This window comes from Streptomyces sp. YJ-C3, from assembly GCF_053891275.1.
Genome location: NZ_CM132685.1, coordinates 2,625,597 through 3,086,969 on the forward strand (window position 1 = coordinate 2,625,597; position 461,373 = coordinate 3,086,969).

The 461,373-nt window shown below is 71.5% G+C and carries 381 protein-coding genes, 1 tRNA gene and 5 pseudogenes (2 of these 387 running past the window's edge); 217 read left to right on the forward strand and 170 right to left on the reverse strand.

The annotated features are described in order from the left end of the window. Both aceB and ACVHNB_RS11565 read right to left on the reverse strand, forming a co-directional pair. Window positions 1–840 carry the 5' portion of a malate synthase A gene (aceB, locus tag ACVHNB_RS11560; protein WP_456227980.1) on the reverse strand. Its footprint begins 783 nt before the window's first position, so 840 of the gene's 1,623 nt are visible here — the first part of the coding sequence; its start codon is at window positions 838–840; the stop codon falls past the left edge of the window. 197 nt (window positions 841–1,037) lie between these two features. Continuing rightward, window positions 1,038–1,640 carry a nucleotidyltransferase family protein gene (locus ACVHNB_RS11565; protein WP_456227981.1) on the reverse strand — a complete coding sequence of 201 codons (603 nt, stop codon included), beginning with the start codon at window positions 1,638–1,640 and terminating at the stop codon, window positions 1,038–1,040. Window positions 1,641–1,835: 195 nt separating this feature from the next. Here ACVHNB_RS11565 and ACVHNB_RS11570 point away from each other — a divergent pair, with 195 nt between their 5' ends. Continuing rightward, window positions 1,836–2,156, forward strand: coding sequence for a DUF5955 family protein (locus tag ACVHNB_RS11570; protein WP_428951463.1), 321 nt, complete (start codon window positions 1,836–1,838; stop codon window positions 2,154–2,156). A 36-nt stretch (window positions 2,157–2,192) separates the two neighbouring features. Here ACVHNB_RS11570 and yczR read toward each other — a convergent pair whose 3' ends face one another. Further along, entirely contained in the window at window positions 2,193–3,668 is a 1,476-nt protein-coding gene (gene yczR, locus ACVHNB_RS11575; protein WP_456227982.1) for a MocR-like transcription factor YczR, read from the reverse strand. A gap of 100 nt (window positions 3,669–3,768) precedes the next feature. Here yczR and ACVHNB_RS11580 point away from each other — a divergent pair, with 100 nt between their 5' ends. Continuing rightward, complete coding sequence (locus tag ACVHNB_RS11580; protein WP_456227983.1) at window positions 3,769–4,374, forward strand: universal stress protein; 606 nt, start codon at window positions 3,769–3,771, stop codon at window positions 4,372–4,374. Between the two features lie 114 nt (window positions 4,375–4,488). Here the strand turns inward: ACVHNB_RS11580 and ACVHNB_RS11585 are convergent, their stop codons facing one another. After that, window positions 4,489–5,115, reverse strand: coding sequence for a response regulator (locus ACVHNB_RS11585; RefSeq protein ID WP_428951460.1), 627 nt, complete (start codon window positions 5,113–5,115; stop codon window positions 4,489–4,491). Beyond that, window positions 5,112–6,290: a sensor histidine kinase gene (locus ACVHNB_RS11590; protein ID WP_428951459.1), complete on the reverse strand. Its 1,179-nt coding sequence runs from the start codon at window positions 6,288–6,290 to the stop codon at window positions 5,112–5,114. The genes ACVHNB_RS11585 and ACVHNB_RS11590 overlap by 4 nt, the downstream gene beginning before the upstream one ends. A gap of 136 nt (window positions 6,291–6,426) precedes the next feature. Between ACVHNB_RS11590 and ACVHNB_RS11595 the strand changes: the two genes are divergently transcribed. Next, window positions 6,427–7,503 carry an ABC transporter permease gene (locus tag ACVHNB_RS11595; RefSeq protein WP_428951458.1) on the forward strand — a complete coding sequence of 359 codons (1,077 nt, stop codon included), beginning with the start codon at window positions 6,427–6,429 and terminating at the stop codon, window positions 7,501–7,503. Beyond that, the gene (locus ACVHNB_RS11600) at window positions 7,500–8,186 is read left to right on the forward strand and encodes an ABC transporter ATP-binding protein (protein ID WP_456227984.1); all 687 of its coding nucleotides are present in this window, start codon (window positions 7,500–7,502) and stop codon (window positions 8,184–8,186) included. Before ACVHNB_RS11595 ends, ACVHNB_RS11600 begins: the two co-directional genes overlap by 4 nt. Before the next feature lie 69 nt (window positions 8,187–8,255). On the opposite strand, the gene ACVHNB_RS11605 is transcribed toward ACVHNB_RS11600, so the two are convergent. Further along, window positions 8,256–9,056, reverse strand: a complete 801-nt coding sequence (locus ACVHNB_RS11605; RefSeq protein WP_456227985.1) for an IclR family transcriptional regulator — start codon at window positions 9,054–9,056, stop codon at window positions 8,256–8,258. Window positions 9,057–9,297: 241 nt separating this feature from the next. Between ACVHNB_RS11605 and allB the strand changes: the two genes are divergently transcribed. Continuing rightward, window positions 9,298–10,644, forward strand: a complete 1,347-nt coding sequence (gene allB, locus ACVHNB_RS11610) for an allantoinase AllB (protein ID WP_428951455.1) — start codon at window positions 9,298–9,300, stop codon at window positions 10,642–10,644. Window positions 10,645–10,649: 5 nt separating this feature from the next. Then, window positions 10,650–11,774: an allantoicase gene (gene alc / locus ACVHNB_RS11615; RefSeq protein ID WP_456227986.1), complete on the forward strand. Its 1,125-nt coding sequence runs from the start codon at window positions 10,650–10,652 to the stop codon at window positions 11,772–11,774. 67 nt (window positions 11,775–11,841) lie between these two features. On the opposite strand, the gene ACVHNB_RS11620 is transcribed toward alc, so the two are convergent. Next, on the reverse strand, window positions 11,842–12,573 hold the full coding sequence (locus tag ACVHNB_RS11620; RefSeq protein ID WP_428951453.1) for an SDR family oxidoreductase: 732 nt from the start codon (window positions 12,571–12,573) through the stop codon (window positions 11,842–11,844). A 202-nt stretch (window positions 12,574–12,775) separates the two neighbouring features. On the opposite strand from ACVHNB_RS11620, the gene ACVHNB_RS11625 reads away from it, so the two are divergent. Continuing rightward, a complete protein-coding gene (locus ACVHNB_RS11625) occupies window positions 12,776–13,681 on the forward strand; it encodes a DMT family transporter (protein WP_456227987.1) in 906 nt (301 codons plus the stop codon). 65 nt (window positions 13,682–13,746) lie between these two features. Beyond that, the gene (locus ACVHNB_RS11630) at window positions 13,747–14,163 is read left to right on the forward strand and encodes a ribonuclease (protein ID WP_456227988.1); all 417 of its coding nucleotides are present in this window, start codon (window positions 13,747–13,749) and stop codon (window positions 14,161–14,163) included. Window positions 14,164–14,203: 40 nt separating this feature from the next. On the opposite strand, the gene ACVHNB_RS11635 is transcribed toward ACVHNB_RS11630, so the two are convergent. Then, window positions 14,204–14,422 carry a hypothetical protein gene (locus tag ACVHNB_RS11635; protein ID WP_428951450.1) on the reverse strand — a complete coding sequence of 73 codons (219 nt, stop codon included), beginning with the start codon at window positions 14,420–14,422 and terminating at the stop codon, window positions 14,204–14,206. A gap of 178 nt (window positions 14,423–14,600) precedes the next feature. Between ACVHNB_RS11635 and ACVHNB_RS11640 the strand changes: the two genes are divergently transcribed. The 8 genes from ACVHNB_RS11640 (at window position 14,601) to ACVHNB_RS11675 (ending at window position 24,731) form a co-directional block, all read left to right on the forward strand. Next, complete coding sequence (locus tag ACVHNB_RS11640) at window positions 14,601–15,872, forward strand: sensor histidine kinase (protein ID WP_456227989.1); 1,272 nt, start codon at window positions 14,601–14,603, stop codon at window positions 15,870–15,872. 55 nt (window positions 15,873–15,927) lie between these two features. After that, window positions 15,928–16,590, forward strand: coding sequence for a response regulator (locus ACVHNB_RS11645; protein WP_456227990.1), 663 nt, complete (start codon window positions 15,928–15,930; stop codon window positions 16,588–16,590). A 65-nt stretch (window positions 16,591–16,655) separates the two neighbouring features. Next, entirely contained in the window at window positions 16,656–17,903 is a 1,248-nt protein-coding gene (locus tag ACVHNB_RS11650; RefSeq protein WP_456227991.1) for an ROK family protein, read from the forward strand. A gap of 58 nt (window positions 17,904–17,961) precedes the next feature. Continuing rightward, window positions 17,962–19,149 carry a cytochrome P450 family protein gene (locus tag ACVHNB_RS11655; RefSeq protein WP_456227992.1) on the forward strand — a complete coding sequence of 396 codons (1,188 nt, stop codon included), beginning with the start codon at window positions 17,962–17,964 and terminating at the stop codon, window positions 19,147–19,149. Between the two features lie 304 nt (window positions 19,150–19,453). Beyond that, entirely contained in the window at window positions 19,454–20,287 is an 834-nt protein-coding gene (locus ACVHNB_RS11660; RefSeq protein WP_456227993.1) for an IclR family transcriptional regulator, read from the forward strand. 148 nt (window positions 20,288–20,435) lie between these two features. Continuing rightward, a complete protein-coding gene (locus ACVHNB_RS11665; protein ID WP_456227994.1) occupies window positions 20,436–22,118 on the forward strand; it encodes an OPT/YSL family transporter in 1,683 nt (560 codons plus the stop codon). A gap of 55 nt (window positions 22,119–22,173) precedes the next feature. Next, the gene (locus ACVHNB_RS11670; RefSeq protein WP_428951442.1) at window positions 22,174–23,241 is read left to right on the forward strand and encodes a M29 family metallopeptidase; all 1,068 of its coding nucleotides are present in this window, start codon (window positions 22,174–22,176) and stop codon (window positions 23,239–23,241) included. A 221-nt stretch (window positions 23,242–23,462) separates the two neighbouring features. Next, a complete protein-coding gene (locus ACVHNB_RS11675) occupies window positions 23,463–24,731 on the forward strand; it encodes an alpha/beta fold hydrolase (RefSeq protein WP_456227995.1) in 1,269 nt (422 codons plus the stop codon). A 16-nt stretch (window positions 24,732–24,747) separates the two neighbouring features. Here the strand turns inward: ACVHNB_RS11675 and ACVHNB_RS11680 are convergent, their stop codons facing one another. After that, window positions 24,748–25,752 carry a Gfo/Idh/MocA family protein gene (locus ACVHNB_RS11680; RefSeq protein ID WP_456227996.1) on the reverse strand — a complete coding sequence of 335 codons (1,005 nt, stop codon included), beginning with the start codon at window positions 25,750–25,752 and terminating at the stop codon, window positions 24,748–24,750. Between the two features lie 137 nt (window positions 25,753–25,889). Between ACVHNB_RS11680 and ACVHNB_RS11685 the strand changes: the two genes are divergently transcribed. From ACVHNB_RS11685 to ACVHNB_RS11735, 11 genes are all read left to right on the forward strand, one after another. Beyond that, window positions 25,890–26,654, forward strand: coding sequence for a GntR family transcriptional regulator (locus ACVHNB_RS11685; protein WP_428951439.1), 765 nt, complete (start codon window positions 25,890–25,892; stop codon window positions 26,652–26,654). A 121-nt stretch (window positions 26,655–26,775) separates the two neighbouring features. Then, window positions 26,776–27,780: a sugar ABC transporter substrate-binding protein gene (locus ACVHNB_RS11690; protein WP_428951438.1), complete on the forward strand. Its 1,005-nt coding sequence runs from the start codon at window positions 26,776–26,778 to the stop codon at window positions 27,778–27,780. A gap of 140 nt (window positions 27,781–27,920) precedes the next feature. Beyond that, a complete protein-coding gene (locus tag ACVHNB_RS11695) occupies window positions 27,921–28,925 on the forward strand; it encodes a sugar ABC transporter substrate-binding protein (protein ID WP_428951437.1) in 1,005 nt (334 codons plus the stop codon). After that, complete coding sequence (locus ACVHNB_RS11700) at window positions 28,922–29,965, forward strand: ABC transporter permease (RefSeq protein WP_428951436.1); 1,044 nt, start codon at window positions 28,922–28,924, stop codon at window positions 29,963–29,965. Before ACVHNB_RS11695 ends, ACVHNB_RS11700 begins: the two co-directional genes overlap by 4 nt. Next, window positions 29,932–30,801, forward strand: a complete 870-nt coding sequence (locus ACVHNB_RS11705) for an ATP-binding cassette domain-containing protein (RefSeq protein WP_428951435.1) — start codon at window positions 29,932–29,934, stop codon at window positions 30,799–30,801. Before ACVHNB_RS11700 ends, ACVHNB_RS11705 begins: the two co-directional genes overlap by 34 nt. A gap of 184 nt (window positions 30,802–30,985) precedes the next feature. After that, window positions 30,986–32,125, forward strand: a complete 1,140-nt coding sequence (locus tag ACVHNB_RS11710) for an ROK family glucokinase (protein WP_428951434.1) — start codon at window positions 30,986–30,988, stop codon at window positions 32,123–32,125. A gap of 44 nt (window positions 32,126–32,169) precedes the next feature. Further along, a complete protein-coding gene (locus ACVHNB_RS11715; protein ID WP_428951433.1) occupies window positions 32,170–32,748 on the forward strand; it encodes a sugar kinase in 579 nt (192 codons plus the stop codon). An 81-nt stretch (window positions 32,749–32,829) separates the two neighbouring features. Continuing rightward, window positions 32,830–34,113 carry a sulfite oxidase gene (locus ACVHNB_RS11720; protein ID WP_456227997.1) on the forward strand — a complete coding sequence of 428 codons (1,284 nt, stop codon included), beginning with the start codon at window positions 32,830–32,832 and terminating at the stop codon, window positions 34,111–34,113. 100 nt (window positions 34,114–34,213) lie between these two features. Continuing rightward, window positions 34,214–34,630, forward strand: coding sequence for a DUF7144 family membrane protein (locus ACVHNB_RS11725; protein WP_456227998.1), 417 nt, complete (start codon window positions 34,214–34,216; stop codon window positions 34,628–34,630). 120 nt (window positions 34,631–34,750) lie between these two features. Further along, the gene (gene pcaDC, locus ACVHNB_RS11730; protein ID WP_456228866.1) at window positions 34,751–36,061 is read left to right on the forward strand and encodes a bifunctional 3-oxoadipate enol-lactonase/4-carboxymuconolactone decarboxylase PcaDC; all 1,311 of its coding nucleotides are present in this window, start codon (window positions 34,751–34,753) and stop codon (window positions 36,059–36,061) included. Between the two features lie 72 nt (window positions 36,062–36,133). Further along, the gene (locus ACVHNB_RS11735; protein ID WP_456227999.1) at window positions 36,134–36,769 is read left to right on the forward strand and encodes an MBL fold metallo-hydrolase; all 636 of its coding nucleotides are present in this window, start codon (window positions 36,134–36,136) and stop codon (window positions 36,767–36,769) included. Window positions 36,770–36,776: 7 nt separating this feature from the next. On the opposite strand, the gene ACVHNB_RS11740 is transcribed toward ACVHNB_RS11735, so the two are convergent. Further along, a complete protein-coding gene (locus ACVHNB_RS11740; protein ID WP_428951428.1) occupies window positions 36,777–37,352 on the reverse strand; it encodes an isochorismatase family protein in 576 nt (191 codons plus the stop codon). A gap of 103 nt (window positions 37,353–37,455) precedes the next feature. Between ACVHNB_RS11740 and ACVHNB_RS11745 the strand changes: the two genes are divergently transcribed. Next, window positions 37,456–38,235: an exodeoxyribonuclease III gene (locus tag ACVHNB_RS11745; RefSeq protein WP_428951427.1), complete on the forward strand. Its 780-nt coding sequence runs from the start codon at window positions 37,456–37,458 to the stop codon at window positions 38,233–38,235. A gap of 170 nt (window positions 38,236–38,405) precedes the next feature. Here ACVHNB_RS11745 and ACVHNB_RS11750 read toward each other — a convergent pair whose 3' ends face one another. Beyond that, window positions 38,406–40,181: an SGNH/GDSL hydrolase family protein gene (locus ACVHNB_RS11750; protein WP_456228000.1), complete on the reverse strand. Its 1,776-nt coding sequence runs from the start codon at window positions 40,179–40,181 to the stop codon at window positions 38,406–38,408. 176 nt (window positions 40,182–40,357) lie between these two features. Between ACVHNB_RS11750 and ACVHNB_RS11755 the strand changes: the two genes are divergently transcribed. The 5 genes from ACVHNB_RS11755 (at window position 40,358) to ACVHNB_RS11775 (ending at window position 44,137) form a co-directional block, all read left to right on the forward strand. Further along, a complete protein-coding gene (locus tag ACVHNB_RS11755; RefSeq protein ID WP_428951425.1) occupies window positions 40,358–40,810 on the forward strand; it encodes a DUF6278 family protein in 453 nt (150 codons plus the stop codon). Window positions 40,811–40,940: 130 nt separating this feature from the next. Then, entirely contained in the window at window positions 40,941–41,684 is a 744-nt protein-coding gene (locus ACVHNB_RS11760; protein ID WP_456228001.1) for an amino acid ABC transporter ATP-binding protein, read from the forward strand. 19 nt (window positions 41,685–41,703) lie between these two features. Then, window positions 41,704–42,615, forward strand: a complete 912-nt coding sequence (locus ACVHNB_RS11765; RefSeq protein ID WP_428951423.1) for a glutamate ABC transporter substrate-binding protein — start codon at window positions 41,704–41,706, stop codon at window positions 42,613–42,615. Window positions 42,616–42,626: 11 nt separating this feature from the next. After that, window positions 42,627–43,271, forward strand: a complete 645-nt coding sequence (locus ACVHNB_RS11770) for an amino acid ABC transporter permease (protein WP_428951422.1) — start codon at window positions 42,627–42,629, stop codon at window positions 43,269–43,271. Then, a complete protein-coding gene (locus ACVHNB_RS11775; RefSeq protein WP_428951421.1) occupies window positions 43,268–44,137 on the forward strand; it encodes an amino acid ABC transporter permease in 870 nt (289 codons plus the stop codon). Before ACVHNB_RS11770 ends, ACVHNB_RS11775 begins: the two co-directional genes overlap by 4 nt. Window positions 44,138–44,300: 163 nt before the next feature. On the opposite strand, the gene ACVHNB_RS11780 is transcribed toward ACVHNB_RS11775, so the two are convergent. Beyond that, a complete protein-coding gene (locus ACVHNB_RS11780) occupies window positions 44,301–45,059 on the reverse strand; it encodes a hypothetical protein (protein WP_428951420.1) in 759 nt (252 codons plus the stop codon). Between the two features lie 103 nt (window positions 45,060–45,162). Here ACVHNB_RS11780 and ggt point away from each other — a divergent pair, with 103 nt between their 5' ends. The 17 genes from ggt (at window position 45,163) to ACVHNB_RS11865 (ending at window position 67,362) form a co-directional block, all read left to right on the forward strand. Continuing rightward, complete coding sequence (gene ggt, locus ACVHNB_RS11785) at window positions 45,163–46,977, forward strand: gamma-glutamyltransferase (protein WP_456228002.1); 1,815 nt, start codon at window positions 45,163–45,165, stop codon at window positions 46,975–46,977. Between the two features lie 77 nt (window positions 46,978–47,054). Further along, window positions 47,055–48,209 (forward strand): sensor histidine kinase, encoded by a 1,155-nt coding sequence (locus tag ACVHNB_RS11790; RefSeq protein WP_428951418.1) that lies wholly within the window; start codon window positions 47,055–47,057, stop codon window positions 48,207–48,209. Then, a complete protein-coding gene (locus ACVHNB_RS11795) occupies window positions 48,206–48,868 on the forward strand; it encodes a response regulator (protein ID WP_428951417.1) in 663 nt (220 codons plus the stop codon). Before ACVHNB_RS11790 ends, ACVHNB_RS11795 begins: the two co-directional genes overlap by 4 nt. Window positions 48,869–49,394: 526 nt before the next feature. Then, window positions 49,395–49,646, forward strand: a complete 252-nt coding sequence (locus tag ACVHNB_RS11800) for a helix-turn-helix domain-containing protein (protein ID WP_428951416.1) — start codon at window positions 49,395–49,397, stop codon at window positions 49,644–49,646. Window positions 49,647–49,780: 134 nt separating this feature from the next. Continuing rightward, window positions 49,781–51,100: a hypothetical protein gene (locus ACVHNB_RS11805; protein ID WP_456228867.1), complete on the forward strand. Its 1,320-nt coding sequence runs from the start codon at window positions 49,781–49,783 to the stop codon at window positions 51,098–51,100. A gap of 151 nt (window positions 51,101–51,251) precedes the next feature. Further along, on the forward strand, window positions 51,252–52,094 hold the full coding sequence (locus tag ACVHNB_RS11810) for a nitrilase-related carbon-nitrogen hydrolase (protein ID WP_428951415.1): 843 nt from the start codon (window positions 51,252–51,254) through the stop codon (window positions 52,092–52,094). 49 nt (window positions 52,095–52,143) lie between these two features. Next, on the forward strand, window positions 52,144–53,433 hold the full coding sequence (locus ACVHNB_RS11815; RefSeq protein ID WP_456228868.1) for an aspartate aminotransferase family protein: 1,290 nt from the start codon (window positions 52,144–52,146) through the stop codon (window positions 53,431–53,433). Between the two features lie 16 nt (window positions 53,434–53,449). Next, entirely contained in the window at window positions 53,450–55,006 is a 1,557-nt protein-coding gene (locus ACVHNB_RS11820) for a PucR family transcriptional regulator (RefSeq protein WP_456228003.1), read from the forward strand. Window positions 55,007–55,117: 111 nt separating this feature from the next. After that, window positions 55,118–55,960 carry a nitrilase-related carbon-nitrogen hydrolase gene (locus tag ACVHNB_RS11825; RefSeq protein ID WP_428951413.1) on the forward strand — a complete coding sequence of 281 codons (843 nt, stop codon included), beginning with the start codon at window positions 55,118–55,120 and terminating at the stop codon, window positions 55,958–55,960. Between the two features lie 34 nt (window positions 55,961–55,994). After that, on the forward strand, window positions 55,995–57,401 hold the full coding sequence (gene hydA / locus ACVHNB_RS11830) for a dihydropyrimidinase (RefSeq protein WP_456228004.1): 1,407 nt from the start codon (window positions 55,995–55,997) through the stop codon (window positions 57,399–57,401). A gap of 28 nt (window positions 57,402–57,429) precedes the next feature. Further along, the gene (locus ACVHNB_RS11835) at window positions 57,430–58,449 is read left to right on the forward strand and encodes a TIGR03842 family LLM class F420-dependent oxidoreductase (RefSeq protein WP_456228005.1); all 1,020 of its coding nucleotides are present in this window, start codon (window positions 57,430–57,432) and stop codon (window positions 58,447–58,449) included. 115 nt (window positions 58,450–58,564) lie between these two features. Next, window positions 58,565–60,085: an NCS1 family nucleobase:cation symporter-1 gene (locus ACVHNB_RS11840; RefSeq protein ID WP_428951410.1), complete on the forward strand. Its 1,521-nt coding sequence runs from the start codon at window positions 58,565–58,567 to the stop codon at window positions 60,083–60,085. 146 nt (window positions 60,086–60,231) lie between these two features. Beyond that, a complete protein-coding gene (locus tag ACVHNB_RS11845; protein ID WP_428951409.1) occupies window positions 60,232–60,804 on the forward strand; it encodes a dihydrofolate reductase family protein in 573 nt (190 codons plus the stop codon). A gap of 134 nt (window positions 60,805–60,938) precedes the next feature. Then, window positions 60,939–62,747 (forward strand): RICIN domain-containing protein, encoded by a 1,809-nt coding sequence (locus tag ACVHNB_RS11850; RefSeq protein ID WP_456228006.1) that lies wholly within the window; start codon window positions 60,939–60,941, stop codon window positions 62,745–62,747. A 69-nt stretch (window positions 62,748–62,816) separates the two neighbouring features. Further along, complete coding sequence (locus ACVHNB_RS11855) at window positions 62,817–64,805, forward strand: hypothetical protein (RefSeq protein WP_456228007.1); 1,989 nt, start codon at window positions 62,817–62,819, stop codon at window positions 64,803–64,805. 245 nt (window positions 64,806–65,050) lie between these two features. Beyond that, a complete protein-coding gene (locus ACVHNB_RS11860) occupies window positions 65,051–66,541 on the forward strand; it encodes an NCS1 family nucleobase:cation symporter-1 (protein WP_428951406.1) in 1,491 nt (496 codons plus the stop codon). Window positions 66,542–66,633: 92 nt separating this feature from the next. Further along, window positions 66,634–67,362, forward strand: a complete 729-nt coding sequence (locus tag ACVHNB_RS11865) for an aspartate/glutamate racemase family protein (RefSeq protein ID WP_428951405.1) — start codon at window positions 66,634–66,636, stop codon at window positions 67,360–67,362. Window positions 67,363–67,393: 31 nt separating this feature from the next. On the opposite strand, the gene ACVHNB_RS11870 is transcribed toward ACVHNB_RS11865, so the two are convergent. Next, the gene (locus ACVHNB_RS11870; RefSeq protein WP_428951404.1) at window positions 67,394–69,454 is read right to left on the reverse strand and encodes an alpha-galactosidase; all 2,061 of its coding nucleotides are present in this window, start codon (window positions 69,452–69,454) and stop codon (window positions 67,394–67,396) included. Between the two features lie 73 nt (window positions 69,455–69,527). On the opposite strand from ACVHNB_RS11870, the gene ACVHNB_RS11875 reads away from it, so the two are divergent. From ACVHNB_RS11875 to ACVHNB_RS11900, 6 genes are read left to right on the forward strand one after another with little or no spacing between them, the layout of a single operon-like run. Then, a complete protein-coding gene (locus tag ACVHNB_RS11875; RefSeq protein WP_456228008.1) occupies window positions 69,528–70,682 on the forward strand; it encodes an ROK family transcriptional regulator in 1,155 nt (384 codons plus the stop codon). Window positions 70,683–70,738: 56 nt separating this feature from the next. Further along, window positions 70,739–72,007, forward strand: coding sequence for an ABC transporter substrate-binding protein (locus ACVHNB_RS11880; RefSeq protein WP_428951402.1), 1,269 nt, complete (start codon window positions 70,739–70,741; stop codon window positions 72,005–72,007). 4 nt (window positions 72,008–72,011) lie between these two features. Further along, entirely contained in the window at window positions 72,012–72,989 is a 978-nt protein-coding gene (locus tag ACVHNB_RS11885; RefSeq protein WP_428951401.1) for a carbohydrate ABC transporter permease, read from the forward strand. Window positions 72,990–72,992: 3 nt separating this feature from the next. Then, a complete protein-coding gene (locus tag ACVHNB_RS11890; RefSeq protein WP_428951400.1) occupies window positions 72,993–73,832 on the forward strand; it encodes a carbohydrate ABC transporter permease in 840 nt (279 codons plus the stop codon). Window positions 73,833–73,858: 26 nt separating this feature from the next. Beyond that, window positions 73,859–75,190: a glycoside hydrolase family 27 protein gene (locus ACVHNB_RS11895; protein WP_428951399.1), complete on the forward strand. Its 1,332-nt coding sequence runs from the start codon at window positions 73,859–73,861 to the stop codon at window positions 75,188–75,190. 33 nt (window positions 75,191–75,223) lie between these two features. After that, window positions 75,224–77,572 (forward strand): glycoside hydrolase family 95 protein, encoded by a 2,349-nt coding sequence (locus ACVHNB_RS11900; RefSeq protein WP_456228009.1) that lies wholly within the window; start codon window positions 75,224–75,226, stop codon window positions 77,570–77,572. 67 nt (window positions 77,573–77,639) lie between these two features. Here ACVHNB_RS11900 and ACVHNB_RS11905 read toward each other — a convergent pair whose 3' ends face one another. The 3 genes from ACVHNB_RS11905 to ACVHNB_RS11915 form a co-directional block, all read right to left on the reverse strand. Continuing rightward, a complete protein-coding gene (locus ACVHNB_RS11905; protein ID WP_428951397.1) occupies window positions 77,640–78,311 on the reverse strand; it encodes a hypothetical protein in 672 nt (223 codons plus the stop codon). 89 nt (window positions 78,312–78,400) lie between these two features. Then, window positions 78,401–79,261, reverse strand: coding sequence for a class I SAM-dependent methyltransferase (locus ACVHNB_RS11910; protein ID WP_428951396.1), 861 nt, complete (start codon window positions 79,259–79,261; stop codon window positions 78,401–78,403). Then, a complete protein-coding gene (locus tag ACVHNB_RS11915) occupies window positions 79,258–80,262 on the reverse strand; it encodes a carboxymuconolactone decarboxylase family protein (RefSeq protein WP_456228010.1) in 1,005 nt (334 codons plus the stop codon). Before ACVHNB_RS11915 ends, ACVHNB_RS11910 begins: the two co-directional genes overlap by 4 nt. A gap of 228 nt (window positions 80,263–80,490) precedes the next feature. Here ACVHNB_RS11915 and ACVHNB_RS11920 point away from each other — a divergent pair, with 228 nt between their 5' ends. The 12 genes from ACVHNB_RS11920 (at window position 80,491) to ACVHNB_RS11975 (ending at window position 93,609) form a co-directional block, all read left to right on the forward strand. Next, window positions 80,491–81,717: a sensor histidine kinase gene (locus ACVHNB_RS11920; protein WP_456228869.1), complete on the forward strand. Its 1,227-nt coding sequence runs from the start codon at window positions 80,491–80,493 to the stop codon at window positions 81,715–81,717. After that, the gene (locus ACVHNB_RS11925) at window positions 81,714–82,409 is read left to right on the forward strand and encodes a response regulator (protein ID WP_428951394.1); all 696 of its coding nucleotides are present in this window, start codon (window positions 81,714–81,716) and stop codon (window positions 82,407–82,409) included. Before ACVHNB_RS11920 ends, ACVHNB_RS11925 begins: the two co-directional genes overlap by 4 nt. A gap of 87 nt (window positions 82,410–82,496) precedes the next feature. Further along, window positions 82,497–82,898, forward strand: coding sequence for a cold-shock protein (locus ACVHNB_RS11930; RefSeq protein ID WP_428951393.1), 402 nt, complete (start codon window positions 82,497–82,499; stop codon window positions 82,896–82,898). A 330-nt stretch (window positions 82,899–83,228) separates the two neighbouring features. Beyond that, on the forward strand, window positions 83,229–84,797 hold the full coding sequence (locus ACVHNB_RS11935; protein WP_456228011.1) for an ABC transporter substrate-binding protein: 1,569 nt from the start codon (window positions 83,229–83,231) through the stop codon (window positions 84,795–84,797). Window positions 84,798–84,901: 104 nt separating this feature from the next. Then, entirely contained in the window at window positions 84,902–85,855 is a 954-nt protein-coding gene (locus tag ACVHNB_RS11940) for an ABC transporter permease (RefSeq protein ID WP_428951392.1), read from the forward strand. A gap of 80 nt (window positions 85,856–85,935) precedes the next feature. Then, complete coding sequence (locus ACVHNB_RS11945; protein ID WP_456228870.1) at window positions 85,936–86,727, forward strand: ABC transporter permease; 792 nt, start codon at window positions 85,936–85,938, stop codon at window positions 86,725–86,727. Beyond that, window positions 86,724–87,749, forward strand: coding sequence for an ABC transporter ATP-binding protein (locus ACVHNB_RS11950; protein WP_456228012.1), 1,026 nt, complete (start codon window positions 86,724–86,726; stop codon window positions 87,747–87,749). Before ACVHNB_RS11945 ends, ACVHNB_RS11950 begins: the two co-directional genes overlap by 4 nt. After that, window positions 87,746–88,795, forward strand: coding sequence for an ABC transporter ATP-binding protein (locus tag ACVHNB_RS11955; protein WP_456228013.1), 1,050 nt, complete (start codon window positions 87,746–87,748; stop codon window positions 88,793–88,795). Before ACVHNB_RS11950 ends, ACVHNB_RS11955 begins: the two co-directional genes overlap by 4 nt. A gap of 8 nt (window positions 88,796–88,803) precedes the next feature. Beyond that, the gene (locus ACVHNB_RS11960) at window positions 88,804–90,609 is read left to right on the forward strand and encodes a gamma-glutamyltransferase family protein (RefSeq protein ID WP_456228014.1); all 1,806 of its coding nucleotides are present in this window, start codon (window positions 88,804–88,806) and stop codon (window positions 90,607–90,609) included. Window positions 90,610–90,713: 104 nt separating this feature from the next. Continuing rightward, window positions 90,714–91,577: an inositol monophosphatase family protein gene (locus ACVHNB_RS11965; protein WP_456228015.1), complete on the forward strand. Its 864-nt coding sequence runs from the start codon at window positions 90,714–90,716 to the stop codon at window positions 91,575–91,577. A gap of 110 nt (window positions 91,578–91,687) precedes the next feature. Further along, window positions 91,688–93,097, forward strand: a complete 1,410-nt coding sequence (locus ACVHNB_RS11970) for a phytoene desaturase family protein (RefSeq protein ID WP_428957488.1) — start codon at window positions 91,688–91,690, stop codon at window positions 93,095–93,097. Continuing rightward, window positions 93,094–93,609 carry an O-acetyl-ADP-ribose deacetylase gene (locus tag ACVHNB_RS11975; protein ID WP_456228016.1) on the forward strand — a complete coding sequence of 172 codons (516 nt, stop codon included), beginning with the start codon at window positions 93,094–93,096 and terminating at the stop codon, window positions 93,607–93,609. The genes ACVHNB_RS11970 and ACVHNB_RS11975 overlap by 4 nt, the downstream gene beginning before the upstream one ends. Before the next feature lie 14 nt (window positions 93,610–93,623). Here the strand turns inward: ACVHNB_RS11975 and ACVHNB_RS11980 are convergent, their stop codons facing one another. The 6 genes from ACVHNB_RS11980 to ACVHNB_RS12005 all read right to left on the reverse strand — a co-directional run bounded on the left by ACVHNB_RS11980 (window position 93,624) and on the right by ACVHNB_RS12005 (window position 99,486). After that, entirely contained in the window at window positions 93,624–94,823 is a 1,200-nt protein-coding gene (locus tag ACVHNB_RS11980) for a cytochrome P450 (RefSeq protein WP_456228017.1), read from the reverse strand. Continuing rightward, window positions 94,820–95,569, reverse strand: coding sequence for a 4Fe-4S domain-containing protein (locus ACVHNB_RS11985; protein ID WP_456228018.1), 750 nt, complete (start codon window positions 95,567–95,569; stop codon window positions 94,820–94,822). The genes ACVHNB_RS11980 and ACVHNB_RS11985 overlap by 4 nt, the downstream gene beginning before the upstream one ends. Next, window positions 95,563–96,561: a 3-oxoacyl-ACP synthase III family protein gene (locus tag ACVHNB_RS11990; protein ID WP_456228019.1), complete on the reverse strand. Its 999-nt coding sequence runs from the start codon at window positions 96,559–96,561 to the stop codon at window positions 95,563–95,565. The genes ACVHNB_RS11985 and ACVHNB_RS11990 overlap by 7 nt, the downstream gene beginning before the upstream one ends. Before the next feature lie 77 nt (window positions 96,562–96,638). Then, window positions 96,639–97,874 (reverse strand): beta-ketoacyl-[acyl-carrier-protein] synthase family protein, encoded by a 1,236-nt coding sequence (locus ACVHNB_RS11995; protein WP_428951383.1) that lies wholly within the window; start codon window positions 97,872–97,874, stop codon window positions 96,639–96,641. Then, complete coding sequence (locus ACVHNB_RS12000; protein WP_428951382.1) at window positions 97,871–98,128, reverse strand: phosphopantetheine-binding protein; 258 nt, start codon at window positions 98,126–98,128, stop codon at window positions 97,871–97,873. The genes ACVHNB_RS11995 and ACVHNB_RS12000 overlap by 4 nt, the downstream gene beginning before the upstream one ends. A gap of 275 nt (window positions 98,129–98,403) precedes the next feature. After that, window positions 98,404–99,486 (reverse strand): beta-ketoacyl-ACP synthase 3, encoded by a 1,083-nt coding sequence (locus ACVHNB_RS12005; RefSeq protein WP_428951381.1) that lies wholly within the window; start codon window positions 99,484–99,486, stop codon window positions 98,404–98,406. Window positions 99,487–99,834: 348 nt separating this feature from the next. Between ACVHNB_RS12005 and ACVHNB_RS12010 the strand changes: the two genes are divergently transcribed. Further along, window positions 99,835–101,298, forward strand: coding sequence for an AlkA N-terminal domain-containing protein (locus tag ACVHNB_RS12010; RefSeq protein ID WP_456228871.1), 1,464 nt, complete (start codon window positions 99,835–99,837; stop codon window positions 101,296–101,298). A 12-nt stretch (window positions 101,299–101,310) separates the two neighbouring features. Next, a complete protein-coding gene (locus ACVHNB_RS12015; protein ID WP_428951380.1) occupies window positions 101,311–101,799 on the forward strand; it encodes a methylated-DNA--[protein]-cysteine S-methyltransferase in 489 nt (162 codons plus the stop codon). On the opposite strand, the gene ACVHNB_RS12020 is transcribed toward ACVHNB_RS12015, so the two are convergent. The 6 genes from ACVHNB_RS12020 to ACVHNB_RS12045 all read right to left on the reverse strand — a co-directional run bounded on the left by ACVHNB_RS12020 (window position 101,796) and on the right by ACVHNB_RS12045 (window position 108,477). Beyond that, window positions 101,796–102,539 (reverse strand): SIR2 family NAD-dependent protein deacylase, encoded by a 744-nt coding sequence (locus ACVHNB_RS12020; protein ID WP_456228020.1) that lies wholly within the window; start codon window positions 102,537–102,539, stop codon window positions 101,796–101,798. The genes ACVHNB_RS12015 and ACVHNB_RS12020 overlap by 4 nt on opposite strands. A gap of 15 nt (window positions 102,540–102,554) precedes the next feature. Beyond that, a complete protein-coding gene (uriT, locus tag ACVHNB_RS12025) occupies window positions 102,555–103,997 on the reverse strand; it encodes a uridine transporter UriT (protein ID WP_456228021.1) in 1,443 nt (480 codons plus the stop codon). Beyond that, window positions 103,994–104,941, reverse strand: a complete 948-nt coding sequence (gene uriH, locus ACVHNB_RS12030) for a uridine-preferring nucleoside hydrolase UriH (protein WP_456228022.1) — start codon at window positions 104,939–104,941, stop codon at window positions 103,994–103,996. The genes uriT and uriH overlap by 4 nt, the downstream gene beginning before the upstream one ends. A 171-nt stretch (window positions 104,942–105,112) precedes the next feature. Further along, entirely contained in the window at window positions 105,113–105,604 is a 492-nt protein-coding gene (locus ACVHNB_RS12035; protein ID WP_456228023.1) for an NUDIX domain-containing protein, read from the reverse strand. Between the two features lie 43 nt (window positions 105,605–105,647). After that, window positions 105,648–106,736 (reverse strand): ADP-ribosylglycohydrolase family protein, encoded by a 1,089-nt coding sequence (locus ACVHNB_RS12040; RefSeq protein ID WP_456228024.1) that lies wholly within the window; start codon window positions 106,734–106,736, stop codon window positions 105,648–105,650. Window positions 106,737–106,776: 40 nt separating this feature from the next. Then, window positions 106,777–108,477 (reverse strand): BCCT family transporter, encoded by a 1,701-nt coding sequence (locus ACVHNB_RS12045; RefSeq protein WP_428951374.1) that lies wholly within the window; start codon window positions 108,475–108,477, stop codon window positions 106,777–106,779. 155 nt (window positions 108,478–108,632) lie between these two features. Here ACVHNB_RS12045 and ACVHNB_RS12050 point away from each other — a divergent pair, with 155 nt between their 5' ends. Continuing rightward, the gene (locus ACVHNB_RS12050) at window positions 108,633–109,784 is read left to right on the forward strand and encodes a glycerate kinase (RefSeq protein ID WP_456228025.1); all 1,152 of its coding nucleotides are present in this window, start codon (window positions 108,633–108,635) and stop codon (window positions 109,782–109,784) included. Window positions 109,785–110,094: 310 nt separating this feature from the next. Continuing rightward, the gene (locus ACVHNB_RS12055; RefSeq protein WP_456228026.1) at window positions 110,095–110,823 is read left to right on the forward strand and encodes a class I SAM-dependent methyltransferase; all 729 of its coding nucleotides are present in this window, start codon (window positions 110,095–110,097) and stop codon (window positions 110,821–110,823) included. Here ACVHNB_RS12055 and ACVHNB_RS12060 read toward each other — a convergent pair. After that, complete coding sequence (locus tag ACVHNB_RS12060) at window positions 110,812–112,008, reverse strand: PucR family transcriptional regulator (RefSeq protein ID WP_428951371.1); 1,197 nt, start codon at window positions 112,006–112,008, stop codon at window positions 110,812–110,814. The two genes, ACVHNB_RS12055 and ACVHNB_RS12060, sit on opposite strands and share 12 nt — an antisense overlap. 225 nt (window positions 112,009–112,233) lie before the next feature. On the opposite strand from ACVHNB_RS12060, the gene ACVHNB_RS12065 reads away from it, so the two are divergent. Genes ACVHNB_RS12065 through ACVHNB_RS12085 form a run of 5 tightly spaced genes read left to right on the forward strand, consistent with a single transcriptional unit; the run spans window position 112,234 to window position 117,181 of the window. Beyond that, window positions 112,234–113,058, forward strand: a complete 825-nt coding sequence (locus tag ACVHNB_RS12065; RefSeq protein ID WP_428951370.1) for an ABC transporter ATP-binding protein — start codon at window positions 112,234–112,236, stop codon at window positions 113,056–113,058. Further along, the gene (locus tag ACVHNB_RS12070) at window positions 113,055–113,882 is read left to right on the forward strand and encodes an ABC transporter ATP-binding protein (protein WP_428951369.1); all 828 of its coding nucleotides are present in this window, start codon (window positions 113,055–113,057) and stop codon (window positions 113,880–113,882) included. Before ACVHNB_RS12065 ends, ACVHNB_RS12070 begins: the two co-directional genes overlap by 4 nt. Then, window positions 113,879–114,769 carry a branched-chain amino acid ABC transporter permease gene (locus ACVHNB_RS12075; protein WP_428951368.1) on the forward strand — a complete coding sequence of 297 codons (891 nt, stop codon included), beginning with the start codon at window positions 113,879–113,881 and terminating at the stop codon, window positions 114,767–114,769. Before ACVHNB_RS12070 ends, ACVHNB_RS12075 begins: the two co-directional genes overlap by 4 nt. Continuing rightward, window positions 114,762–115,907: a branched-chain amino acid ABC transporter permease gene (locus ACVHNB_RS12080; RefSeq protein ID WP_456228027.1), complete on the forward strand. Its 1,146-nt coding sequence runs from the start codon at window positions 114,762–114,764 to the stop codon at window positions 115,905–115,907. The genes ACVHNB_RS12075 and ACVHNB_RS12080 overlap by 8 nt, the downstream gene beginning before the upstream one ends. Beyond that, window positions 115,904–117,181, forward strand: coding sequence for an ABC transporter substrate-binding protein (locus tag ACVHNB_RS12085; protein WP_428951366.1), 1,278 nt, complete (start codon window positions 115,904–115,906; stop codon window positions 117,179–117,181). The genes ACVHNB_RS12080 and ACVHNB_RS12085 overlap by 4 nt, the downstream gene beginning before the upstream one ends. Before the next feature lie 145 nt (window positions 117,182–117,326). Here ACVHNB_RS12085 and pssA read toward each other — a convergent pair whose 3' ends face one another. From pssA to ACVHNB_RS12130, 9 genes are all read right to left on the reverse strand, one after another. Then, window positions 117,327–118,145 carry a CDP-diacylglycerol--serine O-phosphatidyltransferase gene (gene pssA, locus ACVHNB_RS12090; protein ID WP_428957486.1) on the reverse strand — a complete coding sequence of 273 codons (819 nt, stop codon included), beginning with the start codon at window positions 118,143–118,145 and terminating at the stop codon, window positions 117,327–117,329. Between the two features lie 22 nt (window positions 118,146–118,167). After that, complete coding sequence (locus tag ACVHNB_RS12095) at window positions 118,168–118,824, reverse strand: phosphatidylserine decarboxylase (protein WP_428951365.1); 657 nt, start codon at window positions 118,822–118,824, stop codon at window positions 118,168–118,170. A 183-nt stretch (window positions 118,825–119,007) separates the two neighbouring features. Continuing rightward, on the reverse strand, window positions 119,008–120,213 hold the full coding sequence (locus ACVHNB_RS12100; RefSeq protein WP_428951364.1) for an acyl-CoA dehydrogenase family protein: 1,206 nt from the start codon (window positions 120,211–120,213) through the stop codon (window positions 119,008–119,010). After that, the gene (locus ACVHNB_RS12105; protein ID WP_428951363.1) at window positions 120,213–120,725 is read right to left on the reverse strand and encodes a MaoC family dehydratase; all 513 of its coding nucleotides are present in this window, start codon (window positions 120,723–120,725) and stop codon (window positions 120,213–120,215) included. The genes ACVHNB_RS12100 and ACVHNB_RS12105 overlap by 1 nt, the downstream gene beginning before the upstream one ends. A 5-nt stretch (window positions 120,726–120,730) precedes the next feature. Beyond that, window positions 120,731–121,690 carry an HpcH/HpaI aldolase/citrate lyase family protein gene (locus tag ACVHNB_RS12110; RefSeq protein WP_456228028.1) on the reverse strand — a complete coding sequence of 320 codons (960 nt, stop codon included), beginning with the start codon at window positions 121,688–121,690 and terminating at the stop codon, window positions 120,731–120,733. After that, window positions 121,687–123,735, reverse strand: a complete 2,049-nt coding sequence (locus tag ACVHNB_RS12115) for a protein meaA (protein ID WP_456228029.1) — start codon at window positions 123,733–123,735, stop codon at window positions 121,687–121,689. Before ACVHNB_RS12115 ends, ACVHNB_RS12110 begins: the two co-directional genes overlap by 4 nt. A 22-nt stretch (window positions 123,736–123,757) precedes the next feature. After that, a complete protein-coding gene (ccrA, locus tag ACVHNB_RS12120; protein ID WP_456228030.1) occupies window positions 123,758–125,095 on the reverse strand; it encodes a crotonyl-CoA carboxylase/reductase in 1,338 nt (445 codons plus the stop codon). Between the two features lie 592 nt (window positions 125,096–125,687). Continuing rightward, window positions 125,688–126,518: a TetR family transcriptional regulator gene (locus ACVHNB_RS12125; RefSeq protein ID WP_428951360.1), complete on the reverse strand. Its 831-nt coding sequence runs from the start codon at window positions 126,516–126,518 to the stop codon at window positions 125,688–125,690. An 85-nt stretch (window positions 126,519–126,603) separates the two neighbouring features. Next, window positions 126,604–128,394, reverse strand: a complete 1,791-nt coding sequence (locus tag ACVHNB_RS12130; protein ID WP_428951359.1) for a 3-hydroxyacyl-CoA dehydrogenase family protein — start codon at window positions 128,392–128,394, stop codon at window positions 126,604–126,606. A 336-nt stretch (window positions 128,395–128,730) separates the two neighbouring features. Between ACVHNB_RS12130 and ACVHNB_RS12135 the strand changes: the two genes are divergently transcribed. Then, entirely contained in the window at window positions 128,731–129,303 is a 573-nt protein-coding gene (locus ACVHNB_RS12135; protein ID WP_428951358.1) for an adenylosuccinate lyase, read from the forward strand. Window positions 129,304–129,319: 16 nt separating this feature from the next. Here the strand turns inward: ACVHNB_RS12135 and ACVHNB_RS12140 are convergent, their stop codons facing one another. The 4 genes from ACVHNB_RS12140 to ACVHNB_RS12155 form a co-directional block, all read right to left on the reverse strand. Beyond that, window positions 129,320–129,805: an N-acetyltransferase family protein gene (locus ACVHNB_RS12140; protein WP_456228872.1), complete on the reverse strand. Its 486-nt coding sequence runs from the start codon at window positions 129,803–129,805 to the stop codon at window positions 129,320–129,322. A 26-nt stretch (window positions 129,806–129,831) separates the two neighbouring features. Further along, window positions 129,832–130,230 carry a RidA family protein gene (locus ACVHNB_RS12145; protein ID WP_456228031.1) on the reverse strand — a complete coding sequence of 133 codons (399 nt, stop codon included), beginning with the start codon at window positions 130,228–130,230 and terminating at the stop codon, window positions 129,832–129,834. A 36-nt stretch (window positions 130,231–130,266) separates the two neighbouring features. After that, window positions 130,267–131,850 carry an alpha/beta hydrolase gene (locus ACVHNB_RS12150; protein ID WP_428951355.1) on the reverse strand — a complete coding sequence of 528 codons (1,584 nt, stop codon included), beginning with the start codon at window positions 131,848–131,850 and terminating at the stop codon, window positions 130,267–130,269. Window positions 131,851–131,973: 123 nt separating this feature from the next. Then, window positions 131,974–133,020, reverse strand: coding sequence for an Rv2578c family radical SAM protein (locus ACVHNB_RS12155; protein WP_456228032.1), 1,047 nt, complete (start codon window positions 133,018–133,020; stop codon window positions 131,974–131,976). Between the two features lie 187 nt (window positions 133,021–133,207). On the opposite strand from ACVHNB_RS12155, the gene ACVHNB_RS12160 reads away from it, so the two are divergent. From ACVHNB_RS12160 to ACVHNB_RS12220, 13 genes are all read left to right on the forward strand, one after another. Further along, window positions 133,208–133,651: an SRPBCC family protein gene (locus ACVHNB_RS12160; RefSeq protein WP_428951353.1), complete on the forward strand. Its 444-nt coding sequence runs from the start codon at window positions 133,208–133,210 to the stop codon at window positions 133,649–133,651. A gap of 186 nt (window positions 133,652–133,837) precedes the next feature. Continuing rightward, window positions 133,838–136,255, forward strand: coding sequence for an MFS transporter (locus ACVHNB_RS12165; protein ID WP_456228033.1), 2,418 nt, complete (start codon window positions 133,838–133,840; stop codon window positions 136,253–136,255). A 186-nt stretch (window positions 136,256–136,441) separates the two neighbouring features. Then, complete coding sequence (locus ACVHNB_RS12170; RefSeq protein WP_456228034.1) at window positions 136,442–138,883, forward strand: SpoIIE family protein phosphatase; 2,442 nt, start codon at window positions 136,442–136,444, stop codon at window positions 138,881–138,883. Between the two features lie 122 nt (window positions 138,884–139,005). Continuing rightward, a complete protein-coding gene (locus ACVHNB_RS12175; RefSeq protein WP_456228035.1) occupies window positions 139,006–139,743 on the forward strand; it encodes a class I SAM-dependent methyltransferase in 738 nt (245 codons plus the stop codon). A gap of 56 nt (window positions 139,744–139,799) precedes the next feature. After that, the gene (gene fes / locus ACVHNB_RS12180) at window positions 139,800–141,128 is read left to right on the forward strand and encodes an enterochelin esterase (protein ID WP_456228036.1); all 1,329 of its coding nucleotides are present in this window, start codon (window positions 139,800–139,802) and stop codon (window positions 141,126–141,128) included. 101 nt (window positions 141,129–141,229) lie between these two features. Then, entirely contained in the window at window positions 141,230–142,063 is an 834-nt protein-coding gene (locus ACVHNB_RS12185) for a M55 family metallopeptidase (protein WP_456228037.1), read from the forward strand. Further along, window positions 142,056–143,393 (forward strand): M20/M25/M40 family metallo-hydrolase, encoded by a 1,338-nt coding sequence (locus tag ACVHNB_RS12190; protein ID WP_456228038.1) that lies wholly within the window; start codon window positions 142,056–142,058, stop codon window positions 143,391–143,393. The genes ACVHNB_RS12185 and ACVHNB_RS12190 overlap by 8 nt, the downstream gene beginning before the upstream one ends. Window positions 143,394–143,482: 89 nt before the next feature. Continuing rightward, complete coding sequence (locus ACVHNB_RS12195; protein ID WP_428951346.1) at window positions 143,483–145,480, forward strand: dipeptidyl-peptidase 5; 1,998 nt, start codon at window positions 143,483–143,485, stop codon at window positions 145,478–145,480. Further along, a complete protein-coding gene (locus ACVHNB_RS12200) occupies window positions 145,477–146,406 on the forward strand; it encodes a S66 peptidase family protein (RefSeq protein WP_428951345.1) in 930 nt (309 codons plus the stop codon). Before ACVHNB_RS12195 ends, ACVHNB_RS12200 begins: the two co-directional genes overlap by 4 nt. Before the next feature lie 352 nt (window positions 146,407–146,758). Continuing rightward, window positions 146,759–148,555: a CocE/NonD family hydrolase gene (locus tag ACVHNB_RS12205; protein WP_428951344.1), complete on the forward strand. Its 1,797-nt coding sequence runs from the start codon at window positions 146,759–146,761 to the stop codon at window positions 148,553–148,555. Between the two features lie 106 nt (window positions 148,556–148,661). Next, window positions 148,662–148,904, forward strand: a complete 243-nt coding sequence (locus ACVHNB_RS12210; protein WP_428951343.1) for a LapA family protein — start codon at window positions 148,662–148,664, stop codon at window positions 148,902–148,904. Then, on the forward strand, window positions 148,901–149,203 hold the full coding sequence (locus ACVHNB_RS12215) for a hypothetical protein (RefSeq protein ID WP_428951342.1): 303 nt from the start codon (window positions 148,901–148,903) through the stop codon (window positions 149,201–149,203). Before ACVHNB_RS12210 ends, ACVHNB_RS12215 begins: the two co-directional genes overlap by 4 nt. A 35-nt stretch (window positions 149,204–149,238) precedes the next feature. Continuing rightward, window positions 149,239–149,796, forward strand: a complete 558-nt coding sequence (locus ACVHNB_RS12220) for a GNAT family N-acetyltransferase (RefSeq protein ID WP_456228039.1) — start codon at window positions 149,239–149,241, stop codon at window positions 149,794–149,796. Here the strand turns inward: ACVHNB_RS12220 and ACVHNB_RS12225 are convergent. Continuing rightward, window positions 149,765–150,115 (reverse strand): DUF6204 family protein, encoded by a 351-nt coding sequence (locus ACVHNB_RS12225; RefSeq protein WP_428951340.1) that lies wholly within the window; start codon window positions 150,113–150,115, stop codon window positions 149,765–149,767. The two genes, ACVHNB_RS12220 and ACVHNB_RS12225, sit on opposite strands and share 32 nt — an antisense overlap. Before the next feature lie 68 nt (window positions 150,116–150,183). Here ACVHNB_RS12225 and ACVHNB_RS12230 point away from each other — a divergent pair, with 68 nt between their 5' ends. Together ACVHNB_RS12230 and ACVHNB_RS12235 are read left to right on the forward strand one after the other, a co-directional pair. Beyond that, complete coding sequence (locus ACVHNB_RS12230) at window positions 150,184–151,083, forward strand: arginase family protein (protein WP_456228040.1); 900 nt, start codon at window positions 150,184–150,186, stop codon at window positions 151,081–151,083. A gap of 92 nt (window positions 151,084–151,175) precedes the next feature. Continuing rightward, the gene (locus ACVHNB_RS12235) at window positions 151,176–153,173 is read left to right on the forward strand and encodes a DUF5107 domain-containing protein (protein WP_456228873.1); all 1,998 of its coding nucleotides are present in this window, start codon (window positions 151,176–151,178) and stop codon (window positions 153,171–153,173) included. A 26-nt stretch (window positions 153,174–153,199) separates the two neighbouring features. Here ACVHNB_RS12235 and ACVHNB_RS12240 read toward each other — a convergent pair whose 3' ends face one another. From ACVHNB_RS12240 to ACVHNB_RS12255, 4 genes are all read right to left on the reverse strand, one after another. After that, window positions 153,200–154,507 carry an amidohydrolase gene (locus tag ACVHNB_RS12240; protein ID WP_456228041.1) on the reverse strand — a complete coding sequence of 436 codons (1,308 nt, stop codon included), beginning with the start codon at window positions 154,505–154,507 and terminating at the stop codon, window positions 153,200–153,202. A 66-nt stretch (window positions 154,508–154,573) separates the two neighbouring features. After that, complete coding sequence (locus tag ACVHNB_RS12245) at window positions 154,574–155,845, reverse strand: amidohydrolase family protein (protein ID WP_428951337.1); 1,272 nt, start codon at window positions 155,843–155,845, stop codon at window positions 154,574–154,576. A 144-nt stretch (window positions 155,846–155,989) separates the two neighbouring features. After that, complete coding sequence (locus tag ACVHNB_RS12250) at window positions 155,990–156,697, reverse strand: GntR family transcriptional regulator (protein ID WP_456228042.1); 708 nt, start codon at window positions 156,695–156,697, stop codon at window positions 155,990–155,992. Between the two features lie 56 nt (window positions 156,698–156,753). Further along, window positions 156,754–157,113: a VOC family protein gene (locus ACVHNB_RS12255; RefSeq protein ID WP_428951335.1), complete on the reverse strand. Its 360-nt coding sequence runs from the start codon at window positions 157,111–157,113 to the stop codon at window positions 156,754–156,756. Window positions 157,114–157,445: 332 nt separating this feature from the next. Here ACVHNB_RS12255 and ACVHNB_RS12260 point away from each other — a divergent pair, with 332 nt between their 5' ends. The 3 genes from ACVHNB_RS12260 (at window position 157,446) to ACVHNB_RS12270 (ending at window position 161,526) form a co-directional block, all read left to right on the forward strand. After that, on the forward strand, window positions 157,446–157,820 hold the full coding sequence (locus ACVHNB_RS12260; protein ID WP_456228043.1) for an SUKH-3 domain-containing protein: 375 nt from the start codon (window positions 157,446–157,448) through the stop codon (window positions 157,818–157,820). Window positions 157,821–158,323: 503 nt separating this feature from the next. Continuing rightward, complete coding sequence (locus ACVHNB_RS12265) at window positions 158,324–159,661, forward strand: NAD(P)/FAD-dependent oxidoreductase (RefSeq protein ID WP_456228044.1); 1,338 nt, start codon at window positions 158,324–158,326, stop codon at window positions 159,659–159,661. Continuing rightward, the gene (locus ACVHNB_RS12270; RefSeq protein ID WP_428951331.1) at window positions 159,658–161,526 is read left to right on the forward strand and encodes a transketolase; all 1,869 of its coding nucleotides are present in this window, start codon (window positions 159,658–159,660) and stop codon (window positions 161,524–161,526) included. Before ACVHNB_RS12265 ends, ACVHNB_RS12270 begins: the two co-directional genes overlap by 4 nt. Before the next feature lie 51 nt (window positions 161,527–161,577). Here ACVHNB_RS12270 and ACVHNB_RS12275 read toward each other — a convergent pair whose 3' ends face one another. Together ACVHNB_RS12275 and ACVHNB_RS12280 are read right to left on the reverse strand one after the other, a co-directional pair. Continuing rightward, a complete protein-coding gene (locus tag ACVHNB_RS12275) occupies window positions 161,578–162,405 on the reverse strand; it encodes a class I SAM-dependent methyltransferase (protein ID WP_456228045.1) in 828 nt (275 codons plus the stop codon). 154 nt (window positions 162,406–162,559) lie between these two features. Further along, window positions 162,560–164,065, reverse strand: a complete 1,506-nt coding sequence (locus ACVHNB_RS12280) for a phosphatase PAP2 family protein (RefSeq protein ID WP_456228046.1) — start codon at window positions 164,063–164,065, stop codon at window positions 162,560–162,562. A gap of 94 nt (window positions 164,066–164,159) precedes the next feature. On the opposite strand from ACVHNB_RS12280, the gene ACVHNB_RS12285 reads away from it, so the two are divergent. Both ACVHNB_RS12285 and ACVHNB_RS12290 read left to right on the forward strand, forming a co-directional pair. Next, on the forward strand, window positions 164,160–165,782 hold the full coding sequence (locus ACVHNB_RS12285; protein WP_428951328.1) for an ABC-F family ATP-binding cassette domain-containing protein: 1,623 nt from the start codon (window positions 164,160–164,162) through the stop codon (window positions 165,780–165,782). 83 nt (window positions 165,783–165,865) lie between these two features. Next, window positions 165,866–166,831, forward strand: a complete 966-nt coding sequence (locus ACVHNB_RS12290; protein WP_428951327.1) for an AraC family transcriptional regulator — start codon at window positions 165,866–165,868, stop codon at window positions 166,829–166,831. 174 nt (window positions 166,832–167,005) lie between these two features. Here the strand turns inward: ACVHNB_RS12290 and ACVHNB_RS12295 are convergent, their stop codons facing one another. After that, window positions 167,006–167,449 carry a CBS domain-containing protein gene (locus ACVHNB_RS12295; RefSeq protein WP_456228047.1) on the reverse strand — a complete coding sequence of 148 codons (444 nt, stop codon included), beginning with the start codon at window positions 167,447–167,449 and terminating at the stop codon, window positions 167,006–167,008. A 262-nt stretch (window positions 167,450–167,711) separates the two neighbouring features. Between ACVHNB_RS12295 and ACVHNB_RS12300 the strand changes: the two genes are divergently transcribed. Beyond that, window positions 167,712–168,530 (forward strand): RNA polymerase sigma factor SigF, encoded by an 819-nt coding sequence (locus ACVHNB_RS12300; RefSeq protein WP_456228048.1) that lies wholly within the window; start codon window positions 167,712–167,714, stop codon window positions 168,528–168,530. Window positions 168,531–168,543: 13 nt separating this feature from the next. On the opposite strand, the gene ACVHNB_RS12305 is transcribed toward ACVHNB_RS12300, so the two are convergent. Further along, window positions 168,544–169,071 carry a hypothetical protein gene (locus ACVHNB_RS12305; RefSeq protein ID WP_456228049.1) on the reverse strand — a complete coding sequence of 176 codons (528 nt, stop codon included), beginning with the start codon at window positions 169,069–169,071 and terminating at the stop codon, window positions 168,544–168,546. A gap of 295 nt (window positions 169,072–169,366) precedes the next feature. Here ACVHNB_RS12305 and ACVHNB_RS12310 point away from each other — a divergent pair, with 295 nt between their 5' ends. Beyond that, a complete protein-coding gene (locus ACVHNB_RS12310; protein WP_456228050.1) occupies window positions 169,367–170,704 on the forward strand; it encodes an aminotransferase class I/II-fold pyridoxal phosphate-dependent enzyme in 1,338 nt (445 codons plus the stop codon). Next, window positions 170,701–171,747: an MBL fold metallo-hydrolase gene (locus ACVHNB_RS12315; protein WP_428951322.1), complete on the forward strand. Its 1,047-nt coding sequence runs from the start codon at window positions 170,701–170,703 to the stop codon at window positions 171,745–171,747. Before ACVHNB_RS12310 ends, ACVHNB_RS12315 begins: the two co-directional genes overlap by 4 nt. Here the strand turns inward: ACVHNB_RS12315 and ACVHNB_RS12320 are convergent. Together ACVHNB_RS12320 and ACVHNB_RS12325 are read right to left on the reverse strand one after the other, a co-directional pair. Beyond that, the gene (locus ACVHNB_RS12320) at window positions 171,727–172,353 is read right to left on the reverse strand and encodes a DedA family protein (RefSeq protein ID WP_456228874.1); all 627 of its coding nucleotides are present in this window, start codon (window positions 172,351–172,353) and stop codon (window positions 171,727–171,729) included. The genes ACVHNB_RS12315 and ACVHNB_RS12320 overlap by 21 nt on opposite strands. 46 nt (window positions 172,354–172,399) lie before the next feature. Next, window positions 172,400–173,173 (reverse strand): MBL fold metallo-hydrolase, encoded by a 774-nt coding sequence (locus ACVHNB_RS12325; protein ID WP_456228051.1) that lies wholly within the window; start codon window positions 173,171–173,173, stop codon window positions 172,400–172,402. A gap of 91 nt (window positions 173,174–173,264) precedes the next feature. Between ACVHNB_RS12325 and ACVHNB_RS12330 the strand changes: the two genes are divergently transcribed. From ACVHNB_RS12330 to ACVHNB_RS12340, 3 genes are all read left to right on the forward strand, one after another. Continuing rightward, the gene (locus ACVHNB_RS12330; RefSeq protein ID WP_428951320.1) at window positions 173,265–173,690 is read left to right on the forward strand and encodes a hypothetical protein; all 426 of its coding nucleotides are present in this window, start codon (window positions 173,265–173,267) and stop codon (window positions 173,688–173,690) included. Window positions 173,691–173,785: 95 nt separating this feature from the next. Further along, window positions 173,786–175,951, forward strand: a complete 2,166-nt coding sequence (locus ACVHNB_RS12335; RefSeq protein WP_456228052.1) for an alkaline phosphatase family protein — start codon at window positions 173,786–173,788, stop codon at window positions 175,949–175,951. An 89-nt stretch (window positions 175,952–176,040) separates the two neighbouring features. Beyond that, window positions 176,041–177,414, forward strand: coding sequence for an amino acid permease (locus ACVHNB_RS12340; RefSeq protein ID WP_428951318.1), 1,374 nt, complete (start codon window positions 176,041–176,043; stop codon window positions 177,412–177,414). Between the two features lie 15 nt (window positions 177,415–177,429). Here the strand turns inward: ACVHNB_RS12340 and ACVHNB_RS12345 are convergent, their stop codons facing one another. After that, window positions 177,430–179,067: a DUF6345 domain-containing protein gene (locus ACVHNB_RS12345; RefSeq protein ID WP_456228053.1), complete on the reverse strand. Its 1,638-nt coding sequence runs from the start codon at window positions 179,065–179,067 to the stop codon at window positions 177,430–177,432. A gap of 292 nt (window positions 179,068–179,359) precedes the next feature. Here ACVHNB_RS12345 and ACVHNB_RS12350 point away from each other — a divergent pair. From ACVHNB_RS12350 to dnaK, 3 genes and pseudogenes are all read left to right on the forward strand, one after another. Next, a pseudogene (locus tag ACVHNB_RS12350) lies at window positions 179,360–179,770 on the forward strand (VWA-like domain-containing protein); the annotation flags it as partial. 78 nt (window positions 179,771–179,848) lie between these two features. Then, a complete protein-coding gene (locus ACVHNB_RS12355) occupies window positions 179,849–180,274 on the forward strand; it encodes an OsmC family protein (protein WP_428951316.1) in 426 nt (141 codons plus the stop codon). A 114-nt stretch (window positions 180,275–180,388) separates the two neighbouring features. Further along, on the forward strand, window positions 180,389–182,278 hold the full coding sequence (gene dnaK / locus ACVHNB_RS12360; protein WP_456228054.1) for a molecular chaperone DnaK: 1,890 nt from the start codon (window positions 180,389–180,391) through the stop codon (window positions 182,276–182,278). 6 nt (window positions 182,279–182,284) lie between these two features. Here dnaK and ACVHNB_RS12365 read toward each other — a convergent pair whose 3' ends face one another. The 7 genes from ACVHNB_RS12365 to ACVHNB_RS12395 all read right to left on the reverse strand — a co-directional run bounded on the left by ACVHNB_RS12365 (window position 182,285) and on the right by ACVHNB_RS12395 (window position 192,165). Continuing rightward, window positions 182,285–183,145, reverse strand: a complete 861-nt coding sequence (locus ACVHNB_RS12365) for a helix-turn-helix domain-containing protein (RefSeq protein WP_428951314.1) — start codon at window positions 183,143–183,145, stop codon at window positions 182,285–182,287. A 39-nt stretch (window positions 183,146–183,184) separates the two neighbouring features. Then, the gene (gene narI / locus ACVHNB_RS12370) at window positions 183,185–183,907 is read right to left on the reverse strand and encodes a respiratory nitrate reductase subunit gamma (protein ID WP_428951313.1); all 723 of its coding nucleotides are present in this window, start codon (window positions 183,905–183,907) and stop codon (window positions 183,185–183,187) included. Next, window positions 183,904–184,503 (reverse strand): nitrate reductase molybdenum cofactor assembly chaperone, encoded by a 600-nt coding sequence (narJ, locus tag ACVHNB_RS12375; protein WP_428951312.1) that lies wholly within the window; start codon window positions 184,501–184,503, stop codon window positions 183,904–183,906. Before narJ ends, narI begins: the two co-directional genes overlap by 4 nt. Beyond that, window positions 184,500–186,116 (reverse strand): nitrate reductase subunit beta, encoded by a 1,617-nt coding sequence (gene narH / locus ACVHNB_RS12380; RefSeq protein WP_428951311.1) that lies wholly within the window; start codon window positions 186,114–186,116, stop codon window positions 184,500–184,502. Before narH ends, narJ begins: the two co-directional genes overlap by 4 nt. A gap of 3 nt (window positions 186,117–186,119) precedes the next feature. Continuing rightward, the gene (locus ACVHNB_RS12385; RefSeq protein WP_456228055.1) at window positions 186,120–189,806 is read right to left on the reverse strand and encodes a nitrate reductase subunit alpha; all 3,687 of its coding nucleotides are present in this window, start codon (window positions 189,804–189,806) and stop codon (window positions 186,120–186,122) included. Between the two features lie 84 nt (window positions 189,807–189,890). Continuing rightward, window positions 189,891–191,315, reverse strand: a complete 1,425-nt coding sequence (locus ACVHNB_RS12390) for an aminotransferase-like domain-containing protein (RefSeq protein ID WP_456228056.1) — start codon at window positions 191,313–191,315, stop codon at window positions 189,891–189,893. Between the two features lie 43 nt (window positions 191,316–191,358). After that, window positions 191,359–192,165: a helix-turn-helix domain-containing protein gene (locus tag ACVHNB_RS12395; protein WP_428951308.1), complete on the reverse strand. Its 807-nt coding sequence runs from the start codon at window positions 192,163–192,165 to the stop codon at window positions 191,359–191,361. Window positions 192,166–192,204: 39 nt separating this feature from the next. Between ACVHNB_RS12395 and ACVHNB_RS12400 the strand changes: the two genes are divergently transcribed. Beyond that, a complete protein-coding gene (locus ACVHNB_RS12400) occupies window positions 192,205–192,510 on the forward strand; it encodes a 4a-hydroxytetrahydrobiopterin dehydratase (protein WP_428951307.1) in 306 nt (101 codons plus the stop codon). Window positions 192,511–192,608: 98 nt separating this feature from the next. Here ACVHNB_RS12400 and ACVHNB_RS12405 read toward each other — a convergent pair whose 3' ends face one another. The 3 genes from ACVHNB_RS12405 to ACVHNB_RS12415 all read right to left on the reverse strand — a co-directional run bounded on the left by ACVHNB_RS12405 (window position 192,609) and on the right by ACVHNB_RS12415 (window position 194,646). Further along, the gene (locus tag ACVHNB_RS12405; RefSeq protein ID WP_456228057.1) at window positions 192,609–193,592 is read right to left on the reverse strand and encodes an aldo/keto reductase; all 984 of its coding nucleotides are present in this window, start codon (window positions 193,590–193,592) and stop codon (window positions 192,609–192,611) included. A gap of 116 nt (window positions 193,593–193,708) precedes the next feature. Then, window positions 193,709–194,170, reverse strand: coding sequence for a hypothetical protein (locus tag ACVHNB_RS12410; RefSeq protein ID WP_428951305.1), 462 nt, complete (start codon window positions 194,168–194,170; stop codon window positions 193,709–193,711). Beyond that, window positions 194,167–194,646 (reverse strand): hypothetical protein, encoded by a 480-nt coding sequence (locus ACVHNB_RS12415; protein WP_428951304.1) that lies wholly within the window; start codon window positions 194,644–194,646, stop codon window positions 194,167–194,169. Before ACVHNB_RS12415 ends, ACVHNB_RS12410 begins: the two co-directional genes overlap by 4 nt. 50 nt (window positions 194,647–194,696) lie before the next feature. Here ACVHNB_RS12415 and ACVHNB_RS12420 point away from each other — a divergent pair, with 50 nt between their 5' ends. Together ACVHNB_RS12420 and ACVHNB_RS12425 are read left to right on the forward strand one after the other, a co-directional pair. Beyond that, window positions 194,697–195,665, forward strand: a complete 969-nt coding sequence (locus ACVHNB_RS12420; RefSeq protein WP_456228058.1) for a helix-turn-helix transcriptional regulator — start codon at window positions 194,697–194,699, stop codon at window positions 195,663–195,665. A gap of 66 nt (window positions 195,666–195,731) precedes the next feature. Beyond that, window positions 195,732–197,606, forward strand: coding sequence for a rhamnogalacturonan lyase (locus ACVHNB_RS12425; protein ID WP_456228059.1), 1,875 nt, complete (start codon window positions 195,732–195,734; stop codon window positions 197,604–197,606). Window positions 197,607–197,796: 190 nt separating this feature from the next. Here ACVHNB_RS12425 and ACVHNB_RS12430 read toward each other — a convergent pair whose 3' ends face one another. From ACVHNB_RS12430 to ACVHNB_RS12440, 3 genes are all read right to left on the reverse strand, one after another. Continuing rightward, window positions 197,797–198,330, reverse strand: coding sequence for a hypothetical protein (locus ACVHNB_RS12430; protein WP_456228060.1), 534 nt, complete (start codon window positions 198,328–198,330; stop codon window positions 197,797–197,799). Window positions 198,331–198,467: 137 nt separating this feature from the next. Then, window positions 198,468–201,125, reverse strand: a complete 2,658-nt coding sequence (locus ACVHNB_RS12435; RefSeq protein WP_456228061.1) for a cellulose binding domain-containing protein — start codon at window positions 201,123–201,125, stop codon at window positions 198,468–198,470. Between the two features lie 104 nt (window positions 201,126–201,229). Further along, window positions 201,230–204,133, reverse strand: coding sequence for a glycoside hydrolase family 48 protein (locus ACVHNB_RS12440; protein ID WP_456228062.1), 2,904 nt, complete (start codon window positions 204,131–204,133; stop codon window positions 201,230–201,232). A 275-nt stretch (window positions 204,134–204,408) separates the two neighbouring features. On the opposite strand from ACVHNB_RS12440, the gene ACVHNB_RS12445 reads away from it, so the two are divergent. Both ACVHNB_RS12445 and ACVHNB_RS12450 read left to right on the forward strand, forming a co-directional pair. Continuing rightward, window positions 204,409–205,890, forward strand: coding sequence for a cellulase family glycosylhydrolase (locus tag ACVHNB_RS12445; RefSeq protein ID WP_456228063.1), 1,482 nt, complete (start codon window positions 204,409–204,411; stop codon window positions 205,888–205,890). Between the two features lie 46 nt (window positions 205,891–205,936). Next, window positions 205,937–207,673 carry a glycoside hydrolase family 6 protein gene (locus ACVHNB_RS12450; protein ID WP_456228064.1) on the forward strand — a complete coding sequence of 579 codons (1,737 nt, stop codon included), beginning with the start codon at window positions 205,937–205,939 and terminating at the stop codon, window positions 207,671–207,673. 71 nt (window positions 207,674–207,744) lie between these two features. On the opposite strand, the gene ACVHNB_RS12455 is transcribed toward ACVHNB_RS12450, so the two are convergent. The 6 genes from ACVHNB_RS12455 to ACVHNB_RS12480 form a co-directional block, all read right to left on the reverse strand. After that, window positions 207,745–208,536 (reverse strand): aldo/keto reductase, encoded by a 792-nt coding sequence (locus ACVHNB_RS12455; protein WP_428957483.1) that lies wholly within the window; start codon window positions 208,534–208,536, stop codon window positions 207,745–207,747. Window positions 208,537–208,711: 175 nt separating this feature from the next. Continuing rightward, entirely contained in the window at window positions 208,712–209,449 is a 738-nt protein-coding gene (locus tag ACVHNB_RS12460; protein ID WP_428951291.1) for an ABC transporter ATP-binding protein, read from the reverse strand. Further along, complete coding sequence (locus ACVHNB_RS12465; RefSeq protein ID WP_456228065.1) at window positions 209,446–212,127, reverse strand: ABC transporter permease subunit; 2,682 nt, start codon at window positions 212,125–212,127, stop codon at window positions 209,446–209,448. Before ACVHNB_RS12465 ends, ACVHNB_RS12460 begins: the two co-directional genes overlap by 4 nt. Window positions 212,128–212,149: 22 nt before the next feature. Then, entirely contained in the window at window positions 212,150–213,406 is a 1,257-nt protein-coding gene (locus ACVHNB_RS12470; RefSeq protein WP_428951288.1) for an ABC transporter substrate-binding protein, read from the reverse strand. A 111-nt stretch (window positions 213,407–213,517) separates the two neighbouring features. Then, complete coding sequence (locus tag ACVHNB_RS12475; protein WP_428951286.1) at window positions 213,518–215,344, reverse strand: AMP-dependent synthetase/ligase; 1,827 nt, start codon at window positions 215,342–215,344, stop codon at window positions 213,518–213,520. Between the two features lie 225 nt (window positions 215,345–215,569). Next, a complete protein-coding gene (locus tag ACVHNB_RS12480; RefSeq protein ID WP_456228066.1) occupies window positions 215,570–217,054 on the reverse strand; it encodes an MFS transporter in 1,485 nt (494 codons plus the stop codon). A 124-nt stretch (window positions 217,055–217,178) separates the two neighbouring features. Between ACVHNB_RS12480 and ACVHNB_RS12485 the strand changes: the two genes are divergently transcribed. Beyond that, window positions 217,179–218,165 (forward strand): Lrp/AsnC family transcriptional regulator, encoded by a 987-nt coding sequence (locus ACVHNB_RS12485; RefSeq protein ID WP_428951282.1) that lies wholly within the window; start codon window positions 217,179–217,181, stop codon window positions 218,163–218,165. A gap of 40 nt (window positions 218,166–218,205) precedes the next feature. Here the strand turns inward: ACVHNB_RS12485 and ACVHNB_RS12490 are convergent, their stop codons facing one another. Then, the gene (locus tag ACVHNB_RS12490) at window positions 218,206–219,072 is read right to left on the reverse strand and encodes a LysR substrate-binding domain-containing protein (protein WP_428951280.1); all 867 of its coding nucleotides are present in this window, start codon (window positions 219,070–219,072) and stop codon (window positions 218,206–218,208) included. A 124-nt stretch (window positions 219,073–219,196) separates the two neighbouring features. On the opposite strand from ACVHNB_RS12490, the gene ACVHNB_RS12495 reads away from it, so the two are divergent. Continuing rightward, the gene (locus ACVHNB_RS12495; protein ID WP_428951278.1) at window positions 219,197–220,240 is read left to right on the forward strand and encodes a bile acid:sodium symporter family protein; all 1,044 of its coding nucleotides are present in this window, start codon (window positions 219,197–219,199) and stop codon (window positions 220,238–220,240) included. Here ACVHNB_RS12495 and ACVHNB_RS12500 read toward each other — a convergent pair. The 3 genes from ACVHNB_RS12500 to ACVHNB_RS12510 all read right to left on the reverse strand — a co-directional run bounded on the left by ACVHNB_RS12500 (window position 220,185) and on the right by ACVHNB_RS12510 (window position 224,290). Then, complete coding sequence (locus ACVHNB_RS12500; RefSeq protein ID WP_428957482.1) at window positions 220,185–221,360, reverse strand: hypothetical protein; 1,176 nt, start codon at window positions 221,358–221,360, stop codon at window positions 220,185–220,187. The two genes, ACVHNB_RS12495 and ACVHNB_RS12500, sit on opposite strands and share 56 nt — an antisense overlap. A 74-nt stretch (window positions 221,361–221,434) precedes the next feature. Continuing rightward, entirely contained in the window at window positions 221,435–223,261 is a 1,827-nt protein-coding gene (locus tag ACVHNB_RS12505) for an exo-alpha-sialidase (RefSeq protein WP_428951276.1), read from the reverse strand. 105 nt (window positions 223,262–223,366) lie between these two features. Beyond that, on the reverse strand, window positions 223,367–224,290 hold the full coding sequence (locus ACVHNB_RS12510; RefSeq protein ID WP_456228067.1) for a quinone oxidoreductase family protein: 924 nt from the start codon (window positions 224,288–224,290) through the stop codon (window positions 223,367–223,369). A gap of 96 nt (window positions 224,291–224,386) precedes the next feature. Here ACVHNB_RS12510 and ACVHNB_RS12515 point away from each other — a divergent pair, with 96 nt between their 5' ends. Beyond that, window positions 224,387–224,857, forward strand: coding sequence for a MarR family winged helix-turn-helix transcriptional regulator (locus ACVHNB_RS12515; protein ID WP_456228068.1), 471 nt, complete (start codon window positions 224,387–224,389; stop codon window positions 224,855–224,857). Between the two features lie 135 nt (window positions 224,858–224,992). After that, window positions 224,993–225,886: a sulfotransferase family protein gene (locus ACVHNB_RS12520; protein ID WP_428951271.1), complete on the forward strand. Its 894-nt coding sequence runs from the start codon at window positions 224,993–224,995 to the stop codon at window positions 225,884–225,886. A gap of 104 nt (window positions 225,887–225,990) precedes the next feature. Here ACVHNB_RS12520 and fdhD read toward each other — a convergent pair whose 3' ends face one another. Genes fdhD through ACVHNB_RS12545 form a run of 5 tightly spaced genes read right to left on the reverse strand, consistent with a single transcriptional unit; the run spans window position 225,991 to window position 232,469 of the window. Further along, complete coding sequence (gene fdhD, locus ACVHNB_RS12525) at window positions 225,991–226,857, reverse strand: formate dehydrogenase accessory sulfurtransferase FdhD (RefSeq protein ID WP_456228069.1); 867 nt, start codon at window positions 226,855–226,857, stop codon at window positions 225,991–225,993. Window positions 226,858–226,864: 7 nt separating this feature from the next. Continuing rightward, window positions 226,865–227,725, reverse strand: a complete 861-nt coding sequence (locus ACVHNB_RS12530; protein ID WP_456228070.1) for a 2Fe-2S iron-sulfur cluster-binding protein — start codon at window positions 227,723–227,725, stop codon at window positions 226,865–226,867. Further along, window positions 227,722–229,530, reverse strand: a complete 1,809-nt coding sequence (locus tag ACVHNB_RS12535) for an NADH-ubiquinone oxidoreductase-F iron-sulfur binding region domain-containing protein (protein ID WP_456228071.1) — start codon at window positions 229,528–229,530, stop codon at window positions 227,722–227,724. The genes ACVHNB_RS12530 and ACVHNB_RS12535 overlap by 4 nt, the downstream gene beginning before the upstream one ends. A gap of 6 nt (window positions 229,531–229,536) precedes the next feature. After that, the gene (locus ACVHNB_RS12540; RefSeq protein ID WP_428951263.1) at window positions 229,537–231,492 is read right to left on the reverse strand and encodes a molybdopterin oxidoreductase family protein; all 1,956 of its coding nucleotides are present in this window, start codon (window positions 231,490–231,492) and stop codon (window positions 229,537–229,539) included. Continuing rightward, window positions 231,489–232,469 carry a 2-dehydropantoate 2-reductase gene (locus ACVHNB_RS12545; protein WP_428951262.1) on the reverse strand — a complete coding sequence of 327 codons (981 nt, stop codon included), beginning with the start codon at window positions 232,467–232,469 and terminating at the stop codon, window positions 231,489–231,491. The genes ACVHNB_RS12540 and ACVHNB_RS12545 overlap by 4 nt, the downstream gene beginning before the upstream one ends. A 241-nt stretch (window positions 232,470–232,710) precedes the next feature. Between ACVHNB_RS12545 and ACVHNB_RS12550 the strand changes: the two genes are divergently transcribed. The 4 genes from ACVHNB_RS12550 (at window position 232,711) to ACVHNB_RS12565 (ending at window position 236,093) form a co-directional block, all read left to right on the forward strand. Beyond that, window positions 232,711–234,057 carry an OFA family MFS transporter gene (locus tag ACVHNB_RS12550; RefSeq protein WP_428951260.1) on the forward strand — a complete coding sequence of 449 codons (1,347 nt, stop codon included), beginning with the start codon at window positions 232,711–232,713 and terminating at the stop codon, window positions 234,055–234,057. Further along, window positions 234,020–234,160 carry an MFS transporter small subunit gene (locus ACVHNB_RS12555; protein ID WP_428951258.1) on the forward strand — a complete coding sequence of 47 codons (141 nt, stop codon included), beginning with the start codon at window positions 234,020–234,022 and terminating at the stop codon, window positions 234,158–234,160. Before ACVHNB_RS12550 ends, ACVHNB_RS12555 begins: the two co-directional genes overlap by 38 nt. A 131-nt stretch (window positions 234,161–234,291) precedes the next feature. Then, the gene (locus ACVHNB_RS12560; RefSeq protein WP_456228072.1) at window positions 234,292–235,239 is read left to right on the forward strand and encodes a beta-ketoacyl-ACP synthase III; all 948 of its coding nucleotides are present in this window, start codon (window positions 234,292–234,294) and stop codon (window positions 235,237–235,239) included. Window positions 235,240–235,415: 176 nt separating this feature from the next. Then, complete coding sequence (locus tag ACVHNB_RS12565; protein ID WP_456228073.1) at window positions 235,416–236,093, forward strand: GntR family transcriptional regulator; 678 nt, start codon at window positions 235,416–235,418, stop codon at window positions 236,091–236,093. 46 nt (window positions 236,094–236,139) lie between these two features. On the opposite strand, the gene ACVHNB_RS12570 is transcribed toward ACVHNB_RS12565, so the two are convergent. Beyond that, complete coding sequence (locus ACVHNB_RS12570; RefSeq protein WP_456228074.1) at window positions 236,140–236,298, reverse strand: hypothetical protein; 159 nt, start codon at window positions 236,296–236,298, stop codon at window positions 236,140–236,142. Window positions 236,299–236,592: 294 nt separating this feature from the next. On the opposite strand from ACVHNB_RS12570, the gene ACVHNB_RS12575 reads away from it, so the two are divergent. The 15 genes from ACVHNB_RS12575 (at window position 236,593) to ACVHNB_RS12645 (ending at window position 256,309) form a co-directional block, all read left to right on the forward strand. Continuing rightward, a complete protein-coding gene (locus ACVHNB_RS12575) occupies window positions 236,593–237,774 on the forward strand; it encodes an ROK family protein (protein WP_456228075.1) in 1,182 nt (393 codons plus the stop codon). Window positions 237,775–237,907: 133 nt separating this feature from the next. After that, window positions 237,908–239,395: a sugar ABC transporter ATP-binding protein gene (locus ACVHNB_RS12580; protein ID WP_456228875.1), complete on the forward strand. Its 1,488-nt coding sequence runs from the start codon at window positions 237,908–237,910 to the stop codon at window positions 239,393–239,395. Between the two features lie 115 nt (window positions 239,396–239,510). Then, window positions 239,511–240,521, forward strand: coding sequence for an ABC transporter permease (locus ACVHNB_RS12585; protein WP_428951251.1), 1,011 nt, complete (start codon window positions 239,511–239,513; stop codon window positions 240,519–240,521). A gap of 19 nt (window positions 240,522–240,540) precedes the next feature. Beyond that, complete coding sequence (locus tag ACVHNB_RS12590; protein ID WP_428951249.1) at window positions 240,541–241,590, forward strand: substrate-binding domain-containing protein; 1,050 nt, start codon at window positions 240,541–240,543, stop codon at window positions 241,588–241,590. 55 nt (window positions 241,591–241,645) lie between these two features. Beyond that, window positions 241,646–242,881, forward strand: coding sequence for a Gfo/Idh/MocA family protein (locus ACVHNB_RS12595; RefSeq protein ID WP_428951247.1), 1,236 nt, complete (start codon window positions 241,646–241,648; stop codon window positions 242,879–242,881). 14 nt (window positions 242,882–242,895) lie between these two features. Next, window positions 242,896–243,894: a sugar phosphate isomerase/epimerase family protein gene (locus tag ACVHNB_RS12600; protein WP_428951246.1), complete on the forward strand. Its 999-nt coding sequence runs from the start codon at window positions 242,896–242,898 to the stop codon at window positions 243,892–243,894. A 288-nt stretch (window positions 243,895–244,182) separates the two neighbouring features. After that, window positions 244,183–247,902, forward strand: coding sequence for a ThuA domain-containing protein (locus tag ACVHNB_RS12605; RefSeq protein ID WP_456228076.1), 3,720 nt, complete (start codon window positions 244,183–244,185; stop codon window positions 247,900–247,902). A 124-nt stretch (window positions 247,903–248,026) separates the two neighbouring features. Then, a complete protein-coding gene (locus tag ACVHNB_RS12610; RefSeq protein WP_428951243.1) occupies window positions 248,027–249,202 on the forward strand; it encodes an inositol-3-phosphate synthase in 1,176 nt (391 codons plus the stop codon). Then, window positions 249,199–250,116: an SCO3242 family prenyltransferase gene (locus ACVHNB_RS12615; RefSeq protein ID WP_456228077.1), complete on the forward strand. Its 918-nt coding sequence runs from the start codon at window positions 249,199–249,201 to the stop codon at window positions 250,114–250,116. The genes ACVHNB_RS12610 and ACVHNB_RS12615 overlap by 4 nt, the downstream gene beginning before the upstream one ends. Then, entirely contained in the window at window positions 250,113–250,982 is an 870-nt protein-coding gene (locus ACVHNB_RS12620; protein ID WP_456228078.1) for a sugar phosphate isomerase/epimerase family protein, read from the forward strand. The genes ACVHNB_RS12615 and ACVHNB_RS12620 overlap by 4 nt, the downstream gene beginning before the upstream one ends. Continuing rightward, the gene (locus ACVHNB_RS12625) at window positions 250,979–251,608 is read left to right on the forward strand and encodes an EboA domain-containing protein (protein WP_456228079.1); all 630 of its coding nucleotides are present in this window, start codon (window positions 250,979–250,981) and stop codon (window positions 251,606–251,608) included. Before ACVHNB_RS12620 ends, ACVHNB_RS12625 begins: the two co-directional genes overlap by 4 nt. Continuing rightward, the gene (locus tag ACVHNB_RS12630; RefSeq protein ID WP_428951236.1) at window positions 251,608–252,459 is read left to right on the forward strand and encodes a TatD family hydrolase; all 852 of its coding nucleotides are present in this window, start codon (window positions 251,608–251,610) and stop codon (window positions 252,457–252,459) included. Before ACVHNB_RS12625 ends, ACVHNB_RS12630 begins: the two co-directional genes overlap by 1 nt. Before the next feature lie 3 nt (window positions 252,460–252,462). Next, window positions 252,463–253,635, forward strand: coding sequence for a metabolite traffic protein EboE (gene eboE, locus ACVHNB_RS12635; RefSeq protein WP_456228080.1), 1,173 nt, complete (start codon window positions 252,463–252,465; stop codon window positions 253,633–253,635). Then, window positions 253,632–255,017, forward strand: coding sequence for an alkaline phosphatase family protein (locus ACVHNB_RS12640; RefSeq protein ID WP_456228081.1), 1,386 nt, complete (start codon window positions 253,632–253,634; stop codon window positions 255,015–255,017). Before eboE ends, ACVHNB_RS12640 begins: the two co-directional genes overlap by 4 nt. A gap of 110 nt (window positions 255,018–255,127) precedes the next feature. Beyond that, entirely contained in the window at window positions 255,128–256,309 is a 1,182-nt protein-coding gene (locus tag ACVHNB_RS12645) for a sugar phosphate isomerase/epimerase family protein (RefSeq protein ID WP_456228082.1), read from the forward strand. A 75-nt stretch (window positions 256,310–256,384) separates the two neighbouring features. On the opposite strand, the gene ACVHNB_RS12650 is transcribed toward ACVHNB_RS12645, so the two are convergent. From ACVHNB_RS12650 to ACVHNB_RS12670, 5 genes are all read right to left on the reverse strand, one after another. Continuing rightward, the gene (locus ACVHNB_RS12650; protein WP_428951231.1) at window positions 256,385–257,758 is read right to left on the reverse strand and encodes an OFA family MFS transporter; all 1,374 of its coding nucleotides are present in this window, start codon (window positions 257,756–257,758) and stop codon (window positions 256,385–256,387) included. Window position 257,759: 1 nt separating this feature from the next. Next, window positions 257,760–259,145 (reverse strand): OFA family MFS transporter, encoded by a 1,386-nt coding sequence (locus ACVHNB_RS12655; RefSeq protein ID WP_428951230.1) that lies wholly within the window; start codon window positions 259,143–259,145, stop codon window positions 257,760–257,762. Between the two features lie 121 nt (window positions 259,146–259,266). Continuing rightward, window positions 259,267–261,420: an acetate--CoA ligase family protein gene (locus ACVHNB_RS12660; protein ID WP_456228083.1), complete on the reverse strand. Its 2,154-nt coding sequence runs from the start codon at window positions 261,418–261,420 to the stop codon at window positions 259,267–259,269. Between the two features lie 3 nt (window positions 261,421–261,423). Beyond that, on the reverse strand, window positions 261,424–262,689 hold the full coding sequence (frc, locus tag ACVHNB_RS12665; protein WP_456228084.1) for a formyl-CoA transferase: 1,266 nt from the start codon (window positions 262,687–262,689) through the stop codon (window positions 261,424–261,426). A gap of 15 nt (window positions 262,690–262,704) precedes the next feature. Beyond that, window positions 262,705–264,399: a thiamine pyrophosphate-binding protein gene (locus tag ACVHNB_RS12670; RefSeq protein ID WP_456228085.1), complete on the reverse strand. Its 1,695-nt coding sequence runs from the start codon at window positions 264,397–264,399 to the stop codon at window positions 262,705–262,707. A 190-nt stretch (window positions 264,400–264,589) separates the two neighbouring features. Here ACVHNB_RS12670 and sucC point away from each other — a divergent pair, with 190 nt between their 5' ends. The 3 genes from sucC (at window position 264,590) to ACVHNB_RS12685 (ending at window position 268,303) form a co-directional block, all read left to right on the forward strand. Next, window positions 264,590–265,729 carry an ADP-forming succinate--CoA ligase subunit beta gene (gene sucC, locus ACVHNB_RS12675; protein ID WP_456228086.1) on the forward strand — a complete coding sequence of 380 codons (1,140 nt, stop codon included), beginning with the start codon at window positions 264,590–264,592 and terminating at the stop codon, window positions 265,727–265,729. Between the two features lie 11 nt (window positions 265,730–265,740). Next, window positions 265,741–266,625 carry a succinate--CoA ligase subunit alpha gene (sucD, locus tag ACVHNB_RS12680; RefSeq protein WP_456228087.1) on the forward strand — a complete coding sequence of 295 codons (885 nt, stop codon included), beginning with the start codon at window positions 265,741–265,743 and terminating at the stop codon, window positions 266,623–266,625. A 142-nt stretch (window positions 266,626–266,767) separates the two neighbouring features. After that, window positions 266,768–268,303, forward strand: coding sequence for an aldehyde dehydrogenase family protein (locus ACVHNB_RS12685; RefSeq protein ID WP_456228088.1), 1,536 nt, complete (start codon window positions 266,768–266,770; stop codon window positions 268,301–268,303). Window positions 268,304–268,323: 20 nt separating this feature from the next. Here ACVHNB_RS12685 and ACVHNB_RS12690 read toward each other — a convergent pair whose 3' ends face one another. Further along, the gene (locus ACVHNB_RS12690; protein WP_428951219.1) at window positions 268,324–269,649 is read right to left on the reverse strand and encodes a DUF2254 domain-containing protein; all 1,326 of its coding nucleotides are present in this window, start codon (window positions 269,647–269,649) and stop codon (window positions 268,324–268,326) included. A gap of 120 nt (window positions 269,650–269,769) precedes the next feature. Here ACVHNB_RS12690 and ACVHNB_RS12695 point away from each other — a divergent pair. Continuing rightward, window positions 269,770–269,854, forward strand: a tRNA-Leu gene (locus ACVHNB_RS12695). 61 nt (window positions 269,855–269,915) lie between these two features. Here the strand turns inward: ACVHNB_RS12695 and ACVHNB_RS12700 are convergent. Both ACVHNB_RS12700 and ACVHNB_RS12705 read right to left on the reverse strand, forming a co-directional pair. Continuing rightward, the gene (locus ACVHNB_RS12700) at window positions 269,916–270,446 is read right to left on the reverse strand and encodes a hypothetical protein (RefSeq protein ID WP_428951218.1); all 531 of its coding nucleotides are present in this window, start codon (window positions 270,444–270,446) and stop codon (window positions 269,916–269,918) included. A 109-nt stretch (window positions 270,447–270,555) separates the two neighbouring features. Further along, complete coding sequence (locus ACVHNB_RS12705) at window positions 270,556–272,007, reverse strand: PucR family transcriptional regulator (RefSeq protein WP_428951217.1); 1,452 nt, start codon at window positions 272,005–272,007, stop codon at window positions 270,556–270,558. A 137-nt stretch (window positions 272,008–272,144) separates the two neighbouring features. On the opposite strand from ACVHNB_RS12705, the gene ACVHNB_RS12710 reads away from it, so the two are divergent. From ACVHNB_RS12710 to ACVHNB_RS12720, 3 genes are all read left to right on the forward strand, one after another. Beyond that, the gene (locus ACVHNB_RS12710) at window positions 272,145–273,677 is read left to right on the forward strand and encodes a purine-cytosine permease family protein (RefSeq protein WP_456228089.1); all 1,533 of its coding nucleotides are present in this window, start codon (window positions 272,145–272,147) and stop codon (window positions 273,675–273,677) included. Between the two features lie 36 nt (window positions 273,678–273,713). After that, window positions 273,714–274,112 (forward strand): nuclear transport factor 2 family protein, encoded by a 399-nt coding sequence (locus ACVHNB_RS12715; RefSeq protein WP_456228090.1) that lies wholly within the window; start codon window positions 273,714–273,716, stop codon window positions 274,110–274,112. Window positions 274,113–274,183: 71 nt separating this feature from the next. After that, complete coding sequence (locus ACVHNB_RS12720; protein ID WP_456228091.1) at window positions 274,184–275,617, forward strand: gamma-aminobutyraldehyde dehydrogenase; 1,434 nt, start codon at window positions 274,184–274,186, stop codon at window positions 275,615–275,617. A gap of 8 nt (window positions 275,618–275,625) precedes the next feature. Here ACVHNB_RS12720 and ACVHNB_RS12725 read toward each other — a convergent pair whose 3' ends face one another. Beyond that, window positions 275,626–276,249 carry a TetR/AcrR family transcriptional regulator gene (locus ACVHNB_RS12725; RefSeq protein ID WP_428951212.1) on the reverse strand — a complete coding sequence of 208 codons (624 nt, stop codon included), beginning with the start codon at window positions 276,247–276,249 and terminating at the stop codon, window positions 275,626–275,628. Between the two features lie 85 nt (window positions 276,250–276,334). Between ACVHNB_RS12725 and ACVHNB_RS12730 the strand changes: the two genes are divergently transcribed. Both ACVHNB_RS12730 and ACVHNB_RS12735 read left to right on the forward strand, forming a co-directional pair. Further along, a complete protein-coding gene (locus tag ACVHNB_RS12730) occupies window positions 276,335–277,273 on the forward strand; it encodes an aldo/keto reductase (protein ID WP_428951210.1) in 939 nt (312 codons plus the stop codon). Between the two features lie 117 nt (window positions 277,274–277,390). Next, window positions 277,391–278,278: a hypothetical protein gene (locus ACVHNB_RS12735; RefSeq protein WP_456228092.1), complete on the forward strand. Its 888-nt coding sequence runs from the start codon at window positions 277,391–277,393 to the stop codon at window positions 278,276–278,278. A gap of 54 nt (window positions 278,279–278,332) precedes the next feature. Here ACVHNB_RS12735 and ACVHNB_RS12740 read toward each other — a convergent pair whose 3' ends face one another. Next, window positions 278,333–279,388 carry a lipoate--protein ligase family protein gene (locus ACVHNB_RS12740; protein ID WP_456228876.1) on the reverse strand — a complete coding sequence of 352 codons (1,056 nt, stop codon included), beginning with the start codon at window positions 279,386–279,388 and terminating at the stop codon, window positions 278,333–278,335. 201 nt (window positions 279,389–279,589) lie between these two features. On the opposite strand from ACVHNB_RS12740, the gene ACVHNB_RS12745 reads away from it, so the two are divergent. Together ACVHNB_RS12745 and ACVHNB_RS12750 are read left to right on the forward strand one after the other, a co-directional pair. Further along, a complete protein-coding gene (locus ACVHNB_RS12745) occupies window positions 279,590–279,961 on the forward strand; it encodes an LLM class flavin-dependent oxidoreductase (RefSeq protein WP_456228093.1) in 372 nt (123 codons plus the stop codon). Window positions 279,962–280,332: 371 nt separating this feature from the next. Further along, window positions 280,333–283,449, forward strand: coding sequence for a sugar-binding domain-containing protein (locus tag ACVHNB_RS12750; RefSeq protein WP_456228094.1), 3,117 nt, complete (start codon window positions 280,333–280,335; stop codon window positions 283,447–283,449). A 25-nt stretch (window positions 283,450–283,474) separates the two neighbouring features. Here the strand turns inward: ACVHNB_RS12750 and ACVHNB_RS12755 are convergent, their stop codons facing one another. Continuing rightward, window positions 283,475–284,248, reverse strand: a complete 774-nt coding sequence (locus tag ACVHNB_RS12755) for an MmyB family transcriptional regulator (RefSeq protein ID WP_456228095.1) — start codon at window positions 284,246–284,248, stop codon at window positions 283,475–283,477. Window positions 284,249–284,718: 470 nt separating this feature from the next. Here ACVHNB_RS12755 and ACVHNB_RS12760 point away from each other — a divergent pair, with 470 nt between their 5' ends. Next, complete coding sequence (locus ACVHNB_RS12760; protein ID WP_456228096.1) at window positions 284,719–287,544, forward strand: beta-L-arabinofuranosidase domain-containing protein; 2,826 nt, start codon at window positions 284,719–284,721, stop codon at window positions 287,542–287,544. Window positions 287,545–287,568: 24 nt separating this feature from the next. On the opposite strand, the gene prcB is transcribed toward ACVHNB_RS12760, so the two are convergent. Both prcB and ACVHNB_RS12770 read right to left on the reverse strand, forming a co-directional pair. After that, window positions 287,569–288,402: a proteasome subunit beta gene (prcB, locus tag ACVHNB_RS12765; protein WP_456228097.1), complete on the reverse strand. Its 834-nt coding sequence runs from the start codon at window positions 288,400–288,402 to the stop codon at window positions 287,569–287,571. Between the two features lie 164 nt (window positions 288,403–288,566). Continuing rightward, window positions 288,567–288,932 (reverse strand): DoxX family protein, encoded by a 366-nt coding sequence (locus ACVHNB_RS12770; RefSeq protein ID WP_428951200.1) that lies wholly within the window; start codon window positions 288,930–288,932, stop codon window positions 288,567–288,569. Window positions 288,933–289,035: 103 nt separating this feature from the next. Here ACVHNB_RS12770 and ACVHNB_RS12775 point away from each other — a divergent pair, with 103 nt between their 5' ends. From ACVHNB_RS12775 to ACVHNB_RS12785, 3 genes are all read left to right on the forward strand, one after another. Continuing rightward, entirely contained in the window at window positions 289,036–289,404 is a 369-nt protein-coding gene (locus ACVHNB_RS12775) for a winged helix-turn-helix transcriptional regulator (protein ID WP_428951199.1), read from the forward strand. A gap of 165 nt (window positions 289,405–289,569) precedes the next feature. Next, window positions 289,570–290,166, forward strand: coding sequence for an MBL fold metallo-hydrolase (locus ACVHNB_RS12780; RefSeq protein WP_456228098.1), 597 nt, complete (start codon window positions 289,570–289,572; stop codon window positions 290,164–290,166). A 71-nt stretch (window positions 290,167–290,237) separates the two neighbouring features. Next, on the forward strand, window positions 290,238–290,765 hold the full coding sequence (locus ACVHNB_RS12785) for a hypothetical protein (RefSeq protein ID WP_428951196.1): 528 nt from the start codon (window positions 290,238–290,240) through the stop codon (window positions 290,763–290,765). A 12-nt stretch (window positions 290,766–290,777) separates the two neighbouring features. On the opposite strand, the gene ACVHNB_RS12790 is transcribed toward ACVHNB_RS12785, so the two are convergent. Further along, entirely contained in the window at window positions 290,778–292,313 is a 1,536-nt protein-coding gene (locus ACVHNB_RS12790; protein WP_456228099.1) for a hypothetical protein, read from the reverse strand. Between the two features lie 223 nt (window positions 292,314–292,536). Continuing rightward, window positions 292,537–293,715: a CynX/NimT family MFS transporter gene (locus ACVHNB_RS12795; RefSeq protein WP_456228100.1), complete on the reverse strand. Its 1,179-nt coding sequence runs from the start codon at window positions 293,713–293,715 to the stop codon at window positions 292,537–292,539. A 231-nt stretch (window positions 293,716–293,946) separates the two neighbouring features. On the opposite strand from ACVHNB_RS12795, the gene ACVHNB_RS12800 reads away from it, so the two are divergent. From ACVHNB_RS12800 to ACVHNB_RS12825, 6 genes are all read left to right on the forward strand, one after another. Next, complete coding sequence (locus ACVHNB_RS12800) at window positions 293,947–294,666, forward strand: FadR/GntR family transcriptional regulator (protein ID WP_428951193.1); 720 nt, start codon at window positions 293,947–293,949, stop codon at window positions 294,664–294,666. 199 nt (window positions 294,667–294,865) lie between these two features. Continuing rightward, entirely contained in the window at window positions 294,866–296,533 is a 1,668-nt protein-coding gene (qcrB, locus tag ACVHNB_RS12805; protein ID WP_428951191.1) for a cytochrome bc1 complex cytochrome b subunit, read from the forward strand. Window positions 296,534–296,686: 153 nt separating this feature from the next. Further along, a complete protein-coding gene (locus ACVHNB_RS12810) occupies window positions 296,687–297,454 on the forward strand; it encodes an enoyl-CoA hydratase family protein (protein ID WP_456228101.1) in 768 nt (255 codons plus the stop codon). Then, the gene (locus ACVHNB_RS12815; RefSeq protein ID WP_428951188.1) at window positions 297,451–298,314 is read left to right on the forward strand and encodes a CoA transferase subunit A; all 864 of its coding nucleotides are present in this window, start codon (window positions 297,451–297,453) and stop codon (window positions 298,312–298,314) included. The genes ACVHNB_RS12810 and ACVHNB_RS12815 overlap by 4 nt, the downstream gene beginning before the upstream one ends. Continuing rightward, complete coding sequence (locus tag ACVHNB_RS12820) at window positions 298,311–299,072, forward strand: CoA-transferase subunit beta (RefSeq protein ID WP_456228102.1); 762 nt, start codon at window positions 298,311–298,313, stop codon at window positions 299,070–299,072. Before ACVHNB_RS12815 ends, ACVHNB_RS12820 begins: the two co-directional genes overlap by 4 nt. A gap of 86 nt (window positions 299,073–299,158) precedes the next feature. Next, window positions 299,159–300,148, forward strand: a complete 990-nt coding sequence (locus ACVHNB_RS12825; RefSeq protein WP_428957479.1) for an NAD(P)H-dependent flavin oxidoreductase — start codon at window positions 299,159–299,161, stop codon at window positions 300,146–300,148. Window positions 300,149–300,196: 48 nt separating this feature from the next. Here ACVHNB_RS12825 and ACVHNB_RS12830 read toward each other — a convergent pair whose 3' ends face one another. The 3 genes from ACVHNB_RS12830 to ACVHNB_RS12840 are packed head-to-tail and all read right to left on the reverse strand — an operon-like array spanning window position 300,197 to window position 302,749. Next, a complete protein-coding gene (locus tag ACVHNB_RS12830) occupies window positions 300,197–301,354 on the reverse strand; it encodes an acetyl-CoA C-acetyltransferase (protein ID WP_456228103.1) in 1,158 nt (385 codons plus the stop codon). A gap of 2 nt (window positions 301,355–301,356) precedes the next feature. Beyond that, the gene (locus ACVHNB_RS12835; RefSeq protein WP_456228104.1) at window positions 301,357–301,971 is read right to left on the reverse strand and encodes a TetR/AcrR family transcriptional regulator; all 615 of its coding nucleotides are present in this window, start codon (window positions 301,969–301,971) and stop codon (window positions 301,357–301,359) included. Next, window positions 301,964–302,749 carry an SDR family oxidoreductase gene (locus tag ACVHNB_RS12840; RefSeq protein ID WP_428951184.1) on the reverse strand — a complete coding sequence of 262 codons (786 nt, stop codon included), beginning with the start codon at window positions 302,747–302,749 and terminating at the stop codon, window positions 301,964–301,966. Before ACVHNB_RS12840 ends, ACVHNB_RS12835 begins: the two co-directional genes overlap by 8 nt. 173 nt (window positions 302,750–302,922) lie before the next feature. Here ACVHNB_RS12840 and ACVHNB_RS12845 point away from each other — a divergent pair, with 173 nt between their 5' ends. Beyond that, a complete protein-coding gene (locus ACVHNB_RS12845; protein WP_456228105.1) occupies window positions 302,923–304,077 on the forward strand; it encodes an acyl-CoA dehydrogenase family protein in 1,155 nt (384 codons plus the stop codon). Then, window positions 304,077–305,069, forward strand: coding sequence for an acyl-CoA dehydrogenase family protein (locus ACVHNB_RS12850; RefSeq protein ID WP_456228106.1), 993 nt, complete (start codon window positions 304,077–304,079; stop codon window positions 305,067–305,069). The genes ACVHNB_RS12845 and ACVHNB_RS12850 overlap by 1 nt, the downstream gene beginning before the upstream one ends. 89 nt (window positions 305,070–305,158) lie before the next feature. On the opposite strand, the gene ACVHNB_RS12855 is transcribed toward ACVHNB_RS12850, so the two are convergent. Continuing rightward, entirely contained in the window at window positions 305,159–305,968 is an 810-nt protein-coding gene (locus ACVHNB_RS12855) for an SDR family NAD(P)-dependent oxidoreductase (protein WP_428957478.1), read from the reverse strand. Window positions 305,969–306,197: 229 nt separating this feature from the next. Here ACVHNB_RS12855 and ACVHNB_RS12860 point away from each other — a divergent pair, with 229 nt between their 5' ends. Beyond that, window positions 306,198–306,935: an SDR family oxidoreductase gene (locus ACVHNB_RS12860; RefSeq protein WP_428951180.1), complete on the forward strand. Its 738-nt coding sequence runs from the start codon at window positions 306,198–306,200 to the stop codon at window positions 306,933–306,935. Between the two features lie 54 nt (window positions 306,936–306,989). Here the strand turns inward: ACVHNB_RS12860 and ACVHNB_RS12865 are convergent, their stop codons facing one another. From ACVHNB_RS12865 to ACVHNB_RS12910, 10 genes are all read right to left on the reverse strand, one after another. Continuing rightward, window positions 306,990–309,635, reverse strand: coding sequence for a TIM-barrel domain-containing protein (locus ACVHNB_RS12865; RefSeq protein WP_456228107.1), 2,646 nt, complete (start codon window positions 309,633–309,635; stop codon window positions 306,990–306,992). A gap of 156 nt (window positions 309,636–309,791) precedes the next feature. Continuing rightward, entirely contained in the window at window positions 309,792–310,943 is a 1,152-nt protein-coding gene (locus ACVHNB_RS12870; protein WP_456228108.1) for a serine hydrolase domain-containing protein, read from the reverse strand. 63 nt (window positions 310,944–311,006) lie between these two features. Next, on the reverse strand, window positions 311,007–312,401 hold the full coding sequence (locus ACVHNB_RS12875; RefSeq protein WP_428951176.1) for a hypothetical protein: 1,395 nt from the start codon (window positions 312,399–312,401) through the stop codon (window positions 311,007–311,009). Continuing rightward, window positions 312,388–315,267, reverse strand: coding sequence for a peroxidase family protein (locus ACVHNB_RS12880; protein ID WP_428951175.1), 2,880 nt, complete (start codon window positions 315,265–315,267; stop codon window positions 312,388–312,390). Before ACVHNB_RS12880 ends, ACVHNB_RS12875 begins: the two co-directional genes overlap by 14 nt. A gap of 430 nt (window positions 315,268–315,697) precedes the next feature. Beyond that, window positions 315,698–318,526 (reverse strand): NHLP bacteriocin export ABC transporter permease/ATPase subunit, encoded by a 2,829-nt coding sequence (locus ACVHNB_RS12885; RefSeq protein WP_428951173.1) that lies wholly within the window; start codon window positions 318,524–318,526, stop codon window positions 315,698–315,700. Window position 318,527: 1 nt separating this feature from the next. Beyond that, a complete protein-coding gene (locus ACVHNB_RS12890) occupies window positions 318,528–320,645 on the reverse strand; it encodes an NHLP family bacteriocin export ABC transporter peptidase/permease/ATPase subunit (RefSeq protein ID WP_456228877.1) in 2,118 nt (705 codons plus the stop codon). Between the two features lie 104 nt (window positions 320,646–320,749). Next, complete coding sequence (locus ACVHNB_RS12895) at window positions 320,750–321,550, reverse strand: HlyD family efflux transporter periplasmic adaptor subunit (RefSeq protein ID WP_428951169.1); 801 nt, start codon at window positions 321,548–321,550, stop codon at window positions 320,750–320,752. A gap of 132 nt (window positions 321,551–321,682) precedes the next feature. Then, the gene (locus ACVHNB_RS12900; RefSeq protein ID WP_428951168.1) at window positions 321,683–321,910 is read right to left on the reverse strand and encodes a type A2 lantipeptide; all 228 of its coding nucleotides are present in this window, start codon (window positions 321,908–321,910) and stop codon (window positions 321,683–321,685) included. 284 nt (window positions 321,911–322,194) lie between these two features. Then, window positions 322,195–322,920, reverse strand: coding sequence for a DUF1275 family protein (locus tag ACVHNB_RS12905; protein WP_456228109.1), 726 nt, complete (start codon window positions 322,918–322,920; stop codon window positions 322,195–322,197). 102 nt (window positions 322,921–323,022) lie between these two features. Then, window positions 323,023–323,997 carry a TauD/TfdA dioxygenase family protein gene (locus tag ACVHNB_RS12910; protein ID WP_456228110.1) on the reverse strand — a complete coding sequence of 325 codons (975 nt, stop codon included), beginning with the start codon at window positions 323,995–323,997 and terminating at the stop codon, window positions 323,023–323,025. Between the two features lie 444 nt (window positions 323,998–324,441). Here ACVHNB_RS12910 and ACVHNB_RS12915 point away from each other — a divergent pair, with 444 nt between their 5' ends. The 3 genes from ACVHNB_RS12915 to ACVHNB_RS12925 all read left to right on the forward strand — a co-directional run bounded on the left by ACVHNB_RS12915 (window position 324,442) and on the right by ACVHNB_RS12925 (window position 327,894). Beyond that, on the forward strand, window positions 324,442–325,674 hold the full coding sequence (locus ACVHNB_RS12915; RefSeq protein ID WP_456228111.1) for an ROK family protein: 1,233 nt from the start codon (window positions 324,442–324,444) through the stop codon (window positions 325,672–325,674). Window positions 325,675–325,733: 59 nt separating this feature from the next. Continuing rightward, window positions 325,734–326,654 (forward strand): TIGR03564 family F420-dependent LLM class oxidoreductase, encoded by a 921-nt coding sequence (locus ACVHNB_RS12920; protein WP_456228112.1) that lies wholly within the window; start codon window positions 325,734–325,736, stop codon window positions 326,652–326,654. Window positions 326,655–326,877: 223 nt separating this feature from the next. Then, window positions 326,878–327,894: a LacI family DNA-binding transcriptional regulator gene (locus tag ACVHNB_RS12925; protein WP_456228113.1), complete on the forward strand. Its 1,017-nt coding sequence runs from the start codon at window positions 326,878–326,880 to the stop codon at window positions 327,892–327,894. 18 nt (window positions 327,895–327,912) lie between these two features. Here ACVHNB_RS12925 and ACVHNB_RS12930 read toward each other — a convergent pair whose 3' ends face one another. From ACVHNB_RS12930 to ACVHNB_RS12955, 6 genes are read right to left on the reverse strand one after another with little or no spacing between them, the layout of a single operon-like run. Continuing rightward, complete coding sequence (locus ACVHNB_RS12930) at window positions 327,913–328,632, reverse strand: glycoside hydrolase family 12 protein (RefSeq protein WP_456228114.1); 720 nt, start codon at window positions 328,630–328,632, stop codon at window positions 327,913–327,915. A 42-nt stretch (window positions 328,633–328,674) separates the two neighbouring features. Beyond that, window positions 328,675–330,882, reverse strand: a complete 2,208-nt coding sequence (locus ACVHNB_RS12935; RefSeq protein WP_456228115.1) for a glycosyl hydrolase family 95 catalytic domain-containing protein — start codon at window positions 330,880–330,882, stop codon at window positions 328,675–328,677. Then, entirely contained in the window at window positions 330,872–332,863 is a 1,992-nt protein-coding gene (locus ACVHNB_RS12940) for a beta-galactosidase (protein ID WP_456228116.1), read from the reverse strand. Before ACVHNB_RS12940 ends, ACVHNB_RS12935 begins: the two co-directional genes overlap by 11 nt. Continuing rightward, complete coding sequence (locus ACVHNB_RS12945; RefSeq protein ID WP_428951158.1) at window positions 332,860–333,786, reverse strand: carbohydrate ABC transporter permease; 927 nt, start codon at window positions 333,784–333,786, stop codon at window positions 332,860–332,862. Before ACVHNB_RS12945 ends, ACVHNB_RS12940 begins: the two co-directional genes overlap by 4 nt. Continuing rightward, window positions 333,783–334,817 carry an ABC transporter permease gene (locus ACVHNB_RS12950; protein WP_428951157.1) on the reverse strand — a complete coding sequence of 345 codons (1,035 nt, stop codon included), beginning with the start codon at window positions 334,815–334,817 and terminating at the stop codon, window positions 333,783–333,785. The genes ACVHNB_RS12945 and ACVHNB_RS12950 overlap by 4 nt, the downstream gene beginning before the upstream one ends. Next, on the reverse strand, window positions 334,817–336,490 hold the full coding sequence (locus ACVHNB_RS12955) for an extracellular solute-binding protein (protein WP_456228117.1): 1,674 nt from the start codon (window positions 336,488–336,490) through the stop codon (window positions 334,817–334,819). The genes ACVHNB_RS12950 and ACVHNB_RS12955 overlap by 1 nt, the downstream gene beginning before the upstream one ends. 209 nt (window positions 336,491–336,699) lie before the next feature. On the opposite strand from ACVHNB_RS12955, the gene ACVHNB_RS12960 reads away from it, so the two are divergent. From ACVHNB_RS12960 to ACVHNB_RS12975, 4 genes are all read left to right on the forward strand, one after another. Further along, a complete protein-coding gene (locus ACVHNB_RS12960; protein ID WP_456228118.1) occupies window positions 336,700–339,540 on the forward strand; it encodes a glycoside hydrolase family 3 C-terminal domain-containing protein in 2,841 nt (946 codons plus the stop codon). Next, window positions 339,537–341,753, forward strand: coding sequence for an alpha-xylosidase (yicI, locus tag ACVHNB_RS12965; protein ID WP_456228119.1), 2,217 nt, complete (start codon window positions 339,537–339,539; stop codon window positions 341,751–341,753). Before ACVHNB_RS12960 ends, yicI begins: the two co-directional genes overlap by 4 nt. 106 nt (window positions 341,754–341,859) lie before the next feature. Continuing rightward, the gene (locus tag ACVHNB_RS12970; RefSeq protein WP_456228120.1) at window positions 341,860–342,555 is read left to right on the forward strand and encodes a DUF2470 domain-containing protein; all 696 of its coding nucleotides are present in this window, start codon (window positions 341,860–341,862) and stop codon (window positions 342,553–342,555) included. 9 nt (window positions 342,556–342,564) lie between these two features. After that, window positions 342,565–343,410 (forward strand): siderophore-interacting protein, encoded by an 846-nt coding sequence (locus ACVHNB_RS12975; RefSeq protein WP_428951152.1) that lies wholly within the window; start codon window positions 342,565–342,567, stop codon window positions 343,408–343,410. 33 nt (window positions 343,411–343,443) lie between these two features. On the opposite strand, the gene ACVHNB_RS12980 is transcribed toward ACVHNB_RS12975, so the two are convergent. The 3 genes from ACVHNB_RS12980 to ACVHNB_RS12990 form a co-directional block, all read right to left on the reverse strand. Then, window positions 343,444–343,938, reverse strand: a complete 495-nt coding sequence (locus tag ACVHNB_RS12980; RefSeq protein ID WP_456228121.1) for an ATP-binding protein — start codon at window positions 343,936–343,938, stop codon at window positions 343,444–343,446. 6 nt (window positions 343,939–343,944) lie between these two features. Beyond that, entirely contained in the window at window positions 343,945–344,766 is an 822-nt protein-coding gene (locus tag ACVHNB_RS12985) for an MEDS domain-containing protein (protein WP_456228122.1), read from the reverse strand. Between the two features lie 220 nt (window positions 344,767–344,986). Continuing rightward, entirely contained in the window at window positions 344,987–346,273 is a 1,287-nt protein-coding gene (locus ACVHNB_RS12990) for an MFS transporter (RefSeq protein WP_456228123.1), read from the reverse strand. Between the two features lie 450 nt (window positions 346,274–346,723). Here ACVHNB_RS12990 and ACVHNB_RS12995 point away from each other — a divergent pair. From ACVHNB_RS12995 to ACVHNB_RS13005, 3 genes and pseudogenes are all read left to right on the forward strand, one after another. After that, window positions 346,724–346,893: pseudogene (locus ACVHNB_RS12995) on the forward strand (tyrosine-type recombinase/integrase); the annotation flags it as partial. Window positions 346,894–347,646: 753 nt separating this feature from the next. After that, entirely contained in the window at window positions 347,647–347,979 is a 333-nt protein-coding gene (locus ACVHNB_RS13000) for a chaplin (RefSeq protein WP_456228124.1), read from the forward strand. Window positions 347,980–348,754: 775 nt separating this feature from the next. Beyond that, a complete protein-coding gene (locus tag ACVHNB_RS13005) occupies window positions 348,755–348,898 on the forward strand; it encodes a hypothetical protein (RefSeq protein ID WP_428951146.1) in 144 nt (47 codons plus the stop codon). Between the two features lie 265 nt (window positions 348,899–349,163). Here the strand turns inward: ACVHNB_RS13005 and ACVHNB_RS13010 are convergent, their stop codons facing one another. The 3 genes from ACVHNB_RS13010 to ACVHNB_RS13020 form a co-directional block, all read right to left on the reverse strand. Continuing rightward, window positions 349,164–349,814: a fasciclin domain-containing protein gene (locus ACVHNB_RS13010; protein WP_456228125.1), complete on the reverse strand. Its 651-nt coding sequence runs from the start codon at window positions 349,812–349,814 to the stop codon at window positions 349,164–349,166. A gap of 135 nt (window positions 349,815–349,949) precedes the next feature. Continuing rightward, window positions 349,950–350,450: a DUF4383 domain-containing protein gene (locus ACVHNB_RS13015; protein WP_428951144.1), complete on the reverse strand. Its 501-nt coding sequence runs from the start codon at window positions 350,448–350,450 to the stop codon at window positions 349,950–349,952. Between the two features lie 77 nt (window positions 350,451–350,527). Then, window positions 350,528–350,980: a hypothetical protein gene (locus ACVHNB_RS13020; RefSeq protein WP_456228126.1), complete on the reverse strand. Its 453-nt coding sequence runs from the start codon at window positions 350,978–350,980 to the stop codon at window positions 350,528–350,530. A 295-nt stretch (window positions 350,981–351,275) separates the two neighbouring features. Here ACVHNB_RS13020 and ACVHNB_RS13025 point away from each other — a divergent pair, with 295 nt between their 5' ends. Continuing rightward, window positions 351,276–351,857: a fasciclin domain-containing protein gene (locus ACVHNB_RS13025; RefSeq protein ID WP_428951141.1), complete on the forward strand. Its 582-nt coding sequence runs from the start codon at window positions 351,276–351,278 to the stop codon at window positions 351,855–351,857. Window positions 351,858–351,955: 98 nt separating this feature from the next. Here the strand turns inward: ACVHNB_RS13025 and ACVHNB_RS13030 are convergent, their stop codons facing one another. The 3 genes from ACVHNB_RS13030 to ACVHNB_RS13040 form a co-directional block, all read right to left on the reverse strand. Further along, complete coding sequence (locus ACVHNB_RS13030) at window positions 351,956–352,705, reverse strand: anti-sigma factor (RefSeq protein WP_456228127.1); 750 nt, start codon at window positions 352,703–352,705, stop codon at window positions 351,956–351,958. Next, entirely contained in the window at window positions 352,702–353,286 is a 585-nt protein-coding gene (locus ACVHNB_RS13035; protein WP_456228128.1) for a sigma-70 family RNA polymerase sigma factor, read from the reverse strand. The genes ACVHNB_RS13030 and ACVHNB_RS13035 overlap by 4 nt, the downstream gene beginning before the upstream one ends. A 115-nt stretch (window positions 353,287–353,401) precedes the next feature. Next, window positions 353,402–355,075 (reverse strand): molybdopterin-dependent oxidoreductase, encoded by a 1,674-nt coding sequence (locus ACVHNB_RS13040; protein ID WP_456228129.1) that lies wholly within the window; start codon window positions 355,073–355,075, stop codon window positions 353,402–353,404. Between the two features lie 730 nt (window positions 355,076–355,805). On the opposite strand from ACVHNB_RS13040, the pseudogene ACVHNB_RS13045 reads away from it, so the two are divergent. Both ACVHNB_RS13045 and ACVHNB_RS13050 read left to right on the forward strand, forming a co-directional pair. Continuing rightward, window positions 355,806–356,445: pseudogene (locus tag ACVHNB_RS13045) on the forward strand (hypothetical protein); the annotation flags it as partial. Between the two features lie 259 nt (window positions 356,446–356,704). Then, entirely contained in the window at window positions 356,705–357,916 is a 1,212-nt protein-coding gene (locus tag ACVHNB_RS13050) for a globin domain-containing protein (protein ID WP_456228130.1), read from the forward strand. A 433-nt stretch (window positions 357,917–358,349) separates the two neighbouring features. Here the strand turns inward: ACVHNB_RS13050 and ACVHNB_RS13055 are convergent, their stop codons facing one another. From ACVHNB_RS13055 to ACVHNB_RS13065, 3 genes are all read right to left on the reverse strand, one after another. Next, window positions 358,350–358,853, reverse strand: a complete 504-nt coding sequence (locus ACVHNB_RS13055; RefSeq protein ID WP_456228131.1) for a CBS domain-containing protein — start codon at window positions 358,851–358,853, stop codon at window positions 358,350–358,352. A gap of 499 nt (window positions 358,854–359,352) precedes the next feature. Further along, a complete protein-coding gene (locus ACVHNB_RS13060) occupies window positions 359,353–360,651 on the reverse strand; it encodes an SLC13 family permease (RefSeq protein ID WP_456228132.1) in 1,299 nt (432 codons plus the stop codon). A 735-nt stretch (window positions 360,652–361,386) separates the two neighbouring features. Continuing rightward, complete coding sequence (locus ACVHNB_RS13065) at window positions 361,387–361,917, reverse strand: nitroreductase family deazaflavin-dependent oxidoreductase (protein ID WP_456228133.1); 531 nt, start codon at window positions 361,915–361,917, stop codon at window positions 361,387–361,389. 343 nt (window positions 361,918–362,260) lie between these two features. Here ACVHNB_RS13065 and ACVHNB_RS13070 point away from each other — a divergent pair, with 343 nt between their 5' ends. Next, window positions 362,261–362,791: a MarR family winged helix-turn-helix transcriptional regulator gene (locus ACVHNB_RS13070; RefSeq protein WP_456228134.1), complete on the forward strand. Its 531-nt coding sequence runs from the start codon at window positions 362,261–362,263 to the stop codon at window positions 362,789–362,791. A gap of 220 nt (window positions 362,792–363,011) precedes the next feature. Then, window positions 363,012–363,167, forward strand: coding sequence for a hypothetical protein (locus ACVHNB_RS13075; protein ID WP_456228135.1), 156 nt, complete (start codon window positions 363,012–363,014; stop codon window positions 363,165–363,167). A gap of 523 nt (window positions 363,168–363,690) precedes the next feature. Here ACVHNB_RS13075 and ACVHNB_RS13080 read toward each other — a convergent pair. Further along, window positions 363,691–365,400, reverse strand: coding sequence for a chloride channel protein (locus ACVHNB_RS13080; RefSeq protein ID WP_428957477.1), 1,710 nt, complete (start codon window positions 365,398–365,400; stop codon window positions 363,691–363,693). A 658-nt stretch (window positions 365,401–366,058) separates the two neighbouring features. Here ACVHNB_RS13080 and ACVHNB_RS13085 point away from each other — a divergent pair. Then, window positions 366,059–366,232 (forward strand): hypothetical protein, encoded by a 174-nt coding sequence (locus ACVHNB_RS13085; RefSeq protein WP_428951128.1) that lies wholly within the window; start codon window positions 366,059–366,061, stop codon window positions 366,230–366,232. A 10-nt stretch (window positions 366,233–366,242) separates the two neighbouring features. On the opposite strand, the gene ACVHNB_RS13090 is transcribed toward ACVHNB_RS13085, so the two are convergent. Further along, a complete protein-coding gene (locus ACVHNB_RS13090) occupies window positions 366,243–367,010 on the reverse strand; it encodes a transposase family protein (protein WP_456228136.1) in 768 nt (255 codons plus the stop codon). Between the two features lie 161 nt (window positions 367,011–367,171). On the opposite strand from ACVHNB_RS13090, the gene ACVHNB_RS13095 reads away from it, so the two are divergent. Further along, complete coding sequence (locus ACVHNB_RS13095; protein WP_456228137.1) at window positions 367,172–368,605, forward strand: MFS transporter; 1,434 nt, start codon at window positions 367,172–367,174, stop codon at window positions 368,603–368,605. 72 nt (window positions 368,606–368,677) lie between these two features. Here ACVHNB_RS13095 and ACVHNB_RS13100 read toward each other — a convergent pair whose 3' ends face one another. Continuing rightward, complete coding sequence (locus tag ACVHNB_RS13100) at window positions 368,678–369,529, reverse strand: helix-turn-helix transcriptional regulator (protein ID WP_428951125.1); 852 nt, start codon at window positions 369,527–369,529, stop codon at window positions 368,678–368,680. A gap of 2,031 nt (window positions 369,530–371,560) precedes the next feature. On the opposite strand from ACVHNB_RS13100, the gene ACVHNB_RS13105 reads away from it, so the two are divergent. Both ACVHNB_RS13105 and ACVHNB_RS13110 read left to right on the forward strand, forming a co-directional pair. Beyond that, window positions 371,561–373,126, forward strand: coding sequence for an SDR family oxidoreductase (locus tag ACVHNB_RS13105; protein ID WP_428951123.1), 1,566 nt, complete (start codon window positions 371,561–371,563; stop codon window positions 373,124–373,126). Window positions 373,127–373,648: 522 nt separating this feature from the next. After that, window positions 373,649–374,212, forward strand: a complete 564-nt coding sequence (locus ACVHNB_RS13110; RefSeq protein ID WP_456228138.1) for a DUF4383 domain-containing protein — start codon at window positions 373,649–373,651, stop codon at window positions 374,210–374,212. Window positions 374,213–374,594: 382 nt separating this feature from the next. On the opposite strand, the gene ACVHNB_RS13115 is transcribed toward ACVHNB_RS13110, so the two are convergent. After that, window positions 374,595–375,203, reverse strand: a complete 609-nt coding sequence (locus ACVHNB_RS13115; protein WP_456228139.1) for a sigma-70 family RNA polymerase sigma factor — start codon at window positions 375,201–375,203, stop codon at window positions 374,595–374,597. Window positions 375,204–375,719: 516 nt separating this feature from the next. Here ACVHNB_RS13115 and ACVHNB_RS13120 point away from each other — a divergent pair. Continuing rightward, window positions 375,720–376,742 carry a MerR family transcriptional regulator gene (locus ACVHNB_RS13120; protein ID WP_428951120.1) on the forward strand — a complete coding sequence of 341 codons (1,023 nt, stop codon included), beginning with the start codon at window positions 375,720–375,722 and terminating at the stop codon, window positions 376,740–376,742. Between the two features lie 167 nt (window positions 376,743–376,909). Here ACVHNB_RS13120 and ACVHNB_RS13125 read toward each other — a convergent pair whose 3' ends face one another. From ACVHNB_RS13125 to ACVHNB_RS13135, 3 genes are read right to left on the reverse strand one after another with little or no spacing between them, the layout of a single operon-like run. Then, on the reverse strand, window positions 376,910–378,490 hold the full coding sequence (locus tag ACVHNB_RS13125) for an FAD-dependent oxidoreductase (protein WP_428951119.1): 1,581 nt from the start codon (window positions 378,488–378,490) through the stop codon (window positions 376,910–376,912). After that, on the reverse strand, window positions 378,487–379,209 hold the full coding sequence (locus tag ACVHNB_RS13130; protein ID WP_428951118.1) for a methyltransferase domain-containing protein: 723 nt from the start codon (window positions 379,207–379,209) through the stop codon (window positions 378,487–378,489). Before ACVHNB_RS13130 ends, ACVHNB_RS13125 begins: the two co-directional genes overlap by 4 nt. Window positions 379,210–379,234: 25 nt before the next feature. Next, window positions 379,235–380,482, reverse strand: coding sequence for a lycopene cyclase family protein (locus ACVHNB_RS13135; RefSeq protein WP_428951117.1), 1,248 nt, complete (start codon window positions 380,480–380,482; stop codon window positions 379,235–379,237). Window positions 380,483–380,639: 157 nt separating this feature from the next. On the opposite strand from ACVHNB_RS13135, the gene ACVHNB_RS13140 reads away from it, so the two are divergent. From ACVHNB_RS13140 to ACVHNB_RS13155, 4 genes are read left to right on the forward strand one after another with little or no spacing between them, the layout of a single operon-like run. Further along, window positions 380,640–381,899, forward strand: coding sequence for a polyprenyl synthetase family protein (locus ACVHNB_RS13140; RefSeq protein WP_456228140.1), 1,260 nt, complete (start codon window positions 380,640–380,642; stop codon window positions 381,897–381,899). Beyond that, on the forward strand, window positions 381,896–383,434 hold the full coding sequence (locus ACVHNB_RS13145; protein ID WP_428951115.1) for a phytoene desaturase: 1,539 nt from the start codon (window positions 381,896–381,898) through the stop codon (window positions 383,432–383,434). Before ACVHNB_RS13140 ends, ACVHNB_RS13145 begins: the two co-directional genes overlap by 4 nt. Beyond that, window positions 383,431–384,459 carry a phytoene/squalene synthase family protein gene (locus ACVHNB_RS13150; RefSeq protein ID WP_456228141.1) on the forward strand — a complete coding sequence of 343 codons (1,029 nt, stop codon included), beginning with the start codon at window positions 383,431–383,433 and terminating at the stop codon, window positions 384,457–384,459. Before ACVHNB_RS13145 ends, ACVHNB_RS13150 begins: the two co-directional genes overlap by 4 nt. After that, window positions 384,456–385,463: a DUF5914 domain-containing protein gene (locus tag ACVHNB_RS13155; RefSeq protein ID WP_456228142.1), complete on the forward strand. Its 1,008-nt coding sequence runs from the start codon at window positions 384,456–384,458 to the stop codon at window positions 385,461–385,463. Before ACVHNB_RS13150 ends, ACVHNB_RS13155 begins: the two co-directional genes overlap by 4 nt. Before the next feature lie 177 nt (window positions 385,464–385,640). Here the strand turns inward: ACVHNB_RS13155 and ACVHNB_RS13160 are convergent, their stop codons facing one another. Beyond that, window positions 385,641–386,972, reverse strand: coding sequence for a glycosyltransferase (locus tag ACVHNB_RS13160; RefSeq protein ID WP_456228143.1), 1,332 nt, complete (start codon window positions 386,970–386,972; stop codon window positions 385,641–385,643). Window positions 386,973–387,309: 337 nt separating this feature from the next. On the opposite strand from ACVHNB_RS13160, the gene ACVHNB_RS13165 reads away from it, so the two are divergent. The 5 genes from ACVHNB_RS13165 (at window position 387,310) to ACVHNB_RS13185 (ending at window position 392,208) form a co-directional block, all read left to right on the forward strand. Next, window positions 387,310–387,888: a fasciclin domain-containing protein gene (locus ACVHNB_RS13165; RefSeq protein WP_456228144.1), complete on the forward strand. Its 579-nt coding sequence runs from the start codon at window positions 387,310–387,312 to the stop codon at window positions 387,886–387,888. A 136-nt stretch (window positions 387,889–388,024) separates the two neighbouring features. After that, window positions 388,025–388,927 (forward strand): oxygenase MpaB family protein, encoded by a 903-nt coding sequence (locus ACVHNB_RS13170; RefSeq protein ID WP_428951109.1) that lies wholly within the window; start codon window positions 388,025–388,027, stop codon window positions 388,925–388,927. Window positions 388,928–388,946: 19 nt separating this feature from the next. After that, a complete protein-coding gene (locus tag ACVHNB_RS13175) occupies window positions 388,947–389,630 on the forward strand; it encodes an SDR family NAD(P)-dependent oxidoreductase (RefSeq protein WP_428951108.1) in 684 nt (227 codons plus the stop codon). A gap of 140 nt (window positions 389,631–389,770) precedes the next feature. Then, window positions 389,771–391,768, forward strand: a complete 1,998-nt coding sequence (locus ACVHNB_RS13180) for a glycosyltransferase family 4 protein (RefSeq protein WP_456228145.1) — start codon at window positions 389,771–389,773, stop codon at window positions 391,766–391,768. Window positions 391,769–391,992: 224 nt separating this feature from the next. Beyond that, window positions 391,993–392,208: a hypothetical protein gene (locus ACVHNB_RS13185; RefSeq protein ID WP_428951106.1), complete on the forward strand. Its 216-nt coding sequence runs from the start codon at window positions 391,993–391,995 to the stop codon at window positions 392,206–392,208. Window positions 392,209–392,515: 307 nt separating this feature from the next. On the opposite strand, the gene ACVHNB_RS13190 is transcribed toward ACVHNB_RS13185, so the two are convergent. The 7 genes from ACVHNB_RS13190 to ACVHNB_RS13220 form a co-directional block, all read right to left on the reverse strand. Beyond that, the gene (locus ACVHNB_RS13190) at window positions 392,516–392,905 is read right to left on the reverse strand and encodes a nuclear transport factor 2 family protein (RefSeq protein ID WP_456228146.1); all 390 of its coding nucleotides are present in this window, start codon (window positions 392,903–392,905) and stop codon (window positions 392,516–392,518) included. A 390-nt stretch (window positions 392,906–393,295) separates the two neighbouring features. Then, entirely contained in the window at window positions 393,296–394,162 is an 867-nt protein-coding gene (locus ACVHNB_RS13195; RefSeq protein ID WP_428951104.1) for a MurR/RpiR family transcriptional regulator, read from the reverse strand. Window positions 394,163–394,223: 61 nt separating this feature from the next. Beyond that, window positions 394,224–395,537 (reverse strand): cyanophycinase, encoded by a 1,314-nt coding sequence (locus tag ACVHNB_RS13200; RefSeq protein ID WP_456228147.1) that lies wholly within the window; start codon window positions 395,535–395,537, stop codon window positions 394,224–394,226. A 144-nt stretch (window positions 395,538–395,681) separates the two neighbouring features. Then, entirely contained in the window at window positions 395,682–396,908 is a 1,227-nt protein-coding gene (locus ACVHNB_RS13205; protein ID WP_456228148.1) for a M20 family metallopeptidase, read from the reverse strand. Continuing rightward, window positions 396,905–397,657: an amino acid ABC transporter ATP-binding protein gene (locus ACVHNB_RS13210; protein WP_428957475.1), complete on the reverse strand. Its 753-nt coding sequence runs from the start codon at window positions 397,655–397,657 to the stop codon at window positions 396,905–396,907. Before ACVHNB_RS13210 ends, ACVHNB_RS13205 begins: the two co-directional genes overlap by 4 nt. A gap of 50 nt (window positions 397,658–397,707) precedes the next feature. Beyond that, a complete protein-coding gene (locus tag ACVHNB_RS13215) occupies window positions 397,708–398,691 on the reverse strand; it encodes an amino acid ABC transporter permease (RefSeq protein WP_456228149.1) in 984 nt (327 codons plus the stop codon). 2 nt (window positions 398,692–398,693) lie between these two features. Next, window positions 398,694–399,647 (reverse strand): ABC transporter substrate-binding protein, encoded by a 954-nt coding sequence (locus tag ACVHNB_RS13220; RefSeq protein ID WP_456228150.1) that lies wholly within the window; start codon window positions 399,645–399,647, stop codon window positions 398,694–398,696. A 302-nt stretch (window positions 399,648–399,949) separates the two neighbouring features. On the opposite strand from ACVHNB_RS13220, the gene ACVHNB_RS13225 reads away from it, so the two are divergent. Beyond that, a complete protein-coding gene (locus tag ACVHNB_RS13225) occupies window positions 399,950–401,002 on the forward strand; it encodes a hypothetical protein (protein ID WP_428951099.1) in 1,053 nt (350 codons plus the stop codon). Window positions 401,003–401,064: 62 nt separating this feature from the next. Here ACVHNB_RS13225 and ACVHNB_RS13230 read toward each other — a convergent pair whose 3' ends face one another. After that, on the reverse strand, window positions 401,065–401,763 hold the full coding sequence (locus tag ACVHNB_RS13230; RefSeq protein WP_456228151.1) for a DUF3370 family protein: 699 nt from the start codon (window positions 401,761–401,763) through the stop codon (window positions 401,065–401,067). On the opposite strand from ACVHNB_RS13230, the gene ACVHNB_RS13235 reads away from it, so the two are divergent. Both ACVHNB_RS13235 and ACVHNB_RS13240 read left to right on the forward strand, forming a co-directional pair. Beyond that, entirely contained in the window at window positions 401,750–402,346 is a 597-nt protein-coding gene (locus tag ACVHNB_RS13235) for a lipocalin family protein (protein WP_456228152.1), read from the forward strand. The genes ACVHNB_RS13230 and ACVHNB_RS13235 overlap by 14 nt on opposite strands. 868 nt (window positions 402,347–403,214) lie before the next feature. After that, window positions 403,215–404,333, forward strand: a complete 1,119-nt coding sequence (locus ACVHNB_RS13240) for a YihY/virulence factor BrkB family protein (protein WP_456228153.1) — start codon at window positions 403,215–403,217, stop codon at window positions 404,331–404,333. A gap of 324 nt (window positions 404,334–404,657) precedes the next feature. Here the strand turns inward: ACVHNB_RS13240 and ACVHNB_RS13245 are convergent, their stop codons facing one another. Then, window positions 404,658–405,224, reverse strand: a complete 567-nt coding sequence (locus tag ACVHNB_RS13245; protein WP_456228154.1) for a hypothetical protein — start codon at window positions 405,222–405,224, stop codon at window positions 404,658–404,660. A 741-nt stretch (window positions 405,225–405,965) separates the two neighbouring features. Here ACVHNB_RS13245 and ACVHNB_RS13250 point away from each other — a divergent pair. The 3 genes from ACVHNB_RS13250 (at window position 405,966) to ACVHNB_RS13260 (ending at window position 407,155) form a co-directional block, all read left to right on the forward strand. After that, window positions 405,966–406,268 (forward strand): hypothetical protein, encoded by a 303-nt coding sequence (locus ACVHNB_RS13250; RefSeq protein WP_428951095.1) that lies wholly within the window; start codon window positions 405,966–405,968, stop codon window positions 406,266–406,268. Between the two features lie 105 nt (window positions 406,269–406,373). After that, the gene (locus tag ACVHNB_RS13255) at window positions 406,374–406,607 is read left to right on the forward strand and encodes a hypothetical protein (protein ID WP_428951093.1); all 234 of its coding nucleotides are present in this window, start codon (window positions 406,374–406,376) and stop codon (window positions 406,605–406,607) included. Window positions 406,608–406,909: 302 nt separating this feature from the next. Then, window positions 406,910–407,155 (forward strand): hypothetical protein, encoded by a 246-nt coding sequence (locus ACVHNB_RS13260; protein ID WP_456228155.1) that lies wholly within the window; start codon window positions 406,910–406,912, stop codon window positions 407,153–407,155. Between the two features lie 80 nt (window positions 407,156–407,235). Here ACVHNB_RS13260 and ACVHNB_RS13265 read toward each other — a convergent pair whose 3' ends face one another. Then, window positions 407,236–408,069, reverse strand: a complete 834-nt coding sequence (locus tag ACVHNB_RS13265; RefSeq protein ID WP_456228156.1) for a hypothetical protein — start codon at window positions 408,067–408,069, stop codon at window positions 407,236–407,238. Between the two features lie 58 nt (window positions 408,070–408,127). Between ACVHNB_RS13265 and ACVHNB_RS13270 the strand changes: the two genes are divergently transcribed. The 6 genes from ACVHNB_RS13270 (at window position 408,128) to ACVHNB_RS13295 (ending at window position 415,750) form a co-directional block, all read left to right on the forward strand. Further along, window positions 408,128–409,477 (forward strand): 6-phospho-beta-glucosidase, encoded by a 1,350-nt coding sequence (locus ACVHNB_RS13270; RefSeq protein ID WP_456228157.1) that lies wholly within the window; start codon window positions 408,128–408,130, stop codon window positions 409,475–409,477. 207 nt (window positions 409,478–409,684) lie between these two features. Next, the gene (gene tgmA / locus ACVHNB_RS13275; protein ID WP_428951089.1) at window positions 409,685–409,876 is read left to right on the forward strand and encodes a putative ATP-grasp-modified RiPP; all 192 of its coding nucleotides are present in this window, start codon (window positions 409,685–409,687) and stop codon (window positions 409,874–409,876) included. A 13-nt stretch (window positions 409,877–409,889) separates the two neighbouring features. After that, window positions 409,890–410,906, forward strand: coding sequence for an ATP-grasp ribosomal peptide maturase (tgmB, locus tag ACVHNB_RS13280; protein WP_428951088.1), 1,017 nt, complete (start codon window positions 409,890–409,892; stop codon window positions 410,904–410,906). A 149-nt stretch (window positions 410,907–411,055) separates the two neighbouring features. Continuing rightward, window positions 411,056–412,510 carry a carboxylesterase/lipase family protein gene (locus ACVHNB_RS13285; RefSeq protein WP_456228158.1) on the forward strand — a complete coding sequence of 485 codons (1,455 nt, stop codon included), beginning with the start codon at window positions 411,056–411,058 and terminating at the stop codon, window positions 412,508–412,510. Window positions 412,511–412,662: 152 nt separating this feature from the next. Further along, on the forward strand, window positions 412,663–414,717 hold the full coding sequence (locus tag ACVHNB_RS13290) for a phosphocholine-specific phospholipase C (RefSeq protein ID WP_428951086.1): 2,055 nt from the start codon (window positions 412,663–412,665) through the stop codon (window positions 414,715–414,717). 103 nt (window positions 414,718–414,820) lie between these two features. Continuing rightward, the gene (locus ACVHNB_RS13295) at window positions 414,821–415,750 is read left to right on the forward strand and encodes a phospholipid scramblase-related protein (protein WP_456228159.1); all 930 of its coding nucleotides are present in this window, start codon (window positions 414,821–414,823) and stop codon (window positions 415,748–415,750) included. A gap of 58 nt (window positions 415,751–415,808) precedes the next feature. Here ACVHNB_RS13295 and ACVHNB_RS13300 read toward each other — a convergent pair whose 3' ends face one another. Then, a complete protein-coding gene (locus ACVHNB_RS13300; protein ID WP_456228878.1) occupies window positions 415,809–417,182 on the reverse strand; it encodes an MFS transporter in 1,374 nt (457 codons plus the stop codon). Window positions 417,183–417,480: 298 nt separating this feature from the next. On the opposite strand from ACVHNB_RS13300, the gene ACVHNB_RS13305 reads away from it, so the two are divergent. Both ACVHNB_RS13305 and ACVHNB_RS13310 read left to right on the forward strand, forming a co-directional pair. Further along, a complete protein-coding gene (locus ACVHNB_RS13305; RefSeq protein WP_428951084.1) occupies window positions 417,481–418,056 on the forward strand; it encodes a TetR/AcrR family transcriptional regulator in 576 nt (191 codons plus the stop codon). 101 nt (window positions 418,057–418,157) lie between these two features. Then, the gene (locus ACVHNB_RS13310) at window positions 418,158–419,114 is read left to right on the forward strand and encodes an IS481 family transposase (RefSeq protein WP_456228160.1); all 957 of its coding nucleotides are present in this window, start codon (window positions 418,158–418,160) and stop codon (window positions 419,112–419,114) included. A 50-nt stretch (window positions 419,115–419,164) separates the two neighbouring features. Here the strand turns inward: ACVHNB_RS13310 and ACVHNB_RS13315 are convergent, their stop codons facing one another. Both ACVHNB_RS13315 and ACVHNB_RS13320 read right to left on the reverse strand, forming a co-directional pair. After that, window positions 419,165–420,118 (reverse strand): DMT family transporter, encoded by a 954-nt coding sequence (locus ACVHNB_RS13315; protein ID WP_456228161.1) that lies wholly within the window; start codon window positions 420,116–420,118, stop codon window positions 419,165–419,167. Further along, window positions 420,115–421,104, reverse strand: a complete 990-nt coding sequence (locus ACVHNB_RS13320; protein ID WP_456228162.1) for a phosphatase PAP2 family protein — start codon at window positions 421,102–421,104, stop codon at window positions 420,115–420,117. Before ACVHNB_RS13320 ends, ACVHNB_RS13315 begins: the two co-directional genes overlap by 4 nt. Window positions 421,105–421,297: 193 nt before the next feature. On the opposite strand from ACVHNB_RS13320, the gene ACVHNB_RS13325 reads away from it, so the two are divergent. Then, on the forward strand, window positions 421,298–421,936 hold the full coding sequence (locus ACVHNB_RS13325; RefSeq protein ID WP_428951081.1) for a TetR/AcrR family transcriptional regulator: 639 nt from the start codon (window positions 421,298–421,300) through the stop codon (window positions 421,934–421,936). A gap of 151 nt (window positions 421,937–422,087) precedes the next feature. Here the strand turns inward: ACVHNB_RS13325 and ACVHNB_RS13330 are convergent, their stop codons facing one another. Further along, window positions 422,088–423,152: a DUF2510 domain-containing protein gene (locus tag ACVHNB_RS13330; protein WP_456228163.1), complete on the reverse strand. Its 1,065-nt coding sequence runs from the start codon at window positions 423,150–423,152 to the stop codon at window positions 422,088–422,090. 229 nt (window positions 423,153–423,381) lie between these two features. Here ACVHNB_RS13330 and ACVHNB_RS13335 point away from each other — a divergent pair, with 229 nt between their 5' ends. After that, on the forward strand, window positions 423,382–426,057 hold the full coding sequence (locus tag ACVHNB_RS13335) for an ATP-binding protein (RefSeq protein ID WP_456228164.1): 2,676 nt from the start codon (window positions 423,382–423,384) through the stop codon (window positions 426,055–426,057). A 99-nt stretch (window positions 426,058–426,156) separates the two neighbouring features. On the opposite strand, the gene ACVHNB_RS13340 is transcribed toward ACVHNB_RS13335, so the two are convergent. The 5 genes from ACVHNB_RS13340 to pcaH form a co-directional block, all read right to left on the reverse strand. Then, window positions 426,157–426,966 (reverse strand): SDR family NAD(P)-dependent oxidoreductase, encoded by an 810-nt coding sequence (locus tag ACVHNB_RS13340; protein WP_428951078.1) that lies wholly within the window; start codon window positions 426,964–426,966, stop codon window positions 426,157–426,159. A 64-nt stretch (window positions 426,967–427,030) separates the two neighbouring features. Further along, window positions 427,031–428,161, reverse strand: a complete 1,131-nt coding sequence (gene pcaDC / locus ACVHNB_RS13345; protein ID WP_456228165.1) for a bifunctional 3-oxoadipate enol-lactonase/4-carboxymuconolactone decarboxylase PcaDC — start codon at window positions 428,159–428,161, stop codon at window positions 427,031–427,033. 223 nt (window positions 428,162–428,384) lie between these two features. Next, entirely contained in the window at window positions 428,385–429,695 is a 1,311-nt protein-coding gene (gene pcaB, locus ACVHNB_RS13350; protein ID WP_456228166.1) for a 3-carboxy-cis,cis-muconate cycloisomerase, read from the reverse strand. Then, entirely contained in the window at window positions 429,692–430,297 is a 606-nt protein-coding gene (gene pcaG / locus ACVHNB_RS13355; protein ID WP_428951075.1) for a protocatechuate 3,4-dioxygenase subunit alpha, read from the reverse strand. The genes pcaB and pcaG overlap by 4 nt, the downstream gene beginning before the upstream one ends. Before the next feature lie 9 nt (window positions 430,298–430,306). Next, complete coding sequence (gene pcaH / locus ACVHNB_RS13360) at window positions 430,307–431,080, reverse strand: protocatechuate 3,4-dioxygenase subunit beta (RefSeq protein WP_428951074.1); 774 nt, start codon at window positions 431,078–431,080, stop codon at window positions 430,307–430,309. Between the two features lie 149 nt (window positions 431,081–431,229). Here pcaH and ACVHNB_RS13365 point away from each other — a divergent pair, with 149 nt between their 5' ends. Beyond that, entirely contained in the window at window positions 431,230–431,697 is a 468-nt protein-coding gene (locus ACVHNB_RS13365) for a MarR family winged helix-turn-helix transcriptional regulator (RefSeq protein WP_428951073.1), read from the forward strand. Window positions 431,698–431,726: 29 nt separating this feature from the next. On the opposite strand, the gene ACVHNB_RS13370 is transcribed toward ACVHNB_RS13365, so the two are convergent. Together ACVHNB_RS13370 and ACVHNB_RS13375 are read right to left on the reverse strand one after the other, a co-directional pair. Next, the gene (locus ACVHNB_RS13370; protein ID WP_428951072.1) at window positions 431,727–432,644 is read right to left on the reverse strand and encodes a DUF3048 domain-containing protein; all 918 of its coding nucleotides are present in this window, start codon (window positions 432,642–432,644) and stop codon (window positions 431,727–431,729) included. A gap of 61 nt (window positions 432,645–432,705) precedes the next feature. Then, window positions 432,706–433,767 (reverse strand): ATP-dependent DNA ligase, encoded by a 1,062-nt coding sequence (locus ACVHNB_RS13375; RefSeq protein WP_456228167.1) that lies wholly within the window; start codon window positions 433,765–433,767, stop codon window positions 432,706–432,708. 73 nt (window positions 433,768–433,840) lie between these two features. Between ACVHNB_RS13375 and ligD the strand changes: the two genes are divergently transcribed. Beyond that, window positions 433,841–434,872: a non-homologous end-joining DNA ligase gene (gene ligD, locus ACVHNB_RS13380; protein ID WP_428951070.1), complete on the forward strand. Its 1,032-nt coding sequence runs from the start codon at window positions 433,841–433,843 to the stop codon at window positions 434,870–434,872. 27 nt (window positions 434,873–434,899) lie between these two features. On the opposite strand, the gene ACVHNB_RS13385 is transcribed toward ligD, so the two are convergent. Beyond that, the gene (locus tag ACVHNB_RS13385) at window positions 434,900–437,125 is read right to left on the reverse strand and encodes an OmpL47-type beta-barrel domain-containing protein (protein ID WP_428951069.1); all 2,226 of its coding nucleotides are present in this window, start codon (window positions 437,123–437,125) and stop codon (window positions 434,900–434,902) included. 4 nt (window positions 437,126–437,129) lie between these two features. Next, window positions 437,130–439,640: a ThuA domain-containing protein gene (locus ACVHNB_RS13390; protein WP_428951068.1), complete on the reverse strand. Its 2,511-nt coding sequence runs from the start codon at window positions 439,638–439,640 to the stop codon at window positions 437,130–437,132. A gap of 260 nt (window positions 439,641–439,900) precedes the next feature. Here ACVHNB_RS13390 and ACVHNB_RS13395 point away from each other — a divergent pair, with 260 nt between their 5' ends. After that, window positions 439,901–440,845, forward strand: a complete 945-nt coding sequence (locus ACVHNB_RS13395) for a multicopper oxidase domain-containing protein (protein WP_428957472.1) — start codon at window positions 439,901–439,903, stop codon at window positions 440,843–440,845. A gap of 19 nt (window positions 440,846–440,864) precedes the next feature. On the opposite strand, the pseudogene ACVHNB_RS13400 reads toward ACVHNB_RS13395, so the two are convergent. Next, window positions 440,865–441,108: pseudogene (locus tag ACVHNB_RS13400) on the reverse strand (IclR family transcriptional regulator domain-containing protein); the annotation flags it as partial. Window positions 441,109–441,110: 2 nt separating this feature from the next. On the opposite strand from ACVHNB_RS13400, the pseudogene ACVHNB_RS13405 reads away from it, so the two are divergent. Both ACVHNB_RS13405 and ACVHNB_RS13410 read left to right on the forward strand, forming a co-directional pair. Beyond that, window positions 441,111–441,539, forward strand: a pseudogene (locus ACVHNB_RS13405) (LLM class flavin-dependent oxidoreductase); the annotation flags it as partial. A 130-nt stretch (window positions 441,540–441,669) separates the two neighbouring features. Continuing rightward, window positions 441,670–443,259 (forward strand): GMC family oxidoreductase, encoded by a 1,590-nt coding sequence (locus ACVHNB_RS13410; protein ID WP_428951067.1) that lies wholly within the window; start codon window positions 441,670–441,672, stop codon window positions 443,257–443,259. A gap of 21 nt (window positions 443,260–443,280) precedes the next feature. Here the strand turns inward: ACVHNB_RS13410 and ACVHNB_RS13415 are convergent, their stop codons facing one another. Continuing rightward, on the reverse strand, window positions 443,281–444,501 hold the full coding sequence (locus tag ACVHNB_RS13415) for a glycoside hydrolase family 64 protein (RefSeq protein WP_456228168.1): 1,221 nt from the start codon (window positions 444,499–444,501) through the stop codon (window positions 443,281–443,283). A 246-nt stretch (window positions 444,502–444,747) separates the two neighbouring features. Between ACVHNB_RS13415 and ACVHNB_RS13420 the strand changes: the two genes are divergently transcribed. Then, window positions 444,748–445,539, forward strand: coding sequence for a VOC family protein (locus ACVHNB_RS13420; RefSeq protein ID WP_456228169.1), 792 nt, complete (start codon window positions 444,748–444,750; stop codon window positions 445,537–445,539). A gap of 84 nt (window positions 445,540–445,623) precedes the next feature. Next, a complete protein-coding gene (locus tag ACVHNB_RS13425; protein WP_428951063.1) occupies window positions 445,624–445,866 on the forward strand; it encodes a WhiB family transcriptional regulator in 243 nt (80 codons plus the stop codon). Here the strand turns inward: ACVHNB_RS13425 and ACVHNB_RS13430 are convergent. Further along, on the reverse strand, window positions 445,853–448,330 hold the full coding sequence (locus ACVHNB_RS13430) for a hypothetical protein (RefSeq protein ID WP_456228170.1): 2,478 nt from the start codon (window positions 448,328–448,330) through the stop codon (window positions 445,853–445,855). The genes ACVHNB_RS13425 and ACVHNB_RS13430 overlap by 14 nt on opposite strands. A 167-nt stretch (window positions 448,331–448,497) precedes the next feature. On the opposite strand from ACVHNB_RS13430, the gene ACVHNB_RS13435 reads away from it, so the two are divergent. Genes ACVHNB_RS13435 through ACVHNB_RS13445 form a run of 3 tightly spaced genes read left to right on the forward strand, consistent with a single transcriptional unit; the run spans window position 448,498 to window position 450,922 of the window. After that, on the forward strand, window positions 448,498–449,043 hold the full coding sequence (locus ACVHNB_RS13435; protein WP_428951060.1) for a hypothetical protein: 546 nt from the start codon (window positions 448,498–448,500) through the stop codon (window positions 449,041–449,043). A 2-nt stretch (window positions 449,044–449,045) separates the two neighbouring features. Further along, window positions 449,046–450,257, forward strand: a complete 1,212-nt coding sequence (locus ACVHNB_RS13440) for a sensor histidine kinase (RefSeq protein WP_428951059.1) — start codon at window positions 449,046–449,048, stop codon at window positions 450,255–450,257. Next, the gene (locus tag ACVHNB_RS13445) at window positions 450,254–450,922 is read left to right on the forward strand and encodes a response regulator (RefSeq protein ID WP_428951058.1); all 669 of its coding nucleotides are present in this window, start codon (window positions 450,254–450,256) and stop codon (window positions 450,920–450,922) included. Before ACVHNB_RS13440 ends, ACVHNB_RS13445 begins: the two co-directional genes overlap by 4 nt. A 31-nt stretch (window positions 450,923–450,953) precedes the next feature. Here the strand turns inward: ACVHNB_RS13445 and ACVHNB_RS13450 are convergent, their stop codons facing one another. Beyond that, window positions 450,954–451,604, reverse strand: coding sequence for a TetR/AcrR family transcriptional regulator (locus ACVHNB_RS13450; protein WP_428951057.1), 651 nt, complete (start codon window positions 451,602–451,604; stop codon window positions 450,954–450,956). Window positions 451,605–451,809: 205 nt separating this feature from the next. On the opposite strand from ACVHNB_RS13450, the gene ACVHNB_RS13455 reads away from it, so the two are divergent. Next, window positions 451,810–452,436, forward strand: a complete 627-nt coding sequence (locus tag ACVHNB_RS13455) for an SRPBCC family protein (protein ID WP_456228171.1) — start codon at window positions 451,810–451,812, stop codon at window positions 452,434–452,436. A gap of 50 nt (window positions 452,437–452,486) precedes the next feature. Here ACVHNB_RS13455 and ACVHNB_RS13460 read toward each other — a convergent pair whose 3' ends face one another. The 4 genes from ACVHNB_RS13460 to ACVHNB_RS13475 form a co-directional block, all read right to left on the reverse strand. Then, complete coding sequence (locus ACVHNB_RS13460) at window positions 452,487–453,464, reverse strand: acyl-ACP desaturase (protein WP_428951055.1); 978 nt, start codon at window positions 453,462–453,464, stop codon at window positions 452,487–452,489. Between the two features lie 94 nt (window positions 453,465–453,558). After that, a complete protein-coding gene (gene ddaH / locus ACVHNB_RS13465; protein ID WP_428951054.1) occupies window positions 453,559–454,335 on the reverse strand; it encodes a dimethylargininase in 777 nt (258 codons plus the stop codon). Between the two features lie 88 nt (window positions 454,336–454,423). Then, the gene (locus ACVHNB_RS13470) at window positions 454,424–456,757 is read right to left on the reverse strand and encodes an ATP-binding cassette domain-containing protein (RefSeq protein WP_456228172.1); all 2,334 of its coding nucleotides are present in this window, start codon (window positions 456,755–456,757) and stop codon (window positions 454,424–454,426) included. A gap of 144 nt (window positions 456,758–456,901) precedes the next feature. Next, window positions 456,902–458,536 (reverse strand): ABC-F family ATP-binding cassette domain-containing protein, encoded by a 1,635-nt coding sequence (locus ACVHNB_RS13475; protein ID WP_456228173.1) that lies wholly within the window; start codon window positions 458,534–458,536, stop codon window positions 456,902–456,904. A gap of 297 nt (window positions 458,537–458,833) precedes the next feature. On the opposite strand from ACVHNB_RS13475, the gene ACVHNB_RS13480 reads away from it, so the two are divergent. Then, entirely contained in the window at window positions 458,834–459,394 is a 561-nt protein-coding gene (locus ACVHNB_RS13480) for a GOLPH3/VPS74 family protein (protein ID WP_456228174.1), read from the forward strand. A 489-nt stretch (window positions 459,395–459,883) separates the two neighbouring features. Here the strand turns inward: ACVHNB_RS13480 and ssgD are convergent, their stop codons facing one another. Continuing rightward, window positions 459,884–460,300 carry a spore wall synthesis regulator SsgD gene (gene ssgD / locus ACVHNB_RS13485; protein ID WP_428951050.1) on the reverse strand — a complete coding sequence of 139 codons (417 nt, stop codon included), beginning with the start codon at window positions 460,298–460,300 and terminating at the stop codon, window positions 459,884–459,886. 182 nt (window positions 460,301–460,482) lie between these two features. Here ssgD and ACVHNB_RS13490 point away from each other — a divergent pair, with 182 nt between their 5' ends. Then, on the forward strand, window positions 460,483–461,373 hold the 5' portion of the coding sequence (locus ACVHNB_RS13490; RefSeq protein ID WP_456228175.1) for a WD40/YVTN/BNR-like repeat-containing protein. It continues 228 nt past the right edge of the window; the window shows 891 of its 1,119 coding nt (coding positions 1–891); it begins with the start codon at window positions 460,483–460,485; the stop codon falls past the right edge of the window.

A 461,373-nucleotide genomic window follows, 5' to 3' on the forward strand; every position in this document is an offset into this window, starting at 1 on the left:
GCGGCCGGCGTTCAGGCCGGAGGCGTGGTCGCGGAGCTCGTAGAGGATCTCCTCCATCTCGTACGCGGCCGTGATCGTCTCGATGAGGACGGTGGCGCGGACGGTGCCCTGCGGGATGCCGACGTAGTCCTGCGCGAAGACGAAGATCTCGTTCCAGAGGCGGGCCTCCAGGTACGACTCCGTCTTCGGGAGGTAGAAGTACGGGCCCTTGCCGAGCTCGATGAGGCGCTTGGCGTTGTGGAAGAAGTAGAGGCCGAAGTCGACCAGGGCACCCGGGACCGGCTTGCCGGCCTCGCCCACCAGGTGGCGCTCGTCGAGGTGCCAGCCGCGCGGGCGCATCACGACGGTCGCGAGCTGGTCGGCGTCCTTGAGGGCGTACGACTTGCCGGTGCGCTCGTCGGTGAAGTCGATGGAGCGGTTGTAGGCGGCGGTCAGGTTCAGCTGACCCCCGATGACGTTCTCCCAGGTCGGCGCCGAGGCGTCCTCGAAGTCGGCGAGCCAGACCCGGGCGCCCGAGTTCAGGGCGTTGATCGTCATCTTGCGGTCGGTGGGGCCGGTGATCTCGACGCGGCGGTCGTTCAGCGCGGCCGGAGCGGGGGCGACCTTCCAGGAGTCGTCCGCGCGGATCGCGGCGGTCTCGGGGCGGAAGTCGAGGGTGGAGGTGCGGGCGATCTCGGCGCGGCGCTCGGTGCGGCGGGCGAGGAGCTCGTCACGCCGGGGCGTGAACAGCCGGTGCAGCTCGGCCACGAAGGCGAGGGCCGCATCGGTGAGCACCTCGTCCTGCCGGGGCAGGGGCGCGGCGTCGACGATGGCCAGCGGGGACGGCGCTGGTGCGGACATGAGGCTGTCACTTCCTTCAGCGAGCGGGCGCGGACGGCACGGGGTGCCGAGGGCGCCGGGGTACGGCTGCTGGCCCCTCAACGGGGGACCGGCCCTTCTGATCAGTGGATACTAGTTTCCTTATCGTGGAAGTTCAATCGTTTGTTGATGTCGAGATTCTCTGAGTCGACAGAACGTGGCGCTCGGTGCCACGCCTTTCACTCAAGGTGGCGGAGATCCCTCTCGGTGTCGATGTCGTACGCCTCCGCGACATCCCCGCACTCGACCAGCCGCACGGCTCCCGCGTGTTCCTTGAGATAGGCGCGCGCCCCGCGGTCCCCGTCCGCGCTCGCCGCGATCCCCGCCCAGTGGTCGCGTCCGAACAGCACCGGGTGCCCCCGCTCCCCGTCGTACGCGGCCGCCACGAGGGACGCGGGCGAGCGGTACGCCTCCCGGACCCGGGCCACCGCGGCGGCGCCGATGCCCGGCTGGTCCACGAGCAGCACGAGCGCGGCGGCCGCGCCGCCGCCGGCCAGCGAGCCGAGCCCGGCCCGCAGCGACGATCCCATGCCGTCCTCCCATGCCGGGTTCTCCACGAGGACGCAGTCGTCGAGCGCGGCCCGCTCCCGTACGTCGCCGGACGCCGCCCCGAGTACCACGTGCACCGGGCCGCAACCCCCCGCGCGCAGCATCCGTACCGCGTGTTCCACCAAGGGCCGTCCACGATGGGACAGCAGGGCCTTGGGGCGCCCGCCCAGTCGCCGTCCGCCCCCCGCGGCGAGCAGCAGCCCGGCCACCTCGTCCGTTTCTCCGGTCGTCATGCCCCCTGCATACCGCACGGGGCGGGCCGACGCCCGCGCGGTGGAAGTTGCCTTGCGCAACGGACTGGCGCGCAAGGCGGCTCGTGGCGTTAACTGGGCCGCCACGTATCCGAGTTGGGCGCCCGACCACCGCCCGGCGAGGGTCCGCGCTGTGGACGTACGACAGGCGCACAACGATGTGCGAGGGGGAGAACTGTGTTGCGGAGCGTGGAGCAGAGGCCGGTGACGGGCAGCGTCGACGAGGACCCGAGAGTGGCGGAGCTGCGCTCGGCCGTGTCCCGGCTGCGCCGGGAACTCGCCGCCCACCCGGCCGAATTCCCGGACCGGGGCATCGCCGAGGACGAGCTGGCGGCCCTCGACGCCATGGCGGGCGGCGGCAGTCCCGAGGTGCCGCGGCTGCGCCGGTCGCTGCTGCTGATCGCGGGCGCGATCGGGTCGGTGAGCGCCCTGTCGGCGTCCCTCGCCCAGGTGCGCGGCGCGGTGGAGCTGTTCGGCGGGCCGCCGGCCGAGCGCTGACCCGGCACCTGGCGGCCCGGATCGGGCGGGCCGGCCTCAGGCCACCCAGTGCGGGCGCCCCGGCTCCTCGACGGTCGCGCCGAGCCCCGCGTCGACGGCCGCCGCGACCCGCCGCACCGCCTCCTCGGCGACCTCGGCCGGCTGCGTGTAGGGCCAGCGCAGCCGGTTCTCGAACGTGCCCGGATCCGCGCCGAACCGGGACCCGCCCTCGATCCGCACCCCGTGCCGCAGCGCCGCCCCGGCGAGCGCCGAGGCGATCGGCCGGCCCAGATCGATCCAGAGGGACATCCCGCCGGGCGGCACCTGCCACCGCCAGTCCGGGAACTCCTCGCCGAGCAGGTCCACCAGCCGGTCGCGCTGGTCGCGCAGCAGGGGCAGGCGCCGGCGCAGGATCTCCTCCTCGCGGCCGAGCAGCCGCAGCGCCACCAGCTGGTCGAGCACGGAACCGGACATGTCGGCCATGACCCGTTGCGCCGTCAGCTCGGTGATCAGCCGCGCGCCCGCCCGCACCCAGCCGACCCGCAGACCGCTCCAGTGCCCCTTGCTCAGCGAGCCGACGGTGACGATCTGTTCACCGCCGTGCGGCGCCAGCGAGGCGAACGGCGGCGGTGTCGGGACGTCGAGCGCGATGTCCGCGATCGTCTCGTCGACGACCAGCCAGGTGCCGGTCGCGCGGGCGTCGGCGATGATCCGGCGGCGCTGGTCGAGCGGCATCAGCCGGCCCGTCGGATTCTGGAAGTCCGGGATGAGATAGGCGAGCCGGGGCGCCGACTGCCGCAGGATCGCCCCGAACAGCTCGGCGTCCCACCCGTCCTCCGTCACCGGCACGGGAGCGGTGCGCAGCCCCAACTGCCGGATCACGGAGAGGGCGTTGGCGTACGACGGGTTCTCCACCGCGATCCGGTCGCCGGGCCTGCCGAGCAGCGTGAGGGTGAGCGCGACCGCCTGCTGGGCGCCGGAGGTCACCAGGATCTGCTCCGGCCGCGTCGGCAGACCGCGCCGCGTGTACCGCTCGGCGATCGCGGCGCGCAGCTCCGCCAGACCGTACGGGTGGTAACCGGGTGTCAGCGCGTGCCGGGCCACGTCCTCGCTCGCCGCGGCGTACGCGGCCGCCAGTTCGTCGGCCAGCGCGCCGGGTGCCGCGACGGCCAGATCGATGACGTCCTCGCCGGCCTCCGGGGTGCGCACGCTCGTCAGCCGCGCGCCCTCGGGCAGCTCGGTCCAGGTCCCGGCGCCCCGCCGGCTGCGCGCGTACCCGCTCTCCCGCAGCAGGTCGTACGCGGCCGTCACCGTGGCCCGGCTGACCCCGAGCGCCGTCGCGAACTCGCGCTCGGCGGGCAGCCGTGTGTGCAGCGCGACGCGCCCGTCGAGCAGCAGCGTGCGCATCCCCTGCGCGAGCGCGCGATAGCCCGGCCGCTCCCCGGCGACGCCCGTCACCAGAGCGGCGAGCCGCTTGGCGCCCGGGCGCCCGGCCGCGTTGTCCATGCTGCGGACTCCTGTGCCGACTGCCATGCCACATTCCTGTCATTGGCCCTGCTCTCCAGGCCAATCAATCTACAGACTCGGAACCGGCCGACCAGAAGTGGCCTGGGTGGGAACGAGGAGGCACATCATGCACGCCGACAGGAGTGGCTTCAGCGACCGGTACGAGCGGGTGCTGCAACGGCGCGCGGAGGAAGCGGCGGGCGGGTGGCCGTGGGGCGGCCGTCGCCGTCCGCGGACCCCGGCCGCGCCGGAGCGGCCCGGCCGGGTCGTCGTCGGCGTCAGCGGTTCTCCGGCGAGCCGCGTCGCCCTGCGCACGGCGGCCGACGCGGCGGGGCGCTCCGCGCGGGAGCTCGTGGTGGTGCTGGCCTGGGAGCCGCCGGAGGGCGAGGGCATGTACCGGCGCTGGCCGGACCGTGCGTGGGCCCGGCACTGGCACGACTCGGCGCGCGCCGAGCTGGCCCGGGCCGTCGAGGAGACGCTGGGCGGACCGCCGCCCGGCCTGGCCGTGTCGCTCCGCGTCGAACGCTCCCGGCCCGGCCCCGCGCTCCTCGGACTGGCCGCGCGCCCGGACGACCTGCTCGTCCTCGGGGTGCGGTCCCGCCGCGCGGCGGTGCACCGGTATGTGCGGCGGCACGCGGTGTGCCCCGTCCTCACGGTGCCGGTGCGCTCCGCTCGGCGGGCGGAGCTGCGTGCCCTGCGCCATCTGACACCGGGCGACTTCTGTGCCCCGTAAGGAGAGTGGGGAACTGCGCGACCAGCCACGGCAGAGCCGCAGACGCGTCTGCTCATGGAGCGAGCAGACGCGTCCGCGGCTCTTCGTGGGTTGCTCGCGCAGTTCCCCACGCCCCTAGCGGGGTCTCAGCAATCCGGATCGCGTCGCTCGGGCCACGGCCGACGTCCGCGAATCCACCCCCAGCTTCGCGTAGATGTGCACCAGATGGGACTTCACCGTGGCCTGGCTCAAGAACAGCTCACGAGCGATCTCCGCGTTCGACAAGCCGTCCCGCACCAGCTGAAGAACCTCCAGCTCCCGCCGGCTCAACGCCTCGGAGGGCGCCCGCAACCGGTCCATCAGGCGGAGCGCGATCGCCGGGGCGAGCGCGGAGCGGCCCGAGGCGGCCGTGCGGACGGCGGCCGCCAGCTCCTGCGGCGGCGCGTCCTTCAGCAGATAGCCGGAGGCCCCCGCCTCCACCGCGGCGAGAATGTCCGCGTCGGTGTCGTACGTCGTCAGGACGAGCACCCGCGGCGCCCCGTCGAGGGCCGCGATCCGCGCCGTGGCCTCGGCGCCGTGCATCCCCGCGCCGAACTGCAGGTCCATCAGCACCACGTCCACGGGTTCCGCGGCGGCCAGCTCGACCGCCCGTTCCGCCGTGGCGGCCTCCGCGACGATCGCGAAGTCCGGCTCGGCGTCCAGGACGGCCCGCAGACCGGCGCGTACGACGGGATGGTCGTCGGCGAGCAGCAGCCGGATCACACGTCACCCCCGGCGGGAACCGGCAGCGTGACCGCCACCGCCGTGCCCTGGCCGGGCGCCGACTCGACGGTGAACGTGCCGCCGAGGGCGCGGACCCGGGCCCGCATCGCGGGCAGCCCGAAGCCGCCGTCACCGGGCACGGCCAGGTCCGGGTCGAAGCCGCGTCCGTCGTCCACCACGTCCAGGGCCACCGAGGTCTCCATGAAGCTGAGGGTGATCTCCGCGCGGGACGCGTGGGCGTGCCGCACCGTGTTGCCGAGCGCCGACTGGGCGATCCGCAGCAGCGCCACCTCGTACGGCGTGGGGAGGGCGAGCGGGGTGCCGCTCGTCGTGAAGCGGGCGACGAGGCCGGGGGCCGTGGCGCACAACCGCTCCAGGGCCCCGGCCAGCGAGCCGTTCGCCAGGTCGGGCGGGGTGAGGGCGCGGACGAAGCGGCGGGCCTCGGCGAGGTTGTCCTGCGCCGTCGACCTGGCCTGCTCGATGTGTCCGGCGGCCGGGGAGTCCCCGGGCAGGTCGCGCTGGGCCGCGCGCAGCAGCAGCTGGATCGAGGACAGCCCCTGGGCGAGGGTGTCGTGGATCTCGCGGGCCAGCCGCTCGCGCTCGGCGAGGGTGCCCGCGGCGCGCTCCGCGTCGGCGAGCTCGGCGCGGGTCGCGATGAGTTCCTCGATGAGGCGGCGCCTGCGCTCGCTCTCCCGGTACAGCGCCTGATAACCGAGCACGGTGGCCACGGCGACGGCCGCCCCGAGCAGCGGCCCGATGAACGCGCCCGGGTTCAGCGCCGCGCCGTGCCCGACGTACGAGGCGATGGCCGCGCCCGCCGCGAGCACCACGGCCGGGACGCTCCACCGCGCGGGCAGCAGGTGGAGCAGAAGGAAGTACAGCGGGAAGGCCAGCCACAGGGCGTCGGGGGAGAGGACGAGCAGCGCCGCCCACACCGCCCCCAGCGCGGCGAGCCAGCACGCGGCGCCCGCGCGCGTGGCCCGTACGGCGGGCATCAGCGGACCCGCCGCGTACACGGCGCCCAGAGCCACGGTCACCGCCACCACGGCCGCGACCGGCTCGGCGGAGCGGCCGGTCAGGCCACGGGCCACGACCAGCGCGAGCAGCCCCGCCATCAGCAGATGCAGGCACAGGCGCAGGGCGCGCAGAGCGGGGGTCAGGGAACGTGGATCCATACTGCTCACCAGCGTACGAAGCCGGCCGCCGAAGCCGGTCAACCGAAAGGTGGAAAGCGGCGTCCTTCCTTCGATCCGGGTGAAGCGTGCTGTGGCGCGATGCCCGTGCGCGGCCCGGGGCAGCAGGGTGGACGGCATGTTCGTCGCATGGAGAGACCTACGGTTCGCCAAGGGCAGGTTCGCCCTGATGGGAACCGTGATCGTACTGATCACGCTGCTGGTGGGGCTGTTGTCCGGGCTGACCGCCGGGCTGGCCCGGGACAACACGTCGGCGCTCACCGGGCTGCCCGCCGACCGCATCGCGTTCGCGCGGCCGGCCGGGGACCAGTCCGTGTCGTTCACCGGCTCCACCGTCCACCGTGCGCAGTGGCGGGAGCTGGCCGCACAGCCGGGCGTCAGCGGCGCGCGGCCGATCGGCATCGGCACCGTCAGCGCGCGGTCCGGCGACCACACCGCGGCCGTCTCCGCGTTCGGGGTGGAACCGGACTCCGGCCTCGCGCCCGACACGACCGCCCCCGGCACCGCCGTGCTGTCGCACAAGGCCGCGGACGAACTCGGCGTCGGTGTCGGCGACCCCCTCACCCTCGGCGGCACCACCGTGAAGGTCACGGCCGTCTCCGGCGACGCCTCCTACAGCCACACCCCGGTCGTCTGGATCGACCTCGACGACTGGCAGTCGCTCGCGCCCCGGGCCGGCGGCAACGGCCCGCAGGCCACCGTCGTCGCCCTCGACACCACCGCCGGATACGACGCGCCGGCCGCGGACCGCGCCGCGGGCACCCGGACCACGACCGTGCAGGGCGCCCTCGAAGCCATAGGGTCCTACCAGGCCGAGAACGGGTCGCTGCAGCTGATGCGCGGCTTCCTCTTCGTCATCTCGGCCCTCGTCATCGGGGCGTTCTTCACCGTGTGGACGATCCAGCGCAGCGGCGACATCGCCGTCCTGAAGGCGCTGGGCTCCTCGACGTCCTATCTGCTGCGGGACGCGCTCGGCCAGGCCGTCGTGCTGCTCGTCGGCGGCACCGCCGTGGGCACCGCGCTGGCCGCGCTGATCGGGGCGTTCGTGCCGGACAGCGTGCCGTTCGTGCTGGAGCCGCTGACCAGCTTCGGCCCGGCCGCCGTCATGACCGTCCTCGGAGTCGCCGGCGCCGCCCTGTCCATCCGGCGGATCACCGCCGTCGACCCCCTCACCGCGCTCGGGAGCGCCCGATGACCCTGCTGCTCGACGACATCACCCTCACCTACGCGGACGGGGAGGGCCGGCTGACGGCCCTGGACCGGGTGGACCTGGAGGTCCCGGCGGGGACGGTGACCGCCGTGGTGGGACCGTCCGGCTCGGGCAAGTCCAGTCTGCTCGCGGTCGCCGCGACCCTGGTCACGCCCGACAGCGGGCGGGTGGTGATCGACGGGGCCGAGGCGACCGGTCTGCGCCGGGCCGCGGCGGCGGAGCTGCGCCGCCGCGCCGTCGGCATCGTGTTCCAGCAGCCCAATCTGCTGCCGTCCCTGACGGCCCTTGAGCAACTCCAGGTCATGGCCCACCTGGACGGCCGTCGCGCCCGCGAAGTGCGGGACCGCGCCGCGGAGTTGCTGGACGCGGTGGGTCTGGCCGGACAGGCCCACCGGCGGCCCCACCAGCTCTCCGGCGGCCAGCGTCAGCGGATCAACATCGCGCGGGCCCTGGTGAACGCTCCGCGGGTGCTGCTGGTGGATGAGCCGACCAGCGCGCTCGATCATGAACGGGGGGCCGCCGTGCTGGAGTTGCTGGGGTGGCTGACGCGGGAGCGGGGGGTGGCGACGGTGCTGGTCACGCATGACCGGGCGCACCTGGGCGTCGCCGACCAGGTCGTCGAGATGGTGGACGGACGGCTGGCGGGGGCGGAGGTTCTGCCTCGGTAGGTGTGCGGGTGGGTGCGGGGTGCGTCGTGGCGACCGGCCAGACAGCACCCGCACCCGCAGACGGCCCCGCTAGGACGCCGCCCCGGAACTGGCCAGCGCCTCGGAGAGCTCCCGCGCCACCTGCTGGAGCACGGGCACGATCTTGTCCGTGGCCGCCTCGGTGACCCGCCCCGCGGGACCCGAGATGGAGATGGCCGCCGCGGTGGGCGAGTCCGGCACCGGCACCGCCAGGCACCGCACCCCGATCTCCTGCTCGTTGTCGTCGACGGCGTACCCGAGGCGCCGCACGTCCTCCAGCGCGTTCAGGAACCCGTCGGCCGTGGTGATCGTCTTCTCCGTGGCCGCGGGCATCCCGGTCCGCGAGAGCAGCGCCCGCACCTCGTCCGCGGGGGTGTTCGCGAGCAGCGCCTTGCCCACACCGGTGGAGTGCGGCAGCACCCGGCGGCCGACCTCGGTGAACATGCGCATCGAGTGCTTGGAGGGCACCTGGGCGACGTACACGATCTCGTCCCCGTCGAGCAGGGCCATGTTCGCCGTCTCGCCGGTCTCCTCGACGAGCCGGGCGAGATACGGCCGGGCCCACGTGCCGAGCAGGCGCGAGGCGGACTCGCCGAGGCGGATGAGGCGGGGGCCGAGCGCGTAGCGCCGGTTGGGCTGCTGGCGTACGTAGCCGCAGGCGACCAGGGTGCGCATCAGGCGGTGGATCGTCGGCAGGGGCAGACCGCTGCTCGCGGAGAGCTCGCTGAGCCCGACCTCGCCGCCGGCGTCGGCCATCCGCTCCAGCAGGTCGAAGGCGCGCTCGAGGGACTGGACACCGCCACTGGGCGTGGCCTTGGCGGTGTCGGTGGTGCTGGCGTCGGACGTCGGCACGGCGCGTTCCTTTCGAGGACAAGCAGGCGATGGTGCAGCCTACCGAGCGTTTCCCGACCAGTGATCCCTTGACCCCGAAGTTCGTCGGTAGCTACGTTCTGCGTACCGGAATAATAATTTCACTTTGTGGAAACGTCCAGAGAGTGTGCGGGACGTACGGTGCGCGCTGCGGACCCTTGACGGACCGCGAACGAGGAGTGAAGACTCCTTCAACAGAACGTTGAATCAGAGGAGGTCCAGGGTGTCGGACGTCGAAGTCGAACTGGTGCTGCGCTCGACCCGCGTCATCACCCCCGACGGTACGCGGCCCGCGTCGGTCGCCGTCGCCGCCGGGAAGATCGTCGCGGTGCTCGGCCACGACGCGGAGGTACCGGCGGGCGCCCGGCTCGAGGACTTCGGCGACCACGTGCTGCTGCCCGGCATCGTGGACACGCACGTCCACGTGAACGACCCGGGCCGCACCGAGTGGGAAGGCTTCTGGACCGCCACCCGCGCCGCCGCGGCCGGCGGCATCACGACCCTCGTCGACATGCCGCTCAACTCGCTGCCGCCGACCACCAGCGTCGACAACCTCCGCACCAAGCAGGAGGTCGCCGCCGCCAAGGCGCACATCGACGTCGGCTTCTGGGGCGGCGCCCTGCCGGACAACGTCAAGGACCTGCGCCCGCTGCACGACGCCGGCGTCTTCGGCTTCAAGTGCTTCCTGTCGCCGTCCGGCGTCGACGAGTTCCCGCACCTGAACGGCGACCAGCTCACCGCCTCGATGGCCGAGATCGCCGGCTTCGGCGGTCTGCTCATCGTGCACGCCGAGGACCCGCACGAGCTGGACGTCGCCCCGCACCACAGCGGCCCCAAGTACGACGACTACCTCGCGACCCGGCCGCGTGTCTCCGAGGACGTCGCGATCAAGGGCCTCATCGACACCGCGAAGCGGATCGGCGCCCGCGTCCACATCCTGCACCTGTCGTCCTCCGACGCGCTGCCGCTGATCGCCGCCGCCAAGGCCGAGGGCGTCAAGCTCACCGTCGAGACCTGCCCGCACTACCTCACGCTCACCGCCGAGGAAGTCCCGGACGGCGCCAGCGAGTTCAAGTGCTGCCCGCCGATCCGTGAGGCCGCCAACCAGGACCTGCTCTGGCAGGCCCTCGCCGACGGCACGATCGACTGCATCGTCACCGACCACTCGCCGTCCACCGCCGATCTGAAGACCGACGACTTCGCCACCGCGTGGGGCGGCATCTCCGGCCTCCAGCTCAGTCTCTCCGCGATCTGGACCGCGGCCCGCGAGCGCGGCCACTCCCTGGAGGACGTGGTGCGCTGGATGTCCGAGCGGACCTCCGCCCTCGTCGGCCTCGACGACCGCAAGGGCGCCATCGCCGTCGGCCGCGACGCCGACTTCGCGGTGCTCGCCCCCGAGGAGACCTTCACCGTCGACCCGGCCGCGCTCCAGCACCGCAACCGCGTCACCGCCTACGCGGGCAAGACGCTGCACGGCGTCGTCAAGTCGACCTGGCTGCGCGGCGAACGCATCGTCGCCGACGGCGAGTTCACCGCCCCGCAGGGCACGCTGCTCGAAAGGAACAAGTAACCACCATGTCCGCGAACTCTGGGATACCCAGCTTCACCGGTGACGCCAGCCCCTACGGCGGCGGCGACCCGTACGCCGACTACCGCACCGCGGACTTCCCGTTCACCCAGTACGCCGACCTCGCCGCGCGCCAGCTCGGCGCCGGTGTGATCGCCGCGAACGACGAGTTCTTCGCGCAGCGCGAGAACCTGCTCATCCCCGAGCGCGCCGAGTTCGACCCGGAGCACTTCGGCCACAAGGGCAAGATCATGGACGGCTGGGAGACCCGCCGTCGCCGCGGCACCGGCGCCGACCACCCGTGGCCCACCGCCGAGGACCACGACTGGGCCCTCGTCCGCCTCGGCGCCCCTGGCGTCATCCGCGGCATCGTCGTCGACACGGCCCACTTCCGCGGCAACTACCCGCAGGCCGTCTCGGTCGAGGCCGCGTCGGTCGCGGGCGCGCCCACCCCCGAGGAGCTCCTCTCCGACGACGTGAAGTGGACGACGCTCGTCCCCCGCACGGCCGTCGGCGGTCACGCGGCGAACGGCTTCGCGGTCGACGTCGAGCAGCGCTTCACGCACCTGCGCGTCAACCAGCACCCCGACGGCGGCATCGCCCGCCTGCGCGTGTACGGCGAGGTCGTCCCGGACCCGAAGTGGCTCGCCGCGCTCGGCACCTTCGACGTCGTCGCCCTGGCGAACGGCGGCCGCGCCGAGGACGCCTCGAACCTCTTCTACTCGCCGGCCTCCAACACCATCCAGCCGGGCTACTCCCGCAAGATGGACGACGGCTGGGAGACCCGGCGCCGCCGCGACAACGGCAACGACTGGATCCGGTACCAGCTCGTCGCCCAGTCGCAGATCCGCGCCCTGGAGATCGACACCGCGTACCTGAAGGGGAACAGCGCCGGCTGGGCCTCGGTCTCCGTCAAGGACGGCGAGGACGGCGAGTGGGTCGAGGTCCTGCCCCGCACCCGCCTCCAGCCCGACACGAACCACCGCTTCGTGCTCGACACCCCGGCGGTCGGCACCCACGCCCGGATCGACATCTTCCCCGACGGCGGTATCTCCCGACTGCGCCTGTTCGGCTCCCTCACGGAGCAGGGCGCGTCTCAACTGGCGGCCCGCCATGCGGAGTTGGGTGCGTAACCGATAGGAAGAGCCTGCGGGGCACACCGGCCTGACAGCACCGGTGTGCCCCGCATCTTTTGCGTGTCTACGCGGCGTGCCCGCCGTCCACCGCGAACTCCGCACCCGTGACGTACGCGGCCGCGGGCCCCGCCAGGTGGGCCACGGTCCCCGCGATCTCGTCCGCCGTGCCGAAGCGGCCCAGCGCCGTCATCTGCGCCTGCCCGGCCGCGAAGGGGCCGTCCGCCGGGTTCATGTCCGTGTCGACCGGGCCCGGATGGACGATGTTCGCCGTGATGCCCCGGCCGCCCAGCTCCCGGGCGAGCGCCTTCGTCAGACCGATCAGGGCCGACTTGCTCATCGCGTACAGCGTGCCGCCGGGGCCCGGGACGCGCTGCGTCATGCAGGTGCCGATCGTGACGATCCGGCCGCCCTCGCCCATGACCCGGGCCGCGGCCTGCGCGGCGAGGAAGACGCCGCGCACGTTCACCGCGAGGACCCGGTCCACGTCGGCGAGGGCCAGGCCGTCGAGCGGGCCGAGAACGCCGACACCGACGTTGTTGACCAGCACGTCGAGACGCCCGAGCCGCCGCGCCGTCACGGTCACCGCGCCCGCCGCCTCGTCCGCGTCCGCCGCGTCGGCACGCACCGCGAGTCCGCGCCGCCCCAGGGCCTCGATCCGGCGGACCACGTCCTCAGCCGCCTCCTTGCCCTGCACATAGGTCAGCGCGACGTCGAAGCCGTCCGCCGCGAGCCGCAGCGCCGTCGCCGCACCGATCCCGCGGCTGCCGCCGGTCACCAGAGCCACCTTGCCGTTCATGCTCTCTCCTGAGGTCATCGGTCGTTGTGGCCTCGAGTACAGCGGCGTACGGAGGCGGAAGCTGGCGGCAATCGGACGCCACGATCGGGCCCGGCGGAGGTATGGCCGGGACGATCACGCCACGGGTACGGTGATCGCTCCCGTGCGAGCCGCCGTCGTCTCCACAGCCTTCATGCCTCCATCCGAAGCCGGAGACCCGCCCTTGACCGCGCTCGCCCTGCCCGCGCCCCGCCCCCGTGCCTGGCTCACCGACGTCCCGCTCCTCGCGGTCGCGGCCGTCTGGGGCGCCAGCTACCTCGCGGCCAAGGGCGTCACCACCCGGTCCACCGTGCTCGCGGTCCTCGTGCTGCGCTTCGGGACGGTGCTGCCCGTGCTCGCCGTGGCCGGCCGACGGGCGCTGAAGAACCTGACCGCCGCCCAGTGGCGCGGCGCGGGCACGCTCGGCCTGATCCTCAGCGGCATCTTCCTGCTGGAGACGTACGGGGTCGTGCACACCTCGGCGACCAACGCGGGCCTCATCATCAGCCTCACGATGATCTTCACCCCGCTCGCCGAGGCGGCCGTCACCCGCACCCGGCCGCCCCGCGCCTTCGTGGCGGCGGCCGCGACCTCCGTGCTCGGCGTCGTCCTGCTCACCCAGGGCGGCGGATTCACGGCCCCGTCGGCCGGCGACCTCCTGATGCTCCTCGCCGCGCTCGCCCGCACCGTGCACGTGCTGGTCATGGCCCGGCTGAAGTCCGTCCAGGGAGCCGACGCGCTGCCGCTGACCACCGTCCAACTCGGCTCCGCCGTCGTCGTGTTCGCCCTGCTGTGCGCCGCGCCCGGCACGGGCGCGGCGCCGTGGGACGCGGCGGCCGCCTTCACCCCCGCCGGCTGGGCGGGGCTGCTGTTCCTGTCCGTCTTCTGCACGCTGTTCGCGTTCTTCGTGCAGATGTGGGCGGTGCGCCGCAGTTCGCCCTCCCGCGTCAGCCTGCTCCTGGGCACCGAACCGCTGTGGGCCGCGGCCGTCGGCATCGTGCTGGGCGGTGAACACCTGGGCGCGACGGGCCTGGTGGGCGGCGCGCTGGTGCTGGCCGGAACCGGATGGGGCCGCAGGGCCGCACGTTAACTCATGGAAAACAAGATGTAGTTGGTGTTGACGTGTACCCGTCTACGCGCGTCACACTAGGGGGCATGAAGATTCCCCCACGCTTCATCAGCGTCGCAGCCCTTGCCGCCGCTCTCTTCGTCGGCGGCCCCGCCACGGTCGCCGCCCAGGCCGCCCCGGCCCCCGTCGCCACCGCCGCCACGTTCTCCGCCGCCGCGGTCGGCGACATCTGCTACTCCGACCTGCCGTCCCAGGCACACGACACCCTGGACCTCATCGCGCAGGGCGGCCCCTACCCGTACGAGCAGGACGGCACCGTCTTCCAGAACCGCGAGGGCGTCCTGCCGTCCCGGTCCACCGGCTACTACCACGAGTACACGGTCATCACGCCGGGCTCCTCCGACCGCGGCGCCCGCCGCATCGTCACCGGAGAGGCGAGCCAGGAGGACTACTACACGTCCGACCACTACGCGTCGTTCGACCTCGTCGACCACGACTGCTAGACCACGACCGCCGAGCCGGAGCCTCTTCGGGGCCCGGGTCCTAGTCCGCCTTCTGACTCTCGGCGGCCGCGATCAGGGCGATCGCGACCACGATCAGCGCGATGCTGCCGTACACCTCGCGGCCGTCGAGGAAGCCGACATGGCGGATCAGGCCCCAGCCCAGCCGGCCGGTGAACTCGTGGACGATGCCGACCACGCCCTGGATCAGGGCGAGGCCGCCGACGATCTCCAGAATCTGCTGCACCTGCTTCTTGTTCATGCAAGGACTCTCGCCCCGCGGACCCCCCACTCACATCGGCCGCGGGGCGAGGCACGTACGACGCACGTCGCGGTCCGGACGGTGCCGGGCCGACCAAAGTCGCCGATCGCGCGACTTTGGTCGGCTCCGGGCGGCTCGGGGCGGTGCGGAGCCTCCACGGTGCGTAGATTTGTCGACCATGGAGGCATCGACGCGGAGCGGACACCCCGGGCAGGCGGCCCCGTCACCGTCGCGGTCCCGCCGCTGGCTGCTGCCGTCGGCCGTGGCCGACGAACTCGACCTCGACTCCGACGGCCGCCCCGGCCGTCGTCGGCGTACCGCCCGGGACTGGGCCGTCGACTTCAGCTGCTTCCTGATCGCGGTCTTCATCGGCATGCTCTCCGCCGACCAGCTGGACAAGAACCCGGACATCTCGCACGGCGTCGCCGTCCTCGACCAGCTCGTCGGAGCCCTGTCCTGCGCCGCGGTCTGGCTGCGCCGCCGCTGGCCGCTCGGCCTCGCCCTCGCGATGGTGCCCGTCGGCCTGCTGTCCGACAGCGCCGGCGGCGCGGTGGCGATCTCCGTGTTCACGCTGGCCGTCCACCGCCCGCTGCGCTACGTCGCCTGGGTCGCGGGCATCTCCATCGCGCTGATCCCGGTCTTCTTCTGGATGCGCCCCGACCCGAGTTCCCCGTACCTGGTCTCGGTCGCCTTCACCGTGATCATCGCGATCACCTGTGTCGGCTGGGGCATGTTCGTCCGCTCCCGGCGCCAGCTCCTGATGTCGCTGCGGGACCGCGCCCACCGCGCCGAGACCGAGGCCGCGCTCCGCGCCGAGCAGGCCCAGCGGCTGGCCCGCGAGGCCATCGCCCGCGAGATGCACGACGTCCTGGCCCACCGCCTGACGCTGCTGAGCGTGCACGCGGGCGCCCTGGAGTTCCGGCCCGACGCGCCGCAGGCGGAGATCGCCCGGGCCGCGGGCGTCATCCGGGAGAGCGCGCACGAGGCGCTCCAGGACCTGCGCGAGATCATCGGCGTGCTCCGGGCCGGCGACCACGGCGAGGAGTCCGGCCGGCCCCAGCCCACGCTCGCCGCCCTGGACCTGCTGGTCGCCGAGTCCCGCGAAGCCGGCATGAAGGTCAGCCTCGACAACCGCGTCACCGAACCGACCGCCGTGCCCGCCTCCGCCGGCCGCACCGCCTACCGCATCGCCCAGGAGGGCCTGACCAACGCCCGCAAGCACGCCCCCGGCGCCGAGGTCGCGGTCGTGGTCGGCGGCGCGCCCGGCGACGGCCTCACCGTCACGGTCAGCAATCCGCCGCCGCCCGGCGACGTGCCGCACGTCCCCGGCTCCGGGCAGGGCCTGATCGGCCTGACCGAACGGGCCACCCTCGCGGGCGGCCGGCTCGACCACGGGCCCGGACCCGACGGCGGGTTCGTCGTCCGGGCCTGGCTGCCATGGAGCGGCTGAGCGGCAGGCAGGACGACGGATCCGGTACGACAACGGTGTGACTACGGTGGGGGCCATGAACGTGATCCGTTTGCTGCTCGTCGACGACGATCCGCTGGTCCGCTCGGGCCTGACCTTCATGCTGGGCGGGGCGCAGGACGTCGAGATCGTCGGCGAGGCGGCCGACGGCGAGGAGGCCCTCGCGGTCGCCGGCACGGTCCGGCCCGACGTCGTCCTCATGGACATCCGCATGCCGAACATGGACGGCCTCACCGCCACCGAACGGCTCCGGGCGCGGACCGACGCCCCCGAGGTGGTCGTCCTCACCACGCTCCACGCGGACGAGCAGGTGCTGCGGGCGCTGCGCGCGGGCGCGGCCGGATTCGTGCTCAAGGACGCCACCCCCGCCGAGATCCTCGGCGCCGTGCGCAGCGTCGTGGCCGGTGACCCCGTGCTCTCGCCCGCCGTGACCCGGCAGTTGATGACCCACGCCGCCGCCTCCGAGCGGGACGTCCGCGCGGCGGGCGCCCGGCGCCGGCTCGACGACCTGGCCGACCGCGAACGCGACGTCGCCGTCGAGATCGGCCGCGGCAAGTCCAACGCCGAGATCGCCGCGACCCTCTACCTGAGCGTCGCCACCGTCAAGGCGCACGTCTCCCGCATCATGACCAAGCTCGACCTCACCAACCGCGTACAGATCGCGCTGCTCGTCCACGACGCGGGCCTGCTCGACGGCTGACCGTCCGCGGAGTCACGGTAAATTTCACACCGTGATCTAAGCGTTGCGCGAAGGGGGAGCCAGGGATGGCAGGGCCACGCCGGCGGACGGTGCGCGATCTGCGCCGCAACAACCGGGCGACCGTATTGAGCAAGCTCTACTTCGACGGACCGCTCAGCAGACAGGAGCTGGGCCCGCTCACCGCGCTCAGTTCCGGCTCCATCAGCAATGTCGTCGCGGAGCTGGTCGCCGACGGCCTGGTGGAGGAGGCCGGCTCCGTCGACTCCGACGGCGGCCGCCCGCGGACCCTGCTGCGCGTCGCGCCCGGCAGCGGGCACGTCGTCGGGGTGGACGTCGGCGAGACCCGGGTCCGGGTGGAGCTGTTCGACCTGTCCCTGAGCGAACTCGCGCGCGTGGACGCCCCGTTGCCCGACGCGACGCCGGACGGCACGTACGACGCCCACGAGGTGGTACGCCTCATCGCCGGCGGCCTCACCCAGGTCCTGGCCGGAACGGACGTCACCCCGGCGTCGCTCATCGGTGTCGGCATCGGCGTGCCCGGCATAGTGGACGCCTCCGGCCCGGCCGGCGCCGTCGTGCACGGCCAGACCATCGGCTGGGAGGCCGTGCCCCTGGAGGCGATGCTGCGCGCCCCGGGCGAACTCCCGCAGGAGATCCCGCTGTTCGTCGACAACGGCGCCAAGACGCTCGGCCGCGCCGAGATGTGGTTCGGCGCGGGCCGCGGCGCCCGCAACGCCGTGATCACCCTCATCGGCTCCGGCGTCGGCGCCTGCGTCATCGCCGACGGCGTGCCCTACCAGGGCTCCTCCAGCAGCGCGGGGGAGTGGGGCCACACCGTGCTGCGGGTCGGCGGCCGGCCCTGCCGGTGCGGGGCGCGCGGCTGCCTGGAGGCGTACGTCGGCGCCGAGGCGCTGCTGGAACGCTGGCGCGAGGCGGGCGGCGACCGGACGTCGCCGGACGAGGAGGGCGCGCTCGCCGAACTCCTCGCCGACCCGGGCCCGGCCGCCGCCGAACTCCTCGACGAGACCGCCGAGTTCCTCGGCGCGGGCATCGCCGACCTGGTCAACCTCTTCAACCCGGAGCGGATCGTCGTCGGCGGCTGGGCCGGTCTGCTGCTCGGCCCGCGCCTGATCGAACCGGTGCGCCGCGCCGCCGCCGCGTACGCGCTGCGCCACCCCTTCGCCCAGACCACCGTCGAACTCGGCCGCCTCGGCGCCGACGCGGTCACGGTCGGCGCGGCGACCCTGCCGCTCGCCCGGTTCCTGGAGACCGGCGGGAGCGGACGGGAACGGATCGTGAGCGGCGCGAGTTGAACAGGCAGAGCGGTGGACACCGGCCGGCGGCCGTGACGAGAGCGGGGGACACACAGCCATGGCAGATCTGAGCGGGACCGTCGACCTCGGCGAATTCGCCGCCGACGCACGGTCGTTCTACGCCGACCCCTATCCCGTGTACGACGCGCTGCGCAGGCACGCTCCCGTGCACCACGTGCGCACGCCGGGCCCCGGGCCCCGCGAGGAGGTCTGGCTGATCGTCGGGCACGAGGCGGCCCGGGCCGCGTTCACCGACCCGCGTCTGGTCAAGTCGCCGCCCTGGGGCTTCGAGGACTCCCTCATCGGGCGGCATCTGCTCTTCGCGGACCCGCCCGAGCACGGCAGGCTGCGCTCCCTCGTCACCCGCGAGTTCACTCCGCGCCGGGTGGTGGAGCTCGCGCCGCGCATCCAGAAGATCACCGACGAGCTGCTCGACGACATGGTGCCGCGCGGCTCGGCCGACCTGATCGCCGCACTCGCCTTCCCGCTGCCCCTCGTCGTCATCTGCGAGCTGCTCGGCGTCCCCGACATCGACCGGGACCGCTTCCGCCGGATGTCGACCCAGGTGGTCGCGCCCACCAGCGCCGACGAGTCGGACGTCTACGTCGAACTGGCCGCGTTCCTCGACGCGTTGATCGAGGACAAGCGCCGCTCGGAGCCCGCCGACGACCTGCTGGGCGCGCTCATCAGGACCACCGCGGAGGACGGCGACCGGCTCTCCCCCTCCGAGCTGCGCGCCATGGCCTTCCTCCTGCTGATCGCCGGCCACGAGACGACGGTGAACCTGATCGGCAACGGCGTCCGTGCCCTGCTCGACCACCCGGACCAGCTCGCGGCCCTGCGCGCCGACATGACGCTCCTGGACGGCGCGGTGGAGGAGATGCTCCGCTACGACGGCCCGGTCGAGACCGCCACCCACCGCTTCGCGGCGGAACCGGTCGAGATCGACGGCCGGGTGATCCCGGCGGGTGCCCCCGTCCTCATCGGCATCGGCTCGGCGGGCCGTGACCCGGACCGCTTCGCCCGCCCGGACGATTTCGACATCCGCCGCGACGCCCGCGGGCACCTGGCGTTCGGCCACGGCATCCACTACTGCGTCGGCGCCCCGCTGGCCCGCATCGAGGGACGGACGGCGATCCGGTCGCTGCTGGAGCGCTGCCCGGACCTGGCCCTGGACGGCGAGCCGGACAGCTGGCTGCCCGGGGTGCTGATGCGCGGGGTCCGGGGACTGCCGGTGCGCTGGTAGCCGCCGACCGTCCCCAGGAGCTCCGATCTCCTACGCCGCGGACAGCGCCCTGATGTTCGCGGCGGGCGCCGCGCTCGGCCCGTCCGTCCGCACGTCCGGCGCACAGCTTCTCCGCGCCGGCACGCCGCCGCGCAGGGCCCGGTCCGCACCGCCGACCAGCGTTGATCCGCCGTCCGGCGGCGCGTCGCGGACGTGCCGAAGAACACCCTTGACACTCGCACCCCACCGAACTCATAGTTCTCGCCCCTGAGCGCAACGACGTTGCGCTCAGCGCACCGAGCAAGGGTACGGAGAGGAGCGAGCGATGACCGAGGCGACCCGCAGGAACGCCGACGACACCGCGGACGAGGCCGACCGGGACGACACCGCGGACGCCCCGGCTCCACCCCAGCCCGGCGTCCTCCAGGGCGCCGACCGGGCCCTGCTCGCCCTGCTCTCCTTCACCGAGCGCCGCCCGGAGTGGGGCGTGAGCGAGATGGCGCGCCGGCACGGCTGGGACAAGGCCGTCGCCCAGCGCATCCTCACCACGCTCGCCTCCCGCTCCTTCCTGACCTGCGACACCACCACCCGTCGCTACCGGCTCGGCCCCGCCGTCTCCCGGCTGGCCCGCGCCGGTGAGCACAGCGGCGTCCTGCCGTCGCTCGTCCGCCCCATCCTCGCGGGCCTGCTGCGCGAGACCGGCGAGAGCGTCGTCCTGAACGTGCCACAGGGCGCGGGCTACCGATGCGCCGCCGCCGTCGACGGCACCGGACCCGTCCGCTACACCGCGATCATCGGCGCCGTCATGCCCGGCCACGCCGGCGCCTCCGGCCACGCGATCTTCGCCCACTACCCCGAGGCCGAGATCCAGCGCCTGTTCGGAGCCACCCCGCTCCAGCGCTTCAACGACCACACCGTCACCGGACTCGACACCCTGCAGAGCCTGTACGCCGACGTACGCGCCCAGGGGTACAGCGTCAGCCACGGCGAGTACGACGAAGCCGTCGCCGCCGTGTCCGCCCCGGTGTTCCAGGCCGGCTCCGTCGCCGCCTCGCTCACCGTCATCGGCCCCGCGCACCGCATCACCCGCGCCGCCGACCGCATCACCGCACTCGTCCTGGCCGGCGCCGAGGAGGCCACGGCCGCCTTCGGCTCCTGACCCGGCCGGCGCGGCACCGCCCGCCGGACCACCACCGCCCGTACGACGCGCCCCGCACCGCCGTACGCGGCTCGCTGCCGCCTGCCCGCACCAGCCCCGCCCGTCCGCCCGTTCCAGGGGACGAGCCCGCCCACCAAGGGGTGCCCCCGTGTCGCACCACACCTCGCCGTCCGCCACCGAGCCGCCCCCGCCGCGCGACCCGGACCGGACCGCAGCGCCGCCGGGCGCCGGTCACCCGCGCGTGCGCGAACCCGTCGTGTTCGTCGTCCTCGCCGCGCTCTCCGTCGTCGGCGCCGTCATCGGCGCGGACCTCGTCGCCAGGCTCGGGATCTCCGCCAACACCTCGGTCGTCGGCGCCCTGATCGCCATGCTCATCGGACGCATCCCGCTCGGCGCGCTGCGCTCGATGCGCTCCGTCCACCGGCAGAACCTCGCGCAGAGCGCCATCTCCGCCGCCACCTTCGCCTCCGCCAACGCACTGCTCACCTCGATCGCGGTGCCGTACGTGTTCGGGCGCCAGGACCTGGTCTGGCCGATGCTCGCCGGCTCGTTCGCGGGCCTGCTCATCGACACCTGGGTGCTGTACCGGTCCTTCGGCTCGCGGCTGCTGCCCGCCGACGGCGCCTGGCCGCCCGGCACCGCCGCGGCCGAGACCATCAAGGCCGGTGACAAGGGCGGCAAGCGTGCCCTGGTGCTCGGCGCGGGCACCCTCGTCGGCATCGGCGGCACCCTGCTGAGCCTGCCGCTGTCCGCCGCGGGCGTCGCGTTCCTCGGCAACGTCTGGGCCCTGCTGATGTTCGGCGTGGGCCTCGGGCTGCGGGAGTTCGGCCCCGACCTGTTCCACACCGACCTCGGCGCGGGCTACGTCCCGCACGGCGTCATGGTCGGCGCGGGCGTCGTCGCGCTCGGCCAGGCCGTCGTCATGCTGGTCCGCCGCCGCTCGACGGCCGCGCCGGACTCCACCGGGCCCGCGGCCCCCGAGGCGCCGGCCGCCGACCCGACCACCGCGTACACCGTCGACGAGCGGGCCCTGCGCCGCTCCCTCGTCCGCGGCTACGCCCTCTTCGTCGCCGGCGCCGTGCTGCTCGCCGTCCTCGGCGGACTGATCGGCGACATGAGCCCCCTGGGTCTCGTCGGCTGGGTGCTGTTCGCCGCGTTCGCCGCCCTCGTGCACGAGCTCATCGTGGGACTCGCCGCCATGCAGTCCGGCTGGTTCCCGTCCTTCGCCGTCACCCTGATCTTCCTGGTCTTCGGCCTGCTCATCGGCATCCCCTCGGTCCCGCTCGCCCTCCTCGTCGGCTATGTGTCCGCCACCGGGCCCGCCTTCGCCGACATGGGCTACGACCTCAAGGCCGGCTGGCTGCTGCGCCGCGACCACCAGCCCTGGGACCCCTTCGAGCGGGAGGGCCGCCGCGAGCAGTTCCGCGCCGCGCTCATCGGCTTCGCCGCCGCCCTCGTGGTCGTGGCCGTGCTCTGGCAGTCGTACTTCCGCCAGGGCCTCGTCCCGCCGGTCGCCAAGGTCTACGCCGACACCGTCAAGCACGGCCTGGGCGAACCCGGAGTACTGCGCACGCTGCTGCTGTGGGCGATCCCCGGCGCCCTGATCCAGCTGATCGGCGGCACCCGGCGCCAGATGGGCGTGATGCTCGCGACCGGCCTGCTGATCCTCACCCCGCACGCCTGCTTCCTGGTCCTCGCCGCCCTCGCGGTCCGCGTCGGCTACCGCAAGTGGCGCGGCCCGCGCGCCGACGAGGAGCTGAACCTGGTCGGCGCGGGCCTCATCGCGGGCAGTTCGCTCGGCGACTCCGCCCAGATCATCAAGGCGGGCTGACGCTCCGCCTCCTCGAACCACCTCTCCCACCCGCACCCCCGCAAGGAGCACCACCATGGAGATGTTCAGCCGGCTCGAACCCCGGGCCGAGTACCTGAGCTACGAACTCGCCCTCGCCGCCCGCAAGCTGGTCGAGCAGGTGATGCTCGTCAAGCCCGGCGAGCACGTCGTCCTCACCGGCGACACCAGCAGCGACCGGCGCGTCGTCGACGCCACCGCGCAGGCCGTCGCCGCCGCGGGCGCCCACCCCGTCGTCGTCTGGTCCGAGACCATGCCCAGCTCGTCGATGGAGCCGCCGCGTCCCGTCGCCGGCGCCATCGCGGACGCCGACGTGTGGATCGAGTTCGCCGTCTCGTACGTCATGCACTCCGACGCCTTCCGGCGCGCCATGGCAAACGGCTGCCGCTACACCAACCTGACCGCCATGGACGTGCACATGCTCGTCGCGACGGTCGGCCGCCCCGACTTCGAGGGCGTCATCAAGCTCGGCAAGGCACTGGTCCGCCTCCTGGAGCAGGCCGACGAGGTCCGCATCACCTCCGCCAACGGGACCGACATCACCGGCCGCAACGGCGACCGCCCGATCAACCTGCGCGGCAAGCCCGCCGAGAAGCCCGGCGAGACCGTCATGCTCTCCGGCCAGATCTCCTGGAACCCCCTGGAGGAGACCCAGGACGGCGTCCTCGTCTTCGACGGCGCCCTGTGGCCGCCGGACCAGCTCGGCCTGCTGCGCTCCCCGGTGCGCTGCACCGTCGAGAAGGGCGTCGTGACGAAGATCGACGGCGAGGGCCAGGACGCGGAGATCTTCCGCCGCTGGATGGAGTCCTGGGACGACCCGAACATGTTCCGCGTCGCCCACTGGTCGCTCGGCTTCAACCCGGGCGTGCCCGCGCCGACCGGCCGCATCGTCGAGGACGAGCGCGTCTTCGGCTGCGTGGAGCTCGGCATCGGCACCAAGGGCGCCTGGATCGGCGGCGAGCCGTGGGTCTCGGCCGCCCACACCGACGGCTCGATCCTCGGCCCGTCGATCTACCTCGACGGCGAGTGCATGGAGAAGGACGGCGTGTACGTGCACCCCGAGCTGGTGAAGATCTGCCGCGAACTGGGCGTGGCCGGCTACTGATCCGCTCCGCGGGTCCGAGGGTGACGGTCCTGGCCGGCGGGCGCCGTCGCCGACCGTCGCGCCGTCGTAGCCGGTCGCGCAGTTGCCCGCGCCCCTGAAATGCCAGCATTGCGTGCAGCATTGCCCCGATGAAGGGCGCGGGGAACCACGCGACCGGCCCCCGACCCACCCGCAGCCGGGAACGCACCGCTCACCACCCCTCCGAGGAGCCGACCCCCCCCATGACCCCCAGCTACCGCCACAGCGGCCTCGTCTGCACCGACCACACCCTCGACGTCCCCCTGGATCACGCCAGGCCGGACGGCCCGCGGATCAGCGTCTTCGCCCGCGAGGTCGTCGCGGAGGGCATGGAGGGGCGCGAACTGCCCCGCCTGCTCTGGCTCCAGGGCGGCCCGGGCGGCCGCGCCGAGCGCCCCAACGCGGCCGGCGCCTGGCTGCGCCGCGCGCTGCGGGAGTACCGCGTCGTCCTTCTCGACCAGCGCGGCACCGGCCGCTCCACCCCGGCCGACCGCACCACCCTCGCGGGGCACCCGGACCCGGCCCAGTACCTCACGCACTTCCGCGCCGACGCGATCGTCCGTGACGCGGAACTGCTGCGCCGCCGGCTCCAGGGCGACCGCCCCTGGACCGTGCTCGGCCAGAGCTTCGGCGGGTTCAGCACCCTGACCTATCTGAGCCTGGCCCCCGAGGGCCTCGACCGGGCGCTGATCACCGGCGGCCTGCCCACGCTCACCGGTCACGCGGACGACGTCTACCGGGCCGCGTACCGGCGCACGCTCGCCACCAACGCCCGCTACTTCTCCCGCTACCCGGGGGACCGCGCCCTGGCCGAACAGGTGGCGGACCACCTCGCCGAGCACGACGTGCGGATGCCGTCGGGCGAGCGCCTGAGCGTGCGGCGCTTCCAGTCGCTGGGCATCACCTTCGGCACGTCGTCCGGGTTCGACACCCTGCACTACCTCCTGGAGTGCGCGTTCGTCGCGGGCCCGGACGGCCCGGCCCTCTCGGACCCGTTCCTGCGCGGCGTGGACGGCGTGGTCTCGCTCGCGCCGCGGCCCCTCTACGCGGTGCTGCAAGAACCGATCTACGCCCAGGGCGGCCGCGCCACGGCCTGGTCGGCGCACCGGATCAGGTCCGAGTTCCCCGAGTTCGACGCCGACGGGCGCGGCCCGCTGCACTTCACCGGCGAGATGATCTACCCCTGGATGTTCGACGAGGACCCGGCCCTCGCCCCCCTCAAGCCCACGGCGGAGAGCCTCGCCCACCGCACGGACTGGCCCGCCCTGTACGACCTCGACCGGCTCGCCGCCAACGACGTCCCGGTCGCCGCCGCGGTCTACCGCCACGACATGTTCGTCGACCACGACCAGTCCCTGGAGACGGCGTCCCTGGTGCGCGGCCTGCGCCCCTGGGTCAGCGACACGCACCTCCACGACGGCGTGAAGGCGGACCCGGCCGTCCTGGACCGCCTGCTGACCACTGAGCCGTAGGGGGGACCCGGGGCCGTCAGGCCCCGGCCACCTCCGCCACGCGTACGACCCGTCGCTCGGCCCGCGACCTCTCGCACGCCTCCGCGACCCGCAGCGCCCGCAGGGCCTCCCACCCGTCACAGGGGTTCTCCCGCGTGCCCCGGACCACGTCGACGAACGCCTTCAGCTCGGCCTCGTACGCCGGGGCGAACCGCTCCAGGAAACCGGGCCACGGCTTCGCGGCGGCCGGCGGGCCCTCCGGCTCCGTCGAGGTGACCGGCGTCCGGTCGTCGAGGCCCACGACCACGGTGTCCCGTTCGCCGGAGAGCTCCATCCGCACGTCGTACCCGGCGCCGTTGCACCGCGTCGCGGTGGCCGTCGCCAGGGTCCCGTCGTCCAGGGTCAGCACCACCGCCGCCGTGTCGACGTCGCCGGCCTCCCGGAACATCGCGGGACCCGCGTCGGACCCGGCCGCGTACACCTCGACGACCTCCCGCCCCGTCACCCAGCGCAGGATGTCGAAGTCGTGGACGAGGCAGTCCCGGTAGAGGCCGCCGGACAGCGGCAGATACGCGGCCGGGGGCGGCGCCGGATCGGACGTCATCGCCCGGACGGTGTGCAGCCGGCCGAGCCGCCCCTCGCGCACCGCCTCCCGCGCGGCCGTGTACCCGGCGTCGAAGCGCCGCTGGAAGCCGAGCTGGAGGACGGTGCCCGCCGACTCGACCTCGCCCAGCGCGGCCAGCGTCCCGGGCAGGTCGAGCGCGATCGGCTTCTCGCAGAACACCGGCAGACCGGCCCGCGCCGCCCGTCCGATCAGCTCGGCGTGCGCGGCGGTGGCCGCCGTGATCACGAGGGCGTCCACGCCCCAGGTGAAGAGTTCGTCGACGCTCGGCGCCGCGGTCGCCCCGATACGGTCGGCGAGCGCGACGGCCCGCGCGGGCTCGGCATCGGTGACGACGAGCGAGCCGACCTCCCGGTACCGCTCCAGCACACCCGCGTGAAAGGTTCCGATCCGGCCCGTTCCGATGAGTCCGATGCGCATGGACCCAACGTGCCGTTCCGTCCAGATGCTGTCAATCCTTTGTCCTGACAAAGCGACGCAGGTGAGCCACCGTACTTTGTCCGGACAATCGAACTTCAGGACTTCCCGTCAACATTCCCCACCGCTACTCTCGGCCCGTGGCCAAATCCGTAGCCGACCCGACCGTCCAGCTGGAGCTCAGCGTCGACCGCAGCAGCCCGGTCCCGCTGTACTTCCAGCTCTCCCAGCAGCTGGAGGCGGCGATCGAGCGCGGCGCCCTGACCCCCGGCAGCCTGCTCGGCAACGAGATCCAGCTGGCGGGCCGGCTCGGCCTGTCCCGGCCCACCGTCCGCCAGGCCATCCAGTCCCTCGTCGACAAGGGCCTGCTCGTGCGGCGCCGCGGCGTCGGCACCCAGGTCGTGCACAGCCAGGTCAAGCGCCCCCTCGAACTGTCGAGCCTGTACGACGACCTGGAGGCCGCGGGCCAGCGCCCCGAGACCCGGGTCCTCGGCAACACGCTCGTGCCCGCCTCCGCCGAGGTCGCCGCCGCCCTCGCGATCGGGGAGGGCGAGGAGGTGCACCGCGTCGAGCGGCTGCGCCTCGCCCACGGCGAACCCGTCGCCCACCTCTGCAACCACCTGCCCATCGGACTCCTCGCGCTGGACGACGTACGCCTGGAGGCCACCGGCCTCTACCGCCTGATGCGCGCCGCCGGGATCACCCTGCACAGCGCCCGGCAGTCCGTCGGCGCGCGCGCCGCCACCGCCGCCGAGGGCGAGCGGCTGGGCGAGCCGGCCGGCTCGCCGCTGCTGACCATGCAGCGCACGACCTTCGACGACAAGGGCCGCGCGGTCGAGTTCGGCTCGCACACGTACCGGGCGTCGCGCTACTCGTTCGAGTTCCAGCTCCTCGTCCGTTCCTGACGGCCCCGGCCGATGCCGTAAGTGGTCCGAATGTTCTGACAAATTCATTGACGCTGGGAAGGCGACCCCGCTACAAACTCCTCCAGCCGCACCGCGCGGCCGGAGGAGAGGTGGCTCCACGATGCGCACGCGTACGACCCGCACAGCTCGCACGGCCGCGGCCCTCGTCGCGATGGTCGCCCTCGCCGCCGGATGCAGCGGATCGGGAGGCAAGGACTCCGAGGCCACGGCGGACGGCGCCCAGGACGGCACGGCGGTCTCCACGCCCCGCCTGAAGATCGCGATGATCACGCACTCCGGTGAGGGCGACACCTTCTGGGACATCGTGCGCAGTGGCGCGAAGCAGGCCGCCGCCAAGGACAACGTCGACTTCCTGTACTCGAACGACAAGGAAGCAAAGGGCCAGGCCGAGCTCGTCCAGGCCGCGATCGACAAGAAGGTCGACGGGATCATCGTCACGCTCGCCAAACCGGAGGCCATGCAGGCGGTGCTCGCCAAGGCGAAGGCCGCGGGCATCCCGGTGGTCTCGATCAACTCGGGCTCCGAGTTCTCGCGGAAGTACGGCGCGCTCAGCCACATCGGCCAGGAGGAGGCCGTGGCCGGCGAGGCGGTCGGCGCCGAGCTGACCGAGGAGGGCCGCAAGAAGACGCTGTGCGTGATCCACGAGCAGGGCAACGTCTCGCTGGAGCAGCGCTGCGCCGGCGTCAAGGAGACCTTCAAGGGCACTGTCGAGAACCTGAACGTCGACGGCACGAACGCCCCCGGCTCGCAGTCCTCCATCGAGGCCAAGCTCCAGGCCGACAAGTCCGTCGACGCGATCGTCGCGCTCGGCGCCCCCATCGCGGCCCTGGCGGTGAAGGCCAAGGGGGACACGGGCAGCAAGGCGGAGATCGCCACCTTCGACCTGAACGCCGAGGTCGTCCGGCGCCTCAAGGCCAAGGAGGTCTCCTTCGCCGTCGACCAGCAGCCGTATCTGCAGGGCTATCTGGCCGTGGACGAACTGTGGCTCCACAAGACCAACGGCAATGTGCTGGGCGGCGGAAAACCCGTGCTCACCGGCCCCGCGCTCGTCACCGGGAAAGACGTGCCCCGGCTGGAGAAGTACACCGCGCGCGGTACCCGGTGAACCGTTGGATGATCCCCGTGACCCATACTTGTGCGTTTGGGACCGCAAAGTGGTCCTCAAGGACCGGTAAACGGTCCGCCGGGGCCGGCTCGCGGCCGGTCCCGGCGTACGACGCAGCAGACCAAGAAGGGCACGGCCTCGTGGCACGGTTTCGGACCTGGGTGAGCATCGCCGTAGCGGGGGCGCTCGGCGTCACGCTCGCCGGATGCAGCAGCACCGGCGGCAAGCGGGCGGAGGACGCCCGGAAGGCCCAGACCGCCCAGGGCAAGGCCGCGGTGAACACCCCGAAGTGGACCTTCGCGATGATCACCCACTCGGGTGATGGGGACACCTTCTGGGACATCGTGCAGGAGGGGGCCAAGCAGGCCGCCCGCAAGGACAACATCAACTTTCTGTACTCGCACAACGACGAGGCCCAGCAGCAGGCGCAGCTCGTCGACGCCGCCGTGGACAAGAAGGTCGACGGCATCATCGTCACGCTCGCCAAGCCGGACGCGATGAAGGCGGCTGTGGCCCGCGCCGAGAAGGCCGGCATCCCCGTCATCACCGTGAACTCGGGCTCCGCGGAGTCCAAGAGATTCGGCGCGCTCACGCACATCGGCCAGGACGAGAAGATCGCGGGCGAGGCCGTCGGCGAGGAGCTCAACAAGCGCGGCAAGAAGAAGGCCCTCTGCATCCTGCACGAGCAGGGCAACGTCGGCCACGAGCAGCGCTGCGCCGGCGCCAAGGAGACCTTCGACGGCACGATGCAGAACCTGTACGTCGAGGGCACCAACATGCCCGACGTGCAGTCCTCCATCGAGGCGAAGCTCCAGTCCGACTCGTCCATCGACGCGGTCGTCACGCTCGGCGCGCCCTTCGCGGCCACGGCCGTGAAGGCCAAGGACGACGCGGGCTCCAAGGCCGAGATCGACACCTTCGACCTGAACGAGAAGGTCGCCCAGGGCCTGCGGGACGACTCGCTCGGCTTCGCCGTCGACCAGCAGCCCTACCTCCAGGGCTACGAGGCCGTGGACCTGCTGTGGCTGTACCGGTACAACGCCAATGTGCTCGGCGGCGGCAAGCCGGTCCTCACCGGCCCGCAGATCGTGACCAAGGACGAGGCCGCCAAGCTGGAGGAATACGCGAAGCGGGGGACACGATGACAGTGACCGCTCCGGAGAAGCAGCTCGACGAGAGGCTGCTGAGAACCTCTCCCTGGAAGAAGCTGCTCGGCCGCCCCGAACTCGGCTCGGTCGTCGGCGCCATCGCCGTCTTCGTCTTCTTCTCGGTCTTCGCCGACAGCTTCCTGCGCGCGACCAGCCTCGCGACCGTGCTGTACGCGGCGTCGACCCTGGGCATCATGGCCGTGCCGGTCGCGCTGCTGATGATCGGCGGCGAGTTCGACCTGTCGGCGGGCGTCCTCGTGACGTCGTCGGCGCTGGTCTCGTCGATGTTCAGCTACCAGATGACGGCGAACACCTGGGTCGGCGTGGGAGTGTCCCTCCTGGTCACCCTCGCCATCGGCGTCTTCAACGGCGTCATGCTGACCCGCACCAAACTGCCCAGCTTCATCATCACGCTGGGCACGTTCCTGATGCTGACCGGCATGAACCTCGGCTTCACCAAGCTGATCAGCGGCACCGTCTCCACGAAGTCGATCTCCGACATGGAGGGCTTCTCCTCCGCGAAGGCGCTCTTCGCCTCGACGTTCACCATCGGCGGCGTCGACTTCAAGATCACCATCGTCTGGTGGCTCGCCCTGATCCTGGTCGCGACCTGGATCCTGCTGCGTACCCGCGTCGGCAACTGGATCTTCGCGGTCGGCGGTGACGTGGACGCGGCCCGCGCGGTCGGCGTCCCGGTCAACAAGACCAAGATCGGCCTGTACGCGGGTGTCGCGTTCGGCGCCTGGATCTCGGGCCAGCACCTGCTCTTCTCGTACGACGTGGTGCAGTCCGGCGAAGGCGTCGGCAACGAGCTGATCTACATCGTCGCGGCCGTCATCGGCGGCTGTCTGATCACCGGCGGCTACGGTTCGGCGGTCGGCGCGGCCATCGGCGCGCTGATCTTCGGCATGACCAGCAAGGGCATCGTGTTCGCCGAGTGGAACTCGGACTGGTTCAAGTTCTTCCTCGGGGCGATGCTGCTCCTCGCGACCCTGCTCAACGCATGGGTCCGCAAGCGCGCGGAGGCGATCAAGTGACGACCACCGGGGAACGTACCCCGCTCGTCGAGCTCGACGGCGTCAGCAAGTACTACGGCAACATCCGCGCGCTCGAGGAGGTCTCCCTCGTCGTGCACCCGGGCGAGATCACCTGTGTCCTCGGTGACAACGGCGCCGGCAAGTCCACCCTCATCAAGATCATCGCGGGTCTGCACCGGCACGACACGGGCTCCTTCTCGATCGAGGGCGAACCGGCGCGGCTGGCCAACCCGCGCGAGGCCCTGGACCGCGGCATCGCCACGGTCTACCAGGACCTCGCCGTCGTCCCGCTGATGCCGGTCTGGCGCAACTTCTTCCTCGGCTCCGAGCCGACGAAGGGCAAGGGCCCCTTCACGCGCATGGACGTCGACCTCATGCGCCGCACGACCCGCGAGGAACTGCTGCGCATGGGCATCGACCTGCGCGACGTCGACCAGCCCATCGGCACGCTCTCCGGCGGTGAGCGCCAGTGCGTCGCCATCGCCCGCGCCGTCTACTTCGGCGCCAAGGTCCTGGTCCTCGACGAGCCGACGGCCGCGCTCGGCGTCAAGCAGTCGGGCGTCGTCCTCAAGTACGTCGCGGCGGCGCGTGACGCGGGTCTCGGCGTGGTCCTGATCACGCACAACCCGCACCACGCCTACCTGGTCGGCGACCGGTTCATCCTGCTCAAGCGCGGGGCCATGTTCGGCAGCCACACCCGCGAGGAGATCACCCTCGACGAGCTGACCCGGCAGATGGCGGGCGGCAGCGAGCTCGATGACCTCCGTCATGAGCTGGAGCGGGCGCCGGTGCCGACGCATCTGGGCGGGCACGCGTCGGACGGGGCCGAGAAGTAACGCCCCCGCGCCGTAGGGCGGGGGCCGCCTCATCGGCGGGTGCGGGCCGGTGGGGCTTCCCCCACGCGGCCGTACCCGCCCGCGTGATCCCCACCACCCCACCCCTGGACGCACCCGGAAACGACCCCGCCGCACCGGAAACCCGGCATGCGGCGGAGCCACGCCGTGAGGCAGAATCGCCGCAATGAGCACCTACCGCGACCTCGCCCACCGGGGCAGCGCCCGGGCCACCGTCCTGCGAACCGTCGGCACCCGGGAGCGCCGCTCGCACCTGACCGCGCCCCGGGTCCCCACCGTCGGCATCGACATCGGGGGCACCAAGGTGATGGCCGGTGTCGTCGACGCGGACGGCGTCATCCTGGAGACGGTGCGCACGGAGACCCCGGACAAGTCGAAGAGCCCCAAGGTCGTCGAGGACACCATCACGGAGCTGGTCCTCGACCTGTCCGACCGGCACGACGTGCACGCGGTCGGCATCGGCGCGGCCGGCTGGGTCGACGCGGACCGCAACCGCGTGCTGTTCGCCCCGCACCTGTCCTGGCGCAACGAGCCGCTGCGCGACCGGCTGGCGGGCCGCCTCTCCGTCCCGGTGCTGGTCGACAACGACGCGAACACCGCCGCCTGGGCCGAGTGGCGGTTCGGCGCCGGCCGCGGCGAGGACCACCTCGTCATGATCACGCTGGGCACCGGTATCGGCGGCGCGATCCTGGAGGACGGCCAGGTCAAGCGCGGCAAGTTCGGCGTCGCCGGCGAGTTCGGCCATATGCAGGTCGTGCCCGGCGGGCACCGCTGCCCGTGCGGCAACCGCGGCTGCTGGGAGCAGTACAGCTCCGGCAACGCGCTGGTCCGCGAGGCCCGCGAGCTCGCCGCCGCCGACTCCCCGGTCGCGTACAACATCATCGAGCGGGTCAAGGGCCACGTGCCCGACATCACCGGGCCCCTCATCACGGAGCTGGCCCGCGAGGGCGACGCCATGTGCGTCGAGCTGCTCCAGGACATCGGCCAGTGGCTCGGCGTCGGCATCGCCAACCTCGCGGCCGCCCTCGACCCGTCCTGCTTCGTCATCGGCGGGGGAGTGTCCGCCGCCGACGACCTCCTCATCGGCCCCGCCCGCGACGCGTTCAAGCGGCATCTCACCGGCCGCGGCTACCGCCCCGAGGCCCGCATCGCCCGCGCCCAGCTCGGCCCCGAGGCCGGCATGGTCGGCGCCGCGGACCTGGCCCGCCTGGTCGCCCGCCGCTTCCGGCGCGCCAAGCGCCGCCGCGTGGAGCGCTACGAGCGGTACGAGCGGTACACCCGCACGCGCAGCGGCGCCGAGGGCTAGGGCCTGTCCGGCCAGGCCACAGAACAGCGACAGGAATGCCAGCAATGACGACCGTGCCCCGCCAGCCCTCGTCCCCGGACGACGAGCCGCGCCCGGGCGAGGACCGCGGCCGGATGATCCGCCGCCGCGCCCTCACCCTCCTGACCATCGTGCTGCTCATCGGGATCCCCGCCGGATACCTGGTGATCTCCGCGAACCAGAGCCGCAACAGCGGCAAGGACAAGGAGGCCAAGTACTCGGCGACCGGCCTCACCATCGGCTGGCCGTCCAAGGTGCAGCGCCGCCTCTACCAGATCCCGATCCCGTCGTACTCCCGCTCCGTCGCCTACTACGAGACGAACAACTACAAGGTCAGCCGCCTGTACGCGCAGTTCCTCACCGACAACGACGGCCTGGACGCGTTCCTGGCGAGGATCGACAGCGATCCGGCCGACCTCAAGAAGGACGACTTCGCGATCGGCGCCCGTGACCGGCACGTCGCCGGCTGGGACTTCACGGGCCCCGGCCCCTGGTACGGACTGACCCACACCCAGCGGGAGCCGTCCCCCACCCAGAGCGTCGTGGTGAACCGCTCCAACCCCGACCACCCCATGGTGTACGTCGTCTCGACCACGCACCCCTGACGCGCCCGGTGATGTGAACAGCGCATTGCGGTACGGGAGTTGCTCTGGGCCGCGGCGCCGCGGCCTTCCTACACTCGCCGCGTGACGACACCGACCGACGCACCTGACACAGCAGTCGACGAGGCCGCCTACGACCGGCGCCGGCTGCGCCAGTGGGTGACGGGCCGGGCCCGCGCCGACGGAGTGGCCCGCCGCGACCTGCTGAGACTGCTCGCCGCCGCGGGTCTGGCGACGGGCCTGCCGGCGGCCCTTGCGGCCGCGGCGCGCGCGGCGACCCCGGCCGCGCCCGGCATCGTCAAGCCGCTCCCCGAGGAGTGGTTCACGGTGCGCGGCACGAACGCGGAGACGAACTTCGCGTCCCTCGCGGCCACCGGCCACCACACCCCCGTCTCCCACTTCTTCGTGCGCAACCACACCTCCACGCCCCAACTGGACGCGAAGAAGTGGGAGTTGAGTGTCTGGGGCAGCGGACTCGCCGGCCCGGGGCGGACGTTCACCCTCGCCGACCTCAAGCGCCTGCCCGCCGTGACCCGCTCCTCCTTCATCGAGTGCGCGGGCAACGGCCGCAGCTTCTACACCAGCCAGCAGGGCCAGAAGGCCGAGGGCACCGCCTGGACCCTGGGCGCGATCGGCTCGGCCCGCTGGCGCGGCGCGCGGCTCGCCGACGTCCTGCGTCTGGCGGGCATCCGGCGCGACGCGGTCGACGTCCTGCCGCGCGGGCTCGACCCGGACTACGTCACGGCGGACGGCACGAACCTGGGCCGCGTACGCCGCCCCCTGCCCGTGACGAAGGCCCTCGACGACGTGATCCTCGCCTACGAGATGAACGGCGAACCCCTCCCGCCGGACCACGGCGCCCCGGTCCGCGTCGTCGCCCCGTCCTGGATCGGCATCGCCTCGATCAAGTGGGTGGGCGACATCGAGGTGTCGCGCGAACCCCTCTACTCGCCCTGGAACACGGACTTCTACCGCCTGTTCGGCGACGCGTACCCGGCCGGCGGCAGCGCCCCGCTCACCCGCCAGACCCTGAAGTCCGCCTTCGAGCTCCCCTGGAACGCGCGCGTCACCGCGGACACCGGACACCGTCTGACGGGCCGCTCCTGGTCCGGTGCGGGCGCCATCGCCCGCGTCGAGATCAGCACGGACGGGGGCGGCACCTGGCACCGCGCCCGCCTCCACGACACCCCGCGCCGCGCCGACTGGGTCCGCTGGTCCACGCACTGGCGCCCGACGGCCAGGGGCCCGGTGGAGCTCCGGGCGCGCGCCACCGACACGACGGGCCGCACACAGCCGGAGACGACGGTGCACAACACCCAGGGCTATCTCTTCGACGCGGTGGTGCGGCACGCGGTCACCGTCGTCTGACGCCCCGCCCCGCGGCACGGCGGCAACGACCTGTTCGCGCGGGGACGTGCCGCCGTCGCGGTGGGACGATGGCAGGACCGAACTGCCTCAGGGGGTGGCCATGTCGGAAAGCCGTGGTGGAACGCTGCGGGGCACGACCGGGCACCGGGACACCGATCCGGTCACCGGCCCGCCCATGTTCGCCGGCCTGCTCCTGGAGCTGAGCGGGTCGCTGAGCTTCGTCATGGGCGTCGCCGGCATCGCGGGCGACACCATCTTCCACGCGTCCCGGTACGTCTACCGGTTCGACCTGACGGCCTGGGGCTGGATCCACACCGTGCTCGGCCTCGCGCTGATGGTCGTGGGACTGGCGGTGCTCCTCGGCAAGAACTGGGCCAGGGCGGCCGGACTGGCCCTGGGCGCGGTGAGCCTGGTCGGCCAGTTCCTGTTCCTCCCGTACTACCCCCTGTGGTCGATCAGCGTGATGACGCTCGACCTCGTCGCCATCTGGGTGCTGAGCAGGTACAGCCTGTCGTAGCGGCGCCGGCGACGGACCAGGACGGGACGCCGGGACCGGACGTGGAGGATCTGCGTCCGGTGATGGAACCTTGGGGAGGTTTGGCGATCGTGGTGACCCGCGTCCGTGAGGAATGAGGAGATGTGGGAGCGTGAGCGGGTGAGCAAGACGACGATCGCACCTTTGCAATACCGCTTTGACGGGCCGGACGACGCCCCGGTCCTGATCCTGGGACCGTCCCTCGGCACCACCTGGCACATGTGGGACCGGCAGATACCCGAGCTGGCCCGGCAGTGGCGGGTGTTCCGCTTCGACCTTCCCGGGCACGGCGGCGCCCCCGCCCACCCGCTCGGTTCCGTCGCCGAGCTCGCGGACGCGCTGCTCGCCACCCTCGACGAGCTGGGCGTGCAGCGCTTCGGCTACGCGGGCTGCTCACTGGGCGGCGCGATCGGCGCGGAACTGGCCCTGCGCCACCCGCAGCGCGTCGCCTCCCTCGCCCTGATAGCGGCCTCGCCGCGCTTCGGCACGGCCGACGAGTTCCGCCAGCGCGGCGTCATCGTGCGCAGCAACGGCCTGGACCCCATCGCGCGTACCTCACCCGAGCGCTGGTTCACCTCCGGGTTCGCCGCCGCACAGCCGGCGATCACGGACTGGGCCGTCCAGATGGTCCGCACCACGGACCCCGGCTGCTACATCGCGGCCTGCGAGGCGCTGGCCGCCTTCGACATCCGCGCGGAACTGGGCGCCATCGGTGTCCCGACGCTCGTCCTGGTCGGCTCCGAGGACCAGGTCACGGGCCCGGCGCAGGCCCGCACCCTCGTCGCCGGCATCCCGGACGCCCGCCTCGCGGTCGTCCCCGGCGCCTCCCACCTGGCCCCGGTCGAGCAGCCCGCGGCCGTCACCGACCTCCTCGTACGCCACTTCTCCACGGCCTGGCTGCCCGCGTACGACACCGGCCAGCACGCCATTCCGGCCGCCCCGGTCAAGCCGGTCCTCGCCCCGCCGCCCCCGCCGATCGCCCCCGTCGCGGAGATCGCCCCGGCCGCCGCGCAGCCCGAGGCGGCCGTCCGCCCCGACCCGCACGACGCGGGCCTGAAGGTGCGCCGCGAGGTGCTGGGCGACGCGCACGTGGACCGCGCCCTGGCCACGGCCGACGACTTCTCCGGCGACTTCCAGGAATTCATCACGCGCTACGCCTGGGGCGAGATCTGGAACCGTCCCGGCCTCGACCGCCGGATGCGCTCCGGCGTGACGCTGACGGCGCTGGTGGCGGGCGGCCACCTCGACGAACTGGCCTTCCACACGCGCGCGGCCCTGCGCAACGGCCTGACGGCCGACGAGATCAAGGAGATCCTGCTCCAGGCGGCCGTCTACTGCGGGGTCCCCGCGGCCAATTCCGCCTTCAAGGTGGCCCAGCAGGTCATCCGCGAGGAGACGACCCCGCAGGAGTGACCGTCAGCCGGGTGCCCGGAGCACCGGTCTCCGGTTGCCCGGACCCCGCCCGGCGGGAGCAGGATGGGAAGCATGAAGCTCACGAAGAAGTTCCACTCCTGCGTCCGCCTGGAGAAGGACGGGCAGGCCCTGGTCATCGATCCGGGCGGCTTCGGCGAACAGGACGCGGCCGTCGGCGCCGACGCGATCCTGGTGACGCACGAGCACCCCGACCACTTCGACGAGGCACGACTGCGCGCCGGGATGGAAGCCAATCCCGGCGCGCACATCTGGACCCTGAACGCGGTCGCGGAGCAGATCGCCGCGGCGTTCCCCGGCCGTGTCCACACGGTCGGGCACGGCGACACGTTCACCGCGGCCGGATTCGACGTCCAGGTCCACGGCGAGCTGCACGCCGTCATCCACCCGGACATCCCGCGCATCACGAACGTCGGCTATCTCGTCGACGCCGGCACGGTCTTCCACCCCGGCGACGCCCTGACCGTCCCCGACCACCCGGTCGAGACGCTGATGCTCCCGGTCATGGCGCCCTGGAGCAAGATCTCCGAGGTCATCGACTACGTGCGCGAGGTCAAGCCGCGTCGCGCCTACGACATCCACGACGCGCTGCTGACCGACCTGGCCCGGCCGATCTACGACCGGCAGATCGGCGAGCTGGGCGGCGCGGAGCACCTGCGGCTGACGCCGGGGGCCTCCGCGCAGGTCTGAACGGCCGCTAGCGGCCCAGGAGTTCGAGCACCTCGTCGGTCGTGCCGATCTCCGCGATGCGCGGGAAGATCTTCCCGAAGGCGTGCTCGTGGGACGCGGCGTCCGTGTCGGTCGTCGCGTCCGAGACGATCACCTGGTGGTAGCTCAGCTCGAACGCGGAGCGCGCGGTCGACTCGACGCCGATCGACGACGAGATGCCGCCGAGCACGATCTGCGTGACCCCGCGCCGCCGCAGCTGGAGGTCCAGCTCGGTGCCGGTGAACGCGCCCCAGTGCCGCTTGGTGATCACGATGTCGTCGCCCAGCGGGCCCAGCTCGGCCGGGAACTCGGCGAACTCGGCCGGCGGGGCCTGCGTCAGGCCCGGCGTCGCGGCACGGCTCACGGGCAGGTCGCCGCCGTCGGGCGACCAGGTCACGCGCACGCGCACGACCGGCAGGCCCTTGGCGCGGAAGGCGTCGGCGAGCCGCGCGCCGTTCTTCAGGACCTCGGCCGAGGGGTGCACGGTCGGCAGGCCGAGGATGCCGTTCTGGAGGTCGATGAGGACGAGGGCGGTGCGCTCGTCGAGGGGGGTGCTGATGCTCATATTCGGCAGGCTACCTGTCTGACAGGAAAACTTGCAAGGTTGCCTGTCTATGTCCGGGTGGCGCGGAGGCCCGCTGTCGTACCCGCCCGGTAGGTTGTGAGGCATGCGCATTGCTACCTGGAACGTGAACTCGATCACCGCGCGTCTGCCGCGCCTCCTGGCCTGGCTGGAGAACAGCGGCACGGACGTGCTCTGCATCCAGGAGACCAAGTGCTCGGCCGAGCAGTTCCCCGCGGACGAGCTGCGGGAGCTGGGCTACGAGTCGGCGGTGAACGCGAACGGCAGGTGGAACGGGGTGGCGCTGCTCTCCCGCGTCGGCCTGGAGGACGTCGTCAAGGGCCTGCCCGGCGACCCGGGCTACGACGGGGCGCAGGAGCCGCGCGCCGTCTCCGCGACCTGCGGCCCGGTCCGCGTCTGGTCGGTCTACGTGCCGAACGGCCGCGAGGTGGACCACCCGCACTACGCGTACAAGCTCCAGTGGTTCGAGGCCCTGAAGGCGGCCGTCGCGGGCGACGCGGCGGGCACCCGCCCGTTCGCGGTGCTGGGCGACTACAACGTGGCACCGACGGACGACGACGTCTGGGACATCGGCGTCTTCGAGGGCGCGACGCATGTGACCCCCGCCGAGCGGGCCGCTCTCGCGGCGTTGCGGGACGGCGGCCTGACCGATGTCGTCCCGCGCCCCCTGAAGTACGACCACCCGTTCACGTACTGGGACTACCGCGCCCTCGGCTTCCCCAAGAACAAGGGCATGCGCATCGACCTGGTCTACGGGAACCCCGCGTTCGCCGGGGCGGTCAAGGATGCGTACGTCGACCGTGAGGAGCGCAAGGGCAAGGGGGCCTCGGATCACGCCCCCGTCGTGGTGGATCTCGACGTGTAGCGCGACGGCGGCTCCGTCGCGGTTGCTCGCGCAGTTCCCCGCGCCCCTGAGATGCGCACTTCGTGCGGCATCTCATCGATGGGGCAGCAGCGAAGCTGCATGCCTCAGGGGCGCGGGGAACTGCGCGAGAAGCCCCACCGGCCCGCACCGCACGACCCCCACCCGCCGGGCTACGGCGCCAGGACGCCCAGGTCCACCGAATCCGCCAGCGCCTTCAGCCCCGCGTCCCCCGGATGCAGATGATCCCCGCTGTCGAACTCGGCCCGCATCCGCGAGGGCCGCACCGGATCCCGCACCACCGCATCGAAATCGAGCACCCCGTCGAACCCTGAACCGGGCCCGCGCACATACGCGTTCACGGCGACCCGCTCCGCATCGGCGGCCGCCGTGCACAGTGCCTCGCCCTCGCACGGAGTGATCGTCGCCCCGACCACCTTCAGCCCCCGCGCGTGCGCCCGCTCCACGATCTCCCGCAGCCCGGCCTCGACCTGCGCCGCGGTCGCGCCCCACCGCACGTCGTTGACGCCCTGGAACACCACGACGGTCCGGGCCGAGGTCTGTGCGAACACGTCCCGGTCGAGCCGGTGCAGGGCGCTGACCCCGCCCGTGTCCGTGGAGATCCCGTCCCCGGGGTACCGGTCGGCGACGACGCGGTTCGCCGAGATGCCCTCGTTGAGCACGCCGTACCGCGGCACGTCCGACTGCGCCAGCAACCGCGCGGCCAGCACGTTCGGCCACCGCCTGTTCGCGTTCTGCGTCGACTTCACGCCATCGGTGATGGAGTCGCCGAGCAGCACCACCGACCCCGGCCCGCCGGCGACGTCGACCCCGGTGAGCAGCGGCCAGTACGCGATCGTCGACGTGTAGGCCGAGCCGTCCGCCTCCGTCGCGTGGTCCCCGGGCCCGCTCACGTACGAGCCCTGGATCGCCTGACTGTGCACGGGCGCCGCGGCCACCGGCTGCGGCAGATGGAAGCTCACCAGGAGGTTGGCGTCGGCGGGGACGCGGAAGTCCACCGGATCGCTGAACTCCTGGGCCCCCGCCGGGAGCAGTGCGCCCCGCGCGCCCCGGAACGTCAGCGGTACCGGCTTCCCGCGCGCCGCCGCCCCGGCCTCCTGCACCGCGACCGACGCGCCGCCGATCCGTACCGGCGTCGACGCGAACGTGTTGTCCAGCCGGATCCGCACCCGCGGTCCGCCCGTGCTCGTGTGCACGACGAGGCGTACCGTGCGATCGACCCAGGGCCCCACGGTCGTGTAGCCGGCCGGGGACGCCGCCCAAGTCCCGGTCCATCCCGTCGTCGCCGCGCGCACGGACGCCGCGAACACGTGCAGCGCGGCGCCGCCCGTGGCCCGCGGCAGCTCCACGGACGCGATCCGGTGCCCCGCCCGCACCGGCACCGTCACCACGTACAGCCGTGTCTTCTCGGTGAGTTGACCGTCCGGCGTGTTGCGGTGCGGCAGCGCGACCGACTTCGTGGCGAGCGGCCCGGTCCGCCAGTCGGGGGCGGTGAGCGTGTACCCCGACCGGGTGCCGTCCGCGTACCGCACGGTGCCCGAACCCCGCGCGTCCCCGCCCGTCCCCGCGACGAGGAACGCCAGCGCGTCGCCCCGGCCGGTCACCCGGACCCGCTGCCCGTCCGCCCGTACGTTGTCCGGCCCGGTCCCCGCCGATCTCGGCCAGGTCAGCCGTGCCCGCTCAACTCCCAATCCCTGCCCGGGAGTCCAGCCCGCGGCGGCCAGGTCCTGGGCGGACAGCGAGCCGCCCGCGCCGTCGAAGTCCGCGTCGCCGGGCGCCCGGTCGTCGCTGACCGCCCGGTTGTCGAAGAGCCGCTCCAGGGGGAGCGGCCCGGGTCCGTGCGGGGCGGCCGCCCGGGCCGTCGTGACGGGGGCGAGCCCCGCGCAGACGGCCAGCAGGACGGCGGTTGCCCAGGTGCGTCGGCGCAAGACCGGCTCCCTCCGCTGAGACGTTCACTGTGTCGGCCGTGACCAGTGCGCCATGAACGTAAGGAGGCGACGTGGACGCGTCAATGAGGCGCGTATGAAGGTGGCGCGAACTCCCCTGGAACGGAGGCCTGCGCGCCTGTGGTGCGTGGAGCGGACCGGATGCGAGGCTGGTCGGTATGAAGATCCCTTTCGTGGGCAATTGGCGTAAGAAGCAGGATGCGGCCTTCGGTGTCGCCGTGGTGTCCGAGGGGGGCGGCCCCGGTGACGACAGCGCCGAGGGCGTCGCCGAACTCCTCTCCGAGTGTGAGCTGTTGCGCTCCCAGGCCCAGGACGCCGGAGTCGAACTCGACGACTCCGTCGGGTCGTTGGCCGCCCTGGACCAGCTCGTCCCGCGCTGGCGGGAGGACGAGGAGGTGCTGCCGTGGCTCGGCAACGACGCAGGTCTGTACCTGGGGACGATCCTCGTCCGCCACGTGCCCGACGCCACCTGGGTGATCTGGCCCAACGGGCAGCCGGTGGTACGACTCGCGTCCGGGCGGGAGATCGACGTGGTCGAGGCGGGCCGCGACTGGGCGGTGAGCGGCGCCCCCGAGCTCTCCCAGTTCTACGCGGAGGCCGCCGAGTCGTGAACTCCCGCTCCGCAAGAACGTAGAGCCTCAAATACGGTTAATGCCCATTGATGCGTGTCGTCCAGTAAGTACCAAATTGGCGTGGGTAGTTTGCGCGGACCGACACAGCTGAGAGTGGGCAGGTACTGCCATGGCCGTCGATCCGTTGATCGAGCTGCGTGACGTCAACAAGTACTACGGGGAGCTGCATGTCCTCCAGGACATCGACCTCACCGTCGGCAAGGGGGAGGTGGTGGTGGTCATCGGCCCTTCGGGGTCGGGAAAGTCGACGCTCTGCCGGACGATCAACCGACTGGAGACCATCCAGTCCGGATCCATCCGCCTCGACGGCAGGCCGCTGCCCGAGGAGGGCAAGGCGCTCGCCCAGCTGCGGGCCGAAGTGGGCATGGTCTTCCAGTCCTTCAACCTCTTCGCGCACAAGACGGTCCTGCAGAACGTCTCGCTGGCCCAGGTGAAGGTCAGGAAGCGCAAGAAGGACGAGGCCGACAAGCGCTCCCGCGAGCTCCTCGACCGGGTCGGACTCGCCGCCCATGCCGACAAGTTCCCCGCACAGATGTCCGGCGGCCAGCAGCAGCGCGTGGCCATCGCCCGCGCCCTCGCCATGGACCCCAAGGCCCTGCTCTTCGACGAGCCGACCTCGGCCCTCGACCCCGAGATGATCAACGAGGTCCTCGAGGTCATGCAGCAACTGGCCCGCGACGGCATGACGATGGTCGTGGTCACCCACGAGATGGGCTTCGCCCGCACCGCAGCCGACCGCGTCGTCTTCATGGCGGACGGGAAGATCGTCGAGGACCGCGCCCCCGAGGACTTCTTCACGCACCCGGAGAGCGAGCGCGCCCGGGACTTCCTCTCCAAGATCCTCAAGCACTGACGGGGGAGCGCAGCACACCATGATCGCCAAGTCGCTACGGCTGCTCGCCGTCCTGGTGGTGACGGCCCTGGCCGCCACCGCCTGCGGCAAGGAAGGCAGCCCGCCCACCAAGGGCCCCTCGGCCGACGAACTCCCCAAGTACCCCGTGGCGCAGGGATTCTCGCTGCCCGACTCCGGCACGTGGAAGAAGGCACAGCGGCGCGGGCACTTCGTCGTCGGCGCCAAGGAGGACCAGCCCTACCTCGGCGAGAAGAACCCGGCCAACGGCGTCTACTCCGGCTTCGACATCGAGATCGCCAAGATGATCTCGGCCTCGCTCGGCCTCGACCCGAAGAAGATCGCCTTCCGGACCATCGCCTCCGCCAACCGCGAGACCGCCCTGCAGAACGGCCAGATCGACTACTACGTCGGCACCTACACCATCAACGACAACCGCAAGAAGCTCGTCGGCTTCGGCGGCCCCTACTACATGGCGGGCCAGGGCCTGCTCGTGCGCACCGACGAGGACGACATCAAGGGACCGGGCGACCTCGACGGCAAGCGGGTCTGCTCGGCGGCCGGCTCGACCCCGTACCAGCGCATCCAGGCCGACTACCCGAAGGCACAGCTCGTCGCCTACGACACCTACTCGGTCTGCGTCGACAACCTGCTGACCTACCAGGTCGACGCCGTCACCACCGACGACGCGATCCTGCTCGGCTACGCGGCCAAGGTCCCCGACGACCTGAAGCTCGTCGGCAAGCCGTTCTCCGAGGAGCCCTACGGCATCGGCGTCCCCAAGGGCGACACCGCGCTGCGGTTCGCCGTCGACGACGCGCTCAAGGCGCGCGAGGACGACGGCGACTGGAAGAAGGCCTACGACGCCACGCTCGGCCTGTCCGGCGTGCCCGCCCCGAAGCCGCCCGCCATCGACCGCTACCCGGCGAACTGAGGAGGCGTCACGTGAATGTCCTGACCGACAACTTCTCGACGTACTGGAAGGGCTTCCTCGGTACGGTCGAACTCACCGTCTACGCCTCGCTCCTGGCCCTCGTGCTCGGCTTCGTCATGGCGTCGTTCCGGGTCGCGCCCGTCGGCTCCTTCCGCGCCTTCGGCACCGCCTGGGTCACGGTCCTGCGCAACACCCCGCTGACCCTGCTGTTCTTCGCGGTGCTGCTCGGTCTGCCGCGCTTCGGCCTGGTCCTGCCCTTCACCGTCTTCGCGGTGCTCGCGCTCGGCTGCTACACCTCGGCGTTCATCTGCGAGGCGCTGCGCTCCGGCATCAACACCGTGCCCAAGGGGCAGGGCGAGGCCGCCCGCAGCCTCGGCATGACGTTCGGCCAGACCCTGACCACCGTGATCCTGCCGCAGGCCTTCCGGTCCGTGATCCCGCCGGTCGGCTCCACGCTCATCGCGCTCGCCAAGAACTCCGCGATCGCGGGCGCGTTCAGCGTCGTCGAGCTGCTCGGCACCTACAAGACGCTCAGCGAACTCGGCTACAACATCATCTGGACGTTCGTCTGGATCGCGCTCGGCTACCTCATCATCACGCTGGCCATCAGCGCGGTCTTCAACGTCCTCGAGAAGCGCTGGGGAGTCGCCCGATGAAAGCCCTCGACCACAGCGCCACCGCCCTCTACGACATCCCGGGACCGAAGACCGAGCGCCGGCACAAGCTGTACGGGCTGATCTCGACGCTGATCGTGCTCGCCCTCGTCGGCTGGATCCTCTACCTCCTGTTCGACACCGACCAGTTCACGTACACGAAGTGGATGCCCTTCGAGTACAAGGGCATCCAGGAGCTGCTGCTGCGCGGGCTCGGCAACACGCTGAAGGCCTTCGCCATCGCGGCCGCGCTCTCGCTCGTGCTCGGCACGGTCCTCGCGGTGGGGCGGCTCTCCGACCACAGGCCGGTGCGCTGGCTCGCGACGCTGTTCGTCGAGTTCTTCCGGGCCATGCCCGTCCTCGTGATGATCTTCTTCATCTACGTGGCCCTGAAGGTGGAGCCGCTGCCCGCGCTCGTCGCCGGCCTGACGCTCTACAACGGCTCCGTGCTCGCCGAGGTGTTCCGCTCGGGCATCAACTCCGTGGAGCGCGGGCAGCGCGAGGCGGCGTACGCGCTCGGAATGCGCAAGACGCAGGTCATGGCGCACGTGCTCGTACCGCAGGCCGTGCGGGCGATGCTGCCCGCCATCATCAGCCAGCTGGTGGTGGCCCTGAAGGACACCTCGCTGGGCTATCTGATCACCTATGAGGAGTTCCTCCACGCCGGGAAGCTCATCGCGTCGAACCTCGACTACGATTTGCCGTTCATCCCCGTGGTGATGGTGATCTCGCCGATCTACATCGGGATGTGCATGCTGCTGTCGTGGCTCGCCCAGCGGGTGGCCAGGCGTCAGCGGCGTAATCCCAAGACGGACGCCGCGGGTGTCGCCGCGGCCGAACCAGGGACGCTGCTGCCAGGAGTGCAGTAGGCGGAGCATGGGCAGTCCCCGCCCAGCAGCCGGAGATCACTCCGCACGTCCGTGCGGAGAAGGTCAGCTGCGCGCGGGACGGGACGCGCCTGCTTGCCGAGGCCGAGCGGGCCCTTGTCGCACTCGTACGCGACAGGGGCACCGCTCCCCTTGGTTATCGGGGTTATTTCGCGCGGTGCGAGGTGCGCGACGCCGCCGGGGCCGGCAGCGGCGTCTGGGCGGCCCGTGTGACGTCCGCGACCAGTTCGACGACGTCGGGACCGTACGCCTGGGAGTTGACGACCTTCAGCAGCAGGACGAACGAGTTGTTGCCGTGCTTGCGGGCGAGACGCTCGTGGTGGCGGGCGAGATAGCGGGTGGCGGCCTGGTTGGTGATGGGCAGCTGGCCGCAGAAGAGGAACACCGGTCTCGCCTCCTTGGCCTGGCCCGCCGTCAGCCGGGCGAGGACCACGTACTCGGTCGTCCCGGGCTCCAGGCGGTAGCGCTCGGAGCCGATCTGGAAGGCACCGCGGTCCGGGCCCGGCTCGGGGTCCGTGTTGACGCGGATGCCGGGCAGCAGGCTCACCATGTGGGCCGCCATCCGGCGATTGGAGGAGGGCCCTCCGACGCAGAACTCCGTCCGTTCGCCGAAGCCCTGCTGGGCCGTGTCATGGGCGACGACCTGGGCGTGGGCGCCGCAGTCCTTGATGAGCGCGGAGAGTTCGAGGAGCGCGAAGACGTCGTGGCGCTTCACCGTCAGCTCGGGGCCGCCCGCGTCGCGGTTCACCACCAGCAGCGACTCGGAGTTGTCGGGCAGCCCGAAGAAGCCCTGCTTGCGGCGGAGCCTGCGCTTCCACAGATAGGTGCGGGCGAGCCAGCCCAGCGCGGCGCTGATGCCCGCTGCGATCAGGCCGAGGACGATGTTGCGCACGTCTTCAGTCATGGGGGCGCACTCTAGCCAACCGGCGCACCCGTGTTCGAGGGGGTCCTGACGGCTCTTCGAAGTCAAGTTACGCTGCGCAGACGGCTGTTGACCGGAGGTACTGATGAGGCGTTCAGTTGGGCGGAATGTGTCGTTGTGCGCGGTTGCGGCGACCATGGTGGCGGTCGGGGCGGCGGCCCCGCCCTCGGCCGCTTCCGGTAGCCGGAACGGCACGGTGCACAAGACTCCGGTCGCCGTCGGGTACGGCGGCGCCGTGGCGAGCGTCGACCAGGACGCCTCGGCCGCCGGCATCGAGGTGCTGCGCAACGGGGGCAACGCGGTGGACGCCGCCGTCGCCACCGCGGCCGCGCTCGGTGTCACCGAGCCGTACTCGTCCGGCGTCGGCGGAGGCGGCTACTTCGTCTACTACGACGCCAAGTCCCGCAAGGTCCACACCGTCGACGGCCGCGAGACGGCGCCGTTGACGGCCGGATCCGACCTGTTCCTGGAGAACGGCAAGCCGCTCGCCTTCAACGACGCGGTCACCAGCGGGCTGAGCGTCGGGACGCCCGGCACCCCGGCCACCTGGCAGTCCGCGCTCGACGCGTGGGGCAGCAAGGGGCTCGGCACCGTGCTGCGGCCCGCGCAGAAGCTGGCGCGCGACGGGTTCACCGTCGACGACACGTTCCGCTCGCAGACCGCGTCGAACGAGGCCCGGTTCCGGAACTTCCCCGACACGGCGAAGCTGTTCCTGCCGGGCGGACAACTGCCGGCCGTGGGCTCGACGTTCAAGAACCCGGACCTGGCACGCACGTACCAGGAGCTGGGCCGCGAGGGCGTCGACGCGCTGTACCGCGGGGACCTCGGCGCCGACGTCGTCAGGACCGTCAACAAGCCGCCGGTGGCGGCGGGTTCCGGCTACAACGCACGCCCCGGCAGGCTCTCGGCGAAGGACCTGAAGGCGTACACCGCCAAGTACCGGGCGCCGTCCAGGACTTCGTACCGCGGGCTCGGCGTCTACTCCATGGCACCGTCCTCCTCCGGCGGCACGACCGTCGGCGAGGCCCTCAACATCCTGGAGCGGACGAACCTCTCGAAGGCGTCCGACGTCCCGTACCTGCACCGCTTCATCGAGGCGAGCCGCATCGCGTTCGCCGACCGGGGCCGCTGGGTCGGCGACCCGGCCTTCGAGGACGTGCCGACGAAGCAGCTGCTGTCGCAGAAGTTCGCCGACGCGCGGGGCTGCCTCATCAAGGACGACGCCGTGCTCACCAGCCCCCTCGCGCCCGGCGACCCGCGGCACCCCGGGACCTGCGGCAAGACCGGTGACAAGGCCGCCCCGACGACGTACGAGGGCGAGAACACCACGCACCTCACCACCGCCGACAAGTGGGGCAACGTCGTCTCCTACACCCTCACCATCGAGCAGACCGGCGGCAGCGGCATCACCGTGCCGGGCCGCGGCTTCCTCCTCAACAACGAGCTGACCGACTTCTCCTTCGCGCCCGCGAGCCCCGACGTGCACGACCCGAACCTGCCGGGACCGGGCAAGCGGCCGCGCTCCTCCATCTCGCCGACGATCGTCCTGGACAAGGCCGGCAAGCCGGTCGTGGCCGTCGGATCGCCCGGCGGCGCCACCATCATCACCACCGTGCTGCAGACCCTGACCGGGTTCCTCGACCGGGGTCTGCCGCTCGTCGACGCCATCGCGGCACCCCGCGCCAGCCAGCGCAACGCCGCGCAGACCGAGCTCGAACCCGCCCTGTACGACAGCGCGACGCGGACACGGCTGGAGGCCATCGGGCACTCCTTCAAGGCCAACCCGGAGATCGGCGCCGCCACCGGCGTCCAGCGGCTCCCGGACGGCAGGTGGCTCGCGGCGGCCGAGAAGGTGCGGCGCGGCGGCGGCTCGGCGATGGTGGTCCGGCCCGGCCGGTGACCACGGCGCCTGTCGGCCCACGGGATGCATCCCGTGGGCCGATGCCCGCCCGCGTCCGCCCTCGTACGCTCACCGGTGTGAACGCACCCACCGCCTCCCGCGCCGCCGCCTGGTCCGGCCTCGCCCTCTACCCGGTCGGCATCGGTCTCGCCGTGTTCGGCTCGTCCCAGGTCGTGCCCGCCGTGCGCACCCTGGGGGTCGCGCTGTCGGCCGTGCTGATGGTGCCGGCCGTGCGGCGCATGCCGCTCCCGGGGCTCGTGGTGGCGCTGCTCGGGACGCTGATCCCGGTCGCCGCGCAGCCGTCGAGCGGGCCCTTCGACGAGTCCCGGCAGATGACGCTGCTCGCGTTCGTCTCGGCCGACGTGGTCTTCGGGTACCTGGTCGCGACCCGCCCGCGGTGGCAGTGGATCACGGGGGCCGTGCTCTGTGTCCTCGCGCAGGCGACCGGCATCCTCCTGTTCGTGCCCGCCGAGAACCTCATCGCGGGCGGCGTCGTCGCCCTGCTCGCGCTGCTCGTCTCCGGCATGGTCGGCCTGCTCGGCCGGGAGCGGCGCGAGCACGCGAGCGCACTGCGCAATCAGGCCGTCGCGGAGGCCGTGACCGCCGAACGGCTGCGAATCGCAAGGGAGTTGCACGACATGGTCTCCCACAGCATCGGCGTCATCGCGATCCAGTCCGGCGTCGCGAGCCGGGTCATCGAGACCCAGCCCAAGGAGGCGCGCGAGGCCCTCGCGGCGATCGAGACGACCAGTCGCGAGACCCTCAAGGGGCTGCGCCGCACCCTGGTCGCCCTGCGCAGGGCCGAGCCGGGCGACGCGGCACCGCTCGCCCCCACCACCGGGCTCGACGACCTCGACCGGCTCACCGAGACCACCGCCAGGAGCGCGGGCGTGCACGTCGAGGTGGTCCGCAGCGGCGAGCGGCGCGCGCTCCCGGCCGACGTCGACCTCTCCGCGTACCGGATCGTGCAGGAGTCGCTGACCAACGTGGTCCGGCACGCGGGCACCGACACGTGCCGGGTCCTCGTCTCGTACGCGGACGACGAACTGATCCTGGAGATCGTCGATGCCGGGACGGGAGCGTCGGATACCGTCCCGGGCATGGGGATCACGGGGATGGGGGAGCGGGTGAGTCTGCTGCACGGCGAGTTCAGTGCCGGGCCGCGGCCGGAGGGCGGGTTCCGGGTGGCGGCGCGGATCCCGCTGCCGGACGCGCGGACGGAGACACGATGACGGTCCGGGTCCTGCTCGTCGACGACCAGCCGCTGGTTCGCTCAGGGCTCCGGGTCCTGATCGCCGACACGGACGACCTGGAGGTCGTCGGCGAGGCGGGCGGCGGCGCCGAGGCCGTCGAGCTGGCCGCGCGGCTGCGGCCCGACGTGGTCGTGATGGACATCCGGATGCCCGGCATGGACGGCATCGAGGCGACGCGGCAGATCACGGCCGCCGACACCGGAAGCCGTGTCCTCGTGCTCACCACCTTCGACGAGGACGACTACGTGTACGGGGCGCTGCGGGCCGGGGCCGGCGGCTTCGCCGTCAAGGACATGCAGCTGGAGGACATCCTCGCGGCGGTCCGGGTGGTCGCCGCGGGCGACGCCCTCATCGCGCCCGGTGTCACCCGCCGCCTGATCGCCGACTTCGTCGGGCGGCCCGGACCCGGCGTGGCACGCTCGCCGCGCCGCGTCGAGGGCATCACGGAGCGCGAGCGCGAGGTCCTGACGCTGGTCGGGCTCGGCCGCTCGAACCAGGAGATCGCCGAGGAGCTGGTCATCAGCGTGGCCACCGCCAAGTCCCACGTGGCACGCCTGTTCACCAAGCTGGACGCCCGGGACCGGGTCCAACTGGTCATCACCGCCTACGAGTCGGGTCTCGTGGAACCGTCCCGCTGATCCCCCGCGGGACGGTTCCACGAGACCTGGGGCGACCCGGACGGCTCCAGGTGTGCGGTGGCCGCGGCGCCGGCGTGCACCCGGTGGCGCGCGGCCCGGAGGACTCCGTGTCGCTAGGCCGTGTCCGCAACGTCCCGTCTCTGCGCGCCGCACGCGCCTGGGGCCGGGCCCTCGTCGGCCGCAGGGGCGGCAGCCGCGTCCTGATGGTCGCGCCGTCCGCGAGCGGTTTCGGCCCGCACGGCGCGGTGTCCGCCCGGACCGGCCGGGCCGGTCCCATGGTCCTCGTCCTCGACCTGGTCGGCGGGTACGGCATCGACCAAAGGGTGCCGGAGCGGAAGGCGCCCGGCGGGGACAGCGGGGCCGCGCCCTCGGTGTCGTTCACCGGTCCCGGTAAACTGCCATCTTCCGGGTGGTCGACGTACTGGACCGCCAGGACCGCTGACGCCGGCACGAGAGCGCCGTATGCCAATAAATATACCGGTATTCTCATCCGGTATAGGAATGTGCTCTCGGGTACGCTGTAGGAATGGTCCGCACCCCATTGACTCCGCAGGAGCGCGAGCGCGGCGAGCACCTCGGCCGCTTGCTGCGCGAGGCACGGCTCGGGCGCAGCATGACGGAGGTCGCCGCGGCCGCGGGCGTCTCCGTGGAGACGCTGCGCAAGATCGAGACGGGGCGAGCGCCGACCCCGGCGTTCTTCACCGTCGTCGCCGTCGCGCGGGAGCTCGGCCTGTCCATGGACGAGCTGGCGGAGCGCTGCGCCCTGGTGCCCGTCTGAGCGAGTGCGCGCACGTGCCCGTCATGGAAAAACGCGCGTAGCAGTTCCGTAACACGAGGGGTGTTGTCTGCCGGGTGTTTCCTTCCGGAGCGGACGGCTCCAGGGTGTGACGAACGGCGGGGCGCGTGACGGACGTGGATCAACTGCCTGATGGAGTACGGGAGTTCGCGGTCTATCTGCAAGGACTCGTCTCCCGGGTCGACCAGAGTGCCGGCTGGTGCGGTGTCTTCTGGCAGCGCGACCCCGAGGGCATGAAGGCATGTCTCGACGGGCGTGAGGTGCCGCCCTGGGACGTCGTGGAGGCGCTGCTCCAGGACCTCGCCGCGGTGTACGGCGCGCAGTGGGCCGAGCGCGAGGGAGTCAGGGCGCGCGCCCTGCAGAACGCGTCGGCGCGGGCCCACGACGCCGGGCCCGGCGGACACGCGGCGCTCACCGACCGGCTCGACGTGATGGTGCGCGAACAGCGGTACGCGGCCGACCGCCGACGGGAGCTGGGACGGCGTCTTGACGCGGCCACCACGCAGGAGGAGGCGGAGGCGGTCCGCCTGGACCTGGCCTGGGTCCGCGACGACCACGAACGCGCGACGGCCCGCATCGCCGAACTCCGGTCCAGGCTGTCCTTCCTGGGCGCGCGCGAGGCGGCGCGACCCGCGGCCGCCGCTGACGGCTCACGGCCGCCGGTGGCGCAGCGCCATGACACCCCGGACGGCGAAGCCGCGCGTGCGACGGCGGCCAAGCCGTCCAAGGAGCGCAAACGCCGCCCGAGAGGCAGCGCCCGCTTCGCCGGCATGATCCAGGAGGAGCCCGCCGCTCAGGAGGCGATCCCGGCAACACCCGCCCCGCGCGAGGAAGTTGCCACACCCCGCGGTGCCCGTTTCGCAGGCTCCGCGCAGGAGGTGCGGGCCGCCCCGGCCCCGGCGGACCCCGTCGCCTCCCGCGAGGTGACCTCGGCGGTCGACACTCTGCTGCGGCTGCGCGCGGAAGGCCGCAGCGGCGAGGCGCACATCGTGCTCGCCGACGCCGCGGGCTGGCCCGCCCCGCGCCTGCCGCTGCTCGCCGACGCACTGCACCACGCGGGCCTCGACGCCGACTGGGCCACCCTGTTGTGGGAGGTCGCCTCCCTGCCCCCGGACCGCCTCGTCGACGCCGCCGACGCGCTGGCCGCCGCGGGCCGCACCGCCGACGGCCGGCAGGTGCTGCGGCAGGGCGTCGGACGGCCGCCCGCCGAGATCGGTGAGGCGGCGGGCCGGCTCGACGCCGCGGGGCGGCACCGCGCGGCCCGGGCCCTGCTGGACGCGTACGTGCGCGGCCGCACTCCGGAGGAGGCGGCCCGCAGCGCGCACAGCGACCCCGGACGCCTCGTCCCGCTGATCGTCGACGCGGCGCGCGCCGTCTCCGACGAGCGCTACTGGGACGTGCTGCACGCGCTGCGCGTCGCGGGCCTCGCCGCCTGACACCGGCGGGCCGGGTCACCCGCACGGGTGCGAAACGAGATCGATCCAGCGGGTTAACGACGATGGTCTTGGCAAGCCTCCCGGGTGGGCTTACGTTCGTCCCTCTACGACCCGGTCTACGGGCGTAGAGGATCAGGCAAAGGAGCGGCACATGGCCCCCGTCGTACGCGCCGCACTCGTCCAGGCCACCTGGACGGGCGACACCGAATCGATGATCGCCAAGCACGAGGAGCACGCCCGCGAGGCGGCCCGGCAGGGCGCGCAGGTCATCGGCTTCCAGGAAGTCTTCAACGCCCCCTACTTCTGCCAGGTCCAGGAGCCCGAGCACTACCGCTGGGCCGAGCCCGTCCCGGACGGCCCGACCGTGACGCGGATGCGCGCACTCGCCCGCGAGACCGGCATGGTGATCGTGGTCCCCGTCTTCGAGGTCGAGCAGTCCGGCTTCTACTTCAACACCGCGGCCGTGATCGACGCCGACGGCTCGTACCTCGGCAAGTACCGCAAGCACCACATCCCGCAGGTGAAGGGCTTCTGGGAGAAGTACTACTTCAAGCCGGGGAACCTGGGCTGGCCGGTCTTCGACACGGCCGTCGGGCGGATCGGCGTCTACATCTGCTACGACCGCCACTTCCCGGAGGGCTGGCGCCAGTTGGGACTGAACGGGGCGCAGCTCGTCTACAACCCGTCCGCGACCAGCCGCGGCCTGTCGGCCTACCTGTGGCAGCTGGAACAGCCCGCGGCCGCCGTCGCCAACGAGTACTTCGTCGCCGCCATCAACCGCGTCGGCGTCGAGAGTTACGGCGACAACGACTTCTACGGGACGTCGTACTTCGCGGACCCCCGCGGACAGCTGGTCGGCGAGGCCGCGAGCGACAAGGCCGAGGAACTCCTCGTCCGCGACCTGGACTTCGGCCTCATCGACGAGGTACGGCAGCAGTGGGCGTTCTACCGCGACCGCCGCCCCGACGCGTACGAGGGACTCGTCCAGCCGTGACGTGACCCGCCCGAGCCGAGCCGACCGACGAAGGGACACCGCCGCCGTGATGACACCCGATCTGTGTGCCCGCCACCGTGCCGCGCTGCCGGACTGGCTGGCGCTGTACTACGCCGACCCCATCGAACTCACCCACGGCGAGGGCCGCCACGTCTGGGACGCCGACGGGAACAAGTACCTCGACTTCTTCGGCGGCATCCTCACCACGATGACGGCCCATGCGCTGCCCGAGGTGACCAAGGCGGTGAGCGAACAGGCGGGCCGCATCATCCACTCCTCGACGCTCTACCTGAACCGCCCGATGATCGACCTCGCCGAGCGCATCGCGACGCTGTCCGGCATCCCGGACGCCCGGGTCTTCTTCACCACGTCCGGCACCGAGGCCAACGACGCGGCCCTGCTGCTCGCCACCTCGTACCGCCGCTCGAACCAGATCCTGGCCATGCGCAACAGCTACCACGGCCGCTCGTTCGCCACGGTCGGCATCACCGGCAACCGCGGCTGGTCGCCGACGAGCCTGTCCCCGCTGCAGACCCTGTACGTGCACGGGGGCGTCCGGAGCCGGGGCCCGTACGCGCACCTGTCCGACGCCGACTTCGCCGACGCCTGCGTCACGGACCTGCGGGACATGCTCGGTCAGACCCGTGGTGACGTGGCCGCCCTCATCGCCGAACCGGTTCAGGGCGTCGGCGGGTTCACCTCCCCGCCGGACGGCCTGTACGCACGCTTCCGCGACGTCCTCCAGGAGCACGGCATCCTGTGGATCGCGGACGAGGTGCAGACCGGCTGGGGCCGCACCGGCGACCACTTCTGGGGCTGGCAGGCTTACGGACAGTCGGGACCGCCGGACATCCTGACCTTCGCCAAGGGCATCGGCAACGGCATGTCGATCGGCGGCGTCGTCGCCCGCGCCGAGGTCATGAACTGCCTCGACGCGAACTCGATCTCCACCTTCGGCGGCTCTCCCGTCACCATGGCCGCAGGTCTCGCCAACCTCTCCTACCTGCTGGAGCACGACCTCCAGGGCAACGCCCGGCGCGTCGGCGGCCTGCTCATCGAGCGGCTGCGGGCGATCGCCGCGGGCCTGCCCGGGGTCCGGGAGGTCCGCGGCCGCGGCCTGATGATCGGCGTCGAACTGGTCCGGCCCGGCACCGACGAGGCAGCCCCGGACGCCGCCGCGGCGGTCCTGGAGACCTGCCGCGAGAACGGCCTCCTCATCGGCAAGGGAGGCGGCCACGACACGAGCGTGCTGCGCATCGCCCCTCCGCTGTCACTGACGGTGGCGGAGGCGGAGGAGGGCGCCGCCGTCCTGGAGCGGGCGCTGCGGACGGCGTCCTGACGGAGGAGGCGGCCACATGCCGACAGCGACCGGTGCCGAACACGCCCTGTCCGTACGCCAGATACTCGCCCTGGAACGCATCGCCGCCGGTGAACCGGAGGTCGTCGCCGCGGCGGACCACCTCGACCGCCCCGTCCGGTGGGTCCATGTCGCGGAGGCGGCGGACGTGGGCGTCATGCTCAGCGGCGGGGAGATGATCCTCACCACCGGTGTGCTGCTCGCGGGCGACGTCCGCAGCCAGACCGAGTACATCAAGTCCCTGCACCGCGCGGAGGCCGCGGCCCTGGTCCTCGGCCTCGGCCGCGCCTTCCCGGCCCCGCCGCGGGACATGCGGCGCGCCGCGGAGCGCTACGGGCTGCCGATGGTCGTGCTGCACCGGCCGTTCCCCTTCGCCGAGCTGACCGAGGAGGTCCAGTCCCGGCTCGTCCGGCGGAAGTTCGCCGCGGTCAGCCTCTCCGAGGGCATCCGCACCGCGCTCACCGGACTCATCACCGCCGGCGCCCCGCTGCAGAACCTGCTCGACGAGGTCGCCGCGCACAGCGGCTGCCCCGTCGTCGTCACGAACCTCGCGCACCGCGTCCTCGTCACGGCGGGGGAGCGGCCCGCCGTCGACGACGTGCTCCGCGACTGGGACCGCATCGCCCGCCAGCCCGGGGAGGTCGACGGCGAGGGCTGGGTCCGGGCCGACCTCGGCGGGCGGGGCGAGCGCTGGGGCTCCGTCGTCCTGTGCGGGTACCGCGGTGACGGCGCGTCCGGGCGCCTCCTCGCCGACCGCGCCGCCGAGGCCCTCGTCCTGCACCGGATGCTGTCCGGCTCGGCCACCAGCTGGGAGGGACAGTCCGCGCAGTGTCTGCTCGCCGACCTGATGTCCGGCGTCGTGCCTGCGCGACAGCTGCTGCCCCGGGCCCGCGCCGCCGGCCTCCCGGTGAACCGCCGCACCTTCGTCCCGCTCGTCGTCCGCGACGGCGACCCCGCCCGACTCGACCGCGTACTGCGCCTGCTGGGGCTCCCGGGCCTCGTCGCCGAGCTCACCGAGAACGCCACCGCCGTGCTGCTCAGCCTCGCCCGCGACCAGGCCGCCGAACCGCTCGCCGAGCACTTCGCGTCCCGCCTGCGCGGCGAGACGGGCACGCCGGCCGTCGTCGCGGCCGGGCCCGCCTGCACCGGGTGGGAGGACGTGCCCGAGGGGCTGCGCGAGGCGCTGCACGTCGCCGAGGCCGTCGCCGGGGCGCCGCCCGGTCTGCCCGCCGTGGTCCGCCTCGGCGACGTACGGCTGCGCGGACTGATGCGGCTGCTCCGCGACGACCCGCGCGTGCAGTCCTTCGCGCGGCGGGAGCTGGACGCACTGCTGTACGCCGAGGACGCCGACGGGCTGCTCCCCGTCCTGCGCACCTACCTCGCCACGGGCCGCAACAAGTCCCGTACCGCCCACCTCCACCACATGAGCCGGCCCGCCCTCTACCGCCGTCTGGAGACCATCGAGACGCTGCTCGGCGTGGCGCTCGACGACTTCGAGCAGGCCGCGTCCGTGCACATCGCGCTGCTCGCGCACGACGCCCAGCGCGGGACGTGACACCGTGGAACGGCGACCGGCACGGGACGTGACACGGTGCAACTCGGCCACCGCGGCCGGGATTCCTATCGTCGTGGGCACACCGCGCACCCCCCTCAGCCGGAGGTCCCGATGAGCCCCGTGATCCGCGCCGCGATCTTCCAGACCGCATGGACCGGCGACAAGGAATCCATGATCAAGGTGCACGAACAGGCCGTTCGTGACGCCGCCGCGCAGGGCGCCCAAGTCCTCTGCTTCCAGGAGCTGTTCTACGGCCCCTACTTCTGCCAGGTCCAGGACCCCGCGTTCTACGAGTACGCCGAGGCGATCCCCGACGGCCCGATCGTGCGCCGCTTCCAGGACCTCGCCCGCGAGCACGGCATCGTCCTCGTGCTTCCCATGTACGAGGAGGAGCAGCCCGGCGTCCTCTACAACACGGCCGCCGTGATCGACGCCGACGGCAGCTACCTCGGCAAGTACCGCAAGACGCACATCCCCCAGGTCCAGGGATTCTGGGAGAAGTTCTACTTCCGTCCCGGCAACTCGGGCTGGCCCGTCTTCGACACGGCCGTCGGGAAGATCGGCGTGTACATCTGCTACGACCGGCACTTCCCCGAGGGCTGGCGGGCGCTCGGTCTCGAAGGCGCGCAGATCGTCTTCAACCCGTCCGCGACCAGCCGCGGCCTGTCCCGCTACCTGTGGCAGCTGGAGCAGCCGGCCGCCGCCGTCGCCAACGAGTACTTCGTCGGCGCCATCAACCGCGTCGGCGTCGAGAGCTACGGCGACAACGACTTCTACGGCACGTCCTACTTCGTCGACCCCGAGGGGCAGTTCGTGGGCGAGGTCGCCGACGACAAGGCCCCCGAACTCGTCGTGCGCGACCTCGACCTCGCCAAGCTGCGCGAGGTCCGCGACCGCTGGCAGTTCTACCGCGACCGCGCCCCGCAGGCGTACGAGCCGCTGACCCGCCCGTAAGACCGGAAGCACCCGTACGTACCTGGAGGAGAGCATGAGCGCCGTCCGTACCGTCATCCGCGGCGGTCTCGTCGTCACCGCCGCCGACGAGATGCACGCCGACGTCCTCGTCGAGGACGGCCGCGTCGTGGCCCTCGCGGCCAGCGGCAGCGACACCGCCGCGTCCTGGACGGACGCGCGCACCATCGACGCGAGCCAGAAGTACGTCATCCCGGGCGGCGTCGACGCGCACACCCACATGGAGATGCCGTTCGGCGGCACGTTCGCCGCCGACACCTTCGAGACCGGGACCCGCGCCGCGGCCTGGGGCGGCACCACGACGATCGTCGACTTCGCCATCCAGACCGTCGGCCGCTCCCTGCGCGAGGGCCTCGACGCCTGGCACGCCAAGGCCGACGGGCAGTGCGCGATCGACTACGGCTTCCACATGATCGTCTCCGACGTGCACGACGAGACGCTCAAGGAGATGGACCTGCTGGTGGGGGAGGGCGTGACCTCCTTCAAGCAGTTCATGGCCTACCCGGGCGTCTTCTACTCCGACGACGGGCAGATCCTGCGCGCCATGCAGCGGGCCGGCGAGAACGGCGGCCTGATCATGATGCACGCCGAGAACGGCATCGCGATCGACGTCCTGGTCGAGCAGGCGCTGGCCCGGGGCGAGACCGACCCGCGTTACCACGGCGAGGTCAGGAAGGCGCTGCTCGAATCGGAGGCGACGCACCGCGCGATCAAGCTGGCGCAGGTCGCCGGGGCGCCGCTGTACGTCGTGCACGTCTCCGCGCAGGAGGCGGTCGCCGAGCTGGCGCGGGCCCGCGACGAGGGCCTGCCGGTGTTCGGCGAGACCTGCCCGCAGTACCTGTTCCTGTCGACGGACAACCTCGCCGAGCCCGACTTCGAGGGCGCCAAGTACGTGTGCTCGACGCCCCTGCGGCCGAAGGACCACCAGGCGGCGCTCTGGCGCGGGCTGCGCACCAACGACCTGCAGGTGGTCTCCACGGACCACTGCCCGTTCTGCTTCACCGGCCAGAAGGAGCTGGGCCGCGGCGACTTCTCGAAGATCCCGAACGGCATGCCGGGCGTGGAGAACCGGATGGACCTCCTGCACCAGGCCGTCGTCGACGGGCACATCACCCGGCGCCGCTGGATCGAGATCGCCTGCGCCACGCCGGCCCGGATGTTCGGCCTCTACCCGAAGAAGGGCACCATCGCGCCCGGCGCGGACGCCGACATCGTCATCTACGACCCGCAGGCCGAGCAGACCATCAGCGCCGAGACCCACCACATGAACGTCGACTACTCGGCGTACGAGGGCAAGCGGCTGACCGGCCGTGTGGAGACGGTCCTGTCGCGCGGCGAACTCGTCATCACCGAGCGGGAGTTCACCGGACGCGCCGGGCACGGCGCGTACACCCCGCGCGGCACGTGTCAGTACCTGAACTGAGCGACGTACAGAACTGAGGGGCCACACCATGGATTTCGGACTCGTCCTGCAGACCGACCCGCCGGCGTCACGGGTCGTGGAGCTGATGAAGCGCGCGGAGGGCCGCGGTTTCACGTACGGGTGGACGTTCGACTCGTGCGTGCTGTGGCAGGAGCCGTTCGTCATCTACAGCCGCATCCTCGCGGAGACGGACACCCTGACGGTCGGCCCGATGGTGACCAACCCCGGGACACGGACCTGGGAGGTCACGGCCTCCACCTTCGCGACGCTGAACGACATGTACGGCAACCGCACCGTGTGCGGGATCGGCCGCGGCGACTCCGCCATGCGTGTGGCGGGCCGCAAGCCCAACACGCTGGCCCGGATCAGCGAGGCCATGAAGGTGATCCGGGCGCTGGGCCGCGGCGACGAGGCCGACCTCGGTGGGACCGTCATCAGGTTCCCCTGGGTGCGCGACGGGGCCGAACTCCCCGTCTGGATGGCCGCGTACGGGCCCAAGGCGCTGAAGATGACCGGCGAGGAGGCCGACGGGTTCATCCTCCAGCTGGCGGATCCGTTCCTCACCGAATGGATGGTGAAGGCGGTACGGGACGCCGCCGTCGCCGCGGGCCGTGACCCGTCGGACGTCAGGATCTGCGTGGCCGCGCCCGCGTACGTCACCGAGGACGACTCGCCCGAGGCGCTCGCCCACGCGCGCGAGCAGTGCCGCTGGTTCGGCGGCATGGTCGGCAACCACGTCGCCGACCTGGTGGCCAAGTACGGCGCGCACTCCGGCATGGTCCCCGACGAGCTGACGGAGTACATCAAGGCCCGCGAGGGCTACGACTACGCGCACCACGGCCGCTCCGGGAACCCCGACACGGCCTTCGTCCCGGACGAGATCGTCGACCGGTTCTGTCTGATCGGCCCGGCCGCCGCCCACGTCGAAAAGCTGCGCAGGCTGCGGGCGCTCGGCGTGGACCAGTTCGCGGTGTACGCGATGCACGACGCGAAGGAGGAGGTCATCGACGCGTACGGCCGCGACGTCATGCCCGCCCTGAACGCATGACCGGTGACTTAGCAACACACGTACCAGGCACGGCAGTTCACGGCACCCGCACGGTCGCCCAGTTCCCCCGTCCCCCGTAGGCCGGCCCGGCCGGTCTCTCACGAACGGACTGCCCATGACCGACACCGCACCACCACCGGCCCCCGCCCTCGACCTCGGCGCCGACGCCTACCCGGCCGGCAGCCGCTACGCGAACGACGACCTGCGGCCCGTCCCGCTCGCCGAACGCCGCTGGACCACCTACAACTTCGTGGCGCTGTGGATCGGGATGGCCCACTGCATCCCGTCCTGGACGCTGGCCTCGGGACTGGTCGCGCTCGGCATGGACTGGAAGCAGGCGGTGCTCACCATCGCCCTGGCCAATGTGATCGTGCTGCTGCCGATGCTGCTCACCGGCCACGCCGGACCCAAGTACGGCATACCCTTCCCGGTCCTGGCCCGGGCCTCGTTCGGGATACGCGGGGCGAACCTGCCCGCGATGGTGCGCGCGGCCGTGGCCTGCTGCTGGTTCGGCATCCAGACCTGGATCGGCGGCCAGGGCATCTTCGTGCTCCTGGGCAAGATCTTCGGCGGCTGGGCCGACGCCGGGAAGGTCGGCGGCTACCCGTGGACGCTGTGGCTGTGCTTCGTCGTCTTCTGGGTGCTCGAACTGGCCATCATCTACCGGGGGATGGACACCCTGCGCCGCTTCGAGAACTGGGCGGCGCCGTTCGTGCTCGTCGGCGCGGTGGTGCTGCTGGTCTGGATCGCGAACAAGGCGGGCGGCTTCGGACCGCTGCTGCACGAGCCGTCGAAGGTCGGGTGGGGTCCGGACTTCTGGAAGGTCTTCTTCCCGGGCCTGATGGGCATGATCGGCTTCTGGTCCACCCTGTCGCTGAACATCCCGGACTTCACCCGCTTCGGCAAGGGCCAGCGGGCGCAGGTCTGGGGCCAGACGCTCGGCCTGCCGACCACCATGACGCTCTTCGCCCTCATGTCGGTGCTGGTGACGGCCGGTTCGGAGAAGGTGTACGGGGCGGCGATCTGGGACCCGGTGGAGCTCGCGAGCAAGACGGACAACGTCTTCGGCCTGCTCTTCGCGCTCCTCACCGTCTTCGTGGCGACGATCTCGGTGAACATCGCGGCGAACGTCGTGTCCCCGGCCTACGACCTGGCCAATCTCGCGCCGAAGGTCATCACGTTCCGCACGGGCGCGATCATCACGGGCATCGTGGGTGTCCTGGTGATGCCGTGGAAGCTGACGTCCACGCCGGAGCTGTACATCTTCACGTGGCTGGGCGTCGTCGGGGGACTGCTCGGCACGGTGGCGGGCATCCTCATCGCCGACTACTGGATCATCCGGCGGACCGTGCTGCACCTGGCGGATCTCTACGTGGCCGAGGGCCGGTACTGGTACGCGGGCGGCTGGAACTGGCGGGCCGTCGTCGCCTTCGCGGTCGGCGGCGTGCTGGCGGTGGGCGGTTCGTACTCGACGCTGGACGCGGAGGGGAACAAGGCAGGGCCGTTCCCGCTCGACGGGATCATCCCCTTCCTCAAACCGCTGGCCGACTACGGGTGGGCCGTCGGGCTCGGTACCTCGCTCCTGGTGTACGTCCTCCTGATGGGCACACGTCCCCGCGACGCCCGAGGAGTCTGAACGCCACCTGTTCGAGTGGCCGCGCCGCGCGCCGATGAGTTTCCGCGTTCCGCCGGGTCTCTTCTGTCGGTTCAGTAGGTTCGGCAGGCCGGTCGGTGACCGTCGCCGACGCGCGGTTGTCACTCGTTGCCAGGAGGAAATCCGACATGCGTACGTTGATCAGCACTGCCTTCGTCTCGCTCGACGGCGTCGTCGAGGCCCCGGGCGGCGAGCCGGGTTACCGCAACGCGGGGTGGACCTTCAAGGACATCGAGTTCGTCCCCGAGGCCTTCGAGATCAAGGGCCGGGAGCAGAAGGAAGCCGCGGCCATGCTGCTGGGCCGCGTCAGTTACGAGGCCTTCAGCCCGGTCTGGCCCGCGATGGAGGAGTTCGCCGACTACAAGGCGATGCCGAAGTACGTCGTGTCGAGCACGCTCACCGAGGACGCGCTGGTGGACGGCTGGGGCCCCACCACCGTCCTGCGCTCGCTCGACGAGGTCGCCGCGCTCAAGGAGACCGAGGGCGGCCCGATCATCGTCCACGGCAGCGCCACCCTCAACCGGAACCTTTCGGAGGCGGGTCTCATCGACCGCTACCACCTGCTGGTGTTCCCGCTGCTGCTCGGTGCGGGCAAGCGGCTGTTCAGCGACGCCGACAAGGACACGCAGCAGCTGAAGCTCGTCGAGCACGAGGCGTACGCCAACGGTCTGCAGAAGAACGTGTTCGACGTCGTGCGCTGAAGTGGCCTACGCCGGCCCCTGGTTCGAGCGAAGGGATGTGAGGCGGCTCAGAGATGAGTGGGACGGGTACCTTGACAGCTCCCCGTATTAGTTCGGATTGTAGTCGAACTAATTCATGCGGGAGAGGAGCACTTGTGTCAGCCCGTTCCAGAGCAAGGACCGTCACCGCCCTCGCGGCGGTGGCCGTCGTGCTGGCCGGCGCGGCGGCGTCCGGTCCGGCCACCGCGGACACCCCCACCTACACGGTGACCATCGGGCAGAAGGGCCCGTGGACGAACCCTGACGACAGTCCCGCGGCGACGTTCATCGACAAGGACGGCTCGTTCCACTATCAGTCCGCGCACGCCCTGTACGGGGCGGACGACCCGCGGGAGTGGACGTTCTACAGCGGCAAGGATTTTGATGCGGCTGCTCGTGACGGCGAGTTGAGCGATGCTGTGAATCCGGCGAATGCGGACGACCGTAACGACGACACCACGTGGCGCTGCAACAACAGTCCCACGGGCCGGGAGTCCACGTACGCCCCGGACACGTCGCACTATGCGCAGAAGAACTACTGCGACCTGATGGGTGTGTGGGTCGATCCGGACAGTGGTGACTGGTACGGGCTCGTGCACAACGAGTTCACCCCGAGCCCGTACGGCGACGGCCTGCACTACGACGCGATCGACTACGCCGTCTCGAAGGACCGGGGCAGGACGTGGGACATCAAGGACCACGTGCTCACCTCGCCCTACAGCACGAAGAGGGGTGACAGTGCGGCGTTCCCGCACGAGACGTACTACTACGGCGACGGTGATCCGCGTCTGTTCGTGGACGCGGCCTCCGGCTACTTCTACGTCTTCTACAACTCGCGTGTGATCCCGAAGGGCGGTGTGCCCGGCGGCTGGACCGACGGCAGCCGGGCGCATGTCGCCCGCGCTCCGATGTCCGGGAAGATGGCGCCGGGGTCGTGGAGGAAGTGGTACGACGGGGCCTGGTCGCAGCCCGGACGTGGCGGCCTGGAGAGCAACATGGAGCCCGTCGACGCCGGCCACCCCACCGGGTACACGGCCGTCGCGCACGACTACGACCCCGACAACCCCGGCAGCGTCGCCGAGCAGCAGAAGGCCGGGACCCTGCCCGCCAAGTCCGACCTGCTGACCATGAACGTCGCCTACGACGCCCACCTGGGCCTGTACATCGGGCAGCCCGAGGCCGTCGTGCAGGACTCCACCGAACCGCAGCGCTTCTACGCCACCGACGACCTCGCCACCCAGAAGTGGCGGCTGCTCGGCGACACCGGCGCCTACAAGACCGGCTCCTGGTACCGCTGGTTCCTCGACCCGGTGAACCGGACCGGATCGACCATCGTCGGCAAGACGTTCCGCAGCTACTGCTCCTTCCAGTGCTCGGGCGGCGCCGACGGCGAGTACTACGGCACCACCATCGACACCGATGCCCCCGCCGCTCCGGTCGCGACCGGCACCCGGTACACGATCGGCAACGGTGACGGCCGGGTTCTCGCGCTGAACGGACGCACCGTCACATCGGTTGTCTCTGCCGGTGGTTCCGGCCGCGGCCGCTGGGTCTTCACCGCGAACGGCGACGGCTCGTACCGCATCGCCGACACCTCGACCGGAAAGCTGCTCGGTGTCGACTCGACCCGGAACGCGGGCCGCGCCTGGGGCGCAGGACTGACCGTCGCCGCGGCGTCGGGCGGCGGACCCGCGGTCGGCCGGCAGTGGTTCGTCGTCCCGAACCGTGACACCGACGGCCACGCCACCGGCACGTTCCGCCTCGTCAACCGGTACAGCGGCCTGGTCCTCGGGATGTCGGGCACGAAGGGACGGCTCGCCGAGACCACGCCCACCCGCGCCTGGACCGACACCACCGGCAGCCGGGTCGGCGGAGCGCGCACCGCCGCCGAGCAGACGCTGACCCTCACGCCCGCCGGGCGATAGAGACACCCACCGCGGCGGGGCGTCGTCCTTGGACGGCGCCCCGCCTGCCATCCCCCAAGGAGATCCCGCGTGCCCGCCCGGTACCACCTGCGGTTCCAGATCCGCCCCGGTTTCGCCGCCCGTCAACAGGCCCTGGAGCTGGCCGAGTTCTGCCGGGAGACCGGCGTCGACGAGGTCGTCCTGCTGCTCGCCGCCGAGGAGTTCCACGACGGACATCCGGCAGGCGTCGTCGAGGACCTGCTCTACGACACCGCGGCCGAGACCACCGCCGTCCTGAAGGGCGCGGGCCTCGACGTCAGCCTCAACCCGTGGGTGACCACCGGGCACGCCGACCGCGGGCGGCGCGACCGGCACGGCTTCGCGCCGATGGTCGGCCCCGACGGCACCATCGCCGCCGGACAGGCCTCCTTCGCCTGCCCGCTCTGGCGGTCCTGGATCACCGCCCACTACGCGCGGTTCGCGGGACTCGGCTTCCGTGTGCTGTGGCTCGAGGACGACTTCCGCTACCACAACCACGCGCCGCTCACCTGGGGCGGCGGTTTCGAACCGCTGATGCTGGAGCGCCTCTCCCGTCTGGTCGGCGCCCCCGTCACCCGCGACGAGGCCGTGGCCGCCGTCACCGCACCGGGACCCCCGCATCCCTGGCGCCGGCACCTTCAACAGGTCTGGCACACCGCGCAGTCCGAGGTCGCGACCCTCGTCGCCGAGGCCGTCGACAAGCACTCCGGCGGCCGCTCCCGGCTGGGCCTGATGAGCTCGGTGCCCGGTGCCCACAGCGTGGAGGGCCGGGACTGGACGGAGCTGTTCGACGCGCTCGCCGTGGCCGGCGAGGCCGTGCAGCGCCCGCACTTCGCCGGGTACGAGGACGGACCGGGACGCCAACTGAGCCGCTCCTTCTGGCTGTTGGAGCAGCAGCGCGTCCTGCGCCCGCCGCACGTGCGCAGTGAGCCCGAGATCGAGAACTGGCCCCACACCGCCTGGTCCAAGTCCGACACGCAGACCTGGTCCGAGCTCGTCACGGCCCAACTCTCCGGCGCCGACGCGCTGTTGCTCAACCTGCACCCCACGTACTCCGGCCACGCCGGACGGCACCCGCGCATCGCCGGTCTGCTGCGCCGCTCCCGTCCGGCGCTCGACCTGGCGGCCGACCGCGCCGCCGGGGAACTCGGCACCGCCGGCGTGGGCCTGCCCGTCCTCCCGCAGGCGGCGGCCCATGTCCGTACGCGGCGCACCGGACACCTGGCGGACCTGGCGGTCGACACCGCCCCGGCCGCCGACTTCCTGCTGCGCTACGGCGTGCCCGTCACCGCAGAGGACGCCCCGGTCCGCGCCCTGTTCGGGCAGAGCGCCTGGGCCGTGGACGACACCGAACTGCACCGCATGCTCGCGGGCGGCCTCCTGCTGGACGGCACCGCCGCCCACATCCTCGGCGAGCGCGGCTTCGCCGCGCTGACCGGCGTCGGCGTCAGCTGGATCGTCGGCCGGGAAGGGAGCGCCGCCCCCGGCCCCTACGCGTACGAGCGCGACGGCGACACCGTCCTCAGTGTCAACGTCCAGCCCGCGCTGGCCCGGCTGCGCCCCCGGGCCGACACCGAGGTGTGGACCACCGTGCACACACCCGACGGGCTCCACTGGGGCGCCGGACGCTGCGTCCACACCAACGCGCTGGGCGGACGCGTCGGCGTGCTCGCCGCGACGGCCCCGCACCTGCTGCCGTACGACGACGAGGGGCAGCGCCTGTTGCACACCATGGTCCGGTACCTGGAGGGCCCGGAGCCGAAGCTCCCGCTGGTCAGCGGTGGCCCCCATCTGATCCCGCGGCTCGCCCGCACGGCGCGCGGTCCGCGCCTCGACCTCGTCAACGGCAGTGCCGACCCGGCCCGCCCGCGCATCACCCTGCCCGCGGGCACGGCCGACGCCACGGCGACGCTGCTCGCCCCGCTCGCCGCTCCCCTGGGGGTACCGGTCGTCGCCGAGGGCGGCGCCCTCACCGTCGGGACGGACGTGCCGCACCGGGGCTGGCTGTCCGTGGAGTGGAGGCCGGGCGCGCAGGCGTAGTGCCTTGAAGTGACGTGTTCCATTGACGGATGCCCTCCGGACACCGTATTGGTATACCAAACGTGTCGGAGTGTGGGGCCGCCGCGCGGCGACGTGTGCCAAATGCCCGTTTCCATGGGCGAGTTGCGCAGATTTCGTCCCCACAATCTTCGCGAATGGCTATTGACCGCCCATTCGGTGCGTCCGTACCGTCACTCCGCGAAGAGGAAGAAAGCTTCCTCATTGTGGAAACTTAGGAGCGCGTCATGGTCGCCGTGCACGAACAGACCTCCACAGCCGCGGCCGGGGTGCCGGACGGGACCAGTCCCGGCCTCTACAGTCCGGACCTCGCCCCGACCCGCCGTGAAGGACGCCGCTGGGGCGCGTACAACGTGTTCACGCTGTGGGGCAACGACGTGCACAGCCTGGGCAACTACGCCTTCGCCATGGGCCTGTTCGCGCTCGGGATGAGCGTCTGGCAGATCCTCATCGCCTTCGCCATCGCCTCGGCGCTGCTGTTCGGCCTGCTCACGCTCTCCGGCTACATGGGTCACAAGACCGGTGTCCCGTTCCCGGTGATGAGCCGGATCGCGTTCGGTATCCGCGGCGCACAGATCCCGGCGGCGGTGCGCGGAGCGGTCGCGATCGCCTGGTTCGGCATCCAGACGTACCTGGCGTCGTCCGTGCTGCGCGCGGTCGTCAAGAAGCTCGCCCCGGGCGCCGCCTCGCTTGACCACAACTCCATCCTGGGTCTGTCGACGCTCGGCTGGATCACCTTCCTCGCGCTCTGGGTGATCCAGGTCGTCATCGTCAGCTACGGCATGGAACTGATCCGCAAGTACATGGCGTTCGCCGCGCCGGCCATCCTGATCACGATGTGCGCGCTGGCCGTCTGGATCCTGACGAAGACGGACCTGTCGGTCGCCGTCTCCACCGGCAACGCGCCCACCGGCCTCGACGCCTGGCGGCAGATCTTCGAGAGCGCCGCCCTGTGGGTCGTCATCTACGGCACGTTCGTCCTGAACTTCTGCGACTTCACCCGCTCCGCCAAGAGCCGCCGCGCCATCGTCGTCGGCAACCTCGTGGGCATCCCGCTCAACATGCTCTTCTTCGCGGGCATCGTCGTGGTGCTGTCCGGCGGCCAGTTCAAGCTGAACGGGCACGTCGTCGCCGGACCCGAGGACATCGTGGCCACCATCCCCAGCACCCCACTGATGGTGCTCGCCTCGCTCGCCTTCCTCACCCTGACCATCGCCGTGAACCTGCTGGCGAACTTCGTCGCCCCCATCTACGCCCTGGTCAACCTCTTCCCGCGCAAGCTCGACTTCCGCCGCGCGGGCCTGGTCAGCGCCGTCATCGGCCTGATCATCCTGCCGTGGAACCTCTACAACAGCCCCACCGTCGTCAACTACTTCCTCGGCGGACTCGGCGCCCTGCTCGGCCCGGCCTTCGGTGTCGTGATGGCCGACTACTGGCTGGTGCGCAGGACCCGCGTCAACGTCCCCGCCCTCTACACCGACGCCGCCGACGCCGACTACCACTACCGGTCCGGCTTCCACCTGCGGGCCGTCGGCGCCTTCGGCCCGGCCGCCGCCGTGGCCGTCGTCGTCGCGCTCGTGCCCGCCTTCAAGTCGATCTCCGGCTTCTCCTGGTTCATCGGCGCGGGCCTCGCCGCCGTGCTCTACGCCGTCCTCGCCGACCGCAGCCGGACGCCCCACGACGTGGACGGCGAGGCGATCGCGGTCGACGCCGCCTGAGGGGCCGGCTCCCAACCACCGCCACACCGCACCACCCCTGGCCGCGCCCGTAGTCGACGGGCGCGGCTCCGCACAGAAAGCACTGTCACGCCATGCGCATACTCGTCTGCAACGTCAACACCACCGGGACGATGACCGACGCCATCGGCGCACAGGCCCGGGCCGTCGCCGCGCCCGGCACCGAGATCGTGGCGCTCACCCCCGCGTTCGGCGCCGAGTCCGTCGAGGGCAACTACGAGAGCTATCTCGCCGCGATCGCCGTCATGGAGACGGTGCGCGCCTACCCGGAGCCGTTCGACGCCGTGATCCAGGCCGGATACGGCGAGCACGGGCGCGAGGGACTCCAGGAGATCCTCGACGTACCGGTCGTCGACATCACCGAGGCCGCCGCCTCCACCGCCCAGTACCTCGGCCACCGCTACTCCGTCGTCACCACCCTCGACCGGGCCGTGCCGCTCATCGAGGACCGCCTCAAGCTCGCCGGACTCACCGACCGCTGTGCCTCCGTGCGCGCCAGCGGCATGGCCGTCCTCGACCTCGAACGCGACCCGGACGCCGCCGTCGAGGCCATCGTCGAAGAGGCCGCACGCGCCGTCGAGGACGACCGGGCCGAGGTGATCTGCCTCGGCTGCGGCGGCATGGCCGGACTCGCCGAGCGGGTCGAGGAACGCACCGGCGTCCCGGTCGTCGACGGCGTCGCCGCGGCCGTCACCGTCGCGGAGTCGCTGGTCCGGCTCGGGCTCACGACGTCCAAGGTGCGGACGTACGCTCCGCCGCGGACCAAGAAGATCCGGAACTGGCCTCCCCGCACCGGGAGTTGAGGCTCGTCCCGGACGCCGAGCGGGTCGCGGGTCATCCACGGGTGAGCCGCACCACCGCACTCGGCCGGTCTCCCACGGGCAGCCGCAGCGGAAGACCGTGCGTCAGCAGCGTTGCCCCGGCGTGCTCGGTGCCGGTCGCGTCGTCGACGTAGACCCCGGAGGGGGAGAGGCCGGCCAGGCGCAGGGTGCGGTCCCGGCCCCAGGCGATGACCACGACCCGGTCGCCCGCCCGGTACTGCACGGCGTCCGTGAGCCGGTACTGCTCGCCGAACTGCACGACCGGCCGGATCTCCTTGTACAGGTCCACCAGGTCGCGGGCCTCGGCCAGTTCGGGTTCCGTCCAGCGGGAGAGGTCACCGCCGATGCCGAGGGCGCCGGCCATCGCGACATGGAAGCGGTAGGGGAGCGGCGCGCTGCGTCCGGTGTGCGGGTTGGGGCTGTCCGTGACCCAGGCGGACATGGTGCGGGCCGGGTAGATCTGGCTGTAGCCGTGCTGGATGCCGATGCGGTCGTCGGCGTCGGTGTTGTCGGAGATCCAGGTCTGGTCCGTGCGGGCCAGCATGCCGAGGTCCGCGCGCCCGCCGCCGCCCGCGCAGCCCTCGACGCGCAGGTCGGGGTGGGCGCGGCGCAACCGGTCGAGCACGGAGTGGACACCGCGGGTGTGGTCGGTCCACACCCGCTCCGCGTCGGGGTGGCCCGGCCAGCCCGCCTCCGTGAACGCCCGGTTCATGTCCCACTTCAGGAAGTCGATCGCATGCGTCGCCACGAGCCGGTCGAGCCACTTGTACGCCCACTCGGTGACCTCGGCGCGGGCGAAGTTGAGGACGAGCTGGTGGCGCAGCTCGGTACGGCGGCGGTGCGGCATGTGCAGCACCCAGTCGGGGTGCGCCCGGTACAGGTCGCTGTCCGGGTTGGTCATCTCCGGCTCCACCCACAGGCCGAAGCGCATCCCGAGCCGGCGCACCTCCGTCACCAGCGGGCCGAGCCCCTGCGGGAACCGCTCGGGGTTCGGGTGCCAGTCGCCGAGCCCGGCCCGGTCACTGGTGCGCCGCCCGAACCAGCCGTCGTCCACCACGAACAGCTCGACGCCCAGCGCGGCGGCGCGCTCGGCCAGGGCCCGCTGGCCCTCCGGTGTGACGTCCCAGCCGGTCGCCTCCCAGCTGTTGTAGACCACGGGGCGGATCTCGTCGGGGCGCGGCAGCACGTGAGCGGCGACGTACCGGTGCCAGCCCCGGCTCGCCGCGCCGAACCCGGCCCGGCTGAACTGCCCCGCGAACACCGGGGTCCCGTGGCTCTCGCCGGGCCGGAGCCGCCAGGTCAGGCCGTCGTGCCCGGCGCCGCCGGTGACCGTGAAGGGCCCGCCGGTGTGGTCGCGGGCCGCGGTGATCCGCCAACTCCCGGACCAGGCAAGGGCCATGCTCCACACCTCGCCGTGGTCCTCGTCGGCGTCGCCCGCGTCGACCATCAGCCAGGGGTTCGCGAAGTGCCCCGAGACACCGCGCCGACTGGTGAACACCGTCTCGGCGTACGGGGCTTCGGTGCGCCGCAGCTGTGTCTCGCCCGTCCACGCGCCGACCGTGTGGCTCAGCCGGACGCCGGACGCCGCCGGGACCGACCAGCTCGCGGCGTCGCAGCGCAGGACCTCGATCGGCTCGGCGTCCTCCCCGGCGTCCAAGTGCCGCAGCGTCAGCGAGCGTTCGACGACGTCACTGTCCGGGTGGACCGCGTAGTGCAGCGTGCAGCCGAGCGGATAGTGCCGGTCGCGCAGGTGCAGGTCGAGCCGGCCGTCCTCGACGGTGTGGCCCTCGTACCGCCACTCGACGCCACGCGCCCCGTCCGCGTACCGCACGAGCAGCGACGGCACCCCGAACCGCGCGCCGCCCTCGACGGCCAGCTCCTCGCCGCTCGTTGACGCGAAGCTGCTGGTCAATCCCGAGTGCGTGGGCAGCGCGGATGCCTGGCCGAGCGTCAGAGAGGCGCCCCAGTGCACATGCCGTGGACTGTCGTCCGCGCCGATGCGCAGCGCGTACGAGGAGGCGGGGGTCGTGAGCAGGAACGTGCGACTGGGCTGGTCGTAGGACACCTGAGACATGAGCCGGAGCCTAGATCCGAACTCCTTGAATTTAAATATTGACGAAGGAAATTATTGCCCCTACGTTTCCCCCATGTTGCTGAACCGAGCGAAGCTGCTCGCGTCTCCGGCGGCCAACACGGTGTTCACGACAGTGCTCACCCGTGGCCCGGTCGTCCGCCCGGAGATCGCCCGGATCACCGGTCTCTCCTCCGCCGCCGTCACCAAGGCGGTCAAGCCGATGATCGAGGCCGGATACCTGGAGGAACGCCCACAGGGACCGCGAACCGTCGAGGGCGCGGGACGTCCCGCACACCCCCTCGCCGTCCGCGCCGACCGGGAGTTCTTCGTCGGCGTCAAGGTCACCGCCGACGAACTCATCGGCGTGGTCACCGACTTGAGGGCACAGGTGCGCGCCGCCCACCGGATGCCGCTGACCGACCGGTCCGTCGAGCGGGTCGTCCGGGACATCGCCGCGCTCGTCGCGGAGCTGACCCCCGCCCACGCCGAGCGGACCCACCACATCGGGGTGTCCGTCTCCGGTGACGTGGACCGGCCGGGCGGCGTCGTGCGCTACTCGCCGTTCCTCGGCTGGCGCGACGTCCCGCTGGCCGAACTGGTCGCCGCCGCGACGGGGTTGGCGGTCACCGTCGAGAACGACGTGAAGGCCCTCACCGTCGCCGAGCAGTGGTTCGGCGACGGCGTGGGCGCCGACTCCTTCGCCCTCGCCACGGTCGGCGTCGGCATCGGCTGTGCGCTCGTCGTCAACGGCCGCCTGGTGGCCGGGGGTTACGGGGTGGCCGGCGAGATCGGCCACATCCCGGTCGCGGCCGGGGACGGCCCCGCCTGCCACTGCGGCGCCCGCGGCTGCGTCGAGGCGATCGCCTCCGAGGAGGCCATCGTCGCCCGGGCCCGCCGGGCGGCCGACGACCCGGACCTCGACATGGCCGGGGCGATCGACCGCGCCCACGGCGGGGACGCCGCCGTACGGGCCGTGTTCGAGGAGGCGGGCGAGGCCATCGGGCTCGGCCTCGCCGCCATGGTCAACCTGGTCGGACCCGAGCGGGTCGTCGTCTCCGGCGAGGGCGTGGCCGCGTACGACCTCTTCGAGGAGCAGATCCGCGCCGCCTTCACCACCCAGGCCTTCGGGGCCGCCGCCCGCTGCCCGCTCGTCGTGCGCCCCCTGCCCTGGGAGGAATGGGCGCGCGGCGCCGCCGCCGTCAGCATCCAGTCCCTCTTCGCCGCCTGACCCCCCACGCCACGGCCCGCTTCCCGCACGTCTCCGTTCCCCGGAAGGACCCTGTCATGACTGCCAGTTCCGCCCTGTCCCGCCGGGGATTCCTCGGCACGTCCCTGCTGTTCGTGGCCGGCGCCGCCGTGGCGTGCTCCAGCAACCCGCAGGAGACCGCTTCCGCCAAGGGTGCCAAGGTCACGCTCACGCAGTGGTACCACCAGTACGGGGAGGAGGGCACCCAGGCCGCGGTGAAGCGGTACGCCGAGGAGTTCACAAAGGCCAACCCGGACATCGCGGTCAACGTGGTGTGGGGTGCGGACGTCTCCCAGTACGAGACCAAGCTCAACGCGGCGCTGCTCGGCGCCGACGCCCCCGACCTCTTCGAACTCGGCGACTTCCGTGCCGAGATGGCCCGCAAGGGGCAGCTCGAACCCCTCGACGACGTGTACGGCGCCGCCAAGGACGGCTTCAACAAGGCGGACCTCGACTACCTCACCGTCGACGGCAAGCTCTACGGCATCAAGACCATCGACGACATCATGGTGCTCTACTACCGCAAGTCGATGCTGAAGAAGGCCGGCATCACCCCGCCCACCACCTTCGCCGAACTCGTCGACGCCGCGCGGAAGTTGACGGACGGCGACGTCAAGGGCCTGTTCATCGGCAACGACGGCATCGGCGACAGCCCCTACCTGCTCGCCTGGTCCCAGGGCGTCGGCCTCATCGACGGCGAGAAGGTGGTCTACGCCGACGCCGCCAGGTCCATCGGCGGCCTGCGCGACCTGCACTCCGACAAGTCGGTGCTGCTCGGCTTCACCACCGACTGGTACGACCCCGGGGCGTTCAACCAGGGCGCCGCCGCCATGCAATGGTGCGGCCTGTGGGCGCTGCCCGCCGTCGAGAAGGCGCTCGGCGACGACTTCGGGGTCGTGCCCTGGCCCGCGTACGACTCCTCCGGCAAGGCCGTCGCCCGGCTCGGCGGCTGGACACAGGCGATCCACTCCGGGAGCAAGCACGTCGCCGAGGCCAAGAAGTACCTCGCATGGCTGTGGATCAAGCAGACCGACATCCAGATCGACTGGGCCGTCAAGTACGGCTTCCATGTCCCGCCGCAGACCGAAGTCGCTGCCAGAACCCCCGAGTTGAGCAAGGGGGCCGCCAAGGACGCCGCCAGGATCGCGACCGCGTACGGCATCTCCTTCCCCGCCGAGTGGACCCAGGCCATGCAGGCCGGATTCATCGCCGCGGCCGCCGACATCGCGAAGGGCGCGGGCGCCGAGAAGACCCTCCGGAAAGCCCAGTCCACGGCGCAGTCCGCCCTCGACAAGCAGATGGGCTGACACCATGACCGCCACCGGCACCGCGCCCCTGCGCAAGAGTGCCGCCCGGCCGGCGCCCGCCCCGGCGCCGCGCCGCCGGCGGCTGACCGAGCGACGGTCGAAGGCCCTCGCCTTCGTCGTGCTGACCGCGCCGATGCTCGTCGGTCTCGGCGTCTTCCGCTACGTGGCCATCGGCTGGAGCTTCCTGCTCAGCTTCAGCGAGGCCCGCCGCACCATCTCCCTCGGGAACTGGGTCGGCCTCGACAACTACCAGGAACTGCTGAGCGACGAGCGGTTCCGCGACTCGCTCACGATGATCGTGCTGTTCACCGCGCTCATCGTGCCGCTCACCTTCGCCGCGTCCCTCGGCCTCGCCGTCCTCGTCAACCGCGTACGGCGCGGCCGGGCCTTCTTCCGCACCGCGTTCCTGCTGCCCGCCGCCGTCAGCTACGTCGCCGCCGCGATGATCTGGAAGATGGCCCTGTTCAGCGGCGTGCCCTCCGGCCTCGCGAACACCCTCGGCGCGCTGTTCGGCGCCGATCCCACCCCCTGGATCCAGACGCAGAGCCCGCCCCTGTACTGGATCGTCCTCGTCACGCTGCGCCTGTGGCTCCAGGTCGGCCTCTACATGATCCTGTTCATCGCCGGACTCCAGTCCGTCCCGCAGCACCTCTACGAAGCCGCCGCCCTCGACGGCGCCGGGGCCTGGCGCACCTTCCGCAGCATCACCTTCCCCATGCTGCGCAACACCTCGGTCGCCATCCTGCTGCTGATGCTCATCGCCGCGCTCCAGGCCTTCGACGAGTTCTACGCCATCTTCTCCACCGGCGCCTCGCTCGGCAGCGAACCCGTGCGCACGCCCCTCATGCACCTGTACGGCGTCGCCCTCCAGGACCAGGACTACGGCGTCGGATCCGCCGGCGCCTTCCTGCTCACGCTCCTGATCGTGCTGGTCACGCTCCTCCAGGGCCGGATCCTCGGGTTCGCCCGCGACAAGGACTGAACCATGAACCGTTACCGAGGGAGCGTCCTCGGATCCGCCGCCACGTACCTGGCGCTGTGCCTGCTGGCCGTGGTCTTCCTGATCCCGTTCTACGTCCTGCTGCGGGGCGCCTTCATGACGACGCCGGAGATCACCGCCACCGACTGGCACTGGCTGCCGTCCTCGCTGAGCCCGGACAACTTCACGTCCCTCTTCGACAACCCGGAGCGGCCCTTCGGCCGGTCGATCCTCAACTCGCTGCTGATCGCGGTGGTCTCGGCGCCCGTGTCGACGCTGCTCGCCTCGATGGCCGGCTACGCCCTCGCCCGTATCCATGTGCCCGGGCGGGCGGTCGTGCTCTCGCTCATCGTGGGCACGCTGATGATCCCGCAGGCCGTCACGTTCCTGCCCACGTTCGTCGTCGTCGGCTCCATGGGCGGCGTCAACACGATGTGGGGACTGATCGCGCCCGGCCTCTTCAACGCGTTCGCCGTCGTCCTGTTCCGCAGCTTCTACCTGTCCTTCCCCGCCGAGATAGAGGAGGCGGGCCGCCTCGACGGCCTCAGCTACCTCGGCGTCTACGGGCGGATCATCCTCCCCAACTCCGTCACGATGATCGCCTCGCTCGGCGCGCTGTCCTTCATCGAGGCGTGGAACTCCTTCCTGTGGCCGCTGATGATCGGCCAGGACCCGCAGAGCTGGACCGTGCAGATCGCGCTCTCCAGCTTCCTCACCTCCCAGACCGTGAACCTGCCCGAGCTGTTCGCGGGCACGGCCGTGGCGATCCTCCCGCTCGTCGTCATGTTCCTGGTCGCCCAGCGCCACATCGTCCAGGGCATCGCGATGTCCGGTCTCAAGTCCTGAACCCCCTTCCCCCGGAGGTACGTGAAGTGACCGAAACGATCCGGCGGGCGGCCCTCACCGCCGCCTGCGCGCTGCCGCTCGCCCTCGCCCTGCCGTCGCCCGCCGCCCAGGCGAAGACCCCGTACGTCAAGCCGTTCATGGGCTGGAGCAGCTGGAGCGTGGAGTCGTCCTCGCGCAGCGGCTACGGCACGCACTGGCTGAACGAGGACAACATCAAGAACGCCGCCGACTCCCTCAGCGGCAAGCTGTCCGCGTCCGGATACAAGAACCTCAACATCGACGCCGGCTGGAACTTCGACTACGACTGGAACTTCCACACCGACACCCACGGCATCCCCGACGCCGACAAGGACCGCTTCCCCAGCGGGATGCCCGCGCTCTCCGACTACGTCCACGGCAAGGGCCTCAAGCTCGGCCTCTACGGCGCCGCCGGACTGGAGAAGGAGGTCTACGACAAGAACGCCCCGATCCTCGGCACCGGCTGTCATGCCCAGGACATTGCGGTGAAGCCGCTGACCCCGACCAACAAGTGGGGCGGCAGCTGGAAGATCGACTACAGCAACCCCTGCGCCCAGGACTACATCGACTCCATCGTCGCCCGGTACGCCTCCTGGGGCGTGGACTTCATCAAGATCGACGGCGTGACGAAGGACAACGTCGCCGACATCAGGGCCTGGTCCACCGCCATCGACCACAGCGGCCGCAGCATGTGGCTCTCCGCCAGCGCCTGGCCCGTCGACCTGGAGGCCGCCGGGGGCTTGCGGCCCTACGCGAACGGGGTCCGCGTCGACACCGACATCGAGTGCTACTGCGAGACCACCAGCACGTGGACCAGCTCCGTCGACGACCGCTTCACCGATCTGCCCCGGTGGCTGCCCGACCTGGCCGCGCCCGGCTACCTCCCCGACCTCGACTCCATGCCGATCAACAACAACACCGGCAGCGGACTCCAGGACGGCATCGACGACACCGAGCGGCAGACCGTCATGACGTTCTGGTCGATGGCGTCGTCCCCGCTCTACGTCGGCGGCGACATCTGGTTCCTCGACGACAAGGCCAAGGCGATCCTCACCAACCCCGAGGTCATCGCCGTCGACCAGGCCGCCGTCCTGCCGCGGCAGATCCGCTCCGGCGACACACAGGTGTGGACGAAGAAGGTGGGCCGCGCCACCTACCTCGCCGTCTACAACCTCGGCTCCTCGGCCACCGACATCACGGTGAACCTCAAGGACCTCGGCCTGTCCGGCACCCAGCGGCTGCGCGACGTCGCCGCCCGCACCGACCTCGCCCCGGCACGGGGCTCCTGGACCGCCTCGTCCGTCCCGGCCCACGGCTCGCGCCTGATCAAGCTGTCCTGACCGGTCCTGCCCTCCCCGTCCAAGGAGCCGCACATGAGCAACGGACCCTCCAGACGCGTCGTTCTCGGGCTCGGCACCGCCCTCGCCCTGAACGCCCTCCCCGCCTTCACCGCGCACGCCGCGCCGCGACGCCCCGCCTCCTCCCCGCTCGTCCCCGCCGACCGGGCGACGACCCTGTGGTACCCGGAGCCCGCCGACGAGGACCTCCTCATCGAGCAGGGCCTGCCGCTCGGCAACGGCCGGCTCGGCGCCCTCGTCGGCGCCGACCCCGCCCGCGAGCTGTTCCACGTCACCGACGCCACCCTGTGGACCGGCGGCGCCAACACCACCCTCGACCAGGACGGCCAGTTCCCTTACGGGCGCGACGACTTCGGCAGCTTCACGCTGCTCGCCCGCGTCATGCTGTACCTGCCGGGACACGAGCGCTCCGCCGTCACCGGCTACCGCCGCACCCTCGACCTCAGCAACGGCCTCGTCACCACCACGTACACCAAAGGCGGGGTCCGGTACGTCCGCGAGATGTTCGCCAGCGCCCCCGACGACACCATCGTCGTCCGGCTGTCCCAGAGCGGCGGCGGCTTTCTGACCGGCGCCGTCATCCTCTCCGGCACCCACGGCGAGACGACCGCCGCGGACCGGGACCTCGCCTCCTTCTCCGGGACCCTCGGCAACGAACTGCGGTACGCGGCGGCGGTCACCGCCGCCGGGGACGGCACGGTCGCGGCCACCGGGACCCGCGTCACCTTCACCGACTGCACCGAGGTCACCCTCGTCATCAGCGGCGGCACGGACTACGCCCCGGACCACGCCACCGGCTACCGCGCCCCCGACGCCGACCCGCTCGCGCTCGCCCGGTCCAAAGCCGCGGCCGCGGCCGCGATCCCGGGCAGCCGCCTGCGCGACACGCATGTCGCCGACTACCGGGCGCGCTACGACCGGTTCACCCTCGACCTCGGGCGCTCCAGTGGCCGGCAGCGTGGGCGCGACACCTGGACACGGCTGAAGGCCCGTGCGGCCGACGGGGCGGCGCCCGACCCCGAACTGGAGGCGAGCTACGTCCAGTTCGGCCGCTACCTCACCATCTGCGGCTCGCGCGACGGACTGCCGATGGGCCTCCAGGGACTGTGGCTGGAGGGCAACACCCCGGACTGGATGGGCGATTACCACACCGACATCAACATCCAGATGAACTACTGGCTGGCCGACCGGGCCGGCCTCGGCGAGACCTTCCCCGCGTTCGCCGACTACTGCCTCGCCCAGCTCCCCGCGTGGAGCGACGTCACCCAGAAGCGGTTCCAGGACTCCCGCAACCGCTACCGCAACACCTCCGGCAAGGTCGCGGGCTGGACGGTCGCCTTCTCCACCAACCCCTACGGCGGCCTCGGCTGGTGGTGGCACCCGGCGGGCAACGCCTGGCTGTGCGCCTCCCTCCACGAGCACTACGAGTACACGCAGGACCGCGCCTACCTGTCCCGGATCATGCCGCTGCTCAAGGGTGCCTGCGAGTTCTGGCAGGCGCGGCTGATCACCACGACCGTCGACGGCCGCGAGGTCCTGATCGACGACCACGACTGGTCACCCGAGCACGGCCCGCAGGACGCCCGCGGCATCACGTACACGCAGGAACTCCTGTGGACCCTCTTCGGCCACTACACGAACGCCTGCCGCACCCTCGGGGTCGACGCCGAACACGCCCGGATCATCGGGGAGTTGCGCGAGCGCCTGTACCTGCCCCGGGTCAGCCCCGCATCGGGCCGGCTGGAGGAGTGGATGAGCGCGGACGACCTCGGCGAGACCACCCACCGCCATCTCTCGCCCCTCATCAACCTGTTCCCCGGCGACCGCATCCGCCCGGACGCGGGCGACCCCGAACTCCTCAAGGGCGCAGAGGAGTTGCTCGTCTCCCGGGGCATGGAGAGCTACGGCTGGGCCTGCGCCTGGCGGGCCGCGTGCTGGGCCCGGCTCGGGAACGCCGACAAGGCCTACCGGCTGGTGCTGACGAACCTGCGGCCCTGGTCGGGCGGTGACACCGGGACCGCGATGAACTTCTTCGACATGTACCGGGTCTCGGACACCCGTGCCATCTTCCAGATCGACGCCAACCTCGGCACCCCGACGGCGGTCCTGGAGATGCTCGTCCGCTCCCGCCCCGGCCGCATCGAACTGCTCCCCGCGCTGCCCGACGCCTGGGCCGCCGCCGGATCCGTCACCGGGGCGGGCGCCCGCGGCGGGTTCACGGTCGACCTGGCGTGGGAGCGGGGCCGCGTCCGCCAGGCGACGATCCGCAGTGTCGGCGGACGTCGCACGGTGGTCCTGCTGGGCGGCCGGGCCAGGACCGTGGAGCTGGAGCCGGGGGAGGCCGTGACGCTGAGCGGCCGTTGACCGGATCGACGCGGCCTCCGCCGGCCGGTGCCGACGGGGGTCGCGGCGGGTGAGCGGACGGCGCGGGTCAGGAGTCCTTCGCGGAGTCCTTGCCCGCGGCGTCGAGCGCGGCGACGGCGTCGTGCGCCGCCTGCAGCGCGCCCTTGCCGATGGTGTCCGCGGACGGGGCGCTCTTGGACTCGAAGTCACTGCCGTTGTACGTGACGGTCACCAGGACGTTGGCGCTGCGGACCGTGACCACGGCCTCCCGCGTGTCCTGCTTGTCCTTGGTGGTGAGATCCGTGGTCAGCCGCGCCTCGTCGCCGATGTCCTTGGCCGCGCCGTCCTTGCCGCCGCCCGACGCGAAGGCCTGCTTCGCGAGGGCGTCGGAGTTCTTCACCTCGAAGGACACGTCGAGCCAGCGGTAGTCGTACCCCTTGAGCGCGCTCCAGGAGCAGCCGCGGCGGACCGATTCGTCGGTCGCCGAGAGCTCCTTGCCCGCCGCCTTCGCGCCCGGTACGAGCGAAGTGACCGTTTTGCTCCCTACGGTGCCGCAGGGCGCGGGCGGCTTCGCGTACGTCTTGGCCGCCACGCTCTCGCTGGGACCGTGCGACGCCGACTCCTGCGGCGCGGCCTTCTTCTGGTCCTTGTCGGCGGTGTCGGACATCGGTCCCGTGGACCAGGCCCAGCCCGCGCAGGCGAGCACGGCGACCGGCAGCAGCCGGGCGGCCAGAGTGACCGGGAGCGGGAGAGCACGCACGGCGTACGTCCCTTACGTCAGTGGGGTGGGGGACGCCAGTGTCACATGAGTTGCTGTGCGGCGATACCGCCACTTCTGTCACCTCGGCATCACACACCGGCATCGTCCCGGCGTACGGCCGTCACCAGCCACACCCCGGCGCGCGTCCGCACGCCCCGCTCCGACGCGTACGGCCGGAGCGTGTCCTCCAGCACGGCGCGCGTCGCGGCGGGCACCGGCCGGTCCGGGGCGCGGGAGAGGAGGAAGTCGACGGCGTCGGCCGGCGAATCGCCCCAGCGGGTGTGGACATCCACCGGGTTGACGGCGATCCGGGCGAACGTGCGGTGCAGCACGGCGTGGATCCGGTACGGCTCGGACAGGGACGTCATGGCGGTGCCCGCGGCGCGGGCGGCGGGATCCGGCGCGGCGGGGGCCGCGTCCCGGGTGCCCGCCGCCAGGTGCCGGGCGAACTCCGCCAGCGCCGTGCTCTCCTCGGTCTGCGGACCCGGACGGCGCGGGCAGACGAAGGCGAGCCGCCCGCCCCTGCGCAGCGCCCGGGCCACGTTCGCGAACGCCGCCACGTGGTCCTCGAAGAACATCACGCCACCGCGGCTGAGCGCGACGTCGTAGCCGCCCGGCGGGAACGGGTGCGTCTGCGCGTCGCCGCGTTCGAACGACGCGCCCCGCACCCCCTCCTCGGCCGTGCGGGCGCGGGCCCGCGCGATCAGCGGCGCCGAGATGTCGACGCCGACGGCGTGCCCGGGCGCCGCGAGCCGGGCCGCCGTCCGCGTCGTGGCGCCGGCGCCGCAGCCGATGTCGAGGACCCGGTCGCCCGGCGCGATGGCGGCGGCCGCGAACAGCGCCTCGTCGGCCTCGCCGAGCAGCGCGTCGAAGCGCCGGTGATGGGTCGCCCAGTGCCGGCCCAGCGGGCCGTTCCAGGCCTGTTCCTGACGGAGGTTGGCGATGGTCACGGTGTCTCCAGGAGTTCCGGTACGGGCAGCGCGGACTCGATCCGGTCGACGGCGGCGAAGGCTCCGTACGCGATCAGATGCACGAGGCAGTGATCGGTGTACGGGGCCACGCGCCACGCCGCGACGTCCTCGCCGGTGATCCGGTACGGCGCGAGCGCGGCGAGCAGCGCCAGCCGTGCCCCGGGCCGCTCGGCGCGGCCGGGCAGCTCCGGCCCGCCGGGCGCCGGGTGCGAGCCGTCCCACTTCGCGACGGTCTCCTGGACGAGGGCGAGGTCGTCGTCGCCGAGGAGGCCCGCGCCTTTCGTGGCCGCCGTGCGCAGGGCGTCGTAGGCCGGGCCGACGGAACTGCCCGCCGCCCAGGCCGGGCCGGGGCCCGGGGAGTCGAGCAGGTCGAGCGAGGCGCCGGGCCGGTGCGGGGTGCGGACCACGCGGGAGAGGCTGCGGCCGGCCAGCGAGCGGACCGCCTGGAGGCGCTGGGCGCCCGCGGGCAGCAGGTTCTCGGTGCACAGCGCGGACACGATCCGGTTGATGAAGTGGAAGGTCAGCGCGGTGCCGACGTGCGAGGCGAGATCGGCGCGGGCGAACGGCGGAGGCGCCAGGTCCGGGGAGCCGGGCACCCGGGTGGCCCGGCCCCACTCCAGCAGCCGGGACGCCCGCTCGTCGCCCGGGGCCGCGGCCCGGGCCACCGCCTCGCCGAGCGCGTGGTCGCCGTTCGCGTGCAGCAGCACGGCATGCGCGTCGACGCAGAACGGGCAGCGGTTCGCGAGGGAGGTCCCGGCCGCGACCAGCTCGCGGTCGGTGCGCGAGCCGCTGCCCGCGATCAGCGCCTCGCGCAGCAACGCCCAGGCGGGTGCGAGGAGTTCGGGTGCCGAGGAGAGGACGACGAGGGTCGGCGGGTGCGTGATGCCGAAGTCGGTCGCCGTCTGCTCCCAGACGGCGGCGGCGGTGCCGGTGGCGGACTGGGGCGACGGCGGCTGCGTGTAGCGGTACGGGCCGGGCATGCGGGCTCCTCGGGCCGGTCTCGGGCGGTGCTGCGGACCCGTTCAGGCTCGCCCGGCGCCCCGGCCCCGGGCGTCGTACGGCGGAGCCCACCTCGGCCTACTCCCCGGGGAGTAGGCGCCGGGCCCGCGCCGTCCTCACGGCGGACGCCGATGCCGGCGGCGCCGTCTAATCTGCCGGACATGCAGGGGGACTTGGACGTACGGGACGGGGACGCGGGCGGCGGAGCGGTGGCCGGGAGGGCCGCGCCGCCCTCCTGGCGCGCGCGGCTCGCCGACGCGGCGCTCGCCGTCGTGGCCGGCACGGTCGTGGTCCTCGCGGCCGCGCTCGGCGACGACGGGGCGACGCCGCTGGACTATGCGCTCATGACGGCGTCGGCGGCGTGCCTGGCGGGCTACCGCCGGGCACCCCGCGTGGTGCTGCTCGCGTCAACTGCGCTGACCACGGCCTACGTTGTCCATGCGCACCCCGCGCCGCTGGCGGCGCTGCCGGTGCTCGCCTCGGTGCACACGGCGGCCCGGGCGGGGTACCGGGGCCTGGCCGCGGCCACGGCCGGTGCCTTCCTCGCCGTCTACATCACGCGGGACGCCCTCGCGACGGACGGCGCCACCACGCGCGGCCTGCTGCTCGTGGGCTGGTTCCTGTGCGCGGTCGTGACCGGGCTCGCCGACAAGAACTGGCAGGCGTATCTGCACCAGACCGAGCAGCGCGCCCTGGAGGCCGAGCGGACCCGTGAGGAGGCCGCGCTGCGCCGCGCGGGCGAGGAACGGCTGCGCATCGCGCGGGAGTTGCACGACTCGCTCACCCACAGCATCTCGATCGTCAAGCTGCAGGCGGGAGTCGCCGTCCACCTGGCCCGCAAGCGCGGCGAGGAGGTGCCGCCCGCGCTGCTCGCGATCCAGGAGGCGAGCGGGGAGGCGATGCGCGAACTGCGGGCGACGCTGGACGTGCTGCGCACCGACGAGCCCACGGGCAGCCCCGCCCTGCTCGTCGAGCGCGCCCGCGCGGCCGGGATATCCGTCGACCTCACCGTCACCGGAGCCGAGCGGCCCCTGCCGGCCCCGCAGGACCGGGCGGCGTACCGGATCGTGCAGGAGGCGCTGACGAACGTGGCCCGCCACGCGGGCCGCGAGGCGCAGGCCCACGTGCATCTCGACCACGGAGAGGCCGAGGTGACGGTTCTGGTCACCGACACCGGCGCCGCGACCCCGGACCGGCCGGTCGCCGAGGGCACGGGACTGACCGGGATGCGGGAGCGGACCGCCGCCCTCGGCGGCACGCTGTCGGCCGGCCCGCGCGAGGGCGGCGGCTTCGAGGTGCGGGCGCGGCTGCCGCTCGGCGGGGCGCCGGACGGGACGCCGCCACCCGCCGCCGGCCGGAGCGCGGACCCGGCCGCGACCGCGAGGAACGCCCGCCCCGGGCGGACGGCCCGAGCCGTCCCCGGGACCGCCTCATGATCCGCGTCGTGCTCGTCGACGACCAGGCGCTGATGCGCGCCGGGTTCCGCGCGCTCCTCGACGCCGAGGACGGGATCGAGGTCGTGGGGGAGGCCGCCGACGGAGCCGAGGGGGTCGTCCTCGTCCGGGAACGGGTGCCGGACGTGGTGCTCATGGACGTACAGATGCCGGGCACCGGCGGCATCGAGGCCACGCGGCGCATCGCCGCCGAACCGGCGCTGGCCGGCGTCCGCGTCGTCATGCTCACCAACTACGGCCTGGACGAGTACGTCTTCGAGGCGCTGCGCGCCGGGGCGTCCGGATTCCTGCTCAAGGACAGCGAGCCGGAGGACCTGCTCACCGGGATCGCGGTCGTCGCGCGCGGCGACGCCCTGCTGTCGCCGTCCGTCACACGCCGTCTCATCGGCGCGTTCGTGTCCCGGCCCCCGGACCGGGCGACGGCGCCGGGCCTGGAGTGCCTCACCCCGCGCGAGCGCGAGGTCACCGCGCTCGCCGCCCGCGGCCTGACCAACGAGGAGATCGCCGCGCACATGGTGATCAGCCCCTTCACCGCCAAGACCCACATCAGCCGCGCCATGACCAAACTGGGCGCCCGCGACCGGGCCCAGCTCGTCGTGTTCGCCTACGAGTCGGGACTCGTCGCCGCCCGCACACCGGGCGCCGATCGCCGGGACACCGGCGCCACGGCCTGACGCGGGAGCCGAGGCCCGGCCGCTAGGATCCGCACAAGTTGCTGAGGACGCGGACACTGGGTCCGCCGTGGTGGTTGGGGGGTCGGCGTGGTCGCTGGTCGTGTGGTGCGCTTCGACGGAGCGCGCGGGTATGGGTTCATCGCGCCGGACGACGGCGGTGAGGACGTCTTCCTGCATGTGAACGACCTCCTCATCCCCGAGTCGTATCTGCGCACGGGGCTGAAGGTCGAGTTCGACATCGAGGAGGGCGACCGGGGCCCCAAGGCGTCGTCCGTCCAGCTCGCCGAGGGCGCCTCCGCGCCGGCGCCCGGCCGGGGCGCGGCCGACGGCGACGACGTGCTCTGCGACGTCCTGCGCGTCGACGAGTTCACGAACGAGGTCACCGAACTGCTGCTGCGCGCCGCCCCATCGCTGACCGGCGACCAGATCCTGGCGATCCGCCGCGAGTTGGTGCAGAGCGGGCGCAAGCACGGCTGGGTGGACAGCTGACCGGCTGACCAGCAGCTGAACCGCCCCGGGGCCCGGGCCGAGTGGACGCACTCGGCCCGGGCCCCGCGGCGTTCCCCGGACGGACACCGCATCGATACGCCGCGAACACCCCTCTATGTCCGGCCCGGTTATTCAATCTTCATCGAATCCGGTCCGGCATCCGGACAACCCCCTTGTCCTGCGGACTGTATGCGAAATACGTTCTGCGGTATTCCTTGATCGCCCACAGGTTTTCTGTCGACACGCACAGGCGCCTGCGGAACCACTCCTTGGCGGAGGTATGCCCTCGTGCGCCGAACAGCGGTTGCCTTCACGGCAGTTGCCCTGGTGATGTCCACAACGGCGGGCTGCGGCTCCCTGCAGTCCTCGGCCACCGAGGTCGGCGGGGAGCGGATGACCGACGACCGTCCCGTACGCGACGGCGGCACCCTCACGGTCGCCCTCAACGCGGACCCCGACAAGCTCGACCCGACCCTGGCCCAGACCCTCGTCGGCCGCACCGTCTTCGCCGGCATGTGCGAGAAGCTCTACGACGTCGACGCCAAGGGCAAGGTCGTGCCGCAGCTCGCGACGGCCCTGCCGAAGGTGTCCGCCGACGGCCGCACCGTCTCCTTCGACGTCCGCAAGGACGCCCGGTTCAGCGACGGCACCCGGCTCGACGCGGCCGCCGTCGTCACGTCCCTGCTGCGCCACCGCGACCTGGCGGGCTCGGCCCGCGCCACCGAACTCGCCCCGCTGAAGCGGGCCGAGACCACCGGCCCGTACAGCGTGAGGCTCACCCTCAAGCAGGCGTACGTCCCGCTGACCGCGGTGCTCGCCGACCGCGCCGGCATGGTGATGTCGCCGGCCGCGCTCAAGAAGTACGGCAAGAACTTCACCAACCACCCGTCCTGCGTCGGCCCGTTCAAGTTCGTCGAGCGCGTCGGCGGCGACCGCATCGTCCTTGCCAAGGACACCCACTACTACGACGCGGACTCCGTCCACCTCGACAAGGTGATCTACAAGCCGATCCCCGACGGCAGCGTCCGGCTCGCCAACCTGCGCTCCGGCGACCTCCAGATCGGCGACCAGATGGCCCCCGTCGACGTGAAGAGCGCCCTCACCGACGCCAAGCTCCAGCTGTTCAACTCGCCCTCGCTCGGCTACCAGGGCATCGGTGTCAACGTCGGCAACGTCAAGGGCCTCGGCGAGAAGCCCGGCCGGATCGACGCCCCGATGGGGCGCGACGTCCGGGTCCGCGAGGCCTTCGAGCTCGCCATCGACCGCGACCTCATCAACAAGGTCGTCTTCCAGGGCATGTACGAGCCCGCGTGCGGACCCGTCTCCCCGGAGTCCGCCCTCGCCCCCGGCGTCAAGGCGTCCGCGTGCCCGAAGCGCGATGTCGCCGCCGCCAAGAAGCTGTTGAAGCAGGCGGGGGCGCAGACCCCGGTGCACGTCGAGCTGAAGATCTCCACCACCCCTGAGTGGAGCCGCATCGGCCAGGTCATCCAGGCCATGGCCAAGGACGCGGGATTCGCGGTCACGCTGCGCCCCACCGAGTACGCCACCATGCTCGAAGAGACCGACGACGGGCACTACGAGGCCTTCAACAGCGGCTGGTCCGGGCGCCTCGACCCGGACGGCAACATCGCCAGCTTCCTGCAGACGCGCGGCGCGATGAACGCCTACGGCCTCTCGGACAAGAAGGTCGACGCCCTCATCGAGCGCGGCCGCACCGAGGCCGACCCCGCCGAACGGGCCAGGATCTACGACGAGTTGACCCGCCGCGTCAACGACGCGCACGCGCTCATCTACCTCTACCGCCAGAAGAACTACGTCGTCACGGGGAAGGACATCGCGGGGGTGCACGTCTACGGCGACGGCCTCGTGCGCGTGAAGAACGCGGGGTACGCCAAGTGACGACCGCCCGGACAACCCAGAAAACCTCGGAAACCCCGACCGACCGGACCGCTTCCGCCCCTCAACCTGCCGTGAAAAAGCGCGGGTTGCTCGCCGGACACCCCATGGCCACGTACGTCCTGACCAGGCTGCGGCAGTCCGTCATCACGCTCTTCCTCGTCTCCGTCGTCGTCTTCGCGGGCATCCGCGCCCTGCCCGGTGACCCGGCGCTCGCCCTCGCGGGCGAGGAGCGCAGCCCGAAGGCGCTCGCCGCCATCCGCGCCGAGTACGGGCTCGACGACAACATCGTGATCCAGTACGCGAGGTTCATCGGCCACGCCCTCCAGGGCGACCTCGGCACCTCCTCGCGCACCGGCCTCCCGGTCGCCGACGCCATCGGGCAGGCCCTGCCCGTCACCCTCGAACTCGCCGCGCTCTCGCTGCTGTTGGCCATCGTCCTCGGTATCGGCGCCGGTATCGTCGCCGCCGTCCGGCGCGGCAGGCCCGCGGAGTGGATCGCCAACGGGATCGCCCTGCTCGGCCTCTCCGTCCCCACCTTCTGGCTCGGCATCGTCCTCGTCCTCGCCTTCGCGATCGCCCTGCCCGTCTTCGCGGCCTCCGGCTTCGTCCCCTTCGGCACCGACCCGATCGACAACCTGCGCCGCATGGTGCTGCCCGCGATCGTCCTCGGCTCCGGGCTCGCCGCCGTCGTCATGCGCCAGACACGGGCCGCGATGCTCGACTCCCTGTCGGCCGACTACGTCCGCACGGCCCGCGCCAAGGGCCTCTCGCGCCGGGCGGTCATCGGCGGCCACGCGCTCCGCAACTCCCTCGTCACGGTCGTCACCGTGCTCGGTCTGCAGCTCGGCCACCTGATCTCCGGGGCGGTCGTCACCGAGCAGATCTTCGTGCTCCCCGGCTTCGGCAAGCTGACCATCGACGCCGTCTTCACGCGTGACTACGCGACGCTGCAAGGCGTGGTGCTGTGCACCTCCGCCGCGTACATCTTCATCAACCTGCTGGTCGACGTGGCGTACTCGGTCATCGACCCGCGCATCCGGCTCGGAGGTGCCCGGTGACCACGCTCGCCCTCACAGGAATACGGGCCCGCGCCGCCCGGAGCGGCAAGCTGCGCGCCCTGCGCAGGAACAAGCTGGCCATGACCGGCGCCGTCATCGCCGCGGTCTTCGTGCTCGCCGCGCTGTTCGCGCCGCTGATCGCGCCGTACGACCCGGCACAGCCGGACTTCGACCACGTGCTGGCGGCGCCGGGCTGGAGCCACTGGCTCGGCACCGACGACCTCGGCCGCGACCAGCTGTCCCGCGTCGTCCACGGGGCGCGGGCGTCCATGCAGGTCGGCGTGCTCGCCGTCGTGTTCGCCTTCGTCATCGGCGTTCCGCTCGGCCTGCTCGCCGGCTACTACGGGAAGGTCACCGACAGCGTCGTCTCCCGGATCACCGACACGATGCTCGCGTTCCCCTTCCTGGTCCTGGCCGTCGGCCTCGCCGCCGTCCTCGGCCCGTCGCTGACCAACGCGACCATCGCCATCGGCATCTCGCAGATCCCGGCCGTCATCCGGATCACCCGCGCCGAGACGCTCCGCCTCAAGCACGTCGACTACGTGGCCGCGGCCGTCGCCAACGGAGGCGGCGACGGCACCGTCCTGTTCCGGCACATCCTGCCCAACGCGACCTCCGCGCTCACCGTGCAGGCCACCGTCGGCATCCCCGCCGCCATCCTCGGCGAGGCCCTGCTCAGCTTCCTGGGCCTCGGCGTACAGCCGCCCGAGCCGTCGCTCGGCGTGATGCTCTCCTCCGCCCAGTCCTTCCTCGCGCCCGCGCCCTGGATGGCGGTGTTCCCCGGCCTCGCCGTGGTCGCCGCGACCCTGGCGTTCAACCTGCTCGGCGACGGCCTGCGCGACGTCCTTGACCCCCGTGGAGCGACCCGATGAGCGACCTCGAGACTCCCGAGCCCGTCCTGAGCGTGCGCGACCTGTCGGTCTCCTTCCGCTCCGACACCCGCACGGTCCACGCCGTCGACCACGTCTCGTACGACCTGCACGCCGGTGAGGTCCTCGCCGTGGTGGGCGAGTCGGGCTGCGGCAAGTCCGTCACGTCCATGGCCGTCATGGGCCTGCTGCCGCCCACCGCGCACCTCACCGGGTCGATCCGGCTCGGCGAACGGGAAATGCGTGGCGCCGACGACAAGGCGTACGGAAAGATCCGCGGCAAGGACATCGCGATGATCTTCCAGGAGCCGATGACGTCTCTGAACCCGGTGCTGACCATCGGGCGACAGATCGGTGAAGTGCTCCGCCGCCACCAGGGGCTGAGCAAGAAGGAGGCGCGCGCACGTGCCGTCGAACTGCTCGACCTCGTGGGCATCCCCGCCCCCGCCCAGCGCGTCGACGAGTACCCGCACCAGCTCTCCGGCGGCATGCGCCAGCGCGTCATGATCGCCATCGCCGTGGCCTGCGACCCGGCCGTCCTCATCGCCGACGAGCCCACCACCGCCCTCGACGTGACCGTCCAGGCGGGCATCCTCGAAGTCCTCCAGTCGCTGCGCGAGCGACTCGGCACCGCCATCGTGCTCATCACCCACGACCTCGGCGTCGTCGCCGACATCGCCGACCGGGTCCTCGTCATGTACGCGGGCCGCCCGGTCGAACAGGCGCCGGTGGACGAGCTGTTCGCGGCACCCAGGCACCCGTACACGCGCGGCCTGCTCTCGGCGGTGCTGCGCCCCGGTGCCGCCAAGGAGCGGCTCCCCGAGATCCCCGGACTCGTGCCGAGCCTCGACGAACAGCCCGACGCCTGCACCTTCGCGCCGCGCTGCGCCCGCGCCGACGACACCTGTACGACCGGCCGTCCCGGTTTCACGGCCATCACCGCGGCCACCGAAGAGGCAGCCACGGGTGCCACGCACCGCGCCGCCTGCTGGCACCCGCACACCCTTCAGGAGAGCGCCTCATGAGCCCTGAGAAGAGCACCCCGGTTCTCGAACTCACCGACCTGGAGCGGCACTTCGCGGGCTCCGGCGGCACCGTGCGCGCCGCCGACGGCGTCACCCTCACCGTCGGCCGCGGCGAGGTCGTGGGCCTCGTCGGCGAGTCCGGCAGCGGCAAGTCGACCGTCGGCCGCTGCGCCGTCCGCCTCGACGAACCCACCGGCGGCACCGTCCGCATCAACGGCACCGACGTGACGACCATGTCCCGGCGCGCCCTGCGCCCGCTGCGCAAGGACTTCCACCTGGTCTTCCAGGACCCGTCGTCCTCGCTCGACCCGCGCATGACGGTCGGCCGGATCATCGCCGAGCCGCTGAAGCTGCACGGCATCGCGAAGAAGGACGCCGCCCACGCGCGCGTGGCCGAACTCCTCGCCCAGGTGGGCCTGCGTCCCGAACACGCCGACCGGCATCCGCACGAACTCTCCGGCGGCCAGCGCCAGCGCATCTCCATCGCCCGCGCGCTCTCCGTCGACCCCGACCTCCTGGTCGCCGACGAGCCGACCTCCGCCCTCGACGTCTCCGTGCAGGCCTCCGTCCTCAATCTGCTCGCCGACCTCCAGCGCGACCGCGGCTTCGGCTGCCTGTTCATCACGCACGACCTCGCGGCCGTCGAGTACCTGGCGGACCGGATCGCGGTCATGTACCTCGGCCAGATCGTCGAACAGGCCCCCACCCGGGAGCTGTTCGACGACCCCAAGCACCCCTACACCCAGGCCCTGCTGTCGGCCGCCCCCGTCCCCGACCCGGTCACGCAGCGCACCCGCGAACGCATCGTCCTCAGCGGCGAACTGCCCAGCCCGCTCGCCCCGCCGCCCGGCTGCCGCTTCCACACGCGCTGCCCGCTCGCCGTGGACCGCTGCCGCACCGAGGTGCCGGTCCTGCGCACCCTTGACAGCGCGGCCGGCGGCCGCGAGGTCTCCTGCCACCTCGTCGCCGACGACGGCACCGCGCCGGACGCCGCCGCGACCCGGCCTCGTACGATGCCGCACCCTCGAACTGCCACCACCCGCTAGGAGCTCACTTGTTCACCACCCGGCCGACCCTCCAGGGCACCTTCGGCATGGTGTCCTCCACGCACTACCTCGCCTCCCAGTCCGCGATGGCGGTCCTGGAGGACGGCGGCAACGCCTACGACGCCGCCGTCGCCGCGGGCTTCGTGCTCCACGTCGTCGAACCGCACCTGAACGGGCCCGCGGGCGAGGTGCCGATGATCCTCGCCCCGGCCGGCGGCGAGGTGCGGGTGCTGTGCGGCCAGGGCGTCGCGCCCGCCGGGGCGAGCGTCGCCCACTACAAGTCGCTCGGCCTCGACCTGGTGCCCGGCACCGGCCCGCTCGCGGCCGCCGTGCCCGGCGCCTTCGACGCCTGGATGCTCCTCCTGAAGGACCACGGCACGAAGTCCCTCGCCGACGTCCTCAAGTACGCCGTCGGCTACGCGGAGGACGGGCACGCGCCCGTCGAGCGCGTCGGCGAGACCGTCGAGACCGTGCGCGAGCTCTTCGAGACCGAGTGGCCCTCGTCCGCCGAGGTCTACCTGGTCGACGGCAAGGCCCCGGCCCCCGGCGAACTGCTGCGCAACACGCGGCTCGCCGCCACCTGGAAGCGCCTCGTCGCGGAGGCCGAGGAGGCCGGCACCGACCGCGTCGCCCAGATCCAGGCGGCCCGGCGCATCTGGCGCGAGGGCTTCATCGCCGAGGCGCTCGTGCGCCAGGCCCAGCAGCCCACCATGGACACCAGCGGCGAGCGGCACACCGGCACCCTCACCCTCGAAGACCTCGCCTCCTGGGAGGCCACCTACGAGGCCCCGGCGACGTACGACTGGAACGGCTGGACGCTGTGCAAGGCCGGCGGCTGGAGCCAGGGCCCCGTCTTCCTCCAGCAGCTCGCCCTGCTCCCGCCCGAGCTGCCCGCCTACGGGTCCGCCGACTACGTCCACCTGCTCGTCGAGGGCTGCAAGCTCGCCATGGCCGACCGCGAGGCCTGGTACGGGGACGCCGACCCGGCAGGGGTCCCGGTCGCCGAGCTGCTCTGCGACGACTACAACGCCGCGCGCCGCGCCCTCGTCGACCCCGGCAAGGCCTCGCACGAGCTGCGCCCCGGCAGCCCGCGCGGCGCCGAACCCCGGCTGAGCACGCACGCCCACGCGGTCGCCGCCGGTGAGCCCGGCTTCGACGCCATGGGAGTCGCCGGCGCCGGTGAGCCGACCGTCCAGAAGAACGGCGGAACCCGCGGCGACACCTGCCACCTCGACATCGTCGACCGCTGGGGCAACATGGTCGCCGCGACCCCGTCCGGCGGCTGGCTCCAGTCCAATCCGGTCGTGCCCGAGCTCGGCTTCCCGCTCGGCACGCGGCTGCAGATGTCCTGGCTCGACGAGGACCTGCCGAACTCGCTCGTCCCCGGCCGCCGCCCGCGCACCACGCTCACCCCGTCGCTCGCCCTGAAGGACGGCGTCCCGGTCATGGCCTTCGGCACCCCCGGCGGCGACCAGCAGGACCAGTGGCAGGTGCACTTCTTCCTCGCGGTGGCGCTGCGCCCGACGGTCCGCGGCGGGCTCGACCTGCAGGGCGCCATCGACGCCCCGAACTGGCACAACGACTCCTTCCCCGGCTCCTTCTTCCCGCGCGGCATGCGGCCCGGGTCCGTGACCGTCGAGTCCCGGATGGACGAGGAGGTCGTCGCCGAGCTGCGCCGCCGCGGCCACGACGTGACCGTCGGCGACGCCTGGTCCGAGGGCCGGCTGTGCGCCGTCGCCCGCGACCCGCGCACCGGCGTCCTGTCGGCGGCGGCGAACCCGCGCGGCATGCAGGGGTACGCGGTCGGCCGCTAGGGACTGTCGGCCCCCGGCAGGTGGAATCGCCGATTTCATGGCGATTCCACCTGCCGTTCACCCTGCGGGTACGCGTTGTCAGTGGGGCGTGTTCTCATGGAGCCATGATCGAAACCATCACGGAAAGCATCGACGACTTTCTGACCCGCAAGGTCACCGACCAGCTCCTGACCGACGTCGAGCGGATCGTCCGCGCCGCGGCCGCCGCCGAGATATCGCCCCGCTTCCGGCAGCTCGCCGCCCACGAGATCGAGGAGAAGAGCGCCCCGCACGACCTCGTGACCGTCGCCGACAAGCGCGCCGAGGAGCACCTCACCCGCGAGCTGACCGCACTGCTGCCCGGCTCCGTCGTGGTCGGCGAAGAAGCGGTCGCCGCGGACCCGACGACGTACGAGGCCATCCGTGGCGCGGCCCCGGTCTGGATCGTCGACCCGGTCGACGGCACCCGTCAGTTCGTGCACGGCGACCCCGGCTTCTGCACCCTCGTCGCCCTCGCACTCGACGGAGTCGTCCTCGCCTCCTGGACGTACGCGCCCGCGCTCGACGAGTTCGCCGTGGCCGTACGCGGCCGGGGCGCGAGGCTCAACGGCCGGGTCCTGCCCGCCGGGGCACCCGAGCCGGGCCGCGACCTGCGCATCGCCACCTCGCACCCCGACTTCACGACCGACGCCCAGAAGCACGCCCTGCTGGGACTGCGCACGGACGGGGTCGCCCCGCGGCCGTGCGGCTCGGCGGGCCTGGAGTACCTGGCCATCGCCCGCGGTGACCTGGACGCGGTCGCCTTCAGCTGGGAGCTGGCCTGGGACCACGCGGCCGGACTGCTCCTGGTCGAGGAGACCGGCGGCGCGCACCTCACGCGGGACGGCGTCCCCTTCGCGATCACCGGGGGCAACGCGCTGCCGTTCACCGCGGCGCGCGACGCGGCGACGGCGCGCCGGGTGGCCGCGCTGCTGTCGGGCGGCGCCTGACCGGACGCGTCGGCCGACGGGCGGCACCCGCGCCCGGCGTTGTCGGTGCTCCGGCATATCCTGTGCGGGCAGTGGCCATCGGCTGACGAAGGAGTCCGAAGGTGCCGTCGATGCTCGATGCCGTCGTGGTGGGTGCGGGGCCGAATGGGCTGACCGCTGCCGTCGAACTGGCCAGGCGCGGTCACTCCGTGGCCCTCTTCGAGGCCAAGGGCACCGTCGGCGGCGGTGCGCGCACCGAGGAGCTGACGCTGCCCGGCTTCCGCCACGACCCCTGCTCGGCGGCGCACCCGCTGGGCATCAACTCCCCGGCGTTCAGGGCGATGCCGCTGGAGCGGTACGGACTGGACTGGGTCCAGCCCGAGCTGCCCATGGCCCACCCCTTCCCCGACGGCACGGCCGCGGTCCTGTCCCGGTCCGTCGCCGAGACCGCCGCGTCCTTCGGCCCACGGGACGCGGGCGCGTACCGGCGCCTGGTCGAGCCGCTCCTGCCGCGCTGGGACGCCCTCGTCCGGGACTTCATGACCCTGCCGCTCAGCGCGCTGCCCCGTGACCCCGTCACCCTCGCCCGGTTCGGACTCCTCGGACTGCCGCCCGCGACGTGGCAGATGCGCCGCTTCCGCGACGAGCGGGCCCCCGCCCTGTTCTCCGGTCTCGTCGCGCACACCATCGCCCCGCTCGGCGGGTTCGCGACGACCGCGATCGGCCTCGTCTTCGCCCTCGCCGCCCACGCGCGCGGCTGGCCGCTCGCCCGGGGCGGCTCCCAGTCGATCTCCGACGCGCTCGCCGCGTACCTGAAGGACCTCGGCGGCGCGATCCACACGGACTACGAGGTGAAGCGGCTCGACGACCTGCCGCCCGCCCGCGCCTACGTCTTCGACACCTCGCCCACCGCCCTCGCCCGGATCGCGGGTCTCGGTCACTACTACGACCGGTTCCGGTACGGGGCAAGCGTCTTCAAGGTCGACTACGCGCTGGACGGGCCGGTGCCGTGGACCGCGAAGGAGGCCAGGGCGGCCGGCACCGTGCAGGTCGGCCCGTACCGCTCCGACATCGGCAAGGCCCTGCGCGCCGCCTCCGTCGAGGACCGGGCGCCCGAGGTTCCGTTCCTCATCACCGTGCAGCCGAGCGTCGTCGACCCGACGCGCGCGCCCGCCGGCAAGCACACGTTCTGGGCGTACGGACACGTGCCGAACGGCTGGGATGGCGACCTGACCGACGCCATCGAGCGTCAACTGGAGCGCTTCGCACCGGGGTTCAGGGACCGGATCCTCGCCCGTGCCACCGCGGGCCCGCCCCAACTGGCCGTCCACAACGCCAACTACGTGGGCGGCGACATCGCCTGCGGCTCGGTCGGCGGCCTCCAGCTCATGCTGCGCCCCAAGCTGTCGCTGTCCCCGTACACGACCCCGCACCCGGCCGTCTTCATCTGTTCGTCGGCGACACCGCCGGGCCCCGGGGTGCACGGCATGTCCGGGCACAACGCGGCGAAGGCCGTGTGGAAGCGGCTGCGGGCCTCATGAGCCCCCGACTGGTCCTGGTCCAGGGCGACATCACCGAGCAGGAGGTGGACGCCGTGGTGAACGCGGCCAACTCCTCGCTGCTCGGCGGCGGCGGGGTCGACGGCGCCATCCACCGCCGCGGCGGTCCCGAGATCCTCGCCGAGTGCCGCAAGCTGCGCGCCTCCCACTACGGGAAGGGGCTGCGGACGGGGCATGCCGTGGCGACGACCGCGGGGCGGCTCCCGGCCCGGCACGTCATCCACACCGTGGGACCCCGCTGGTCGGCGACCGAGGACCGCTCCGACCTGCTCGCCTCGTGCTACCGGGAGTCCCTGAAGATCGCCGCCGAACTGGGAGCCCGCACGGTGGCGTTCCCCGCCGTCTCCACCGGCATCTACGGCTGGCCGCTGGACGACGGCGCGCGGATCGCCGTCGAGACGGTCCGCGCGAGCGCCGCGCCGGGCGTCGAGGAGGTGCGGTTCGTCGTCTTCGACGACCGGGCCCGCGAGGCGTTCGCCCGGCACCTTCCCTGACCGGCCGCCCGGATTCACCAGGTCACGGGCAGCTCCCGCAGGCCGTAGACGATGTTCTGCGTCGTGAAGGCGAGCTCGGAATCCGGGACCGCAAGGCGCAGCGAAGGCACCCGGCGCAGCAGCGTGGCGAGGATCAGCTGCAACTCCACACGCGCCAGCGTCTGCCCGAGGCACTGGTGCACGCCGAACCCGAAAGCCAGGTGGCGGCGGGCGTCCCGCCCGAGGTCGAGGGTGCCGGTGTCCGCACCGAACAGGCCGGGGTCCCGGTTCGCCGTGGACAGCATGCAGATGACACCCTCACCCGCCTCGATGGTCACCCCGCCCACTTCGACGTCCTCCTTGGCGGCGCGGGCGAGTCCCAGATGGATGATCGTCAGATGCCGCAGCAACTCCTCCACCGCCGCCGGCACGAGCGCCGGGTCCGCGCGCAGCCGGGCCGTCTGCGCGGGGTCCCGCAGCAGCGCGCACACGGAGATCGAGGTCATGTTCGCCGTCGACTCGTGCCCCGTGACCAGGAGCAGGAAGCCCAGGGAGGCGACCTGCCGCGGGGTGAGGTCGGGGCGGGCCGCGAGCCGGCTGAGGATGTCGTCGCCCGGGTCGCGGGCCTTGAGCTCGGCGAGCCGCTCCAGGAACGACGTCAACTCGCCGTGGGCCGACGTCACGTCCTCCTGCGAGGCGGTGTTGTCGAGCAGGGTCCGGCTGAGCGACTGGAAGCGGTCGTGGTCCGCGTAGGGCACGCCCAGCATCAGACAGATGACCAGTGAGGGGATGGGCAGCGCGAAGTCCCGCACCAGGTCGGCGGGTCGTCCCGCGGCCAGCATCGCGTCGAGCCGCTCGTCGACGATCCGCTGGATCCCGGGCCGCAGCTCCTCCACCCGGCGCACCAGGAAGTCCTTGGTGACCATGCGGCGCAGCCGGGCGTGCTCCGGGTCGTCCATGCGGATGAAGCTGGGCCTGGCGGTGGCCAGTTCGCGCTGGCCCGGTGAGAGGAACGGGAAACCGGGGGTGCGCGCGTCCGCGCTGAACCGGGCGTCGGACAGCACCGACCGCACTTCGTGGTACCCCGTCACCAGCCAGCAGGGCGCACCGTCGGGCAGCCTCCAGCGGGTGACCGGCGCCCGCCCGGCCGCCTCGGTGCAGGCCGGGGGCGGCGTGAACGGGCAGGCCCCGTACGGGGCGGGCAGGGTCAGCGGGGCGGGTGGGGCGGAGGTCATGACAGGGGGGCGCCTTCCGTGGTCGTGGCCGGTGCGGTGAGCTGGATCGCGCCGCTCGGGCACAGCGCGGCGGCGAGCCGCAGCCGGTCCGTCGCGGCGGGCCGCTCCGCGACGAGCGTGACCAGACCGTCCTCGTCGTGGGCGAACACCTCGGGGGCCGTGGACACGCACTGTCCGGCGCTGCAACAGCGCGCCGGATCGACGCGCACGGTGGGGCCGCCACTGGGCGTGTGCAGGGTGTTCAGCGTCGTACAGACCATGGCGCACTGGCCCACGAGGACAAGGAGTTCGAGGAGTTGGGGCGTGCTGAACACCCCCGACAGCTCGTGCCACAGCGGCGCGGGAAGCGCGGTGCCCACCGCGAGCAGATCCACCGCGCGCAGCGTCGCGCTCTCGCGTGCGCTCCAGTCGTACGCGTCCAGGTCCGCGGCGGCCGTCGCGGCGATGGCCGCCTGGGCGACTCCGATGTCCCGCGCATGCCCCTCGTGGCGGGCGCGCACGTACGGGGAGCCCAGTCGATGCGCGGTGCGCAGCATCGCCAGCTCGCGCAGATGCGGTTCCAACAGGCCCTGATGCGTGAGCACGTGGGCCAGGTGCAGCCAGGCCTCGGCGAGCGGCGGATGGTGGGCGAGCGTGCCGAAGAGGTTCTCGCGGCCCGGCCCGTCCCGGCGCGAGGAGTCCAGCAGCTCGCGCAGCGCGGGCGGCCACGTGGCCGGGGGCAGCGGGGCGATCCGCGGCGTCACCACGTGCCCACCACCACCCCGGCGCTCGCCCCGCTCGCGAACCCGAACAGGCCCACCAGGTCGCCCCGTCGCAGCCGTCCCGCCTCCAGCGCGGTGGCCAGCTGGAGCGGGATGGAGTTCGTGGCGACGTTCCCGTGCGTGGGGAACGTCGACCGCACCCGGTCCACGTCGACGCCGACCCAGTCGCAGGCGACCTTCGTGAAGGCGACGGACGGCTGATGGATGCAGACCAGGTCCAGGTCGTCCACGGCCACCCCGATGTCGCGCACGGCGGCCCGGACGCGCTGCGGCAACCCCTCGAAGGACGCGACGAGTTCGGCCGAGTCGATGTGCAGATGGCCCAGGGCGCGATCGCGGGCGTACGGGTTCGGGAGCGTGGCGGCGGGCCAGCCCCACGAGTTCGCGAAGAACCGCGAGCCGAGCACGCCGGGCCGCTCGGACGCCTCCATGAGCAGGGCCGACCCCATGTCGCCCGTGCTCAGACTGGGCAGCGCCGTCAGCACGTCGTCCCGGCCGCCGACCGTCCACCGGCTCTCCCGGGTCGAGACCTCAGCGGTGGTGATCAGTACGCGCCGGTACTGGCCCGCCCTGATGAACGCGTCGGCGACCTCGATGGCGTTGAGCACCCCGTTGCAGGCGTTCTTGAGGTCGAACACCGGGCAGCTCAGGCCGAGTTTGTCGGCGACGACATGAGCGGTGGCGGGCTCCTCCAGGTCGGCGAGGATGCCGGTGAAGATCAGCAGGTCGACGTCGTCGGGTGCGGCGACGCCCGGCGCCGCGAACAGCGTGCGCGCGGCGTGCGCCGCCAGGTCGGAGGGCTGCTCGTCGGCGTCCGCGACGGTCCTTTCGAGCAGCCCGTACATGTGCCGCAGGACACCGCGCGACAGCGGGATGTCCGGGTTGTGGGAGCGGAAACGGTCCTCCGCCTCGGTGACGGTCTGCCGGCCGGACGGCACGTGCACGGCCGCATGGGAGAAGGTGCTGTACGCGGTCAAATGGATGCGCTCTTTCGTGCGGGAGGGTGCGGAGGACGACGCCCGGCGAGCCGCTGCCGCGGTGCCGGGCGGGGGCGCTACACCGCGGTCAGGGCGAGCACGACGTTGTGCCCGCCGAAACCGAAGGAGTGGCTGACGGCGGCCCGCACCCGCTGGGCGCGCGGCGCCCCGGTCACGCAGTCGAGGGGGAACTCGAGCCGCTCCGGCGTCAGGTTGGCGATCGGCGGCACCGTGCCGTGATGGATCGTCAGCGCGGTGACGGCCGCCTCCACGGCCCCGGCCGCGCCCAGGCTGTGACCGAGCACGCCCTTGGGCGCGGTCACACTCGGGCCGTGCGGCAGTACGCGGCCGATGAGCTCGGCCTCGGTGAGGTCGTTGAGCGGGGTGGACGTGCCGTGCGCGTCGACGTGGTCGACGTCGGCGGGGGACAGGCCCGCGTCCGTGAGGGCGGCGCGCAGGGCCGTCTCCGCGACGACGCCGCCCGGGGCGGGCGCCGTCGGGTGGTGGGCGTCGGTCGACTGTCCGGCGCCCGCGAGCAGCGCGTAGCCGCGCCGGCCGCGGGCCCGGGCGTCCGCCGCGCGTTCCAGGACACAGATCGCGGTGCCCTCCGCGATGACGAACCCGTCCCGGTCGGCCGCGAACGGGCGGGACGCGACGGCGGGTTCACCGGTCCGCGCCGACAGCGCGCCCATCCGCTGGAACCCGGTGGTCACCACCGGGGTGACGGCGGCCTCCGAGCCGCCCGCGACGGCGATGTCGCAGGCCCCGCTCAGCAGCAGGTCGCGGGCGACGACGAGGGCGCTGGCCCCCGAGGCGCACGCGGTCTCGGTGGCCAGGGACGGGCCGCGCGCGGCGAGGTCGAGGGCGACCTCGCCCGCCGCCATGTTCGGGATCAGCATGGGGACCAGCGTGGGCGCGACCAGTTCGGGTCCGCCCTGGTGGAAGCGGAGGGTCTGGTCCTCCAGGTGCGCGGCGCCCGCGAGCCCCGAGCCGATGACCACGGCGACCCGGGCACCGTCCCAGCCGTCCCCCGGGACGAGCCCGGCGTCGGCGACGGCCTCCCGTGCGGCGAGCACCGCGTGCCGGGTGAAGCGGCCCATCCGCCAGGCCCGGCCGCCGCCGATCCGGCCCACGGCGGGCGGGAGTTCGGGTACGCGGCAGGAGAAGTCGACGGGACAGCCCTTGAGTTCGAGGTCGCGGGCCGCGGTGGACGAACCGCGCAGCAGGCCCGCCCAGGTGGCCTCGCGACCGGCACCGGCCGGGGTGATGAGCCCCAGGCCGGTGACGGCGACGGAACGGTCGGCCGGTGTCACCGGGCCTCCGCCACCGTGCACTTGGCGCTGAGGACGGCGGCCAGCCCGGCGACGGTGACGTGCTTCGCGGCCTCGTCGCCGTCCACCGGTACGCCGAGCCGTTCCTGGAGCGTGAGGGCGAGTTCGGCGAGCGCGAGGGAGTCGAGGTCGAGGCTCTCCAGCGTGGCGCCGGGCCGTACTGCGGCCGGGTCGACCTCGAACTTCTCGGTGAGGACCTCGGTGATGGCGGAGGCCACGGGGGACTCGGCGGACATGATGCACCTTTCCTTTCCAGGGGACTGCTACGGGGCTGCTACGGGCTGGCCTGGGGGACCGCTGCGGGAATTGCCGCGGGGTTTCGCGGGACGGACTCCTCAGAGGAAGGGACGAACGGATGGGGCGGCGCCCCGGAACGGTCCCGGCGGTGCGGGACACGCCGGATCGGGGCACGGCGAGGGCACGCACCGCGAGGCCTTGAGCGGCGCGCGGTGAGGGGAGCGGGGCGGGACCGAGCGGTGGGGCGTGGGGTGGGGGTGCGCGGCGCTGTCGGTCAGCGGCCGGCGGTCGCGGTCACGGCCGCCGCCGGGTCGACCGGTGCCACGGCGGGCAGGTCCGGCCAGCACAGGGTCGCGGACGCCCAGGTCAGGCCCGCGCCGAAGGAGGTCAGCAACACGCGCTCACCGGGGGCGAGTCGGCCGCGGGACGCGGCGTCGGCGAGGGCCAGCGGCAGGGAGGCGGCGCCGGTGTTGCCGACCCGCTCGATGTTGGTGACCTGCCGGTCGCCGGGCAGCCGCAGCCGTTCCCCGACCGCGTCGAGGATCCGGGCGTTGGCCTGATGGGCGGCGAACCGGTCGACGTCGCCGGTCGTCCACCCGGTGCGGTCGAGCACCCGCAGCGAGGACTCGGTCATCCGGGTCACCGCGTGCTGGTAGACCTCACGGCCCGCCATCCGGAAGTGCCGGTCGGCCGGGGTGTGGGCGGCGGGCCGGGCCCGCTCGGCGGCGCCGCCGCCGGGAACCTGGATCAGCTCGTGCCCGCTGCCGTCGCTGCCCAGGTCGAACGCGAGCAGCGCGCCCGGCTCGTCGGACGTGCCCCGGCGCAGCAGCACCGCGCCCGCTCCGTCGGCGAAGACGACGCCCGCGGCGCGGTCCGCGGGATCGACGAGGGTCGAGTAGACCTCGGCGGCGACCAGCAGCACCCGGCGCGCGTACCCGGCCGCGAGGGCGCCCGCCGCCGAGGCCAGTCCGTACCCGAAGCCGCTGCACGCCGCCGCCACGTCCCAGGCGGCCACCTGCCCGAGGCCGAGCCGAACGGCCAGCTGCGGCGCCATCGCCGGCATCGGCCGGTCCGGTGTCGAGGTCGCCACGAGGACGGTGTCCGGGGCGGGACCGTCCAGCTCGGCCAGGACCCGTCGGGCCGCCTCGAACGCCAGGTCGCCGGTGCGCACCCCGGCCCCGGCCCAGTGGCGGGTGGCGATGCCGGTGCGGCGCCGTACCCAGGCGTCGTCGACGCCCCAGGCGGCCGGCAGCTCGGCGTTCGAGATCCGGTGCGGCGGCACCCAGCCCGCGAGCCCCTCCAGAACCGCGGCTGTGCGGCCTCGGGAAACCCCTGCGGGACGGTCGGCTACGGTCACTCGAACCTCGCTCTGTTCCTGATGACGGCCGTGAACGGCGTCGGGCGAACGAATCAGCGGCACGACTGTAGGCACAGGGACGATCCTGCAAAACCGGTCATATCGTCCGAACAGCTCGTGTTCTCAACGGAGTTGACGAATTTGCCGCAGGTCAGGGGCGTGCGCTGTCCACAAGGGGGCGCATTGGAGTGCGCCGATGCGCGGACCGGGATCACTCGGAGGGGTGCGCGCCCCCCTGTCGGTGGCCGGCGGAGTCGCGACGTTCATGTCGGATTCCCGCCAGCCGAGCCGCTCACCATGCCCGATCCTTGAGACATGCCCACCGACCAGGCCCAGGGGACAGCCGCCATGCACACCGACACCGAGCGGTGCGTACGGGCGGTGCAGGCCAAGGACACCCGGTTCGACGGGGTGTTCTTCACCGCCGTCCTGACCACCCGCATCTACTGCAGGCCCGGCTGCCCGGTCGTGCCGCCCAAACCGCGCAACATGGTGTTCTACCCGAGCGCCGCCGCCTGCCAGCAGGCCGGATACCGGGCGTGCAAGCGCTGCCGCCCCGACACCAGCCCCGGCTCCCCGGAGTGGAACCAGCGGGCCGACCTCACCGCCCGCGCCATGCGGCTCATCGGCGACGGGACCGTCGACCGCGAGGGCGTCCCGGGCCTCGCCCACCGGCTCGGCTACAGCGAGCGGCAGATCGAGCGGCAGCTGCTCGCCGAGCTCGGCGCCGGACCGCTCGCGCTCGCCCGCGCCCAGCGCGCCCAGACCGCACGGCTGCTCATCGAGACCACCGGGCTCCGGATGGCCGACGTCGCGTTCGCCGCCGGATTCGCCTCGATCCGCACCTTCAACGACACCGTCCGCGAGGTCTTCGCGCTCTCCCCGAGCGAACTGCGCGCCCGCGCTCCCCGGCACCCGGCCACGCCCGGCGCGATCACGCTCCGGCTGCCGTTCCGCGCCCCCCTCACCCCCGACAACCTCTTCGGGCACCTCGCCGCCACCGCCGTACCCGGCGTCGAGGAGTGGCGGGACGGCGCGTACCGCCGCACCCTCCGGCTCCCGTACGGTCACGGCATCGTGGCCCTGACCCCAGGCGCCGAGCACATCGGCTGCCGGCTGATCCTCACCGACCAGCGCGATCTGACCGTCGCCATCAGCCGCTGCCGCCGCATGCTCGACCTCGACGCCGACCCCGTCGCCGTCGACGCGCAACTGCGCACCGACCCGCTGCTCGCGCCCCTCGTCGACAAGGCGCCGGGCCGCCGCGTGCCCCGTACCGTCGACGAGGCCGAGTTCGCCGTCCGCGCCGTGCTCGGACAGCAGGTCTCCACCGCGGCCGCCCGCACCCATGCGGCCCGCCTCGTCCAGGCCCACGGCGAACCGGTCGACGACCCCGAGGGCGGCCTCACCCACCTCTTCCCGGCACCGGTCGCGCTCGCCTCCCTCGACCCCGAGTCCCTCGCCCTGCCCCGCAGCCGCCGCACCACACTCATCACGCTGGTACGCCAACTCGCCGACGGTGAGCTGACGTTGGGTCCGGAGTCCGACTGGGACGAGGCCCGCGCCCGGCTCGCCGAACTGCCCGGCTTCGGCCCCTGGACCATCGAGGCCATCGCCATGCGCGCCCTCGGCGACCCGGACGCCTTCCTGCCCACCGACCTCGGAATGCGGCGCGCCGCACAGGAATCGGGCCTGCCGCACACCCCGGCCGCCCTCACCGCGCGCGCCGCGGCCTGGCGCCCCTGGCGGGCGTACGCCGTCCAGTACCTGTGGGCCACCGACGACCACCCGATCAACGTCCTGCCCGAGTGAGGAACGCACGCCATGGAACGCAAGCAGCACACCGTCATCGACAGCCCCTGCGGCCCGCTCACCCTCGTCGCCACCGACGGCACGCTGTCCGGCCTCTACATGACCGAGCAGCGTCACCGCCCCGCCGAGGAGACGTTCGGGGAACGCGACGCACGGCCCTTCGGCGCCGCCATCGACCAGCTGGAGGCCTACTTCCAGAAGGAGTTGAAGGAGTTCGACCTCCCGCTCGCGCTGCACGGCACGCCCTTCCAGCGGTCCGTCTGGCAGCAGCTGCGACGGATCCCGTACGGCGAGACCCGCACCTACGGCGAACTCGCCGAGGCCCTCGGCAGCCCGGGTGCCTCGCGCGCCGTCGGCCTGGCCAACGGCAAGAACCCCGTCGGCGTGATCGTCCCCTGCCATCGGGTGATCGGCGCGAACGGAAGCCTCACCGGGTACGGCGGCGGCCTCGACCGCAAGCGCCGCCTCCTCGACTTCGAGTGCGACGCCGCCCTCTTCTAGTGTGCGGTCAACTCGCCGAGCAGACGCGGCAGCGCCGTCCCGATCGGCTCACGCACGATCTCGTCGGCCACCTCGTCGTACGGCGTCGGCTCGGCGTTGACCACCACCAGGCGCGCGCCGTGCTCCGCGGCCAGGCCCGCCAGGCCCGCGGCCGGATGCACCTGGAGGCTGGAGCCGACGGCGAAGAAGACCTGGCAGGCCTTGGTGATCGCGACGGCCTCGCCGAGCACCGCCGGGTCGAGATGCTCGCCGAACATCACCGTCGTCGACTTGAGGATGCCGCCGCAGACGGGGCAGCCCGGGTCGTCCTCGCCCGCCTCGACGCGCGCGATCGCGTCCTCCATCGGGCCCCGCCCGCCGCATTGCGTACACACGAACTGCCGCGCCGAGCCGTGCAGTTCGAGCACCTTGCGGTCGGGCATCCCGGCGAGCTGGTGCAGCCCGTCCACGTTCTGGGTGATCACCCGCACCGGGACGCCCGCCTTCTCCAGGCCGGCGATCGCACGGTGCGCCGCGTTCGGCTCGGCGGTCAGGGTGACGGCCCGGCGGCGCACCTGCCAGGCGCGGCGCCGGATCTCCGGATCGTTCATGTAGTAGTCGTACGTGACGAGCTTCTCGGCGTCCGGATCCTTGCGCCACACCCCGTTCGGCCCGCGGTAGTCGGGGATCCCGGAGTCCGTGCTGATACCGGCACCGGTCAGGACCGCGACGAGGGGCTGTGACGAAGGTGTGGCGCTCATGGCGTCGAGGGTAGGTCAGGCGGTCGCCTCCGCGTCCACCGGTTTCGGGATGAGCATCGAGGCGAACAGGGCCGCCACGATCAGCACGAGGCCGGCCACGACGCCCGCGCTGTAGCCGCCGACGGACGATCCGTCGGAGGGGGCGATCGCGTCCATCGCCGCGTAGAGGACGACGAAGCTGAGCCCCGCGCCCAGGTTGAAGCAACCGGCGTTCAGGCCCGGCAGGAAGCCCGGGTTCTCCTTCGGGGAGAGCAGGATGCCGAGGCCGTTGAGCATGATGTTCACCGTGCCCGCGTAGGTCGCGCCGAGCAGGATCGAGACGGTGAGCAGCAGGCCCGACGAGTCGGTCTGCAGCGTCAGGAGGGCGAGGACCGTGGCGGCCGCGGTGGCGACCAGGCCGATGCGCAGGATCCGGCCGTAGCCGAAGGTCGCCGCGAGCCGTCCGGCGAGGGGCCCCATCGCGAGGCCCGCGAGCGCGTACGGCGTCAGCGTCCACCAGGTGGCGCCCTCGGCGCCCAGGCCCAGGCCCACCGCGGTGTCCTGGGCGAAGCCGGGCAGCAGGCCGTTCATGACGGCGAAGACGCCGGTCATGGTGAGCATGGTCGACAACAGGATCGACCAGGTGGCGCGGCGCTTCAGCAGGTGGGTGGTGACCAGCGGGTGCTCGGCGCGGGTCTCCATGCGCCAGAACGCCCAGAACGCGAGCGCGGCCAGCACCAGCAGGCCGACGGCCAGCGGCCAGTTCGCGTCGGCCAGCTTGCCCGCCTCGTTGAAGGAGATCAGCAGGGCGCCGACGGAGACGACCAGGAGCGCGACGCCCGGCCAGTCCATGGGCGGCCGCTCGTCCGCGCGCGAGTCGGGCGCCAGGAACCGTACGAGCACGGCGGCGAGGGCCGCGAAGCCGGTCATGACCCAGAAGATCGAGGCGAAGCCGTGGTGCTCGGCCAGCGAGCCGCCCGCGAACGAGTCGACGCCCGCGATGCCGCCGTTGACGGCGGTGACCACACCGAGGAGCGTGCCGTACCGCTTCGGGTCGGGGACCTCGACGCGCAGCATGATCAGGGCGAGCGGGATGGTCGGGCCGGAGGCGCCCTGGACGACGCGGCCGACGGCGAGGGTGCCGACGGAGCCGGCGAGCGCGGAGATCACGCAGCCGACGGCCATCAGGACCATCATCCCGGTGAGCACCTTGCGCCGGCCGATCAGGTCGCCCAGGCGCGGCAGGAACAGCGAGAACAGGGCCGCGGCCGTGAAGAAGGCCGTCTGGGTGACGCCGACGGCCGAGGCGGTGGTGTGCAGCTCGTCCGCCATCGTCGTCAGCGCCGGGCTGAGCATCGAGGCGTTGAGCTGGAAGGCGAAGCTGGCCGCGAGCAGTGCGACCATCAGGGCGCCGACCCGGGCCGGGCGGCCCGCGCGGGAGTCGCCGGCCGGGGTGTGGGGGGAGGCGGCGACGTTCATGCTGCGGGCTCTCCGATGCGTACGAGGGCGTCCACGACGAGGTCCCAGAAGCGCTCGTGGTCGAGGTCGACGGCGACCTGCGTGTGGCAGTCGGCGGGCGCGGGGGAGCGCAGGTCGGTCACGGTCATGCCGAGGGTGAGGGCGCCGCGCAGCTCGATGTCGACAGGCGCCTTGCGGACGGTCATGACGCCCGGATCGATGACGTACGCGACGGCGCACGGGTCGTGCACCGGCGGGTGCTCGAAGCCCTGGTTCTCGCGGTAGGCCTCCCGGAAGAAGTCGAGCAGCTCCAGGACGAACCGCGCGGGCTTCGTGCCGACGGCCCTGATCTTCTCCTCGACGGCGGGCGTCGCCAGCGCCTGGTGGGTGAGATCGAGGCCGACCATGGTCACCGGCCACGTCTCGTTGAAGACGATGTGGGCGGCCTCGGGGTCGATGACGATGTTGAACTCGGCGACCGGGCTCCAGTTGCCCTCGTGGTAGCCGCCGCCCATCAGCACGACCTCGCGGACGCGCTCGACGATGCGGGGCTCCTTGCGGGCGGCCAGCGCGATGTTCGTCAGGCCCGCGGTCGGCACGATCGTGATCTCGCCCGGCTCGTGCGCCATCACGGTGTCGATGATGAGGTCGACGGCGTGCCGCCGGTCGAGCGCGGTGACCGGCTCGGGCAGGTCCGGGCCGTCGAGGCCGCTCTCCCCGTGGATCTCCGGGGCCGTCTCGATCGCGCGGACCAGCGGACGCGGGCAGCCCGCCGCGAACGGCACACCCGTGATCCCGGCGATCGCCGCCACCGACAGGGCGTTGCGGGTCACCTTCTCCAGGGTCTGGTTCCCGACGACGGTGGTCACCGCGACCAGGTCGATACCGGGATTGCCGTGCGCGAGGAGCATGGCGATCGCGTCGTCGTGCCCCGGGTCGCAGTCGAGGATGATCTTCCTGGCCAACGGAATGAGCCCCTTTGCTCCGGAGCACCGTCGCTCCGGTAGGAAAAAACTGTCCACGGAAAGCTCACCCGCCGCCACACGAGTTGTCAACGCGCGTAGATGACCAAAGGTGCGGCCTTTGGGTTTGTGCGTACCTCCGAAAACCCGGAACCGGGCCGCCCGTGGCGGGCCTCAGCGCACCGGCCGGCCGTTCTCCAGCTCCACCGTGCCGGCGCCCTGGTCGAGGACGTCGAGGGCGGCGCCCACCCGGTGCCCCAGCGCGCCGAGCAGATACCCGTCCAGCTCGTCGCGCGCCACGAACCGCCACGACACCAGCTCCTCCTCCTGCAGCCGGATCGCCTTGATCTGCTCCTCGTCCAGCACCCCGCCGTCGTACAGGTACGCGACGATCGGCGGCCGCGCGGTGCCGGGCACCCAGTCCACGACGAGCAGCCGCCCCACCGGCACGTCGAGCCCGATCTCCTCCAGCGTCTCGCGGCCCGCACCCTGGCGCGGCGTCTCCCCGTCGTCCGACTCCACGGTCCCGCCCGGCAGCGCCCAGCCCTCCCGGTAGTTCGGCTCGACGAGCAGCACCCGCCCCGCGCCGTCCCGGAACAGCACGGCGGCCCCGGCCAGGACGCGGGGGAGCGAGGCGATGTACGTGGCGTAGTCGTCAGTGGTCATCCGGTCACCCTAAGCGCCGAGGGAGGGCGACCGGACGGCCGCCTCACGGTGTGTCCCAGACCTCCACCAACTCCACCGTCCGCGCCGCCAGTTCACTGATCCGCACCCCGTCGAACCCGAACACCGCACTGCGCACCCGGTCCTCCAGCGGCGCCTTCCACCGGTCGGGGATCGCCGCCGCGCCGCAGAGCACACCGGCGACGGAGCCGGCCGTCGCGCCGTTGGAGTCCGTGTCCAGGCCGCCGCGCACGGTCAGCGTCACGGTGCGGGTGAAGTCGCCGTCGCCGTAGAGCAGTCCGGCGGTGATCACCGCGGCGTTCGGGACCGTGTGGATCCAGCCGAGGCCGCCCGCCTCCTCCTCGATCGTGGCGAGCGTCTCCTCCCAGGTCAGCCGCGAGTCGTGCAGCGAGATCGTGCGGCGGACGACCCGGGCCAGCCGGCTGCTCGCCGGGATCACGGTGAGCGCCGCGTCGAGCGCGGCGCGCGGGGTCGGCGCCGTGAAGGCCGCCGACACCAGGGCCGCCGCCCACATCGCGCCGTACACGCCGTTCCCGGTGTGCGAGAGCACCGCGTCCCGGCGGGCCAGCGACGCGGCCCGGCGCGGCACCCCGGGAGACGTCCAGCCGAACACGTCCGCGCGGATCAGCGCGCCGATCCACTCCTGGTAGGGGTTGTCGTACGTCGCCGTGAGCGGCGGCTTCAGGCCGTTGGCGAGGTTGCGGTACGTGGCGCGCTCAGCGGTGAACGTCTGGAGGTAGGGCAGGCGCAGCAGCCACAACTCGCCCACCTGTTCCGTCGTGAACGCGAAGCCGTGCGTCTCCAGGAGGTGCAGGCCGAGGACCGCGTAGTCCACGTCGTCGTCGCGGCAGCTGCCGTGAATGCGTCCCCGCACGCAGCGGCGCCACTCCGGGCGCAGCGCGGACTCCACGTCGTCCGAGGGGGGTTCGGGCAGATAGTCGGTCAGCGGCAGGGCCTCGGCCTGCCGCAGATAGCGGTCGATGCGCTCGCGCGTCCACACCTCGCCCTGCTCGACCGGCTTGCCGAGCATGTTGCCCGCGATCCGGCCGAGCCAGCCGCCGAGCACACGGTCGGCGAGGACGCGTTCGGTGAGCTGGGGGCTCGTTGGCGTCATGAGTCCGGTCTACCCGCTTCCGTACATCAACTGTCAGCGCTCAACGGTCTTCCTGGTCACGGGACTTGGTCAGACGCCGCAGCCGGTGGTGGCGGTCGGCGCCCGGCGTCCGCCCGGTCATCGCGTCGCCGACCATCGCCCGTACCGCGTCCCGCAGACCGTGCAGCGCGTGCCCGCGGGCCGGGCCCGCGCCCGGGTCCTCGCGCAGCTCCTTCAGCAGCGCCCAGCACAGCGCCAGCATCACCACGACGAACGGCAGGGCCACGAGGATCGTCGCGCTCTGCAACGCGTCGAGGCCGCCCGCCACCAGCAGTACCGCCGCGACCGCCGCCATCAGCACCCCCCACATGACCACCAGCCAGGTCCGCGGGTGCAGCGCGCCCCGGCTGGTGAGCGACCCCATCACCAGGGACGCGGAGTCGGCGCTCGTGACGAAGTACGTCATGACGAGGAGCATCGCCACCCACGAGGTGAGCGTGCCGAGCGGCAGCGCGTCCAGCATCGCGAACAGCGACGCCTCCGCCCCCTCGGAGACCTTCGCCGCCATGTCGACCCGGCCCGTGGAGTCGAGGCGGATCCCGGTGCCGCCCATCACGCAGAACCACACGACGGTCGCCCCGCTCGGCACCAGCAGCACGCCCACCAGGAACTCGCGGATGCGCCGGCCCCGGGAGATCCGGGCGATGAACGTCCCCACGAACGGCGCCCACGACAGCCACCACGCCCAGTAGAAGATCGTCCATGCGCCCAGCCACGTGGAGTCCGTGAACGCGCCCGTGCGCGACGCCATCGGCAGCAGCTGATGCAGATATCCGCCGACGCTCGCCGGGATCGCGTCCAGGATGTAGACGGTCGGGCCGAGCACGAACACGAAGAGCATCAGGCAGGCGGCGAGCACGATGTTCATGGTGCTCAGCCACTTCACGCCCCTGTTCAGGCCGGAGAACGCGGAGCCGACGAAGGCCGCCCCCAGAGCGACGATGATGACGAGCTGGACCGTCGTCGTGTTCTCCACACCCGCCGTCAGGTCGAGGCCCGTGGCCACCTGCAGCGCGCCCACCCCGAGACTCGTCGCCGTGCCGAAGACCGTCGCGAAGACGGCGAGGAGATCGATGACCCGGCCGGGCCAGCCGGCCGCCCGCCGCGCGCCGATCAGCGGCACGAACACCGAACTCAGCCTGTTCCCGCGCCCCTTGCGGAACCCCGCGTAGGCGAGCGCGAGGCCCGCGATGCCGTAGATCGCCCACGGCGTGAGCGTCCAGTGGAAGAACGAGTACTCCATCGCCACCAGCGCCGCACCGCCGCTGCGGGGCTGCACGCCGCCCGCCGGGGGCGGGTTGAGGTAGTGGGTGAGCGGTTCCCCGACCCCGTAGAACATCAGCCCGATGCCCATGCCCGCGCTGAACATCATCGCGATCCACGCGAGGTTGCTGAACTCCGGGCTGGAGTCGTCGCGGCCGAGCCGGATCCGGCCGAAGCGGCTGAGCGCGAGCACCAGGCACAGCACCAGGAAGACATCGGCGGCGATCACGAACAGCCAGGCGAAGTTCGCCAGGACCCAGGACAGCGCCGTGCCCGACGCGTCCTCGAAGGACTTCTTGCCGAGGGCCGCCCAGGCCACGACCGCGAGGACGGCGACGCCGCCGATGCCGACGACGGTGAGGTCGGGGGAGTCGTCGGTCTCCGCGGGGTCCTGGCCGTGATCTTCCGGAGCGGGTTGATCGATCGTTTCCGTGCTCATGGCGCCCCACTATGACCGGGCATTGGAGGATTTAACGGCTGGGCACGCCGTTTCGTGGAGCGGACGACCATGGGCAGCGGGCCCCTCCTGCGGTTATGGTCGCAGCGGCGCGACTGCCTTGACGCGAGCAAGGCCCGAACAGCAAGGGGAGCAAGGTGGCGGACGCTGCACAGGCCGCGCGGCACGTGTTGATCGCGGCGGACAAGTTCAAGGGGTCGCTCACCGCGGTGCAGGTCGCACAGCGTGTGACAGCCGGACTGCGCCGGGTGGCGCCCGACGCCGAGATCGCGTCCGTCCCGGTCGCGGACGGCGGCGACGGTACCGTCGCTGCGGCGGTCGCGGCCGGCTTCGAGCGCCGCGAGGTGCGGGTGACCGGGCCGCTCGGCGAGCCGGTCACCGCCGCGTACGCGCTGCGCGAGGGCACGGCGGTGGTGGAGATGGCGGAGGCCTCCGGCCTCCAGCTGCTGCCCGAGGGCGTCTTCGCACCGCTCACCTCGACCACGTACGGCTCCGGCGAAGTGATCGCCGCGGCGCTCGACGCGGGCGCCCGCTCCCTCGTGTTCGGCGTCGGCGGCAGCGCCACGACGGACGGCGGCGCGGGCATGCTGGCCGCGCTCGGCGCCCGGTTCCTGGACGCGCAGGGCGCCCCGGTCGCGCCCGGCGGCGGCCCCCTCGCCACGCTGGCCTCGGCCGACCTGTCCGGCCTCGACCCCCGCCTCGCCGACGTGGACATCGTCCTCGCCAGCGACGTCGACAACCCGCTCACCGGGCCCAAGGGCGCGCCCGCCGTCTACGGCCCGCAGAAGGGCGCGACGCCCGAGGACGTCGCCGAGCTCGACGCCGCGCTCGCCCACTTCGCGAAGGTGCTCGGCGAGTCCGTCGGCCCGACGGCCCTGGAGCACGCCGAGTCGCCGGGCGCGGGCGCCGCGGGCGGCATCGGCTACGGCGCCCTGGTCGGCCTCGGCGCGAGCTTCCGCCCCGGCATCGAGGTCATGCTCGACGTCCTCGGCTTCGCCCCCGCCCTGGAGAAGGCCACGCTGGTGATCACCGGCGAGGGCTCCCTCGACGAGCAGACCCTGCACGGCAAGGCCCCCGCGGGCGTCGCCGCCGCGGCGCGCTCCGCGGGGATCGAGGTCGTCGCGGTCTGCGGCCGGCTCGCCCTGGCCCCGGAGGCCCTCGGCAAGGCCGGGATCCGCCGCGCGTACGCCCTGACGGAGGTCGAGCCGGACGTCGCCCGCTGCATCGCCGAGGCGGGGCCGATCCTGGAGGACGTGGCGGAGCGCATCGCCACGGACTTCTTGAGCTGAGGGTCGCCGGGCGCGGGGCGGGCGCCTCGACGCCGTTGTGTCCGGTGCGCCTCGGGCGTCCGCGGGTCTCGTTCTGGCCGGTCGCGCAGTTCCCCGCGCCCCTGGAGATGCGCACTGCGTGCGCCGTCTCCATCGGGGAGGGCGCGGCGAAGCCGCATGCCCTCAGGGCCGCGGGGAACTGCGCGCCCCGCCCCCACCGGGCCGCGGCCTCCCGCCCACCCCATGCCCCCACGGCGAGGCGGAGATCCTGTGAAGAAGCGGCCCCCCGGCTAGCCTTCAGCAAGCCAGCAGGACCAACGGAGGGGATTCGTTGAACCGGAACGTCCGCACCGCCGAAGACGTCCTGCGCCTGCTCGACGCCGCCTTCCCGCACGCCGGCGGAGCCGACTGGTGGGACCGGTTCTACGCGGACCGGAACCGCGACATCCCCTTCTTCGTGGACAAACCCGACGAGAACCTCGCGTCCCACCTCGACGAGGGCCCGCTCCGCCCGGAGTGCCACCGCGCGCTCGACCTGGGCTGCGGCCCCGGCCGCAACGCCGTGTACCTCGCCGCCCGCGGCTACGACGTGGACGCCGTCGACCAGTCGGCGACGGCCGTGACGTGGGGGAGGGAACGCGCCGCCGCATCGGGCGTCGACGTGCGCTTCCACCAGGGCGACCTCTTCGACGTCCCACTCCCGCACAGCACCTACGACCTGGTCTACGACTCCGGGTGCCTGCACCACCTGCCGCCGCACCGCCGCGTCAGCTACCTGGCGCTGCTCGACCGCGTCCTCGCCCCGGGCGGACACTTCGGGCTGACCTGTTTCGCCGCGGGCGCGATGGGCTCCGAGGTGCCCGACGAGGAGCTGTACCGGACCGGTGACCTGGGCGGCGGGCTCGCCTACGCACCCGACGAACTCCGGCATCTCTTCGGAGAGTTGACGGAGGTCGAGATCCGGCCCATGGCGGACCGGGGGGAGGGGTCGGTGACGTACGGGGTGCCCTACCTGCTCACCGCCCTGTTCCGCCGGCCGGAAGCCGCCTCACCCCGGTGACAACCGGTACGCATCCAGCGCCAGCGTCATCTCCATCAGATCCCGCGGCCGCGACAGCGATCGCGACGTCAGCTGCTCCAGCCGGCGCAGCCGGTTGAAGACCGTGTTGCGGTGACAGTAGAGGCGACCCGCCGCCCGGCCCGCGGAACCCTCGCAGGCCAGCCACGCGTCCAGGGTCTCCAACAGCACCGCCCGGTCGGCCGGTTCGAGGGTCAGCAGGGGACCGAAGACGCCTGACACCAGGCGCTGCGCCAGGTCCGGCTGGCTGACCACGAAAGCGGTCGGCATCCGCTGGTCCAGGCGGACGACGCCGGTCGTGTCCGGCGGGCAGGTGCGCAGGGCCAGTTCGGCAAGGCGGCGCGCGTGGCCGAGTTCGGCGAGGCCCGTGACGACGGGGCTCACCCCGCCGGGCCCCGGACAGCGGCCGTCGAGCAGCGCCGCCAGATCGTCGAGGGTGCGGCCCGCGCCGAGCGCGACCACGCCCACCTCGCAGTCCGCCCGCATCCGCCACACGAACCGGAAGTCGGGATCCTGGATCCGCCGGTGGAACGCCTCCCGCCCGTCCCGCCGCTCCACGCGCAGCACCACGACCGCGTACGGTCCGTGCTCCGGCAGGTCGAGACCGGCCGCCGCGCGCGCCGCGAGGCCCGGCGCCGGGCGGCCCTCCAGAAGGGCGTCGAGCAGGGCCTGCATCTGCTCGTCGGTGCGGCGCCGCAGCTCCAGCTCCGTGGCCCGGTACGCCTCCGACGCCGCCTCGGCCTGCGCGTCCACGGCCGCCCACACCATCGTCGCCGACCGCATCAGCGCCGAGAGCCGGTCGGGTTCGCCGCCCGCGCTCTCCATCAGGGCGTCCCAGACGAGATAGCCCGCGTTGCGGTAGGCGTGCACCAGCAGGTCCAGTGGCAGGCCCTGGCCCGCCCGGCGCCGGCCCGCCTCCTCCGCGTAGACCAGATCCCTGCGGGGCGCGTCGCGGGGCGCCGAGATCGTCTCGACGCCGATCCGCATCGCCTCCTCGGCCTCCCGCCACTGGACGTCGTACGCCAGCACCCGCGCGTACACGTCCGAGTACGCGGACAACTGCCGCAGATGCTCGTCGACCAGCTCCGGCACCCGCTCCAGCAGGGTCGTGCAGGCCTCCTTCAGCAACTTCCAGTCCTGCCCGGTGCGCTGTCTGCGTGCGCCCATCGCCCCTCCCCAACGGCTCGTAAAGCGACGGCAAAGGACTCTCCCGCTGGTGCGGAGGATGCCACCCCGCGGCCGTCCCCGGCAGGCCCCTGACACGGGGTCTTGTGCGCGCGCACAACCGAGGCGGGCGGGCGCTGGGCCCGCGCAGCGATTCCCGGGCCGCCCGTGGACGGCCCGCTCGCACGGTGCTGTCGTGAGCGCCACCGGTCCAGGGAGGGACACACAGTGACCGATGTTCAAGGGGAGGGCCTCGCCGTCGACGACGTGTCGGTCGGCTACGGCCCCGTACGCGCCCTGCGCGGCGTGACACTGGAAGTACCGCAGGGTGCCGTCGTCGCCGTGCTCGGCGGCAACGGCGCGGGCAAATCGACCCTGCTGCGCGCCGTCTCGCGCACGCTGGGCTTCCACGGCGGGACGGTCACGTCCGGCGAGGTCCGGTTCGGCGGCCGCCGGATCAGCGGACTCTCCGCCGACCGGGTCGTGGCCGCCGGGATCTGCCAAGTGCCGGAAGGACGCAGGGTGTTCGCCCGGATGACCGTCGCGGACAATCTGCGGGCCGGGGCGCTCGGCGCGACCGGCTCACGCGCCGACAAGGCGGCCGCGCTGCGCCGCGTGCACGAGCTGTTCCCGGTCCTCGCCGACCGGGCGCACCAGCGCGCCGGGCTGCTGTCCGGCGGCGAGCAGCAGATGCTGGCGGTCGCCCGCGCCCTGATGGCCGGGCCGCGCCTGCTCCTGCTGGACGAGCCGTCGCTGGGCCTCGCCCCGCTGATGGCGGCCCGCATCGCCGACACCGTCCGCGAGATCAACGCCCAGGGCGTCTCCGTGCTCCTCGTCGAGCAGAACGCCGCGCTCGCGCTGCGCCTCGCCTCGCACGCGTACGTCCTGGAGGTCGGCGAGATCACCCTGCACGGCCCGGCCGGCGAGCTCGCGGGCTCCGACGAGGTGCGCCGCCGCTACCTGGGCGTCGTCGACGAGACGGCCGCCGCGGACGCGTCCGGCGGCGCCACGCACGCGCCCGCGCTGCGGCGCTGGGAAGGAGCCCGGCCATGACGACCCCGACCGCCACCGACGTACTTCCCCTGCGCGTGCGGGACCTCACCGTCCGCTTCGCCGGGCTGACCGCCCTCGACGCCATCGGCTTCACCGTGGCACCCGGCACGGTGCACGCCGTCATCGGGCCCAACGGCGCGGGCAAGTCCACCTGCTTCAACGTCTTGTCCGGCGTCTACCGGGCCACCGCCGGCACGGTCCACCTCGGCGAGCGGGAACTCACCGGGCTGCCCCCGCACCGCATCGCCGAACTCGGGGTCGCCCGCATCTTCCAGAACCTCGCCCTGCCGCCGCGCGCCACGGTCGCCGACAGCCTGCTGCTCGGCCGCCACCGGCTGACCCGCACCGGCTTCCTCGCCGCCGGACTGCGCCTGCCCTCGGCGGTCCGCGAAGAGCGCCTGCACCGCGAACGGGTGCGGGAGATCGCCGAGTTCGTGGGCATCGACCACCAACTCGACACGCCGACCGGGGCCTTGCCCTACGGCCAGCAGAAACTCGCCGAACTCGCCCGCGCCCTGTGCATGGAGCCCCGCGTCCTGCTGCTCGACGAACCCGTCGCCGGCATGACGGCGGACGAACGGCGCCGCACCGCCGCCGTCATCGCGGGCGTCCGCGACAGCCTCGGCATCTCCATCGTCCTGGTCGAACACGACATGGGAGTCGTCATGCGCCTCGCCGACGAGGTCACGGTCCTCGACTTCGGCCGCCGGATCGCCGGCGGGCCGCCGGACCGCGTCCAGAACGACCCGGCGGTGATCCAGGCGTACCTGGGCGCACCCGCCGCGGACGAACCGAACGGCCCGAACGGAGAGACCCCCGCGTGACCACGTTCCTCGAACTCCTCCTCAACGGCCTCTCGATGGGGTCCGTGTACGCGCTCATCGCCCTCGGCTTCGTCGTCATCTTCCGCGCCACCGAGGTCGTCAACTTCGCCCACGCCTCGCTGCTGCTCGCCGGCGGCTACGTCACGGCCTCGCTCCACGACGACATCGGTTTCTGGCCCGCGCTCGGCGTCGGGATCGCCGCCGCCGCGGTCGTCGGCGCCGCCGTCGAGTTCCTCGTGATGCGGCGCTACCGCGGGCACGACCACAGCGTCCTCGCCATCGTCACCATCGGCGTCGACATCCTGCTCACCACCGAACTCACCCGGCGCCTGGGCACCGACGTCCTCGCGCTCGGCGACCCGTGGGGCGACGCCGTGCTCACCGTCGGCGGGGTGTCGATCGCCCACACCCGGATCGCGGCGTTCGTCGCCGCCGCCCTGCTCATCACCGGCTTCCTGCTCGTCTTCCGGTACACGTCGTGGGGCGTCGCGATGCGTGCCGTCGCCGAGAGCGGCGAGACGGCCGCGCTGATGGGCGTACGCCTGGGCCGGGTGTCGCTCGGCGCGTGGGCCGTGGCCGGCGGGCTCGCCGCCGTCGCCGCCCTGTTCCTCACCGTGTTCCCGACACCGGGTCTCGAACGGGCCACGTCGCTCGCCGCGCTGAAGGCCTTCCCCGCCGCCATCCTCGGCGGGCTCGACTCCACCACCGGCGCGCTCGTCGGCGGCCTCGTCGTCGGCGTCACGGAGTCCCTCGCCACCGGCTACCAGAGCGAACTCGCCTTCATGGGACGGGGACTCGGCGACGTGGCGCCCTATCTCGTGATGACCGTGATTCTCCTGCTGCGGCCCTCGGGGCTCTTCGGCACGAAGGAGCTCGCCCGTGTCTGACACCCTCGCCACCGGGGCCCGGCCCGAGGCCCCACCGGCGCACGGCGGCTCCGTCCGTACGCTCCTCGGGCGCCGCCGCACCTACGCGGCCGCCGCCGGGGCGCTCCTGCTCCTGGCCCTGCCGTTCTACCTCGACCGGTTCTGGCTGCAGGCCGGCCTGTTCGCCATGGCCGCCGCCATCGGCGCCATCGGCCTGAACCTGCTCACCGGCGCCACCGGCCAGCTCTCCATGGGCCACGCCTTCTTCCTCGCCGTCGGCGCCTACGGGTACTGCGTGTTCGCGGGCGAGGGCGGACAGCCGGTCGACGGGCTCGGGCTGCCGCCGTGGCTCGCCGCCGTCCTCGCGGTGCTCGTCGCCGGCGTCGCGGGCGGCCTGTTCAGCCCCATCGCGGGCCGCCTCAAAGGCGCGTACCTCGGCATCGCGACGCTCGCCCTGATCTTCATCGGACAGCACGTCCTGTTCAACGCCGAGGACCTGACCGGTGGCGCCAACGGCCGCGACGTACCCGCCATGAGCCTGTTCGGCCTCACCTTCGACGACAGTGAACTGACCGTGGCCAATGTGCCGTTCGGGTCCTCGGAGAAGCTGTGGTACCTGGGGCTGCTGCTCCTGCTCGGCTGCGGACTCTTCGCCCGCGGCGTGCTGCGCGGGCGGCCCGGCCGCGCCATGAACGCGATCCGCGACCACCGCATCGCCGCCGGCGTCCTCGGCGTCCCCGTCGCCCGCTACCGCGGCGCCGTCTTCGTCCTGTCGTCGATGTACGCGGGCCTGGCGGGGGTGCTGATCGCCCTCGTCTTCCAGCGCACGGTGCCGGACTACTTCGGCATCACGCTCTCCCTCGAGTACCTCGCCATGATCGTCATCGGCGGTCTCGGGTCCGTGGCGGGCGCGGTCGTGGGCGCCACGTTCGTCTCGCTGCTGCCCCAGATCCTCACCCGCTACAGCGACGCCCTGCCCCTCGTCTCGGCCCCCGGCACCGGCGGCATCGCCCCCGGCGAGGCCGCCCGCTACCTCTACGGCGCCGCCGTCGTGGCAGTGGTCCTGTTCCTGCCCGGCGGCCTGGGATCCGTCTGGAGACGGACCCCGGTACGGCTCGCCGCCCGGCGCGCCCGGAAACACCCTCAGGAGGAGTCATGATCGCCCGAACCGGCCCCACCCGCACGCTCACGGTGACCGCCGTGGCCGCGCTGCTCGCGCTCACCGCCGCGTGCAGCTCCAAGGCCAAGGACGGAGGAGGCGACGACAAGCAGAGTGCGGGCGGGGTGAAGACCGGCCAGGGCATCTCCGGCAAGACGATCAACCTCGGCGTCCTCACCGACATGACCGGCGTGTACGCCACGCTCGGCAAGAGCGTCACCCAGGCCCAGCAGCTGTACGTGAAGCAGGTCAACGGCGACGGCGGGATCTGCGGCTACGAGCTGAAGCTGACCGTCCGCGACCACGGCTACGACCCGCAGAAGGCCGTCGCCGGATACACCGAGCTCGCGCCCAAGGTCCTCGGCTTCACCCAGTTCATCGGCTCGCCGTTCGTCGCCGCCGTCGAGAAGCGCATCACCGACCAGGACAAGGCGCTCGTCCTGCCGCAGGCCTGGTCGTCGAATCTGCTCGGCAGCCCGTACGTCCGCGTCATCGGATCGACGTACGACATCGAGACGATCAACGCGATCGACTTCCTGATGCAGGAGAAGGGCCTGAAGAAGGGCGACAAGCTCGGCCACGTCTACTTCGAGGGCGACTACGGCGAGAGCGCCCTCAAGGGCTCGACGTACATGGCGAAGGAAGCCGGCCTCACCGTCGTCGAGCAGAAGATCAAGCCCACCGACAACGACATGACCGCGCAGGTCGCCGCCCTGAAGAAGGCGGGCGTCAAGGGCATCGTGATCAGCGCGGGCCCGCGTCAGGCCGCCTCGCTGGTCGGCGTCGCGGCCGCCGCGAAGCTGAACGTGCCGGTCATCGGCAACAACTCGGCGTTCGCCCCGCAGCTCCTCGGCACCCAGGCCGGACCGGCGCTGCTCGCCAACTACTACGTGGCGTCCCCGTCGCTGCCCATCGGCGGCTCCACGGAGGAGGCGAAGAAGCTCGTCGCCGACTACCGCGAGGCGTACCCGAAGGACGGCCTCGACAACGGCGTCGTGGCCGGCTGGACCGCGGCGGCCGTCTTCGGCGAGGCGCTGAAGAAGGCGTGCGAGTCCAAGGACCTCACCCGTGAGGGCGTCGACAAGGCGCTGCTGTCCCTCAGCGCCTACGACATGGGGTTCGGGGTCAGCCAGGACTTCAGCGACCCGAAGGCCCCGTCCTCGCACGAGTCGGTGATCCTGCGCCCCGACAAGGGCACCGTCGGCGGCCTGAAGGTCGTCCGTGAGCCCGGCGAGTCGGCGCAGGCCAAGCAGTACCAGCCCTCGGCGGGCTGAGAGCCGGCACCGGGGCCGGTGAGGCCCGCGCGGCAGCAGGAGGCCGCGCGGGCCTCACCCCGGCGGCAGAAGCCGTCACAGGAACGCTGAAGGGCCCGGAGCCGATATCGGCTCCGGGCCCTTCAGGCACGTACGGGAAGCGGTGCTACGGCAGCTGGGCCGCTCGCGCCTCGCGTCGGTTGTCCCGGAAGTTGTTCACCCTCCGGGCCGTCGCGAACAGCGGGATGACCGCGCCGAGGACGAGCTGCAGCGCGCAGCCGGTCGCGAGGAGCAGCTGACCGCCCGGGGCGTCGAACGCCCACGCCGCCAGCAGACCCATGCTGAGCACGATCCACGACAGCATCGCGACCGCGAGGCGGCCCCGCGGCTTCGGGTACTCGACGCGGCTCACCATCAGCCACGCGGTGCCGATGATCGCGAGCAGCGTCGCCACGAAGGGCAGCTCCAGCAGCACGATCGAGACGACGGTCAGCGCGCCGAACGGCGACGGCATGCCCTGGAAGGTGCCGTCCTTCACGGTCACGCAGGAGAACCGCGCAAGCCGCAGCACCACCGCCAGGAGCACCACGATGGCGCCCACCGCCGCGACCCTCTGGTGCGCGTCGTCGGCGACCATGCCGTAGACGAGCACGAAGTACGCCGGGGCGAGGCCGAAGCTGATCAGGTCGGACAGGTTGTCCAGCTCGGCGCCCATCGGCGACGAGCGCAGCTTGCGGGCCACCAGACCGTCGAACAGGTCGAAGATCGCGGCGGCGAGCATCAGGATCACGGCGGTGGCGGCGGAGTGCCGGGCCATGCCGGAGTCGTTGCTGCCCTGGATGTGCGGGATCAGGATGCCGGTCGTCGTGAAGTAGACCGCCATGAAGCCGCACGTGGCGTTGCCGAGCGTCAGGGTGTCCGCTATCGACAGGCGCAGTGAGAGCGGCATCTCCTCCGCGTCGTCCGCCTCGTCCGTCTCGGGCACCCAGCCGGCCTGGGTCTCGGGGTCAGTCACGGTCAATGCGAGTCACCCCAGCCACCGTCTTCTGGCCCACCTCGACGTCCACCTCGACCCCTTCGGGGAGGTAGATGTCGACGCGCGAACCGAACCGGATCAGACCGATGCGCTCGCCCTGCTCCACCTTCGTGCCCTGGGGGATGTACGGCACGATGCGGCGGGCCACGGCACCGGCGATCTGGATCATCTCAATGTCACCGAGCTCGGTGTCGAAGTGCCAGACGACGCGCTCGTTGTTCTCGCTCTCCTTGTTGAACGCCGGGACGAACCCGCCCGGGATGTGTTCAACGGACGTCACGGTGCCGGCCAGGGGCGCACGGTTCACGTGGACGTTCAGCGGGCTCATGAAGATCGCGACGCGGGTGCGACCGTCCTTCCACGGCATGATGCTCTGCACCACGCCGTCGGCCGGGGAGATGACCCGGCCCTGGGCGATCTCGCGCTCGGGGTCGCGGAAGAACCACAGCATGCCGGCCGCCAGAGCGGTGGTCGGGACGGCGAGTGCTGCTGCCTTCTTGGAGCGGCGCGAACGGGCCAGGCTGAGGGCAGCCGTGGCGACGGTCGGGAGAAGCCACGGCGAGGCTCCGCGCGCAAGACGTCCCTTCAGGACGCCGTCGCGTGGTGCAGAGGTTTGGCTGTGGGGCATGGATGACCTTCGTAGCGGATGAGGCCGCGCTGGTTACGGGGGGACGGCGGCTTTTCCGGGGATGCTATCGGTTGCGAGCCACAACTGGGCAAGCCAGGAAGCCGAGTCGGCGGCCGAAGAGTGTTGACGGGGTGTGATCTTCTTCGCGAAGAAAACACCCCGAAACAGGACATCTCACCAGGCTCAGCCCTGGAATCGATACTCTTCGAGCAACCGACGACCAATGATCATTTTCTGGATTTCGGCGGTACCTTCACCGATCAGCAGCATGGGTGCCTCACGGTACAGACGCTCGATCTCGTACTCCTTCGAGAACCCGTATCCACCGTGAATCCGGAACGCGTCCTCCACGACTTCTTTGCAGTATTCGGAGGCCAGGTACTTGGCCATTCCTGCTTCGAGGTCGTTTCGTTCCCCGGAGTCCTTTTTGCGTGCTGCATTCACCATCATCGCATGGGCGGCCTCGACCTTGGTAGCCATCTCGGCCAACTTGAACTGGATCGCCTGGTGCTGTGCGATCTGCTTGCCGAAAGTGTGGCGTTGCTGGGCATAGGAGACTCCCAGCTCAAATGCACGCTGCGCGACCCCGCAACCACGCGCCGCGACATTTACCCGCCCGACCTCGACGCCGTCCATCATTTGGTAAAACCCTCGGCCCGTCCGCCCGCCGAGTACACGATTGGCCGGAATGCGTAGCCCGTCCATGATCAATTCGGTGGTGTCGACGCCCTTGTAGCCCATCTTGTCGATCTTCCCGGGGATCGTGAGGCCGGGCCGGACCTCTCCGAAACCGGGCTCCTTCTCCACGAGGAAGGTCGTCATCGACTTGTGCGGGGCCGTGCCCTCGGGATGACCTTCGTCACTTCGCGTGAGAACCGCCACAAGCGTTGACGTGCCGCCGTTCGTCAACCACATCTTCTGGCCGTTCAGGACGTACTCGTCGCCGTCCTTGACCGCCTTCGACGAGATCGCCGACACATCGGAGCCGAGAGCCGGCTCGGACATCGAGAACGCGCCGCGCACCTCGCCGAGCGCCATCCGCGGAAGGAAGTACTCCTTCTGCTCCTGCGTCCCGTGCTGCTTGAGCATGTACGCCACGATGAAGTGCGTGTTGATGATGCCGGAGACCGACATCCAGCCGCGCGCGATCTCCTCCACGCACAGCGCGTACGTCAGCAGCGACTCGCCCAGACCCCCGTACTCCTCGGGGATCATGAGACCGAACAGGCCCAACTCCTTGAGCCCGTCGACGATCGCTTGCGGGTACTCGTCGCGGTGCTCCAGCTCCGTCGCGACCGGGATGATCTCCTTGTCCACGAAGTCCCGCACGGTGGACAGGATTTCCTGCTGCACGTCGGTCAGGCCGTGGGTCTGGGCGAGTCGGCTCATCACTTCTCCTGGGACTTGAGCTCGGGGCGGCCGGGCTGCTCGCCGCCGCGCTCCTTGATGTACGTCTCGGTGGGCACCATCACCTTGCGGCGGAAGACGCAGACGAGCGTGCCGTCCTGCTTGTAGCCCTTGGTCTCGACGTACACGATCCCGCGGTCCGACTTCGACTTCGAGGGCGTCTTGTCGAGGACCGTCGTCTCGCCGTAGATCGTGTCGCCGTGGAAGGTCGGCGCCACGTGCTTCAGCGACTCGATCTCCAGGTTGGCGATCGCCTTCCCGGAGACGTCCGGCACCGACATGCCGAGCAGCAGCGAGTAGATGTAGTTGCCGACGACGACGTTCTTCCCGAAGTCGGTCGTCCTCTCCGCATAGTTGGTGTCCATGTGGAGCGGGTGGTGGTTCATCGTCAGGAGACAGAAGAGGTGGTCGTCGTACTCCGTGACCGTCTTCCCGGGCCAGTGCTTGTAGACGTCCCCGACGGTGAACTCTTCATAGGTGCGGCCGAACTGCATGTGTCTTACGCCTCCGGGGCCTCGAACGTGCTGGTGCGCTGCATGCCGGCGGCCCGGCCCTTGCCGGAGATGACCAGGGCCATCTTGCGGCTGGCCTCGTCGATCATCTCGTCGCCGAGCATCGCGGAGCCCTTCTTGCCGCCCGCCTCGGACGTGTAGTAGTCGTACGCGTCCAGGATCAGCTCGGCGTGGTCGAAGTGCTCCTGCGACGGCGAGAAGATCTCGTTGGCCGCCTCGACCTGGCCGGGGTGCAGCACCCACTTGCCGTCGAAGCCGAGCGCCGCGGCACGCCCCGCGACCTCGCGGAAGCCGTCGACGTTGCGGATCTGGAGGTAGGGGCCGTCGATCGCCTGGAGGTCGTTCGCGCGGGCCGCCATCAGGATCTTCATGAGGATGTAGTGGTACGCGTCGGCGCCGTAGCCGGGCGGCTGCTCGCCGACGACCAGCGACTTCATGTTGATGGAGGCCATGAAGTCGGCCGGGCCGAAGATGATCGTCTCGATGCGCGGCGAGGCCTCGGCGATCGCGTTGACGTTGTTCAGGCCCTGCGCGTTCTCGATCTGCGCCTCGATGCCGATCTTGCCGACCTCGAAGCCCATCGTCTTCTCGATCTGCGTCAGCAGCAGGTCCAGCGCCACGACCTGGTCGGCCGTCTGCACCTTCGGCAGCATGATGCAGTCGAGGTTCTGCCCCGCGCCCTCGACGACGGTCACGACGTCGCGGTACGTCCACTCGGTCGTCCAGTCGTTGACCCGCACGACCCGCGTCTTGCCCGTCCAGTCGCCCTCGTTGAGGAACTTGACGATGGTGTGCCGGGCCTCCGGCTTGGCGAGCGGCGCGCAGGCGTCCTCCAGGTCGAGGAAGACCTGGTCGGCCGCCAGACCCTGGGCCTTCTCCAGGAAGCGGGGGTTGCTTCCGGGCACCGCGAGGCAGGAGCGGCGCGGGCGGAGACGGTTCACAGTCATGCGGGGACCTCCAGTGGGTCGAGCTGGTTCGCTAGCCGGATCTCGTCGACGATACGGCCGATGATCTCCGTGATGCCGAAGTCCTTGGGGGTGAAGACGGCGGCGACTCCCGCCCGCTTCAGGTCCTCGGCGTCGGCGTTGGGGATGATGCCCCCGACGATCACGGGGATGTCGGGGGCGCCCGCCTCGCGCAGCCGGGCGAGCACGTCCGGCACCAGTTCGGCGTGCGACCCGGAGAGGATCGACAGGCCGACGCAGTGCACGTCCTCGGCGAGCGCGGCGGACACGATCTGTTCCGGGGTGAGCCGGATGCCCTGGTAGACCACCTCGAACCCGGCGTCCCGGGCACGGACGGCGATCTGCTCGGCACCGTTGGAGTGCCCGTCCAGGCCGGGCTTGCCGACGAGCAGGCGCAGCTTGCCGCCGAGCTCGTCGCCGGTGCGGCGGACCTTCTCGCGGACCTGGGCGAGCGGCGTGCCCTCCTCCGCGGTGACCGCGACCGGCGCCGACGAGACCCCGGTGGGCGCCCGGAACTCGCCGAACACCTCGCGCAGCGCCTCGGACCACTCGCCGGTCGTGACCCCGGCGCGGGCGCACTCGAGCGTGGCCTCCATGAGGTTCTCCGTGCCGGCCGCGGCCTCCTTCAGGCGCTCCAGGGCCTGCTGGGTGGTCGGGTAGTGGAACGGGTCGCCCATGCCCTGCCGGTCGCTCGACTCCTGACGCGTGGTGCGCCAGTCGCCGATCGCCCGCACGACCCGCGCCTCGACCTGGTGGTCGACCGTCATGATCGCGGCGTCCAGATCGGCGGTGAGCGGGTTCGGCTCGGTCGACTCGTAGATGTTGACGCCGACGATCTTCTCCTCGCCGCCCTCGATCCGGGCCCGGCGCTCGGCGTGCGAGGAGACGAGCTGCGACTTGAGGTAGCCCGACTCGACGGCGGCCATCGCGCCGCCCATCTCCTGGATCCGGTCGATCTCGGCGAGGGACTCCGCGACCAGCGCGTCGACCTTCTTCTCGATGACGTGCGAGCCGGCGAAGATGTCCTCGTACTCCAACAGGTCGCTCTCATGGGCGAGGACCTGCTGGATCCGCAGCGACCACTGCTGGTCCCAGGGGCGGGGCAGGCCCAACGCCTCGTTCCACGCCGGGAGCTGGACGGCGCGAGCGCGTGCGTCCTTCGACAGCGTCACGGCCAGCATCTCCAGGACGATCCGCTGGACGTTGTTCTCCGGCTGCGCCTCGGTGAGGCCCAGCGAGTTGACCTGGACCCCGTACCGGAAGCGGCGCTGCTTCGCGTTCTCGATGCCGTACCGCTCGCGCGTGATCTGGTCCCAGATCCGCCCGAACGCCCGCATCTTGCACATCTCCTCGATGAAGCGGACACCCGCGTTCACGAAGAAGGAGATGCGGGCCACGACGTCCCCGAACTTCTCGGCGGGGACCTGCCCTGAGTCGCGTACGGCATCGAGAACGGCGATGGCGGTGGACATCGCGTACGCGATCTCCTGGACCGGTGTGGCCCCCGCCTCCTGAAGGTGGTACGAGCAGATGTTGATCGGGTTCCACTTGGGGATGTGGGACACCGTGTAGGCGATCATGTCGGTCGTCAGACGCAGGGAGGGCCCCGGCGGGAAGACGTGCGTCCCGCGCGACAGGTACTCCTTGACGATGTCGTTCTGCGTCGTGCCCTGGAGCGTGGCGATGTCCGCGCCCTGCTCCTCCGCGACGACCTGATAGAGCGCCAGAAGCCACATGGCCGTGGCGTTGATGGTCATCGAGGTGTTCATCTGCTCCAGGGGGATGTCCTGGAACAGACGCCGCATGTCACCGAGGTGCGAGACCGGCACGCCGACCCGGCCGACCTCGCCGCGGGCGAGGATGTGGTCCGGGTCGTAGCCCGTCTGGGTCGGCAGGTCGAACGCGACCGACAGACCCGTCTGGCCCTTGGCGAGGTTGCGCCGGTACAGCTCGTTGGACGCCTCCGCCGTGGAGTGACCGGCGTAGGTGCGCATCAACCACGGCCGGTCCTTCTGACGCTCAGTCATGAGCCGTTGACCCTCCGTCGGTTCAGATGTTGCGGAAGCGGTTGATGGCGTCGATGTGCTGGGCGCGCTTCTCGTGGTCGCGCACGCCCAGGCCCTCCTCGGGAGCGAGCGCGAGGACGCCGACCTTGCCCTGGTGGAGGTTGCGGTGCACGTCGTAGGCGGCCTGCCCGGTGTCCTCCAGGGAGTAGACCTTGGAGAGCGTCGGGTGGATCTTGCCCTTGGCGATCAGACGGTTGGCCTCCCACGCCTCGCGGTAGTTGGCGAAGTGTGAGCCGATGATCCGCTTCAGCGACATCCACAGGTAGCGGTTGTCGTACTCGTGCATGTAGCCCGAGGTCGAGGCGCAGGTGGTGATGGTGCCGCCCTTGCGCGTGACGTAGACGCTGGCGCCGAAGGTCTCGCGTCCGGGGTGCTCGAAGACGATGTCGATGTCCTCGCCGCCGGTGAACTCGCGGATGCGCTTGCCGAAGCGCTTCCACTCCTTCGGGTCCTGGGTGCGCTCGTCCTTCCAGAACTTGTAGCCCTCGGCGCTGCGGTCGATGATCGCCTCGGCGCCCATCGAGCGGCAGATGTCCGCCTTCTGCTCGCTGGAGACGACACAGATCGGGTTGGCGCCGCCCGCCAGCGCGAACTGCGTGGCGTAACTGCCGAGTCCGCCGCTCGCGCCCCAGATCAGGACGTTGTCGCCCTGCTTCATGCCGGCGCCGTTGCGGGAGACGAGCTGACGGTAGGCGGTCGAGTTCACGAGACCGGGAGCGGCCGCCTCCTCCCAGCTGAGGTGGTCCGGCTTCGGCATCAGCTGGTTGGACTTGACGAGCGCGATCTCGGCGAGGCCGCCGAAGTTCGTCTCGAAGCCCCAGATGCGCTGCTCGGGGTCGAGCATCGTGTCGTTGTGGCCGTCGCTCGACTCCAGCTCGACGCTCAGGCAGTGCGCGACGACCTCGTCGCCGGGGTGCCAGGCGTTGACACCGGGACCGGTGCGCAGCACGACGCCCGCGAGGTCGGAACCGATGATGTGGTACGGCAGGTCGTGGCGCTTGGTCAGCTCGCTCAGCTTGCCGTAGCGCTCCAGGAAGGCGAACGTCGACAGCGGCTCGAAGATCGAGGTCCACACCGAGTTGTAGTTCACGGAGGAGGCCATGACGGCGACCAGCGCCTCGCCCGGACCCAGCTCGGGCACCGGGACGTTGTCCAGGTGGATCGACTTGCGCGGGTCCTTCTCGCGGGTGGTGAGCCCCGCGAACATCTCCGTCTCGTCCTTGTGCACGGTGATCGCGCGGTACGAGTCGGGCAGCGGCAGGGCGGCGAAGTCGGCAGACGTGGCGGTCTGCGACTGAATCGCGTCCAGGATTTCCTTCACGGTGGTGCCTCCGGCGATGAGCGTTTTGAGGGGAACGCTGAGTCGGGGTCGGTAGATGGCTGCGGTGGTGCTGAGGGGTGTGCCGTCGGTTCGGCGGGGTGGTGCGATGGCAGCGCTTGGTGTGGCGCGGAAGGTTGCCTGTGACGCAGGCGTCCGGGCGCGCGGGCCACGGTCGGTCGCGGCTTGCGGGGACAGCCGGCGTACGGAAGTTCTCTGCACGCCGGCCGCCCGGACTCCTTCAACGTATGGCACACCGTGACAGCTGACAAGGCACTGCGTGCCATCAATTTCGCTCAGGTGAAATCTTTACGCAACAGGTGAGCGATGATCGATCATCAGTGGTCAGAGGCGGGTTACCCGTGCGTCAGGGGATCGATGATCGATCACCAGCGGGTTCGGTGGGTCCCGGGGCGTATGCAAAAGGCCCCTGATGTGGCACTGCGTGCCAGGTCAGGGGCCGGGGATCGGTGGTGTCGGTTCCGTGTCGGGTCCGTGTCGGTGAGAGGCCCCGCGGGCACGGCCGGCGTCGCGAACGGCGTGTGCTGTCACGTGGCCTGCGGCGGCGCGTGCGGGGAGAGGAGCCGGACAGGCCCTACCGGTTCCGGAGGGCTTCCTCGATGGTCCGCATGACTTCGGGAAGCGGGGCGTCCGTGCGGGCCACCGTCACCAGCACCTCGCCCGAGTGGGAGACCTGCGCGGGGGCCGGGGCGGCGGGGGTGCGACCGGCCCCGATGCCGGTGCCGAACGTGCGGCGCACGATCGCGAAGGCGTGGTCGAGCTGCGTCTCCACGTCGCCCTGGCCGCCGGCCCGCAGCCAGCGGCGCAGCACGTGGTTGTGGGCGGTGACGACGGCGGAGGCGGCGACCTCGGCGAGCAGCGGGTCGTCGTTGCCGTCGTGGTGGGCCTGCTCGTCGAAGTGGCCCAGCAGATAGCGGGTGAACAGGCGCTCGTAGCGGGCGACCGAGGCGATCTCGCGCTCGCGCAGCGTGGGTACCTCGCGGGTGAGGCGGTAGCGCTCCACGGACACCGCGGGCGAGGCGGCGTACATCTTCATGACTTCCTTGATGCCGCGGCACACCGTGTCCAGCGGGTGCTCGAGCGGCGGCGCCGCGTTCAGCACGGCCTCGGCGCGCACCAGGGTGTCGTCGTGGTCCGGGAAGATCGCCTCTTCCTTGGAGCGGAAGTGCCGGAAGAACGTGCGGCGCGCGACGCCGGCCTGCGCGGCGATCTCGTCGACCGTCGTGGCCTCGTACCCCTTCGTGGCGAAGAGCTCCATCGCCGCGGCCGCCAGCTCACGGCGCATCTTGAGCCGTTGGGCGGCAGCCCGGTTGCCCGCGGCGCTCTCCGGAGCGTCGGGCGTGGCGGAGGTACGGGAGGACTGGTCGGCCTTATGAGCGGGCGTCATGACCCGAACGTACTGCATGTACGTTCCAAAACGCTCCCCGGTAAGCGGGCCGCCCGGTGCTCCGAGCAGCCCGCCCCAGTCGGACCCGGCTCCCGACCCCGGCTCAGCGCCGGGCATATTCGCGGAAGCCACGGCCCGTCTTGCGGCCGAGGCAGCCCGCGGCCACCAGGTGTTCCAGCAGTGGCGCGGGTGCCAGACCCGGGTCGCGGAACTCGCGGTGCAGCACCTTCTCGATGGCGAGCGAGACATCCAGACCGACCACGTCGAGCAGTTCGAACGGGCCCATCGGGTATCCGCCGCCGAGCTTCATCGCGGCGTCGATGTCGTCGAGGGACGCGTAGTGCTCCTGCACCATCTTGATCGCGTTGTTCAGGTACGGGAACAGCAAAGCGTTCACGATGAACCCGGCCCGGTCGCCGCAGTCCACCGGGTGCTTGCGGATCCGATGCGTCAGATCGCGGACGGTGGCGTGCACGTCGTCCGAGGTCAGCACGGTCCGCACGATCTCGACGAGCTTCATCGCCGGGGCCGGGTTGAAGAAGTGCATGCCGATCACGTCCTGCGGGCGCGAGGTGGCGCGGGCGCAGGCGACGACGGGCAGCGACGAGGTCGTCGTGGCGAGGATCGCGCCCGGCTTGCAGACCTTGTCGAACGTCGTGAACAGCTGCTGCTTGATCTCCAGGTCCTCGGCGACGGCCTCCAGCGCCAGATCCACGTCGGCGAACGCGTCGTAGGACCCGGCGGGGGAGATGCGCGCGAGCGCCTGCTCGGCCGCCTCCGCCGTCATCCGCCCCTTGTCGACAGAGCGCGAAAGCGACTTGCCGATACGGGACTTGGCCTTCTCGGCCTTCTCCTCGCTGCGGGCGGCGAGGACGACGTCGTAGCCGGCCTTCGCGAAGACCTCGGCGATCCCGGAGGCCATCGTCCCGGAGCCGGCGACGCCGACGGACCGGATCGGGCGCGCGGGGCTCGCCGCCTGCTCCTGCGGCGCCGTCAGGGCGTCCCGCACCACGACCGGGCTGCCCGGCTCCTCGTACGTGTAGAAGCCGCGGCCCGCCTTGCGTCCGGTCAGGCCCGCCTCGCTGAGCTGCTTGAGGATCGGCGCCGGGGCGTGCAGCCGGTCGTGGGACTCCGCGTACATGGCGTCGAGGACGGTCCGCGCGGTGTCCACGCCGATGAGGTCGAGCAGCGCGAGCGGGCCCATGGGAAGCCCGCAGCCCAGCTTCATCGCCGCGTCGATGTCCTCGCGCGAGGCGTACTTGGCCTCGTACATGGCGGCCGCCTGGTTGAGGTAGCCGAACAGCAGCCCGTCGGCGACGAACCCGGGCCGGTCGCCCACCGCGACGGGCTCCTTGCCGAGTTCCAGGGCGAGATCGGTGACGGCGGCGACCGCGACGGGCGCCGTCAGCACGCTGGAGACCACCTCGACGAGCTTCATCGCGGGAGCCGGGTTGAAGAAGTGCAGACCGAGGACGCGCTCGGGCCGCGCGGAGTCGGCGGCGAGCCGCGTCACGGACAGGGCGTTGGTCCCGGTGGCCAGAACCGCCTCGGGCCGCACGATCGCGTCCAGGGCCCGGAAGATCTGCTGCTTGATCTCGTAGGACTCGGGGGCGACCTCGATCACCAGATCGGCGTCGGCCGCGGCCTGCAGGTCCGTGAACGTACGGAACCGGGCGAGCAGCTCGGCGCGCTCCTGCTCGGTGAGGTGCTCACGGCGCACCGCACGCGCCGTCGAGGTCTCCAGCGCCTGGGTGGCCCGCGCGGCGGCGGCCTCGCTGATGTCGATGCCGATGACCTCGCGCCCGGCACGGGCGAGGACCTCGGCGATACCGGTGCCCATGGTGCCGAGGCCGACGACGGCCACGGTAGAGATGCGGGACAGGGGAGCGTCCATCCGGGAACTCCAGGAGTGAGGGTGACGACTGAGGGCGCACGCCTAGACGCACAAAAGGCGTGTGGCGTACGGGAGTTGAACGTGCCGCTTACAGCTGTGCACGGGAACCGACCGGCCCTGTCCCGGAGCCATGTCGTACTGCTCGAACCTCGGTAGCGCGTACCGAACCGACTGCACTCGGGCGGCTGCGTCACCAGGCCGCCGAGAGTCGTACTGCGGGAAGTGTGCCCCGCTCACTTGAGATTAACCGGCGAGTAACGAGCGCGCCAGCCCTGGACGTTGACGAGTCTGTGTGATCTACGTCGCCGCAGGCCCGCCGCGTCTACCCTCGACCCCATGGACGAAGAGTCGCGAACGGTGACGGAACGCATCCGGAAGGAATCCGGCGGTACGCCCGCCTTCGACCAGCTGGCCGCCACGGACGACCGGGACGAGCTGGCAGCGGTGCTGACCGCGCCGCAGCAGCCGCTGTGGGCGCGGGAGCTGGCGGCGTACCGGCTGGGCGTCGCGGGTGACAGCCGCGCCTTCGAGTCCCTCGTCCTGCTCCTGAACCACCGCGACCCGGACCGCTGCGCGGCGGCGGCCCAGGCCCTGGCCGTCCTGGGCGACCCGCGCACGGCCCGCGCGGCGGCCGCCCTGGCCACGAACGAGCTGCGCGTCGCCTACGCCCTGCACCCCGTCCGGCTGCTCACCCAGCTCCGGGCGCCCGAATCGGCCCCGGCCCTGATCGTCACGCTCCGCCGCCGGCTCGCGCCGCACGACCCGTACCGGAAGGTGGCCCTCGCCTGTGTGGAAGGCCTCGGCAGCCTGGCCGACCCCCGCGCCCGTGAGGTCCTCACGGAGGCGTGCGCGCACCCGCGCCTGGCGATGGCGGCCGCGGCGGCACTGGCGCGGCTCCCGCCGCTCTGACATCCGCCGCGGACGCTCAGGCCGGTGCCCGCACGTACCGGACCTCCGGCACCGTCGCGCCCCCGACCTCGTACGGCTCACGCGCCCCGTCCGCCATGAATCCGGCCCGCTCGTAGAAGCGCCGCGCCCGCACGTTCCCCTCCACCACCCACAGCCGCATCGAGGAGTGCCCCGCGCGGAGCGCACCGGCCGCGCAGGCGTCGAGCAGCGCCCGTCCCACGCCCGTCGACAGATGCGCGGGGTGGGCGTACAGCGCGTACAACTCGGCCTCCCCGGGCGGCACGTCACGGTCCCGCGACGGGCCGTGGCAGGCCCAGCCGACCACGGCGCCGGCGCGCTCCGCGACGAACTCCGTGACACGGCCGAACAGTTCCCGGCGCCGCGCGGCGTCCCGCTGCACGCTCATCGCGTCGAGATACGCCTGCGGCATCAGCCCCGCGTACGCGAACTGCCAGCCGCGCACCCGCACTTCCGCCACGGCGGCGCAGTCGTCCAGGGTCATCTCCCGGACCAGGAGGTCCGCCGCCGTCACCGCGAAAGCACGGCGAACGCCTCGATCTCCATCAGGAACCCGGGGCTGACCAGCGCCGCCACCTGTACCGCCGACGCGGCCGGCAGCCGTGCGGGATCGAGGAACGCGTCCCGTGCCTCTCGTACCGCCGGCATGAAAGCCATGTCGGTCATGTAGTACGTCAGTTTCACCACGTCGTCGAACCCGGCGCCGGCGGCCGCCAGGCATTTGCGCAGGTTCTCGAATACCTGCCGGGCCTGTGCCGCCGGATCGCCGGGACCGACCAGTTCGCCCCGCTCGTCGAGAGCGAGCTGGCCGGAGACGGCGACGAAGCGGCCCGTGCCCATGACCACGTGGGTGTAGGCCGTGGCCGGTGCGACGCCGTCGGGAGCGGGGATGTGGGTGAGTCGGCTCATCGCCCCATCCTCGCCCACCCCCCCGACGGGCCCCGCTCAGCCCCGGAAGCCGAGCAGCCCGTGCAGCGCGGCGCCGCCCGCCGAGGACGAGGCCGCCTTCGTCGCCAGCGGCTTCGGGTCCGGCAGCTTCTTGCACACGGCGTCGGCCTCGCCGCCGCCGCGCGGCACCGTCCCGGACGCGAGATACGTGGCGAGGTGCTTGTCGAGGCACGCGTTCCCGCTGAGCGTGATGCCGTGGTTGCCGCCGCCCTGCTCGACGACCAGGCTCGAACCGCGCAGCAGGTGATGGACCCGGACGCCGCCCTCGTACGGCGTGGCCGCGTCGTCCGTCGCCTGGAACAGCAGCGCCGGCGGGATCGAGGAGTTGCGCACGGTCCTCGGGTGCAGCGTCCGCGTGGGCCAGAACGCGCACGGCGCGTTGTACCAGGCGTTGTTCCACGTGGAGAACGGCGCCTTCTCGTGCGTCCGCCAGTTGTCGTCACGCCACTGGTTCCAGTCGCGCGGCCACCACGCGTCCCGGCACTGGACGGCCGAGTAGACGCTGTAGCCGTTGTCCCCGGCGGCGTCGACCGCCGCGAAGTTCTCGTACGCCTCGACCAGCGGGTCCGGGTCCTTGTCGTTCACGTACGCGGCGAACGCCTCGGCCAGATACGGCCAGTAGCCGTCGAAGTAGCCACCGGGCAGGAACGTGTCCTCCAGCTCCCCGGCGCCCACCTTCTTGCCCGCGGGCCGCCTCGCGAGCGCGTCGCGCATCGCGTACCACTTGGCCTCGACCTTCGCGGGGTCCTTGCCCAGCTTGTACGTCGCGTCGTACTTGGCGACCCAGGCCAGGAAGGCCTGGTGCCGGGCGTTGAAGGCGTGGTCCTGCGCGAGGTTGTCCTGGTACCAGACGCCCGCCGGGTCGACGATCGAGTCGAGGACGAGGCGCCGCACCCGCTCGGGGAAGTGCTTCGCGTAGACCGCGCCCAGGTAGGTGCCGTACGAGTAGCCGAAGTAGTTCAGCTTCTTCGCTCCGAGCGCGGCCCGGATCGCGTCCATGTCCCGCACCGAGCTGACCGTGTCGATGAACGGCAGGATGTCCGCGTACTTCTGCGCGCAGGCCCGCGCGAACGACTGCGCGCGCTTCAGGTTCGCCTGCTCGACCACCTCGGTCCGCGGCACGCTCTGCGGGCGGACGGGCTTGAAGTGGCCGGGCGCGCAGTCCAGCGCCGGCCGGCTCTTGCCGACGCCGCGCGGGTCGAACCCGATGACGTCGTACTGTGCCGCGACCTGCTTCGGCAGGCCCGACGCCACGAACCCGGCGAGCGAGAGCCCGCTGCCGCCGGGCCCGCCGGGGTTCACCAGGAGCGGCCCCTGGAACGTCTTCGCCGTGTGCGGGATCCGCGACAGGGCCAGCGTGATCTGCCGCCCCGCGGGACGGGTGTGGTCCAGCGGCACCTTCAACGACCCGCACTGCAGCGTCGGGTAGTCGTTCGTGGCGCACTTCTTCCAGGCGACGGCGGCGCTGCCCGGCGTGGACGGGGCCGATGCGGCATCGGCGCCCGCGGCGCCCGCGGTCGTGACGACCGTGGAGGCGGCCAGGGCTGCGGCGGCGCACAGAGCGGCTGCGCGTTTCTTCATGGGGCCTCCCGGAATGCAGGGGTCAGGGCCGTGAGTCCACGGTCCTTGCCGCATGTTCCCGGAAACGCCGCCCGGAACAATCCGTTCTGCCGCAAATTGACCCGATCGCAGTCCCGGTGCCCCTCACAGCAGCGTGAGCTGGGTCGGCGCGGCCGGCTCGGGCGCCGTGCCCTGCTCCGGCACGCGGACGCGCCGCGCCGCTCCCGGGCGCGAGGGCCCGATCCCGTACTCCGCGGCCAGCTCGTGGACCTGACGCGTGATCCGCCGCTGGTACCACCGGGGGGCGTACGCGCCCTCGGCGTACAGCCGCTCGTAGCGCCGCACCAGATAGGGGTGGTGCTGTCCGAGCCACGCCATGAACCACTCGCGCGCGCCCGGCCGCAGGTGCAGCACGAGCGGCGTCACGGACGTCGCGCCGGCCCGTGCGATCGCTCGCACCGTCGCCCGCAGCTGGTCCGGACGGTCGCCGAGGAACGGGATCACCGGCGCCATCAGCACCCCGCACCCGATTCCGGCGTCGGCCAGGGCGCGGACGGCGTCGAGCCGGCGCTCGGGCGCGGGGGTGCCCGGCTCGACGGTGCGCCACAGCTCCTGGTCCACGAAGCCGACCGACATCGAGATGCCGACGTCCGTCACCTCCGCGGCCTGCCGCAGCAGCTCGAGGTCGCGCAGGATCAGCGTGCCCTTGGTCAGGACGGAGAACGGGTTCGCGTGGTCGCGCAGGGCCCCGATGATGCCGGGCATCAACCGGTAGCGCCCCTCGGCCCGTTGGTAGCAGTCGACGTTCGTGCCCATCGCGATGTGGTCGCCCTGCCAGCGGCGCGAGGCGAGATGGCGGCGCAGCAGCTCCGGCGCGTTCACCTTCACCACGATCTGGCTGTCGAAGCCGAGCCCGGTGTCCAGGTCCAGATAGCGGTGGGTGTTCCTGGCGAAGCAGTAGACGCACGCGTGAGTGCACCCGCGATACGGATTGACCGTCCACTCGAACGGCATCCGGGACGCGCCGGGCACCCGGTTCACGATCGACCGCGCCCGGATCTCGTGGAACGTCACCCCGCGGAACTCGGGGCTGTCGAAGGTGCGGGTGGTCACCGCGTCCGTGCCGAACAGCGCGGCGTCCGGCGCCCGGCCGTGTTCGGCCCGGTCGTCCGTGAGGTTCTCCCAGCGCATGACGCCTCCTCGGTAGCACTGAGCCCACAATAGAACACATGTTCCCTTGATCGTGCGGCCTGTACCGGGCCCCCGATTTTGGCGGCCGGTGCGGGGGGTGGTTGGCTTGGCCGCGCCACCGGCGATGCCCGCAGGCGATACCCGAAGAACCAAGTGCTCCTGAAGAACCAAGTGCTGGAGGAAAGTCATGGCGCAGGTCGAGGCCACCACGGAACGTGTCGTCGCCGCGAAGCCGGACGACGTGTTCGACGCCCTCGCCGACTACAACGGCACGCGCGCGAAGCTGCTCACCGAGCACTTCAGCGAGTACGAGGTGCGCGAGGGCGGCGACGGCGAGGGCACCCTCGTCCACTGGAAGCTCCAGGCCACCAGCAAGCGCATCCGCGACTGCCTGCTCGAGGTGACCGAGCCCACCGACGGTGAGCTCGTCGAGAAGGACCGCAACTCCTCGATGGTGACCACCTGGCGTGTCACGCCCGCCGGTGAGGGGCAGTCGCGGGTCGTCGTCTCGACCGTGTGGAACGGTGCGGGCGGCATCGGCGGCTTCTTCGAGAAGACCTTCGCCCCGAAGGGGCTCGGCCGCATCTACGACGGCGTGCTCGCCAAGCTCGCCGCCGAACTGGAGAAGTGACCCTCAAACACCGATCTCCCGCTCACCGTTTCGAGTGGTTTTCGTTTCGGCTCAGTTGTACGCCGTAGGGCTCCGACCGGCGCATTCGTCGATCGAGCCCGCCTGAGGTGCGTCTCGTCGCGCTTGCCCCCCGTTGTCGCGTAATGCGAGAAATGGGCGGCGCAAGGGCGACGAGGGGAGCAGCAGGTGGGCACGACGACGCTGGTGACCGAACCCGTGGGGGAGCGGGAGGTGACCCGCGAGCCGGCTCCGGTCACCGCCCCGGCGCCTCAACAGGACGCGGCGCCCCCTCAGTTGCCCGGCGACGGACTCAGCCCGCGGCGCGTCCGGATGGTGTTCGTCGGCCTGATGCTCGCGCTGCTGCTCGCCGCGCTGGAGCAGATGATCGTCGCCACCGCGCTCCCGAAGATCGTCGGTGAGCTGCACGGTCTCGACAAGATGTCCTGGGCGATCACCGCCTATCTGCTGACCTCCACCATCGGCCTGCCGATCTACGGAAAGCTCGGCGACCTCTTCGGCCGCAAGGGCGTCTTCCAGTTCGCGATCGTCGTGTTCGTCATCGGCTCCGCGCTCGCGGGGCGGGCCCAGAGCATGGACCAGCTCATCGCGTTCCGGGCCGTCCAGGGCGTCGGCGCCGGCGGTCTCATGATCGGCGTGCAGGCGATCATCGGCGACATCGTGCCGCCGCGCGAACGCGGCCGCTACATGGGCCTGATCGGCGCCGCCTTCGGCCTCGCCTCGGTCGCGGGCCCCCTGCTCGGCGGCTACTTCACCGACCACCTCTCGTGGCGCTGGTGCTTCTACTTCAACGTCCCGTTCGGCCTGGTCACCCTCGCCGTCACCGCGGTCGTCCTCAAGCTCCCCAAGCCCACGAAGAAGCCCCGGCTCGACGTGCCGGGCGCGCTGCTGCTGGCCTCGGCCTCCACCTGCCTCGTGCTGCTGACCAGCTGGGGCGGCACGGAGTACGCCTGGGGCGACCGCGTCATCATCGGACTCGGCGCCGGCGCGCTCGCCTCCGCGGTGCTGTTCGTCGTCGCCGAGAAGTTCGCGGCCGAACCCCTCATCCCGCTGCGGCTGTTCCGCGATTCCGTCTTCAACCTCAGCGGCTTCATCGGCATGGTGGTCGGCGTCGCCCTGTTCGGCGCGGCCAGCTATCTGCCGACCTTCCTGCAGATGGTCGACGGCGCCACCGCCACCGAGTCCGGGCTGCTGATGCTCCCCATGATGGGCGGCGTCGTCGGCGCCTCGATCATCTCGGGCCAGCTCATCAGCCACACCGGCCGCTACAAGCTCTACCCGATCCTCGGCAGCGCCCTGTCCGCGCTCGGCATGTATCTGCTGTCGCGCCTGGAGGTCGACACCCCGCGCCTCGAGTACAGCGCCTACATGGCGGTGCTCGGCGCCGGTATCGGCCTGATCATGCCCGTGCTGGTGCTCGCCGTGCAGAACTCCGTGCGCCCGGCCGACCTCGGCACGGCCACCAGCGCCAACAACTACTTCCGGCAGATCGGCGGCAGCGTCGGCGCCGCGATCTTCGGCACGCTCTTCGCGAACCGGCTGGCCGACGCCCTCGCCGACCGGCTGCCCGCCACCGGGGCCGGACGGACCGACGCGGCGTCCATCACCCCGCAGCTCGTCCACGCGATGCCCGAAGCGCTGCGCACCCCGTACATCCAGGCCTACGCGGACGCGATGCCCCGCATCTTCCTCTACCTGGTGCCGGTCCTCGTCCTGGGTCTGGTCCTCGCCTTCTTCCTCAAGGAGACACCCCTGTTGTCCAGCACAGCCCCCTCCGAGAACCCCGTCACCCCCGTCGTGCCCGCCCAGGAGCGTGTCTCGTACGCCGCCGGGGTCCCGGTCTGCGGAACGGTGCGGCACTCCGACTCCACCCCCGTGCCGCGCGCCGCGCTCACCCTCATCGACGTCGGCGGCACCCAGATCGGGCGCGGCGCCAGCGGCGACGACGGCCGGTACGCGCTGTCGACGCCGGGTGCGGGCAGTTACGTGCTGATCGCGGCGGCCGGCGGACACCAGCCGCAGGCGGTCACGGTCACCGTCGGGGAGCGGCCGGTCGACCTGGACGTCGTGCTCGGCGGCGCCGGCCGCCTCGCCGGTGCGGTGCTCACGGCGGACGGAGCTCCCGTGCGGGACGCGACCGTGACCCTGACCAATGTGCACGGCGAGGTCGTCGCGACCACCCGCAGCGGACGTGAAGGCGGTTACGTCATCACGGAGTTGGTGGCCGGCGAGTACACCCTGGCGGCGAGCGCCCCCGCGTACCGCCCGGCGGCCCTGCCCGTGACGGTGATGGCCTCCCGCGAGACCCGGCAGGACGTGGAACTGGCGGGCGGGGCGGTGCTGCGCGGAACGGTACGGGCCGGCGGCGGCCGTCCCGTGGAGGACGCCCGGGTCACCCTGCTCGACGCCGCCGGGAACGTCGTGGACACGCTGACGACCGGGCCGGACGGGACGTTCCGCTTCGTCGATCTGTCGTCGGGCGAGTACACGGTGATCGCGGCGGGCTACCCGCCGGTCGCCACGGTGCTCCAGGTCGCCGGGGGCGGTCGCACGGAACGCGACCTCCAGCTCGGGCACGAGGACTGAGAGCCCCGTCGGGGGCGTGGGACCCGCCCGGCCCGTCGCCGCCCGGGCGCCCCGCACGACACAGGGCGCCCGTCAAGGGGCGGAGGGTCAATTCGCCCGTAGACACCCGGTGTTGACGGGCCGCGCGTACCGTGGAAGGAGGCGGTGCGCACCCCCGGCGTGCCGGAGGGAAGGAGCGCGGGCGCGATGCCAGGCACCGGTCGATCCCCCCAGGGCCGCGTCCCGCTGGCCGTTGTCGTCGTCGACCGGGCGGGCCGCGTCTCCCACTGGAGCACCGGCGCCCGCCGCCTCTTCGGCCCCGGCCGGGAGGAGGCGGTGGGCCGTCCCGTCGCCGACCTCCTGCCCGTGTCCGGCGCCCTCCCGGACGACTGTGTGGAGCCCGAGGCGGCCCGCGCCCCCTACGGTGCGCACGACGGGCTCGGGCACGGCCTGGAGGAGTCGCTCGGCGGCCGCACCTCCTACCCGGCCGCCGGCCGCGCCCGGCTCGACACCAGCGCCGGGCCCTGCGAACGCATCGACGTGCTGTGGTGGGCGTACCCCCTGGTGGGGCCGGGCCCCGAGCGGCTGCTCGTGCTCGCCGCCGACGCCCGGCGGCTCAGCGGCGGCGACCCGGGGGCCGAGGGCCCGCGGGAGGTGACGGGGGAGCGCATGGCCCCCGGCTTCGCGTTGCACACCGACTTCCCGGCCGCCGACGAGCTCGCCCGCAGACTGCCCGAGATCCTGCCCAGCATGAGCGTGCGCGAGAGCGCCCGGATCGTCGGCCAGGTACTCGAACTCGGCTATCCAGTGCTGGAGTTCAGCCAGCAGGACCGGGTCCCCGTCACCGCCGACTGGGGTGTCGCGCGGCGCACCGAGCGCCAGGAGCGGCGGGTGCGGGCCGAGCGCGCCGCCGCGGCCGGGGTGCCGTCCCCGCGCAGGCCGCCGGACGACGCCGAGGACCTCGAGTTCATGGCGGTGCGCGAGCGCCTGGAGTTCCTCAACGAGGTGAGCGGGCGCATCGGTTCGTCCCTCGATCTGTCCCGCACGATCATCGAGGTCAGCCGCGCCGTCGTGCCCCGCTTCAGCGATGTCGCCGGCACGTACCTGCGGGAACAGGTCGTCGCGGGCGAGGGGTTCCCCGAGGGGCCGCCCGACACCACCACGATGTGGCACCGCGTCGCCGTGGAGCACACCGACGAACCCGGCCGCTGGGACGATGTCGTACCGGTCGGCGAGTCCATGCCGTTCCCGGCGCACACGCCGTTCTTCCAGTGCATGACGACCGGTGACCCGGTCCTCGTCCCGTACATCTCCGAGGAGATGGGCAACGCGATCGCGGCGCAGTTCGAGAAGCGCGACATCCGCCCGCTGATCAACCACCGTTCCATGCTCGTCGTGCCGCTGAAGGCGCGGAACGTGGTCCTCGGGTTCATGATCCTGCTGCGCCACCGGGAGCGGCCGGTCTTCAACGACATGGACCGCGTCACCGGCGCCGAACTCGCCGCGCGCGCCGGGCTCGTGCTCGACAACGCGCGCATGTACGCGTACCAGGAGTCCGTCGCGGAGACGCTCCAGGACAGCATGCTGCCGCACATCGAACCGCACATGCCGGGCTGCGACGTCACCACCCGCTATCTGCCGGGCGCCCTGCTCGGCCGGGTCGGCGGCGACTGGTTCGACTCCATCAAACTGCCGGGCGCGCGTACCGCCCTCGTGGTGGGCGACGTCATGGGGCACGGGCTCAACTCGGCGGCCATGATGGGCCAGTTGCGGACCGCGGTGCAGACGATGGCCGCCCTCGACCTGCCGCCGGCCCAACTCCTGCGCAATCTGGACGACTTGGCGCAGCGCCTGGGGGAGCACTATCTCGCCACATGTCTGTACGCGGTGTACGACCCCATTGCCGGCGGACTGCACCTCGCCAACGCCGGACACATCCCGCCGGTGATCGTGCGCGCCGCCGACGGCCGCAGCGAGCTCCTGGAACTGCCCACCGGCGCGCCCATCGGTGTGGGCGGGGTGCCCTTCGAGTCCGTACGGATCCCGGTCGCGCCCGGCGACCGCGTCGTGATGTGCACGGACGGCCTCGTGGAGGTCCGCGGCGAGGACATCGGGGTGGGGCTTGCCACGCTCTGCGAGTCGGCGGCCCACCCGGCCGCCTCCATGGACGACGCCTGCGACACCATCATCCGCTCCCTCGCGGGCCGCGGCGGCCGCAAGGACGACGTGGCGCTCCTGATGGTCCGCACGAGCGGCATCGAGCCCGGCGACGTCGCCCAGTGGGAGCTCGACGGCGAACCGTCCGAAGTGCCGCGCGCCCGCGGCCTCGTACGGCGGCAGCTCGCGCTGTGGGGCCTGTCGGACGTCGAGTACGTCGCCGAACTCATGGTCAGCGAACTGGTCACGAACGCCGTGCGGCACACCGCGGGCGGCCGGGTGCAGGTGCGCCTGGTGCGCTCGGGCACGCTGCTGTGCGAGGTCGAGGACACCGAGCACACCCTGCCGACGCTGTGCAGCGCGGGGCCGGGCGACGAGTTCGGGCGGGGGCTGCGCGTCGTCGCGCGTCTGGCGCGCGAGTGGGGCACGAGCCGCACCGCGCACGGCAAGACCGTGTGGTTCGAGCTCACCCTGCGCCGCGAGCGCGTCTGACGCGGGGGCCGAAGGCCCGTACCTCGGGAAGGCGGTGCCGCCCCGCTTGTGGGGCGCACCCCGGCGCGGTAGACCGACCTGATGCTCCGGCCGGTTCCGCCGCCGCACCCCCGGGAGGGCCCATGAGTGTGACCGAGCGCTACAAGAAGGCGTGGGAGGGCTTCTGGGGCGAGGCTCCCGAGGAGCCCGGAGGCGTCTTCTGGGACGCCGAGCCCGCGCTCACCGTGGGCCTCCATCTCGACCTGTTCGAGCCGCTGTTGGCGGCCCCCGGCCTGCCCGTCGTGGACCTCGGATGCGGCAACGGCACCCAGACCCGCTTCCTCGCCGACCGCTACCGCAAGGTGGTCGGCGTGGACCTGTCCGGCGCCGCCCTCGGCCGGGCCCGCCGCGCGGACCCCGCCCAACAGGCCGACTACCGTCAGCTGGACGCCACGGACCAGCGTCAAGTAAGCGCGCTGCACGTGGAGTTGGGTGACGTGAACGTCTATATGCGGGGCGTGCTGCACCAGAGCGACCCCGTCGACCGGCAGCCGCTCATGGACGCGGTGGCGGCGCTGGTCGGCGAGCGCGGGCGCGGCTTCGTCGTCGAGCTGTCGGAGGGGGCCCGGACGATCCTGCGGGGGCTCGCGCGGCACCCGGCCGGTCCGCCGCCCAAGCTGGCCCCGGTGTTCGCCCATGGCATCGCCCCCGGCGAGGTCCGCGACGCGGCCGTGCCCGGGTATGCCGACGCGGCGGGCCTCGCGGTGCTCGCGTCCGGCGAACTGCCGTTGATCACCACGGAGTTCACCCCCGACGGGAGCCGCATCGAGCTGCCGTCGCGGTGGCTGGTGGTGGAGCGGGCGTCCGACCCGCCCCGATGATAGGTTAGCTTAGGCTAAGCTAAGTAAGTCACGATGGGTCAGGAAGCGGTGGGGCGATGCACGCGCCTTTGGTCTCGTCCGATCTCGCCTGGGTGGAGGAGGCCGTACGGCCGCGCCCGGCCGTCGGTGTCCGGGTGGCGCGGCTGCTCGACGACCTGACCGGGGCCGACGGGCCGCTGCGCGCCGACCTCGCCGCCGCGTTCTGGGCCGACGTCGAACGGCTCGGCGCCCCGCTCGTGGAGCCGATCGAGGGCGAACCGGACCACCGCACCCTCACCTTCCTGTACCGCGGCCACCGGGCCACCCGGCACGTCCTGCTGTTCAGCAACCGCCTCGTCGACCGCGCCCGGCTCGCCGACGCCCTGCTGCACCACGTCCCCGGCACCGACATCTGGCATCTCGGCCTGCGCCTGCGCGCCGACCACCGGGGGGCCTACCGGATGGCCGCCGACATCTCGACCGGCCACCCGCCCGCCGACCCCGACCGGCTCCAGGAGTTCCTGCGCACCCTCCAGCGGTACGCCGGCCCCGATCCGCTCAACCCCCGGACGATCCCCACCCGTTGGGGCGGCCCGGACTCCTCCGTCTTCGCTCTGCCCGCCGCTCCCGGACAGCGCTGGGAGGGGCCCGCGCGTGAGGTGCCGCGCGGGCGGGTCGAGCGGCACCGCGTGGACAGCCCCGCCCTCGGCGCGGTCCGTGACGTGTGGGTCTACCTGCCGCCCGGACAGGGCCACCGCGACCTGCCCGTCGTCGTGCTCGGCGACGGCGACATGTGGCTGGGCGGCATGGGCCTGCAGGACTCCCTGGACGCGCTGATCGCCGCCGGCGCGCTGCCGCCGCTGATCGTCCTCGCCCCCGACTCCGTCGACGGTCCCACCCGCTGGCGCGAGATGAGCGCCCGCGACTCCTACGTCACGTTCCTCGCGGACGACGTACTGCCCTGGGCCGCCGGACGCTGGCCGCTCACCACCGACCCGCGCCGCACCGTCGTCGCCGGACAGAGCCTCGGCGGGCTCACCGCCCTGTACGCGGGCCTGGTCCGCGCCGAGCGGTTCGGCAACGTCCTCGCCCAGTCGCCGTCCCTGTGGTGGCACCCCGGCCTGCCGGTCGACGCCGTGCCGCAGACTCCGGTCGCCGGCGTCCCCTGGCTCGTTGGGCGGTACGCGCAGGCCCCGCCCCGCGACCTCACCGTGCACCTCGACGTAGGGCTGCACGAGGGTCCGATGGTCGGCTACAGCCGCGCGCTGTACGAGGCGCTGCGCCCGGCCGGGTACCGGGTCACGCTCGACGAGTTCAACGGCGGCCACGACTACGCGTGCTGGCACGGCGCCCTCGTCGACGCCCTCGTCCGGATGCTGACGCCGGATCCGCCCGCAGCGCGCTGACGAGCGCGAACCCGGCCGAACGGGTCCTCCATTGGTCTATACCCCTGAGAGTTATCCACAGGTCTGGTGAGGTGTGCCCGGATCCGCGTACGGTGCTGGCCATGAAGATCCTCATCAGCGCCGACATGGAGGGCGCCACCGGTGTGACCTGGCCCGCGGACGTCCTGCCGGGCACACCGCAGTGGGAGCGCTGCCGCGCCCTGTTCACCTCGGACGTGAACGCGGCGGTGCTCGGCTTCTTCGACGGCGGCGCCGACGAGGTGCTCGTCAACGAGGCGCACTGGACGATGCGCAATCTGCTCCTGGAGCAGCTCGACGACCGCGCGCAGATGCTCACCGGACGCCACAAGTCGCTGTCCATGGTGGAGGGCGTCCAGCACGGCGATGTCGACGGCATCGCGTTCATCGGGTACCACGCGGGCGCCGGCATGGAGGGCGTCCTCGCGCACACGTACCTGGCGAACCAGATCACCGGCGTGTGGGTCAACGACGTACGGGCCAGCGAAGGCCTGCTGAACGCGCACGTGGTCGCCGAGTACGGCGTCCCCGTCGTCCTCGTCACCGGCGACGACCACGCCTGCGACGACGCTCTCGGGTACGCGCCGGAGGCCCGCAAGGTCGCCGTCAAGGACCATGTGTCCCGGTACGCGGCGGTGTGCCGCACCCCGGGGCGGACGGCCGCCGACATCCGGGCCGCCGCCAAGGACGCCGCGTCGATCGCCGTGCGTCACGAGCCGGTGCAGGCGGGTCCGTTCACGGTGGAGGTCGAGTTCGACGCCGAGCACCTCGCCATGGCCTCGACCGTCGTGCCCGGGGTCGAGCGGACCGGCGAGCGTAGGATCGCGTACACGCACGAGACCATGTACGAAGGCATCCGCACCTTCAAGGCGGTCACCACGATCGCCTCGGCCGCGGTGGAGGAACAGTATGGCTGAGCAGCACCTTCCGACGATCGACCAGAAGGCGCTCGACGAAGTCGTCACCTTCACCTCCGAGCTGATCCGCATCGACACGACGAACCGCGGCGGCGGCGACTGCAAGGAGCGCCCCGCCGCCGAGTACGCGGCGGCCCTGCTCTCCGAGGCGGGCCTGGAGCCGACGATCCTGGAGCGCACCCCGGGCCGGGGCAATGTGGTGGCCCGCATCGAGGGCACCGACCCCTCCGCCGAAGCCCTCCTGGTCCACGGCCACTTGGACGTGGTGCCCGCGGAGGCCGCCGACTGGAGCGTGCACCCGTTCTCCGGCGAGGTCCGCGACGGCGTCGTGTGGGGCCGCGGCGCCGTCGACATGAAGAACATGGACGCGATGATCCTCGCGACCGTCCGCCAGTGGGCCCGCGTCGGGTTCCGGCCGCGGCGCGACATCGTCATCGCGTTCACCGCCGACGAGGAGGCCAGCGCCGAGGACGGCTCCGGGTTCCTCGCCGACGAGCACCCCGAGCTGTTCGAGGGCTGCACCGAGGGCATCAGCGAGTCCGGCGCCTACACCTTCCACGACGGCAGCGGCAAGCAGATCTACCCCATCGGCGCGGGCGAGCGCGGCACCGGCTGGCTCAAGCTCACCGCCCACGGCAAGGCGGGACACGGCTCGAAGGTGAACGCGGCGAACGCGGTCACGCGCCTCGCCGCCGCCGTCACCCGCATCGGCGAGCACCAGTGGCCGATCCGCCTCACGCCCACCGTGCGCGCCGCCCTGTCCGAACTCGCGGCCCTGTACGGCATCGAGACCGATGTCCACGCGGCGGACTTCGACGTCGACGCGCTGCTGGCCCGGCTCGGCCCGGCCGCCTCCCTCGTCGAGGCGACCGTGCGCAACAGCGCCAACCCGACGATGCTGTCCGCCGGCTACAAGATCAACGTGATCCCGGGCGAGGCCACCGCGCACGTCGACGGCCGCTATCTGCCGGGCGCCGAGGACGAGTTCCACACCACCCTCGACGCGCTCACCGGACCGGACGTCGACTGGGAGTTCCACCACCGCGAGGTCGCCCTCCAGGCGCCCGTCGACTCGCCCACGTTCGCGAAGATGCGGGCCGCGGTGGAGGAGTTCGCCCCCGAGGGGCACACCGTCCCCTACTGCATGTCGGGCGGCACGGACGCCAAGCAGTTCTCCCGCCTCGGTATCACCGGCTACGGCTTCGCCCCGCTCAAGCTCCCCGAGGGCTTCGACTACCAGGCACTCTTCCACGGTGTCGACGAGCGGGTCCCGGTGGAGGCGCTGCACTTCGGCGTGCGCGTACTCGACCGGTTCTTGCGCTCGGCATAGGCACGGCCCCTACCCGCGCGACGTACTAGGAAAAAGCGGAGGACGCGAAGAACATGGAGGGTCTGGAGTAAATGGGGGGCGGGAACGACATGGTGCACACGCAGGCCTACGGCTCCTGGCCGTCGCCGATCGACGCCGCGCTGGCGGCGGCGCACGACGGCAAGCCGGAGTACGTCGGATTCGTGGGCGACGAGGCCTGGTGGACCGAGCCGCGGCCGGCCGAGGCGGGCCGGCGCGCCCTGGTGCGGCGCAGGCCCGACGGCACGGAGCAGTCCGTGCTGCCCGCGCCGTGGAACGTGCGCAGCCGCGTCATCGAGTACGGCGGCCGTCCCTGGGCCGGCACCCAGCGCTCCGAGGGCCCGCTGCTGGTCTTCGTGAACTTCGCCGACCAGCGGCTGTACGCGTACGAGCCCGACCTTCCCGGCGCGCAGCCGCGCCCGCTCACCCCGCTGTCCGCCGTCGGCGACGGCCTGCGCTGGGCCGACCCGCAGTTCCACCCCGGCCGGGACGAGGTGTGGTGCGTCCTGGAGGAGTTCACCGGCGACGGGCCGACCGACGTGCGGCGCGTGGTCGCGGCCGTCCCGCTGGACGGCTCGGCGGCCGATGACCGCGGCGCGGTGCGCGAACTCACCGACGGCGCCCACCGGTTCGTCACCGGCGCCCGGCTCGCGCCGGACGGCCGACGGGCCGCGTGGATCGCCTGGGATCACCCGCGCATGCCCTGGGACGGCACCGAGCTGCTGGTCGCGGACGTCGCCGGGGACGGCACGTTCGGCCCCGCGCGGACCGTGGCGGGCGGCCCGGAGGAGTCCGTCTGCCAGGTCGAGTGGGCCCACGACGGGGCGCTCCTGTACTCGGGGGACGCCGGCGGCTGGTGGAACGTGTACCGGATCGACGCGGCGGGCGCCGGCTCCGGCGCGGCCCGGCCGCTCTGCCCCCGCGAGGAGGAGTTCGGCGGGCCGCTGTGGAAGATCGGCCTGAGCTGGTTCAAGCCGCTGGAGGCCGGGCTGGTCGCCGTCGTGCACGGCGTCGGCGCCACCTCGCTCGGCGTCCTCGACCCGGAGACCGGCGAGGTCGTCGACACGGCCGGCCCCTGGACCGAGTGGTCCTCCTCGCTCGCCGTGCACGGCACCCGCGTCGTCGGCGTCGCCGCGAGCCCCCGCACCGGACACGAGGTCGTCGAGCTGGACACCTCCACCGGGCGCACCCGGGTGATCGGCGGCGCGCACAGCGACCCCGTCGACCCGGCGTACTACCCCGAGCCGCAGATCCGTGTCTTCAGCGGGCCCGACGGCCGGGACGTCCACGCCCACATCTACCCGCCGCACAGCCCCACCCACGCGGCCCCGGACGAGGAACTCCCGCCGTACGTCGTATGGGCGCACGGCGGCCCCACCGGTCACTCGCCGCTCGTCCTCGACCTGGAGATCGCCTACTTCACCTCGCGCGGCATCGGCGTCGCCGAGGTCAACTACGGCGGCTCCACGGGCTACGGGCGCGAGTACCGCAACCGGCTGCGGGAGCAGTGGGGCGTCGTCGACGTCGAGGACTGCGCGGCCGTCGCCCTCGCGCTCGCCGACGAGGGCACCGCCGACCGGGACCGCCTCGCCATCCGCGGCGGCAGCGCCGGCGGCTGGACCAGCGCGGCGTCCCTGACCAGCACGGACGTCTACGCGTGCGGCACCGTCATCTACCCCATCCTCGACCTCACCGCCTGGGGAAGCGGGGAGACGCACGACTTCGAGTCGCAGTACCTGGAGTCCCTCGTCGGACCGCTCGACGAGGTCCCCGCACGGTACGCGGAGCGCTCCCCGGCCGAGCACGCCGACCGGCTCACGGCGCCCTTCCTGCTTCTCCAGGGACTCGACGACGTGATCTGTCCGCCCGCCCAGTGCGAGCGGTTCCTCGCGCGGGTGGAGAGCGAGGGGCGGCGGGTGCCGCACGCCTACATCGCCTTCGAGGGCGAGGGGCACGGATTCCGCCGGGCGGACACCATGGTCCGCGCCCTGGAAGCCGAACTCTCCCTGTACGCCCAGGTGTTCGGCCTGCACCCGATCGGCATCCCCACCCTGGAGCTCACCAAGTGAAACCGCTGGTGCGGCCGGAGAGGCTGGCTCCCGGCGCCCGGGTCGCCGTCGTCGCGCCCAGCGGTCCGGTCCCCGAGGACCGGCTGCAGGCGGGCCTGGACATCCTGCGCGGCTGGGACCTGGAGCCGGTCGTCGCGCCCCATGTCCTGGACGTGCACGGGGAGTTCGGCTACCTCGCGGGTGCGGACGCCGACCGGGCCGCCGATCTGCAGCGCGCCTGGTGCGATCCCGGTGTCGACGCCGTGCTGTGCGCCCGCGGCGGATACGGGGCACAGCGCATGGTCGACCTGCTCGACTGGACGGCGATGCGGGCCGCGCGGCCCAAGGCGTTCGTCGGGTACAGCGACATCACCGCGCTGCACGAGGCGTTCGCCGTCCGCCTCGGCGTGAGCACGCTGCACGGGCCGATGGTCGCGGCGGCGGACTTCCTCAAGAACGCACGGGCGCAGGACCATCTGCGGGCCACGCTGTTCGCACCCGAGTCGGTCCGGGTGATCCCCGCGGGGGAGGGGGCCGGTGTACTGGTGCCCGGCGTCGCGCGGGGCGTCACCCTGGGCGGCTGCCTGTCCCTGCTCGCCGCCGATCTCGGTACGCGGCACGCCCGTGCCTGCGCGCGTGGGGGCCTGCTCTGTCTGGAGGACGTCGGTGAGGAGACGTACCGCATCGACCGGTACGTCACCCAACTCCTGCGCGGGGGCTGGCTGGAGGGCGTCTCGGGGATTCTTCTCGGGTCCTGGGCGGAGTGCGATCCGTACCCTGAGGTGCGGGCTCTTCTCATGGACCGGTTGGGCGGGCTCGGGGTTCCTGTGGTGGAGGAGTTCGGGTTCGGGCACGGGGACGGGGCGTTGACCCTGCCGTTCGGGGTGGCGGGGCAATTGGACGCCGGGGCCTTGACGTTGACGCTGGATGCGCCGGCGCTGCGCTGACGCCTCACCGCCTGCCGGGTTCTCTTGCCGGGCGGCACCGGGTTCGCCGTGGTTGCTCGCGCAGTTCCCCGCGCCCCTGAAGGCCTGCGGCCCCGCCGCGCCTCCGGGAGCGGGCGCGTACCTCCGTGCAGGACCTATGACCTGAGATGGCGCACGCAGTGCGCATCTCAGGGGCGCGGGGAACTGCGCGACCAGCCACACTCCACCCGCACTCACCCAACACGCCGCCCCGCACGGCGATCGGCCCCGCCAGAAACCTCCCGCACACCCATTGACCCTCAACTGACACGCGTCACACCATGACTCCGCGCGCATACCTACTGGTCGGTAAAACCACGCGTGGAGGACACCCGTGCCCAGACCCCGTACCCCCCTCACCGCCGCCATCGGCACCGTCGCGGCGGCACTCGCGGCCCCGCTGGCCCTCGCCGTCCCCGCGAGCGCGGTCGGCGGCGTGACCGCGTCCACCGGCGAATACACCGTCACGGCACTGAAGTTCACCGTGCAGACCGGTGACCGCACCTGCACCGTGGATGCGGACCTGTACCGGCCCGCCGGTGTCGACGCGGAGCACCCCGCGCCCGCCGTCCTCACCACGAACGGCTTCGGCGGCAGTAAGTCGGACGGGTCCACGGACGCGACCGGCAAGGCCTTCGCGCAGCGCGGCTACGTCGGACTGGTCTACTCGGGCCTCGGCTTCGGCAAGTCGGGCTGCCTGATCTCGCTCGACGACCCCCGCATCGACGGCAAGGCGGCCTCCGCGCTCGTCGACTTCCTCGCCGGCACCCGGGCCGCCGACGACGGCACCGAGGTCGACTACGTCACGGCCGACAAGAAGGGCGACCCGCGCGTCGGCATGATCGGCGGCTCGTACGGCGGCGCCGTCCAGATGGCCACGGCCGCCGTGGACCACCGGGTGGACGCGCTGGTCCCGCTGATCACCTGGCACGACCTGGCCTACTCGCTCGACCCGCAGAACGCCGCCGACCGGGACACCCCCGGCGTCTTCAAGTGGCAGTGGAGCAACGGGTTCTATCTGATGGGCGAAGGGCAGCCGCTGCTGGAGCCCTCGCTCGACCCGTCGCGCATCAACAAGCTGAGCTGCCTGCACTTCGTCGACGACGCCTGCGAGACGATCCGCACCCTCAACTCCGGCCGCTACCCGGCCGACAGGACCCGGGCGCTGCTCGACTACGCGCGCAGCGTGTCCCCGGTCTCGTACCTGAAGGACGTGAAGGCGCCGACGCTGCTCGTCCAGGGGCAGGCCGACAGTCTGTTCAATCTCAACGAGGCCAGGGCCACGTACGACACCCTGCGCGGGCAGGGCACCACCGCCAAGATGATCTGGCAGTCGTGGGGACACAGCGGCGGGCTCACCGACCCCGCGTCCGGTGAACTCAACCTGTCGCAGGGCAACTTGGAGACCAGCTACGTCGGCAGGCGGATCCTCGCCTGGTTCGACCGCTACCTGAACCACAAGAAGGGCGTCGACACCGGACCCGCCTTCGCCTACTACCGGGACTGGATCGGCGACCCGGACGACACCTACGCGACCGCCCCGGGCGTCCCCGCCCTGTCGAAGAAGCTGTACCTGTCCGGCGACGGCAAGCTCGTCGACAACCGCAAGAAGGTCGCCCGCGGCAGCCGCGAGTACCGCAACTGGCTCATCCCCACCAGCCACTCCGAGTCGTCCCTCGCCGGACTCATCGGACTGCCCGACCCGGCGCCGCGCGACACCCGGGGTACCTACCTCGACTGGACCACCGACCCGCTGACCGCGGCCACCGACGTCGTCGGCGCCCCGAAGGCCACCCTCAAGGTGATCTCGCCGAGGACGGAGCGCGTGCAGCACTCCGGTGACGCCGCCGACAAGCTCGTCCTCTTCGCGAAGCTGTACGACGTCGCGCCCGACGGCACGAAGACCCTGGTGCACCGGCTGGTGGCCCCGGTCCGGGTGCCCGACGTCACCCGCCCCTTCACCGTCACCCTGCCCGGCATCGTGCATCGCTACGAGAAGGGACACCGCATCCGGTTCGTCGTCGCCGCGAGCGACGACGCGTACGGCGGCAACAAGGGCGTCAAGCCGGTCACCGTCACCAGCGCGCCCGAGGACACCGGCACCGTGGAACTGCCCGTCGTCGGGCAGTAGCCGTCACCCGTACGGGCCCTCGGCCGCTGCGTAAACGCCGCTTTCCCGCACATGCTGGGCGGGGAGGCGGCGACGTCCTCCGGGGGAACGACGGAAGGGTCCACCGATGAGCCCCAAGGACACCGCGAGCTCCTCGAAGAGCGGCGGCTCCAGCGCGTTCACGCCGGCCAGGATCGCGGTACTGGTCCTGGCGGTCCTCGCCGTGATCTTCATCTTCGAGAACACCCGTCAGGTGAAGATCCGGCTGCTGATCCCCGAGGTCACCATGCCGCTGTACCTGGCGCTCGCGGCCGTCTTCGTCATCGGCGGCATCTGCGGGGGCTATTTCATGGCGAGGAGACGCAAGTGAGACGACGAGTGGCGACAGTGGCGGCCGGGACGGTGCTCGCCCTGACCGCGTCGGCGGGCGCGGCGGCCGCGGCCGACGGGCCGCGGATGCCCGACTTCCGCGGCCGCGGGCTGATGCACGTGTTCTCGACCCTCGACTACCGGACCAAGGTCGAGGTCGCCGACGTCAGCGGCACGCACCGGCACGTCCTGTGGCCGCTGAGCTGGAAGGTGTGCAGCCAGTCCCCGGCCGTCGGGCGGGAGATCGGGACCGGCACCGTGCGCATCGGCGTCGTGAAGCACGGCGAGAAATGCCCGTAGCAGGGTGCCCGGCAGCCGCCGCGTAGGCTGCCCGGATGAATGATCATCTGGCCGTGGGTGGCCGTGTCGTCCTGCGGCACATCGCCCTCACCGACGCCGACGAGTTCACCGCCCGGGTCCGCGAGAGCCGGGAACTGCACCGGCCCTGGCTCTTCCCGCCGCTGACCGCCGACGCGTTCGCCGGGTACGCCGGGCAGCTCGTCGAGGACCCGGCGAAGCACGGCTTCCTCGTGTGCGAGCGGGAGAGCGGCGCCATCGCCGGATTCATCAACATCAACAACGTCGTCCAGGGCGGCTTCCGCAGCGGCGCGCTCGGCTACGGCGCCTTCGCGCACGCCGCCGGGCGCGGTCTGATGTCCGAGGGGCTCGGCCTCGTGATCCGGTACGCGTTCGGACCGCTCGGCCTGCACCGACTGGAGATCAACGCCCAGCCCGGCAACACCGCGTCCCTCGCGCTGGCCCGCCGCGCCGGATTCCGCCTGGAGGGCTTCTCGCCGGACTTCCTCTTCATCGACGGGGCCTGGCGCGACCACGAGCGCTGGGCGCTCACCGCCGAGATGACTACCGCCCGGCCCGGCCCGGCTTCCGGTTGATCTTCATGGTGTCCATGTCGGTCACCGTCGAGCGCAGCTCCCCGTGCCCGAGGCCGCGCTCGCGCAGATACGCCTCGGCACGCTCCTCGGCGAGCGCGCCCGCCATCTCGTCGCCGTCGTCCGGGTCGGACGCGACGACGTAGCGCATCGAGAAGTGCTTGAGCGTGCGGTCGTACGCGAGCGAGCCCTCGGGCGCGAACCGCATCCCCGCGATGCCCTCGTGCTCCGCCACCTCGGCGAGCAGCCGCTCCCGCACCGCGTCGTCGAGACCCTCGAAGGTGGCGCGGACGATGACCCGGTAGGTGTGGCTCTCGGCCATGGTGCGACGTGCTCCTCGTGCTGCGGAACTGTTGAAAACGCCAGCCTACGTCGATGAGGATGGCCGGCATGCGGAATATCGTCGCCATCGACGCCCCCTCCAACCTGGGCCTGCGCCCGCCCGCCCCCGGCACGGTCCCCGGCGTCTACAAGCTCGCCGGCGCGCTGCGCGAGAACGGGATCGTGCGCAGGCTCGGCGCCCTCGAGGGCGGCGTCGTCGTCCCGCCGCGCTACGACCGGGGCGACTGGCAGGAGGGCGACGGGGTCTTCAACGCCGCCGCCATCGCCGCGTACACCGTGCGGCTCGCCGACCGGATCGAACGGCACCTGCGCGCCGGGGAGTTCACGCTCGTGCTCGGCGGCGACTGCTCGATCCAGCTGGGCGCCGCGCTCGCCCTGCGCCGCATCGGCCGCTTCGGACTCGCGGCCGTCGACGCCTCGGCCGACTTCCGCCACCCCGGGAACTCCGAGAGGGTCGGCGCCGCCGGCGGCGAGGAACTGGCCCTCGCGACGGGCCGCGGGCAGCGGGATCTCACCGACCTGGAAGGGCTGCGGCCGTATCTGCGCGACGAGGACGTCCGGCTCTTCGGCGGACGCGACGCCTTTGAGGACGACCGGGCCGAGCTCGCCGCACTCAAGATCCCGAACGTGACGGTCGGCGAACTCCGCGAGTGGGGCGTCGACGACGTCGTACGCGGCTTCGTGCAGAGCTTCGAGGTGCCGGTGCTCGACGGATTCTGGGTGCACCTCGACGCCGACGTGCTCGACCCGTCCGTCATGCCCGCCGTCGACAGCCCCGACCCGGACGGGCTGCTGCCCGACGAACTCCTCGCGCTGCTGAGGCCGTTGCTCGCCTCGCCGCGCTGCGTCGGCATGAACGTCACGATCTACGACCCCGACCTGGACCCGGACGGCACCGCGGGAGCGCTGCTCACCGATCTGGTCGTCGCCGCCTTTGCGCAATCCTGACCGGAGCAGCCCCTGGTCAGCTCGCCGATGACCATGTTCCATGGTCATCGGGGGCGGGCCGCGCCCCGGGCCGACGGGAGGCAGACGTGACCATGCTGCGACGTGAGGTACTGACCCTGCCGGGCGTCGAGTTGGGCCCCGCGAACCCGCTGCCGCCGCTGCGGCCCCTCGACGAGGTCCACGGGATCGACGAGCGCGCCAAGGAGGACCTGCCGCTCGACATGGCCCGCCAGCTCGGCTACCGGCCCCTGCGCAGCCTGCTGCCCGAGCGGATCCGCGACGGCTACGGCCGGGACCGGGCCCCGGTCGACCTCGACACGATCGTGCTCGAGAACGACCGGCTGCGGGTGACGGTGCTACCGGGCCTCGGCGGACGGATCGCCTCGCTGTTCCACAAGCCGACCGGGCGCGAACTCCTCTACCGCAACCCGGTGTTCCAGCCCGCCGCCTTCGCGCTCAACGGCGCCTGGTTCTCCGGTGGCGTCGAGTGGAACATCGGCGCCACCGGCCACACCACCCTGTCCTGCGCGCCCCTGCACGCGGCGCGTGTCACCGCGCCCGACGGCGGCGAGATGCTGCGCCTGTGGGAGTGGGAGCGGCTGCGCGACCTGCCCTTCCAGGTGGACCTGTGGCTGCCGGAGGAATCCGACTTCCTCTACGTCGCCGTCCGCATCCGCAATCCGCACGAGAAGCCCGCGCCGGTCTACTGGTGGTCCAACATCGCCGTGCCCGAGGAGCGCCGGGTGATCGCCCCCGCACAGGAGGCCTGGCACTTCGGGTACGAGCACGCGCTGCGCAGGGTCCCCGTGCCCGAGTGCGACGGCTGCGACCGCACGTATCCGCTGAACAGCGAGTTCCCCGCCGACTACTTCTACGAGGTGGGGGACGGCCGGCGCCGCTGGATCGCCGCGCTCGACGGGGACGGGCACGGGCTCGTCCAGACGTCGACCGACACACTGCGCGGCCGGAAGCTGTTCCTGTGGGGGAGCGGCACCGGCGGGCGGCGCTGGCAGGAATGGCTGACCGAGCCCGGCACCGGCGGCTACGCCGAGATCCAGGCCGGCCTCGCGCGCACTCAGCTGGAGCACGTACGCCTCGAGGCGGAGGGGGAGATCAGCTGGATGGAGGCGTACGGGCCGCTGTCGGCCACTGCCGAAACGGTTCACTCCCAGGGGAGTTGGGCCGCCGTCGTCGACGAGGTCGAGGGGCGGCTGGAACGGGCGCTGCCGCGGGCCGACGTCGAGGCCGCGTACGAGGCATGGCGGCCGCACGCCGATGCCGAGCCGGGGCAGCGGCTCGCCGTCGGATCCGGGTGGGGTGCGCTCGAAGTGCTGCGCGCCGGATGGAAGCTGCCCGGGACGCCGTTCGACGAGTCGACCCTCGGCGAGGCGCAGGCCCCGTGGCGGGAGCTGCTGGAGACGGGCGCGCTCCCGGAGCCGCGGCGGGTCGGCGCGCCCGGGCCCAGCCCGGTCGCCCCGGCCTGGCGGGACATGCTGGAGACGGCGCCGGCCCGGCCGCTGTCCGAGTACCACCTCGGGGTGGCGCAGTGGCATGCGGGGGACCGCGCCCAGGCCGTGCGCAGTTGGGAGCGCGGGCTCGAACTCGCCGCGTCCGACTGGCCGTTCCTGCGGTGCCTGGCGGTGGCCGACGCCACGGACGGACACCACGAGCGGGCCGCCGACCGGCATGCCGAGGCGTTCGACGACCTGTGCGCGGAGCGCCGGGACGACGGGGAGGCCTGGGTGGCCGCGACGGCCGCGCTCGGGCGCGAGGCGATCGAGGCGTTGCTGGCGGTGGGGCGGGCCGGGGAGGCGCGGGGTGTGTGGGGCCGGTTGCACGCGGGGACGCGGTCGCGCGGCCGGTTCCGTCTGCTGGAGGCCCGACTTCTGCTCGCCGAGGGCGAGGTGGCGGCCGCTCGGGGTGTCTTCGAGGCGGGGTTCGAGGTCGCGGATCTGCGGGAGGGGGCGGAGATCCTCGGGGAGGTCTGGGCGCGGGTCGCACCGGGCGAGCCGTTGCCCGCCCGGTACGACTTCCGCATGAGGCCCCCGTTGACATCGGACCCCGCCCGGTCAAGCCCCTCCGGCGATTGACGAGTAGGGGCCGGGGCCCGTGCCGGTCAGACCAGCTCCCCGTTCTGCGCCACGACCTGACCGCCGTGGACGACCATGTCGCGCTGCGGCATGTCGACCACGACCTGCGGGACGCACTCGCCGCGCACGAGGACGAAGTCCGCCGGTGACCCGGGCCGCAGGTCGGCGTGCGGGAGGCCCATCACGTCGGCGCCGCCGTGCGCGCCCACCGTGTAGCAGGACGTCAGCTCGTCGTCGAGGCGGACATCCGTGACCCAGCCGAGGATGTGCGCCCGGTGCAGCATGTCCGCGTTGCCGAACGGGCTCCACGAGTCGCGCACCCCGTCCGAGCCCAGCCCGACCCGCACCCCGTGCTTCTTCAGCTCGGTGATGGGCAGCACCAGGGACTCGTTCGGCGCGACCGTGGTCAGGGCGATGTCCAGATCGGCCAGGTCGCCCGCCATCGTGTCGAGTTCGGCCGCGGACAGGAACGGCAGACAGAAGACGTGGCTCACCGTCACCTTGCCCCGCAGCGACAGCGCCCGGGTGCGCTCGATGATGCCGCGCAGCACCTTCGTGCCCTTCTCGTCGCGGTCGTGCAGGTGGATGTCGACGCCGACACCGTGCTTGTCCGCCAGGTTGAAGACCAGGTCCAGCTGCTCGTCGAGGGCGTGGTCGAAGCTGATCGGGTCGATACCGCCGATCATGTCGACGAGGCCGCCGCGCGCGGCGGCCTCCAGCAGCTTCGCCGTACCGGGCGTACGGACCACGCCGTGCTGCGGGAACGCCACGATCTGCACGTCGAGCGCGTCCGCGAGCCGCTCCCTGGCCTCGGCGATGCCCTCGACACCGGCAAGCCCGTAGGCCGGCGCCACGTCGGCGTGCGCCCGCATGGCACGCGTGCCGCGGGTCACGGCGTGCGCCATCAGGCCGTACGCGCGCTCGCCGACAGGACGCTTCTGCGACTCGAAGAGCTCGACGTCCTGCGCGCAGTAGTCGGCGATGCTGCTCGCAGGCTTGCGGGTCACCCAGTCGCCGCCCCAGCTCGTCTTGTCGGGGTGGATGTGCGCGTCCACCAGCGAGGGCAGGGCGAGCCGCCCGCCGCCGTCGACGACCTTGGCGCCCCTGGGGGCGGGGGCGTCGCTGATCAGACCGTCGATCACGGTCAGGTCCACGGCGTCCCGCGCGCCGAAGGGCCGTACGTCGCGGAAGACCACGGCCTTCTTGGGGCGATGCGCGCCGCCGGACCGGGCCGTGGCCGCCGGTGCCGCCGCGGCCGCCGACGGGGTCAGGGCCGCGCCCAGCGAGGCGGCTCCCGCGAGGACACCACGACGGGACAGGGGAGGGGGAGTCATACGGAATCTCCTTCGAAGGCGATTGAGGGTGGGGCGGTGGAACGGGCGACCTGGTGCGTCGGGTGATCAGAGGGCGATGCCCGAACGCACCACGCGAACCGGGGACTTGAGGACCGAGACGTCCGCCAGCGGATCGCCCGGGATCAGCAGGACGTCGCCCGCGTGGCCGCGCGTCAGGCGGCCCGCCGAGCCGTCCAGGCCGAGCAGGTGAGCGGCGCCGGTCGTCGCGGTGCGGATCGCGTCGAGCGCCGACAGACCCGCCGCGTGCATCAACTCGACTTCGCGGCCGATCGGCTTGATCGAGCCGCCCGAGGAGTCGGTGCCGGCGGCCAGCGGCACCCCCGTCTCGTGCGCGGCGAGCACGGCCTTCTTGAGCACCGGCAGATAGGCGCGGCCGCGCTCGGCCAGGACCGGGTCCGAGGAGTCGGCGAGGCCGGCGATCGCGGTGAGGGTGGGGGTGAAGTACGTGCCCCTGCGCCGCATTTCGCGCAGGGTGCGCTCGGCGACGAACACGCCGTGCTCCAGGGAACGGATGCCCGCGGTCACCGCGTCGTGGCAGCCCTGTTCGCTGTAGCTGTGGCACAGCACGCCCTTGCCGCCGCGCCGGGCGGCCGCCACCACCTCGGCGAGCTGCTCGTGCGAGTACACCTGGGCGAGCGGGTCCTGCTCGGGCAGGCCCGCGCGCTCGTTGACCCGGGTCTTCACGACGTCCGCGCCGCGGGCCAGGTTCACCTGGACGACGCGGCGCAGCGCCTCGGCGGACCGCACGCCGTTCTTGAGCCGGGCCAGCGGCGTCAGGTCGGGATCGGCGAGGACGGTGTCGCCGAGGTCGGGCGTGACGAAGATGCCGGCGGCCCGCAGCCGCGGTGCCAGTTCGGGGGCCTGGCGGGCCAACTCCCGTACGGCGATGTCCTGGTAGAAGTTCGTGGAGCCGCTGCGCGCGCTGGTGGCGCCCTGGCGGACGGCGTCGCGCGCCTCGGCCGCGGTGTTGAGGTGGATGTGGGCGTCGATCAGCCCCGGCAGCATCCAGTGGCCGTGCGCGTCCAGGCGCGGCATACCGGCGGGGACGTCGACGTCGTCACGGGAGCCGGCCGCGCGCACCACACCGGCCCGGATCACGACGACCGCGTCCTCGGTGACCTCGCCGGTCGCCGGATCGAGCAGCGTGCCGCCCTCGACGACCAGGTCACCGGTGCGGGCGGGACTCTTCGGCGCCGCCGCGGCGGGGGCCGAACCGGCGGTGAGGGCGGTGGCGGTGCCGGCGAGGGCCGCGGAGGCGGCGAGCACCCCGCGGCGGGTCAGTCGGCTGGACGGGGGCTCGGCGGGCTCGACACACATGGGGGCTCCTTGGGGGGAGGAGGACCTGGCCCGACTTTTTGTATACCAACAGAAAGGGCGCGGCAAGATCGCCTCGCGACCGCCCCGCCCCTTTGCGTGCTTTCCCGGGAATGTCTAGCGGTTCCGAACCTGCTTGTGGCCCATCTACGCGCTCTCGGTATACAAACTGGAGCCGGAGTCACCGAAGAGCGACTTCAGCGCCACCGCGCGGCTGTCCCTGACGTGCAGCAGCGTGCTCGCCGCCGCGGACTCCTCGTCGCCCGCAGCGATGTGCCGGAACATGTCGGCGTGCTGCGCCCGCATGTGCTCGGGCTCGTCGCGCATCCCGAACAACAGCTGCAACTGCCAGCTGAGCTGCTCCATGGTGCGGGCCAGCAGCGGGTTGCCGCCGAGCGCCACGATCTCCTCGTGGAACGCCGTGTGCGCCGCCACCTCGCGCGGCCCCTCGTCCGCCGCGGCCGCCCACTCGGCCCGCGCGAGGAGCTCCCGCAGCGCGGCAAGGCCCTCCGGTTCCCGCGGTCCCGCGGCGGCGACCGCGCGGGCCGCGAGCCGCGAGGCCTGCACGGCCAGCGGCTCCCACACCTCGTACAGGTGCCGGACGTCGACCCGTTCCAGACGCCGCACACGCACACCGCTGTGCGGCAGCAGTTCCAGCAGGCCCTCGGTCACCAGGGCGCGCAGCGCCTCGCGCACCGGGACCCGGGACATGCGCAGCTCCTCGGCGACCTCCCGCTCCACGAGGCGCGCGCCCATCGGGTAGCGGCGGTCGACGATGCGCCGGCGCACCTCCTCGCGCGCCTGCGCGCTCAGGGACGTCCGTCCCTGCCCCGGCTCCTCCTGCTTGCCCGCCACGTGCACCGTCCTTCGCCGTCGTGCTCCGGGCGAGGATACGTGCACGCCGTGAGGGCTCAGGATTCCGCGGGCACCTGCCGGTCCACGTACTCGAAGACCGAGCCGTCGGGGTGCAGCGCGATGAGATTGCGGCCGGCCGGGGTCGGTACCGGCCCCGCGACGACCTTCGCGCCCGACGCCGTCAGGACCGCGTTGGCCTCGTCCACGTCCCGTACGGCGATCGTGGCCGACACCTTGCGCAGCACTTCCAGCTCCCGCTCGGGACCGCTCATCAGCAGGAAGCAGCCGACGGCGGCGACGGAGACCCCGCCACGATCGAAACGCAGCGCCTGGCTGCCCGTGAGCTGTTCGTAGAACGTGACCGAGGACTCCAGGTCCTCGACGCAGATGCGCAGCGTGGTTCCCAGGATCTCCATGACTGGAGCGTCTCCATCTCTCTGACCCGCGAAGTCCTTGATCTCCGTACCCCACCAGCGGGAAACGACCGGCCGCAGCCTGCCGCCACCCCCTCCCGGCGGAGCTGCAACGATTTCATGATTGCCATCCCCGTCGCTACCGTCCCCGGTGAGGAGATGCCCTCAACTCCTCGGCTCCTGATGGCCACTTCCCGGCGCCACCGCGATCCGGGTGCGCCAGCGAGGCTCGAGTCATCGAGGGGCGAGGACTGCAAGGAACCCTGCGCCTCCCGCACGCGCATGCTTCCGCCCGTCGGTGCCATCGCTGTTTGATCTGGAAGAGGATGAGAACTGTGTCCGTCGTATTGAAGTCTCCTGAGGCGGCTGATGCCTGGCTGGGGAGTGCCGGGTGGTACCCGGGACGCCGGTGTGACGACCTGGCCGCCGCTGAAGTGGAGACGGCTCTGACGGATTTCCGCAACGACGGCGACAGTCTTGAAGTCATCCAGCCTGCTCTCGAATTTCTCCGTGAGCACGTCGGCCTTGATCTGCCTGTTCAGGCCGCTACCGAAGACAGGCTGATCTTCCATCCGCGCCTCATGTATGAAGGCGCGGCGGAGGATGTTCAAGAACTCGCCGACGGACTGAAAAAGAAGGTCTTCCCCGTCGCGCACGACACCTATGACGGTGCAACGGTCCTCATGGACGAAGCGGGAAGATTCTTCTAGCTGCATCACAGCGGCGACTATTTTCTCGGCGACGACAAGTACTCGGCGTTGATGAGCTACTCGCGCGGCTATCCACTCGACGACGCGGAGGACTACTACGCCTGAGCTTCAGTCCCGACTCCGCGTCGGAGCGCGTGCGTAACCCAGCAGTGTGCACTTACGCGTCCGCGACCCTCGGCGTCCTCCAGTTCGCTGCGAACCGCAGGACGGCTAGCCGCGGGCCTGCTCGACAGCGGCGACGAGTTTCTCCGCGAGATCGTTGCTCTTGTGCGGAACGGACAGGCTGTGGGGATCCGAAACGGCGCCGGAAAGGGTGAGCCACCTTCTGCGGCAGCCGGGCGTGCAAGCGCCGATCATGCGAGCGGCCCTGATCGGGAACAGGCGGGGGCGCTGTCGCTCGGTTCGGTGTCAGGTCGTCCGAGATGCGTAGACACCTGACGTTTGGCCGCCGGTGACCACGGGGACGCGGGAAGCTCCACCCACGCGTTCCCGGGAGGAGAACCGTGAGCCGATCGCGCGTACTGATCGTCGGTGCCGGGTTCGCCGGGTACCGGGCCGCCCGCACACTGGCCCGGACAGCCCGGCACACGGCCGATGTCACCCTGCTGAATCCGACCGACTACTTCCTGTACCTGCCGCTGCTGCCCCAGGTCGCCGCCGGTGTCCTGGAACCGCGCCGCGCCACCGTGTCGCTGCCGGGCACCCTGCCGCACGCCCGGCTCATGCTCGGCGAGGCCGGCGCCGTGGATCTCGACACCCGCACCGTGCACTACACCGACCCCGAGGGCCGGCCCGGCACCCTCGGGTACGACCGGCTCGTGCTGGCCGTCGGCAGCGTCAACAAACTGCTGCCGGTGCCGGGGATCGCCGAGCACGCCCACGGCTTCCGCGGCATGCCCGAGGCGCTGTACCTGCGCGACCACGTGACGCGGCAGATCGAACTCGCCGCCGTCGCGTCCGACCCCGCGGAGATCCGGGCGCGGCGCACCTTCGTCGTCGTGGGCGCCGGGTACACGGGCACCGAAGTCGCCGCCCAGGGGCAGCTGTTGACCGACGCGCTCGTGCGCAAGCAGCCCCGCCGGCACGGCAGTCGCCCGCGCTGGCTGCTCCTCGACATCGCGCCGCGCGTCCTGCCCGAACTCGACGAGCGGCTGTCCCGCACCTCCGACCGGGTGCTGCGCGGGCGGGGCGTCGAGGTGCGCACCCGCACCTCGGTGAAGGAGGCGACCGGCGACGGAGTCGTGCTGGACGACGGGGAGTTCGTCGACACCCGCACCCTGGTGTGGTGCGTCGGCGTCCGCCCCGATCCGCTCGTCGCCGGCCTCGGGCGGCCCCTGGAGCGCGGGCGGCTGCTCGTCGACCCGTTCCTCGCCGTGCCCGGACACCCCGAGGTGTTCGCCTGCGGAGACGCGGCCGCCGTGCCCGACCTGGAGAACCCCGGCGAGTACACCCCGATGACCGCCCAGCACGCCTGGCGCCAGGGGCGGATCGCCGGACTCAACGTGGCCGCGTCCCTGGGCCAGGGGGCCCGCCGCAGCTACCGGCACAAGGACCTCGGCTTCACCGTCGACCTGGGCGGGGCGCAGGCCGCCGCGAACCCGCTCGGCATCCCGCTGTCCGGCCCCCTCGCGGGCGCCGTCACCCGCGGCTACCACCTCGCCGCGCTGCCCGGCAACCGGATCCGGGTCGCGGCCGACTGGCTGCTCGATGCCGTACTCCCGCGCCAGGCGGTCCAGTTGGGCCTGGTCCGCTCCTGGTCCGTGCCGCTCGACACGGCGTCGCCCGAACTCGCCCGGGTGCCGGACGGTGCCCCGCACCAGCCCGAAGGAGGTACTCGATGACCACCCCCACCCCCACCCTCACCGACACCGAACTGCACGACCTCGCCCAGCAGTTGAGGGTCGACTCGGTGCGCGCCGCGGCCGCCGCCGGGTCCGGCCACCCCACCTCGTCGATGTCCGCCGCCGACCTCATGGCGGTGCTCCTCGCCCGGCACTTCCGCTACGACTTCGCCCACCCCGACCACCCCGGCAACGACCGGTTCGTCCTCTCCAAGGGCCATGCCTCGCCGCTGCTCTACGCCGCGTACAAGGCGGCCGGAGCCATCGACGACGCCGAACTGCTGACCTTCCGCACGCTCGGCAGCCGCTTGGAGGGACACCCGACACCGCGGCGCCTGCCATGGGTCGAGACGGCCACCGGATCACTGGGCCAGGGCCTGCCCGTCGGCGTCGGCATCGCCCTGGTCGGCAAGCGCCTCGACCGGGTCGACACCCGCGTCCACGTCCTGTGCGGCGACAGCGAACTCGCCGAGGGATCCGTGTGGGAGGCCGCCGAGCACGCCGGGTTCGAGCACCTCGACCACCTCACGGTGACCGTCGACGTGAACCGGCTCGGGCAGCGCGGGCCCACCCGGCACGGGCACGACCTCGACGCGTACGCACGCCGCTTCCGGGCGTTCGGCTGGCACACGATCGAGATCGACGGACACGACGTGGCGGCCGTCGACCGCGCCTACGCCGAGGCCCGCGACAGCGCAGGGCAGCCCACCGCGATCCTCGCCCGCACGCTCAAGGGCAAGGGCGTCGCCGCCGTCGAGGACCGGGAGGGCCTGCACGGCAAGCCGCTGCCCGAGCCGGACGAGGCGATCGCCGAGCTGGGCGGCGACCGGGGTGTCCGCGTCCGGGTCGCCCCGCCGCCCGCGGCCCGGGCCCTGCACGCCGTGCGCAGCGGCCGCCTCGACCTGCCCCGCTACGAGGTCGGCGACCAGGTCGCCACCCGCGACGCCTACGGCCAGGCGCTCACCGCGCTCGGCACCGCCCGCGGCGACGTCCTCGCCCTCGACGGCGAGGTCGGCGACTCGACCCGCGCCGAGTACTTCGCCAAGGAGCACCCCGAGCGGTACTTCGAGTGCTACATCGCCGAGCAGCAGCTCGTCGCCACGAGCGTCGGGGCGGCGACGCGCGGCTGGCTTCCGTACGCGGCCACGTTCGCGGCCTTCCTGACCCGCGCGCACGACTTCGTCCGGATGGCGGCGATCAGCGGCGCCGGGATCAATCTGGTCGGCTCGCACGCCGGTGTCGCCATCGGTGAGGACGGACCCTCGCAGATGGGCCTGGAGGACCTCGCGATGTTCCGGGCGGTGCACGGCTCGACGGTCCTCCACCCGTGCGACGCCAACCAGACGGCCCGGCTGGTCGCGGACATGGCCGAGCTGTCGGGCATCCGGTACCTGCGGACCTCGCGCGGGAAGACCCCGGTGATCTATCCGCCGCACGAGGAGTTCCCGGTGGGCGGCAGCAAGGTGCTGCGGTCCGGCGACGACGACCGCGTCACGCTCGTCGCCGCGGGCGTGACGGTGCACGAAGCGCTGCGCGCCGCCGACGAGCTGGCCGCGGCCGGCATCCCCGTCCGCGTCATCGACCTGTACTCGGTGAAGCCGGTCGACCGGCACACCCTGCAGGCCGCCGCGCGGGCCACCGGCTGCCTGGTCACCGTGGAGGACCACCGGGCCCAGGGCGGCCTCGGGGACGCCGTCGCCGAGGCGTTCGACGACGGGGTCCCCGCGCCGCGCCTGGTACGCCTCGCCGTCCGCACGATGCCGGGGTCGGCGACACCGCAGGAGCAGCTGCGGGCCGCCGGGATCGACGCGGCGAGCATCGTGGCCGGGGTCGCTCTGCTGGTGGAGCAGGCCGTCACCCCGTGACGGGGACCGGGCGCATGCCGTCGGGGCCCGGCCCCGACGTCATGCACCGCCCTACGCGCCGGGCTGCTTGCGGCACAGGAGTTCGCCGTGCAGTACCGCGAACCAGGCGTCCTCGTGCGTGCCCCACTCCCGCCACGCCTCGGAGACGGCCGTCAGCTGCTCGGGCGTCGCGTGGCCGCCGCCCGTCGCGCGGTCCGCGTACGCCGAGGCCACCGTGCGGTCGGCCCACAGCCCGCTCCACCAGGCGATCTCGTCCGGCGTGGAGTAGCACCACGTACCGGCCGTGGCGGTGATGTCCGCCGCGGCGAAACCCGCCGCCAGCGCCCACGACTTCAGGTGCCGCCCGGCGTCCGGCTCGCCGCCGTTGGCCCGGGCGACCCGCTGGTAGAGGTCCAGCCAGTCGGTCATGCCCCGGGACTGCGGATGCCAGGTCATCGCCGCGTAGTCGGAGTCGCGTACGGCGATGATCCCGCCGGGCTTCGTGACGCGGCGCATCTCGCGCAGCGCCTGCACCGGGTCGCCGACGTGCTGGAGCACCTGGTGCGCGTGCACCACGCAGAACGTGTCGTCGGGCCAGTCCAGCGCGTGTACGTCGGCGGTCGTGAACTCCACGTTGGTCAGGCCCCGTTCGGCCGCCGTGGCGCGGGCCTGGTCCAGGATGCCCGCGGCGTGGTCGGCCCCGACCACCTGTCCGTCCGGGACCAGCGCCGCCAGGTCCGCGGTGATGGTGCCCGGACCGCAGCCGATGTCCAGGATCTTCATGTGCGGCTTGAGCGAGCCGAGCAGGTAGCCCGCCGAGTTGGCGGCGGTGCGCCAGGTGTGCGAACGCAGCACGGACTCGTGGTGGCCGTGGGTGTACACGGCGGTCTCCTGCGACATGGCCCGATCCCCTTCACGGTGTGACGGCTCGCCCGGGGCGAGTGCCCCGGGCGATGTGATCACCGTACGCCGTGCAGCCGCATGGTGAGATACCCGTCTTGATATGTGGACCGCGAGGGGATTGGGGGAGGTGCCTAGCGGGGCGGGGGAGGCGTCACAGTATGGTCAGCGGCCGGTACACGCGCAGCGCCTCGTGCTGCTTGTCGATCGTCAACTGCCGCCCACAGTCGGCGACTTCACCGTCGTAGGCGAGCAGGGTGCCCGGTGCGACACCGTCGACGCGCAGCCGCGTGAGCCGGGTCGCGGCGTGGAACGGGGAGCGGGACAGGGGCCCGGACAACGCCGCCGCGAGCAGCCGCACGCCGGGCAGCCGGCCGCCGCTGACCGTGCGCACGTCCAGCAGCCCGTCCGCGAGATCCGCGCGCCGGCCCGCCGTCAGCCCCATCCGCCGATACGTGCAGTTCCCGGCGAAGAGCAGCCACAGCGGCCGCTTCTCGCCGTGCAGTTCGACCTCCAGCGGATGATCGCGGCGCAGCACGTGCACCGCCGCCACGACATCGGCGAGCCGACCGCCGATCCGGCCCGACCAGCGCTCCCGCTCCTGCACCAGCTCCGGGTAGGCGCCCAGGCTGAACGTGTTGAGGAAGATCCCCGACGCCTTGTCCGAGCGGAACCGGCCGACGTCGACCGCGACCGCGTCGCCGCCCTCGACGGCCCGCACGAAATCGCCCGCGTCCTCGATGCCCAGGTCGTACGCGAAGTGGTTCAGCGTGCCGCCGGGCAGCACCGCGAGCGGCAGACCGTGCCGGAGCGCCACCTGCGCGGCGGTGTTCACCGAACCGTCGCCCCCGGAGATCCCCAGGGCGCGGGCGCCCGACGCCGCCTTCTCCAGCGCGTCCGGGATCTCGGTGCCCTCGCACTCCACGAACTCGGCCAGCGGCAGCGCGTCCTTGAGCACCCGTACCTTCTCCGGCGTCCCGGCCTTGGTGTTCACCACCATCACCAGGCCCTCGCCGCCCGGCAGCGCCGGCACGTTGTCGACCAGCGGACGCCCCGGCGACGGCATCTGGCCGCGCGTCGGCACCAGACCCCGTACGGCGAAGGCCGCACCCACACCGAGCGCCGCGCCCGCCACGACGTCACCCGGGAAGTGCGCGCCCGTGTAGACGCGGGAGGCCGCCACCGAGAACGCCACCGGGGCGACGACCGCGCCCCAGCCCCGCGACTCCAGGGCGACCCCCGTCGCGAACGCCGCCGCCGAGGCCGCATGCCCCGACGGGAACGACGTGGTGAACGGCTGCCGCTTCAGCCGGCGCACTATCGGCACCGCGTCCAGCGCGGGCCGCGCCCGGCGCACGGACCGCTTCCCCAGCGTGTTGATCGTGGCGGAGGCCAGCGCCAGCGACGCCACCCCGCGCACGGCGGCCCGGCGGGCCCGCGGCGATCCGGTCGCCGCCAGCGCCCCGGCCACCCCGAACCACAGCACCCCGTGGTTCGCGGCCCGGCTGAGCCGGGGCAGCACCCGCTCGGCGCCGGGCCACCGCGATTCGGCGGCGTTCTCGAAAAGGCGCAGGTCGAGCGAGGCCAGCCGGCCGCGCAGGGAGCGGCCCGGCCGGGCCGCGTCCGTCGGACGCGAGGTGAGGTCGAAGTCGGCACACATGGAACGACGATTACCCCGGCCAGGGCTCCGCATCCAGGGTCCGAGGTCCTATTCGTTTGCCCGTCACCCGCACAGCCGTCCAGAATGCGTGACCATGGGACATCTGGAAGCCGCACACCTCGAGTACTACTTGCCGGACGGGCGGGCGCTGCTCGGTGATGTCTCCTTCCGTGTCGGCGAGGGCGCGGTGGTGGCCCTCGTCGGGCCCAACGGGGCGGGCAAGACGACCCTGCTGCGGCTGATCTCCGGCGAGATCCAGCCGCACGGCGGCTCCGTCACGGTCAGCGGCGGGCTCGGCGTGATGCGCCAGTTCGTGGGGTCAGTGCGCGACGAGAGCACCGTGCGCGACCTGCTCGTCTCCGTGGCGTCGCCGCGCATCCGCGAGGCCGCGAAGGCGGTCGACAAGGCCGAGCACGCGATCATGACCGTCGACGACGAGGCCGCGCAGATGAGCTACGCGCAGGCCCTCGCCGACTGGGCCGAGGCACAGGGCTACGAGGCGGAGACGCTGTGGGACATGTGCACCACGGCCGCGCTCGGCGTCCCCTACGACAAGGCGCAGTTCCGCGAGGTGCGCACTCTCTCCGGCGGTGAGCAGAAACGCCTCGTCCTCGAAGCGCTGCTGCGCGGCACCGACGAGGTCCTCCTCCTCGACGAGCCGGACAACTACCTCGACGTGCCCGGCAAGCGCTGGCTGGAGGAGCGGCTGCGCGAGACCCGCAAGACCGTCCTCTTCGTCTCCCACGACCGCGAGCTGCTCGCCCGCTCCGCCGAGAAGATCGTCAGCGTCGAGCCGGGCCCCGGCGGCGCCGACGCCTGGGTGCACGGCGGCGGCTTCGCCACCTACCACGAGGCCCGGCGCGAGCGCTTCGCCCGCTTCGAGGAGCTGCGCCGCCGCTGGGACGAGAAGCACGCCCAGCTGAAGAAGCTCGTGGTGAACCTGCGCCAGGCGGCAGCCGTCAGCCACGAAATGGCGTCCCGGTACGCCGCCGCGCAGACCCGCCTGCGCAAGTTCGAGGAGGCCGGACCGCCCCCGGAGCCGCCGCGCGAGCAGGACATCACGATGCGCCTCAAGGGCGGCCGCACCGGAGTGCGGGCCGTCACCTGCAAGGGACTCGAGCTGACCGGCCTGATGAAGCCCTTCGACCTGGAGATCTTCTACGGCGAGCGGGTCGCCGTCCTCGGTTCGAACGGCTCGGGCAAGTCCCACTTCCTGCGCCTGCTGGCCGGGGACACCTCGGTGGCGCACACGGGCGAGTGGAAGCTCGGCGCCCGCGTGGTGGCCGGCCACTTCGCCCAGACCCACGCCCACCCCGAGCTGCAGGGCCGCCCCCTCCTCGACATCCTGTGGCGCGACCACGCGCAGGACCGGGGCGCCGCGATGTCCCGGCTGCGCCGCTACGAACTGACGGCGCAGGCCGAGCAGAAATTCGAGCGTCTCTCCGGCGGCCAGCAGGCCCGCTTCCAGATCCTGCTGCTCGAACTGGAGGGCTCCACCGCCCTGTTGCTGGACGAGCCGACGGACAACCTCGACCTGGAGTCGGCCGAGGCGCTGCAGGAGGGCCTGGAGTCCTTCGACGGCACGGTCGTCTCGGTCACCCACGACCGCTGGTTCGCCCGCGCCTTCGACCGGTACCTGGTGTTCGGCGCGGACGGCCAGGTGCGTGAGACGTCGGAACCGGTCTGGGACGAACGTCGCGTGGAACGTTCCCGGTAGCCGTCGCGGCCTCCAAGATCTCGTCGTACGCTGCTTAGTTGGGCGTGTACGACGAAATGTCACGAGGCAAGAGGTGAAGCGGTGTGAGGACGTCATTCCGGTCGGGCGACGTCGAGCAGACCATGGAAGCGATCAAGACCGCTTTCTACACCAATCAGCTGGACGTACTGGCGGCCCCGGAACGGTTCGGTGCGGCTTTCGAGGTGCTGGAGCTCGGCGGCATCACCGTCGGCGCTCTCGCCTGCGGGGCCGATGTCCGGGTCCGCTGCGGCGAGTTGGGCGCGTACCACGTCAACGTCCCGCTCGGCGGCCCGATGACCTGGCACCAGGCCGGCCGTCCCGAAGTGATCACGCCGGCCGGCCGGGCCGCGCTGCTCCAGCCGGTCGGCACCACCGTCGTGGACCGCTGGGCCGGTGACGGGCAGATCGTCGCCCTGAAAGTGGAGCGGGACCTGCTGGAGCGCCGCATCGAGGAGCTGACCGGACGCGCGCCGAGCACGCCCGTCGTGCTCGACCCCGATCTCGACCTGACGCAGGGCCGCGGCAAGGCCTGGGCCCGCCTCGTCCGCATCCTCGCCGACGATCTGCGCGAGTCGACCCGGATGCTCGAACACCCGCTGGTCGCCCAGCCGTTGCGGGACGCCGTGCTCAACGGCCTGCTGCTGGCGGCCGACCACCGCTACCGCGACCAGCTCGACCGGCCGGCCGAGGGGCTGCGGCCGGCGCCGGTGAAGCGGGCCATGGACGCGATGCGCGAGCAGCCCGAACGCCCCTTCACCACCACGGAACTCGCGGCGGAGGCCCGCGTCGGTGTCCGGTGGCTCCAGGAGGCGTTCGCCCGCTACGTGGGCATGCCGCCGATGGCGTATCTGCGTACGGTGCGCCTGGAGCGGGTGCACGCCGAACTCCTCGCGGGCGACCCGCGCACCACCACCGTCAGCGAGATCGCGTTCCGCTGGGGCTTCGGTCACCTGGGCCGGTTCGCCGAGCAGTACCGGAGCAGGTACGGCCGGGTGCCGTCCCGCACCCTGCGCGACCCGGCCCCGTGACGGAACCGGTGCGGTGCACCGCGTTTTCCGGACAGCGGCCGCGCTCGGCGGATCGAGACCGGCCCGTCGGACGGCCTACGGTGAATCCGTTGCCGGGGGTCGGTCCCGACCCTGAGGACATGCCGTTCCCAGGACCTGCGACCGCGACGGATTCCGGTGACACACGGCCCGGATCTACCCCGCCGGGCCGGCACCAGCCTGCGGGCCCGGGCTCCCCCCGGACACTGCACCGGGCCCGTCGGCGTGGCTCCGGTGCAGTGTCAGGTCCCCGAGGCTGACCATGCCCACCGCACGGCCGTTCTCCACCACGGGGAGACGGCGCAGCGCGTGTTCCCGCATCAGCTCCGCCGCCACGGACACCACCTCGTCCGGACCGATCGCCACCGGGTCCGGCGTGCACACGGCGTGCGCGCTGACCGTCAGCGGATCCGCCCCGTCGGCGACGGCGCACAGCGTGATGTCCCGGTCCGTGAGGACACCGAGGATCCGGCCGGCGTCCACCACCAGAACGTCACCGGTGCCCTGGGCGCGCATCAGCTGGGCGGCCTCGACGAGCGACGCGTCGGGGCGCACCGCCACCACCCCCGGCGTCATGACTTCCCTCACCACATCGGCCATGGCCGTAGGCCTCTCTGCTCCCTCGGGGGCGTGCGGCGTGCACGCGGTGACCCGTCGCAGTACCCCTCGGCCCGGCCGCCATGCGTGTTTGCCGCGGCGGCGCAGGGGCAGGCGGTTGTCAGTGCTTCGGACAGGAGGCACGTCCGTGGGAGGGACACCTGCACCTGCAGGTATCCGTCGCCCCGGGTGTGTCCGACGCCCCATGAGGCGCGACTCCCACGGTGACCACCGATCCCCAGGCACATTCAGGGAGTTGCGATCCATGCGTACGCGTACCAGCGCACCCGTGCACTCGGTGAAGGCCGGCCGACGCCACCCGCACGACGACGCACCCGACACCGCCGAAGCCTTCGCCAAACTGTCCGGCATGCCCGACGGCCCCGACCGTGACGAGCTGCGTCAGGACGTCGTCGAGGCCTGGCTGCCGATGGCCGACCGGCTCGCCGGCCGCTTCCGCAACCGCGGGGAGTCCTACGACGACCTGCGCCAGGTCGCGGCGCTGGGCCTGGTCAAGGCCGTCGACCGGTACGACCCGGCACGCGGCAACGCCTTCGAGAGCTACGCCGTGCCCACCGTCACCGGTGAGATCAAGCGGCACTTCCGTGACCACATGTGGACCCTGCACGTGCCGCGCCGCGTCCAGGACCTGCGCAACCGGGTCCGGTTCGCGCAGCACGACCTGGCCGGGGAGATCCCGGGCCGCGCCCCGACCCTCACCGAGATCGCCGAGCACGCGAACCTGACGGAGGACGAGGTGCGTACGGGGCTCGAGGCGCTGGAGAGCTTCACGGCGCTCTCCCTCGACGCGGAGCTGCCCGGCAGCGAGGACGGCTTCTCCCTGTCCGACGCCCTGGGCAGCGCCGACCCGGCCCTCGACGTGGTCGTCGACCGGGAGGCCGTCAAACCGCGCCTCGCGGCGCTGCCGGAGCGGGAGCGGCAGATCCTCTACATGCGGTTCTTCGGCGACATGACGCAGAGCCGCATCGCCGAGCAGCTGGGGATCTCGCAGATGCACGTGTCGCGGCTCATCAGCCGGTGCTGCCACCGGCTGCGGGACGAGGTGCTGGCCGACGCCGCGTGAGAGCCGATCCCGCTCACCGGCCCATGGCCAGGGCGATGTGACGGGACATCAGGTCCAGCGCCTGGGCCCCGGCCATCGAGAACGCCGGCCGGCCGGCGGACCGGAACAGGGTGAGCACGCCCTCGACCGGCTCGCCGGCTGCCGGAATCAGGGGCACGCACAACAGGGACGTGACGTCCGCTCGGACCAGGACCGGGACGCCCGACGCGTCCTCGCCCAGCGCCCCGAGGTCCCTTGGGACGGACCAGGAGCGCCGCGCCGGCTCTCCGAACTCGCCGAGAACGCGACCCGGTGCACGGCCGACTGCTGCGGCGCCGTGGCCACCGCCTCCGACGGCGGCGACGAACGCCCGGCCGCGGCGCCCCATCCCGACCTCGCCGCCCTGGTGTCCGTACAGCTGCGCTCCGGAGAGGGCCCGATCCCGGTGGCCGAGGAGGGCGGGCGGCCCGTCGACGCCGCCGACCTGCCGGCCGAGCGGCGGTGGCCGGACTACCGGGCCCTGGCGCCCGACTCCGGGCTGCGCCGTATCTCGCAGACCCACGCACCGCAAACTGGCCGACATCGCCTCCGCCGTCGGCCAGCGGCGCGGGCGCGGTCCGGAGCGCGATCTCGCCACGCCGACCCCCTGACCCGGCCGCCTCCCCCCTCGCGGACCGTGCCGACGCCGCCGCGTCACCCACCCGGCGCAGTGGCCGCGCCGGGCCCCTCGCGTGCCCCGACGTCCCCCGGGTACCCACACAGCAGGAGCACGGCGCGCGCGGGTGCCCACGGGGATGTGACGCTGGGAGCAGCGCACCCGCGAGGGTACGGCGACGGACACACGGCACGGAGGCAGCATGCGGCCATCGGACCCCACGGCCCGAGACCACCAGGGCCACGGGACCAGGGGCCCCGTGCCCGAAGGCCGCGGCCCGGTGCGCTACGGACCGCCGCTGCCCGAGTCCGGACTCCCCGTGCTGCCCGAACTGGCCGGTGTCGTCGCCGGGACCGCCGGACGCCCGCACGCGGAGCCGCCCGGCGGACCGCCCGCACTCCTCGAAGCGGCCCGCGGCCACTGGCAGCGCAGAGGCCTGGCCGCCGAGCACGCCCAGGTCATCGCCGCGCCGGGCGGCGCCCCGCTGCTCCTCGCGCTCACCGCGGCGCTCGGCGGCGACGTGCTCGTGCCGCGCCCCTGCCCCGCGTGGTGGGTGCCGCAGGCGCGCCTGCTGGGCCGCGACGTGTTCCATGTGCCGACGCCCGCCGAGTGCGGCGGCGTCCCCGACCCGTACGCCCTCCTGGAGACGGTCCGCCGGGTCCGGGCCGAGGGCGGTGACCCCCGGCTGCTCGTGCTGTCCGTCGCGGACGACCCGACGGCGACCGTGCCGCCGCCCGAGGTGCTGCACGAGGCGGTGGAGGCCGCCGTGGGGGAGGGCCTGCACGTCGTCAGCGACGAGACCTGGCGCGACACCCTGCACCCGGGCACGGACACCGTGCTGTTCAGCCCCGCCGAGATGTTCCCCGCGCACGTCACCGTCCTGACCGACCTCACCGGCGCGTTCCTGCCGCCGTCGCTGCCCGCGGCCTGCGCGCGGTTCCCGCCGACCGGGCAGGGCGCCCGCCTCGCCGAGCGGGTCCTGGACTTCCTCACCGCGACCGGCGCCGTGCTCGCGGCGCCGGTCGCGGCCGCGGCGGCCTACGTCCTGGACGAGCCCGAGGAGATCACCGCCCGCCGCACGGCCGCCGCCCGGCTGCACGCCCGGGTCGCCGCGGCCGCGCACCGCGCCGTGCTCGCCGGGGGCGCTCTGGCCCGGCCCCCGCGGGCCGGCCGGCACCTGTACGTCGACCTGGACCCGCTGCGGCCGCCGCTCGCCGCCCGCGGGGTCACCGACGCCCAGGACCTGGAGGACTTCCTCACCGCGCGCCTGGGCATGCCGGCCCCCGGCGGCCACCGGTTCGGCGACGATCCGGCGGCGCTGCGGGTGCGGCTGTCGACCGGGCCGCTGCTCGGATCGACCCCGCAGGAGCGCGGGGCGTCTCTCACCTCACCGGAGCCCCTGGAATTGCCGCACGTGGCGCGGCTGTTGAGCATGGTGGGGTCGGCGCTCGGCGAGCTCCGCGGCAGTGCGGGCCCGGTGGACCCGGTGAGTTCCGAAGGCAACGGACCGGCAGGCGAAGGATGGGAGTCCGAGCGATGACCCAGGCGTCCGAATCGACGACAGCACAGCGAGCTGATGCCACCGCGTCCGTCGAACCCCTCGTCGAGCCCCTGCCGCTCGGCGGGGGCGCCCCCGCCACGGCGCCGCGCCGCTGGCCCCGGTCCTTCGCGGACCGCCTGACCGCACCCCTGCCCGGCCTGCGGGCCTTCGCCCGGTTCGCCCGTGAGGGCGCGCTGCGGCCACGCCCCGAGGGCCTGCGCGACATCCCGCAACTGCCGTTCGAGCCGGGCCCGCTGCCCGACGTCGACGCCCGCACGGCCGCCGTCACCTGGGCGGGACACGCCAGCTGGATCGTCCGCATCGGCGGCCTGACCGTCCTGACCGACCCCGTGTGGTCCCGCAAGATCCTCGGCACCCCGGCCCGGATCACCCCGGTCGGGGTCGCCTGGAGCGCGCTGCCGCCCGTCGACGCGGTCGTCATCAGCCACAACCACTACGACCACCTGGACTGGCCCACCATCAGGAGACTCCCGCGCGACACCCCGGTGTTCGTCCCCGCGGGCCTCGGCCGCTGGTTCACCCGCCGCCGCTTCACCCGCGTCACGGAACTGGACTGGTGGGAGGGCGCCGAGCTCGGGGGAGTGCGCTTCGACTTCGTCCCGGCCCACCACTGGTCGAAGCGGTCGCTCACGGACACCTGCCGCACCCTGTGGGGCGGCTGGGTCCTCACCGACCGCGACGGGCAGCGGATCTACTTCGCCGGCGACACCGGGTACGGCCACTGGTTCTCGGAGATCGGCCGCCGCTACCCCGGCATCGACCTGGCGCTGCTGCCCATCGGCGCCTACGACCCGCGCTGGTGGCTGCAGGACGTGCACTGCGACCCGGAGGACGCCGTGCGGGCCGCGCAGGACGTGGGCGCGCGCCTCATGGCACCCATGCACTGGGCCACGTTCCTGCTGTCGGCCGAGCCCGTCATGGAGCCGCTCACCCGGCTGCGGGCCGCCTGGGAGCGGGCCGGACTGCCGCGGGCCGCGCTGTGGGACCTGCCGGTCGGCGCGTCACGCGTGCTGGCTGCCTGACGGCCGGCGCACCTTCCGCCACAGCATCGGAGCCGCGCTGATCAGCAGGGTCAGCGCGACCGCCGCGACGACGCCCTCCCACGGCTCCTCGAACAGGGAGCCGCCGAGGATCCCGATGACCTGGTACGTCACCGCCCACGCGAGGCACGCCGGAATGTCGCCGCGGGCGAACCGGCGCAGCGGCATCTTCGCCATCAGGCACGCCAGCATCACCGGGATCCGCCCGGCGGGCACGAGCCGCGACAGCACGAGGACCATCACTCCGTGGTCGGCGAGCTTGTCCTGCGCCTGCTCCAGCCGCTCCTGGGGCGCCCGCGCGCGGATGGCCTCCAGCCACCGCGACCCGTTCTTCGAGCCCATGCCGCGCCGCCCGAGCCAGTACAGGGCGATGTCCCCGAGGAACGCGGCGACCGAGGCCGTGGCGAACACGAACAGCAGTGAGTACGGCGCCCTCTGGTGGAAGGCGACGACGGCCGCGGAGCTCACCAGCGCGCCCGTCGGGATCACCGGCACCAGCGCGCCGACGGCGACGAGCAGGAACAGCGTCGGGTAGCCGACGGCCTGCTGGGTCGACTCGGGCGGTACCTGCGTGGCGGCGGAGAACATCATCGATGGGCCCCCGTCCGCCGGGGAGCCCGCGGGGCGGGACCGTTCACCGGGCCACCTCCGGCCGGACGCTCTCACCGTGCGCGAGCAGGTGCACCGCCACCCGGGGCGCGCGCAGCGCCGCCTGCCGGACGAACTCGTCACCCGGCGTGTGGAACTCGTGCGGGCGCACGGCGTCCATCCCGATGGGCCAGTACGTCCCGTAGTGCACGGGCACCGCGCTGCGCGGGGCCAGCCGGGTCAGCGCCTCGGCGGCCCGCGCCGGATCCAGATGGTGCGGCCCGAGATGCGGACCCCACCCGCCGACCGGCAGCAGCGCGACGTCCACCTCGCCGACGGCGTCGGCCATGCCGTCGAACAGCCCGGTGTCGCCGGCGAAGTACGTACGGGCCTCGCCGCTCACCACGTAGCCGAGCGCGGGTGACCGATGGGGCCCCACCGGCAGCCGCCGCCCGTCGTGCGCGGCGGGTACGGCCTCTATGGCGACGCCGCCCACCTCGACCCGGGCCCCCTCCTCGACCTCGGTGATCTCCAGGGCGCGCAGCCGGCGCAGGCCCGGCACGGAACGCGGGGCGCCGCGCGGGACCAGCACCCGGGTGCCCGGCGCGAGCCGGGCCAGCGACGGCAGATGCAGATGGTCGGCGTGCAGGTGCGAGACGAGGACCACGTCGGCGCGCGCCGCGCTCGGCGGCGGCGGAGCGCCCCGGCGGCGGCGCAGGTGGGCGAGACGTCGGGCGAAGAGCGGATCGGTGAGCACCCGGGTGCCCGAGTCCTCGACCGTGCAGGTGGCATGACCCCACCAGGTGATCTCCACCGGCACGCGGTGCCTCCTTCTGCTCCTTCGTACGACTCCCCCCGAGCCTACGTGCAGGAGTAGGGTCGACGGCGAAAGCTGAGGTGAGGGGGACACCATGGGCGCATCGGACGGCGCGGCCCCGCAGGTGCGGGTGGCGGCTATCGCCAGCCTGACGCCGCTGGAGGAACTGGACGCGGACCCGTTCCTGGTGGACTCGCGCAGCCAGCACGCGATGTGCGCCCGCTGGGCCGCCGAGCGCGGCTTCGTGATCACCCGGGAACTGCTCGTCCACGGACTGCGCCCCGACCACGAGGTGCTGTGGGCGGACGTCGACGCGGGCCTCGTCGACGGCTTCGTCGCCCCGTCCGACCGCGTCCTGCGCGCGGCGCTCCGCTCCGTCGACGCGTTCTCGGCCGAGTGCGCCCGGCGCGGGGTGCGGCTGGAGACGGCGGGACTGACCGAGCCGTCCTACGACACGGAGATGAAGGCGCGGGTGCACCGGCGCCTGTCGATGCCCACCGCCGGGTACGACGGCTGCTGACCTGCCGCGCCCGCCGCACCCCCGGACCGTCCCCTCCGCCGCGCCGCCCCGCGTGCCGCCACGACCGGAACTCCCCGCCCGGTCGCACAAAAGGTATGAAACCCTGTCCGACGACAAGCAGGGCGAGGCAGCACAGGGGCGAGGGGAGCCGGACAGTGGCCGAGGGCCGATGGCGGCGGGCGGCGAGCACCGTATGGCGTTCGCTCACGGTCTGGGCGGCGAGCACCCTGACGATGATGGCCATGGCCGGGATCCTGCCGGACTTCCAGCTCCAGTCCGACAACGGCGACAGCCTCACCCGCGTCGCCCTCACCGCGGCCTCCGGCGCCGGCGCCTTCGCCGTCCTGTCGGCCCTGGTCTGGCCGCTCCTCGTCCGCGCCCTGCTCCTCGTGCCGGCCCTCGTGCTCGGCCTCGTCGTCTTCTTCCTGAACGGCGCCCTGCTGCTGTTCGCCCTGCGTCTCATCCCGGACGGCCGCGGCGAGGTCAGCCCGGAGACCGCCGTCGTCGTCGCCGCGGTCATGTCGGCCGTGGCGTCCGCGACCGGCGGTGCCCTGGCGGTCCGTGACGACGACGCCTACCGGCGCCGCCTCTACCGGCTGGCCGACCGCAGGCGCCGCCGGGCCGACCACGGCTCCGCCTGCCCGCCCACCCCCGGCACCGTCTTCCTCCAGCTCGACGGCGTCGGCCACGAGGTCCTGCTGCGCGCCGCCCGCGACGACGTGATGCCCACGATCGGCGCCTGGCTGCGCGACGGCAGCCACCGCCTCACCCCGTGGCGCACCGACTGGTCGAGCCAGACCGGCGCCAGCCAGCTCGGCATCCTGCACGGCTCGAACCACGACATCCCCGCCTTCCGCTGGTACGAGAAGGACACCGGCGAGATCCAGGTGTCCAACCGCCCGACGAGCGCCGCCGAACTGCAGCGCCGCGCCGTCGAGCACACCGGCGACGGCGGCCTGCTCACCGTCGACGGCGCGAGCCGCGGCAACCTCTTCAGCGGCGGCGCCGAACAGGTCGCCCTGGTGCTGTCCGTCGCCGCCCGGCGCGGCAAGGAGAACCGGTCCCGGGCCGGATACTTCGCGTACTTCTGCGACCCGGCCAACGCCGTGCGCACCGCCCTCTCCTTCTTCGCCGAGGTCGGCCGCGAGATCGGCCAGTCCACCCGCGCCCGCCTGAAGAAGCGGCGCCCGCGCATCGGCCGCGGCGGCCTCTACCCCTTCATCCGCGCCTTCGCGACCGTCGTCGAGCGGGACGTCGTCGTCGCGGCGGTCATCGGTGACCTGCTCGCCGGGCGCAGCGCCGTCTACGCCGACCTCGTGGCCTACGACGAGGTGGCGCACCACTCGGGCCCGTTCGGCCGCGACGCGGAGAAGGTCCTCGAACGCCTCGACCGCTCCCTCGCGCTGATCGCCAAGGTCGCCGAGCACGCCCCGCGCCGGTACCGCATCGTCGTCCTGTCCGACCACGGCCAGAGCCCCGGCGAGACCTTCCACGCCCGCTACGGACTGACCCTGCAGGACCTGGTGCGCGCGGGCTGCGGACTGCCCGTGCCGCGCAAGGCGCAGCGCACCCACAGCGGCGCCGAGGCCCGCGCCGCCGTCCGCGCCGCGCTGCACCGCCCCGTCGAGGAGACCGCCCGCAGGGGCAAGCGCCACGAACCCGTCGTGCTGGCCTCCGGGAACCTCGGCCTCGTCTCCTTCCCCGACGTCCACCACCGGATGAGCCGGGAGGAGATCGACGCCCGCCACCCGGCCCTGCTCGCGACCCTCGCCAACCACCCCGGCGTCGGCTTCCTCCTCGTACGCAGCGAGGAGCACGGAGCCGTCGTGCTCGGGGCGCGCGGCGACGAAGTGGCGATCGGCGACCTGACCGACGGGCAGGGACCGCTCGCCGACTTCGGGCCCGGCGCCGCCGACGCCGTCCGCCGCACCGACTCCTTCCGGCACACCGCCGACATCATGGTCAACTCCTGGTACGACCCGGTGGACGGCGAGGTCCTCGCGTTCGAGGAGCAGATCGGCTCGCACGGCGGACTCGGCGGCGCGCAGGGCCGCCCGTTCCTGCTCTCACCGACGGCCCTGTCCGAGCCGGTCGAGGACGGCGGCGAGCTCGTCGGCGCCGAACAGATCCACCACGTCCTGCGCCGCTGGCTGCGCGAGGGCCACGGCCCGCAGGTCCCGCTGGAGGATTCCCGCCGGCACGCCCCCGACGTCGCATCTTTTGCGGCCGCACCCCCCGAGGCGCAGGACAAATCCGTCTGATTTGGTGCGGGATCCCCGGCCGCCCGACCATGGATCGCCGCCCGGCGATCCCGTGACGGCGTCAGCACGACCGAGAGGCGCACCACCCCATGCACGACACCGGATCCGCAGCAGCCACGGCTCCGGCCGGGGACGACGGCCAGGACAGCAGGCACGCCCGCAGGTTCGGTCTCCCCGTCGCCACGGCGCTCGTCATGGGCAACATCATCGGTGGCGGCATCTTCCTGCTCCCCGCCTCCGTCGCCCCGTACGGCACGATCAGCCTCGTCGCCTTCGGCGTCCTCACGGTCGGCGCCATCGCGCTCGCCCTCGTCTTCGGGCGCCTCGCGCACCGGCACCCGCAGACCGGCGGCCCGTACGTGTACGCCCGCGAGGCCTTCGGTGACTTCGCCGGGTTCCTCGCCGCCTGGTCGTACTGGATCACCACCTGGGTCTCGAACGCGGCGCTCGCCGTCGCCGCCGTCGGATACCTGGACGTCCTCCTGCCGATCCACGGCTCGACGTTCTGGACCATCGCCGCCGCCCTGGCCTGCCAGTGGCTGCCCGCGCTCGCCAACCTCGCCGGCACCCGCTACGTCGGCGCGGTCCAACTGGTCTCCACCGTGCTGAAGTTCGCGCCGCTGCTGCTCGTCGCCGTCGGCGGGCTGTTCTTCTTCGACGCGGACAACCTCGGCCCGTTCCGGGCCAGCGGCGACTCCGCGCTCGGCGCCGTCTCCGCGTCCGCCGCGATCCTGCTCTTCAGCTACCTGGGCGTCGAGTCCGCGTCCGTGAGCGCCGGCGAGGTCCGTGACCCGCAGCGCAACGTCGGCCGCGCGACCGTCCTCGGCACGGGCCTGGCCGCGCTGCTCTACCTGCTGTGCACGGTGTCGGTGTTCGGCACGGTCGCGCACGACGCGCTGGTGGACTCGACCGCGCCGTTCTCCGACGCCGTCAACGCGATGTTCGGCGGCACCTGGGGCGGCACCGCCGTCGCGATCGCCGCGCTCGTCTCCATGGTCGGCGCGCTCAACGGCTGGACGCTGCTCAGCGCCCAGACACCGTACGCGGCGGCGAAGGACGGGCTCTTCCCCACGGCGTTCGAGCGCAAGCGGCGCGGCATCCCCACCTTCGGCGTGCTCGTCGCCGTCACCCTCGCCTCGCTGCTGACCGTCTACAACTACACCGCGGGATCGAGCGGGGTCTTCGAGACGCTCGTGCTCGTCACCACGTTCACCGCGACCGTGCCGTATCTGCTGGCCACCGCCGCGCAGATCTACTTCCTGCTGTCGGGGCAGGGCCACCGGGTCCGCCGGTCGCGGCTGGCACGGGACATGGTGCTCGCCGTCGCCGCGTTCGGGTTCTCCATGTGGCTGGTCGGCGGAGCCGGTTACGCGGCCGTGTACCAGGGCGTCCTGTTCCTCTTCGCCGGGGTGCTCGTCTACGCGTGGATGGCGGCCCGAAAGAAGCGGACCGCCACCCACTGACCCGACCCCCGTCGGTCACCTGGCGATGGGTGCGACGACCCACCGCAGCTTCTTGAACATGCTGTCCCGCGAGCCGAGTTCGATCAGCTTGCGGGCAGCCGGATAGGCCTCGTTGCCCTCGATCTCGTAACCGACCTCGAGCGTGCCCGGTACGTCCCTGACCTCCATCCGCGCCTCGATGTCGGCCGCCGAGTTCTCACTGTCCGCCGCCATCGCCGTCAGGTGCGCGATGCGCCGCTGCTGCGCCTCGTCGAGTGCCTGGCGCGGGTCCCGCGCGCCCGGCGACGCCAGGGCCTCGAGCCCCTTGCCGGACGGGGGCGCGACCGCCGAACTCGGCGTGCGGACCTCGCCGGTGGGCTGCCGCGTCGACAGCGTCGCCTGGACCACCGTGCCGTCGTTGTCGAGCGCGACACGGAACTCACCGCGGCCGGGCGTGATCACCGGTACGCCGTCGAAGACCTGCCGGAACGTCACGTGCGTCTGCAGCGACACCGGTTCGCCGAGCTCCGAACCGTCCTGCTTGCCGCTGTTCTGCATCAGGTCGTGCACCCCGTCGACGACCAGTTCGGCGCCGCCGGTCGCCGCCGCGTGCTGCGTGACGAACTGCTGGGCCAGCTCGACCGCGCGCGCGGTCGGCAGCTGCCGCGTGTTGCGGAGGTTGGCGTCGGCCAGCTTCACCCAGCGCACGCCCCCCGGCGCCGTCGACACGAACCGGTCGCCCGAGCTCGCGCCCAGCACGCCCTGCCGCTCGACGTGGATCTCCTGGAGCGCGGCCTGCGGGAAGTGCGCGAGCTGCGCCGTCCCGATGAGCTCCTGGCCCGGGTTGCGCGGCGCGAGCTGCACGATCTGCGGCTGCGCCGGCGCCTGCGTCAGCGGATCGCGCAGGCCCTCGCGCGCGTAGTACCAGCGCCACGCGTACCAGGTGTCGGAGACGTGCTCGCGGAAGAAGTTGCGCTCCCCGCCCAGCCGGTTGACGGCCTCGGCCCGGGTGGCACCCGTGGCGGCGACCGAGGGCGCCTGACCGTGGTAGATGTCCCAGCTCGCGTTGAGCCACGCGTCGCAGAACGTCTGTCCGGCCCGCCACTTCTCCCAGAACTTCCGGCCGTAGTCCGGACTGTCGATACTCGTCGTCTCGAACCCGAAGATCATCCGCGAGCCCAGGTTCGGGCCGGCCCAGGTACGGACGGGGGAGTGCCCGTCGAGGACGCGCAGCGAACTGCACGTGGACCAGAACACGTAGTTGGCCCGCTCGTTGCCGAACGCCATCCGGCGGGAGACCGCGTCCGAGCGGTTGTCCCACGTGGCGCCCAGCGGCGCGAAGAACACGCCGTTGTCGTCCATGCCGCCGTGGCCCGAGTGGTACACGGCGACCACGGCGTCCAAGCCGTACCGGTCCTGCCAGTTGTCGTAGGTCTCCTCGTACGCCCACACCTGCGCGCCCTCGTCCGCGAACCAGAAGTTGCGGTCGTAGAACTGCTGGAGGTACGCCAGCCAGCCGGTGGCGTCCTCGTGGGTGTGCGAGAGCGGGTTCTGGTTCACGAACTTCTGGATGCTGAACGCACCCCACCAGCCGAACGTCGCGTCACGGTCGGCCGCGCCGGGCTTGCCGGTCTCCAGCGGTGACGGACCGCGGTCCGAATAGATCATGCGCATGGCCACACCCCCTGCGGAACCCCGTGCGAATTCCCCTGGTCGGGGGCTCAAGGTGTCACCGCCGTGCCGTCTTGCCCAGCGCGCTTTTTGGCCATGGTGGCCACGTCACGGGCATCTCCCCGGTCCCCTCGTGCCGCTGTGGAGCCGGAGCCCGCGGTGGTACCGGGACCTGCTGCTCGGTCTCGCGACCGTTCGGCCGGTCTTCTGCACGTACTGACTCCTATGAGAAGGGGTGGGTGTTCAACCCCTCATCGGCGTGCCGCAGATCCGGGGCGGCCGATCGGTGTTCTGCCTGCCCGAGGAGATCGCCCGCTGCACCTTCGGTGTCGTCCTGGACACCTCGGGGTCGATGGGTCGCACCCTGCTCGGCAAGGCGCTGGGCGCCATCGCCTCGTACGCCGCGTCGCGCGACGTGCCCGCGGCCCGCGTGGTGTTCTGCGACGCGACACCGTACGACGCCGGGTACCTCCCGGTCGCCGAGATCGCGAGCCGGGTCCGGATCAGGGGCCGGGGCGGCACCGTCCTCCAGCCCGGCATCGACCTGTTGCGCCGCGCCGACGACTTTCCGCCGGACGCCCCCGTACTGATCATCACGGACGGTGACTGCGACGTGCTGCGGGTCCCGCGCGAGCACGCCTACCTGATCCCGCAGGGAGGACGGCTGCCGTTCACGGCCCGTGGCCCGGTCTTCCGGGTGCGCTGAGGCCGCATGTGGTCGGATGGTGGACGCAGGCAATAGGAACCGGTCCCGTCGCACGGGGCCGCACGGAAGGGAACCATCGTGGCAACCACGCGCTCCGCACACACCGTGTGGGAAGGCAACCTGCTCGAGGGCAACGGCGTCGTCACCTTCGACTCCTCCGGCATCGGCGAGCAGCCGGTGTCCTGGCCGTCCCGCGCCGAGCAGGCGAACGGGAAGACCAGCCCGGAGGAGCTGATCGCGGCCGCGCACTCGTCCTGCTTCTCCATGGCGCTCTCGCACGGCCTGGCCGGCGCGGGCACCCCGCCCACCCGGCTCGTCACCTCCGCGGACGTGACGTTCCAGCCCGGCGAGGGCATCACCGGCATCCACCTCACCGTCGAGGGCACCGTGCCGGGACTCGACGAGCAGGGCTTCACCGCGGCCGCCGAGGACGCCAAGAAGAACTGCCCGGTGAGCCAGGCGCTCGCGGGCACGACGATCACGCTGACGGCCAAGCTGGCCTGACCTCGCCGCCCAGCCCCCTTGACACGGGCCCGCTCAAGTTTTGTGCTGGATACCCGGACAACCCGGATTCCAGAACGACGTGAGCGGGCCTGTTTCTGTGAGAGGGGACGCGTCATGGCGCGTGCGGTCGGTATCGATCTCGGCACGACGAACTCCGTGGTGGCCGTACTGGAGGGCGGTGAACCCACCGTCGTCGCCAACGCGGAGGGCGCGCGCACCACCCCTTCCGTGGTCGCCTTCGCCAAGAACAAAGAGGTACTGGTCGGCGAGGTCGCCAAGCGGCAGGCCGTCACGAACGTGGAGCGCACCGCGCGCTCCGTCAAACGCCACATGGGCGACGGGAGTTGGCACTTCCCGCAGAGCGGCACCATCGACGGCACCCGCTACAGCGCCCAGGAACTCGCCGCCCGCGTGCTGCAGAAGCTCAAGCGCGACGCCGAGGCGTACCTCGGCGAGGACGTCACCGACGCCGTCGTGACCGTGCCCGCCTACTTCGACGACGCGCAGCGCCAGGCCACCAAGGAGGCCGGCGAGATCGCGGGCCTGAAGGTGCTGCGCATCATCAACGAGCCGACGGCGGCCGCCCTCGCGTACGGCCTCGACAAGGGCGACGAACAGACGGTCCTCGTCTTCGACCTGGGCGGCGGCACGTTCGACGTCTCGCTCCTGGAGATGGGCGAGGGCGTCATCGAGGTCAAGGCCACCAACGGGGACACCCAGCTGGGCGGCGACGACTGGGACCAGCGGCTCGTCGACCATCTGGTGCGGCAGTTCAAGAACGCGTACGGCATCGACCTCGGAAACGACAAGATGGCGTTGCAGCGGCTGCGCGAGGGCGCCGAGAAGGCGAAGATCGAGCTGTCGTCGTCGAGCGAGACGACGGTGAACCTGCCGTACATCACGGCGTCCGCGGAGGGGCCGCTGCACCTCGAAGAGAAGCTGACCCGGGCCCAGTTCCAGGAGCTGACCGGCGATCTGCTCGACCGCTGCAAGAAGCCGTTCCACCAGGCCGTGCGGGACGCGGGCGTCGACCTGTCCGCCGTCGACCACGTCATCCTCGTCGGCGGGTCGACGCGGATGCCCGCCGTCACCGACCTGGTCCGCGAACTGACCGGCAAGGACCCGCACAAGGGGGTCAACCCGGACGAGGTGGTCGCCCTGGGCGCCGCTCTCCAGGCCGGTGTCATCCGCGGCGACGTGAAGGACGTCCTGCTGCTCGACGTGACGCCGCTGTCCCTAGGCATCGAGACCAAGGGCGGCGTCATGACGCGGCTCATCGAGCGCAACACGACCATTCCCACCCGGCGTTCGGAGATCTTCACCACGGCCACCGACAACCAGCCGTCCGTCGGCATCCAGGTCTTCCAGGGCGAGCGGGACATCGCCGCCTACAACAAGAAGCTCGGCGTCTTCGACCTGACGGGTCTGCCGCCCGCGCCGCGCGGCGTCCCGCAGATCGAGGTCACCTTCGACATCGACGCGAACGGGATCATGCACGTGTCGGCGAAGGATCTCGCCACCGGGCGCGAACAGAAGATGACGGTGACCGGCGGCTCCGCCCTGCCGAAGGACGAGATCGACCGGATGATGCGGGAGGCCGAGGCGCACGCCGAGGAGGACCGGGCGCGCCGGGAGGCCGCCGAGGTCCGCAACGAGGCGGAGCAGCTCGTCTATCAGACGGAGCGGTTCCTGCGGGAGAACGAGGAGCGGATCCCGCCGGACATCCGCACGGAGGTCGCGGACGCCGCGGGGGACCTGCGGACCACCCTGGCCGCCGACCCGCCGGACACGAACGCGCTGCGGGACGGGATCCGGACGCTGGCCGCCGTCAGTCAGAAGGTGGGGCAGGCGATGTACGAGCGGACCGCCGGGGGCTCGCCGGGCGAGGAGACGCACGACGGCAAGGGCGACCGGGACGCCAGGAACGCCACGGACCACAAGGACGACAAGGACGACGTGGTCGACGCCGAGATCGTGGACGACGACAAGGGAGCCGCCTCGTAGGACGGCTCAGATGCGCGCCCGCCACTTCTGCAGGATCTCCAGCGTCCGCTCGGCGCCCGCCGACTGGGCCACCAGGTGGTCCAGGACCTCCAGGTGCGTGCCCACCTCGTCGCGCGAGTCGAGATAGAGCGCCCCGGTGATGTACTCGCTGTACACCATGTCCGGCAGCTCCCGCACCGGGAAGCGGAACAGGGTGAACGGACCGAACGTACCGGGGTGCGGCCCGCTGGCGAACTCGGCTATCTGGAGCGTCACATGGGGCAGCTGGGCCGCTTCGACGAGACGGTCCAGCTGCCCGCGCAGCACGTCGGGGCCGCCCGGCGGGCGCCGCAGCACCGTCTCGTCCATGACGACCCACAGGCGCGGCGCGTCCTCCCGCGTGAGCAGCGACTGGCGGGCCATGCGCAGCGACACGTGCCGGTCTATGTCGTCGGGGGTGGAGCGGCCCACCGTGCCGGCGTCGAAGACGGCCCGCGCGTACTCCTCGGTCTGCAGCAGGCCCGGCACGAAGTGCGGTTCGTAGGCGCGGATCATCTCGGCCGCGCCCTCCAGGCTCACGTACAGGCTGAACCAGTCCGGCAGCACGTCGTGGAACCGCTGCCACCAGCCGGGCAGGTTCGCTTCCTCGGCGAGCGCGACGAACGCCTCGATCTCCCGCTCGGGGACCTCGTACAGCTCCAGCAGCATCTGGACGTACGGGATCTTGAGCGCGACCTCGGCCGTCTCCATCCTGCGGATCGTCGCCCCGGTCACCCGCAGGGCGCGGGCGGCCTCGTCCCGCTTGAGTCCCACGGCCTCCCGCAGATCACGCAGGCGGCGGCCGAGGACGACCTGGCCCACAGTCGGGGCGGGTCGTCGTTCACTCACGTCACGTCTCCCCACGTGCCGGTATACGACGAGCAGCGGCTATGAGCCGGTGCGCTCCCACCCCCGTCGTTCCGGCCGCGCGCCCAGGCGCCGCTGGTCGCGGCTGCGGTAGACGACGTACGGACGGAACAGGTACTGCACCGGCGCGCTGAACATGTGCACGAGCCGCGTGAACGGTACCAGTGCGATGAGTAGCATGCCCACTACCGCATGAATCTGATAGAGCACGGGCACGCCGTCCATCCGCCACGTGTCCGGGCTGAGCGTGAACAGGCTGCGGGCCCACGGGCCGATGGATTCGCGGTAGTTGTAGCCGTCGCCCGACGCGTGCGTGAGCTTGGCGACCATGCCCAGCACGATGGCCGCGAGCAGCACCAGGTACATGAGCTTGTCGTTGCGGGTCGTCGCCTTGAAGACCGGGGCCTTGGTGCGGCGCCGGTACAGCAGCAGGAGGATGCCGCAGACCAGCAGGATGCCGGCGAACGTGCCGCCGTACAGCGAGAACAGGTGGTACGTGTGCTCGCTGATGTGCACCTTCTCCGTCCACGACATCGGGACGAACAGGCCGATGAGGTGCCCGGCGAGGACGAAGAGGATGCCGTAGTGGAACATCGGCGAGGCGATGTTCAGCAGCTTCGACTCGTAGACCTGCGAGGAGCGTGTCGTCCAGCCGAACTTGTCGTAGCGGTAGCGCCAGATCGTGCCCGCGATCAGCAGGACGAAGGCGATGTAGGGCAGCGCGCCCCAGATCAGCGTGGTCACGGGGCGTGCTCCTTCTCGAGCAGAGGCAGCGCCTCATGGATGCCGAAGGGTTCCAGCCCGACCTCTTCGCGCGGCGGACCCGAGCGGGCCAGCGCGAGCGCGGCGGCACGGTCCTTGGGGGAGGGGCCGGGCAGCGAGCCGCAGACGGCGTTCAGCACGGTCGCGTACGGCGTGCCGTGCTCCGTGAGGGCGAGGCGCAGCAGTTCGAGGCCGCTGCGGTGCTCCTCCAGGAGGAACGGGCCGGCCTGCGCCGAGAACTCCAGGACCGCGGGCAGGAAGTCGGGGAGCTCCTCGCCGGTGAACTCCATGCCGTGCTCCCGGTAGACCTCCTTCATGCGCACCAGCGACATGCCGCGCCGCCGGGTGTCGCCGTCGCGCCACCACGTCAGGTACAGGCTGTGCCGGTTCTTGAAGTCGAAGACCTGGACGTAGTGGGCGGCGAGGTCGGCCAGTGGGGTGGCCTCGGCGTGGTCCACGAAGGGCGCCAGCCGCGGTGCCGCCGCGCGGACGAGGGGCAGCCGCTCGTACAGCTCCTCGTCGGGGTACGTGAGGCAGAGCGCGGCCGCCTGGTGGAGAAGCGCGTCGGGGCCGGTCATGGGCTCTCCTTCGGGTCGTCGGCGGTCTGGCGGCGCTTGGTGAGGTGGAAGGTCTCGACGGACACGACGGGCAGCAGCTTGCGGCCGCCGGTGGTGGTGTTGCCGGAGTCGCCGCCGAAGGGGCCCTCGCCGCCCATGCCGGGCCCGTCCTCGTAGTCGAGGCTGCACGAGTCCGGCAGCGCCGACTCCTCCAGGCGCTGCGCGTCACCGACCGCGGCGGTCGGGATCACGTACCGGTCCTCGTACTTGGCGATGGCCAGCAGCCGGTACATCTCCTCGATCTCCGAGGCCCCCATGCCGACCGACTCGGCGATCGAACCGTCGGGCCGGTCACCGAGGTTGATGGCCCGCATGTGCGAGCGCATCGCGGCGAGCTTCTCCAGGGACGAGCGCACCGGTGCCACATCGCCCGCCGTGAAGATCTCCGCCAGGTACTCCAGCGGAATGCGCAGGGTGTCGATCGCGCCGAAGAGGTTGGCGTGGTCCTCGCCGTCGTGACCGGTCTCGGTGAGCGCGTCGACGACGGGGGAGAGCGGCGGGATGTACCAGACCATCGGCATCGTCCGGTACTCCGGGTGCAGCGGCAGCGCCACCTTGTACTTGCTGATGAGCGCGTGCACCGGCGAGCGGCGCGCCGCCTCCATCCAGTCGAACGGGATGCCGGCCTCCTCGGCGGCTCGCTGCACAGCCGGGTCGTCCGGGTCGAGGAAGACCCCCAACTGGGCCTCGTACAGCCCCGTCTCGTCCTTCGTCTGCGCCGCCTCCGTCACCTTGTCGGCGTCGTAGAGGATCACGCCGAGATAGCGCAGCCGGCCCACGCACGTCTCCGAGCAGACCGTCGGCAGACCCACCTCCACGCGCGGGTAGCACATGGTGCACTTCTCGGCCTTGCCGGTGCGGTGGTTGAAGTAGACCTTCTTGTACGGGCATCCCGTCACGCACATCCGCCAGCCGCGGCAGTGGTCCTGGTCGACCAGGACGATGCCGTCCTCCTCGCGCTTGTACATCGCGCCCGACGGACAGGACGCCACGCACGCCGGGTTCAGGCAGTGCTCGCAGATCCGCGGCAGATAGAACATGAAGGTCTGCTCGAACTGGAACTTGACCTTCTCCGCGGCCTGTTCGCGGGTCTTCTGCACCATCGGGTCGAGATCGCCGTACTGGGTGGAGCCGCCCAGGTTGTCGTCCCAGTTCGACGACCACTCGATCTTCATCGGCTTGCCGGTGATCTGCGAGCGCGGCTGCGCCACCGGGTAGTCGTCGCCGAGCGGGGCGTCGGTCAGGTTCTTGTAGTCGTACGTCCAGGGCTCGTAGTAGTCCTTGATCTCCGGGAGCTTGGGGTTGGAGAAGATGCCCGCGAGCTTCTTGAAGCGGCCGCCGCCCTTCAGCTTCAGCGCGCCCTTCTTGTTCAGCTCCCAGCCGCCGCGCCACTTGTCCTGGTCCTCGTAGCGGCGCGGATAGCCCTGCCCGGGACGGGTCTCGACGTTGTTGAACCAGACGTACTCCATCCCGTTGCGGTTGGTCCACGCCTGCTTGCAGGTGACCGAGCAGGTGTGGCAGCCGATGCACTTGTCGAGGTTCATGACCATCGCGATCTGAGCCATGATGCGCATGAGTCAGTACTCCACCTTCTGGCTGCGGCGCCGGATGACCGTCACTTCGTCACGCTGGTTGCCCGTCGGGCCGAGGTAGTTGAACGCCCACGACAACTGGGCGTAGCCGCCGATGAGATGGGACGGCTTGAGGATGAGCCGGGTGAGCGAGTTGTGGATGCCGCCGCGCCGGCCGCTGGTCTCCGCCTTGGGGACGTTCACCGTGCGTTCCTGCGCGTGGTGCATGTAGACCGTGCCGGCCGGCATGCGGTGCGAGACGATCGCGCGGGCCACGACGACACCGTTGCGGTTCACCGCCTCGATCCAGTCGTTGTCCTTGACGCCGATCGCCTCGGCGTCCTGCGGCGCCATCCAGATCGACTGGCCGCCGCGGGAGAGCGCCAGCATGAACAGGTTGTCCTGGTACTCGGAGTGGATGGACCACTTGTTGTGCGGTGTGAGGTAACGGACCGTCACCTCGTGTTCCCCGTCCGGGCCGAGCCGCGGCTCGCCGAACAGGCGGTTCATGTCGAGCGGCGGCCGGTACACGGGCAGCGCCTCGCCCAGCTCGTGCATCCAGTCGTGGTCGACGAAGAAGTGCTGGCGCCCGGTGAGCGTGTGCCAGGGCTTGAGGTGCTCGGTGTTCAGGGTGAAGGCCGTGTAGCGCCGGCCGCCGGACTCGCTGCCCGACCACTCCGGTGACGTGATCACCGGGACGGGCGCCGCCTGCGTGTCCGCGTACGTGATGCGCTTGCCCTCGTGCTCGGCGGCCAGATGCGCCATTTCCTGCCCGGTGCGGGCCTCCAGCGTGTGGAAACCCTGGGTCGCCAGGCGGCCGTTGGTCGTGCCGGACAGGGCGAGGATCGTGTTCGCCGCCTTGACGGCCGTGTCGAGCATCGGGCGGCCGTCGGCGGGGCCGCCGCGCACGACGCCGTTGCGCTCGCGCAGCTCGTCGACCTCCTGGTCGGGCCTGAGGGCGATTCCCTTGGCGGGCAGGCCCAGTTGCTCCACCAGCGGACCGAGCGAGGTGAACTTCGCGCCGATCGCCGTGTAGTCGCGCTCGACGACGACGAGGTTCGGCATGGTCTTGCCGGGGACCGGCTCGCACTCGCCCTTGCGCCAGTCCAGGACGACACCGCCGGGCTGCGCGATCTCACCGGGCGTGTCGTGCTGGAGCGGCGCCGCCACCAGGTCCTTGCGCACGCCCAGATGGTCCACGGCCAGTTCGCTCAGCCGCTGGGCGAGCGCCTTGAACGTGTCGAAGTCGGTGCGGGCCTGCCACGGCGGGTCCACGGCCGGCGTGAACGAGTGCACATAGGGGTGCATGTCCGTGGAGGACAGGTCGTGCTTCTCGTACCAGGTCGCGGCGGGCAGCACGACGTCCGACAGCAGTGTGGACGAGGTCTGCCGGAAGTCCAGCGAGAGCAGCAGATCGAGCTTGCCCTCGGGTGCCTCGTCGCGCCACGTCACCGTCGTGGGACGCTCGTCGGGCGCGGCCTCCTCGGCCCGCAGCGACGAGTGCGTGCCCAGCAGGTGCTTGGTGAAGTACTCGGCGCCCTTCGCGGAGGAGCCCAGCAGGTTCGCCCGCCACAGGGTCAGCACGCGCGGCCAGTTCTCCGGGGCGTCCGGGTCCTCGCAGGCGAACTTCAGGGTGCCCGCCTTGAGTTCGGCGACGGTCGCGTCGACGTCCTGCTCGCCCAGCTCCAGTGAACTGCGGTCGAACGTCGGATACGACGGCATCCAGCCCGAACGCGCCGACAGGGCGAGGCAGTCGGCGCCCGTCATCCCCTCGAAGGCGCCCTTGCCGAGCGGGGAGGCGAGCACGTCGGCGCCGAACTTGTCGTAGCGCCACTGGTCGGTGTTGGTGAACCAGTACGCCGCGCCGATCATCTGCCGCGGCGGCCGCGACCAGTCGTTCGCCGAGGCGAGCGAGGCCCAGCCGGTCGACGGACGGCACTTCTCCTGCCCGACGTAGTGCGCCCAGCCGCCGCCGTTGCGGCCCTGGCAGCCGGTCAGCTGGAGCAGGGAGAGGAAGCCCCGGTAGATCGTCTCGGAGTGGAACCAGTGGTTGGTCCCCGCGCCCATCAGGATCATGCAGCGGCCGCGCGACTTCTCGGCGGTGTCCGCGAACTCCCGCGCGATCTTGACGCACTTGGCGGCCGGCACGGAGGTGTGGATCTCCTGCCAGGCGGGCGTCCCGGGCGCCTCCGCGTCGTCGTACGAGGACGCCCACTCGCCCGGCAGTCCCTCGCGGCCCACGCCGTACTGCGCGAGCAGCAGATCGAAGACGGTGGTCACCAGCGGGCCGTCCTGCCCGCCCAGCCGGGTCGCCGGGACCCCGCGCCGCACGACCTCGCCGCGGCCCTGCCCGTGCGTGCCGCCGTCGGTGTCGAACCGGGGCAGCAGCACCTCCACCCCGCTCGCCACGTCACTGCCGTGCAGGCTCAACTGCGGCTTGATATTGCCCAGTTCGAGGTTCCACTTGCCCTTGCCGGACTCGGTCCAGCGAAAGCCCAGCGAGCCGTTCGGAACGGCCGGGCGGCCGGTCGCCTCGTCGAGCACGGCCGTCTTCCACTCGGCGCCCTCACCGCCCTGCCCGAGGTCCGAGGCCCGCAGGAACTTCGCGGGGACGTACCCGCCGTCCCTCTCCTCCAGCGTCACCAAGAACGGCAGGTCAGTGAACTTCTTGACGTAGTCCGTGAAGAACGGCGTCTCCCGGTCGACGAAGAACTCCTTGAGGATGACGTGCCCCATGGCGAGGGCCAGCGCCCCGTCCGTGCCGGGATGCGGGTGCAGCCACTCGTCGGCGAACTTGGCGTTGTCCGCGTAGTCCGGCGCGACGACCACGACCTTCTGCCCGCGGTACCGCGCCTCGGCCATCCAGTGCGCGTCGGGCGTCCGCGTGACGGGGACGTTCGAGCCCCACATCATCAGATACGCCGCGTCCCACCAGTCACCCGACTCCGGTACGTCCGTCTGGTCGCCGAACACCTGCGGCGACGCCACCGGAAGATCCGCGTACCAGTCGTAGAACGACAGCATCGGCGCGCCGATCAGCGACATGAACCGCGCCCCGGCGGCGTGCGACACCATCGACATCGCGGGGATCGGCGAGAACCCGGCGACCCGGTCCGGGCCGTGCGTCTTGATGGTGTGGACGTGCGCGGCGGCGACGATCTCGACGGCCTCGTCCCAGGTCGCCCGGACCAACCCGCCCTTGCCGCGGGCGAGTTGGTAGCGGCGCCGGCGCTCGGGATCCTGCTGGATGTCGGCCCACGCGAGGACCGGATCGCCCAGCCGCGCCTTCGCCTCCCGGTACATCTCCAGGAGCACACCCCGGATGTACGGATAGCGCACCCGCGTCGGCGAGTACGTGTACCAGGAGAACGCGGCGCCGCGCGGACAGCCCCGCGGCTCGTACTCGGGCCGGTCGGGACCCACGCTCGGATAATCCGTCTGCTGGGTCTCCCACGTGATGATGCCGTCCTTGACGTACACCTTCCACCGGCACGACCCCGTGCAGTTCACCCCGTGCGTCGAGTTCACGACCTTGTCGTGGCTCCACCGGTCCCGGTAGAAGACGTCCCCGTCCCGGCCGCCCTTGATCCGCACGCTGTGCAGGTCGGCGGAGGCCGTGCCCTTCCGGAAGAACCGCCCGGCCCGCAGCAGCGCGGCATCCGGTTCGGTCGGGGTGCGCGTCGTGTCAGTCACCGTGTGTGCTCCCTCGCTGTCCGTCCTTCGTAAGCTAGGCGCGGGGGAGCGGCGGCACATGTCGTCGGGGGCCGTACGGGTGCTTCATGGGCGGGGCACGGAACGCTCCGCGCACTCCCGCAGCACCGGCAAGGCGGCTTCCAGCATGCCCGGCCCGTGCGCGAACGGCACCCGCAGCCGGTCCCGGAACCCGTCCACCGCCGAGAACGCCGGCCCCGGGACCACCGCCACGCCCCGGCGCCGCGCCAGTTGCGCCAGCGCCTCCGTGTCCGCGTCGGGCACGCGCACCCACAGCGCGGTGCCGCCCGAGGGCCGGTCCCACACCCAGTCCGGGGCCAGCTCGCGCACCAGGGCCTGCGCGGTCGCCAGCCGGCCGCGCAGGGCGGCGCGGCGTGCGGCACGGGCTTCGGGGAGGCGGGCGAGGAGCCGTACCGCGAGGAGCTGGTCGAGGACCGGGCAGGACAGGTCGATCGCCTTCTTGATGCCGCCCAGGCGGGCCACGGCCGTCGGTGACGCCCGCACCCAGCCGATGCGCAGGCCGCCCCAGAACAGCTTCGAGAAGGTGCCGATCGTGAAGTCCGAGGCGGGCAGCGGCACGGGCGGCGCCGCGTCGTCACCGGACAGCGAGAGCTCGGCGCACGAGCTGTCCTCGACCGCGACCAGGCCGTGCTCCGTCAGCGTCGTCGACCAGGCCTGCCGGGCGGCGCTGTCCCACGAGCGGCCCGTCGGGTTGTGCGCCGACGGCTGGAGGTAGACCAGACGCGGCCGCAGGCTCGTGCGCAGCAGCGCGCGCAGCGCCTCGACGTCCGCGCCGTCGCGGCCCGCGCCGGGCCGGTCCCCGCCCACCGGGACGAGGCGCGCGCCCCGCGCCCGCAGCGCTTCCAGGGCGCCCCGGTACGTCGGGTTCTCCACGACGACCGTGTCGCCGGGCTCGACCAGGGCCTGCGCGATCAGCCACACCGCCTGCTGCGAACCGGTGGTGACCAGGATCTGCTCGGCCGCCGTGGGCAGACCGGCCGACCGGTAGGACGCGGCGATGCCCTCCCGCAGCTCCGGGAGGCCGTGCGGGTGGTAGCCGTCGGTGGCCAGCGGCCCGTGCAGATCGGCGGGGCGCAGCGCCGCGAGGGCGTCCGCCACCAGCGGCAGACCGGGCAGCGCCCCGCTCGACAGGTCCAGCATGCCGGAGCGGAAGTCGAAGCTCGCCAGGCGGCCCTCGCCGCCCCGCCGGTCCGGCGCGCCCGGTCCGCGCAGCCGCGAGCCGCTGCCCCGCCGGCTCTCCAGGCGGCCGTCGCCCTCCAGGATCGCGTAGGCCGCCGTCACCGTGGAGCGGCTGACCCCGAGCACCGCGGCCAGCTCCCGCTGCGACGGCAGCACCGTCCCGGGCGGCAGGTCGCCGCGGTCGGCCAGTTCCGCGAGCGCCGTCGCGAGGCGCCGCGGCAGGGCGCCCGGACCGTCCGCCGCCCAGCCCGTGAGCAGCCGGGACAGACGCGGTACGGCAATTCGGCTCATACCGACATCTTCACGTATGTCGTGACCGTACGGCGGCGCGGGTTCAGCCGGCCCCGGACCGCAAGTACTTGGCCGTCGCCGGGTCGGCCGGGAGCAGTGTCTCGATGGCCAGCTCGGCGACCGTCACGTCCATCGGCGTGTTGAACGTCGAGATCGACGACACGAACGACAGCACGTGCCCGTCGTGCTCGATCACCATCGGCAGCGCGAAATAGGGCACCGGCTCCGCCGGCTCGGCACCCCCCGCGTCCGGCGGGACCGGATACGCCGCCACCTCCTCGTACAGCTCGCGCAGCGCCTCCGAACGCGCCAGTGCGATCTGCCGCTCCATCTGCGCCAGCAGATGCCCGCGCCACTCGCGCAGATTGCGGATCCGAGGCGCGAGTCCCCGCGGGTGCAGGGTCAGCCGCATCGCGTTCAGCGGCGGCACGAGCAGCTCCTCGGGCAGCGACGCCAGCAGCGCCGCGAGGCCCTGGTTCGCCGAGACCACGGTGTACGTCGCGTCGACGATCAGCGCCGGATACGGTTCGTAGCCGCGCAGCAGCCGCTCAAGACCCTCGCGCAGGGCGCCCATCGACGGATCGTCCAGCGGGGTCTGCGTGAACCGCGGCGCGTAACCCGCCGCCAGCAGCAGGGCGTTGCGCTCCCGCATCGGCACGTCGAGGTGCTCGGCGAGCCGCAGGACCAGTTCCTCGCTCGGCCGCGAACGCCCCGTCTCCACGAAACTGATGTGCCGCGCCGACGAGTCCGCCCGCAGCGCGAGCTCCAGCTGGCTGACCCGCCGCTGCTCGCGCCAGCCGCGCAGCAGACGGCCCACTTCGGAGGGGTTCTTGCGCGCCGCAGTCGTCATGGGAAGACCGTAACCCGGTGGTGATGGCACGCTGGAGGCATGCCTACAGAACCCCTCTCGCAGAAGGAGATCGAGGACCGCCTCGCCGAGCTCCCCGGCTGGTCACTCGACGGCGACCGCATCACGCGCACCTACCGCCTGGGCACGCACTTCGCGGCGACCGCCCTCGTCGTGCACATCGCCCAGACCCAGGAGGAGCTGAACCACCACTCGGACCTCACCCTCGGCTACAACACGGTCAGCCTCGCGGTGCACACCCACGACGCGGGCGGTGCCGTGACCGCGAAGGACTTCGAACTGGCCCGCAAGGTCGAGGAGTTGGCGCCCGGTCATCAGGCGGACTGAGTCGCGTTCCGGGCGTGACTGGGTCCCGCGCCGGACGCCCGCGGACACGGTCTCGTCCTTCCGCCGCCCGGGTACGGCCATGGAGGGCCCGGCGCTGATCACACCGCGTTCAGCCGGGCCCGCTCGTCCTCGGTCAGCTCCAGGTCGACCGCGGCCAGGCTCTCCTCGATCTGCGCCACCGAGGACGCCCCGACCAGCGGGATCGCCGGGACCTCGGCCCCGATCATCCAGGCCAGCACGACCTGGTTGACCGTGGCCCCGCAGGACTTCGCGACGTCGCGCAGCGCTGCTGTCCGCGCCTTCCGGCTGCCGTGGTCGTGCCCCGCGCTCAACGGCTTGTCGTCACGTACGTACGCCCCGCCGAGCAGCGGCGAGTACGCGACCAGCGCGAGATCCCGCTCCGCCCGGACCATGCTGAGCAAGTTTCCGTCGGCCGTGCCGAGCTCCCCGTCCGGCGACAACTGGCTCGGCAGATCCGTCCGGTGCCGCAGATAGCTGTGCTGGTACTGGAGCACCTCGTACCCGGCGATCCCCTCCGCCCGCGCGATGGCCCGGGCCCGCTCCACCTGCCACGCCCAGTGGTTGGAGACGCCGAGAAGACCGACCGTGCCCTCCGCCACCAGCGCCCCGAACTCCCTTACCGTTTCGGTGAGTTCTATCTTCGGGTCGGGAATGTGCGCGTACAGCACGTCGAGGCGCTCCATGCCGAGCCGGGCCCGGCTGCCCGCCACGGCCTTCCGGATCGCGGAGGCCGACAGCCCCTCCGCGTTGTCGACGAACCCCGTCCCCGGCGCGAGGGGCGCCGCCCCCAGCTTGGTGGCGATCACGATCTCGTCGCCGATGCCGCGGCTGTGCCGCCAGTTGCCGAGCACCGTCTCGCTCTCGCCGCCGACGCTTCCGGTCTGCCAGTACGCGTAGTTGTCCGACGTGTCGACGAACGTGCCGCCCGCCTCGACGTACCGGTCGAGAATCGCGAACGACGTCTTCTCGTCGGTGAGCGTGCCGAACAGCATGGCGCCCAGGCTGAGCACGCTGACCTCGCGGCGCGTCGCCGGGTTCGTGCCGATGGTGCGGTACTTCATACGGAGATCCCCCCTCACGGGACCCGGCCGCCGGGCGCGGCCGGGCTGTGAGAGGGAGTCAACGTGTTGAAGCGCACGCGAAGTCAAGCGCGTCCCGCGGACCCGCGGAAGGGGATTCAGGCGGTCCGGGTGAAGGCCATCGTCCAGTTCGTCAGCCACGTCCGCCCGTCGTCGAGCGAGAAAGCCTGCTCCCAGTGCGCCGTGTGCGCCGAGATCCCCGACCAGACGAAGCGGACCCGCACGTCCTTGCCGTCGTGCGTGTCGTCGCCCACGAACTCGCCGCGTCCGTCCGTGAATCGGCCGCTGACCGGCGGAGAGAGCCGCCCGGTGCGGTCGGTGGACCAGTGCAGCGACCACTGCCGGGTCACCGGGTCGAACAGCCGCAGCGTGAGCCCGGTCCAGCCCTGCTCCGGCACGTGGAGCTCGTCGATGTTCGCGGCCCCGCCGAAGAGCTGCCGGCACCGGCTCGTCGCGCCGAACTCCTCCCAGCCGCTGTCCGGGTCGAGGAAGTCGAGCCGCCGCCGATGGGCGACGTCCCACTCGCCGGCGAAGAAGTCGAAGTCGTGCGCGCCGCTCATGAACGTCCTCCGGTCGTGCCCTCGGGCAGGCTGTCGTGCACATAGGCGTCGAGGTCGGGCCGCTCGACCGCCAGCATGTGCCGGACCCAGGCGTCCCGTTCGTGCAGGATCGGCGCCAGCTCCCACACGCAGCCGATCCAGGGCCGCTCCGGCAGCACGAAGCGGGCCGGGTCGCGGTCCGGGCAGCCGAGCGCCGGCTGGCCCGCGGCGGCGCCCCGGAAGTGCAGGACGTTGTCCCACACCCAGCTGTACGCGTTGAGATACGCGCCGTCGTCGCCGCCCCGGTGCAGCACGACGAACGTGGCGGGCGGGGTGCCGTCCGGCTCCGGCAGCAGCGACGGAAGCAGCGCGTACGCCGCCTCGGCCACCTCGGGCGCGATGCCCCGGGGATCGTCGGTCACGTGGTAGCGCTTGACGCGACGGCCCGCCACCTCGATGGGCGGCGGCACCGTCAGCAGTTTCTCCTCGAAGGCCATGGCGGGACGCTAAGGGCGCTTCACTGACATCCTGTGTCAGTGATGTTCCCGTGAAATCCAGCCGACTCGTCTCGATCCTGCTCCTGCTGCAGACCGGGGGCCCGATGACCGCCGCCCGGCTCGCCGCCGAGCTGGAGGTCTCCGTCCGCACCGTCTACCGGGACGTCGAGGCGCTGCAGGCCGCCGGGGTGCCGCTGTACGGCGACGCGGGCCATGCCGGCGGCTACCGCCTGCTCGACGGGTACCGCACCCGTCTCACCGGCCTGACCGTCGACGAGGTCGAGGCCCTCTTCCTCGCGGGCGCCCCCGGTCCCGCCGCCGACCTCGGGCTCGGCCCCGTGCTGGCCGCGGCGCAGCTGAAGGTGCGGGCCGCGCTGCCGGCCGAGCTGCGCGCGCACGCCGACCGGATCAGCTCCCGGTTCCACCTCGACGCGCCCGGCTGGTACGCGGACGACGCGGCGGCCGAGCACCTGCCCGCGGTGGCCGCCGCCGTGTGGAACCGGCGCGCCCTGCGGGTCACGTACCGCCGGTGGCGCGAACCGACCGACGTGGAGCGGAGGCTGGAGCCGTACGGCCTCGTGCTCAAGGCCGGCCGCTGGTACGTCGTCGCCTCGGCCGGCACCGGCGGCCCGCGCGCGTACCGCGTCGACCAGATCCTTCAACTCGACACCACGGAAGAAGAGTTCACCCCTCCCGAGGGCTTCGACCTCGCCGCGTACTGGACGGCGTACCAGGCGGACTTCCACCGGCGGCTGCACACGGGAGAGGCGGTCGTGCGCCTCGCGCCCGGCGCCGCCGACCGGCTCACCGGCCCGGCCGCCCGCGCCGCCCGGGCCACCGCCCGCACCGAACCCGACGGCTGGACCCGCGCCCGGCTGCCCATCGAGTCGATCGGCCACGCCCACGACACCTTCCTGCCGCTCGGCGCGGACATCGAGGTCCTGGAACCCGCCGAGCTGCGCGAGCGGATCGCGGCCACCGGGGCGGCGCTGGCGAAGTTGTACCGGTGCGGCAACTGACGCACGTGCGGCGGCAACTGACGGGGCGTGACCCACCCGCACGTTCCGACCCCCAGGAGCCAGCTCATGCCCCGTCCCCGCCTCCATCGCAGACCCCGACGGCTGCTGCTCGCCACCACCACGGCCGCGGCCCTCGCCGCCGCCGGGCTCACCTTCCTGCCCGGCGACGACGCGTCCGCGGCCACCGCGCGGCAGGCCGAGAGACTCGACCGCGGCCTGGTCAGCGTGCACACCGACGCCGGCAACCTGGTCAGCTGGCGCTGGCTCGGCACCGACCCGGACGACGTCGCCTTCAACGTCTACCGGGCCGGCACCAAGGTCAACGCGTCCCCGGTGACCGCCGCCACGAACTTCTTCCACTCCGGCGCCCCGAGCTCCGCCGACTACACGGTCCGCGCGATCGTCAACGGCACCGAGCAGGCCGACTCGGCCCACGCGATCCAGTTCCGCACCGGCTACAAGGACGTACCGATCACGCCGCCCGCCGGCGGCACCACCCCCGACGGGGTCGCCTACACCTACGAGGCCAACGACGCGTCGGTCGGCGACCTCGACGGCGACGGCGTCCTCGAGTTCGTCCTCAAGTGGCAGCCCACGAACGCCAAGGACAACTCGCAGTCCGGCTACACCGGCAACACGGTCGTCGACGCCGTGAAGCTGGACGGCACCCGGCTGTGGCGCGTCGACCTGGGCAGGAACATCCGCTCGGGCGCGCACTACACGCAGTTCCAGGTGTACGACTACGACGGCGACGGCAGGGCCGAGGTCGCCATGAAGACGGCGGACGGCACGGCCGACGGCCAGGGCAAGGTCATCGGCAGCTCGTCCGCGGACCATCGCAACTCCAGCGGTTACGTGCTGTCGGGCCCCGAGTACCTGACGATGTTCGACGGGCGGACGGGGGCCGCGATGGGCTCCGTCGACTACGTCCCGGCGCGCGGCACGGTCTCCTCGTGGGGCGACTCGTACGGCAACCGCGTCGACCGGTTCCTCGCCGGCACGGCCTATCTCGACGGAGCCCGCCCCTCCCTGATCATGGCGCGCGGCTACTACACGCGGACCGTGATCGCGGCGTGGGACTGGCGCGACGGGAAGTTCACCCGCCGCTGGACCTTCGACACCAACTCCTCCACCAACAGCGGCAAGGGCTACGACGGCCAGGGCAACCACCAGCTCTCGGTCGCGGACGTCGACGGCGACGGCAAGGACGAGATCGTCTACGGCGCGATGGCCGTCGACGACAACGGCTCCGGCCTGTGGACGACGAAGAACGGGCACGGCGACGCGATGCACGTCGGCGACCTCGACCCGTCCCGGCCGGGCCTGGAGGAGTTCAAGGTCGACGAGGACAGCTCCAAACCGTCGTCCTGGCTGGCCGACGCGAGGACCGGCGCCGTCATCTGGTCCACGCCCGCGAACGGCGACAACGGCCGCGGCGTCGCCGGCGACATCTGGTCCGGCAGCGCGGGCGCCGAGTCCTGGTCGTCGGCGGAGTCCGGCATCCGCGGCCCCAAGGGCACGGTCGTCGCCTCCCGCAAGCCGTCCTCCACCAACTTCCTGTCCTGGTGGGACGGCGACACCACCCGCGAACTCCTCGACGGCACCCACATCGACAAGTACGGCACGTCGTCCGACACCCGCCTCCTGACCGGCTCGGGCGTCCACTCCAACAACAGCACCAAGGCGACCCCGTCGCTGTCCGGCGACCTCCTCGGCGACTGGCGCGAAGAGGTCGTCTGGCCCACGACGGACAACACGGCGCTGCGGATCTACTCGACCCCGGACGTCACGAGCACCCGCATCACGACACTCCTCCACGACACGCAGTACCGCACGGCCCTGGCCTGGCAGAACACCGCCTACAACCAGCCCCCGCACCCGAGCTTCTTCATCGGCGACGGCATGCCGACAGCGCCGCGACCGACGATCGCGACGCCGTGAGGTCGCGCTCCTCGACACCGGCGACGCAAGTGTCGTGAAGTCCTTTGCCGCTGACGCATCCTCCGTACGGGCAGCGGGCGAAGAGGTGTCGTGAGGGATCGGACCTCCCCATCCGATCTGCGCGGGAAGCTGCTGCCGCCGATGCGAGGGCGCTTCGGCGGCAGCCGCATGTCACCGGTCGGCGGCTGCGTCAGCTGTAGGTCCAGCGCCAGGCATGAGAGCTGTACCGGCAGGTGATCCCCGCCCCGCTCGCGGTGGTCGTGGCGGCGCCGTGGTCGCTGGTGCGGCAGAACTGGCCGGCCGAGTAGCAGTTGCCGGCGTTCGAGACGATCGAGCACGTTCCGGATCTGCTCGCGCTGCCACCGCCACCCCCACTCGTGGAGCCCGACCCGGAGCCCGAGCCCGCGGCCGGCTTCGGGGTGACGGTGACCTTGACCTTGACGGTCTCCGTCGCGGTCACGGTCGGCGCGGGCTCGGGCGTGGCCGACTTCGTCACCGTCGCCGTCGCTGTCGCCGTCGTGGTGACGGTGGCGGTCGGCCGCGTCCGCTCCGCCGCCACCGTCGTGCTGCCCGCGTCCTTGCCGCCGTCACCGGCCGCGCCGAGGCCCGCGCCCAGGGCGAAGGCGATGCCTATCGCGGGGAGCACGAGGCGCTTGCGCGCCCATCTGGGCGTGGTGCGGGGCTCGGGGCGGGGCGAAGGTGCGGGCGTGTACGGGTTGGCCATGGTGTCCCCCTGTGCGGATGGTGAGGGAGAGAGCCTATGGCGATTCGAGTGAATGTGAATATGAAGCGAAGGAGAGGTGATGGCTTCGTGATCTCATGGCCCTCGGCTCTCCGTTCGCGGGTCCCGGATCTCAGGTCTCAGCGTTTCGCGCACTCCTTCCCGTCGACGCTGAACGAAGCCGGTGCCCCGTTCGCCGACGACCGGCTCCCGGTGAAGCCGAAGGACACCGAACTCCCGGCCGCCACCCTCCCGTTCCAGCCCACGTTCCGCGCCGTGACCGCCGCACCCGACTGGCCCGCCTCCGCGTTCCACGCCTGCGTCACCCTCTGGCCGTCGGGGAAGGCCCAGCCCAGCGACCAGCCGTCCCAGGCGGACGCCCCCGTGTTCGTCACCGTCACCTCCGCCTGGAAACCGCCCGGCCACTCATGGGTGACCTTGTACGTGACCGCGCAGGCGGCCGTGCCGGAACCGCCGTCGCCGCCCCCGTCGCCCGGCGCGGGGGCGTCCGCCGTGTCCCCGTAGACGACGCCCCGCCCGTTCGTCGACACGTAGACCCGGCCGTAGACCCGCGGGTCACCCGTGATCGCCGCGCCCGTCCAACCCCACTGGTGCGCATCGTCGTTGATCCGGGTCCAGCTCGTCCCGGCGTCCGTGGAGCGGAAGATGCCCCGCACCCCGCCGATCTTCGCGCTGGTGAACAAGGTCTGGTGGGCCGCGCCCGGTGCCGCCTTGCCGAAGCCGATCGTGTCCGCCTGCGCGACGTTCGACAGCTTGGTGAACGTGGCGCCGCCGTCCGTCGAGTGCCACAGGCCGTACGCGCCCTCCGTCGAGCCGCCCGCCAGCCAGATGTCGCCCCGCGCGCCCGGCACCGCCTTGAACCGCACCGAGCCGTCGGCCGGCAGCCCGCTCGACGCCTTGGCCGTGAACGTCGCCCCGCCGTCCGAACTCGCATAGAAAGTACCCGACTTGAAGGCGTAGAAGGTCTTCGCGTCCACCCGGTCCGACTCCACGGTCGCACCCGCCGGCACCCCGCTCGACGCCGTCCACGACGACCCCGAGCCCGTCTGCACGCCCGCGCCCTCCGGGCTCCACACGGAGCGGGCGCCGTCCGCCGACACCGCGACCGTGCCGCCGCCCGTCACCCCCGAAGGGTCGCCGCCCGCATACCAGGTGGCGCCGTTGTCGTTCGAGAACGCGATGTGGGCGCCCGAGTCGACGTTCCCGACGCGCACCACCGCGTCCGGCTTCGACTCCGCGAAGTCCAGACTCGTCGTGGTCGTGAAGTTCGGGCTCGTGAACATCATCGGGGGGACCTTCGTCAGGTCCTGGTGGCGGAAACCGCCGATGTCGCCGAGCGCGCTCAGCAGCGGCGCGCCGGAGGGCGGTGACGCCAGGTCGTTGACCGCCGTCTCTTCAAGTCCCTTCACCATGGGGGTGATCGAGACCGTTCTGCCCGCGTCCCACCGGCCCAGGTCCTCGGTTCCGTAGACCGTCGCGCCCGTCCCGTACATCATCCGGTCCGAGTCGAACGGGTCGATCTCGAGCGCCTCCGTCATCCAGCCCAGCTTCGGCGTCTGCTCCGGCGGGGCCGGGTTCGCGCCCCACGTCAGCCACGGCACGGAGGAGACGTCCATGGTGTAGCGGTTCGTGCGGTTCGGGTACGACGAGTAGTCCCAGGCCTTCGTCCACGTGCCGCCGCTGTCCGTCGAGCGGAAGATCAGCGTGTCCGGCCACCAGGAGCTGTACCCGGAGACCATGACCGTGCCCGGGTGCTGCCGGTCGACCGTCAGACCGCTGAAGCCGTAGTACGTGTCCGCCTCCGCGGCCGGGCTGATGTTCTTCCACTCGCCGGTGCGTGTCGCGTACCGCCACACCTGGCCCTTGCCGCCGTCGTACGGGCCGCCCTTGTCGCTGTACGCGAGATAGAGGTAGCCGTTCTCCGCGTCCAGCACGCCCTTGTGGGCGAGGTACCCGGTGGGCTGGCCCGCCACCCGCTCCCACGTCGCCCCCGCGTCCGTCGAGCGGTAGACCGCGTTGTCCTGGTCGGCCACACCGACGTAGACCGTCCGGGTCGGGGAGGTGCCCGAGCCCGTCGACTCGTCGAACGTCACCCAGACCACACCCTGGTTGTCCGAGGCGTAGCCCGACGCGTCGGACGGGTCCTGGCGGTAGCTGCCGGGGTTCGGGAAGGCCGTGACCTGTGACCAGGTCACGCCCGCGTCGGTCGAGCGCCACAGCCCCTTGCCGCTGGGCGCGCCCAGGTACAGGACCTTGTTGTCGTGCGGGTCGACCGCGAGGCGTTCGCCCATGCCGCGGCCCGGCATGTTGCCGCCGAGCTTGAAGGGCAGGTCGGTCTTCCGCCAGGTCGCGCCGCGGTCCGCGGAGCGCAGGACGGCTCCGCCGTTGGGGTCCCAGTCGTTCGTGTACGTGCCGACGGCCGCGTACACCCTGTCGGGGTCGACCGGGTCGGTCGCGAGCGAGGCCACACCCGTGTGACCCCAGTCGTCCCAGCCGACCGAGTCGAGCAGCGGGGTCCAGGACCTGGAGCCCTGCTCCCAGCGGTACGCGCCGCCGATGTCGGTGCGGGCGTAGGCGAGGTTCTTCTCGGCGCGGTTGAAGACGATGCCCGGCACGAAGCCGCCGCCGTCGATGCGGGCGTTCTTCCAGGTGTACGTGTCGGCGGCCACCGACACCCGCGGCTCGGCCGGCGGCTCACCCGCCGTGGCCGCGCCGGACGTCAACAGGCCCGCGACGAGGGCGAGCACACCTGCCACGGGCAGGCGGGGTCTGCGCATGAGGTCTCCAGGGAGGGAGGCGGGGAGCAGGGGAGAGGGCCGGGCGGGCCCCGGGGAGGGGGACCGCCCGGCCCGATGTGCACGGAGCCGCCGACGGCGGGGCGTTATTCGAGCAACTCCGCGTACGAACCCATGGCGAGCGCGATGTCCGCCTGGGCCCAGAACCGGTGATACGTGAAGGTCGGTGCCGCGCCGCCCGCCAGATAGGCCGCCACCTTCGGCCAGTTGGGGTCGTCCTTGTAGAAGGAGCGCAGCGAGGTGAAGGTGGACGAGGAATCGATCGTGTCGCCGTTCGGCATCGTGCCCGTCCAGCCGCCGGGCACGTAGACCGAGTCGCCGAAGCGGCTGTAGTCGGCCCGCGTCTCGGGCACCGCGATGCCGAGCGCGTCCTGATCGTGCTCCCACATGCCGTCGAGCAGCGCCTTCGCCGTCGTCCTCGCCTCCGTGTCACCGGACTTGGCGGCGTAGTACGTGAGGGTCTTCGCGTACGCCGCCGCGACGCCGACGTCGTTCGTGTAGTCGGCCACCGTCACGTGAAGCGACGCGTTCGCACCGGGACGTGACGCGTTCCAGGTGTCCGGGGCGCCCGACCACCGGAGCGTGGCGGGGATCCGGAAGGTGCCGTCGGGGTTGACGGTCGTCTCGGACAGGGCCCAGTCGACCCACTTGTCGAGGACGGCCTTCGCGTCGGCGTCGCCCGTCTGCTGGTAGTACTCGGCGACGCGCTCCATCGACCACGCCTGGAAGCCGAACCACTGGTTCGACGGCGGGTCGTGGTAGACCGGCGCCTCGTCGTAGAACATCCCGTAGAAGGTCGGCGTACCGGCCGGCGGCGTCGCGTAGCGGCCCTGCCAGCTGTTGGTCGCGCCGCCCGCGATGGCGCCCTCGTCCGACTGCAGCCAGCGGTAGAACTCCAGCTGCCGGTCCAGCGACTTGGCCCAGTCCGCCTGCCCCGTGGCCGACTTGGGCTTGAGGTCGGCGGCCGAGGAGAGCGCGTACGCGGCGAGCGGGTTCTGGTAACCGCCGTGCGTATGGCTCGAACCGATCCGCCAGGCCCAGCCCGCCGAGGTGTCGGTGGCGCCGCCCCACGCGTAGTACCAGGACATCAGGTACTGCGAGGAGTCCTTGCCGGTGCCGGCCGGGCACGTCGTCGGGCCGACGCAGTTGCCCACCTTCTTGAAGTACTTGTCGTACATCGAGTACCGCAGGTAGTCGCCCATCTTGGCGGCCTTGCCGACGGTCGCCGAGACGTCGGAGCCCTTGCCCTGCTCCTTGGCCCACACGTCCGCCCAGTACGCGGCCTGCACGGCCCGCGCGTCGGCGTCCGGCGCGTTGGTGAACTTCCACTGCTTCGCGTACGAGGAGTCGCCGGTGAACAGGTCCAAATACCCGTTCTTCCCGCCGTACTTGAACGCGTCGCACGTCGGCTGCGGGATCGTCTCCCACACCGACTCCTGCGCGCCGCGCTGGAACGTGTTGATGTAGGACGGGCCGGTCGCCGTCGGACCCGCCTCGCACGTCCCGGGCTCGTTGCCGTAGCCGTAGGTGTTGTCGACGTCCTGCAGCCAGTGCATGCCGTAGACGTCGTCCGTGCCGTAGGCGCTCTTCAGCTCGGCCGCGATCGGGTCGCTGCCGGCGGGGACCGACGGGTCGAGCTTCGCCGGGTACTCGGACGGCAGGTCGTGCTCGGGCGCGTACGTCGCGGGCTTGGAGGCGTTGTAGAAGGAGTTCGTCGGCTGGTCCGCGTGCGTGGGGATCATGTACTTCTCCATGAGGCCCCACGCCCCGTTGAACTTCGACCAGTCACCGCTGACCTTGCCGTACATCGCCTGCAGCCACAGGAGATAGCTGTACGCCTCCGACGTCGTCTCGTGGCCCTGGTCCGGCGCCTCGACGATCAGTGTCTCGACCGAGTGGTACGGGATGCCCTCCGGCGAGAAGTAACCGCTCGCCGGATCGGTGATCTTCCCGTAGAGGTCGAGGAAGCGGGCGTCGTACGTCTTGGCGGCGGCGAGCTGGGTCACCGTGACCGCGGCCTTGGTGTGGCCGGGGGCCGTGACCGTGAAGGTGGCCGCGCCCGTGCCGGACGCGTCGGCCGCGACGGTCACCTTCTGGGCCGTGCTCCAGTTCGACGGGGTGAAGGTCAGGCTCGCGCCGGAGGAGACGGACAGCCCGGTGTTGCCGCTCGTGCGGGCCACCGCGACCGTGACGTCCGACGCCGGCTGCGTCGACAGCTTGACGTCGAAGGTGCCGGACTTACCCTGCTGGACGCCGAGTTGGGCCGGAGTGGCGACCACCGCCGGTCCCGCCGCGACCGTGATCCCGACCGGCGTCGACTCGCCGGCCGTGCCCCGGCTGTCGTACGCCTTCGCGTACAGGGAGTGCGTCCCGGCCGCCAGCCCGTCCGCGCCGAGCTCGTACGGCGCGGTCGTGTCCGTGCCGAGCAGGGTCGTGTCGTCGTAGAACTCGACCTTGCCGATGGTCGCCCCGTCGGCCGCGGCGGCGGTCGCCGCGAGCGGCACCGGATCGCCCGCCGAGTAGACCGCGCCGGCCTTCGGACTGGTGAGCACCGTGACCGGCGGCTGATGGGCTCCCGCGCACGTCGTGCCATTGATCGCGAAATCGGTGGGCGCCGAATTCGCGCCACTGTAAGTGAATTGCGCGCCTGCCGTCGTGGCGGCACCTGCCGCGATCTTCGCGTTGTACGCGAGGCTTTTCGCGGTGACCGTTCTTCCGGATTGCGACCAGGTCGCGTTCCAGCCATTGGTCAGTTTCTGGTCGCCCTGGTAGCTGTAGGTGAGGCTCCAGCCGTCGATCGCCGCGCTGCCGCGGTTGGTGATCGTCAGATCGGCCGTGAAGCCGGAGCCCCAGTCGTTGGTCTTGTAGTCGACACTGCACTCAACTGCCGCTGCCTCGGCGGTAGTTGGCAGTGCGGCAAGGGTGGCGAGCGGTAGTGCCAGGGTGGCCGTCACAGCGGTCCACAACCGCCGGGCCGGTCTCTTGGGCATGCCCTGGTTCCTCCTTGCGGCTCAGGGAGAGGGGGTGGGCCGTGACGTGGCGTCACAACCTGTGAACCAGTGGGAGCGCTCCCAAGAATGAGGACGGGGGAAATGGGGGTCAAGAGTCTTGAAGGGTCGAATTAATTCGACAGAGAGAAAAGACAACGCCTCTGTTGCTTGACGGCAGTTCCTTCTCTACAGTCCACCAGCAACCAGTGGGAGCGATTCCATCAGTCGACGCGCCGGCCCCGTGCCGGTCGCGCCCGAGCTGCAAGGAGTCGCTCATGCGACACCCCCCGCGCCATGCGTTACCCGCCCTGCTCGTGGCGTGCGCCGTCTCGGCGGCCGCGCTCGTCCCCCTGACCTCCGCCGCGTCCGCGGCCGCCCCCTCCTGCTCGGTGGAGTACTCCGTCACCGGGCAGTGGGACAGCGGCTTCCAGGGCGCTGTGAAGGTCACCAACAACGGTGCCGCGAAGGACAGTTGGAGCCTGTCCTTCGACTTCGCCGACGGTCAGAAGGTCACCCAGGGCTGGAGCGCCAAGTGGTCCCAGTCCGGTACGACGGTGACCGCGGCCAACGAGTCCTGGAACGGCGCGCTCGCCTCCGGCGGGAGCGTGTCCGCCGGGTTCATCGGGTCGTGGAAGGGCGCCAACACGGTGCCCAGAACCTTCAAGTTGAACGGCGTCACCTGCAACGAGGACATCACCGACCCGACGGATCCGACCGATCCCACGGACCCCGGTGACGGCGAGGCCCCGGCCCTGAAGGTGTCCGGGAACAAGCTCGTCGACGCCGACTCCGGCGCCACCCACCGGATGCTCGGCGTGAACCGCTCCGGGGCCGAGTTCATGTGCGTACAGGGATACGGGATCTTCGACGGCCCCGTCGACGACGCGTCGGTGAAGGCCATCGCCGACTGGAAGGCGAACACCGTCCGCATTCCGCTCAACGAGGAGTGCTGGCTCGGCCTCGACAACATCAAACCCGAGTACGGAGGTGCCAACTACCGCTCCGCCATCAAGGACCTGGTCACCAAGGTCAAGGCGCACGGCATGACGCCGATCCTCGAACTGCACTGGTCCTACGGCCAGTACACGGGGAACTCGGCCGGCTGCTCGGACGTCCACGCCACCTGCCAGAAGCCGATGCCGGACGCCCAGTACACGCCCGCCTTCTGGTCCTCGGTCGCCAGTGCCTACAAGGACGACCCGGCCGTCACCTTCGACCTGTTCAACGAGCCGTACCCGGACCGCGCGACCTCCAACGTCTCCGACGCGTGGGCCTGTTGGAAGGACGGCGGCACCTGCCCCGGCATCGGCTACGAGGTCGCGGGCATGCAGGATCTCGTCGACGCGATCCGCACGGCGGGCGCCGGGAACCTCATCCTGATCGGCGGCCTCGCCTACTCCAACGACCTGCGCCAGTGGCTGCAGCACAAGCCGTCGGACCCGGCCGGCAACATCGCCGCCGCCTACCACGTCTACAACTTCAACACCTGCGCCAGTGAGAGCTGCTGGGACGAGCAGCTCGCGCCCGTCGCGGCGCAAGTACCGCTGGTGGCAGGGGAGATCGGCGAGAACACCTGCTCCCACGGCTTCATCGACCGGGTCATGAAGTGGTTCGACGACCGCGACCTGTCGTACCTCGGCTGGACCTGGAACACCTGGGACTGCGCCTCGGGCCCCTCGCTGATCAGCAACTACGACGGCACGCCGACCGCCTTCGGGGTCGGCGTGCGCGATCACCTGCAAGCCGTCACCAAGTAACCCCTGGCCGTACGTACGCCCATCACCGAAAGGGACACCCCCAACCATGAGCCGTACTCGTACCGACCGAACCAGACTCAGAGGCAGTACCGCGCTGGCCGCGGCGCTCGTCCTCTCCGGCGCCGCCTGTGTCGGCACCGCCGTCGCCGCCCCCGACAGCGCCGCCGCGGCCGCCTGCACCGTGGACTACAAGGTGCAGAACCAGTGGGACACCGGCTTCACCACCTCCGTCAGCGTCACCAACAACGGTGCCGCGGTGAGCAGTTGGAACCTCACCTGGTCCTTCGCGGGCAACCAGAAGGTCAGTAGCGGCTGGAACGCGGACATCTCCCAGTCCGGCACCGCCGTCACCGCCAAGAGCCTCTCGTACAACGGGACCCTGGCCACCGGCGGCTCGACCTCGTTCGGCTTCAACGGCACGTACAGCGGCACCAACGCCCTGCCGACCGCGTTCAAGCTGAACGGCGTCACCTGCAACGAGGACACCGGGCCGACCGACCCGACCGACCCCACGGACCCGACCGACCCGAGCGGCCGCGTCGACAACCCGTACGCGGGCGCCAAGGTCTACGTGAACCCGGAGTGGAAGGCCAAGGCCGACGCCGAGCCCGGCGGCAGCAAGATCTCCAGCCAGCCCACCGGCGTCTGGCTCGACCGCATCGCGGCCATCGGCGGCGTGAACGGCGGCATGGGCCTGCGCGACCACCTCGACGACGCCCTCACCCAGAAGGGCAGCGGCGAAGAAGTGGTCCAGCTCGTCATCTACGACCTGCCGGGCCGCGACTGCGCCGCCCTCGCCTCCAACGGCGAACTCGGCCCGACCGACATCGACAAGTACAAGAGCGACTTCATCGACCCGATCGCCGCGATCCTGGCCGACCCCAAGTACGCGGGCCTGCGCATCGTGACGACGATCGAGATCGACTCGCTGCCCAACCTCGTCACCAACGTCAGCGGGCGCCCCACGGCCACGCCCAACTGCGACGTGATGAAGGCGAACGGGAACTACCAGAAGGGCGTCGGCTACGCCCTCGACAAGCTCGGCGACATCCCGAACGTCTACAACTACATCGACGCCGGCCACCACGGCTGGCTCGGCTGGGACGACAACTTCGGCGCCTCCGCCGAACTGTTCAAGTCGACCGCCTCCAGCAACGGCGCGAAGCTGTCCGACGTCCACGGGTTCATCGTGAACACGGCCAACTACAGTGCCCTCAAGGAGAACAACTTCACGATCGACGACTCGGTCAACGGGACCTCGGTCCGCCAGTCCAAGTGGGTCGACTGGAACCGCTACACCGACGAGCTGTCGTACGCCCAGGCCATGCGCACCAAGCTGGTCTCGCTCGGCTTCGACCAGAACCTCGGCATGCTGATCGACACCTCCCGCAACGGCTGGGGCGGCGCCGCCCGGCCCGCCGGACCGGGTGCGAAGACCACGGTCGACACGTACGTGGACGGTGGTCGCTACGACCGCCGCATCCACCTCGGCAACTGGTGCAACCAGAGCGGTGCCGGCCTCGGTGAGCGGCCGCAGGCCAACCCCGCCACCGGGATCGACGCCTACGTGTGGATGAAGCCGCCGGGCGAGTCCGACGGGTCGAGCACCGCCGTCGACAACGACGAGGGCAAGGGCTTCGACCGCATGTGCGACCCGACGTACACCGGTAACCCGCGCAACAACAACCACCTGTCCGGGGCGCTGCCGAACGCGCCGCTGTCCGGCCACTGGTTCTCGGCCCAGTTCCAGGAACTGCTGAAGAACGCCTACCCGGCGCTGTAGCCGACCTCGTGCACGAGGCCGCCGGCGCGGACACCGCAGGTGCCCGCGCCGGCGGCCCCGGCCGTACGGAATCAGACCACGTCGAACGTGGCCGGGTCGCCGCCGAGGCGCCGGTCCTCGTTCAGGGCGCTGATCGCGCCGAGGTCCTCGGTGTCCAGCTCGAAGCCGAACACGTCGATGTTCTCCTTGATCCGCGACGGCGTCACGGACTTGGGGATCACCACGTTGCCCAGCTCGACGTGCCAGCGCAGGACGACCTGCGCGGGCGTACGGCCGTGCTTCTGCGCGATCGCGACGATCGCCGGGACCTCGAGGAGGCCCTTGCCCTGGCCGAGCGGGGACCAGGCCTCGGTGGCGATGCCCAGCTCCGCGTGCTTCTCGCGGGAGACGCGCTGCTGGAGGTGCGGGTGCAGCTCGATCTGGTTGACCGCCGGGATGACGGACGTCTCGGCGGTCAGCCGGTCCAGGTGCTCGGGCAGGAAGTTCGAGACGCCGATGGCCTTGGCGCGGCCGTCCGCGTAGATCTTCTCGAACGCCTTGTACGTGTCCACGTACGTGTCCCGGGAGGGCAGCGGCCAGTGGATCAGGTACAGATCCACATAGTCGAGGCCCAGCTTGTCGAGCGAGGTGTCGAAGGCGCGCAGGGTGGAGTCGTAGCCCTGGTCGGCGTTCCACAGCTTCGTCGTGACGAAGAGCTCGTCGCGGCGCACGTCGGACGCGGCGATCGCCTTGCCGGTGCCCTCTTCGTTGCCGTAGATGGCCGCGGTGTCGATGCTGCGGTACCCGGCCTCCAGGGCCGTCGCCACAGCCTTCTCGGCCTCGTCGTCCGGTACCTGCCACACGCCAAAGCCGAGCTGCGGCATCTCGACGCCGTTGTTCAGGATGATCGGGGGGACCTTGCTCACGAGGTGTCGATCCTTAAGTCGTCGGTTGGTACTCCCATGGTCAACGATCACGGGCGTACGCGCATTCCTGTCGGGGGCCCGGCACGAGGCGCACGAGGACAATCAGGCCAGGTGCCGACCACCAGCATGCCAGTCACGTATGTGAACCCTGTGCCGGGGGTTGCGTTCCCAGATACGCGTCACGTACCCGCTCGTCGGCTCTTATCCCACCCGGCGCCCCTTCGGCGAGCACCCGCCCCAGATCGAGGACCACGACCCGGGAGCACAGCTCCATCACGAACGCCACGTTGTGCTCGACGAGCAGCACCGCGCACCCGTCCTCCTCCGCCAGGCGCCGCACCGCCGCCGCGAGCAGTTCCCGCTCCTCGGCCGTCATCCCGGACGCGGGCTCGTCCAGGAGCAGCACCCGCGGCCGGTCCGCGGCGGCCCGCGCCAGCTCCACCATGCGGGCCCGGCCGACCGGCAGCGTCCCCGCGTACGCGTCCGAGAGCCCGCCGAGACCGCAGTCCCGCAGCAGCGCCCCGGCCCGCCCCGGATCGGCGCCCCCGCGCCGCCACTCCTGCGCGACCAGCAGATTGTCCGCGACCGTGAGCTGCCCGAACAGCTGCTGCCGCTGGAACGTACGGCGCATCCCGTGCCGCGCCCGCCACACCGGGGAACGCCGCGTGACGTCCACGCCGTCGAGCAGCACCCGGCCCGCGTCGGGCCGCCGGATCCCGGAGACGACGTCGAACAGAGTCGTCTTGCCCGCGCCGTTCGGCCCGATCAGGCCGCACACCTCGCCGGCCGCCAGGCGCAGGCCCACCCCGTCGAGGGCCCGCACCCCGCCGAACCGCACGCCGATGTCCTCGGCCACCAGAACGTCGCTCATGCCGGTCCCGCCTCCCCGGCCCGCCGGGGCGCCGTCGCCGCGATGCCCAGGTACGCGTCCGTGAGCCGCTCGGCCTCGACCTTCTCCCGCGGCCCGCACCAGGTCACCCGGCCCTGCGCGAGATACGCCACGGTGTCCGCGACGCCGAGGATCTCCGACGCCTTCTCCTCGACGAGGAGCAGCCCCGTGCCCGCGTCGCGGAGCTCGGCGAGCAGCCGGTACACCTCGTCGACGACGCGGGGAGCGAGCCCGAGCGACGGCTCGTCCGCGATCAGCACCCGTGGCGGGCTGTGCAGCAGCGGGGCGAGCGCGAGGAGCTGCTGCTCGCCGCCGGAGAGCGAGCCCGCCGGGACGCCCTGCCGTGCCGCCAGCCCGGTGAAGCGCTCGTACACCGCCAACCGGTCCGTTCTGGCCGGAAGTCGGAGTGACAGGTTCTCGTCCACCGTGAGGGACGGGAAGATGCCGCGGCCCTCCGGCGCCAGCACCACCCCGGACCGCGCCCGCCGGACCGCGCCCTCGTCGCCGACGGCGCGCCCGGCGACGTACACCTGGCCCCGGAGCGGTGTCAGCAGCCCGGCCGCGGCCTTGCACGTGGTCGACTTCCCGGCGCCGTTGGGGCCGAGCAGCGCCACGATCTCGCCGGGGCGGACGGTGAGATCGACGCCCTGGAGCACCGGCGCCCCGTCGTATCCGGCCTGTACGCCCCGGAGTTGGAGTGCGGCGTCAGGGTCAGGGGTGCCCGTGACAGGCGCCTGCGGGGGAGTCGCCGCGGCCGCCCCGCGCCGGTGCCGGCGCACCGGCAGCGCGGCGCAGTACCCGTCCGGATCGTTGGCGAGCGCGAGCCCCGCGAGCCCGAACAGGATGACCGGCAGCTGCACCGACTCCGTCAGGTAGTCGCTGATCAGATGCGGTACGACGGCGAAGGTGAGACCCGCGATCACCGCGAACTGCGGCCGCCGGACCCCCGCCGCGACCGCCACCGCGAGCCAGATCAGCCCGGTCATCGCCGTGAAGTCGGTCGCGGTGATCCGGGTGTTGTACGACGCGTACATCACGCCGCCGAACCCGGCGAGCCCGGCCGACACCGTGAACAGCAGCAGTTTCGTGCGGACGACGGAGACACCGGACGCCATCGCCGCGGCCGGCGCCGAGCGCACCGCCAGCATCGCCCGCCCGGCCCGTGACGCCCGCAGCGCGCTGAGCGCCGCCACGCCCGCCGCGCACAGCACGACCATCGCCACGCCCATGGCACGGTCGTCCCCGAGATCGACCGGCCCGAAGACGGCCCGCGGGATCTCCCACCCGGTGTCGCCGTTCCTCAACCAGCCGATCTGGAAGAGCACTTGGTCGGCCAGGAAGGCCAGCGCGAGCGTCGCGAGGGCCAGCGAGCGGCCGCCGAGCCGCAGCGCGGGCAGCGCCACGAGCGCGCCGAGCAGTGCCGCCGCGCAGGTCCCGACGAGCGCCGCGCCCAGGAACGGCCAGCCGTGGCTCATCAGCAGGCCGGCGACCAGCGCCGCGCCCGTCACGAACGACGCCTGCGCGAGCGACACCATCGCGCCCAGCCCGGTCACCACGGTGAACGACATGAACACCAGGGAGATCGCCAGGCCCTGGGCGAGGATGCCGCTCCAGAACGGGGTCGTCACCGTGTAGAACGCCCCGGCGAGCAGCACCGCCGCCACCGCCCACGGCCCCCACCGCCGCAGCCACGACCGGCCCGCCAGATAATCCACCGGCGGCGCGTCCGCCGCGGCCGTGCCCGCCGTGCGCTGCCGCCGGGTGAGCAGCAGCAGTCCGGCGAACAGGATCAGGAACGGCACCGCCGTGCGGAACCCGGTGATCTTCTCGGCGAACGAGGCGTACCCCGCGACCAGGTTCTGCAGCACCCCGAGCCCGAGCCCGCCCGCGAAGGCCAGCGGGATCGACAGGAACCGGCCGAGCACCGCGGCCGTCGCCGACACGAACAGGAACAGCGTGAAGTCGTGGGACGACAGGCCCAGCAGGGGAGTGGCGAGCACACCCGCGAGGCCCGCGAGCCCCGACGACAGCATCCACGCCACCGACGACAGCCGGTCCGCGCTCATCCCGCGCAGCTCGACCAGCGACCGGTTGTCGACGCCGGCCCGCAGTTTGAGCCCGAGTGCCGTGTGCCGCAGCAGGATCCACAGCCCGAGCGCGACGACGGCCGTCGTCACCCATGTGATCAGCTGGTCGGAGTCGATGCCGACGTCGTCCATCAGCCGCCAGTTCTGCGCCGGGCTCGGCCCGACGCCCGGCAGGCCGAACTGGTTCTCCGCGGGCAGCACCGGGGCCCCCGCGTCGTCGAGCAGCTCCACCACCCACAGCCCGAGCGCGGGCAGCGCGACGAGCAGCCCGATCGTCGCCACGATCTGCGCGGTCTCGCCGACCCGGGCCAGCTTGCGGAACATCAGCCGGTCGAGCCCCCAGCCCAGCAGGGGAGCCGCGACCAGGACCAGCAGCAGCGCCGTCGGCACGGCCGGCCAGCCGAGGCCCGAGTGCAGTTCGTAGAAGGCGAGCGCGCACAGGTACGCCGTCGCGCCGTGCGCGAAGTTGAACAGTCCGGAGGCCGAGTAGGAGAGCACGAGACCGGTGGCGAGCAGCGCGTACAGCGCCCCCGACACCAGCCCGCTCAGCACGAAGGCAAGCAGGTCAGCCATGCGGGATCCCCTTCGGGCGGGCCTACTTGAACGGGATGGGCGCGTAGCACTTGAACGGCGACGACACCTCGTACGCCCCGTTCTTGAGCTGCACGAGCGCCCCGCAGCCGAACGACTCCTTCTGCCCGCGCGGCAGTTCGCGGTCCCCGACCATCGTCTTCGAGTCCGAGAAGCCGTCCGCCGCCTTCTGGAACGAGGCGACCGTCAGGTCCTTGCCCGCCTTCTCGGCGATGGCGAGGAAGAGATCGGCGCTCATGTACCCGGTCATCATGTGCATGTTGAGCGGCACGTCCTTGCCGCCCGCCGCCTTCTTGATGTCCGCCTTGAACTGCTTCATCGCCCCGGTCGACGACTCGAACGGCTCGAAGGACAGCAGCACGTGCACCCCGTCCAGCGCCTGCTTCGTCGCGCTCTTGGCGAGCAGCCCCGGGTCATAGTCCGTCGGATCGGTCAGCACGCCCTTGAAGCCGGTGCGCTTGACGGCGGTGAACAGGCCGATGTTGTACGGGGTCTGCATCACGGAGACGACCACGTCCGGCGCCTTGCCGCCGTCGCTGCGCAGCAGTTCCTTCGTGTACGCGGACCAGTCGCTGGGCACGGACGTCGCGGGCACGGACGCCTTCGCGTACGTCACCTTGTACCCGGCCGACGCGAAGGACTGCCGGTAGGTGCGGACGGCGAAGGTACCCGCGTCGTTGTCGTTGGCGAGGATCGCGACGGACCTGCCCTTCGACCCGTCCGTGACGTTCTTCAGGCCCTCCGGCCAGGTCTGCGAGATCGTGCCGCCCGGCATCGGCACCATGCAGCCGCCGAAGCCGTAGATGTACGTCGGCCCGCAGAACGACGGGAGCGTGCCCCAGCCGAACGTCGGCACCCGCTGCTTCTGCAGGAAGTCGGCCCCGGAGAAGGTCACGGAGCTCATCGGCGCGATCGCGAACACCTTGTCCTGCTGGACGAGTTTGCGGGCCGCCGCCAGGTTCTTCGCGGGGTCCTGACCGTCGTCCTGCGCGCCCAGGTAGTCGATCCTGCGGCCGTTGACGCCGCCCTCGGCGTTCGCGCGGTCGAAGCGGGCCTTCGCGCCCAGGTCGGTGTCCTTCTTGCTGTAGCCGCTCGCCGTCGTCATGGAGACGATGCCGCCGACCTTGACGGCGTCGTCGGTCACTCCGCGTACCGAACTCCCCTTGCTCCCGGGCGAGCTGCTGTTCGCGGTGGAGTTGCAGGCGGTGGCGAGCAGGAGTGCCGCCACGGCGGCGGTGATGGCGCGGATCGGTCGCGACACGGTCGGGCCCCCTCCGTCGAAGTGAGGCAGATTCTGTGTCCGACCTGATGAACCGTCAATAACTGACGCACCGGTATTTGATGAACCGTCAGAAACGGCTTCCGGGGGCACTCATGCCCGGTACAGGGCGTCGACCTCCGCCGAGTACGCGGACTCGATCGCCTTCCGCTTCAGCTTCAGGGACGGGGTCAGCAGCCCGTGCTCCTCGGAGAACTGGTGCGCCAGGATCCGGAACGTACGGATCGACTCCGCCTGCGAGACGAGCGTGTTGGCGGCCACCACGGCGCGCCGCACCTCCATCTCCAGGTCCCCGTCGCGCACCAGGTCGGCGGGGTTCATCAGCTGTTTGCCGCGCATGCCCAGCCAGTGCTCCACGGCCTCGGAGTCGAGCGTGACGAGCGCCGCGATGTAGGGGCGGTCGTTGCCGACGACGATGCACTGCGCGATCAGCGGATGGTCCCGGACCCGCTCCTCCAGTTGCTGCGGCGAGACGCTCTTGCCGCCGGAGGTCACCAGGATCTCCTTCTTGCGCCCGGTGATGGTGAGGTAGCCGTCCTCGTCGAGGGAGCCCAGGTCACCGGTGGCGAGCCAGCCGTCGTGCAGGGCGGCGTCGGTCGCCTTGGGGTCGTTGAGATAGCCCTGGAAGATGTTGCCGCCGTACAGCCAGATCTCGCCGTCGTCCGCGATGTGCACCGTCGTGCCCGGGATCGCCTTGCCGACGGTGCCGTAGCGGGTCTGCTCGGGCGGGTTGGCGGCCGCGGCGGCCGTCGACTCGGTCAGGCCGTAGCCCTCGTAGATCGCGACGCCCGCGCCCGCGAAGAAGAGTCCGAGGCGCCGGTCCATGCCGGAGCCGCCGGACATCGCCTGGCGGACCTTGCCGCCCATCGCCTCGCGCACCTTGGAGTAGACGAGCTTGTCGAACAGCGAGTGCTGCATGCGCAGCGACGCCGACGGCCCGGGACCGGTGCCGAAGGCCTTGGCCTCCTGGGCGTCCGCGTACTTCACGGCGCACTCCACGGCCTTGTCGAAGGGCCCCGACTTGCCCTCCTTCTCCGCCTTGCGGCGGGCCGCGTTGAAGACCTTCTCGAAGATGTACGGCACCGCGAGGATGAAGGTCGGCCGGAACGCCTGCAGGTCGGGCAGCAGCGCCGCCGCGTTCAGCTGCGGCTGGTGCCCCATCTTCACGCCGCCGCGCACCGCGGCGATCTGCACCATCCGCCCGAAGACGTGCGCCAGCGGCAGGAAGAGCAGGGTGGACGCCACGTTGTCGCGCTTGGAGGCGAAGACCGGCTCCCAGCGCGCCACCATGGTGTCCGCCTCGAACATGAAGTTCGCGTGCGAGATCACACAGCCCTTGGGGCGGCCCGTCGTGCCGGACGTGTAGATGATCGTGGCGACCGAGTCCGGGGTCACCGCACGGCGGTGCCGGTGCACCGTCTCGTCGTCGATGTGCTCGCCGGACGCCGACACCTCGCCGACCGCGTCCGAGTCCAGCTGCCACAGCCGCCGCAGATGCGGCAGCCGGTCGATGACCGTGGCGATGGTCATCGCGTGGTCCTCGTGCTCCACCACGGCGGCCGTCACCTGGGCGTCGTACAGCATCCAGAAGACCTGCTCGGCCGAGGACGTGGGGTAGATCGGGACGACCTGGGCGCCGACGGTCCACAGCGCGAAGTCGAACAGCGTCCACTCGTAGCGCGTACGGGACATGATCGCGACGCGGTCGCCGAACCTGATGCCCTGGGCGAGCAGGCCCTTGGCCAGGCCCAGCACCTCGTCACGGAACTGGCCCGACGTGATGTCCCGCCACGTGTCCTGCTCGTCCTTGCGGCCGAAGGCGATGTGTGAGGGATCCTCCAGGGCGTGATCGAAGACGGCGTCGGCCAGGCCGCCCACCGGCGGCGCCGACGCCAGAGCGGGATTCGTGAACTCGCGCAAAGTTGCTCCTTGTGGCGCTCCGCACAGCGTCGGTGACGGTACCCGACCGCGCGCTCCGGCGGGAGGGGTGACAAGTTGCCGGAAGCGCGCGGAATACACACAGGTCAGCCGGTGAAATACGGCCACAAGGGAAGGGGCGGGACAGAATTCTTACGCTTCAGTAAGTTTCGGTGGCGTAATCTCCCGGCGCTCTTCACCCGTCTCCACCGAATCTGTACGGAGAGGTCACCGGGGCGCGCCGACCGGGATTTTGGGCGGAGTGGTCGGTTCCGCAACCGGCGTTCCGGGTGACCGTACCAGGACCAGCACCGCGAAGCCTGCGACGAGCGCCACACAACCGGCCAGCACGGACGCCGAGTTGAGGCCCTGTGCGAACGCCGTGTGCAGAGCCCCCTCCGGAACCCGCCCGCGCAGGGTGTCTGCCCCGCCGCCCGCGAGGGCATGCGCGGCGCCGCGCGGCAGGGTGTCCTGCATCCGCGAGATCAGTACGGTGCCGAAGACCGCGATGCCGAGCGCGTACCCGAGCTGGCGGAACGTGTTGAGCGAACCGCCCGCCATGCCCGCCCTGGCCGGTTCCACCGTGGCGAGCGCGGCCCCCGCGATCCCCGGCGACACGAGGCCGACGCCGACACCGGTCAGCAGCAGCCCCGGCACCAGCGCGGACCAGGTCGAACCGGCACCGAGCACGGCCTGGCAGCACATGCCGACCCCGATGAGGACGAGCCCGCCGCCCACCGTGATCCGGGCGGGCACCCCGTGCAGCAGCTTCCCGCCGGCGATCGCCACCACCATCGACGCCCCCGACAGCGACAGGAACACCAGGCCGCCGCGGACCGGGCTCATCCCGAGCAGCGTCTGCAGCCACAGCGAGGTGTAGGGCAGCACGCCGAACGCCGCCGCGTTGAACGCGAACGCGCCCACCATCACCCCCACGAACGCGGGCCTGCGCAGCAGCGCCAGATCGAGCATCGGGTGGGCCGAGCGCCGCTCCACGACCACGAAGGACACCAGCGCCACCGCCGCGGCGCCGAACGCGACCAGCGCGCCCCGCTCGCCCCAGCCCCGCTCCCCGGCCCGGATGACGCCGTACGTCGCCGCTCCGGCGAACACCGCGAACGTCCCGGTCCCGGCCCAGTCGATCCTCCGGCCGCGCGGCCCGCGCGACTCCGGCACGGCCCGCAGCGTCAGCCACACCGCCGCGACGCTCACCGGCAGATTGACCCAGAAGATCCACCGCCACCCTGGCCCCTCGGTCAGCAGCCCGCCGAGCACCGGCCCGACGGCGGCCGCACCGCCGCTCACCGCACCGAACACGCCCAGCGCGACGGACCGCTGCCGCCCCTGGTAGACGGACCCGATGATCGGCAGCGTGGTCGCGAACATCGCCGCGGCGCCCACGCCCTGCACGACCCGTGCGGCGACCAGCATCCCCGGCCCGCTCGCGAGCCCGCACACCAGCGAGGCGAGCGCGAACACCACCACACCCACCACGTGCGTCCGGCGCCGGCCGAGGATGTCCGCGGCCGCGCCCGTCCCGAGCAGCAGCGCCGCGAGCGCCAGCGCGTACCCGTCCATCACCCACTGCAGATCACTGAGCGAGGCGTGCAGCGCTGCGGCCATGTCCGGCAGCGCGACCACGGCTATGGACACGTCCAGCAACAGCATGAACGTCCCCAGGCAGACCGCGGTCAAGGTCCCCCATGTACGCATCGTGAATCCGACCTCTCGTCTCGTCGCCGTTCTTCCTTCGTCCGTACGATGGGCCGACGTCGGCCGATCACCGTGATCAGCGGCGCCGGACCGACGGAATCCGACAGACAGGGGCGGTACGACGATGGATTCCACGCTCTACGACGAGCTGGACCTCAAGATCCTCCAGGCCCTGGAGGTGGACGGGCGGGCCCCCTTCAGCCGCATCGCCGAGGTCATCGGCGTCTCCGACCAGACCGTCGCCCGCCGCTACCGCCGGCTCGTCGCGAGCGGCGGACTGCGCGTCGTCGGCCTCCAGGACAGCCAGCTGCTCGGCCTCGACAACTGGATGCTGCGGCTGCGCTGCGCGCCGGAGGGCGCCGAGACGATCGCGGCGGCGCTCGCCCGCCGCCCCGACACGGCGTGGATCGGCCTGACGTCCGGCGGCACGGAGGTCGTCTGCGTCACGGTGCCGCGCACCCCCGGCGACCACGACGACCTCCTCCTCGGCAAACTGCCGCGCACTCCGCACATCGTGGAGATCCGGGCCCTGCAGATGCTGCACCGCTACTTCGGCGGTCCCGAGGGCTGGCTTCGCAAGCGCGGCCCGCTCACTCCCGCCCAGGTCACGGCGCTCCGCCCGCCGCCGCCCACCGTGGAACCGGCCCTGCCGACCCCGGAGGACGGCCCCCTGCTCGCCGTCCTCAAGCGGGACGGCCGGGCCACCTACCCCGAACTCCAGCGCGCCACCGGAAAGTCGGAGTCCGCGGTCAAACGCCGCCTGGCCCAGCTCCTCGCCTCCGGCGCCTGCTACATCGACATCGAGTACGACACCGCGCGCCTGGGCCACGGCATGGCGGCGGTCCTCTGGATCACGGCGGCCCCGCGCCGTCTCGACGCGGTGGGCCGCGCGCTGGCCGGCCACGAGGAGATCGCCTACGCCGCCGCGACCGCCGGCCCCTCGAACGTGGTGGTCACCGCGGTCGCCCGCGACACGGCGGACCTCTACGCGTACGTCAGCGGAAAGCTCGGCCGCCTGGAGGGAGTGGAACACGTGGAGACGGCCCCGTTCATGCGCCGGGTGAAACAGCTGACGTACAGACCACGCGCATACAGCCCCACCGGCGTCTGAGGAGCGGGGTCCGGGGCACAGCCCCGAGCCGTCCACCGCGTCACCGGTGCAACCGGTCCCCGCCCGCCAGGATCGCCTGGGCCAGCGCCCGGGCAGGCCCGCCCCTGTCCGGCCCCCGCCCCGCGGAACCGTGCAGCAACACGAAGTCGACCTCCCCCAACTCCGGCAGCCCCACCCGCTCAGGGACCCGCACCAGCCCCGGCGGAATGAGCCCGCGCGCATGGGCCATCACCCCGAGCCCCGCCCGCGCCGCCGCGATCAGCCCGTTCAGCGATCCGCTCGTACAGGCGATCCGCCAGGCCCGGCCGTGCTGCTCCAGCGCCTCCAGTGCCAGCGCCCGCGAGATCCCCGGCGGCGGGAACACGATCAGCGGCACCGGCCGCTCCGGGTCGATCCGCAGTCGCTCCGAGCCGATCCACACCAGCCGGTCGTGCCACACCGACTCCCCGCGCGGATCCTCCGGCCTCCGCTTGGCCAGCACGAGGTCGAGCTTCCCGGCGTCCAGCTGCTCGTGCAGCGTCCCCGACAGCTCGACCGTCAGCTCCAGGTCCACCTCGGGGTGCTCGTGCCGGAACGACTCCAGGATCTCGGTGAGCCGGGTCAGCACGAAGTCCTCCGACGCCCCGAACCGCAAGCGCCCCCGCAGCCGCGTCCCCGTGAAGTACGCCGCCGCCTGTTCGTGCACCTCCAGGATCCGCCGGGCGAACCCGAGCATCGCCTCCCCGTCCTCCGTCAGCTCCACGGAGTGCGTGTCCCGCGTGAACAGGGTGCGCCCCGCCGCGTCCTCCAGGCGCCGCACATGCTGGCTGACCGTGGACTGCCGCAGCCCGAGCCGCCGCGCGGCCTGCGTGAAGCTCAGCGTCTGCGCGACGGCGAGAAACGTCCTCAGCTGACCGGGGTCGTACATGCCCCGACCCTACCCCCGCTCATCACGCGGCACGATCACAGTAAGAGCGGTATGCAGGATTCCCGATCACGGGGAAGGGGTGGACGATGGAGAGGGCACGACCTGAACCGAGAGCAAGGAACCAATGAAACGCCTGAGCTGGCCGTCCTGGATGCCGATCGACCCGTACATCCTGGCGTTGATCGGGACCGTCGGCCTCGCCGCGCTCCTCCCGGCCCGCGGCGCCGCCGCCGACGTCGCCTCCGGCGCCTCGACCGCCGCGGTCGCCTTCCTCTTCTTCCTCTACGGCGCCAGACTCTCGACCCGCGAGGCGATGGACGGCCTGCGCCACTGGCGGCTCCACGTCACGGTCCTCGTCTGTACCTTCGTGGCGTTCCCGCTGCTCGGCCTCGCCGCCCGCGGCCTGGTCCCCGTGCTGCTCCCGCAGAACCTCTACGAGGGCCTGCTCTTCCTCACGCTCGTCCCGTCCACCATCCAGTCGTCGATCGCGTTCACCTCGATCGCGCGCGGCAACGTCCCGGCGGCGATCTGCGCGGGCTCCTTCTCCTCGCTGGCCGGCATCGTCCTGACACCGCTGCTCGCGGCGGCGCTGCTGGGCAACAGCGGCGGCGGCTTCTCCGCCGACTCCCTCGTCAAGATCGTGCTCCAGCTGCTCGTCCCGTTCCTCGCGGGCCAGTTGCTGCGCCGCTGGGTCGGCGGCTTCATCACCCGGCACAAGAAGATCCTCGGCTACGTCGACCGCGGCTCGATCCTGCTCGTCGTCTACACCGCGTTCAGCGAGGGCATGGTCCAGGGCATCTGGCACCAGGTCAGCGCCGCCCGGCTGGCCGGTCTGCTGGCCGTCGAGGCCGTCCTCCTCGCGGTGATGCTCGCCGCCACCTGGTACGGCGCCAAGGCCCTGGGCTTCGACCGCGGTGACCGGGTGGCGATCCAGTTCGCCGGTTCCAAGAAGTCCCTGGCGTCCGGACTGCCCATGGCGAGCGTCCTGTTCGGCGCGCACGCCTCCCTCGCCGTGCTGCCCCTGATGCTCTTCCACCAGATGCAGCTGATGGTCTGCGCGGTCATCGCCAAGCGCCGCGCGAAGGACCCCCGGGAGCCGGACGAGGAGTCGCTCACCCCAGCCGCACGGACACGAACCGCGGCCGGTACAACGACACGTTCCGGCTGAGGTGCGCCTGCGCGGTGGCGGGCGTCGCGTCCAGCCAGTTGACGTCGTAGCTCAGCACCAGACGTCCGCCGCCGCTCAGTTCGGGGTGCGCCTGCGGGTTGTACGCGGCGACCGCACCGCCTGGCAACGGCGGCGCGAACCCCTTCGCGGGCCCGTGCCAGGGCCCGGTGGGGGAGCACGCCCAGTACGAGGTCACGGTCGTCAGCCCCGCGGCCCCCGCCGCCATCGTGAACAGCACGTACGTCCCCGCGTCCCGCACCACGCCGAACGCGCTGCCCACACCGCGCCGCCGCCCGTCCCCGAGCACCGGCGCCGACCGCGCCCCGGCCCGCCACCGCTCCCCGTCCCAGAACCGCCAGGCCGCCGTGTCACCGAGCCGGCCGCGCGGTACGCGGGCCACGTGGGCGTGGTGCACGGCGGCCTGCCCGTCGTCCCCGCCGAACACGTACGTCCAGTCGCCGTCGTCCACCAGGGTCGTGCCGAACAGCACCCGGCGGGCCGGATCGCGCACCTGCCGCTGGTCGAGCACCTGCCTGATGCCCTCCAGGCGCAGGTCCGGCAGCGACAGGGTGGCCACCTCGGTCGCCGTCGGCACCCCGTACACGTACGGGGCGGAACCGGCTGACCGCGTCCACAGCAGCACCCGCACGACCTGCTCGTCCGCGCCGGGCGAGCGCGGCTCCACCTGCGCCGCGACGGGCCACCGCCACTCGCCGACCCCGGTGTCCGGGAACAGCGGCGCGGCGACGGTCCGCTCGATCCGCCCCGAACGCCCCATGACCACAGCGGAGTTCCGGACGAACGGCGCGTCCGTGTCACGCCAGGAATGCGGCTGCCCGGCAGGGTTGGGCGGCGGATGCACGGCCCCCAGGTACGTGTCGGAGAACAGCCACAGCAGCCGCCCGTCCGGCAGCCGCACGGAGTGCGTCCCGTCGCCGCCGGTCCAGTCGTCGGACCGGGTGCCGTCGTCCCCGTAGCGGGTGAACTCCCGGTTCAGACCGGAGTCCGGCGCCCACGACGTCACGGCGCGGGCCGCGCAGGGGGAGCCGCCCTCCCGGTCGGGGAGGGCGACCACCACGACGAGCCCGCAGACGACGAGGAGCAGGCTCCACAGCAGCACGGGGAACCGCGCGACCGGCCCCCGCCGGCCGCGCGACGCCGACGGATCCTCACGGCCCCTCACACGACGCGACGCTAACGCCCGCCACGCACCCGGTCCAACGGCAGCCACAGCACGTCCCGCCCGCCGGACGTGACCCGTACGTCGTCGAGGGACCCGGTGAAGTACGCCCGGCTGTCCATCCGCTGCCCCAGGTGCACCCCGAACGGCGAGTTCCGGCTCACCGACCCGGGGACGTCGGCCGCGCTCCCGACCTCCGTGCCGTCGACGGACAGCACCACCGTGCCGTCACCGCGCCGGAGTTCGGCCCGGTGCCAGGCCCCGTCGTTGTACGCCGACGCGCTGCTCACGGAGACGGAACGTGGCGCTGCCGCACCGTCCCGCACGGTGATCAGCCCGGTGATCCGGTGCGCGGCGGGCTCGCCCCGCAGCCACACCTGCGGCTGCGTCGTCCCGATGCCGCCCATCCAGAGCAGCGGCTGCTCACCGCTCGTCGCCGTGTACCGGAACCAGAGGGAGGCGGTGAAGTCCCTCGTCCCGAGCGCTAGTTCGCTGCGGTACGGGAGCCTGACCGCGTCGTTCGTCCCGTCGAACGACAGGGCCCGGCCGGTCCGGCCGTCCGTCAGCGACGCCCCGCCGAGCACGGCCGCGTCCCGCGCGCCCCGCGCCCGGTCGTCCGTCGTCGGGTCGGGGCCGCGCCGCTCCGTGAGCCAGTCGAGGGTGAACCGCGCGAAGCGGATCTCGTCCCGTGCGTCGACCGCGCCGCCCTCGTACAGCAGACCCACATGGTCCGGGTCGGCCTGCACCATGTCCGAGTAGCCCGACCAGTCCGTGGTCACCACGGTGCCCCGGTCGAAGCTGTCCCAGGTGCGCCCGCCGTCGTAGGAGGACCGGACGGTCATGGTGCGCCGCCGGTCCGGGTCGCCGGGGCAGGCGAGCAGCAGCCGCTCGCCGCGCCTGCCGACCGGGAGCACCGAGCCCTGCACCTGCGGCGTGTACAGATCGGGGATCGCGGCGAAGGGGCGCTCGAACGAGTCCCCGCCGTCCCGGCTGACCGCGTGCGTGCGGTGTCCGGCGTCGGTGCCGTCCTGCTCGCGCCCGCTGACGTAGACCGTGCCGTCGGGGCGTTCGGCGAGCGTCATCTCGGACGGCTTCTGCCGGAACGTGCCGTCGTCCGCGATCGGCCACGAGTCCTTAGCGCCGATCCGCCAGTGCTCGCCGTGGTCGTCGCTCACCATCAGGGCGGCATGGTTCGCGGTGACCCGACTGCCGTTCCACGTCTCGGCGTTGACGGTGAACACGAGGCGTCCGCGGTGCCGGCCCTTGGTGAGCTGGATGCCGTGCACGGGCCCGGTCGCGTACCAGGAGTTGAAGTCGGCGGGCAGCAGTTCGCCGCTCAGGTCGCGCGGCGCGGACCAGGTGCGGCCGTCATCGTCGCTGTACTGGAGGTGCGGGGTCCGGTCGCACGGCACGGCGCAGTTCCTGCCGTCGGTACGGCCGGTGTTGTACGTCTCGGCGAGCACGATGCGGCCCGTGCGCAGGTCCACGACCGGCGCCGGATTGCCGTGCGTGTCGCCCGCGCCCTCGTTGACGACCTGGAGCGGCGACCAGGTGCGCCCGCCGTCCTCGGACCGCTTGACCACGATGTCGATGTCACCGGCGTCGGAGCAGTCGTTCGTGCGGCCCTCCGCGAAGGCGAGCAGGGTGCCCTCGGCCGTCTTCACGACGGCGGGTATCCGGTAGCAGGCGTATCCCGGATCCTGCGAGGCCTTGAACAGCACCTGCTGTTCGAAGGGCGGCGCGGTGGCGGCCTGTGCGGCCACCGGAGCGGGGAGTGCCGCGGCGACGGCCAGCGCCGCCAGCACCGATCTCAGACGTGCGGGGAAGTTCCTTCGTCGCATGGCGCGGCCCACCCTTCAGGTCATCCGGACAACCGGACATCCCACGTCCAACGTATGCGCCACAGACGCTACTTGGGCCGCTCGCCACCCGACAAGGACCGTGCATCAGGGGATCAGGACCACCTTGCCGAGGTTGCTCCGCTCCTCGATCACCGCGTGCGCCCGTGCCGCCTCCTCCAGAGCGAACTCCCCGTGCACAGAAGGTTTCAGAGCACCCGTCAGGAACAGCCGCCACAACTGCGTGCGCCACTTCTCGTACGTCTCGGGCCTGCCGCGCGCGATGAGCGCCATCTGGAACCCGATGACCGACTTCGCTCCGACCAGCAGGTCGTACGCCGACACGGTCCCGCCGCCCGAGCTGTACGCGACGAGCCGGCCGTGCGGCGCGAGGGCGCCGACCGCGGGCGCGAGCAGCTCGCCGCCGACCGCGTCCAGGACGTAGTCCACGGGCTCGCCCCAGGGCCCGGCGTCGTACGTCACCACGGCATCGGCCCCGAGTCCGCGCACGAACGCGCTCTTGCGACGGTCGGAGACGGCGGCCACGACCCGGCCCGCGCCCCGCAACGAGGCCAGCTGCAGGGCGAGATGACCCACGCCGCTCGCCGCCGCCGTCACCAGGGCGGCCTCGCCGGGCTCGGGCCGGGCCGCCTGCAGCGCCCCGTACGCGACGAGTCCGCTGCGCACGAGTGCCACCGCGTCGACCGCGCTCGCCCCGTCCGGCACCGGGGAGGCCATCGTGACGTGCAGCAGCGCGTAGTCCGCGTAGCCGTGGCCGAAGGTCAGGCCCGTGACGCGGTCGCCGGGCGCGTGCGTCGTCACGCCCGCGCCGAGCGCGACCACCTCGCCCGCGATCTCGCCGCCGAGCGCGATCGGCTCGCGGGGTTCGCGGACCTTGCGGACGACGGGCAGGGTGACCCCGACCGCTTCCGTGCGGACGAGGAGTTCCCCCGGGCCCGGCTCGGGGACCGGCGCCTCCTCCAGGAACAGGACCTCGGGGCCGCCGCTGTGCGCGTACCGGACACGGCGCATGCGCGTCACCGCTTTCACGGATCGAAGTTCGTTGGGTCTCCCAACGGTAGAGGGGGTTCATTGGGAAGTCCAACGAATGCTCGGTATGCTGGCCCCATGAGCACGCCCCCCTCCGCACCGAGCACCATCCGCGACCTGCCCAGCTGGCTCCTCGGCCGGGCCGCAGCGCGCGGCCGGGCCCTCGTCGCGGACGCCCTCGCCGAGCAGGGCCTGAAGATGTGGCACCACGTGGTCCTCAGCGCTGTCGCCGACCTGGAGCCGGTCGCCCAGGCCGACCTCGTGCGCAGCGTCCAGCTCGACCCCAAGGACATGGTGGGTGTGCTGAACGACCTGCAGGACGCCGGTCTCGTCGAGCGCGCGCCCGACCCCAGGGACCGCCGCAAGAACGCGGTCACCATCACCGAGGACGGCACCCGCCTCGTCGAGACGTGCGCCCGCGCGGCCCGCACCGCCAACGACGCGCTCCTCGCCCCGCTCTCCGCGGCCGAGCGCGACCTGTTCCTCGGCCTGCTCCGCCGCGTCTGCGAGCTCCCCGCAGAGCCCGGCGGCACGACCGGTACCGCCTGACGGGAACCGATGTGCGCGGGCTGTGCGCACGATGTGCCGTACTCCCTTTCCCGGCACGTCACTTCACGTTCGCATCGAACCCCTGAGCTGGACGGCACAACCGGAACGGGGCCGACGCGAAAGAGGTGACACGCCGTGCCCGACGCCCGCTGGCAGGCGGTACGCACAGGGATGCGACGCAGAAGGAGGCTGCTCGCCCAGGCGCTCCGACCGCCCGTGCCCCGCACAGGAGCACTGCCCGCGATCCCCGCCCAGCCGCGCGCCCGCGACGAGCGGCCGCCCGTCGAACCGGCCCCGCGCCTCGTGCCCGACCCGGTCTTCCTGCTCTCCCCGGTCCGCTCCGGCTCCACGCTGCTGCGCGTCCTGCTCAACAGCCACCCCGACATCCGCGCCCCGCACGAGATGCACCTGCGCACCCTGCACGTCCACCTCGACCGCGACTTCACCCATCAGGCCATGCGCGAACTGGCCCTGGACCGCGAAGAGCTGGAGCACATGCTGTGGGACAGGGTGCTGCACCACGCGCGATGTCGCGGCGGCGACGAGGCCTCCCTCGTCGTCGACAAGACCCCGGCCAACACCCATCTGTGGCCCCGGCTGCACCGCGCCTGGCCCCGGGCCCGCTACATCTTCCTGCTGCGCCACCCGGCCGCCGTCGTCGAGTCCCTGACCGCACGCCGCACCGACCCGGACATCGCCGCCGTCCACGCCGAAGTACTGGGCTACGCCGAGGAGCTGGAGCGGGCCCGACGCGTCCTGGACGGGATCACCGTCACCTACGAGGACCTGACCGAGGACCCCGAGCGCGAGACCCGGCGCATCTGCGCGCACCTGGGGGTCGACTGGCACCCGGCGATGCTGGACTACGGCGCACGGGACCACGGGGAGTTCCGGCCGCACATCGGGGACTGGAGCGAGAAGATCCGCTCCGGCCGGATCCAGCCCGCCCGGCCCGCCGGGAGCTGCGCGGGCCTGCCGCCCCGGCTGCTGGAGATCTCGGCGGCGTGGGGGTACGCGGTCGACCGGTGACGCGGGCGGGCCGCGCCCCGGGGCCGGCGGCGTAGGGACCCGGCCGGCGCAGGGGGCGCTCCCCGCCGGTCCGGGCCCCCGCCGCCGTGCCGCGGGGAACCGGGTCAGCCGTGCTGCGTGGCGGCCTCGGCGGCCGCCGCGGCCTCCAGGGCGACCCGGTGTTCCCCCGCGTACACGTTCATGGAGCTGCCCCGCAGGAAGCCGATCAGCGTCAGCCCCGTCTCGGCGGCCAGGTCGACGGCGAGCGACGACGGGGCCGACACCGCGGCGAGCACCGGGATGCCCGCCATGACGGCCTTCTGCGCCAGCTCGAACGAGGCCCGCCCGGACACCATCAGCACCGACCGGGACAGCGGCAGGTCCCCCTGCTGCAGGGCACGGCCGACGAGCTTGTCGACCGCGTTGTGCCGGCCCACGTCCTCCCTTATGTCGACCAGGCGGCCCTCCTCGTCGAAGAGGGCCGCGGCGTGCAGCCCCCCGGTCCGGTCGAACACGCGCTGGTCCTCGCGCAGCCGGTCGGGGAGCGAGGAGAGCAGCTCGGGCGTGAGCCGGACCGGGGGAGCGTCGGCGATCGGGAACCTGGCCGTGGTCCGCACCGCGTCGAGGCTCGCCTTGCCGCACAGACCGCAGGACGACGTCGTGTAGACGTTCCGCTCGAGCGTGATGTCGGGGAGCACGACGCCCGGCGCCGTGCGCACGTCCACCACGTTGTACGTGTTCGAGCCGTCCTGGGTGGCGCCCGCGCAGTACACGATGTTCTGGAGGTCGGCGGCGCCCGCGAGCACGCCCTCGCTGACCAGGAAGCCCGCCGCGAGCGCGAAGTCGTCGCCCGGGGTGCGCATGGTGATCGCGAGCGGCTTCCCGTTCAGCCGGATCTCCAGGGGTTCCTCGGCGACGAGCGTGTCCGGCCGGGTCGAGACGCGTCCGTCCCTGATCCGGATCACCTTGCGCCGTTCCGTGACTCGTCCCATGTCTTGATCAGTCCCGGTTCTGTACGTGCTGGTAGCCGAAGCGGCCCTTGATGCAGAGGTTGCCGTGGGTCACCGGGTTGTCGTGCGGGGAGGTGACCTTCACGATCTCATTGTCCTGCACATGGAGCGTGAGGTTGCAGCCGACTCCGCAGTAGGCGCACACCGTCGTCGTCTCGGTCTGCGCCGACTCGTCCCACGTACCGGCCGCCCGCATGTCGAACTCCGACTTGAAGGACAGCGCGCCCGTCGGGCACACCTCGATGCAGTTGCCGCAGTACACGCACGCCGAATCGGTCAGCGGCGCGTCCTGCTCGACGGCGATCCGGGCGTCGAAGCCGCGTCCGGCGACCGAGATCGCGAAGGTGTTCTGCCACTGGTCGCCGCAGGCGTCGACGCACTTGTAGCACAGGATGCACTTGTCGTAGTCGCGCACGTAGAGATCGTTGTCGACCCGCGGTTCCTCGCTCAGCCGCTCCGCGTCCGGACCGAAGCGGTCCGGCTTCGCCTCGTACTCCTTGATCCATGAAGCGACATGGGGAGTCGTCGACAAGTCGACGGACGAGGCGAGCAGTTCGATCACGACCTTGCGGCTGTGCCGGGCGCGCTCGGTGTCCGTCCGCACCTCCATGCCCGGCTCGGCCCGACGGGAGCAGGCCGGCACCAGGGTCCGGGACCCCTCCACCTCGACGACGCAGACCCGGCACGCGTTCTTCGGGGTCAGCGTGTCGCCCTGGCACAGGGTCGGAACGTCCTTCCCGGCGGCGCGGCAGGCGTCGAGGATCGTCGACCCCTCGGGCGCGCGCACCGGCTCCCCGTCGATCGTGAACTCCAGCAGACGACGGGGTATCCCCAGTTCGACGGCGGTCATGACGCGTACGCCCCCAGGCGGTCGATGGCGGACTCGATGGCGTTCCAGGCGGTCTGGCCGAGACCGCAGATCGAGGCGTCGCGCATGGTGCGCCCCACCTCGCGCAACAGGGCGATGTCGTCGTCGGCCGCGATGCCCCTGCGCTCGGCGATCCGGTGCAGGGCCTCCTGCTGCCGCACCGTGCCCACCCGGCACGGCACGCACTGCCCGCAGGACTCGTCGCGGAAGAACGCGGCGATCCGCAGCAGGATCCGGGGCAGCGGGAGCGCGTCGTCGAAAGCCATCACGACACCCGAGCCGAGCGTGGTGCCCGCGGCACGGGTCCCCTCGAAGGTCAGCGGGATGTCCAGCTCGTCGGGCCGCACGAAGCCGCCCGCGGCGCCGCCGAGCAGGATCGCCCGCAGCGGGTCCGGGGTGCCGGCGAGGGCGAGGAGGTCGCCGAGGGTGGCGCCGAAGGGGAGCTCGTAGACGCCGGGCCTGCCGACGGCGCCGCAGACGCAGAACAGCTTGGGCCCGGTCGACTGCTCCGTGCCGATGGCCGCGTACGCCTGCGCGCCCATGGTCAGGATCGGCAGCACGTTCACCAGCGTCTCGACGTTGTTGGCGGCGGTCGGCCTGCCGAACAGCCCCTTCTCGACGGGGAACGGCGGCTTGGAGCGGGGCTCGCCCCGGTACCCCTCGATGGAGTTGAAGAGCGCGGTCTCCTCGCCGCATATGTAGGCGCCCGCGCCGCGCCGTATCTCGATGTCGAAGGAGAACCCCTGCCCGAGGATGTCCTCGCCCAGCAGACCGCGCGCACGGGCCTGTTCGACGGCGTGGCTCATCCGGGCGAGCGCGAGGGGGTACTCGCCGCGCAGGTACAGGTAGCCGAAGCGGGCGCCGGTCGCGTAGCCCGCGATCGTCATGGCCTCGACGAGCGCGTACGGATCGCCCTCCATCACGATCCGGTCCTTGAAGGTGCCGGGCTCGGACTCGTCCGCGTTGCACACGAGGTAGTGCGGCCCGTCCGGCTGGGCGGCGGTGGCCTGCCACTTCCGCCCCGTCGGAAACGCGGCCCCGCCCCGCCCCACGAGCCCCGCGTCGGTCACTTCCCGGATGACGCCCCCGGCCCCGATCGCGAAGGCCCGCCGCAGAGCGCCGTACCCGCCCTCGGCGCGGTAGTCGTCGAGAGAGGCGGGATCGACGACACCGACGCGCTTGAGCAGAACGAGCCCCGGATCACCGGCTTGGGGTACATCGGGCGATCCGAGCCCGTCCGGCGCTTGAAGAACGGGGTCCGGGGCAGAGCCCCGAAACGGCGCGATCGGCACGGCCGACGCAGCGGGCCCCGCCCGCACGAGCAGAGCGGCAGGCGCCCGCTCGCACAGCCCCAGACACGGCGACTCCGACACCTGCACATCAGGCCCGAACCGCCCCCGCGCCGAGCCGCACAACTCCGCACCCCCCACCCGCGCACACGCCAGATCCGTACACACGTGCAGCACGGACGCGGGCCGCGCCCGCACCGAGAACATCGAGTAGAACGTGGCCACCCCGTACGCCTCGGCCGGCGGTACGGTGAGCCGCCGGCACAGATAGTCCAGGGCGCCCTCGCTGATCCACCCCACCCGGTCGTTGACCGCGTGCAGCCCCGGCAACAGCAAGTCCCGCCGCTCGCGCGCCGCGCGCCCGCCCCGGGCCCACCGCAGATCGGCGTCCGACCGGTCGTCGGCCCCCTCCCACGCGGACTCCGGCGGCCCGAGGAGCGCGTCGACCGCCTCCCGCTCCTCGTCCGTCGGCTTGCTGTCACCGAAGCGCAGATCCACGGTCCCTCAGCCCCTCACTGCTGACGCGGTCAGCTTCTCGATCCGGATCGCCGACGCCTTGAACTCCGCCGTCCCGGCGATCGGGCAGTTCGCCTCGATCGTCAGCGCGTTGGTGTCCACCTCGTCGGGAAAGTGCATGGTCATGAAGGCGAGCCCGGGACGCAGCCCCGGATCGACCCAGACCGGCGCGGTCACCACGCCGCGCCGCGACGACACCCGCACCTCCTCGCCGACCACGACCCCGTACCGCTCCGCGTCCTCCGGGCACAGTTCGACGTACTCGCCGCGGCGCAACGGGGACGCGAACCCCCCGCTCTGCACACCGGTGTTGTACGAGTCGAGACGGCGTCCGGTGGTCAGCCGGATCGGATAGGCCTCGTCGGTCAGGTCGACCGGCGGATCGTGCTCGACGAGCCCGAACGGCGCGAGCCGCCCGCGCCGCCCCGGATCCGTCTCCCACAGCCGCCCGTGCAGATACGAGGAGGGCAGCTCGTCCACGTCGGGGCAGGGCCACTGCAGCCCCTGGAGCTCTTCCAGCCGGTCGTACGTCATCCCGAAGTGGTCCGGCGACAGCGCGCGCAGCTCGTTCCACACGGCCTCGGCGTCGGCGTACTTCCAGTCGTGGCCCAGCCGCGCGGCCACGTCGCAGATGATGTCGATGTCCTCGCGCGCCTCACCGGGCGGGGCGAGCGCGGCCCGCACCCGCTGGACCCGCCGCTCGCTGTTGGTCGTCGTGCCGTCGGTCTCCGCCCACGAGGCCGTCGCGGGCAGCACCACGTCCGCCATCTCCGCGGTCCTGGTCAGGAAGATGTCCTGCACCACCAGGTGATCGAGGGCGGCCAGACGGCGCGCGGCCTGCTCGCTGTCGGCCTCCGACTGGGCGGGGTTCTCGCCGATGCAGTACACGGCGCGCAGCCGCCCGTGCTCCATCGCCTCGAACATGTCGGTGAGGGTCATTCCGTAGCGCGGCGGGATCACCGTGTCCCAGGCCCGCTCGAACTTCAGCCGGTGGCCGTCGTCGAGGAGGTCCTGGAAGCCGGGCAGCCGGTTCGGGATGGCGCCCATGTCGCCGCCGCCCTGCACGTTGTTCTGCCCGCGCAGCGGCTGCACCCCGGCGCCGTACCGTCCGACGTGCCCGGTCAGCAGCGACAGGTTGATCAGCGCCCGGACGTTGTCGGTGCCGTTGTGATGCTCGGTGATCCCCAACGTCCAGCACAACTGGGCGCGTTCGGCCCGCGCGTAGGCGTGCGCGAGGTCCCGGATCGCCGCCGCGGGGACGCCGGTCACCTTCTCCGCCAGGGACAGCGTCCACGGCTCGACGAGCGCCTTGAACTCCTCGAAGCCGGTCGTCGCCCGCGCCACGAACGCCTTGTTGTGCAGATCGGCGGCGATGATCTCCCGGGCGACCGCGTGCGCCAGCGGGATGTCGGTGCCGACGTTCAGGCCGAGCCAGCTCTCCGCCCACTCGGCGGTCGAGGTGCGGCGCGGGTCGACGGCGTACATCCGGGCGCCGCCCCGGATCCCCTTCAGCACGTGCTGGAAGAAGATCGGGTGCGCGAAGCGGGCGTTGGAGCCCCACATCACGATCAGGTCCGTGTGCTCGACCTCCTCGTACGAGGAGGTGCCGCCGCCCGAGCCGAACACGGCCGACAGGCCGGCGACGCTCGGCGCGTGACACGTGCGGTTGCAGGAGTCGACGTTGTTCGTGCCCATCACGACCCGCGTGAACTTCTGGGCCACGAAGTTCATCTCGTTCGTGGCGCGGGCGCACGACAGCATCGCGAAGGCGTCCGGGCCGTGTTCCTCACGGGTGCGGCGGAACCCGTCGGCCGCCACTGTCAGCGCCTCGTCCCAAGTGGCCTCCCTGAACGGCGAGTCACGGTCGCCGGGTGTCTCGCGCACCAGCGGACGGGTGAGCCGGTGGTACGTCTTCGGGGTGCGGTCGCGCCGCTTCTGCTTCATGCGGCGTCCCTCCTCATGCCGTGGGCGAGCAGGTCCGAGAGGGCGTGCACGGTGCGCAGGGTGGGCACCTCGACGCCCGTGATGTCCGCCAGCTCCACGACCGCGGCCAGCAGCACGTCCAGCTCCAGCGGCTTTCCGCGTTCCAGGTCCTGGAGCGTGGAGGTGCGGTGGTCGCCGACCCGTTCGGCGCCGGCCAGGCGGCGCTCCACGGAGATGTCGGGCCGGCAGCCGAGCGCCGCGGCGACGGCGAGCGTCTCGGTCATCATGATCTCGATGACCCGGCGCGTGCCGCCGTGCAGGCACATCTGCCGCATCGTGGCGCGCACCAGGGCGCTGATCGGGTTGAAGGAGATGTTGCCGAGCAGCTTGATCCAGATGTCGGCGCGCAGCTCCGGCTCGACGGGACACTTCAGGCCGCCCGCCCGCATCGCGTCACTGAACGCGGTGCAGCGCGCCGACACCGAGCGGTCCGGCTCCCCGACGGAGAACCGCGTCCCCTCCAGGTGCCGGACCACTCCCGGCGCCTCCAGTTCGGTCGCGGCGTAGACGACACATCCGACGGCTCGCTCGGGTGCGAGCACCGCGCTCACGGCGCCGTCCGGATCGACGCTTTCGAGCCGATGTCCGTCGTGCGGACCGCCGTGCCCGTGGAAGTACCACCACGGGATGCCGTTCTGCGCCGCGACGACCGCTGTCCGCTCGTGCAGCAGGGGCTCGATCAACGGCCCGCACGCCGCGTACGAGTTGGCCTTCAGGCCGAGGAACACATAGTCGACGGGCCCGATCTCGGCCGGGTCGTCGGTGGCGTGGGCCCGCGCGGTGAAGTCGCCGCGCGGGCTGACGACCTGGACACCGCTACGCCTCATGGCCGCCAAGTGCGGTCCACGGGCGACGAGATGGACGTCGGCGCCCGCGCGGTGCAGCGCGGCTCCGACATAGGCGCCGATCGCTCCGGCGCCGAGGACTGCGACTTTCACTGGCGGGCTCCGTCCGGTCGAGGGTTCCGGCTCCGCCCTGCTCGCACGGGCAGTGGCGGTCCGAAGAGAAGCGGAGACTGTCGATGGAATATTGTCTACAGTATGGAAGTTGGGCCGACAAGACTCCGCGCACCGGCTCGCACGATGGCGTGCCGGGGCATTGCATACGGTGGACGGATTCTGTACGGACCGAGGTCCGACCTCTTCCCAACAACCGGACCGCTGCCTACCGTTCGGGATCATGAGGCCCCCCGTCGCACCGACCGGCTGGAGCCGCTGGCTCGTACCGCCCGCCGCCCTCTCGGTCCATCTCTCCATCGGCCAGGCGTACGCCTGGAGTGTCTTCAAGCCGCCCCTCGAATCCGCCTTGAACCTGAGCGGCACCCAGAGCGCGCTGCCGTTCCAGCTCGGCATCGTGATGCTCGGCCTGTCCGCCGCGTTCGGCGGCACGCTCGTCGAGCGCAACGGCCCGCGCTGGGCGATGACCGTCGCCCTCGTCTGCTTCTCCTCGGGCTTTCTGCTCTCCGCCCTCGGCGCCGCCACCGAGCAGTACTGGCTGATCGTGCTCGGCTACGGCTTCGTCGGCGGCATCGGCCTGGGCATCGGCTACATCTCGCCGGTCTCCACGCTGATCAAGTGGTTCCCGGACCGGCCCGGCATGGCCACCGGCATCGCGATCATGGGCTTCGGCGGCGGCGCGCTGATCGCGTCGCCGTGGAGCGCGCAGATGCTGGACTCGTTCGGCGCGGACAGCGACGGCATCGCCCTGGCGTTCCTGGTGCACGGCCTGACGTACGCGGTGTTCATGCTGCTGGGTGTCCTGCTGGTCAGGGTGCCGGGCGAGAAGGTGCCGTCAGGGGCGCGGGGAACCGCGCGGCAAGCCCCCGCCGGCCCGCAGGTGTCGGCGAAACAGGCCATCCGTACGCCCCAGTTCTGGTGCCTCTGGCTGGTCCTCTGCATGAACGTCACCGCGGGGATCGGCATCCTGGAGAAGGCCGCTCCCATGATCACGGACTTCTTCGCGGACACCGGCACCCCGGTCACGGCCGGCGCGGCGGCCGGCTTCGTCGCGCTGCTCTCCGCCGCGAACATGGCCGGCCGCATCGGCTGGTCCTCCACGTCCGACCTCATCGGCCGCAAGAACGTCTACCGCCTCTACCTGGGCGTGGGCGCCCTGATGTACCTCCTCATCGCCCTGTACGGCGACGCCTCCAAGCCGCTGTTCGTCATCTGCGCGCTCGTCATCCTCTCCTTCTACGGCGGCGGCTTCGCGACCGTCCCCGCGTACCTGAAGGACCTGTTCGGCACGTACCAGGTGGGCGCGATCCACGGCCGGCTGCTCACAGCCTGGTCGACGGCCGGCGTCCTCGGCCCGCTCATCGTCAACTGGGTCGCCGACAGCCAGGAGGACGCCGGAAAGCACGGCTCGTCCCTCTACGGACTCTCGTTCACGATCATGATCGGCCTGCTGGTCGTCGGCTTCGTGGCCAACGAGCTCGTCCGCCCCGTCCACGCCCGCCACCACATCCCCGCCCCCAGGGAGTCCGCCGATGACACCGCCGACCGTGACCACCAGCAGCCCGCCTAGGCGCCGCGGCCTGATCGCCGTCGCCTGGCTGTGGGTGGGCGCGCCGCTCGCCTACGGCCTGTACGAACTGGTGCAAAAAGCCACACAGCTGTTCACTGGCTGATCGGGCAGAACTCTCCAACCAAGACCACACAATCCTGTTGCTTTACGTCACCTCGTACTCGCCGGTCGCTGGCCAGACTGGAACGTCCGCGGCGCGCACGGCTCGCACGCCAGGCACACGAGGGGACTTCCATGAACGGTTCGCGCATCGTCGGCATCGGGCACTATCAGCCCGCCAGGGTCCTCACGAACGAGGACCTGGCGGGCATGGTCGAGACCGACGACGAGTGGATCCGCTCCCGCGTCGGCATCCGCACCCGGCACATCGCGGGTCCCGACGAGCCGGTCGACGAGCTCGCCGCGCACGCCGCCGCCAAGGCGCTGGCCGCGGCGGGCCTGACCGCCGAAGCCGTCGACCTCGTCGTCGTCGCCACGTCCACGGCCGTCGACCGTTCCCCGAACACGGCGGCGCGCGTCGCCCACCGGCTCGGCGTGCCGTCGCCCGCCGCGCTCGACCTGAACGTCGTCTGCGCCGGATTCACCCACGCCCTCGCCACCGCCGACCACACCCTGCGGGCCGGCGCCGCCACCCGCGCCCTCGTCATCGGCGCGGACAAGATGTCGGCGGTCACCGACTGGTCCGACCGCACCACCTGCGTCCTGGTCGGCGACGGTGCGGGCGCCGTGGTGATCGAGCCGTGCGCCGACGGCGAGGAGCCCGGCATCGGGCCGGTCCTGTGGGGCTCGGTCCCGGAGATGGGCAACGCCGTCCGGATCGAGGGCGAGCCCGCGCGCTTCTCGCAGGAGGGCCAGTCCGTCTACCGCTGGGCGACCCGGCAGCTGCCGCCGCTCGCCCGCGCGGCCTGCGAGAAGGCGGGCCTCGCCCCGGCCGACCTCGCCGCCGTCGTCCTGCACCAGGCCAATCTGCGCATCATCGAGCCCCTCGCCGAGAAGATCGGCGCGGTGAACGCGGTCGTCGCCCGGGATGTCGTCGACTCCGGGAACACCTCCGCCGCGAGCGTGCCGATGGCGCTGTCCAAACTGATCGAGCGGGGCGAGATCGAGAGCGGCGACCCCGCCCTCCTCTTCGGCTTCGGCGGGAACCTCTCGTACGCGGGCCAGGTCGTGCGCTGTCCGTGACGTGAGGTGCGCGGGATGTGACGAGTCCAACTCGCCCTGGTGGTAGCGATTGTGCTCGGTAAACTGTATTCCAAAGACAATCGAGTGTTCCGATCCGTTCCGATGCCGTATGGGTCGCGGACGCCGGAACCGGAATCGGCTTGCCGGATGCTCCGAAGCCCAGGAGGGGGACCGCGATGTTGTCCACAGGACTGCCGCAGGGGGCGGTGCCCAAGCTCGAGCGCCCCGGCCCGTTGCGCGAGCGGGTCTACGAGGCGCTGCTCGAACTCATCACGACCCGCGCCCTCCAGCCCGGCCAGCACCTCGTCGAGAGCGAGCTGGCGGGGCACCTCGGGGTCTCGCGCCAGCCGGTGCGCGAGGCGCTGCAGCGTCTGAACACCGAGGGCTGGGTGGATCTGCGTCCGGCGCAGGGTGCGTTCGTGCACGAGCCGACGGAGGAGGAGGCCGACCAACTCCTCACCGTCCGTACGCTGTTGGAGGCCGAGGCCGCCCGGCTCGCGGCGGCCAACGCGGGCAAGACCGGGATCTCCGCCCTGGAGGACCTCTGTGCGAAGGGCGAGCAGGCCGTCGCCGACGGGGACGTCGACCTGGTGGTCGCGACGAACGCCGCGTTCCACGCGAAGGTCATGGAACTCGCGGGCAACGTGGTCCTCGGTGAGCTCGCGGGCCAGGTCGACGCCCGTGTCCGCTGGTACTACCAGCCCGTCGCCCGCCAGCGCGGCAAGCAGTCCTGGATCGAGCACCGCGAGCTCATCGCGGCGATCTCGGCCCGCGACGAGGCGCGCGCCACAGCCGTGATGCGGGCCCACACGGAGCACACCCGCGAGACGTACCACCACCGCGACCGCGGATGAGCCGCGGGCAGGCGGGCCGCCGGGCCCGCCTGCCCCGGGACGTCCGTCAGCCGGCGAACGCGTGCGCGTGCTGCCCGGCCCGCCGGGCGAAGGAGCGCGGTGCCCGTCCCGTCACCTTCTCCGCCGTGTCCCGCACCGGCGACTCGTCCAGCGCCCGTCGTCCCCGATGCCGTACGGTCGAGCGCCCTGTACCGGATGACGTCATGGCCGTATACCCCCTGTGACGTGCCGCGTTGACGCGGCGGACGGTCTGCGGGGGCGGTCGCGTCCGGGGCGGAAAGGCCGCCGGGCGTCGCGGGGGAGACCCTCGCGAACCGACCTTTGTCCTGTGACTGGAGAAAGTCATGGGTAATTCCTGCGCAACTTCTTCCCACACCCGGCAGGCACTGCTACGTTCCCCATCGAAAGAACGACTGGCCGAAAGAACGACTGGACGAGGCGACAGCGGTCCGGTCGGGCCACCGGAGCCCGAAGAGGCGGGGAGGGGCACGTGAGACGCATGACGGCTCGACCCGCGAACGCGCACCAGGCGCGCTTGCTGCGACTGCTGCGCGACGGGGGCCCCAACTCCCGTGCCCAGCTGGGCGATCAGATCGACCTCTCGCGGTCGAAACTGGCCGTCGAGGTGGACCGGCTCCTGGAGACCGGACTCGTGGTCGCCGACGGCCTCGCCGCCTCGCGCGGCGGCCGCCGCTCCCACAACATCCGGCTCGCGCCCGGACTCCGTTTCCTCGGTGTCGACATCGGCGCGACCTCGGTCGACGTCGCCGTCACCAACGCCGAGCTGGAGGTCCTCGGGCACATCACCCAGCCCATGGACGTACGCGAGGGACCGGTCGCGGTCTTCGAGCAAGTACTCGCCATGGCAGCCAAGTTGAAGGCGTCCGGACTGGCCGAGGGGTTCGACGGAGCGGGCATCGGCGTGCCCGGTCCGGTCCGCTTCCCCGAGGGCGTGCCGGTCGCCCCGCCGATCATGCCCGGCTGGGACGGTTTCCCGGTCCGCGAGGCACTCAGCCAGGAGCTGGGCTGCCCCGTCATGGTCGACAACGACGTGAACCTGATGGCGATGGGGGAGCAGCACGCGGGCGTCGCCCGCCAGGCGCGCGACTTCCTCTGCGTCAAGATCGGCACCGGCATCGGCTGCGGCATCGTCGTCGGCGGCGAGGTCTACCGCGGCACGACCGGATCGGCCGGCGACATCGGGCACATCCAGGTCGAACCCGACGGCAGGCAGTGCGCCTGCGGCAACAAGGGCTGCCTGGAGGCCTACTTCAGCGGCGCGGCACTCGCCCGCGACGCCGAGGAGGCCGCCCGCGACGGCCGCTCGCCCGAGCTCGCGGGGCGCCTGGAGGCCGGCGGAAGGCTCAGCGCCGCCGATGTCGCGGTGGCCGCGGCCGCCGGTGACGGGACCTCCCTCGACCTGATCCGCGAGGGCGGCAACCGCACCGGCCAGGTCATCGCGTCCCTCGTCAGCTTCTTCAACCCCGGCCTGGTCGTCATCGGCGGCGGTGTGACCGGTCTCGGCCACACGCTCCTCGCCGCCCTGCGCACCCAGGTCTACCGCCAGTCGCTGCCCCTCGCGACCGGCAACCTCCCCATCGTCCTGGGCGAGTTGGGCCCCACCGCCGGAGTCATCGGCGGCGCCCGGCTCATCAGCGACCACCTGTTCTCACCGGCGTAGCACTCCCGGCACCGCCTTTCTCGAACCCGCCTGAAGCACAGCGCCCTGCTCTGCCCTGCCCTGAAACCGGCCCGCACCCGTTCATAGGGGAACCGCCATGGCACCTTCGGCACCAGAACCACCGCTGCTCACCATGTCCGGCATCACCAAGTCGTTCCCCGGAGTCCGCGCCCTCGATGGCGTGGACCTGGAGGTCCAGGCAGGCGAGGTGCACTGCCTGCTCGGCCAGAACGGCGCGGGCAAGTCCACCCTCATCAAAGTCCTCGCCGGCGCCCACCAGCCCGACGAGGGCACCATCACCTGGCGCGGACAACCGGTCTCCCTGCGCTCACCGATCACCGCGATGCGCCTCGGCATCGCCACCATCTACCAGGAACTCGACCTGGTCGAAGGCCTGTCGGTGGCCGAGAACGTCTTCCTCGGCCACGAGCCGACCTCGGCCGGTTTCGTCGTCCGGGGACGGGACGCGAAGGCGTCGACCGCCGCGCTGCTCAAAAGACTCGGCCACGGCGAGATCGCCCCTGGCACCCTGGTGGGCGACCTCTCCGCGGCCGGACAGCAGATCGTCTCGATGGCCCGCGCGCTCTCCCACGACGTACGCCTCATCGTCATGGACGAGCCGTCCGCGGCGCTCGACCCGGACGAGGTCGACAACCTCTTCCGCATCGTCGGCGACCTCACCGCAGAGGGCGTCGCCGTCGTCTACATCTCGCACCGCCTGGAGGAGATCCGCCGCATCGGCGACCGGGTCAGCGTCCTCAAGGACGGCCGGGCCGTGGCCGGCGGACTCCCCGCGAAGGACACACCGACACGCGACGTGGTGGCGCTCATGACGGGCCGCAACGTCGAGTACGTCTTCCCGCCGCGCCCCGCGGAGAGGGACGAGACGGAGCCCGTGCTCCGCGTCCGGAACCTGTCCAGGGACGGCGAGTTCGAGCCACTGGACCTGGACATCCGGCCCGGCGAGATCGTCGGCCTCGCCGGACTGGTCGGCTCGGGCCGCTCCGAGATCCTGGAGACGATCTACGGCGCGCGCAAGCCGGCGACCGGTGAAGTCGCCGTCCAAGGGAGGGCGTTGCGCCCCGGAAGCGTCCGCTCGGCGGTCCGCGCCGGGCTCGGCCTCGCACCCGAGGAGCGCAAGGCGCAGGGACTGCTGATGCTGGAGTCGGTGACACGCAACGTCTCGGTCTCCTCCATGTCCCGCTTCTCGTACGGGGGTTGGCTGGACCGGGGGCGGGAGAGCGAGGCCGCGCACCGCGCGACCCGGGAGCTGTCGCTGCGCCCGGACAACCCGTCCGTCCCCGTCCGTACCCTGTCCGGCGGCAACCAGCAGAAGGCCGTGCTGGCCCGCTGGCTGCTGCGCGGCTGCAAGGTCCTGCTCCTGGACGAGCCGACCCGGGGCGTCGACGTGGGCGCCCGCGCCGAGCTCTACGCGGTCATCCGCCGCCTCGCCGACGACGGGCTCGCCGTCCTCCTGGTCTCCAGCGAGGTCCCCGAGGTCCTGGGCCTCGCGGACCGCGTGCTGGTCCTGCGCGAGGGCCGCGTCGTCCACGAGGCCCCGGCGCCGGAACTGACCGAGCACCGCGTCCTGGACCTGGTCATGGAAGGAACCCCCGCATGAGAAGCCCCGAAAGGGGCGCGGGGAACCGCGCGGCCGGCCGGACACCACCCGCACCCGACGTCAGACAGTCGCCCCACGGCGAACGGTCGATCTGCCCAGAAGGGACCCAGGCGCCATGACGCAGCCCGCCACCCCGACCCGCCCGGCGGAGCCCAAGCGCGCCGCGGCCACCAAGTCCGTCAAAGCCGTCCGCGTGGACATCCGCACGCTCTCCCTGCTCGGCGTCCTCGCCGCCCTGATCGTCATCGGCGGCATCACCCAGCCGGACTCCTTCCTGGACACCGACAACGTCCAGCTCATCCTGACCCAGGCCTCCGTCATCGGCGTCGTCACCGTCGGTGTGACCTTCGTGATCATCTCCGGCGGCATCGACCTCTCCGTGGGCGCCATCGTCGCCCTCGCGAGCGTCTGGGCCACCACGGTCGCCACCCAGGAATACGGCTTCCTCGGCATCCTGTTCACCGCGATCGTCGTCGGCGTCGGCTGCGGCCTCGTCAACGGCCTGCTCATCGCGTACGGCGGCATGGTCCCCTTCATCGCCACCCTCGCCATGCTCGCCTCGGGCCGCGGCCTCGCCCTGCAGATCACCGACGGCAAGACCCAAGTGGTCACCGTGGACAGCGTGTTGAAGCTCGGCGAGCGGGAGTCCTACGTCCTCGGCATCCCGCCCCTCGTCCTCGTCTTCGCCGCGGTCACGGTCATCGGCTGGCTGGTCCTGAACCGCACCACGTTCGGCCGCCGCTCCGTCGCCGTCGGCGGCAACGCGGAAGCGGCCCGGCTCGCCGGCATCGACGTACGCCGTCAGCGGCTCTACCTGTACCTGCTGTCAGGACTGTGCTGCGGCATCGCCGCGTTCCTGCTGATCGTGCTCGCGGGCTCCGGCCAGAACACCAACGGCAACCTGTACGAACTCGACGCCATCGCCGCCGCCATCATCGGCGGCACCCTGCTCACCGGCGGCCGCGGCACCATCGTCGGCTCGGTCCTCGGTGTCCTGATCTTCATCACGATCCAGAACATCTTCGCGCTGAACAACCTGCAGAGCGACGTCCAGCAGATCGCCAAGGGCGCGATCATCGTGGCGGCGGTCCTGGTCCAGCGACGTACGGCCCACTCCACCTCCTGACGCGGGAAGGGACTTTGCCATGCCAGACATGACGAGCCGCAGAAACATCCTGTTCGGCGCGGCCGCAGCCGTCACCACGGGCGGTCTGCTCACGGCCTGCACCAGCAACGAGCCCAGCGACAAGGGCGACAGCAGCAAGGCCGCCGACCAGCCGGTCGCCGACGACAAGAAGGGCAAGCAGGTCACCATCGGCTTCGCCGGACCGCAGGCCGACCACGGCTGGCTCAACGCCATCAACGAGAACGCCAAGGAGCGGGCGAAGAAGTACGCCGACGTCACCCTCGAAGCGACCGAGGGATCGAACGACACGGCCGCCCAGATCGGCCAGGTCGAGACGCTCATCAACAAGAAGGTCGACGTCCTCGTCGTCCTGCCCGCCGACGGCAAGGCGCTGACCCAGGTGGGGCTCAAGGCGATGCGCGCCGGGATCCCCGTCGTGAACCTCGACCGCATCTTCAACACCCCGCAGGCGTACCGGTGCTGGGTCGGCGGCGACAACTACGGCATGGGCCTGAGCGCCGGCAACTACATCGGCGAGAAGCTCAAGGACAAGAAGAACGCGAAGGTCATCGAGCTCGCCGGCATCGACAACCTCGAACTCACCAAGCAGCGCACCCAGGGCTTCGACGACGCCCTGAAGAACTACCCGAACATCGAGAAGGTGGCCCGCCAGGCCGCCGACTTCACCGTCGAGTCGGGACAGGCCAAGATGTCCCAGCTCCTGCAGGCGCAGAAGAACTTCGACGCGCTGTGGAACCACGACGACGACCAGGGCGTCGGCGCCCTGCGCGCCATCAAGCAGTCCGGCCGCGACGGATTCCTGATGGTCGGCGGCGCGGGCGCGCTCTCCGCCATGCAGGCCATCGAGGCCGACGACAGCGTCCTGAAGGCCACCGTCCTCTACCCGCCCACCATGGCCGCCTCCGCCATCGACCTGGCCCGCGCCCTCGGCCAGGGCAAGGGGATCAGCGGGATGGCCGAGTTCGAGATCCCCGCCCACGTGACGCTGTTCTCCGCGGTCGTCGACAAGGACAACGTCGGCCAGTACATGCCGACCGGCTTCAAGTGACGGGCGCCGGTACGAGGCACCTGGCGATCACCGCGTGGACGAGGAGGACTTCCGCATGGCAGGCAGCAGCACGGGTACGACAGCTCGGGACACGGGCGGCGGCGACAACGACGGAGAAGTGAAGCCCGTCCTGGGCGTCGGCATGGTCGGCTACGCGTTCATGGGCGCCGCCCACTCGCAAGGGTGGCGCACCGCGGGCCGGGTCTTCGACCTGCCGCTGACGCCCCGGCTCGCCGCGGTCTGCGGCCGGGACGGAGGGGCCGTGCGCGCCGCGGCCGACCGGCTCGGCTGGGCCGCCGCCGAGACCGACTGGCGGGCGCTCATCGAACGTGACGACGTCGACCTCGTCGACATCTGCACGCCCGGTGACAGTCATGCCGAGATCGCCATCGCGGCCCTGGAAGCGGGCAAGCACGTGCTGTGCGAGAAACCTCTCGCCAACTCCGTCGAGGAGGCGGAGGCGATGACCGAGGTGGCCCAAGAGGCCGCCAAGCGCGGCCTGTTGGCGATGACGGGCTTCAACTACCGGCGGGTGCCCGCCATCGCCCTCGCCCGCCGCATGGTCGCGGAGGGCCGGGTCGGCACCCTGCGCCACGTGCGTGTCAGCTACCTCCAGGACTGGCTCGTCGACCCGTCCTTCCCGCTGACCTGGCGGCTGCAGAAGCCGTACGCGGGCTCGGGCGCGCTCGGCGACCTGGGCGCCCACGCCGTCGACCTCGCCCAGTACCTCGCGGGCGAGCCGGTGGCGGGGGTCTCGGCGCTCACCGAGACGTTCGTCCGCGAACGCCCGATCCTGGAGGGCGCCTCGTCCGGGCTCTCGGCCGCCGGGGGAGGGAGCTTCGGGCAGGTCACCGTCGACGACGCGGCGCTGTTCACCGGCCGCTTCGCCTCCGGCGCCCTCGCCTCCTTCGAGGCCACGCGCTTCGCGACCGGCCGCAAGAACGCACTCAAGGTCGAACTCAACGGCGAGCGCGGCTCGTTGGCCTTCGACCTGGAACGCCTCAACGAACTCTTCTTCCACGACCAGACCGAACCCGGGATCAGCGCCGGCTTCCGGCGCATCCTCGTCACCGAACCCGAGCACCCCTACCTGGAGGCCTGGTGGCCGCCGGGCCACGGCCTCGGCTACGAGCACACCTTCGTGCACCAGGCCCGCGACCTGGTGCACGCCATCGCCGAACGCACCGTACCCGCACCGTCGTTCGCCGACGGCCTGCAGGTGCAGCGCGTCCTCGCGGCGGTCGAGGAGAGCGCGGCGAAGAACTCCGTCTACACCCCTGTCCCGGCCTGAGGAGGTCCCGTACCGTGCCACGCCAGTTCACTCTCTTCACCGGACAATGGGCCGACCTCCCGCTGGAGGAGGTCTGCCGTCTGGCCCGCGACTTCGGCTACGACGGTCTCGAACTCGCCTGCTGGGGCGACCACTTCGAGGTGGACAAGGCCCTCGCCGATCCCGCGTACCTCGACTCGCGGCACGCACTGCTCGACAAGTACGGCCTCAAGTGCTGGGCCATCTCGAACCACCTGGTCGGCCAGGCCGTCTGCGACGCCATCATCGACGAGCGCCACGAGGCGATCCTGCCCGCCCGCATCTGGGGCGACGGCGAGGCCGAGGGCGTACGGCAGCGCGCCGCCGCCGAGATCAAGGACACCGCCCGCGCCGCCGCGGCCTTCGGGGTCGACACCGTCATCGGCTTCACCGGCTCGTCGATCTGGCACCTCGTCGCCATGTTCCCACCGGCCCCCGAGGCGATGATCGAGCGCGGCTACGAGGACTTCGCCACGCGCTGGAACCCCATCCTCGACGTCTTCGACGCGGAGGGCGTGCGCTTCGCCCACGAGGTCCACCCGAGCGAGATCGCGTACGACTACTGGACGACGCACAAGGCTCTCGCGGCCGTCGACCACCGCCCGGCCTTCGGCCTCAACTTCGACCCGTCCCACTTCGTGTGGCAGGACCTCGACCCCGTCGGCTTCCTGTGGGACTTCCGCGACCGGATCTACCACGTCGACTGCAAGGAGGCCCGGCGCCGCCTGGACGGCCGCAACGGACGCCTCGGCTCCCACCTGCCGTGGGGCGACCCGCGCCGCGGCTGGGACTTCGTCTCCGCGGGACACGGGGACGTGCCCTGGGAGGACGTGTTCCGCATGCTCCGCTCGATCGACTACCAAGGGCCGATCTCGGTGGAGTGGGAGGACGCCGGCATGGACCGCCTGCAGGGCGCCCCCGAGGCGCTGAGCCATCTGCGGCGGCTCGACTTCGAGCCGCCCACCGCGTCCTTCGACGCCGCGTTCAACAGCTGAGAGGCCGCCCGCCGCGACGGGCCGAGGACGGGGACCGGGCCCACCGCCGGTCCCCGGTCCGGCCTGCCCGCGCACAGCTTTGTCCTGCGATGGGAAAAAGCTCAACTAGTCCTGACGCAAGGGGTGTTCGGCCCGAACAAACGCGGCTACGGTCCCTGACATGTCACTGAAGTGTCTCGGAATCATTTAGGACACACACGCCTCCGGGGTGACGGCGCACCCCGGCGCCCGCACCGCACGTCTTCGCACCCATCCCGTACGGCCCACCCCCGTTCCCGGAGGGACTTCGTGCACAGAAGCAGAAGCAGCTCCACCAGGCGTCCCAGACTCCGCACCACGCTCGCCCTGCTCACCGGTTCCGTCCTGGTCGGCTCGTCCCTGGCGCTCTCCGTGCCGGGCACGGCCAGCGCCCACCCGGACCACCCCGACGAGCCCGCCGCCGCAGCGGACTTCCAGCAGGTCACCCTCGCCAAGGGCGCGGACGAGACCGGCGAGCCCATGTCGCTGGCCGTCCTCCCGGACCGCAGCGTCCTGCACACCTCACGGGACGGCACACTGCGCCTGACCGACGCGGGCGGCAGCACCTCCGTCGCCGGCCAGCTCGACGTGTACGACCACGACGAGGAAGGCCTCCAGGGCGTCGGCGTCGACCCGGGCTTCAAGGACAACCGGTTCATCTACCTCTACTACGCGCCGCCGCTGGACACGCCGGACGGGGACGCCCCCGAGACCGGCTCCGCGGCCGACTTCGCGAAGTTCGACGGCGTGAACCGGCTGGCCCGCTTCGTCCTCAAGGACGACGGCACCCTCGACAAGGCCAGCGAGAAGAACGTCCTCGAGGTCAAGACCTCCCGCGGCACCTGCTGCCACGTCGGCGGCGACATCGACTTCGACGCCGACGGCAACCTGTACCTGTCGACCGGCGACGACACCAACCCCTTCGCCTCCGACGGCTACACCCCGATCGACGAGCGGGCCGACCGCAACCCCGCCTTCGACGCGCAGCGCAGCGCCGGCAACACCAACGACCTGCGCGGCAAGGTGCTCCGCATCAAGGTCAAGGAAGACGGGACGTACGACATCCCGGAGGGCAACCTCTTCGCGCCGGGCACCGAGAAGACCCGCCCCGAGATCTACGCGATGGGCTTCCGCAACCCGTTCCGCATCAGTGTCGACAAGCCGACCGGCACCGTCTACGTCGGTGACTACGGCCCCGACGCCGGCGCCGCCGACCCCAAGCGCGGACCGGCCGGACAGGTCGAGTTCGCCAAGGTCACCAAGGCGGGCAACTTCGGCTGGCCGTACTGCACCGGCAAGAACGACGCCTACGTCGACTACGACTTCGCCACCAAGGCGTCCGGCGACACCTTCGACTGCAACGCGCCGAAGAACACCTCGCCGAACAACACCGGCATCACCGACCTGCCGGCGGCCCAGCCCGCCTGGATCCCGTACGACGGCGGCAGCGTGCCCGAGTTCGGCTCCGGCTCCGAGTCGCCGATGGCCGGCCCGGTCTACCGCTACGACGCGGACCTGGACTCCCCGGTGAAGTTCCCGGAGGAGTACGACGGCGACTTCTTCGCCACCGAGTTCGGCCGCCAGTGGATCAAGCGGATCGAGCAGGACGGCGACGGCAACGTCTCGAAGATCAACGACTTCCCGTGGTCCGGCACCCAGGTCATGGACAGCGCCTTCGGCCCCGACGGCGCGCTCTACGTCCTCGACTACGGCCTCTCCTGGTTCGGCGGCGACGAGCACTCGGCGCTGTACCGCATCGAGAACGCCACCGGCGGACACTCGCCGATCGTCGAGGCCAAGGCCACCAAAACCTCCGGCCAGTCGCCCCTGCGCACCACGTTCACGGCGACCGGCACCGACGCCGACGACGACCCCATCACCTACAGCTGGGACTTCGGCGACGGCACCAAGGGCACCGGCGCCAACCCCAGCCACACGTACCGCAAGGACGGCACGTACGTGGTGACGGTCACCGGTGACGACGGCACCGGACGTACGGGATCCGCCAACGTCCGCGTCGTCGTCGGCAACACCGCGCCGAGCGTGAAGTTCCAGAACCCGCCGAACGGCACCCTCTTCAAGTTCGGCGACACCATCCCCTTCAAGGTGGCCGTGAGCGACCCCGAGGACGGCGCGATCGACTGCTCCAAGGTCACCGTGCGCTACCTGCTGGGCCACGACAACCACGCCCACGCGATCACCTCGGCCAAGGGCTGCGAAGGCACCATCACCGCACCCGCCGACGCCGAGCACGACCCGAACGCCAACATCTACGGCGTGCTCGACGCCGAGTACACCGACGGCGGCGGGGGCGGCCAGGCGCCGCTCACCAGCCGTGACCAGGTCCAGCTCCAGCCGCGCCACCGCCAGGCCGAGCACTTCACCAAGCAGCAGGGCATCACGCTGCAGAACAAGACGGAGGCCAACGGCGGTAAGACCGTCGGCGACATCCAGAACGGCGACTGGATCTCCTTCTCTCCCTACAACCTCACCGGAGCCAACAAGCTCACCGCCCGGATCTCCTCCGGCGGCGCGGGCGGCTTCCTCGAGGTGCGCAGCGGCTCGGCGACCGGCACCCTGCTCGGCTCCACCACGGTGCCCGTGACCGGCGGCTGGGAGACGTTCCAGAACGTCGACGTGCCGCTGAAGAACGTCCCGAAGAAGACCACCGACCTGTACCTCGTCTTCAAGGGCGGTGACGGCGCTCTCTACGACGTCGACGACTTCGAGATCACCGGCGACGCCCCGGTGAAGGGCGCCAAGCGCGTCCTCGTCTTCTCCAAGACCGCCGGCTTCCGCCACGACGCGATCCCCGAGGGCATCGCGGCCCTGAAGGAACTCGGCAAGAGCAGCGACATCACCGTCGACGCCACCGAGTCCGCCGACCAGTTCACCACCAACAACCTCGCCCGCTACGACGCGGTGGTCTTCCTGTCGACCACGGGTGACGTCCTGAACGACACCCAGCAGAAGGCGTTCGAGGAGTACATCGCCAAGGGCGGCGGCTACATGGGCGTCCACGCCGCCGCCGACACCGAGTACGACTGGGCCTACTACGGCGGCCTCGTCGGCGCCTACTTCGACTCGCACCCGGCCATCCAGAAGGCCACCGTGCGCGTCGAGGACAAGACCAACCCGGCCACCGCCCACCTCGGCGACGCCTGGGAGAAGACCGACGAGCTGTACAACTACCGCACCAACCCGCGCGACAAGGTCCACGTCCTCGCCAACCTGGACGAGACCACGTACTCCGGCGGCAACATGAAGGGCGACCACCCGATCGCCTGGTGCCAGAGCTACGGCGGCGGCCGCTCTTTCTACACCGGCCTCGGCCACACCAAGGAGTCCTACGCCGACGAGGCCTTCCGCACCCACCTGCTCGGGGGCCTGAAGTACGCCACCGGCCAGGCCACGGCGGACTGCAAGCCCAACAAGGACTACCGGCCGATCTTCAACGGCCAGTCCCTGGACGGCTGGAAGCAGGCGGGCCCCGGCAAGTTCAACATCAACAACGGCACCCTGGAGTCCGAGGGCGGCATGGGCCTGCTCTGGTACCAGGCCAAGGAGCTCAAGTCGTACTCCCTCAAGCTCGACTGGAAGATGCAGGGCGACGACAACTCCGGGATCTTCGTGGGCTTCCCCGCCTCCGACGACCCCTGGTCCGCGGTGAACAAGGGCTACGAGATCCAGATCGACGCCACCGACGCGGCCGACCGCACCACCGGGTCGATCTACACGTTCAAGGCGGCGAACATCAAGGCCCGTGACCAGGTCCTGCGCCCGCCGGGCCAGTGGAACTCCTACGAGATCAAGGTCCAGGGCGAACGCCTCCAGGTGTTCCTCAACGGAGTCAAGATCAACGACTTCACCAACAAGGACCCCGAGCGGAGCCTGAAGGACGGCTACATCGGCATCCAGAACCACGGTGCCGACGACCAGGTGTCCTTCCGCGACATCCAGCTCAAGGAACTGCCCACCACGGGCGACTAGGACGGCGGCGGGCGGAGGACGCCGGACCTCCGCCCGCCGTCTCGCCCGGCATCCCGCCGGGCACCCCGCACGGCACGCTCCGGCGCCGCTCACCCCCGGTTCGCGTACGACAAGGAGGCTGCCCATGTCCGCCGAACCGTCCCTCCCTACCCCCACCTCGTCCGGCCCCCGCTTCGGCGTCTGGCTCGTCGGAGCCCGCGGCTCCGTCGCCACCACCGCGATCGCGGGCTGCGCCGCCGTCGCCGCGGGTCTGCACCCGCCGACCGGCATGGTCACCGAGACCACCCCCTTCACCGATGTCGGTCTGCCAACGTTGTCGTCGCTCGTCTTCGGCGGCCACGACACCGTCGACTGCCCGCTGCCCAAACGCGCCGAACACCTCGCCGCCGGCGGCGTCCTGCCGCACGGCCTGCCCTCCGCGGTCCACGCCGACCTCGCCGCCGCCGACCAGGAGATCCGCCCCGGCGGACCCCTGCCGGGCGACGCGTACCGCACCGGTGGCACGGACGAGCGCACCGGCCGCACCCAGGACGACCTGATCGACGTCTTCGCCGCGGACATCCAGGACTTCGTACAACGCCGGGAACTGGCGGGCGCCGTCGTCGTGAACGTCGCCTCCACCGAACCCGTCCCGCCGGACGGACACCTCCCGCCCAGCTCCCTGTACGCCGCCGCCGCCCTGCGCGCCGGCTGCCCCTACGTCAACTTCACCCCCTCCAGCGGGCTGCACCACCCCGCCCTGGCCGAAGCGGCCGCCACCGCCGCCGTCCCGTACGCGGGCCGCGACGGCAAGACCGGACAGACCCTGCTGCGCTCCGTGCTCGGCCCGATGTTCCTGCAGCGCGCCCTCGCCGTACGCGCCTGGTCCGGCACCAACCTGCTGGGCGGCGGCGACGGAGCCGCCCTCGCCGACCCCGCGGCGGCCGCCGCGAAGAACGCCGGCAAGGAACGCGTCCTCGCCGACACCCTCGGCGCCGCACCCCAGGGCGAGGTGCACATCGACGACGTGCCCGCGCTCGGCGATTGGAAGACCGCCTGGGACCACATCGCCTTCGACGGCTTCCTCGGCGCCCGCATGGTCCTCCAGACCACCTGGCAGGGCTGCGACTCGGCCCTCGCCGCGCCCCTCGTCCTCGACCTGGCCCGCCTCCTGCTGCGCGCCCACACCGTCGGGCTCACCGGGCCGCGCCCGGAACTGGGCTTCTACTTCAAGGACCCGGACGGCGACGCGTCGTCGGCGCTCGGCGAGCAGTTCGCCACACTGGTGGACTTCGCCCGGCGACTGCGGGACCCACGATGAGCGGCGGCCGACGGCGCGCCTGGGCCGAACTCCTGCGCCTGCCCGCCCTGTTCACCGTCCCCGGCGACGCCCTCGCGGGCGCGGCCGCCGTGGGCGCCCGCCCCGGCCGCGGCACCCTCCTCGCCATCGGCTCCTCCCTGTGCCTGTACGAGGCGGGCATGGCCCTCAACGACTGGGCCGACCGCGCCGAGGACGCCATCGACCGGCCCCACCGCCCGATCCCGTCCGGACGCATCCGCCCGGCCGCGGCGCTGACGGCGGCGGTCGCCCTCACCGGAGCAGGCGTCGGCCTGGCGTTTCGCGCGAGCCGCTCCGCGGGCCTGCTCGGCACGGCGCTGGCCGCGACGGTCTGGGCATACGACCTGGGCCTGAAACGCACCCCGGCCGGACCGCTGGCGATGGGCGCGGCCCGGGGCCTCGACCTGCTCCTGGGCGCGGCCGGATCACCCGACGCCACGAACAGGAACACCGCCACGCCCGCCCCCGCCCCGTCGAGGCGGCTCCCGGCGGCGGTCCCCGAGGCCCTGACCCTCGCCACCCACACCGCGGCCGTCACCGCCGTCTCCCGCAACGAGACCACCGGCGGCAGCCCGCTGGCCCCGGCCGCCGCCCTCGCGGTGACCACGACCCTCACCACCCATCTCCTCCGACTCCCGGCGGGCCGAGGCGCCGCAGCCCCCCTCGGCCTGCCGGGTCCCACCGCATACGCCGCCACCACGGCCCGCCCCCTCCTCCACGCCGCCCTCAACCCGTCCCCGCCCCTGACCCAACGCGCCGTCGGCGCCGGGATCCGCGCCATGATCCCGCTGCAGGCCGCCCTGGCCGCGCGCTCCGGCGCCCTTGGCACCGCCCTGCTCACGGCCTCGCTCGCCCCGCTCGCCCGCCGCTTCTCCCGAAAGGTGAGCGTGACATGAGCCCCCACACGGAGCAGACCCTGCGCTGGGGCTACGGCACCAACGGCCTCACCGACCTCCGCCTCGACGACGCCCTCGCCCTCCTCGCCGACCTCGGCTACGACGGCGTGGGCCTCACCCTCGATCACATGCACCTGGACCCGCTGACCCCGGACCTCGCTGCCCGCACCCGCCAGGTCGCCCGCACCCTGGACCGGCACCACCTGACGGCCACCGTCGAGACCGGCGCCCGCTACGTCCTCGACCCGCGCCGCAAACACGGCCCCTCCCTCCTCGACCCGGACCCGGACGCCCGCGCCGCCCGCACCCGGCTGCTCCTGCGCGCCGTCCAGGTCGCCGCCGACCTGGGCGCCCACGCGGTGCACTGCTTCAGCGGCATCACCCCCGAGGGCACCGACCCGGACACCGCGTGGAAGCAGCTCGCCGACGAACTCGGCACCGTCGTGGAAGCCGCCACCACCGCCGGCGTCCCCCTCGCCATCGAGCCCGAGCCCGGCCATCTGCTCGCCACGCTCGCCGACTTCCACCGGCTGCGCCGCGCCCTGGGCAGCCCCGACGTCCTCGGCCTCACCCTCGACATCGGGCACTGCCAATGCCTGGAACCGGACCCGCCCGCCGACTGCGTCCGCGCGGCGGCGCCCTGGCTGCGACACGTCCAGATCGAGGACATGCGCCGCGGCGTCCACGAACACCTGCCGTTCGGCGACGGCGAGATCGACTTCCCCCCGGTGCTCGACGCGCTGGCCGCCACCGGCTACCAGGGCCTGACCGTGGTCGAACTGCCCCGGCACTCCCACGCCGGCCCGGACCTGGCAGCCCGGTCCCTGGAGTTCCTCCGGTCAGCAGCACGAGGAGGCAGCGCATGACCCCGCCCACCACCCTCGCGGCACTCCGTGCCCAGCTCGACACGGCACTGACCGGAGCCGCCCGCGCCTGGCTCGACCAGGCCCTGGCCGAGGCCGCCGCCCACACCGGAACCCGGGACGAAAAGGCCCCTCCCGTCTGGGAGTTGAGGTTCGCCGAAGCGGGCCGCCGCACCGGCCAGGACCACGCCGACGCCACCCGCGTCCTCCTGCTGCACGCCGCCCGCGCCGACACCGACACCCTCACCCGCCTGTACGCCCAGGGCACCGCCGCCGAACGCCGCGCCGTCCTGACGTCCCTGCCCCACCTCGTACCCGGCCCGGAAGGCCTGCCGCTGGTCGAGGACGCGCTGCGCACCAACGACACCCGCCTGGTCGCCGCCGCCGTCGGCCCGTACGCCGCCGAGCACCTGCCCGCCCACCACTGGCGGCACGCCGTCCTGAAATGCCTGTTCACCGGCGTGTCCGTCGACGCCGTCGCCGAACTGTGGCGGCGCGCCCACGGCGACGCCGAACTCGCCCGCATGCTCGACGACTTCGCCCAGGAACGCACCGCGGCGGGCCGGTCCGTCCCCGAGGACCTGCACCGCGTCCTGACCCTGACGGCACCCGCGACGGAGGAGTCCTGATGCGCATCTTCGACCCCCACATCCACATGACGTCGCGCACCACCGACGACTACCAGGCCATGTACGCGGCCGGGGTCCGCGCGCTCGTCGAACCCTCCTTCTGGCTCGGGCAGCCCCGCACCTCGCCCGCCTCCTTCTTCGACTACTTCGACGCGCTCCTCGGCTGGGAACCCTTCCGCGCCGCCCAGTACGGCATCGCCCACCACTGCACGATCGCCCTCAACCCCAAAGAGGCGAACGACCCGCGCTGCACCCCGGTGCTCGACGCCCTGCCGCGCTACCTCGTCAAGGACAACGTCGTCGCCGTCGGCGAGATCGGCTACGACTCCATGACCCCCGCCGAGGACACGGCGCTCGCCACCCAGCTCCAGCTCGCCGCCGACCATCAGCTGCCCGCGCTCGTCCACACTCCGCACCGCGACAAACTCGCCGGCCTGCGCCGCACCCTCGACGTGGTCCGCGAGTCCGCGCTCCCCGTCGAGCACGTCCTGATCGACCACCTGAACGAGACCACCGCCAAGGAGGCCAAGGACGCCGGGAGCTGGCTCGGCTTCTCCGTCTATCCCGACACCAAGATGGACGAGGACCGCATGGTCGAGATCCTGCGCTCCTACGGCCCGGAGAAGGTCCTCGTCAACTCGGCGGCCGACTGGGGCAAGAGCGACCCGCTCAAGACCCGCAGGGTCGCCGACGCCCTGCTCGCCGCCGGCTTCACCGACGACGACGTCGACCTCGTCCTGTGGCGCAACCCCGTCGCCTTCTACGGTCTGAGCGGCCGCCTCCAACTCGACGCGCCACCCCCGCAGGAAGCGACCCACGAGGGCAACTCCATCCTGCGCGGGGGAGCGTGACAGATGCGCTTCCGCCACCCCGACGGGTCCACCGTCCACCTCGCGTACTGCACGAACGTGCACCCCGCCGAGACCCTCGACGGCGTCCTCGCCCAGCTCCGCGACCACTGCGAGCCCGTCCGCAGACGCCTGGGCCGCGACCGCCTCGGCATCGGCCTGTGGCTCGCCAAGGACGCCGCCCGCACCCTGACCACCGACCCGGCGGCGCTGCGCGGCCTGCGCGCGGAACTCGACCGGCGCGGCCTCGAAGTCGTCACGCTCAACGGCTTCCCCTACGAAGGGTTCGGCGCCGAAGAGGTCAAGTACCGCGTCTACAAGCCCGACTGGGCCGACCCGGACCGCCTCGCCCACACCACCGAACTGGCCCGCCTGCTCGCCACCCTGCTCCCCGCCGACGTCACCGAAGGCACCATCTCCACCCTGCCGCTCGCCTGGCGCACCGCGTACGACGGGGAGCGCGCCGAAGTCGCCCGCACCGCCCTGATCACCCTCGCCGAACGCCTCGACGCCCTCGAGGAGCTGACCGGCAGGTCGATCCGCATCGGCCTGGAACCGGAACCCGGCTGCACCGTCGAGACCACCGCCGACGCCATCGGCCCGCTCACCGCCGTCGCCCGCACCGACCGCATCGGCCTGTGCCTCGACACCTGCCATCTCGCCACCTCCTTCGAGGACCCCGGCGCCGCCCTCGACGGCCTCGCCGCCGCCCACATCCCCGTCGTCAAATCGCAGCTCTCCGCCGCCCTGCACGCCGAACACCCCCGCCTCCCCGACGTCCGCGAGGCCCTCGCCGCCTTCGACGAACCCCGCTTCCTGCACCAGACCCGCACCGTCACCGCCGACGGCCTCCACGGCACCGACGACCTGGGCCCCGCCCTCGACGGCGCAGCCCTGCCCGACACCGCGCCGTGGCGCGCCCACTTCCACGTCCCCCTGCACGCGGCGCCCTCGGCCCCGCTCACCTCCACGCTCCCCGTCCTCAAGGACACGCTGACCCGACTCGTCGGCGGCGCGCACCCCCTCACCCACCACCTCGAGGTCGAGACGTACACCTGGCAGGCCCTGCCGCCCGAACTGCGCCCCCGGGCCCGGACCCAGCTGGCCGACGGCATCGCCGCCGAACTCACCCTCGCCCGCGACCTGTTGACCGACCTCGGCCTCAAGGAGCTGCCATGACGGACAGCCGCCCCACCCCGCTCCTCGTCCTGGACGTCGTCGGCCTCACCCCCCGTCTCCTCGACCACATGCCCCACCTCAAGTCGCTCGGCCAGTCCGGATCCCGCGCGGCCCTCGGCACCGTGCTGCCCGCCGTCACCTGCGCCGCCCAGTCCACCTTCCTCACCGGCACGATGCCGTCCGAGCACGGCATCGTCGGCAACGGCTGGTACTTCCGCGAACTCGGCGACGTCCTGCTGTGGCGCCAGCACAACGGCCTCGTGGCCGGCGACAAACTCTGGGACGCCGCCCGCCGCGCCCACCCCGGCTACACGGTCGCCAACATCTGCTGGTGGTACGCCATGGGCGCCGACACCGACATCACCATCACCCCCCGCCCGGTCTACTACGCCGACGGCCGCAAGGAACCCGACTGCTACACCCGGCCCCCGGCCCTGCACGACGAACTCACCGAGAAACTCGGCACGTTCCCGCTCTTCCACTTCTGGGGCCCCGGCGCCGACATCGTCTCCAGCCAGTGGATCATCGACGCCACCCGCCACGTCATGGCGACCCGGCACCCCGACCTGACCCTGTGCTACCTCCCTCACCTCGACTACGACCTGCAGCGCTTCGGCCCCGACGACCCCCGCGCGCACCGGGCCGCAGCCGAGCTCGACACCGCTCTCGCCCCGCTCCTCGACGACGCCCGGGCCGAGGGCCGTACCGTCGTCGCCCTGTCCGAGTACGGCATCACGCGCGCCGACCGCCCCGTCGACATCAACCGGGCGCTGCGCCGGGCGGGCCTGCTCGAGGTGCACACGCAGGACGGCATGGAGTACCTCGACCCGATGACCTCACGGGCGTTCGCCGTCGCCGATCACCAGATCGCGCACATCTACGTGCGCCGCCCTGAGGACCTCGACGCCACCCGCGCCGCACTCGCCGACCTGCCCGGCATCGAGCAACTCCTCGACGACGAGGGCAAGAAGGACCACCACCTCGACCATCCGCGCGCCGGTGAACTCGTCGCCATCGCGGAGCCCGACGCCTGGTTCACGTACTACTACTGGCTCGACGACGCCCGCGCCCCCGACTTCGCGCAGCTCGTCGAGATCCACCGCAAACCCGGCTACGACCCGGTCGAACTGTTCATGGACCCCCTCGACCCCTACGTCAAGGTCAAGGCCGCGGGCGCGCTCGCCCGCAAGAAGCTCGGCCTGCGCTACCGCATGGCGGTCGTGCCGCTGGACCCCTCACCTATTCGCGGCAGCCACGGCCGCCTCCCCACGAGCGACGACGACGGTCCGCTCATCATCAGCTCCACCCCCCATGCACTTCCCGGCCGCGTCCCGGCCACCGCAGTGAAATCGCTGCTCCTCGACCTGGCCGGCCTGGGCTGAGGCACGCCTCGGCCCACACCGCGCCTGACCAGGACCAGTTACAGAGAGTGAAGCACGCTCCACTGACAACGCGCCAGTGGTATCCGCCCGCACGTCGAAGAGAGGCACCCGTGACCGACTTCCAGGACACCCCCGCCGACGACGCCCTCAGACAGCGTCTCGGCATCAACCGCCGCCGCTTCCTCAGCACCTGCACCGCCGTCGCCGCGGGCGCGATCGCCGCGCCCGTGTTCGGCGCCGCACCGTCCTTCGCCCACTCCTCGACGGGCGGTGGCCACGGGCACGGCCACGACCACGGCGGTCACGGCCGCGGCAGCGAACTCGTGCCCGCGAACCGGCGCGGCATCATCCTCTACACCGTCCGCGACGCCACCGGCCGCGACCCGCTCGCCTCCGACCTGCCCTCGGGCTTCCGCGAGGTGTTCAAGGAGCTGGCCCGCTACGGCTACAAGCAGGTCGAGTTCGCGGGCTACGGCCAGCACGCCAACGCGCCCGGCGGCGCCAACCTCGAGTCCGTCGAAGGGGCGAAGCTGCTGCGCTCCTGGCTCGACGAGTACGGCCTGCGCGCCCAGGGCAACCACGGCTTCATCCCGTCGTCGTGGCCGCTCAGCCAGGCCGACATCGACACGTTCAAGAAGCACCTGGAGATCGCCAACATTCTGGGCATGTCCCACATGGGCACCGGTGGCGACCCCACCAGCAGCTCGTACAAGGCGGACTGGGACGTCGCCGCCGACAAGTGGAACGCCCTCGGCGACATCGCCCACAAGGCCGGTATCAAGCTCTACACCCACAACCACGACGCGGCGTACGGCTTCCTGCTCGACGGCGGCCCGCTCGACGCCCAGGGCCGCCCGACCCGCAGCTCCGGCATCCGCAAGCTGGAGTACTTCCTCAAGGGCACCGACCCGAGGACGGTCTGGCTGGAGATGGACATCTACTGGGCGCACGTCGCGCAGTACAAGTTCCACACGTACACCGCGCACGACGGCTCCCAGCGGGAGAAGGTCTTCGACCCGGCCGGGCTCGTCTCCCGCAACAACAAGCGCTACCCGCTGTTCCACGCCAAGGACGGCACGCGCAACGACACCAGCGGAGAGGGCTACGACATGGTGCCCTTCGGTGAGGGCGTCATCGACTACCGCACCTTCTTCAGCCGGGTCGGCGAGAAGAACTACCACAACCCGATGGTCGAGCAGGACACCGCGCCCAGCTCCACGGATCTCGGCCAGTCCCTGAGGTTCGCGAAGATCGGGTACGACAACCTGGCGGCACTGCGCAAGAAGCGCTGACGACGCAGGAAGCGCTGACAGCACGCGCATGAGGGGCCCGGCCGCCATCGGCCGGGCCCCACTCGGTCGTCGCTCCTACACCGAGGCCGTCTTCTGTCGGCCCGGCTGCCGCAGCAGCAGGGCGAAGGCGGCCGCCACCATGGAGATCCCGCCGGCCAGCGCGTACGCCCCGTTGTAACCCCACGCGGCGACCACCATCGAGCCGAGCCCGCCGCCGAACAGGCCACTGATGAGCTTGCCGCTGTAGACGAGACCGTAGTTGGTGGCGTTGTAGTTCTCCCCGAAGTAGTCCGGGGTCAGCGCCGCGAACATCGGGTAGAACGCGCCACCGCCGAAGCCCGACAGGAACGCGAAGACCAGGAACAGCCACTCGCTCTTGATCTCACCCGCCCAGATCACGCCGAACTGGGCGAGCCCGAGCACGACGATCACCAGGACCAGGCTGAACTTGCGGCCCCAGATGTCCGACATCCAGCCGACGACGGCCCGGCCGACCCCGTTGATGACGGCCATGACACCCATCGAGGACGCCGCTACCAGCGGCCCGAAGCCGACCTCCTTGGCGAAGTTCACCTGGAACGAGATGCCGAAGATCGACACACCGGCGGTCAGCACCAGGCTGAACCACATGATCGGCAGCATCCCGGTCCTGATGGCTTCCATGGGCGTGTACTGACGCACGGCGGGCGGATTCTTCGCGAGGGACTTCGCGCCCTTCCCCGCGCCGGACTTCGCGAGCGGGTCGATGTCCTGCGGCCACCAGTTCTTCGGCGGGTCCCTGAAGAAGAACGCGCAGACCAGGACGACGACCAGCACGTACAGACCGATCATGTCGAGCACACGATGGTAATTGGACGTGTCGAAGGCGTAGTTGAAGATGAAGATGAAAGGCAGCGACCCGTAGGCGAAGCCGCCGTTCACGAAACCCGTCTTTCCGCCTTTTCGTTCCGGGAACCACTTCCCGACCATGTTGATACAGGTCGAATAGACGAGGCCGGAGCCCAGCCCGCCGACGACACCGAACCCGAGGATCGCCAGCCACACGTTGCTGAGATGGGACAGCGCGATGAAGCCGAGCATGCACATGAACGAGCCGATCATCATGGCCCGCTTGGCGGTCATGATGCCCTTCTCCCGCAGCCATCCGGCGGGGAAGGCGATGCCCGCCTGGAAGAACACCCAGACGCTCAGGATCCAGAAGGTGTTCGACTGCGTCCAGCCGTGGGCGCTGGACAGCGTGTCCTCCGCCGAGCCGTAGGCGTACTCGGAAACGCTGATGGCCATCATCGCGATCCATGGCAGATACACCATGAACTTACGGGAATGGCCGAGGATGTCGCGGTCCGTCTCGCCCACGCGGTAGACGCGGCCGTTCTCGTCGGTGATCTCTCGGTACCTTGCGCCGGTGGCCGGTGCTGTATCGCCTGCGGCGATGGGCTCCGCCGTCATATCACGCCATCTCCTCACCGAGCGGTTGCGGATTGGGTCGAATGCCACGGGACTTGGGCCTGCCGGGTTGCGACAGGAAGAGCGCCACGAAACCGGCGAAGAACGAGATGCAGCCCGCGAGGATGAAGGCGCCGGAATGCCCCCACGCGCCGACGACCAGGGCGCCCATGCCCGCCCCGAGGCCGGAGACGAGCTTGGAGCTGTAGACCATGCCGTAATTGGTCGCGTTGTTGTTCTCGCCGAAGTAGTCCGCGGTGAGTGCCGCGAACATCGGGAAGATGGCGCCGCCGCCGAATCCGGAGATCGCGGAGAAGACCAGGAACAGCGGCAGGTTCTTGGCCTCGGCCGACCAGAGGATGCCGAACTGGGCGAGGCCCAGGATGACGCAGACCGCGAGCAGGCACTGCTTGCGGCCGTACCGGTCGGAGAGCCAGCCGATGACACCGCGTCCGGTGCCGTTGACGATCGCCTTGAGCGACATCGCGGTGGCCACGATCCCGCCGGCGAAGCCCGCCTCCTCCCCGATGTCGACCTGGAAGGCGATGCCGAAGATGTTCACGCCGGAGGTGCAGGCCAGACAGAACCACATCAGCGCCACCCGGCCCGTCCGCCAGGCCTCCATGGGGGTGTACTGCTTCACGGCCGGCGGGTTCTTCTCCAGCGAACGGCGGGCGCGCGGATCCTCGGGCGGATGGAGCGGGTCGATGTTCGCGGGCCACCAGTTCTTCGGCGGATCCTTGAAGAAGTAGCCGGCGGACGCGACCATCGCGGCGAGCAGGACCCCCACCGACAGCAGCACCCAGCGGAAGTTGGTGAGGTCCATGTAGCCGGTGAAGAGGAAGACGAACGGCACCGAACCGTAGGCGAATCCGCCGTTCACGAAGCCGGTCTTGCCGCCCCTGCGCTCCGGATACCACTTGCCCACCATGTTGACGCAGGTGGCGTACACCATCCCCGCGCCCATTCCGCTGAGCACGCTGAAGCCTATGTAGGCGACGACGACGTGCGGCGCGAGGGCCAGTGACAGGTACCCCATGAAGGTGCCCGACGCGCCGATCATCATCGCCCAGCGGGCCGGCAGCCTTCCGCTCTCACGCAGCCTGCCCGCGGGGAAGGCCACCGCTGCCTGGAAGAACACCCACACGGTCATCATCCAGAAGATGTGCAGGCTGTTCCAGTCGTGCGCGGTGTGCAGAGTCTCCTCGGCGGACGCGAACGCGTACTCGGCGGAGGAGATCCCCATCATGCCCACCCATGGCAGGATCACCATCCACTTGCGCTTGCGCCCCATGATGTCGATGTCGCTCTCGCCAACCCGGTACACCCGGCCGTTGACGTCCGTCACCTCCCTGTAGGGGACGGACGGTGGTAGATCGGTCGTGGTCATGACGGTCGCACCCCTTGCATCGAAAGATCTGGCCAGCGCCCCCTGTCCACATTGCTTTCGTGTGCGCGCGGGTCCTGGGTCCGGCCGGCGCACACCGCCGGCCGGACCCGCATCGGTCACCTCATCGACCGCCCCCCAACAGTCCCGCCGCGCGGGCCCACCGGTACTTGGCGCCCAGCACCGCCACCGGCTTCTCCGTCGTGTACGGGTACGCGACCACCCCGTGCTCGAAGAGGTACTGGCAGGCCTCCTCGACCTCGACGTCCCCGGCCAGCGAGGCGACCACGGGCTTCTCGACGCCGCGCTCACGGAACTCCCGCACCACGCGGGCCGTTACCTCGGCAAAGACCATGGGAGGGGTGACGATGGTGTGCCAGTAGCCGAGCACGAGCGCATGGATGCGCGGGTCCTCCAGGCCGAGCCGGATCGTCGCCTCGTACGTCGACGGCGGCTCACCGCCCGTGATGTCGACGGGGTTGCCCGCGGCCCCGAAGGGCGGGATGCACTGCCGGAAGGCGGCGTCCAGATCGGCCGGGATCTCCATCAGCCGAAGCCCGTTGTCGGTCACCGCGTCCGACAGCAGCACACCGGAACCGCCCGCGCCCGTGATGATCACGATGTTGTCGCCCCGCGGGGTGGGCAGCACGGGCAGCGCCCGCGCGTACTCCAGCATGTCGTTCAGGCCCGGGGCCCGGATGACACCGGCCTGCTTCAGGATGTCGTCGTACACGGCGTCGTCGCCGGCCAGCGCGCCCGTGTGCGAGCCGGCCGCCTTCGCGCCCGCGGCCGTCCGCCCCGCCTTCAGGACGACGACGGGCTTCTTCGGCACCGTCGCGCGCGCGGCCTCCACGAAGGCGCGCCCGTCCTTGAGGTCCTCCAAGTGCATGGCGATGCACCGGGTATTGGGGTCCTCGCCGAACCAGGTCAGCAGATCGTCCTCGTCCAGGTCCGACTTGTTGCCGAGCCCGACGATCGCGGAGACGCCGGTCTTCGTGGTGCGCGCGAAGCCGAGGATCGCCATCCCGATGCCGCCGGACTGCGAGGTGAGAGCCACACCGCCCTTCACGTCGTACGGCGTGCAGAACGTGGCGCACAAGTCCTGCCACGTCGAGTAGTAGCCGTAGATGTTCGGCCCGAGCAGTCGCACCCCGTGCCGCTCGCCGATGGCCACGATCTCGTCCTGGAGGGCCTGTTCACCGGTCTCCGCGAAGCCGGACGGAATGAGCACCGCGTTCGGGATGCCCTTGCGCCCCACCTCCTCCAAGGCCGCTGCCACGAACTTGGCGGGGATCGCGAAGACCGCCACATCCACCTCACCGGGGACATCCGTGACACTCTTGTACGCCTTGCGGCCCAGAATGTCATCGGCCTTCGGGTTCACCGGATGGATCTCCCCGGAGAAGCCGCCGTCGATGAGGTTGCGCATGACCGAGTTGCCGATCTTGCCCTGCTCGTTGGACGCGCCGATCACGGCGACCGAGCGCGGCTGCATCAGCCGGCGCATCGACGTCAGGATCTGCTCCCGTGTGTACGTGCGCCGCGGCTTCGGCGCCCCCTCGGCGAGGATCACCCGGATGTCGGCGGCGACCGCGCCGTCCGGTGTCGCGATCACCGGGTTGAGGTCGACCTCGGCGATCTCCGGGAAGTCCGTGACCAGCCGGGACACCCGCCGGATCTGCTCGGCCAGCGCCCACCGGTCGACGCCGCGCGCGCCGCGCACCCCGCGCAGCACCTCCGCCGCGCCGATGGAGTCGAGCATCCCGAGGGCCTCGTCGGCGTCCAGGGGCGCGAGCCGGAAGGTGACGTCCTTGAGGACCTCGACCAGCACGCCGCCCAGCCCGAAGGCGACGACCTTGCCGAACGTCGGGTCGGTGACCGCCCCGACGATGACCTCCTGGGTGTCCGCCCCCGTCGGCAGCAGCTCCTGCACCTGAACGCCTTCGATGCGCGCGTCCGGCGCGTACGCCCGCGCGTTCTCGATGATCCGGTGGAACGCGGCGCGTACGTCGGCCGCGCCCTCCACCCCGACGACGACACCGCCCGCGTCGGTCTTGTGCAGGATGTCGGGGGAGACGATCTTCAGCACCACGGGCTTGCCGAAGCGCGCCGCGGCCGCCACCGCCTCGTCGACATCGGTCGCCAGGTCCTCGCCGGGTACGGCTATCCCGTACGCGTCGGCGATCACCTTCCCCTCCGGCGCGGTGAGCGCCGCGCGTCCCTCGGCCCGTACGGCGTCGAGCAGCGCGCGCACCGTCAGCTCACGGTCCTCGGCCATCAATCAGATCACTCCGTTCGACTTGAGCAGGCGCAACTCCTCGTCGCCGAGACCGAGTTCACCGACGAAGACCTCTTCGTTGTGCTCGCCGAGCAGCGGGGAACCGGTGACGTGCACGGGGGAGTCGGAGAGCTTGAGCGGGGAGCCGACGGTGGTGAAGGAGCCGCGCTGCGGGTGCGGCACCTCGACGACCATCTCGTTCGCGACGAGCGACGCGTCCTCGATGATCTCCTTGGTGGAGAGGATCGGGCCGCACGGGATGTTGTGGGCGTTGAGCTTCTCCAGGACCTCCCACTTCGGGAGCGTCGAGGACCACTCCTCGATCAGCTGGAACATCTTGTTGAGCTTCGGCAGCCGCGCCTCCGGGGTCGCCCACTCGGGGTCGCCGGCCAGCTCGGGCCGCCCGATCAGCTCGCTCAGCGGCGGCCAGCCCACCGGCTGCACGATCACGTACACGTAGTCGTTCGGTCCGCCGGGCGCGCACTTCACGGCCCAGCCGGGCTGTCCGCCGCCCGAGGCGTTGCCGGAGCGCGGCACCTCGTCGCCGAAGTCCTCGTTCGGGTACTCGGCCAACGGGCCGTGGGAGAGGCGCTGTTGGTCGCGCAGCTTCACGCGGCACAGGTTGAGCACCGCGTGCTGCATGGCCACGTTCACGCGCTGACCGCGCCCGGTGCTCGCCCGCTGGAGCAGTGCGGCCAGGATGCCGGCGACCGCGTGGACACCGGTCCCGGAGTCACCGATCTGGGCACCGGTGGCGAGCGGCGGCCCGTCCTCGAAACCGGTGGTCGACATGGATCCGCCCATGGCCTGGGCCACGACCTCGTACGCCTTGAAGTTGGTGTACGGGCCGTCGCCGAAGCCCTTGATGGACGCGTACACGATCCGCGGGTTGATCTCCTGGATGCGGTCCCAGGTGAAGCCCATGCGGTCGACGGCGCCGGGGCCGAAGTTCTCGACCATCACGTCGGAGCGGCGGATCAGCTCGGTCAGCAGCTCCTTGCCGCGCTCCGTCTTCGTGTTGAGGGTGATGCTCCGCTTGTTGCAGTTGAGCATCGTGAAGTAGAGGGAGTCGACGTCCGGGATGTCACGCAGCTGCTTGCGCGTGATGTCACCGGTCGGCGCCTCCAGTTTGATGACGTCCGCGCCGAGCCATGCGAGGAGCTGCGTGGCGGAGGGTCCCGACTGGACGTGGGTCATGTCGAGGACGCGGATGCCTTCGAGAGCCTTGGTCGCGACAGTCGTGTCAGCCGTGTCAGCCGTGTCAGTCATCTCGGGGGCACCTCACTACTTGTACATGGTCTGGTTCATGGTTCCGGGGGCGTACGCGTCCGGATCGACCCACACGTTGATCAGGGACGGCTTGCCGGACTCGCGGGCGCGGCGCAGGGCCGGGCCGATGTCGGCGGGGTCGCGGACCTCTTCGCCGTAGCCGCCCAGCATCTGGGCGAACTTGTCGTAGTGGACGTCGCCGAGGGTGTTGCCCACGCGCTCGCGCTCGTCGCCGTACTTGGCCTTCTGGCCGTACCGGATCTGGTTCATCGAGGAGTTGTTGCCGACGATCCCGACGAAGGGCAGGTCGTAGCGCACGAGCGTTTCGAAGTCCCACCCGGTGAGGGAGAAGGCGCCGTCGCCGAACAGGGCCACGACCTCCTTGTCGGGCCGCGCCTGCTTCGCGGCGAGGACGAAGGGGATGCCGACACCGAGCGTGCCGAGCGGACCCGGGTCCATCCAGTGGCCGGGCGACTTGGGCTGGACCACCTGCCCGGAGAAGGTGACGATGTCGCCGCCGTCGCCGATGTAGATCGAGTCCTCGGTGAGGAAGTCGTTGATCTCGCTGACGAGCCGGTAGGGGTGGATGGGGGAGGCGTCGGAGCGCAGGTTCGGCAGCCGCTTCTCGATCGCCGTCTGCTCGGCGGCGCGCAGCTCGTCGAGCCACTCCTTGCGCTTGGCGGCGCCCCCGTTGACGCGCCCGGAGGCCGCCTCCGTCACCGACGTGAGCACGAGCCCCGCGTCGCCGACGATGCCGAGGTCGATGTCCCGGTTCTTGCCGACGGTGCGGTAGTCGAGGTCGATCTGCACCACGGTCGCGTCCTGCGACAGCCGCTTCCCGTAGCCCATGCGGAAGTCGAAGGGGGTGCCGACGATGATGATGAGGTCGGCGTTGGCGAACGCGTAGCGGCGCGACAGCTGGAAGTGGTGCGGGTCGCCGGGCGGCAGGGTGCCGCGGCCCGCGCCGTTCATGTAGGCGGGCACGTTCAGCGTGCGCACCAGCTCGATGGCCGACTCGGTGCCGCGCGTCGTCCACACCTGGCTGCCCAGCAGGATCGCCGGCTTCTCGGCGTGCACCAGGAGGTCGGCGAGCTTCTCGACGGCTTCGGGGTCGCCGGCGGACCTGGTGGAGGCCCGGTACCGACCGGCCTTCGGCACCCGCGCCTTGTCCACCGGCACCTTCGCGTCGAGCACGTCGCGCGGTATCTCCAGGAAGGAGGGACCGGGCGCCCCGTGGTAGCACTCGCGGAACGCCATGGACACCATGTCGGCCGCCCGCGCGGTGTCCGGCACCGTCGCGGCGAACTTGGTGATCGGGGTCATCATGTCGACGTGCGGCAGGTCCTGGAGAGACCCCATCTTGTGCTGGGTGTGGGCGCCTTGGCCGCCGATGAGCAGCATCGGTGACTCGGCGCGGAACGCGTTGGCGACACCGGTGACGGCGTCGGTGGTGCCGGGCCCGGCCGTCACGACGGCGCAGCCCGGCTTCCCGGTGATGCGCGCGTAGCCGTCGGCGGCGTGCGCGGCGACCTGTTCGTGGCGTACGTCGACGACGTCGATGCCCTCGTCGACGCAGCCGTCGTAGATGTCGATGATGTGGCCGCCGCACAAGGTGTAGATGACCTCCACACCCTCTGCCTTGAGTGCTTTGGCGACCAGGTGTCCACCGGAGATCTGGTCCTGGCCGTGGTCCGCATCGGACTGGGGCATGGCGAAGTCCCGTCCCTTCGTAGGGGATTGAAAAGAGCAGGTCGGGCGCGTGACAGGCACGGTTCCGGCCTGACTCTCGTGCGTCGCTCGTACATTGCATACAGTCGACGAATACTGTATGAACCTTGTTATCCCGCATCCGATGGGTGGTGTCCAGGGGGCGTGCGGCACTTTCGAGTCAGGAGCCGAAATGGACCTGTACGAGCACCAGGCAAGGGAACTCTTCGCGGAACACGGCATCGTGGTGCCGCAGGCCGAGGTCACCGACTCCGTGAAGGAGGCGCGGGAGATCGCGCGCAGGCTCGGTGGCCGCGTCGTCGTCAAGGCGCAGGTCAAGACCGGTGGCCGGGGCAAGGCGGGCGGCGTCAAGCTCGCCGCGGACCCGGCCGCCGCCGAGCTCACGGCACGCCAGATCCTCGGCATGGACATCAAGGGCCACACCGTGCGCACGGTGATGCTGGCCCAACCCGTGGACATCGAGAGCGAGTTCTACGTCTCCTACGTCCTCGACCGTGCGGCGGGCACCTTCCTCGCCATCGCCTCGGCCGAGGGCGGCATGGAGATAGAGGAGGTCGCCGCCACCCGGCCCGAGGCCGTCGCCCGCATCCCCGTCGACCCCGCCGAGGGCGTCACCGGCGCCAAGGCCGCCGAGATCGCCGACGCGGCCGGACTGCCCCCGCAGGCCGTCGACGCCCTGGTCCGCCTGTGGGGTGTGCTCACCCGGGAGGACGCCGTCCTCGTCGAGGTGAACCCCCTCGTGCGCACGACGGGCGGACAGCTCCTCGCCCTCGACGGAAAGATCGCCCTCGACGACAACGCCCGCTTCCGACGCGAGCGTTGGGGCGCGCAGGAGGCCACGCACGACGATCCGCTGGAGGCCGAGGCGGCCGCCAAGGGCCTCAATTACGTCAAGCTGGACGGCGAGGTCGGCATCATCGGCAACGGCGCGGGCCTCGTCATGTCGACCCTCGACGTCGTCGCCGGCTGCGGCGCCCGCCCCGCCAACTTCCTCGACATCGGCGGCGGCGCCTCCGCGCAGACCATGGCCGACGGCCTGAACGTCATCCTCTCCGACCAGGCCGTGAAATCCGTCTTCGTCAACGTCTTCGGCGGCATCACCGCCTGCGACGCCGTCGCCGACGGCATCGTGAAGGCCCTCGACAGCGTCCGGCTGACCAAGCCGCTCGTCGTCCGGCTCGACGGCAACAACGCCGCGCGCGGCCGCGCCGTCCTCGACGCACGCGCCCACCCGCTGATCCGGCAGGCCACCACGATGGACGACGCCGCACGGCAGGCCGCCGGCCTCGCCCTCGTCGCCAACCCCCTTTAAGGAGACGGGACATGGCCATCTACCTCACCAAGGAGAGCAAGGTCCTCGTCCAGGGCATGACCGGCACCGAGGGCATGAAGCACACCCGCCGCATGATCGCCGCGGGCACGAACGTGGTCGGCGGCGTCAACCCCCGCAAGGCGGGCCGCACCGTCGACTTCGACGACCGCGCCGTCCCCGTCTTCGGCAGCGTGGCCGACGGCATCGCGGCCACCGGCGCCGACGTCACCGTCGTCTTCGTTCCGCCCGCCTTCGCCAAGGTCGCCGTCGTCGAAGCCGCCGACGCCGGCATCCCGCTCGCCGTCGTCATCACGGAGGGCATCCCGGTCCACGACACCGTGGCCTTCCACGCGTACGCCCGGCACAAGGGCACCCGCATCATCGGCCCCAACTGCCCCGGCCTGATCACCCCCGGTCAGTCCAACGCGGGCATCATCCCCGCCGACATCACCAAGCCCGGCCGCATCGGACTCGTGTCCAAGTCGGGCACGCTCACCTACCAACTCATGTACGAGCTGCGGGACATCGGCTTCACCACGTGCGTCGGCATCGGCGGCGACCCCGTCATCGGCACCACCCACATCGACTGCCTCGCCGCCTTCGAGAACGACCCGGAGACCGAACTCGTCGTCCTCATCGGCGAGATCGGCGGCGACGCCGAGGAGCGGGCCGCCGCGTACATCCACGACCACGTCACCAAGCCCGTCGTCGCCTACATCGCCGGATTCACCGCGCCCGAGGGCAGGACCATGGGCCACGCCGGCGCCATCGTCTCCGGTTCCTCCGGCACGGCGCAGGCCAAGAAGGCGGCCCTGGAAGCCGTCGGCGTACACGTCGGATCCACCCCGACCGAGACCGCCCGCCTCGTCCTCGACCGCCTCGCGGACGCCCCGTGACGCGTTTCATACGGGTCAACCGGCCCTCCCCGTAAGGTCCTTGGCATACGGGAGGTGCTCACCGGGCACCTCCCGTCCACAGTACGAACAGCCATGACAAGCACCCCGCCCCGAATGTGCACCGTGAGCGGAGATCAAAGAAATGGCCACCACCCTCAAAGCCGGAACCTCCTGGGACGACGCCTGGCGGCGCTGCCTCGCCGTCGCTCCCGAGGCCTTCCGGGACGACCGCGTCCTCAACCTGTGGGACGGCGCCTGGCAGGCCGACGGCCGCGCCCTGCCCGCCACCACCCCGGTCGACGGCAGCCCCATCGCCGGACCGCCGCGCCTCGACGCGGACACCGCCCACCAGGCCGTACGCGCCTGCCTCGACCAGCACCGCGCCTGGCGGCACGTCCCCCTCGCCGAGCGGCGCGCCCGCGTCGCCGCTACCCTCGACGCCCTCACCGAGCACCGCGAACTGCTCTCCCTGCTGCTCGTCTGGGAGATCGGCAAGCCGTGGCGGCTCGCCCAGGCCGACGTGGACCGCGCCATCGACGGCGTGCGCTGGTACGTCGACGGCATCGAGGACATGCTCGGCGAGCGCACGCCCCTGTCCGGGCCCGTCTCCAACATCGCCAGCTGGAACTACCCGATGAGCGTGCTCGTTCACGCCATGCTGGTCCAGGCACTGGCAGGGAACGCGGTCATCGCCAAGACCCCGACCGACGGCGGCGTCTCCTGCCTCACCCTGGCCTGCGCCCTCGCCGCCCGCGAAGGCATCCCCGTCACGCTCGTCAGCGGCAGCGGCGGGCAGCTGTCCCAGGCGCTGGTGCGGGCGCCCGAGATCGGCTGCGTGTCCTTCGTCGGCGGACGCGACACCGGCGCCGCCGTCGCCACGCACGTCGCCGACCTCGGCAAGCGGCACATCCTCGAACAGGAGGGACTCAACACCTGGGGCATCTGGAACTACACCGACTGGGACAAGCTGACCGCGACGATCCCCAAGCTGTTCGACTACGGGAAGCAGCGCTGCACCGCCTACCCGCGCTTCGTCGTGCAGCGCGACGCCTTCGACGCGTTCCTCGCCGCCTACCTGCCCGCCGCGAGCACCCTGCGCGTGGGCCACCCGCTCGCCGTCGCCGCCCCCGGGGACCCGTACCCGGAACTGGACTTCGGCCCGCTCATCAACGCGGCCAAGGCCAAGGAACTGACCGACCAGGTCACCGAGGCCATCGACCGCGGCGCCGTCCCCCTCTACCGCTCCGCGCCCGACGCGGACCGCTTCCTGCCGGGCCAGGACACCAGCGCGTACGTCCACCCGGTCACGCTCCTGGGTCCGCCCCCGTCGTCACCGCTGCACCACGCCGAACCCTTCGGCCCGGTCGACACGATCGTCCTGGTCGACACCGAGGCGGAGCTGCTCGCCGCGATGAACGCCTCGAACGGCGCCCTCGTGGCCACCCTCTCCACCGACGACGAGCAGACGTACGCACGTCTCGCCCCACAGATCCGCGCCTTCAAGGTCGGCCACGGCAAGCCCCGCTCGCGCGGCGACCGTGAGGAACTGTTCGGCGGGTTCGGAGCGTCGTGGCGCGGCGCCTTCGTCGGCGGCGAACTGCTCATCAGGGCCGTCACCCAAGGTCCGCCGGGGGAGCGGCTGCCCGGGAACTTCCCCGAGTACCACCTGATGCCCTGACCGCCACCGCTCCGCCGGTGTCAGCCGATGCCCTGCCGATCGGGCCGCAGCGCGAAGGCCCGGTCGGCGGCATCCGGCACCGCCCGCTCGACGGCCTGCGCGAGCAGCGCCCGATGGCGCAGCAGCGGCTCGCGCCGCTCCGTCGGAACCAGTGCCGACAGATCGTCGAGCCCCGCCAGGATGCGCCGCGTGACCTGCGGACTTCCGACGGCGCACCCCCGGATCTCGGCGAACCCGAGATCGACCAGCTCGTCCCATCCCGGCACGGGCTGCACCAGCCGGACGGCGCCGCCGCGGTCCGCGTGCCGCAGCGTGTCCAGCGGGGCACGGCCGACGGCCGCCAGGAACTGCACGATCCGGTCGATGGCCTGCACGGCGGTCGTCGGATCGTTCACGGCGGCGGACAGCGCCCGCAGGGCGATGTCGGCGAGCACCCGCAGCCCGAACCCCAGGTCCTGGTGGAAGGTGCGCTCCACGCCCACGGAGACGCAGTACCGCAGCGCGCGGCGGGACGGCGCCGCCCCGCCGTGGACCGCGAACACCGGCGTCCCCGGCACCACGAAGTCCCCGATCCGCGGGATCAGCCGCAGCACCACCCCGTGCTGCCGTGCGATCCGCACCAGCCGCGCGATGTTCACGTCCCGCAGCACCCCGGCCCTCCCCTCGTACGCCACCCGCGCGCACTCCTGCCCGAGATCTCCGCCGGCCGGGTCCCCGGACGGCATCCGCGCCACGACGCGGAACCCTTCCCAGGTGACCCGGTCGATGACATGACTCACCCGCATCATCCGCAGCGTCGAGTTCACGTACATCACGAACAGCAGCAGGCTCAGCCCCACCATCGCGAGGGTCAGGAAGGACTGCAGGAACGGGACGGTGCCGACGAGCCGAGGATCCTGCTCCCCGTCGTACGAGGTCAGCACCAGCAACGACAGCAGGAACGTGGCGAGGAAGACGGCGAAGGTGAGCTTGGTGATCCGGCTCCGTACGAAGAGGCGGACCACACGGGGGCTGAACTGCCCGCCCGCCATCTGCACGGCCACCAGCGAGATGCTGAACACGACACCGATGAAGGTCATCATCGCCGAGCTGACGGTGGTGACGACGGTCTTCACGTCGTCGGCGATCCCCATCAGCTCCGTGACGGCGTCGAAGTCGCCGTCGTCCTGCAGGACGCCCACGATCGTCTCGTCGGCCCAGGACGTCGCCCACCACACCAGACAGACCACGACCATGGCCCCGGTCGGCGCGAACCAGAAGGTGTCCCGCAGATGCTCCCGCAGCGGGGACAACGCCCGAGGTCGCCGCACCTTTCGTCGCCCGACCGTCACCATCCAGTCACTCATGGTGAGACTGTAAAGCCCCAGGTCGCGGCGGGCGGATACGCAGGTGAAAGCCACTCCGAAACCTTGGTATTGTTGTCCATGTCGCCGCGGGGAACACCCCGCACAAGCGGCAGACACCTTGTCCGGGTGGCGGAATGGCAGACGCGCTAGCTTGAGGTGCTAGTGCCCTTTATCGGGCGTGGGGGTTCAAGTCCCCCCTCGGACACAGTGGCCCTGGTTGAGTCCTTCTCAACCAGGGCTTTTTGCTGTCCGGAGCCCCTCAGTGATCAGTCACCGGCCGGCGGCCTGCGCAGGCGCAGGTGCAGGACCGCACCACCGACCAGGGCCACGGCGCCCGCGGCGGCGAGCGTGCCCGCGGACCCCTTCGCGGGCCCCTTCGCGGGCTCCTCGGCGGGTGTCGTGTGGCCCTCGTGCTCCGCGTGGGTCCTCGTGTGCGCCGTGCTCGCGCCGATCGCGGCCACCGCGGTGCCCGGCCGTCCGCCTCCGGACGAGCCGGTGACCTCCCCGTCGCCCCCGTCGAGGACCACGTCCGAGCGGGAGAAGAAGTGCTCCTGGCTGTCGGAGCGGATCCAGTGAGCGACCGGCCGGTCCGTGCGCGGCGCGTTGTAGGGGAAGACGTCGTACGGGCTGCGGTCGCCCGCGCTGCAGAGGTCCTGGTGGCAGAGGGAGGTGCGGGATCCGGGCACCAGGGCCACGTCCTGCGCCGCGGCCGTGCCGGGGAAGCCGAGCACGGCCGCGGCGGCGATGCCCGTGGTACCGGCGAGGGCGGCGGCCCTGGCCAAGCGGGGAACTGTCATGGAACGTCTCCTTCGGGAGTTTCCGATGAACGGCTCGCCCTGTGGTCGCCGCCGGGACGCAAAAGGTTGCCGCGCGCGGGCCCGGTCCCGTGGAGTGCCGCGGCCCGCGTCAGTCGGTGAGCCCCAGTGAGCCCGCCGCCTGGAGGGCCAGCCACACCTCGGCGAGGGCGCCGGTGGAGCCGAGGTCGCGCTCGGCCAGTGCGGCGAAGCGACGCAGCCGGTAGGAGAGGGTGTTGGCGTGGATGTGCAGGGCGGCCGCCGCCGCGTCGGTCCTGCGGCCCCGCTCCAGCCAGGTGCGGGCCGAGAGCAGGAGCTGGGTGCCGTGCTCACGGTCGTACCGGAGCACCTTGCCGAGAACGTCCTCGACCAGCGCGGACAGGACGGCGGGGTCGTCCGGGATCCAGCGGCCCATCGACTCCTCGTGGTAGCGGACCACCGGGCGCCCCGACTCCGCCGCCTTGCCGGCCGCCCACACGGCCTCGCGCTGGGCCACCCGCAGCGCGGCGCCCGGCGGGAAGGGGCGGCTCATCCCGGCCGCGACCCCGGGGAGTCCGGCGATCCGGTCCGCGAGGCGCTCGGCACCGAGGACGAAGCGGTCCTCGCCGCGGGTGAGCAGCAGGTGCGGGGATTCGTCCAGGCAGCGCAGGAGCGCCTCGTCGGTGGTGTGGCGGACCACCAGCAGCACGGACCTGTTCGTGATCCCGTGCCGGGCGAGCCGTCGCCGGGCGCCCTCCGGGTCGAGTACGTCCTGCAACAGCTCGGCCAGGGTCTCCGCTCCTTCGCGGCGCAGCGTCTCGCGCTCACCGCGCACCATGGCCAGCCGCAGGGCCGCGACGGTGGCCAGGTGCTGGGCGACCGCGAGGCCCGCGGGCCGGGCGCCCTCCCGCTCGTACGCGACGAGGAAACCGGCCGGGCCGCCGGGCGCGGGCACCGGCAGCGCGAAGCCGCCGGGGATGGTCGGCGCGGCCTCGGCCGAGTCGGGCAGCACCCCGGGGTCGGGCGTCGGCACCCCGGGCAGCAGCGGACGCCCCTGCTGCGTGCACAGGTACAGGTCGTACCCGGACAGGCGCTCCAGGCGGCGGAAGAGCGCGGGGGTGTCCAGGTTCTCGGCGGCCAGCCAGCGCAGCGCGCCGAAGACCTGGAGCTGGGCGCCGAGCCGCTGCTGGGGGTCCTCGCGTACGGCGGCCGCGACTTCCTGGGCGATGGCGATGAACGGGACCGAGAGCGGCACTTCGAGGACGGGGAAGCCGCGCTCCTCGGCGGCCGCGAGGAAGGACTCGTGCAGGGGCGGGGTGTGCAGGGCCGCCGACAGCGCCAGGGCGCTCACGCCCGCGTCGTCCAGCCGCTCGAGATAGGCGCGCTGCCGTGCGGCGGTGCGGGGGACGGCCATGCCCGTGGTCATGATCACTTCCGCGCCGAGCAGCCAGGGCGTGGGGTCCTCCAGATCGCTGGCGTGCGCCCAGCTCACCGACCGGTGCAGGCCCGCCCGTCCGGCCCGCACGCTCAGTTGCAGGGCGGGGAAGGACAGGAGCTCCTCCACGGTCAGTTTGTCTGTGGCCACAAGAGGAAGCGTATGCGTTCGTGGCAGGCACGATTGCCCGGGGCCGCGCGGACCTCGGAGACTGCCGTGAACAAGGAACATCCCCCGTTGATCTTCCGCGCACGGTTCCGCGGAGTGCCGGTTCCAAGGAGTGCACCGTGTCCGACTCGATCACCGACATCGAGACCAACGGCGTCGAGCGGATCCCCGACGAGGACCGCACGGCCCGGCCCCTCGATCTGTTCCGCCTGGCGTTCGGCGGTGCCAACACCTTCGCCACCTGCGTGCTCGGAGCCTTCCCGATCCTGTTCGGCCTCTCCTTCTGGCAGGGCCTCGCGGCCACCGCCCTCGGTCTGGTGGCGGGCGCCCTGCTCCTCGCTCCCATGGCCCTGTTCGGTCCGCGCAACGGCACCAACAACGCCGTCTCCTCCTCGGCCCACCTGGGCGTGCACGGCCGCGTGGTCGGCTCCTTCCTCTCCCTGCTCACCGCCGTCGCGTTCTTCTCCATCTCCGTGTGGTCCTCCGGCGACGCCCTGATCGGCGCCGCGCACCGACTCGTCGGCCTGCCCGAGTCGGACTGGACCTTCGCCCTGGCCTACGCGGTCTTCGCCGGTCTGGTCCTGCTCGTCTGTGTGTACGGCTTCCGCTTCATGCTGCTGGTCAACAAGGTCGCGGTGATCGCCGCCTCGGCCCTGTTCGTCCTCGGGATCTTCGCCTTCGCCGGCGACTTCGACCCCTCCTACGCGGGGGCCTTCGAGTCCACCGGCGACCCGCTGTACTGGCCGTCCTTCTTCGGCGCCGCGCTGATCGTGCTGTCCAACCCGGTGTCCTTCGGCGCCTTCCTCGGCGACTGGTCGCGCTACATCCCCGCGGACAGCCCGCGCCGCCGGGTGATGGGCGCGGCCTTCCTCTCGCAGATCGCCACCTTGATCCCGTTCCTCTTCGGCCTGGCCACCGCCTCGATCATTTCGAGCAAGGCCGCGCAGTACGTCGATCCGGCCGCCCCCAACTACGTCGGCGGACTGCTGGCGATCTCGCCCGGCTGGTACTTCCTGCCGCTCTGCCTGATCGCCCTGATCGGCGGTCTGTCCACCGGTACCACCGCGCTGTACGGCACGGGCCTGGACTTCTCCTCCGTGTTCACGCGGTTCAGCCGGGTCCAGGCGACCTTCTTCATCGGCGCCCTGTCGATCGCCTTCATCTTCATCGGCCGCTTCGCGCTGAACCTCGCCCAGTCCATCTCCACGTCCGCCACGCTGATCATCACCTGCACCGCCCCGTGGATGGTCGTGATGATCCTCGGCTACGTGACCCGGCGCGGCTGGTACGACGCGGAGGCGCTGCAGGTCTTCAACCGCCGTCAGCGCGGCGGCCGTTACTGGTTCACCCACGGCTGGAACTGGCGCGGCCTGACCGCCTGGCTGCTCTCCGCGGTCCTGGCGCTGCTCTTCACCAACCTGCCGGGACAGTTCGTCGGCCCGCTGGGGAACCTCGTGAACGGCGTGGACATCTCGCTGCCGGTGGGCCTGGTGCTGGCGGCCGTCGTGTACCTCGGGATGCTCGCCCTCTTCCCCGAGCCGCGCGGAGTGTACGGGCCCGACGGTCCCCGTCTCGTCCGGTCGAGCGACCGCCCGGTCCCGGCGATCACCGACGAGGGGCAGCCCGTCGCCGAACCGGCCGCCGCCCGCTGACCCCGACCACCCCCTGAACAGGAGCGACGAACCCCCATGAGCAGCAGCACCGTCGAAGAGGTCCGGGCCGCCGCCGACGCCCTGGTCGCGGCCTTCGCCGAGGGCCGCCTGGAGGACTACTTCGGGTCCTTCGCGCCGGACGCGAGCTTCGTCTTCCACACCACGCCCCAGCGGCTCGAATCCACCGCCGCCTACCGCGCGCTGTGGCAGAGCTGGGTGGACGAGGACGACTTCCGCATCGAGTCCTGCGCCTCCACCGGCCGGCTGATCCAGGACCTCGGCGACACGGCCGTCTTCAGCCACGACGTGGAGACGGTCATCTCCACCCGGGACGGCGAGGAGACCGTACGGGAGCGGGAGACGATCGTCTTCGCCCGGAAGGGCGACGACCGCTGGACCGCCGTGCACGAGCACCTGTCCCCGTACACCTCCTGACCGGCACTTTCGACAGGTACCGCCGGCCCGCGCGGCCGGCCCCGCACGACGCGCAAGAAAGACGGATCCCCATGAGCACCACCGCCTTCCGCAACTTCATCGACGGCGCCTTCGCCGAGGCCGCCGACGGCCGCACCCTGGACATCGTCGACCCGACCACCGGCGAGGTGTACGCCACCTCGCCGCTGTCCGGTGCGGCCGAGGTGGACGCCGCCATGGCCGCCGCCGCGCGGGCCTTCCCGGCCTGGCGGGACACCACCCCCGCCGACCGCCAGCGCGCGCTGCTGAGGATCGCGGACGCGATGGAGGAGCGGGCCGAGGAACTGGTGGCCGCGGAGAGCAGGGACACCGGGAAGCCGCTGCACCTGACCCGCAGCGAGGAGCTGGAGCCCGCGATCGACCAGGTCCGCTTCTTCGCGGGCGCGGCGCGGATGCTGGAAGGCCGCTCGGCCGGCGAGTACATGGCGGGCCTGACCTCGATCGTCCGCCGTGAGCCGGTCGGGGTCTGCGCGCAGGTCGCGCCCTGGAACTACCCGCTGCTGATGGCGGTCTGGAAGTTCGCCCCGGCGCTCGCGGCGGGCAACGCCGTCGTCCTGAAGCCGTCCGACACCACGCCCGCCTCGACCGCGCTGCTGGCCGAGATCATCGGCGCGATCGTGCCCGCCGGTGTCTTCAACGTCGTCTGCGGCGACCGCGAGACCGGCCGTCTGATGGTCGAGCACCCGGTCCCGGCGATGGCCTCCATCACCGGTTCCGTGCGGGCCGGGATGCAGGTCGCCGCCTCCGCCGCCAAGGACGTCAAGCGGGTCCACCTGGAGCTGGGCGGCAAGGCCCCGGCGGTGATCTTCGAGGACGCGGACCTGGACAAGGCCGTCGAGGACCTGATCGTCGGCGGCTTCTTCAACGCGGGACAGGACTGCACGGCCGCCACCCGCGTCCTGGTCCAGGAGTCGGTCCACGACCGTTTCGTCGCCGCGTTCGCCCAGGCCGCCGCCGAGACGAGGACCGGCCTCCCGGACGACGAGGGCGTCCTCTTCGGCCCGCTCAACAACGCGCACCAGCTGGCCCAGGTCTCCGGCTTCGTCGAGCGGCTCCCCGCCCACGCGACGATCGAGGCGGGCGGCCACCGGGTCGGCGAGCAGGGCTACTTCTACGCCCCCACCGTCGTCTCCGGTCTGCGGCAGGACGACGAGATCGTGCAGAACGAGGTGTTCGGGCCGGTCGTCACCGTCCAGTCCTTCACCGACGAGGCGCAGGCGCTGGAGTTCGCCAACGGCGTGGACTACGCGCTGGCCTCCTCGGTGTGGACCAGGGACCACGCCCGGGCCATGCGGATGTCCAGGAACCTCGACTTCGGCTGCGTGTGGATCAACACGCACATGGCGCTGGTCGCCGAGATGCCGCACGGCGGCTTCAAGCTCTCCGGCTACGGCAAGGACCTCTCCGCGTACGGCTTCGAGGACTACACGCGCATCAAGCACGTCATGACCTCGCTGGACGGCTGACCGGAACGTCAGGCGCGCGCCCGGCCGTCCGTCGCCGGGCGCAGCGCGTCCACCACCAGATCCAGCAGCCGCCCCGTCCTGTCCGGGCTGTTGCTCGCCGTGGTGGAGAGGAAGACGCCGAGCAGCATCAGCGTGACCTCGTCCGCCTCGACGTCCGCCCGGAGCGAGCCGGCCTCCGCCCCGGCGCCGAGGATCACCGCGATCGCCGCGGTGATCCGCTCCCGGGTGGCCGGTGTCGCGATGGTGCCCGAGGCCCAGCCCGCGCGCAGCGTGTCGGAGATGCCGCGCTTGGCCGCGAAGAACGCCGCGTAGCGGTCCATCCATGCGCGCAGCGCCGCATCGGGCGCAAGCTCCTCGAGCAGCGCGGGTGCGCTGGTGACGACGGCGTCGAGCTCGGCGGCGTAGATCGCCTCGACGAGCGCCTCGCGGGTGGGGAAGTGGCGGTACAGCGTGCCGATCCCGACGCCGGCCTCGCGGGCGATGGCGTCGAGGGTGGCCTTGCCGTCGGTCGCGGTGAAGGCGTCGCGGGCGACGGTGAGCAGCCGCTCGCGGTTGCGCCGTGCGTCGGCGCGGGCCGGACGTCCGGCCGCCGTCGCGGGACGGCCGGGGGTCGGAGCATCGGGCGCGGTCAAAACGGAGGCCCTCCGGTTAGTGTTACGGTGGCTATTAACGGAGTCCCTCCGTTTACCTCCATCGTCTCATGAGAGCGGGACAGCCATGACGTCCACCGCCCGATCTCCCCAGTTCACGGCCCCCGGAGCGGCCCGGGCCGGCGGGCCCGGCGCCCTCGCCGGCCGCACCGTCTCCCGCGTCGGCTACGGCGCCATGCAGCTCGAGCGCCTGCGTGACGACCGCCCCGCCGCCGTCGCCATGCTGCGCCGCGCCGTCGAGCTCGGCATCGATCACGTCGACACCGCCCAGTTCTACGGGAACGGCTTCGTCAACGAGGTCATCGCCGAGGCGATCCGCCCCGAGGACGACGTCATCGTCGTCAGCAAGGTCGGCGCCGAGCCCGCCCCCGGCGGCCCCGTCCCGCTCCGCCTCGCGCAGCGCCCCGAGCAGTTGCGGGCCGGCGTCGAGGACAACCTCAAGAGCCTCGGCGTCGAGCAGATCCCCCTCGTCAATCTGCGCCGCGCCGACACCGGGCCCGGGCTGCGCGCCGAGGGCGACCAGCTCGTCGACATGGACGACCAGCTCGCCGTGATGACCGAGCTGCGCGACGAGGGCAAGATCGGCGCGATCGGCGTCAGCAGCGTCACCCCGGACCAGTTGCGCCAGGCCCTCCCCGTGGGCATCGCCTGCGTGCAGAACGCCTACAGCCTGGTCTCGCGCGGCGACGAGGACATGCTGCGGCTCTGTGTCGCCGAGGACATCGCCTGGGTGCCGTACTTCCCGCTCGGCGGCGCCTTCGCCGGCCTGCCGAAGGTCACCGACGAGCCCGCCGTCACCGACGCGGCCAAGGCTCTGGGGCACACCCCCGCGCAGATCGGCCTGGCCTGGCTGCTCCACCACAGCCCGAACACGCTCCTCATCCCCGGCACCGCCGACCCGGAGCACCTGCGGGCGAACGTCGACGCGGGCGCGATCGCCCTCGACGGCGCGACGCTCGCCACGCTCGACGCCGTACCGACGCGCTCCGGGGACATCGAGCTCTGACGGCCGTTCGCGCGCGTCCGGTTCCGGCTGCGCAAGGCGCCCGGGCGAACGTTTCCGGCCCGCCCCGCGTCAAGGGGCGGGGCGCGCAGGGCGCCGCGTGAGAAGGGCGGGGCGCGCATGCGGTTCGGGGCGGGGCGAGCGGTGGCGCTCGCGATGGTGTGGGCGGCGGCCGGGTGCGGGAACGGGATCGAGGTTCCGCAGGGGCTCGTCGTGGAACGGTCGGGGCCGTCGCCCGCGGCCCCGTACGGCGGACCGCTCAAGGCGTCGACGCCCTCATGGGTCGGCGAGGACAGCCCCCTTGAGGGCGGCGGCGCCTCCGTGCGGGCACTGGAATGCGCGGGCAAGCCCCACCTGGCGGGCTCGCGGGCCCAGGGCTACAGCGACGACGACAGCGCGGACTCGGCCAAGGAAGCGCTGGCCGTGTCCGTCACCCGGACGTTCGGGACGTCCCTGCCGGGCCGCGACTACCGCGTCGAGCGCCGAACGGAGGACCGGGTGCTGTTCTCGTACGACGTCGGCGGGCGCACCCGGGTCGCCGTGATCGTCGCCAAGGACCGTCCCCACCGGGAGGGTTGGGTCCTGGAGACGTTCGCCCAGTGCGATCCCGCGGAGTTCCGGGCGCGGGACCGGGAACGGCTCGACGTGCGGGTCTGGGAGGACCGGCGGGGCCGGCCGGTCCCCACGACGAAGGTGTCCAGCTCCCTCGGCCCCGAGCACTGCGACTGGCAGTCCGTCGAGTTCCTGCACCTGGACGCGGAGGGCGATCCGCGCGGTCTCGGGCGGCAGTACTTCCGTGACCCCGAGCGGAAGCTGGCGGACCTGGACCGGCTCACGTCGGCGTACGCGAAGGACGTCCCGCTGCCCCGGGACGCCGTCGACACCGGCTACCGCCACGACGGGCGTCAGCTGTGGCTGTCCCGCGACGAGAGGAACGCGTACGTGCGGACCGCCGACGGCGAGGTGGAACGCTGGCCGGGCACCACGGAGTCCGTGGCCTGTAAGTGACACCACCGGTTTCGTCCATCGAGCGGACCGGCTCCGGTCCCGGCCCTCGTCGTCCTACGGCACCCGCGCCGTCCACTCCTGCGTACCGAACTTGGTGCGGACGAGCTCCTCGGCCCGGGCCATCTCCGCCTCGGTCACCGCGCCGTCGGTGAGTCCGTAGCGCCCCCGGAACGAGTCGATCATGCGGGAGATGACCTCCTCGCGCGGCAGTCCGGTCTGCCGCCGCAGCGGGTCGACGCGCTTCTTCGCGCTCTTCGTGCCCTTGTCGGAGAGCTTCTCGCGGCCGATGCGCAGCACCTCGACCATCTTGTCCGCGTCGATGTCGTAGGACATGGTCACGTGGTGCAGCACGGCGCCCGCGCCCGCCACGACCCGCTTCTGCGCGGCGCCCGCGACCTTGCCGACGTCCGTGGCGATGTCGTTGAGCGGCTGGTACCAGGCCTTGATGCCCATGTCGGCCAGCGCGCCGAGCACCCAGTCGTCGAGGTACGCGTACGAGTCCTGGAACGAGAGGCCCGAGACCAGGGACTCCGGGACCGCCAGGGAGTACGTGATCGTGGACTTCGGCTCCGCGAACATCGCGCCGCCGCCGGAGATCCGGCGCACCACGGTGACCCCGTGCCGGTCCACGCCCTCGGGGTCCACCTCGTTGCGAAGCGACTGGAAGCTGCCGATGATCACGGCCGGGCGGTCCCACTCCCACACGCGCAGGGTCGGCGGACGGTGCCCGAGCGCGACCTCCTCCGTCATCACCTCGTCGAGCGCCATGTGCAGCACGGGGGACTGCGGGGCGTCGTGGATCAGCTGCCAGTCGTAGTCGCGCCAGTCGGTGGCCTGGGCCAGCGCGCGGCGCACGGCCGTGGCGACCCCGTCGGTGGTCAGGCCGAGCATGGTGGTGCCGGGCGGCAGCGCCGCCTCGACGCGCGCGGCGAGCGCCGCCTGGTCCGCGTCGGCCGGGGCGCCTTCGAGCGCGGCGTTGATCGCCGGGAGCGCCTCGTCCGGTTCCAGGAAGAAGTCGCCCGCGACCCGGACGTCGCGCAGCACGCCGTCCGCCACCTCGACATCGACGACGACCAGCTTGCCGCCGGGGATCTTGTACTCGCCGTGCACTGTGTGCCGCCTTCCGCCGCGCAGGGCCCTGAATCCGCCCATGGTCCCGAATGCGGTCAACGCTAACCGCAAGCCGGACATTCCGGGTTCCGGCCGTCCGTGCCGTCATCCCTTGACGCTTCGTCAGTTCCCCCTCGTCGCCCACCGGCGTCCCCACCGCGCACGGCGCCCGCGCAGGCCACCTTCCGCAGGAGCGACGCAATGGACCTCGAGCTGTACGAGATCGACGTACCGAAGCCATGGAAAGGAGCCCGTCCGCACGGCCGGCGCGCCGCCGAGCAGCGGGCCTGCCGCGAAGCGGTCGAGCAGATCAGGCTCGCCGACCGGATGGGGTTCCGCACGGTGTGGGCGGTCGAGCGCCACTTCCGGGAGGGGCGCTCGCACTGTCCCGCGTCCGAGGTGCTGCTCGGGCATCTGACCGCACTGACCGAACGGATCCGGCTCGGTTTCGGGGTGACGCTGACGCCGTTCGGGTTCACGCCGCCGCAGCGGATCGCCGAGAAGGTCGCGGCCGTGGACGTGTTGTCGGGGCCTCCGCGCAGCAGCTCGCCTCCCTGGACGCGGACGTGGTGACCGTCGCGTTCGGGACGAACTGCTGGTCCCGCACCCCGCACTCGGCGCCGCTGCTACTGGGCTCCACCCTGGCCGAGTTGAGGGACGCGGTCGAGCGGGCGGCGCGCGATGCCACGGACCGCGGTGACGAGCACCTCCACCTGCTGCCCGGCGGCGGCCTGGCTCGCCGCGGACCTGGTGGACGGTGTGCACCCGGGCGACCGCGGTCATCTGCTCCTCGCGCGGGCGGTGGCGGAAAATCTCACAGGCAACGGTGTCACCGGTGGCCTCATTCGGTAAGGGCCTTGACTAATGACTGTTCGGAGTCGAAGGATCCGTTACCGCACGTGGCTTTCCGGTGATATCTGTTCACTTCGAGGAGAACCCCGCCCATGCCTGTCACTCGCAGAACCGTGCTGGCCGCGGGCGCGGCCGCCTCCGTGGCCGGGACGCTCGCCGTTCCCGCGGCGCATGCCGCCGAGCGCGCCGGCTCCGTCGGACGCCGTACCGTCGAACTCACCGACGGCTGGCGCTTCGCGCTCGTCGACCCCGCCGGCATCGCCGACCCGACCGGCGCCTACGCCGACGCCGAGCGGCGCGGATTCGACGACACGGGCTGGCGCACGGTCGCGGTTCCGCACGACTGGAGCATCGAGCAGACCCCGACCACCGAGCACAACACCACCAGCGGCACCGGGTTCCTGCCGGGCGGACTCGGCTGGTACCGCAAGAAGTTCACCCTGCCGCGCGGCAGTGCGGGCAAGCGGATCTCCGTCGAGTTCGACGGCGTCTACATGGACGCGAACGTCTACCTCAACGGCGAACTCGTCGGCAACCACCCCTACGGCTACACCGGCTTCGCCTACGACATCACGGATCTCGTGCACACCGACGGGGCCACCGCCGACGTCCTCGCGGTCGAGGTCCGCAACCGGCTGCCCAGCAGCCGCTGGTACTCCGGCAGCGGCATCTACCGGCACGCCCGCCTCGTCGTCACCGAGCCGGTGCACGTCGAGCGCTGGGGCACCCAGGTGACGACGCCCGACCTGGCCGACACCCTCGGCCGTGGGTACGCGACGGTCGACGTGCGCACCACCGTCGCCAACGCGTCGGGCACCGCGCGGGACGTCACCGTCGTCTCCACCGTCCGTGACCCCGAGGGCCGGCGCGTCGCGCGGACCGAGTCCGTACTGAAGGGGCTCGCGGACGAGCCCGGTACCGCACACGACCGACTCACTCTCAAGAAGCCGCAGTTGTGGTCCATCGGAACGCCGGGGCACCGGTACACGCTCGTCACGGATCTGCGCGTGGACGGCCGCACCGTCGACACCTACCGCACCCGCTTCGGCGTCCGGCACGCCGTCTTCGACCCCGACACCGGTCTCTCGCTCAACGGCGCACACACCAAGATCAAGGGCGTCGACCTCCACCACGACCTCGGCGCGCTCGGCGCGGCCGTCCAGCCCGACGCCGTGCGCCGCCAGCTGGAGATCATGAAGAGCATGGGCGTCAACGCCCTGCGCACCTCCCACAACCCGCCCGCGCCCGAGGTGATCGAGGCCTGCGAGGACCTCGGCGTCATCTTGCTCGTGGAGGCCTTCGACTGCTGGCGCACCGGCAAGAACACCTACGACTACGGCCGGTTCTTCGACGAGCACAGCGACGCCGACATCGCCGAGATGGTGCGCGCCGCCCGCAACTCGCCCGCCGTGCTGATGTGGTCGATCGGCAACGAGATCCCCGACTCCACCCGCACCGAGGGCGTCGCCATCGCCCGCCGCCTCGTCGACGGCATCAAGGCCCTCGACACGACACGGCCGGTCGTCATCGGCTCCGACAAATACCGCTCGCTGCCCGCCGAGGGTTCCCCCGCCGACCTGATCCTGGCCGGCCTCGACGGCCTCGGCCTCAACTACAACACGGCCGCGTCCGTCGACGCGCTGCACGCCCGCTACCCGCACCTGTTCCTCTTCGAGTCCGAGTCGTCGTCCGAGACGTCCAGCCGCGGCACGTACCAGGAGCCCGAGCACCTCAACACGGGCGAGAACCACACCCCGGGCCGGCGCGCGACGTCCTCGTACGACAACAACCTCGCCTCGTGGACGATGAGCGGCGAGTACGGCCTGAAGAAGGACCGCGACCGGCGCTTCTTCGCGGGTGAGTTCCTGTGGTCCGGGATCGACTACATCGGTGAGCCCACCCCGTACGACGTGTTCCCGGTGAAGGCGTCGTTCTTCGGCGCGGTCGACACCGCCGGGTTCCCCAAGGACATGTACCACCTCTTCCGCAGCCAGTGGACCGACGAGCCGATGGTCCATCTCCTGCCGATGGACTGGACGACGCACGAGGACGGGGCGGAGGTGGAGGTGTGGGCGTACGCGAACGTCGCCGACGTCGAGCTCTTCCTCAACGGCCGTTCCCTGGGCGTGCGGTCCTTCGACGAGAAGAAGACCGTCGACGGCCGGGCGTACCTGGAGACCACGGAGGCGAGCGGCGACGACAAGACCGTCACCTCCGGCGCCTACCCGGGCAGTTACACCAGCCCCAACGGCAGTGCGGGCAAGCTGCACCTGTCCTGGAAGGTCCCCTTCGCGGCCGGTGAGCTGAAGGCGGTGGCGCGGCGGGGCGGGAAGGCCGTGGCGACGGACGTCCTGCGCACGGCGGGGGAACCGCACGCCGTGCGACTGACGGCCGACCGTACATCCGTTGCCGCGGACGGGCGTTCGCTGGTCTTCGTCACCGCCGAGGTCGTCGACGCGCGCGGGGTGCTGGTGCCCGACGCCGAACACCTCATCGCGTTCGACGTCCGGGGCGGCCGGCTGGCGGGCCTCGACAACGGCCGGCAGGAGAGCGCCGAGCGCTACCAGGCCAGTACCCGCACCGTCTTCCACGGCCTGGCGCTCGTGATGGTCCGGGCGGGCACGAAACCCGGCCCGCTCACCGTCACCGCACGGGCCGACGGGCTGCGCGCCGGGAACGTGTCCGTGCGGGTGACCGGCCCGGCCGGCCCGCCCGTCACACCCGCCGGCCCCTTCGCGCCCGACCCGGGCCCCGGCACCCCCGCCCACCCGCTGGCCGACGCCAGTTACTCCGGCGCCACGGACACCCTGCCCGCCGCGATGCTGGACGGTGACCCGGCGACCCAGTGGTCCAACGCCTTCCAGAAGGCCGCCACCGCCCTGCTGCCCGCCTTCAATGGTGCCCGGCCGCGCGACTGGGTCTCGGTGGAGTGGGCGAAGGAGCGGGCGATCGGCCGGGTCGAGATCTCCTTCACCGCCGACGCCCGGCACGCCCGGCCGAAGGCGATCGAGGTGTCGGTCTGGGACGGCGGGCGCTACGTCCCCGTGCCCGACACCGACATCGACTGGGCCACGGCGTCCGGCGAGCCGACCGTCGTCACCTTCGACGCGGTCCACGGGAGGCGGCTGCGGCTGGATCTGGTCAGCGGTGAACCGGGTACGGTCCAGGGGGCGTTCGGGATCAGCGCGCTGGACGTGGCGGAGTCGTGAGCGGGCAGGCCGCCGTCTCGCGTGCTCACAGCCGGACCGACCCGCCGATCAGATGCGCCGCGTGGTGGACCACCAGCTGCAGACCGCCGGGCATCCGGGACGTCGTCACCAGGATCGAGGCCTCTCCGTAGTGGGGATGGCGCAGCCGCCGGGTGTACGTGTCGGACGGGAGGCGGGGCGCGCGGCGCCGCCACAGCGCGGCGCCGACCGGGTCCTCGGCGATCCGGGCGGCCAGCGTGCGCAGCGCGGGATCGGCGGGGATCTGGCCGACGGCGGCGCGGACCCGGGCGACGGCGTCCGCGCGGACCTGCGCGATGTCGGCGAAGCGCCCTGCCGCCTCCGCCGTCAGTGACCACAGCACGAGGTTGCGGTCGCGGCGCGGTATCCGGTCCGGGTCGGTGAACAGCCGGGTCACCGCGGCGTTCGCCGCCAGCACGTTCCAGGCGTGGTCCGTGATGAGCGCCGCGTTCGGGTCCATCAGATCGATGTGGGCGATCTCCTCGACGGTCGGCCGGCGCCGCTCGACGAGGTCGTGCGCGCCGATGCCGGGGCCCGCGGCGAGCAGCAGGAACGTCTCGCGCAGGACGCCCGTCATGCGCAGCCCGTCGGCCACGGTCTTCAGCAGGTCGAGGCCGCCCCCGAGCGGTGCGCCGCTCGTCAGGTCGGCGTAGCCGCGCGGGGTGAGGCCCGCGGCCCGCGCGGCCTGCTCGGCGGTCAGCCCGAGCGCGTCCCTGCGGGCGGACAACAGCGCGCGCAGTTCGGCACTGCGGATGGCGTCGGGACCCTCGTCGGATGCCATGGGACCTCCTTGTCACAGCGATGGCGGCCGGGCCGCTGGTACGGATACGGACATGGGTGATGATGCGGAGCGCCGGGGCGGAGGTTCGTCGTCACCAGCGGTAATCACCCGGAAGAGGCGGCGCCTGTATGCCAGTTCGAGCACCGGCGTGTGAACTGGGACGTTGGCGGAGGGTGCCCGCGCGCCGGGGCGCGGGCCGACTGCGGAGCGTGTCCGGCAGGGCGGACGGACGGCTGATCGGGTGGGTGACGGGCGCGACGGGTATCGGCCTGTGGCCCCGGCGTCCACACACCGGCGCAGTGAACGGGTGTGGGCCGCGTGCCCGTGGGCCGACCCGAGAGGCCTCCGCGTGCCGCCCGGGGCAACGGGGACAACTCCGTGGGAGTCATTGACGCGTTGATTGCGGACGCTTACCTTCTGGTCGGCTTACCGAACCTGATTCGACATACCGAACAGAAGTGAGGTCCGACATGGCTTCCGGCCCCACCAGAAGAGCCCTCATCGGCGCCGCCACCCTGGGCGCCGCGGCGCTCTCCCTCGCCCCGGGCCGCTCCGCCGCCGCACCGCGCGCGGCGGCCCTCGGGCCCCCGATGCCCGCCGCGTGGACCGTGCGCCCCTTCGGCCTCGACCAAGTGGCCCTCGGCGAAGGCGTGTTCGCCGACAAGCGGCGGCTGATGCTGGACTTCGGCCGCGGCTACGACGAGATGCGGCTCATACAGGTGTTCCGCGCCAACGCGGGGCGCCCGACGGAGGGCGCCGTCGCCCCCGGCGGCTGGGAGGGGCTGGACGGCGAGGCCAACGGCAACCTGCGCGGACACACCACCGGACACTTCCTCACCATGCTCGCGCAGGCGTACGCGAGCACCGGCGAGGAGGTGTACGCCGACAAGATCCGCACCATGGTGGGGGAGTTGTACGAGGTGCGCGCCGCGCTGCGCGCCGATCCGACGGCGCCCCGCACGGAGGGCCGGTTCGGCGGCGGTGCCGTCTCGCCCGTCCGGGGCTCCTACCAGTACGTCGACCTGCCGGCCGGCGTCCTCGACGGCGCGAGCGGCGCCCTGACCCTCGCCGCCTGGGTCAGGCCCGAGCACGCCGACACCTGGGCCCGCGTCGCCGACTTCGGCGACGACACCACCCGCTACCTGTACCTCGCCGCGCGCGGCGGCACGGGCGCCCCCCGGTTCGCCGTGACCACGTCCGGCGCCGCGGGCGAGCAGGGCATCGACGGCACGGCGCCGCTGCCCGTCGGCGAGTGGAGCCATGTCGCCGTCACCCTCGGCGACGGGGCCGGCATCCTGTACGTCGACGGGACCGAGGTCGCCCGCACCTCCGCCCTGACGCTGACACCGGCCGCCCTCGGCTCCCTCAAGGACCACTGGCTCGGCCGCTCCCACTACGAGGGCGACCCGGTCTTCGCGGGCGCCCTCGACGAAGTCCACCTCTGGTCACGGGCGTTGAGCGCCGACGAGATCGCGGCGCTCCAGGAACGAACGGCGGCCGAGACACCGGCCGGCGCCGGTGACCTGGCCGCGTACGGCTTCGACGAGAGCGGCGGAGGCACCTTCGCCGACGCCTCCGGGCACGCCGGCCCCGCCTCCCTGCGCCGCACGTGGGGCGGCCCGAGCCACCCCGGCTTCCTGGCCGCCTACCCCGAGACCCAGTTCATCGCGCTGGAGTCGATGACGACCGGTGACTACACCAAGGTGTGGGCGCCGTACTACACCGCTCACAAGATCCTGCGCGGCCTCGTCGACGCGTACGGCGCCACCGGCGACGCCAGGGCCCTCGACCTCGCGGCGGGCCTGTGCGACTGGATGCACTCCCGGCTGTCCCCGCTGCCCGCGGCCACGCTGCAACGCATGTGGGGGATCTTCTCCAGCGGCGAGTTCGGCGGCCTCGTCGAGGCGATCTGCGACCTGTACGCCCTCACCGCAAAGCCCGAACACCTCGCCCTTGCCCGCCTGTTCGACCTCGACAAGCTCATCGACGCGTGCGCCGCCGGACAGGACACGCTCGCCGGTCTCCACGCCAACCAGCACATCCCGATCCTCACCGGCCTGCTCCGCCTCCACGACGAGACCGGCGAGCGCCGCTACCTCGACGCGGCCCGGGGCTTCTGGGGCATGGTCGTGCCGCCCCGCATGTACGCCATCGGCGGCACCAGCGACCGCGAGTTCTGGGGCGAGCGCGACGCCATCGCGTCGACGCTCGGCGAGGCCAACGCCGAGACCTGCTGCGCGTACAACATGCTCAAGCTCAGCCGCCTGCTCTTCCTGCACGACCAGGACCCCACGTACATGGACTACTACGAACGGGCCCTGCTCAACCAGGTGCTCGGCTCCAAGCAGGACAAGGCCGACGCGGAGAAGCCGCTCGTCACGTACTTCATCGGGCTGCGGCCCGGACACGTACGCGACTACACGCCGAAGGCCGGCACTACCTGCTGCGAGGGCACCGGCATGGAGAGCGCCACCAAGTACCAGGACACGGTGTACTTCCGGGCCGCCGACGACAGCGCGCTGTACGTCAACCTGTACAGCGCCTCGACGCTCACCTGGCGGGAGAAGGGCGTCACGGTCACCCAGACCACCGGCTTCCCCCGCGAACAAGGCAGCACCCTCACCGTGCGCGGCCGGGCCGCCGCCTTCACGCTGAAGCTGCGCGTGCCCGCGTGGGCCGCGGACGGCTACCGGGTCACCGTCAACGGGCGCCCGGTGGGCGGACGTTCACCCGAGCCGGGGACCTACCTGTCCGTGGCCCGCACCTGGCGGGACGGTGACACCGTGCGGATCTCGTTCCCGTTCCGGCTGCGGGTCGAGAAGGCCCCGGACGACCCCGCGACCCAGGCCCTCTTCCACGGCCCCGTCAACCTGGTGGCGCGCGACGCCCGCACCACCGCCCTGGAACTGGGCCTCTACCGCAACGCCGCGCTCTCCGGCGACCTGCTGCCCACGCTCACCCCCGTGCACGGCGCACCACTGCACTTCACCACCCCCGAGGGCGTCGCACTCGCCCCCTTCTTCGAAGGCACCGAGGACCCGACCCACGCCTACGTCCGCAGGGCCGAGCCGCGCGTCGTGTTCGGGGGCCTCGACGCGGGAGTCGCCAACCCGGTGCGGGGCGACGGCGTGAGCCTGCTCGACGCCGTGTGGGACGCCGCGCCGTTCCGGAGCAAGGCCGCCCTCGTCGCCCACGTCCGCGCGACGGCCGAGGCATGGCACGCGGACGGGCTGATCACCGCCGCCGACGCGGCGAAGGCCGTCGCCACGGCGAAACGGGCGTCGTACCAGGCCTGACGGACACGGGCCCGGGGCCGGCGGTCACGGCAGCGGCGCCGTCGGGCCTTCCGGCGACGACTGCCGCGCCGACACCACCGACTCGGCCACCGCGCGCACCTCGTCCTCCGGCAGCGCGCGGTAGCCGTCCGCGGTGACCAGGGCGACCGACGGGTAGATACGGCGGCTCAGGTCCGGGCCGCCGGTCGCCGAGTCGTCGTCGGCCGCGTCGTACAGCGCCTGCACCGCCACCGTCGTCGCGTCCGCCGCCGACATCCCCGGCCGGTACAGCTTCTTCAACGCGCCACGCGCGTATGGCGATCCGGACCCGTCGGAGTGGAAGCCGACCGCCTCGTACGGGCCGCCGGTGACGTCGAAGCTGAAGATCCGGCCGACGCCGCGGGCCGTGTCGTACCCCGCGAGCAGCGGCACCACGACGAGGCCCTGCATGGCCTGCGCGAGCTGGTCGCGGATCATCGCGGCCAGCCGCTGCGCCTTCCCGTTCAGGGTGAGCGGGCGGCGCTCCACCTTCTCGTAGTGCTCCAGCTCCCACCGGTAGAGGCGCACCAGTTCCTTCGCGAGCCCCACCGTGCCCGCGAACGCCACCGCGGTGTGGTCGTCGGCGTAGCAGACCTTCTCCAGGTCGCGCTGCGCGATGAGATGGCCCATCGTGGCGCGCCGGTCGCCGGCCATCAGGACGCCGCCGTCGAAGTCCAGGGCGAGCACCGTCGTGCCGTGCGGCAGGTCCCGCGCCGGGCCCGGGCCGAGACCGCGGTTCCACGGCAGGGTGTGCGGGGCCACGCGCTCGACGAGCCGGGTGAACGAGGAACTGCTGCCGTCCAGGAACACGGGCGGCAGGCCACGGGGGTGCTCGGTCATGAGTGCTCGCCTTCTGTCGGACGGACGGCCGGCGATCTGTGATCCGTGATCGCCTCATCATGACATCCCGCGTCGGCGAACGGTCATGGATTGCTTATCAAGTCGCTTGCCAGAAGCGGCAGTTGATTACCGTCCGGGCCGCCGTGCCGGGCCGGCCCTCGCGCTCAGAGCCAGCCGGTCGCCAGCCACGCGGCCACCGCCGCCAGCAGCAGGAGGGCGATGTTCAGCCCGATCACCTTGACCTCGCCGCGCGACAGATGCAGCGCCAGGCCACCGATCTGCACCAGCACCAGGCCGACCGCGGCCGCCACGGCGAGGCCGACCGCTATGCCCGTCAGCGGCGGCAGGACCAGGCCGAGCGCGCCGAGCACCTCCAGCACGCCGATGGCCCTGACGTACGGCATCGGCACCTGGTCGACCCACGCCATCATGGGCCGCAACCGCTCCTGGCTCTGCAGCACCTTCTTGCCGCCTCCGTAGGCGTAGAACAGGGCCAGCAGCGCGGCGACGATCCAGTACGCGACGTGCATGGGGGACCTCCGATGGTTACGAACCGTAAGTTGCCTCATCATGAGTGACCGTCGGGGGGCCTACAAAAGGCACACGGATGTGCGCTACGTACAAGGAGCTGTCGTGGAGGAGTACGAACACACCTGCATGATCCGGGGCGACGGGGGCCGGGCGATCCGCGCGGTCCTGGACCGGATCTGCGACAAGTGGACGCTGCTGATCGTGGCCACGCTCGAGGAGAAGCGGATGCGCTTCACCGAACTGCAGCGGCACGTCCCCGGCATCTCGCAGCGCATGCTCACCCTGACCCTGCGCAACCTCGAACGGGACGGCCTCGTCTCCCGCACCGCCTACGCGGAGGTCCCGCCGCGCGTCGAGTACGCGCTCACGCCCATGGGGGAGAGCCTCATCCCGCCCGCCCTGGCCCTCGCGGGGTGGGCCATCGAGCACAACGCGCAGATCCAGGCGAGCAGAGCCGCGTACGGGACCTAGACGGCGCGCGGAACCTCGCCCACGAACGCGGCGCGGGGTCGGACCGGCGGGCGGCCGGGAGCCGCAGGTCGACGGCGGTCGCCGGTGGTGCGGGGGCGGTCGGCCCGGCCCGGAGCGGGCGGACGGGCGCCCGGGGAGGCTTGTCGGGCGCTACGTTCCCTGGTCATGCGGATCACGAAGTACACCCATGCCTGTGTACGGCTCGAACACGAGGGGCGCGTGCTGGTCGTCGACCCCGGGATCTGGAGCGAGCCGCGCGCCCTGAGCGACGCGGACGCCGTGCTGGTGACGCACGAGCACGCGGACCACATCGACGTCCTGCGCCTGCGGGCGCTCGGTGTGCCGGTGCACGCCCCGGCCGACGCCGACATCCCGGGCCTCGAGGTGCAACGGGTGGCCACCGGGGCGGAGTTCACCGCCGCCGGCTTCCGCGTGCGGGCGGTCGGCGGCCGGCACGCGACCGTCCACGGCGGACAGCCGGACTGCGCGAACCTCGGCTATGTCGTCGACGCGGCCGTCTACCACCCGGGCGACGCGCTGCACGTCCCCGAGGAACCGGTGGAGACGCTCCTCGTCCCGGTCCAGGGCTCGTGGCTGAGCACGGCGCAGGCGATCGACTTCGTCAACGCGGTCGGTCCGCGGCGGGCGTTCGCCGTGCACGACGCGCAGATCAACGAACGCGGACTCAGCAGCGTCAACGGCTGGCTGGCCCGGGACACCGACACCGACTACCGGTATCTGCGGCCCGGGGAATCCTTCTGACCGGCCATCGGAGCACCGGCCATGATCGGCTACGCTGCCGGTTCCTGATGGCAGGTACACGAAGAGGAGCTATGTCCTGGAAGCGGCGTCCGGCACTCGCCGGGCTCACGATGATGCTCGTGGCCGCGCTCGCGGCCTGCGGCGGTGGCGAGGACCGGCAGGCGTCGGCGCACGGCGGGACGGGGAAGAGCGAGAGCTCCCACGCGAGCGGGCACGAGAACGGGCCGGCCGAGGTCGTCGGACTCCGGGACGCCGTACGGCACGTCACCCGCAGGACCGCCACGGGCACCCGGCCGCACCTGGTCAAGAAGTGCGAGACCGACACCCGCAAGGTCAAGCACACCCGGCGCAGCAAGGGCCGCACCCGGACCTGGTACTCCACCGAGAAGCACCAGGACTGCGCGCGAGTGCGCCGGGGCACCGAGAAGTACACGCGCGTCGTACGGCAGGAACGCTGGTGCGTCCGGCTCGACGACGTGAACGGGAAGTCCGGCAAGGACGACGTCTGGTACCGCGTCCGCCCCGCGACCTACCAGAAGGTCGACGGAGCGGACCCGCGCGCCAAAGTCACCATCGAGCCCGTCGCACAGGGCTGCTGAGCGCGCCCCGCGTCACGGGACCCGGACCGCCCGCTGCACCGCCTCGGCCGCGAGCTGCGCGGCGGCACGGCGGGTGGCCGAGGCGAGCAGCTCCGTGCGGATCGGGCCGCCCGCGGCGAGGTGACGGTCGTAGGGCAGATGGACGACGCCGACCCCCGTCTCGCGCAGATGCGCGGTGGCGGTGGTCAGGTCGAGGTTCTGGTCCGGTGAACCGGACGTGAGCGCCACGACGGTGGACGGCAGCGTGGAGTGCGGCAGTCCGGCGAGCCAGTCCAGCACGACGCGGGTGCCGCCCACGCCCTCCGCCGTCATCGGGGCGACGACGATCCGGGCGTGCGCCGTGTCCATGGCCGTACGCGCCACGTCGCCCGGCAGCGTCTCGCAGTCGACGACGGTCATCGCGAAGTGGCGGCGCAGCGCGAGGGTGACGGTGCGGTAGGTGGGGACGTCGAGCGGGGGCCCGACCCGGCCCTGGCTCGCGGGCAGCAGCCAGCCGCCGTCGGGGAGCGGCACCAGGTACCCGGTGATGTCGAGCAGGTGCATCGACGGCTTCAGGATCCGGGCCAGTTCGGTGCACGACCAGCGCACCGACTGGGCGCCGAGCCGCACCGCCAGCGTGCCGAGCGCGGCGTCCGCCTCCAGGGCGAGCACCGGGTCCTGCCGGACGCGCTGGAGCGTGCGGGCGACGAGTGCGGCGGTGGTGGTCTTGCCGACGCCGCCCCGGATGGAGGTCACGGCGACGACCCGGCCCGTGGTCACCGGGTACTGCAACTCCCTTACCCAGCGCGCCTCTTCGCCACCGGCCCGGTCCGACGGCAGCGCGAGCCGCCGCAACGACTGCCCGGAGCGCCGCGCCACCGAGTCGCCGTGCTGCGGCTTGCCGGTGGCCTGCGTGAGCCGCGGGTCGAGGGTGAGCACCGGCTCGGGCGCGGGGAACGCGATCCCGGGCCGCGGACGCACGACCGGCGCCGCGCTTGCCGTCGGGACGGGCGCCGTCGGAGCGGGCGGCGCGGCCGGCAGGGGCGGGGGAGTCATGGCGGGCATGCGTGCGGTGTCCTCGGGGCCCGGCGTCGGTCGGGGCTGGCCCGGGAGCGGCCGGGGTGTGGTGTCGATGTGGGGCACGGGCACGGAGTCGTCGAGGTTCTGCGGCGGCTGGGGTTGGCCCGGGAGGGGCCGCGGTGTCGTGTCGACGTGGGGTGCCGGTGGGGCGTCGGTGAGGTCCTGTGCTGGACGGGGCTGGCCCGGGAGGGGCCGGGGTGTGGTGTCGATGTGCGGCGCCGGCACGGCGTCGGTGGGCCCCTGTGTCGGCTGGGGCTGGACCGGAAGTGGCCTGGGCGTGGTGTCGACTTGGGGTGCCGGCACGGTGTCGTTGGGCTCGTGCGTCGGCTGGGGCTGGACCGGGAGCGGCCTCGGTGTCGTGCCGATGTGCGGGGCCGCCGCTGGGTCCGGGCGGAGGTTCCCCGGGTTGGGGCGGTCCTCGTCGGGACGGCGTACGGGCAGGGGGGACTTGGCGTGGTCCGGGGGCACGCTCTCGCCGTCGCTCTGCACGGGGTTCACCGCGGCGGCCGGGCCGCAGCCCGCATCGGCACCAGCGGACCAGTCATCCTCGCCCCCACGTCGAACATCATCGGCAGACCCCCGGATCGAACCAGTGCGCATTCACTTGTGCCGCGTGCGGTCCCCTGCGGACCACCGGCCGCGAAAGCCTATCTCCCCCGGCCCGGGGGCCCCGCAAAGGCCTGGGCGTTCCGGCCAACGCGGGGACGGGGCGTCACGCCGACAACTGCCGCGCCCGCCCGGCGCCCACCCCCGCGATCCCCATCGGCACGCACAGCACCGCGAGCAGGACCAGGGGCACCGTCCAGCCGCCCGTCGCGTCGTGCAGCGCGCCGAGCAGGAAGGGGCCCGCGGCGGCGAGCAGATAGCCGACGCCCTGGGCCATGCCGGACATCTCGGCGGCGCGGGCCGCGTCGGGGGAGCGCAGCACGATCACCGCGAGAGCCGTGCTGATGAGCAGGCCGGAGCCGAAGCCCTGCATCAGCATCCAGGCGTAGGCGCCGCCGACCGGCGCCACGATCAGGCCGATGAGGGAGACGAGGAAGAGCGCCGTGCCGGTGAGCGCGAACGGGACCTGGTTGCCGGCCCGGCCGACGAGCGCCGTGAAGGCGAGCGAGCCGGCGATGCCGACGAGGCTCATCAGGGACAGCATCCAGCCGGCCTGTGTGCTGGACATGCCCTGGTCGGTGAGCATCGCGGGGATCCAGGCCGCGCACGCGTAGTACTCCAGGGACTGCAGTCCCATGAGGAGCGTGATCTGCCAGGCGAGCGGGGACCGGCGCAGCGGGGTGCGGGCGGCGGCCGCGTCCCCGGTCCCGGCGGCCGGGGTGTCCGCGCGGCGCAGCTGCGGCAGCCAGAGCAGGAACGCGAGCGCCGAGAGCACCGCCCAGACGCCGATCGCCCCGCGCCAGCCGAGCCCGAGCGCGTCGCCGAGCGGCACCGTCACCCCGGCCGCGAGGGCCGCGCCGCAGAACAGGGCCACGGAGTACAGGCCCATCATCAGGCCCGTGCGGTGGTGGAAGTGGCGCTTGATGACGCTGGGCACGAGGACGTTCGAGAGGGAGATCGCCGCGCCGAGCAGGACCGTGCCCGCGAAGAGCGCGGGCAGCCCGGGCGCGAGCCGCACCGCGATGCCCGCCGTGAGCAGGGCCATCATCGCGCCGAGCGCCCGCGTCATGCCGATCCGCCGGGCCAGTTTCGCCGCGAAGGGGGCCAGGAGCCCGAAGCAGAGGATCGGCAGCGTCGTGAGCAGCCCCGCGAGCGAGCCGCTGAGCCCGGTGGAGCGGCGTATCGCGTCGAGCTCGGGGGAGACGGCGACGACACCGGGGCGCAGATTCATGGCGATGAGAAGGACGCCCGCGGCAAGGAGCCCGCCCGCGGTCTGCGAAGGCATGGTCCGGTACGCGCTCCGGGAGGCGGGCCGAGCGGCGGGCTGAGCGGTGGTCGGGGGGTCGGCACTGTGCGGCATGCGAACCAACGTAACATCCCATGTTTCGCTCGATAAGCGCGATAGATAGGGGCGTAACAGGAGAAAAGGGGTGTGATGGCGTGCGCAGATGTGGGATATTTGGCCGTGGGGGATGCTGATCGCGTCCGCCGTGTCCGTACGAGAGAGGCCACCGCCTTGCCCGAAGCAGCACAGTCCGGCGCCACCCTGGTCCAGCGGACCATCGGGCGGATCGAGCGGAGCATCGAGAGCGGCGAGTGGGCGGTCGGGGACCGGATCCCGGCGGAGGGGCAGCTCGTCGAGGCGTTCGGCGTGGGGCGCAACACGGTGCGCGAGGCCGTCCGGGCGCTGTGCCACACCGGGCTGCTGGAGGCGCGCCGCGGCGACGGGACGTACGTACGGGCGGCCAGCGACCTCAATGCCGCGCTCCAACGCCGCTTGCGGCGGGCCGAGTTGAAGCATGTCCTGCAAGTGCGCCTGGCACTGGAGCGGGAGGCGGCGCCCGCCGCCGCCGTGCACCGCGGCGAGGACGACCTGGCCCGCATCCTGTCCGCGCTGCTCGCGCGGCGCCGGGCGGACGAGAGCGGTGACCCGGCCGCGTACGTCGACCGGGACCTGGAGTTCCACCGGGCGGTGGTCGCCGCGAGCGGCAATCCGCTGATGACCGAGCTGTACGAGAGCATCACCGCCTCGGTGCGGCAGAGCATCGAGTCCCTGCGGCCGAGCTGGACGCCCGAGCTGCCCGGTGCCTCCGCCCACGACGATCTGGCCGAGGCGATCGCGCGCCGTGACCCGGAGGCGGCCACCAAGGCGGCCTGGGCGCACACGCAGACCGTCGAGGCGGCCATGGAGCGGATGGCGGAGCGGGGCGAAGCCGACGGGGCGCACGGGGCGTGAGGTCTCCGACTCCTCAACAGGCCGACGTCCAGCCGTAGTTCGTCCACGGTGTGCGGACAATCCGGGACACGGGCACCACCGGCACCCTGGGTCCCGGCGGCATCCGGCAGCGCGGACCGCCTCCGCGTCGACCCCTGTCGGCGGCGCCCGGGCGCGCTCTACCCTGACTGTGCCTCAACGGGCTTCGAGGGGGAGTCGCATGAGCGATGACATCGAGCGCACCCACGACGGCGGTCGACGAGCGAACCCCCCGGGCGGCGGCGAACGCCTGGCCGACTGGGCCGACGGCCGGCTCGGGATCTACCAGCTCGCCAAGTCCCAGATGCGCAAGGTCTTTCCGGACCACTGGTCCTTCATGTTCGGCGAGATCTGCCTCTACAGCTTCCTCATCCTGATCCTCACCGGCGTCTATCTGACCCTCTTCTTCGACCCCAGTACCTCCGAGGTCGTCTACAACGGCTCCTACGAACCGCTCAAGGGCATCATCATGACCCGGGCGTACGAGTCGACGGTCGACATCAGCATGGAGGTGCGGGGCGGGCTGCTCATCCGGCAGATCCACCACTGGGCCGCGCTGGTCTTCGTCGCCGCGATGCTCGCGCACATGATGCGGATCTTCTTCACGGGCGCGTTCCGCAAGCCCCGCGAGGTCAACTGGCTGTTCGGCTGGACCCTGTTGATGCTCGGCATCGTCACCGGGCTCACCGGCTACTCGCTCCCCGACGACCTGCTCTCCGGCACGGGCCTGCGCTTCGCGCAGGGCGCCATCCTGTCGGTGCCGGTCGTCGGGACGTATCTGTCGTTCTTCCTCTTCGGCGGCGAGTTCCCGGGGGACGACTTCATCGCACGGCTCTACCCGATCCACATCCTGCTGCTGCCGGGCATCATGCTGGGCCTCGTCGTGGCCCATCTGATCCTGGTCTTCTACCACAAGCACACCCAGTTCGCGGGCCCGGGCCGCAGCGAGAAGAAGGTGATCGGCGCCCCGTTCTTCCCGATCTACGTGGCCAAGGCGGGCGGTTTCTTCTTCCTGGTCTTCGGTGTGCTGGCGGCCATGGGTGCGATCGCGACCATCAATCCCGTCTGGGCCTTCGGGCCCTACCGGACGGACCTGGTCACGACCGGCGCCCAGCCCGACTGGTACCTCGGCTTCTCCGAGGGGCTGATCCGCGTCATGCCGGGATGGGAGATCAACGCCTGGGGCCACACGCTGCAGTTGGGCGTCTTCATCCCGTTCTCGCTGTTCCCGCTGGTCATGGTCCTGATCGCGGTGTATCCGTTCCTGGAGGCCTGGGTCACCGGCGACAAGCGCGAGCACCACACGGCCCAGCGTCCGCGCAACCACCCGGTCCGCACCGGACTCGGCGTGGCCTGGCTGGCTCTGTACGCGGTCCTGCTGATCGGGGGCGGCAACGACATCGTGGCCACTCATCTGCGCCTGTCCATCAACGCCATCACCTGGTTCGTACGTATCAGTTTCTTCGTCGCCCCGGTCCTCGCGTTCATCGTCACCAAGCGGATCTGCAACGGGCTGCAGCACCGCGACCGCGACAAGGCCTTGCACGGCCGCGAGTCCGGCATGATCAAACGGCTTCCGCACGGCGAGTACATCGAGGTCCACGAGCCGCTCACGCGCGCCGAGTTGTACACCCTGAACGCCCATGAGCAGCCCCAGGCCTACGAGTTGGGGCCGAGCGTCGACGAGAACGGGGTGGCCCGGAAGTTCACCGTGCGCCAGCGGGTGCGTGCCCGCCTCGCCAAAGCCATGTACGGGCCGGGGACTTACGTGCCGAAGGCGACCGCCGAGGAGTACCGGGCGCTGCACGCCGGATGGCACGAGTCCGAGCGGGACCCGTCGGCACACTGACCCTCGGGTGACGGAGCCGGGCGCACGCCACGGGCGCGCGCCCGGCTCCGTCATGTCCGCACCCCGCCGCGAGAGCGTCTGTTCCCGGTCGCCCATCGCTGCTACCTTCTCGTTGACTAACAAACGTTAGGTAGGAAGGTGGCGGAGGCGCTGATGCCTGTCTCCCTCTCGTACGCGGAAGGCCCGTCGGCTGACAAGGCGATCGCTGTCGTCGACGTCGACCACCCGCCGGTCAACGCCCTGCCCGTGCAGGGCTGGTACGACCTCGCGGACACGCTGCGCGCGGCCGGCCGCGACCCCGACGTGCGCTGCGTCGTCCTCACTGCGTCCGGCCGCGGCTTCAACGCGGGCGTCGACATCAAGGAGATGCAGCGCGACAGCGGTCATGCGGCGCTGATCGGTGCGAACCGCGGCTGCGCCGAGGCGTTCGCCGCGGTCTACGAGTGCGAGGTGCCCGTCGTCGCCGCCGTGCAGGGCTTCTGCCTCGGCGGCGGGATCGGGCTCGTCGGGAACGCCGACGCGATCGTGGCGAGCGACGACGCCACGTTCGGCCTGCCCGAGCTGGACCGGGGCGCGCTCGGCGCCGCCACCCACCTGGCCCGCCTGGTCCCGCAGCACCTGATGCGCGCCCTCTACTACACCTCGCGCACCGCGACCGCCGCCGAGCTGCACGCGCACGGCTCGGTGTGGAAGGTCGTGCCGCGCGAACAACTGCGCTTCGAAGCGATGGAGTTGGCGGCGGAGATCGCCCGCAAGGACGGCTCTCTGCTGCGGCTCGCCAAAGCCGCCATCAACGGCATCGACCCCGTCGACGTACGCCGCAGCTACCGCTTCGAGCAGGGCTTCACCTTCGAGGCCAACCTCAGCGGCGTCGCCGACCGGGTCCGCGACACGTTCGGACAGGAGGACGACCGGCCATGACCGACAAGACGATGAGCCCCGAGGACGTCGTCGCGCGGCTGCGCAGCGGCATGACGATCGGCATCGGCGGCTGGGGTTCACGCCGCAAACCCATGGCGCTGGTGCGGGCCCTGCTGCGCAGCGACATCACCGACCTCACCGTCGTCTCCTACGGCGGCCCGGACGTGGGCCTGCTGGCCGCAGCGGGGAAGCTCCGCAAGGTGGTGGCACCCTTCGCCACCCTCGACTCGATCCCCCTGGAGCCGCACTTCCGCGCGGCGCGCGAGCAGGGCCGCATCGAGCTGATGGAGGTCGACGAGGCCATGTTCATGTGGGGCCTGCGCGCCGCCGCGAACCGGCTGCCGTTCCTGCCGGTGCGGGCCGGCATCGGATCGGACGTCATGCGCGTCAACCCCGGTCTGCGGACGGTCACCTCGCCGTACGACGACGGGGAGACGTTCGTCGCGATGCCCGCGCTGCGCCTGGACGCGGCGCTCGTCCACGTCAACCGCGCCGACCGCACCGGCAACGGGCAGTACCTGGGGCCCGACCCGTACTTCGACGACCTGTTCTGCGAGGCGGCCGACGCGGCGTACGTCTCCTGCGAGCGGATCGTCGGCGGCGCCGAACTCGCCAAGGGCGGGCCCCCGCAGTCGCTGCTGATCAAGCGGCACCGGGTCACCGGCGTCGTCGAGACCCCGCACGGGGCGCACTTCACGTCCTGCGCGCCCGACTACGGACGCGACGAGGCGTTCCAGAAGCTGTACGCGAGCACGCCGTTCGAGGAGCTGCGGGCGCGCTTCCTCGACGGGGACGAGACGGCGTACCGGGCCGCGGTCGAGGCCTGGCGGCAGGAACAGGAAGGCGGGAGCACCCGATGACCACCACGACGGACGACGTCGCGGCCGGGGTCGTGACCCGCGCCGACTACTGCGTCATCGCCTGCGCCGAGGCCTGGCGCGGCAGCGGGGAGACGCTCGCCAGCCCCATGGGCCTGATCCCCGGCATCGGAGCGCGGCTCGCCCGTCGCACGTTCGCGCCCGGGCTGCTGATGACGGACGGCGAGGCCATGCTCATCGGCCCGGACGGCGAGCGCGAGGGCTGGCTGCCCTACCGCCAGCACCTGGAGTTCGTCACGCGCGGCGGCCGGCACGTGATGATGGGCGCGAGCCAGCTCGACCGGTTCGGCAACCAGAACATCTCCTGCATCGGGGACTGGCAGCAGCCCGCCCGCCAACTGCTCGGCGTGCGCGGCGCTCCGGTCAACACCCTGAACAATCCGACGAGTTACTGGGTGCCCAAGCACTCCCGGCGGGTCTTCGTGGACAAGGTCGACATGGTGAGCGGCGTCGGCTACGACAACGCCGCCGCGGCCGGGCCGTCCGCGACGCGCTTCCACCACCTGCCGCGCGTCGTCACGAACCTCGCCGTGCTGGACTTCGACACCCCGGACCACGCGATGCGGCTCGCCTCGCTGCACCCCGGGGTCACCGTGGAGGAGGTGCGCGAGGCGACGGGCTTCGAGCTGGTGCTGCCCGACGAGGTGCCGTACACCCGCGAGCCGACCGGCGACGAACTCCGGCTGATCCGCGAGGAGCTGGACCCCAAGGCGCTGCGGCACCGCGAGGTCCCCGCGTGACCGGCGAGGCCGCGCCGCCGGGCCCGGTGTTCGGGACGGCGCTGACCGAACTCACCGGTGTCCGGCACCCGATCGTGCAGACCGGTATGGGCTGGGTCGCCGGGCCCCGGCTCGTGTCGGCGTCCGCGAACGCCGGGGCGCTCGGCGTGCTCGCCTCCGCCACGATGACCGTCGACCGACTCCGGTCCGCCGTAAGAGAGGTGAAGGAACGCACCGACCAGCCCTTCGGGGTCAATCTGCGGGCCGACGCGGGCGACGCGCGCGACCGCGTCCGGATCATCGTCGACGAGGGCGTGAGGGTGGCGTCGTTCGCGCTCGCGCCCTCGCGCGAACTGATCGCCGAGCTGAAGGACGCGGGCGTCGTCGTCATCCCCTCCATCGGGGCGCGCCGGCACGCCGAGAAGGTCGCCGCGTGGGGCGCGGACGCGGTCGTCGTCCAGGGCGGCGAGGGCGGCGGCCACACCGGCGACGTGGCGACGACCGTACTGCTGCCGCAGGTGGTCGACGCCGTCGACATCCCCGTGATCGCCGCGGGCGGCTTCCGCGACGGGCGCGGCCTGGTGGCGGCCCTCGCCCACGGGGCCGCCGGCATCGCCATGGGCACCCGCTTCCTGCTCACCTCCGACTCGACCGTGCCCGACGCCGTGAAGGCCCGCTACCTCGCCGCGGGCGTCAAGGACGTCACCGTCACCACGGCCGTCGACGGGCTGCCGCACCGCATGCTGCGCAGCGAACTCGTCGCCGGACTCGAACGCGCGGGCCGGCCCGCCGCCCTGCTGCGCGCGGTGCGGCACGCGGCCGCGTTCCGCAAGGTGTCCGGCCTCGGCTGGTCCCGGATGGTGCGCGACGGTCTCGCGATGAAGCACGGCAAGGACCTGACCTGGAGCCAGGTGCTGCTCGCCGCCAATACGCCGATGATGCTCAAGTCCGCGATGGTGGACGGCGATCCGAGCGGCGGCGTGATGGCCTCCGGCCAGGTGGCGGGTCTCATCGAGGACCTGCCGTCGTGCCAGGAACTGGTGGACCGGATCCTCACCGAGGCGCAGGAGACCCTGGACCGGCTGCGGAAGCTGTAGGCGCGCGCGGGACCGGACGGGGTGGGCCCGCGGGCCCACCCCCACGGCCTACAGGCGCTCGATGATCGTCACATTCGCCTGACCGCCGCCCTCGCACATCGTCTGCAGCCCGAACCGGCCGCCCGTGCGCTCCAGTTCGTGCAGCAGCGTCGTCATCAGCTTCACCCCGGTCGCGCCGAGCGGATGGCCGAGGGCGATGGCGCCGCCGTTGACATTGACCTTCGCGGGGTCTGCGCCGGTCTCCTTCAGCCAGGACAGGACCACCGGCGCGAACGCCTCGTTGATCTCCACCAGGTCGATGTCGTCGAGCGACATGCCGGTCTTCTTCAGCGCGTACGCCGTCGCGGGGATCGGCGCCGACAGCATCCGGATCGGGTCCTCGCCGCGCACGGAGAGGTGATGGACCCGGGCGCGCGGCGTCAGCCCGTGCTCGCGCACGGCCCGTTCGGACGCGAGGAGCATCGCGGCCGCCCCGTCCGACACCTGCGAGGAGCACGCCGCCGTGATGGTGCCGCCCGGCACGACCGGGGCCAGCGTCGCCATCTTCTCCAGGGTCGTGTCCCGGCGCGGCCCCTCGTCGACGGTGACGTCGCCGTACGCGACCGTCTCCCGCGCGAAACGCCCCTCGTCGATCGCCCGGATGGCCCGCTGATGCGACTGAAGGGCCCACTCCTCCATCGCGGTCCGCGAGATGCCCCACTTGTCGGCGATCAGCTGCGCGCCGTGGAACTGGTTCACGGGCCGGTCGCCGTAGCGGGCCCGCCAGCCCTCGCTGCCCGCGTACGGGCCCTCCGTCAGCCCCAGCGGCTCGGCCGCCTGCCGCGAGGCGAACGCGATCGGGATCAGCGACATGTTCTGCGTGCCGCCCGCGACCACCACGTCCTGCGTGCCCGACAGCACGCCCTGTGCCGCGAAGTGCACCGCCTGCTGGGAGGAGCCGCACTGCCGGTCGATCGTGACGCCCGGCACCTCCTCGGGCAGCCCGGCCGCGAGCCAGGCGGTGCGCGCGATGTCACCGGCCTGCGGCCCGACCGTGTCGAGGCAGCCGAACACGACGTCCTCGACGGCGGCCGGATCCACCCCGGTGCGCGCCATCAGCGCCTTGAGCACGTGCGCACCGAGATCGGCGGGGTGCACACCGGCCAGGCCGCCCCTGCGCCGGCCCACCGGGGTGCGCACGGCGTCCACTATGTAAGCCTCGGGCATGGTCAACTCCTCCTAGCGGTAGGGATGGTGGCGCGGACGGAGATGCCGTCGAGGACCATCGACAGGTACTGGCCCGCGATGGCGTCCGCCGTGTGCCGGCCGCCCGGCCGGTACCAGGACGCGGCCACCCACACGGTGTCGCGCAGGAAGCGGTAGGCGAGGCGGACATCGAGGTCGGGGCGGAACGCGCCCTCGGTGACCCCCCGTTCCAGCGTCGTGCGCCAGGCGTCCTCGAAGCCCCGCTGCGCGTCGGTGAGGAAGGCGAAGCGGTCCTGCGCCGCCAGCTGCCGGGCCTCCTTCTGGAAGACGGCGACCGCGGGGCCGTGCCGGTCGATCTCCCGGAACGACTCCGTGACCAGGGCCCGCAGTGTCTCGCGCGGCCCGAGGGCGGCGTCGCCGAGGACGGTGTCGTACCCGGACCACAGCGCGTCGAGGAACGACCGCAGGATCTCCTCCAGCATCGACTCCTTCGAGTCGAAGTGGTAGTAGAGGCTGCCCGCGAGCAGCCCCGCGCGTTCGGCGATGACGCGGACGGTGGTGGCGCTGTAGCCGAGCTCGGCGAAGACGTCCGCCGCCACGGCGAGCAGTTCGGCGCGGCGGGCGGCCCGCTCAGGCATGCCGGTCGCTGACGGAGAGCACCTCGCCCGTCAGATACGAGGAGTAGCCGCTGGCCAGGAACACGATCACGTTGGCCACCTCCCACGGCTCGGCGTAGCGGCCGAACGCCTCGCGCGACGTCAGCTCCGCCAGCAGCTCCGGCGAGGTCACCTTCACCAGGTGCGGATGCATGGCGAGGCTGGGGGAGACCGCGTTGACCCGGATGCCGTGCGGCGCCGCCTCGACGGACGCGCAGCGGGTCAGCGCCATCACCCCGGCCTTGGCGGCGGCGTAGTGCGCCTGCCCGGCCTGCGCCCGCCAGCCGAGCACGGAGGCGTTGTTCACGACGACCCCGCCCCGGCCGGCCGCCTTCATCAGCCGCAGCGCCGTGCGTGTGCAGCGGAACGTGCCGGTGAGTGTCACGTCGATGACCTTCGCCCACTGGTCGTCGGTCATCTCGGTCAGCTCGGCGGTGCCGCCCAGGCCCGCGTTGTTCACGACGATGTCCAGGCCGCCGTGCTCCCGCTCGGCCAGCGCGAACAGCTCCCGCACCTGCTCCTCGTCGGTGACGTCGCACGGCGTGCCCGCCACCCGGTCGGCGCCGAACTCCTTGCCCAGGGCCTCCACGGTCTCGGCCGTGCGCCGCGCGTGCGCGTCCCCCACGACGATGCGGGCGCCCTCCTCCAGGAAGCGGCGGGCGGTAGCACCGCCGATGCCCGCCCCGGCCGCCGCGGTGATCACGGCGGTGCGCCCGGCGAGCAGCTGGTGACCGGGCTCGTACGGCGGCGGCGTGCTCATGCGCGTACCTCCTAGGGCTCCTCGGGAGGGCCGGGCGGGATCTCGACGGATGTCCGACCCGGAGGCTAATCTACCAAACACTTGTTAGGGAAGGGGAGTTGCCGCATGACCAGCATCGAGGGCGAGGACGTCGTCCGGCACGTGGCCCGGACGAAGCGGGAGGCGCGCGTCTGATGGACCTGACGATCGATTCCGAGGACGCCGCGTTCCAGGACCGGGCGCGCGCCTGGCTCGCCGCGCACGTACCGGACCGGCCCCTGCCCTCCCTGGAGACCGAGGAGGGCTTCGCCGCCCACCGCGCGTGGGAGCGCGAACTGGCCGCCGACCGCTGGTCCGTCGTCTCCTGGCCCGAGCGGTACGGAGGGCGGGACGCCGGCCTCGTACGGTGGCTGCTCTTCGAGGAGGCGTACTACGCGGCCGGGGCGCCCGGCCGGGTCACGCAGAACGGCATCAACCTCCTCGCCCCCACCCTCTTCGACCACGGCACCGACGAGCAGCGCGCCCGCATCCTGCCGCCCATGGCGAGCGGCGAGGTCGTCTGGGCGCAGGCCTGGTCCGAGCCGGAGTCGGGCTCCGACCTGGCGTCCCTGCGCTCCACGGCCCGCCGCGTGACGGGGGGCTGGCTGCTGAACGGGCAGAAGACGTGGTCGTCCCGGGCCGCGTTCGCCGACCGCGCCTTCGGTCTCTTCCGCAGCGACCCCGACGCGGACCGGCCGCACCGGGGACTGACTTACCTGATGTTCGACCTGCGGGCACCGGGCGTCACCGTGCGGCCGATCCCGCGCCTCGACGGCAAACCGGCCTTCGCGGAGCTCTTCCTCGACGACGTGTTCGTGCCCGACGCCGACATCATCGGCGAGCCCGGACAGGGCTGGCGCATCGCCATGTCGGCGACCGGCAGCGAGCGCGGCCTCACCCTGCGCTCGCCGGGCCGGTTCCTGGCGAGCGCCGAACGGCTGGCACGGCAGTGGCGGACCGTCGCCGACCGGGCCGACCCGGCCGGCACCGCGCTGCGCGACCGCGTCGCCGACGCCGTGATCGGCGCCCGCGCCTACGAACTGTTCACCTGGACCCACGCCTCGCGCGCCCTCGACGGCCAGGACATCGGCGCGGAGTCCAGCCTCAACAAGGTCTTCTGGTCCGAGTACGACGTGGCCCTGCACGAGACGGCCCTCGAACTCGACGGCGCGGAGGGGCTGCTGGCGGACGGCGGCTGGGCGGAAGGCTATGTCTTCTCCCTCGCGGGGCCGATCTACGCCGGGACGAACGAGATCCAGCGGGACATCATCGCCGAGCGGCTGCTCGGCCTGCCGAAGGGACGGCGCTGATGCGTTTCCTCCTCGACGCCGAGCAGCGGGAGTTCGGCCGCACCCTCGACGCCCTGCTCGGTGCGGCGGACGTCCCGGCGGCGGCGCGCGCGTGGGCCGCGGGCGACCCGTCCCCGGGCCGGGCGCTGTGGCGCCGCGTCGCGGACACCGGCCTGTTCACGCTCGCCGTCCCCGAGGAGTTCGACGGCCTCGGGGAGATGCCTGTCGAACTGGCCGTGGCCTTCGAGCAGTTGGGACGGCACGCCGTACCCGGCCCGTACGCGGAGACCGTGGCGGTGGCCTCACTGGCCGCGGGCCTCGCGCGCGCGGGCAGCGACGGGAAGGCCGTCCTGGACGGCCTGCTCACCGGCGAGACCCTGGCCACGCTGAGCCTTCCGGACACCGGTCCGTACGTGGTGGACCCGGACGCGGCGGACGTGCTGTGGGCGGTGGAGCGCGGCGATGCCCCGCCCTGGACGGTGCGGGCGGCCCCCGGGCACGGCACGGTGCGCCCCGGCCTCGACGCGGCCCGCCGGTACGCGGAGCCGCTGCCCGGCGGCGACGTCCTGGCCGAGGGGGAGTCCGTCCGCCAAGCGGCCCTGCACGCCGCCGCGCTCGCCCGCCTCGCCACCGCCGCGCAGGCCCTCGGCGTCGCCCGGGCCCTGCTCGACCGGACGGTCGCCTACGTGAAGCAGCGCACCCAGTTCGGGACCCCGATCGGAGCCTTCCAGGCGGTCAAGCACCGGCTCGCCGACACCCTGATCGCCGTGGAGTTCGCCCGCCCGCTGGTCTTCGGCGCGGCCCTGACGGCGCGCCCCGCGGACCTGGCCGCCGCCAAGGTGGCCGCGGGCGAGGCCGCGTACACGGCGGCCCGCACCGCGCTCCAGCTCCACGGCGCGCTCGGCTACACCGCCGAGTTCGACCTGAGCCTGTGGCTCACGAAGGCCCGCGCGCTGCGCGACGCGTGGGGGACGCCGGGGGAGTGCCGGGCCGAAGTGCTCGCCGCCGGATGACAGGTGGTGAACAGGCGGCACGGAGGGGCCGCGCCGGGTGACCACCGGGCGCGGCCCCTCCGCGAACGCGACGAGGGGGGCACTCTCGCTCACGCCGTCCCGTCCCGCCGGTCCAGGGCCGGCATGCGGCCCGCCGACGCCCCGCCGTCCACGGTGAGTTCGGCGCCGGTGAGGTACGACGACTCGGCGGAAGCGAGGAACGCCACCAGTCGGGCCACCTCCTCCGGTTCGCCGACCCGGCCGAGCGGCGCGGCCGGATGGGCCCTGCCCTCGACATGAGCGATCATCGGGGTCGCGATGGCGCCCGGGTGCACCGAGTTGACGCGGATGCCGTCCCGGCCGAGTTCGAGCGCCGCCGTCTTCGTCAGGCCGCGCAGGCCCCACTTGGCCGCCCCGTACGCGCCGTGCCCCCAGATGCCCTGCATCCCGGCCTGCGAGGAGATGTTCACGATCGAACCGCCGCCCGCGGTGCGCCGCATCACGGGCGCCGCGGCCCGGATGCCGAGGAACGGGCCGGCCAGATTGATCCGCAGGATCCGCTCCAGCTGCTCCGGATCCTCGTCGACGATCGGTGAAGTGGTGTAGATCGCCGCGTTGTTGACGAGGATGTCGAGCCGCCCGAAGGCGGCGACGGCCTCCTCGACGGCCGTGTCCCACGCCGCCGCGTCCGACACGTCGAGCGCCACGAACCGCGCCGTGTCCGCACCGAGCGAGGCGGCGACGGCCCGGCCCTCCTCGTGCAGGACGTCGCCGAGGACGACGCGTGCGCCGCGCGCGGCCAGCAGCCGGGCCTCGGCCTCACCCATGCCGCGCGCACCGCCCGTGATCAGCGCGACCCGGCCCGTCAGATCGCCGACCGGCCCGGCGGCCGGCGGCCGCGCCGTCTGCGTCAGGCCCATCGGCTGCGTCGGCTCTGCCGGCTCTGCCGGCTCCAAGGGGGCCAGCGATTCCAGGGGTTCCGGTGACATCGGCTGCCCTTCCGTCCGTGGATGGTCGCGCGCGATTGTGCCCGCATCCGCTTCAAAGGGGCAGAGCGAGATCCGACGCGGACGGACGCGTGCATCGCCCAGCGACGACCGGCCGTCGCACACTCGTCGGTATCCACACCCCCAGCGGGAGGAGCACACCATGAGCGGCAGGTTCGAGGACGCGGTCGTTCTGGTCAGCGGCGGCGCACGCGGCATGGGCGCGGTCCACGCGCGAGGGCTCGCGGCGGAAGGAGCGCGGGTCGTCATCGGCGACGTACTGCACAAGGAGGGCGAGGCCCTCGCCGCCGAACTCGGCCCGCGGCACTGCCTGTTCGTCCCGCTCGACGTGACGGACGAGACCTCCTGGCAGCAGGCCGTGGCCCGCGCCGAGGAGACCTTCGGGCCGCTGACCGGCCTCGTCAACAACGCGGGGATCGTGCACGTCGACCCCATCGAGACCCTCGCCGAGGCCGACTACCGCAAGGTCGTCGACGTCAACCAGGTCGGCGTCTTCCTCGGGATGAAGGCCGCCCTGCCGTCCCTCAGGCGAGCCGGCGGCGGAGCCATCGTCAACATCTCCTCGCTCGGCGGCATCATCGCCTTCCCGAACATCCTCGGCTACGTGGCCTCCAAATGGGCCGTGCGCGGCATGAGCAAGGCGGCGGCGCAGGAGTTCGCCCCGTACGGCATCCGCGTCAACTCCGTGCACCCCGGCATGGTCTCGACCGACATGACGGCCGCCGCCGACCGCGCGCACGCGTCGGTGCGCGACCAGCCGATCCCGCGACAGGCGCGCCCCGAGGAGATCACCAGCGTGGTGCTGTTCCTGCTCTGCGACGAGTCGAGCTATGCGACCGGGGCGGAGTTCGTGATCGACGGCGGTCACTCCGGCCGGTGACGGACGCCGCTGCCCCGCGACCCCTGCGGAGCCGCGGGGCAGGGCACCTCCCGGCTAGCCGAGCAGCCGGACGGTGAAGGAACGGTCCGTGGGCAGGGCCGCCGTGCGCACCGTCGTCACCCCGGTCTTCGCGTCGAACGACCAGTCCGCGCCCGACAGGGCCCGGCCGTTCACCGTCACCCGGTCCGGCGCCGCACCGCCGTGGACGGTGAAGGTGTACGCGCGCTCGCTCACCTTGCCCCGGTAACTCCCCTTGCTGGCACCGACCTCGATGACGGACCCGTGCCGGCCGGTGTCGACCGTCACGCGCTGCGTCGCCGAGGCGCCCTTCTTGAAGTCACGGGTCACCCCGTCGTCCTCGTAGAGCGTGTACGAACTCCGGCCGTGCTCCGCGGCGTAGACGTCCCAGCCGAGCTGCCCCTTGTCGCGGGTCTTCCACGACGTGGTGCCCTTGGGCCACATCGGCACGATCGCACCCGACCTCACGAACAGCGGGAGCGTGTCGATCGGGGCGTGGTAGCCGTCGAGCGTCATCGGGCCCTTGTACTGCTTGCCCGTCCAGTAGTCCGTCCACGTGCCCTCGGGCAGGTAGATGCCGTCGCGGGTGTCCGCGTCCTCGTAGACCGGAGCGACCAGGAAGTCGTCGCCCGCCAGGTACTCGTACTTGGCGTTCGCGCCCAGGGTGTTCGCGTCCTTCGGGTACTCCAGCCACAGCGGCCGTACGCCGCCGACGCCGGTGTCCGACGCCTGCTTCGCCAGCGTGTACAGGTACGGCAGCAGACGCTCGCGCAGCTGCAGGTACTTGCGGTTGACGGACGTGTACGGCTCCCCGTCCACCCACGGCTGCTGATTGATCTTCTCGCCGGTGGTGAGGTCCCGCGCCCAGCCGTCCATGGTCATGAGGGCGGGCAGGAACGTCTTGGCCTGCAGATCGCGGGCGTACATCTTCGCGTCGTGCGAGTAGATCGAGCCCACGTCACCCGTGTTGTAGGCGATGCCGGACATCGTCGCGCCCGCGTACGTCGGGATCTGCCAGCGCACGAAGTCCCACGACAGCTTCTGGTCGCCGGACCACAGGACCGAGCAGCGCTGGGCGCCCGCCCACGACACCGGCATCCAGACGAAGCCGCGGGCGTCGCTGTTGTCCTCGATGCCGGCCTTCGCCCTGTCGCAGGAGTCCAGGGCCATGCCGTAGCCGTTGCCGACCCAGGCGACGTCCAGCTTGGCGACGCGCTGGCCCGCCTTGACCTGGTCGGCGAGCTTGTCGATGCCGTCCTGCGTCCACAGGCCGAGCTGGGCGCCGCGGTCCTGGAGGCCCTTGGCGGTCTCGGCGAGGTTCTCGTAGCCGCAGCCGTAGCCGTCGTTGACGAGCATCCAGCCGAGCGGCATCTCGTTGTCCACGTACCCGTCGGCGACCTTCAGGGAGTCGAGCGTGTGGCGCTCGCCCTGGTTGGCGTTGTGCAGGTAGCAGTCGGCGTCGCCCGGTTCGAGGCCGTAGACCGGCGGCATGAAGGGCTTGCCGACGAGTGAGGTGTACGCGCCGATGACGTGCTTGGCGTCACCGAGGAAGTAGTAGGCGTCGAGGCGGCGTTCCTGCTGGCCCGTGTGGACCGACGCGCCGAAGTCGTAGACGCCCGGCGCGAAGGTGTTCCGGTAGACGCCGTAACCGGCCGAGGAGAGGTAGAACGGCTGCGAGTTGTTGTAGCCGCCCTCGTTCCAGTTCGTGTTGTTGGCGACGTGGACCGTCTTGTCGCGGTGGGAGAAGCTGCCGTTCTGTTCGCCGCCGCCGAAGAACTGCTCGTCCTCGCCGCGCTCCAGGCTCTGCCGCATCCCGCCCGTGGACCAGCGCAGCGGCTTGTCCTCCTGCCAGATGCGCGTCTTGTCGTCCGCCTTGTAGAGGCCGAAGCGCAACGGTTTCTTGTAGACGCGCAGGACCGCCTGTGACGTGCGGATCCCGTAGTAGGCGCCCGCGTCGAAAGACGACGTGTGCCGGTCGGGCGCGGGCTTCTCGCGGACGATCTGCGTGCCGGCCGGATCGGTGAACGTGCCCGTCGGATCGGCCTGCAGGCGCAGCCCGCCGCCCTTCAGGAAGTCGGCTCTCGCCTTCAGATCGCCCGCGCCGATGCGGTAACTGCCGTGGTCGCCCTCGAAGGACGTGAGGTTCCCGGCGTCCGTCGTCTCGGGCAGGTAGGCCTTGCCGACGAAGGAGTTGTCGTGCACGTCGTAGGGCACGACGACCACGTGGTACGTGCCGTCGGCCTTCGGGATGACGGTCGCCTCGGGGTCGGCCGTGCCCGCGCTGGACGCGACCTGCTTGTCCGCGTCGTCGTAGACGTACATGTCGAAGTCGTCACTGGGCTGCTTCGCCCACTCGATCGAGATTGGCACACCGCCCTCGGGGTTGTCGTCCCAGTATCCGTCCGGGACCGACACCGTGAGGTCGAAGCGGTCGCATGTCCTCCCCTCCGGATCGTCCGCGGCCGACGGGCACTTCTTGGGATCGTCGACCGTGCCCGCCGCGTACGTGGGGCTCTGCCACGTGACGCTCTTGTGGCCGGCGTCGAGGGTGCCGCTGCCGGGCGTGGCCGCGCCCGCGTGCTGCGCGGGGACGGCGAGGAGGGCCGCGGCGAGGGCCGTCGTGGTCAGGGCGGCCCGGCCGCGCGCTCTTCGGTGCGGCTGTCGTTGGTGCAGTTGTCGCATGGGGTGCGTCTCCGCTCAGAACGACCGTCTGTTGTTTACTTCTGCTTGAAACTCGGATCCTGCGTGCATGTTCACGCACGAAGATCCCGCCTCTCGCAGGTTCATGTCAACGGTCGGGTCGATCCGCGGAGCCACCGCGCGGCGGCCCCCGGCCGGTCAGCCGGACAGGCCGTCGTCGGCTGCGTACGCCCAGAAGTTCCGCATGACCGGCGGCAGCGGCGACGGGCCGCCCAGCGCCAGCTGGGTCATCAGGACGGTCACCGTCCCCGTCGACGGCGTCAGATGGGCCGCGGTGCCCGTGCCGCCCACCCAGCCGTACCGGCCCGGCACGTTCCACGGGTCACGGCGCTCGACGTCCACGGAGCCGCCGAAACCCCAGCCCGAGCCCAGCGTGAACAGGTCGCTCGCCCGGCGCTGCGCCGGTGTCAGATGGTCCGTCAGCATCAGCCGCACCGACTCGGCGGAGAGCACGGACCCGCCGTCGTCCAGCAGCATGCGGGCGAACGCCCACCAGTCGTCCACCGTGGAGACGAGCCCGCCCGCGCCGGAGGGGAACGCGGGCAGGCCGCTCCACTGACCGTCGGGGGTGTCGACGCGCTCGGCGCCGCCGTCGGCCGTGGGTACATAGGCGCTGGTGAAGCGGTCGCGTTTGGCGGCCGGGACCTCGAACGCGGTGTCGCGCATGCCGAGCGGCTCGAAGATCCGCTCGGCGAGGAACTCCGGCAGCGAACGACCGGTCACCCGCGCGACGAGGACGCCCTGGATGTCCGAGCACGTGTTGTAGAGCCACACCTGCCCGGGCTGGTGCAGCAGCGGAACGCGGCCCAGCGCGGCGAGCCAGGTGTCCGGCTCCGGCAGCCGCTGCGGCGCGTGCGGGTCCATCAGCGCGAACACCGGCTGCACGGCGGGCAGCGAGAAGTCCGCCGGGAAACCCCAGCCCGCGCGGAACGTCAGCACGTCCTCCACCGTGATCGGGCGCGCCGCCGGCACGACGTCCTCGACGGGACCCGCCGGATCCCGTACGACGTCCGGTGTCGCCAGCTCGGGCAGCCAGTGCCCGATCGGCGCGTCGAGGGTGATGCGGCCCTCGTCGACCAGGACCATCACGGCCGCCGCCGCGATCGGCTTGGTGAGGGAGGCGATCCGGAAGATCGAGTCGCGGGCGAGGGGCGTCGTGCCCTCGGCGTCGGCGTGTCCGAGAGCCGCCACCTCGGCCCGGTCGCCGCGGGCCACCAGGGCCACGGCGCCCGGCACGGGCCCCTTGGCGACGTGCGGTGCCAGGGCGTCGGTCAGGGTGCTGTCGGTCATCGGGGGTCACTCTCCTGAACAGGCGTCGGCATACGTACGAGAAGGGTGACCCCCGAGCCGTTCTCAATTCATCGGTCCGCCGTCCCACAGCGTGTCGTGCGCGCGATGCGCGTCGGTCAGACCGTTCGTGAAGAAGCGCTCGTAGTACTCGCCCTCCACGTGGTGCGCCTGCAGCCAGATCCCGGGCACGTGGATGGCGTCCGTGTGCGCGGGGAAGCGGCGGTGCGTGGCCAGGATGTACGTGCAGACGTCACGGGCGCAGTCGATGACGCGCTCGTCGTACTCGCTCGCCTCGGCGAGATAGCGCTGCCCGTAGTCCTCCTTGTAGATCCGGGTGAAGACGTCCTTGTCGGCGTACGTGCCGCCCGGGCCGAACTTCGACGCGACGACCGCGTCGACCGCGTCCGCCATGGAGGCGTGAGTGGGCGGGCAGGCCGCCGCGATCAGCGCCTCGCCCGTCCCCGGGTCGGTCAGACCCACCGGCTGCGAGCGCAGCTTGGCGTACTTGGGCAGCGGGACGTGCCAGCGCCACACGTCGGCCGGCCGCCAGCGCGGCGTGACGTGCGTGAAGCCGAGCATCCTGCCGTACACCTTGCTGAACTTCGGGTCGCCGAGGGCGATCTGCGGATGCAGCGACGCGTGGATCCAGGCGCCGAGCCCCATCGCCTCCGCCGTCAGCATCACCGTCTGGAGGAGGAGATCCGCCTCGATCTGGGTCCGCATCGGTCCCAGCGCGCCGAGCGGCAGCTTCAGGTCCTTGTTGAGGAACCCGTTGGCGATCCACTTCTTCACACCCGCCGGACGGTACAGATTGCGGTCGTCCACGAAGGTCGGCCGCGTGCCGTCCGGCTGCGTGAGCAGATACATCAGCGCGTTGATGTACTGGTGCGAGAGATCGACGACCGGGAACAGCACGGTCGTGCCCGGCAGATTGGACAGGAACCGGTTCGAGTCCAGGTACGCCGGGAAGTCGCGCAGGCCCTCGGCCACGTCGAGCCGGCGGTCGAGGATCTTCACCTTCGCCCGCCGGGCGCGCTCGACGAGGGTCTGCGCGTCGAACGGCTCCTGCGGGTCCGGCGGCAGCCGGCGCAGGAAGTACGTGCCCGCGTCGTTGATCAGGAAGAAGTACGTGCCCTGCGCGTTGTCGGGACTGCCGGCCGTGCGGCCCGTCATGGTCAGATTCGGCTTGGCCATGAGGGGCTTGCCGTCCCGCGGGTCCTCGAACGGGCGGTCCGGCATGGTCAGCCCGGTGGAGCCGGTGACCGCGATCAGCACCGCCTCCTCCAGCTCGGTCAGCGGCTCGGCCTTGTGCGGCGAGCGGTAGCTCATCGACCCGGCCGGCACCGACGCACCCCGGGACACCCGGTGGGTGCGCCGCCGCCAGACCGTCCGCAGGAACGAGCGGGTGAGCAGATCATCGAGACCCCGACTGCCGGAACCTCCGTCATCCGACGTCATCGGAGCCTCCGCCGGCGACCGGCGGCACCGGCCGCCAGGGCGCGAACGCGCTCGCCTCACGCGGCATCAGACCCGCGAGCTCCGGGCAGTGCCGCAGCACGACGGACTTCATGCTGCCCTTCTCCACCCAGTCGATGCCGAGCGGCGTGTAGATCTCCGGGCGGTAGTCGACGGTGAGGAAACGGTCGCTCTGCAGCCGGCGGGTCGCCATCAGGATGAAGATGCGGAACGCGGTGTCCGAGAACCCGAAGCCGGTCGGCGGGTTCTCCGCGAACAGACCGACGACCGTGTCGATCTCGTCGACGTCCCGGTACACCTCCTTCAGGCGCGCCAGGGTCTCCGGCTCCCGCGTCAGCTCCTCGAAGCTGCGGATGCGGTCCTTGTGCAGGCCCGCGCGGAAGTCGTTGTAGCGCGGCACCCCGCGCCGGCGCGTGCGCACCAGGTCGATCACCGACAGGTCGATGATCTCGCCGTCCCGCTGGAAGTGCTGCAGCGCCTTCGGATAGTTGTGCAGCGTGATCGCGCCCGGGTGGGCGATGCCGAACGAGTACAGGGTGTTCGCCAGCCCCGTCTTGCGGATCTGGCTCTCCGCCGCGGCGCCCTGGATGTCGTGGAAGCCGACGGTCTCCAGCCGCTGCCCGAAGTGGTGCTCGCGCAGCTCGTAGTCGTCGGGGATCAGCGGGTGCATCCGGTACACGGTGACGAAGTCCTCGGTCAGCGAGTACGGCGCCCCGTGGTGGTCCGGGAACGTCTTCGGGATGCCCGTCAGCGAGTGCGCCTCCACCAGCCACAGGCCCAGCTGGTTCAGCCAGTTCCTCGGCGGGCCCTCCCAGTTGGTCCGCAGACCGATGTCGATCGCCTTCGTCGCGAGGATCGCCGGGGTCCACTCCACCGTGTGGATCTTCGCGATGAGAGCCGAGACGACGAGCCGGGCCGTGTGGTAGATCCGGTCCTCGCCCATCGTCGGGTACGCGGCGCGCAGCGCGTCGCACACCGTGTTGTGCTCGCGGGCGAACAGCGTGTGCATGGCGCTGAGCCCCATCCACCAGTTGTCCTTGAACCCGCTGATCGGGATGCCGGTGCGGTCGACGGGGATGTGCCCGCCGTCGAGCAGCAGCCGGGCCCCGCCGTCGGGTTCGCGCAGCTGCTTCGCCGTGGCCTCGTCGCCGCCGTACACCTCGGAGCCGTCCCACCAGTGCGAGGCGGTGTTCCCGAAGAGGATCGGCGGCTTGTCGCCGGGCAGCTCGATGCCGTCGTTCTCGGCGAACCGCATCACGCTCTCCTCCGGCCCGCCGGGGGAGTTGGCCCAGGTCCCGCCGCCGGGCGGCAGCGGCACCTCGACGACCTTGCCGCCCTCGGGGTGGCGCCGGTGGTTCACCCAGTCGTGCACCTGGAACTGGATCCACGCCGCCGCGAGGACGTTCAGGGACGTCGCGGGCACGAAGCTGTCCCGGGTGAGGAGCTGACGGCTGACCGTCACCGGGTTCGGGGTGTCGAACAGATCGGGCCGGTACACGGGCTTCAGATTGCGGCCGAACGCCGCGCCGATCGCCCCCATCCGCGGCGCCGACAGATCGTTGAAGGAGCCGTCGTACGAGCGCGTCGTGCGCAGCCGCTCGTCCACCGGCACCGGCACCGACTCGGCCCTCGGCGGAGCCTCGGGCAGGTCGGTGTCGATGAGGTTGAACCGGCGCAGCACCTTCCGCAGGTACACGAGATTGAGCAGGCTCGCGTCCAACGGCAGCCGGTACCAGGGCACGACCCGGTTCAGCAGACGGAAGCCCAGCTCGACCGGGACGCCCACGATGCGGTTGCGGAGCGGCTCCTCGGTGAGGAAGCGGGTGTCGAGCCGCGCCGCGCTGCTCGCCCGGTACGCGGCCTTGCGGGCCCGGTTGATGTTGCCCAGCGGCCTGAAGTCCTCCGTGGTGAACCACGGGTTGAACGCCAGCTCCTCGATCCGCCGCGCCGCCGAACCGGCCTCGGCCGTCGTGATGTCCTGCATCGGCACGGTCAGCCGGGCCACCACCACGGGCGGCGTGATCGCGTCCTCCCACTCGACGGACGCGTCCTCGACGGGCGTGCGGGTCTCGTCGACGTACCGCTGCACGCACAGATCGAAGGCGATGTCGTCACGGGACAGCCGCTGGACCAGGTCCTGGTGCAGGAAGTCGGGGTCGCCGCGGTCCGGGCGCGGCTCGGCGCCGCCGCTGCCGGCGGCGGGCCGGAACAGATAGCGGACCGGTCCCGCGTCCGCCCACAGGATCGCGCCCCGGCTCCAATAGGTCTCCCGGACCAGGCTGTTGACCGTGTGCCGGGTCGCCGCCTGGACGTTGCGCCGCATCCGGTCCGCGGTGCCCGGGCCCACCGCCAGCGGCAGCTTCACGAACAGCCCGTAGGCCTTCTCCAGCGGATTCTTGGCGCCGGCCATCGCCGTGGCGAAGGCCACGAACTCGCGGGCGTTGCGGGCGTGCGACACGGGGTGATTGGTCGCCATCAGGTCGTGGCTCTCGTCGCCCGTGACCTGGACGCGGACCGCGATGCCGTGCAGATCGGGCGTGCCGTCGGGGCCGCTCATGCCGCTGGCGTTGGAGAGCCGTACCGTCGCCGGATAGTCGGCGCCGGGCTGGGCGAAGCCGCTGCGCAGGGCGGTCGGAAGGTCGTCGGCGAAGCGCAGGCGGGCGTTCTCCACGCCGAGCACGGCCTTCGCGTGGAAGGCCCGCTCGTGATGCGGGGCGCCACTGGCCCGCCGGTTCGCGATCTGGACCTGCATGATCTCGCGGGCGAGGCGTTCGAACACGAGGCGCTCGGCCTCGGGACTGCCACCCTCGTACCGCTCGTACTGTGCGTACCGTTCGGTCTCGGCCATCGGTTGCCGTCCCTGTCGTGTGCTGTGCGTCGGGAAGGGGTGCGGGGCTTGTCGGTCGTACGCGGTTCGTACACGGATGTCTCGTGCACGGAGCTCTCGTGCAGGGGAGGGGCCAGCGACGCTATCGGCGCCGCGACACGCGCCGCAGCGACTCTTCCCGCCATGTCCGGGTCCCCGACGTGATCGCCGGCTCCCTTGTTCACAAGCGGATTTGGCCTTGTCAGCGCGGGACGCCCGATCCGTCACGGCCGCGCCGGGACACCCTGTGCCGCCCACCTCTCACCCGCCCCACCCGACGGCGCCGCCGATGGCCGGTCAGTGACGCCTTGACGGCACGGTGCCCCGGGGGCGTGTGCTGCGAGGACCACGGCCCGGGTCACTCCGTGAACGCCCTCACCCCGGAACGGGCGCCGAGCGCCCGCCGCCCGTGTCAGGCCATCTGGCGCCGCACCAGTTCGTGCAGCCGTCCGCCCGTGTCCGCCAGCAGCTGCGCCGGCGCTCCCTGCTGGACGACACGGCCGGCCGACATGACGATCACCCGGTCCGCGTCCAGGACCGTCGACAGGCGGTGCGCGATCACGATCCGGGTCGCGCGCAGCGCCCGTGTGCTGTCGATGACGGTGCGCTGTGTCTCGTTGTCGAGCGCGCTCGTGGCCTCGTCGAAGAACAGGAGGCGCGGGCGGCGGATCAGCGCCTGCGCGATCATCAGACGCTGCCGCTGCCCGCCCGATATCGCGCCGCCGCCCGCGATCATCGTGTGCAGCCCCATCGGCATCCGCTTGATGTCCTCGGCCAGCCCCGCCATCTCCGCCGCGGCCATCGCCTCCTCCTGGGTGAACGACTCGGCGCCGCAGATGCAGTCGAGGATCGAGCCGGTCAGCGGCTGCGCGTTCTGCAGGACGACCCCGCACTGGCGCCGCACCGCCGCCTGGTCCAGCGCCGAGAGGTCTTGGCCGTCGTACAGGACACTGCCGGACGTCGGCCCGTCGAAGCCGATCAGCAGCCGCAGCAGCGTCGACTTGCCGCAGCCGCTCTCGCCGACCACCGCCACGAACTCGCCGGGGCGGATCGCCAGCGACACGTCGTCGAGGACCAGCGGGCCGTCGTCGGTGTACCGGAACGACAGCCCGCGCGCCTCCAGCGCCCCGGTCAGCTCGCCCGGCTGGGTCGCCGACCCGCGCACCTCGGGCTCCGCGTCGAGCACCGGCTTGATCTGCTCGTACATCGGCAGCACGGCGGCCGCCGAGATCAGCGCGCCCGTCAGCTGCGTCACGGACGTCAGGAGCATCGTCACCGCGGTGTTGAACGTGAGGAACGCCGCCGCCGACAGGCTGCCCCGCGCGGGACCGGCGAGCAGCATGAACATCACCAGCGAACACAGCGGCAGATACACGGCGTTGAGCACCGTCGTCACGTTCTTGATGCGGCCGGCCCGGCGCTGCAGATCCCGGCTGCGCGCGAACTCCTTCGCCCACGCCGCGTACGCGAAGCTCTCCGCCCCGGCGACCCGCAGCTTCGGCAGACCGCGCAGGGTCTGGAACGCCCGGTTGTTGAGCTTGTTGCCGAGCTCCACCAGGCGCCGCTGCCAGCGCAGTTCCCACAGCCCGAGGGTGAGGAAGACCGCCGCCACGACCACCAGCATGCCGAGCGCCGCCAGCGCCAGCGGCACGCTGTACAGGAGGAGCAGCACCAGGTTCATCGCCCCGATGGTCACCGACTGCACGACGACCGGACCCACCCCGGACAGCAGCCTGCGGATCGCGCTGATGCCCATCGCCGCGCTCGCCAGCTCGCCGGTCGAGCGCGCCGCGAAGAACCGGGTCGGCAGCCGCAACAGCCGGTCCCAGACGGCGGGTTGCAGCACGCTCTCGACGCGGCCCTCGACCCGCAGCACCGTCAGGTTCTGCAGCAGCATGAAGACCGCCGACACGACACTGGTGATCACCACGGCCAGGGAGACCTGCGTGATCAGGTCGGTCTGCGCGTTCGGCACGTACGTGCCGAGGACCTGGCCCGTCGCGACCGGCACGAGCGAGCCGAGCCCCACCGTCACCAGCCCCGCGAGCAGCAGCCTGCGGACGTCGGAGCCCGCGGCGCGCATGCTGAACCGCGCCAGCCGCCAGGGCGTCAACTCACCCTCGGGCAGCGGGCGGTAGAGCATCACCGCGCGCTCCTCGAAGTCCTCCACGGTGTCCTCGTCGATACGGGTGCCGCGCTCGCCGGAGGGGTGCACGGCCTCGTAGCCGCCACGCCGCCACAGCAGCGCGACCGGCGCTCCGGACGCGGCGCGGAAACCCACCAGCGGCCCCGTGTCCTGGCGCCACCAGGCGCCGACGAGCCGCACCGGCCGGGTCCGGATCCGGGACGCGACCGCGATCTGCTCGACCGGGTCGATCCGGTCGCTGACCGCGCCGCCGTGCCCCGGCTCCACGAGCGTGATGCCGGACGCGTCCGCGACCACCTTGCAGGCGGCGTACGTCGCGTCGACGCCGGCCCGCGCGCCCCGGGCCCGCCGCCCGGGCGAGCCGATCGACGCGAGCAGGGTCCGGTCGGCCTGCTCGCGGACCGCCTCGCCCGCGCGGATCCCGGCCGCCGTGCGGTCCTCGTGCGCGCTCTCCAGCCGCTCGATCCACCGGTCCAGGGTGGACAGCAGCCGGTACTGCTGGTTGACCATCCGCTGCCACAGGGCGCCGTCGACCAGGAGATCGGCGGCCGCGTCCGCGGCGTACGCCGCCCCGTACTGCACGCTGCCCGGGGAGAGCTGGGGCCACAGCACGTCGTCGTCGCCGGTGACGTCGTCGTCCGTCGTGCGCCCGTCGAGCGGCGCCTCGAACAGCACCCGCTGCCCGCGTCCGACGCCGAGCGCGAACGCCTCCTCCAGCAGACTCCACGCCATGTCGTACGACCCGTCGGCCGACAGCTGCGCAGCCGGCGTGTACGGCAGCTCGCGCAACGGGATGCGGCGCAGCGCGCACCCCGCCAGCGGCCGCCCCACCAGGGTGTGCTGGGTGCCCTCGACCGGGCCGAGCAGCAGCGTGCCCGGCTCCAGGCGGCCCAGGAAGTGCCAGTGCCCCTGCGCGTGCGCGTCCACCGCGAACAGGTCGAGCGCGCCGTCCACGACGAGCCACAGCACCTGCGGCCCCTCCAGCGGCAGACTGCGCAGACCCGTGCAGTCGAAGGGGGTGCCCAGCCCGCCGAACGCCGCCACCACCTGGTCCGCGGCGGCGTGCGAGGTGAACTCCGGTGGGGTGTAGGTCACTTCAGTGCTCCCTGACCAGCTCGGCGTACGGCCCCGCGGCCGCGACCAGATACTCGTGACGGCCGCGCTCGACGACCTGCCCGTGGTCGAGCACCACGATCTCGTCGCTGTCGCGCACCGTGCTCAGCCGGTGCGCGATGACCACGCACGCGCAGCCGCGCCGCCGGATGTTGTCCATGACGACCTGTTCGGTCTCGGCGTCCAGCGCGCTCGTCACCTCGTCCAGCACCAGGATGCTGGGACGGCGCACCAACGCCCTCGCGATCTCCAGGCGTTGACGCTGGCCGCCGGAGAAGTTGCGGCCGTCCTGCTCGACGCGGCTGTGCAGCCCGCCGGGGCGTCGCGCCACCACGTCGTACAGGCACGCGTCGCGCAGCGCGTCGGCGACCGCCTCGTCGGAGATCGACGGGTCCCACAGCGCCACGTTGTCGCGGACCGTGCCCTCGAAGAGGAACACGTCCTGGTCGACGAAGGACACCGACGCCGCGAGCGCGCCCCGCGGGATGTCGTCCAGACGCCGGCCGTCGATCCGGATGACGCCCTCCCAGGGCGCGTACAGACCCGAGATCAGCCGGGAGACCGTCGACTTGCCGCTGCCGGAGCCGCCGACGAGCGCCACCTGCTGGCCGGGGCCGACCGTCAGGGAGAACCCCGAGAGCAGCGGCTTGTCGAGCGGGCTGTAGCCGAAGGTGATCTCCTCCAGCTCGACATGGCCCTTGAGCCGGCGCGTGCTGTGCGCCGCCTCCGTGCGCGCGTACAGCGAGTCGACGGGGAAGTTCTCGACGTCCTTCAGACGCGCCACGTCGGCGGCGAAGTCCTGGATCCGGCCCGCGACTCCGTTGAGCCGGGTGATCGGCGCCGTGAAGCGGGTGACGAGCGCCTGGAAGGCGACCAGCAGACCCACCGACAGATGCCCCTCGACGGCGCGCAGCCCGCCGATCCACAGGATCAGCGCGCTGTTCAGCGTCGCCAGCGTGGGGGCGACGACACCGAGCCACGCGCTCGGCACCCCGAGCCGCTGCTGCTCCTCCAGCGTCGTCGCGTGCTGCCCCGCCCACCGCCGGAAGTAGCCGTTCTCGCCGCCGGTGGCCTTCATCGTCTCGATCAGCTGAAGACCCGTGTACGAGGTGTTCGTGAGCCGCGCCGTGTCCGCCCGCAGCTTCTGCGTCCGCGTCGCGCGCAGCCGGATCACGATCCGCATCGCCACCACGTTCAGCAGCGCGATGCCGACGCCGACCATCGTCAGCTGCGGGTCGTACGTCCACAACAGCGCCGCGTACAGCAGCACCACGATGCCGTCGACCCCGGCCGCGGTGAGATCGCGGGCCAGTGTCTCGGCGACCGCGTCGTTCGACTGGAGCCGCTGCACCAGATCGGCCGGGCTGCGCTGCGCGAAGAACGTGACCGGCAGCCGCAGCAGATGGCGGAAGAAGCGGGCGCTGCTCAGCGTCGAGGAGATGATGCGGCCGCGCAGCAGATTCGCCTGCTGCAGCCAGGTCAGCGCGGCCGTCAGGGCCACCATCGCACCCATCGACGCGAACAGAGCGCCGAGCAGCGAGGTCTGATCGCCTATCAGGAACAGGTCGATGTACGTCCGGCTGAGCGCGGGCACCGCCGCGCCCACGGCCACCAGCAGCAGACTCGCGAGCAGTGCGGCCAGCATCGTGCCGGTCGTCCCGCGCAGCCGTCCGGGCAGTGCCTTCAGGACGCCCGGGCGGCGTCCTCCCGTCCGGAAGTCCGCGCCCGGCTCCAGGACCAGCACCACGCCTGTGAAGCTGGTGTCGAAGTCCTCCATGGCCACGAACCGGCGGCCCTTGTCCGGGTCGTTGATGTACACACCGCGGCGCCCGAAGCGCCGCCCCGTGCCGTCGTAGACGACATAGTGGTTGAACTCCCAGAACAGGATCGCGGGGCCCTGCACATCGGCGAGCGCGGCCGGCTCCATCTGCATGCCCTTGGCGGTCATGCCGTAACTGCGGGCCGCCTTCAGCAGGTTGCTGGCCCGCGAGCCGTCGCGCGAGACGCCGCACGCGATCCGCAGTTCCTCCAGCGGGACGTGCCGGCCGTGGTGCGCGAGCACCATGCCCAGGGCGGCGGCGCCGCACTCGACGGCCTCCATCTGCAGCACCGTGGGCGTGCGCACCGTCCTGCGGCGCCGGGGCGGCGGGGGAGCGGGCCGGGCGCGGCGGCGACCGTGTCCCGCGGGCGGAAGCGAGGTGCTCGTCACGGCAGCAGCCAATCGATCGGGCGCTGCTCGGCGAGATGCACGGCGCCGGAGGCGAGGGTCATGGAGGTGAGGGCGTAGGGCGGACCGTCCGCCGTCGACCAGGCGTACCCGGATCTCGTCGACGCCGACCTGGTGAGCCGCACGAGCACCGGAACCCGCGGGCCGCTCTTGCTGAACTGCGCGGCCAGTTCACCGTCCCCGAGGAAGTCGGCGACCTGCCGTCGCGTCTGCGCGGCCCGTCCCACCGCCTTCACCGTGCCGCGCAGCACCCCGTACTGCTGGGCCGCGGGCACGGTGAGATCGACCGAGGCGCCCGCGGGCACGTTCGCCGCGCCGGTCGCGGGCACGTACAGCATCGCGAGCAGCGGATCGCGCGCCGACGCGGTCTTCTCCAGCGTCGCGACGTCCGCGCCCGTGGTGACCACGGCGCCGATCCGTGCGACGAGCGCGGTGACCCGGCCCGCGTCGATGGCCCGCACGACCCGGTTCCCCTGTTCCGTACGGACCTTGAGCAGGGGCGCGTTCGCGGTGACGCGCTGCCCCTCCTTCACGTACAGGCCGGTGACCTGACCGGTCACCGGGGTCTGCAGGACGTAGCTGCCCTGTCCGTAGGTGAGGATGCCGCTCGCCTTGAGCGTCGAGGACACCGAACCCGTCACGGCCCACACGCAGGAGGCGGCCATGACGACGACGGTCACGGCGAGGGCGAGCAGACCCTGCGGCCGCGCGAGGCGCACCGGAAGGTCGAGCTCCTCCGGCGACTGCAGTTTGCTGAGGGCCTGTTGGCGGAACTGCACGGGATGCTTCCCTTACGTTGCTGAGGTCCGGGCACCGGGCCCGGACGCGCCCGAAGGCCCCGGGACAGCAGTCCCGAGGCCTTGGGGCCGCCGCCGGTCAGGTCGGCGGCGGCGCGATCCGTCGGATCCGACTCAGAGGCCGGAGACCAGGCCGGTGGCCAGGCCCGTGACGGCGCCGGCGTTGACGCCGGTCAGGCCCTCGACCGTGCCGGTGACGCCCGAGACGACGCCGGAGACCGGGGCGATGGAGTCAACGGTGCCGGTCAGGTTGCCGGCGAGGCCGCCGACGAGACCGCCGGACACGTTGTCCAGCTCGGCGTCGGAGATCTCGAGGGTCTCGACCTGGGGGGTGTTGCTCATGAGGGGAGCCGCCCTTCTCAGTGGGGATATCTGGCGTATTCGAAAAACGCGGCAGGCATCGGGATTCGGTGGATCCGAATCAATGACAACCAGCGGTGCGGAGGATGTAAGCACGTCGACGCGTCGCACAGCCAATCGGAAGGTCGCCGCTCAGGGGGAATGTGCGAGGTCAATTACCGCAAGGTGCAGGGGTGTTCACGGGCCGGTGGCAGCTCCTTCACATCCTTCACCGCGTGAATTCCGAGAAGGCCGGGTCCACTTTCAGCAAAATGGACACTCGCGCATCAATGGGTTTCGTCGTGTGTACCCTGCAATGGATTTTTGTGAATCGTCGTGACTGCTCTGCGCAATCGATGTGCAGGTTTCTGGCATCCCAGGGCGGCGGCGCTCAGGACGGCCGGAGCCGCGAACCCCCACGACGGTGCGGCCTCGTGCACGGCGACGGCACACGCGGCCCCGCCGACGACCGCCAAGAGGCGTGCGGCGACCCAGAGTTGACCGGGCCCACGCCCCGATCCGTCCGCCACTCCGGTGACCAACGTGGTGAGAGTCCCGGTGAAGTAGGTGGTCGGCGCGGCCCCCGACCCGGCCGCGACCATCGCCGCCGACTGCCCGCCCATCGCGATTGCGGCGACCACGAGCAGCACCGTCCGCCACGGCGCGCCCGGCCGCCCGTCGAGCACCCCGCCCGCCACGGCGACACCCGCCAGCAGCACGGTCTGCCCCACGAGGCAGGCCACGACCCGGCCCGGCCAGTCGGGACGCGGCGCCACGCCCCGGCACACGAGAGCCGTGAGCGCGGCTCCCGCGATGTATCCGCCCAGCGCGTACAGCGGAGCGGACACGCCCTCCGTGCCGCCGGGCCCGTGCCCCACCGCCACGCCGAGCAGCACGAGGTTCCCGGTCATCACGCCGGCGAACACGGTCCCGAGGGCGGTGAACGCCAGCGCGTCCACCGCCCCCGAGGCGCCGGCCAGCAACAGGAGGGAGAGCTGCGCGCGTCGGTTCATGCCCCGACGGTAGGCGGCGCGGCGCCGCGCACCTGCCCGGCGACAGGCGGGCTCCCTCCTACGGCGCACACGCGAGCCGCCGCCCGCCCGGGGGCGCGTGAGTCACCCGGCGGCGGCAGGCACCGCCGTGGGGGCGTCGGTCCCGGCGGTCGAGGCGCCGGAGGCGATCCCGTGCTCCGGCTCGGGCACGGACTCGGGCGACAGCAGCACCGAGCGCCGGCCGTCCACACCGACCGGCACGTCGCCGTCGACGGTGACGCGGGCCAGCTTGCGCTCGTGGCCGTCGGAGTCGTCGACGCCGTAGTGCTGGGTGGCGCGGTTGTCCCAGATCGCGACGTCGCCGACGCGCCACTGCCAGCGGACCGTGTTCTCCGGACGCTCGATGTGCCGCTGGAACAGGTCGATGAGGTCGCGGGAGTCGCGGCCGGTGAGACCGGAGATCCTCTGCACGAAGTTGCCGAGGAGAAGCGTGTGTTCGCCGGTCTCCGGGTGGACGCGCACGACCGGGTGCTCGGTCAGGAACTTGATCTTGGCGAAGACGTCCCGGAACCGCTGGAGCTGCTCCGGGACCGCGTCGGGACGCAGGGCCGCGTAGTCGTAGTCGTTCGAGTGGACCGCACGCAGGCCGCGGGCGAGCTCCCGCAGCGGGGCGGGGAGGTTCTCGTACGCCGTCGCAGTGTTGGCCCAGAGGGTGTTGCCGCCGTACGGGGGGACCGTGCGGGCGTGCAGGATGGAGAACGCCGGATAGGCGGGGACGAACGTCACGTCGCTGTGCCACTGGTTGGCGCGGCCGCCGTAGTCCGAGTCGACGGGGAACGAGTAACGGCCGTCGGTGGACGGCACGGTGGGGTGGGCCACCGGTGTGCCGAGCAGCCGCCCGAACGCCTCGTGGGACGCGGTGTCCAGATGGTCCTGGCCGCGGAAGAAGACGACCTTGTGGGTGAGCAGGGCGTCGCGGACGACGGTGACGGTCTCGGAGGACAGGTCGCCGGAGAGACGGACGCCCTCGATGACGGCGCCCAGGCGGCCGCCCAGTTTGGTCACGGTGACGGTCGTCTCGGGGGTGGTCGTGGTCATGGGGGACGGATCCTTTCGAGCGGGGTTTCTTTCTGAGCGGAAGCAATTGGGGCGGGCGTGCTGTGGGCACGGCCTCGCGGCGTTCGGGGGTGCCGTTCCGATAGCGGCTTCAGGCGTTCTGTGGCTGGTCGCGCAGTTCCCCGCGCCCCTTGCGGGGCGCATGCGTCACGGTGCTGAAAGAGTTCAGGGACAGAGGTGGCGGGGACACGTCGGTGCGGACATGGGTCGGAGCGTCGCAACCGTGCGCGCGGAGCGTCAACCGCCCCGGCCGGTCGGCCGGCCGCGCTCTCCGAGCTCCAAGTACCGCTCTGAGCTGCACAGTCGAGAGGGCTGCCGGGCGCGGGCACGCCCCTCGCGAATTCACGGCGCCGCAACACTGCCGACCCCGCCGCCGCCCGGGGCCGCGTAGGCTTCGGGCCCCCGCCGCCTCCGCCAGGAACCCCGATGCCGCCCACCGACGACCCCACGGCCCCTCCCGCGCGGATGGCCGGTGACGGCCGGCGCGACGCCAACGCCGCGACCGTGCTGCGCACCGTCCTCGATCACGGTCCCGTCGCCCGCGGCGGCGTCGCCCGGCTCAGCGGGCTGAGCCCGGCCGCCGTCTCCCGCCAGTGCACCGACCTCGGCCGCCGGGGCCTGCTGCGCGACCTGCCGGAACTGGCGGCCGGCGGGACCGTGGGGCGCCCGCAGATCCCCGTCGACCTGCACACCGGCGACCCGGGCGGACCACTCGCCGGGGGGCTGCACATCGGGGTGCCGGCCTCCACGTTCGGTCTGGTGGACCTGCGCGGCCGGGTGGTGGCCCGCCGGACCTTCCGCCACCACGGCCTCGATCCGAGCCGCGTCGCGGATCAAGTCGCCGTAGAACTGCGGGAGTTCCTCGCCGGACGGCCGAAGGGCAGGCCGCTGCTCGGCGTCGGGGCCATGCTCGGCGGCTGGGTCGAGCCCGTCGCCGGGACCGTCGTGCGGCACGACGCGCTGGGCTTCCGTCACCGCCCGCTCGCCGCCGAGCTCTCCCGGGCGCTCGGCCTGCCGGTCCGCCTCGACAACCACGCCCGCGCCATCGCCCAGTCGGAGATCCTCTTCGGGCGGCCCGCCGCGCGGCGCAGCCTCGTCCACCTCTTCGTCGGGAACGTCGTCGACGCCGCCCTCGGGATCGCGGGCGTCGTGCACCGCGGACCACGCTCCGGGGCGGGCGACGTGGCCCATCTGCCGGTGCCGGACTCGACCGAGCGCTGCGCCTGCGGGCGCACCGGCTGCCTGCAGGCCACCGCCTCCGACACCGTCCTCGCCGAGACCGCCGTGCGCCGCGGCATCATCCCCGAGCCGCACGCCATGCTCCTGTGGGACGCGGCGGCGGCCGGCGATCCGCGCGCCGACCGGCTGCTGCGCGCCCGGGCGCGGGCCGTCGGCCGGTCGGTCGCGCTGCTGCTGGACGTGCTCAACCCCGATCTCGTGGTGATCACCGAGCAGTCGAGCGTGCTCAACTCCGCGTACCTGGAGGAGATCCGGGGCGCCGCCGTCGACCACTCGCACGTCTGCGACGACCCCGGACGGATCGTCAGCCCGCACGCCGGACCGGCCGTGCTCCCCGTCGCCGCCGGAACCGTGCTCCTGAACCGGCTGTTCAAGAACCCCCTGCAGGCGGGCGACGCACTGCTCACCGGCGCGGGCTGACACGAACTGTTCATGTTCCAGGGGGAATCCGCTCCCCGCGTGATCGCGTTCTCCCGGTCATGACTGTGGGAGTGACACTCGACACGTCCGGCACCAACCTCCTCATCGACGACGTGGTGCGCCAGGCCCGTGAGGCCCGCGCCTCGGGACTCTCGTCCCTCTGGTTCGGGCAGACCCTCGGCTACGACTCGCCGACGCTCGCGGCACTCGTCGGCCACGCCGTCCCCGACATCCGGCTCGGCACCTCCGCGATCCCCGTCTTCGGCCGGCACCCGCTGCTCGTGGCGAGCCAGGCGCAGACGGCCCAGGCCGCCACCGGCGGGCGCTACCACCTCGGGCTCGCGCTCGGCACGAAGCTGGTCACCGAGGGCGCGTTCGGCCTCCCGTTCGAGCGTCCCGTCGCCCGGCTGCGGGAGTTCCTCACCGCGCTGCGGCACCTGGTGGAGACCGGGCAGGCCGACTTCGAGGGTGAGCTGATCACCGCGAGGACCCCGCTGCCGGCCGTCGTGCCCGGCGCCGAGCCGCCCGTCCCGCTGCTCGTCGCCGCCATGGGCCCGCAGGCCCTGCGCGTCAGCGGCCGCCTCGCCGACGGGATCCTGCCGTATCTCGCGGGCCCGCGCGCCCTGGAGGAACACATCGTCCCCGAGGTCACCCGGGCCGCAGAGGAGGCGGGCCGCCCGGCACCGCGCATCGTCGCCTTCGTGCCCGGCGTCGTCACCCCGGACCCCGACGCACTGCGGCCGAGGCTCCACGAGCAGCTCTCCTTCTATGCGCAGATCCCGTCCTACGCCCGCGTCGTCGAGCTCTCCGGGCACAGCCACCCCGCCGATCTCGCCGTCGTCGGCGACGAGAAGCACCTCGCCGACGCGGTGCGCCGCTACCGCGACGCGGGCGCCACCGATGTCGTCGTCTCGGTGACCGAGGCCGACGGCGACGAGTCCCGGCTGCGCACCTGGGAGGTGCTGGGCGAACTGGCCTGACGCCTACTTCCCCGTCCCGTGCCCGAGCGCGGCAACCTGTCATTACTCTGTGCGGAGGGGGCGGGGCGGGCGTCGGCTGTCGAAGCGCTTCGACAGACTCCTGGACAGGCGACCGTCGGCCCCCATAGGGTCGACCTGTCGAACGGTCAAAGGCATTCCGCCCCCGTCGAAGCGCTTCGCGCCGGCGTCGCTTCGTCCTTTCGTAACGGCTCAGGAGAACGACATGGTCACGCTCGCCGAGGTCGCCCGGCACGCCGGAGTCTCCGCCAGCACCGTGAGCTACGTCCTCAGCGGCAAGCGGTCCATCTCCGCCGCCACCCGCGAGCGCGTCGAGAGCAGCGTGCGCCAGCTCGGCTACCACCCGAACGCGGGCGCGCGGGCCCTGGCCAGCAGCAAGTCGAACATCATCGCGCTGATGGTGCCGCTGCGCACCGACATGTACGTGCCGGTGATGATGGAGATCGCGATGGCCGTCGCCACCGCCGCCCGCACCCACGGCTACGACATCCTGCTGCTCACCGGCGAGGAGGGCGCCCAGGCGGTGCGCCGCATAGAGGGCAGCGCGCTCGCCGACGCCATGATCGTGATGGATGTCGAGCTGGACGACGAGCGGCTGCCGCTGCTGCGCAGCGCGAGCCGCCCCGCCGTCCTGATCGGACTGCCGTCCGACACCGCGGGACTCACCTGTGTGGACCTCGACTTCGCCGCCGCCGGAGCCGTCTGCGCCCAGCACCTGGCCGACCTCGGGCACCGTGAGATCGCGGTCATCGGCGAGGCCGCCGCGGTGTACGAGCGGCGCACCGGATTCGCCGAGCGGACCCTGACGGGCCTGCGCGAGCGCAGCAACGAACTGGGCCTGCGGCTGCTGCACCGCCCCTGCGAGGGCTCGTACGCCTCGGTCTCGGCAACGTTGTCGCGGATCTTCGACGAGCGGCCCGGCACGACCGCGTTCGTCGTGCAGAACGAGGCCGCGACCGACCCGCTGCTCGCCCTGCTGCGCCAGTCGGGCCGCGCCGTGCCCGAGGACGTGTCGGTCGTCGCCGTCTGCCCCGAGCAGGTCGCCGCGCACGCCTCGGTGCCGCTCACCTCGGTCGCGGTGCCCGCGCAGGAGATGGGGCGGCGCGCCGTCGAGCAGGTCATCGCCCGGATCGAGGGGCGCGGCTCGGACGAGGAAGTCGCCCTGATCGCACCGGAGCTGACCGTGCGCGAGAGCGCGGCTCAGGCGCCCCCCGGAGCCTGAGCCGCGCATCGGACGGCGTCAGCCGCCGAAGACGCTGAAGCTGTTCGTGGTGAAGTCCAGGCCGCCCGCCGACGACGTGATCTCGTAGCCGAACTGGACGTCACCGATCGTCTCGTCGCCCCACCAGCCCTTGGTGTCCTTGATCCACTTCAGGATCGGCAGGATGTTCACCGTGCCGGACGTCGAGTCCGAGGTGCGCAGGAACGAGTAGACCTCGTTGGCGCCGTTGTTCCCCTTGTAGACGGTCCAGGTGTGACCGCCGAGCGTGACAGTGCCCTGCGAGGTGCCGAGCGGGCCGACGGCGCCGTTGTAGTTGACCCAGAGCATGACCTCGTGGTCGTAGTCGCTGTCCCAGATGTCGTACGACGTGTTGTACGCGCCCGACGACGGCACCGTCACGTTGTAGCCGCTGGTGAGGGAGGACAGTGCACTGATCGGCTTGTTCACGACCTTCTTCGCGTTCGGGTAGGACTTGATGCCGCCCGTGTTCGGGTGGTTCGCCCACACGCCCCAGTTCGACGAGGAGTTGGCCCAGATCGTCTGGGAGCCCGCGCCCGAGCCCCAGATGTTGTTGTAGAGGGTGTAGCCGTCCGAAGTGGTGTAGTTGCCCCACTGCTCGGACGACGACCAGACCGCCGCCTGCGCGGGGGCGGCGGCGAGGGCGAGCGCGGCCGAGGCGGCCATCGCGGAGCCGAGGAGCGTGCGGCGTCGTACGGAGGGTCGTGCGGTGGGTGCCATGGTGTCCCTTTCCATGGTCGGTGGGGTTTCGTGGGGGAGGAACTACCGCGTACTCAGCACGAGTTCGCGGTCCTCGCCGGCGGTCAGGCGCAGCCGCCCGGATCCGCCGGCGGGGGTCTGCAGGTCCACGTCCGCGTCGCGGTCCGGGCGCACGAGAGCCGTGCAGCGGCCGCCGCCCCACGCCAGGTCGACGCGCGCGCCGAACCGGGTGCGCAGACCGGACACGGAACCGCGCGGCCAGGCCGCGGGCAGGGCCGGCAGCAGCACGAGCCGGCCGGGAGCGGACTGGAGCAGGGTCTCGGTGAGCAGCGCGGGCAGCGTGTGCGCGGCGTCGGCGTTGTACACGTCGCGGCGCGGATAGTGCGCGCTCATCAGGGAGCGGTGGAAGTAGTCGCCGCTCAGCACCCGGCTCAGGGCCTGCGCGACCCGGTCCGGGTCGCGCAGGCGGGCCGCGACCAGGGCGTGGTGGAGGTGGCCGTGCGCCGAGTCGTTCTCGGCGCCGCGCAGTTCCAGCGCCCGGTGCGCCGCCTTCGCCCACTCCGGTGTGTCGTACGGGTTGATGTCCTGGTGCGGCCACACCGGGTACAGGTGGCTGAGGTGCCGGTGATCGTAGGAGTCGTCGAGGCCCGGCCAGGCCCATTCGGCCAGCGCCCCGTCGGAGTTGATCCGGAAGTCGGGCAGCCGGTCGGCGAGTGCGCGCCGCCGGTCGCCGTCGGGTCCCGGGTCCCACGCGGCGGCGGTGCGCAGGGCGTGCCGGGCCGCCGCGATGTCCATCGTGGCGTTCAGCGTGCCCCAGCTCGCGTTCGCGGGCCGGTTCTCCGGCGAGTACGACGGCACGACCACCACGCGCCCGTCGGGGCCCGTCCGGGTGAGGAAGTCCTCGTAGAACAGGGCGAGTTCGCGAATGGCCTCACGGAGCCAGGCGGGCCGCACCCCCGTCGTCTCGGCCTGCTCGACGAGAGGCGTGAGGAGCCAGTCGGCTCCGGCCGTCCACAGGTGCACGGGCCAGGCGCGCTGGAAGTGGTACGCGTGCCCCGACGTGCCGTCGGTGTGCGCGGGCGCGACGATGCCGCGCGCCCCGAAGATCTCCCGCGCGTTGTCCCGCCAGTCCGCCAACTGCCCCTGGATCAGCGCCCCTTGCGCATCGGTCACCTCGGGCAGCGCGCAGACGGCCGCGGATGCCGTCTGGAGGTTGAGATTGGCGTCCGTGGTGAACGCGCCCGACCAGGCCGTGTCCCACGCGCCGGTCCACAACCCCGTGAGCCGGGGCGGCAGGGCGCCGGACGCGCTGAGCAGGTGATAGCGGCCCGCGGCGAACAGCCGCTCCAGGAGGGCGTGACTCCCGGTCCGCTCCAGCAGCTCGGAGCCCGCCAGGCCGCGTTCGGTGAGGGGCGCGTTCAGACTGAACGTGACCCGTTCGTACGCGGTGCGGTGCAGCGCCTCGTGCCGGGCGAGGAGCCGCTCGTACGTCGTCGCCGCGTCGCCCGTCACCAGCGCGGCCAGCCCGGCCGCCTCGGCGCCCGCGTCCAGCTCCCCGGGATGCCGGCGCACCCGCGTGAGCAGGAGCAGGCCGGACGCGCCGACGACCCGGACCCCGGTGCCGCTCACCGCGGCGCGCCCGCCGTCCGTCAGCGCGATCGTCACCCCCGTGTACGCGAGGTCGCTCCCCGGGTACCGGCAGCGCAGCGTCAACTGGGCACCTGCCGGGGTCAGGACGACGGAGCGGCCGACCCCGAGCCCGCTCGGCACCCCGGAGAGCCGGTGGTCGAGGGAGAGCGCCCCGTCGAGCCCGGGCCCGGTGACGTACTGCACGACGACGTCGTCCGCGCGGGACACGAACACCCGGCCGTGCCAGCCGCCGCACCGCGCCCCGGCCACGCCCGTCGCGAAGTCGACCGAGCGCCGGTAGCCGCGCCACACCACGCTGTCCCGCACGAACCGCACGACGAAGGCCGGATGGAACGCCTGCACCCAGCGCAGCTCCCGGTCGTCCGTGAACCGCTCGGCGGCGCTCGCGTCACCGTCCAGCAGCCGGTCCTGGAGCGAACGCAACCGGTCCGCCAGCGCCGGCGGCCGGGGCGGCGGCCCCCCGTCCGGGCGGACCAGCGCATGATGGGTGACGATCACCCGGTCGTCGTGCGGATCGCCGAACACGAGAGCGCCATGGCGGCCGTTGCCGCTGAGGAAGGCGTCCTCCCAGCGCCCGGCGGGGGCCGGCTCCCACGTGCCGTGCGGATGCTCAGGCAGCACCGTGCCCCCGCGCCTCGCGCGCCAGCACCGCGACACCGAACCGGCCGAGCGTCACGGACCCCGTGTGCGCGGCGCCGCTCAACACGTCCCGGTAGGCCGTGCCGTCCGGCAGCGTGACCGTGACGTCACCGCGCCCGTGGTGCAGCAGGAACAGCAGCCCGCCCCGGCGCACGGCCTCCACCCCTGCGGGGAGGCCGGACAGTGGAGGCCGTACGTCCGCCCCGGCGGCCACGTTCGCGAGCAGCGAGCGCAGCGCCGGGGGCTCGGGGAGCGTGGAGAGGTACCAGGCGCGGCCGCGGCGCAGCACGGCGGGCAGCCCGTCGAGGTCGCCGCCGCGGTACACGGCCACCACCTCGACGCCGGGCGCCGCCGTCAGCTCCTCCGACCAGAGCGTGCCGGCGAACTCCCCGCAGTCCACGGTCTCCCGGTCCTCCAGCGGCCACCACTCGTGCACCGTGCGGATACCGAACAGCTCCCGCAGCCGGGCGTCCATGCCGCCGGGCCGTACCCGGTCGTCGGCGTCGGCCGTCCCGGTGAAGAACCCGCACACGAGCGTCCCGCCGCCCCGCACGTACGCCACCAGGTTCTCGACGGCCGCGTCCGTCAGCAGATACAGCTGCGGCACGACGACCACCTCGTACGCGGACAGGTCGTGCTCGGGATGCGCGAAGTCGGCGGTGAGGTGGGCCTCCCACAAGGCCCGGTGCCAGGCCCGCACCACGTCCTCGTACACGACCCGCGTCGACGGCCTGCCGTCCTGAGTGCCCGCCCACCAGGAGTGCCAGTCGTGCAACACGGCTATCTGCGAAGGCACTTGAGTGCCCGTCACCTCGCTGCTGAGCTGTGCGAGTTCGGCGCCGATCCGTTTCACCTCGGCGAACGAGCGGCCCTCCTCGCCCGCGTGCCCGAGCATCCCGGAGTGGAACTTCTCCGCGCCCTGCCGGGACTGCCGCCACTGGAAGTAGCAGACCGCGTCCGCGCCGCGCGCCACGGCCTGGAGCGACCAGAGGCGGTTGAGGCCGGCCGGCTTGGGGTGGTTGACCCCGCGCCAGTTCACCGGACCGGCGGCCTGCTCCATCAGCATCCACGGCCCCCGCGCCTGACTGCGCGTCATGTCCGCGATCATCGCGTTGTACTGGCCGCCCAGCGGATCGCGCGGATCGGGATAGACATCCACGGAGACGACGTCCTCCTGCGCCGCCCACGCCCAGCCGTCCTGGCCCACCCACAGCGGCATGAAGTTGGTGGTGACCGGGATGTGCGCGGGGGAGTGGCGGCGGACCAGGTCGCGTTCGGCGACGTAGCACTCCATGAGCGCGTCCGAGGTGAAGCGGCGGAAGTCCAGGAGCTGGGCCGGATTGCGCAGGTACTGGGCCCGGCGCGGCGGGATCACGTCCTCCCACGTCTCGACGTGCTGGCTCCAGAAGGCCGTGCCCCAGGCCGCGTTGAGCGCGTCGAGGGTGTCGTACTTGGCGCGCAGCCAGTCGCGGAACGCGCGGGCCGCCTCGTCGCCGTAGTCGAACGTGCAGTACTCGTTGTTGATGTGCCACATCCGCAGGGCCGGGTGCCGGCCGTAGCGGACCGCGAGGTCCTCGGTGATCGCGGCGGCGTGCCGGCGGTAGACGGCGGAGGAGTGCGCGAACTGCTGGCGCGAGCCCCACCACACCGTCCGCCCGTCCTCGTCGCGCGGCAGCGTCTCCGGGTGCAGGCGGCCCAGCCACGGCGGCGGGGAGGCGGTCGGCGTGGCGAGGACGACGCCGATGCCGTGCGCGTGCAGCAGGTCGAGGAGCCGGTCCAGCCAGCCGAACTCCCGCGCTCCCGGGCGTGGTTCGATCCGCGCCCACGCGAACACGCCGACCGTGACCGAGGTGACGCCGGCCTCCTTCATGAGCCGTACGTCGTCGGCCCACACCTCCTCGGGCCACTGCTCGGGGTTGTAGTCGCCGCCGAAGAGCAGCCGGCCCTCATGCGCGATGGTCACCCCTTCACCGCCCCCGTCAGCATGCCCTTCTTGAAGTGGCGCTGGACGAACGGCGACGCCACCGCGACCGGGATCAGTGCCAGCACCATGACGGCCATCTGTAGCCCCAGCGCGGACAGTTCACCCGAGCGGACCGCCTGCGCGAGACCGGTCGGGGCCTCGGTGTGCTTCTGGACGAGCTGGATCAGCACGTTCTGCAGCGGCAGCATCCGCTGGTCGGTGAGGTAGATCGAGGCGTTGAACCAGGCGCTCCAGTACCCCACCGCGTAGAACAGCGAGATGACGGCGAGCACCGCCCGCGACAGCGGCATGATGATGGTCAGCAGGATGCGCAGGTCACCTGCCCCGTCGATACGGGCGGACTCGGTGAGCTCGGGCGAGATCCCCATGAAGAAGGCCCGCAGGACCAGGATGTTGAAGACGCTCACCGCGCTCGGCAGGATCAGCGACAGATAGGTGTCGGTCAGCCCCAGCGACTGCACCAGCAGGTACGTCGGGATGAGGCCTGCGCCGAAGAACATCGTCGCCATCATGGTCATCAGGAAGAACCGGTGGCCGAGGCTGCCCGGCCGGGACAGGCCGTAGGCCGCGAGCACCGACACCGCCATCGAGAACAGCGTGCCGAACAGGGTGACGCCGGCCGACACCAGGATGGCCCGGCTGACCTGGCCGCCGCTGAGCAGCTCCGTGTAGTTGACGAAGGTGATGCCCTGCGGGAGCACGACCAGGCCGCCGGCCCGGTCGATCACGGGCTTGGGGGACAGGCTCGTCACGATCACGATCCACAGCGGGCCGAGCACCCCGAGGCAGCACAGCGCGAGCAGACCGCCCTTCGCGGTGAGCCCCGCACGGTTCGGCGGCTCCTCCCACACGGGCCGGGCCGGGGCCTTCAGGCTGCGGATCAACTGCGTGTTGAGGCTCATTTCTTGTACACCCCCTGCTCGCCGAGGAGATGCGCGAACTTGTTCGCGCCCAGGACGAGACAGACCCCGATGACGCCCTTGACCAGGCCGACCGCGGCCGCGTAGCTGAAGTCGCCGTTCTGGATGCCCATGTTCCACACGTAGGTGTCGAGCACCTCGCTCGCACCCGTCCCGACGGCGTCGCGCTGGAGCAGGAACTGCTCGAAGCCGACGCTGAGCGCGTCGCCCACGCGCAGCACGAGCAGCAGCGCGATCACCGGCCGCAGCGCGGGCAGCGTGACGTGCCACATGCGGCGCCATCGGCCCGCGCCGTCCATCGCGGCGGCCTCGTACAGATCGGTGCTGACGGCGGCGAGCGCGGCGAGGAACACGATGATCCCCCAGCCGGCGTCCTTCCACACGGCCTGCGCGGTGACCAGGTACTTGAACAGGCTCGCGTCCGTCATCAGGTCGAAGCCGCCCCACCCGTGGTTCTCCAGGGTCTGGGCGATGATGCCCGCGCCGCCGAAGACCTGCTGGAACACGGTGACGACGAGCACCCACGAGAAGAAGTGCGGCAAGTACATGATCGCCTGCGCGACGGCCCGCACCCGGGGCCGGATCACGCTGTTGATGAGCAGCGCGAGGGCGATCGGGACCGGGAAGAACAGCACCAGCTGGAGCACGAACAGCACGAGGGTGTTGCCCACCGCGTCCCAGAACAGCGGGTCGCCGAACATCCGCGAGAACTGCTCCACGCCGACCCAGGGACTGTGCAGGATCGCCGTGATGCCGTTGCTGGAGACGTACGGGTCGTAGTCCTGGAAGGCGACGACGTTGCCGAGCAGCGGTACGTAGTTGAAGAGCAGGAGCAGACCGACGGCGGGCAGCGTCATCAGGATGAGCGTCCGGTCACGGCGCAGCCGGTCCCGCCACGGGACCCGGTCGGCCCGGCGCGCCCGCTTCCCCTCGGCCGGGGCGGCGGCCGCCGGCTCCTCGACGGCCACCGCGGCACGCGCGCCCTCGGGCCTGCTCCCGGCCGTGAGAGACATCAGTTGCCGCTGCCGTTCTTCTCGACGAGCTTCTGGTACCAGTCGCGCAGCTTGTCGCCGCCGGAGGACTTCCAGGTGGAGATGGCGGCCTGCACGTCGGACAGCTTCTTGTTGCCGCGCACGTAGTCGATCTCCAGCTGCTCGAACTGGCTGGAGAGGTTCGCGTACCGGGACGGCTCGACGATGTTCATGCCGTACGTGGAGGTCTTCTTCGCGAACGCGCCCATCCGCTGCTCCCACTCGACCTTCTTGCGGGCGATGCCGGGGTGGTCGGGGTGCGCGACGTAGGGGGCGGGTCCGGCCAGCATGACCCAGGCGTTGATGACCTCGGAGTTGCCCAGGTCGTTCTTGACCGGGACGCCGTCCTCGACCGTGTAGTGGGTGCCCTCGACGCCGTAGTCGACGAGCATCCGTTCCTTGGTGCCGTACGGGGCGGCCGCGAAGTCGGCGGCGGCGAGCGCGTTCTCGACCGTCGCCTTGGAGGCGCCCTTGCGGACGAACGACCAGATGGTGGCGGGCTGGCCCGCGTGCAGGACCGGGTCGCCGCCGTCCGCGCCGAAGATGTCCATGCCGTCGATGACGAAGTCCGGGTTGGACTTCGCCTGTTCGGCGGTCTTGGTGTACCAGTGCGAGAAGTCGTTGTTGTAGGCGAGGATCTGGCCCGCGACGAACCGGTTGCTCGCGTCGCCCGAGCGCGCCTTGTCATCGGGGTGCACCACGCCCGCGTCGAACAGCTTGCGGGTCCACTCGAGCGCCTCGAGATACTCGGGCTGCTCGACGCGGTACTGCATCTTCCCGCCCTCCAGCGTCCAGCCGAGCGGGCCGGAGGCGCGCACCCCGAAGATGTTGAAGGCCGTCCAGCTCATGTCGCCGCAGGCGTACACCTTGGCCTTGGAACTGGTCGCCTCCTTGGCCCAACTCAGGAACTCCTCAGGGGACTTGGGGACGGACCAGCCCTTCTTGTCGAAGATGTCCTTGCGGTAGTAGGGCACGATGAAGGTCGAGCTCGCCGAGGGCATCGGGATGCCGCGCAGCGCGCCGCCGAAGATGCCCATGCGCCAGGAGTCGGAGGGGATCGCGGCGAGGTTCGCGTACTTCTTGACCTTGTCGCCCGCGAGGTACGGGCCGAGGTCCATGAACTTCGCGGTGACCGCGTTCGGGATCTTCCCGACCAGCTCCCAGCCCGGCACCACGACCATGTCGGGGATCGCGCTGGAGGCGAGGACGGCGCCCAGCTTCTCGCCGTACTCGTTGCCGTCCTGGTTCTGCCAGGTGATCCTGGTGCCCGCCGCCTTGTCGAGCTGCGTGTAGTAGGCGCAGCCGGGCTTCGGCGGGGAGCCCCAGAACGGGGCCATGACCTTGAGGGGAGCGCCGGTCGCGAGCTTGTCCGGGACCGAGGTCGCCAGGGCCGAGAGCTCCACCTTGCCGGTGTAGCCCGCCGCCGAGCCGTTCTTCGACGGGAGGTCCGGCGGAGCGAGCCTGCTCGCCACGAAGGCCGGCAGCAGCTTGGCCGCGTCCTTCCCGGACGTCGCGCCTTCCCGGTCCTTGCTGTCCGATCCGCCACAGGCGGTGAGCAGCGGCACCCCACCGGCCACGGCAGCGGCGGCCACGGCGGTGGAGGCCAGGAAACGTCTCCGGCTGGGAGCGGAGGCGGAAGGCGAGTTCGGCGTCATTGCTGCACCCTTCAAGGAACGCGTCGCATCTGTGTCGAAGCGCTTCGATGTTGCAGCGAGGCTAGGGGAACGTTTCCGGGGTCACAAGATTGGTGCGCGGAATTCCTCAACTGACTTTCGGTGCAACGCCCTTGACACATGCCGGGCCGGATACGGAGCATCGAAGCGCTTCGAGGATTTCTTATCCACCTTCGCCAAGGGACCCGCACGTGACCGACAGAACCCCGCTCCACCCGGGCTCCGCGCCACCGGCGGACAAGCGCGTCGACGGCCTGCTGGCCCGGCTGACGCTCGACGAACGCATCGCGCTGCTGCACCAGTACACGCCCGCCGTCGAGCGGGCCGGCCTCGCCGCGTTCCGCACCGGACAGGAAGCACTGCACGGCGTCGCGTGGATGGGGCCGGCCACCGTGTTCCCGCAGGCCGTCGGTCTCGGCGCGACCTGGAACGACGACCTCGTGCGCCGGGTCGGCGACGCCGTCTCCGCCGAGGTGCGGGCGATGCGCGAACGCGACGACCGCGTCGGGCTCAACGTCTGGGCGCCCACCGTCAATCTGCTGCGCCACCCGCTGTGGGGCCGGAACGAGGAGGGCTACTCCGAGGACCCGCACCTGACCGCCGCGATCGCCACCGCCTACACCCGCGGCCTGCGCGGCACCCACCCCACGTACTGGCGCACCGCCCCCGTCCTCAAGCACTGGCTCGCCCACAACAACGAGACCGACCGGGACACCTCGAACTCCTCCGTGCGCCCGCGCGTCCTGCACGAGTACGACCTCAGGGCCTTCCGCGCCCCCGTCGAGGCGGGCGCCGTGGCCGGCGTCATGCCCGCCTACAACCTGGTCAACGGCCGGCCCAACCACGTATCGCCGTATCTGCGCGCCCACTTGAGGACCTGGACCGACCAGGAGCTGCTCGTCTGCTCGGACGCGGGCGCGCCCAGCAACCTCGTCGACTCCGAGCACTACTTCGACACCCACGAGGAGGCCGTCGCCGCCGCGCTCACCGCGGGCGTGGACAGCTTCACCGACCACGGCACGGACTCCTCGACGATCGTGGGACGGCTGCGCCGCGCCCTCGACCAGGGGCTGATCTCGGAAGCCGGCATCGACACCGCCGTGCGCCGGCAGCTCGACGTGCGGCTGCGGCTCGGCGAGTTCGAGGAGGGCGATCCCTTCGCGGACGTACGGGACTTCGACACCGAGGCACATCGCGCGCTCGCCCACGAGGCCGCCGAGCAGGCCGTCGTGCTGCTCAAGAACGACGGCCTGCTGCCGCTGGCCGACGGCACCCGGATCTCGGTGGTCGGGCTGCTCGCCGACGAGTGCAAGACGGACTGGTACAGCGGCACGCTGCTGCACCGCTCGACACCGCTCGACGGACTGCGGGCACGGTTCGGCGCGGACCGCGTCACCTTCGCGGAAGGCGTCGACCGGGTGCGGCTGCGCTGCGACCACGGGTGGCTCGTCGTCCCCGACGCCCCCGCGGAGGCGCAGGCGGGGACCGGCGCCGCCGACGGCGCCCTCGACCCCGCCCTCCTCGCGGGCCGCACCGACCTGCCGCCGCTCACCACCGCGGCCGAGCACGGCACCGAACTCGCCCTGGCCGACTGGGGCGACGGCGTCGTCACCCTGCGCGCGCCCGACGGCCGCTATCTCTCGGTCGCCGAGGACGGCCGGGTGCGGGCGTCCGCCGAGCAGCCCGGCGGCTGGATCGTCCAGGAGACGTACACGCTCGAACCCCATGGGGACGGTCACCTCCTGCGGCACCACGGAACGGGTCGGTACGTCCATGTCGCCGCCGACGGCGTACGGGTTGCCGACGAGGGCACCCTCTTTTCCGTGGAGTTCGTGGAGCGCGGCGAGGACGCCGTCGCCCGGGCCGCCGCCGACGCCGACGTGGTGATCGTCGTGGCGGGCAACGACCCGCACATCAACGGCCGCGAGACCGAGGACCGCACGACCCTCGCCCTGCCCCCGCACCAGGGCCGTCTGTGGCGCGCGGCCCGCGCGGCGAACCCGCGCACCGCCCTGGCCCTCGTCAGCGCCTACCCGTACGCCGTCCCCGATGCCCACGCAGAGCTGCCCACGCTGCTGTGGACCGCACACGGCGGCCAGGCCGCGGGCCGCGCGCTCGCCCGGGTCCTCGCGGGCGACACCTCACCCGCCGGACGCCTCCCGCAGACCTGGTACGCGGCCGACACCGACCTGCCGGGGCTGCTCGACTACGACATCATCGGTTCCCGCCAGACCTACCTCTACTTCGAGGGCGCCCCGCTCTACCCGTTCGGACACGGCCTGTCCTACGCCTCGTTCGCCTACGACGGCCTCCTCGTCACCCGCGCCGCGGACACGCTGGAGATCACGTTCACCGTCACCAACACCGGGACGCGCCCCGCCGACGAGGTGCCGCAGCTGTACGTCCGCCCGCGCGACGCGTCCGTGCCGCGCCCGCGCCGTCAGCTCCTCGCCCACCGCAGGCTCCCCCTCGCCGCCGGGGCGTCCGAGCGCGTCACCTTCGGCGTGCCGGTCGCCGACCTCGGCCACTGGGACGTCGCCCGCGACCGCTGGAGCGTCGCCGCGGGGACGTACGACCTGCTCGTCGGCGCCTCCAGCGAGGACATCCGGCTCACCACGCGCCTGACCCTCGACGGCGACGCGCGGATGCCCCGGCCGGTGCTCGCCCGCGGCCTGGACGCCGCCGCGTACGACGAGCAGCGCGGCACCGAGATCGTCGACCGGACGCGGACGGCCGGGGACGCGGTCACCGGAACCGGCGAACTCCGCTACCGAGACTGCGACTTCGGGCCCGAAGGAGTCTGTGGCGTACGCGTCGAGGCGGCCGGCGCGGGAATCGTCGAGCTCGGCCCGGACTGCCGCGTCACGGTCCCGGACACCGGCGGCCCGTACGCCTACGCCACTGTGGACGCCGACTTCACCGCCACCGGCGTGCGCGACCTGTCCGTCCGGCTGCACGGCGCGGTCCGCCTGGCCCGGCTCACCTTCATCCCACGGGGGACCGACCTCCCTTCACGAGGGGTTGACGCATGAAGTTCACCGACGGTTTCTGGCTGATGCGTGATGGAGTCTCCGCCTCGTACGCCACGGAGGTCCGCGACATCCGGGTCGCGGCGGACCGGTTCACCGCGTACGCCGCCGTCCGGCAGGTCCGCGACCGGGGGGACACCCTCAACTCCCCTTTGATCAGAGTGGACTGCTTCTCGCCCGCCGAGGGGGTCATCGGGGTCCGGTTCACCCACCACGCGGGCAAGCTGCACCGCGGCCCCGACTTCGAGCTGCTGCCCACGGAGGGCTCGGGCGGCGCGCGCGTCACCCGCGACGGCACGGTGACCGAACTGACGTCGGGCCCGATCAGCGTGCGCCTGGACTCGTCGGGGGAGTGGGGCCTCGACTTCCTCGACACGACGACGGGCCGCCGGCTGACGGCGATCGAGCGCAAGGGCGCCGCCTTCGCCACCACCCCCGACGGCGCCCACCACATGGTCGCCCAGCTGGCCCTCGGCGTCGGCGAGCACATCTACGGGCTCGGCGAGCGGTTCACCCCGTTCGTCAGGAACGGCCAGACCGTCGACATCTGGCAGGCCGACGGCGGCACGAGCAGTGAACAGGCCTACAAGAACGTCCCGTTCCACCTCTCCTCCCGCGGCTACGGCGTCCTCGTCAACCATCCGGGCAAGGTCAGCTACGAGATCGGCACGGAGTCCGTCGGCCGGCTCCAGTTCAGCGTCGAGGACCAGTCGGTCGAGTTCTACGTGGTGGCAGGGCCGGCCCCGAAGGACGTGCTGCGCCGCTACACCGCACTCACCGGGCGCCCGGCCCTGCCGCCGGCCTGGTCCTTCGGCCTGTGGCTCACCACGTCCTTCTGCACGGAGTACGACGAGGAGACGGTGACGTCGTTCGTCGACGGGATGGCCGAGCGCGCCATCCCGCTCACCGTCTTCCACTTCGACTGCTTCTGGATGCGCGAGTACCAGTGGTCGGACTTCGCGTGGGACCCCGAGGTCTTCCCCGACCCGGTGGGCATGCTGCGCCGTCTCAAGGCGCGGGGCCTGCGTATCAGCATGTGGATCAACCCCTACATCGCGCAGAAGTCGGCCCTGTTCGACGAGGCCGCGGCCCAGGGCCATCTGGTGCGGCGCCCGAACGGCGACGTCTGGCAGTGGGACCTGTGGCAGCCCGGCATGGCGCTGGTCGACTTCACCGACCCGGCGGCCCGCGCCTGGTACGCGGGCAAGCTCCGCGGTCTGCTCGACCAGGGCGTCGACAGCTTCAAGACGGACTTCGGCGAGCGGATCCCCACGGACGTCGTCTGGCACGACGGCTCCGACCCGCAGCGCATGCACAACTACTACACGCAGCTCTACAACCGCACCGTCTTCGAACTCCTGGAGAAGGAGCGGGGCGCCGGTGAGGCGGTCCTGTTCGCCCGCTCGGCGACGGCCGGCGGCCAGCAGTTCCCGGTGCACTGGGGCGGCGACTGCTTCGCCTCCTTCACGGCCATGGCGGAGTCCCTGCGCGGCGGCCTCTCCCTGTCCCTGTCGGGCTTCGGCTTCTGGTCGCACGACATCGGCGGCTTCGAGGGCACCCCCGACCCCGCGGTCTTCAAACGCTGGCTCGCCTTCGGCCTGCTCTCCTCGCACAGCCGCCTGCACGGCAACGTCTCCTACCGCGTGCCCTGGGCCTTCGGCGAGGAGGCGGTGGACGTGGCCCGGCGGTTCACGCTGCTCAAGCACCGCCTGATGCCATATCTGTACGGCGCGGCGGTCGAGGCGCACCGCACCGGCGTCCCCGTGATGCGGCCGATGCTCCTCGACTTCCCCGACGACCCGACGTGCCGGACGCTCGACCGCCAGTACATGCTCGGCCCCGACCTGCTGGTGGCCCCGGTCTTCTCGGCCGAGGGCGACGTCGAGTTCTACCTCCCCGAGGGCACCTGGGTGCACCTGCTGACGGGGGAGCGGGTGACGGGCCCGGCTTGGCGCATGGAGCGGCACGGCTTCGACGGCCTGCCGCTGTACGTGAGGCCCGGGGCGGTCGTCCCCCTCGGCGCGGACGACCAGCGGCCCGACGGCGACTGGACCGACGGGCTGACCCTCCTGGTGACGCCGGACGCCGAGGACGTGACCGTGACGGTGCCGGGGCCGGACGGCGGCGCAGGGGCCGTCTACCGGGTGACACGCGGCCCGGACATCGACGTCGAGGTCACCGGGACGCAAAGCCCTTACGAGGTACGGGAGTTGTAGCGAACCTTCGGGGTGCCGGGCGGCCGTCGCGCGTCCGGCACCCCCGGGGTGTGTCATCACCTTCCCAGATTAAGTAAGGTAAGCCTTACCTGACCTAGGAGTGGAGATGGCCAACCCCGTCATGCCCCCGCGGCCCACCGACGCCGAGCGGGCGAGGACCATCCTCGCCGCCGCCGGTTCGCTGGCGCTGACCGCGACCGCCGCCGGACACCGCCTCGACCATGTCGTGCTGCACACCGTGGACGCCGCGTCCCGGCTGCTGCTGCTCGATCCGGCCGACCACCGGCTCGGCGCCGAACTCGCCGCCGCCCCGCGCTCCGGACTCGCCGTCCACGCCGAGGTCACCGACGTCGCGCCGGTCGCCGTACGGGACCGGGTGCGGGCCCGGCTCACGCTCAGCGGACGCCTCGCGCCCGCGGGGCCCGACACCCTGGTGCTGCGCCCCGCGCGGGCCGCCCTCGCGGAGGGCGACACCGTGCGCGCCCTCGACGCCGCCGCCCTCGCCTCCGCGGCCCCGGACCCGCTGGCGGCGCAGGAGGCGGAACTCCTCGGCCACCTCGACACCGGCCACGCCGACATCCTGGTCGAACTCGCCGAACTCGTCCGGGGAGACGACCTGGCGGACGTGACCGAGATCCGCCCGGTCCGCCTCGACCGCAGGGGGCTCGTGCTGCGCCTGGAGAAGGCCGCCTCGCACGAGGACCTCCGCGTCGCCTTCCCGACACCGGCGCACGGCCCCTACGACGTGGGCCTGCGCATCCAGGAACTCGTCGACCCCACCGCCGTCCGCACCCACTACTGAGGAGACGCCATGCAGCGCGGCAACCTCGCGGCAGCGCGGACCAAGCCCGGGACGACGGGGCCCCTCAGGCTCCACGTCCTGCGGCGCGACCGCCTCTCGCCGCACTTCATGCGCGTCACCCTGGGCGGCGGCGACATCGCCCGCTTCCGGCCGATGGGCCACGACCAGTGGTTCCGGCTCTTCCTGCCCGCACCGCGAGGCACGGCCGCGTCCCTCGACCGCGTGCCCGAGCGGCTCACCACGCTCAGCTACCTCAAACTGCTCGCCGCGCCGAAGGACGCCCGGCCCGTCCTGCGCAACTACACCGTCCGCGCCTACCGGCCCGACGGTCCCGACGGCCCGGAGCTGGACGTCGACTTCGTCCTGCACGGCGACGGTCACGGCGCCGCGCCGGGCCCCGCGTCCGCCTGGGCCGGGAACTGCTCCGCCGGCGACGCCGTCGTCCTCGTCGACGAGGGCATCGGCTTCAACCCCCCGGACGGCGTGCGCCGGTTCGCCCTCGCCGCCGACGAGTCCGGGCTGCCCGCCCTCGCCGGGGTGCTCGCCTCGCTGCCCGCCGACGCCACGGGCACGGCCGTCGCCGAGGTCCCCACGGCCGACGACCGCCAGGAGGTGAGCTCGCCGCCCGGCATCGAGGTCGTCTGGGTCGAGCGCGGCGCCACCGGACCGCCCGTGCCCGGTGCGGCGGCGCTGACCCGGGCCCGCGAACTGCCCCTGCCCGACGGTCCGTTCTACGGCTGGGCGGTCGGCGAGTCCGGCCTCGCCACCGGCCTGCGCCGCCACTGGGTGGAGCAGGGCGTACCGAAGGACCACATCATGTTCTGCGGCTACTGGAAGGCGGGGCGCGGACACTGACCGCACGCCCGCTCCGGCCGGACCGGTCAGCGCCTACGCCGGTGCGCAGGCCAGCAGGATGACCAGGGTGACGGTCGTACCGGCGGCACAGACCGTGATGTCGAGCTGGTCGGTGAAAGCGCGGGCGAACCGCAGCCCGCGGCCTCGCTCGGTCTCGGTCCCGTCGCCGTCCGGCGGCGCGGCGGGCGGAGCCGGACCGGTCCCGGCCGGTCCGTTGCCGGCGATGGTGCAGCGCAGGGCGTCCCGCGCACCCTCCAGCAGGAGCCGGCCCCTGCTGTCGCCGTGGCCGACGGCGTGGCCGGCGACCTCGTTCACGGCGAGGACGAAGTCGCCGAGCCGGGGATCGCGCAGCCCCGCGTTCTCGGCGTGCATGCCCACGAGACGACGCAGCCGCGACAGATCCGACGCGGCGAAGCGCAGCTCGAGCAGTACCTGCTGCGCCAGGGCCCGCGCGGTGCTGTCGCCCTGCCCTTCACCGGGAGCGGCCTCCTCCTGGTCGGGGGCGTCGCCACGGCGAGTGGATTCCATTCCGGATCACCCTTCGCTCAGCAGCAGTTGCGGCACCTGCGCGGCGCCGCAGAAGCGGAGCAGCTTGAGCTGACGGGGGCGGCAGCGGACTTCGAGCAGCGTGGTGCGCGGAAGCCGGGAGGCGAGGTGGACCAGCAGTGCGGCGCTGTGGACATCCATGAAGCACAGAGCGGAAAGGTCGACCGTCGTGAGCGGGGCGGAGCCGGTCAAGGCACGCGTGAGCGCCGAGTCGAACTCCTCCCGTGTGGTCAGGTCGGCCTCCCCGGCGATCCGCAGTTCCCGGGCCGTCGCGGTGATGTCCAGGGCGCCCAGACGCTCCAGTACGCGGACGGGATGGGCGCCGCACACCTGGCCGAGGGCAGCGTCGTCGAACTCTCGGCGGTCGTATTCGCAGACAGCGGTGAATCCGATCTCGGCGAAGAGCGGGGTGAGCCCGGCTTCGTAGTCGACCAGGACGCTGTGATCGACGCCGGGCAGGGCGGCCCAGGACATGTCGCCCATCGCCCGTGCCCCCGTGAACCCCTGGCGTCGGGCCCGCTCCGTCACGTCCACCCAGGTGCGGGCTCTGGCCGCTGGATCGAACCCGGTGACCGGGTCGTATCCGGGCGCGCCGTTGACCACTCCGATGCGCCCCTCCGCAAGGGCCGCCCCGGCGGGCAGCCCGCAGGCCCGCAGCCGTTCGACGGCTCGGTCGGGTGTGGTGGCGGCGTCGGTGAAGAAGAACACCTGTTCCCCACGGGCCAGCCCCGTCCGGGCGAATTCGGCCCGAAGGTCCCAGCGGGCATCGTCGTCGTCGAATCCCACCCAGGCGTGCTCCCCAGTGGGCATGCAGCACACCGGAACAGTCCGGGACGCGGTTTTGCTGCTCATGGGAACAACGTACGGACACTCCCGGTGACCGGACGGCCGGTGACCGTTCTTGGCCGCAGCTCTCCCGCCCCTGACCGAAGCGGTTCGCGGACCCTGTCACATCCTGAGCGGGTGGGGTCCGCCCAGGGGGCCCGGCCTGCAAGGAACGGCCGTCGCCAGTCGTTCAAGGAGGCACGCCCTAGCGTTCCAGTTCCCGGTGCGCGCTCTCCGGCAGCCGCAGGTACACCGCCGACGACACGAGGCAGAGCACGGCGACGTACCAGGGGAACAGGCCGCTGTGGCCCCACTCCTTGAACAGGGTGCCCATGTACGGTGCCGTGCCGCCGAACAGGGCGACCGTCAGCGAGTACGGGAACCCGATCCCGGCGGCCCGCACCCGCGCCGGGAACACCTCCGCGTTCACCGCCGCCGAGATCGACGTGAAGCCGGTCAGCAGCACCATGCCCGCGCACTGCGCGAACAGCAGCGAGCCGATCGAGCCCGTCAGCGAGTGCAGCAGCGGCACGCTCAGCAGGGCGAAGCCGAGGCCGAAGAAGAGCAGCAGCGGCTTGCGGCCGAACCGGTCGGAGAGCAGGCCGCCGACGGGCTGGAGCAGCGCGAAGAAGGCGAGCGAGATCGTTCCGACGAGCAGCGCGTCCGACTTGTCGATGCCCGTGTTCAGTTCCGCGTACGTCGGCAGGTACGACGTCCACGTGTAGTACGCGAGGGTGCCGCCCGCCGTGATGCCGCAGATCAGCAGCGACTCGCGCGGGTGATGGCGCAGCGCGTCGAACAGGCGCGGACGCGCGGCCGGTTCGGCGAGGTCCTGGCTGCGGGTCTCCTGGGCACCCTGCCGGATCCAGAACCCGACGAGGCTGAGCAGCGCGCCCGCGACGAACGGGACACGCCAGCCCCAGCCGTCCATCTGCCCGTCGCTGAGGGTGCTCACCAGGAGCGCCGCGACGCCGGACGCCACCAACTGGCCGATGGACGTGGACACGTACTGGAAGGACGAGAACAGACCGCGCCGGCCGGGCCCCGCCGACTCGACGAGGAAGGTGGTGGACGCCGCGAACTCGCCGCCCACGGACAGCCCCTGGAGCAGCCGGGCCAGCACCAGGACGACGGGTGCGAGGACGCCCACGGCCGCGTACGTGGGCGTGATGCCGACCAGCAGACTGCTGCCGCCCATGAGGAGGATGGTGACGGTGAGGGCGGCCCGCCGCCCGTGCCGGTCCGCGACGGCCCCCATCAGCAGCCCGCCCACCGGGCGCATGAAGAAGCCGACCGCGAAGACGGCGAACGTGGACAGCAGCGGGACGAGCGAGTTGTCGGCGCTCTTGGGGAAGACCTGGTCGGCGATGTACGTGGCGAGGAACGTGTACGCGTACCAGTCGTACCACTCCACTGCGTTGCCGACGGAGGCGGCGAGCAGCTGACGTAGCGGGTGAGCAGGGCGGGTGGAGGTCGTGGTCGTCTGTGTCATGATCCTGACCCTTTCCCAAGAGATTCCCTGCTCACGCGGCGGTTGACGGAGTTGTCATCTTGCCGTCGACCAAGCAGGACCGCTGCGACCGACGGGCGCTGCCGTTTGGTGCGGCCGAAGATCAGAATCACCATCACGGGCGCTGAGTCAGCAAAAAGTCAGCACGAGCCCGAGGTCAGTACTTTGCCTTCCATACCCAAGCAGCTCGCCCGCGGCGTGGGCACTTTCGCCAAGGCGTGCAAGTGCAGCCAGCCCACTCGTTGCCCGCACCCCTACTTCATCCGCTACCGCGATGCGGCGGGCAAAACAGCGTGAGGAGACCGGTTTCCGGACGCAGGACGCTGCGAAGGAACGGCTCGTCGAGCTGTACGCACGGAAGTCCAACACGCCGGCGTCCAAGGCCGAACTCATCCGACGCTACGGGCAAATGCGGTTCGAGGACTTCGTCGGCGGCACTTCTTCGCGGCGAACTGCCTGGCACACAACATCACGGACGTCGCCGAGTGGATGGGGCACAAGAGCATCGAGGTCACGTTCCGCATTACCGGCATCTCATGCCGGCCTCAATCGGGCGGGCAGCAAGGCTTCTCGATCAAGGCCTCCACGACCTCGCCGCCTGAGGTGGGGCTCTGGAACAGCTTGCCCGTCAGACGAGACGCTGTTGCCGAGTCCATGCGTCCACGTCGGAGACCTTGAACTGCAACTTTGCGTTCCGCCCGGAACCGAACTTGTAAGGGCCGTCCCGTAACTGTTGGTCAGGTGGGTGGTGAGTCGTTCAGGTTGCTGCCGCGGTGGACGACGCCGTGGGCGATGTCCAGGATGAGGCCTGCGTGGGTGAAGCTGTGGGCGCGCAAGCGGACCAGGGCTTGATTTCGACGAGAGGTGCAGGCCAAGGCCCTCAGGGATTCCTGGAAGGCCCTTCTGGATCGGCCGGAAGTACCGTGCTGATCTGGCAGTTCACCTCGTGCACCGTGCACCGCGCGCCGATCCGTTCACGGCCTCGGCGATCAAGAGTGACCGTGCACCCCGGAAGGCGGAAAGGCTTCCATCATCCGGCCGATTCTTTCTGTGCAGACCAATCCGGCGATATCTCCACTCCGAATATTTACAATCTCGTTCCCTGGCATCTCATGGCGTCAGTAGAGACTGACGCTGAATCGTCGAGCCTCAACGAGGCTGAAGATTTCCGTATTCGGATTTCTGTCGGCCCGTCCCTCTTTGGTCTGGGAGTTCGAGGCGTGGTCCGGACGGGTGAAGTCGCAGGCGTCGGCCAATCCGTGTCCCGTCGACGCTCCGGATTGCGAGTGAGGAGCAAGTAGTTCCTTGCCTCCGCCCGTTTGGGCCGGGGCTGTATGAGCAGTGAGGGAAAGTTCATGTCTCGTGTACTGAAGAGTGCGGCGATCGCGGTCACCGTCGGCGGTGCGGTCCTGGCCGGCGCGGGTGCCGCGTCCGCGGACGCCGGCGCTCAGGGTGCCGCTTGGGGCTCGCCGGGTGTGTTGTCGGGCAACGTGGTCCAGGTCCCGGTGCACGTCCCGGTCAACGCCTGCGGCAACACCGTCAACGTCATCGGCCTGCTCAACCCGGCCTTCGGCAACAGCTGCTCCAACGGTTCGGGCGGCTGGGGCGGTCACGCCTGGGACGAGGGCCACATGGGCGGCCAGCATGGCTCGATGAACCACCACGGCGACATGGGTATGTGGAAGTAGGCAACCACCCCACGCCAAGCCGGGGCATCACCTGATGCCGCACGGCGAAAGGGTTCTGGCGCCGTCCGATCGGACGGCGCCAGAACCCCTCGTGGATCCGACGACATAGCGCGGCATCAATGTCACCGTGGGCTGCGCGCGTTGCCAGCAGATGGGCCAGCTGAAGGCGAGGTCTATAAACGCTGTACGGGAAGTCTCGTCTCTCTGGCGCCTTCAATGGCCGACGGCACCTTCATGGATGCCATCGCGGACAAGTGCTTGATTCGCGGGGCTTCTACGAGAAGCGTGGCCGCGAGCTCGGTACGTGAGTGCGTGGAGGAGTGGACGGCTTCCCTCTTCGCGTGGGTGAGGGTGGCGGGAGGGGCTCCGGCCTGGGAGCGCATGGTGTCACGACGTTTGCGGGCGTCCGGCCATGGCGCATGAACGCCATGGCCGCTTCTCATAGTGACGCGAGCATGGGCCAACGGGACGGCGCCGAGGCTGGCGGTGACGACGACGTCGGTTTCGGTCAGTGCCGTGGGGCCTGCGCTGCGCGCGGTGGCGACGGTCGTCTCGTGCCAACTGCCGTCGCCGTCAGGGACGGTGGTGGCGGTGTAGACGCCACCGTCATGGGTGTTGGCCAGGGCGACGGCGAGAGTGTCTGACGAGGATGCGAAAGACTCTCTGCCGTCCTGTGAGAAGACAGGCCGGCACCGGGCGCCATCGGCACCCGTCCGGTGCGCGTGTGGCGACGTATTACCAGTGACAGCCATGCAGTCCTGGTGAGGCGAGTGCGATGACGAACGAAGAATTCCGGCGGCTCATGGAGCAGGCTCGCGCGGAAGCCCGGCGCACCACCCTCGCTCGACGGGACGTCAGCGCCAGTGATCTGTACGAGGCCCGGGCGCGGCACGAGGAGTTCGGCGCCTGCGCTCATTGAGGTCGGCTCCTTGGGGGCCGGACGTCATGGCCGGCAGAACGCCAGAAGCGGGCGGGAGGGGTGGGGTTGCTGTCGCGACCCCAACCCTCCCGCCCGCTGGACACGACCTGCCGGGAAGGCACCGCAACCTTCCCGGCCCGACTCCGTCGGCCCGTGTGCACCCCGGATGCCCAAGGAATCATCTGGGGCGGGCGCGTGCGCGGAGGCCGTTCGACGCAGGCCGTCCCGCCGGTCGGCCTGCGCGGTCGTGTCAGCTCTTGGGCGTTCAGCTCTTGGGCATGAGGACGGAGTCGATGATGTAGACGTTGGCGTTGGCGGTCTTCACGTTGCCGCAGACCACGTTCGCACTGTCGTTGACCTTGTAGTTCTCGCCGGAGCCCGACGTGGTGACCTTCGACTTCTCCAGCGTGTCGAAGGAGCCGTTCTCCAGGTCCTTGGGGGCGAGCTTCTGGCCCACGACGTGGTAGGTGAGGATCTTGGTGAGCTGGGCCTTGTCGTTGAGGACCTTGTCGAGGTCGGCCTTGGGGATCTTGGCGAAGGCGTCGTTGGTGGGCGCGAAGACGGTGATGTTCTTGGCGTTGTTCAGGGTGTCGACGAGGCCGGCCTTCTTCACCGCGGTGACGAGGGTCGACAGCGCCGGGTTGTTGGACGCGGCGGTGGCGACGGGGTCCTTGGCCATGCCGTCGAAGGAGCCCGCGCCGTCCTTGGGCACGGAGGAACAGGCCGGGCCGAACGGCTCGCTCATCGCGTTCATGTCGTCGGAGGGGCTGGCCATGTCGGAGCCCTTGGAGGCGGCCGAGGACGCGGTGTCGGAGGCCTTGTCCTTGGAGTCGCTGTCGGAGCACGCGGTCAGCGCGAGCGGCAGCATGGCCGCGGCGGCGACGACGACGGCGGCACGACGAAGGCGAGTCTGCATGAAAATCCCTCAACGATCGGAACTGTGAAGGCCATCCGCCTCCATCGCCGGGAATCCGGTGCGCTCGCCGCCGCGGATTGGTCGGTTCCTCGAAAGAGTGAAACCCAAGAGGAGGAGAGCCCCCGAACGCGCTGGTCAGCCCGAGTGCCGGGAGCGCCAGTACGGGTTGTCGTGGGGGAGGCCTCCGCTGACGCGTCCGTACATGCCGCCGGTCATCAGCAGCAGTCCGACGGCGAAGCTGAACAGGACGTTCTGCATGCGGAAGTTGAGGAAGTTGAAGCGGCTGTCCAGCGCGAACAGGAACGCGAAGCCGGCCAGCAGGAAGGCGATGCCGAGCACCATGTTCACGGTGGACGCGGTGTTGCCGCCGCGGGCGGCGGCCGCCAGCAGCACGGCGCCGACCACAAGGGACAGGATGCTCAGGGCTCCGTTGGTGTTGAGGCCGAGGGCGGTGTTGGCGCCGGTGTCGAAGAAGCCGATCCGGCGGATGAGCCCCAGGACACCGAACGCCAGCAGGAACAGGCCCATGATTCCGGCGCTGTACCGGTAGACCCGGCTCAGACGATGGTCGACCGGCAGATGATCGTCGAGTTTCACCCGCGGGCGCGCGTGGGGACCGGCGTGAAGTGTGGTCATGGTGAGTAACTCCTTGCCCCCACCGGACGGATGCAGACGGATACGGACGGATACGGATCGCTGACGTGACCGTGGCGTCAGCAGCTGGGCGGCTGCCAGGCGGTGGGGCGGACGTGGGAGGCGCTAATCCAGCCGTGGGCGTCGTTGTCGAAGTACCAGACCGACGTTCCGTCCGCGTGGCCGCCGTTGGTCTGGCAGAACAGCCGGATGTGGGAGCCCGCGGTCAGCGTGGCGGTGGCCCTCGCGTGCACGGTCGGCGCGTCACGGACGTATACCTCGGTCCGTGCCGTCACGACGGCCGGAGCGGCATGGTCGTCATGTCCGTTCCCGGACCAGGACCAAGCCCCGGCCGCGGACTCCGTCCAGGACCCTGACCAGGTCCATGATTCCGACCAGGAACTGCCGGGTCCCCAGCCGTCCGGGTCCCAGCCGGAAGCGTGAGCGCCGCCGGCGGCAGCGACGCCTGTCAGGACACAGGCCCCGGTCAGGGCGGCGGCGCAGGCCCCGGCGCGGATCTTCGAGTGGTTCATGGCCGACTCCTCCTCGGGAACGCCCCTCCTGTTTCCCCTGCGCCCGCGGGTCCCGCTGCGAATGGCGCCGCACCATCGGTGCGCCCTCCATCGGTAATCCGGAACCAGTGTCCGCCTCGGATTGCCGAAAGTGATGAAATTCTCAAAACGGTGCAATCCAGATCCCTTGTGGCGTCGAATTCCTGGTGTGAGGGCGCGAATGACGCGCCGACCCCCGGTAGCCCGCGCTCTCACCGGCCCCGGGCCGCTCGGGGGCCCGGCGGGTCCGCTCGCCCGCCGCAAAGGAGTGTTGATCATGACCGCTCATCGCGTAAGCACACGGATCCTGGTCGGAGCGGCGGCGCTCGCGCTGCCGTTCTCGCTGGCGGCGCTGGCGCCGTCCGCGTCGGCCGACGACATGACCGGCCCGTTCGGACCGGCCTGCTCCTCCGTCCCCAAGGACGGTGCGGGCTCCTTCGACGGCATGGCCAAGGACCCGGTGGCGACGGCCGCCTCGAACAACCCGGACCTGTCGACGCTGGTCACGGCGGTGAAGAAGGCCGGCCTGGTAGACACGCTGAACAACGCGAAGGACATCACCGTGTTCGCGCCGACGAACGAGGCGTTCGCGAAGATCCCGAAGGCGGATCTGGACAAGGTCCTCAACGACAAGGCCCAGCTGACCAAGATCCTCACGTATCACGTGGTCGGGGAGAAGGTCACGCAGGACAAGCTGGCCGACGGCAGCTTCAAGACACTGGAGGGCGGCATGCTCACCACGTCCGGTTCGGGCGAGAAGTACAAGGTCAACGACACCGCGAACATCGTCTGCGGCGATGTGCAGACCTCGAACGCCACCGTGCACATCATCGACAGCGTCCTGATGCCCAAGAGCTGACTGTACGACCGAACGGCGCGCAGTCGGAGGGAAAAGGGGAGTCAAGGGGTGCACCGAAGGTGCACCCCTTGATCATGCCCGGGAAGCGCCGAGATCGATCAGGCAGGCAGCTGCAGCAGGGCCACCGGCTGGGTGGTCGGCTGCTTGGATCCGCCGTCCGGTTCGAGAGTGACCCCCACGCCGGACGCCTTGCCGACGGCGCCCGTCATCAGGACGCTCTGGCTCGCTCGGGAGGGGTTCATCAGGCCGGCCGGGCGCATGTGATCGCCATCGGCGAACCACAGTTGGTACACCTTGCCCTTCGGCGGCTCCGCCATACCGGAGGCGATGAAAACGGCCTTGTCCGTGTCGTGCGAGACGACCACTGAGCCGTGCGCCCCGCCCTTGACGGCCGTCGAGGTCACTTTGGCGTCCGGGGCGGCGAGCACGGCGGTGATCTGTTCGGCCTGCTGCTGTACGGCCTCGGCCTGTTGACGGGCCTCGTCGGCCTGCTGGTGCTGCCACAGCGTCGAGCCGCCGAGCGCGGCGGCCGCGGCGACACAGGCGGCGAGCGCCCAGCGCATGGCGTGCCCGCGACGCGCTGTGCGCGACAAAGCCGTCACCGCGGAACGAGGGCGCTCCTGCCGCACACCGGCGATCTGCTCCATCACCTGAGCCTTGAGGCGGGGCGGTGGCGGCATCGTGGCCGCGAGCGCCAGCCGTCCAGCTGTCGCCGTCAGCTCACGTACCTCCTGGGCGCAGTCCTCGCACTTGGCGAGGTGCTGCTCGAACGCGACGCGCTCGTCTTCTTCCAGGGCATCCAATGCGTAGGCGCCCGTCAGCGTGTGCAGGTCGGTCGGGGCGGTCATGCGGTCACCCCCAAGCAGTCGCGAAGCCGGATGAGCCCGTCTCGCAGTCGCGTCTTGATCGTGCCCAACGGGGTGGACAGCGCCTCCGCGACCTCCTTGTACGTGAGGCCCTGGTAGTACGCCAACGTCACCGACTGACGCTGGATCTCACTAAGGGAACGCAGGCAGCGGCGCAGCTGTTCCCGCTCCAGCTGCCCTTCCACCTGTTCACTCACCTCGTCGAACTCCGGTACCTGATCGAGCAGCGCGACCCGGTGGTCGCGTGCGGCAGCCGCCTCCACCGAGCGGATCCGGTCCACGGTGCGGCGGTGCGCCAGGGTGAGCACCCAGTTCAGGACCGTGCCCCGATCCGGCCGGTAGCGAGCTGCGGTCCGCCAGACCTCGACGAGGACTTCCTGGGCGACTTCCTCGGACTGGGCATGATCGCGTAGCAGCTTGCACACGACGCCGAACACGGGCGCGGCCACCGCGTCGTAGACCACGGAGAACGCATCGCGATCCCCCTGCGCGACGAGGGCAAGCTGTTCCTGCAGATCAGGTCCACGGGCTGGGCCGGGCCTGATCGGCCTGGGGTGTGTCATGTGCCGCCTTCCGAACACCACCGCTGGACAGCGGCAGAGCAGGTCAAAGTCACCAGTAACGCACAGCGTTCCCCCTCTACTCGAACCAGGGCCCGAAGTGCGCTTCGGCCAGGAGTCAGTCGACGGTGACGACGACGGAGTGCCATCCGGAGGCGCCGTCGGGGATGGTCGGGGTGCGCTTCTCGGTCTGGGTCTCGCCGGTGCGGTCGGTGGCCCGGACGGTGAGGGTGTGGCCGCCCTTGGTGGCCTGCCAGGGGTAGGACCATTGCCGCCAGGTGTCGCGGGTGTCCTCGGTGGCGAGGCGGGCCTCTTCCCAGGGGCCGTCGTCGACGCGTACTTCGACCTTGTCGATGCCGCGGTGCTGCGCCCAGGCCACCCCGGCGACCATAACGGTGCCCGCCTTCGGCCGGCCGAACGGCTTGGGGGTGTCGATGCGCGACTCGGTCTTGATGGGCGCCTTCTGCGCCCAGTCCCGCTTGACCCAGTACGAGTCGTAGGAGTCGAACGTGGTCAGCTCGATGTCCTCGATCCACTTGCAGGCCGACACATAGCCGTACAGCCCCGGGACCACCATGCGCACAGGGAAACCGTGCTCGAAGGGGAGCGGTTGGCCGTTCATGCCGAGGGCGAGCATCGCGTCCCGGCCGTCCATCACGCCCTCGACGGGACTGCCGATGGTCATCCCGTCCACCGAACGCGCCACCAGCTGGTCGGCGGGCCCGCCCTTCGACGGCGGTTTCACCCCGCACTGCGTGAGGAGGTCGGTCAGGCGGACGCCGATCCAGCGGGCGTTGCCCACGTAGGGGCCGCCGACCTCGTTGGAGACGCAGGTCAAGGTGATGTTGCGTTCGATGAGCGGCATCTTCAGCAGGTCGTCGAAGGAGACAGTCAGTTCGCGCTCCACGCCCTTGCCATGGATGCGCAGCTTCCAGCTGGTGGCGTCGACCTTGGGCACGACCAGCGCGGTGTCGACGCGGTAGAAGTCACCGTTGGGCGTCATGAAGGGGCTGATGTCCTTGATCCGCAGGGCCGCGCCGCGCGGGACCGGGGCCGCCTTCGACGCCGGGGCGGGAATCACCACGTCCTTGCGGGAGGCGACGGCGTTCTGGCCCTGGGACCCGTTCAGCGCCCGGCCCGCGAGCCCCGCGCCGGTGGAAGCCGCGGCCGCCGCGGTCGCGGCGAGGATGAACCCGCGCCGGTCCCACCCCGACTCACCTGAGCCGTCGGCGTCATGTACGGGGGCTGTGTCATCCAGTGGCTGCGCCGCGGCGTCTTCCGAGACAGAGCCTCGAGAGGCGGAGGCATGGCGGGTGGCGTCCCCGGTGCGTCCAAGTCGGCCGATCAAGTAGTAGAGCAGGCAGGCGCCGACGATGGCGCCGACGGCGGAGGGCAGCGCGTCCGTGATGCCGGTGGAGTCGGGCCTGCTGGTGGCGGCCAGAGCGCCGACGACGCCGAACGCGAGGACACCCATCGAACCGATCAGCCGCCACCGTGCGGCGAGGGCCCCGAGCACCAGGGCGAGCACGGTCAGCACGGCCAGGATGCCCAGTTGCAGCACCAGCTTGTCGTTCGTGCCGAACTGCCGGATCGCCCAGTCCTTGACCGCCGGCGGGGTGCGGTCGATCGCCGCCCCGCCCACCGCGATGACCGGACCCGATTCGGGCCGCACCGCCGCGGAGACCAGCTCGGCGACCGCGATCGCCGCATATCCGGCGAGCAGTCCGCTCAGTGCGCCCAGAGACAGGCGTTTGATGCCGCGCAGCGGCGTGGAGGTCGAGTCGTCGTCCATGTCCGGGAATCCGTTCTTGCGCTGCGCCTGGATTGGTCGTTCACGCCATCGAGGGATGAAGGGGCATGCGGCAGCAGTAGCAGGAAGAGCAGCACGGTCCCTGGTGGCAGCGCCGCCGGGCTGCCGGTATTCCACGGTCTGGAGGGCAGCGTGCGGGGCGAAAGAGTGACGGCTTGTGCGAAGACCAAGCCGTGGGGCACAGGCCGCCGGATTACCGGCGGGCACACAGACCCACACCACACCGCCCGACCAGATGAGGCAATGGCCGCCGCAGGGAAGCGGTGATACCTGCCGCTTCAGCGGCCAGGTCGATTACTCCGGGGGAGCAGCTGTGAGAGCGCACATCCTGTTCGCGTCGTTGATGAGGCGGGTACGGCCCGAGCCTGCGGCTGGTTGCCGGTTCAAGGCTCGTGCCTGCCGCGGCGGTAGGAAGCAAGGTGCGTGTGGCCGAGGCGAAACGCGCCTCGCGGCCTGCCGCTTGAGCTCCGAAACGTGTCCGGTGATGCCGCCCGCGGTGCTGAGGGAAGCCGTGTTGAGAGCCATCTCGCACACACCTCAGGAACCCGCAGACACACACGCCGCTCCACAGACCGACCACGATGCGACCAATCCGCCTCCCGGTAGGCCTCCGGAATAGGGGAGTCAGAAGCTTGTGGAGTCCGAAGCCGTCGGCAGATTGCTGAACGGCACAGGGAAGAGGCTTGCTGCGACAGCCCGTCCCACCGCACGGTTGACCTCCCTTGCCGCCGTTCCCGCGGCTCTCGCCCTCGCCGCTGTTCCCGCCGCAGCACACTCAGGCCACACCTCGGCAAGTGGCTCCGGCGACACGTACCAGATCGACCTGGCTTCCCTGAACAACTCCGGCGCCAAGGGCACAGCGATGCTCATGCTCGACGGCACCCGGCTCACCGTGAAGATCGAAGCGTCCGGACTCGTGCCCGGCCAGCCCCACGCACAGCACATCCACGGTTCCACCGACGGCCATGACTTCCACTGCCCGGACGCGTCCGCGGACAAGAACAAGGACGGGCATCGTCACCACCGCCGAGGGCCTTCCGGTCTACGGCGACATCAACATCTCCTTGAGCACCAAGGGCGACACATCCAAGAAGAGCGGTCTGGCCGTCGACCGGATGCCGGTCGCAGACCAGAACGGCACACTCTCCTACGAGCGCACGATCACCGTGTCGCAGGAGGTCGCCGACCACATCAAGGACCTGCACGTGGTCCAGCACGGCATCGATCCCCACCACAACGACAAGTACGACTTCGGCAAGGGCAAGAGCGAACTCGACCCCAAGCTTCCGCAGGAAGCGACCGCTCCGACGGACCGCGGCATGGTCCAGGCTCCCGCACCGAGCAGTACGCCAAGAAGGACGTCCCCTCCATCGACGTCTACGGCAACGTCGACTACGCCGGACTGCGACTGATCACTTGCGCCGGCACATACAGCGGTCACTCCTACGCCGACAACACGGTCGTCTACGCCCGCCTCGACCCCGAGTCCTGAACCCGCGCCCGAATCCCGGCGGCGCCTCCGTGGATTTCTTTGTGGAGTAGACCAATCCGTCGGGGCTGGGGTCCCGGATTCCTGGCAGGGGACAGTGGGCGAGACGAGGGGGAGCGGCCGTGGACGAGCAGGACGTGGCTGTGGTGCAGGACAGTTTGCAGCGAGCATCGGCCCGCGGCGTGCACGTGGTCCGGTACTTCTATGCGCACTTGTTCGGGAGCAGACCGGACCTGCGTCGGCTGTTCCCTGCCGAACTCGGGGAGCAGCACGAGCGGCTGCTGAACGCGCTGCTGCACGTGATCACCCATCTCGACAGTCCCGCCACGGTGTCCTACCTCCAACGGCTGGGTCGTGACCACCGCCGGTACGGCATCGCCCGGCGTGATTACCTCAGCGTCGGACAGAGCCTGATCGCATCGATCGCCGAGCACACTCCCCGCACCTGGAACGAGGACACCGAACGAGCCTGGACGAACGTGTACGGCATGGCGATGGACACCATGCTGGCCGCGGCCCAACAGGACAAGGACGCACGGCGCCCGGCGAGCTGGGAGGCCACAGTGGTCTCCCGCCGCCTGGACCGCACGGGACACACGGTGGTCCTGCAGATGGTTCCCGACCAGCCCTACGCCTTCCGGCCCGGTCAGTACGCGGCTGTCCACCACCCGGAACTGCGCGGCGTGTGGCGCCCCTACTCGTTGTTGCGCCCGGACGACGACGCGACACGCGGCGAGGTGGAACTCCACATCGCCCGCACACCCCATGGGCCTTTGAGCGCGCTGCTGTGCGACCGCACCTTTCCCGGGCAGTCCCTCACCGTGTCCACGCCGGGCGGGGACGGCTGGGGCGCCCAGGACACGGGACCGCTGACCCTGATCGCGGCAGGCACGGGCTGGGCTCCGGCCCGTGCCGTCCTCAGCGAGCAGGTGCAGCGCTTCCCGGCGCGCAGCATTGACCTGCACATAGTGGCCCGTAGCCGTGACCACTTCTACGACCAGTCCCATCTCGCCCAGCTCGAGAGCCGACACCACCAGTTGACCTGCCACTGGTGGTGGCCACGGGACCCGGACCGGGTCCGCGGGTTCCAGCGTGCGTTCCAGGACCATCTGGCCGGTGAGCGCTCCTTGGCCGCCCGTCACGTCTACGTCGCGGGTCCCCCCGCCTTCGTCCGCGACACCGTGGGCACCCTGGAAGAACACAACCGGCCACTCAGCGTGACGCACGATCCGCTCCCTGCGGAGCACTCCCAAGCACCGCTCACCCACGCAGAACGCGTCCTCGACCCGCCCCGTCCACGTTGGGTCAACCCGTCGCTGCACCACACCGGATGACCATCGGGCGGTGTCAGACGCCGGACGCCGACGGACCCGCGACAACAAGTCGCCACTGGACTCGGCGGAGCCGCGTCTCTGCACCCCGTGCGAGGCGCGAAACTGTCGGGCCCCACGATCTCTGCTCTTCAGCAACTATGTGTCTCGATCGAGAGGACCCTGAAATGAGCCGCGTATTCACGGTGCGCAGGAGCATCGACATCGGGGTGACTCCCGAGGTCGCCCATCAGGCCGTGAGTCGTCCTGAAGACATGGGCCGGTGAAGCTTCCAGTTCTGGAACATCGACAGGACGCTGCAGAACCTCAAGCGTGAGCTGGAACTTGCCAACGCCGCCTGACGCGGCAGTGCGGTACGCACCACTCACCTTCGCGGCCCGACCGGCTGTGGAGAAGCGAGGGGCGCAACGGCCGTCCGGCCGGTGAGCCTACTTCGTCATACGACGGGCGGAGTCGGATGGGACGGTTGGCTGCCGTCTGGCTCTGAACCGGCCAGCAGTTCGTGCAGAAGGTGGGATGCGGTGATCACGCCCAGGAGATGCGGGCCGTCCTTGGCCGTCTCCACGACCGCGACGAGGGGACTGCGGGCCTGAGCCATGAGCGCGGCCACTTCCAGCGCCGTGTCGTCGGGTACGGCGACCGGCGGCGGCCCGGACTGTACGGGGAGACAGTCGGCGACGCTGCGTCCGGCCAACGCCCGGCAGAGACGGTCCGCATGTTTCTCGTCGACGACCGCGGCCAGAGTCGGATCCTCGATCACGTAGGTCGGCACGAGCGCCTTGACCAGTTGGGAAGCAGGAAGGATCGCCGTGGGGGCGCCGTCGGTGCCGAGAACGAGGAGGCCGGGCAGCTGTTGTTCGGCCATGAGGCGGGCGGCCGCGGTGGCATCAGTGTTCACGTCCACGGTCTGGTAAGGGATGGCAAGATCGCGTGCTCGCATGGTCGGCTCCTGGGGAGGGTCGGTGGCGCTCAGCCGGGGGGCTGGGGTGCTCCGGAGAGGCTCGGCGAGACGGCGGTGGGTGGTGTGGCGAGGACGCGCCATGGCCAGGCCGGAAGCACTCGGCGATGTTATGGCCCCCGGCTGCGGATATCCGGCGACATGGAGTGCTGCGAACGGCAGGACACCGCGTTCGACGGGGATCTGACGTCCCATCATGGCACCGGCGAAAGCGGAGGCCTTAGGGTCACCAGGACGATCATGCTGCGTCCGGTGGCCCCCTTCGCAGCGGGCTCGTTTCGCAGGGGCCGGGACACCGTCACCATTGGTTTCCGAGCTGTCCCCCAGGCGGGGGCGTTGGCACCCGTGGTGGGCAGAACGGGGGGTGCCCGGTCCAAGTCGGGTGTCTCGCAGCGCCGGGCGGGGCGCCTTCGGCGCTGCGCAGCAGCAGCTCATCGGCCGGGACGGCTTGGCTGGTCCTTTCGACGGCAGTGGCCGCGGTTCAGGTCAGAGCGAAGTAGCGCAGCCAGATGTATGTCGCCGAGATCGCCACCGTGACGGTCGTGACGACGAGTCCGTACTTGGTGAACTGCCAGAAGGAGATGGGCTGTCGGTTGCGCTCGGCGATCCCGAGGACGACGACGTTGGCGCTGGCACCGATGGCGGTGGCATTGCCCCCGAGGTCGGCTCCCAGGGCCAGTGCCCACCACATGACGTGATCACCGGCGCCGCCCATGTCGCGGACAAGGTCGGCGGTGATCGGGGCCATGGTGGCGACGTAGGGGATGTTGTCGACGACGCCGGACAGGACTGCGGACGCGCCCAGCATGACCATGGATCCGCCGAGTTCGCTACCGCCGATGACATCGGCAAGCGCTGTGGAGATCTCGCTGATGACACCGGTCTCGATGAGGCCGCCGATCATGATGAAGAGCCCGGCGAAGAAGGCGAGGGTGGGCCATTCCACCTCGCTGAGCACGTCGCCCGTCTCGACTGTCGAGACGGCGACAAGGAGACCGGCGCCGAGCAGGGCGACGACGCTGGGCTCGTAGTGCACGACCGGGTGCAGCACGAACCCGGCGACCACGAGCGCCAGGACGACAAGCCCCTGCACGAGAAGGCGAGGGTTCTTGATGGCCTCCCGTTCCTCCAATGCCATCACCTCGGCGGCCCGGTCCTCGTCGTAGACGAATGCCCTGCGGAACATGATCCGGCACAGCAGTACCAGCACGGCCGTCAGGACGGCCGCCAGGGGAGCGAGATGGACCAGGAAGTCGTTGAACGTCAGCCCGGCGCGGCTGGCGATGATGATGTTGGGCGGGTCGCCGACGAGGGTGGCGATGCCGCCGATGTTGGAAGCGAAGACCTCGGCGATCAGGAACGGGGCCACAGGCAGGGCGAGCCGCTCGCACACCAGCAGGGTGACCGGCGCGACGAGGAGGACGGTGGTGACGTTGTCGAGCAGCGCGGAGGCCGTGGCAGTGATGACGACGAGCATGACCATCACGCGGAACGGTCTGGCGTGCGCTCGTTTCACTGCCCAGATGGCCAGGAACTCGAACATGCCGGTCTTCTTCAGCACGCCGACGATCATCATCATGCCCATGAGCAGGAAGATGACGTTCCAGTCGATGCCGGAGTCGGTCGAGTAGAAGGCCGACTTGTCGTCCGTGGCGCCGATGGCCAGCATCAGCCCTGCACCACCGAGTGCGGCGGCGACACGGTGGATCTTCTCGCTGATGATCAAGGCGTAGGCGCCGACGAACACAATGATCGCCGCCCAGCTGTGCCAGTCGTTCACGGTCCTCCGATGAGACGTTTCACGCGGTGGGCAGGGTTATGGGGCCCACCAACTCGTTACGGTCGCCCTTGTGATCGCGGACGGCGGCCATGGGGCTGTCGGTCCAGGACGTCACCGCGGTGATGTGCAAGGTGCCGGCCGCGGGTCCGCCGCACGCACGTCGGGATCGGCGCCGAGGCAACTGATCCGCCACCGTGATCCCGGCCATGGAGTTCCGTCTCGACGCCACTGTCGGTGCGCCGACGTTCGGCCGCAAAGAGGGTGTCCTCGACTTCGAAGAGGCAGGCGATCGGTGACGCCGGCGTGCCCCGTCAGACCGGACAGCAGCACTGCGACGAGGAGCGCGACACCGACGACGGCGATGAGGACCACGGCCGGATTCCCCCGATCAGCGAAGAGAGCTCTCCTGGAATCCGAGCCCCAGAGGGGATCTCGAATTCGCCGACCAGACTTCCCGGCACACCGCGGGGAACCCTACATGTTCTTGACGCGGCATTGTCAGATCCTTGACGCGCAGCTCAACCCGGCGCTGTTGGCCGGGAACTGGAACTGCCCCGTAATCGAGCGACGGGTCGACCGGGCCGCGGCCTCGATTCGCTCACGCGCTGATGGTTCCGCGGGGCGGTGCGGCGTATCGCTTGCTCGGTGTCCGTGAGGAACCTCCGCCCGATGTCGTCCGGTCCGTGCACTGCGGTCGCTTTCACCCTTCAGCCTTCGGTGCTGACGGCCGCGTCCTCACGCAGATTCGTCATGGCGGGTGCGGTACGAGTGCGGCGCGGCTTCGAGTCGGACGAACGGGATCTGCCGTCCCGCCTGTCGGTACGAGTCGGTGCTGCCGTCGACGTCGAAGCCCATGAACGCGCACAGGCGTCGGGCCGTGCGGGGATGGGTCGCAGCATGGCGGGCCATGGTCTCAGCGCCCTCGTCGGAGTTCAGGAAGTAGGCGGTGACGGCGTGGTGACGGTTGCCGACCTGGATGGTCGTCTTCGGCGTGGCTCGGAGATCTTGGTACCAGGCGGCTTCGGGACCGAAGCCGGAGGCCAGGATCCAGGTGCCCCGGTCGGCTTCGTGCGCGACCACCTCCAGCACGACGCGCCGGTCGAGGCCACTGGTCCGCCCGGTGTGATGCAGAAGCAGCAGGCGCTTTCCGAGAAGAGGTCCGAGGCCCACGTGGTAGAGAGCGAGGGGCAGCCGCGCGAGGCGTCGACGCCAGCCGCGGGGCAGGGCGGGGCGGTGAAGATGGGGGTCCTGCTGCTGCGACGACATGGCACGCCTCCTCGTGTTCTGCGCGGGACTCGATTCCGTAACAGACACGGACATCAACGATTAGCCCATGCAAGCTTTGCATAGTCTAAAGCCGAGGGGAGGCCGCTCGGCGAGACGGCTCGTACGGGTAGCGACACTGCGGGGAGCGTCATGAGCAGTACGGAGCGGCGGGACGACCGACTGGTCCTGCCCCGGCTGCCGGTCGTGGCCCTGTTCCTGTGCTCGATCGCAGAGATGGCCCATGCACCGCCGCCAGGCTTCTGCCGCGCTGTCGTTGAGGGGTGAGACATGCTGACTGAGACGCGGGAAGCGCGCGACGTCGCGTGCAGGGTAGAAATGTGCCATGGCCAGGAAAGCGGCTCCGGCGGAGCGCATGGACGATGTGGATGCGGTGACCCGTGCGGTGCTGACCGCGTCGCGGGTGTTGGTCGCGGTGTCCGCGCGCTCGTTGGCGGAGGTCGAGGACGGGGTGACCTTGCCGCAGTTCCGCATGCTGGTGGTGCTTTCTTCCCGTGGCGCGACCAAACTGGTGGCGCTGGCCGAGCTGTTGGGGGTGGCGCCGTCCACGGCGATGCGGATGGTCGACCGGCTGATCGCGGTGGGGCTCGCGGACCGGCAGATCAACCCGGCCAACCGGCGCGAGACTCTGTTGCGCCTCACCGACGAGGGCCGGCGCACGGTGGCGGACGTCACGGCTCGGCGTCGTCAGGAGATCGCGTCGATCGTCGAGCGGCTCGCGCCGCAGCAGCGCACGGCGCTCATCGACGCGTTGACCGACTTCAACCGGGCGGGTGGCGAACCGTCGGCCCCGTCCTTGGGCGAGGGCGCGGACCTTTATCCGCTGGGCTGGGGCGATTCACCGACGACGGACTGAGCGGCGGTAGCGTCCTGGGACCTCCTGCCCGCGTCAGAGAACGACAGGAGGTACCAACCGCATGACTGGATGGACCGTACGGGGTCATCAGGACGGACACGGACACGGATACGAGCGGGCGGGCGTGGGCTTCGCAGGGTCTTCTTCGTCCGGTGCTTACTGGACCGCACCGTCGCCTGTCGTGGTGCACGACGCGCACGACGGTGGTGGACGAAGCGTCATGGTTCGCGGCCGGCGGGCGGGTGTGGCCCGCTCCGTGGACGATGTCGTCGCACTGCTCCGTCTGCTCGGCGTCGACCTGGATGCCGAGGAAGCGGCGGTCTCGCCGCTGATCGAGTGGCGGGGCGGCGGACCTGCCATGTGGTGGGGGCCTTGAGGAAAGCGCGGTGTGCTCCGGCAGAGCCTCGGACGAGTTGAGCTCGTGCCCCTCGGAGAGGCCGGCGAGCGACCAGTGGCCGTTCTTCGCTTTGTAGGAGGGCTGGTTGATCTCCCAGTCGTGGTACTTCTCACGTGCCACGCCTAGCGCTGCAGGGGCGTTGAGCCAGGCCAGGGCCAGCACGGCTCCCGCACCGAGCCAGGTCTTGCGGTCCTTGAGAAGAGGGCTACGGGCGGCGGCCATGGGTGCCTCCAGGCGATGTCGTACGCGGGGCTGTGGCGTATCGACGACTACCGCAGGCCCGGAGGCGGAGGGCGCAGGCGCGCGTTTTCGCACTGTGCAAGACAACTCGGGTCGCGCCTTACAGCTGTCGCGTTCCGCGAGCGGATGCCGTGCACAGCGGCGGCGAGGCCCTTACAGCGGCCTTGTACTCCAGTTGGTCTGGCGGCACGACACCGGCCACCCTGTCCGTGGGCGGTGCCGAACACGGCGTTCGAGGAACGCTGTCGTGCCACTGAGGCCACTAGGAGGGCAGCAACTCCGCCGCGCGCTGCTTTTCGGGAGTGTGCAGTGCCCGCAGTGCTCCTTGGTGGCTCAACCAGCCGACCGGTTCACCCTTGTCGGGATCCAGGACCGGTAGCCCCGTTCCCGATGCGGACAGCAAGGCGGGCAGAGCAGTGGCGAGTTGCTGGTCCGAGGTGATGCGGGGCGCAGGCTCGGCGAGGTCACCGGCCGTCGCCGGTGCGCCGTCGGGTTGCTCGGCGAGTGCCTCCGCGACGGTACGCGCCGTGACGATGCCCACGTAGGTGCCCCCGGGATCGCGGACGGGCAGTGCCCCGTGCCCGGACTGGCTCAGCCGGTCGGCCGTCTGCGTCAGTCCCAGCGTCGTCGGCACAGGCGCGGGGAACTGCTCCATCACGGAGGCGACCGACTCGGCGCCGATGAGCGCGCCGCGCGCCGGCCCCTCCAGATCTATTCCCCGACGGCGGAGCTTGAGCGTGTAGATCGTGTCGCGGGTCAGGGCGCGGCTGGTCACCGTGGCGAGCACGATCGCGAGCATCAGCGGGAGGATGATCGAGTACTCGCCGGTGAGCTCGAAGAGGATCACCACAGCGGTGATCGGTGCGCGTGCGGCTCCGGCGAAGACGGCCCCCATGCCGACCAGCGCGTAGGCGCCGACAGCTCCGGCCGTCCCGGGCAGCAGGTCGTGCGCGCCTGCCCCGAAGGCGGCCCCCAGCATCGCCCCGATGAACAGACTCGGCGCGAACACGCCGCCCGAGCCGCCGATCCCGATGGTCAGGCTCGTCGCGATCATCTTCCCGACGAGCAGCACCAGAAGGAACCCGATCGCGTACTTCCCCTCCGTGGCACCTTCCAGCACCGGATAGCCCACCCCGTACATCTCGGGCAGGGCCAGCAGCACCAGGCCGAGGGCGAGGCCGCCGACCGCGGGACGCAGCCACTCCGGCCCGCGCCAGACCCAGTCGCAGGCGTCCTCGATGGCGTACAGGACGCGCGAGAACACAACCCCGACCGCCCCCGCGACGACACCGAGCACAGCGAACAATCCGTACTGCGCGAGGTGCTGCACATGAAAGGCAGGCAGGCTGAGGAAAGCCACGTCGCCGAAGGCCGCGCGCCCGATGACGCTCGCGGTGACGCTGGCGAGCACGGTCGCGCCGAACGCCTCGATGCTGAACGCGGCCAGGATCAGCTCCATCGCGAAGATGACCCCGGCGAGCGGAGCGTTGAACGTGGCCGCGATACCTCCCGCCGCGCCGCAGGCCACGAGCAGCTTCATCCGGTCTTCGGCCAGTTTGGTGAGCCGGCCGAGGGTGGAGCCGAGCGCGGAGCCGATCTGGACGATGGGTCCCTCACGGCCCACCGAACCGCCGGAGCCGATGGTCAGGGCCGAGGCGAGGGTCTTGACCACGGCGACCTTCGGGCTGATCCGGCCGCCGCGCTGGGCGACCGCGAGCATCACCTCCGGCACCCCGTGCCCCCGGGCCTCCTTCGCGAACCGGTTCACCAACGGCCCGTACAAGAGGCCGCCGATGACCGGTGCGGTCAGGACGAAGAAGGGCCCCAGCCATGGAACGTGCGGGTTGTCGCTCCCCGGGGCGGCCGCATAGTCGGCGTGTCCCGAGAAGAGTCGCGTGAAGGTCTGGATGCACCAGCGGAAGACGATGGACCCCAGTCCTGCTCCCGCTCCGACCAGGACGGCCAGCACCATCATCGAGCCCCGGCTGCCCGGGACCGGGCGTCTTGCCCGGCTGTCACTGCGTATGCCGCTCATTGTTTCCCCTTCCTTACATTTGCATTATGCAAAATGCCGTGGAGGGCGAGTCGGGCGGGCCGTCTGTGAGTGCCGGGTGTCCGTTGCGGCAAACGGTTCAATCCTCGCCGGGCAGTGCCGACGCGCCAGAGCGCATGGTGCGGATCTTGCAACCCTCGCACTCCGGGCGGTTGAGGCGACTGGATTGGTGAGGGCGCGGAGCGGCCCGCGAGGTGGTACTCGGCCGTGATGCGGTCCCGCTCGTTCACGGTCACGTCGATGCCGTAGGTGCTCTCCCGGCCGTCATCGCAGTCCAGGCAGGCGAAAGAGTAGCTGCGCCGCATGTGTTCGGTGCTCATGATCGCCTCCCGGTGACGGTGCTCTTCGGGATCGCTCTACCCATTATTGCACCATGCAAAATGGCTGATTGGGGTGGTGTTGGCCTTGCTCTACGGGGCGGTGTCACGTGGCGCGGTATGGGCACCTTCTTCAAGGACTGCGAGCACCCCGAGTCCCGGTGGTCCAAGTGCCCACGTGCGTAAAAGATCCGTTACCGCAACGCGGGGGGCAGACCGAGGAGGCCGGCTTCCCGCGGCAGGATGACGCGATCGACCGTTTGACGGAGATCTACAACGAGAAGAGGCGCCGGCCGGGGTCCCGGGCGAGGGCGGAGCGCAGAGCGAAGTACGGCGCCATGCGCTTCGAGGAGTACGCGGAGGAGTGGAAGGGAGGCCAGCGGCACCTGGCCGTCGGGTCCATCCGCCATCTCGACTCGCTCCTGGAGCACTGAACCTTTTCCATCATCGATCTGTGCTGTTCAGATGCAAGGTGAGGACAGCTTGGACAAGGCTGGTGATCCGGGTGGTGGAGCATCGGAGCTTGCGTAGGAGCCTCCAGGATTTGAGGCTTGCCATGGCTTGTTCGACGAGTGCGCGGATCTTGGTGTGCGATCGGTTCACCGCCTGCTGACCGGTGGAGAGGGTGTGCCAGCGTCCCCAGTACGGGGTGCGGACGGTGCCGCCGGCTCCTCGGTAGCCCTTGTCCGCCCAGCATGTGACGTCGGATTGGGCGAGGGCGTTGATGATGCCGTGCTCGCGGGCCGCACGGACGTCGTGGACGGCTCCGGGCAGGGCCGCTGAGGCCCACAGCAGTCTTCCGAAAGGATCGGTGAGGACCTGGACGTTCATGCCGTGCTTCTTGTGCTTGCCCGAGTAGAAGGGGCGGTCAGCTGCGATGCGGTCGATCGGTAGGAGCGTTCCGTCCAGCAGTACGAACGCCTTGGTTGAGGCTGTGCGGGCGGCCTCGACCAAGCTGGGTGCGAGGTTGGCCAAGAGGTCGACGGCCTCGGTGACGTAGCGGTAGGCCGTCGTGGTCCCGACCCCGAATCCGGCGGCGAGTTGGGCGTAAGTGTGCCCCACACGTAGGTGAGCGAGCGTGAGGAGGGCCTGACGACCGGCGCTCAGCCGCCGCCACCGTGTCCCGATCGCGCGGCGGTGCTGACTCAACTGCTGTGTGAGGAAGCGCAGGGTGGAGCTGGACAGGTCGACGCCGGATGGGCAGACAGGCACTCAGAAGCTCCCGGAAAGTGGATGATCCTGTTCGTGTACCCGCCTGCCAGAAGCTTCACTTCTGCGTGCTTGCGGGAATGTGACAGCTCTGCCTGCATCTGGCAGAAGTACCTTTACCAGGGCGCTGGTTGGGGGTCGTGGGCCATCGCATCGTGGTCGGCATGAGCGATACGACGCGGATCTCACTCGGCGCCCGCGGCTGGATGGTTCTCCTGACCTTGTGCGGCGCCACTTTCATGACCGGACTCGACTACTCGATCGTCACCGTGGCCCTGCCGGAGATCGGCCGCAGCCTGGGCTTCGCCGGCCCCGATGCCCTGCAGTGGGTGGTCACCGGCTGCCTGCTGCCCACGGCTGCTCTGATGCCTCTGTTCGGGAGGCTGTCGGACATCATGGGCCGGCGGCGGCTGTTCATCGCCGGGGTGTGCGCCTTCACCGGCTTCTCCCTCCTTGCCGGCCTCGCCCCCGTGGCCTCCCTTCTCATCACCGCCCGCGTCGGCCAGGGCATCGCGGCCGCGGCGATCGGCCCCACGGCACTGGCCCTGATGACGGCTGCCTTCCCCGAGGGGCCGCAACGGACGCGGGCCCTGGGTGTCAACGGCGCACTGCTGTCGCTCGGCTTCGTCATCGGCACCATCGGCGGCGGCATCGTCACCAGTGGCCTGAGCTGGCGGTGGACGATGCTCATCCTCTTCGGAATCGGTCTGCTCGTCCTCGTCGGCGCTGCCACGGTTGTGCAGGACACCCGGCACGGCCGGGCCACCCGCCTCGACGTGCCTGGGGCTCTCCTGGCCAGCGGTGGCCTCTTCGCCCTCGTCTACGGGATCACCACCGGCAACACCAGTGGCTGGCTCAGTGCGTCCACCCTGACCGCGGTGATCGGCGCCGCAGTTCTGCTCGGCGGATTCCTCGCCGCCGAGGCGCGTCACCCCGTGCCGCTCGTGCCGCTGCGGCTGCTGCGTCGTACGACAGTGAGGTGGGGCATGGCGACAGGCTTGGTCACCTTCGGGATGTGCGGCGGAGCGACGCTGCTGCTGAGCATCTACATGCAACAGGTCGTGGGGTGGACCGCGCTGCAGACCGGCCTCGGTTTCGCCGCCGAGGGCATCGCCGCCCTGGCTGCGGGTAGCGTGGCCGCACGGTTGATCAGCGCCCGCGGCGCGGCGTCCGCGATCGCTCTCGGCCTCACGGTGCAGGGGCTGGGCACCGTGCTGATGGCGCTGCTGCCGGCGGACGGCAACCTCGTTCTGCTGCTGGGTAGTTCAGCAGCCATGGGCTTCGGGCATGTGCTGACCGTCGTGGCCGTCGTCACCACCATCACCTCCGGTCTCGACGAGTCCGACCAGGGTGTCGCCGGAAGCCTGGCACAGATGCCGACCTTCATCGGCGCGATCGGCGTGGCCGGACTGAGCGCCATCGTGGCGGCCCGCACGGCGGCCTTGGCCCCCACCACCACGCAGAGGCTCGCGACGGTCGGCGGACTGCACATGGCGTTCCTGGTGGCGGGAGCAGTCGCGCTGACCGGCGCAGTCGTCTGTGCGAGGGTCTTGCGCCGCACTCCCACGGGCCTGTCGGCAGACGCGATGGCGACCTGAAACCGCCCTCGTGCGATCTGCGCCGGCGCCCTTCCACTTGCCCAGGAAGTGGCGCCGGCCATCAGTATCGGCCTACGCCGCTGAGTCAGACGTCAGTTCCGCCAGCCGACGCAGCCGATCCTGCGAAACTGACCCCGGCTCCGCCTGGAACACGGTCACGCCCTGTCCCTCATCATCTGGAGGGCGTAGCAGTTCTGCAGCCAGGGTCATGGCACCCACCTGGGGATGCCGGTACTCCCGCGCGATGGTGGCGCAGTTGCTCACCGGATGCTCGACCCACAGTTCGCGGAACTCAGGGCTGAGCTCCTTCAGTTCAGCAATGAAGGCCCGAAGTTGCTCATCGCCCGGGAAGTTGCTCACCGAGACCTGTAGGTAGGCGACGTCGTCCCGTGCCTTTGCGGCCCAGTCGACGTACAGGCTTCGGGCGAACGCGAGTTCAAAGAAGTCGATGCGAACGAAATTGGGCGGGCGGCCTGTCGCTACGACGGGCCAGTGCGGCGCGAGCAAGGCATGCGCGAGCGGGTTCCAGGCGAGGATGTCACCGCGGCGGCCGACGGCGATGGCAGGAGCGTCGGTGAACGCCCTGACCATGTGCGAGAGACCTGGGCGTAGCACCTCGGCCGGCGGCACTGAGGTCTGTGCCTGGGGGATGCGCGCCAGCCGGTGCATGTGGCGCCGCTCATCAGCGTCCAGACGGAGAGTGCGAGCCAGGGCGTCCAAGACCTCATCTGAGACGTTCGGTGCCTGCCCCTGCTCCAGCCGAATGTAGTAGCCGACACTCACTCCAGCCAGCGGAGCCAGCTCTTCACGCCGGAGCCCAGCTACCCGGCGACGGCGAACACCGCCGGGTAGGCCCAGTTCTTCAGGCTGCAGGCGAGCCCGTCGCGACCTTAGGAACTCACCCAGTGCAGACGAGGGGTACATCCCTCCAGCTTGACATGCAGCTGGCACCTCGGAGATCTGGAGGCACAAACTTTCGGGGAGGTCTCGGTTGCCACCGGGCCGGCCAAAACCAGAGTCCAAGTGGAGCCCGTCGCCCCACTGAGAACGAGTCCACCTTGCGTGAGGCCGAACGGAGCGAATACTCGCCCGTGGTGTCCTCATCGCCCGCCCTTCCTGCTTGAACTGAGGTTGGAAAGGGCTCACTACGTCTTCCTGGCGATCGGCAGCCGGACGATGCTGAGCTTCGACCGCAGGAGCCTAGGCAGAGTGGTGAACTTCTGCCTGGGGCGCTCGGGTGAGGCCTCGACTTCGTCGGCCAAGTTGCACATCGAGGTGGGACTGAAACGTGACCGCCGGCTCACCCTTCTTCCCCAGCGCGGGGAGTCCTCCTCGAAGCTGGTGCTGACCTACGTCCATCGCCGCCACGGTCTGTCAGGGCGGCCGTCGGCGTCGACCTGCCCTGATGCGGGAACACCTGCAGGGATTCCGTGCGGTAGTCATCGACGGCAGCGAGTCGCCAGGTGCGGCCACGCTCAGGGGGTTCTGGCGGAGTGTTCCGAGAAGGATTCGACGGTTCTTCCGCGCTGGTGGGGCCGAGACGGCCTGCCGGGGCGAGAGACGAAACTCCGTTCACGAGGTGCCAGACGCCGTCGGTACCGCAGTCCTGCGCAGGGGCGCCAGGGGACACCGCAGGCCTGCCAATCGAGCCGGCTTCCTCAGGCAAGCGGACGCATCAGACCCTGCCGCTCCCTGCCGCGTGTTCGGTGCGTTGGACGTCAGCATGTGTGTAGACCCACCCCATCGGCGCGTCACGTGCTCAGCGTCAAACGGCTGTCCTAGAGTCTTGCGCCCCACCGCCAGATGGATGCCGAGCACCTTTGTCACGGACAGGAACACACTTGCTAGACGAGAGCCGAGGCAGCGCATGGCACACGAGCTCCCAAGAGGCTCGGGGCGCATCCGGGGATGCTGATCCTGTGTCCGGACAGCCGGATTGGAGAGCAATTGGGTTGAGCGTCATGTCGTCGATGCTGCTGACCCATTTCACGGCTCGGGGGAGCACCGCTTTCGAGGCGACGTGCCAGTGGCCGAGGCTTCATCCACTCAACGAGCGTTCCATGAGTGTCTGTCACCACTCCCTGATCTGGGTCGAGTCGACCCGTCAAATCGGCCGGGCCGTTCTGAAACATCTGCCGGTCTCAGGCAGATCCACCCTTGAGCCGTCGCGTATTCATCTCGGCTTCGGCAATGGCCACCGACATGCTGAGACCCACAGCTTCACCACTGTGACTGCCCGGGTCTGTCTCAGCGATATTTCGGTACTTCACGGGCAGCTCGACTCTTTCCGGGTCTCTGCCGAGTACATGCTGGCCGGAAGGGTCATCGGATCTTGCAGCATGCGATTTCGGGACCAAGAAGCCCAGCAGAGTCTGCGCCAACCGGCCCTGCCTCCGCAGGGCTTCCTGTACCCGTCTCCTCCGTCCGTGGGAGCAGCCGCAGAACCAGACGTCCTGCTGGTGCGCTCTCCCGGCGCGGAGATGCTCGTGTGGCCACGCGATCCCAGTCATCCGGCTCTTCTGCCGGAGGCGCCGACAACCCTCCCCGCGCTGGCCGCACTGGAAGCGGGCCGGCAGGCAGTGCTCCTCCTATGTGGGAGGTCGGATGGGGCAGTAACCGGGCTCAGCGTTGAAGTGGTGAGCCCAGCTCCCCTTCATGGAGCTTCAATCGACGTGGCGACAGAACCGGGCGGATACCGGTTCCACATCCACCATGCCGGCCTTCTGGCAGCCAAAGGAACGGTCGGAATCATGCACTCGTAAGCCTGGCTACCGGCGGGCCCCGCGGCATGGGCAGCTGCGTTACCTGCTCAGCACTGCGGTGACGGCAGCCGAGGCGACTCCGAACCTTCAGCGAGAAATGGCTGCGCAGCCGTTGCAGAAGATCCGCACGGATCAGACGATGTCGCACGGATAGCGGCGCACGTCCACTGCCCCGCGGGGTACGTGTCCGATCATGAGCTCTTCTCCCGAATCGCGATCCGCACCTCAAGCGTCCCGTCCGGATGACGGGCGGTACTGCCTCGTCACGGGCGCAAGCGGCTACGTGGGCGGCCGACTCGTTCCGGAACTCCTGGCACAGGGCTTCCGCGTGCGGTGCCTGGCCCGGACGCCGGAAAAGCTGCGCGACTTCGAGTGGGCGAGCCAGGTCGACGTCGTGCGCGGCGACGTTCTGGATCCGGAATCCGTGACCGCCGCGCTGCAGGGGATCGACGTCGCCTACTACCTGGTGCACGGCATGGGCAGCGGCGACGACTTCGAGGAGACCGACCGCCGAGCCGCGCACACCTTCGCCCGGGCCGCGGCACAGACGGGCGTGCGCCGCCTGATCTACCTGGGCGGCTTGACCCCCAGCGATGTACCCGAGGACGAACTCTCTCCCCATCTGCGCTCCCGCAGCGAAGTCGGCCGGATCTTCCTGCAGTCCGGGGTGCCCACCGCAGTGCTGCGCGCGGCCGTCATCATCGGTTCCGGCTCCGCGTCCTTCGAGATGCTGCGCTACCTGACCGAACGCCTTCCCGTCATGGTCACGCCCCGGTGGGTGCGCACCCGCATCCAGCCGATCGCGGTCGCCGACGTGTTGCGCTATCTCGTCGGCTGCGCGGATCTCCCCCCGGCAGTGTCACGCTCGTTCGACATCGGCGGCCCCGAGGTCATGAACTACCGCGACATGATGCAGCGTTACGCGCGAGTCGCGGGTCTGCCCCATCGCGTGATCCTTTCCGTTCCGATGCTCACGCCGGGCTTGTCCAGCCACTGGATCGGCCTGATCACACCGGTCCCACGGGGTATTGCCCGGCCGCTGGCAGAGTCCCTGCGTCACGAGGTCGTCTGCGGTGAGCACGACATCGCGCAGTACGTACCCGACCCCGCCGACGCGCCGCTCTCCTTCGAAGAAGCGCTAGGGCTCGCACTGCGGCAGGTGAAGGAGGCGCAGGTGAGCACTCACTGGTCGGCTGCCGCTGTGCCCGGAGTGCCAAGTGATCCACTGCCCACGGACCCGGACTGGGCAGGCGGCAGTCTCTACTGTGATCGTCGGGCCCGGCGTACCACCGCCGCCCCGCACCATCTATGGACCGTGCTGGAGGGGATCGGTGGCGAGCACGGCTGGTACTCCTTCGGGCTGGGCTGGTCCGTCCGGGGCTGGATCGACCGCCTGGTGGGCGGTGTCGGACTGCGCCGCGGCCGACGGGACGCCACGCGCCTGCGCCTGGGGGACGTGGTCGACTTCTGGCGCGTCGAGGAAATCCAGCACGGACACAGCTTGAGATTGCGCGCCGAAATGCTTCTGCCGGGCCTGGCCTGGCTGGAATTCCGAGTCGGTCACGACCGTGAGGGACGTACGGTGCTGCTGCAGCGCGCGCTGTTCCATCCGCACGGCCTGGCGGGGCATGCGTACTGGTGGAGCGTGGCCCCGTTCCACGCCGTGGTGTTCGGTGGCATGTCCTACAACATCACCAAGGCCGCAGAACGGCTCGCCGCCGAGGACGATGCCGGTGCCCGGACGTCACTGACGCGTTGAACAACGGGCTGAACGGAGGTGTTGACGAGAGCCCGCAGCTGAGTGCGGAACGGGGCCTGAGAGCGCTGCTCGGGATTCAGCGACTTGCGTCCTGTTGGTGGACGACATCGTCCACACTGCGGTCCGGCGCATGAGGTGAGCTGGATTGCCTCAGGTGCCCCGAGCCTCAGGCTCGGGGCACCTGAGTATGCACGTGTGCAGCCCAGCGCAGGATGAGGAGCACGAACCGGTCGCGGCAAAGCAACCGAGCGCCGGACTTCATTCACCTGCGCGATTCGGGGTGCCGAGAATGCGCTTCCACGGCTCGACGAGGCCGAAGAGAGACACATGGTGTGTCCAAGTTTGAGGCGCTGACGAAGTGCCACCCGGAGTGCTGGGCACGATGCACGATTGGCCCGATCGCCGCCAGATAGTTCCGATGGGTGCTGATTTGCGGCGACTGCAACCGTTCGACGTCGTCGATCGGAATCGGTGAGAGGGGGACAGCAAACCGCGGCGAGCGAGTAGAGAGGTGCGCGCATCATGGAACTGCAAGACGAACTTCCCCTCGATCACAAGCTGGCGCAGGTGTATCGGTGGGGCGCAGCGTTCTGCGGCGTCGTTCTGCTGGTCTTCGGCAGTCTCGGGTTTGCCGACCAGCTGAGCCCTTTCAATACTGACGGCAGCAACATTGCGGGCTTGAGCACGAACGGCATCCTGAGTCTCATCTCTGTCGTCGTTGGTCTCCTCCTCGTGGTTGGCGGAGTCATCGGCGGGAACTTCGCCTCAACGCTGAACATGGCTGTGGGAGCCCTGTTCCTGGTCAGCGGTTTTGTCCATGTGTTCATCCTGGACAAGGGTGTGAACGTGCTGGACTTTGGCATGTCCAACGTCATCTTCAGTTTCGTGATGGGGTTGGTCATTCTCACGTTCGGCATGTATGGGCGCGTATCCAGTCGTCTACCGCACGACAACCCGTACTGGCGTCGGCGCCACCCGCGGCAGGCGGCCCGAGAAGCCGCTGCGCGGCGCGCCATGCCTGGGACAGGTCCCGCCTCGATCGCTCACGCGGGATCACGCACTCTGAGCGCAGGGCCCGAGCGGTAGGGGTTTTGGCAACGTCAGGATTGGCGGTTGGGGTTGCATTCCCGCTGCGCCTGGCATCTCAAGGAGGTATGTCATGCCTTGTTCTGTTCAAGGCGCCGTCTCGTCCTGCAGCGTGTAATGCGCGGAAAGAGAGCCGGTGCGCAAGGGCTACCTGGAGTCTTGCCGCTGGCGGCCCGCGTGCTGCTGGTGACCGCCCGCTGGTGCGCGAACTTCACGCTGCGCCAGCTGGCACCGCTGAACTATCAGTACGCCACCGACCACCAGGTTGTCATCGGAGCCGACAGGGCCACGCATGACCCTTGCCTGCGCGGCTGGAGGACGAGCGAGGGCCAGCTTTGCCAGCTTGACCCACAGCATCTACCACCAGTATCGCGACATCGGCTCAACGCGGGTCGGTGGCGATGAGCCGCATCCGGAGACGGTTCAGGCCGCGCCTGGAGTGGCTCTTGACAGTGCCCAGGGGCCAGCCCGTCACCTGAGCGATCTGAGTGTGGGTGAGGTCTCCGTGGAAGGCCAGTTCCAGAACGCGCCGCTGCGCTGGGGGCAGGAGCGCCAGTTCGCGACTGATGACCACCCGGTCGATGGTCTGCTGCGCAACATCGCCAGCGGCCGGTACCGCAACGCTTTGCACTGCCTCCGCGGCGGACGTCAGGGCGGACCGCCGGGTTCGGGCGCTCAGGGCATCGGCGATCTTGCGTCGGGTGATGCCCACGACCCAGCCGACGAAGGTGCCACGTTCCGGGGCGTACCCCTCACGGCCGCGCCACACGGCGACAAAGACCTGCTGGGTGACGTCCTCGGCTTCGCGCGAGTCGCCCAGTGACCGGTAGGCCAGCGTGTGAACGAGCGTTCCCCAGCGACGGTAGGCGGCCTCCAGGCATGCCTCCTGGCCGCGGCGAAGGCCTGCGGCCAGCTCTTCGTCGGCGAGGGACTCTTCGACAGGTGCCCACAGGTCGTCGTGCGGAGTCCGCGTGGTCCGTTGAGCGCACATCGGCCCGTGCCCTTCCCTCGCCGTCAAGTGATCTTCACTCTGGGCCAAGGAAGCCCAGGAATTCGAATCGCATCGAATGTGCATCGATTGATGGCGAGGGTGAAGAGGCGGATTACAGCTCTCGCTGGATCGCCTCCCACACCGCGTCGGGCGGCCGCGCCGCTGCCACCGGTCCGGCCCGTCCGGCCCCGAGCACTCGCAAGAATGAGGCCAACGTCGACAGGCACGCCTCGCAGGCAGGGACGTGCTGATCGGTCGGTGACCGGGCTTTGTCACCCAGTGCGATGAGCGCGAGATCCCCCGGTGAAGGATGCTGGATCGGAGACGGAGCTGACATCGGAAACCTCTGGCGTCTAGGCCTGCTTGCAGGGACTGAGCAGTGATGTGGGACGGGTGGAACCTCCGTCATCGGGCGTTCCCTCCTGCGCGGCAGGCCAGATGCATTGAGTGGCGGATCTGTGCACGTGGAGCCCTCCAGCAGAGAACGCAGCGGTTTTGCGTCGATATGATTGAGTCATGGACTCTGACGGCACGCCTGAGCGGCCGCTCCCGTCTCCGGCAGCGGTCGACGGTGCGGGCATCACCTCGGGATCGCTGGCCCGGCGCCTGGGGATCTCTCCCACGACGCTGCGGTCATGGGACCAGCGCTACCGGCTGGGTCCCGCCCAGCGGGATCATGGTCGCCACCGTCGCTGGTCCCCGCGTGACGTCGCCATGATCGAGGACATGTGCCGCCTCACGGCCTCCGGCATCCCTCCGGCCGAAGCCGCGCGCGTCGCCAAAGAACGTGCCAGATCCACGCAGCACGGTGAGACCGGCGCTACCGCCTCTGGCGCAAGAGCGTTTCCCGATCCGACGGGTCACAGCTCCGTCTCGTCTTTTCTCCAGATGGGCCTGGTGCGGACCGAATGCCGGGGACTCGCCCGTGCCGCTCTGCGCCTCGACTCCGACGCCGTTCAGCAGCAGCTCGACGCCTTCGTCCGGCACCACGGGGTGATCACTGCCTGGGAAGAACTCATGATGCCGACCCTGCACGCGGTCGGCCGCAAGTGGGAGTCCGCCGGCGACCGCTACGTCGAGGTCGAACACCTCCTGTCCTGGCACGTGTCCACCACCCTGCGCAACGCACAGTTCCTGCTGGACTCTCCGCAGACGAGCCGAAACGCGCCCCGTGTGCTCCTGGCCTGCGTTCCCGGCGAACAGCACACGCTGCCGCTCGAGGCCTTGCACGCGGCGCTCCTGAACGCGGGCCGACCCGCACGGATGCTCGGCGCAGCCGTTCCGGCCGACGCACTGGTCGCGACCGTGCGCCGGACCGGGCCGGCCGCCATAGTGCTGTGGTCGCAGACCCGGTCCTTGGCGAGCACCCCTCTCGCCGCGCACCTGCAGCAAGAGGCCTGGGGACTCAAAGGGGCACGGCAACAGCCGGCACTCCATCTGGCGGGGCCCGGCTGGCGGGGCACCGTCATCGACGGCGCCGTCCAACTCGGAGGGCTGCGCGAGGCCGTCGCCCTGCTGAAGCCGGAACTCAGCCCATAGCTGACTCGGACAGGGGCAACTGTCCGAACCACCTCCCGGGGCTCCGCGCTTGCCGTACTCGCTGCGCCGCCGGCTCGAAGGCATCGCAGCGAATGCAGTCGGCCACACCCGGAGCCAGGGGCAGTACTGCTGTTGCGGCGGCGGAAAAGAGACGACCGCTGCCGCCCTCACGGCACGGGCAGAACGGCATCACGTGCAGAGGGTGCACCGCGGCCAGCCAGGCCCCGAAGGAGCGCGTTACGGCCACGCGTCGGGACGGTCCACAGCTCATGGCCCTGAAGGCGCCACTGTCGAAGGAGCGCGTTGGCCGCGAGCATGCCGGTGGTAGCGGCTCGCTCCATCAGCGCCACCGGCAAATCGGTACGCACGAGGTCGCCCGCGACCATGAGGAAGGGATGGGATGTCCCCACGGTGGGGCGGTCGACATATCCGCCCGCGGCGAACATCGGGCAGTCCTGGCGCCACTCATGACGAGCGTCGATGATGCGTGCGGTGCCCGTCTCGGGATACAGCTGATGCAACTGGTCGATGGCGTGGTTCTGTTCGGTCAGCATGTCTGCGTTGTCCGGGAGAGCGTAGGCATGCAGTTCGACGACGGACCCGCCGGTGCGCTGTGACCAGGTGCGTGCCTCGTGTTCCCAGCGCTCCAGCACGCTGACGTTGTCGAGGTTGCCGTAGCCACTCGTGCCGAGGAAACCTGCGCGGTCGGCGGCGACCGGCCGGTCCAGCCATAGGCGGGACACCAGGAAGGCCGGTGCGGTCCGCAGGCGCGCGATGCGGGCGTACCAGGAGGGGTCCGCCAGGCCCGGGCTTTGCTGGATCAGGTACTGCAGGCCGTTGCTGTCGAGAGCGAGAACGCACGCGTCGTCGTGCTGCGTGTGGGTGCCTGCCGTGAGCTGGAAGCCGCCCTCTGACGTTGCGGCGACGTGATCGACCGAGGTCGACACCTTTACCTCGACACCCAGGCTCTCCAGGTAGTGATGCAGGGGGTTCCACAAGGCGGTCGGGAAGGGATCGGTGGGCACGTCGAACAGGAGGCCTTCGGCGGAGCCCAGGAAGTAGATGTGAAACATCAGCACCATCTCGGCGGCCGAGAGGTGTCGTGGATCGGCGAAGAAGCTGCGCGAGAACACCTCGAAGGCCAGGTGATGGGCGGCCTCAGGGAAACGGATCGAGGCCAGGAAGTCGTGCGCACTAACCGAGTCGAGCTGCTCGTAGACCTGCGGGACACGCACGTCCATGAGGGGGAGAGCAGCCCGTGCGTTCATCCGCGGCAGGTCGGAAAGAGCAAAGGTCGGACTCGTCACGGCAAATCCAAGGGCGCTCCATGGCGGGGTTCGTGGGACGCGTCGGAAGCTGTCCTTCACCCCACTGGCGTGCCAGAGCGGATAGTCGGGCAGCTGTGTCAGCCGTTCCAGATGGGGGTCGGTGCGGCGCAGCAGAGCGCGCAGGTTGTAGTACTGACGGAAGAAGGCGTGGAAGCCGCGGCTCATGGTGACCGACGAGCCGTCGGCGAGCTGGGTGCTCCAGCCGGCCAGGCGGCCGCCGAGTGTGGCCTCCCGTTCGAAGAGGGTGACCCGCACGCCGCGTTCGGCCAGCGCGACAGCGGCCGCGATGCCGGCGATGCCTCCGCCGATGACCGCCGTCGACGGCGGTGCGCCGGTGGCTCTGGACGCTCCGGGCACGGCCGGTACACGCACAGCCTGGCGGTCCAGGGCTCCTGGAGGCAGAGGGCGGCGGCGTTTCATGCGTGGGTACCTTCCTGCGGCACTTGGCCGACGATGGTGTGCGTGATGCCGGTCTGCCAGCCGGGCAGGGGCAGGATGCGTACTCGGACCAACCCCGCGGCGGTCAGACGGTGGGCAAAGCCGTCGGCGGTGTCGAACTCGATGACGCTGCGCCACAGGTGCCGGTACAGAGCACCGTCCCCCAGCGCGGTGGTGACAGGGAGCAGCCCCGCGCAGACCGCCGTCCACAGGGCACGATGGCGGCGTTTGCCGCTGAGCGTGTAGTCGTGCACGACCAGCCGGCCGCCTGGCGCGAGCATGCCGCGCACTGTGGACAAGACCGGGTCGGGATCGGCTGTGTTGCGGAACAGATAGGCGGCGAAGACCGCGTCGAAGGGGCCGCACACGTCCGGGTGGGCCAGGTCTTCCGCCGCCGTGTGCACAAACGTGACGGTGGGCGGCCAGCGCTTGGCGGCAGCCCGCTCCAGCATGCCGGCCGATGCATCCACGGCGGTGATCTCCGCCTCCGGCAGCACGGACAGCAGAGCGGCGGTCGAGGCGCCGGTGCCGCAGCCCAGATCCAGCACCCGCAGGCCCCTCCCAGGCGCACGGTAGCCGAGGCGGCGTACCGAGCGTCGCAGGTGGGCGTGGTAGCCGGGGTTGGCCCGCACCAGGGCGTCATAGCTGCCCGCGGCGTGGTCGAACGCGCGGGCGAGGGAGGCGTCGCGCAGGGTCGGCATGGTTCTCCTTGGCGGGACCGGCAGATCAGGGGGCGGGGGAGGGGCGCAGCGGACGCGACGGGAGCGTCACCGCGCTGCGCAACAGGGGCACGATGGGGCTGTTCAGTCCGATCAAGAGGTCCTCGTACGGTGTGGTGGCGCCGTCCAAGAACCGCAGCAGGCGTTCGGTGGGTACACGGGAGAACAGCCGCGTGAAGAAGGCCGCGCCGTCGAGGCGCCCGCTGGCCAGCGCGTGCAACAAAACCGCGTCCATCGCACGTGACCGCCTGGAGTGCGGCGCCGGCGGCACCGGACGCCGCCCTGCGCGAAGGGCAGCTGCGATGGCGGCCGTTTGGCGTTGGATGGCGGCGAAGGTATAGCCCGTGGACGGACGGGTGGCCCCGCCCGCTGCGCCGATCTTGAAGATGGACGCACCGCTCTGTCGGGCGAACTGAGCATCCGTCATAGGGATGACGCCCTCTTCGTGTGCTTCGATGCGGAAGTCACGGACATTGAGCACGGTGTGCAGGTAGGTCTCCAGGGCGCGGTTGTAGCTGTCTGCCGGCAGAACGGACGCTGAGAACTGCGTGTATTCCACCAGCGCGGTGTGGGGGCTGGTGGGCAGGACATAGCTGAAGGCCAGGCCGCGCTCGGGCTGCGGCGTGCGAAAGTCCATCAGTTCCACGGAGCCGGTGTCGAAGACCGGCCGGGGCGTGCGCACGAACCAGCCGTGAAAATGCTGCAACAGCGTGGTCCGGGCGGGCGGCAGGCTACCCAGCGGCCGGGAGTCGAACACCCAGCGCGCCGACAGCCGCTGCTGCTCGCCGTGGGCCGTGCGCACCAGCACCTGCGCGCCGTCAGCGGTCCCTTCGATCGCCTCGACCGTCCCCTCGGTGCGAGCCAAAATGCGCTGCCCGGCCAGACGTCGCTCGATGGCCGCCTCGAAGTCGGGGGAGCGGATCATCTTGTACCGCAGGGCGCCCGTGCCGGCGTCCACCAGCTGCCCGCCTGGGCTGCGCACCCGCATGCGGTTCCAGGCTGCGGAGACGGCATCGTCGTACCGTCCCGCCCCCCGTTCCCAAAAACACCAGGTCCGGGGCGCCGGCCGGAGCGGGCCGACGGGCGCCTGCACCAGCCGCACGGTGGGCGAAGACCGCCCCGCCGCGGTGCACAACCGCTCCGCCAGTGACAGCCCCGCAGCTCCCGCGCCGATGATCACCACGTCTGAGCGCACGCTCACCTCCGGCGAGTAGACCACTTGCTCCGGGAACCTTTCCCCTGCTGCTCCGATCATGGATGCGCTCTTTCGCAGATCCGATCCCAGCGGGCAGCCAGGAAACCGTCCGGTGAGCCGAGTTGCTCCGGTTGCCGCATCACGGCGCATCCGATCACGTGGATCACAAGGAATGCCCTGCAACACATCCAGTCCCTGCCACCCTGAAGGAGCCGACATGCCCCCCGATGAGGCCATGGGCGCCACCACGGCTGTTGCGCCACCCCAGGGGGCGGACCTTGAGGGCGATGGCGCTCTCGCACACCGCCGCCTGCCGGCCTCTGCGCGGGTGCGGCAGATCGACGCCGCAGTGGCGCAGACCGTGAACGACCGCCTGGAGCAGTTGCTGGCACACAGAGTCGCCCAGGCCAGCGCCGTCAACGCGACCTTCGGCGCCGACATCGCCGAACGCGTCGCCCGCTTCACGCTCGGCGCCGGGCGCCGCATGCGTCCGCAGTTCCTGTGGTGGGGTCTGCGCGCCTGCGGCCTGCCCGACAGCGCGCAGATCGATGCGGCCCTCCAGCTGGGTGCGGCTCTGGAGCTCATACAGACCTGCGCCCTGGTCCACGACGACGTCATGGACCAGGCCTCCACCCGGCGAGGTCAACCCGCCCTGCACGCCGACTGCGCCACGCAGTACCAGCTCTCCTCAGCGGCGCGTGCGAAGAACAACCGGTTCGGCGAATCGGCCGCCATTCTCGCCGGCGACCTCGCACTGGCCTGGGCGGACGACGAGGCCGCTGGCCTGCGTCTACCCCCCTGGCAGGCTGGCCAGATCCGCGACACCTGGTCGCGCATGCGCCTGGAGATGGTCGCCGGCCAGTACCTGGACATCCAAGGCGAGATCACGCAGAGCAGGTCCCTCAGCCAGGCGATCAGCGCCGCGTGCCTCAAAACGGCCCTGTACACCGTGGAACGACCGCTCCAGCTCGGCGCGACCCTTGGCAACGCGGATGACGCAACCCTGCGTGCCCTGTGCTCGGCCGGCCGCTGCGCCGGACTGGCCTTCCAGCTGCGCGACGACCTCAACGACGTCTTTGCCGAACCCGCCCCGCGTCGCGACAAGCCCCTCGGCGGCGACCTGCGAACCGGCAAACCCACCTACCTCATCGCCCTGGCCCAGGCGCGAGCAGAAGCAGACGGCGACCAGCACGCCCTGCACCTCCTGAGCCACCGACTGGGCCAGCCGGACCTCACGGAGGCCGACCTGGACGACATCCGGCAGGTACTGGAGCGCACCGGCGCCCGCCGCAACGTTGAGGACAAGATCCGCCGCCTCATCGCCCAGAGCACACGTCACCTGAACACCGCCCCCCTCGACCCCGACGCCCGGGCCCGCCTGCAGACCCTGATGCACCAGGCAGCCGGAACCCCCACGCCCCCAGGCGAATCCATGTGCGGCCTGCCGGCCGCCGCAGTCCAAGGAGCAGCCCGGTGAGGACCGTACGCGGAAAAACGGATCACGTCGTCGTCGTGGGCGCAGGCCTGTCCGGGCTGGCGGCCACCCTCCACCTGCTGGGCGCGGGCCGCCGCGTCACCCTCGTAGAACGCGATGACCTGCCCGGCGGACGCGCCGGACGACTGACACGTGGCGGCTACCAGATCGACACCGGCCCCACCGTGCTCACCATGCCCCACCTCGCCGACGAAGCCTTCGCCGCCGTCGGCGAACGACTGCGCGACCGCGTCGACCTCATCCCGCTCCACCCCGCCTACCGCGCCTCGTTCGCCGACGGCAGCACCCTCGACGTCCACACGGACGCGGCCGCCATGCACCAGGCCGTCGAGAACTTCGCGGGCCCCCAGGAAGCAGCCGGCTACGCCCGCCTGCGTCAGTGGCTGCAGCGCCTCTACCGAGCCCAGATGAAGCACTTCATCGACACCAACTTCGACTCGCCGCTGCAACTGCTCACCCCCGACCTGGCACGCCTGGCCGCACTCGGCGGCTTCGGCCGCATGGACGCCCAGATCGCCCGCTTCATCAAGGACGAACGACTGCGCCGCGTCTTCTCCTTCCAGGCCCTGTACGCGGGAGTGCCCCCGGCCCGCGCCCTGGCCGCCTACGCGGTCATCGCCTACATGGACACCGTCGCCGGCGTGTACTTCCCCCGCGGCGGCATGCACGCCCTGCCCCAGGCCATGGCGGACGCCGCCCAGGCCGCCGGCGCCGAACTGCGCTACGGCCAGCGTGTCCAGAGGCTGGAGCGCACCGGCGAGCGCATCACCGCCGTGGTGACCGACACCGAACGGATTGCCTGCGACGCCGTCGTCCTCACCCCCGACCTGCCCGTCACCTACCAGCTGCTCGGCCGCACCCCACGCCGCACCCTCCCGCTGCGCCACGCCCCCTCCGCCGTGATCCTGCACGCCGGAACCAACCGCACCTGGCCCCAACTGGCCCACCACACCATCTCCTTCGGGTCCGCCTGGCACCGCACCTTCGACGAGCTCACCCGTCACGGCCAGCTGATGAGCGACCCCTCCCTGCTCATCACCCGGCCCACGGCGAGCGACCCCTCCCTGGCACCGCCCGGCCGACACCTGCACTACATTCTGGCGCCCTGCCCCAACACCGACATCGGCCCCAGCCCCGCCCACTGGGGCGACCTGGCCCCCCGCTACCGCGCCGAACTACTCACCGAACTGGAACGCCGCGGCCTGGACGGCATCAGCACCGCCATCGACGAACAGTGCCTGGTCACCCCCGCCGACTGGCACGCCCAGGAACACGCCGCCGGCACCCCCTTCTCCGCCGCCCACACCTTCGCCCAGACCGGCCCCTTCCGCCCCCGCAACCTCGTCCGCGGCACAGCCAATGCCGTGCTCGCCGGCTGCGGCACCACGCCCGGCGTCGGCGTCCCCACAGTGCTGCTGTCCGGGAAGCTCGCCGCCGCGCGCATCACCGGAACCCGCACCACCCCGAATCCCCGAGCCCGCGGCACGTTCAACACCCTGAAAGGAGCGTCCTCGTGACCGCCCGAGAACTCGATGCAGCAGGCATCACCGACGCCGCTCTGCGAAGCGCCTACACCCGCTGCCGCCGGCTCAACGCACGCCACGGCAAGACCTACTTCCTCGCGACCCGGCTGCTGCCCGCCGATCGCCGCCCGGCCGTCCACGCCCTGTATGGCTTCGCCCGCTGGGCCGACGACATCGTCGACTCCCACACCGATGAACTCAAAAACAGCGAGCGCACCACGGCGCTGCAGCAACTGTCGACCAGGCTGCAGCACGGCCTCAGCACGGGCCGCAGCACCGAACCCGTCGTGCAAGCGCTCGCTGACACCGCCCACCGCTATGCGATCGACGCACGCCACTTCGAGGACTTCATGTCGGCGATGCGCGACGACCTGACCATCACGGACTATCCCACCTACGAGGATCTGCGCCGCTACATGCACGGTTCGGCAGCGGTGATCGGCCTCCAGATGCTCCCCGTGCTCGGTACCACCGTGCCGCGCGCCGAGGCGGAACCCTACGCGGCTGACCTCGGCGTGGCCTTCCAACTCACCAACTTCCTGCGCGACGTCGGGGAGGACCTCGACCGGCGGCGCGTCTACGTCCCCGCAGACTTGCTGAACGCACACGGAATCGACCGGGACCGCCTGCAATGGAGCCGTGACACCGGCCGCCGGGACACGCGCATCACCCACGCCCTCCAGGCCTTCGAAGCTCTCACCCGCGGCGTCTACCGGCAGGCGGCACCGGGCATCGCCCTGCTGGATCCGGTCTCTCGCCCCTGCATCCGCACCGCGTTCGTGCTGTACTCCGGCATCCTCGATGCCGTCGCCGCCGACGGATACAGCGTGCTGCACCGGCGGGCCGTGGTACCTCGGCGCCGCCGCGCGGCCGTCGCCGTGGACGGCCTCGCGCGTATCGTGCACGCCCGGATCAGTCACCGCTCCGCCCTCCGCCCGGATATCCGACGGGACACCAGCCCCGAGCCCGCACGAGCTCAGTTGACCATGACCTCGTCGCAGCCCCGGGGGGCGGCATGAGCAACCTGCCCCGGTCCTCCCGCTTCCCCCTGGCCCTGCGCAAGAACCCACCGCCGTGGGAACGCCAGGATCCCACCTGGCGCGATGCACGGCCCTCGGTGATCGAGGCCGCACTGAAGCGGGCGCAGGCACGGCCGTCGGGAAACTGGTACGTCGTCGGAGGCAGCGACGAGGTGCCCCGTCAGGCGCCGCTCGGGCGTACCGTGGCCGGCCGTGAGCTGGTCATCTGGCGCGACGCCGACGGCAATCTCGCCGCCGGGCCAGGTGCCTGCCCCCACCTGGGCGCCCCGCTCAAGGACAGCCCGGTGCGATGCGGCACTCTCGTCTGCCACTGGCACGGTCTCTCCTTGAGCGCCCAGGGCCAAGCCGGATGGCGCACCCTGCCCGTCCACGACGACGGGGTCCTGATGTGGGTCCGCCTGGACAGCGCAGGAGAGGAGCAACCTCTCGAACGCCCCGTCATCCCAGTGCGCCCGCCCTCGGCACGCTCGGTAGGCGCCGTCTACACCGGGATCGGGCGGTGCGAACCGGAGGACATCGTGGCCAACCGGCTCGACCCCTGGCACGGCGCATGGTTCCACCCGTACTCATTTGTCGATCTGAAGGTCATCGACAGCCCGGCCGGAGACGCCTCCGACCCCGACGTATTCACTGTCGAGGTCTCCTTCCGCCTCACCTCCCGCATCGTCGTTCCTGTCCGCGCCGCGTTCACCGCACCAGAGCCACGCACGGTCGTCATGCACATCACGGACGGGGAAGGCCGTGATTCGGTCGTCGAGACCCACGCGACGCCCATCACTGCACCCGGACACCACGCACCCCGCACCGCCGTGGTCGAGGCAGTGCTCGCCACATCCCAGCGACCCGGCTTCACCCTTGCGCGACACGCCTCCAGGGCGCTGCGCCCCCTGATGCGCGCGGCCGCTGGACGGTTGTGGCGCGATGACCTTGCTTATGCGGAACGCCGCTGGCAGCTGCGGTCACACGCCAACCTGCGCTGTTGATCCGGCGTCACGGAGGGCCCTGCTGACGCTGTCACTGGCTGGGCGTTCGGAGGGGGAAGCCGCTGGCTGCCCGCTCTGAAACGGCCGTGGTCAGAAGCCCCAGATACGCGCGACGAAGAACCCGGCCACCGGCGTGCACGTCGAACACGGGGCAGGCAGGAGAACCCCTGGCCAGCTCTACACCACGTGATTCATGGCTCCCAACAATCGTGCAGCTGCCCAGGCGGGACCCCGCTGCCGCATTGTGGTGCTGGCGACCATGTCCAACGGCCGCCGGCGGCCGGACCAGAGCATCTGCAGCGCGTGCGGCACCGCGTTCTCGGTCAACGCGTTGGGATCCAGGGCTGCCCCTACTCCCGCCCGTTCGGCATCTGCGGCCACGCTGAACTGGTCGCTCGAGAAGGGCAGCACCACAGCAGGCACGCCAGCCCGCATGCACTCGGTGAACGAGTTGGCGCCGCCGTGATGGACCATGGCGTCCACGTGCTCGAGCAGGGCTTGCTGCGGTACCTCCGGGGAGACCAGGCACCGTTCGCTGACCAAGTCCTCCAGTACGCCAGTGCGATTGCCTGCGGCCATGATGACGCCGACATCGTCAAACGCTCTCAGGATGCTCCGTGCCACGGTGCGCAGCACGTCATCGCGCGCGGACAAAAAGGTGCCGAGCGCTACCAGCACCACCCGCCGGGTGCGGCCACGGAGCTCAGTGAGGCGATGGGCCCACGGTGCGGGCAAGGGGTGCTGAGGCCCCACCATGTGGCCGGCGAAAAGGTGGGCCCGTCCACGGGGGCGCGCGGGCAGCCAGGGCAGGTGCGGATAGGAGTAGACCACCGCGTGAGGGGAGGTGAGGGCAAAAGCCCGCCCTGGGGGTGGCACGGCCGGGGCTGCAGCGCGTGCAACAGCCGCGAACGCCCTGGTGAAGGCTTGGTCGTTGTCTTTGACCCACGCGTGCAGCGTGGCCAGTTCCCGGGGTGCGGGGCGCATGCGGGAAGGCCAGGCGTGCGGTATCCCGAAGTAGGCGTCCTCGGCGCCGAGCACGTAGCTGGGATGACCAGGACACAAGGTCGCGTACGGCAGCTGAAGACAGTGCAGAGCCAGAGTGACGGCATAGCTCAGCTGGTCGACGACATACCAGTCGGCGCGTACGCGCCTGTGCAGAGTGCGCATGGCGGCCAGCACGGCTTCGGGGTCCGGGAGCATGTCCTCACGGCGGTGTGCGGCCTGTGTGATCAGTGCCGAGACCGCACCTCGTCGCGTGGCCTCCAGGAACGCCGAGAGACGTCTTGCCTCCTGGGCGGACTGCGCGGTGGACTCTGCAACCCCCGTATTCGCATTGCGCGTCACCACGAGTTCCTCGAACCGGGTTCCGGACTGCCGAGCCAGAGGCTCGAACTCGGGGCCGCATGCGAAGTGGACGTCGGCTCCGGCCTGACGCAGCGCCGCCGCGAGGGAGGCCAGTGGCCTCGCATGTGAGGCGAACGGCGGACTCACCACCACGATGCGCGGCATGCTCTCCCTCTCACAACGGTCGTGCACGGGTACCTGGCACAGCTGTCATTTCTGACGGGATCGCGCCCGTGGATGCACCGGGGCCGAGTGTCCAGCCGAGAAGAGAATGAGTCGCCACCGGGCCAGGCGGCGGTGACTCGCCGATACGGCTGGCATAAAAGGCAACAAATTGCTCATGTGATGCATCCGTCTCTGGCGTCACGCTGAAAGAGATAGAGACGAGCTGACGAGCTCCCGCGATTGCCTCCCAGCAGTCGTCGCCGCTTCTCAGCAGCGCGCAGTGATCGCAGGAAAAGCCCTGCGGATGCGCCCGCCAGTTTCGTGAGGAGGGCTGATCATGACCTCTCATCCCGCTCGAACCCGCGTGCTCGTCGCTGCCGCAGTGCTTGTGGTGCCGGCGTCACTCACGGCGATCTCCCCAGCCTCCGCCGACGACATGGACGGCCCTTTCGGGTCCGCATGCTCGACGGTGCCCAAGGAGGGCGCAGGATCGTTCGACGGCATGGCCAAGGACCCGGTGGCGACGGCAGCGTCCCACAACCCGGAACTGTCCACGCTGGTCAGCGCCGTGAAAAGCGCCGGTCTGGTAGACACCCTGAACAACGCCAAGGACATCACCGTCTTTGCCCCCACCAACGATGCCTTCGCGAAGATTCCCAAGGCGGATCTGGACAAGGTCCTGAACGACAAGGAGCAACTCACCAAGCTCCTGACCTACCACGTGGTTGGCGAGCAGGTCACCAAGGACAAGCTGGCGGACGGGTCCTTCAAGACGCTCGAGGGCAGCAAGCTCACCACCTCCGGCTCCGATGACAGCTACAAGGTGAACGACACCGCCAAGATCGTCTGTGGAGACGTCGAGACGAGCAACGCCACGGTCCACATCATCGACACCGTGCTCATGCCCAAGAGTTGAGCTCGCAGATCCCTGCCGGTCCACGAGATCGCCGACGGCCGCATCCGCCACGTCGACGGATGGAGAAGGACGGGCAGCACTCGACTCACACGTCTCCTCAATCTCGACTCACACGTCTCCTCAATGAGGTATGCGCATGGCCACCATCACGGTGCGTGCCTTCGAGCCGCTGCGCCTCCGGGCCGGTCAGATGCTGTTCGCCCGCGTCGCCGGACCGGAAGGCCCTCGTAACCGCGCCCTGATCCACAACACCCCCGGGCCGCGCTGGTTCCCGCCAGAGAGCCCGATCCGCCGCGTTCACGCGGACAGCGCCATGTTCATCGGTGGCCTCTCCGCACTGCTGCTCCAAACGCTCCACCCTGTGGCGATGGCCGCGGTCGCCGCGCATTCCGGCTACCGCGGCGACCCCTGGGGCCGGCTCCAGCGAACGAGTACCTTTCTCGCCACCGCGACCTACGCAACGGCCGACAGCGCCCAAGCCGCCTGCGACCGGCTCAACGCCGTGCACGCCAGGATTCAGGGCGTCACCGAGCAGGGCATCGCCTACCGCGCCTCCGACCCCCACCTGCTCGAGTGGATTCACATCGCCGAAGTCGACTCCTTCCTGCGAGCTCACCAACGCTTCGCTGCACAAAGGCTCACGGCCGATGAATGCGATCAGTACGTGGCGCAGATGGCACACGTCGCCCAATCCCTGGGGGTGCCCACGCCCCCGCACACCCTGCATGAGCTGCGGACCCGCCTCACGGCGTACCGCCCCGAACTGCGGGCCACACCGCAAGCACTCGACACCGCCCGCTACCTGCTGCTCAGTCCGCCGCTCCCCGTCCCCGCACTGCCGTTCTATGCAGCGTTGGCATCCAACGCGATCGCGCTGCTGCCTCCGTGGGCCGCAGCAGAGCTACACCTGCCGCGCTGGAAACGCGCAGAGCGATGGACGGTCCGGCCAACCGGCCGACTCATCACCAGCTTGATCCGATGGGCGATGCAGGTCCCCACCGAACCACCCCGCGGCCCGGTCGCGTCATCGAGCCTGTGATCCTCGAAGGAGCGCTGCCATGAACATCAACGGAACCCGCATCCTTCTTCCCGGAGCCACTGGTGAGCTGGGCAGTGCACTGGCCCGCAAGCTGCACAGCAGGGGCGCTGTCTTGTACCTCGCCGGACGCAACGAGACGGTGCTCCGCAGGCTCCAAGACCAGCTTCCCGGTGTGAGGACAAGCACCTTCGACGCCTATGACCTGGACGGGTGTGCAGCCCTGACCCGTCGAGCTGCCGAGCAGATGGGCGGCCTGGACACCGTGGTGACCTCCATCGGAGTTCCGGCCTTCGGTCCTGCCGACCGCATCAGCGACGCCGTTGCAGAACATCTCATGACAGTGAACGCGCAGGCGCCCATCGCCTTCCTGCGGGCCGCGCTACCCCTGATGGCTCCCGGCGGCGTCCTTGCAGCCATCACCGGCATAGTCGCCGGAAACCCGCCCGCTCACATGGCCGACTACGCCGCCGCCAAAGCAGCTCTCGCCGCGTGGCTGCAGGCAGTGGGCAAGGAACAGCGCAGGCGCCAGGTCGCCCTCATCGATCTGCGTCTGTCACATGTGGACACTGGTTTCGCCACTCGCGCGGCCGCGGGGCGACCACCCCGCCTGCCTCCAGGACTGCCCATCGCCGCAGCCGTAGAGCTCGTGCTGGATGCCCTCGTGGATGCCGAACCTGACCACACACACGGCCTGAACACCTGAGCGCCCCGTATTGCCCTCCGCCGCCTGCTGCATCCAGTGGGTGCACACCGACAGAACACCCCACGCCAGCTCTTCGCGACAAGGAGTTGCTCGTGGCCCCCCACATCTCACCCCCCTTGGTTCACCCCTGCCCACCAGAGGTGGCCGACCCTTTCCTCCTGGCGCGAGCAACGCTCGACACTCCTCAAGCCTCCACCAGCCACTCGCTCCACGACGGCGACAACGCTCTGGAGCGCCTGCTGCTAGCCGAGTACGGCCAGGAACCGGATGGCCCCGCCACCACCGCCCCCGCACTCCTGCCCCCCGAGGACCTCGCCACGGCTGCACTACGGCGCGCCCGTCGGAGCGGGACCGTCCTGCCCATTGCGGCCCTCCTGGCCGATGGCCGCAGCGGCCCTCATGCCACCGTCGCGGCAACCGAGATGTGGCCCGAGACCGTCCGTTGGCACGGTGCGGCGCATGCTGAGGAAAGCCTCCGCTCGGCGCTGCGCCACACCACCTCCCCGAAGGACACCACGTTCCTGATCGACCTGGCCATCGCCGCAGACCTGCGTCCGCTCACCACGGACGCCACCGCTCAGCTACTGGAGACGGCCGACCGGGACCTGCGCCACACGCTCTGGCGCTATCTGCACCAGACCAACGGTCCGGACGCTCCGCTGCCCGCAATCACCGCCGCAGCCGACCCCTACGAGCGGCTCCTGCTGCGGCCTCCTCGACTCTCCCTGCCACGCCGTCCCGAGGCTTCGGGGCTATGTGTCGTCCAGAGCATGTTGCTCGGAGGCATCGAAACCCCCGGCGAAGGCGCAAGCGGCGGCCTCTCGGTCCTCCTGGGCGGCTTGGGCGACCAACTCGTCCGAAGCCCGGGCATCGGCTGTGTCATCACTCTGGTTGCCGCCGGACACCAAGACTTCGTCCACGACCCTCGACTGTCCTACGAGCGCAGCGCCGGGCACCACATCGTGCGTGTGCCCGTAGATGCACCCACAGTCCCTGCGCAAGGTGACATGCACCGCCACCATGCCGCACTGGCGTGGTGGGTTGTTCACCTGCTGCGTCAGCTTCCCCGTGTGGACGTCTTTCATCTGCGCTATGCCGACGACGGCAGCCTGGCGTTGGCGGACGCCGCTGAGCGGCTCGGCAGCGACATGGTGTTCACCGTGACCCCGGATCCACACCGGCATCTCAGTCGTCGGCACGCCGATACGCGCGTCAGCGATCCCAGGCGCATGGCGGAGCTCCGCTTCGACCTGCACAAGGTCTTCGCCGCGGATCGCCTGGTGGCCCGGGCCACGCGCGTCGTATCGATTCCCGGCCGCAGCGGCAGCCAGGAACTCATGCGCTACTTCCCGCAGATTGTTGGTGCCAACGCCGGCGCGGGCCCCACCGCAGCTCCCGAAGGAATCACCCCCTTTCGCGCCTCGCCGCACCGCGAGGTGAACGGAGCAGCGCCGCTTCGAACGTTGTATGCCGACAGCCGACGCGGCGATGCCCTGGGACCGGAGGACCAACACCTACCCCTGTGGCTGTGTGTGGGCCGCCTGCATCCGATGAAGCAGCAGGACCACCTCGTCCGCGCCTGGCTGGCTACGGAAATGTGGCGCGTCTCCACTCTGGTTCTCATCGGCGGAGCGCGCATCGGGGCCACGGAGGTGGAGAAGGAAATGAGGAGCGAGATCGACCGCCTGCTCGAAGGCAATCTGACCGCCCGGCGGCGGCTGGCCTTGCTGCCGGCCCGAGAGAACCAGTGGATCAGAAGCCTGGAGCGCGTCCTTGCCGATCCTGCTCGCGGCGTTCCGGCCTGGTATGTGTGCCCGAGCGCCAAGGAAGAGTTCGGCATCGCCGTGTTGGAGGCAATGGAAGCGGGACTGCCGGTAGCAGGTCCGCACAGCGGCGGAGTACCGCACTACCTGCAGGACGGCGTCAACGGCATTCTCTGGGACACAAACCAGCCAGCGGGACTTGAGGAAGGCATGCGTCGTCTGGCCCGCCTGCCAAAGGGCAAGCGTCTCGACCTGGCCAAGGCAGGGCAAGAGACGGTCCGACAGCAATTCTCGGTGGAGCGTATGGCCCGTGTCCTTGCAGCCGAGTACCGCTCCGCCCGAAAGGCAGTCAGGCCGGGGCAAGACCGCGCCTGAGTATGTCGTCACGAACATGTCCTGACGAACCATGGGAGAACGCCGTGCGGCAGTGCGGCGCGGCGCCGCACTGCCCCTGGCCCGTGGCCCGGCGCGCCGGGCTGCAGACTCGATGCATCCGATTGTCTGTTTTGTCGCGAATCAGGTGTTGTAAGTGCGCAAGATCCGGTGTGCCGTTCCCAACGACACCGAGCGGGCGCATACTGCATCTCCCTGGAGGAACTGTGATCGTCAAGAAGCTGCACGATGCCGGTCTCAAGAGCGAGCATGCCTACCTGGCCGCAGTCGGCTCCATCGGGCTGTCCCTAGCCTCGTGGCTCACCTCCAGCAGGAGCGAGAGCCTGGAGCGCGCTGACCGCTGGGGAATCTTCGTCGGCGAGTGGGCCCCCACGTTTTTCGCGCTGGGCCTGGCCCTGGCCAATTACGAAGAGCCGGAGTGACTGCTCAGGCTCTGCCATCACTTCGCCGCTGACGCAGGTATCCGACGTGCCGGAGTGCGGAAACGCCTCGCTGGAGCCGACGGAATCGCCCGCACCCAGCGCGGCGCGAACCGCATCTGGCACGGCTACCTGGCGTCAGGCGACCGCCCCCTGTTTCGCGTTCGGGGAGAGTCGCACCCTGCCCGGCGCCCCACTCCACGTCTTCGGCAATCACCGAGCGCCACAGGTCCATGTCGCCGGTCGCCGAAGCTGAGGTACTGCAGGCGAACCGCTTCTGAGGGGCTTCGCAGCTGCACTGGGGTGGTCATCAGAACATGCCGTTGGCGTTGGCAGCCGTCGTGGGAACCTCCTGGATCACATCCCAGTGCTCAACGACCTTGCCGTTCTCCAGCCGGAAGTAGTCCGCCAAAGCGCGGCCGGGGTTGTCCGGGTTGCCGGGCTCGAGATCGAGGTGGGAGTGGGTGACCACCAAGTCGCCTTCGGCGATGATGCGCTTGATGTCCAGCTTGAGGTTCGGGTACTCACCGCGCAGCCAGCGCACGAACCCGATGAACGCCTCGGGACCGTCGGCCGCGTCCGGGTTGTGCTGAACGTAGACGGGACCGAAGTGGTCAGCGATTGCCTTCTCCGGGTCGCCGCCGAACGCAGTCTGGTAATAGTCGACGACGATCTGCTTGTTGCGCTCAAGATCCGACACGAGATGCACCTTTCGGGGTTTGCGGCTCCCGGGTGGCACTCGTGTGTCTTGCAGGAGAAATCCGCCGGGAACCCGCCATGGAGGGGGTTTGTCCCTACGCGTCATGAATGGCTGCCGGGGCGGACAGCCGACGCTGGTCGTACTTTCTCTTGCCGCCCCGCTCAGAGGGGGCGTACGAAGGGATCTGCAACCAATACTGGCTGTGATTTCCCGTCGCGATAACTACATTACGGCTACACCGCTCCTGGTGCCATGGACCAAAGTCCTGCCCTCCGTCGATGAGGCGAAGCATCCCGAAAGGCCAGATGCTGTGGCTCTGTGCGGCCACTCAGGCCGTGACAGAAGGAGAACGAATACTTGACGGTGCGGCGATGGGCCTGCCTGAATCCTTCACGCCATGCCCGTGGCCCGGGTGATCCGTTCGCCTTCCTTCAAGCGGAGATGAGCCTCCTCGCCAAGGGCGCGTACCAGTCCGGCCACCACCGTCTCGATCACAGCCATGGTCGGCACCAGGCTGTCGTAAGGGGAGGGGGCGGTCACCTGGGCTGCTAGCACCACCTCGGAATGGGCGGCAGCGGGAGACAGCCACGTGTCGGTGAACAGAACGACACGTCCGCCGCGTTCGCTGAGCAGTTGGGCGAGCGCAACCTTGTCCGGCTCGTAGCGCCGGTAGTCGAAGACGACCAGGACGTCACGGCGGCCCCAGCCGGTCACGGCGGCGGTCCGTTCCACAGTGCGCTCGGACAGCACAGAGATGCCATCGCGTAGCTGCATCAGATGCAGGGCCAGATACTGGGCGAGATGGTGAGTGAAGCGACCGCCGGTCACAGTGATCCGGCGTTTTGGATCGCCGAGCAGTTCGATGGCGCGCTCAAGGTCGTGCGGGGGCAACTCGTCGTAGGTCTGGGCGAGCGCCGCTGTGAAGACCCGGCGGCCCTGGCCGAGCAGCCCCTCCTCGGCCTCTTGTTCGCCAAGGGAGCGGTCGGCCGCCTCGTACAGGGACAGGGGGGAGGCGCTGCGCGCCTCGAGCTCGGCGCGCAGACCGGCTTGGAAGTCGGGGAAGCCCCGGTATCCGAAGCGCCCCACGAACCGGAGCACGGTGGGGGCGCTGACGCCGGCGCGTTCGGCCACGGTGGCCACGGTCTCGAAGCCGGCGGCGGGGTAGTCGGCGAGGAGCACCCTGCCGACCCGGCGCTCCGCTGGACTGAGTTCCCCCAGCTGGTGGCGGATAAGGTCGGCGAGGGTGCCCTGGGCCATGGAAACGGTTCCTTTGTGAAAGAAGCGGCTGAACGACCCTAGCGCTGTGCGGGGCGACAGGTCAGTGCGCGTCGATGTCCAGGCGCAGGTTCACGAGAGTCTGGGGCGTGTGGCCGTCGCCGGTCAGCGGATGGAATCCGTGCGGCTCGGTCAGGGTGACGGTGAATTGGGGGTCGCTCTCGTAGGTGCTCGCGGTGGCGGCGCGTTGGGTGGATGCCGCCAGTGCCCGGGCTGTGCTGCGCAGGCTGTAGGGGGTGCCTTCGGGATTGTCGGCGGAGTAGAAGACATCCGTGTTGACCGGCACCGGAAGTTCATCTGACGGTGCCAGCCGGTGCTTGTGCGGCGTCGCGATCGCGCCGGTCAGCGGATCGTAGCGGTCGCCGGAAGTCAGGTAGCTGTAGCGGGCGTTGTGCAGATACCACCCTGCCGTTCTCTCGCCGGTGTGCGCCCGGGACAGGTTGAGGACGCTGACCCCCTGACTGCCGACGACGTGCACGCGCTCTCGTCTGCTGCCGGGGCGCTCGACCACCAGCGCGGTGTCCTCATCGAGTGCATAGACGACGTCGTGGCCTGTGTCGGCGGCCAGCCGCAGCGAACGGCCCTCACGCCCGGTGGTCCCGGTGTGGGTGTCCAGCAGGCCCGAGCGCAGGAAACCGAAACCACCCTTCGGCAGGTAGCCGAGAACGGTCGGATCGTCGAAGTAGCCGGGTCTGCTGCCGTCACGCAGGGCCGGATACGAGTCGCCGCCGGTGAGCATGTCGGGGCCGGAGGCGATCTGAGCGCCGGCGCTCGAGCCGGAGACCACCGCGCCGCCGGCCAGCTTGGCGCGGATCGCGGCGAGCACCTTCGAGTCGGTGTGCTGTTCGCCGTGCAGCAGGCTGGTGACGTACCGGTACTGGTCGCCGCCGCCGAAGAAGAACCCGGACATCGAGTTGATCTGTGCGACCACCGCGTCGGAATCGGCGTTGGCGAGGTGATCCAGGTCCACCGGGATCCACTGGGCGTCCGCTGCGCCGTGGCGCCGGAAGAGATCGGCGTAGTAGGCGCCGTTGCACTCGGAGTTGCTGCACTGCTCGGGATCATCCGCGTTCGGATCCTGGCTGGCCGGCACGGAGGCCGCGGTCAGAACGCCGATGCGGGCATGCCCCGGGCCGCCCGCGCGGCGGATGATCTCGCCGTATACCTGGGTGTTGTCGTCCTTGAGACCGCCTCCGACCAGGACGAGTGATCCCTGGCCCGCGGCTGACGCCGCTGCGGGGGAGGCGGCAGGCGCCGGGGCCGCGCCGATCACGGCGAGACAGACGGCGATCCCGACCGAGCCAAGGCCGCGGCGGATGCCGCGTGGGGGGAGAGAAGGCCTTGCGTGAGTGCTCATCGCGAGTCTCCTGAAGGGGGCTTCGTGCCGCGTGTGGCGGCTGGCGAACATACGGCGGTGCGGCGGTGCGGTGCGTGTTTGGGGCGCGGCAGGCCGGAGCGCGGTTGCCGCGCCCTTCCGTCTGCTGACGGACTCAGGCGGTTGTTACATGGACGAGTGGCCGTGGGCATCGCCCAGCTCGATGATGAGCGCGGCCAGCAGGGCGATGCGGCCGGGCACGGAGGACACGTCCAGCCATTCAGCAGGGCTGTGGTCGCCGCCTCCGATGGGGCCCAGCCCGTCCAGGACCGGGGTGCCGGTCCCGGCGATGACGTTTGCGTCGCCGACGCCGCCGGTCGCCGCCGCGCCCACGGTCAGACCGAGGACCGCGCCCAGACGCAGCGCCGATTCGGCGAGGCGGCGGACCTGATCGGTGGCTTCCATCGGCGGGCATACGTCCGTCACTTCGACCACGGCCCGCGTGCCGGCAACCGAAGGCCTGCGGGTCAAGTCCTCCACCGCCTGGCGGCAGTTGTGCAGAGAGTCCGCGCTCGAGGACCGGATCTCCACATGCAGCTCGGCCTCGGCGGGCACGATGTTGGGGCGTGAACCGGCCCGCACCACACCGACGTTGACGCTCACGTCAGGGAACCTGCCATTGAGGTCCTGCAGGGCGACCACGAGATGCGCCGCGGCCAGCGCAGCGTGGGCGCCGCGCTCCGGCTCGATTCCGGCATGCGCGGCGCGCCCGGTGACCGTCACCCGTAGATCCGCCACCCCCTTGCGCGCGATGACCAGATCGCCGTTCTCGCGCGCGCATTCCAGCGCGAGAGCGCAGTCCGCTAGCGAGGCCGTTGCCTCGGTCACTGCGCGGCTGACGGGTGACCCGATCTCCTCGTCAGGGGTGGCCAGCAGAATGAGTTCCGCGTACTGGTCGAAGCCGAGTGCGTCGAGCGTCTCGACGGCGTGGATCCCGGCGAGAAGACCCCCCTTGTCGTCACTGACCCCGGGGCCGTGCGCGCGATCGCCGTCCACGGTGAACGGGCGCACGGCGGCGGTTCCGTCGTCGAACACGGTGTCCATGTGGCCGGCCAGAAGGATGCGGCGCGCGCCGTCCACATGCGCCAGCGCACCCGCGCGACGGGCCACGAGGACATCCCCGGCCCGCTGGCCAGTCGGCAGCGTTCCTCCGGACAGTCGCTCGACGGCGAAGCCGAGTCGGTACATGCGGCCCTCGACCCAGTCGGCCACACGGTTGATGCCGTCGGCGCTGTAGGAGCCGGAGTCCACGGCGACGAGCTGTGCCAGTTCGTCGAGATAGCGGGGGAGGGACGTGCGGGTGTGTGCCAGCAGACTGTCCGTGGTGGGACGGCCGGCGACCGGGGCGCTCACAGGACCTTCGACAGGAAGGCGCGGGTGCGCTCCTGCTGGGGCCGGGTCAGGACGTCCCGCGGATCGCCTGCTTCCACCACGAGGCCGTCGTCCATGAAGACGGCGGTGTCGGCCACCTCGCGTGCGAAGCCGATCTCGTGGGTGACGACCACCATGGTCATTCCGTCCTCGGCGAGGGAACGCATGACGTCCAGCACGTCACCCACCAACTCCGGATCGAGCGCGGAGGTCGGCTCGTCGAACAGCATGAGACGCGGCTTCATGGCCAGCGCCCGGGCGATCGCGACACGCTGTTGCTGCCCGCCGGACAACTGGGCGGGGTGGTGATGAGCCCGGTCGGCGAGGCCGACCCGGTCGAGCAGTTCCATGGCCTCCTCGCGGACCTGCGCCCGCTGGCGGCGGGCCACCCGCACCGGGGCTTCGGTCACGTTCTCCAGGGCGGTCAGATGCGGGAAGAGGTTGAAGCGCTGGAACACCATGCCGATGGAGCGCCGGTGCTCGGCCGCCTCGCGTTCGCGCAACTCGTACAGTCGGCCGTTGCGTTCGCGGTAGCCGACGGGCACGCCGTCCACGGTGAGACGGCCGCCGTCGATCTTCTCGAGGTGGTTGATGCAGCGCAGGAAGGTCGACTTTCCTGATCCGGAGGGGCCGAGCAGGCAGCACACCTGGCCGGGTTGCACGGTCAGGTCGATGCCCTTGAGTACCTCCAGGCGGCCGAAGCTCTTGCGGACCCCTTCGGCGCGCACCATCGGCTCGGCTGTCGTGTGCGTGAGGCCGTGAGCGGTCTGTGAGGCGGTGGTCATGCGGGGTCCTTCGTGGTCTTGTGCGAGTCAGCCTGCGCGGCCGACGGTTTGCGGGCGAGCGCGCCGGTGGAGAACAGGCGGGCCAGCGGCGAGGTGCGGCCGGCGGACTGGCCGCGGCCATAGCGCCGCTCCAGCCAGGCCTGCGGCAGACTGAGCAGGCTGACCAGCGCCAGGTACCAGAGGCTGGCGACCATGAGCATCGGGATGACCTGGTAGTTCTGCGCGTACACATCCTGGATGTTCGACATCAGGTCGTGTGCTGCGATCACGGAGACCAGGGCGGTCATCTTGAGCATGTTGATGGTCTCGTTGCCCATCGGCGGGATGATGACGCGCATCGCCTGCGGCAGCACGATCCGGCGCATGGTCAGAGCCGGCCGCATGCCGAGCGAGTGGGCGGCCTCGGTCTGTCCCGGATCGACGGACTGGATGCCGGCGCGCACGATCTCGCTCGCGTAGGCGGCCTCGTTGAGACCGAGCGCCAGCAGTGCGGCGACCGAGGGGGTGAGAAGGGCGTTGGTGTCCCCGCTGAAGAAGGTGATGTCGGTGAACGGGATACCGATGAGCACCTTCTTGTAGAGAGCGGCGGCGTATCCCCAGAAGATGATCTGGACGAGCAGTGGCGTGCCCCTGAAGATCCAGACGAACAGGGTCGACAGGCCGTACAGCACCGGGTTCTGCGACAGGCGGAGCACGGCGAGCAGAGTGCCGAGCACCAGGCCGAGCGCCATCGCGGCCGCGGTCAGCCACAGTGTGGTGACCAGGCCGTCGAAGATCAGCCCCTCGAAGAGGTAGTCGCCGACGATGTCCCAGTGCAGGTTGGCGTTGCGGGCGAGCGAACCGATGAGGCCGCCGACGGCCAGCAGAGCGGCGAGCGCGGCGATCCAGCGGCCCCAGTGCCGGACCGGCACGATCTGCGGTTCGCCGGGGGGCGGGACGTCGGTGCGGGAGCTGCCCGCGGTGACGGAGGCGGTGGTCATGATCAGTCCACCGCCGCGTTCTTCGTGGCGCTCTTCAGGGCGATCGACGCGACGCCGTACTTGGCGTAGATCTTCTTGACGGTGCCGTCGTCGATCAGGGACTGCAGCGCCTTCTGGACGGCGTCGGTCAGCTGCGGCAGCTTCTTGGATACGGCGATGCCGTTGGGGGAAGCGTTGTAGCCGCCCGGGGCCTTGGGATCCTCGACCAGGTCGAAGGCCTTGCCCGCGTCGGCGGTCTTCGCTGTCCAGCCGGCAGCGGGCTTGGTCAGGACATCGGCGTCGACCTTGCCCGAGCGCAGGGCCAGTTGGGCGTCGGAGTCCTTCGGGAACGTCTGGATCTTGATCTGCTTGCCGCCGGCCCTGGCGCACTCCTGCTGGTGCGCCTTGAGGAGCTTCAGCTGGTTGGTGGCCGCCTGCACGGCGACGGGGCGGCCACACAGGTCGTGCAGAGTCGTGATCTTCTGCGGGTTGCCCTTCGCCACGAGGATGCCGGAGCCGGACTGCGAGTAGTCAACGAAGTCGACGACTTGCTGACGCTCCTTGTTGTCGGTGATCGCCGACATGGCGGCGTCGAACTTGCCCGCCTGGATGGCCGGCACGATCCCGTCGAACTTCTGCGGGGTGAACTTGAAGACCACTCCCAGCCGCGCGCCCAGCGCCTGGCCCAAGTCGTAGTCCAGGCCGGTGAGTTCGCTTCCGCCCTCCTTCACGAACATCTCGAAGGGTGCGTAGGGGACGTCGGTCGCCACGCGTACCGTGCCGGACTTCTTGACCGCGTCCGGCAAAGCCGCGTGCAGCTCTGCGTTCTTCTTGACCGTGACCCCGGCGATCTTCAGGGATGCAGGGGCCTTGGAGGCCGGGCCGTCCGAGGCGCTGTCGCAGGCGCCTAGGAGGCAGACGAGCACTGCGCTGGTAGCAGCCAGCACGAGGGGGCGTGATGCGGATCTGGGAGTCACGGAGGGTTCCTCTTCACTTGCGGCGGAGCCGTCGGGTCCTTCGAGCAGGGAAGTTACATCCTGCGCCCTTGCGTGGGTAGATGTATCGATCGTTACGTTCGGGTAACACAACGCGGCGACCCGTACGAACCCCATGAAAAAAGAGCTCAGTGCTGCAATGACGGGCGCTTCGAGGTGGCGGCAGGGCAAACCTGGAATTACATATAGCGCCAATCTTTCGCTGCTTGTATGTTCCGAGTCCGCCTCAAGGTGTGGTCGGCGTACTCACGCCGGGCCAAGAGGCGTGAGCGGAAGGAGACTCCGTGAAACCCCTCTCCCTCACCCGTGGTGCGCTGCGCTCGGCGCTGCTCGCCTCGGTTCTCGCCCTGACCGTCGCCGGGCTGGCGGCACCGCCCGCCGCGGCGCGGGCCGACCGGGTCCGTCTGGGCAGCTCCAGCGACGTCAGCCGCAGCACTTGGTCCGGTCCGGCCTTCACCATGAACGGCGACGGTGGCGTCGTGGCAGCGTCGATGGGCCGGGCGATCGACACTATCCGCGGCGCAACCGGCAGCCTCGACGTCGTGGTCCTGGCAGGCTCGGCCCCTTCGTCCGGCAGCGCCACCCCCGAATGCGACGCCGTGATGCGCCTCGCGGGCGTCAACTCGTGTACGAGCTGGACCCTCACCGCCGCGTCCGACGGCAACAACGCACAGGTGAACCAGGACATCCGCAACGCCGAGTTCGTCTACTTCGCCGGCGGTGACCAGTGCCGCTACGCGGCGTGGAAGGGCACCAGCCTGCAGGCGTCGGTCAAGTCCGTCGTCGCCAAGGGCGGCGGCGCCGGCGGCGGCAGCGCCGGCACCCACATCAACAGCTCCGTCGTCTATGACGCCTGCCGGGGCAGCATCACCAGCAGCGAGGCCCTCGCCGATCCCTACGACTCGTACGCCACCTTCACCACCGGCATGTTCTCCTGGCCGCACTACGCAGACACGATCAACGACTCCCACTTCGTCGCCCGCGACCGCATGGGCCGCCTGATGTCCTTCACCGCGCGTGCGGTGAAAGACGGCCTGACGGGGCAGGGCAAGGCCTGGGGCGTGGGCGTGAACGAAGGCGGCGGCTCCCTCTACCTGGATCCACAGGGCAAGGCCACCCTCTACGGCGCCGACGCCTACATCGTCCTCGCCGACCACCAGCCGGAAAAGGCCGCCGCAGGACAGCCGCTCACCTACCAGGGCTTCAAGATATGGCACCTGAAGCCGGGTGCCACGTTTGACTTCGCCCAGCGCCCCAACTGCGGCTACTACCTGCGCAGCGTCACCAACGGCCGCGCCGACTCCGGGCTCTACGACGGGACGCCGTCCGCCTGCTGAACCGTCGAGTCACCGCTGTGGCGCGGGCCGATCCCAGCTCGCGCCACAGCCGCGTGCCCTACCTACACGCTCTCCAGCAGCAGTTGGGAGCCGGCGCTGATCAGCCCTGGCACGATGAAGCGCATCCGGATCTCGCGCCTACCGTGCGGTGGCAGCGTCAGCGCCGAGAGCGTGTCGCGGGGCGCCGTGGGCCGCACGTACACCGTCCGTACCTGCTCCGGAGCCCGGTCGATCGACAGGCCCAGCGCCCCGTTCCATGTGTCGCCGGGTACGTCGGTCGCCCCGGTGATGTTGGAGCCGAAGGTGATCTGCACTGTCCGCTCCTGCGCCATGGGGTTGCGCAGGAGCAGCGTGATGTCGTACCAGGAACCGTAGTTGCCCCAGCTGCGCTGCGAGGAGTCGGACAGGGCCGCGGTGGCCGGCGCGGCCTTCTGAGACCGGCCGCGCGGTGAAGGTAGCGGGACTGAATGTGTCCTGGCAGCTTCAGGCAGACGCCTGGTGTGTGCCGATCGCACGGACCTGTCGACAGCGGGCCGGACAGTGGCCCTGGCGGCTCGTGCGAGGTTCTCAGCTATCTGTTGCGAAGCGTCCCCACACGGTCTGTCTGTACGTGGGCTTCGGCCAGGATGAAACTGATGTTCAGATCTGGACGGGTGCATCCGCTGCAGTGTCGGTGGCAGAACGGATTGCGAACTTACGCTTCGACAGAGCCCCATCCGGAGGACAACTGTGACTGACCCTTCCCGAGTGCGCCGCGCCATGGCATGTGCCGTTGTTGCTTTGGCAGGAACGGCCGCCCTGGCAGCAACTCCCGCAATGGCCGCAACGCAAGACCAGTCTGAGCCTGCGCCCGTAGCGAGCGTCGATGTGGCCAGGTACACCGGCAAGTGGTACCAGGTCGCCGCTGTGCCCGCGCCGTACGAGGCTCAGTGTCTGAAGAACTCGACGGCCAGGTACGCGCTCACGGAAGCCGGCACGGTCTCCGTGAAAAACAGCTGCACGTCGTACTTCGGTCTCACCAGTTCAGTGAAGGGAGACGCAAAGCCCTTGGACGCAAGCGGTGCGCGCCTGAACGTCTCCTTCCTGGGGCTGAACGGTCGCTACGCGCACGGCCAGGACGCCAATTACATTGTGGTCGGCCTCGATACCCACTATCAGTGGGCCGTCGTCACCGACTCCAAGCGCCGAAGCGGCTTTGTGCTCTCCCGCACCCCTCGACTCGGAGCAGAACAGACGCATGCAGCGCAAACCGCGCTGCGCGGTGCAGGCGTAGACCCGTGCACCGTCGCGTACACCCCGCAAGACGGTGGCAACACCACCACCAGCCCGTTCTGCAAGGGATGATCCAAAACTCTGCTGAACCAGCGTGCTGTGAGTGCCGCTCCGCCGGGGTGGACGTCACGCTTTGAGTTCATGAGCCACAGTGGGAGCGCATGACAACCTCCTGCAGGATCGTGGGCTGGGCCGGGCGCCACACCACCGGCCCAGCGCGGTGGCTCAACCGTCGCTCAGCTTGTTTTTGTGGTTCATGAGTTTTGAGTTGAGTACATTCGGCGATGGATTCGGGGCGTCTGGTCGATTTGCCCACGTCGTAACGGGTGGCGGGTCCGTCCACCCCCTGAGCATGCACGATTAGCGCGGCCTGCGCCTCGCTGCCTCAAGAACCTGACGTGGCCTCATGAAAGTCGGCAAAGGGTCAGCATGGAGGCGGCCAGAAGTGACGGCACCTTGCGGTACCTGCACATCAAGACTCGCTCACATTTCCATGCTGACCTGAAGGTTTGCAGGTCGGGCGCGTCCACGTAGGGTGCAGGCGTGCCCGTGCAAGAGAACCAGTCGTACCACTGCGCTGCGTTGCCGACGGAGGCGGCGAAGAGCTGGCGGACCGGGTGAACAGGGCGCGTGACGGTCGTGGTGGTCTCTGCCATGATCCTGTCCCGTCCCCAGGAACGTCCCTGTTCACGCGCGGGTTGAGGCAGTCGACATCCTGCCGTCGTCCCCGCCCGGTAGCCCGCGGCATGGACACCTCCTACGAGACGTGGCTCGGCATGGTGTCGGAGAGGTCCTGCCACCTGTCCCGGGCGACGGCAGTTCCTCGCCGGGATCGGCCTCCGCCTCGACGGCATCACGGCTCTCCATCTGCCCGGGCGCAGGCCTCCAGCCCGCCTTCAGGCTGAACGGAGACGCCGGGTGATTTCTGGATGTCGCAGGCATGGCCCGGAACGAGGCGGCTACCCGCTGGGGTATGGGCGACCCGAAGGAACATGGGAACGACCGTCATGAGCGCCGCACGCACGACGCTGCGGCTCCCGCGGCCGGCGAACGGACACCGGCGCCTGATGCTCAGCGGTTCGGGCCCGGCGAGGAAGTGGAACGGAAGGCACCGGACAGCCCGACCGACTTGCCGAGGCGGTCCTGGGGCGCGGTGCTCAAGGGCAGCCTGAGGGAGTTCAAGGAGGACGAACTAGCCGACCGGGCAGCCGCGTTGACGTACTACGGCGTACTGGCTCTCTTCCCGGCCCTGCTCGTTCTGGTCTCACTGCTGGGCATCACCGGCAGGTCCACCACGGACGAGGTGCTGTCCCATCTCAAACAGCTCACACCCGGTTCGGCGCGCGACGTCATCACGCGCGCCGTCGAGGATCTGCAGGGCAACAGCGGCACCGGCTCCGTTCTGGCGATCGTCGGCCTCGTGCTGGCCGTGTGGTCGGCCTCCGGCTACGTCGCGGCGTTCATCCGCAGCGCCAACGCCGTCTACGACGTGCCCGAGGGCCGTCCGGCGTGGAAGGTGCTTCCCCTGCGCGTCGGCGTGACCGTGATCCTGATGCTGCTGGCGGCGGCCAGCGCGCTCATCGTCGTCTTCACCGGTGGCGTGGCCCGCCAGGCCGGCAGTGCGCTGGGCGTCGGCGACAGTGCCCTGACGGTGTGGGGGATCGCCAAGTGGCCCGTCCTCGTCGTCCTGGTCACGATCATGATCGCGATCCTGTACTGGGCGGCACCGAACGCGAAGGTCAAGGGCTTCCGGTGGATCACTCCGGGCAGCTGCCTGGCCCTGCTGCTCTGGCTGGCCGCTTCCGCGGGGTTCGCGTTCTACGTGGCGAACTTCGCCTCGTACAACAAGACCTACGGCACGATGGCAGGCGTCATCGTCTTCCTCGTCTGGCTGTGGATCAGCAACCTGGCCGTTCTGCTGGGCCTCGAGTTCGACGCCGAGACCGCACGTCAACGCGCCATCGCCGGCGGCCACCCCGCCGAGGCCGAGCCGTACACCGACCCCCGGGACACGCGGGCGTGGAACGAGCGGGACAAGCGGCGTATGGACGAGACCTGAGGGCGTGCTGGGCGTCGCCGCGCAGGTGGACCCGCGCGGCGGATACGTACCGGGGCATACGTCACGTCAGCCACACGGAGACGGACCTGTCGAATTTACCGATCTCCCCTGCTCCCCTGCGTTCTGGAAGAAATGCAGATTGCGAGAGGGCGTAGAGAGCAGGGCGGATGCAACCTGCCTTCTGTCGGATGCCGGATTTCGAGGAAAGGGGGCTTGGTTCGTTTCGTTCGACCAGGATCCGCGCCCCCTCGGCGGGCGTGAATGACCCTGGTCGAATTCCGACTGAATTCCACGCGGCACTGTCCGGGCGGGCGGAACCGAACGCTACGGCCTGTCGTTGAGAGTGAGCGCCCGACGCAGCACTCCGGCACTCTGCTGGGACGGTCGCTGCTGCTCACCCATGAGAGCGTTCATGGCGATCAGACCGGCCGTCAGTGCGGGAACCACCCACTGCATGACGGCCAGTTGCTTCTGCGCCTGGTGAACGCCGACCGGGATCTCCTCGGCCGTCTCTTGGCCTTCTTCCTTCCGCGAGGAGGCCAGGTCGACCTTCTTGCCCAGGATCCGTGTGTAGGCGGTGGCGGCGAGTGCCCCGCCGGTCAGCAGGGTCTTGGCGGCAGTCGCAGCAGCAACGGAACGCTGCCTGTTGACACGCCCGCTGTTGGCGAGCAGCAACCCGGCGCCACCCACCAGATGCGATCCGATCGCGGCCGCGCCCAGGGGCGTCCACTTGGCCCAGCCGACGGACGCGATCCGTGCGATGCCGAACTCTGTGACGCCCTCTTCCTTCGCGGCCCCGTTGAGTCCGACTGCTCCCATCAAAGAGCCGCCGAACCAAGCAGCCAGACCGAGGTCGTGGGCCGTGCGCATGAGTGTGTTTCGTTCTGTCACGGAAACCCCTCGGGATCATTGGGCGTGGGTAAGACGAAAGGCACGTGCGCAATCCGCTCCATCCGGCTCTGCTTTCGCACTCATGAGATCCGCGTGGATATCCAGAGGGGTGGGCAGGCGGGAGGTCCGGGGCCTTGCCGGTATGCTAGATGCGGAAGGTGTCTAGTAGCCATCCGCTTCGAAGTGCTGCGCAACATACGCACGCGAGAATTTCTATCGCGCCGCGCGCTGCGCAAAGTCATCTGGGCGTCCTGGTCTCCGAATTCATCAGAAACGTGGCCCGCAAGCCCCTTCGAGCGGGGTCAGCACGGCGTTGCCGACGGAGGCGGCGAGGAGCTGGCGCAGTGGGTGAACAGGGCGGACGCCGGCGGTGTCTGTCATGATCCAGGCCCGTTCCCCGGCACGTCCCCGCTCGCGTACGGGCCGACGCAGTCGTCATCGTGCCGTCATCCACACAGACGTACTGCAACTGTCGGCGTGAGCCCGGTGTCCCGGGCGCCAAGCGTGTGGTTCTGGCCGGAATGCGCGCTGCCGCACGGCCCCACCGGCACCCGGGACCACCCGGGCCGCCTGATACGGCTCCGCCCGGCGCAGCCTCCTCTGTGGCCTCCCTGGCAGATGGCCAAGGAGCGCGGGAGGTGAAAGGGCGCGCGCGCCGGCGCGTTCCGATGCCCATGCCTCGGGTACGCGCCTGCTCACACAGATGTCGTCCGGCATCTCGATCCAGGAAGAAGACACACGATGACCGCAGCTTCGTCCCCTGGGTACTCGGAATCCGGCCCGATGCGGGACACGCACACGGCACCTCGTACTTCGGCGGAGACGAAACCCTCGTTCAAGACTTCAGAGTTCTTCGCCTACGTCGCATCCGTGATCGCCGTTCTCATCGCCTCCTGGGCGGTCGGTGACGGCGCGAACGGTGTGGACCGTTTCCCCGCCGACCGGGCATGGCTGTACGTCACCCTGCTGACCATCGGTTATGTGATCAGCCGTGGTCTGGCCAAGAGCGGCAGCCGCGAAGACAACGAGACCATGCGCCGCTGATCCGGCGTCGATCGAACCGAGCAGTCCGGCCTCCCCGGACGGGAGAGGCCGGACCCGCCGATCCTCGACAGGAGGCGCGGCGGACAACCCCGTTAGGGGAACAACGTGATACCTGCCCTGCTCGTCGTCTTCGTGATCCTGGTCGGGCTCGGCTTCGTGAAGCCCATCCTGTGGCTGGCCGCGGCCGCTCTGATCTACGGCATCTGCCGCTACTGCCGCAGGGACCGACTGTGGCGCGGCGACGATCCGGAGTACGTGGAGTACCGGCGCGACCGGGCCATGCGTGAACGATACGAGCGAAGCTACGACGCGGACCGGCGCAGCTTCTGGCGCCCGTGAGGTCATGCCCTGAAGCGAGCCGGTGCGCAGAGCCCGGCGCCCCTCGCTCGCCCCACCAACTGGCTCTGATGTCAGAGGGCATGGCTACTATGTGGCTGGTTGACGAGACCTGAGAGACGAGGTGCATCGGTGCAGACGGCCGACCACCACCATGTGGTGACAGAGAACCAATAGGGGCGCCTGGCCGGCGCTCTCCTGTTGCGACGCCCCACCGGGCGGCGACGCCGAGGTCGATCCGGCGGTGGGATCACTCCCGCCCCGATGCAGACAGCGGCGCTCCGACAAGCATGGGAGGGCCTTCTTTGTCTGCCACCACGTCGACCTCTGTCACCACGCCGACCTCTGTCGCTACGCCGACCTGTGACCACCGCGTCTACCACGTGGTCGTCGTCAGCCTGATCTCCGTGGTCATGGGGCTCATCGTCGCCATCGGCTTCGCCGCTCTCGGACAGCCGCCGTTGAAGGCGGCCGTGTCCGGTGGAGGCGTCCTGGCGTTCGTCTTCGCTGCGGGGATGAGCGTGGTCGCGCATGTGAGCAAGCGTCAGTAGCAGTGACCCAGGGGGCGGGGAGGGGGAACGCGCGATCTGTCGTGATCGCGATCATCCCCCGAACCCCGCCACCGCCCACCTCAGGAGTGCCGGTACGCGATCACGGCCGTCGTCACCAGGCACGGCGCGGGCGGCACGACCGCGACGCGCAGGGTGCCGCGCGCGGCGTCGTAGTCGATGCCCTCCGCCTCGAACGCACCCGAGCAGACGCTGCGCTGCGGGATGGCGAACGCCGTCGTGACGTGACCCGTGACCGGCTTCCCGCCGAGCGGGCGGTCCAGCGCGACCTCCAGCACCTCCTTCGTCGCGTCGTCGGACGAGCACAGCAGATGCGTGGCGTCGGTGAAGTCGCAGCCCTGGATGTTCTCGACGGGCTTGTCGAGGGTGATCTGCCCGGCCTGCGGGAGGTTCGTGCCGGGAGCGGGCGCGGACGGGTTCAGCACCGGCGTGGGGAAGACCTGGAGCCGGTTCATGGTGCCCCATTCGCCGGACACCAGCCACTGCTGGTCGGGCGACACGGCGGCGAACGAGTTGTTGAGCAACTCGCCCTGATCCAAGGCGTGTTCGTATGTGGTGCGCTTGCCGTCCGGGGCCGTCGCCGCGAACATCTTCTTCGTCGCGTCGTCACCGCCCTGGTACGCGTCGAAGGTGTAGCCGCCCGCCACGTCCGGGTCGCCGACGTGGGACCAGCCCGCTATCCGCAGGGACACCGGGATGGACGCGAGCCCCCGGTGCACGAGCGAGCCGTCGGCGCGGCTCGCCAGGCCCTGACTGCCGGTCAGCGAGTTCACGTGGGTCGTGCCGGTCTCGGTCCACGCGGGCGCGGCCGTGGCCGACGCGGTGCCCGCGCCGAGCGCCAGCGCGCCCGTCAGTGCGGTGAGGGAGAGGAGTTGGCGTCTCGTGCGCCGGTTCATGGGGGGCCTCCGCCGGTCGAAGATCGGGTCGGGGACCAGGCTGCCCTACGATCGCGGCATGAGGCTGACGATTCTCGGCGGTGGCGGATTCCGGGTGCCCCTCGTGTACGGAGCGCTGCTCGGCGATCACGCGCCGGGCCGGGTCACCGAGGTCACGCTGCACGATGTCGACACGGACCGGCTGCGGGCCATCACCGGAGTACTGCAGGAACAAGCCACCGCGGTGCCCGACGCGCCCGCCGTGCGCGCGACGACCGATCTCGACGAGGCGCTGCGCGGCGCCGACTTCGTGTTCTCCGCGATCCGGGTCGGCGGCCTGGCGGGCCGGGCCGCGGACGAACGCGTCGCCCTGGACGAGGGCGTGCTGGGACAGGAGACGGTCGGCGCCGGCGGCATCGCGTACGGGCTGCGCACCGTGCCCGTGGCCACGCACATCGCGCGCCGGGTCAGGGAAGTGGCCCCCGACGCCTGGGTCATCAACTTCACCAACCCGGCGGGCCTGGTCACCGAGGCCATGTCCCGTTACCTGGGCGACCGGGTGATCGGCATCTGCGACTCGCCCGTCGGCCTCGGCCGCCGTGTCGCCCGGGTGCTCGGCGTGGACCCGGCCGACGCGTGGATCGACTACGTCGGCCTCAACCACCTGGGCTGGCTGCGCGGGCTCCGGGTGAACGGCCGGGACGAACTGCCGCGCCTGCTCGCGGACGAGAAGCTGCTCGGCTCCTTCGAGGAGGGCCGTCTGTTCGGCACCCGGTGGCTGCGCTCGCTCGACGCGATCCCCAACGAGTACCTGCACTACTACTACTTCAACCGCGAGACCGTCCGCGCCTACCGGGAGGCCGGGCGTACCCGGGGCGCCTTCCTCGCCGACCAGCAGTCCGCGTTCTACGCCGACCCCTCCTTCGCGAGCTGGGACCGCACCCGCGCCGAGCGCGAGGCCACGTACATGGCGCACAACCGGGAGGCCTCCGGCGCGGGCGAGCGGGACGCCGCCGACCTGGAGGAGTCGGGCGGCTACGAGAAGGTGGCCCTCGCCCTGATGCGGGCCATCGCCCGCGACGAACGCGCCACGCTCATCCTCAACGTCCGCAACCGGCGCACCCTGTCGGCGCTGGACGCGGACGCCGTCATCGAGGTGCCCTGCCTGGTGGACGCCAACGGCGCCCACCCCGTCGCCGTCGACCCGCTGCCGCCGCACGCCACCGGCCTGGTCACCACGGTCAAGGCCGTGGAGCGCGAGGTGCTCTCCGCCGCCGAGTCGGGCTCGCGCGCCACCGCCGTGAAGGCGTTCGCGCTGCACCCGCTCGTCGACTCCGTGGCGGTCGCCGACCGTCTGGTCGACGGCTACACCAAAGAGCACCCCGGCATCGCCCGGCTCATCGGTGGAGGACGCCGTAAGGACGTGTAAAGGCTTGTAAAGGCGGTATTGGGAAGGGGCGGCCCGAAAAGCCGCCCCTTTTCCATGCCCGACGCCGCGTCATGCCCCGTGGTGCGGAAGCAACTCCTCCGCGGGTGTGACGCGTTCTACAGAGAGAATCTGAAAATTTCCTCAGGAGAGCGACGCCGGAGAGTCACCATGCGCTTGACTTGGTGCGCCCCCCAACTAGGAGTACACATGCGACCGTTCGCCCTGAACTACGCTCGCCCCGCGCGAGAGACCGAGGTCAGCGCGCCGTACACATACGACTCCGCACTGCAGTTGAATCTGCTGCCTGACGGCGGAGTGGCCGCACGCGACTACGCTGTGTTGCGACAATGCGCGGCCACCACGTCCACAGCCGGTTCCAAAACCCATTTCGACGACTGAACGGCCGCCGCAAATGACGGTGCTGATCCTGACGAGCGAACAGGATGTGACCGCCGACATGGCGGTCGTCGAATTGAACGCCAGGGGAATCCCGGTCCTCCGCCTCGACCCGGCCGAACTGCCCGGCGGCGTCGACGTGTCCGGCGAGTACGCGCACGGCGTGTTCCAGGGCCACCTCTCCGTCGGCGGCCGCGTGGTCAGCATGGGCGGGCTGCGCTCCATCTGGGTGCGCAGACCCGGCGCGCCCGCCGCGCGGTCCAAGGCCGCCTCGGCCTGGCTCACGGAGGAGGCCTCGCAAGCGCTGTACGGGATGCTCCGCTGCACCGACGCGCGGTGGATGAACCATCCCGACGCCGCCCGCCAGGCCCGGCACAAGCCCTGGCAGTTATGGCTGGCGCGGACCTGCGGACTGCCGGTGCCGGCCACGCTGATCACCACGTTCCCGCGGGTCGCGCGGGAGTTCGCCGCGCGCTACCCCGACCTGGTCGTCAAGCCGGTGTCCGGCGCCCATCCCGGCGACGGCGGGCTCGCCGTGCCCACCACCCGGGTGCGGCCCGACGAGGACTACCGGGACGTGGCGCACGGTCCGACGCTGCTGCAGCGCAGGGTGCGCAAGACCGCCGACATCCGCCTCACCTGCGTGGGCGACCGGATGTTCGCCGCACGGGCGAAGAGCGGGCCGGACGACGCCGACGAGGTGGTGGACGTCCGCTTCGACCCCACCGCCGGTCCCTGGCGCCCGGTGAGCGTGCCGCGACGCGTCGCGGACGCCGTGCACGCCTACCTCACCCGCTCCCGACTGGCGTACGGGGCCTTCGACTTCGCCGAGGACGCCGACGGGATCTGGTGGTTCCTGGAGTGCAACCAGTCCGGGCAGTTCGGCTTCGTGGAGATCGAGACCGGGCAGCCCATCGGCCGGGCCGTGGCGCAGTGGCTCGCGGGAGAGCCGCTGGACCCGTCCGGGGCGGGACCGGGCGAGCGGGCGGGCGGGACGCCGGGGGAGGACGGCGTGCGCGCGGCCGGCGACTGACCGCGTGGCGGACCCGACACGTCCATGATCTTTACGCGAGGGCGGCCGGCACGGTACGAGAGAGGGTGGTGCCTGCCGCCGGGCCCGCGATCGCCTCACGTGGTCCGGCGCCGCCGCGCTCGACCGTCCGACCGAGGGAGCCCCACCGCATGACCGACGCATCCCCCGAGTGCACCACCCGGCAGGGCGCCGTGCGCGGCCGCACCGAGCACGGGATCAGCGCGTTCCTCGGAGTGCCGTACGCCGCCGCGCCGTTCGGGCCGCTCCGGTTCGCCGCACCCGCACCCGCCGCACCGTGGTCCGGGGTGCGCGACGCCACCGCGTACGGTCCCACCGCGCCCAAGGCCCCGTACACACCGCCCTTCGACGCGCTCATCCCGGAGACGTCCCTGCCGGGCGAGGAGTGCCTCAACCTCAACATCTGGACCCCGGAGCCGGGTCCTGGCGCCCGCCTGCCCGTCATGGTGTGGCTGCACGGCGGCTCCTTCTCCAACGGCTCCGCGAACTCCTCCGGATACCGCGGCGAGACGTTCGCCCGCGACGGCGTCGTCTTCGTCGGCGTCAACTACCGGCTGGGCACGGACGGTTTCCTGCACCTGCCCGGCGCCCCGGACAACCGCGGTCTGCTCGACCAGATCGCCGCCCTGGAATGGGTGCGCGACAACATCGCCGCGTTCGGCGGCGACCCCGACCGCGTCACCGTCTTCGGCGAGTCGGCGGGCGCGGTGGCCATCGGACAGCTGCTCGCGGAACCGGGCGCCCGTGGTCTGTTCCGGCGGGCCGTGCTGCAGAGCGGGGCCTGTCACCACTTCGTCCGGCCGGGCACGGCGCGCCGGATCGGGGAGCGGATGGCGGCGCGGCTGGGCGTCCCGTACACCGCCGAGGCGTTCGCGGCCGTTCCCCTGCCCGAACTGATCGACGCCCAGGCCGGGCTGAGGGACGACTTCGCGCGGCGGCCCGATCCGGCGGTGTGGGGCGACGCGGCGCTCAACGGCATGGTCTTCGAGCCGGTCGCCGAGCGGCTCCGGCTGCCGGGACCCGAGCTCGGCGTCGACCTCCTCGTCGGCTCCAACACCGAGGAGAACCGGCTGTACATGGTGCCGACCGGACGCTTCGACACCATCACGCAGAAGCGGCTGCGCCGGGGCGCCGATGCCTACGGCGCGGACCTCGACGGGTACCGGACGGCCCGCCCCGGCGCGAGCCCCGGCGAACTGCTCGGCGCGATCGTCACCGACTGGTTCTGGCGCGTCCCGGCCCTCCGGCTGGCCGAGTCCGTCCCCGGGACGCACGTCTACGAGTTCGCCTGGCGCTCCCCGCAGTTCGACGGCGAGCTCGGCGCCTGCCACGCCCTCGAGCTCGGCTTCGTCTTCGACCTGCTCGACGACCCCGACTACCTGCCGATGGCGGGCAAGGACGCCCCGGCCGGACTGGCCCGCACCGTGCACGCCGCCTGGGTCTCCTTCGCCGCGACCGGGGACCCGGGCTGGGCCGCGTACGACCCGGCGGGGGAGCGGACGACGATGGTGTTCGACGACGGCGCCTGCCGCACCGAGGCCGATCCCCGGCCGGCGGAGCGGAAGATGTGGCACGACGTGCGGTGACGCGCCGGTGGTGACGTCGCGCATCAGCCGCGCACATTTTGCGCGACTGTCACTTCGGCCCCCTTTCCTTCGGCCCCGGTCATCTTGAACACTCCCCGTTGCCCCTCTTCGTGGACCGACCACCATCGAAGCAACAGGAGACCCCCACACCCATGACGGAACTCAATCGCCGCCGCTTCCTCCAGATCGCCGGAGGAACCGCCGCCTTCACGGCGCTGTCCGGCTCCATCGACCGCGCCGCCGCGATCCCCGCCGCGCGCCGCAGCGGCACGGTCCAGGACATCGAGCACATCGTCGTGCTCATGCAGGAGAACCGTTCCTTCGACCACTACTTCGGGTCGATGAAGGGCGTCCGCGGCTTCGGCGACCCGCGTCCGGTGACGCTGCCCAGCGGCAAGCCGGTGTGGAACCAGTCCAGTGGCGGCAAGGAGACCCTGCCCTACCACCCGGACGCCGACGACCTCGGCATGCAGTTCATCGCGGGCCTCGACCACGACTGGGCGGGCGGCCACAGCGCCTTCAACAGCGGCAAGTACGACAACTGGATCGCCGCCAAGGGCACCGGCACGATGGCCTACCTGACACGGCAGGACATCCCGTTCCACTACGCGCTCGCCGACAAGTTCACCGTCTGCGACGACTACCACTGCTCGTTCATCGGCGCGACCGACCCGAACCGCTACTACATGCTCACCGGCCACGTCGGCAACGACGGCACCGGCGGCGGCCCGGTCCTGGGCAACGAGGAAGCGGGCTACGGCTGGACGACGTACGCCGAGCGCCTGGAGCAGGCGGGCGTCTCCTGGAAGGTCTACCAGGACATCGGCGACGGCCTCGACGCCGCCGGCGGCTGGGGCTGGATCGACGACGCCTACCGCGGCAACTACGGCGACAACTCGCTGCTGTACTTCAACACCTACCGCAACGCCAAGCCCGGCGACGCCCTCTACGAGAAGGCCCGCACCGGCACGAACGCCAAGGCGGGCGACGGGTACTTCGACGTCCTCAAGGCCGACGTCAAGGCGGGCAAGCTGCCGAAGATCTCCTGGATCGCGGCGCCCGAGGCGTTCTCCGAGCACCCCAACTGGCCCGCGAACTACGGTGCCTGGTACATCTCGCAGGTCCTCGACGCCCTCACCTCGAACCCCGATGTGTGGAGCAGAACGGCCCTGTTCATCACGTACGACGAGAACGACGGCTACTTCGACCACGTCGTGCCGCCGTACGCCCCGGCCTCGGCGAACCAGGGCCTGTCGACCGTCGACACGAAGCTCGACTACTACCCGGGCGGCACCCGCGCCGCGGGCCCCTACGGGCTCGGGCAGCGTGTGCCGATGATCGTCGTCTCGCCGTGGTCCACGGGCGGGTACGTGTGCTCGGAGACCTTCGACCACACGTCGATCATCCGCTTCATGGAGAACCGGTTCGGGGTGAAGGAGACCAACATCTCGCCGTGGCGCCGCGCCATCTGCGGCGACCTCACCTCGGCCTTCGACTTCTCCCTCAAGGTCACCGACCCGGCGGACCTGCCCGACACCGCGGGCTACGAGCCGCCGGACCGCGACCGGCACGACAGCTATGTGCCGAAGCCGCCCGCGCAGGGCGCGCTGCCCAAGCAGGAGGCGGGCTCGCGGCCCAGCCGCCCGCTCGGGTACGCGCCCTACGTCGACGGTGCGCAGGACGTCGCGACGGGCAAGTACAAGCTGACGTTCAGCGGCGGCGACAAGAAGGGCGCGGCCTTCCAGGTCCGCTCCCAAAGCCGCACCGACGGGCCGTGGACCTACACGGCCGAGGCCGCCAAGTCGATCGCCGACAGCTGGAACTCGGCGTATTCCGGCGGCGGTTACGACCTCACCGCACACGGCCCGAACGGCTTTCTGCGTGCCTTCAAGGGCAACAACAAGGTCGCCGAGCCGGAGGTGACCGCCCGCCACGACGGCGGTACGGGCAATCTGAAGCTGACCCTGAAGAACCCGACCACCGCCGACGTCCACCTGACGGTCACCAACGCCTACGGTGGCCAGCCGCAGACGTACACGGTGCGCGCCGGGGCGACCGCCGAGCAGACCGTCGACCTGCGCGGCACCAAGCGCTGGTACGACCTGAAGGTCGTCCTGGAGGGCAACGCCGGGTACCTGCGCCGCCTGGCCGGGCACGTCGAGAACGGGCAGGCCGGCGTGAGCGACCCGGCCATCGCGACCGCGTGAGCCCCGTGTGCCCCTCCGCCCCTGCGACATCAGGGGCGGAGGGGCACACATCACACTGGTGCGACCTGGATGTATTCCTGGGGCGTCGCGATAGTGTGCCCCGGTGACCACGCAATCGAACACCCCTGCTGGCTGGTACCCGGATCCGCAGGGGACTCCCCAGACCCTGCGGTGGTGGGACGGTTCCCAGTGGACCGAGCACACGCACGCCCAGGGCCATGCGCCCGCCCAGCAGGCGCCCGCCGCGGGGCAGGTGCCGCAGCAGGCGCAGCAGCCGCAGGCCCAGCCGGTGCAACAGCCCGCGCAGGGACAGTTCGCCGGGTACGGGCAGCAGCAGGCCTACGGCGCCCAGGCGCAGCAGAACGCGGACGCGAGCCGGGTGCAGCGCCAGGTGCAGCAGCAGGCCGGGGTCGCGCCGACCGGTCAGGGCGGCGGCTCGCTGTTCACCGAGCCGGTGCTGGTGGTGAACCAGAAGGCCAAGCTGATCGAGCTGACGAACGAGTACAGCGTCATGGATCAGAACGGCAACCAGCTGGGCTCGGTCACCGAGATCGGCCAGAGCAGTCTGAAGAAGGCGCTGCGGTTCGTCTCCAGCGTCGACCAGTTCATGACCCACAAGCTGGAGATCCGGGACGCCTACGGCCAGCCGCAGCTGGTGCTCACGCGCCCCGCGAAGTTCATGAAGTCGCGGGTCGTCGTGGAGCGCCCGGACGGCTCGCCGGTCGGTGAGATCGTCCAGCAGAACATGATCGGCAAGATCAACTTCGCGATGAACGTGAACGGCCAGCAGGTCGGCGCGATCAAGGCGGAGAACTGGCGTGCCTGGAACTTCGCGATCGTCGACCACACGGACACCGAGGTCGCCCGCATCACGAAGACGTGGGAGGGCCTCGCCAAGACGATGTTCACGACCGCGGACAACTACGTGCTGCAGATCCACTTCCAGCTGCCCGAGCCGCTGCTGAGCCTGGTCGTGGCCACGGCTCTGACGGTGGACACCGCGCTGAAGCAGGACTCGCGCGGCTTCGGGTGACCGGACCTTCGGGTGATCCCGGGCGACGGGGCGGGCCGGACGGTCCGCCCCGTCGCCGTCACCGGGAGGCCGTCTGCGGCTGAGGCGCTTCCCGCTCGGCCGTCGCCGTCACCCGGGTGACCAGGGCCCGGCGGCCGGCCGGGACCAGCAGCGCGGCCAGCGCCGCCGCCAGGCACAGGCAGGCCAGCAGGGTGAAGCCGTGCGTGTAGCCGGACTCGTAGGGAACGCCCGAGGGCTGGAGCGTGCCGGTGACCAGGCTGGTCATCAGGGCCGCGCCGATCGAGCCGCCGATGGTGCGGATGTTGGCGTTCATGCCGGTGGCCGCGCCGGTCTGGGCCGCCGGCACGTTCTGCACGATCAGGTTCGCCATGGAGGCGAAGGCCAGGCCGATGCCGAGGCCGAACACCCCGGCCGCCACCGCGATCTGCCACTGCTGCCCGTGCCACAGGGCGAACATCGCGCAGGACGCCGCGCCGAGCGCGGCCCCCGTGGTGAGCAGGGCCTTGGCGCCGACGGAGGGTTCGAGGCGGCCGCTCAGCACGCCCGCGAGGAACATCGCGACGAGCATCGGCAGCATCAGCAGACCGGCGCCGGTCACGCTGGAGCCGAAGCCGTAGCCCGCCGCGGACGGGGTCTGCAGGAAGCCCGGCAGGAACGACCAGACCGCGTACATGCCGGCGCCGAACAGCAGCGCCGCGGTGTTCGTGGTCCACACGGCGGGCAGCCGCATCACCCGCAGATCGATGAGCGGACTCGTCGAGCGGGCCTCGGCGAGCAGCCAGGCGGTGAAGAGAAGTACGGCGGCGGCCAGCAGCCCGACCACCTTCAGCGAGCCCCAGCCCCAGGACGTGGCCTGGCTGACGGGCAGCAGGAGCGCGACGAGCCAGCCGGACAGCAGCACGGCGCCGAGCCAGTTGACCTGCCCGGAACCGCGGTGGGGCGACTCGGGCACGTAGCGCAGGGCTATCAGGGCGGTCAGGGCGACGACCGCGGCGGGCAGCCAGAACAGCCAGCGGTAGTCGAGCGCGCCGACGATCGGCCCGGCGGCGACGATGCCGACCCCGCCGCCCGCCGCGATCACGGCGGACAGGTTGCTGATGCTGGGGCTGACCCGCCGCGCGGGGAACTCGTCGCGGATGATCCCGAACGAGAGGGGGAAGAGCGCGCCGCCGATGCCCTGGACGACGCGGGCGACGATGAGGACGGTGATGCTCGGCGCGAGCGCCGCGAGCAGGCACCCCACGGTGAGGGCGGCGAGCGCGGCGACCATGGTGCGCTTCTTGCCGACGAGGTCGCCGACCCGGCCGAGGATCGGGGTGAAGACGGACGCGGACAGCAGATACGCCGTCATGACCCAGGTCGAGGTGGCCTGGGAGGTGTGCAGGGCGTGCTGGATCGTGGGCAGCGCGGGCGCGACCAGCGACTGCATCATCGAGAACACGCCGGCGCCGGTGGCGAGCACCGCGAAGGTCAGGCGGTTGTTCCGGTTCACGAGGGGCCTCTCTCCGGGCGGAAGACGGCAGGAGGGGGTGGCCCGCGGACGGGCGCGGGCTGAAAGGATCGGGGGATCTGCCGTACGGAGCCGTCGCTTCGTCGCGTCACTCGGGTACGGCAGGGCGGAGGGCGCCCCTGCTAAAGTGGAGGCACCCCTCGACTTAATTCACGATAGCGGAGGGGTGCCTCCGGATTCAACCCGGATTCCCCTTCAGGTGGAGAGGCATGGTGCACGGATGACGACGGACAGGGAACGCGTGGGAGGCGTGGTCGTCGCGCAGCGCCCGCGCCGCGCGGACGCCCGGCGCAATTTCGACGCGCTGCTGGCCGCCGCGCGCCAGGCATTCACCGAGAAGGGCGCCGACGCCTCGCTGGAGGACATCGCCCGGCAGGCCGGCGTCGGCATCGGCACGCTCTACCGGAACTTCCCCACGCGGCGCGCCCTGTTCGAGACGGTCTACGCCGAAGAGGTCGACGCGCTGTGCCGGCTCGCGGACGAGCTCGTGGACGCCGGGCCCTGGGACGGCCTCGCCGCCTGGCTGCGCCGGTTCGTGGACTACACGGTCACCAAGCGCGCCATCCGGGAAGCGCTCAGCGGGGAGTCCGACATCTTCACCGCCTGCCGCCGCGCGATGCTCGACGCGGGAGAGCCGTTGCTGCGGCGTGCGCAGGAGGCCGGGGAGGTCCGCGACGACCTGTCGTTCGACGACCTGCTGCGGATGGTGTCGGGAGTGACCGGCGCCGCCTACGTGGACGATGAGCAGCGGGACCGGGTGCTGGGCTTCGCCCTGGACGGGATCCGCCGCCGCTAGCTGTATTGATCACGAGCGTTGTTAACACCGACTGGGCTTGATCATGGCGAAGACCTCCGGTGTGGTGGAGCTGTCTAGGACTGCACCGCACGGAGGTCTTCGTGTCCCACCGTAATGCCCGGCTGACCGTTCTCGGCAGGCGGCTTCTCATCGAGCGTGTCCGCGCAGGCCGTCCGGTCGCGCACGTCGCGGCCGAGATGGGCATCTCGCGCGTCACGGCCCACAAGTGGGTTCGCCGCTGGCGGACCGAGGGCGAGCAAGGACTGCATGACCGTTCCAGCCGTCCCCTCACCACACCGCACCGCACTGCGGCGACGACCGAGGAACTGGTGTGTCGGCTGCGCCAGGACCGCAAGCTCGGACCCGCCCGCATCGGCCCGATCCTGGGCCTGCCCGCCTCGACCACACACCGGATTCTGGCCCGCCACGGGCTGAACCGCCTGGCCTTCCTGGACCGGCCCACCGGGCAGGTCATCCGCCGCTACGAACGAGACCGGCCCGGCGAACTGATCCACGTCGATGTCAAGAAGCTCGGCCGGATCCCCGACGGCGGCGGCCACAAGGTCCTGGGCCGTCAGGCCGGCCGCGTCACCCGCAACAACATGGGCTTCGACTACATCCACTCCGCCGTCGACGACCACACCCGCCTCGCCTACAGCGAGATCCACCCCGACGAGAAAGCCGCCACCTGCGCAGCCTTCCTCCGGCGGGCGGCAGCCTTCTTCACCGCACACGGCATCGACCACGTCGAACGGGTCCTGACCGACAACGCCTGGCCCTACCGCAAAAGCTTCGCCTGGCGCGAGGCTCTGGCCGACCTGGGGGCGGCCGGCAAACTCACCCGCGCCTACCGGCCGCAGACCAACGGCAAGGTCGAACGCTTCAACCGGACCCTGCTCGACGAATGGGCCTATCTGCGGCCCTACACCTCAAACGACGAACGAACAGCAGCCCTGGCAGACTTCCTGCACACCTACAACCACCACCGCTGCCACACCGCACTCGGCGGCCACCCACCCATCAGCCGCGTCAACAACGCTGCGAGTCAATACAGCTAGCGCCTGTGCGGCGGATCAGGTCGCATCCGGATGGTCCGCGCTGTTCGCTCTTACGGGGCGACGGCCACGGGGCTCTGTGCCGGACCCCGCTCCTCGACCGCCGAAGCGGGAGCGGCCTGGGCCGGCTGCGGAGGGATCGACCCCAGGACGATCAGGCCGGTGTGCGGGTCCTCGGGGGCCGGCGTCGCGCTGCGGGTCAGCAGCACCACGCCCCGCGCCGCCAGCACCGCCCCCGCGGCCGCGAGGGCGAACCCGGCGACACCGCCCTGCAGCCGCTCGCCCAGCAGCGACAGGCCGATGACCGCCGCGGCCACCGGGTTCGCCAGGGTCACCATCGCCAGCGGTGCGCCGAGCCCGCCGCGGTAGGCGGTCTGGGACAGCAGCAGGCCGCCCGCGGCGAAGGCCGCGACCAGCAGGGCCACCACGATCACCTGCGGGGCGAGCAGGGGTCCCGAGCGGTCGGTCGCCGCGACGGTCACGGTCTGGGTGAGCGCCGAGGCGACACCCGAGGCGAGCCCGGACGCGGTCGCGTGCCGCAGCCCCGGCTTCGCGCCGCGCCGCGAGAGCACTCCGATGAGCGCGGCGGTCACTCCGGCCACCGCGAGCGCCTCGGGCAGGGAGAGCGTGTCGTCGGGGGCGGGCCCCGACGCCGTGACGAGCAGCGCGCCCAGACCGGCCAGCGTCAGGGCCGTGCCCCGCCACTCGCCCGCCGTGACGTGCCGCCCCGCGATCCGGGCACCCAGCGGCACGGCCGCGACGAGCGTGAGCGCACCGAGCGGCTGCACCAGCGTGAGCGGCCCGTACTTGAGGGCGGCGACGTGCAGCAGCGCCGCGCCCGCGTTGAGGACGACCGACCACCACCAGGAGCCCGTGCCGAGCAGCCGCCACAGGCCCGGTCCGGAGCCCGCGGTGCGAGCGGCGAGCCGTTCCTGGGCCACCGCCGCCGCGGCGTACGCCACGGCGGAGACGAGGGAGAGCGCGACGGCGAGCAGGGTGGCGCTCATCGGCCGGCCCCCGTCGTGACGGGCTGCGGGGCGGTCGCCACCGAGGTGGACCCCGGCGTCGAGGACACCTGTACCGGTATCCGGATCGGCATGTGCGCCAGCACGTCCGACGCGGACAGCGAGTCGGGCGGCGTACGGAACGCGGCGGCGGGCGACCAGGGCGCGGGTTCCCGCGTGCCGTGCGCCGGGACGGCGGCCGGTACGACCGTGCTCGCCGGGGCGGGCAGCAGGTGCCGCCGGATCGCGGGCGGGCCGCCGACGGTGTGCGGCATCCGGATCACCGCGAGGGCGACACCGAGCAGGGCCGTCGCCACGAGCGCGTCGAGCCAGTAGTGGTTCGCGGTGCCGACGACCACGAGGAGCGTGAGCAGCGGGTGCAGCAGCCACAGCCAGCGCCACCGCGACTTCGTGGCGACGATCAGGCCGATCGCCACCATCAGGGCCCAGCCGAAGTGCAGCGACGGCATGGCCGCGAACTGGTTGGCCATCGTGTCGGTGTCCGGCTTCGCGGCGTACACCGAGGGTCCGTAGACCTGCGCGGTGTCGACGAGGTGCGCGGCCTCCAGCATCCGGGGCGGTGCCAGCGGGAACGTGAGGTGCAGCGCGAGCGCCGCGGCCGTCAGCGCGGCGAGCACGCGCCGCGTCCACACGTAGTGGCGCGGGCGGCGCAGGTACAGGAAGACGAGCAGGGCGAGCGTGGCCGGGAAGTGCACGGTCGCGTAATAGGTGTTCGCGAGGTGCACGAGGGCGTCGCTGCGCAGCAGGACGCTCTGGACCGCGCCCTCGCCGGGCAGATCCAGGGCGCGCTCGAAGCTCCACACGTGATCGGCGTTGCGGAACGCCTCGGCGGTGTGGCCGTTGGCCAGCTGGCGGCCGAACTTGTAGACGAGGAAGAGTCCTACGACCAGCAGGAGCTCGCGGACCAGGGGCGGTCGGGCAGTGCGGCTGTCCGGCTCCGGTGCGGCAGGCTCGGTAAGGGAATTCATCCCCCGGCCCCTTTTCGTGACGACTGGGTGGTGCGTGGTGGTTCGGGGTGCGCTTGTGGCGCGACGGTGAACGCGGTCTGAACCGCGCTCATCGAAACGCCAGTGTACCGAAACGCTGGCGTACCGGTACACTGGCGTATCGATGAGAGGGTGTGATCTCATCGACACGAGCCGCCGAGCGAGGAGTGGGGTCATGACGACGCGGGAACCGGTCACCGAGGCAGCGACAGTGCCGACCGCCTCGCGCCGTTCCAAGATCACCCCCGAGCGGGCGCAGGAGTTCTACGACGCGGTCCTCGACCAGCTGCGCAGGAACGGGTACGACGCGCTGACCATGGAGGGCGTCGCCGCCCAGGCCTGCTGCAGCAAGTCCACGCTGTACCGTCAGTGGAAGACGAAACCGCAGCTCGTGGCCGCCGCGCTGCGGGCTGGACGCTGTACGAAGTTCTCCGCCGCCGACACCGGCAGCCTCGCGGGCGACCTCGTCGCCGCGGCACGCAACGCGGCGGCGCAGGCGCTGCCGGACACCGCGCTGATGCAGGCGCTCGGGCACGCGGTCCGGCAGGACGGCGAGCTGAAGGGCGCGCTGCGCGAGGCGCTGATCGAGCCGGAGCTCGCCTCCATCAAGGCGATGACGGAGCGGGCCGTGGCGCGCGGCGAGATCGCCGCCGACCATCCGGCGCTGCCGTACCTGGCCGCGCAGCTCTTCGGAGTGATGCGCAGCCGCCCCGTCCTGGAGGGGCGCGACGCCGACGCCGACTACCTGGTCGGCTTCGTCGAGAACGTGCTGCTTCCGGGGCTCGGCCTGACCGCCTCGGATCGGGCCACCTGAACGTGGGCCGCCGGTCGCAGGGATGACCGACCGGTGGTCTGCCCGCGCCGCACCGTGGGGACGGGGGCGGCGCGCACCCCCGGGCCGGGCGGGTTCCTCCATGAGCGGAGGGGAACCCGCCCGACCCTGTGTGTCCGGGTCCGCTCCGGGGTCAGACGTCCTGGCCGTTGCCGCCCGTGCCGCCGCCGGTGACGTCGGCCTTCTTGATGCCCTCGACGAGCTTGTCGATCGCCGTGTCGTCCGGACCCGCCGCCTTCTCCTTGTCGGTGCGCGGGATGTCGACGCCGATCCGCACGACGACGAGCGTCTTGGGGTCGGACGGCGAGGGGAACGCGACCGACTCCACCCAGGCGTCGATCTTCGACTTGGTGTCCACGTTCCAGCGGACCCGGTAGCCCTGCTGCCCGGCGACCGTGACCTTCTTCGACAGCAGTTCGTCGTGGTTGAGGATGCCGCCGTAGACCTTGCCGCCGTAGGACGCCTTGGCGTTCTTGAGGATGTCCTCCTTCGCCGCCGCCTCGGCGGTCGACGCGTCGAGCTTGAGGCTCTTCGCCGACGAGGTGGACGCGCCGCCCTTCACGCAGCTCTGCTCCACGTCGTCGGGGCACTTGTACGTGCCCGTCTGCACGCCGGCCACGCCCGCGCCGTCGGACCCCGTCCAGCCGTCGAGCACCGGCAGCGCGACCCCGTTCACGATGTCGGTGGCGTAGCCCTCGTCGAGCGGGGCCCGCGGTGAGCCGGGCGCGTCGGGGGAGGGGCTGCCGTCGCCCCCGCCCGCGCCGCCGCCAGGCCCCTCGGGCTGCCGCGGCTCCTGGGGCTGCCGCGACTCCCCGCCGGCCCTGCTGCTCTTGCCGTCGCCGTCCGACGTGAGCGCGTAGACGCCGCCGCCGATGCCGGCGAGGACGACCACCGCGATGCCGGCGGCTATCGCGATCCGCGCCCGCCTGCGCGGCTTCGGCGGCATCGGAGGCAACTGACCGGGATACATCGGGTAGTTCTGGTGGTCCTGGTACGCCGGAATCGTCCCAGGGGCCGTCGGCTGCTGGGACGGCGCCACCGGACCGGGCGCGGCCGCCTGCGGCGGGAACGGCGGCGGGGTCGTGGCGGGCCGGGTCTGATCCGTCCAGCGGCTGCCGTCCCACCAGCGTTCGGTGCGCGGGCCGTCGGGGACCTGACCGGGATCGGGGTACCAGCCTGCGGGAGTCTGCGACGTCATGAACGGAACAGTATGAGGCGTGCCTGAAAAGGGGATGAGAGGGTCCGCATTGCGGTCGGGATCGTTACGGATCGGCGCCCCGTCGACCGGGCCGGCCCCCAGGTCCGATCAAAAGTCACCGGCTCACGAGACCCCCCACCACGGCGCGCCGCCGCGCATTACCCTCGTGACCAGTACACCGATCGATCGAAGTGATCGATCGACGTGAACGACACCTGGAGGGTGCGGGATGACTCAGGGACGGCACGAGGACGCCGCCTCCTCCGGCCCGCCGCTGTGGGAGCGGGAGTCCGAACTCGGCGTCGCGCTGAGCGCGTTGGACGACCTGTGCGGCGACGCCGCGTCGTCGGGCAGCCTCGTCGTGTACAAGGGCGAGGCGGGCATCGGGAAGACCGCCCTGCTCGGCCGGCTGCGCGAGGTCGCGGCGGGCCGGGCGACCGTGTGGACCGCCCGGGGCGGCGAGACGGTGACATCCGTCCCCTTCAACGTCGTACGGCAACTCCTGCAGCCCGCCCTGCTCGAGCTCTCCGAGGAGGAGACCCGCGAGTACTTCGGCGACTGGTACGACATCGCGGGCCCCGCCCTCGGCATAGCCGAGCCCACGGGACGCCAGGCCGACCCGCAGGGTGTGCGCGACGGTCTGGTCGCCGCCGTGTCCCGGCTGGCCCGCCTGCACTGGCCGCTGCTGATCCTCGTCGACGACGCGCACTGGGCCGACCTGGAGACCCTGGAGTGGCTGGCCGCGTTCGCCGAGCGCCTCGACGACCTGCCCGTGCTCGTCGTGGTCGCCCAGCGCGACCCCGAGGACGAGCCCGCCGCCGTCTGCCTGGACGCGGTGGCCGCCGCCGCCCGGCCCGGCATCGCCCGACTGCGCGCCCTCACCCCGGAAGCCACCGCGGGACTGACCCGGGCCACGCTCGGCGGCCACGCCGACGACCCGTTCTGCCGCGAGGTGTGGGCGGTCACCGGCGGGAACCCGTACGAGACCGTCGAGTTGCTCGCCAAGGTGCAGGACAGCGAGCTGAACCCCCAGGAGGACGCGGCCGGCGAGCTGCGCGCGCTGAACAAGTCGGCGCGCGGCCGCGGACTCGTCGCCCGCCTCGAAGGACTCGGCACCGAGTCGGTCAAGTTCGCCTGGGCCGCCGCCATCCTCGGCACCCGGATCGACTCCGGACTCGCCGCCCTGCTCGCCGGGCTCAACCCGGAACAGGCCGGACGCTGCTCCGAGCGGCTGCGAGCCGCCCGCATCCTGACCGACTCCGCGTACGGCGCCACGACCGCCCTGGAGTTCGTCCACCCGCTGATCGCCTCCGCCGTCTACGACGCGATCCCGCCGGCCACCCGCACCGCCATGCACGGCCAGGCCGCCTGGGCCGTCACCGCGTCCGGCCGCGGGCCCGCCGCGGCCTCCCGCCACCTGCTCGAGGTGCACCCGGACGACGACCCCGAACTCGTCGAGCAGATGCGCTCCGCCGCCCGCGAACACCTCGCCGTCGGCGCGCCCGACGCCGCCCGGCGCTGTCTGGAGCGCGCCCTCCAGGAGCCGCCGCTGCCCGACGTGCGCCCGCAGCTGCTCTACGAGTTGGGCTGCGCCACCCTGCTCACCTCGCCCGCCACCACCATCAAGCACCTCGAGGCGGCCCTCGACACGACCCCGGGGCTCGACGGCGACCAGCGCGTCGACGCGGTGTGCCGCCTCTCCCAGGCCCTGGTCCACAACGACCAGCTGGAGGAGGCGCTGCGCCTCATCGACACCGAGGCCGAGCGCCTCGACCCCGGCCCCGCCCGGCTGCGCCTCCAGGCCGTGCACTTCATGTGGGAGGGCATCCACGCCGGCGAGGAGGACTCCCCGGGCCGCTCCCGGAACCTCGCGGCGATCGCCGACCGGCTCGGCGGCCGCGACAACCCCGAGCGCGTGCTGCTGATCCTGCGCGCCTTCGACGCGATGACCCGCGGGGAGAACGCGGAGGAGGTCGTCGAGCGCTGCGACCGCGCCCTCGTCAACGGCCGTCTCGCGCCCGGCCTCGGCTGGACCGACCCCGAGTGGGGCTTCGAGGTCCTCGCCATGCTCGGCAGCGCGTACCTGTTCTCCGACCGGCTCGACCGGGCCGAGAGCCTGTTCACCGAGGCCGTCCGCGAGTACGAGACGGCCGGCTGGAGCGGCGGCCACATCGCCATCGCCCACGCCTTCGTCGGCTATGTGCACCGCAGGCGCGGCCGCCTCACCGACGCCGAGGCGTTCCTGCGCGAATCGCTGCGCCTCGCCGACCGCGTCGGGCGCGGACTGCCGATGCACTGGGACGCGGCGTGCATGCTCATCGACACCCTGCTCGCCCGCGGCAAGGCCGACGAGGCGCAGGCCGTCGCCGACCGCTACTCCTTCGGCCCGCCCTACCCGTCGACGATCGTGCTGCCCGACGCGCACTCGGTCCGCGGCCGCCTGCTCCTGGCCACCGGCCGGGTCGAGGAGGGGGTCAACGAGCTGGAGAGCGCGGCCAAGGCCGCCATCGCCCGCGGCGGACACAACACGATCATGGCCCCGTGGGCCTGCGACCTGGCCCGTGCCCTCGCCCCCACCGACCCGCGCCGCGCCGCCGAGCTCGTCGCGGAGGCCCGCGTCCAGGCCGAGCGCTTCGGCACGGACACCGCGATCGGTGAAGCGCTGCGCTGCGCTGCCGCCCTGGCCACCGGACAGCAGCAACTCACCCTGTACGCCAAGGCGGTCACGTACCTCGAAGCCTCGCCCTGCGCGTACGAGCACGCCCTCGCCCGGGTCGAGTACGGCATGGCGGCGCGCTCCTTGTCCGAGCTCAACCGCGGTCTGACCCTGGCTCGTTCGTGCGGCGCGGACGGTCTCGCGGCGCGGGCCAGGGACGTGCTGGAGACCGGCAGGGGGCTGCGCTAGAGCGCCGTCGGCGCGGGGGCCGGGTACCGCCCCCGCGCGCCGCGGTCAGCTCCGCCGGACCAGGCAGCGGAACTCATCGCCGCGGCGCCATCGCGGACCTCAGCCGAGCAGGCGCTCCAGTTCGGCGTCGAGGCGCTCCTGCACGGCACGGTCGTACGTCGCCCGGTGCGCCCGCGCCGGCCGCGGCCCGTCGAAGAACCGGCCCGTGGACTCGGCGCCCGGCGCGCCCGTGGCCAGGGCGAGGACCCCCACGGCGCCGTCGGCGACGCTGTTCCACGGCCGGATCCCGGCGTCCCGCACCATCGCCGTGTCCATGTACGTCGCCGGGTGGATCACGTTGACCGTTACGCCGGTGCCCGACAGCTCACGCGCCAGCGAGAAGGTGTGGGCGGCGAGCGCGAACTTGGCCCGGCAGTAGGCCTCGCTCCCGTTGTACTCCCGGGCGAGGTCCAGGTCGTCGAAGTCGAGCGGTGACTGCCCGAGGGATCCGCAGTTCACGATGCGGGCCGGGGCGTTGGCGCGCAGCACCGGGAGCAGCGCCCGGGTCAGGGCGACGGGCGCGAGCAGGTTCACGGCGAGCCGCAGCTCGTGCCCGTCCGCGCTGAGCTCACGGCCGCCGCCGCGCGGGCCCGCCCCCACCCCGGCGTTGTTCACGAGGACGTCGAGATCCGGACGGGCCGCGGCGACGCGGGCGCCGAGCTCGCGCACCTGCGCCAGCGAGGCGAGATCGGCGACGAACCCCTCGGCGTGCCCACCGCGGCCGGCGGCGGCCCGCAGTTCGGCGACGAGCGAGTCCGTACGGCCCTGGTCCCGGCCGTGGGCGAGGACGACATGACCGGCGCGGACGAGGTCGAGGGCGAGGTACCGGCCGAGACCGGAAGTGGCACCGGTGATCAGAAGTGTGGCCATGCGGCCAGGCTAGGCGCGCGGCCGGACCGCGCAGGAGGCCCGGCTGAACCTACGTCCGCCAGGGTCACCCTGCGTCTTCCTCGGCGAGCACCCGCTGGGCGACAGCGAACGCGGAGTTGGCGGCGGGCACGCCCACGTACACCGCGCACTGCCGGAGCACCGCGCCGATCTCCTCCGGGGTGAGGCCGCCCCGCAGGGCGGCCCGCACATGCATGGCCAGCTCGTCGTGATGGCCGTGCGCGACCAGCGCGGTCATCGTGACCATGCTGCGCTCGCGCCGGGTGAGCGTCGGATCGGTCCAGATCTCGCCCCACGCATAGCGCGAGATGAAGTCCTGGAACCCCGCGGTGAACGGCGTCTGCCGCGCCTGCGCCCGGTCGACGTGTGCGTCGCCGAGCACCTGGCGCCGCACCTCCATGCCGCGCCGGGCGCCCTGCCCGAGATGTCCCCGCAGCAGCCCGAGGACCGCCTCCGGGCGCTCGGCGACCGCCAAATGCGAGGCCCCGGCCAGCTCGGCGAGCTCGGCGCCCGGCACCGCGTCGGCGATCTCCCGCAGATGGGCGGGCGGGGTCGCCGGGTCGTCGCGTCCGGCGACGAGCAGCGTCGGCACGGAGATCTCCCCGAGCCGGCCGGTGAGGTCGAACGCGGCGAGCGCGTCGCAGCAGGCGGCGTACGCCTCCGGGTCGGCGTCCCGGTTGTCCTGCACGAGCCGGGGCGAGCTGAACGCGGGGGTGAACCAGCGGGACGGCGCCGTCCCGGCCACGCCCGCCGTCCCCTCCTTCCGTACGAGCGCGGCCCGATCCTGCCAGGCCTTCGCACCGCCGAAGTGCGCGGAGGAGCAGATCACGGCGAGACTGCCGACCCGCTCCGGGTGGTGCACGGCGAGGTGCAGTCCGACGGCGCCGCCCAACGAGACGCCCGCGTAGGCGAACCGCTCGATGCCGAGCTCGTCGGCGAGGGCGAGCACCAGTCCGGCGAGGTCACCGACACTCGCCCCGGCGGAGATCAGCCCGGCGTCCGAGCCGCCGTGGCCCGGCAGGTCCCACCGCACGACGCGGTGCGCGCTCGACAGCTCGGGCGCGACCTGGTCCCACAGCGCGAGCGACGTCCCGAGGGACGGGCCGAGCAGCAGCGGGGGAGCGGACGGGGAGCCTTCGGCGCGGTGGTGGAGGAATGCGGTGGGGGCGGGGTTCACGAGGGCTCCAGGGACGTCGTGCGGACAGGTCGGGAAGCGGGAAGCGGGCAGCGGGGGTCGGGGGCGCGGGGCGGAGGCCGGACGGCCATCGGGCGCAACCTGTCCGGGGTCGGGCGCCGCCCCGCGCCCCCTCCGGGGTGCGGGGCGGCGCCCGACCCCGGGAAGCCTTCCTCCGCCGCGGCCGCCCGGCGGCGCGCAGCAGCGCACGGTGGGAAGAGGCAGGTCACCGGCGGGCCAGCGCCCGGTCCACCAGTGCGCCCGCCGCCCCGACATACCGCGCCGGATCCATCAGCCCCGTCACGTCGACGTCCGCCAGGTCCGGTTCCTCGGCAAGGACCGCACCCAGCGGCCGCCGTTCCTCGCGGGCCCGCCGGGCCGCCGCGGCGAGCAGCGTCTTCGCCCGGCCGCGGCCGAACCGCCCGGCCAGTTCGGCGGACAGCCGCTCGGACACGATCGCCCCGCCGGTCAGGGCGAGATGGGCGCGCATCGCGTCGGCGTGCACCACGAGCCCCTCGACCAGTTCGGCCGCGTCCCGCGCCGCCCCGCCGGCCACCCGCGACAGCTCCCGCAGCGTGGCCCACTCGGCGTGCCACGCGCCGGCCGGCCGTTCGTCCTCCGCGGCCATCGACCCGTACAGCGTCGCCGCGAGCCCGGGCGCACGGCGGGCCGCGGCGGCGATCAGCGTGGCCCGCACCGGGTTGGCCTTGTGCGGCATGGCGGACGAACCGCCGCCCGCACCCTCCGCGACCTCCGCGATCTCCGTACGGGACAGAGTGACGACGTCGGCGGCCACCTTGCCGAGCACACCGGCCGTGAACGCCAACGCGCCCCCGAGGTCCGCGACCGGCGTCCGCAGCGCGTGCCACGGCAACTCCGGCGCGCGGAGGCCGAGTTCCTGGGCGTACGACGTGACGAGCGCCAGTGGATCGGACGCGCCGTACGCCTCGAAGGCCGCCAACGTGCCCGCGGCCCCGCCCAGTTGGACCGGCAGGGACTCCCGTACGTGCCGCAGCCGATCCCGCGCGTCCAGTACCAGTGAGCGCCAGCCTGCCGCCTTCAGCCCGAACGTCGTCGGCACGGCGTGCTGGGTGAGCGTGCGTCCGGGCATCATGGTGTCCCGGTGCTCGGCGGCGATCCGCGCCAACCCGCCCTCCGTGCGGGCGATTTCGCCGAGCACGGCATCCAGGGTGCGCGCCGCGATGAGCATCAGGGCGGAGTCGAGGATGTCCTGGCTCGTCGCGCCCCGGTGCACGTACGGCCCGTGTGCCGCGGGGACGGCCGCCGTGAGGTCCGCGACCAGCGGGATCACCGGGTTGCCGCCGGAGCGGGCCCGGCGCGCGAGGTCCCGGACGTCGAAGGCGCCGGCCGAGGCGGCCGCCGTCACGGTCCCGGCGGCCTCGGCCGGAGCGAGCCCGAGCGCGGCCTGCGCCCGGGTCAGGGCCGCCTCCGCGTCCAACAGGGCTTGCAGGAAAGCCTCTTCGGACGTGATGCGCTCGACGGGCGCGTCCTCGGTGCCGGGGTCGAACAGGGTCACGTGAACTCCAGGAAGACCGTCTCGCCCTCGCCCTGAAGGCGGATGTCGAAACGGTACGTGCCGTCCGGCTGCTCCCGCGCGATCAGCGTGTCGCGCCGCGCGGGCTCCAGCCGGGCCAGGAGCGGATCCGCGGCGAGGGCCGCGTCGTCGCCGGGCAGGTAGATCCGGGTGAAGAGATGGACCAGCAGGCCGCGGGCGAAGACGCAGGCGCTGAGGTAGGGCGCGTTGTCGCCGCGTGCGCCGGGCCGCAGCGTGCGGGCGTACCAGTGGCCGCTCGCGTCGGTCTGGACGCGGCCCCAGCCGGTGAACTCCACGCCGTTGCGCCCCAGATGTCCGCCGGTCGCCGGGTCGCGCAGGATCGAGCCGTCGACCCGCGGCAGCCGGCCGTCGGGGTCCGGGCCCCACAGCTCCACGAAGGCGTCCGGCAGCGGAGCGCCCTCGCCGTCGCGGACGTGCCCCTGGAGGGTGACGGTGTCGGGGTGGCCGACGGGCGCGATGTCGCCGCCGCCGGGGAACGGCAGCGCGTACCCGTAGAACGGGCCGACCGTGTGGGAGGGCGTGGGCAGCACGTTCGCCGGGTCGCTCGTGTCGATCTTCGTCATGGTGGTCGCTCAGCGCCCTTCTTCGATCCAGGTGGCCCGCGGGCCGTCGAGCACGATGTCCCAGTGGTAGCCCATCGAGAACTCCGGCACGGACAGGCTGTGGTCGTACGTCGCGACCAGGCGCCCGCGCGCGGCGTCGTCGGTGACGGACTGGATGATCGGGTCGTACGGGAACAGCGGATCGCTCGGGAAGTACATCTGCGTCACGAGCCGCTGGGTGAACGCCGAGCCGAACATCGAGAAGTGGATGTGTGCCGGACGCCAGGCGTTGACGTGATTGCGCCACGGGTAGGGGCCCGGCTGGATCGTGGTGAAGTGGTAGCGGCCCTCGGCATCCGTCAACGTGCGGCCCACCCCGGTGAAGTTGGGGTCGAGCGGGGCGTCGTGCTGCTCGCGCTGGTGGGCGTAGCGGCCCGCCGAATTGGCCTGCCAGACCTCGACGAGCTGGCCGCGCACCGGCCGGCCGTCCCGGTCGAGGAGCCGGCCCGAGACGGTGATGCGCTCGCCGATCGGTTCGCCGTGGTGCTGCCGCGTGAGGTCGCTGTCGATCTCCGTGATGTCGCGTTCGCCGAAGGCGGGGGAGGCCAGCTCCACCAGCTCCGGGTCCTTCGACACGTCGATGGCGACCAGGGGCCGGGTGGGGTGGCGCAGCAGCGACGAGCGGTAGGGGGCGTAGTCGCGGCGCGGATGGTGCTCCACGGGGCCACCCCCGCGGACCCGCTTCTCGTACGCGGCGTGCTCGGCCGCTATCTCCGCGTCGATGTCCTGCTGGGTGAGTGTCATGCCGACCTTGTCCATGCGTCCGGTGTCCGTCTCCAGAAACTACTCAGCGCACTGAGTATTTTTCGAACGGGCCTCACGTTGCCACCAGGCAAGTTGACCGTCAAGGGGTCTAAGATTCCTCAGTACACCTACGTAATCGGAGGACCGTGATGGCCGCGGTGGACCTGACCACCCACCCCGGGCACCTCGCCCGGCGACTCCAGCAGGCGCACTACCTGCTGTGGAACACGATGGTCTCGGAGGAGATCACGTCACCGCAGTTCGCCGTCCTCAACACCCTGGTGGCCGAGCCGGGCCTGGACCAGCGCACCGTCGGTGAACGCGTCGGCCTCGACCGGTCCACGATCGCCGAGGTGATCACCCGCCTCACCCGGCGCGAGCTGGTCGACCGGACGCGCGACCCGGAGGACGGCCGCCGACGGCTGCTCAGGCTGACGCCCGAGGGGCTGCGCACGCACAAGAAGCTGACCGTGCGCACCGCGCGGATGAACCAGATCTTCCTGGCCCCGCTGAGCGCCGAGGAGCAGGGGGTCTTCTTCGATCTGATCCAGCGGGTCGCCGACGCGGCGGAGGGCCTGCGCGACCCGGCGGACCCGCTCGCGGCGCCGCACGCCTGACGGGCACCCACGGCCCGCCCGCCGCCGCGCTACTTCTTCGCGAACACCACCCACACCTGCCCCGGCGCGAATGCCAGCGGCTGCCCGTCCGCCGTGAAGGCGGTGCCCTCACCCGCGCTCGGCCGCTGCCACCGCGCGTCGTACGCCCGTCCGTCCCGCAGTACCACGGCCCGCCCCGAGCCGACGGTGCGCGACAGCGGTGACGTGCTGCCGAACTTGTCGTGGAACCGGGACGCCAGAACGTCGACGTACTGCACGACCACTGTCGCCGCGGCGAGCCGCTCCCCGCCGGCCGTCACGGCCGCGCGCCCGTCCATGCCCACCAGCCAGCGCCGTCGGCCCGCCGACCAGTCGAAGGTGAACCGGGCCGCGGGGAAGCGCACCGTCCACGCCGTCTCGGGCCGGCCGCCGCCCGGCACCCCGGTGGCGAACCGGAAGCCGGCCGCCTGCCCCGCGCCCGCCCCCGACGTCGGCCGGCCCAGCCTGGCGGGGCGCAGGTAGAGGTTGTGCGGGGCGGGCTTCCCGCCGCCCCGGAAGTACGCGCCGGAGTGCTCGCCCTGCGGCATCGCGCGCAGCGGCGCCGCGTCGATCAGCGGCTGCAGCTTTCCCTGGGCGCCCGAGTACGCGAGCGTCGGCCGGTCGAACTGCCGCAGCAGCTCCAGATCGGTCTCCCGCGCGCTGCGCACCGGCCCCACGACATCCGGCACGTGCGATCCGAACACCGCCATCAGCCGGCTGAGCCCGCCCTCGACCTGCTCGGCGTACACGATGTCGGCGTCCTCGATGCCGGTCTGCGGCCTCGCGGCACCCACGTTGTCGATCTTCACGGCGAGCAGGGCGGTGTCGCGCCGTGCCGGGGAACCGTTGCCGTCGGGGTCACAGGCCGCCGCGAGCACCCCGAGCGCACCGGCGACGAACCCACGCCTGCGTATTCCGTTCGCGTCCACGGGTCCTGCATACCCCTCGGACGCGCACCCCAAGTGCGGCGCCCGCGCTCCGGCGGACCGCTCAGCGCAGCACGTCCGCCAGGTCGAACCTCATGGGCTCCTCCAACTGCGCGTACGTACAGCTCGCCGGGTCCCGGTCCGGGCGCCAGCGCCGGAAGCGGGCCGTGTGCCGGAAGCGCGCCCCGTTCTCCATGTGCTCGTACGCCACCTCGGCCACCCGCTCCGGGCGCAGCGCCACCCAGGACAGGTCCTTCTTGCCGGTCCAGCGGCTGGTCGCGCCCGGCATCCGGGACTTCTCGTGCGCCGCCTCGTCCGACCAGGCGGCCCAGGGATGGCCCTCGGCGGACTCCATGCGCAGCGGCTCCAGCTCGGCGATCAGTTCCGTGCGCCGCTTCATCGTGAAGGCCGCGCAGACCCCGACGTGCTGCAACGTGCCCGCGTCGTCGTACAGGCCGAGCAGCAGCGAGCCGACGACCGGGCCGCTCTTGTGGAAGCGGTACCCGGCGACCACGCAGTCCGCGGTCCGCTCGTGCTTGACCTTGATCATGAGGCGCTCGTCCTGCCGGTAGCGCAGGTCGAGGGGTTTGGCCACGACGCCGTCCAGCCCCGCGCCCTCGTACTGCTCGAACCAGTCGGCCGCGAGCGCGGCATCGGTCGTCGCGGGGGCCACGTGCACCGGTGCCGAGGCGTCCGCGAGGCCCTCCTCCAGGCGCCGCCTGCGCTCGGTCAGCGGCCGGTCGACCAGCGACTCGTCGTCGAGGGCCAGCACGTCGAACGCCACGAACGACGCGGGCGTGCGCTCGGCCAGGGTCCGCACGCGCGACGCGGCCGGATGGATCCGCTCGGTGAGCGCGTCGAAGTCGAGCCGCCCGTCCCGCGCGATCACGATCTCCCCGTCGAGCACGCACCGCTGGGGCAGCCGCTCGGAGAGCGCCGCCACCAGCTCGGGAAAGTACCTGGTCAGCGACTTGGTGGAACGGCTGCCCAGCTCGATCTCCGTGCCGTCCCGGAACACGATCGCCCGGAAGCCGTCCCACTTCGCCTCGTAGTGCATCCCGGCGGGGATCCGGGCGGCGGACTTGGCGAGCATCGGGCGGACCGGCGGCATCACGGGAAGATCCATGCACCGATTCTGTCTCTTATGCCAGCTTGTCGCCCGGTATGCGCCGTACGTCCCTTCGGCCTAGCGTAGGCGCATGGGCAGCAAGGGTGCGGCAGTGGAGCTGGAAGCGGGCGGGCGGACGGTGCGTCTGTCCAGCCCCGACAAGGTGTTCTTCCCCGACGGGGGAACGGTCCGGTACACCAAGCTGGACCTCGCGAACTACTTCCTCGCCGTGGGCGACGGCATCCTGCGCGCCCTGCGCGACCGCCCCACCACCCTGGAGCGCTACCCCGACGGCGTCACCGGCGAGTCCTTCTACCAGAAGCGGGCCCCCAAGAACCTGCCCGACTGGATCCCCACCGCCACCATCACCTTCCCCTCGGGCCGCACCGCCGACGAGATGTGCCCCACCGAGGTCGCCGCCGTGATCTGGGCCGCCCAGTACGGCACCCTCACCTTCCACCCCTGGCCGGTGCGCCGCGCCGACCCGGACCACCCCGACGAACTCCGCATCGACCTCGATCCGCAGCCCGGCACCGACTACGCCGACGCCGTGCACGCCGCCCGGGAACTGCGGTCCGTCCTGCACGACTTCGGCGGTCTGCGCGGCTGGCCCAAGACCTCCGGCGGACGCGGGCTGCACGTCTTCGTGCCCATCGAGCCGCGCTGGACCTTCGTCGAGGTGCGCCGTGCCGCCATCGCCTGCGGCCGTGAACTGGAGCGCCGCATGCCGGGGTCGGTCACCACGGCCTGGTGGAAGGAGGAGCGCGGCGAGCGCATCTTCGTCGACTACAACCAGACGGCCCGGGACCGGACCATCGCCTCCGCCTATTCGGTCCGCGCCCGCCCGCACGCGCCCGTCTCCGCCCCGCTCACCTGGGACGAGCTCGGCGACGCGCTGCCCCGCGACTTCGACATCGTCACCATGCCCAAGCGGTACGCCGAACTCGGCGACGTGCACGCCGGGATGGACGAGGAGCGGCACTCCTTGGAGGCGCTCCTCGAACTCGCCGACAAGGACGAGAGGGACCGGGGCCTGGGCGATCTGCCGTACCCGCCCGAGTACCCGAAGATGCCGGGCGAGCCCAAGCGGGTACAGCCGAGCCGGGCCAGACACGAGGACTGACCCGGCTCGACCCAACTCACCTGTGTTTTAGGGGAGTTCCTTCACGCGGATGTCCCGGTAGGAGATCACGTCCGACGTGCTGTGCACCTGGAGCCCGACGTAGCCGGAGGAGTAGCGCCGGCCGTCCGTGCCCGGGTCGTCGCCCCGCGGCGGCTCGAAGACCTGGCCACCGGTGTTGTCGAACTCGTTGATCAGCACACCGTTGCGGTAGATCGAGAAGTGCTGGTCCACCACCTTGATCTCGTAGTCGTTCCACGTGCCCTTCTGGGTGACGCCCGCTCCCGCGAGGCCGACCCGGTCGAAGCCGTAGACCGAACCGGTCTTGTACATGTCGCCGTCGGGACGGTCGAGCACCTGGATCTCGTGCCCGTACTTGATGGCGACCCACTCCGGGTTCGGCTCCTCGGGGTTGTCGTGCACCCACGGGAAGCGCACGAACACACCGCCGTTGGCGTTGCCCGTGCCCGGCGCGTCGTCACGCCACTGCAGCTTCAGCGAGAAGTTCCCGTACTTGCGCTGCGGGAACCACAGCATCCCCATGCCGTCGACGTCCGTACGACTGGTGATCGAACCGTCGGCGTTCAGCGCGAACTTCCCGCCGCCGACCTGCTCCCACTTGGCGAACTGCTCCTGCGTGCCGTCCAGGATCTTGGTGTAGCCCTCGGTCTGGCCGGGCTTTCCGATCGGGGACGCCTTCGCCGCCTTGTTGATCTTGTTGTACTCGCGCTGGTCGACGACGCCTTCCTTCAGGAGCTTGTCGGTGACCGTCTTCACGTGCTTCACGAAGAGCGCGTGCGACGTCCACTCCTTCTCGTCCTCGATCAACTCGCCGATCCGGCACCGGTTGTTGGTGACCCGGTTCGGGATGCCCGTGTCCGTCGTGCCCACGAACACCGTGGCACGCTCGTCGAGCTCCGGGCAGTTGGGCGCCGGGACCCCGCCGCCCGAGGCGACCGCGAACACGAACGTCTGCGCCGCGGCGGCGTTGCCCGCCTTGTCGCTCGCCCGGTACGCCACCGAGTGGGCGCCCACCCGGTCCACCACCACGGGGGCGGTGTACGCGAGGTAGGGGCCGCCGTCGAGGGAGTACTCGACCTTGTCGACACCGGAGTCGTCGTCCGTCGCCGTCAGCGTCAGCTTCGCGGAGTTGATGTAGGCGCCGTCGGAGTTCTTGTCCCCGGCGACCGCGAGGGACACCGTCGGCGGCGTCGTGTCCTGGGCGGGCGGCGCGACCACCGTGAAGTCGACGGACTTCTCGGCGGCGGCGTTCCCCGCCTTGTCCGCGGCCCGGTAACGCACCTTGTAGGTGCCCGGGTCGTGGACCATCACCGGCGCGGTGTACGGCTGCCAGGCGCCGTCCGCACCGACCGCGTACTCGACGGTGTTCACCCCGGAACCGGTGTCCGAGGCGGAGACCGTCACCGTGGCCATGCCGACGTAGGCGCCGGACTCGTCCTTGTCGCCGGTCACCGTCGCCGAGGTCTCCGGCGGCGTCTGGTCGTCCGTCGGCGGCGCCACCACCGTGAAGTCCAGGGACTTCTCGGCGGCCGCGTTGCCCGCCTTGTCGGTCGCCTTGTACTTCAGGGTGTGCGTGCCGACCTGGTCGACGACCACCGGCGCCGTGTACGGCGTGTAGGCACCGTCGTCCAGGGCGTACTCGATCTTGTCGACGCCGGAGCCGTCGTCGGTCGCGGTGACCGACACGGACGCGGACCCGACGAACGCGCCGTCGGCGTTCGTCTGCCCCTCGGCCTTCGCCGAGGTCTCCGGAGCGGTCGTGTCGTCACCGCCGCCGCCGTCCGTCACCACCAGGATCCCCTGCATGCTGCTGTGGCCGGGGATCGTGCAGTGGTAGCGGTAGCGCCCGGGGGAGAGGGTGACCTCGGCCGTGTGCTTGCCGCCCTGGTCGTCGTTCGGGTTGGCCAGGATGTTCAGCGGCACGTCGTTGTTGTACTCGGGGTCCGACACGTCGAACGTCAGCGTGTGCGGCATCCCCATGGTGTTGCCGGTCGCCGTGCTGTTCTCGAAGACGATCGTCGCCTTGCCGGCGACCGCCGTCGTCGGCGCCGACGCGTACTTCGTGATGTCGTCGCCGGCCGTCCAGGTCAGCACCTGGTCGGCCGCCGCCTCGGGCGCCGGCGCCGCCGTCGCCGCGGGCAGCGCGCCGAGCCCGAGGCACATCAGCAGGGCGGCGAGCAGCGCCGTGAGGAGTCTGTGTCTGCGGACGGGGCGCATGATTCGCGTAGGTCGCATGGGATCAGCCCTTCCTGGCCAGCTGATCGGCCGCCGGGGTCGCCTCGCCGCCGGTGTACGTGACCTTCCACAGCGCCGACTTGCTGTCGGAGGTGAAGAAGCCACGGCCGTAGTCGAGGACGTACAGGGCACCGTCGGGACCGAACTTCCAGTCCATGAGGTTCTTGATGCCGTCGTTGCCGATCGGAATGATCTTCTTCAGCGACTCCGAGTGGACCGGTACCGATCCGTCGCCGTGCGTCTTCGGGTCGGTGAGGACCGCGTTGCGCGGCTGGTCGGAGTCGTAGAAGTCACCGACGAACCACTTCCCGTCCCAGTAGCTCGGCCACTTGTCCGCGTTCGCGATCGACGCGTCGTAGCGGTAGACGGGACCGTCCATCGCGGCTTGGCCGCCGCCCTTCAGCCACGGCAGCAGGTACTTGGCCTCCTCCTTCTTGTACGAGGGGACACCCTTGGCGTCGCGCGGATAGTCGGGCGCCCCGCCCTGCGGCGAGTACCAGATGTTGTTCCCGGTGACCGGCGGCAGGTTGACGAGACCGTCGTTGTTCGGCGACTCGTTCTTCGGGTGGTCGCAGTCGTACCAGCCCAGCGGCTTCGTCGGGTCCGGCAGATTGCGGTCGCGGTAGGGCTGCTTGTTGCCCATGCAGTACGGCCAGCCGCGGTTGGACGCCTTGGTGATGACGGCGAACTGGTCGTACTTGGCCGGACCCCAGGTCGTCGACGGCTCACCGGCGTCCGGGCCGACCCAGCCCGCGTACAGGGTGTCGGTCTTCTTGTCGATCGAGATGCGCGCCGGATTGCGGACACCCATCACATAGATCTCGCCGCGCGTCTTGCCGCCGCCCTCGGCCGTCTCCTTGCCGGTGAAGAGGTTCCCCTCCGGCAGGGTGTACGTCCCGTCGGCCTCCGGGTGGATCCGCAGGATCTTCCCGTTGAGGTTGTTGGTGTTGCCGGCGGTGCGGCGCGCGTCGGCGAACGAGACGCCCTTGTAGTTCGGCTGCGGGTTGTTGCCCGAGTAACCGTCGCTGAACTGCGAGGAGTTGTTGTCACCGGTCGCGATGTAGAGATTGCCCTTCGAGTCCCAGGCCATCCCGCCACCCGCGTGGCAGCAACTGTGCACCTGCACCGGCCACTTGAGCAGCACCTTCTCGCTGCTCAGGTCCAGCTTGTTCGTGGCGAGGTCGAGCGTGAAGCGGGAGACGCGCCGCTCGGCGAGCTGCTTGTCCCGGTCGAGCTGCGCGTGCGGCGTGTAGTGCAGGTACACCCACCCGTTCTGCTCGAACCTCGGGTCCAGCTCGATCCCGAGCAGGCCCTCCTCGACCTTGATCAGCTCGTCGCCGCCGCCTTTGTTGCCGAAGACGGTCAACTCCCCTGCGAGAGTCACCTTCTTGGTCTTCGGGTCGTAGACGTGGACCTGCCCCTTGCCCTTGCCGACGTCCGGGTCGTTCCAGTCGGTGACCACGGGCTGGGAGGAGTCCGCGCCGCCGCGGCCGATGTAGAGCACCCGGCCGTCGGGAGCGGTGACGAGCCCGTGCGGCTCGCCGATCTGGTCGTTCTGCCCGGCCTGGTTGGGCTGGGTGAGGCGCTCGGCCTTGTAGTTGGCGTTGATCGCGGCCTTGCAGTCGGCGCGCACGATCCGCGTCGTCCACAGCAGCGCCCCGCGCAGATGGTCGCGGAAGTCCGCCTCGTCGAACGACGACACGGTCCCGCCCATCCCGGTGTAGAAGGAGCGGCCGCCGTCGTAGTCGCGGCACCACGAGACCGGGTGGTCGGCGCCGTTCGCGCTCTCGCCCGGCTTGTACGTGGACTCGTTGACCCGGGCCACCGTGTGCACGTCGCCGGACGGGTTCTTCGTCCAGTTCAGCCACTGGTCGGGCCGCTTCCACTGCACCGGCAGGTCCTTCGTCGCCGGATGCTGCCGGTCGCCGACCTCGACGGTGGCCCGCTGTACGGAGGCGGGCGACGAGGCGGCCGGACGGGCCCCGATCAGACCGGTGAACCAGTCCGAGTACGGCTCGGCGCGCGCCGCGTCATGAATGCCGACGAACCCGCCGCCGGCCTCCATGTACGTCTCCAGGCCCGCTTCCTGATCGGGGTCGAGGACGTCGCCCCCGCCGGTCAGGAACACGACGGAGTTGAAACGGCCCAGCTTGGTGCCGTTCGTGAACACGGACGCGTCATCGGTCGCCTGGATCGTGAAGCGCTGCCCGGCCGCGCCGGACTGGCCGATCTTCTCGATCGCCTCGATGCCCGCGTTCACCAGGGGCGACTCGTCACCCCCGGCCGCGGACCCGTAGAACACCAGGACCCGCACATTGGCGCCGCCGGGCGGCGACTTGACGGACATCGTTGTCAGCGGCTCCGGGGCCGGCCGCGCGCTGGCGGCGGGCCCGCTCAGCAGCCCGGCGGCCACGACACCCGCGGCGACACCGGCCGCCCAGATCCGGCCGCGTCTGCTTCTGCTCGCTCTGAACTCTCGTACGGGCAACGGCTCTTGATGCGGTAACCGCCGCATGTGTTCACCCACCCCTCGTCGGACACAGCAACAGCGCGGTGAAAGCTAGACCTCTTTGCGCGGCACGCCAATAGGTATGACCGCGATTCCACAAACTTTGTCCTGAGTGTGGATAAACGAAGATCACGTGGCTACCGTGCTCAGCGCGACGTGAAAGCTCGTACGAGGCTGGGGAGTTGGCCGTGACGACGGAACACGATGAACTGCACGACGAGCCGAACCGGGCGAGCGAGCGGGACAGGCGCGCGCTGAGCCGGCGCATGCTGATCGGCGGCGCGGTGGCGGCGACGGCCGGGGTGACATCGTTGTCGCTCGCGGCGGCGGCACCGCAGGCCGCCGGCGCCGACACCCCGCCGCGCACCGCGCCCGCGGGCGGCGAGGTCAAGCACATCACGATGTACGCGGAGAAGCTCGCGGACGGCCAGCTCGGCTACGGCTTCGAGAAGGGCAAGGCGTCGATCCCCGGCCCGCTCATCGAGCTCAACGAGGGCGACACCCTGCACATCGAGTTCGAGAACCTGACGGACGTCGACGCGAGCCTGCACGTCCACGGCATGGACTACGAGATCTCCAGCGACGGCACGCGGATGAACCGCAGCCACGTCGAACCCGGCGGCACCCGCACCTACACCTGGCGCACCCACGCGCCGGGCCGCCGCAAGGACGGCACGTGGCGCCCGGGTACCGCGGGCTACTGGCACTACCACGACCACGTCGTCGGCACGGACCACGGCACGGGCGGGATCCGGAAGGGCCTCTACGGCCCGGTGATCGTGCGCCGCAAGGGCGACATCCTGCCCGACCCCGGCAAGACGTTCACCATCGTCTTCAACGACATGACGATCAACAACAAGGCGGCCCACGAAGCCCCGAACTTCGAGGCCACGGTGGGCGACCGGGTCGAGATCGTGATGATCACGCACGGCGAGTACTACCACACGTTCCACATGCACGGTCACCGCTGGGCGGACAACCGCACGGGCATGCTCACCGGCCCCGACGACCCGTCCCAGGTCCTCGACAACAAGATCTGCGGCCCGGCGGACTCGTTCGGGTTCCAGTTCATCGCGGGGGAGGGCGTCGGGGCCGGGGCCTGGATGTACCACTGCCATGTCCAGAGCCATTCCGACATGGGGATGGCGGGGCTGTTCCTGGTGAAGAAGGCGGACGGGTCGATCCCGCCGTACGACGCGCCGCATCACTGACGGCCGCCGGTCCGGTACGTCACGTCCCTTCGGGCCGCTCGCCCGGAGGCAGCAGCAGGACCTCCAGGGGCCCGGGCGCACGCCCGGGCCCTCTCCAGGAATCACGGCACGCGCGCGTCGGGGATCAGCCCCGGGGTCGCCCGCACCGCGAGGGCGAACCGGGCGTGGGCCGCCCGGTCGAGGACCGGCACCGCGAGGGTGCGCACGCCGTGTGCGGACTCGCCGTCGTTCAGGGCATGACCCGCTTCCCGTACACGAGCCAACGTACGGCCGCACCCTGCGGATCGGACTGCGCCTGCACCTCATCGTCCGGGACACCGAGGACCGGGCGTGGGCCGCCGCCGACCGTCTCCTCGACGTCACGAGCGAGGCGACGTAGGCCCGGCAGCCGGGCGACCGCGCGGGCGAGGACGGCGTCGGCTGGCAGCGCCAGTTCCGCCAGCACGGCGGGAGGGTCCCCGCTCGGGCCCGGGAACCGGAGGCCCACCCCAACCTCTGGCCCGGCATGAGCCTGTTCCGCCCCGGCCCCGGCACGGCCGTCGTCGGATCCACCGCGCAAGTCATCGCCCGTCTGGAGGAGTTCAGGTCTCTGGGCGTCGACACCGTCATCCTGTCCGGCAATCCGCTCCTGGAGGAGGCGTACCGGGTGGCGGAGACCGTGCTGCCCGCGCTGGGGGTGGGCAGGCCCCGCTGACCGGCTGACCCGCCCGGAGATCGTCCGGCCCTCACTCACCCCGCACCCCTGCGTGTGTACGGCCGCCCCCGCCCGGGTGTAGACCATCGATGACACCTGTACGCGCCAACGAGTCGTCGAAGGAGCCGAGTTGAGCAAGGACCGCACGTACGACTACGTCATCGTCGGGGCCGGGTCCGCCGGATGTGTGCTGGCCGGGCGGCTGAGCGAGGATCCGTCCGTCCGGGTCGCGCTCGTCGAGTCCGGGCCGCGCGACCGCAAGCCGGAGATCCGGATACCGGCCGCGTTCCCGAAGCTGTTCAGGACGCCGTACGACTGGGACTACGCCACGACCGGGCAAAGCGCCCTGAACGAGAGGGAGTTGTACTGGCCGCGGGGGCACATGCTCGGCGGCTCGTCGTCCCTGAACGCCATGATGTGGGTGCGCGGACACCGCGACGACTACGACGCGTGGGGCGAGGCCGCCGGACCCGAATGGTCCCACGACGCGTTCGTGCGGTACTTCCAGCGCGCCGAACGGTGGGCCGGCGCCCGGCACGAGAAGTCCGTGTACGGCACGCTCGGCCCCCTGCACATCTCCCCGCCCCGCCACCCGAACCCCACCACCCACGCCTTCCTGGACGCCTGCCGCGCCCAGGGCCTGCGCGATCTCGGGGAGCTGAACCAGCCGGACCACGGCGGCTTCGCCCTCACACCGGTCAACCAGCACCGCGGCCGCCGCTGGAGCGCCGCCGACGGATACCTCAGGCCCGCCGCGCGCCGCCCCAACCTCGACATCCACACCGGCGCCCGTGTGACCCGGATCGACTTCGACGGCGTCCGCGCCGCGGGTGTGGTCGCCGACGGGGTGTCCGCCGGGGCGCTGCGCGCCACCCGTGAGGTGATCCTCGCCGCGGGTGCCATCGGCTCGCCGCACCTGCTGCAACAGGCGGGCATCGGCGACCCGGACGCCCTCACCGCCGCCGGCATCGACCCGCTCGTCGCCTCGCCCGACGTGGGCCGGCACCTCCAGGACCACCTCTCCTACGCGGTCACCGTCCGCTGCCCGCGCCCCGTCACCCTCACCGGCGCCGACACGCCCGCCAACATCGCCCGCTTCCTGCTCCGGGGCCGCGGACCGCTCACCTCGAACGTGGGCGAGGCCGTCGCCTTCATCCGGACACGGCCCGAACTCGCCGCCCCCGACATCGAGGTGGTCTACGCGCCCGTCCCGTTCGTCGACCACGGGCTGACCCCGCCGACCGAGCACGGCATCACCCTCGGCGTGGTCCTCCTCCAGCCGCACAGCGCGGGCCGCATCACACCGACGGGACCCGGCGCCGCCCGCCCCCGCATCGACCCGGACTACCTGGCCCACGAGGACGATCTGCGCACACTGGTCGCGGGCGTGCGCAGGGCCGAGGAACTGCTGGCGGACGCCGCGCTGCGCCCGCTGCACTCCGCGCCCATGGCCGGGTACCCGGGTGTCGTCGACGACGAGACGCTCGTCCGCTCGATCCGGGCCCACGCCGAGACCCTCTACCACCCCGTCGGCACCTGCCGGATGGGCGCCGACGAGGGCTCCGTCACCGATCCGCGGCTGCGGGTCCGCGGCACCGAGGCGCTGCGCGTCGTCGACGCCTCCGTCATGCCGCGCATCACCCGGGGCCATACGCACGCGCCGACCGTCGCCCTCGCGGAGAAGGCCGTGGAGCTGATCCGCGAGGACGCCGGCGCATGACGCGTGGTGCGAGGGGACCGGTCAGGAACCGACGCTCACCGTGAAGCGGCGCGGGTTGCCGTCATTGGCCGCGCCCGACACGTCCGGCTCCCCGTCGGGGCGGACGTCGTCGTACGGGAAGGCGTACCCGATGGGCGAGTTGGCGTGCACGATGCGCGACCAGTGGTTCGTCGTGGCGTCCGTGTAGTAGTCGCCGGACCCGGCGCCGTTCGGCTGCTCGGGGTGGGTGAGCATGATGCTGCGGTTGAATCCGGCGGCGAGGCGGGCCAGCAGGCCCTTCTTGTCGTCGGAGTCGGCCGGGTTGTTGGTGAACGGGCCGTGGTTGCAGGTGAAGATGTCCTTCGAGGCGGGCTTGGTGAAGGTGTGCCCGCCGTTGAAGGTCAGGGTGTCGCCGCTGACCCGGCCGGTGAACACGCCGCGGCCGCCCTGCAGGTCGATCTTCAGGTCGGTCGAGCGGTACTTGTCCCAGACCTGGTCGATGTAGCCGTTCCACACGTCGCGGAACGGCATCTCGTCGGGCCGGTCGAAGTACGGCGCCATCAGGTTCTGCGGCGAGATGACGCGCAGCACCTTGCCGTCGCCGCCCTTGATGACGAGCTTGTCCCAGGGCTGCCCGTCCTTGGCGGCCTGGGCGGCCAGATCCGCGGCGATCCTGTCGACGGCGCCGTCCGGCAGCGGGGCGACGGTGTGGGTCGTGTCGCCCTCCAGGGTCAGCCCGATCGGCAGGGCCGTCACCAGGTCGACGTAGCTGATGTTGGCGTACAACTGCTCGGTGTTGAAGGTGAATTCGCAGAACGACCAGGTCTTGCCGTAGTTCGCGTCGGTGGGGGTCGCGAAGGCCGGCTCGACGAGACCCGGGCCGGGGTTCAGGAAGAAGTCCAGCGTGTCGTCGCGGACGAAGTAGACGCGCGCGCCGTACATCTGAGGCAGCGTCACGACCTTGGGAGCGGACCCCGCCGGGTTCAGCGGGATGGCGCAGTCGACGGGCAGCGGCGTCTGCGGGGCGCTCGGCGACTCGGGGCGGTAGACACTGCCGTCGGCGCGCAGCAGCACCCAGTTGCCGGAGGACTGCTCGTGGCCGGTGACGTACGCGCGCACGGTCCCGGACAACGACTTGTTCTCCAGGGCCAGTTCACAGGTGGCGGGCGCGGCGCCCGCGGTCCAGGCGGGAACGGACAGGGAGGCGGCGGCCGTTGCGACGGTCGCCCCGGCGCCGGCGAGGAACATCCTGCGCGATATCACGATCGCACTCCTGAAATGTGGGGGGTGAGTGGGGTGCCCCACTGTGGCGAGAGGGATGAGGAGCGTCAAGACTTATGACAGGGAGCGCTCCCACAGATTGTTTGCCTTCAAAAGTTGAAGATGGATCGTATACGGCCCATTGGTCCGTACCTTGCCTGGTCAGCGCGGTGCGACGGCGCTTGTCAGTGGGTGGTGGAAGACTCGGCGGTCCAAGGAAGAAAATCCCTCGACGAGGAGGGCGGGACCATGATCACCACGGACTTCGTGACCGGTTCGCCGAACTGGATGGACCTCGGCACCCCCGATCTGGACGGTGCGATCTCCTTCTACGGAGGCGTCTTCGGCTGGCGGTTCCGGTCCGCGGGCCCGGACGCCGGCGGGTACGGGATGTTCCAGCTCGACGGGAGGACGGTGGCGGGCGCCATGACCGTCACCCCCGACCAGGGAGGTCCCGCCTGGTCGGTCTACTTCCAGAGCGCGGACGCGGACGCCACCGCCAAGGCGGTCGAGCAGGCCGGCGGCGCCGTGCTCTTCCGCCCGATGGACGTCATGGACCAGGGCCGCATGGCCATCCTCGCCGACCCGGCGGGCGCCGCCTTCGGCATCTGGCAGCCGGGGGTGAACAAGGGGCTCGACCACGTCACCGAGGACGGCGGGCTGAACTGGGTGGAGCTGTACACCCCCGACGTGGCCGCGGCGAAGGACTTCTACGGAGTGGTGTTCGGCTGGGGCGCGTTCGACGTGGAGTTCCCCGGGGGCACGTACACGACGGTCAGCCCCGCGGGCACGGACGAGAACGGGATGTTCGGCGGTGTCGTCCCGCTGGACAGCGACCCGGCCGAGGCGGGTGCGGGCCCGCACTGGACGCCGTACCTCCACGTCCCGGACGTCGACGCCACGGCAGGCAAGGTCCAGGAGCTGGGCGGCACGGTCCGCTCCGCGCCGGTCAGCCTCCCCGGAGTGGGCCGGATCGCGAAGCTCGCGGACCCGTACGGGGCGGGCTTCGCGGTGATCAAGGGCGACCCGGAGCAGCAGTAGTTCCGCGGCGGGCGGCGCCGCCCGGCGAGCCGCGTTGATCGCGCGTTGATCAATCGTTTTTCGCCGGGCGGCACCATCTCCGCCATGCACGCGAACACGACCTTCACGCCCGTCGGCCCCAGCTGGCAGGACCAGGCCCTGTGCGCCCAGACCGGCGGCGACTTCTTCTTCCCCGAGCCGGGCAGCTCCGTCCGCGAGGCCAAGCTGATCTGCCGCATGTGCGAGATCCGCCCGGCCTGCCTGGAGTACGCCCTGTCCCACGACGAGCGCTTCGGCGTCTGGGGCGGCCTCTCCGAGAAGGAGCGCCACCAGCTCAGGCGTACGTGACCACGAACTCCCTTGTCCCCGCGGGCACATGGACATCGTCGCCGAAGCCGGTCACGTCCAGGTCCCGCCCGTCCGCGACGGCCGACCGCACCGTCCCGAAGCGGCACGCGTACACGAACCGCACCCCGTCCGGCGCCGCCCCGATCCGCACGGTCACCAGCCGTGCCGCCGCATCGTGCGTCAGCCGGTACCCGAAGGGCTGCCCGAACAGGGTCGGCGCGTCCTCGACCGCCACGTGCTGCCCGTCCGGCATCCAGTGCGGCCGGACCCCCGGGGCGATGTACAGATGCGGGTCCCGGTCCTCGTCCGCCTCGAAGAACAGGATGTCGCGGACGAGCAGCAGATACTCGGCGGCGGCCCAGCCGTGCGGGATGTCGCCCATGTACCAGTGCCGGCCGGGTACGTCGCGGAAGTCCGAGGCGACCGGGAAGGCGTGCTGCTCGTTCCACGCGCCCAGCGCCACCGCCCGGTCCTGGAGGTGCGGGAACGCCGCGTCCACCACCCAGCCGAGCAGCGCGTCGGCCCGCTCCGGATTCCCGGCCAGCAGATATGCGTGCGCCAACTGCGTGGTCAGATAAGGACCGTACGCGTTCCAGGCCGCCTCGTGCCGGAATCCGCCGGTCACGAAGTGCGCGTACATCGTGTCGAGCGTGCAGCGCGCGGCCCGGTCGATGTCGTCGCCCAGCTTGCTGCCCATGTGCAGCCGCAGCGGATGGAAGTACGCCGCCGCGCCGATCATCGTCGAGTCGAGCCGCCCCACGTCACCGGGCCCCGTCGGCAGGTACGTCTCCCAGGCCCCGCGCCGTCGCTGCTCGGCCAGGACCCAGCGCATCGAGGCGACGGTGGCGGCCTTCAAGTCGTCGAAGGCGCTCCACAGTTCGGCCACCTCCGGCGCGCCGAGCCGCTCGGCGAGCCGCGCCGCCTCGTAGAGCCCGGCCAGCCCCCACAGGTCGTCCCAGTAGTGCGGTTTGTCCCGCTCGCCGAGGTGCTCGGCGCTCCACCCGCTGTGCAGCAGGCCGAACCCGTCCCGGTTGTCGCGCAGCCACCGCGCCCCGTCGACCACGTACGGGCTGTAGAGCTTCGCGCCGAACGCCGCGGCCCGCCCGGCGGTCCGGTCGAACCGTCCGATCGCCCACAGCGCCTGCCCGTTGCTGTCCCACTCGCGGTCGTCCTTCTCGTGCGGCCCGCCGAAGAACCCGTACTCCGCACACGGCCCGATCCGCCCGCCGCCGCGGTTGAACCGCAGCGGATAGTGCGTCCCCAACTGGTGCGCGGCCAGGGCGGAATCACCGACCAGCGAGCACGCCGTCGCCTCCACGGACGAGTCCCTGATCCAGAACGAGTCGTACACCGTCGGCCCCGGATGGATCTCGCCGAGGTCGGACAGGATCAGCAGCTCGGACCGCGCCTGCCGGAACAGATCCGTCAAGTGGGAAACCGGGCGCGGCAGTTCGGGTTGCAGTCCCTGCCGCAGCAGCTTTCCCGTCCAGAACTCCCGGTTGGCGGTCTCCAGGACGTCTGCCGGGGTCGCGCGCAGCTCGGCCAGGTCGTCGGGCCCGCTGTACAGGTCGACGGGCAGCCGCACGTCGACCTCCACCAGTTCGTCCTCCACCACCCGGTACGGCCACGCGAACACGGCGCTGCACAGCCCCGCCACCTGGTCCTGCGCCTCGGCCGCCCCGTTCAGCTTCCCGCCCATCACCAGGTCGCGGAACGGACTGTGGTGCACGTACACGTCCGGATCCTGGCTGAAGTCCGGATTGCCGTACACGCCGAACTGCTCGGGCGGCGTCTCGAAGACGGGCCCCCAGCCGCTGTTCGTCTCGACCCGCAGCTCACCGGGCAGATACCGCAGGAACGTCAGGCGCCGGTCGGTGATCTCCCGCCCGTTGCGGTCGTGGCGCTGGAAGCCGCTCGGCCCGGCCGGCATCAGCGCCGCGCACACCAGCCCCTCCCGGGCCTGCCCCGTCGGCGATCCCACGGTCAGCCGCGTCACGACCGCGTCCCGCTGCCGGGCCCCGACCGGCACGGCGAAGGTCCGCTGCACGAACTCGACACCGTCGGCGGTGCGGAACGTCGTCAGCACCACGGGCAGATGCGGCGCCTCCATGCGCTGTGCCACCGCTCCGCCGTCCGTCAGCTGCGGCAGGTGCAGCGCGCCCGTCGCCGGGTCGAACAGGAAGAACGACAGGCAGTACTTGTCGTAGACCGGCTCGATCTCCCCGGCCTGCCCGACCAGGGACTCCTGCCGGTGATCCTTCACCCCGACCATGGCCCAGTACCGGTACAGCGCGTTCGAGGCGAACGCCGCCTCCTTGGAGTCGTACGCCCCCGCGTCGAAGTCGTCGCTCCACCGCCGGAACGCCTGCTGCGCCCACCACGGCACCGGATACGGCACCTGGGCCCGCCCGGCCCAGCTGCGCCACATGACCTCGTAGAACATCCACTCGTGCGTCTGCGCCATGGAGTTCACCCCCTGCTCGCACCGTGGCACCGTCGCGGCGGCCCCGCCAGGGTCCGTTCCCGTCCGTGGCGGGGTGGAGGGTGGACCGCGGTCCGGCGGTCATCTCCACCCCGGGTTCCACCCATGGGTCCAGGTGCCGAAGGCCCTGCCGCAGCAGGCTTGGGGGCATGACAACGACTGAGTGGATCACCGACATCGCCCTTCTCCTCGTCGTCTTCCGGCAGCTGCGGGAAGGCCGCCTGGACCTCAGGACCTTCCTCGTCCCGCTGGGGATCGTGGCCTTCGTGGCCTACTCGTACCTCGACACCGTCCCCACCGCGGGCAACGACCTGGTGCTGATCGGGACCCTGACGGCCGTCGGAGCCGCGCTCGGCATCGCCGGCGGCGTCCACACCCGGATCCGGCCCGCCGGCGGGCACCTGCTGATCAAGGCCGGCGCGGTCTCGGCGGCCCTGTGGGTGCTCGGCATGGGCGCCCGGATGGGGTTCCAGCTGTGGGTCGAGCACGCCGGCGGAGCCGACGACGTCGCCCGGTTCAGCATCACGCACCACATCACCGGTGATCAGGCCTGGGTCGCGGCGTTCGTCCTGATGGCGCTCACCGAGGTGGTCACGCGGCTCGCCACGATCCTCGTCCGCAGCCGCAGGGTGGCCCGCGCGCTCCCGGCGGAGGCGGCCGCGCCCACCGCGCCGGTCCTCGACCGCACCGCCTGACCGTGCGTTATCGTCTGGCCGTGCCCGCAACCGAGTCCGCCCCGCCGTCCGGGGCGGCCCTGCCCCAGGGGGCCGGCCCGCGGCCGGTTCCCGGTCGTGACCCCCGGGTGCAGTGGGTCCTGAGCCTCGCGGTCGTCGTCGTCGGGATCGTGACCATCCGGCCGATGGGCTTCAGCGGCCGCGGCCTCGCGGTCACCGCCCTCTTCGTGGTCAACAGCGTGGCCCTGCTGGCCCGGGCCCTGCCCGAGGCCCGGGTCTCCCAGCGGGCCGCCGTGGTCTGGCTGACCGCGGGGGTCGTCGCGGCGGCCGCGCTGATCGGCGTCAGCCGCAGCGGAACGGGTTATCTGTTCGCCTTCTTCCTCGCCGGCCACATCGGCTACCGGCTCGCCGCCAAACCGGCCCTCGTCCTCGCGCTGACCTGCAGCCTGCTGTGCGGGGGCGTCCTGTACTTCCGCCTCGGCCCGGGCCACCACCTGCTGCCCTGGGCCCTCGGCCTCGCCACCGGCGCCCCCGTCCTGGTCGGGATCGTCAACCGTGGCCGGCAGCGGGCGATCCAGGCGGCGATCTCCGCGGCCGAGTCCGCCGAGCGGGCCGCCCGCGCCGAGGCCCAGGCCGCCGTGCTGACCGAGCGCAGCCGGATCGCCCGGGACGTGCACGACGTCCTGGCCCACTCGCTGGCCGGGATCAACATGCAGCTGGAGCTGGCCGACGCCCTTCTCGACACCGGCGACCTGGACAAGGTCCGCGAGGCCAACGACAAGGCCCACAGCATGGTCAAGGAGAGCCTGAAGCAGGCCCAGTGGACCGTGCACGCCCTGCGCGAGGACGCCCTGCCGCTGCTGGACAGCCTGACCGCGATGCTCGAATCGTCCGGCCACCACGACGTGCTCACCGTCACCGGGGCCGTGCGCGAGGTACCGGCCCGGGTGACCCAGAACCTGCTGCGGATCGCCCAGGAGTCACTGACCAACGCGGCCCGGCACGCGCCCGGCGCGGAGGTCGCCGTGGAGCTGACGTTCACCGCCGCGTCGACCACCCTGAGGATCCGCAACCGCCCCGCCGTGCGGGCGGTGACGGCGGGTGTCGGCAGCGGCATGGGACTGATCGGAATGCGCGAACGCGTCGCCCTGCTGGGCGGGACCATCACCGCGGGGCCGGTCACCGAGGGACCGGACCAGGGCGGCTGGCAGGTGGAGGCAGTGATCCCGGGATGAGTGAACAGACCGAGCAGCACACGCAGTTGAGGGTGGTCGTCGCCGACGACCAGGCCGCCGTCCGGGAGCCGCTCGCCGCGGTGCTCGGGCTCTCCGAGGGCATCGACGTGGTCGCGGCCGCCGCGGACGGCACCGAGGTGCTGGCCGCGGTCGCCGGTGCCGGGCCGGTGGACGTCGTGCTGATGGACCTGCGCATGCCCGTCATGGACGGGATCGAGGCGACCGGCCGGCTGAGCGAGGAACACCCGGAGGTGGCCGTGGTCGTCCTGACCACGTTCGCCGACGACGACTCGATCCTGGCCGCGCTGGGCGCCGGCGCCCGCGGCTATCTGACGAAGAACGCCGGGCGCCAGGACATCGTCCGTGCCATCCGCGCGGCCGCGGCCGGGCAGTCCGTGCTCGACCGGGAGGTCCAGGACCGGCTGCTCGCCACGGTCCGGACCAAGCCGCCGGCGCCGGACCGGTCACTGCCGCGGGACATCACGCCCCGCGAGCGCGAGGTGCTCACCCTGATCGGCCAGGGCCTGCCGAACCGGGCCATCGCCGAGAAGCTGTTCATCAGCGAGGCCACGGTCAAGACCCACATCAACAACCTGTTCGCCAAGGCCGGCATCCGGGACCGGGCGGACGCCGTGCGCCGCGCCATCTCGGCGGGACTCGCCTGACGGCACCTGTCGTCCGGAGCCGGCCGGCCGCTCAGCGGGCGAGCAGGTCCTGCAGTTCGGCTTCGAAGAGCTGTCCGGGGTCGAAGCCCATCCCGGTGAAGTGGCCCGCGGCCTCCAGGGACAGGACACCGTGCAGCCGGGTCCAGACGCTCAGCGCCCGGTGCAGGGCCGCGGGCGGGGCGGGGTGGCCGTCCGCCCACTGCCGGTGGGCCTCGATGTGGGTGTCGAACGCGGCCGGGGGAGCGGTGTCGGGCAGCGCCGCGCAGGCGTCGAGCAGCGTCGCCATGATCGCGGAGGCGATGGCGGTGATGTCGTCGGGCGCGTGATAGCCCGGGACCGGGGTGCCGTAGACCAGGAAGTAGCGGTGAGGGTCGGCCAGGGCCCAGTCGCGCAGGGCGTGGGCCAGCGCGGTGAGGTCGGCGCGGGACCCGGCTGCCTCGGTGGTCTCGCGGAAGGTGTCGGCGAGGCTCTGGTACGCGTCCCTGACGAGCTCGGTGATCAGCTCGTCGCGACCGGCGAAGTACCGGTAGAGCGCGGGTCCGCTCATGCCCATCTGCTTGGCGATCGCGTTCAGGGAGAGCGCCGACGCGCCCGCCGTGGCGATCTGCTCCCACGCGTGTTCCTTGACCTCCGCGCGCACCTGGGCGCGGTAGCGCTCGCGCGGGGTCTTCGTGTCCGCCACTGGCTTGCCGCCTTTCCGCACCGTCGCGGCTCCGGCCGCATGATGCGTTAGAGGTTATCACGAAGGTTATTGACGCTCTCGGGGGTGAGTGTTAGAACTTCTAGCGAACGCGAAAACCCATCATTGAAGCGGAGTGTGGGCCCGTTCGCCGTGCCCCGCTTCCTGCTCGCGCACAGCTCACCCGACTTCTGACCAGGGGATAGCCATGTCCAGCATGCGTCGTACCGGTGTCCGCGCCGCCTTGTCGACCGTCCCGCTCGCGCTCGGCGTCCTGGGCACGGCGGTGGCCCCCGCCGGGGCCGCCTCCCACCCCGGCGCGCCGCTGACCTGCCGGGGCGCCGGCGTCGACCCCGACGCCCGCGTCGGCTACCGCACCGCGGCCGTGATCCACGCGCCGCTGCGCACCCTGTGGAAGCTCCAGACCGACGTGGAGCGCTGGCCGTCCTGGCAGCCGCACGTCGAGCGCGCGCACCGCGTCGACCACGGGCCCTTCCGTGAAGGGTCGGCGTTCCGGTGGACGACGCCGGTGCCCCCGAACCCCGCGACCCCGGCCACCAGCCTCGACATCACCTCGACCGTCGAGCAGCTCGAGCACGGGTCCTGCATCCGCTGGACCGGCCCCGCGGTCGGCGAGGGGCTGCACATCGACGGCGTGCACGTCTGGAACTTCACCGAGGTCCGGGGCGGCGTGCTCGTGCGCACCGAAGAGACCCACGCCGGCCCCCAGGTCGACGCCGACGTGCCCGCGGCGACCAAGATCCTCGGCGACGGACTGGAGGCCTGGCTGAGCGACCTGAAGACCGCCGCCGAAGCCGGCGGCGGGTCGCGCTGAACGCCGGTGAACCAGCGGGCCGAACCGGCCGCCGGTCCCCGGCGGCCGGTTCAGGCCTTCGTGGCCCGCGCCGCCAGCCGGGCCTTGCGGGCGGCCAGCTTCTCGTCGAACTTGCAGGCCTCGGCGTCGAGCCCGTTCATGAACAGGCCCAGCTCCTCCTGGGCCTTGAGGCCCTCCGGGCCGAGCCCGTCGATCTCCATGACCTTGAGGAACCGGAGTACCGGCTGCAGCACGTCGTCGTGGTGGATGCGCAGGTTGTAGACCTCGCCGATCGCCATCTGCGCCGCCGCCCGCTCGAAGCCCGGGATGCCGTGCCCCGGCATGCGGAAGTCGACGACGACATCGCGCACCGCGCGCATCGTCAGGTCGGGAGCGATCTCGAACGCGGCCTTCAGCAGATTCCGGTAGAAGACCATGTGCAGGTTCTCGTCCGTCGCGATGCGCGCCAGCATGCGGTCGCAGACCGGGTCGCCGGACTGGTGCCCGGTGTTGCGGTGCGAGATCCGCGTCGCCAGCTCCTGGAAGGCGACGTACGCGACCGAGTGCAGCATCGAGTGCCGGTTGTCCGACTCGAAGCCCTCACTCATGTGCGACATGCGGAAGGCTTCCAGCTTGTCCGGGTCGACGGCGCGGGACGCGAGGAGGTAGTCGCGCATGACGATGCCGTGCCGGCCCTCCTCCGCCGTCCAGCGGTGCACCCACGTGCCCCAGGCGCCGTCCCGGCCGAAGAGCGTCGCGATCTCGTGGTGGTAGCTGGGGAGGTTGTCCTCGGTCAGCAGGTTGACGATGAGCGCGGTGCGGCCGATCTCGGTGACCTGCGACTGCTCCTTGTCCCAGGCCTGGCCGTCCTCGAAGAAGCCGGGGAAGTTACGGGCGTCGGACCAGGGCACGTACTCGTGCGGCATCCAGTCCTTGGCGACCTTCAGGTGCCGGTTGAGCTCCTGCTCGACCACTTCCTCCAGCGCGTGCAGCAGCCGGGCGTCGGTCCATGTCGTCGACGAGCCGAGGCGGGGGGAGATGACGGTCATGGGAGCTCCTGGGGGACGGAGGTACAGCGAGCGGTATTACCTACGGTGTCGTAGGTTACGTTGCCGTAGGTTAAGCGCTCCATAAAGATCGTCGTCACGCATACAGCTCCCGGAGCCGGACTGAGAGGCACGTCACACAGCCCTCCAGCTTCTCGAACTCCGAAATGTCCACCAGAACGGGGTCGTAGCCGAGGCTCGCGAAGAGCTCCGCCGACTTCGGGGCGCTCGCCGCCATGAGCAGCCGGTCGCCGCCGAGCAGCACGACATGGGCGCCCGCCTCCTCCGGCACGGGCAGGAAGCGGGGGAAGAGCGAGGCGTGATCCACCAGCGGCTCGTGGCCGATGACCGTGCCGTCGGGCAGCGCCGTCACCGCCGACTTCAGGTGCAGCACCGTGCTGACCGGCACCGTCACCACGCGCGCGCCGAGCGGCTCGAAGACCGCCCGCAACTGCTGTACGCCGGCCGCGTTGGTGCGCCCGCCGCGGCCCACGTAGAGGGTGTCGCCCACCTTCAGTACGTCGCCGCCGTCCAGCGTGCCGGGCTCCCACACCCAGTTGACGGAGCAGCCGAGCCGCGCCACGGCCTCCTCGACCCCGGCGATCTCGCCGCGCCGGGACTCGGCGCCCGGGCGGGCGATCAGCGCCACGTTCCGGAAGACCACCACCGCGTCCTCCACGAACACCGCGTCCGGGCAGTCGTCGGCCGGCTCCACCAGGAACGTCTCCCAGCCGTGCGCCTCCAGCGCGGCGACGTAGTCCTGCCACTGCGCGACCGCCTTCCCGGCGTCGACGGGGGTCCGCTCCACATGCGTGACCAGACCTTCCGCGATGCGCGGTCCGGGGCGGCGGATCAGGGCCTTCTTGCTCGGCACGGGTGTACTCCATGGCTGGTGCGGGGCGGTGCGTGCTGCGCGACGGCGCTCATCATGCACAGCCCGCGGGTCACGGCGGAATCCCCCGTTACGCGGCTGTCACCTCCCCCTCACCCGGCCCCTCCACGCCCGCGACCGCCCGCCGCAGGTGTTCCGCGGTGAAGGAGCCCTCCGCGTCGAGGAGTTGGGCCGGCGTCCCCTCGAAGACCACCTGTCCGCCGTGCCGGCCGCCTTCCGGCCCCAGATCGATCACCCAGTCCGCACGCCGGACCACGTCGAGGTCGTGCTCGACGACGATCACGGTGTTGCCCGCGTCGACCAGCCGGTCCAGGAGCGCCACGAGCCCGTCGACGTCCGCCCTGTGCAGGCCGGTGGTCGGCTCGTCCAGCACGTACGTCGCGGCGGTGCGGTGCAGCTGCGTGGCCAGCTTGATGCGCTGACGCTCGCCGCCGGACAGGGTGCTCAGCGACCGGCCGAGTGTCAGATAGGAGAGGCCCACGTCGCGCAGGGCGCGCAGCCGGCGGCGCACCTGCTCCTCGCCGGGGCCGGTGAAGTGGGCGAGGGCCTCCCCGGCGGTCATGTCGAGTACGTCCGCGACGCTTTGCCCGCGCACGGTGAGCCGCAGTACCCCGTCGCCGAACCGCCGCCCGCCGCAGGCCTCGCACACGGTGGTGACCGGGTCCATGAACGCGAGATCGCTGTACACGACCCCGCGCCCCTGGCAACTCGCGCACGCGCCCGCCGAGTTGAAACTGAACAGGCCCGCCTCCGCACCCGTCTCGCGGGCGAAGATCCTGCGGACGGTGTCCATGATCCCGAGGTAGGTCGCCGGGGTGGACCGCCCCGAGATGCCGATGGACGACTGGTCGACGACCACCGCGTCCGGCCGCGCCGCGCACAGCGCCCCCGACACCAGCGAGCTCTTGCCGGACCCGGCGACTCCGGTCACCGCGGTGAGCACCCCGGTCGGCACCCGCACGGTGACGTCCTTCAGGTTGTGCAGGTCCGCGCCCTCGATCCGCACGTGGCCGGTCGCCTCGCGCGGGCGACGCTTCACCCCGCCGGTGCGGCGCAGGCAGCGGCCGGTCAGGGTGTCGGCGTGCCGCAGCCCGTCCGGCGTCCCCTCGTACAGCACGCGCCCGCCGCCCGCGCCGCCCGTCGGCCCCATGTCGACCACGTGATCGGCGACGGCGATGACATCGGGGTCGTGCTCGACGACCAGGACGGTGTTGCCCTTGTCGCGCAGGCGCAGCAGCAGATCGTTCAGCCGGCCCACGTCCCGCGGGTGCAGGCCGACGCTCGGCTCGTCGAAGATGTACGTCATTCCGGTCAGGCTCGATCCCAAATGCCGCACGGTCTTGAGACGCTGGCCCTCGCCGCCGGAGAGCGTCGACGTCGGCCGGTCGAGACGGAGGTAGCCGAGCCCGATCGCCTCGATCCGTTCGAGCGCGGTGACGGCGGCTGCCGCGATGGGCCCGGCCACCGGGTCGCCCGCCTCGCCGAGGCGCCGCAGGACCGGGATCAGCTCGCCGACCTCCATCCGGGCGCAGTCGGCGATGTTCCGGCCGTCGATCCGGGAGGCGAGCGCGGCGGCGCTGAGCCGCGCGCCCCGGCACGCCGGGCAGGGGCCGTCCACGAGGTACCGCTGCACCAGATCGCGGGTGCGTCCGCTCAGCGACGACAGGTCCCGGTTCAGGTACAGCCGCTCGAACCGGTCGGCGAGCCCTTCGTAGGCGATCTCACGGCTGCCGCCGGTGTTGTCGACGCGCACCCGCGCGTCGCGCCCGCGCAGCAGGAACTCCCGTTCCGCGGGCGTGAACGCACCGACCGGTTTGGTGGTGTCGAGGCCGGTGGTGTTCGTGTACGTCTGGCCCTGCCAGGTGCCGGCGGCGAACGGCGGGAACACCACGGCGCCGTCCGCGAGCGACTTCGCCGGGTCGAGGATGCGGTCGTAGTCGGGCCGCACCGTGTGCCCCAGCCCGTCGCACGCCGGGCACATGCCGCTCGGGTCGTTGAACGAGTACGCGGTCGCCGCCCCCGCGCTCGGTGTCCCGCACCGTGAGAACAGCACGCGCAGGACCGAGTAGGTGTCCGTCATCGTGCCGACCGTGGAGCGGGAGTGCCCGCCGATCGGCTTCTGGTCGACGACGATCGCGGGGGAGAGGCCGGTCAGCGCGTCCGCCCGCGGCCGCTCGTACTTCGGCAGCCGGTTGCGCACGAACCAGGCGAACGTCTCGTTCAGCTGGCGCTGCGACTCCACCGCGACGGTGCCGAAGACGATCGACGACTTGCCCGAGCCCGACACCCCCGTGAACACGGTGAGGCGCTCCTTGGGGATGCGCAGCGTCACGTTCTGGAGGTTGTTCTCCCGGGCGCCGACGATGTGCAGATAGGGGTGGCTGGATCCTGTGTTGCTCGGCATGTTTCCGACGGTAGGCCCGATACCCGACACCTTTTGTCGGGGTTTCGCGCTCGGCCCACGAAAGTCCGCGGTCGCGTCCGCCCATGTGTCGAGCGGACGCGACCGCGGCCCTTCTGTGGCTGGTCGCGCCGTTCCCCGCGCCCCTTACGGAGCCGGTGTGTCCTGGAGAACCCCGTCCTCCAGCAGCAACCACCGGGTGACGCCGATCGACTCGAGGAACGGCAGGTCATGGCTCGCCACGATCAGCGCGCCCTCGTACGACTCCAGGGCCGACGTCAGCTGCCGCACGCTCGCCATGTCCAGGTTGTTCGTCGGCTCGTCGAGCATCAGCAGCTGCGGCGCCGGCTCGGCGAGCATCAGCGCGGCGAGCGTCGCGCGGAATCGTTCGCCGCCGGACAGGGTCGCCGCCCGCTGGTCGGCCCGCGCCCCCTTGAACAGGAAGCGGGCCAGCCGGGCCCGGATCCGGTTGTTGGTGGCGTCCGGCGCGAACCGGGCCACGTTCTCGGCGACGGTCGCCTCGTCGTCCAGTACGTCGAGGCGCTGCGGCAGAAAACGCAGCGGCACATGCGGTGTCGCCTCGCCCTCGACCGCCGCCAGCTCGCCGGCGACGGTCCGCAGCAGCGTCGTCTTGCCCGCGCCGTTGCGGCCGATCAGAGCGATGCGTTCGGGCCCGCGCAGCTCGAACTCGCCGTCCACGCGCGCCCCGTAGGCCAGGCGCAGCTCGCGCAGGGTCAGCACGGACCGGCCCGGCGGGACGGCGGTGTACGGCAGGTCGACCCGGATCTCGTCGTCGTCGCGCACCGCCTCCACGGCCTCGTCCAGCCGCTCCTTCGCATCGGTGAGTTTCTCCTCGTGCATGATGCGGTGCTTGCCGGCGGAGACCTGCGCCGCCCGCTTGCGCGCACCCATCACGATCTTCGGTTCGCGCTTGCTGTCCCACATCTTCTGCCCGTAGCGCTTGCGCCGCGCCAACTTGACCTGGGCGTCGGCCAGTTCACGCTTCTGCTTCTTCAGATCGGACTCGGCGACCCGGACCATCCGCTCCGCCGCCTCCTGCTCGGCGGCGAGCGCCTCCTCGTACGCGGACAGGTTCCCGCCGTACCAGACGACCTCGCCGCCCCGCAGATCGGCGATCTGGTCGACGCGGTCGAGGAGTTCACGGTCATGGCTGACCACGACCATGACCCCGGACCAGCCGTCCACGGCCGCGTACAGGCGCTGCCGTGCGTGCAGATCGAGGTTGTTCGTCGGCTCGTCGAGGAGGAGCACGTCGGGCCGGCGCAGCAGCAGCGCCGCCAGCCGCAGCAGCACCGACTCGCCGCCGGACACCTCGCCGATGGTGCGGTCCAGGTCGATGTGGCCCAGGCCGAGTTCGCCGAGCAGGGCGCTCGCGCGCTCCTCGACGTCCCAGTCGTCGCCGACGACGGTGAAGTTCTCCTCGCGCACGTCACCCGCCTCGATGGCGTGCAGCGCGGTCCGGATGCCGGCGATGCCGAGCGCCTCGTCGACACGGAAGGCCGTGTCGAGGGTGACGTTCTGCGGGAGGTAGCCGATCTCGCCGGACACCCGCACGGTGCCCTCGACCGGTTTCAGTTCACCGGCGATCAGCTTCAACAGGGTTGATTTCCCTGACCCGTTGACGCCGATGAGGCCGGTGCGGCCCGGCCCGAAGGCGACCTGCAGGCCGTCGAAGACGCCGGTGCCGTCCGGCCAGGCGTACGAGAGCGCGGTGACGGCGATCGACGTGGCGGCGGGGCTGTGGGAATGGGGGGAGGACATGGACATGAGGGCCTCGCGGTTGCTCGGTGCGAACGGTGGCGGTGTGACGCGTTCGAGACATCGCGGGCCACGGGCAACAAAAAAGGCCTGTACCGGCGGGGAGGACGGCTCGGATGCCGAGGTCTCACACGACGACATGGACGCGACGGGCAACACGTGAAGAAACGTGCGCGGCGTGACATGCGCGGTGTCTCAGGACCTCAGACGAGCAACGTCCTTCTCCTATCGACGGCAACAGAACCGCTATACACCGTAAGAGCCTGTCCTCGGAGGTGTCAACCGATTACCGTGACGGGCGTGCCCCATGGCTCCCTCTCCGTGCCCGCCCGCCTCTTCCTCCTGGCGTACGACACCGGCAAGGGCCGGATCGCCGGCGCCCCCGACCTGCCGCTCGCGGTCCGCGCCGCGGTCCTCGCGGAGCTCGCCGGGCGGGAGCTCGTCCACGACGCGGACGGCATCGTGACCCCGGTGCTCGGCGTCCGGACCGGCGACGCCGTCCTCGACCAGCTCCTGGAACTCATCGAGGAGTCGCGGCCCAGGAAATGGCGCGGCTGGATCACCCACCGGGCCCGCTCCACGCACGCGCTGGTCCGGCAGGGCCTGGTCGCGGACGGGTATCTGCACCCGGGAAGGGGCCGCGTCCTCGGTCTCTTCCCCCGCGCGGAGCACGCGCTGCAACGGGCGGGATACGTCGAGGTGCTGCGCGCGGAGGTGCTCGGCGCGCTGGCGGACCGTACGCCGCCCGACGCGGTGCCCCGCGACGACGCGACCCTGGCCGTCCTGGCCGCCGCGGGCCACCTCCGCACCCTCCTCACCCCCGCGACCGCCGCCGCCGGACCGCCCGCCTCGCGGCCCTGACCCTGACCGCGGGCCCGCACCTCCCACCGATCAGCAGGGCCCTGGAGTCAGCGGTGAGATCAGCGGAAGCGGCAAGATCCTCCGGATCGGGCGGCTAGCGTCCCGCAAGGGGCGCGGGGAGTCGCGCGCTCAGCCACGCACGACGCGCACCCGCCAGAATCACCGCCCCCGCCGACCGGATCGGCGACCTGACACCGGCCCCGGGCGACGGACGGATCGGCCCGAGGGGCCCGGGAACAGCGCACCCAGCCACACACACCCCGCACCGGCCGACACCACCCCACCCGCCTCACGATCCCGCGCTGTTGGTCGAGCGAGACGTGGTGGTGCTCGGCGAGCGCGGCGGCGAACAGGCGGCGCAGCGCGGGCCGGAGCACGGCGCCCGTCCCGCCCCTCGTGCCCCATGCCCCCTGCACAACGCGTCCCACGCCTGTTCACCGCACCCTGGCATCCACCGGCACGGCTGTCAGCCGCTTCCCGGAGGCGGGGTCAGCACGCGTCGCGCAGCAGCTCCGCCAGATCGCCGTCCACGTCCACGTGCAGGTACTCCTCGCCGACCGGCACCAGCTCCGTCGTGTCCGTGAGGAAGCGCTCCAGCTCGCCCGTGCGGATGTGCACGATCGCGGTGCCCTCCACGGCGTGGAACTCCAGGACCGTCCGGTCGTAGCCGTAGGGCCGGACGCGCACGTCACCCGCGCCCGCCGGCTCCGTCACCCCGGAGGTCAGCAGCTCGCGCGCGAAGGTCCAGCAGACCTCGACGCCTTCCAGGGTGGCCGGGGCAGGGAAGGACATGTGCACGGCGAACGGGTCGCGCGCGTCGTAGCCCAACGTCGCGGGAATGCTCGCCATGCGCGGCGCGGCGGCGACGAGACGGGCCTCTACGGCTTGCTCGATGACGATGGACAACGCCTGCTCCCTTGTGACGACTGGCGGACGACGGCGGACGGTCGGACGGCCTCACTTGAATAGACGACGGAACGCGGAAATCCGTGCACCTCAGGACCGACGAAAAACGAGTGACCTCTGTCACCGGTTTCATTCAAGGTGCTCTGGACCACCACAGGGGCGGTGGGCTAGCTTCGCGCGCCATGAGGCGACTGAGGACAGTGAGGGCAGCGGGAAGCACGGGGCGCAGGGGGAAGCGAGGCAGAGCGGGACGGACCGTGTCGGTCCTGGCGGTGACGGCTCTCTCGGCGCTCGCGCTGGGCGCCGCACCGGGCCCCGCCGCCGCCCGCACCCCGGCGTGGAAGCTGACGGACACGCACACCGACGCCCGGTTCCGGGGCCTGGCCGCCGTCGACCGGAGCACGGCGTGGGTCGCCGGGACGAAGGGCACCGTGCTGCGCACCACGGACGGCGGCGCGCACTGGAAGTCCGTGTCGCCGCCGGACGCCGGCGAGCTGGAGTTCCGCGACGTCGAGGCGTTCGACGCCCGCCGCGCGGTGGTCCTGGCCATCGGGGAGGGCGAGGCGTCCCGGATCTTCCGTACGCAGGACGGCGGCGCGACCTGGACGGAGTCGTTCCGCAACACCGACCCGAAGGCGTTCTACGACTGCGTGACGTTCTTCGACCGGCGCCACGGCCTCGCGATGAGCGATCCGGTCGACGGCAGGTACCGCATCCTGTCGACCGGCGACGGCGGCCGCTCCTGGCGGGTGCTGCCGACCGCCGGGATGCCGCCCGCGCAGACCGGCGAGGCGGGCTTCGCCGCGTCCGGCCAGTGCCTGGTGGCGTCCGGCCCGAAGGACGTCTGGCTGGCCACCGGCGGCGGCGCGGCATCCCGCGTGCTGCACTCCGCCGACCGCGGCCTGACCTGGACCGCGAGCGAGGCCCCGATCCCGGCGGGCGACCCGGCGCGCGGCGTCTTCGGCCTCGCCTTCCGCGACCGGACGCACGGCATCGCGGTGGGCGGCGACTACCGCGCCGACCAGCCCTCGCCGCGGGCCGCCGCGGTCACCGGCGACGCGGGCCGCACCTGG

Coding starts and splice junctions, on each gene's coding strand:
- ACVHNB_RS12015 (WP_428951380.1), top strand. CDS start 101,311: ATGGAACGCAAGCAGCACACCGTCATCGACAGCCCCTGCGGCCCGCTC.
- ACVHNB_RS12780 (WP_456228098.1), top strand. CDS start 289,570: ATGCGGATCACGAAGTACACCCATGCCTGTGTACGGCTCGAACACGAG.
- ACVHNB_RS13250 (WP_428951095.1), top strand. CDS start 405,966: ATGACCGCAGCTTCGTCCCCTGGGTACTCGGAATCCGGCCCGATGCGG.
- ACVHNB_RS11710 (WP_428951434.1), top strand. CDS start 30,986: ATGAGCACCTACCGCGACCTCGCCCACCGGGGCAGCGCCCGGGCCACC.
- uriT (WP_456228021.1), bottom strand. CDS start 103,997: ATGAACGTCGCCGCCTCCCCCCACACCCCGGCCGGCGACTCCCGCGCG.
- ACVHNB_RS13070 (WP_456228134.1), top strand. CDS start 362,261: ATGGCCAGGAAAGCGGCTCCGGCGGAGCGCATGGACGATGTGGATGCG.
- ACVHNB_RS12335 (WP_456228052.1), top strand. CDS start 173,786: ATGAAACCCTGTCCGACGACAAGCAGGGCGAGGCAGCACAGGGGCGAG.
- ACVHNB_RS13315 (WP_456228161.1), bottom strand. CDS start 420,118: ATGAGCGCCACCCTGCTCGCCGTCGCGCTCTCCCTCGTCTCCGCCGTG.
- ACVHNB_RS12410 (WP_428951305.1), bottom strand. CDS start 194,170: ATGAGCGGCGCGCACGACTTCGACTTCTTCGCCGGCGAGTGGGACGTC.
- ACVHNB_RS11935 (WP_456228011.1), top strand. CDS start 83,229: ATGTCCACAACGGCGGGCTGCGGCTCCCTGCAGTCCTCGGCCACCGAG.
- ACVHNB_RS12160 (WP_428951353.1), top strand. CDS start 133,208: ATGGCGCAGGTCGAGGCCACCACGGAACGTGTCGTCGCCGCGAAGCCG.
- ACVHNB_RS12560 (WP_456228072.1), top strand. CDS start 234,292: ATGAACGGTTCGCGCATCGTCGGCATCGGGCACTATCAGCCCGCCAGG.
- ACVHNB_RS12100 (WP_428951364.1), bottom strand. CDS start 120,213: ATGAGCCGACTCGCCCAGACCCACGGCCTGACCGACGTGCAGCAGGAA.
- ACVHNB_RS12920 (WP_456228112.1), top strand. CDS start 325,734: ATGACTGTGGGAGTGACACTCGACACGTCCGGCACCAACCTCCTCATC.
- ACVHNB_RS12490 (WP_428951280.1), bottom strand. CDS start 219,072: ATGTACGACCCCGGTCAGCTGAGGACGTTTCTCGCCGTCGCGCAGACG.
- ACVHNB_RS12105 (WP_428951363.1), bottom strand. CDS start 120,725: ATGCAGTTCGGCCGCACCTATGAAGAGTTCACCGTCGGGGACGTCTAC.
- ACVHNB_RS13130 (WP_428951118.1), bottom strand. CDS start 379,209: ATGCCGACCCTGCGCGACGCCTCCCTCGCCCGCGCGTTCGACCACGCC.
- ACVHNB_RS13105 (WP_428951123.1), top strand. CDS start 371,561: ATGAGCTCTTCTCCCGAATCGCGATCCGCACCTCAAGCGTCCCGTCCG.
- ACVHNB_RS12570 (WP_456228074.1), bottom strand. CDS start 236,298: ATGACGTCATCCGGTACAGGGCGCTCGACCGTACGGCATCGGGGACGA.
- ACVHNB_RS12950 (WP_428951157.1), bottom strand. CDS start 334,817: ATGTCTCTCACGGCCGGGAGCAGGCCCGAGGGCGCGCGTGCCGCGGTG.
- pcaG (WP_428951075.1), bottom strand. CDS start 430,297: ATGACGAAGATCGACACGAGCGACCCGGCGAACGTGCTGCCCACGCCC.
- ACVHNB_RS12445 (WP_456228063.1), top strand. CDS start 204,409: ATGCGACACCCCCCGCGCCATGCGTTACCCGCCCTGCTCGTGGCGTGC.
- ACVHNB_RS12465 (WP_456228065.1), bottom strand. CDS start 212,127: ATGGCTGACCTGCTTGCCTTCGTGCTGAGCGGGCTGGTGTCGGGGGCG.
- ACVHNB_RS12310 (WP_456228050.1), top strand. CDS start 169,367: ATGCGGCCATCGGACCCCACGGCCCGAGACCACCAGGGCCACGGGACC.
- ACVHNB_RS11970 (WP_428957488.1), top strand. CDS start 91,688: ATGCTCGATGCCGTCGTGGTGGGTGCGGGGCCGAATGGGCTGACCGCT.
- ACVHNB_RS12970 (WP_456228120.1), top strand. CDS start 341,860: ATGGCCAACCCCGTCATGCCCCCGCGGCCCACCGACGCCGAGCGGGCG.
- ACVHNB_RS13365 (WP_428951073.1), top strand. CDS start 431,230: ATGGCCGCGGTGGACCTGACCACCCACCCCGGGCACCTCGCCCGGCGA.
- ACVHNB_RS13325 (WP_428951081.1), top strand. CDS start 421,298: ATGACGACGCGGGAACCGGTCACCGAGGCAGCGACAGTGCCGACCGCC.
- ACVHNB_RS13270 (WP_456228157.1), top strand. CDS start 408,128: ATGAGGCTGACGATTCTCGGCGGTGGCGGATTCCGGGTGCCCCTCGTG.
- ACVHNB_RS12190 (WP_456228038.1), top strand. CDS start 142,056: ATGGCTGAGCAGCACCTTCCGACGATCGACCAGAAGGCGCTCGACGAA.
- ACVHNB_RS12745 (WP_456228093.1), top strand. CDS start 279,590: ATGGACCTCGAGCTGTACGAGATCGACGTACCGAAGCCATGGAAAGGA.
- ACVHNB_RS11660 (WP_456227993.1), top strand. CDS start 19,454: ATGACCGAGGCGACCCGCAGGAACGCCGACGACACCGCGGACGAGGCC.
- ACVHNB_RS11670 (WP_428951442.1), top strand. CDS start 22,174: ATGGAGATGTTCAGCCGGCTCGAACCCCGGGCCGAGTACCTGAGCTAC.
- ACVHNB_RS12825 (WP_428957479.1), top strand. CDS start 299,159: ATGGGCTGGGTCGCCGGGCCCCGGCTCGTGTCGGCGTCCGCGAACGCC.
- ACVHNB_RS13320 (WP_456228162.1), bottom strand. CDS start 421,104: ATGAATTCCCTTACCGAGCCTGCCGCACCGGAGCCGGACAGCCGCACT.
- ACVHNB_RS12655 (WP_428951230.1), bottom strand. CDS start 259,145: ATGACCACGACCGATCTACCACCGTCCGTCCCCTACAGGGAGGTGACG.
- ACVHNB_RS11925 (WP_428951394.1), top strand. CDS start 81,714: ATGATCCGCGTCGTGCTCGTCGACGACCAGGCGCTGATGCGCGCCGGG.
- ACVHNB_RS12760 (WP_456228096.1), top strand. CDS start 284,719: ATGGCTTCCGGCCCCACCAGAAGAGCCCTCATCGGCGCCGCCACCCTG.
- ACVHNB_RS12985 (WP_456228122.1), bottom strand. CDS start 344,766: ATGCCCACTGGGGAGCACGCCTGGGTGGGATTCGACGACGACGATGCC.
- ACVHNB_RS12975 (WP_428951152.1), top strand. CDS start 342,565: ATGCAGCGCGGCAACCTCGCGGCAGCGCGGACCAAGCCCGGGACGACG.
- ACVHNB_RS13110 (WP_456228138.1), top strand. CDS start 373,649: ATGGAACTGCAAGACGAACTTCCCCTCGATCACAAGCTGGCGCAGGTG.
- ACVHNB_RS11765 (WP_428951423.1), top strand. CDS start 41,704: ATGATCGCCAAGTCGCTACGGCTGCTCGCCGTCCTGGTGGTGACGGCC.
- ACVHNB_RS12925 (WP_456228113.1), top strand. CDS start 326,878: ATGGTCACGCTCGCCGAGGTCGCCCGGCACGCCGGAGTCTCCGCCAGC.
- ACVHNB_RS12640 (WP_456228081.1), top strand. CDS start 253,632: ATGACGGACAGCCGCCCCACCCCGCTCCTCGTCCTGGACGTCGTCGGC.
- ACVHNB_RS12685 (WP_456228088.1), top strand. CDS start 266,768: ATGGCCACCACCCTCAAAGCCGGAACCTCCTGGGACGACGCCTGGCGG.
- ACVHNB_RS12035 (WP_456228023.1), bottom strand. CDS start 105,604: ATGACCACTGACGACTACGCCACGTACATCGCCTCGCTCCCCCGCGTC.
- ACVHNB_RS12285 (WP_428951328.1), top strand. CDS start 164,160: ATGGGACATCTGGAAGCCGCACACCTCGAGTACTACTTGCCGGACGGG.
- ACVHNB_RS12275 (WP_456228045.1), bottom strand. CDS start 162,405: ATGTCGCAGGAGACCGCCGTGTACACCCACGGCCACCACGAGTCCGTG.
- hydA (WP_456228004.1), top strand. CDS start 55,995: ATGAGCGCCGTCCGTACCGTCATCCGCGGCGGTCTCGTCGTCACCGCC.
- ACVHNB_RS11745 (WP_428951427.1), top strand. CDS start 37,456: ATGCGCATTGCTACCTGGAACGTGAACTCGATCACCGCGCGTCTGCCG.
- ACVHNB_RS12915 (WP_456228111.1), top strand. CDS start 324,442: ATGCCGCCCACCGACGACCCCACGGCCCCTCCCGCGCGGATGGCCGGT.
- ACVHNB_RS11825 (WP_428951413.1), top strand. CDS start 55,118: ATGAGCCCCGTGATCCGCGCCGCGATCTTCCAGACCGCATGGACCGGC.
- ACVHNB_RS11595 (WP_428951458.1), top strand. CDS start 6,427: ATGTTCGTCGCATGGAGAGACCTACGGTTCGCCAAGGGCAGGTTCGCC.
- ligD (WP_428951070.1), top strand. CDS start 433,841: ATGGGCAGCAAGGGTGCGGCAGTGGAGCTGGAAGCGGGCGGGCGGACG.
- ACVHNB_RS12125 (WP_428951360.1), bottom strand. CDS start 126,518: ATGCAGTACGTTCGGGTCATGACGCCCGCTCATAAGGCCGACCAGTCC.
- ACVHNB_RS12565 (WP_456228073.1), top strand. CDS start 235,416: ATGTTGTCCACAGGACTGCCGCAGGGGGCGGTGCCCAAGCTCGAGCGC.
- ACVHNB_RS13155 (WP_456228142.1), top strand. CDS start 384,456: ATGAGCAACCTGCCCCGGTCCTCCCGCTTCCCCCTGGCCCTGCGCAAG.
- ACVHNB_RS11690 (WP_428951438.1), top strand. CDS start 26,776: ATGCGCACGCGTACGACCCGCACAGCTCGCACGGCCGCGGCCCTCGTC.
- ACVHNB_RS12195 (WP_428951346.1), top strand. CDS start 143,483: ATGGTGCACACGCAGGCCTACGGCTCCTGGCCGTCGCCGATCGACGCC.
- ACVHNB_RS12980 (WP_456228121.1), bottom strand. CDS start 343,938: ATGGAATCCACTCGCCGTGGCGACGCCCCCGACCAGGAGGAGGCCGCT.
- ACVHNB_RS12245 (WP_428951337.1), bottom strand. CDS start 155,845: ATGTGTGTCGAGCCCGCCGAGCCCCCGTCCAGCCGACTGACCCGCCGC.
- ACVHNB_RS12010 (WP_456228871.1), top strand. CDS start 99,835: ATGCACACCGACACCGAGCGGTGCGTACGGGCGGTGCAGGCCAAGGAC.
- ACVHNB_RS12550 (WP_428951260.1), top strand. CDS start 232,711: ATGAGGCCCCCCGTCGCACCGACCGGCTGGAGCCGCTGGCTCGTACCG.
- ACVHNB_RS12495 (WP_428951278.1), top strand. CDS start 219,197: ATGAAACGCCTGAGCTGGCCGTCCTGGATGCCGATCGACCCGTACATC.
- dnaK (WP_456228054.1), top strand. CDS start 180,389: ATGGCGCGTGCGGTCGGTATCGATCTCGGCACGACGAACTCCGTGGTG.
- ACVHNB_RS12795 (WP_456228100.1), bottom strand. CDS start 293,715: ATGCCTTCGCAGACCGCGGGCGGGCTCCTTGCCGCGGGCGTCCTTCTC.
- prcB (WP_456228097.1), bottom strand. CDS start 288,402: ATGACCGAGCACCCCCGTGGCCTGCCGCCCGTGTTCCTGGACGGCAGC.
- ACVHNB_RS12145 (WP_456228031.1), bottom strand. CDS start 130,230: ATGAGCCGACTCACCCACATCCCCGCTCCCGACGGCGTCGCACCGGCC.
- ACVHNB_RS12620 (WP_456228078.1), top strand. CDS start 250,113: ATGAGCCCCCACACGGAGCAGACCCTGCGCTGGGGCTACGGCACCAAC.
- ACVHNB_RS13065 (WP_456228133.1), bottom strand. CDS start 361,917: ATGTCGTCGCAGCAGCAGGACCCCCATCTTCACCGCCCCGCCCTGCCC.
- ACVHNB_RS12455 (WP_428957483.1), bottom strand. CDS start 208,536: ATGCCGCAGCTCGGCTTTGGCGTGTGGCAGGTACCGGACGACGAGGCC.
- ACVHNB_RS12875 (WP_428951176.1), bottom strand. CDS start 312,401: ATGACGTCGGATGACGGAGGTTCCGGCAGTCGGGGTCTCGATGATCTG.
- ACVHNB_RS13160 (WP_456228143.1), bottom strand. CDS start 386,972: ATGCCGCGCATCGTGGTGGTGAGTCCGCCGTTCGCCTCACATGCGAGG.
- ACVHNB_RS13445 (WP_428951058.1), top strand. CDS start 450,254: ATGAGTGAACAGACCGAGCAGCACACGCAGTTGAGGGTGGTCGTCGCC.
- ACVHNB_RS13020 (WP_456228126.1), bottom strand. CDS start 350,980: ATGAACCACTCGAAGATCCGCGCCGGGGCCTGCGCCGCCGCCCTGACC.
- ACVHNB_RS13285 (WP_456228158.1), top strand. CDS start 411,056: ATGACCGACGCATCCCCCGAGTGCACCACCCGGCAGGGCGCCGTGCGC.
- ACVHNB_RS11845 (WP_428951409.1), top strand. CDS start 60,232: ATGCGTACGTTGATCAGCACTGCCTTCGTCTCGCTCGACGGCGTCGTC.
- sucD (WP_456228087.1), top strand. CDS start 265,741: ATGGCCATCTACCTCACCAAGGAGAGCAAGGTCCTCGTCCAGGGCATG.
- ACVHNB_RS12905 (WP_456228109.1), bottom strand. CDS start 322,920: ATGAACCGACGCGCGCAGCTCTCCCTCCTGTTGCTGGCCGGCGCCTCG.
- ACVHNB_RS12300 (WP_456228048.1), top strand. CDS start 167,712: ATGCGTACGCGTACCAGCGCACCCGTGCACTCGGTGAAGGCCGGCCGA.
- ACVHNB_RS11680 (WP_456227996.1), bottom strand. CDS start 25,752: ATGCGCATCGGACTCATCGGAACGGGCCGGATCGGAACCTTTCACGCG.
- ACVHNB_RS12110 (WP_456228028.1), bottom strand. CDS start 121,690: ATGACTGTGAACCGTCTCCGCCCGCGCCGCTCCTGCCTCGCGGTGCCC.
- ACVHNB_RS11870 (WP_428951404.1), bottom strand. CDS start 69,454: ATGTCTCAGGTGTCCTACGACCAGCCCAGTCGCACGTTCCTGCTCACG.
- ACVHNB_RS13000 (WP_456228124.1), top strand. CDS start 347,647: ATGTCTCGTGTACTGAAGAGTGCGGCGATCGCGGTCACCGTCGGCGGT.
- ACVHNB_RS13165 (WP_456228144.1), top strand. CDS start 387,310: ATGACCTCTCATCCCGCTCGAACCCGCGTGCTCGTCGCTGCCGCAGTG.
- ACVHNB_RS12585 (WP_428951251.1), top strand. CDS start 239,511: ATGACGCAGCCCGCCACCCCGACCCGCCCGGCGGAGCCCAAGCGCGCC.
- ACVHNB_RS12330 (WP_428951320.1), top strand. CDS start 173,265: ATGGGCGCATCGGACGGCGCGGCCCCGCAGGTGCGGGTGGCGGCTATC.
- ACVHNB_RS12060 (WP_428951371.1), bottom strand. CDS start 112,008: ATGGGCGCACGCAGACAGCGCACCGGGCAGGACTGGAAGTTGCTGAAG.
- ACVHNB_RS12450 (WP_456228064.1), top strand. CDS start 205,937: ATGAGCCGTACTCGTACCGACCGAACCAGACTCAGAGGCAGTACCGCG.
- pcaH (WP_428951074.1), bottom strand. CDS start 431,080: ATGACACTCACCCAGCAGGACATCGACGCGGAGATAGCGGCCGAGCAC.
- ACVHNB_RS12845 (WP_456228105.1), top strand. CDS start 302,923: ATGGACCTGACGATCGATTCCGAGGACGCCGCGTTCCAGGACCGGGCG.
- ACVHNB_RS12870 (WP_456228108.1), bottom strand. CDS start 310,943: ATGACCGACAGCACCCTGACCGACGCCCTGGCACCGCACGTCGCCAAG.
- fdhD (WP_456228069.1), bottom strand. CDS start 226,857: ATGGGACGAGTCACGGAACGGCGCAAGGTGATCCGGATCAGGGACGGA.
- ACVHNB_RS12225 (WP_428951340.1), bottom strand. CDS start 150,115: ATGGCCGAGAGCCACACCTACCGGGTCATCGTCCGCGCCACCTTCGAG.
- ACVHNB_RS12415 (WP_428951304.1), bottom strand. CDS start 194,646: ATGGCCTTCGAGGAGAAACTGCTGACGGTGCCGCCGCCCATCGAGGTG.
- ACVHNB_RS12345 (WP_456228053.1), bottom strand. CDS start 179,067: ATGCGCATGATCTATTCGGACCGCGGTCCGTCACCGCTGGAGACCGGC.
- ACVHNB_RS12590 (WP_428951249.1), top strand. CDS start 240,541: ATGCCAGACATGACGAGCCGCAGAAACATCCTGTTCGGCGCGGCCGCA.
- ACVHNB_RS11840 (WP_428951410.1), top strand. CDS start 58,565: ATGACCGACACCGCACCACCACCGGCCCCCGCCCTCGACCTCGGCGCC.
- fes (WP_456228036.1), top strand. CDS start 139,800: ATGCACGCGCCTTTGGTCTCGTCCGATCTCGCCTGGGTGGAGGAGGCC.
- ACVHNB_RS11630 (WP_456227988.1), top strand. CDS start 13,747: ATGAAGATTCCCCCACGCTTCATCAGCGTCGCAGCCCTTGCCGCCGCT.
- ACVHNB_RS13385 (WP_428951069.1), bottom strand. CDS start 437,125: ATGCGACCTACGCGAATCATGCGCCCCGTCCGCAGACACAGACTCCTC.
- ACVHNB_RS12715 (WP_456228090.1), top strand. CDS start 273,714: ATGAGCAGCAGCACCGTCGAAGAGGTCCGGGCCGCCGCCGACGCCCTG.
- ACVHNB_RS12850 (WP_456228106.1), top strand. CDS start 304,077: ATGCGTTTCCTCCTCGACGCCGAGCAGCGGGAGTTCGGCCGCACCCTC.
- ACVHNB_RS11885 (WP_428951401.1), top strand. CDS start 72,012: ATGACCGCCACCGGCACCGCGCCCCTGCGCAAGAGTGCCGCCCGGCCG.
- ACVHNB_RS12395 (WP_428951308.1), bottom strand. CDS start 192,165: ATGACGACTGCGGCGCGCAAGAACCCCTCCGAAGTGGGCCGTCTGCTG.
- ACVHNB_RS13095 (WP_456228137.1), top strand. CDS start 367,172: ATGAGCGATACGACGCGGATCTCACTCGGCGCCCGCGGCTGGATGGTT.
- ACVHNB_RS11810 (WP_428951415.1), top strand. CDS start 51,252: ATGGCCCCCGTCGTACGCGCCGCACTCGTCCAGGCCACCTGGACGGGC.
- ACVHNB_RS12155 (WP_456228032.1), bottom strand. CDS start 133,020: ATGCGCTGGGAGAACCTCACGGACGACCGGGCCGAACACGGCCGGGCG.
- ACVHNB_RS12555 (WP_428951258.1), top strand. CDS start 234,020: ATGACACCGCCGACCGTGACCACCAGCAGCCCGCCTAGGCGCCGCGGC.
- eboE (WP_456228080.1), top strand. CDS start 252,463: ATGCGCTTCCGCCACCCCGACGGGTCCACCGTCCACCTCGCGTACTGC.
- ACVHNB_RS13230 (WP_456228151.1), bottom strand. CDS start 401,763: ATGGCGCGGCGCACTCGGGAAGGGTCAGTCACAGTTGTCCTCCGGATG.
- ACVHNB_RS11740 (WP_428951428.1), bottom strand. CDS start 37,352: ATGAGCATCAGCACCCCCCTCGACGAGCGCACCGCCCTCGTCCTCATC.
- ACVHNB_RS11780 (WP_428951420.1), bottom strand. CDS start 45,059: ATGACTGAAGACGTGCGCAACATCGTCCTCGGCCTGATCGCAGCGGGC.
- ACVHNB_RS13395 (WP_428957472.1), top strand. CDS start 439,901: ATGCTGATCGGCGGCGCGGTGGCGGCGACGGCCGGGGTGACATCGTTG.
- ACVHNB_RS13460 (WP_428951055.1), bottom strand. CDS start 453,464: ATGACCGTCATCTCCCCCCGCCTCGGCTCGTCGACGACATGGACCGAC.
- ACVHNB_RS11865 (WP_428951405.1), top strand. CDS start 66,634: ATGCGCATACTCGTCTGCAACGTCAACACCACCGGGACGATGACCGAC.
- ACVHNB_RS12000 (WP_428951382.1), bottom strand. CDS start 98,128: ATGTCCGCCGAGTCCCCCGTGGCCTCCGCCATCACCGAGGTCCTCACC.
- ACVHNB_RS11580 (WP_456227983.1), top strand. CDS start 3,769: ATGCACGCCGACAGGAGTGGCTTCAGCGACCGGTACGAGCGGGTGCTG.
- ACVHNB_RS12650 (WP_428951231.1), bottom strand. CDS start 257,758: ATGACGGCGGAGCCCATCGCCGCAGGCGATACAGCACCGGCCACCGGC.
- ACVHNB_RS12070 (WP_428951369.1), top strand. CDS start 113,055: ATGACGACCCCGACCGCCACCGACGTACTTCCCCTGCGCGTGCGGGAC.
- ACVHNB_RS13390 (WP_428951068.1), bottom strand. CDS start 439,640: ATGCGGCGGTTACCGCATCAAGAGCCGTTGCCCGTACGAGAGTTCAGA.
- ACVHNB_RS11775 (WP_428951421.1), top strand. CDS start 43,268: ATGAAAGCCCTCGACCACAGCGCCACCGCCCTCTACGACATCCCGGGA.
- ACVHNB_RS12660 (WP_456228083.1), bottom strand. CDS start 261,420: ATGGCCGAGGACCGTGAGCTGACGGTGCGCGCGCTGCTCGACGCCGTA.
- ACVHNB_RS12440 (WP_456228062.1), bottom strand. CDS start 204,133: ATGCCCAAGAGACCGGCCCGGCGGTTGTGGACCGCTGTGACGGCCACC.
- ACVHNB_RS11725 (WP_456227998.1), top strand. CDS start 34,214: ATGTCGGAAAGCCGTGGTGGAACGCTGCGGGGCACGACCGGGCACCGG.
- ACVHNB_RS13240 (WP_456228153.1), top strand. CDS start 403,215: ATGGCCCGGAACGAGGCGGCTACCCGCTGGGGTATGGGCGACCCGAAG.
- ACVHNB_RS11600 (WP_456227984.1), top strand. CDS start 7,500: ATGACCCTGCTGCTCGACGACATCACCCTCACCTACGCGGACGGGGAG.
- ACVHNB_RS13115 (WP_456228139.1), bottom strand. CDS start 375,203: ATGTGCGCTCAACGGACCACGCGGACTCCGCACGACGACCTGTGGGCA.
- ACVHNB_RS11590 (WP_428951459.1), bottom strand. CDS start 6,290: ATGGATCCACGTTCCCTGACCCCCGCTCTGCGCGCCCTGCGCCTGTGC.
- ACVHNB_RS12615 (WP_456228077.1), top strand. CDS start 249,199: ATGAGCGGCGGCCGACGGCGCGCCTGGGCCGAACTCCTGCGCCTGCCC.
- ACVHNB_RS11795 (WP_428951417.1), top strand. CDS start 48,206: ATGACGGTCCGGGTCCTGCTCGTCGACGACCAGCCGCTGGTTCGCTCA.
- ACVHNB_RS13120 (WP_428951120.1), top strand. CDS start 375,720: ATGGACTCTGACGGCACGCCTGAGCGGCCGCTCCCGTCTCCGGCAGCG.
- ACVHNB_RS13100 (WP_428951125.1), bottom strand. CDS start 369,529: ATGTACCCCTCGTCTGCACTGGGTGAGTTCCTAAGGTCGCGACGGGCT.
- ACVHNB_RS11755 (WP_428951425.1), top strand. CDS start 40,358: ATGAAGATCCCTTTCGTGGGCAATTGGCGTAAGAAGCAGGATGCGGCC.
- ACVHNB_RS12830 (WP_456228103.1), bottom strand. CDS start 301,354: ATGCCCGAGGCTTACATAGTGGACGCCGTGCGCACCCCGGTGGGCCGG.
- ACVHNB_RS13475 (WP_456228173.1), bottom strand. CDS start 458,536: ATGTCCTCCCCCCATTCCCACAGCCCCGCCGCCACGTCGATCGCCGTC.
- ACVHNB_RS13340 (WP_428951078.1), bottom strand. CDS start 426,966: ATGGCCACACTTCTGATCACCGGTGCCACTTCCGGTCTCGGCCGGTAC.
- ACVHNB_RS12405 (WP_456228057.1), bottom strand. CDS start 193,592: ATGAAGTACCGCACCATCGGCACGAACCCGGCGACGCGCCGCGAGGTC.
- ACVHNB_RS12135 (WP_428951358.1), top strand. CDS start 128,731: ATGGACGAAGAGTCGCGAACGGTGACGGAACGCATCCGGAAGGAATCC.
- ACVHNB_RS13210 (WP_428957475.1), bottom strand. CDS start 397,657: ATGGTGCGCGCCGAAGGGGTCCGCAAGAGCTTCGGCCGCCTGGAGGTA.
- ACVHNB_RS12855 (WP_428957478.1), bottom strand. CDS start 305,968: ATGGGCCTGACGCAGACGGCGCGGCCGCCGGCCGCCGGGCCGGTCGGC.
- ACVHNB_RS12095 (WP_428951365.1), bottom strand. CDS start 118,824: ATGCCCCACAGCCAAACCTCTGCACCACGCGACGGCGTCCTGAAGGGA.
- ACVHNB_RS12625 (WP_456228079.1), top strand. CDS start 250,979: ATGACCCCGCCCACCACCCTCGCGGCACTCCGTGCCCAGCTCGACACG.
- ACVHNB_RS12735 (WP_456228092.1), top strand. CDS start 277,391: ATGCGGTTCGGGGCGGGGCGAGCGGTGGCGCTCGCGATGGTGTGGGCG.
- ACVHNB_RS12670 (WP_456228085.1), bottom strand. CDS start 264,399: ATGCCCCAGTCCGATGCGGACCACGGCCAGGACCAGATCTCCGGTGGA.
- ggt (WP_456228002.1), top strand. CDS start 45,163: ATGAGGCGTTCAGTTGGGCGGAATGTGTCGTTGTGCGCGGTTGCGGCG.
- ACVHNB_RS13420 (WP_456228169.1), top strand. CDS start 444,748: ATGATCACCACGGACTTCGTGACCGGTTCGCCGAACTGGATGGACCTC.
- ACVHNB_RS13055 (WP_456228131.1), bottom strand. CDS start 358,853: ATGCGAGCACGCGATCTTGCCATCCCTTACCAGACCGTGGACGTGAAC.
- ACVHNB_RS11650 (WP_456227991.1), top strand. CDS start 16,656: ATGGCAGGGCCACGCCGGCGGACGGTGCGCGATCTGCGCCGCAACAAC.
- ACVHNB_RS12610 (WP_428951243.1), top strand. CDS start 248,027: ATGTCCGCCGAACCGTCCCTCCCTACCCCCACCTCGTCCGGCCCCCGC.
- ACVHNB_RS13025 (WP_428951141.1), top strand. CDS start 351,276: ATGACCGCTCATCGCGTAAGCACACGGATCCTGGTCGGAGCGGCGGCG.
- ACVHNB_RS12255 (WP_428951335.1), bottom strand. CDS start 157,113: ATGGAGATCCTGGGAACCACGCTGCGCATCTGCGTCGAGGACCTGGAG.
- ACVHNB_RS11945 (WP_456228870.1), top strand. CDS start 85,936: ATGACCGGCGCCGTCATCGCCGCGGTCTTCGTGCTCGCCGCGCTGTTC.
- ACVHNB_RS13170 (WP_428951109.1), top strand. CDS start 388,025: ATGGCCACCATCACGGTGCGTGCCTTCGAGCCGCTGCGCCTCCGGGCC.
- tgmA (WP_428951089.1), top strand. CDS start 409,685: ATGCGACCGTTCGCCCTGAACTACGCTCGCCCCGCGCGAGAGACCGAG.
- ACVHNB_RS12020 (WP_456228020.1), bottom strand. CDS start 102,539: ATGAGCGCCACACCTTCGTCACAGCCCCTCGTCGCGGTCCTGACCGGT.
- ACVHNB_RS12480 (WP_456228066.1), bottom strand. CDS start 217,054: ATGCGTACATGGGGGACCTTGACCGCGGTCTGCCTGGGGACGTTCATG.
- ACVHNB_RS11675 (WP_456227995.1), top strand. CDS start 23,463: ATGACCCCCAGCTACCGCCACAGCGGCCTCGTCTGCACCGACCACACC.
- ACVHNB_RS12955 (WP_456228117.1), bottom strand. CDS start 336,490: ATGACGCCGAACTCGCCTTCCGCCTCCGCTCCCAGCCGGAGACGTTTC.
- ACVHNB_RS12880 (WP_428951175.1), bottom strand. CDS start 315,267: ATGGCCGAGACCGAACGGTACGCACAGTACGAGCGGTACGAGGGTGGC.
- ACVHNB_RS12425 (WP_456228059.1), top strand. CDS start 195,732: ATGCCCCGTCCCCGCCTCCATCGCAGACCCCGACGGCTGCTGCTCGCC.
- ACVHNB_RS12150 (WP_428951355.1), bottom strand. CDS start 131,850: ATGAAGAAACGCGCAGCCGCTCTGTGCGCCGCCGCAGCCCTGGCCGCC.
- ACVHNB_RS11980 (WP_456228017.1), bottom strand. CDS start 94,823: ATGACCTCCGCCCCACCCGCCCCGCTGACCCTGCCCGCCCCGTACGGG.
- ACVHNB_RS13265 (WP_456228156.1), bottom strand. CDS start 408,069: ATGAACCGGCGCACGAGACGCCAACTCCTCTCCCTCACCGCACTGACG.
- ACVHNB_RS12230 (WP_456228040.1), top strand. CDS start 150,184: ATGCGGAATATCGTCGCCATCGACGCCCCCTCCAACCTGGGCCTGCGC.
- ACVHNB_RS11875 (WP_456228008.1), top strand. CDS start 69,528: ATGTTGCTGAACCGAGCGAAGCTGCTCGCGTCTCCGGCGGCCAACACG.
- ACVHNB_RS11715 (WP_428951433.1), top strand. CDS start 32,170: ATGACGACCGTGCCCCGCCAGCCCTCGTCCCCGGACGACGAGCCGCGC.
- ACVHNB_RS13175 (WP_428951108.1), top strand. CDS start 388,947: ATGAACATCAACGGAACCCGCATCCTTCTTCCCGGAGCCACTGGTGAG.
- ACVHNB_RS12085 (WP_428951366.1), top strand. CDS start 115,904: ATGATCGCCCGAACCGGCCCCACCCGCACGCTCACGGTGACCGCCGTG.
- ACVHNB_RS13200 (WP_456228147.1), bottom strand. CDS start 395,537: ATGAGCACTCACGCAAGGCCTTCTCTCCCCCCACGCGGCATCCGCCGC.
- ACVHNB_RS12530 (WP_456228070.1), bottom strand. CDS start 227,725: ATGACCGCCGTCGAACTGGGGATACCCCGTCGTCTGCTGGAGTTCACG.
- ACVHNB_RS12595 (WP_428951247.1), top strand. CDS start 241,646: ATGGCAGGCAGCAGCACGGGTACGACAGCTCGGGACACGGGCGGCGGC.
- ACVHNB_RS11900 (WP_456228009.1), top strand. CDS start 75,224: ATGAGCAACGGACCCTCCAGACGCGTCGTTCTCGGGCTCGGCACCGCC.
- ACVHNB_RS13010 (WP_456228125.1), bottom strand. CDS start 349,814: ATGCAGACTCGCCTTCGTCGTGCCGCCGTCGTCGTCGCCGCCGCGGCC.
- ACVHNB_RS11955 (WP_456228013.1), top strand. CDS start 87,746: ATGAGCCCTGAGAAGAGCACCCCGGTTCTCGAACTCACCGACCTGGAG.
- yicI (WP_456228119.1), top strand. CDS start 339,537: ATGAAGTTCACCGACGGTTTCTGGCTGATGCGTGATGGAGTCTCCGCC.
- ACVHNB_RS12770 (WP_428951200.1), bottom strand. CDS start 288,932: ATGCACGTCGCGTACTGGATCGTCGCCGCGCTGCTGGCCCTGTTCTAC.
- ACVHNB_RS13470 (WP_456228172.1), bottom strand. CDS start 456,757: ATGCCGAGCAACACAGGATCCAGCCACCCCTATCTGCACATCGTCGGC.
- ACVHNB_RS12045 (WP_428951374.1), bottom strand. CDS start 108,477: ATGAGCACGGAAACGATCGATCAACCCGCTCCGGAAGATCACGGCCAG.
- ACVHNB_RS11940 (WP_428951392.1), top strand. CDS start 84,902: ATGGCCACGTACGTCCTGACCAGGCTGCGGCAGTCCGTCATCACGCTC.
- ACVHNB_RS12865 (WP_456228107.1), bottom strand. CDS start 309,635: ATGCGACAACTGCACCAACGACAGCCGCACCGAAGAGCGCGCGGCCGG.
- ACVHNB_RS13005 (WP_428951146.1), top strand. CDS start 348,755: ATGACGAACGAAGAATTCCGGCGGCTCATGGAGCAGGCTCGCGCGGAA.
- ACVHNB_RS12730 (WP_428951210.1), top strand. CDS start 276,335: ATGACGTCCACCGCCCGATCTCCCCAGTTCACGGCCCCCGGAGCGGCC.
- ACVHNB_RS12540 (WP_428951263.1), bottom strand. CDS start 231,492: ATGAAGCAGAAGCGGCGCGACCGCACCCCGAAGACGTACCACCGGCTC.
- ACVHNB_RS12580 (WP_456228875.1), top strand. CDS start 237,908: ATGTCCGGCATCACCAAGTCGTTCCCCGGAGTCCGCGCCCTCGATGGC.
- ACVHNB_RS12835 (WP_456228104.1), bottom strand. CDS start 301,971: ATGCCTGAGCGGGCCGCCCGCCGCGCCGAACTGCTCGCCGTGGCGGCG.
- ACVHNB_RS12295 (WP_456228047.1), bottom strand. CDS start 167,449: ATGGCCGATGTGGTGAGGGAAGTCATGACGCCGGGGGTGGTGGCGGTG.
- ACVHNB_RS11915 (WP_456228010.1), bottom strand. CDS start 80,262: ATGCCCGGCCCGTACCGCTACACGCAGCCGCCGTCGCCCCAGTCCGCC.
- ACVHNB_RS13425 (WP_428951063.1), top strand. CDS start 445,624: ATGCACGCGAACACGACCTTCACGCCCGTCGGCCCCAGCTGGCAGGAC.
- ACVHNB_RS13075 (WP_456228135.1), top strand. CDS start 363,012: ATGGTTCGCGGCCGGCGGGCGGGTGTGGCCCGCTCCGTGGACGATGTC.
- ACVHNB_RS12320 (WP_456228874.1), bottom strand. CDS start 172,353: ATGTTCTCCGCCGCCACGCAGGTACCGCCCGAGTCGACCCAGCAGGCC.
- ACVHNB_RS12630 (WP_428951236.1), top strand. CDS start 251,608: ATGCGCATCTTCGACCCCCACATCCACATGACGTCGCGCACCACCGAC.
- ACVHNB_RS12820 (WP_456228102.1), top strand. CDS start 298,311: ATGACCACCACGACGGACGACGTCGCGGCCGGGGTCGTGACCCGCGCC.
- ACVHNB_RS12810 (WP_456228101.1), top strand. CDS start 296,687: ATGCCTGTCTCCCTCTCGTACGCGGAAGGCCCGTCGGCTGACAAGGCG.
- ACVHNB_RS11815 (WP_456228868.1), top strand. CDS start 52,144: ATGACACCCGATCTGTGTGCCCGCCACCGTGCCGCGCTGCCGGACTGG.
- pcaDC (WP_456228866.1), top strand. CDS start 34,751: ATGTGGGAGCGTGAGCGGGTGAGCAAGACGACGATCGCACCTTTGCAA.
- ACVHNB_RS12315 (WP_428951322.1), top strand. CDS start 170,701: ATGACCCAGGCGTCCGAATCGACGACAGCACAGCGAGCTGATGCCACC.
- ACVHNB_RS12270 (WP_428951331.1), top strand. CDS start 159,658: ATGACCACCCCCACCCCCACCCTCACCGACACCGAACTGCACGACCTC.
- ACVHNB_RS12860 (WP_428951180.1), top strand. CDS start 306,198: ATGAGCGGCAGGTTCGAGGACGCGGTCGTTCTGGTCAGCGGCGGCGCA.
- ACVHNB_RS12185 (WP_456228037.1), top strand. CDS start 141,230: ATGAAGATCCTCATCAGCGCCGACATGGAGGGCGCCACCGGTGTGACC.
- ACVHNB_RS12175 (WP_456228035.1), top strand. CDS start 139,006: ATGAGTGTGACCGAGCGCTACAAGAAGGCGTGGGAGGGCTTCTGGGGC.
- ACVHNB_RS11975 (WP_456228016.1), top strand. CDS start 93,094: ATGAGCCCCCGACTGGTCCTGGTCCAGGGCGACATCACCGAGCAGGAG.
- ACVHNB_RS12460 (WP_428951291.1), bottom strand. CDS start 209,449: ATGAGCGACGTTCTGGTGGCCGAGGACATCGGCGTGCGGTTCGGCGGG.
- ACVHNB_RS11620 (WP_428951453.1), bottom strand. CDS start 12,573: ATGAACGGCAAGGTGGCTCTGGTGACCGGCGGCAGCCGCGGGATCGGT.
- ACVHNB_RS11965 (WP_456228015.1), top strand. CDS start 90,714: ATGATCGAAACCATCACGGAAAGCATCGACGACTTTCTGACCCGCAAG.
- tgmB (WP_428951088.1), top strand. CDS start 409,890: ATGACGGTGCTGATCCTGACGAGCGAACAGGATGTGACCGCCGACATG.
- alc (WP_456227986.1), top strand. CDS start 10,650: ATGTCCGCGAACTCTGGGATACCCAGCTTCACCGGTGACGCCAGCCCC.
- ACVHNB_RS11950 (WP_456228012.1), top strand. CDS start 86,724: ATGAGCGACCTCGAGACTCCCGAGCCCGTCCTGAGCGTGCGCGACCTG.
- ACVHNB_RS13215 (WP_456228149.1), bottom strand. CDS start 398,691: ATGACCACCGCCTCCGTCACCGCGGGCAGCTCCCGCACCGACGTCCCG.
- ACVHNB_RS11705 (WP_428951435.1), top strand. CDS start 29,932: ATGGGTCCGCAAGCGCGCGGAGGCGATCAAGTGACGACCACCGGGGAA.
- ACVHNB_RS11645 (WP_456227990.1), top strand. CDS start 15,928: ATGAACGTGATCCGTTTGCTGCTCGTCGACGACGATCCGCTGGTCCGC.
- ACVHNB_RS13455 (WP_456228171.1), top strand. CDS start 451,810: ATGTCCAGCATGCGTCGTACCGGTGTCCGCGCCGCCTTGTCGACCGTC.
- narJ (WP_428951312.1), bottom strand. CDS start 184,503: ATGACCGGCCCCGACGCGCTTCTCCACCAGGCGGCCGCGCTCTGCCTC.
- ACVHNB_RS12945 (WP_428951158.1), bottom strand. CDS start 333,786: ATGAGCCTCAACACGCAGTTGATCCGCAGCCTGAAGGCCCCGGCCCGG.
- ACVHNB_RS12435 (WP_456228061.1), bottom strand. CDS start 201,125: ATGCGCAGACCCCGCCTGCCCGTGGCAGGTGTGCTCGCCCTCGTCGCG.
- ACVHNB_RS13030 (WP_456228127.1), bottom strand. CDS start 352,705: ATGACCGCCCCGACCGACCTGCACACGCTGACGGGCGCCTACGCATTG.
- ACVHNB_RS11835 (WP_456228005.1), top strand. CDS start 57,430: ATGGATTTCGGACTCGTCCTGCAGACCGACCCGCCGGCGTCACGGGTC.
- ACVHNB_RS13080 (WP_428957477.1), bottom strand. CDS start 365,400: ATGGTGCTGGCCGTCCTGGTCGGAGCGGGAGCAGGACTGGGGTCCATC.
- ACVHNB_RS12930 (WP_456228114.1), bottom strand. CDS start 328,632: ATGGCACCCACCGCACGACCCTCCGTACGACGCCGCACGCTCCTCGGC.
- ACVHNB_RS12505 (WP_428951276.1), bottom strand. CDS start 223,261: ATGCGACGAAGGAACTTCCCCGCACGTCTGAGATCGGTGCTGGCGGCG.
- ACVHNB_RS12900 (WP_428951168.1), bottom strand. CDS start 321,910: ATGAGCAACACCCCCCAGGTCGAGACCCTCGAGATCTCCGACGCCGAG.
- ACVHNB_RS12700 (WP_428951218.1), bottom strand. CDS start 270,446: ATGACAGTTCCCCGCTTGGCCAGGGCCGCCGCCCTCGCCGGTACCACG.
- ACVHNB_RS12755 (WP_456228095.1), bottom strand. CDS start 284,248: ATGGCATCCGACGAGGGTCCCGACGCCATCCGCAGTGCCGAACTGCGC.
- ACVHNB_RS13195 (WP_428951104.1), bottom strand. CDS start 394,162: ATGGCCCAGGGCACCCTCGCCGACCTTATCCGCCACCAGCTGGGGGAA.
- ACVHNB_RS11565 (WP_456227981.1), bottom strand. CDS start 1,640: ATGACGACCGGAGAAACGGACGAGGTGGCCGGGCTGCTGCTCGCCGCG.
- sucC (WP_456228086.1), top strand. CDS start 264,590: ATGGACCTGTACGAGCACCAGGCAAGGGAACTCTTCGCGGAACACGGC.
- ACVHNB_RS12840 (WP_428951184.1), bottom strand. CDS start 302,749: ATGAGCACGCCGCCGCCGTACGAGCCCGGTCACCAGCTGCTCGCCGGG.
- ACVHNB_RS12890 (WP_456228877.1), bottom strand. CDS start 320,645: ATGGAGGCCGTCGAGTGCGGCGCCGCCGCCCTGGGCATGGTGCTCGCG.
- ACVHNB_RS13335 (WP_456228164.1), top strand. CDS start 423,382: ATGACTCAGGGACGGCACGAGGACGCCGCCTCCTCCGGCCCGCCGCTG.
- ACVHNB_RS12340 (WP_428951318.1), top strand. CDS start 176,041: ATGCACGACACCGGATCCGCAGCAGCCACGGCTCCGGCCGGGGACGAC.
- ACVHNB_RS12750 (WP_456228094.1), top strand. CDS start 280,333: ATGCCTGTCACTCGCAGAACCGTGCTGGCCGCGGGCGCGGCCGCCTCC.
- ACVHNB_RS12140 (WP_456228872.1), bottom strand. CDS start 129,805: ATGACCCTGGACGACTGCGCCGCCGTGGCGGAAGTGCGGGTGCGCGGC.
- ACVHNB_RS13140 (WP_456228140.1), top strand. CDS start 380,640: ATGCCCCCCGATGAGGCCATGGGCGCCACCACGGCTGTTGCGCCACCC.
- ACVHNB_RS11860 (WP_428951406.1), top strand. CDS start 65,051: ATGGTCGCCGTGCACGAACAGACCTCCACAGCCGCGGCCGGGGTGCCG.
- frc (WP_456228084.1), bottom strand. CDS start 262,689: ATGACTGACACGGCTGACACGGCTGACACGACTGTCGCGACCAAGGCT.
- ACVHNB_RS11655 (WP_456227992.1), top strand. CDS start 17,962: ATGGCAGATCTGAGCGGGACCGTCGACCTCGGCGAATTCGCCGCCGAC.
- ACVHNB_RS13035 (WP_456228128.1), bottom strand. CDS start 353,286: ATGACACACCCCAGGCCGATCAGGCCCGGCCCAGCCCGTGGACCTGAT.
- ACVHNB_RS12990 (WP_456228123.1), bottom strand. CDS start 346,273: ATGACACAGACGACCACGACCTCCACCCGCCCTGCTCACCCGCTACGT.
- ACVHNB_RS12170 (WP_456228034.1), top strand. CDS start 136,442: ATGCCAGGCACCGGTCGATCCCCCCAGGGCCGCGTCCCGCTGGCCGTT.
- ACVHNB_RS12485 (WP_428951282.1), top strand. CDS start 217,179: ATGGATTCCACGCTCTACGACGAGCTGGACCTCAAGATCCTCCAGGCC.
- ACVHNB_RS11700 (WP_428951436.1), top strand. CDS start 28,922: ATGACAGTGACCGCTCCGGAGAAGCAGCTCGACGAGAGGCTGCTGAGA.
- ACVHNB_RS12240 (WP_456228041.1), bottom strand. CDS start 154,507: ATGACTCCCCCTCCCCTGTCCCGTCGTGGTGTCCTCGCGGGAGCCGCC.
- ACVHNB_RS13430 (WP_456228170.1), bottom strand. CDS start 448,330: ATGGCGCAGACGCACGAGTGGATGTTCTACGAGGTCATGTGGCGCAGC.
- ACVHNB_RS11640 (WP_456227989.1), top strand. CDS start 14,601: ATGGAGGCATCGACGCGGAGCGGACACCCCGGGCAGGCGGCCCCGTCA.
- ACVHNB_RS12130 (WP_428951359.1), bottom strand. CDS start 128,394: ATGGACGCTCCCCTGTCCCGCATCTCTACCGTGGCCGTCGTCGGCCTC.
- ACVHNB_RS12815 (WP_428951188.1), top strand. CDS start 297,451: ATGACCGACAAGACGATGAGCCCCGAGGACGTCGTCGCGCGGCTGCGC.
- ACVHNB_RS12210 (WP_428951343.1), top strand. CDS start 148,662: ATGAGCCCCAAGGACACCGCGAGCTCCTCGAAGAGCGGCGGCTCCAGC.
- ACVHNB_RS13125 (WP_428951119.1), bottom strand. CDS start 378,490: ATGAAACGCCGCCGCCCTCTGCCTCCAGGAGCCCTGGACCGCCAGGCT.
- ACVHNB_RS12430 (WP_456228060.1), bottom strand. CDS start 198,330: ATGGCCAACCCGTACACGCCCGCACCTTCGCCCCGCCCCGAGCCCCGC.
- ACVHNB_RS13135 (WP_428951117.1), bottom strand. CDS start 380,482: ATGATCGGAGCAGCAGGGGAAAGGTTCCCGGAGCAAGTGGTCTACTCG.
- ACVHNB_RS12690 (WP_428951219.1), bottom strand. CDS start 269,649: ATGAGTGACTGGATGGTGACGGTCGGGCGACGAAAGGTGCGGCGACCT.
- yczR (WP_456227982.1), bottom strand. CDS start 3,668: ATGGCAGTCGGCACAGGAGTCCGCAGCATGGACAACGCGGCCGGGCGC.
- ACVHNB_RS11735 (WP_456227999.1), top strand. CDS start 36,134: ATGAAGCTCACGAAGAAGTTCCACTCCTGCGTCCGCCTGGAGAAGGAC.
- ACVHNB_RS12510 (WP_456228067.1), bottom strand. CDS start 224,290: ATGCGCCGTGTCCGGTACGCGCACAGCGGCGGCCCCGAGGTCCTGTTC.
- ACVHNB_RS12390 (WP_456228056.1), bottom strand. CDS start 191,315: ATGAGCCGAATTGCCGTACCGCGTCTGTCCCGGCTGCTCACGGGCTGG.
- ACVHNB_RS12785 (WP_428951196.1), top strand. CDS start 290,238: ATGTCCTGGAAGCGGCGTCCGGCACTCGCCGGGCTCACGATGATGCTC.
- qcrB (WP_428951191.1), top strand. CDS start 294,866: ATGAGCGATGACATCGAGCGCACCCACGACGGCGGTCGACGAGCGAAC.
- ACVHNB_RS11880 (WP_428951402.1), top strand. CDS start 70,739: ATGACTGCCAGTTCCGCCCTGTCCCGCCGGGGATTCCTCGGCACGTCC.
- ACVHNB_RS13330 (WP_456228163.1), bottom strand. CDS start 423,152: ATGACGTCGCAGACTCCCGCAGGCTGGTACCCCGATCCCGGTCAGGTC.
- ACVHNB_RS13015 (WP_428951144.1), bottom strand. CDS start 350,450: ATGACCACACTTCACGCCGGTCCCCACGCGCGCCCGCGGGTGAAACTC.
- ACVHNB_RS12220 (WP_456228039.1), top strand. CDS start 149,239: ATGAATGATCATCTGGCCGTGGGTGGCCGTGTCGTCCTGCGGCACATC.
- ACVHNB_RS11760 (WP_456228001.1), top strand. CDS start 40,941: ATGGCCGTCGATCCGTTGATCGAGCTGCGTGACGTCAACAAGTACTAC.
- ACVHNB_RS12515 (WP_456228068.1), top strand. CDS start 224,387: ATGAGCACGCCCCCCTCCGCACCGAGCACCATCCGCGACCTGCCCAGC.
- ACVHNB_RS12115 (WP_456228029.1), bottom strand. CDS start 123,735: ATGACTGAGCGTCAGAAGGACCGGCCGTGGTTGATGCGCACCTACGCC.
- ACVHNB_RS12280 (WP_456228046.1), bottom strand. CDS start 164,065: ATGTGTGCCGACTTCGACCTCACCTCGCGTCCGACGGACGCGGCCCGG.
- ACVHNB_RS13375 (WP_456228167.1), bottom strand. CDS start 433,767: ATGGATCTTCCCGTGATGCCGCCGGTCCGCCCGATGCTCGCCAAGTCC.
- narH (WP_428951311.1), bottom strand. CDS start 186,116: ATGCGCATCATGGCTCAGATCGCGATGGTCATGAACCTCGACAAGTGC.
- ACVHNB_RS13300 (WP_456228878.1), bottom strand. CDS start 417,182: ATGATGCAGTCGCTGGTCGCGCCCGCGCTGCCCACGATCCAGCACGCC.
- ACVHNB_RS11800 (WP_428951416.1), top strand. CDS start 49,395: ATGGTCCGCACCCCATTGACTCCGCAGGAGCGCGAGCGCGGCGAGCAC.
- ACVHNB_RS12040 (WP_456228024.1), bottom strand. CDS start 106,736: ATGACGCCAACGAGCCCCCAGCTCACCGAACGCGTCCTCGCCGACCGT.
- ACVHNB_RS11635 (WP_428951450.1), bottom strand. CDS start 14,422: ATGAACAAGAAGCAGGTGCAGCAGATTCTGGAGATCGTCGGCGGCCTC.
- ACVHNB_RS12235 (WP_456228873.1), top strand. CDS start 151,176: ATGCTGCGACGTGAGGTACTGACCCTGCCGGGCGTCGAGTTGGGCCCC.
- ACVHNB_RS13435 (WP_428951060.1), top strand. CDS start 448,498: ATGACAACGACTGAGTGGATCACCGACATCGCCCTTCTCCTCGTCGTC.
- ACVHNB_RS12400 (WP_428951307.1), top strand. CDS start 192,205: ATGCCTACAGAACCCCTCTCGCAGAAGGAGATCGAGGACCGCCTCGCC.
- ACVHNB_RS13040 (WP_456228129.1), bottom strand. CDS start 355,075: ATGGACGACGACTCGACCTCCACGCCGCTGCGCGGCATCAAACGCCTG.
- ACVHNB_RS12575 (WP_456228075.1), top strand. CDS start 236,593: ATGACGGCTCGACCCGCGAACGCGCACCAGGCGCGCTTGCTGCGACTG.
- ACVHNB_RS11820 (WP_456228003.1), top strand. CDS start 53,450: ATGCCGACAGCGACCGGTGCCGAACACGCCCTGTCCGTACGCCAGATA.
- ACVHNB_RS12720 (WP_456228091.1), top strand. CDS start 274,184: ATGAGCACCACCGCCTTCCGCAACTTCATCGACGGCGCCTTCGCCGAG.
- ACVHNB_RS12910 (WP_456228110.1), bottom strand. CDS start 323,997: ATGACCACGACCACCCCCGAGACGACCGTCACCGTGACCAAACTGGGC.
- ACVHNB_RS13305 (WP_428951084.1), top strand. CDS start 417,481: ATGACGACGGACAGGGAACGCGTGGGAGGCGTGGTCGTCGCGCAGCGC.
- ACVHNB_RS11890 (WP_428951400.1), top strand. CDS start 72,993: ATGAACCGTTACCGAGGGAGCGTCCTCGGATCCGCCGCCACGTACCTG.
- ACVHNB_RS13290 (WP_428951086.1), top strand. CDS start 412,663: ATGACGGAACTCAATCGCCGCCGCTTCCTCCAGATCGCCGGAGGAACC.